At 71.5% G+C, this 411,942-nt stretch carries 393 protein-coding genes, 6 tRNA genes, 1 other RNA gene and 8 pseudogenes; 155 read left to right on the forward strand and 253 right to left on the reverse strand.

All coding sequences use genetic code 11. The features are described 5' to 3' along the window. Positions 1-7 precede the first annotated feature (7 nt). The 3 genes from IE290_RS27210 to leuC form a co-directional block, all read right to left on the reverse strand. Entirely contained in the window at positions 8-625 is a 618-nt protein-coding gene (locus tag IE290_RS27210) for an HU family DNA-binding protein (protein WP_191247556.1), read from the reverse strand. A 227-nt stretch (positions 626-852) separates the two neighbouring features. Further along, on the reverse strand, positions 853-1,455 hold the full coding sequence (leuD, locus tag IE290_RS27215) for a 3-isopropylmalate dehydratase small subunit (RefSeq protein WP_191247557.1): 603 nt from the start codon (positions 1,453-1,455) through the stop codon (positions 853-855). A gap of 16 nt (positions 1,456-1,471) precedes the next feature. Then, complete coding sequence (gene leuC / locus IE290_RS27220; RefSeq protein ID WP_191247558.1) at positions 1,472-2,887, reverse strand: 3-isopropylmalate dehydratase large subunit; 1,416 nt, start codon at positions 2,885-2,887, stop codon at positions 1,472-1,474. A gap of 128 nt (positions 2,888-3,015) precedes the next feature. Here leuC and IE290_RS27225 point away from each other — a divergent pair, with 128 nt between their 5' ends. Both IE290_RS27225 and IE290_RS27230 read left to right on the forward strand, forming a co-directional pair. After that, the gene (locus IE290_RS27225; RefSeq protein WP_191247559.1) at positions 3,016-3,735 is read left to right on the forward strand and encodes an IclR family transcriptional regulator; all 720 of its coding nucleotides are present in this window, start codon (positions 3,016-3,018) and stop codon (positions 3,733-3,735) included. A gap of 40 nt (positions 3,736-3,775) precedes the next feature. Then, entirely contained in the window at positions 3,776-4,402 is a 627-nt protein-coding gene (locus IE290_RS27230; RefSeq protein ID WP_191247560.1) for an alpha-ketoglutarate-dependent dioxygenase AlkB, read from the forward strand. Between the two features lie 918 nt (positions 4,403-5,320). Here the strand turns inward: IE290_RS27230 and IE290_RS27235 are convergent. After that, a complete protein-coding gene (locus tag IE290_RS27235; protein ID WP_191247561.1) occupies positions 5,321-5,635 on the reverse strand; it encodes an antibiotic biosynthesis monooxygenase family protein in 315 nt (104 codons plus the stop codon). A gap of 107 nt (positions 5,636-5,742) precedes the next feature. After that, the gene (locus IE290_RS27240) at positions 5,743-6,336 is read right to left on the reverse strand and encodes an Rv1733c family protein (protein ID WP_191247562.1); all 594 of its coding nucleotides are present in this window, start codon (positions 6,334-6,336) and stop codon (positions 5,743-5,745) included. 519 nt (positions 6,337-6,855) lie between these two features. On the opposite strand from IE290_RS27240, the gene IE290_RS27245 reads away from it, so the two are divergent. Both IE290_RS27245 and IE290_RS27250 read left to right on the forward strand, forming a co-directional pair. Further along, on the forward strand, positions 6,856-7,566 hold the full coding sequence (locus tag IE290_RS27245; protein WP_191247563.1) for a hypothetical protein: 711 nt from the start codon (positions 6,856-6,858) through the stop codon (positions 7,564-7,566). Positions 7,567-7,570: 4 nt separating this feature from the next. Continuing rightward, a complete protein-coding gene (locus tag IE290_RS27250) occupies positions 7,571-8,167 on the forward strand; it encodes a class F sortase (protein WP_191247564.1) in 597 nt (198 codons plus the stop codon). A gap of 38 nt (positions 8,168-8,205) precedes the next feature. Here IE290_RS27250 and IE290_RS27255 read toward each other — a convergent pair whose 3' ends face one another. The 5 genes from IE290_RS27255 to gltX all read right to left on the reverse strand — a co-directional run bounded on the left by IE290_RS27255 (position 8,206) and on the right by gltX (position 11,513). Next, positions 8,206-8,742, reverse strand: a complete 537-nt coding sequence (locus IE290_RS27255) for a GNAT family N-acetyltransferase (RefSeq protein WP_191247565.1) — start codon at positions 8,740-8,742, stop codon at positions 8,206-8,208. A gap of 118 nt (positions 8,743-8,860) precedes the next feature. Then, positions 8,861-8,933 (reverse strand) — tRNA-Glu (locus tag IE290_RS27260). A gap of 62 nt (positions 8,934-8,995) precedes the next feature. Beyond that, positions 8,996-9,067: transfer RNA gene (locus tag IE290_RS27265), tRNA-Gln, on the reverse strand. Between the two features lie 92 nt (positions 9,068-9,159). Next, positions 9,160-9,852, reverse strand: a complete 693-nt coding sequence (locus IE290_RS27270; RefSeq protein WP_191247883.1) for an HAD family hydrolase — start codon at positions 9,850-9,852, stop codon at positions 9,160-9,162. Positions 9,853-10,031: 179 nt separating this feature from the next. Further along, positions 10,032-11,513: a glutamate--tRNA ligase gene (gene gltX / locus IE290_RS27275; RefSeq protein ID WP_191247566.1), complete on the reverse strand. Its 1,482-nt coding sequence runs from the start codon at positions 11,511-11,513 to the stop codon at positions 10,032-10,034. An 81-nt stretch (positions 11,514-11,594) separates the two neighbouring features. On the opposite strand from gltX, the gene IE290_RS27280 reads away from it, so the two are divergent. Continuing rightward, on the forward strand, positions 11,595-12,821 hold the full coding sequence (locus IE290_RS27280) for an FAD-dependent oxidoreductase (protein WP_229874729.1): 1,227 nt from the start codon (positions 11,595-11,597) through the stop codon (positions 12,819-12,821). Positions 12,822-12,845: 24 nt separating this feature from the next. Here the strand turns inward: IE290_RS27280 and IE290_RS27285 are convergent, their stop codons facing one another. Further along, the gene (locus IE290_RS27285; RefSeq protein ID WP_094007392.1) at positions 12,846-13,604 is read right to left on the reverse strand and encodes a fumarylacetoacetate hydrolase family protein; all 759 of its coding nucleotides are present in this window, start codon (positions 13,602-13,604) and stop codon (positions 12,846-12,848) included. A 65-nt stretch (positions 13,605-13,669) separates the two neighbouring features. On the opposite strand from IE290_RS27285, the gene IE290_RS27290 reads away from it, so the two are divergent. Next, positions 13,670-14,092, forward strand: a complete 423-nt coding sequence (locus IE290_RS27290) for a GNAT family N-acetyltransferase (RefSeq protein ID WP_191247568.1) — start codon at positions 13,670-13,672, stop codon at positions 14,090-14,092. A 63-nt stretch (positions 14,093-14,155) separates the two neighbouring features. On the opposite strand, the gene cimA is transcribed toward IE290_RS27290, so the two are convergent. The 5 genes from cimA to IE290_RS27315 all read right to left on the reverse strand — a co-directional run bounded on the left by cimA (position 14,156) and on the right by IE290_RS27315 (position 22,846). Further along, positions 14,156-15,757: a citramalate synthase gene (gene cimA / locus IE290_RS27295; protein WP_191247569.1), complete on the reverse strand. Its 1,602-nt coding sequence runs from the start codon at positions 15,755-15,757 to the stop codon at positions 14,156-14,158. Between the two features lie 234 nt (positions 15,758-15,991). After that, positions 15,992-17,035 carry a 3-isopropylmalate dehydrogenase gene (locus tag IE290_RS27300; RefSeq protein WP_191247570.1) on the reverse strand — a complete coding sequence of 348 codons (1,044 nt, stop codon included), beginning with the start codon at positions 17,033-17,035 and terminating at the stop codon, positions 15,992-15,994. A gap of 166 nt (positions 17,036-17,201) precedes the next feature. Continuing rightward, entirely contained in the window at positions 17,202-20,510 is a 3,309-nt protein-coding gene (locus tag IE290_RS27305) for a S8 family serine peptidase (protein ID WP_191247571.1), read from the reverse strand. 110 nt (positions 20,511-20,620) lie between these two features. Then, positions 20,621-22,219: a phosphoglycerate dehydrogenase gene (gene serA / locus IE290_RS27310; protein ID WP_191247572.1), complete on the reverse strand. Its 1,599-nt coding sequence runs from the start codon at positions 22,217-22,219 to the stop codon at positions 20,621-20,623. 72 nt (positions 22,220-22,291) lie between these two features. Next, a complete protein-coding gene (locus IE290_RS27315; RefSeq protein WP_191247573.1) occupies positions 22,292-22,846 on the reverse strand; it encodes a TetR/AcrR family transcriptional regulator in 555 nt (184 codons plus the stop codon). 77 nt (positions 22,847-22,923) lie between these two features. Between IE290_RS27315 and IE290_RS27320 the strand changes: the two genes are divergently transcribed. Continuing rightward, on the forward strand, positions 22,924-23,784 hold the full coding sequence (locus tag IE290_RS27320; protein WP_191247574.1) for a TIGR03620 family F420-dependent LLM class oxidoreductase: 861 nt from the start codon (positions 22,924-22,926) through the stop codon (positions 23,782-23,784). Further along, positions 23,781-24,605, forward strand: a complete 825-nt coding sequence (locus IE290_RS27325) for a TIGR03620 family F420-dependent LLM class oxidoreductase (protein WP_191247575.1) — start codon at positions 23,781-23,783, stop codon at positions 24,603-24,605. The genes IE290_RS27320 and IE290_RS27325 overlap by 4 nt, the downstream gene beginning before the upstream one ends. Before the next feature lie 10 nt (positions 24,606-24,615). Here the strand turns inward: IE290_RS27325 and IE290_RS27330 are convergent, their stop codons facing one another. From IE290_RS27330 to IE290_RS27345, 4 genes are all read right to left on the reverse strand, one after another. Further along, positions 24,616-24,858, reverse strand: coding sequence for a DUF397 domain-containing protein (locus tag IE290_RS27330; RefSeq protein ID WP_191247576.1), 243 nt, complete (start codon positions 24,856-24,858; stop codon positions 24,616-24,618). Between the two features lie 79 nt (positions 24,859-24,937). After that, entirely contained in the window at positions 24,938-25,951 is a 1,014-nt protein-coding gene (ilvC, locus tag IE290_RS27335) for a ketol-acid reductoisomerase (RefSeq protein ID WP_191247577.1), read from the reverse strand. Between the two features lie 34 nt (positions 25,952-25,985). Beyond that, on the reverse strand, positions 25,986-26,492 hold the full coding sequence (gene ilvN, locus IE290_RS27340) for an acetolactate synthase small subunit (RefSeq protein WP_191247578.1): 507 nt from the start codon (positions 26,490-26,492) through the stop codon (positions 25,986-25,988). Beyond that, positions 26,489-28,351, reverse strand: coding sequence for an acetolactate synthase large subunit (locus IE290_RS27345; RefSeq protein ID WP_191247579.1), 1,863 nt, complete (start codon positions 28,349-28,351; stop codon positions 26,489-26,491). The genes ilvN and IE290_RS27345 overlap by 4 nt, the downstream gene beginning before the upstream one ends. A gap of 298 nt (positions 28,352-28,649) precedes the next feature. On the opposite strand from IE290_RS27345, the gene IE290_RS27350 reads away from it, so the two are divergent. Beyond that, the gene (locus IE290_RS27350; RefSeq protein ID WP_191247580.1) at positions 28,650-29,087 is read left to right on the forward strand and encodes a PH domain-containing protein; all 438 of its coding nucleotides are present in this window, start codon (positions 28,650-28,652) and stop codon (positions 29,085-29,087) included. Here IE290_RS27350 and IE290_RS27355 read toward each other — a convergent pair. From IE290_RS27355 to IE290_RS27365, 3 genes are read right to left on the reverse strand one after another with little or no spacing between them, the layout of a single operon-like run. Continuing rightward, a complete protein-coding gene (locus tag IE290_RS27355) occupies positions 29,084-29,284 on the reverse strand; it encodes a hypothetical protein (protein WP_191247581.1) in 201 nt (66 codons plus the stop codon). The genes IE290_RS27350 and IE290_RS27355 overlap by 4 nt on opposite strands. Positions 29,285-29,295: 11 nt before the next feature. Beyond that, positions 29,296-30,705 (reverse strand): amidase, encoded by a 1,410-nt coding sequence (locus tag IE290_RS27360; protein WP_191247582.1) that lies wholly within the window; start codon positions 30,703-30,705, stop codon positions 29,296-29,298. Further along, on the reverse strand, positions 30,702-31,454 hold the full coding sequence (locus IE290_RS27365; RefSeq protein ID WP_229874730.1) for a GntR family transcriptional regulator: 753 nt from the start codon (positions 31,452-31,454) through the stop codon (positions 30,702-30,704). Before IE290_RS27365 ends, IE290_RS27360 begins: the two co-directional genes overlap by 4 nt. Positions 31,455-31,751: 297 nt before the next feature. Between IE290_RS27365 and ilvD the strand changes: the two genes are divergently transcribed. Next, positions 31,752-33,596 (forward strand): dihydroxy-acid dehydratase, encoded by a 1,845-nt coding sequence (gene ilvD, locus IE290_RS27370; protein WP_191247583.1) that lies wholly within the window; start codon positions 31,752-31,754, stop codon positions 33,594-33,596. Positions 33,597-33,900: 304 nt separating this feature from the next. Further along, positions 33,901-34,073 (forward strand): annotated as a pseudogene (locus IE290_RS27375) (IS481 family transposase); the annotation flags it as partial. 94 nt (positions 34,074-34,167) lie between these two features. Here the strand turns inward: IE290_RS27375 and IE290_RS27380 are convergent. The 3 genes from IE290_RS27380 to IE290_RS27390 form a co-directional block, all read right to left on the reverse strand. Then, entirely contained in the window at positions 34,168-34,788 is a 621-nt protein-coding gene (locus tag IE290_RS27380) for a DoxX family protein (protein ID WP_229874731.1), read from the reverse strand. 530 nt (positions 34,789-35,318) lie between these two features. Then, positions 35,319-35,696: a VOC family protein gene (locus IE290_RS27385; protein ID WP_191247585.1), complete on the reverse strand. Its 378-nt coding sequence runs from the start codon at positions 35,694-35,696 to the stop codon at positions 35,319-35,321. A gap of 5 nt (positions 35,697-35,701) precedes the next feature. Then, positions 35,702-36,616: a 2-hydroxyacid dehydrogenase gene (locus IE290_RS27390; RefSeq protein WP_191247586.1), complete on the reverse strand. Its 915-nt coding sequence runs from the start codon at positions 36,614-36,616 to the stop codon at positions 35,702-35,704. A 53-nt stretch (positions 36,617-36,669) separates the two neighbouring features. Here IE290_RS27390 and IE290_RS27395 point away from each other — a divergent pair, with 53 nt between their 5' ends. After that, entirely contained in the window at positions 36,670-37,860 is a 1,191-nt protein-coding gene (locus tag IE290_RS27395; protein WP_191247587.1) for a PQQ-dependent sugar dehydrogenase, read from the forward strand. Here the strand turns inward: IE290_RS27395 and solA are convergent. The 5 genes from solA to gatC are packed head-to-tail and all read right to left on the reverse strand — an operon-like array spanning position 37,857 to position 42,814. Then, positions 37,857-38,981: an N-methyl-L-tryptophan oxidase gene (gene solA, locus IE290_RS27400; protein ID WP_191247588.1), complete on the reverse strand. Its 1,125-nt coding sequence runs from the start codon at positions 38,979-38,981 to the stop codon at positions 37,857-37,859. The two genes, IE290_RS27395 and solA, sit on opposite strands and share 4 nt — an antisense overlap. 11 nt (positions 38,982-38,992) lie before the next feature. Continuing rightward, on the reverse strand, positions 38,993-39,508 hold the full coding sequence (locus IE290_RS27405; protein WP_191247589.1) for a hypothetical protein: 516 nt from the start codon (positions 39,506-39,508) through the stop codon (positions 38,993-38,995). A 2-nt stretch (positions 39,509-39,510) separates the two neighbouring features. After that, positions 39,511-41,016, reverse strand: coding sequence for an Asp-tRNA(Asn)/Glu-tRNA(Gln) amidotransferase subunit GatB (gatB, locus tag IE290_RS27410; protein WP_191247590.1), 1,506 nt, complete (start codon positions 41,014-41,016; stop codon positions 39,511-39,513). Beyond that, positions 41,013-42,518, reverse strand: coding sequence for an Asp-tRNA(Asn)/Glu-tRNA(Gln) amidotransferase subunit GatA (gene gatA / locus IE290_RS27415; RefSeq protein ID WP_191247591.1), 1,506 nt, complete (start codon positions 42,516-42,518; stop codon positions 41,013-41,015). Before gatA ends, gatB begins: the two co-directional genes overlap by 4 nt. Continuing rightward, positions 42,515-42,814 carry an Asp-tRNA(Asn)/Glu-tRNA(Gln) amidotransferase subunit GatC gene (gene gatC, locus IE290_RS27420; protein ID WP_191247592.1) on the reverse strand — a complete coding sequence of 100 codons (300 nt, stop codon included), beginning with the start codon at positions 42,812-42,814 and terminating at the stop codon, positions 42,515-42,517. The genes gatA and gatC overlap by 4 nt, the downstream gene beginning before the upstream one ends. Before the next feature lie 215 nt (positions 42,815-43,029). Between gatC and IE290_RS27425 the strand changes: the two genes are divergently transcribed. Continuing rightward, positions 43,030-43,683, forward strand: a complete 654-nt coding sequence (locus tag IE290_RS27425) for an ACT domain-containing protein (protein WP_191247593.1) — start codon at positions 43,030-43,032, stop codon at positions 43,681-43,683. Positions 43,684-43,686: 3 nt separating this feature from the next. Here IE290_RS27425 and IE290_RS27430 read toward each other — a convergent pair whose 3' ends face one another. Further along, complete coding sequence (locus IE290_RS27430) at positions 43,687-45,702, reverse strand: MMPL family transporter (protein WP_191247594.1); 2,016 nt, start codon at positions 45,700-45,702, stop codon at positions 43,687-43,689. Between the two features lie 223 nt (positions 45,703-45,925). Between IE290_RS27430 and IE290_RS27435 the strand changes: the two genes are divergently transcribed. Both IE290_RS27435 and IE290_RS27440 read left to right on the forward strand, forming a co-directional pair. Beyond that, entirely contained in the window at positions 45,926-46,336 is a 411-nt protein-coding gene (locus IE290_RS27435; RefSeq protein WP_191247885.1) for a MarR family winged helix-turn-helix transcriptional regulator, read from the forward strand. A 32-nt stretch (positions 46,337-46,368) separates the two neighbouring features. Continuing rightward, a complete protein-coding gene (locus IE290_RS27440; RefSeq protein ID WP_191247595.1) occupies positions 46,369-47,310 on the forward strand; it encodes an NAD(P)-dependent oxidoreductase in 942 nt (313 codons plus the stop codon). A 27-nt stretch (positions 47,311-47,337) separates the two neighbouring features. On the opposite strand, the gene IE290_RS27445 is transcribed toward IE290_RS27440, so the two are convergent. From IE290_RS27445 to IE290_RS27460, 4 genes are read right to left on the reverse strand one after another with little or no spacing between them, the layout of a single operon-like run. Next, entirely contained in the window at positions 47,338-47,865 is a 528-nt protein-coding gene (locus tag IE290_RS27445; RefSeq protein WP_229874732.1) for a GNAT family N-acetyltransferase, read from the reverse strand. Next, positions 47,858-49,978, reverse strand: coding sequence for an NAD-dependent DNA ligase LigA (gene ligA, locus IE290_RS27450; RefSeq protein WP_191247596.1), 2,121 nt, complete (start codon positions 49,976-49,978; stop codon positions 47,858-47,860). The genes IE290_RS27445 and ligA overlap by 8 nt, the downstream gene beginning before the upstream one ends. Before the next feature lie 11 nt (positions 49,979-49,989). Next, complete coding sequence (locus tag IE290_RS27455) at positions 49,990-50,694, reverse strand: hypothetical protein (protein ID WP_191247597.1); 705 nt, start codon at positions 50,692-50,694, stop codon at positions 49,990-49,992. A 10-nt stretch (positions 50,695-50,704) separates the two neighbouring features. After that, a complete protein-coding gene (locus IE290_RS27460) occupies positions 50,705-51,727 on the reverse strand; it encodes a uroporphyrinogen decarboxylase/cobalamine-independent methonine synthase family protein (protein ID WP_191247598.1) in 1,023 nt (340 codons plus the stop codon). 179 nt (positions 51,728-51,906) lie between these two features. Here IE290_RS27460 and IE290_RS27465 point away from each other — a divergent pair, with 179 nt between their 5' ends. From IE290_RS27465 to IE290_RS27475, 3 genes are all read left to right on the forward strand, one after another. Then, entirely contained in the window at positions 51,907-52,452 is a 546-nt protein-coding gene (locus tag IE290_RS27465) for a hypothetical protein (protein WP_191247599.1), read from the forward strand. Positions 52,453-52,538: 86 nt separating this feature from the next. Continuing rightward, positions 52,539-53,579: an MBL fold metallo-hydrolase gene (locus IE290_RS27470; protein WP_191247600.1), complete on the forward strand. Its 1,041-nt coding sequence runs from the start codon at positions 52,539-52,541 to the stop codon at positions 53,577-53,579. 236 nt (positions 53,580-53,815) lie between these two features. After that, on the forward strand, positions 53,816-53,983 hold the full coding sequence (locus IE290_RS27475; RefSeq protein ID WP_191247924.1) for a hypothetical protein: 168 nt from the start codon (positions 53,816-53,818) through the stop codon (positions 53,981-53,983). 82 nt (positions 53,984-54,065) lie between these two features. On the opposite strand, the gene IE290_RS27480 is transcribed toward IE290_RS27475, so the two are convergent. Then, the gene (locus tag IE290_RS27480) at positions 54,066-55,556 is read right to left on the reverse strand and encodes an acyl-CoA synthetase (RefSeq protein WP_191247601.1); all 1,491 of its coding nucleotides are present in this window, start codon (positions 55,554-55,556) and stop codon (positions 54,066-54,068) included. Positions 55,557-55,653: 97 nt separating this feature from the next. Between IE290_RS27480 and IE290_RS27485 the strand changes: the two genes are divergently transcribed. After that, positions 55,654-56,046, forward strand: a complete 393-nt coding sequence (locus tag IE290_RS27485; protein WP_229874733.1) for a GNAT family N-acetyltransferase — start codon at positions 55,654-55,656, stop codon at positions 56,044-56,046. A gap of 123 nt (positions 56,047-56,169) precedes the next feature. Here IE290_RS27485 and IE290_RS27490 read toward each other — a convergent pair whose 3' ends face one another. Next, a complete protein-coding gene (locus IE290_RS27490; RefSeq protein WP_373300527.1) occupies positions 56,170-56,499 on the reverse strand; it encodes an ArsR/SmtB family transcription factor in 330 nt (109 codons plus the stop codon). 69 nt (positions 56,500-56,568) lie between these two features. On the opposite strand from IE290_RS27490, the gene IE290_RS27495 reads away from it, so the two are divergent. Then, a complete protein-coding gene (locus tag IE290_RS27495) occupies positions 56,569-57,780 on the forward strand; it encodes an MFS transporter (protein ID WP_229874734.1) in 1,212 nt (403 codons plus the stop codon). Here the strand turns inward: IE290_RS27495 and IE290_RS27500 are convergent. Together IE290_RS27500 and IE290_RS27505 are read right to left on the reverse strand one after the other, a co-directional pair. Further along, entirely contained in the window at positions 57,729-59,570 is a 1,842-nt protein-coding gene (locus tag IE290_RS27500) for an ABC transporter ATP-binding protein (protein WP_229874775.1), read from the reverse strand. The two genes, IE290_RS27495 and IE290_RS27500, sit on opposite strands and share 52 nt — an antisense overlap. A gap of 77 nt (positions 59,571-59,647) precedes the next feature. Next, positions 59,648-61,381 (reverse strand): ABC transporter ATP-binding protein, encoded by a 1,734-nt coding sequence (locus IE290_RS27505; RefSeq protein ID WP_191247604.1) that lies wholly within the window; start codon positions 61,379-61,381, stop codon positions 59,648-59,650. Between the two features lie 76 nt (positions 61,382-61,457). Here IE290_RS27505 and IE290_RS27510 point away from each other — a divergent pair, with 76 nt between their 5' ends. Next, complete coding sequence (locus IE290_RS27510) at positions 61,458-62,069, forward strand: TetR/AcrR family transcriptional regulator (RefSeq protein ID WP_191247605.1); 612 nt, start codon at positions 61,458-61,460, stop codon at positions 62,067-62,069. 67 nt (positions 62,070-62,136) lie between these two features. Beyond that, positions 62,137-62,904, forward strand: coding sequence for an ATP-binding protein (locus IE290_RS27515; protein ID WP_191247606.1), 768 nt, complete (start codon positions 62,137-62,139; stop codon positions 62,902-62,904). A 193-nt stretch (positions 62,905-63,097) separates the two neighbouring features. On the opposite strand, the gene IE290_RS27520 is transcribed toward IE290_RS27515, so the two are convergent. From IE290_RS27520 to IE290_RS27545, 6 genes are all read right to left on the reverse strand, one after another. Continuing rightward, a complete protein-coding gene (locus tag IE290_RS27520) occupies positions 63,098-63,433 on the reverse strand; it encodes an STAS domain-containing protein (RefSeq protein WP_191247607.1) in 336 nt (111 codons plus the stop codon). Positions 63,434-63,540: 107 nt separating this feature from the next. Then, a complete protein-coding gene (mnmA, locus tag IE290_RS27525; RefSeq protein ID WP_191247608.1) occupies positions 63,541-64,629 on the reverse strand; it encodes a tRNA 2-thiouridine(34) synthase MnmA in 1,089 nt (362 codons plus the stop codon). Beyond that, positions 64,629-65,825 (reverse strand): cysteine desulfurase family protein, encoded by a 1,197-nt coding sequence (locus IE290_RS27530; protein WP_191247609.1) that lies wholly within the window; start codon positions 65,823-65,825, stop codon positions 64,629-64,631. Before IE290_RS27530 ends, mnmA begins: the two co-directional genes overlap by 1 nt. Before the next feature lie 27 nt (positions 65,826-65,852). Then, positions 65,853-67,205, reverse strand: coding sequence for an MFS transporter (locus IE290_RS27535; protein ID WP_191247610.1), 1,353 nt, complete (start codon positions 67,203-67,205; stop codon positions 65,853-65,855). A 246-nt stretch (positions 67,206-67,451) separates the two neighbouring features. Then, on the reverse strand, positions 67,452-68,303 hold the full coding sequence (locus tag IE290_RS27540) for a lysophospholipid acyltransferase family protein (protein WP_191247611.1): 852 nt from the start codon (positions 68,301-68,303) through the stop codon (positions 67,452-67,454). Beyond that, positions 68,300-69,079, reverse strand: a complete 780-nt coding sequence (locus tag IE290_RS27545) for a GNAT family N-acetyltransferase (RefSeq protein ID WP_191247612.1) — start codon at positions 69,077-69,079, stop codon at positions 68,300-68,302. Before IE290_RS27545 ends, IE290_RS27540 begins: the two co-directional genes overlap by 4 nt. A 188-nt stretch (positions 69,080-69,267) precedes the next feature. On the opposite strand from IE290_RS27545, the gene IE290_RS27550 reads away from it, so the two are divergent. Continuing rightward, positions 69,268-70,416: a mechanosensitive ion channel family protein gene (locus tag IE290_RS27550; protein ID WP_191247613.1), complete on the forward strand. Its 1,149-nt coding sequence runs from the start codon at positions 69,268-69,270 to the stop codon at positions 70,414-70,416. On the opposite strand, the gene IE290_RS27555 is transcribed toward IE290_RS27550, so the two are convergent. From IE290_RS27555 to IE290_RS27565, 3 genes are all read right to left on the reverse strand, one after another. Next, a complete protein-coding gene (locus tag IE290_RS27555; protein ID WP_229874735.1) occupies positions 70,394-71,158 on the reverse strand; it encodes a class I SAM-dependent methyltransferase in 765 nt (254 codons plus the stop codon). The two genes, IE290_RS27550 and IE290_RS27555, sit on opposite strands and share 23 nt — an antisense overlap. 78 nt (positions 71,159-71,236) lie before the next feature. Further along, on the reverse strand, positions 71,237-72,193 hold the full coding sequence (locus IE290_RS27560; RefSeq protein ID WP_094007440.1) for an electron transfer flavoprotein subunit alpha/FixB family protein: 957 nt from the start codon (positions 72,191-72,193) through the stop codon (positions 71,237-71,239). Positions 72,194-72,211: 18 nt separating this feature from the next. Beyond that, positions 72,212-72,997 (reverse strand): electron transfer flavoprotein subunit beta/FixA family protein, encoded by a 786-nt coding sequence (locus IE290_RS27565; RefSeq protein ID WP_191247614.1) that lies wholly within the window; start codon positions 72,995-72,997, stop codon positions 72,212-72,214. A gap of 213 nt (positions 72,998-73,210) precedes the next feature. On the opposite strand from IE290_RS27565, the gene IE290_RS27570 reads away from it, so the two are divergent. Together IE290_RS27570 and IE290_RS27575 are read left to right on the forward strand one after the other, a co-directional pair. Continuing rightward, positions 73,211-74,053 carry a DegV family protein gene (locus tag IE290_RS27570; protein WP_191247615.1) on the forward strand — a complete coding sequence of 281 codons (843 nt, stop codon included), beginning with the start codon at positions 73,211-73,213 and terminating at the stop codon, positions 74,051-74,053. A 71-nt stretch (positions 74,054-74,124) separates the two neighbouring features. Further along, positions 74,125-74,295, forward strand: coding sequence for a hypothetical protein (locus IE290_RS27575; protein WP_017987410.1), 171 nt, complete (start codon positions 74,125-74,127; stop codon positions 74,293-74,295). Here the strand turns inward: IE290_RS27575 and IE290_RS27580 are convergent. Further along, a complete protein-coding gene (locus tag IE290_RS27580; protein ID WP_191247616.1) occupies positions 74,255-74,683 on the reverse strand; it encodes a hypothetical protein in 429 nt (142 codons plus the stop codon). The genes IE290_RS27575 and IE290_RS27580 overlap by 41 nt on opposite strands. A gap of 143 nt (positions 74,684-74,826) precedes the next feature. Here IE290_RS27580 and IE290_RS27585 point away from each other — a divergent pair, with 143 nt between their 5' ends. The 4 genes from IE290_RS27585 (at position 74,827) to IE290_RS27600 (ending at position 79,908) form a co-directional block, all read left to right on the forward strand. Further along, positions 74,827-75,636, forward strand: coding sequence for an ATP-binding protein (locus IE290_RS27585; RefSeq protein ID WP_191247617.1), 810 nt, complete (start codon positions 74,827-74,829; stop codon positions 75,634-75,636). Positions 75,637-75,658: 22 nt separating this feature from the next. After that, entirely contained in the window at positions 75,659-76,426 is a 768-nt protein-coding gene (locus tag IE290_RS27590; protein ID WP_191247618.1) for a class I SAM-dependent methyltransferase, read from the forward strand. After that, positions 76,423-77,904, forward strand: a complete 1,482-nt coding sequence (locus IE290_RS27595) for a 1,4-alpha-glucan branching protein domain-containing protein (RefSeq protein ID WP_191247619.1) — start codon at positions 76,423-76,425, stop codon at positions 77,902-77,904. The genes IE290_RS27590 and IE290_RS27595 overlap by 4 nt, the downstream gene beginning before the upstream one ends. Before the next feature lie 675 nt (positions 77,905-78,579). Continuing rightward, positions 78,580-79,908 carry a glycosyltransferase family 4 protein gene (locus tag IE290_RS27600; RefSeq protein ID WP_229874736.1) on the forward strand — a complete coding sequence of 443 codons (1,329 nt, stop codon included), beginning with the start codon at positions 78,580-78,582 and terminating at the stop codon, positions 79,906-79,908. 325 nt (positions 79,909-80,233) lie between these two features. Here the strand turns inward: IE290_RS27600 and IE290_RS27605 are convergent, their stop codons facing one another. After that, entirely contained in the window at positions 80,234-80,722 is a 489-nt protein-coding gene (locus tag IE290_RS27605) for a GNAT family N-acetyltransferase (protein WP_191247620.1), read from the reverse strand. A gap of 268 nt (positions 80,723-80,990) precedes the next feature. Beyond that, the gene (locus tag IE290_RS27610) at positions 80,991-81,449 is read right to left on the reverse strand and encodes a nuclear transport factor 2 family protein (RefSeq protein WP_191247621.1); all 459 of its coding nucleotides are present in this window, start codon (positions 81,447-81,449) and stop codon (positions 80,991-80,993) included. Positions 81,450-81,537: 88 nt separating this feature from the next. Between IE290_RS27610 and IE290_RS27615 the strand changes: the two genes are divergently transcribed. After that, entirely contained in the window at positions 81,538-82,083 is a 546-nt protein-coding gene (locus IE290_RS27615) for a TetR/AcrR family transcriptional regulator (RefSeq protein WP_191247622.1), read from the forward strand. 1,583 nt (positions 82,084-83,666) lie between these two features. Here IE290_RS27615 and IE290_RS27620 read toward each other — a convergent pair. The 3 genes from IE290_RS27620 to aceA form a co-directional block, all read right to left on the reverse strand. Beyond that, positions 83,667-84,461, reverse strand: a complete 795-nt coding sequence (locus tag IE290_RS27620; protein WP_191247623.1) for a S1 family peptidase — start codon at positions 84,459-84,461, stop codon at positions 83,667-83,669. A 228-nt stretch (positions 84,462-84,689) separates the two neighbouring features. Next, entirely contained in the window at positions 84,690-86,297 is a 1,608-nt protein-coding gene (aceB, locus tag IE290_RS27625; RefSeq protein WP_191247624.1) for a malate synthase A, read from the reverse strand. A gap of 67 nt (positions 86,298-86,364) precedes the next feature. After that, a complete protein-coding gene (gene aceA, locus IE290_RS27630) occupies positions 86,365-87,651 on the reverse strand; it encodes an isocitrate lyase (protein WP_094009011.1) in 1,287 nt (428 codons plus the stop codon). Positions 87,652-87,878: 227 nt separating this feature from the next. Between aceA and IE290_RS27635 the strand changes: the two genes are divergently transcribed. After that, a complete protein-coding gene (locus IE290_RS27635; protein ID WP_191247625.1) occupies positions 87,879-89,303 on the forward strand; it encodes a short-chain fatty acyl-CoA regulator family protein in 1,425 nt (474 codons plus the stop codon). A 9-nt stretch (positions 89,304-89,312) separates the two neighbouring features. Beyond that, positions 89,313-89,849: an NADPH-dependent FMN reductase gene (locus IE290_RS27640; protein WP_191247626.1), complete on the forward strand. Its 537-nt coding sequence runs from the start codon at positions 89,313-89,315 to the stop codon at positions 89,847-89,849. Here IE290_RS27640 and IE290_RS27645 read toward each other — a convergent pair. Beyond that, positions 89,846-90,604 (reverse strand): acyltransferase, encoded by a 759-nt coding sequence (locus IE290_RS27645; RefSeq protein ID WP_191247627.1) that lies wholly within the window; start codon positions 90,602-90,604, stop codon positions 89,846-89,848. The two genes, IE290_RS27640 and IE290_RS27645, sit on opposite strands and share 4 nt — an antisense overlap. A gap of 11 nt (positions 90,605-90,615) precedes the next feature. On the opposite strand from IE290_RS27645, the gene IE290_RS27650 reads away from it, so the two are divergent. Beyond that, a complete protein-coding gene (locus IE290_RS27650) occupies positions 90,616-91,578 on the forward strand; it encodes a nucleoside hydrolase (RefSeq protein WP_191247628.1) in 963 nt (320 codons plus the stop codon). Between the two features lie 33 nt (positions 91,579-91,611). Here the strand turns inward: IE290_RS27650 and IE290_RS27655 are convergent, their stop codons facing one another. Next, a complete protein-coding gene (locus IE290_RS27655) occupies positions 91,612-93,105 on the reverse strand; it encodes a plasmid pRiA4b ORF-3 family protein (RefSeq protein ID WP_229874738.1) in 1,494 nt (497 codons plus the stop codon). Positions 93,106-93,207: 102 nt separating this feature from the next. Between IE290_RS27655 and IE290_RS27660 the strand changes: the two genes are divergently transcribed. Next, positions 93,208-93,960, forward strand: coding sequence for an MBL fold metallo-hydrolase (locus tag IE290_RS27660; RefSeq protein WP_229874739.1), 753 nt, complete (start codon positions 93,208-93,210; stop codon positions 93,958-93,960). Here the strand turns inward: IE290_RS27660 and IE290_RS27665 are convergent. Continuing rightward, positions 93,957-94,286, reverse strand: coding sequence for a nitroreductase/quinone reductase family protein (locus IE290_RS27665; RefSeq protein WP_191247630.1), 330 nt, complete (start codon positions 94,284-94,286; stop codon positions 93,957-93,959). The two genes, IE290_RS27660 and IE290_RS27665, sit on opposite strands and share 4 nt — an antisense overlap. Positions 94,287-94,368: 82 nt before the next feature. Between IE290_RS27665 and IE290_RS27670 the strand changes: the two genes are divergently transcribed. From IE290_RS27670 to dprE2, 5 genes are all read left to right on the forward strand, one after another. Further along, the gene (locus IE290_RS27670) at positions 94,369-94,809 is read left to right on the forward strand and encodes a MarR family winged helix-turn-helix transcriptional regulator (RefSeq protein WP_229874740.1); all 441 of its coding nucleotides are present in this window, start codon (positions 94,369-94,371) and stop codon (positions 94,807-94,809) included. After that, entirely contained in the window at positions 94,806-95,612 is an 807-nt protein-coding gene (locus IE290_RS27675; RefSeq protein ID WP_191247631.1) for an ABC transporter ATP-binding protein, read from the forward strand. The genes IE290_RS27670 and IE290_RS27675 overlap by 4 nt, the downstream gene beginning before the upstream one ends. After that, entirely contained in the window at positions 95,572-96,384 is an 813-nt protein-coding gene (locus tag IE290_RS27680) for an ABC transporter permease (protein ID WP_191247632.1), read from the forward strand. The genes IE290_RS27675 and IE290_RS27680 overlap by 41 nt, the downstream gene beginning before the upstream one ends. 79 nt (positions 96,385-96,463) lie before the next feature. Beyond that, entirely contained in the window at positions 96,464-97,087 is a 624-nt protein-coding gene (locus IE290_RS27685) for a DUF4383 domain-containing protein (RefSeq protein ID WP_191247633.1), read from the forward strand. 21 nt (positions 97,088-97,108) lie between these two features. Next, positions 97,109-97,849: a decaprenylphospho-beta-D-erythro-pentofuranosid-2-ulose 2-reductase gene (dprE2, locus tag IE290_RS27690; protein WP_191247634.1), complete on the forward strand. Its 741-nt coding sequence runs from the start codon at positions 97,109-97,111 to the stop codon at positions 97,847-97,849. Between the two features lie 51 nt (positions 97,850-97,900). On the opposite strand, the gene IE290_RS27695 is transcribed toward dprE2, so the two are convergent. Then, positions 97,901-98,710 carry a hypothetical protein gene (locus tag IE290_RS27695; RefSeq protein ID WP_191247635.1) on the reverse strand — a complete coding sequence of 270 codons (810 nt, stop codon included), beginning with the start codon at positions 98,708-98,710 and terminating at the stop codon, positions 97,901-97,903. Positions 98,711-98,888: 178 nt separating this feature from the next. On the opposite strand from IE290_RS27695, the gene IE290_RS27700 reads away from it, so the two are divergent. The 3 genes from IE290_RS27700 (at position 98,889) to bcp (ending at position 100,301) form a co-directional block, all read left to right on the forward strand. Then, a complete protein-coding gene (locus tag IE290_RS27700) occupies positions 98,889-99,071 on the forward strand; it encodes a hypothetical protein (RefSeq protein ID WP_017987385.1) in 183 nt (60 codons plus the stop codon). Positions 99,072-99,268: 197 nt separating this feature from the next. Continuing rightward, positions 99,269-99,796 carry a hypothetical protein gene (locus IE290_RS27705; protein WP_229874741.1) on the forward strand — a complete coding sequence of 176 codons (528 nt, stop codon included), beginning with the start codon at positions 99,269-99,271 and terminating at the stop codon, positions 99,794-99,796. A 25-nt stretch (positions 99,797-99,821) separates the two neighbouring features. After that, the gene (gene bcp / locus IE290_RS27710) at positions 99,822-100,301 is read left to right on the forward strand and encodes a thioredoxin-dependent thiol peroxidase (protein WP_191247636.1); all 480 of its coding nucleotides are present in this window, start codon (positions 99,822-99,824) and stop codon (positions 100,299-100,301) included. Positions 100,302-100,441: 140 nt separating this feature from the next. On the opposite strand, the gene IE290_RS27715 is transcribed toward bcp, so the two are convergent. After that, complete coding sequence (locus tag IE290_RS27715; RefSeq protein ID WP_191247637.1) at positions 100,442-101,152, reverse strand: GntR family transcriptional regulator; 711 nt, start codon at positions 101,150-101,152, stop codon at positions 100,442-100,444. Between the two features lie 196 nt (positions 101,153-101,348). Here IE290_RS27715 and IE290_RS27720 point away from each other — a divergent pair, with 196 nt between their 5' ends. From IE290_RS27720 to IE290_RS27735, 4 genes are read left to right on the forward strand one after another with little or no spacing between them, the layout of a single operon-like run. Further along, positions 101,349-102,686 (forward strand): MFS transporter, encoded by a 1,338-nt coding sequence (locus tag IE290_RS27720; RefSeq protein ID WP_191247638.1) that lies wholly within the window; start codon positions 101,349-101,351, stop codon positions 102,684-102,686. Continuing rightward, on the forward strand, positions 102,683-103,459 hold the full coding sequence (locus tag IE290_RS27725) for a LamB/YcsF family protein (RefSeq protein ID WP_191247639.1): 777 nt from the start codon (positions 102,683-102,685) through the stop codon (positions 103,457-103,459). Before IE290_RS27720 ends, IE290_RS27725 begins: the two co-directional genes overlap by 4 nt. Further along, positions 103,456-104,076, forward strand: coding sequence for a 5-oxoprolinase subunit PxpB (gene pxpB, locus IE290_RS27730; protein WP_191247640.1), 621 nt, complete (start codon positions 103,456-103,458; stop codon positions 104,074-104,076). The genes IE290_RS27725 and pxpB overlap by 4 nt, the downstream gene beginning before the upstream one ends. Continuing rightward, on the forward strand, positions 104,073-104,951 hold the full coding sequence (locus tag IE290_RS27735; RefSeq protein WP_191247641.1) for a 5-oxoprolinase subunit C family protein: 879 nt from the start codon (positions 104,073-104,075) through the stop codon (positions 104,949-104,951). The genes pxpB and IE290_RS27735 overlap by 4 nt, the downstream gene beginning before the upstream one ends. 45 nt (positions 104,952-104,996) lie before the next feature. Here the strand turns inward: IE290_RS27735 and rdgB are convergent, their stop codons facing one another. Both rdgB and rph read right to left on the reverse strand, forming a co-directional pair. Next, positions 104,997-105,605 carry an RdgB/HAM1 family non-canonical purine NTP pyrophosphatase gene (gene rdgB, locus IE290_RS27740; RefSeq protein ID WP_191247642.1) on the reverse strand — a complete coding sequence of 203 codons (609 nt, stop codon included), beginning with the start codon at positions 105,603-105,605 and terminating at the stop codon, positions 104,997-104,999. Continuing rightward, positions 105,602-106,378, reverse strand: coding sequence for a ribonuclease PH (gene rph / locus IE290_RS27745; RefSeq protein WP_094008991.1), 777 nt, complete (start codon positions 106,376-106,378; stop codon positions 105,602-105,604). Before rph ends, rdgB begins: the two co-directional genes overlap by 4 nt. A 35-nt stretch (positions 106,379-106,413) precedes the next feature. Here rph and IE290_RS27750 point away from each other — a divergent pair, with 35 nt between their 5' ends. Then, positions 106,414-107,211, forward strand: coding sequence for a hypothetical protein (locus tag IE290_RS27750; protein ID WP_191247643.1), 798 nt, complete (start codon positions 106,414-106,416; stop codon positions 107,209-107,211). A 428-nt stretch (positions 107,212-107,639) separates the two neighbouring features. After that, a pseudogene (locus IE290_RS38710) lies at positions 107,640-108,074 on the forward strand (lysylphosphatidylglycerol synthase domain-containing protein); the annotation flags it as partial. 39 nt (positions 108,075-108,113) lie between these two features. On the opposite strand, the gene IE290_RS38005 reads toward IE290_RS38710, so the two are convergent. From IE290_RS38005 to clpS, 11 genes are all read right to left on the reverse strand, one after another. Continuing rightward, a complete protein-coding gene (locus tag IE290_RS38005) occupies positions 108,114-108,881 on the reverse strand; it encodes an MBL fold metallo-hydrolase (RefSeq protein WP_229874743.1) in 768 nt (255 codons plus the stop codon). Positions 108,882-108,900: 19 nt separating this feature from the next. Next, entirely contained in the window at positions 108,901-109,701 is an 801-nt protein-coding gene (gene murI, locus IE290_RS27760) for a glutamate racemase (RefSeq protein ID WP_191247645.1), read from the reverse strand. Next, the gene (locus tag IE290_RS27765; protein WP_191247646.1) at positions 109,698-110,321 is read right to left on the reverse strand and encodes a rhomboid family intramembrane serine protease; all 624 of its coding nucleotides are present in this window, start codon (positions 110,319-110,321) and stop codon (positions 109,698-109,700) included. The genes murI and IE290_RS27765 overlap by 4 nt, the downstream gene beginning before the upstream one ends. 113 nt (positions 110,322-110,434) lie before the next feature. Then, positions 110,435-111,385, reverse strand: coding sequence for a PLP-dependent cysteine synthase family protein (locus IE290_RS27770; protein ID WP_191247647.1), 951 nt, complete (start codon positions 111,383-111,385; stop codon positions 110,435-110,437). Between the two features lie 3 nt (positions 111,386-111,388). Further along, positions 111,389-111,667 carry a MoaD/ThiS family protein gene (locus IE290_RS27775; RefSeq protein ID WP_191247648.1) on the reverse strand — a complete coding sequence of 93 codons (279 nt, stop codon included), beginning with the start codon at positions 111,665-111,667 and terminating at the stop codon, positions 111,389-111,391. Between the two features lie 54 nt (positions 111,668-111,721). Continuing rightward, the gene (locus tag IE290_RS27780) at positions 111,722-112,138 is read right to left on the reverse strand and encodes a M67 family metallopeptidase (protein WP_191247649.1); all 417 of its coding nucleotides are present in this window, start codon (positions 112,136-112,138) and stop codon (positions 111,722-111,724) included. Position 112,139: 1 nt separating this feature from the next. Continuing rightward, a complete protein-coding gene (locus IE290_RS27785) occupies positions 112,140-112,637 on the reverse strand; it encodes a hypothetical protein (RefSeq protein WP_191247650.1) in 498 nt (165 codons plus the stop codon). 1 nt (position 112,638) lies between these two features. Beyond that, positions 112,639-112,884: an ATP-dependent Clp protease adaptor ClpS gene (locus IE290_RS27790; RefSeq protein ID WP_191247651.1), complete on the reverse strand. Its 246-nt coding sequence runs from the start codon at positions 112,882-112,884 to the stop codon at positions 112,639-112,641. Positions 112,885-112,908: 24 nt separating this feature from the next. Next, positions 112,909-113,898 carry a P1 family peptidase gene (locus tag IE290_RS27795; protein ID WP_191247652.1) on the reverse strand — a complete coding sequence of 330 codons (990 nt, stop codon included), beginning with the start codon at positions 113,896-113,898 and terminating at the stop codon, positions 112,909-112,911. Next, entirely contained in the window at positions 113,895-114,452 is a 558-nt protein-coding gene (locus tag IE290_RS27800; protein ID WP_191247653.1) for a DUF2017 domain-containing protein, read from the reverse strand. Before IE290_RS27800 ends, IE290_RS27795 begins: the two co-directional genes overlap by 4 nt. Further along, on the reverse strand, positions 114,449-114,748 hold the full coding sequence (gene clpS, locus IE290_RS27805; RefSeq protein ID WP_191247654.1) for an ATP-dependent Clp protease adapter ClpS: 300 nt from the start codon (positions 114,746-114,748) through the stop codon (positions 114,449-114,451). The genes IE290_RS27800 and clpS overlap by 4 nt, the downstream gene beginning before the upstream one ends. Before the next feature lie 97 nt (positions 114,749-114,845). Between clpS and IE290_RS27810 the strand changes: the two genes are divergently transcribed. The 3 genes from IE290_RS27810 to IE290_RS27820 are packed head-to-tail and all read left to right on the forward strand — an operon-like array spanning position 114,846 to position 117,378. Beyond that, positions 114,846-116,150, forward strand: a complete 1,305-nt coding sequence (locus tag IE290_RS27810; protein WP_191247655.1) for a nicotinate phosphoribosyltransferase — start codon at positions 114,846-114,848, stop codon at positions 116,148-116,150. After that, positions 116,150-116,719 (forward strand): isochorismatase family protein, encoded by a 570-nt coding sequence (locus tag IE290_RS27815; protein WP_191247656.1) that lies wholly within the window; start codon positions 116,150-116,152, stop codon positions 116,717-116,719. The genes IE290_RS27810 and IE290_RS27815 overlap by 1 nt, the downstream gene beginning before the upstream one ends. Continuing rightward, the gene (locus IE290_RS27820; protein WP_191247657.1) at positions 116,719-117,378 is read left to right on the forward strand and encodes a bifunctional 4-hydroxy-2-oxoglutarate aldolase/2-dehydro-3-deoxy-phosphogluconate aldolase; all 660 of its coding nucleotides are present in this window, start codon (positions 116,719-116,721) and stop codon (positions 117,376-117,378) included. The genes IE290_RS27815 and IE290_RS27820 overlap by 1 nt, the downstream gene beginning before the upstream one ends. 138 nt (positions 117,379-117,516) lie before the next feature. On the opposite strand, the gene IE290_RS27825 is transcribed toward IE290_RS27820, so the two are convergent. Next, positions 117,517-118,167: a choice-of-anchor P family protein gene (locus tag IE290_RS27825; RefSeq protein WP_191247658.1), complete on the reverse strand. Its 651-nt coding sequence runs from the start codon at positions 118,165-118,167 to the stop codon at positions 117,517-117,519. Positions 118,168-118,328: 161 nt separating this feature from the next. Between IE290_RS27825 and IE290_RS27830 the strand changes: the two genes are divergently transcribed. Further along, a complete protein-coding gene (locus IE290_RS27830; RefSeq protein ID WP_191247659.1) occupies positions 118,329-120,374 on the forward strand; it encodes an ATP-dependent DNA helicase in 2,046 nt (681 codons plus the stop codon). A 217-nt stretch (positions 120,375-120,591) separates the two neighbouring features. On the opposite strand, the gene IE290_RS27835 is transcribed toward IE290_RS27830, so the two are convergent. From IE290_RS27835 to ctaD, 4 genes are read right to left on the reverse strand one after another with little or no spacing between them, the layout of a single operon-like run. Further along, positions 120,592-120,987: an OsmC family protein gene (locus IE290_RS27835; protein WP_191247660.1), complete on the reverse strand. Its 396-nt coding sequence runs from the start codon at positions 120,985-120,987 to the stop codon at positions 120,592-120,594. 19 nt (positions 120,988-121,006) lie between these two features. Next, a complete protein-coding gene (locus IE290_RS27840) occupies positions 121,007-121,762 on the reverse strand; it encodes a peptidyl-tRNA hydrolase (RefSeq protein ID WP_191247661.1) in 756 nt (251 codons plus the stop codon). Next, a complete protein-coding gene (gene serB / locus IE290_RS27845; RefSeq protein ID WP_191247662.1) occupies positions 121,759-122,982 on the reverse strand; it encodes a phosphoserine phosphatase SerB in 1,224 nt (407 codons plus the stop codon). Before serB ends, IE290_RS27840 begins: the two co-directional genes overlap by 4 nt. Positions 122,983-123,010: 28 nt before the next feature. Further along, entirely contained in the window at positions 123,011-124,792 is a 1,782-nt protein-coding gene (gene ctaD, locus IE290_RS27850) for an aa3-type cytochrome oxidase subunit I (RefSeq protein ID WP_191247663.1), read from the reverse strand. A gap of 110 nt (positions 124,793-124,902) precedes the next feature. Between ctaD and IE290_RS27855 the strand changes: the two genes are divergently transcribed. Continuing rightward, a complete protein-coding gene (locus IE290_RS27855; RefSeq protein WP_191247664.1) occupies positions 124,903-125,736 on the forward strand; it encodes an aminoglycoside phosphotransferase family protein in 834 nt (277 codons plus the stop codon). A gap of 10 nt (positions 125,737-125,746) precedes the next feature. Further along, a pseudogene (locus IE290_RS38600) lies at positions 125,747-126,052 on the forward strand (maleylpyruvate isomerase N-terminal domain-containing protein); the annotation flags it as partial. Between the two features lie 890 nt (positions 126,053-126,942). On the opposite strand, the gene IE290_RS27865 reads toward IE290_RS38600, so the two are convergent. Then, positions 126,943-127,695, reverse strand: a complete 753-nt coding sequence (locus tag IE290_RS27865) for an alpha/beta fold hydrolase (protein WP_191247665.1) — start codon at positions 127,693-127,695, stop codon at positions 126,943-126,945. Between the two features lie 38 nt (positions 127,696-127,733). Here IE290_RS27865 and IE290_RS27870 point away from each other — a divergent pair, with 38 nt between their 5' ends. After that, positions 127,734-128,243: a GNAT family N-acetyltransferase gene (locus IE290_RS27870; protein ID WP_191247666.1), complete on the forward strand. Its 510-nt coding sequence runs from the start codon at positions 127,734-127,736 to the stop codon at positions 128,241-128,243. On the opposite strand, the gene IE290_RS27875 is transcribed toward IE290_RS27870, so the two are convergent. Together IE290_RS27875 and IE290_RS27880 are read right to left on the reverse strand one after the other, a co-directional pair. Beyond that, positions 128,240-128,539, reverse strand: a complete 300-nt coding sequence (locus IE290_RS27875; protein ID WP_191247667.1) for an Rv1322 family protein — start codon at positions 128,537-128,539, stop codon at positions 128,240-128,242. The two genes, IE290_RS27870 and IE290_RS27875, sit on opposite strands and share 4 nt — an antisense overlap. A 16-nt stretch (positions 128,540-128,555) precedes the next feature. Further along, on the reverse strand, positions 128,556-129,989 hold the full coding sequence (locus tag IE290_RS27880) for an MFS transporter (protein ID WP_229874744.1): 1,434 nt from the start codon (positions 129,987-129,989) through the stop codon (positions 128,556-128,558). Positions 129,990-130,113: 124 nt separating this feature from the next. Between IE290_RS27880 and IE290_RS27885 the strand changes: the two genes are divergently transcribed. Beyond that, a complete protein-coding gene (locus IE290_RS27885) occupies positions 130,114-130,677 on the forward strand; it encodes a TetR/AcrR family transcriptional regulator (RefSeq protein ID WP_191247668.1) in 564 nt (187 codons plus the stop codon). Positions 130,678-130,960: 283 nt separating this feature from the next. Here IE290_RS27885 and IE290_RS27890 read toward each other — a convergent pair whose 3' ends face one another. Next, positions 130,961-132,085, reverse strand: a complete 1,125-nt coding sequence (locus tag IE290_RS27890) for an alkaline phosphatase family protein (protein ID WP_191247669.1) — start codon at positions 132,083-132,085, stop codon at positions 130,961-130,963. Positions 132,086-132,142: 57 nt separating this feature from the next. Here IE290_RS27890 and IE290_RS27895 point away from each other — a divergent pair, with 57 nt between their 5' ends. Continuing rightward, positions 132,143-132,349, forward strand: coding sequence for an FmdB family zinc ribbon protein (locus tag IE290_RS27895; protein WP_017987344.1), 207 nt, complete (start codon positions 132,143-132,145; stop codon positions 132,347-132,349). Here IE290_RS27895 and IE290_RS27900 read toward each other — a convergent pair. From IE290_RS27900 to nucS, 8 genes are all read right to left on the reverse strand, one after another. Further along, positions 132,343-134,121: a 3-hydroxyacyl-CoA dehydrogenase family protein gene (locus IE290_RS27900; protein WP_191247670.1), complete on the reverse strand. Its 1,779-nt coding sequence runs from the start codon at positions 134,119-134,121 to the stop codon at positions 132,343-132,345. The genes IE290_RS27895 and IE290_RS27900 overlap by 7 nt on opposite strands. A gap of 622 nt (positions 134,122-134,743) precedes the next feature. Then, entirely contained in the window at positions 134,744-135,418 is a 675-nt protein-coding gene (gene dhaM / locus IE290_RS27905; protein ID WP_191247671.1) for a dihydroxyacetone kinase phosphoryl donor subunit DhaM, read from the reverse strand. After that, on the reverse strand, positions 135,415-136,038 hold the full coding sequence (gene dhaL, locus IE290_RS27910; RefSeq protein ID WP_191247672.1) for a dihydroxyacetone kinase subunit DhaL: 624 nt from the start codon (positions 136,036-136,038) through the stop codon (positions 135,415-135,417). Before dhaL (IE290_RS27910) ends, dhaM begins: the two co-directional genes overlap by 4 nt. A gap of 4 nt (positions 136,039-136,042) precedes the next feature. Beyond that, positions 136,043-137,044: a dihydroxyacetone kinase subunit DhaK gene (dhaK, locus tag IE290_RS27915; protein ID WP_191247673.1), complete on the reverse strand. Its 1,002-nt coding sequence runs from the start codon at positions 137,042-137,044 to the stop codon at positions 136,043-136,045. A gap of 35 nt (positions 137,045-137,079) precedes the next feature. Next, positions 137,080-138,072, reverse strand: coding sequence for a DUF3558 domain-containing protein (locus IE290_RS27920; RefSeq protein ID WP_229874745.1), 993 nt, complete (start codon positions 138,070-138,072; stop codon positions 137,080-137,082). Positions 138,073-138,119: 47 nt separating this feature from the next. After that, the gene (locus tag IE290_RS27925; protein ID WP_191247674.1) at positions 138,120-138,392 is read right to left on the reverse strand and encodes a hypothetical protein; all 273 of its coding nucleotides are present in this window, start codon (positions 138,390-138,392) and stop codon (positions 138,120-138,122) included. A gap of 13 nt (positions 138,393-138,405) precedes the next feature. After that, positions 138,406-140,106, reverse strand: coding sequence for a sodium:solute symporter family protein (locus IE290_RS27930; RefSeq protein ID WP_191247675.1), 1,701 nt, complete (start codon positions 140,104-140,106; stop codon positions 138,406-138,408). Positions 140,107-140,344: 238 nt separating this feature from the next. Continuing rightward, entirely contained in the window at positions 140,345-141,004 is a 660-nt protein-coding gene (nucS, locus tag IE290_RS27935; protein WP_026153883.1) for an endonuclease NucS, read from the reverse strand. Between the two features lie 46 nt (positions 141,005-141,050). Between nucS and IE290_RS27940 the strand changes: the two genes are divergently transcribed. After that, positions 141,051-141,623, forward strand: a complete 573-nt coding sequence (locus IE290_RS27940; RefSeq protein WP_229874777.1) for an NUDIX domain-containing protein — start codon at positions 141,051-141,053, stop codon at positions 141,621-141,623. Here the strand turns inward: IE290_RS27940 and IE290_RS27945 are convergent. The 3 genes from IE290_RS27945 to IE290_RS27955 form a co-directional block, all read right to left on the reverse strand. Continuing rightward, positions 141,523-142,845: an MFS transporter gene (locus IE290_RS27945; protein ID WP_229874746.1), complete on the reverse strand. Its 1,323-nt coding sequence runs from the start codon at positions 142,843-142,845 to the stop codon at positions 141,523-141,525. The genes IE290_RS27940 and IE290_RS27945 overlap by 101 nt on opposite strands. Before the next feature lie 256 nt (positions 142,846-143,101). Beyond that, positions 143,102-143,713, reverse strand: coding sequence for a DUF4190 domain-containing protein (locus IE290_RS27950; protein WP_191247677.1), 612 nt, complete (start codon positions 143,711-143,713; stop codon positions 143,102-143,104). 229 nt (positions 143,714-143,942) lie between these two features. After that, positions 143,943-144,716: an enoyl-CoA hydratase-related protein gene (locus tag IE290_RS27955; protein ID WP_191247678.1), complete on the reverse strand. Its 774-nt coding sequence runs from the start codon at positions 144,714-144,716 to the stop codon at positions 143,943-143,945. Between the two features lie 122 nt (positions 144,717-144,838). On the opposite strand from IE290_RS27955, the gene IE290_RS27960 reads away from it, so the two are divergent. Then, positions 144,839-146,275, forward strand: coding sequence for a serine hydrolase domain-containing protein (locus IE290_RS27960; protein WP_229874778.1), 1,437 nt, complete (start codon positions 144,839-144,841; stop codon positions 146,273-146,275). Here IE290_RS27960 and ehuA read toward each other — a convergent pair. The 5 genes from ehuA to IE290_RS27985 form a co-directional block, all read right to left on the reverse strand. After that, a complete protein-coding gene (ehuA, locus tag IE290_RS27965; RefSeq protein WP_191247897.1) occupies positions 146,214-146,978 on the reverse strand; it encodes an ectoine/hydroxyectoine ABC transporter ATP-binding protein EhuA in 765 nt (254 codons plus the stop codon). The genes IE290_RS27960 and ehuA overlap by 62 nt on opposite strands. A 1-nt stretch (position 146,979) precedes the next feature. Beyond that, positions 146,980-147,636, reverse strand: coding sequence for an ectoine/hydroxyectoine ABC transporter permease subunit EhuD (ehuD, locus tag IE290_RS27970; RefSeq protein ID WP_191247680.1), 657 nt, complete (start codon positions 147,634-147,636; stop codon positions 146,980-146,982). After that, positions 147,636-148,343: an ectoine/hydroxyectoine ABC transporter permease subunit EhuC gene (gene ehuC / locus IE290_RS27975; RefSeq protein ID WP_191247681.1), complete on the reverse strand. Its 708-nt coding sequence runs from the start codon at positions 148,341-148,343 to the stop codon at positions 147,636-147,638. The genes ehuD and ehuC overlap by 1 nt, the downstream gene beginning before the upstream one ends. A 22-nt stretch (positions 148,344-148,365) precedes the next feature. Then, a complete protein-coding gene (gene ehuB, locus IE290_RS27980) occupies positions 148,366-149,259 on the reverse strand; it encodes an ectoine/hydroxyectoine ABC transporter substrate-binding protein EhuB (RefSeq protein WP_191247682.1) in 894 nt (297 codons plus the stop codon). A 154-nt stretch (positions 149,260-149,413) separates the two neighbouring features. Then, positions 149,414-151,435, reverse strand: coding sequence for an ethylmalonyl-CoA mutase (locus IE290_RS27985; RefSeq protein ID WP_191247683.1), 2,022 nt, complete (start codon positions 151,433-151,435; stop codon positions 149,414-149,416). 126 nt (positions 151,436-151,561) lie between these two features. On the opposite strand from IE290_RS27985, the gene IE290_RS27990 reads away from it, so the two are divergent. Further along, positions 151,562-152,191 (forward strand): LysE family translocator, encoded by a 630-nt coding sequence (locus tag IE290_RS27990; RefSeq protein ID WP_191247684.1) that lies wholly within the window; start codon positions 151,562-151,564, stop codon positions 152,189-152,191. Between the two features lie 242 nt (positions 152,192-152,433). Here the strand turns inward: IE290_RS27990 and murA are convergent, their stop codons facing one another. Then, complete coding sequence (murA, locus tag IE290_RS27995) at positions 152,434-153,708, reverse strand: UDP-N-acetylglucosamine 1-carboxyvinyltransferase (RefSeq protein WP_191247685.1); 1,275 nt, start codon at positions 153,706-153,708, stop codon at positions 152,434-152,436. A gap of 153 nt (positions 153,709-153,861) precedes the next feature. Between murA and IE290_RS28000 the strand changes: the two genes are divergently transcribed. The 3 genes and pseudogenes from IE290_RS28000 to IE290_RS28010 all read left to right on the forward strand — a co-directional run bounded on the left by IE290_RS28000 (position 153,862) and on the right by IE290_RS28010 (position 156,396). Beyond that, positions 153,862-155,367 (forward strand): insulinase family protein, encoded by a 1,506-nt coding sequence (locus tag IE290_RS28000; protein ID WP_191247686.1) that lies wholly within the window; start codon positions 153,862-153,864, stop codon positions 155,365-155,367. A 10-nt stretch (positions 155,368-155,377) separates the two neighbouring features. Further along, positions 155,378-155,950, forward strand: a complete 573-nt coding sequence (locus tag IE290_RS28005) for a cob(I)yrinic acid a,c-diamide adenosyltransferase (RefSeq protein WP_191247687.1) — start codon at positions 155,378-155,380, stop codon at positions 155,948-155,950. Between the two features lie 7 nt (positions 155,951-155,957). Next, positions 155,958-156,396, forward strand: a pseudogene (locus IE290_RS28010) (protein-tyrosine phosphatase family protein). A gap of 1 nt (position 156,397) precedes the next feature. On the opposite strand, the gene IE290_RS28015 reads toward IE290_RS28010, so the two are convergent. The 14 genes from IE290_RS28015 to IE290_RS28080 form a co-directional block, all read right to left on the reverse strand. Beyond that, entirely contained in the window at positions 156,398-156,832 is a 435-nt protein-coding gene (locus tag IE290_RS28015; protein ID WP_191247688.1) for a DUF2550 domain-containing protein, read from the reverse strand. A 24-nt stretch (positions 156,833-156,856) separates the two neighbouring features. Beyond that, positions 156,857-157,222 carry a F0F1 ATP synthase subunit epsilon gene (locus IE290_RS28020; RefSeq protein WP_027935827.1) on the reverse strand — a complete coding sequence of 122 codons (366 nt, stop codon included), beginning with the start codon at positions 157,220-157,222 and terminating at the stop codon, positions 156,857-156,859. 114 nt (positions 157,223-157,336) lie between these two features. Beyond that, entirely contained in the window at positions 157,337-158,761 is a 1,425-nt protein-coding gene (gene atpD / locus IE290_RS28025) for a F0F1 ATP synthase subunit beta (protein ID WP_017987310.1), read from the reverse strand. Then, positions 158,762-159,709 carry a F0F1 ATP synthase subunit gamma gene (locus IE290_RS28030; RefSeq protein WP_191247898.1) on the reverse strand — a complete coding sequence of 316 codons (948 nt, stop codon included), beginning with the start codon at positions 159,707-159,709 and terminating at the stop codon, positions 158,762-158,764. Positions 159,710-159,717: 8 nt separating this feature from the next. Beyond that, a complete protein-coding gene (gene atpA, locus IE290_RS28035) occupies positions 159,718-161,361 on the reverse strand; it encodes a F0F1 ATP synthase subunit alpha (RefSeq protein ID WP_191247689.1) in 1,644 nt (547 codons plus the stop codon). Between the two features lie 49 nt (positions 161,362-161,410). Further along, positions 161,411-162,229 (reverse strand): F0F1 ATP synthase subunit delta, encoded by an 819-nt coding sequence (locus IE290_RS28040; RefSeq protein ID WP_191247899.1) that lies wholly within the window; start codon positions 162,227-162,229, stop codon positions 161,411-161,413. Positions 162,230-162,240: 11 nt separating this feature from the next. Further along, on the reverse strand, positions 162,241-162,795 hold the full coding sequence (locus IE290_RS28045) for a F0F1 ATP synthase subunit B (RefSeq protein ID WP_191247690.1): 555 nt from the start codon (positions 162,793-162,795) through the stop codon (positions 162,241-162,243). Between the two features lie 28 nt (positions 162,796-162,823). Then, positions 162,824-163,075: an ATP synthase subunit C-like protein gene (locus IE290_RS28050; RefSeq protein WP_179771592.1), complete on the reverse strand. Its 252-nt coding sequence runs from the start codon at positions 163,073-163,075 to the stop codon at positions 162,824-162,826. Between the two features lie 62 nt (positions 163,076-163,137). Then, the gene (gene atpB, locus IE290_RS28055) at positions 163,138-163,920 is read right to left on the reverse strand and encodes a F0F1 ATP synthase subunit A (protein ID WP_191247691.1); all 783 of its coding nucleotides are present in this window, start codon (positions 163,918-163,920) and stop codon (positions 163,138-163,140) included. A gap of 370 nt (positions 163,921-164,290) precedes the next feature. Further along, positions 164,291-164,722: a Cg1360 family ATP-synthase-associated protein gene (locus IE290_RS28060; protein ID WP_191247692.1), complete on the reverse strand. Its 432-nt coding sequence runs from the start codon at positions 164,720-164,722 to the stop codon at positions 164,291-164,293. Continuing rightward, a complete protein-coding gene (locus tag IE290_RS28065) occupies positions 164,719-165,879 on the reverse strand; it encodes a glycosyltransferase family 4 protein (protein ID WP_094006586.1) in 1,161 nt (386 codons plus the stop codon). The genes IE290_RS28060 and IE290_RS28065 overlap by 4 nt, the downstream gene beginning before the upstream one ends. Further along, on the reverse strand, positions 165,879-166,529 hold the full coding sequence (locus tag IE290_RS28070) for an L-threonylcarbamoyladenylate synthase (RefSeq protein ID WP_191247693.1): 651 nt from the start codon (positions 166,527-166,529) through the stop codon (positions 165,879-165,881). Before IE290_RS28070 ends, IE290_RS28065 begins: the two co-directional genes overlap by 1 nt. Before the next feature lie 78 nt (positions 166,530-166,607). Further along, positions 166,608-167,471 carry a peptide chain release factor N(5)-glutamine methyltransferase gene (prmC, locus tag IE290_RS28075; protein WP_094006588.1) on the reverse strand — a complete coding sequence of 288 codons (864 nt, stop codon included), beginning with the start codon at positions 167,469-167,471 and terminating at the stop codon, positions 166,608-166,610. 22 nt (positions 167,472-167,493) lie between these two features. Continuing rightward, positions 167,494-167,841, reverse strand: a complete 348-nt coding sequence (locus IE290_RS28080; RefSeq protein WP_191247694.1) for a MerR family transcriptional regulator — start codon at positions 167,839-167,841, stop codon at positions 167,494-167,496. A 58-nt stretch (positions 167,842-167,899) separates the two neighbouring features. Here IE290_RS28080 and IE290_RS28085 point away from each other — a divergent pair, with 58 nt between their 5' ends. Further along, positions 167,900-168,637 carry an alpha/beta fold hydrolase gene (locus tag IE290_RS28085; protein ID WP_191247695.1) on the forward strand — a complete coding sequence of 246 codons (738 nt, stop codon included), beginning with the start codon at positions 167,900-167,902 and terminating at the stop codon, positions 168,635-168,637. Here the strand turns inward: IE290_RS28085 and prfA are convergent. Together prfA and rpmE are read right to left on the reverse strand one after the other, a co-directional pair. Beyond that, on the reverse strand, positions 168,631-169,701 hold the full coding sequence (gene prfA / locus IE290_RS28090; protein ID WP_191247696.1) for a peptide chain release factor 1: 1,071 nt from the start codon (positions 169,699-169,701) through the stop codon (positions 168,631-168,633). The genes IE290_RS28085 and prfA overlap by 7 nt on opposite strands. A 79-nt stretch (positions 169,702-169,780) precedes the next feature. Next, positions 169,781-170,011 carry a 50S ribosomal protein L31 gene (rpmE, locus tag IE290_RS28095; RefSeq protein WP_017987296.1) on the reverse strand — a complete coding sequence of 77 codons (231 nt, stop codon included), beginning with the start codon at positions 170,009-170,011 and terminating at the stop codon, positions 169,781-169,783. 218 nt (positions 170,012-170,229) lie between these two features. Between rpmE and IE290_RS28100 the strand changes: the two genes are divergently transcribed. After that, positions 170,230-170,724: a CHAP domain-containing protein gene (locus tag IE290_RS28100; protein ID WP_191247697.1), complete on the forward strand. Its 495-nt coding sequence runs from the start codon at positions 170,230-170,232 to the stop codon at positions 170,722-170,724. A 61-nt stretch (positions 170,725-170,785) separates the two neighbouring features. Here IE290_RS28100 and rho read toward each other — a convergent pair whose 3' ends face one another. The 6 genes from rho to argS form a co-directional block, all read right to left on the reverse strand. Next, complete coding sequence (gene rho, locus IE290_RS28105; protein WP_191247698.1) at positions 170,786-172,726, reverse strand: transcription termination factor Rho; 1,941 nt, start codon at positions 172,724-172,726, stop codon at positions 170,786-170,788. Positions 172,727-173,117: 391 nt separating this feature from the next. Further along, positions 173,118-173,999: a homoserine kinase gene (gene thrB / locus IE290_RS28110; RefSeq protein WP_191247699.1), complete on the reverse strand. Its 882-nt coding sequence runs from the start codon at positions 173,997-173,999 to the stop codon at positions 173,118-173,120. Next, a complete protein-coding gene (gene thrC / locus IE290_RS28115) occupies positions 173,996-175,060 on the reverse strand; it encodes a threonine synthase (RefSeq protein WP_191247700.1) in 1,065 nt (354 codons plus the stop codon). Before thrC ends, thrB begins: the two co-directional genes overlap by 4 nt. Beyond that, on the reverse strand, positions 175,057-176,364 hold the full coding sequence (locus IE290_RS28120) for a homoserine dehydrogenase (protein WP_191247701.1): 1,308 nt from the start codon (positions 176,362-176,364) through the stop codon (positions 175,057-175,059). The genes thrC and IE290_RS28120 overlap by 4 nt, the downstream gene beginning before the upstream one ends. Before the next feature lie 5 nt (positions 176,365-176,369). Then, positions 176,370-177,806 (reverse strand): diaminopimelate decarboxylase, encoded by a 1,437-nt coding sequence (gene lysA / locus IE290_RS28125; RefSeq protein WP_191247702.1) that lies wholly within the window; start codon positions 177,804-177,806, stop codon positions 176,370-176,372. Between the two features lie 6 nt (positions 177,807-177,812). Continuing rightward, positions 177,813-179,468: an arginine--tRNA ligase gene (argS, locus tag IE290_RS28130; RefSeq protein ID WP_191247703.1), complete on the reverse strand. Its 1,656-nt coding sequence runs from the start codon at positions 179,466-179,468 to the stop codon at positions 177,813-177,815. A 102-nt stretch (positions 179,469-179,570) separates the two neighbouring features. On the opposite strand from argS, the gene IE290_RS28135 reads away from it, so the two are divergent. Together IE290_RS28135 and IE290_RS28140 are read left to right on the forward strand one after the other, a co-directional pair. After that, positions 179,571-180,374, forward strand: a complete 804-nt coding sequence (locus IE290_RS28135) for a thioredoxin-like domain-containing protein (protein WP_191247704.1) — start codon at positions 179,571-179,573, stop codon at positions 180,372-180,374. Between the two features lie 5 nt (positions 180,375-180,379). Then, positions 180,380-181,081, forward strand: a complete 702-nt coding sequence (locus IE290_RS28140; protein WP_191247705.1) for a DUF305 domain-containing protein — start codon at positions 180,380-180,382, stop codon at positions 181,079-181,081. Here IE290_RS28140 and IE290_RS28145 read toward each other — a convergent pair whose 3' ends face one another. After that, positions 181,082-181,999: a cation diffusion facilitator family transporter gene (locus IE290_RS28145; protein ID WP_191247706.1), complete on the reverse strand. Its 918-nt coding sequence runs from the start codon at positions 181,997-181,999 to the stop codon at positions 181,082-181,084. Between the two features lie 190 nt (positions 182,000-182,189). On the opposite strand from IE290_RS28145, the gene IE290_RS28150 reads away from it, so the two are divergent. The 7 genes from IE290_RS28150 (at position 182,190) to IE290_RS28175 (ending at position 186,462) form a co-directional block, all read left to right on the forward strand. Beyond that, a tRNA-Arg gene (locus IE290_RS28150) sits at positions 182,190-182,262 on the forward strand. 44 nt (positions 182,263-182,306) lie between these two features. Next, positions 182,307-183,341 carry a tyrosine-type recombinase/integrase gene (locus tag IE290_RS38015; RefSeq protein ID WP_373300532.1) on the forward strand — a complete coding sequence of 345 codons (1,035 nt, stop codon included), beginning with the start codon at positions 182,307-182,309 and terminating at the stop codon, positions 183,339-183,341. Positions 183,342-183,356: 15 nt separating this feature from the next. Continuing rightward, entirely contained in the window at positions 183,357-183,908 is a 552-nt protein-coding gene (locus IE290_RS38605; protein ID WP_373300533.1) for a GntR family transcriptional regulator, read from the forward strand. A gap of 345 nt (positions 183,909-184,253) precedes the next feature. Next, the gene (locus IE290_RS28160) at positions 184,254-184,976 is read left to right on the forward strand and encodes a hypothetical protein (RefSeq protein WP_191247707.1); all 723 of its coding nucleotides are present in this window, start codon (positions 184,254-184,256) and stop codon (positions 184,974-184,976) included. Positions 184,977-185,068: 92 nt separating this feature from the next. Next, positions 185,069-185,176: a helix-turn-helix domain-containing protein gene (locus IE290_RS28165; RefSeq protein ID WP_229874780.1), complete on the forward strand. Its 108-nt coding sequence runs from the start codon at positions 185,069-185,071 to the stop codon at positions 185,174-185,176. Between the two features lie 135 nt (positions 185,177-185,311). After that, complete coding sequence (locus IE290_RS28170; protein WP_191247708.1) at positions 185,312-185,911, forward strand: hypothetical protein; 600 nt, start codon at positions 185,312-185,314, stop codon at positions 185,909-185,911. Between the two features lie 26 nt (positions 185,912-185,937). Continuing rightward, a complete protein-coding gene (locus IE290_RS28175; RefSeq protein WP_191247709.1) occupies positions 185,938-186,462 on the forward strand; it encodes a hypothetical protein in 525 nt (174 codons plus the stop codon). 62 nt (positions 186,463-186,524) lie between these two features. Here IE290_RS28175 and IE290_RS28180 read toward each other — a convergent pair whose 3' ends face one another. Then, positions 186,525-187,169: a hypothetical protein gene (locus IE290_RS28180; RefSeq protein WP_191247710.1), complete on the reverse strand. Its 645-nt coding sequence runs from the start codon at positions 187,167-187,169 to the stop codon at positions 186,525-186,527. A gap of 532 nt (positions 187,170-187,701) precedes the next feature. After that, complete coding sequence (locus IE290_RS28185; RefSeq protein WP_191247711.1) at positions 187,702-188,289, reverse strand: TetR/AcrR family transcriptional regulator; 588 nt, start codon at positions 188,287-188,289, stop codon at positions 187,702-187,704. A 105-nt stretch (positions 188,290-188,394) separates the two neighbouring features. Between IE290_RS28185 and IE290_RS28190 the strand changes: the two genes are divergently transcribed. Then, entirely contained in the window at positions 188,395-188,877 is a 483-nt protein-coding gene (locus IE290_RS28190; protein ID WP_191247901.1) for an iron chaperone, read from the forward strand. On the opposite strand, the gene IE290_RS28195 is transcribed toward IE290_RS28190, so the two are convergent. Beyond that, complete coding sequence (locus IE290_RS28195; protein WP_373300534.1) at positions 188,792-189,769, reverse strand: RluA family pseudouridine synthase; 978 nt, start codon at positions 189,767-189,769, stop codon at positions 188,792-188,794. The genes IE290_RS28190 and IE290_RS28195 overlap by 86 nt on opposite strands. Before the next feature lie 44 nt (positions 189,770-189,813). Here IE290_RS28195 and IE290_RS28200 point away from each other — a divergent pair, with 44 nt between their 5' ends. Next, entirely contained in the window at positions 189,814-190,215 is a 402-nt protein-coding gene (locus IE290_RS28200) for a VOC family protein (protein WP_191247712.1), read from the forward strand. Here IE290_RS28200 and IE290_RS28205 read toward each other — a convergent pair. Both IE290_RS28205 and pdxR (IE290_RS28210) read right to left on the reverse strand, forming a co-directional pair. Then, the gene (locus IE290_RS28205; RefSeq protein WP_191247713.1) at positions 190,212-191,117 is read right to left on the reverse strand and encodes an NADP-dependent oxidoreductase; all 906 of its coding nucleotides are present in this window, start codon (positions 191,115-191,117) and stop codon (positions 190,212-190,214) included. The two genes, IE290_RS28200 and IE290_RS28205, sit on opposite strands and share 4 nt — an antisense overlap. 209 nt (positions 191,118-191,326) lie before the next feature. After that, a complete protein-coding gene (gene pdxR / locus IE290_RS28210; protein WP_191247714.1) occupies positions 191,327-192,766 on the reverse strand; it encodes a MocR-like pyridoxine biosynthesis transcription factor PdxR in 1,440 nt (479 codons plus the stop codon). A 28-nt stretch (positions 192,767-192,794) separates the two neighbouring features. Between pdxR (IE290_RS28210) and IE290_RS28215 the strand changes: the two genes are divergently transcribed. Then, a complete protein-coding gene (locus IE290_RS28215) occupies positions 192,795-193,394 on the forward strand; it encodes a LysE family translocator (protein ID WP_191247715.1) in 600 nt (199 codons plus the stop codon). Next, complete coding sequence (locus tag IE290_RS28220; RefSeq protein ID WP_229874747.1) at positions 193,391-194,065, forward strand: B3/B4 domain-containing protein; 675 nt, start codon at positions 193,391-193,393, stop codon at positions 194,063-194,065. The genes IE290_RS28215 and IE290_RS28220 overlap by 4 nt, the downstream gene beginning before the upstream one ends. Here IE290_RS28220 and IE290_RS28225 read toward each other — a convergent pair. After that, positions 194,049-194,846 carry an SDR family NAD(P)-dependent oxidoreductase gene (locus IE290_RS28225; protein ID WP_191247716.1) on the reverse strand — a complete coding sequence of 266 codons (798 nt, stop codon included), beginning with the start codon at positions 194,844-194,846 and terminating at the stop codon, positions 194,049-194,051. The genes IE290_RS28220 and IE290_RS28225 overlap by 17 nt on opposite strands. After that, positions 194,843-196,225, reverse strand: a complete 1,383-nt coding sequence (locus tag IE290_RS28230; protein ID WP_191247717.1) for a DHA2 family efflux MFS transporter permease subunit — start codon at positions 196,223-196,225, stop codon at positions 194,843-194,845. Before IE290_RS28230 ends, IE290_RS28225 begins: the two co-directional genes overlap by 4 nt. A 66-nt stretch (positions 196,226-196,291) precedes the next feature. Between IE290_RS28230 and IE290_RS28235 the strand changes: the two genes are divergently transcribed. Continuing rightward, entirely contained in the window at positions 196,292-196,906 is a 615-nt protein-coding gene (locus IE290_RS28235) for a TetR/AcrR family transcriptional regulator C-terminal domain-containing protein (protein WP_191247718.1), read from the forward strand. Between the two features lie 115 nt (positions 196,907-197,021). Here the strand turns inward: IE290_RS28235 and fdhA are convergent, their stop codons facing one another. Then, a complete protein-coding gene (gene fdhA / locus IE290_RS28240; RefSeq protein WP_191247904.1) occupies positions 197,022-198,242 on the reverse strand; it encodes a formaldehyde dehydrogenase, glutathione-independent in 1,221 nt (406 codons plus the stop codon). Between the two features lie 38 nt (positions 198,243-198,280). Next, entirely contained in the window at positions 198,281-199,489 is a 1,209-nt protein-coding gene (locus IE290_RS28245; RefSeq protein ID WP_229874749.1) for an MFS transporter, read from the reverse strand. Positions 199,490-199,631: 142 nt separating this feature from the next. Here IE290_RS28245 and pdxR (IE290_RS28250) point away from each other — a divergent pair, with 142 nt between their 5' ends. Then, positions 199,632-201,035, forward strand: a complete 1,404-nt coding sequence (gene pdxR, locus IE290_RS28250) for a MocR-like pyridoxine biosynthesis transcription factor PdxR (RefSeq protein ID WP_191247719.1) — start codon at positions 199,632-199,634, stop codon at positions 201,033-201,035. Here the strand turns inward: pdxR (IE290_RS28250) and IE290_RS28255 are convergent. From IE290_RS28255 to IE290_RS38610, 3 genes are read right to left on the reverse strand one after another with little or no spacing between them, the layout of a single operon-like run. Continuing rightward, complete coding sequence (locus tag IE290_RS28255; RefSeq protein ID WP_191247720.1) at positions 201,004-201,288, reverse strand: DUF202 domain-containing protein; 285 nt, start codon at positions 201,286-201,288, stop codon at positions 201,004-201,006. The genes pdxR (IE290_RS28250) and IE290_RS28255 overlap by 32 nt on opposite strands. Continuing rightward, on the reverse strand, positions 201,285-201,641 hold the full coding sequence (locus IE290_RS28260; RefSeq protein WP_191247721.1) for a YidH family protein: 357 nt from the start codon (positions 201,639-201,641) through the stop codon (positions 201,285-201,287). Before IE290_RS28260 ends, IE290_RS28255 begins: the two co-directional genes overlap by 4 nt. A gap of 5 nt (positions 201,642-201,646) precedes the next feature. Further along, complete coding sequence (locus tag IE290_RS38610) at positions 201,647-202,201, reverse strand: DUF2306 domain-containing protein (RefSeq protein ID WP_373300536.1); 555 nt, start codon at positions 202,199-202,201, stop codon at positions 201,647-201,649. Here IE290_RS38610 and IE290_RS28270 point away from each other — a divergent pair. Continuing rightward, positions 202,085-202,765 carry a TetR/AcrR family transcriptional regulator gene (locus IE290_RS28270; RefSeq protein ID WP_229874751.1) on the forward strand — a complete coding sequence of 227 codons (681 nt, stop codon included), beginning with the start codon at positions 202,085-202,087 and terminating at the stop codon, positions 202,763-202,765. The two genes, IE290_RS38610 and IE290_RS28270, sit on opposite strands and share 117 nt — an antisense overlap. A gap of 606 nt (positions 202,766-203,371) precedes the next feature. On the opposite strand, the gene ligD is transcribed toward IE290_RS28270, so the two are convergent. Both ligD and IE290_RS28280 read right to left on the reverse strand, forming a co-directional pair. Next, positions 203,372-204,292, reverse strand: a complete 921-nt coding sequence (gene ligD / locus IE290_RS28275) for a non-homologous end-joining DNA ligase (protein WP_191247723.1) — start codon at positions 204,290-204,292, stop codon at positions 203,372-203,374. A 47-nt stretch (positions 204,293-204,339) separates the two neighbouring features. Then, a complete protein-coding gene (locus tag IE290_RS28280; protein ID WP_191247724.1) occupies positions 204,340-205,389 on the reverse strand; it encodes a zinc-binding dehydrogenase in 1,050 nt (349 codons plus the stop codon). A 133-nt stretch (positions 205,390-205,522) separates the two neighbouring features. Between IE290_RS28280 and IE290_RS28285 the strand changes: the two genes are divergently transcribed. Further along, complete coding sequence (locus IE290_RS28285) at positions 205,523-205,735, forward strand: hypothetical protein (protein ID WP_191247725.1); 213 nt, start codon at positions 205,523-205,525, stop codon at positions 205,733-205,735. A gap of 1,151 nt (positions 205,736-206,886) precedes the next feature. Here IE290_RS28285 and IE290_RS28290 read toward each other — a convergent pair. From IE290_RS28290 to IE290_RS28310, 5 genes are all read right to left on the reverse strand, one after another. Further along, complete coding sequence (locus IE290_RS28290) at positions 206,887-207,384, reverse strand: DUF4262 domain-containing protein (protein WP_191247726.1); 498 nt, start codon at positions 207,382-207,384, stop codon at positions 206,887-206,889. Positions 207,385-207,482: 98 nt separating this feature from the next. Next, positions 207,483-209,228 carry an FAD-dependent oxidoreductase gene (locus IE290_RS38315; RefSeq protein WP_191247727.1) on the reverse strand — a complete coding sequence of 582 codons (1,746 nt, stop codon included), beginning with the start codon at positions 209,226-209,228 and terminating at the stop codon, positions 207,483-207,485. An 8-nt stretch (positions 209,229-209,236) separates the two neighbouring features. Next, entirely contained in the window at positions 209,237-211,168 is a 1,932-nt protein-coding gene (locus IE290_RS28300; RefSeq protein WP_191247728.1) for a maleylacetate reductase and hydroxyquinol 1,2-dioxygenase domain-containing protein, read from the reverse strand. A 274-nt stretch (positions 211,169-211,442) separates the two neighbouring features. Beyond that, positions 211,443-212,294: an AraC family transcriptional regulator gene (locus tag IE290_RS28305; RefSeq protein WP_191247729.1), complete on the reverse strand. Its 852-nt coding sequence runs from the start codon at positions 212,292-212,294 to the stop codon at positions 211,443-211,445. A gap of 43 nt (positions 212,295-212,337) precedes the next feature. Next, entirely contained in the window at positions 212,338-212,565 is a 228-nt protein-coding gene (locus tag IE290_RS28310) for a hypothetical protein (protein ID WP_191247730.1), read from the reverse strand. Positions 212,566-212,651: 86 nt separating this feature from the next. Here IE290_RS28310 and IE290_RS28315 point away from each other — a divergent pair, with 86 nt between their 5' ends. The 8 genes from IE290_RS28315 to IE290_RS28350 all read left to right on the forward strand — a co-directional run bounded on the left by IE290_RS28315 (position 212,652) and on the right by IE290_RS28350 (position 221,591). Next, positions 212,652-213,602, forward strand: a complete 951-nt coding sequence (locus IE290_RS28315) for a GlxA family transcriptional regulator (protein WP_191247731.1) — start codon at positions 212,652-212,654, stop codon at positions 213,600-213,602. Between the two features lie 15 nt (positions 213,603-213,617). After that, the gene (locus IE290_RS28320) at positions 213,618-214,814 is read left to right on the forward strand and encodes a cysteine desulfurase-like protein (protein WP_229874752.1); all 1,197 of its coding nucleotides are present in this window, start codon (positions 213,618-213,620) and stop codon (positions 214,812-214,814) included. A gap of 113 nt (positions 214,815-214,927) precedes the next feature. After that, a complete protein-coding gene (locus tag IE290_RS28325; RefSeq protein WP_191247733.1) occupies positions 214,928-216,253 on the forward strand; it encodes a purine-cytosine permease family protein in 1,326 nt (441 codons plus the stop codon). A gap of 15 nt (positions 216,254-216,268) precedes the next feature. Continuing rightward, positions 216,269-217,807 (forward strand): hydantoinase/oxoprolinase N-terminal domain-containing protein, encoded by a 1,539-nt coding sequence (locus IE290_RS28330; RefSeq protein ID WP_191247734.1) that lies wholly within the window; start codon positions 216,269-216,271, stop codon positions 217,805-217,807. Continuing rightward, a complete protein-coding gene (locus tag IE290_RS28335; protein ID WP_229874753.1) occupies positions 217,804-218,880 on the forward strand; it encodes an S-methyl thiohydantoin desulfurase family protein in 1,077 nt (358 codons plus the stop codon). The genes IE290_RS28330 and IE290_RS28335 overlap by 4 nt, the downstream gene beginning before the upstream one ends. Further along, on the forward strand, positions 218,877-219,971 hold the full coding sequence (locus IE290_RS28340; RefSeq protein WP_191247736.1) for an S-methyl thiohydantoin desulfurase family protein: 1,095 nt from the start codon (positions 218,877-218,879) through the stop codon (positions 219,969-219,971). Before IE290_RS28335 ends, IE290_RS28340 begins: the two co-directional genes overlap by 4 nt. Further along, positions 219,968-220,678, forward strand: coding sequence for an SDR family oxidoreductase (locus tag IE290_RS28345; RefSeq protein ID WP_191247737.1), 711 nt, complete (start codon positions 219,968-219,970; stop codon positions 220,676-220,678). The genes IE290_RS28340 and IE290_RS28345 overlap by 4 nt, the downstream gene beginning before the upstream one ends. A gap of 49 nt (positions 220,679-220,727) precedes the next feature. Beyond that, positions 220,728-221,591, forward strand: coding sequence for a trypsin-like serine protease (locus IE290_RS28350; protein ID WP_191247738.1), 864 nt, complete (start codon positions 220,728-220,730; stop codon positions 221,589-221,591). Here the strand turns inward: IE290_RS28350 and IE290_RS28355 are convergent. After that, positions 221,575-222,354: a putative hydro-lyase gene (locus tag IE290_RS28355; protein WP_229874781.1), complete on the reverse strand. Its 780-nt coding sequence runs from the start codon at positions 222,352-222,354 to the stop codon at positions 221,575-221,577. The genes IE290_RS28350 and IE290_RS28355 overlap by 17 nt on opposite strands. A 55-nt stretch (positions 222,355-222,409) precedes the next feature. Here IE290_RS28355 and IE290_RS28360 point away from each other — a divergent pair, with 55 nt between their 5' ends. Further along, complete coding sequence (locus IE290_RS28360; protein WP_191247740.1) at positions 222,410-223,471, forward strand: DUF917 domain-containing protein; 1,062 nt, start codon at positions 222,410-222,412, stop codon at positions 223,469-223,471. Further along, positions 223,468-224,961: a PucR family transcriptional regulator gene (locus tag IE290_RS28365; protein ID WP_191247741.1), complete on the forward strand. Its 1,494-nt coding sequence runs from the start codon at positions 223,468-223,470 to the stop codon at positions 224,959-224,961. The genes IE290_RS28360 and IE290_RS28365 overlap by 4 nt, the downstream gene beginning before the upstream one ends. A gap of 67 nt (positions 224,962-225,028) precedes the next feature. Here IE290_RS28365 and IE290_RS38320 read toward each other — a convergent pair whose 3' ends face one another. Beyond that, complete coding sequence (locus IE290_RS38320; protein ID WP_191247742.1) at positions 225,029-225,433, reverse strand: MarR family winged helix-turn-helix transcriptional regulator; 405 nt, start codon at positions 225,431-225,433, stop codon at positions 225,029-225,031. Next, entirely contained in the window at positions 225,430-226,863 is a 1,434-nt protein-coding gene (locus tag IE290_RS28375; RefSeq protein ID WP_191247906.1) for a DHA2 family efflux MFS transporter permease subunit, read from the reverse strand. Before IE290_RS28375 ends, IE290_RS38320 begins: the two co-directional genes overlap by 4 nt. A gap of 150 nt (positions 226,864-227,013) precedes the next feature. On the opposite strand from IE290_RS28375, the gene IE290_RS28380 reads away from it, so the two are divergent. Beyond that, on the forward strand, positions 227,014-228,738 hold the full coding sequence (locus IE290_RS28380) for an IlvD/Edd family dehydratase (protein ID WP_191247743.1): 1,725 nt from the start codon (positions 227,014-227,016) through the stop codon (positions 228,736-228,738). Between the two features lie 112 nt (positions 228,739-228,850). Here IE290_RS28380 and IE290_RS38040 read toward each other — a convergent pair whose 3' ends face one another. Then, positions 228,851-229,060, reverse strand: coding sequence for an IS110 family transposase (locus IE290_RS38040; RefSeq protein WP_229874754.1), 210 nt, complete (start codon positions 229,058-229,060; stop codon positions 228,851-228,853). A 94-nt stretch (positions 229,061-229,154) separates the two neighbouring features. Continuing rightward, positions 229,155-230,030 carry a LysR family transcriptional regulator gene (locus IE290_RS28390; protein WP_191247744.1) on the reverse strand — a complete coding sequence of 292 codons (876 nt, stop codon included), beginning with the start codon at positions 230,028-230,030 and terminating at the stop codon, positions 229,155-229,157. A gap of 61 nt (positions 230,031-230,091) precedes the next feature. Between IE290_RS28390 and IE290_RS28395 the strand changes: the two genes are divergently transcribed. Beyond that, positions 230,092-230,433: a DoxX family protein gene (locus tag IE290_RS28395; protein ID WP_191247745.1), complete on the forward strand. Its 342-nt coding sequence runs from the start codon at positions 230,092-230,094 to the stop codon at positions 230,431-230,433. Here the strand turns inward: IE290_RS28395 and IE290_RS28400 are convergent. Beyond that, positions 230,426-231,550: a citrate/2-methylcitrate synthase gene (locus IE290_RS28400; RefSeq protein WP_191247746.1), complete on the reverse strand. Its 1,125-nt coding sequence runs from the start codon at positions 231,548-231,550 to the stop codon at positions 230,426-230,428. The genes IE290_RS28395 and IE290_RS28400 overlap by 8 nt on opposite strands. 75 nt (positions 231,551-231,625) lie before the next feature. Between IE290_RS28400 and IE290_RS28405 the strand changes: the two genes are divergently transcribed. Further along, positions 231,626-232,759, forward strand: a complete 1,134-nt coding sequence (locus IE290_RS28405; protein ID WP_191247747.1) for a citrate/2-methylcitrate synthase — start codon at positions 231,626-231,628, stop codon at positions 232,757-232,759. Here the strand turns inward: IE290_RS28405 and IE290_RS28410 are convergent. The 6 genes from IE290_RS28410 to IE290_RS28435 all read right to left on the reverse strand — a co-directional run bounded on the left by IE290_RS28410 (position 232,744) and on the right by IE290_RS28435 (position 241,588). Continuing rightward, on the reverse strand, positions 232,744-233,697 hold the full coding sequence (locus tag IE290_RS28410) for a TIGR03557 family F420-dependent LLM class oxidoreductase (protein WP_116111882.1): 954 nt from the start codon (positions 233,695-233,697) through the stop codon (positions 232,744-232,746). The genes IE290_RS28405 and IE290_RS28410 overlap by 16 nt on opposite strands. 22 nt (positions 233,698-233,719) lie before the next feature. Beyond that, positions 233,720-234,040: an STAS domain-containing protein gene (locus IE290_RS28415; RefSeq protein WP_191247748.1), complete on the reverse strand. Its 321-nt coding sequence runs from the start codon at positions 234,038-234,040 to the stop codon at positions 233,720-233,722. Next, positions 234,037-235,641 carry an ATP-binding SpoIIE family protein phosphatase gene (locus IE290_RS28420; protein ID WP_191247749.1) on the reverse strand — a complete coding sequence of 535 codons (1,605 nt, stop codon included), beginning with the start codon at positions 235,639-235,641 and terminating at the stop codon, positions 234,037-234,039. Before IE290_RS28420 ends, IE290_RS28415 begins: the two co-directional genes overlap by 4 nt. Positions 235,642-235,650: 9 nt before the next feature. Further along, on the reverse strand, positions 235,651-236,448 hold the full coding sequence (locus IE290_RS28425) for an alpha/beta hydrolase (protein ID WP_191247750.1): 798 nt from the start codon (positions 236,446-236,448) through the stop codon (positions 235,651-235,653). A 570-nt stretch (positions 236,449-237,018) separates the two neighbouring features. Then, positions 237,019-239,508 carry a DNA gyrase/topoisomerase IV subunit A gene (locus tag IE290_RS28430; protein WP_191247751.1) on the reverse strand — a complete coding sequence of 830 codons (2,490 nt, stop codon included), beginning with the start codon at positions 239,506-239,508 and terminating at the stop codon, positions 237,019-237,021. 22 nt (positions 239,509-239,530) lie between these two features. After that, positions 239,531-241,588, reverse strand: coding sequence for a DNA gyrase/topoisomerase IV subunit B (locus IE290_RS28435; protein ID WP_191247752.1), 2,058 nt, complete (start codon positions 241,586-241,588; stop codon positions 239,531-239,533). A gap of 226 nt (positions 241,589-241,814) precedes the next feature. Here IE290_RS28435 and IE290_RS28440 point away from each other — a divergent pair, with 226 nt between their 5' ends. Continuing rightward, complete coding sequence (locus IE290_RS28440) at positions 241,815-242,735, forward strand: pseudouridine synthase (protein WP_191247753.1); 921 nt, start codon at positions 241,815-241,817, stop codon at positions 242,733-242,735. Between the two features lie 20 nt (positions 242,736-242,755). Here IE290_RS28440 and IE290_RS28445 read toward each other — a convergent pair whose 3' ends face one another. Then, positions 242,756-243,367: a hypothetical protein gene (locus IE290_RS28445; RefSeq protein ID WP_191247754.1), complete on the reverse strand. Its 612-nt coding sequence runs from the start codon at positions 243,365-243,367 to the stop codon at positions 242,756-242,758. A 79-nt stretch (positions 243,368-243,446) separates the two neighbouring features. Here IE290_RS28445 and IE290_RS28450 point away from each other — a divergent pair, with 79 nt between their 5' ends. The 3 genes from IE290_RS28450 to IE290_RS28460 are packed head-to-tail and all read left to right on the forward strand — an operon-like array spanning position 243,447 to position 248,552. Further along, the gene (locus tag IE290_RS28450; protein WP_229874755.1) at positions 243,447-246,272 is read left to right on the forward strand and encodes a glycosyltransferase; all 2,826 of its coding nucleotides are present in this window, start codon (positions 243,447-243,449) and stop codon (positions 246,270-246,272) included. 1 nt (position 246,273) lies between these two features. Continuing rightward, positions 246,274-247,458: an acyltransferase family protein gene (locus IE290_RS28455; RefSeq protein WP_191247755.1), complete on the forward strand. Its 1,185-nt coding sequence runs from the start codon at positions 246,274-246,276 to the stop codon at positions 247,456-247,458. Further along, on the forward strand, positions 247,455-248,552 hold the full coding sequence (locus tag IE290_RS28460) for a ScyD/ScyE family protein (protein ID WP_191247756.1): 1,098 nt from the start codon (positions 247,455-247,457) through the stop codon (positions 248,550-248,552). Before IE290_RS28455 ends, IE290_RS28460 begins: the two co-directional genes overlap by 4 nt. Before the next feature lie 45 nt (positions 248,553-248,597). Here the strand turns inward: IE290_RS28460 and IE290_RS28465 are convergent, their stop codons facing one another. Beyond that, positions 248,598-249,149, reverse strand: a complete 552-nt coding sequence (locus IE290_RS28465; protein ID WP_191247757.1) for a hemerythrin domain-containing protein — start codon at positions 249,147-249,149, stop codon at positions 248,598-248,600. A 56-nt stretch (positions 249,150-249,205) separates the two neighbouring features. After that, positions 249,206-250,189, reverse strand: a complete 984-nt coding sequence (locus IE290_RS28470; RefSeq protein ID WP_191247758.1) for a zinc-dependent alcohol dehydrogenase family protein — start codon at positions 250,187-250,189, stop codon at positions 249,206-249,208. Between the two features lie 84 nt (positions 250,190-250,273). Between IE290_RS28470 and IE290_RS28475 the strand changes: the two genes are divergently transcribed. Beyond that, positions 250,274-250,966, forward strand: coding sequence for a TetR/AcrR family transcriptional regulator (locus IE290_RS28475; RefSeq protein ID WP_191247759.1), 693 nt, complete (start codon positions 250,274-250,276; stop codon positions 250,964-250,966). Here the strand turns inward: IE290_RS28475 and IE290_RS28480 are convergent. After that, entirely contained in the window at positions 250,902-252,098 is a 1,197-nt protein-coding gene (locus tag IE290_RS28480) for an NAD(P)/FAD-dependent oxidoreductase (protein WP_191247760.1), read from the reverse strand. The genes IE290_RS28475 and IE290_RS28480 overlap by 65 nt on opposite strands. Before the next feature lie 124 nt (positions 252,099-252,222). Here IE290_RS28480 and sigJ point away from each other — a divergent pair. Beyond that, a pseudogene (gene sigJ, locus IE290_RS28485) lies at positions 252,223-253,112 on the forward strand (RNA polymerase sigma factor SigJ). Here sigJ and IE290_RS28490 read toward each other — a convergent pair. Then, positions 253,113-254,000, reverse strand: coding sequence for a LysR substrate-binding domain-containing protein (locus IE290_RS28490; RefSeq protein WP_229874756.1), 888 nt, complete (start codon positions 253,998-254,000; stop codon positions 253,113-253,115). Between the two features lie 71 nt (positions 254,001-254,071). Here IE290_RS28490 and IE290_RS28495 point away from each other — a divergent pair, with 71 nt between their 5' ends. Next, positions 254,072-254,467 carry a hypothetical protein gene (locus tag IE290_RS28495; RefSeq protein WP_191247761.1) on the forward strand — a complete coding sequence of 132 codons (396 nt, stop codon included), beginning with the start codon at positions 254,072-254,074 and terminating at the stop codon, positions 254,465-254,467. Positions 254,468-254,489: 22 nt separating this feature from the next. Continuing rightward, positions 254,490-256,004, forward strand: coding sequence for a multicopper oxidase family protein (locus IE290_RS28500; protein WP_229874757.1), 1,515 nt, complete (start codon positions 254,490-254,492; stop codon positions 256,002-256,004). On the opposite strand, the gene IE290_RS28505 is transcribed toward IE290_RS28500, so the two are convergent. Further along, positions 255,997-257,154 carry a metal-dependent hydrolase family protein gene (locus tag IE290_RS28505; protein WP_191247762.1) on the reverse strand — a complete coding sequence of 386 codons (1,158 nt, stop codon included), beginning with the start codon at positions 257,152-257,154 and terminating at the stop codon, positions 255,997-255,999. The genes IE290_RS28500 and IE290_RS28505 overlap by 8 nt on opposite strands. A gap of 77 nt (positions 257,155-257,231) precedes the next feature. Between IE290_RS28505 and IE290_RS28510 the strand changes: the two genes are divergently transcribed. Together IE290_RS28510 and IE290_RS28515 are read left to right on the forward strand one after the other, a co-directional pair. Then, positions 257,232-258,200: an esterase/lipase family protein gene (locus IE290_RS28510; protein ID WP_191247763.1), complete on the forward strand. Its 969-nt coding sequence runs from the start codon at positions 257,232-257,234 to the stop codon at positions 258,198-258,200. A gap of 22 nt (positions 258,201-258,222) precedes the next feature. Next, on the forward strand, positions 258,223-259,050 hold the full coding sequence (locus tag IE290_RS28515; RefSeq protein ID WP_191247764.1) for an SCO6745 family protein: 828 nt from the start codon (positions 258,223-258,225) through the stop codon (positions 259,048-259,050). 99 nt (positions 259,051-259,149) lie between these two features. Here the strand turns inward: IE290_RS28515 and IE290_RS38680 are convergent. From IE290_RS38680 to IE290_RS28535, 5 genes and pseudogenes are all read right to left on the reverse strand, one after another. After that, positions 259,150-259,413: pseudogene (locus IE290_RS38680) on the reverse strand (IS982 family transposase); the annotation flags it as partial. A gap of 62 nt (positions 259,414-259,475) precedes the next feature. Continuing rightward, entirely contained in the window at positions 259,476-259,715 is a 240-nt protein-coding gene (locus tag IE290_RS28520) for a hypothetical protein (protein ID WP_191247765.1), read from the reverse strand. Further along, on the reverse strand, positions 259,712-261,532 hold the full coding sequence (locus IE290_RS28525) for a helix-turn-helix domain-containing protein (protein WP_191247766.1): 1,821 nt from the start codon (positions 261,530-261,532) through the stop codon (positions 259,712-259,714). Before IE290_RS28525 ends, IE290_RS28520 begins: the two co-directional genes overlap by 4 nt. Before the next feature lie 4 nt (positions 261,533-261,536). Beyond that, positions 261,537-262,868 carry an MFS transporter gene (locus tag IE290_RS28530; protein WP_191247767.1) on the reverse strand — a complete coding sequence of 444 codons (1,332 nt, stop codon included), beginning with the start codon at positions 262,866-262,868 and terminating at the stop codon, positions 261,537-261,539. Positions 262,869-262,900: 32 nt separating this feature from the next. Continuing rightward, positions 262,901-263,650 (reverse strand): 3-hydroxybutyrate dehydrogenase, encoded by a 750-nt coding sequence (locus tag IE290_RS28535; RefSeq protein WP_191247768.1) that lies wholly within the window; start codon positions 263,648-263,650, stop codon positions 262,901-262,903. Positions 263,651-263,773: 123 nt separating this feature from the next. Here IE290_RS28535 and trxA point away from each other — a divergent pair, with 123 nt between their 5' ends. From trxA to IE290_RS28550, 3 genes are read left to right on the forward strand one after another with little or no spacing between them, the layout of a single operon-like run. Beyond that, on the forward strand, positions 263,774-264,142 hold the full coding sequence (gene trxA, locus IE290_RS28540) for a thioredoxin (RefSeq protein ID WP_191247769.1): 369 nt from the start codon (positions 263,774-263,776) through the stop codon (positions 264,140-264,142). Positions 264,143-264,181: 39 nt separating this feature from the next. Next, positions 264,182-265,039, forward strand: coding sequence for a coiled-coil domain-containing protein (locus IE290_RS28545; protein WP_191247770.1), 858 nt, complete (start codon positions 264,182-264,184; stop codon positions 265,037-265,039). Positions 265,040-265,099: 60 nt separating this feature from the next. Then, positions 265,100-265,885, forward strand: coding sequence for an SAM-dependent methyltransferase (locus tag IE290_RS28550; protein WP_191247771.1), 786 nt, complete (start codon positions 265,100-265,102; stop codon positions 265,883-265,885). Here IE290_RS28550 and IE290_RS28555 read toward each other — a convergent pair. Next, complete coding sequence (locus IE290_RS28555) at positions 265,882-266,670, reverse strand: ABC transporter ATP-binding protein (protein WP_191247772.1); 789 nt, start codon at positions 266,668-266,670, stop codon at positions 265,882-265,884. The genes IE290_RS28550 and IE290_RS28555 overlap by 4 nt on opposite strands. A 62-nt stretch (positions 266,671-266,732) precedes the next feature. Here IE290_RS28555 and IE290_RS28560 point away from each other — a divergent pair, with 62 nt between their 5' ends. Then, complete coding sequence (locus IE290_RS28560) at positions 266,733-267,635, forward strand: LysR family transcriptional regulator (RefSeq protein WP_191247773.1); 903 nt, start codon at positions 266,733-266,735, stop codon at positions 267,633-267,635. Here the strand turns inward: IE290_RS28560 and IE290_RS28565 are convergent. Both IE290_RS28565 and IE290_RS28570 read right to left on the reverse strand, forming a co-directional pair. Further along, positions 267,563-268,075 carry a nitroreductase family protein gene (locus IE290_RS28565; RefSeq protein WP_191247774.1) on the reverse strand — a complete coding sequence of 171 codons (513 nt, stop codon included), beginning with the start codon at positions 268,073-268,075 and terminating at the stop codon, positions 267,563-267,565. The two genes, IE290_RS28560 and IE290_RS28565, sit on opposite strands and share 73 nt — an antisense overlap. A gap of 265 nt (positions 268,076-268,340) precedes the next feature. Continuing rightward, on the reverse strand, positions 268,341-269,558 hold the full coding sequence (locus tag IE290_RS28570; protein ID WP_191247910.1) for a Glu/Leu/Phe/Val dehydrogenase dimerization domain-containing protein: 1,218 nt from the start codon (positions 269,556-269,558) through the stop codon (positions 268,341-268,343). Positions 269,559-269,783: 225 nt separating this feature from the next. Here IE290_RS28570 and IE290_RS28575 point away from each other — a divergent pair, with 225 nt between their 5' ends. Continuing rightward, positions 269,784-270,704: a LysR family transcriptional regulator gene (locus IE290_RS28575; RefSeq protein ID WP_191247775.1), complete on the forward strand. Its 921-nt coding sequence runs from the start codon at positions 269,784-269,786 to the stop codon at positions 270,702-270,704. Positions 270,705-270,712: 8 nt separating this feature from the next. On the opposite strand, the gene IE290_RS28580 is transcribed toward IE290_RS28575, so the two are convergent. Together IE290_RS28580 and IE290_RS28585 are read right to left on the reverse strand one after the other, a co-directional pair. Beyond that, positions 270,713-271,096 (reverse strand): STAS domain-containing protein, encoded by a 384-nt coding sequence (locus tag IE290_RS28580; protein WP_191247776.1) that lies wholly within the window; start codon positions 271,094-271,096, stop codon positions 270,713-270,715. A 65-nt stretch (positions 271,097-271,161) separates the two neighbouring features. Then, positions 271,162-275,673 carry a HAMP domain-containing protein gene (locus IE290_RS28585; RefSeq protein WP_191247777.1) on the reverse strand — a complete coding sequence of 1,504 codons (4,512 nt, stop codon included), beginning with the start codon at positions 275,671-275,673 and terminating at the stop codon, positions 271,162-271,164. A 146-nt stretch (positions 275,674-275,819) separates the two neighbouring features. Between IE290_RS28585 and IE290_RS28590 the strand changes: the two genes are divergently transcribed. Both IE290_RS28590 and IE290_RS28595 read left to right on the forward strand, forming a co-directional pair. Then, entirely contained in the window at positions 275,820-278,090 is a 2,271-nt protein-coding gene (locus tag IE290_RS28590) for a SpoIIE family protein phosphatase (protein WP_191247778.1), read from the forward strand. A 19-nt stretch (positions 278,091-278,109) separates the two neighbouring features. Next, on the forward strand, positions 278,110-278,982 hold the full coding sequence (locus tag IE290_RS28595) for a sigma-70 family RNA polymerase sigma factor (protein WP_191247779.1): 873 nt from the start codon (positions 278,110-278,112) through the stop codon (positions 278,980-278,982). On the opposite strand, the gene IE290_RS28600 is transcribed toward IE290_RS28595, so the two are convergent. Next, a complete protein-coding gene (locus IE290_RS28600; RefSeq protein ID WP_191247780.1) occupies positions 278,976-279,593 on the reverse strand; it encodes a histone deacetylase in 618 nt (205 codons plus the stop codon). The genes IE290_RS28595 and IE290_RS28600 overlap by 7 nt on opposite strands. A 99-nt stretch (positions 279,594-279,692) precedes the next feature. Between IE290_RS28600 and IE290_RS28605 the strand changes: the two genes are divergently transcribed. The 4 genes from IE290_RS28605 to IE290_RS28620 all read left to right on the forward strand — a co-directional run bounded on the left by IE290_RS28605 (position 279,693) and on the right by IE290_RS28620 (position 285,406). Beyond that, positions 279,693-280,103 (forward strand): VOC family protein, encoded by a 411-nt coding sequence (locus IE290_RS28605; protein WP_191247781.1) that lies wholly within the window; start codon positions 279,693-279,695, stop codon positions 280,101-280,103. Between the two features lie 45 nt (positions 280,104-280,148). Beyond that, positions 280,149-282,497: an acetyl-CoA acetyltransferase gene (locus IE290_RS28610; RefSeq protein WP_191247782.1), complete on the forward strand. Its 2,349-nt coding sequence runs from the start codon at positions 280,149-280,151 to the stop codon at positions 282,495-282,497. Between the two features lie 187 nt (positions 282,498-282,684). Continuing rightward, positions 282,685-283,053, forward strand: a complete 369-nt coding sequence (locus tag IE290_RS28615; RefSeq protein WP_191247783.1) for a hypothetical protein — start codon at positions 282,685-282,687, stop codon at positions 283,051-283,053. Next, entirely contained in the window at positions 283,046-285,406 is a 2,361-nt protein-coding gene (locus tag IE290_RS28620) for a hypothetical protein (protein ID WP_191247784.1), read from the forward strand. The genes IE290_RS28615 and IE290_RS28620 overlap by 8 nt, the downstream gene beginning before the upstream one ends. A 184-nt stretch (positions 285,407-285,590) precedes the next feature. Here the strand turns inward: IE290_RS28620 and IE290_RS28625 are convergent, their stop codons facing one another. Together IE290_RS28625 and IE290_RS28630 are read right to left on the reverse strand one after the other, a co-directional pair. Next, positions 285,591-285,947 (reverse strand): peptidase inhibitor family I36 protein, encoded by a 357-nt coding sequence (locus IE290_RS28625; RefSeq protein ID WP_191247785.1) that lies wholly within the window; start codon positions 285,945-285,947, stop codon positions 285,591-285,593. Between the two features lie 198 nt (positions 285,948-286,145). Then, positions 286,146-287,021 carry an SDR family NAD(P)-dependent oxidoreductase gene (locus IE290_RS28630; RefSeq protein ID WP_191247786.1) on the reverse strand — a complete coding sequence of 292 codons (876 nt, stop codon included), beginning with the start codon at positions 287,019-287,021 and terminating at the stop codon, positions 286,146-286,148. A gap of 87 nt (positions 287,022-287,108) precedes the next feature. Here IE290_RS28630 and IE290_RS28635 point away from each other — a divergent pair, with 87 nt between their 5' ends. Beyond that, on the forward strand, positions 287,109-287,957 hold the full coding sequence (locus IE290_RS28635) for a helix-turn-helix transcriptional regulator (RefSeq protein WP_191247787.1): 849 nt from the start codon (positions 287,109-287,111) through the stop codon (positions 287,955-287,957). On the opposite strand, the gene IE290_RS28640 is transcribed toward IE290_RS28635, so the two are convergent. Continuing rightward, positions 287,954-288,343, reverse strand: a complete 390-nt coding sequence (locus tag IE290_RS28640; RefSeq protein ID WP_191247788.1) for a hypothetical protein — start codon at positions 288,341-288,343, stop codon at positions 287,954-287,956. The genes IE290_RS28635 and IE290_RS28640 overlap by 4 nt on opposite strands. 511 nt (positions 288,344-288,854) lie before the next feature. Here IE290_RS28640 and IE290_RS28645 point away from each other — a divergent pair. Further along, positions 288,855-290,054: a glycosyltransferase gene (locus IE290_RS28645; protein ID WP_191247789.1), complete on the forward strand. Its 1,200-nt coding sequence runs from the start codon at positions 288,855-288,857 to the stop codon at positions 290,052-290,054. Positions 290,055-290,071: 17 nt separating this feature from the next. Here the strand turns inward: IE290_RS28645 and IE290_RS28650 are convergent, their stop codons facing one another. After that, entirely contained in the window at positions 290,072-290,524 is a 453-nt protein-coding gene (locus IE290_RS28650; RefSeq protein ID WP_191247790.1) for a nuclear transport factor 2 family protein, read from the reverse strand. Here IE290_RS28650 and IE290_RS28655 point away from each other — a divergent pair. Beyond that, positions 290,493-291,278, forward strand: coding sequence for a helix-turn-helix domain-containing protein (locus IE290_RS28655; RefSeq protein WP_191247791.1), 786 nt, complete (start codon positions 290,493-290,495; stop codon positions 291,276-291,278). The two genes, IE290_RS28650 and IE290_RS28655, sit on opposite strands and share 32 nt — an antisense overlap. A 505-nt stretch (positions 291,279-291,783) precedes the next feature. Next, complete coding sequence (locus tag IE290_RS28660; protein ID WP_191247792.1) at positions 291,784-292,185, forward strand: hypothetical protein; 402 nt, start codon at positions 291,784-291,786, stop codon at positions 292,183-292,185. 114 nt (positions 292,186-292,299) lie between these two features. Here IE290_RS28660 and IE290_RS28665 read toward each other — a convergent pair whose 3' ends face one another. Next, positions 292,300-292,443 carry an SDR family oxidoreductase gene (locus IE290_RS28665; RefSeq protein ID WP_229874758.1) on the reverse strand — a complete coding sequence of 48 codons (144 nt, stop codon included), beginning with the start codon at positions 292,441-292,443 and terminating at the stop codon, positions 292,300-292,302. A 45-nt stretch (positions 292,444-292,488) separates the two neighbouring features. Next, on the reverse strand, positions 292,489-292,929 hold the full coding sequence (locus IE290_RS28670) for a MarR family winged helix-turn-helix transcriptional regulator (RefSeq protein WP_191247793.1): 441 nt from the start codon (positions 292,927-292,929) through the stop codon (positions 292,489-292,491). A 59-nt stretch (positions 292,930-292,988) separates the two neighbouring features. Between IE290_RS28670 and IE290_RS28675 the strand changes: the two genes are divergently transcribed. Beyond that, positions 292,989-293,519, forward strand: a complete 531-nt coding sequence (locus IE290_RS28675; RefSeq protein ID WP_191247794.1) for a hypothetical protein — start codon at positions 292,989-292,991, stop codon at positions 293,517-293,519. Between the two features lie 27 nt (positions 293,520-293,546). On the opposite strand, the gene IE290_RS28680 is transcribed toward IE290_RS28675, so the two are convergent. From IE290_RS28680 to IE290_RS38325, 10 genes are all read right to left on the reverse strand, one after another. Next, positions 293,547-294,677: an FAD-dependent oxidoreductase gene (locus IE290_RS28680; protein WP_191247795.1), complete on the reverse strand. Its 1,131-nt coding sequence runs from the start codon at positions 294,675-294,677 to the stop codon at positions 293,547-293,549. A gap of 39 nt (positions 294,678-294,716) precedes the next feature. Continuing rightward, positions 294,717-295,154 (reverse strand): MarR family winged helix-turn-helix transcriptional regulator, encoded by a 438-nt coding sequence (locus tag IE290_RS28685; protein WP_229874759.1) that lies wholly within the window; start codon positions 295,152-295,154, stop codon positions 294,717-294,719. Between the two features lie 11 nt (positions 295,155-295,165). After that, on the reverse strand, positions 295,166-295,537 hold the full coding sequence (locus tag IE290_RS28690; RefSeq protein WP_229874760.1) for a putative quinol monooxygenase: 372 nt from the start codon (positions 295,535-295,537) through the stop codon (positions 295,166-295,168). A 294-nt stretch (positions 295,538-295,831) separates the two neighbouring features. Beyond that, the gene (locus IE290_RS28695; protein ID WP_229874761.1) at positions 295,832-296,179 is read right to left on the reverse strand and encodes a hypothetical protein; all 348 of its coding nucleotides are present in this window, start codon (positions 296,177-296,179) and stop codon (positions 295,832-295,834) included. Positions 296,180-296,953: 774 nt separating this feature from the next. Next, positions 296,954-297,130: a hypothetical protein gene (locus IE290_RS28700; protein ID WP_191247796.1), complete on the reverse strand. Its 177-nt coding sequence runs from the start codon at positions 297,128-297,130 to the stop codon at positions 296,954-296,956. A 39-nt stretch (positions 297,131-297,169) separates the two neighbouring features. Further along, complete coding sequence (locus IE290_RS28705; protein ID WP_191247797.1) at positions 297,170-297,337, reverse strand: hypothetical protein; 168 nt, start codon at positions 297,335-297,337, stop codon at positions 297,170-297,172. Positions 297,338-297,340: 3 nt separating this feature from the next. After that, complete coding sequence (locus tag IE290_RS28710) at positions 297,341-297,976, reverse strand: class E sortase (protein ID WP_191247798.1); 636 nt, start codon at positions 297,974-297,976, stop codon at positions 297,341-297,343. A gap of 1 nt (position 297,977) precedes the next feature. Next, positions 297,978-298,508 carry a hypothetical protein gene (locus IE290_RS28715; protein ID WP_191247799.1) on the reverse strand — a complete coding sequence of 177 codons (531 nt, stop codon included), beginning with the start codon at positions 298,506-298,508 and terminating at the stop codon, positions 297,978-297,980. Positions 298,509-298,584: 76 nt separating this feature from the next. Beyond that, complete coding sequence (locus IE290_RS28720) at positions 298,585-304,335, reverse strand: DUF7927 domain-containing protein (RefSeq protein ID WP_191247800.1); 5,751 nt, start codon at positions 304,333-304,335, stop codon at positions 298,585-298,587. A gap of 80 nt (positions 304,336-304,415) precedes the next feature. Beyond that, entirely contained in the window at positions 304,416-304,541 is a 126-nt protein-coding gene (locus IE290_RS38325) for a hypothetical protein (RefSeq protein ID WP_268246410.1), read from the reverse strand. A gap of 248 nt (positions 304,542-304,789) precedes the next feature. On the opposite strand from IE290_RS38325, the gene IE290_RS28725 reads away from it, so the two are divergent. From IE290_RS28725 to IE290_RS28740, 4 genes are all read left to right on the forward strand, one after another. Then, the gene (locus IE290_RS28725; RefSeq protein ID WP_191247801.1) at positions 304,790-307,198 is read left to right on the forward strand and encodes a LuxR C-terminal-related transcriptional regulator; all 2,409 of its coding nucleotides are present in this window, start codon (positions 304,790-304,792) and stop codon (positions 307,196-307,198) included. 146 nt (positions 307,199-307,344) lie between these two features. Further along, positions 307,345-308,070: a hypothetical protein gene (locus tag IE290_RS28730; protein ID WP_191247802.1), complete on the forward strand. Its 726-nt coding sequence runs from the start codon at positions 307,345-307,347 to the stop codon at positions 308,068-308,070. A gap of 239 nt (positions 308,071-308,309) precedes the next feature. Beyond that, entirely contained in the window at positions 308,310-308,882 is a 573-nt protein-coding gene (locus IE290_RS28735) for an RNA polymerase sigma factor (RefSeq protein ID WP_191247803.1), read from the forward strand. A 112-nt stretch (positions 308,883-308,994) separates the two neighbouring features. Then, the gene (locus IE290_RS28740; protein ID WP_191247804.1) at positions 308,995-309,645 is read left to right on the forward strand and encodes an NADPH-dependent F420 reductase; all 651 of its coding nucleotides are present in this window, start codon (positions 308,995-308,997) and stop codon (positions 309,643-309,645) included. Positions 309,646-309,650: 5 nt separating this feature from the next. On the opposite strand, the gene IE290_RS28745 is transcribed toward IE290_RS28740, so the two are convergent. From IE290_RS28745 to IE290_RS28755, 3 genes are read right to left on the reverse strand one after another with little or no spacing between them, the layout of a single operon-like run. Beyond that, positions 309,651-310,361, reverse strand: coding sequence for a response regulator transcription factor (locus IE290_RS28745; RefSeq protein ID WP_191247805.1), 711 nt, complete (start codon positions 310,359-310,361; stop codon positions 309,651-309,653). Between the two features lie 26 nt (positions 310,362-310,387). Beyond that, positions 310,388-311,338: a C40 family peptidase gene (locus IE290_RS28750; RefSeq protein ID WP_191247806.1), complete on the reverse strand. Its 951-nt coding sequence runs from the start codon at positions 311,336-311,338 to the stop codon at positions 310,388-310,390. A gap of 56 nt (positions 311,339-311,394) precedes the next feature. Next, the gene (locus IE290_RS28755) at positions 311,395-311,973 is read right to left on the reverse strand and encodes a response regulator transcription factor (protein WP_191247807.1); all 579 of its coding nucleotides are present in this window, start codon (positions 311,971-311,973) and stop codon (positions 311,395-311,397) included. Positions 311,974-312,116: 143 nt separating this feature from the next. Here IE290_RS28755 and IE290_RS28760 point away from each other — a divergent pair, with 143 nt between their 5' ends. Further along, positions 312,117-313,703: a LuxR C-terminal-related transcriptional regulator gene (locus IE290_RS28760; protein WP_229874762.1), complete on the forward strand. Its 1,587-nt coding sequence runs from the start codon at positions 312,117-312,119 to the stop codon at positions 313,701-313,703. A gap of 186 nt (positions 313,704-313,889) precedes the next feature. Here the strand turns inward: IE290_RS28760 and IE290_RS28765 are convergent. The 4 genes and pseudogenes from IE290_RS28765 to IE290_RS28780 all read right to left on the reverse strand — a co-directional run. Beyond that, a pseudogene (locus IE290_RS28765) lies at positions 313,890-314,260 on the reverse strand (DNA glycosylase AlkZ-like family protein); the annotation flags it as partial. Between the two features lie 1,251 nt (positions 314,261-315,511). After that, a tRNA-Ala gene (locus tag IE290_RS28770) sits at positions 315,512-315,584 on the reverse strand. Positions 315,585-315,688: 104 nt separating this feature from the next. Continuing rightward, the gene (locus IE290_RS28775; protein WP_191247809.1) at positions 315,689-316,468 is read right to left on the reverse strand and encodes a DsbA family protein; all 780 of its coding nucleotides are present in this window, start codon (positions 316,466-316,468) and stop codon (positions 315,689-315,691) included. 5 nt (positions 316,469-316,473) lie between these two features. Then, positions 316,474-316,980, reverse strand: coding sequence for a MauE/DoxX family redox-associated membrane protein (locus tag IE290_RS28780; protein WP_191247810.1), 507 nt, complete (start codon positions 316,978-316,980; stop codon positions 316,474-316,476). Positions 316,981-317,099: 119 nt separating this feature from the next. Here IE290_RS28780 and hrpB point away from each other — a divergent pair, with 119 nt between their 5' ends. Then, entirely contained in the window at positions 317,100-319,463 is a 2,364-nt protein-coding gene (gene hrpB / locus IE290_RS28785; RefSeq protein WP_191247811.1) for an ATP-dependent helicase HrpB, read from the forward strand. A gap of 137 nt (positions 319,464-319,600) precedes the next feature. Here hrpB and IE290_RS28790 read toward each other — a convergent pair whose 3' ends face one another. Continuing rightward, positions 319,601-320,380, reverse strand: a complete 780-nt coding sequence (locus tag IE290_RS28790; protein WP_191247812.1) for an ion transporter — start codon at positions 320,378-320,380, stop codon at positions 319,601-319,603. Positions 320,381-320,469: 89 nt separating this feature from the next. Between IE290_RS28790 and IE290_RS28795 the strand changes: the two genes are divergently transcribed. Both IE290_RS28795 and IE290_RS28800 read left to right on the forward strand, forming a co-directional pair. After that, positions 320,470-321,381 carry an ABC transporter ATP-binding protein gene (locus tag IE290_RS28795; protein ID WP_191247813.1) on the forward strand — a complete coding sequence of 304 codons (912 nt, stop codon included), beginning with the start codon at positions 320,470-320,472 and terminating at the stop codon, positions 321,379-321,381. Continuing rightward, positions 321,381-322,139, forward strand: a complete 759-nt coding sequence (locus IE290_RS28800; protein WP_191247814.1) for an ABC transporter permease — start codon at positions 321,381-321,383, stop codon at positions 322,137-322,139. The genes IE290_RS28795 and IE290_RS28800 overlap by 1 nt, the downstream gene beginning before the upstream one ends. Before the next feature lie 2 nt (positions 322,140-322,141). Here IE290_RS28800 and IE290_RS28805 read toward each other — a convergent pair whose 3' ends face one another. From IE290_RS28805 to IE290_RS28815, 3 genes are read right to left on the reverse strand one after another with little or no spacing between them, the layout of a single operon-like run. After that, entirely contained in the window at positions 322,142-322,792 is a 651-nt protein-coding gene (locus tag IE290_RS28805) for a response regulator transcription factor (protein WP_191247815.1), read from the reverse strand. Beyond that, positions 322,789-325,272, reverse strand: coding sequence for a histidine kinase (locus IE290_RS38045; RefSeq protein ID WP_229874763.1), 2,484 nt, complete (start codon positions 325,270-325,272; stop codon positions 322,789-322,791). Before IE290_RS38045 ends, IE290_RS28805 begins: the two co-directional genes overlap by 4 nt. A gap of 48 nt (positions 325,273-325,320) precedes the next feature. After that, the gene (locus IE290_RS28815; RefSeq protein ID WP_191247816.1) at positions 325,321-326,037 is read right to left on the reverse strand and encodes a dienelactone hydrolase family protein; all 717 of its coding nucleotides are present in this window, start codon (positions 326,035-326,037) and stop codon (positions 325,321-325,323) included. Positions 326,038-326,064: 27 nt separating this feature from the next. On the opposite strand from IE290_RS28815, the gene IE290_RS28820 reads away from it, so the two are divergent. The 3 genes from IE290_RS28820 to IE290_RS28830 are packed head-to-tail and all read left to right on the forward strand — an operon-like array spanning position 326,065 to position 327,286. After that, positions 326,065-326,274, forward strand: a complete 210-nt coding sequence (locus tag IE290_RS28820; protein ID WP_191247817.1) for a hypothetical protein — start codon at positions 326,065-326,067, stop codon at positions 326,272-326,274. Next, complete coding sequence (locus tag IE290_RS28825; protein ID WP_191247818.1) at positions 326,271-326,876, forward strand: hypothetical protein; 606 nt, start codon at positions 326,271-326,273, stop codon at positions 326,874-326,876. The genes IE290_RS28820 and IE290_RS28825 overlap by 4 nt, the downstream gene beginning before the upstream one ends. 53 nt (positions 326,877-326,929) lie before the next feature. After that, complete coding sequence (locus tag IE290_RS28830; RefSeq protein ID WP_191247819.1) at positions 326,930-327,286, forward strand: VOC family protein; 357 nt, start codon at positions 326,930-326,932, stop codon at positions 327,284-327,286. Here the strand turns inward: IE290_RS28830 and IE290_RS28835 are convergent. The 7 genes from IE290_RS28835 to hutH form a co-directional block, all read right to left on the reverse strand. Continuing rightward, complete coding sequence (locus tag IE290_RS28835) at positions 327,265-327,489, reverse strand: hypothetical protein (protein ID WP_191247820.1); 225 nt, start codon at positions 327,487-327,489, stop codon at positions 327,265-327,267. The genes IE290_RS28830 and IE290_RS28835 overlap by 22 nt on opposite strands. 11 nt (positions 327,490-327,500) lie before the next feature. Then, on the reverse strand, positions 327,501-328,625 hold the full coding sequence (locus IE290_RS28840; RefSeq protein WP_191247821.1) for an inorganic phosphate transporter: 1,125 nt from the start codon (positions 328,623-328,625) through the stop codon (positions 327,501-327,503). An 84-nt stretch (positions 328,626-328,709) separates the two neighbouring features. Next, positions 328,710-329,855 (reverse strand): imidazolonepropionase, encoded by a 1,146-nt coding sequence (gene hutI / locus IE290_RS28845; RefSeq protein ID WP_191247822.1) that lies wholly within the window; start codon positions 329,853-329,855, stop codon positions 328,710-328,712. Further along, on the reverse strand, positions 329,843-331,120 hold the full coding sequence (locus tag IE290_RS28850) for a formimidoylglutamate deiminase (RefSeq protein WP_191247823.1): 1,278 nt from the start codon (positions 331,118-331,120) through the stop codon (positions 329,843-329,845). The genes hutI and IE290_RS28850 overlap by 13 nt, the downstream gene beginning before the upstream one ends. Further along, positions 331,117-332,277 carry an allantoate amidohydrolase gene (locus tag IE290_RS28855; RefSeq protein ID WP_191247824.1) on the reverse strand — a complete coding sequence of 387 codons (1,161 nt, stop codon included), beginning with the start codon at positions 332,275-332,277 and terminating at the stop codon, positions 331,117-331,119. The genes IE290_RS28850 and IE290_RS28855 overlap by 4 nt, the downstream gene beginning before the upstream one ends. Then, a complete protein-coding gene (hutU, locus tag IE290_RS28860; RefSeq protein WP_191247825.1) occupies positions 332,274-333,926 on the reverse strand; it encodes a urocanate hydratase in 1,653 nt (550 codons plus the stop codon). The genes IE290_RS28855 and hutU overlap by 4 nt, the downstream gene beginning before the upstream one ends. Continuing rightward, complete coding sequence (hutH, locus tag IE290_RS28865) at positions 333,923-335,434, reverse strand: histidine ammonia-lyase (RefSeq protein WP_191247826.1); 1,512 nt, start codon at positions 335,432-335,434, stop codon at positions 333,923-333,925. Before hutH ends, hutU begins: the two co-directional genes overlap by 4 nt. A gap of 72 nt (positions 335,435-335,506) precedes the next feature. On the opposite strand from hutH, the gene IE290_RS28870 reads away from it, so the two are divergent. Continuing rightward, positions 335,507-336,280 carry an IclR family transcriptional regulator gene (locus IE290_RS28870; RefSeq protein WP_191247827.1) on the forward strand — a complete coding sequence of 258 codons (774 nt, stop codon included), beginning with the start codon at positions 335,507-335,509 and terminating at the stop codon, positions 336,278-336,280. Positions 336,281-336,892: 612 nt separating this feature from the next. Here IE290_RS28870 and ssrA read toward each other — a convergent pair. Continuing rightward, positions 336,893-337,265, reverse strand: a transfer-messenger RNA (tmRNA) gene (gene ssrA / locus IE290_RS28875). 156 nt (positions 337,266-337,421) lie between these two features. Between ssrA and IE290_RS28880 the strand changes: the two genes are divergently transcribed. From IE290_RS28880 to IE290_RS28890, 3 genes are read left to right on the forward strand one after another with little or no spacing between them, the layout of a single operon-like run. Next, positions 337,422-338,105: a sensor domain-containing protein gene (locus IE290_RS28880; protein WP_191247914.1), complete on the forward strand. Its 684-nt coding sequence runs from the start codon at positions 337,422-337,424 to the stop codon at positions 338,103-338,105. Beyond that, positions 338,105-339,244 (forward strand): sensor histidine kinase, encoded by a 1,140-nt coding sequence (locus IE290_RS28885; RefSeq protein ID WP_191247915.1) that lies wholly within the window; start codon positions 338,105-338,107, stop codon positions 339,242-339,244. Before IE290_RS28880 ends, IE290_RS28885 begins: the two co-directional genes overlap by 1 nt. Positions 339,245-339,297: 53 nt before the next feature. Further along, a complete protein-coding gene (locus tag IE290_RS28890) occupies positions 339,298-339,942 on the forward strand; it encodes a response regulator transcription factor (RefSeq protein WP_191247828.1) in 645 nt (214 codons plus the stop codon). Here IE290_RS28890 and IE290_RS28895 read toward each other — a convergent pair. Then, complete coding sequence (locus IE290_RS28895) at positions 339,939-340,310, reverse strand: cupin domain-containing protein (protein ID WP_191247829.1); 372 nt, start codon at positions 340,308-340,310, stop codon at positions 339,939-339,941. The two genes, IE290_RS28890 and IE290_RS28895, sit on opposite strands and share 4 nt — an antisense overlap. Before the next feature lie 77 nt (positions 340,311-340,387). Between IE290_RS28895 and IE290_RS28900 the strand changes: the two genes are divergently transcribed. The 3 genes from IE290_RS28900 (at position 340,388) to IE290_RS28910 (ending at position 342,537) form a co-directional block, all read left to right on the forward strand. After that, positions 340,388-340,843 (forward strand): MarR family winged helix-turn-helix transcriptional regulator, encoded by a 456-nt coding sequence (locus IE290_RS28900; RefSeq protein WP_191247830.1) that lies wholly within the window; start codon positions 340,388-340,390, stop codon positions 340,841-340,843. Positions 340,844-340,937: 94 nt separating this feature from the next. Then, a complete protein-coding gene (locus IE290_RS28905) occupies positions 340,938-341,156 on the forward strand; it encodes a DUF8847 domain-containing protein (RefSeq protein ID WP_191247831.1) in 219 nt (72 codons plus the stop codon). A gap of 97 nt (positions 341,157-341,253) precedes the next feature. Then, the gene (locus IE290_RS28910; RefSeq protein ID WP_191247832.1) at positions 341,254-342,537 is read left to right on the forward strand and encodes an acyltransferase family protein; all 1,284 of its coding nucleotides are present in this window, start codon (positions 341,254-341,256) and stop codon (positions 342,535-342,537) included. On the opposite strand, the gene IE290_RS28915 is transcribed toward IE290_RS28910, so the two are convergent. The 7 genes from IE290_RS28915 to IE290_RS28945 all read right to left on the reverse strand — a co-directional run bounded on the left by IE290_RS28915 (position 342,527) and on the right by IE290_RS28945 (position 347,530). Beyond that, positions 342,527-343,417: an amidohydrolase family protein gene (locus IE290_RS28915; RefSeq protein ID WP_191247833.1), complete on the reverse strand. Its 891-nt coding sequence runs from the start codon at positions 343,415-343,417 to the stop codon at positions 342,527-342,529. The genes IE290_RS28910 and IE290_RS28915 overlap by 11 nt on opposite strands. Further along, positions 343,418-343,894, reverse strand: coding sequence for an SsrA-binding protein SmpB (smpB, locus tag IE290_RS28920; protein ID WP_094006715.1), 477 nt, complete (start codon positions 343,892-343,894; stop codon positions 343,418-343,420). Positions 343,895-343,934: 40 nt separating this feature from the next. Then, positions 343,935-344,831: a permease-like cell division protein FtsX gene (ftsX, locus tag IE290_RS28925; protein ID WP_191247834.1), complete on the reverse strand. Its 897-nt coding sequence runs from the start codon at positions 344,829-344,831 to the stop codon at positions 343,935-343,937. A 46-nt stretch (positions 344,832-344,877) separates the two neighbouring features. Next, a complete protein-coding gene (ftsE, locus tag IE290_RS28930; RefSeq protein ID WP_094006717.1) occupies positions 344,878-345,567 on the reverse strand; it encodes a cell division ATP-binding protein FtsE in 690 nt (229 codons plus the stop codon). A 64-nt stretch (positions 345,568-345,631) separates the two neighbouring features. Further along, positions 345,632-346,735: a peptide chain release factor 2 gene (gene prfB / locus IE290_RS28935; protein WP_191247835.1), complete on the reverse strand. Its 1,104-nt coding sequence runs from the start codon at positions 346,733-346,735 to the stop codon at positions 345,632-345,634. A gap of 68 nt (positions 346,736-346,803) precedes the next feature. Then, positions 346,804-347,304 carry a PadR family transcriptional regulator gene (locus IE290_RS28940; RefSeq protein WP_191247836.1) on the reverse strand — a complete coding sequence of 167 codons (501 nt, stop codon included), beginning with the start codon at positions 347,302-347,304 and terminating at the stop codon, positions 346,804-346,806. Between the two features lie 149 nt (positions 347,305-347,453). Next, positions 347,454-347,530 (reverse strand) — tRNA-Met (locus tag IE290_RS28945). A gap of 354 nt (positions 347,531-347,884) precedes the next feature. Here IE290_RS28945 and IE290_RS28950 point away from each other — a divergent pair. Genes IE290_RS28950 through IE290_RS28965 form a run of 4 tightly spaced genes read left to right on the forward strand, consistent with a single transcriptional unit; the run spans position 347,885 to position 352,607 of the window. Beyond that, a complete protein-coding gene (locus tag IE290_RS28950) occupies positions 347,885-348,664 on the forward strand; it encodes an SDR family NAD(P)-dependent oxidoreductase (protein WP_191247837.1) in 780 nt (259 codons plus the stop codon). A 46-nt stretch (positions 348,665-348,710) separates the two neighbouring features. After that, the gene (locus IE290_RS28955) at positions 348,711-350,252 is read left to right on the forward strand and encodes an ATP-binding cassette domain-containing protein (RefSeq protein WP_191247838.1); all 1,542 of its coding nucleotides are present in this window, start codon (positions 348,711-348,713) and stop codon (positions 350,250-350,252) included. After that, complete coding sequence (mmsB, locus tag IE290_RS28960) at positions 350,249-351,484, forward strand: multiple monosaccharide ABC transporter permease (protein ID WP_191247839.1); 1,236 nt, start codon at positions 350,249-350,251, stop codon at positions 351,482-351,484. The genes IE290_RS28955 and mmsB overlap by 4 nt, the downstream gene beginning before the upstream one ends. Before the next feature lie 28 nt (positions 351,485-351,512). Continuing rightward, positions 351,513-352,607, forward strand: coding sequence for a substrate-binding domain-containing protein (locus tag IE290_RS28965; protein WP_191247840.1), 1,095 nt, complete (start codon positions 351,513-351,515; stop codon positions 352,605-352,607). 70 nt (positions 352,608-352,677) lie between these two features. Here the strand turns inward: IE290_RS28965 and IE290_RS28970 are convergent, their stop codons facing one another. Genes IE290_RS28970 through IE290_RS28985 form a run of 4 tightly spaced genes read right to left on the reverse strand, consistent with a single transcriptional unit; the run spans position 352,678 to position 358,314 of the window. Then, on the reverse strand, positions 352,678-353,415 hold the full coding sequence (locus IE290_RS28970; RefSeq protein WP_191247841.1) for a lipoate--protein ligase family protein: 738 nt from the start codon (positions 353,413-353,415) through the stop codon (positions 352,678-352,680). Between the two features lie 34 nt (positions 353,416-353,449). Continuing rightward, positions 353,450-354,817, reverse strand: a complete 1,368-nt coding sequence (gene lpdA / locus IE290_RS28975) for a dihydrolipoyl dehydrogenase (protein WP_191247842.1) — start codon at positions 354,815-354,817, stop codon at positions 353,450-353,452. 41 nt (positions 354,818-354,858) lie between these two features. Then, positions 354,859-356,091: a dihydrolipoamide acetyltransferase family protein gene (locus IE290_RS28980; protein ID WP_191247843.1), complete on the reverse strand. Its 1,233-nt coding sequence runs from the start codon at positions 356,089-356,091 to the stop codon at positions 354,859-354,861. Positions 356,092-356,133: 42 nt separating this feature from the next. Next, complete coding sequence (locus IE290_RS28985; RefSeq protein WP_191247844.1) at positions 356,134-358,314, reverse strand: alpha-ketoacid dehydrogenase subunit alpha/beta; 2,181 nt, start codon at positions 358,312-358,314, stop codon at positions 356,134-356,136. 112 nt (positions 358,315-358,426) lie between these two features. Here IE290_RS28985 and IE290_RS28990 point away from each other — a divergent pair, with 112 nt between their 5' ends. Both IE290_RS28990 and IE290_RS28995 read left to right on the forward strand, forming a co-directional pair. Next, positions 358,427-358,936 carry a VOC family protein gene (locus IE290_RS28990; protein WP_191247845.1) on the forward strand — a complete coding sequence of 170 codons (510 nt, stop codon included), beginning with the start codon at positions 358,427-358,429 and terminating at the stop codon, positions 358,934-358,936. Positions 358,937-358,951: 15 nt separating this feature from the next. Beyond that, the gene (locus IE290_RS28995) at positions 358,952-359,641 is read left to right on the forward strand and encodes a GntR family transcriptional regulator (RefSeq protein ID WP_191247846.1); all 690 of its coding nucleotides are present in this window, start codon (positions 358,952-358,954) and stop codon (positions 359,639-359,641) included. Positions 359,642-359,660: 19 nt separating this feature from the next. Here the strand turns inward: IE290_RS28995 and IE290_RS29000 are convergent, their stop codons facing one another. From IE290_RS29000 to IE290_RS29060, 13 genes are all read right to left on the reverse strand, one after another. Then, positions 359,661-360,503, reverse strand: a complete 843-nt coding sequence (locus tag IE290_RS29000; RefSeq protein WP_191247847.1) for a mycofactocin-coupled SDR family oxidoreductase — start codon at positions 360,501-360,503, stop codon at positions 359,661-359,663. Further along, complete coding sequence (locus IE290_RS29005) at positions 360,500-361,417, reverse strand: sugar phosphate isomerase/epimerase family protein (RefSeq protein ID WP_229874764.1); 918 nt, start codon at positions 361,415-361,417, stop codon at positions 360,500-360,502. The genes IE290_RS29000 and IE290_RS29005 overlap by 4 nt, the downstream gene beginning before the upstream one ends. Further along, positions 361,414-362,874, reverse strand: coding sequence for an NAD-dependent succinate-semialdehyde dehydrogenase (locus IE290_RS29010; protein ID WP_229874765.1), 1,461 nt, complete (start codon positions 362,872-362,874; stop codon positions 361,414-361,416). The genes IE290_RS29005 and IE290_RS29010 overlap by 4 nt, the downstream gene beginning before the upstream one ends. Positions 362,875-362,893: 19 nt before the next feature. Beyond that, positions 362,894-364,144 (reverse strand): M24 family metallopeptidase, encoded by a 1,251-nt coding sequence (locus tag IE290_RS29015; RefSeq protein ID WP_229874766.1) that lies wholly within the window; start codon positions 364,142-364,144, stop codon positions 362,894-362,896. Between the two features lie 10 nt (positions 364,145-364,154). After that, positions 364,155-365,126, reverse strand: coding sequence for a zinc-dependent alcohol dehydrogenase (locus IE290_RS29020; RefSeq protein WP_191247848.1), 972 nt, complete (start codon positions 365,124-365,126; stop codon positions 364,155-364,157). After that, positions 365,123-366,001: an NAD(P)-dependent oxidoreductase gene (locus tag IE290_RS29025; protein ID WP_191247849.1), complete on the reverse strand. Its 879-nt coding sequence runs from the start codon at positions 365,999-366,001 to the stop codon at positions 365,123-365,125. The genes IE290_RS29020 and IE290_RS29025 overlap by 4 nt, the downstream gene beginning before the upstream one ends. After that, positions 365,998-367,095 (reverse strand): zinc-dependent alcohol dehydrogenase, encoded by a 1,098-nt coding sequence (locus IE290_RS29030; protein ID WP_191247850.1) that lies wholly within the window; start codon positions 367,093-367,095, stop codon positions 365,998-366,000. The genes IE290_RS29025 and IE290_RS29030 overlap by 4 nt, the downstream gene beginning before the upstream one ends. Positions 367,096-367,190: 95 nt before the next feature. Then, positions 367,191-367,922: an SDR family NAD(P)-dependent oxidoreductase gene (locus tag IE290_RS29035; RefSeq protein WP_191247851.1), complete on the reverse strand. Its 732-nt coding sequence runs from the start codon at positions 367,920-367,922 to the stop codon at positions 367,191-367,193. Positions 367,923-367,954: 32 nt separating this feature from the next. Further along, complete coding sequence (locus IE290_RS29040; protein ID WP_191247852.1) at positions 367,955-368,752, reverse strand: SDR family NAD(P)-dependent oxidoreductase; 798 nt, start codon at positions 368,750-368,752, stop codon at positions 367,955-367,957. 25 nt (positions 368,753-368,777) lie between these two features. Continuing rightward, the gene (locus IE290_RS29045) at positions 368,778-369,761 is read right to left on the reverse strand and encodes an ABC transporter permease (protein ID WP_191247853.1); all 984 of its coding nucleotides are present in this window, start codon (positions 369,759-369,761) and stop codon (positions 368,778-368,780) included. Then, complete coding sequence (locus tag IE290_RS29050; protein ID WP_191247854.1) at positions 369,758-370,807, reverse strand: ABC transporter permease; 1,050 nt, start codon at positions 370,805-370,807, stop codon at positions 369,758-369,760. The genes IE290_RS29045 and IE290_RS29050 overlap by 4 nt, the downstream gene beginning before the upstream one ends. Further along, positions 370,804-372,300 (reverse strand): sugar ABC transporter ATP-binding protein, encoded by a 1,497-nt coding sequence (locus IE290_RS29055; protein ID WP_191247855.1) that lies wholly within the window; start codon positions 372,298-372,300, stop codon positions 370,804-370,806. Before IE290_RS29055 ends, IE290_RS29050 begins: the two co-directional genes overlap by 4 nt. A 62-nt stretch (positions 372,301-372,362) precedes the next feature. Continuing rightward, positions 372,363-373,457 (reverse strand): sugar ABC transporter substrate-binding protein, encoded by a 1,095-nt coding sequence (locus IE290_RS29060; RefSeq protein WP_191247856.1) that lies wholly within the window; start codon positions 373,455-373,457, stop codon positions 372,363-372,365. 349 nt (positions 373,458-373,806) lie between these two features. On the opposite strand from IE290_RS29060, the gene IE290_RS29065 reads away from it, so the two are divergent. Further along, on the forward strand, positions 373,807-374,838 hold the full coding sequence (locus tag IE290_RS29065) for a LacI family DNA-binding transcriptional regulator (RefSeq protein WP_191247857.1): 1,032 nt from the start codon (positions 373,807-373,809) through the stop codon (positions 374,836-374,838). A 284-nt stretch (positions 374,839-375,122) separates the two neighbouring features. Here IE290_RS29065 and IE290_RS29070 read toward each other — a convergent pair. Then, a tRNA-Met gene (locus IE290_RS29070) sits at positions 375,123-375,196 on the reverse strand. Between the two features lie 81 nt (positions 375,197-375,277). Beyond that, the gene (locus IE290_RS29075) at positions 375,278-378,247 is read right to left on the reverse strand and encodes a UPF0182 family protein (protein ID WP_191247858.1); all 2,970 of its coding nucleotides are present in this window, start codon (positions 378,245-378,247) and stop codon (positions 375,278-375,280) included. Between the two features lie 163 nt (positions 378,248-378,410). On the opposite strand from IE290_RS29075, the gene IE290_RS29080 reads away from it, so the two are divergent. Then, on the forward strand, positions 378,411-378,959 hold the full coding sequence (locus IE290_RS29080) for a PPA1309 family protein (RefSeq protein WP_191247859.1): 549 nt from the start codon (positions 378,411-378,413) through the stop codon (positions 378,957-378,959). Between the two features lie 743 nt (positions 378,960-379,702). Here the strand turns inward: IE290_RS29080 and IE290_RS29085 are convergent. Further along, complete coding sequence (locus IE290_RS29085) at positions 379,703-380,848, reverse strand: YlbL family protein (RefSeq protein ID WP_229874767.1); 1,146 nt, start codon at positions 380,846-380,848, stop codon at positions 379,703-379,705. A gap of 116 nt (positions 380,849-380,964) precedes the next feature. On the opposite strand from IE290_RS29085, the gene IE290_RS29090 reads away from it, so the two are divergent. Further along, entirely contained in the window at positions 380,965-382,293 is a 1,329-nt protein-coding gene (locus tag IE290_RS29090; RefSeq protein WP_191247860.1) for a zinc-dependent metalloprotease, read from the forward strand. 919 nt (positions 382,294-383,212) lie between these two features. Here the strand turns inward: IE290_RS29090 and IE290_RS29095 are convergent. Next, complete coding sequence (locus IE290_RS29095; RefSeq protein WP_191247861.1) at positions 383,213-383,782, reverse strand: M48 metallopeptidase family protein; 570 nt, start codon at positions 383,780-383,782, stop codon at positions 383,213-383,215. A 166-nt stretch (positions 383,783-383,948) separates the two neighbouring features. Between IE290_RS29095 and IE290_RS29100 the strand changes: the two genes are divergently transcribed. The 3 genes from IE290_RS29100 to IE290_RS29110 all read left to right on the forward strand — a co-directional run bounded on the left by IE290_RS29100 (position 383,949) and on the right by IE290_RS29110 (position 387,878). Further along, the gene (locus IE290_RS29100) at positions 383,949-385,061 is read left to right on the forward strand and encodes a ThiF family adenylyltransferase (RefSeq protein ID WP_191247862.1); all 1,113 of its coding nucleotides are present in this window, start codon (positions 383,949-383,951) and stop codon (positions 385,059-385,061) included. Next, entirely contained in the window at positions 385,058-386,404 is a 1,347-nt protein-coding gene (locus tag IE290_RS29105; RefSeq protein ID WP_191247863.1) for an ABC1 kinase family protein, read from the forward strand. The genes IE290_RS29100 and IE290_RS29105 overlap by 4 nt, the downstream gene beginning before the upstream one ends. 532 nt (positions 386,405-386,936) lie before the next feature. Beyond that, positions 386,937-387,878, forward strand: coding sequence for a hypothetical protein (locus IE290_RS29110; protein ID WP_229874768.1), 942 nt, complete (start codon positions 386,937-386,939; stop codon positions 387,876-387,878). Between the two features lie 183 nt (positions 387,879-388,061). Here the strand turns inward: IE290_RS29110 and IE290_RS29115 are convergent, their stop codons facing one another. From IE290_RS29115 to IE290_RS29130, 4 genes are all read right to left on the reverse strand, one after another. Continuing rightward, a complete protein-coding gene (locus tag IE290_RS29115) occupies positions 388,062-389,135 on the reverse strand; it encodes a class I SAM-dependent methyltransferase (protein ID WP_229874770.1) in 1,074 nt (357 codons plus the stop codon). A gap of 853 nt (positions 389,136-389,988) precedes the next feature. Further along, positions 389,989-390,159, reverse strand: coding sequence for a hypothetical protein (locus tag IE290_RS29120; protein WP_191247864.1), 171 nt, complete (start codon positions 390,157-390,159; stop codon positions 389,989-389,991). A 77-nt stretch (positions 390,160-390,236) separates the two neighbouring features. Beyond that, positions 390,237-390,638, reverse strand: coding sequence for a WhiB family transcriptional regulator (locus IE290_RS29125; RefSeq protein WP_229874771.1), 402 nt, complete (start codon positions 390,636-390,638; stop codon positions 390,237-390,239). A 118-nt stretch (positions 390,639-390,756) separates the two neighbouring features. Then, entirely contained in the window at positions 390,757-390,993 is a 237-nt protein-coding gene (locus tag IE290_RS29130) for a hypothetical protein (RefSeq protein ID WP_191247865.1), read from the reverse strand. A gap of 1,099 nt (positions 390,994-392,092) precedes the next feature. On the opposite strand from IE290_RS29130, the gene IE290_RS38330 reads away from it, so the two are divergent. Next, positions 392,093-392,224, forward strand: a complete 132-nt coding sequence (locus IE290_RS38330; RefSeq protein ID WP_268246411.1) for a hypothetical protein — start codon at positions 392,093-392,095, stop codon at positions 392,222-392,224. Between the two features lie 14 nt (positions 392,225-392,238). Here IE290_RS38330 and IE290_RS29135 read toward each other — a convergent pair whose 3' ends face one another. Then, complete coding sequence (locus IE290_RS29135) at positions 392,239-394,302, reverse strand: ATP-dependent DNA helicase UvrD2 (protein WP_191247923.1); 2,064 nt, start codon at positions 394,300-394,302, stop codon at positions 392,239-392,241. A gap of 80 nt (positions 394,303-394,382) precedes the next feature. Between IE290_RS29135 and IE290_RS29140 the strand changes: the two genes are divergently transcribed. Further along, complete coding sequence (locus tag IE290_RS29140) at positions 394,383-395,114, forward strand: DUF4191 domain-containing protein (RefSeq protein ID WP_191247866.1); 732 nt, start codon at positions 394,383-394,385, stop codon at positions 395,112-395,114. Between the two features lie 50 nt (positions 395,115-395,164). On the opposite strand, the gene IE290_RS29145 is transcribed toward IE290_RS29140, so the two are convergent. Further along, positions 395,165-395,638, reverse strand: coding sequence for an RDD family protein (locus IE290_RS29145; RefSeq protein ID WP_191247867.1), 474 nt, complete (start codon positions 395,636-395,638; stop codon positions 395,165-395,167). 173 nt (positions 395,639-395,811) lie between these two features. On the opposite strand from IE290_RS29145, the gene glnA reads away from it, so the two are divergent. Then, complete coding sequence (gene glnA / locus IE290_RS29150; RefSeq protein ID WP_027932281.1) at positions 395,812-397,236, forward strand: type I glutamate--ammonia ligase; 1,425 nt, start codon at positions 395,812-395,814, stop codon at positions 397,234-397,236. 156 nt (positions 397,237-397,392) lie between these two features. Here the strand turns inward: glnA and IE290_RS38055 are convergent, their stop codons facing one another. The 10 genes and pseudogenes from IE290_RS38055 to IE290_RS29195 form a co-directional block, all read right to left on the reverse strand. Continuing rightward, positions 397,393-397,701 (reverse strand): NAD-dependent epimerase/dehydratase family protein, encoded by a 309-nt coding sequence (locus tag IE290_RS38055; protein WP_229874772.1) that lies wholly within the window; start codon positions 397,699-397,701, stop codon positions 397,393-397,395. 71 nt (positions 397,702-397,772) lie between these two features. Continuing rightward, a pseudogene (locus IE290_RS38615) lies at positions 397,773-398,300 on the reverse strand (NmrA family NAD(P)-binding protein); the annotation flags it as partial. Positions 398,301-398,319: 19 nt separating this feature from the next. Then, positions 398,320-399,171: a class I fructose-bisphosphate aldolase gene (locus tag IE290_RS29160; RefSeq protein ID WP_191247868.1), complete on the reverse strand. Its 852-nt coding sequence runs from the start codon at positions 399,169-399,171 to the stop codon at positions 398,320-398,322. A 1-nt stretch (position 399,172) separates the two neighbouring features. Beyond that, the gene (dhaL, locus tag IE290_RS29165) at positions 399,173-400,378 is read right to left on the reverse strand and encodes a dihydroxyacetone kinase subunit DhaL (protein WP_191247869.1); all 1,206 of its coding nucleotides are present in this window, start codon (positions 400,376-400,378) and stop codon (positions 399,173-399,175) included. Continuing rightward, positions 400,375-401,376 carry a dihydroxyacetone kinase subunit DhaK gene (locus IE290_RS29170; protein WP_191247870.1) on the reverse strand — a complete coding sequence of 334 codons (1,002 nt, stop codon included), beginning with the start codon at positions 401,374-401,376 and terminating at the stop codon, positions 400,375-400,377. The genes dhaL (IE290_RS29165) and IE290_RS29170 overlap by 4 nt, the downstream gene beginning before the upstream one ends. A gap of 21 nt (positions 401,377-401,397) precedes the next feature. Further along, on the reverse strand, positions 401,398-402,384 hold the full coding sequence (locus IE290_RS29175) for a sugar ABC transporter substrate-binding protein (protein WP_191247871.1): 987 nt from the start codon (positions 402,382-402,384) through the stop codon (positions 401,398-401,400). 25 nt (positions 402,385-402,409) lie between these two features. After that, positions 402,410-403,381: an ABC transporter permease gene (locus IE290_RS29180; protein ID WP_191247872.1), complete on the reverse strand. Its 972-nt coding sequence runs from the start codon at positions 403,379-403,381 to the stop codon at positions 402,410-402,412. Between the two features lie 59 nt (positions 403,382-403,440). After that, on the reverse strand, positions 403,441-404,997 hold the full coding sequence (locus tag IE290_RS29185; protein WP_191247873.1) for a sugar ABC transporter ATP-binding protein: 1,557 nt from the start codon (positions 404,995-404,997) through the stop codon (positions 403,441-403,443). Positions 404,998-405,153: 156 nt separating this feature from the next. Further along, positions 405,154-405,909 (reverse strand): IclR family transcriptional regulator, encoded by a 756-nt coding sequence (locus IE290_RS29190; RefSeq protein WP_191247874.1) that lies wholly within the window; start codon positions 405,907-405,909, stop codon positions 405,154-405,156. Between the two features lie 3 nt (positions 405,910-405,912). Next, positions 405,913-407,037 (reverse strand): substrate-binding domain-containing protein, encoded by a 1,125-nt coding sequence (locus IE290_RS29195; protein WP_191247875.1) that lies wholly within the window; start codon positions 407,035-407,037, stop codon positions 405,913-405,915. Positions 407,038-407,137: 100 nt separating this feature from the next. Here IE290_RS29195 and IE290_RS29200 point away from each other — a divergent pair, with 100 nt between their 5' ends. Further along, positions 407,138-407,539 (forward strand): nuclear transport factor 2 family protein, encoded by a 402-nt coding sequence (locus IE290_RS29200; RefSeq protein ID WP_191247876.1) that lies wholly within the window; start codon positions 407,138-407,140, stop codon positions 407,537-407,539. 19 nt (positions 407,540-407,558) lie between these two features. Here the strand turns inward: IE290_RS29200 and IE290_RS29205 are convergent, their stop codons facing one another. The 3 genes from IE290_RS29205 to IE290_RS29215 are packed head-to-tail and all read right to left on the reverse strand — an operon-like array spanning position 407,559 to position 411,798. After that, complete coding sequence (locus IE290_RS29205) at positions 407,559-407,984, reverse strand: acyl-CoA thioesterase (protein WP_191247877.1); 426 nt, start codon at positions 407,982-407,984, stop codon at positions 407,559-407,561. 52 nt (positions 407,985-408,036) lie between these two features. Beyond that, on the reverse strand, positions 408,037-411,015 hold the full coding sequence (locus tag IE290_RS29210) for a bifunctional [glutamine synthetase] adenylyltransferase/[glutamine synthetase]-adenylyl-L-tyrosine phosphorylase (RefSeq protein ID WP_191247878.1): 2,979 nt from the start codon (positions 411,013-411,015) through the stop codon (positions 408,037-408,039). A 39-nt stretch (positions 411,016-411,054) separates the two neighbouring features. Continuing rightward, positions 411,055-411,798 (reverse strand): type 1 glutamine amidotransferase, encoded by a 744-nt coding sequence (locus IE290_RS29215; RefSeq protein WP_191247879.1) that lies wholly within the window; start codon positions 411,796-411,798, stop codon positions 411,055-411,057. Positions 411,799-411,942: the final 144 nt, after the last annotated feature.

A 411,942-nucleotide genomic window follows, 5' to 3' on the forward strand; every position in this document is an offset into this window, starting at 1 on the left:
ACGGCTCTTACTTCTTCTTCCGGGTCGTGGTCGCCTTCTTCGCCGCGGTGGTCTTCGCGGCGGTGGCCTTCGGGGCCGCCTTGGTGGCGGTCGTCTTCTTCGCCGCGGTGGACTTCGCCGCCGTGGTCTTCGAAGCCGTGGCCTTCGGCGCGGCCTTGGTGGTGGCCGCGGCGCGGGTGCGCGTGCTGGTGCTGCGGGTCGCGGTGGGACGCGTGGTCGTCGCCTTCGCGGTGGTGGACCGCGAGGAGGCGGCACGGGTCGTGGTGCCGGTGCTGCGGGTCGAGGCGGCAGCGCTGCGGGTCGAAGTCGTCGTCGTGCGCTTCGCCGCCGTGGCCTTCGGCAGCTTCTTGGCACCGCTGATGACGTCCTTGAAGGTCGTGCCGGCGCGGAAGGCCGGGACGTTGGTCTTCTTCACCTTGACCGTCTCACCGGTGCGCGGGTTGCGAGCGGTGCGGGCCGCGCGGGCGCGCTTCTCGAACACCCCGAAACCGGTGATGTTGACCTTCTCGCCCTTCTGCACGGTGCGAATGATGATGTCCACCAGGTTGTCGACCGCCTGGGAAGCAACCTTCTTGTCGCCCAGACGCTCGGAGAGCGCCTCGATCAGCTGGGCCTTGTTGGCCATTCCAGTCCTCCATGAAGAACTACGTGTCACACGGCCACATCGGCCGACTTCACGCACACGGTATTACCAACTCGCCCAAAATTCCAAACGGCGCGCGGAATTTTTCTGCAGGCGGGGCGTGGTTTCCGCCTCCTGAGCGACCCTCGCGGGCCCTTCCGCGCGCCGTTCGGCGTGGTGTGCCCGGCCGGTGGCCGGGTGCGAATCCCTTGCTGAGCAGGGAATTCGTGTTATTCGGCGGCCACCGGGGTGGTCACCGGCTGCCAGCTGGGACGGCCGGCCTCGAACCGGTCGATCTCCTCGGCGTGTCGCAGGGTGAGAGCGATGTCATCGAGCCCCTCCAGCAGCCGCCAGCGGGTGTAGTCGTCGATCGAGAAGGTCGTCTGGAAGTCCTTGGCCCGCACGGTCTTCGCCTCGAGGTCGACCGTGACCTCCGTGCCGGGGTCGTTCTCCAGGATCTTCCACAGCTGCTCGACGTCCGACTGCTCGCACTGGGCGGCCACCAGACCCTGCTTGCCGGAGTTGCCCCGGAAGATGTCGGCGAACCGGGAGGAGATGACGACCCGGAAGCCGTAGTTCATCAATGCCCAGACAGCGTGTTCGCGCGAGGACCCGGTGCCGAAGTCCGGTCCGGCCACCAGCACGCTGCCGGCCTTGAACGGCTCCTGGTTCAGGATGAACGACTCGTCGCTCCGCCAGGCGGCGAACAGGCCGTCCTCGAAACCGGTGCGGCTGACCCGCTTCAGGTAGACGGCCGGGATGATCTGGTCAGTGTCCACGTTGGACCTGCGCAGGGGCACTCCGATGCCGGTGTGCGTCTTGAACGGCTCCATGGTGGTGGGGGCTCCTTCAGTTCAGGTCTTCGGGGCTGGACAGCGTGCCGCGGACGGCCGTGGCGGCCGCGACGAGCGGCGAGACGAGGTGGGTGCGGCCACCCTTGCCCTGCCTGCCCTCGAAGTTGCGGTTGGAGGTGGACGCGCTTCGCTCGCCGGGGGCCAGCTGGTCCGGGTTCATGCCCAGGCACATCGAGCAGCCCGCCTGCCGCCACTCGGCGCCGGCGTCGAGGAAGACCTTGTCCAGTCCCTCCGCCTCGGCGGCCTGGCGCACCCGCATCGAGCCGGGCACGACGAGCATCCGGACGCCCTCGGCCACCTTGCGGCCCTGGAGCACGTCCGCGGCGGCCCGCAGGTCCTCGATCCGGCCGTTGGTGCACGAGCCGAGGAAGACGGTGTCGACCTTGATCTCGCGCAGCGGGGTGCCCGGCTTGAGGTCCATATAGGACAGGGCCTTCTCGGCGGCGAACCGCTCGTTCTCGTCCGCGATCCGCTCCGGGTCCGGCACCGACTCGCTCAGCGGCAGGCCCTGGCCGGGATTGGTGCCCCAGGTCACGAACGGGGTCAGGGTGTCGGCGTCGAGGTGGACCTCGGCGTCGAACTCCGCGCCCTCGTCGGTGCGCAGCGACTTCCAGTACTCGACCGCGGCGTCCCAGTCGGCGCCCTTCGGGGCGTGCGGGCGGCCCTTCAGGTAGGCGAAGGTGGTCTCGTCCGGGGCGATCATGCCGGCGCGGGCGCCCGCCTCGATCGACATGTTGCAGATCGTCATCCGGGCTTCCATCGACAGCGCCTCGATCGCGCTGCCCCGGTACTCCAGGACGTAGCCCTGGCCGCCGCCGGTGCCGATCTTGGCGATGACGGCGAGGATGACGTCCTTCGCCGTGACGCCCGGGCGGAGCTTGCCGTCCACGTTGATGGCCATCGTCTTGAACGGCCGCAGCGGCAGGGTCTGGGTGGCCAGCACGTGCTCCACCTCGGAGGTGCCGATGCCGAACGCCATCGCGCCGAACGCGCCGTGGGTGGAGGTGTGGCTGTCACCGCAGACGACCGTCATCCCCGGCTGGGTCAGGCCCAGCTGTGGGCCGATGACGTGCACGATGCCCTGCTCGGCGTCGCCCATCGGGTGCAGCCGGACGCCGAACTCCTTGCAGTTCTTCCGAAGCGTCTCGACCTGGGTGCGGGACACCGGGTCGGCGATCGGGAGTTCGATGTCGACGGTCGGGACGTTGTGGTCCTCGGTCGCGATGGTCAGGTCCGGGCGGCGCACCTTGCGCCCCGCCAGGCGGAGACCGTCGAACGCCTGCGGGCTGGTGACTTCGTGCACCAGGTGCAGGTCGATGTAGAGCAGATCGGGTTCCGCTCCTTCACCGCGGCGCACGGTGTGCGCCTCCCACACCTTCTCGGCCAGTGTCCGCGGCCGCGTGGTGGTCATCTGTGCTCCTCCCACGAGGTTGATTGGGAGCAAAGGAACCCGGGGACCGTCGCGGGAACGTCAGCGACCTCGGGTTCGATTTTCCCAGATTCTGGACTTCCCAAATCCCGGGAAGCTAGTATCGCGTCGTGGGACAGCATAGCTCTACTGACCAGCAGAGCGGTATCGGCGTTCTGGACAAGGCCGTGGCCGTGCTGCAGGCCGTGGCCGAAGATCCGTGCGGGCTCGCGGAACTGTGCACCCGGACCGGGCTGCCGCGCGCGACCGCGCACCGCCTCGCCGTCGGGCTCGAGGTGCACCGGCTCCTGCGGCGCGGGCCGGACGGCCGGTGGCGCCCGGGTTCCGCGCTCGCCGAACTCGCCGGCGGCACGGCGGATCCGTTGCTCGACGCGGCCAGTTCGGTGCTGCCGAAGCTGCGGGACATCACCGGGGAGAGCGTGCAGTTGTACCGGCGCGACGGCGTCCAGCGCGTGTGCGTGGCGACCGCCGAGCCGATGAGTGGCCTGCGCGACACCGTTCCGATCGGGACGCGGCTGTCGATGACGGCCGGCTCGGGCGCGAAAGTCCTCGCCGCGTGGTCGGATCCGCACACGCAGCGCACCATTCTGGCGGACGCGGTGTTCGGGGAACGGACCCTGCTCGAGGTGCGGCGCCGCGGGTGGGCGCAGAGCGTGGCCGAGCGGGAGCCGGGTGTGGCGAGTGTTTCCGCGCCGGTGCGGGATTCCGCGGGCAACGTGATCGCGGCGGTGTCGGTTTCCGGTCCGGTGGAACGGATCGGGCGCAAGCCGGGCGCGCGGTGGGCGGCGGATCTGCTCGCGGCGGCGGAGGCCTTGCAGGAACGGCTGTAGCGCCTAGAACAGACGTTCGATTTGAGGTAGCCTTGCGGGTATGACCGCAGGGCTGCAGGGGTCGCTGTTCGGTCAGGCCGAGGAATGCTCGCTCGGGTCCCTGACCGCGACGCGGCGGACGGAACTGGGCGACGGCGCGTGGATCGATCTGCGGCCGGGCTGGCTGACGGGCGCGGACCTGTTGTTCGAGCGCCTGGCGGCGGACGTGCCGTGGCACGCGGAGCGGCGCCGGATGTACGACCGGGTGGTCGACGTGCCGCGGTTGTTGTGCTTCTACGGCGAGGACGAACCGCTGCCGGACCCGGTGCTGACGGAGGCGCGGGAGGCGTTGAGCCGGCATTACGCCGACGAGCTGGGTGAGCCGTTCCGCACGGCGGGGCTGTGTTTCTACCGCGACGGCCGGGACAGCGTGGCGTGGCACGGCGACACGATCGGCCGCGGGTCGAGCGAGGACACCATGGTGGCCATCGTGTCGGTGGGCGCGCCGCGGAGCATGCTGTTGCGCCCCCGCGGTGGCGGACCGACCGTGCGGCAACTACTGGGCCCCGGCGACCTCATCGTGATGGGCGGTTCGTGCCAGCGGACGTGGGAGCACGCCATCCCGAAGACGAGCCGCCCGATCGGGCCGAGGATCAGCATCCAGTTCCGCCCACGCGGGGTGCGCTGAGCGCTTCGGCGACACCGCCCACCACGACACGGAGCGCGGCGGTGACCAGACAGGCGATCACGCCGACCGTCAGGAAACAGAGCGGCGGCGCCGACCGCGCGGGATCCACCGGCGAACACAGGCGACCCGCCGCTCGCGCGGCGGCGCACGCTGAAACCCTGGAAACCCAGCGGCGAACACCGCCCGCCACAACACGGAGACCCGGCACCGGCTGCGCGGAGTGCGCCGCCTACCGGCGACGGCCAACGCCACCCGCCATCACGCGCGGGCGACAGAGCCTGTCAGGCGACCACGCCACCCGCCACGACGGGGAGAGGCGGCGCCGACCGCGCGGGGACCGCTGACCACTCGCCAACGGACGCCACCCGCCACAACGCGGACGGCGGCAGTGACCTGTCAGGCATTTCACGGCGGACACGCGGGAGCGCTGAACCCTTGGGGACCACCAGCGAACACAGGCGACCCGCCGCCCGCGCGGCCGCGCACACTGAACCCTGGAAACCCAGCGGCGAAGACCGCCCACCACGACGGGGAGAGGCGGCGCCGACCGCGCGGGGGGGGGGACCGCTGACCACTCGCCGACGGACGCCATTCACCACAACGCAGACGACGGCAGTGACCTGTCAGGCATTTCACGCCGGACACGCGGGATCGCTGAACTCTTAGGGACCACCGGCGAACACAGGCGATCCGCCGCCCGCGCGGCGGCGCACGCTGAAACCCTGGAAACCCAGCGGCGAACACCGCCCACCACAACACGGAGACCCGGCACCGGCTGCGCGGAGTGCGCCGCCTACCGGCGACGGCCAACCCCACCCGCCATCACGCGCGGGCGCCGGCCCACCACGACACGGAGGGCCGGCGCGCGACATCCTCAGCGCTGCTCGCACTCGACTACCAGCCAGCGCGCGACCATCCTCAGGGCCGCTCGTACTCCACTACCACCTCGTAGAGGGCCGGGTTCGGCACAACGCTTCCCGGCACACCGCCCACCGCCGCCTGGAAAGCCGGGTTCGTGGTCGCCGATCGCCATGCTTCGGCGCTGTCCCAGTGCGCCACGTTGACCAACTGGAACCGCGCGTCCGGCAGCTTCGCCCGGTGCAGCCGGGAGTCCCGGAAGCCCGGCGCATCCCGCATGAGCTTCGCGCGCTCCCGCCACTGCTCGACGAACGCGTCCACCTCGTCCGCGGGCAGCTCGATGACGTTGATGAACGTGACTCCGTTTTCAACCATGATTGAATTCTGGAACCTCGAGCGCACTGGAGATCAACCGCGCGAGACGGAGAACACAGGGGCATCCGGGCCCGGATGCCCCACCGAGCAGACCCCAGTAAGAACAGTCAGGAACGCGCCCAGCGGTCGCCGAGCGCGGCCCATTCGGCTTCCCACCTCGCGGCGCGCCTGCGGTCCAGCACGAAGCGCGTGATCCAGTACGCCGCGGTCAGCACGAGAGCCGCCACGAGCCAGGCGAAGATTCCCGCCAGCACGCCGGTCGTGGCCGCGTCCGTGGAGCTGATCGGCGCGGGCGCCGGGTTCCCGTCCTCGTTGATCCACACCGGGACCGTCGTCCCGGCGGTCGCGCCCGGGTCGGCCGCCACGATGCCCGTCTTCGGCTCCCCGCCGTTGTACGTCCACGTCGCCTGCACCCCGGCCGAGCCGCTCGTCGAGAACGCGCCCTCCGTCGCCGGCACCGGCGTCGGCGCGTCCTCGATCAGCGTCGCGGTCACGAGGTGGCGCGACGCGCGCTGCTCCTCGGACACCGCGAGCTGGCCCCCGTACGTCTGAGACCCGGTGAACAACGCCAGCGGAACCGCGACGAGAAGCCCCAGCAGCACCACGAACAACAGCGCGGCCTCGACCCGGTCGGACGTTCTGGCCAACGGGTTGCGACCGATGTGCAGGCGCCGCCAGAAACGCCCGATTGGTCCGGTCACGGTCGAATCCCCCTTCCTCTGCTCCCTCGGCAAGCACAATCGCAATACCCACTGTGCCGCGTCCGTACCCGAATTGGCACTGAAACGAGACCAAGACCGCTGTGAGCCGCCCCTCACAACGGAACAAGATCGGGATGTCTCCATGCTGGCACCGGTGAACGGTTCACGGCATCGACCGAAAGGGCCTTCCCGCAGCTCGGGAAGACACGCTCAGTGACCGCCTGGACCTGGTGATCCACGGCGCGTGGCGATCCCGTGGGATATTTTCCAGCGGAGCGAGCCTGGTCACGGCTCCGAGCGGCTGTTATCGTCCGTTGATGTGACGCGTTGATTCGCGATCGTCGATTAGGGCGTCCGCGTTACACATTTCCGGGACAATTCTCGTCACACCCATTTTCGTTTCTCCCCGTGATCGGAATGAGGCAGGATCACGCGTGCGCCTCAGCCAGAAGAGTGATGACGCGCGCGCCGGGGGCGGTCGGGGTCACCGCGCGTCTCGAAACACCAAGTGGAGTCACTTTGCGTAAGCCTTTGGGCCGCCTCGCGGCGGCCGTGGTCAGCGGTGCGCTGATCACCCTCACCGTGGCTCCGGCCGCGCTCGCCGAGGAGAGCACGACGCCGGAGGTCACCACGACGACCTCCGCGGCGCCGGAGAGCACCGAAACGTCCGCGCCCAGCTCGGCCGCCGAGACGACGAGCGAGACGTCCTCGGCCGCCACGACGACCAGCCAGCCGAGCCTCACCAGCAGCCCGGCCACCACGACCACCACGACGACGCCCGGCACGACGGACTCGAGCGAGCCGACGTCGACCTCCGCCAGCAGCACCCCGGAGGAGCCGCCGTACCAGGACGACACCGCCTACGGCATCGACCTCGGCGACGGCACCGGCGTGCTGATCATCGCGTGCGCCGCCGGCCAGCCGACCGACGTGTGGTCGCCGGACTTCGACATCCTCGACGGCCCGTACCAGGAGGAGCAGGACGGCCGGTACTGGGACTACCTGGTGCAGCTGCACGAGGGCAAGTCCTTCGACTCCGGCACCGTCACCGCCGACTGGACCTGCGCGGGCGCCCCGCAGGGCGGTGGCGCCTCCGGTGGCGGCGTGGCTCCGGTCCCGGGCTCGGGCGAAGCCGACGAGTGGCAGCAGAGCAACGGCGGCGACGCCCAGGTCTCGTTCGCGCCCAAGGCGGGCGTGGAGACCGGGGCCGGCGGCACCGCCCGGTTCTGACGCCATGCGCAACCCGTTCGCCGGCCGGGGCGGTCGCGTTCTCGCGGCCGCCCCGGCGGTTCTGCTCGCCCTCGTCCTGACCGGCTGCGGCTCCGACCAGCCCACGCAGGCGGCGGCGCCCACCACGTCGGTCCCGGTGACCAAGCCGTACGACAAGCTGCGGCCGACCCAGGTGCGGATCCCGAGGATCGGCGCCGAGTCCTCGCTCATCTCGGTCGCGGTGAACAAGGACGGCGAGATCGCGGTGCCCTCGGTCGACAAGCCGATGCAGGCCGCCTGGTACCGCCTGTCCCCCGTGCCCGGCGACGTCGGCCCGGCGATCATCCTGGGTCACGTCGACGGCAACCACCAGCCGGGCATCTTCTACAAGCTCAAGGACGTCCGGCCGGGCGACGAGATCTTCGTCGACCGCAGCGACGGGCGGCAGCTGAAGTTCGTGGTCGACCACACCACGCAGGTGCCCAAGGACCAGTTCCCGCAGGACGCGGTCTACGGCAACACCGACAAGGCCCAGCTGCGGCTCATCACGTGCGGTGGCGTGTTCGACCACGCCGAGCACAGCTACACCGACAACATCGTCGTCTACGCGAACTTGGCGTGATTTCCGGTGGCACCGCGGCCCGCCGCGGTGCCACCGGCTCACCAGACGTCCCCGTCGCGCCAGTCGCAGGTCAGCTCCCCGTCGAGGTCGAGCGACCCGCCGAACACGAAGACCCCGCCCGCTTCTTCGGGCGTGGGCGTGATCCCGGACGGCGTCAGCGCCGAGAGCGGTCCGCGCCAGCACTCCCAGCCGCGGGCGCCGTAGAACGGGATCGCATCATCCGACGCACTGAGCACACCCACCTCGTACGCCTCGCGAATCACACGCTCCAGCGGCGCCATCACCAGGCCGCCGTAGCCGCGCCTGCGGCGGTCCGCACGGACGCCGACCGCCTCCACGTACCCCGTGCGCCAGGCGCGCCCCTGGCAGACCATCCGGCGCTGCACCACGGACGCGTGGGCCACCAGTTCCGGGCCCTCCCACAGCAGCGCGTGCACGCCGCCGAGGGCGTGGTCCCAGTCGTGTTCGGTCATCTCGCCCTCGAACACGTCGTACAAGAGGTCGCGGGCCGCCCGCAGGGCCGGCGCGCCGAGATCGGCGGTGTGGGCGATCCGGAGGTTCGTGATCTCGGCCATGCCCGGAGGTTAAGCCCGCGCGGGTGGCCTGTCACCCGAGTTCGTCCAAGGTGGACGAGCGCTTTTCGGGCCCGTACAAGAAAAAACCGCCAGCCGGATGGCTGGCGGTTTTTCGGTGTACCCCCGATGGGATTCGAACCCACGCTACCGGCGTGAGAGGCCGGCGTCCTAGGCCGCTAGACGACGGGGGCTAGGAAGTTGGTCTTCCGTGTTGCGAGAGGAACCTTACCAGAGCGGGTTTTTCCTCTTGCAGCTGGGGTACCAGGACTCGAACCTAGACTAACAGAGCCAGAATCTGTCGTGCTGCCAATTACACCATACCCCAACGGTTTGCCACTCCGATTCGCGACTCGGAGCAGCTCCGCTGGGAAGAAATATAGCCTAGCCCCGTCAGCGGTGCGTAACCGGGGGTGGGGTTCAGCGCTGGGCCGGCACGCCGATCCGGGCGAACTCGCTGACCAGCAGCTGCGGCAGCTCGTCCAGGCCGCCGATGACGTGCACACCCTCCGGCACCTCGGCGTCACCCCTGGTGCGGTCGAGCCAGACGCCCTCGAGGCCGGCGTCCCGGGCGCCCACGGCGTCGGTGTGCAGCTTGTCGCCCACGTGGGCGGCCTCACTCGGGTCGCAGTCGAGAACCGCGCACACGGAGTGGAACATCACCGGATCGGGCTTGGCGGCGCCGACCTCGCCGGCGATGGCGACGTGGTCGAAGAAGCGGGTGAGCCCCAGGTCGGCGAGCTTGGCCCGCTGGTGGGCGCCGGAGGCGTTGGTCACAGCCGCGATGAGGACGTCCGCCGCGCGCAGCCACTCCAGGCACGGCAGGACGTCGTCGAACAGGCGCCACGAGGTGCGCAGCACTTCCTTGCGACGGCACTCGAACCGGGCCACGTCCTCCGCTTCCAGCACGATGCCGATCTCGGCGAGGAAGCACTGGGTGCGCCGGTGGTGCATGGACGCGTAGTCGATCTCACCCGCGACCACGCGGGCGACGTGCCAGTCGGTGATCCGCTCCCACAGCGGCCACAGGTCACCGCGACCGATGAGCAGCGACAGCGCGCGTTTGCCCGCGGAGGTGAAGTCGATCAACGTGTCGTCGATGTCCAGGCACACCAGCCGCAGACTGGACGGTCTCCACGGATCCGCCGGATCCCCCAGACCGGGCTCGGGGACACGGACGCGAGTAGGTGTGCCGGGACGCGCGAAATCCACCCAGCGAGGCTAGGCGAGAACTACGCTGAGCGGTTCGGCCGACAAGGTGATTCAGTGCGTCGATTCGACCGCGATCGGTTCTACTCTGCGTTGCCGGGCAGAGCGTTACGCAGACGTCCGAGTGAAACTTCCCGGCCGAGCAGCTCCATCGACTCGTACAACGGCGGCGACACGGTGCGACCGGTGATCGCGACACGAACCGGGGCGAAAGCCTTGCGCGGCTTGAGGCCCAGGCCCTCGACCAGGGCGTCCTTGAGCGCCTGCTCGATGGCCGCGGTCTCCCATGACGGCAACGCCTCCAGCGCCTCGATCGACGCGCGCAGCACGGGTTCGGCGTCCGGCTTGAGGTTCTTGGCGGCCGCGTCCTCCTCGGGCGCGAACTCCTCCTCCGGCACGAACAGGAACCGCACCAGCGGCGCGGCGTCGCCCAGGACGGTCACCCGCTCCTGCACCAGCGGCGCGATGGTGCGCCACTTGGTCAGCTGTTCGTCCGACGGCTCGGCGGGCAGGACCCCGGCCGCCTGCAGGTAGGGCACCACGCGCTGCGCGAAGTCCTCGGCGTCCAGCGCCCGGACGTGCACGCCGTTGATCGCCTCGGCCTTCTTGACGTCGAAGCGGGCCGGGTTGGCGCTCACCTTGGAGATCTCGAACGCCCGCACCAGCTCGTCGACGGTGAAGGTGTCCCGGTCGTCGGCGATGGACCAGCCGAGCAGGGCCAGGTAGTTCAGCAGGCCCTCGCGGATGAAGCCGCGGTCGCGGTAGTTGAACAGGTTGGACTGCGGGTCGCGTTTGGACAGTTTGCGGTTGCCCTCGCCCATCACGTACGGCAGGTGGCCGAACTCCGGCGTGAACTCCGCCACGCCGATCCGCTCCAGCGCCCGGTACAGCGCGATCTGGCGGGGTGTGGACGGCAGCAGGTCCTCGCCGCGCAGGACGTGCGTGATCCGCATCAGCGCGTCGTCGACCGGGTTGGTCAGCGTGTACAGCGGGTCGCCGTTGGCGCGCACCAGGACCGGGTCCGGGATGGAGCCGGCCGGGAAGCTGATCTCGCCGCGCACCAGGTCGTTCCAGGCCAGGTCCTCGTCCGGCATGCGCAGGCGCAGCACCGGGACGCGGCCCTCGGCGCGGTAGGCCTCGCGCTGCTCGGGCGTGAGGTCGCGGTCGAAGTTGTCGTAGCCGAGCTGCGGGTCCTGACCGGCCGCCCGGCGGCGCTCGGCGACCTCCTCGTTGGTGGAGAACGCCTCGTACAGCTCGCCGGCTTCGAGCAGGCGGCGCGCGATGTCGGCGTAGATGTCGCGGCGCTCGCTCTGCCGGTACGGGCCGTACTCGCCGCCGGCGTCGGGACCCTCGTCCCAGTCCAGACCGAGCCAGCGCAGCGCCTCCAGCAGTTGCTGGTAGGACTCCTCGCTGTCGCGGGCGGCGTCGGTGTCCTCGATGCGGAACACCAGGCTGCCACCGTGGTGCCGGGCGAAGGCCCAGTTGAACAGCGCCGTGCGGATGAGCCCCACGTGCGGGGTTCCGGTGGGCGACGGGCAGAAGCGGGCGCGGACTGTCTCAGTCATAACCCGTTCAGCCTATCCCGCTTGACCAGGCGTTCGGAGAGCGCCATGCTGGTCTTATTCAACACAGGATGAATTAAGGGGATGGTGGCCATGAGCGAGCGCACGACCTGCCTCGTCGCCGGTGGCGGACCGGCCGGAATGGTGCTCGGGCTGCTGCTCGCGCGGGCCGGGGTCGAGGTGACGGTGCTGGAGAAGCACGCGGACTTCCTGCGGGACTTCCGGGGCGACACGGTGCACCCGTCGACGCTGACGCTGCTGGACGAGATGGGCCTGGGTGAGCGGTTCGCCAAGCTGCCGCAGAGCAGGCTGGACACGGTGTCGCTGCCGGGGCCGCCCGCGCTGACGATCGCGGATTTCCGCGAGCTGAAGGTCGCGCACCCGTACGTGGCGATGGTTCCGCAGTGGGACCTGCTGGACCTCCTGGCCGAGGCGGGCCGGGCCGAGCCGGCGTTCCACCTGCGGATGAACACCGAGGTGACGTCGCTGATCTCGGAGGGGGGCCGGGTCGCCGGGGTGCGGTACCGGACGGCGGACGGGACGACGGGTGAGATCCGGGCGGATCTGACCGTGGGGTGCGACGGGCGCTGGTCGGTGGTGCGGCGGGAGGCCGGGCTGCGGCCGCGGGAGTTCCCGGTGCCGATCGACACGTGGTGGTTCCGGCTGCCGCGGAAGGGGGACGAGAAGGCGGAGCTGACGCCGGGGATGCGCGACGGGCACTTCGCGGTGGTCATCCCGCGGGAGGACTACTTCCAGATCGCCTACCTCGCGGCGAAGGGGCTCGACGGGCGGCTGCGGGCGGAGGGGGTGGCGGCGTTCCGCGACCGGATCCGCGGGGCGCTGCCGCCGCTGGCGGACCGGGTGGACGCGATCACGTCGATGGACGACGTGAAGCACCTGGACGTGCGGCTCAACCTGCTGCCGCGCTGGCACCGCGAGGGCGTGTTGTGCATCGGGGACGCGGCGCACGCGATGTCGCCGGTCGGGGGCGTGGGGATCAACCTGGCCGTGCAGGACGCGGTCGCCACGGCCCGGTTGCTGGTGGAACCGTTGCGGCGGGGGCGGATCAGCGGGCGGGAGCTGGGCCGCGTCCGGCGGCGCCGCCTGCTGCCGACGCTGGTGGTGCAGGGGATCCAGCGGATGATGCACCGGGCGGTGATCCGGCCGGTGATCGAGGGACGGCGGAACGGCCCGCCGCGCCCCCTGGTGGCGGTGATGAACGCGATACCGGCGGCGCGGCGGATCCCCGCGTACGTCATCGGGGTGGGCCTGCTGCCGGAACACGCACCGAAGTGGGCACGGCGGGGTTGATCAGGGAGGCGCGAACCGGCGGCGTCAGGCGTTCTGCACTGGATTGGTCAGCGTCCCGATGCCCTCGATCGTGATCGACACCGTCTGCCCGTCCGTGATCTGTCCGACGCCGGCCGGCGTGCCGGTCAGGATGACGTCCCCGGGCAGCAGCGTCATCACGCCGGACACGAACTCCACCAGCTCCGGGATCTTGTGGATCAGCAGCGAAGTCCGCGAGTCCTGCTTCAGCTCGCCGTCGACCTCGGTGCGGATCGCCAGGTCGGACGCGTCCACGGCGGTCTCGATCCACGGGCCGAGCGGGCAGAACGTGTCGAAGCCCTTCGCGCGGCCCCACTGGCCGTCCGACTTCTGCAGGTCCCTCGCGCTGACGTCGTTGGCGATCGTGTAGCCGAGGATCGCCGCCGGGGCCTGGGCGGCCTTCACGTTGCGGATCGGCTGGCCGATGACCACGGCCAGCTCACCCTCGAAGTCCACCCGCTGCGACGCGGCGGGCAGCTTGATGGCGGCGTTCGGGCCGATCACGCTGGTCGACGGCTTGAGGAACATCATCGGCGACTCCGGCACCTCGTTGCCGAACTCGGCCGCGTGCTCGGCGTAGTTCCGGCCGATCGCGATCACCTTCGACGGCAGGATCGGCGCGAGGAGCCGCACGTCGGCCAGCGAGAACCGCTTGCCCGTGTAGTTCGGCTGTCCGAAGGGGTGGTCGGCGATTTCCAGGAGCTCGTCGCCGTCGACGGAAGCGAAGGCGACCCCACCGGCATGAGCAACTCGAGCTAGACGCACATCCCAAGCCTAGCCAGCCGCCCCCGCCCGGGCACGGCGGCCTGGGGAACCGCCATGATCGTGGCGTGAACGACCTCCTCGTCGCCGAAGAACCCGGCCCGGGCGCCGCCGAGCTGCTGGCGCTGTACGACTCGGTGGGCTGGTCGGCCTACACCCGGGATCCCGAACTCCTGCGCGCCGCGATCGCCGGCTCGTCCTATGTGGTCACCGCGCGCCGCGCCGGGCGCCTGGTCGGGCTGGCCCGCGCCCTGTCCGACGACGCGACGATCTGCTACCTGCAGGACGTGCTGGTGCACCCGGCGGAGCAACGCCGCGGCGTCGGAGCGCTCCTCGTGCGGGCCGTGCTCGACCGCTACGCCGCGGTCCGGCAGAAGGTGCTGCTGACCGACGACGAACCGGCCCAGCGCGCGTTCTACGAATCCCTCGGGTACGCCGAGATCCGCGACTACGGGCCGGGCACGCTCCGCTCGTTCGTCCGGTTCGACTGAACGCCGCCCGCGGTGGGCCACCGGCGCGGGGCCGTGTCCCGTCGGCGGCTCCCGCGCCCGCCGCTATCCGCGCAGGCTCTTGTGCACCAAGGCGTCGCAGAGGGCGAGCCAGCTCGCCTCCACGATGCTGCCGTGCACGCCCACCGTCGTCCACTCCTGGTCGCCGTCGCTGGACTTCAGCAGTACCCGGGTGACCGCGTCGCTGCCCGGGTGGCTGGGCAGGATGCGCACCTTGTAGTCGGCCAGCTCGACACTGTCCAACCAGGACAGGAACGGGGACAGCGCCTTCCGCAGCGCCTCGTCCAGCGCGTGCACCGGGCCGTTGCCCTCGGCGGTGGCGATCACCCGCTCCCCCGCCACGTGCACCTTCACCGTCGCCTCCGAGATCACCTCGCCGTCGCCGCGGTGGTCCAGCACCACGCGGTAGGACTCGAGCGTGAACGGCGGCTCGACCGGGCCGTCGACCTCCTTGCGCAGCAGCAGTTCCAGCGACGCGTCGGCGGCCTCGAACGACCAGCCCCCGGCCTCCAGCTCCTTCACCTTCGTCACCACGCTCGTGACCGCGTCCGGCCGGCCGGCAAGGTCCACCCCGAGCTCACGTCCCTTGAGCTCCAGGCTGGCCCTGCCGGCCATCTCGGTGACCAGGACCCGCATGTCGTTGCCGACGGAAGACGGATCGATGTGGTTGTACAACAACGGATCCACCTTGATCGCGCTCGCGTGCAGCCCCGCCTTGTGGGCGAAGGCCGACGACCCGACGTAGGCCTGGTGGGTGTCGGGGGCGATGTTCGCGATTTCGGCAAGGGCATGGGAGACGCGGGTCAGCTCGGCCGCGGCCCCGGTCGGGAGCACGTCCATGCCGAGCTTGGCCACGAGGTTTCCCGTCACGGCGAACAGGTCGGCGTTGCCGGCCCGCTCCCCGTACCCATTCGCGGTGCACTGCACGTGCGTCGCGCCGGCCTGGACCGCCGCGATGCTGTTGGCCACGGCGCAGGACGTGTCGTCCTGGCAGTGGATGCCGAGCCGGAACCCGGTGCGCGCGGCGACTTCCCGCACGGTGTCGGCGATCCCGAGCGGCAGCTGGCCGCCGTTGGTGTCGCACAGCACGACGACGTCGGCGCCCGCGGTGTAGCCGGCCTCCAGCACGCGCAGGGCGGTGTCCGGGTCGAACGCGTAGCCGTCGAAGAAGTGCTCGGCGTCGAGGAAGACGCGACGGCCCTCCCCCACCAGGAACGACACCGTGTCGGCCACCATCGCGCAGGCCTCGTCGACGTCGACGCGCAGCGCGCGCTCGATGTGCCGCCGGTCGGACTTCGCCACCAGCGTCACCACCGGCGCCCGCGAATCGAGCAGGGCCCGCACCTGGGCGTCCTCCGATGCCTTCGTGCCGGCCTTGCGGGTCGATCCGAACGCGACCAGCGCCGCGTGCTTGAGGATCAACTCCCCGTCCGCGGCGCGGGCGAAGAACTCGGTGTCCTTCGGCAGCGCGCCCGGCCAGCCGCCCTCGATGAAACCCACACCCAGCTCGTCCAGCAGGCGTGCGACGGCGAGCTTGTCCGCCACCGAATAGGAGATGCCTTCGCGCTGGGCGCCGTCCCGCAACGTCGTGTCGTACAGGTGGAAGTCGTCACCGAGCGGCAATCCGGCTGGCTCCGTGCGGGTCACGGTCATCTCCAATGCGTGGTGGGAGGCTTCACGGGCAACAAAAAAACCTCCCGCGGATGCGAGAGGTCTGCGCGCCAGGTGTCCGATGCGGACACTACCCGGCGCGCCTGCCGATAATGATCACGGCGAAAGAAGCCATGAGCGCATCATGCCACAACGGTGCGTGAAAGGGCAACGAACGCGGCGGAGGCCACCCCCGGGATCGGGGATGGCCTCCGCGGCGGGACGAAACGATCAGGCGACGGGTCGCGTGTTCGACGAGACCAGGGCGGCCAGGCGGTCGCCGATCGCCTGGGTGGTGCCCGGGTTGGCCTGGTCGCGCGTGGCCAGGTCGAACGCGACGGACGCCTCGATGCGGCGGGCCGCCTCGCGCTGGCCCAGGTGGTCCAGCAGCAGCGACACCGACAGCACGGCGGCGGTCGGGTCGGCGATGCCCTGCCCGGCGATGTCCGGCGCGCTGCCGTGCACCGGCTCGAACATGCTCGGGTTGCGGCGCGTGATGTCCAGGTTCCCGCTGGCGGCGAGGCCGATGCCGCCGGTGACCGCGGCCGCCAGGTCGGTGATGATGTCGCCGAACAGGTTGTCGGTGACGATCACGTCGAAGCGGCCCGGGTCGGTGACCATGTGGATCGTGGCGGCGTCGACGTGCGAGTAGGAGACCGTGACCTCCGGGTGCTCGAGCGACACCTCCTCGACGATCCGCGACCACAGCGACCCGGCGTGCAGCAGCACGTTGGTCTTGTGCACCAGCGTGAGGTGCTTGCGCGGCCGCTCCTCGGCCCGCTTGAACGCGTCCGACACCACACGGCGGATGCCGAACGCGGTGTTGACGCTCACCTCGGTGGCGATCTCGTGCTCGGTGTCCTTGCGCAGCAGGCCGCCGTTGCCCGCGTACGGGCCCTCGGTGCCCTCCCGCACGACCACCATGTCGATCTCGGCGTTCGGGTCGCCCAGCGGGCCGCGCACGCCCGGGTACAGCTTGGCCGGGCGCAGGTTCACGTGGTGGTCCAGCTCGAACCGCAGGCGCAGCAGCAGGCCCCGCTCCAGGATCCCGCTGGGCACGGTCGGGTCGCCGACCGCGCCCAGCAGGATCGCGTCGTGCTGCCGGAGCTCGCCCAGAACCGACTCGGGGAGCAGTTCGCCGGTGGCGTGCCAGCGGGCCGCGCCGAGGTCGTAGTTCGTGTACTCCACTGTCGGAGCGACCTCGCCGAGTACCTTCAGGGCCTCGGTGATCACTTCGGGTCCGATCCCATCACCTGGGATCACCGCCAGCCGCATCAGACACCTCCGTCGATCAGGGCCAGGGCGCTCGTTCGCGCCCGTTTGCCCACATACTCCAGCGACGGCAGGTTACCGGCTGTCGCCAATGAGCCGAAGCGGCACCACCCTTATGACGGAATCTCCCGACAAGTGAGACACCCGGACGGTGGATTCACCCCGGTCGTCAGCCCAGCGACCCCCCGTTCACCCGGATCACGCTCACCCGGTTGCCGTTGCCGTTGTGGTGCTTCAGCGCGAGCAGCCCGAGCACGGTGTCGGTCGACGCCGGGTTGCGGGTGACGACCAGCGCGGTGCCCGGCTTCGCCGAGTAGCTCAGCGCGGTGCCGACGGCGCCGGAGACCGAGTAGCCCGGCGCGAGCGCGTCGAACGTCATCGGCGTGCCGATGGCGTCGATGAGGCCGTTCTCGCTGCTGGGCGCCACGTAGTAGCCGGTGGTGCCGACGGTGTAGCTGATCTTGTGCGAGGCCGCGTTCGGATCGATGCCCAGCGCCGCGATGCTGACCGGCAGCAGCACGACGTTGGTGTCGAACACGTTGGTGTCCACGTCACCGAGCTGCCCGTTGACCGCCTGGATGTCCACGCTCGGGAAACCCTCGGCGTTCAGGTCGACGGTGTTGACCAGCCAGACGTCGGTGCCGCTGGCCTTGGTGACGTAGGACTCGAAGTCCGGCACCCCGTCGCCGGTGGTGTCGATGTCGACGAACGGGATCGTGTTGCTGCCCAGGTTCGCCCAGTTGCCCCAGGTCGAGATCCCGAAGGCGAGCAGCGCCTGGTCGGCGTGGCCCTCCTGCCGAGCCTGCGCGATGGTCGACGCGGCGCCGACGTACTGCAGGTCACCGCCCTTGGCCGTCTCGTTGATCGTGCAGCCGTCGGTCAGCCGGCCACGGCACTCGGGCAGCCGCGGCGAGGAGCCCTGCAGCTCCAGGACGCTGATCAACGACTCGTAGCGCTGGCTGGCGGTGCCCTGGTCGACCCCGCGGCCGGTGAGCGTGAACCGCGCGGTGTCACCGGTGAAGTTCAGCGACCGCGGGGTGTCGATGGCCGACACCGGCTTCGGCGCCGCGTAGACCGGCACGCGCAGCGACGGGGTGTTGCCGCCGGGCGGCGGGCTGAGCACGACCCGGCCGGAGGCGTCGGCGACGAACTGGCGGGCCATCCCGGCCTGTTCGGTCGCGACGGTCGGGTCGATGACCTTGCGCAGCGCGGTCGGGTCGGTGATCCGCAGGGTGACGCGAACCGAGGCGGTGCCCCGCGGCGGGACCGTCACCGAGCGGTCCGACAGCTGGTACTGCACGCCGGGCAGGTTGGTGATGCCCTCGTAGGCCACGTTGTAGCGGGCCCAGTTGCTGCCCTTGTTGACCACCTGGATGGTCTTGGTGAGCGTGACCGGCCGGTCCACCTCGACGGTGCCGAAGGTCACGCTGACCGCGCCCCGGTCGTCCCGCGAGTAGGCCAGCACCTGGTCGTTCAGCGCGGCCTGCGCGTCCACCCGTCCGGCGCCGACGCGCTGCGGCGCGTAGGTCTTGCCGTCGGCGACGATGTCGTGCCCGGCGGTGTTCATCACCAGGGCCTTGATCTCCTCGACGGACCAGTCCGGGTGCGCCTGCCGCAGCAGCGCGGTGATGCCGGCGGTCAACGGCGTGGCCATCGACGTGCCGGACAGGACCGTGCGGTTGTTGCCGCTGCCGCGCAGGGCCGAGGAGATCGTGTCACCGGGCGCGGACACGTCCGGTTTGACGGCCGGCCCGCGCACGCCCCGCGAGGTGAACGAGCTCGGGGTGTCCACGATGGCCGGGTCGTAGGTCTGCAGGCTCGCGCGGCCGGCGCCGTAGAGGCGGACGGTCAGCGTGCCCGCGTCCAGCGCCGGGCGGATCTGGCTGGTCGCCGAGGCGGTGAACTGGAACATCGGGATGGCCGAGTTGCCCGCGATGCCGGCGGCGAAGTGCTCCAGGCTGGACGACAGCAGCACACCGGTGGCGCCGGCGGCCTGCGCGTTGTTGGCGCGCGCGGCCGAACCGCAGGCGCGGGTGGCGTCGTTGTCGTCCCACTCCAGCCACGCGAACTTGCCCGCGACGGCGGCCTTGTCGGCGTCGGAGTAGGGCGCGCAGCCGTCGGCGTTGGCCGCGGACACCTTCGCCACCGCGGACGTGCGGTCGAGGGTGTCGTAGCCGGTGTAGTTCTGGCTGTACTGGCCGCCCTTCGGGCCGGCGATCCCGGCCGGGGCGGTCACGTCCGCCGCGTCGCGCAAGACCGACACGTCCCGGCTGGACGCCACGGTCAGCGCCTCGGGCGTGTTGCCCGGCGAGCCGCCCACGTCGTAGAGGTCTCCGCCGTTGCCCTCGGCGATCACCGACAGGACGTTGTTCGCGGCGAGCTTGCGCACGAACAGCGAGTCCGGGTCGTCCGGCGCGCCGAAGTCGCTGCCCAGCGACAGGTTGACGATGTCGAGGTGGTCGTCGAAGTCACCGTCGCCGTTGGGGTCCAGCGCCCAGTCCAGGGCCTGCGAGGTGACGTCGGTGGAGCCTTCGCAGCCGAACACCTTGATCGCGTACAACGCGGCCTTGGGCGCCATGCCCGGGCCGATCTTCATCGCGTTCAGCGAGTCGGCGGTCAGCTTCGAGTAGTCGCCGGTGAAGGTGCTGCCGTCGGCGTTGACGCCGTACCCGGCGACGGTGCCGGCGACGTGCGTGCCGTGCTCACCACAGGCGATCGGGTTCGGGTCCGGCTTCGGGGTGTCCGCGCCCTCGGTGCCTGCGTCGTAGTCGTCGCCGACCAGGTCGGTGCCGCCGACCACCTTGGCGTTGGGGAACAGCGGCGTCGGCGCGGTCCGGTCGACCGAGTCGTAGGCCGCCTTCGTGCCGGGGCCGCCGAAGTCGGCGTGGGTGTAGTCGATGCCGTCGTCGATGACCCCGACCTTGATGCCGTCGCCGAGGCGGCCGGTCTGCTGCCACGCGGTGAGCGTGTTGGTCAGCTGCGCGGCGCTGTTGTTGCTGCGCGTCTTGGGCACGACCGTGCGGATCGACGCGACGTCGGGCCGGGCGGCCAGTTCGCGGATCTTCGCGGCGTCGGCGGTCACCACCACACCCGACACCGCGTTCGCGGTCGAGTACAGGACCTCGGTGCCGGCGTCGAGCGACCGCAATTGGCCCAGCACGGAGTTCACCACCCCGGCGACCCCGGCCTTGGCGCTGTTCGCCGCCTGCTTGGCGCGGTCCTTGCCGGCGCCGCGCTCGGCGTTGAAGGCGTCCACCGCGGACTGCTGGGTCAGCTCGATGAACGCGGTCGTCCGGCCCGAGGCCGACGCCAGGCGCGGGGACAGCTTGCCCCGCAGGCCGTCCTCGGCGACCTTGGCGACGGGCTTGGCCGCCGCGAGCGGCTCGTCCTGGGCCGCCGCGCTGCCCGACGCGAAACCGGTCGCGGCGAGCGCGGCGGCGAAGACGGCGGCGAGCGACCGCCGGGTCCTGTTTCTCATGCTTGTTCGCACCCTCACTCCGGATCAAGGCGAGGGTGCGAACTTAGCCCGTGCCCCGGCGAAACGCCTAGAGCGGATCGGAGTAATCCGACTTTGGGAGGTAGTCCGCGTTACGCGAACGTGATGGCGCGAATCGTGCGGGCGCCCACGGTCGCCGCGATCGGCTCCAGCAGGTGGGAGTCGACCTCGCGGTCGACGCGCAGGATCATCACCGCGTCCGACCGGTCGGTGGTCTGGCTGATCTGCGCCGCCTCGATGTTGATCGAAGCCTCACCCAGCAGGGTGCCCACGCGGCCCATGATGCCCGGCCGGTCCGGGTACTCCAGGAGCAGCATGTGGCCCTCGGCGCGCAGGTCGAAGTGGCGGCCGTTGACCTCGACCAGCTTCTCCACCTGGTTGTTGCCGGTGACCGAACCCGACACCGACAGCACGCTGCCGTCGTCGTGCACCGCGCGCACGGTGACCAGGCTGCGCCAGTTCGGGCTCTCCGGCTCGGTGACGATCTCGGTGCGCACGCCGAACTCCTCGGCCAGGCGCGGCGCGTTGACGAACGTGACCTGGTCCTCGACCACGCCGGAGAACACGCCGCGCAGCGCGGCCAGCGACAGCACGCTGACGTCCTCCGACGACAGCTCGCCGCGCACCTCGACGGTGACCGCCGACGGCGCCTTCTGGCTCAGCGCGGCCAGCACGGTGCCCAGCTTCTGGGTCAGCGGCAGGTACGGGCGGACCTCCTCACCCACCACGCCACCGCTGGCGACGTTCACCGCGTCCGGCACGAAGTCGCCGCGCAGCGCCAGCAGCACCGACCGGGCGACGTCGGTGCCCGCGCGGTCCTGCGCCTCGGCGGTCGAGGCGCCCAGGTGCGGGGTGACCACGACGTTGGGCAGGCCGAACAGCGGGCTCTCGGTGGTCGGCTCGGTGACGAACACGTCGATCCCGGCGCCGCCGACGTGACCGTTGCGGATGGCCTCGGCCAGCGCCTCCTCGTCGACCAGACCACCGCGCGCGGCGTTGACGATGATCACGCCCGGCTTGGTCTTCTTCAGCGCCTCGGCGTCGATCAGGCCCTTGGTCTCCGGGGTCTTGGGCAGGTGGATCGAGATCGCGTCGGCGCGCTGGAGCAGCTCGTCCAGGCTCACCAGCTCGACGCCCAGCTGGGCGGCGCGGGCGGCCGAGACGTAGGGGTCGTAGGCGATGATCTTGGTGTCGAACGCGGCCAGGCGCGCGGCGAACAGCTGGCCGATCTTGCCGAAGCCGACCACGCCGACGGTCTTGCCGTTCAGCTCGACGCCGCTGAACGAGCTGCGCTTCCACGCGCCGCCCTGCAGGCTCTGGTCGGCGGCCGGGATGCGGCGGGCCACGGCGAGCAGCAGCGCGACGGCGTGCTCGGCGGCCGAGACGATGTTCGAGGTCGGCGCGTTGACCACGAGCACACCACGCTCGGTGGCGGCCGGGACCTCGACGTTGTCCAGGCCGACGCCGGCCCGGGCGACGACCTTCAGGCGCGTGCTCGCGGCCAGCACCTCGGCGTCCACCTTGGTCGCGGAGCGGACCAGCAGCGCGTCGGCGGCCTTCACGGCCTCCAGCAACGCGGGGCGGTCGGTGCCGTCCACGTGCCGGACCTCGACCTCGTCACCGAACACGGCCAGCGTGGACGGAGCGAGCTTTTCGGCGATGAGGACGACCGGCTTGCTGGGGTTGGTCACGATGGGGCTCCCGTGGACGCGGCTGGGCTCAAACGACGCCCGCGAGTCTAGTCGCGCTGCTCACCGGGGCCGTTAACGGGAGCGCAACCCGGCGAAAACGAGATCGAGAAGCCGATCCGGGTCACCGGCGTGCTCGCCGGCCCAGCCCGCCGCGTGCACCATCAGCAACACCTCGTCGGGCTCGAGGTCCGCGCGCAGCTGTCCGGATTCCTGCGCGCGGGCGACCAACCGGGCGACGGCCGCGCGCATCCCGGCGCAGGCGGCGTGCAGGTCGGAGGTCTCGTCGTTGAGCGCGTCGGCGGTCGCGTCGGCCAGGCCGCGGAACGTGGTGGCGGCGCCGAGCAGGCTCCGCGCGAAGGTGCGCAGGGCGGCGAGCGGGTCCCGGTCTTCGAGGAGTTCTTCGGCCGTGCGGGCCTGCGCCTCGAACCGCTCGCCGAGCAGGGCGACCAGCAGCGCCTCCCGGGTCGGGAAGTGCCGGTAGAGCGTGCCGATCCCGACCCCGGCCCGGCGCGCGATCTCCTCCAGCGAGGCGTCCACGCCGAACTCGGCGAACGCCGTGTTGGCCTCCGCCAGCAGCCGCTCGTAGTTGCGGCGGGCGTCGGCGCGCAGGGGTCGGGTGCTGTTCATCACGATCCACTTTAGGCGTGACAAACCGGAGGCTGCCTTCGTAGAGTGATCCGGAGGACCCCTCCGAAAGGTTTTCGATGACTTCAGTCGGTGTTTGGCTCTACGGCGGTCACCCGGCGACCGCCGAGGTGGAACGGGAGCAGCTGGCGCGGCTCGACGCGCTCGGCTACGCCTCGGTGTGGATGGGCGAGACCGTCGGCGGGCGCGACGCGTTCGCCCGGTCCGCGGTGTTCCTCGGCGCGACCGGGCGGATCACGGTGGGCACGGGGATCGCGAACGTGTGGTCGCGGCCCGCGGTGACCGCACAGGCCGCGGCGCGCACCGTCGCCGAGGCCCATCCCGGGCGGTTCGTGCTCGGACTGGGGGTCGGGCACCCCTTCCAGGCCGCGAGCCTGGGGCAGTCGTTCGCGAAACCACTGCGCGGGATGCGGGAGTACCTGTCCCGGATGGACGAAGAGGCGGCGGCCAACCCGCCGGCCGCGCCGTTCCCCCGGGTGCTGGCCGCGATCGGGCCGCGGATGCTGGAGCTGTCCCGGGACGCCGCCGACGGCGCGCACCCGTTCGCCATGCCCGTGCGGCACACCGCGTTCGCGCGGGAGATCCTCGGTCCGGGCAAGCTGCTGATCCCGCACCAGTCGGTGCTGCTGGAGACCGATCCGGAAGTGGCGCGCGCGAAGGCGCGGTCGTCGGCGAGCCAGATCCTGCGGGCCGAGGCCTATGCCCGGGCGTGGCGCGAATTCGGCTACGACGAGATGTCCGACCGGCTGGTGGACGCGGCCGTCGCCTGGGGCGACGAGGAGGCGATCGCGCGGCGGGTGCGGGAACAGTTCGACGCGGGCGCCGATCAGGTGCTGATCTCCCCCACCGCGACCGACCTGCCCGGCGCGGTGGACCAGCTCGCCCGGCTGGCGCCGGTGCTGCTGGGGGTGGCCGCGTGAGCGTCGGTATCTGGACCTTCGCCTTCGACGCCGCGCCGATCGGCCAGGTGCGCGAGGCCGCCGCGGAGATCGAGGAACTCGGGTTCGACGGCCTGTGGTTCGGCGAGTACCCGGGCCGCGAGGCGCTCACCCAGGCGGCTTTGCTGCTCGGCGCCACGTCCCGGATCACGGTCGCCACCGGCGTCGCCCGCTTCGACCGGCGCAGCCCGGCCGGTGTCGCGGGCGGGGCGCGTGCCCTGGCCGAGGCCTATCCCGGCCGGTTCACGCTGGGCCTGGGCGGGCACGCGCGCGGCGCGCGCCCCGTCGAGAGCATCCGCGCGTACCTGGACGAAATGGACGCGGCCGAGTTCACCAGCCCCGAGCCCGTGCCACCGCCGCGCAGGCTGCTCGCCGCACTGGGACCGCGGATGCTGCGGCTGGCCGCCGAACGCGCCGACGGCGCCCACCCGTACTTCGTGCCACCCGAGCACACCGCGCTGGCGCGGGAGATCATGGGGCCGCACGCCTACCTCGCGGTGGAGCAGGGCGTGGTGCTGGACCGGGTTCGCGGCCTGGACATCGCCCGCGCGGAGGTGGGCTTCTACCTGGAGAGCGCCGAGCACCACCGCGTGAACCTCAAGCGCCTCGGCTTCACCGACGACGATCTCGCGGGCAGCGACCGGCTGGTCGAGTCGGTCATCGCGATCGGCGAGGAGGAGATCGCCGGCCGGGTCAAGGCCCATCTGGACGCGGGCGCGGACCACGTGTGCCTGCAGGTGATCACCGACGAGCCCGGCCTGCCCCTGGCCGGCTGGCGGCGGCTGGCCGAACTCGTGCTCTGACCGCGGCCGGTCAGTCGGCGCTCAGGCCCGCCAGGTCGTGGAACTCGCCGTCGCGGGCGCCGGCCACGAACGCGTCCCATTCGGACGGTGTGAAGACCAGGACCGTGCCGTCCGGGTCGGTCGCCTTCCGCAGCGCCGTGTAGACGAGGCCGTCGGTGTGCTCGACGTGCGCGAACTCCAGTTCACCGCCGGTCGCCTGCCACCTGGCGCCGGTGAGATCCAGTTCCTCGCGAACCCGCGCCTTGTCGTCCACGCGCTCACGGTAACTCCGCGACGAAGAAGGGACCGCTCCGGGGGCGCACCCCGGAGCGGTCCCTGCTGCCGCGGAAAACTCAGGCGGTCTCGGTGATCGGCCGGTCGACCCACGACATGAGGCCACGCAGCTTCTTCCCGGTCTCCTCGATCGGGTGCTGCTCGCCGGCCTCCTGCAGCTTGCGGAAGGTGGCGCGGCCGGTCTCGTCCTCGCCGACCCACTCGCGGGCGAAGGTGCCGTCCTGGATCTCGCCCAGGATCTTGCGCATCTCCTCCTTCACCGCGGGCGTGATGACACGCGGGCCGCGGGTGAGGTCGCCGTACTCGGCGGTGTCGGAGATCGAGTACCGCATCCGGGCGATGCCGCCCTCGTACATGAGGTCGACGATGAGCTTGAGCTCGTGCAGCACCTCGAAGTAGGCGATCTCGGGCGCGTAACCGGCCTCGGTCAGCACCTCGAACCCGGTCTGCACCAGCGCGGAGGCACCACCGCAGAGGACGGCCTGCTCACCGAACAGGTCGGTCTCGGTCTCCTCCTTGAAGGTGGTCTTGATGACGCCGGCGCGGGCGCCACCGATGGCGGCGGCGTAGGACAGCGCGAGCGCCTGCGCGTTGCCGGAGGCGTCCTGCTCGACCGCGATCAGGGCGGGCACGCCCTTGCCGTCGACGAACTGGCGGCGGACCAGGTGGCCCGGGCCCTTCGGCGCCACCATCGCCACGTCCACATTGGCCGGCGGCTTGATCAGCTCGTAGCGGATGTTGAAGCCGTGGCCGAAGAAGAGGGCGTCGCCGTCCTTCAGGTTCGGCTCGATGTCCTCGCTGTAGATGAAGCGCTGCTTGGTGTCCGGCGCGAGGATCATGATCAGGTCGGCCTCGGCGGACGCCTCCGCCGGGGTGAGCACCCGCAGGCCCTCCTCCTCGGCCTTCGCGCGCGACTTCGACCCCTCCGGAAGACCGATGCGCACATCGACCCCGGAGTCGCGCAGGCTCAGCGCGTGCGCGTGGCCCTGGCTGCCGTAGCCGATCACCGCGACCTTGCGACCCTGGATGATGCTGAGATCGGCGTCGTCGTCGTAGAAGATTTCGACAGACATGAGGGGAACTGATTCCTTTCGGTTCTAAAAAACTTCAGCGGGGCGCGGAGGCGGTGATCGACCGGGGACCCCGGCCGACCGCGACCATGCCGGACTGCACGATCTCACGCACGCCATAGGGCTCGAGCATGCGCAGGAGGGCACTGAGCTTGTCACCGGTGCCGGTGGCCTCGATGGTGAGCGCCTCGGGCGAGACGTCGACCACCTTCGCACGGAACAGCTGGACGGTCTCGAGGACCTGGCTGCGCACGGTGGCGTCGGCCCGGACCTTGACGAGCAGCAGTTCGCGCTGCACCGACGAGACGGGCTCGAGCTCCACGATCTTGATGACGTTGACGAGCTTGTTGAGCTGCTTGGTCACCTGTTCGAGCGGTAGCTCCTCAACGGCGACCACGATCGTCATCCGGGACACCTCGGGGTTTTCCGTGGGCCCGACGGCGAGGGACTCGATGTTGAAACCGCGGCGGGAGAACAACCCGGCGACTCTGGCGAGCACCCCGGGGACATTCTCCACCAACACGGACAGCGTATGCGTGGTCACTGCGAAACCTCGTCGTCTTCGAACAGCGGGCGGATGCCGCGCGCGGCCATGATCTCGTCGTTCCCGGTGCCTGCCGCCACCATGGGCCAGACCTGGGCGTCCTTGCCGACCACGAAGTCGATCACCACCGGCCGGTCGTTGATCTCCATCGCGCGGCGGATGACGTCGTCGACCTCGTCCTTGGTCTCACACCGCAGGCCGGCGCAGCCCAGCGCCTCGGCCAGCAGCGTGAAGTCCGGGATGCGGTGCTTGTGGGTGCCGAGGTCGGTGTTGGAGTACCGCTCGGCGTAGAAGAGGTTCTGCCACTGGCGGACCATGCCCAGGTTGCCGTTGTTGATGACGGCGACCTTGATCGGCGCGCCCTCGATGGCGCAGGTGGCCAGCTCCTGGTTGGTCATCTGGAAGCAGCCGTCGCCGTCGATGGCCCACACCTGCTTGTCCGGCACGCCGAACTTGGCGCCCATCGCGGCCGGGACCGCGTAGCCCATGGTGCCCAGGCCACCGGAGTTGAGCCAGGTGCGCGGGTGCTCGTACTTGATGAACTGCGCGGCCCACATCTGGTGCTGGCCGACCCCGGCGGCGTAGACGGCGTCCGGGCCGACGATCTGGCCGATGCGCTCGATGACGTACTGCGGCGACAGCGTGCCGTCGCTGGGCCACTCGTAGCCGGCCGGGAAGGTCTGGCGCCACGCGTCGATCTGCGTCCACCACGGGGCCAGGTCCGGCTCGCCGAGGCGCTCGGTCTCGGCCTTCACCGCGTCGATCAGCTCGGTGATGATCTCCGCGCAGTCGCCCACGATCGGCACGTCGGCCTTGCGGTTCTTGGAGATCTCGGCCGGGTCGATGTCGGCGTGGACGACCTTGGCCTCCGGCGCGAACGACGACAGTTGACCGGTCACCCGGTCGTCGAAGCGCGCGCCCAGCGCCACCAGCAGGTCGGCGCGCTGCATCGCGGCGACCGCGGCGACCGAGCCGTGCATGCCGGGCATGCCCAGGTGCTGCTGGTGCGAGTCGGGGAACGCGCCGCGCGCCATCAGCGTGGTGACCACGGGGATGCCGGTCAGCTCGGCCAGCCGCCTGAGCTGCTCGTGCGCCTGGGCCTTGATCACGCCGCCGCCGACGTAGAGGACCGGGCGGCGGGCCTGCGCGATCAGCTTCGCGGCCTCGCGGACCTGCTTGCCGTGCGGGCGCAGCGTGGGCCGGTAGCCGGGCAGGTGCATCTCCGGCGGCCAGGAGAACGACGTGGTCTCCTGCAGCACGTCCTTGGGGATGTCGACCAGGACCGGGCCGGGACGGCCGGTGGAGGCCAGGTGGAACGCCTCGGCGATCACCCTCGGGATGTCGATCGGGTCGGTGACCAGGAAGTTGTGCTTGGTGACCGGCATCGTGATGCCGCAGATGTCGGCTTCCTGGAAGGCGTCGGTGCCGATCAGCGCCCGGGTCTGCTGGCCGGTGATCGCGACGACCGGGACGGAGTCCATGTTCGCGTCGGCCAGCGGGGTGACCAGGTTGGTGGCGCCGGGGCCGGAGGTCGCCATGCAGACCCCGACCTTGCCGGTCGCCTGCGCGTACCCGGTGGCCGCGTGCCCCGCGCCCTGCTCGTGGCGGACGAGGACGTGGCGCACCTTGGTCGAGTCCAGAAGCGGGTCGTACGCCGGCAGGATCGTGCCGCCCGGAATCCCGAAGACCACCTCCACGCCCATCGCCTCGAGCGACCGCACCAGCGACTGCGCACCGGTCACCCGGACCGGCGTGCCGGCGGGCGGGGCGGGCTTGGGGCGGTTGCCGAGCTGGGCTGGCGACGCGGCGGCCGGAGTTCCTCCGGATTTCGTGTCCGATCGCGACGTGGCGCTTGTCATCAGTTCTGCCTCGTGGGTCTCGTCGGGCTTCTCGTCAGGTGGTCGGGTCTGGCAAGGCGTGGGCAACAAAAAACCCCCGCCGACCTTGGTAGGTCGCACGAGGGTCGCGCGTCGACGCAGGCGGGCTCGATCGGTCCCTACGCGTCGACGCGCGGGAAAAGTACGAGGCCAATCTGCGGTGTCACGGCGCTGACGTTAACGGGTCGCGCCAGATGGTGTCAACTCTGCGGGATCGTGATCCCGGATACTGGGCACACCCGGCGGAGGTGTCCCGGGCGGCGGAAGGCACCATGGTGGCGTGGCCGAAACGCAGCACGAGGGCCGGAAGGCGATCTTCCGGGTCCCGCTGATCACCCTGCTCGCCGTCGTGTTCCTGGCGGTCTGCATGATCCCCGCCGCCTTCGCCGACGTGCCGGGGCTGTGGCTGATGTACGTCGTCCCGATCGGGTTGTTCGTCTACGTGCTGCGCACCCGCACGGTCGCCTCGGCGCGCGGCCTGAGCGTGCGGACGGTGTTCGGCCACCGCGAGATGCCGTGGTCGGCGCTCAAGGGCCTGGCGATCAACGACAAGGCCAAGGTGCGGGCCGTGCTGACCGACGGCAGCGAGGTCGCGCTGCCGTCGGTGCGCACCCGGCACCTGCCGGTGATCTCGCTGGTCAGCGAGGGCCGCATGAAGGATCCGAGCGGCCTGACCGACGACGTGGACCCCGAGTCCCCGGACGCGGCGACGGACTAGCGGGCCCAGTCCTCGATCCGGGCGCCGGCGCGGAAGCGCAGCGCCGGGTCGGTGTAGCGGGCCTCCGGCACCGCGTAGAGGGCGTCGAGTGCGGCGCGCTGCCCGGTGTAGGCCGGGACGTAGGCGGCGAGTTCCGCCTCGCTCGTGGTGAGGCCGGCGGCGGCGAGCAGGCCGCGCACCATCGTCAGGTCGTCCATGTTCTCTCCTCTCAGGCCGCGGCCACGCCGGCCGGCCGCGGCACGCGCAGGTGCCAGTCGGTGCTCTGCTGGAACGCGTCGCCGGCCCGCAGGATCGCCGCCTCGCCGAACGCGGGACCGGCCAGCTGCAGCGACAACGGCATGCCGTCGGCGGTGAACCCCATCGGCACGGCCAGGACCGGGTTGCCGACGCTGTCCCAGTAGGGCGTGAAGATCAGCGAGAACAGATCGGCGACGTCCACGCCCCCGCCGGGCGTGGTGATGCTCGCGAAGGTCGGCGCCCCGACCGCGGCCGTGGGCGCGGCAATCACGTCGACGGTCTCGAACAACCGGGCCAGCGCGTCCTGCGCGACCCGGCGCACCCGCTGGGCCTGCACGTAGTCGGCGCCGGAGGCCATCGCGCCGGTCACCAGCATCGCGCGGGTCGCCGCGTAGTAGTCGTCCCAGCGGCCGCCCAGGTCGTTGCGGTGGTAGGCCAGCGCTTCGCAGCCCATCGTGACCAGGTCCGCGGTGATCATCTCGGTCCGGTACGGCAGCGTCACCTCGACGAGCGTCGCGCCCTGCTCGGCGAGCACCGCGACCGCGGCGTCGAACGTGCTCACCAGCGCCGGATCCGCGTGGTCCGGGAAGTGGCCCTCGCGCACCACGCCGATCCGCAGCCCGGTCAGGTCGCCGTCGAAGGCGGGCGCGGTGAACGGCGCGTCCACGCAGTCCGGGTCGCTCGCGTCGAGTCCGGCGAGCACCTCCAGCACGGCCGCGCAGTCCTGCGCCGAGCGGGCGAGCGGCCCGATGTGGTCGAGGCTGTAGCCCAGCGGCACGCACCCGGATTTCGGCACCCGGCCGAACGTCGGCATCAGGCCGCTGACGCCGCAGAACGCCGCCGGGATGCGGATGCTGCCCGCGGTGTCGGTGCCCAGCCCGGCCAGGAACATTCCGGCCGCCACCCCGCTGCCGGTGCCGGAGCTGGACCCGCCGGGCCAGGTGTCCGGGTTCCACGGGTTGCGCGGCACGGGGAACGGCTTGGTGTCGTCCGGCATGCCGCAAGCGAACTCCATCGTCGAGGTCTTGCCCGTGATCACCGCGCCGGCGGCCTTGAGGCGGGCGACGACTGGCGCGTCCCGGCCCGCGCCCCACGCCGGGTCGAGGACCAGGCTCTGCGCGGTCGTCGGGCCCTCGGCCATCGCGATGATGTCCTTGACGCCGAACGGGATCCCGTGCAGCGGGCCGCGGTCCACGCCGCGGGCCAGCTCGGCATCGGCCGCTGCGGCCCGCTCGAGCGCGTAGTCGTCGAGTCGGTGCAGGTAGGTGCCGATTTCGGCGTCGCGGTGGTCGGCGGCGGCGATCGCGGCCTCGGTGAGCGCGACGGACGTGGTGGCGCCCGCGCGCAGCGCGGCGGCGGCGTCGGTGACGGTCTGGATCACGCTTCCCTCCCGGGGAATCGGGTGCCGCGCGAGACGAACCGGAACCGGTCGGCGCGGATGTGGACGAAGGCCAGGTCGAACGGGCGCCCGGCGGCGTCGGCGATGGTCTGCTCGGTGACCAGGACGGGCGCGCCGGGCGCGATGCCCAGCACCGCGGCGACGAGCGGGTCGGCCGGCTCGGCGCCGATGATGAACTCGGACTGTCCGAACTCGACACCGGCCTCGGCCATGAGGGCGTACCAGTCGGTGACGAACGGGCTGTCGCGCAGCCGCGCCGCCTCGGGGAAGAGCGCGTAGTTGGTGGCGAGCCAGATCGGCTCCTCCTGGTGGAGCGCGACGTACTCCAGCCGCAGGCACGGGGTCCCGGCCGGCACCCCGAGCCGGTCGGCGACCAGCGCGGGCGCGGCGATTTCGGACCGGTCGAGCAGCCGGGGCCGGGTCCGGCGGTTGAGCAGGCTGTGCTGGTCCGGCCGGATCACCCCGTGGGCCTCGACGAGTTTCTCGTCGGCCGGCCGGACGACCGCGTGCGTGCCGATGCCCTGGGTGCGTTCGATCAGCCCTTCGGCGCGCAGCAGGGAAAGAGCTTCGCGGACGGTGGCGCGGGAGGCCCCGTGGGCGGCCATCAGCTCGGCTTCGGTGGGCAGCTGCCCGCCGGGGTAGCTGCCGCCTTGGACGGCCGCTCGGATCATGTCCCGCAGGCGGCGCACGTCGTGGGCCCGCCCTTCGCCGCGCCGGTGCTGGGTCCTCATTCCCGGCGACGCTAGGGAACGGGCTTTGCCGCCCGGTCTCCACGGCATCACCGCGGTGTTACCGCCGATCGCGCGAACGCCCATATCCGATCCCTTCCCTCAGGTGCCGGAAAACTAGGAATCGCGTATTTCAACCGCGTATCCGACGCCATTGCGCCCGGTTACGCCGGTTCTCACTCCCTGAGACAATGCGCTGACCTGCGGTTTCTCCCACTGGAGTGAAGGCTGCGCCGGATTCGGTGTGGGATGCGCCGCCGGTTGAACGGGACAACGGCGGCCGGGCGTAATCTGGCGGACATGCCTGCTCTGCGTTCCCGAACAACCACCCACGGCCGCAACGCCGCGGGCGCCCGCTCCCTCTGGCGGGCCACCGGGCTGACCGACGGCGACTTCGGCAAGCCGATCGTCGCGATCGCCAACTCCTACACCCAGTTCGTGCCCGGGCACGTGCACCTCAAGGACCTCGGCGACATCGTGGCCGGGGCGATCCGCGAGGCCGGTGGCGTGGCGCGCGAGTTCCACACGATCGCGGTGGACGACGGCATCGCCATGGGGCACAGCGGCATGCTCTACTCGCTGCCCTCGCGCGAGATCATCGCCGACTCCGTCGAGTACATGGTCAACGCGCACCAGGCCGACGCGCTGGTCTGCATCTCCAACTGCGACAAGATCACGCCGGGCATGCTCAACGCCGCGATGCGGCTGAACATCCCGGTGGTGTTCGTCTCCGGCGGGCCGATGGAGGCCGGCAAGGCGGTCGTGGTCGACGGTGTCGCGCACGCGCCCACGGACCTGATCACCAGCATCTCCGCCTCGGCCAACCCCGCTGTCGACGAGGACGGGCTGTCCATTGTGGAGCGGTCCGCGTGCCCGACGTGCGGGTCGTGCTCGGGCATGTTCACCGCGAACTCGATGAACTGCCTGACCGAGGCGCTGGGCCTGTCGCTGCCTGGCAACGGCTCGACGCTGGCCACGCACGCCGCGCGCCGCAAGCTGTTCGAGGACGCCGGCCGCACCGTGATGGAGCTGTGCAAGCGCTGGTACGGCGAGGACGACGACAGCGTGCTGCCCCGCTCGATCGCCAACCGCAAGGCGTTCGAGAACGCGATGGCGCTGGACATGGCGATGGGCGGCTCGACCAACACGGTTTTGCACATCCTGGCCGCGGCGCGGGAGGGCGAGGTCGACTTCACGATCTCCGACATCGACGCGATCGGCCGCCGCGTGCCGTGCCTGTCGAAGGTCGCGCCGAACTCCGACTACCACATGGAGGACGTGCACCGGGCCGGTGGCATCCCGGCGATCCTGGGCGAGCTGAACCGGGCCGGGCTGCTCAACCGGGATGTCACTGCTGTGCACTCCTCTTCCCTTGACGAGTGGCTGTCCAAGTGGGACATCCGGGGCGGGTCGGCGTCCGAGGAAGCGATCGAGCTGTTCCACGCCGCACCGGGCGGGGTCCGCACCACGGAGGCGTTCTCCACGTCCAACCGCTGGACCGAGCTGGACACGGACGCGGCGAACGGCTGCATCCGCGACATCGAGCACGCCTACAGCAAGGACGGCGGGCTCGCGGTGCTGCGCGGCAACCTGGCCGAGAACGGCGCGGTGATCAAGTCCGCTGGTATCGACGAGGAGCTGTGGCGGTTCCAGGGGCCGGCCCGAGTGGTCGAGAGCCAGGAGGAGGCCGTCTCGGTCATCCTGGGCAAGCAGATCCAGCCGGGTGAGGTGCTCGTGGTGCGCTACGAGGGTCCCGCCGGCGGGCCGGGCATGCAGGAGATGCTGCACCCGACGGCGTTCCTGAAGGGCGCCGGGCTGGGCAAGAAGTGCGCGCTGATCACCGACGGCCGGTTCTCCGGCGGCTCGTCGGGCATCTCGGTCGGGCACATCTCGCCGGAGGCCGCGTCCGGCGGCACGATCGGCCTGGTGGAAAACGGCGACCAGATCCTGATCGACGTGCACGAGCGGAAGCTGGAGCTGCTGGTGGACGCCGACGTGCTGGCCGAACGCCGCGCGAAGATGGAGGCGTCGGAGCGGCCGTGGCAGCCGGCGGAACGCCAGCGCCCGGTGACCGCGGCCTTGCGCGCCTACGCCCGGATGGCCACCTCGGCCGACACCGGCGCGGTGCGCGACCCGAACAAGTAAGTCAGGAAGAGCAAGGGCCCCGGCTGGTCGCAGCCGGGGCCCTTCGCTGTGCGCTGCTAGCTGTCGTGACCTGGCGGCACAACGGTATCCGCTACGAGCGCCGCGCCCCGGGCGAGCACCTGGCCTACGTCGAAGCCTCCCGGACGAACGTGACGCCACCGCCACCGCCTTCCTGCACCGCGCCGTGGCCTGGTCCGCCGGCGCGGCATCACCGCGCAACCCTGGACTACCAACGCCCAACGGCTCGACGCCTTGCCCGGATAGCTCCACCAATGCGCCAGCAAGTGGGTCAACCGCTGGCGACGCCACCCCAACCGAGGTGGTGGCCAGGATCGAGCAGCTGCGCCGACAGCACAAGTACTGACCGCCGAAGGCATCACCATCTCGGTCCGCACCGTCGGCCGATACCTACTGCGGCTCGGCCTGAACCGCCGCCGGTTGCTTGACCCCACCCCAACGGCTCGACGCCTTGCCCGGATGGCTTCACCACTACAACACCCAACGCCCAAACAGCCCCGGCAGGCCACCCACCCGACTGGCCAAACGTCTACGACCTGTCAGGTCACGACACCTATCGCGCCAGCACGATCACCACCACCGCCGCCGCGGCGGCGATCAGCAAGAAGAACACCCCGAACGGCACCGGGCGGCGCCGCCACGGGGTGTTGACGTCCAGGGCGATCCGGCCGGAGCCGGTGAACAGCAGGGTGAACGCCACGGCCGCCAGCAGCAGCTCGAACTCGAAGCCGCTCGGCTCGAAGAGCCCGCCGTGCCACTGGACGTACACGATGTTGGCGGTGACGCCGAGCAGCGCGGCCGCCCCGATCTGCGTGAACAGACCCAGCACGATCAGCACCGCGCCGATCAGCTCGCTCAGCCCGGTGACCCACGCGAGCAGCGTCGGCTGGGCGGTGTAGCCCACCGACTCCAGGATCCGCGCGGTGCCGTCGATCCCGGGGCCGTTGAACAGCCCGAACACCTTCTGCAGCCCGTGTGCGCCCAGGATCGCGCCGAGCACGAGCCGCAGCACGAGCAGGCCGAAGTCGATCCCGCCGTGGTACCGGTTGACCGGCGGCGACGGCCGGTCCTCGACGTCGGAGAGCATGCTGGTGCTGGCGGTGTCCGTGGCCTCGTAGTACCCGGACTCCGTGAACAGGTTCTGGGTCTTCGGCTCGTCCTGAGGGCTGGTCACCCGCGCAGGGTAGGCCATCGGTGTCCGGCGCGCGAGCGGATCCGGGGCGACACAACGCGAACGGGCCACGCCCAGTCGGGCCGAGGTCCTGCACCCACAGGCCCAGACCGAGGCCGAGCTCGCCGTGCGGCGTGAGCATCTCGGCCAGCAGCGGGGCCGGCGGGAGCTCGCCGCCCAGCAGCGCGCGGATGAACGTGTTCAGGTCCCTGGCGGTCGAGAGGTCTTGATGACGCTGCCCGCCCACACCTGCCCGTTGACCCTCGGCTCACGGCGACATCACCGCCCAACCCTCCCCGCACTGGAGCGCCCGGAGCGTGGATGGTCAGCTGGGCGCCGACCGAGTGTCGCCGGCCTCGGTGCGCAGCACGAGCGTGCCGCGCACGGCCTCGGCGGTGATCGGGGCGGTGGTGGCGAACTTCTGCATCGGGGGCTCCTGTGTCGGTCCGGCTTGGTGGGACCAGATTCGCCCGCCGTCCTGACACCGGACCGCCTCCACGCTGACAGCGCGGCTGAGACCCCGCGGCGCCGTGTCAGGTGGCCCGGCGCTCGCCCGCGCTGCGTTCGATGCAGAACTCGTTGCCCTCCGGGTCGAGCAGCGTGACCCACCCGAGCCCGTCGGCCCTGCGATGGTCCTCGTGCACCGTCGCGCCGAGGGCGACTACACGCGCCACCTCCTCGTCGCGCGTCCGCTCGTCCGGCATCCAGTCGAGGTCGAGGCGGTTCTTCACCGCCTTGCCCTCCGGCACCCGGATGAACAGCAGCCCGGGCACCGGCGCGGGCGCCTCGACCAGCACCTCGGGGTCGCCCGGCGAGTCCTCGCCGGACACCGGCCACCCGGTCACCTCGCTCCAGAACCGCGCCAGCTCGTACGGCTCGGCGCAGTCGATCGTCACGTGACGGAGGATCATCGGCCTCAGTACTCCCCGTGCACGAGGTTGTTCGGCAGCTCGCCGCCGGCGTAGCGCGCTATTTCCGCCGCCACCACCGCGTATGAGCGCCGCTTGCTGCCGGTCACCGAGCCGGCCACGTGCGGCGTCAGCACCACGTTCGGCGCCGTCCACAGTGGATGGTCCGCGGGCAGCGGCTCGGGGTCGGTGACGTCCAGGGCGGCGCGCAGCCGTCCCGCCGTCAGCTCGGCGAGCAGCGCGTCGGTGTCGACCACCGGTCCGCGGGCGGCGTTGACCAGGATCGCGCCGTCCGGCATCGCGGCGAGGAACTTCGCGTCCACCATCCCCCGGGTGCGCGAGGTGAGCGGCACCATCAGCGCGACGACGTCGTGCGCGCCCAGCAGCCCGGGCAGCTCGTCCACCGGGTGCACGCCCTCCCGACCGCTGACGCCGACCATCGTGACCCGCGCGTCGAAGGCATGCAGCCGCCGCTGGAGCTGCCGCCCCAGGTCACCGGCCCCGACGACGAGCACCCGCTTGTCCTGCAGGGTGTCGGTGGCGTGCAGGTTCCAGCGGTGCGCGGCCTGGTCGGCGGCGAACCCGGGCAGCTCGCGGTAGATCGACAACAGCACCGCGACGACCCATTCGGCCGTGCTGCCGCCGTGCGCGCCGCGGCAGGTGGACAGCAGCACACCGTCCGGCACGGTGCCGATCCAGTTCTCCGCGCCCGCCGACAGCAGCTGGATCAGCTTCAGGTTCGGCAGCGCGCCGAGCACGGCGTCGCGTTCCTCGGGCCGGTGGGCGCCGGGGACGAGGACCTCGGCGTCGGCGGCTTCGGGCGGCAGCGGCTCGCGCCAGGTGTAGCGGACGGGCCGCACCCCGGCCAGCTCGCCGAGCGCGCGCAGGCCGTCTTCGTCGGGAACCAGAACGGTCACGGGCATGATCGCCACGGTACTTACCCGTCGTTCACCCACCGGCACCTAGGCTGGGAGGCGTGCGTGTCGGGAACCGGAAGTCGCGGTGGTGGCTGGTGGCGGCCTGCGGGCTGCTGCTGACCGGCTGCGCCCGGTTCGACGACCGGGCCGCGCACCAGACGTTCGAACCGGCCCCGGAACTGACCGCCCCGGCCGGCCCGCAGCCCGAGCTGCCCGAGGTCGACGGCGGTGACGACGAGTCGCGGCCCAGCTCGCCGCGGACGTCGATCCCGCCGCCGCAAGGCTGCACGGACTACGACCAGTCGGTGATCGCGACCTGCCTGGACACGGTGTCCGCGCTCGCGGCGCTGCCGAACACCGGCGCCGCGCCGGGCGCGCTGGCCGCCGAGCGCAAGACGGGCCGCGTGCTGCAGGTTTCCAGCGGCAACGCGCCGGCCGAGGTCATCCGGCTGGACGTGCAGGCGACCGGCGACGGCGGCCTGACCGGGCTCGCGCTGTCCCCGACGTTCGCCGAGGACCAGCTGGTTTTCGCGTACCTCACCACGGCCACCGACAACCGCGTCGTGCGCTTCACGCGCGGCCAGCAGCCGAAGGCGGTGCTGACGGGCATCCCGAAGGGCGCGACCGGCAACCGGGGCGCGATCATGGCCGACGGCAAGGGCGCCCTGCTGGTCGCGACGGGCGACGCGGGCAACCCGTCGGCGGCGGCCGACCCGAACTCGCTCGCCGGGAAGGTGCTGCGCATCGACACGGCGGGCAACGCGGCCCAGGGCAACCCGACGCCGGGTTCGCGGGTGTACGCGAGCGGCGTGCACTCCCCCGGAGGCCTCTGCAAGGCGACGGACGGTTCGCGGATGTGGATCACCGACCGGGGCACCTCGGCGGACGCGCTGTACCCGATCGTGCCGGGCGCGTCGCTCGCGGTACCGACCTGGACCTGGCCGGAGAAGCCGGCGCTGGCGGGCTGCGCGGACAGCGGCACGGCGGTCGTCATCGCCACGTCGGTGGGCGCCAACCTGCAGGAACTGCCCATCACGCTGGACGGTTCGGTGGGCGGCAAGCCGAAGGCGCTGATGGACGGCAAGAACGGCACCGCCTACGGCCGGTACGGCGGCCTGGACCAGATCGACAGCCAGTTCGCGCTCGTGGGAACCGTCAACAAGGACGGCGGCCAGCCCATTTCGAGCGATGACCGGGTCGTGCTGATCTCACTGCAGGCCACCCCGAGCGGCGGCACCGGCAAGGACTAGAACCGGTCCGGATTCAGGAAACCCGCGGGCAACGAGCTGCTGCCGTGCAGCACTGATTCCGCAGCCACCCGCCCGATCGCCGGCGCCATCTTGAACCCGTGCCCGGAAAACCCGCCGAGCACCACCAGGTTCGGCACCGCGGGCACGTTCCCCACCAGCGGATTCCCGTCGGCGGTGTACCCGTCCATGTGCACGGATACCCGATGCGGATGGGGATGCAGCTCCGGCAGGCACTCCCCCACCAGCGAGCTGATCGCCGACAGCGCCGACGGCCGCACGTCCCGGTCCAGCGCGTCCGGATCATCCACCGGATCTTCCGCGACCAGCGCCACCTTCACCGATCCGCCGTCGAAGGTGGGGATCCCGAAGAAGTGCCGCTCCCCGCTCTGCCGGATGAAGACCGGGAACCGCTCCGGGCCGTACCGCGCCGGGTCGGTGGTCGCGAACCACGTCATCACGATCCGCCGCACGCGCACCGCGTCCGCGAGCGCCGGGACCAGCCTCCCGGTCCACGGCCCACCAGCCACCACCGCCTGCCGCACGGTGAACCGGCGCTCGCCGGCCACGATCACCACGTGGTCGTCGAACGGTTCGATCGCGGTCACGGCCGCGCCGCTGTGCACCCGGGCGCCCAGCGCGGCCGCCCGCGTCACCGCCGCGATCACCGCGAACTCCGGCCGCAGCACGCCAGCCGTGTGGTCGAGCACCGCCATCTCGCCGTCCGCCAGCCGGTGCTGCGGATACCGCCACGCCATCGCCTCAGCGTCGAGCACCTCCGCGGGCAGGCCGAAGCGGTCGATCGAGGCGAGCACGTTGGTCATCGCCTCGGTGCCCTCGGTGCCGATGGTCAGCCCGCCCGTCGTGGTCAGCAGCCGCCAGCCGGACTCCGCCTCCAGCTCCCGCCACAGCCGCTGCGCCTCGCGTAGCAGCGGCACGTATTCGGGGCCCTCCTGGTAGGCGGTGCGGAAGATCCGCGACTCGCCACCGGCGGCGGACCGGTCGTGCCCGATGCCGAACTGCTCGAACCCGAGGACGTCCGCCCCGGCGCGGGCGAGCTGCCACGCGGTCATCGAGCCCATCGTGCCGAGCCCGACCACGGCCACATCGGCGTCGAACGCCATGGCTCCCCCAGTCAGCGACGCCGCAGCGCACGCACGTCCAGCACGGCCGCGGCCGTGGAAGCCAGCGCGCCGAGCATCCCCAGGTACCGGCCGATCCCGGCGTACAGACCGATCCCGCCGTCCTCGAGCAGGCCGCGGGTGTCGGAGTCGAACTGCCAGCCCATCGCGAACCAGCCGAGGACCATCAGCAGCAGCGCCACCCCGGCGAAGATCAGCCACAGGTGCGGCAGGCCCGCCACCCGCACCTTCCGGAACTGCCCGAACGCCACCACCGCCAGACCGGCGACCAGCAGCAGCAACGGCCCGCACCACGCCAGGAACCCGGTGGTCCAGGCGTCGCGCGCGACGTCCGACGAAGGCAGCTCACGCAGGGCTTCGTCGACGACCTGGTTCGTCGCCGACAGGTTCGTCCACGGCAGGAACAGGGCGAGCGTGGCCACCACGCCCGCCCCCAGGCCCGTCCACTCGCGCGAGCTGACGCGAGCGAGCGAGAACCGCTCCGGTTCCGCGGACACCTTCGACGGCATCCTCAGGCGCCGACCCGCTCGATGATGAGTTCGCGGACGCGCTTGGCGTCGGCCTGGCCCTTGGTCGCCTTCATGACCGCGCCGACGATCGCGCCCGCGGCCTGCACCTTGCCGCCGCGGATCTTGTCCGCGATGTCCGGCTGCGCAGCCAGCGCCTCGTCGACCGCGGCGAGCAGCGCCGAGTCGTCCGACACGACCTTCAGGCCCCGCTTCTCCACGACCTCGTCCGGCTCGCCCTCGCCGGCCAGCACGCCCTTGACGACCTCACGCGCGAGCTTGTTGGTCAGCTCGCCGGAGTCGACCAGCGCGGCCACCCGGGCGACCTGCGCCGGGGTGATCGGCAGCGCGGCGATCTCCACCTCGCGGGCATTGGCCTCCTGCGCCAGGAAGTTGACCCACCAGCTGCGCGCCTCGTTCGGCTTGGCGCCCTCGGCGACCGTCGCCTCGACCAGGTCGACCGCGCCCGAGTTGAACAGGTCGCGCAGCTCCTCGGCGGACAGGTTCCACTCGGTCTGGATCCGCTTGCGGCGCGCGGCCGGCATCTCCGGCAGCGTCCCGCGCAACTCTTCGACCCACTCGCGCGACGGCGCGATCGGCACCAGGTCGGGCTCCGGGAAGTACCGGTAGTCCTCGGCGGTCTCCTTGGTGCGGCCCGGCGAGGTGGTGCCGTCGGACTCCTGGAAGTGCCGGGTCTCCTGGGTGACCTTGCCGCCCGCGACCAGCACGGCGGCCTGACGCGTCATCTCGTACCGCACGGCGCGCTCGACGCTGCGGAAGGAGTTGACGTTCTTGGTCTCGGTGCGGGTGCCGAACTCGGTCGTGCCCTTGGGCATCAGCGACACGTTCGCGTCGCAGCGCAGCGAGCCCTGGTCCATGCGCACGTCGGACACGTCCAGCGCACGCAGCAGATCGCGCAGCGCGGTCACGTACGCCCGCGCCACCTCCGGCGCCCGCGAGCCCATGCCGACGATCGGCTTGGTGACGATCTCGATCAGCGGCACGCCGGCGCGGTTGTAGTCGAGCAGCGAGTGCTCCGCGCCGTGAATGCGACCCGTCGCGCCGCCGACGTGCAGCGACTTGCCGGTGTCCTCCTCCATGTGCGCGCGCTCGATCTCCACGCGCACGACCTCGCCGTCGTCCAGCGTCACGTCCAGGTAGCCGTTGAACGCGATCGGCTCGTCGTACTGCGAGGTCTGGAAGTTCTTCGGCATGTCCGGGTAGAAGTAGTTCTTCCGGGCGAACCGGCACCACTCGGCGATCTCGCAGTTGAGCGCCAGCCCGATGCGGATCGCGCCCTCGACGCCCTTGCCGTTGAGCACCGGCAGCGCACCGGGCAGGCCCAGGCAGGTCGGGCACACGTGGGTGTTGGGCTCGCCGCCAAACTCGTTGGCGCAGCCGCAGAACATCTTCGTCTTGGTGTTCAGCTCGACGTGGACCTCGAGCCCGAGCACCGGGTCGAACCGCTCGACGACCTCGGCGTAGTCCATCACTTCGGCAACGGCGGTCACGCCGAGACTCCCTTCAGCTCCGGAACCCGGTCGATGATCGAGCCGCGCGCGACCTCGTAGGCGGCGCCGACCCGGTAGAGCCGGTCATCGGCCAGCGCCGGGGCCATGATCTGCAGGCCGACCGGCAGACCGTCCTCGTCGGACAGTCCACTCGGCACGCTCATGGCGGCGTTGCCGGCCAGGTTCGCCGGGATGGTGCACAGGTCGGCGAGGTACATGGCCATCGGGTCGTCGACCCGCTCGCCGATCTTGAACGCGGTGGTCGGGGTGGTCGGCGAGACCAGCACGTCCACCTTCTCGAACGCCGCGTCGAAGTCGCGCGTGATCAGCGTCCGCACCTTCTGCGCCGAGCCGTAGTAGGCGTCGTAGTAGCCGGAGGACAGCGCGTAGGTGCCGAGCATGATGCGGCGCTTGACCTCGGGGCCGAACCCGGCCTCGCGGGTGAGCGACATGACCTCTTCGGCGCTGTGCGAACCGTCGTCGGACACCCGCAGGCCGTAGCGCATGGCGTCGAACCGGGCCAGGTTCGACGACGCCTCGCTCGGCGCGATCAGGTAGTACGCCGGCAGCGCGTAGACGAAGTTCGGGCAGGACACCTCGACGACCTCGGCGCCGAGCGCCTTGAGCTGCTCGACGGCGCCCTCGAACGAGCGCTGCACGCCGGCCTGGTAGCCCTCTCCGCTGAACTCCTTGACCACGCCGACCTTGACGCCCTTGAGGTCACCGCGCAGGCCCTCGCGGGCGGCGGCGACGACCGGCGGCACCGGCGCGTCGATCGAGGTCGAGTCGAGCGGGTCGTGCCCGGCGATGACTTCGTGCAGCAGCGCCGCGTCCAGCACGGTGCGCGCGCACGGCCCGGCCTGGTCGAGCGAGGACGAGAACGCCACCAGCCCGTACCGGGACACGCCGCCGTAGGTCGGCTTCACGCCGACCGTGCCGGTGACCGCGCCCGGCTGGCGGATCGAGCCGCCGGTGTCGGTGCCGATCGCCAGCGGCGCCTCGAACGCGGCCAGCGACGCGGCGGAGCCACCGCCGGAGCCGCCCGGGATGCGGGCGTGGTCCCACGGGTTGTGCGTCGGGCCGAACGCCGAGTTCTCGGTGGAGGAGCCCATCGCGAACTCGTCCATGTTGGTCTTGCCCAGGATCGGCACGCCCGCCTCGCGCAGCTTGCGCGTGACCGTCGAGTCGTACGGCGGGATCCAGTTCTCCAGCGTCTTCGAACCGCAGGTGGTGGGCAGGCCCACGGTGGTCAGCACGTCCTTGAGGGCGAGCGGGACACCGGCGATCGGCGAGGCCGGGGCCTGGCCGCCGGCCAGGGCGGAGTCGACCTCGCGGGCCGCCGCGAGGGCGCCCTCGGCGTCGACGTTGAGGAACGCGTGGACGTGGTCGTCGACCTCGCCGATGCGGTCCAGGTGCGCCCGCGTGACCTCCTCCGAGGACACCTCGCGCGCGTGGATCTTCTCGGCCAGCTCGGCGGCCGACAGCCGTGTTAGGTCGGTCACTGTTCCTCCCCCAGGATCCGCGGCACCCGGAAGCGGCCCTCCTCGGCGGCCGGCGCACCGGCCAGGGCCTGCTGCTGGGTCAGTCCGGGCCGGGCCACGTCCTCGCGGAAGACGTTCGTGAGCGGCACGGCGTGCGAGGTCGGCGGCACGTCGTCGGCGGCGACCTCGCTGACCTTGGCCACCGCGTCCAGGATGTGGTCGAGCTGACCTGCGAAAACGTTCAGCTCGTCGTCGGTGACCGCGAGCCTGGCGAGCTTGGCCAGGTGCGCGACCTCGTCGCGGGAAATGTTGGGCACGCGGGTGACTCCCGGGGTGTGCGGATCGGTGTTTCGGTGAGTCACAAGTCTATGGCGGCGGGCCCCGCGACCTCGACCGGGTTGTTCACGGCGGGCGCGCGATCCGGTCTCGGTAGGCAGACGATGGCTCCCCGTGACGGCCTTCGTCTGTCACAATCAGCGGCCGGTTGCGCTCCCCGGCGAGGCGGGAGCGCCGGACCCGAGAGGGGTTCACGTTGTCCTTCCTGATCCGGGTGCAGCTCCCGGACACGCCAGGAACCCTCGGAGCGGTCGCGACGGCTCTCGGCATGATCGGGGCGGACATCCTCTCGGTGGACGTCGTCGAGCGCGGCGGTGGCGTCGCGATCGACGACATGGTCGTCGAACTGCCCTCCGGACGGCTGCCGGACGCGGTGATCACCGCGGCCGAGAGCGTGGAGGGCGTCGAGGTCGACGCGGTGCGGCCGTACGCCGGCGTGCTGGACACCCACCGCGAGCTGGAGCTGGTCGAGGAGATCGCCGCGCAGCCCGCGTCCGGGCTGTCCGTGCTGGTCGAAGGCGTGCCGCGGATCATCCGCGCGGGCTGGGCGATCGTGGTGTCGGTCAGCGACGCGGGTATCTACCGCCTGGCCTCCTCGAGCGCGTCGCCCGAGGCGCCGATCACCGACCTGCCGTGGCTGCCGCTGGAGCGCGCCACGATCCTGGACTCCGAGGACTCGTGGGTCCCGGAGACCTGGCAGGAGCTGGGCACCGAGCTGGCCGCGACGCCGCTCGGCAAGCCGGACAAGGCGCTGCTCGTCGGCCGCCCCGGCGGCCCGATGTTCCGGGCGGCCGAGGTCGCGCGCCTGGCGCACCTGGCCGGGATCGTCGCCGTCGTGCTCGACGGCTGAGTCTCACGGCACCCTCGAGGGCCACCAGATCCGCCGCCCGACGTCCAGCGTCAGGGCCGGCACCAGCAGCGACCGCACGATCAGGGTGTCCAGCAGCACGCCGAAGCCGACGATGAACGCGATCTGGGCCAGGAACAGGATCGGGATCACCGCGAGCGCCGCGAAGGTCGCCGCGAGCACCACCCCGGCCGAGGTGATGACGCCGCCGGTGAGCGTGAGCCCGCGCAGCGTGCCGTCGCGGGTGTTCGTCCCGAGCGCTTCCTCGCGGACCCGGGTCATCAGGAAGATGTTGTAGTCGATCCCGAGCGCCACCAGGAAGACGAACCCGAACAGCGGCACCGCCGGGTCCGCGCCCGGGAAGTCCAGCAGGTGGTTGAACACCAGCGCGGACACGCCCATGGTGGCGGCGAAGGACAGCACGACGGTCGCGATCAGCAGCAACGGCGCGAGCAGGGCCCGCAGCAGGAGCGCGAGCACCGCGAAGATCACCACCAGGACGATCGGGATGATCACGGCGCGGTCCCGTTCCGAGGTCTCCTGCGTGTCCAGCTGGGTCGCGGTGGTGCCGCCGACGAGCGCGTCCGCGCCGGGCACGGCGTGCACGGCCTGGCGGATGCGGCCGACGGTGTCGAGCGCGGCCTCGGAGTCGGCGGCGTCGGTGAGGATCGCGATGACCTGGACGCGGCCGTTGACGACGGTGGGAGCCGCGGCGACCTGCGCGACGCCGTCCACCCGCGCGGCCCGCGCGACGGCTTCGGCCTGGCCGGCGTTGGCGATGATCGTGGTCGGTGAGCCGGAGCCGCCGGGGAAGTGCTCGATCAGGACCTCCTGGCCGGCGACCGAGTCGACCGGGGTGAGGAAGAGGTCGGACTGGGCGACGCCGCCGGCCTTGAGCTGCGGCACGAACGCCGCACCCGCGAGGAGCAGGACGGTGGTGCCGATCCAGGTCGCGCGGGGTTTGTGCGCGACGGCCTCGGCGATGCGGCCCCAGATGCCGCTGGACTCCGGGTGCGGGGAGCCGAGCTTCGGGCGGACCGGCCAGAACGCGGCGCGGCCGAGCAGCGCGAGCACGGCGGGCAGGAAGGTGACGGAGGCCGCGAACGCGGCGGCGATGCCGATCGCGGCGACCGGGCCGAGGCCGCGGTTGGACTGCAGGTCGGAGAACAGCAGGCAGAGCACGCCGAGCACGACGGTCCCGGCGGAGGCGGCGATCGGCGGGAGGGTGGCGCGCCAGGCCAGCTTGACGGCTTCGTAGCGGTTTCCGGTGTCGCGGAGTTGTTCCCGGAACCGGGAGACCAGCAGCAGCGCGTAGTCGGTGGCCGCGCCGAAGACGAGGATGAACAGGATGCCCTGGCTCTGGCCGTTGACGGTGAGGACGTCGTGGTCGGCGAGGAGGTAGACGACCAGGCTGGCCAGGCCGAGCGCGAAGACGGCGGAGAGCAGGACGACGAGCGGCAGCAGCGGGCTGCGGTAGACCACGACGAGGATCAGCGCCACGACGATGCCGGCGACCAGCAGCAGGAGGCCGTCGATGCCGCCGAACGCGGTGACCAGGTCGGCGATCTGGGCGGCCGGACCGGTGACGAGGACGGTGAGACCGTCGGGCGCGTGGTCGAGTTCTCCGCGGATCCGCTCGACGACCTCGCCCGGTTCGCCGCCCACCCGGACGGAGACGGTGAGTTCGAGGGCCTGGCCGTCCTGGGCGGGTTGCGGGCTCGCGGCTTTGGTGACGCCGGGGATGGCCTGGATGCGGGCGGCCGCGTCGGCGAGGAAGGCGGTGTCCTGGGGCGTGATGTTCGTGGCCCGCTCGGCGACGACGATCCCGGGGAGGGTTTCGTCGGTGGAGAAGGTGCGCTGTTCGGCGAGGGCGCGGGTGGATTCGGCGGAGGCCGGGAGGAAGGCGGAGTTGTCGTTGGTGGAGACGTCGCTGAGCTTGCCGGCGTAGGGGCCGCCGATACCGCCGAGCACCAGCCAGGCGACGACGAGCAGGGCGGGGACGAGCAGGCGGGCGGTCCTCATGGGCTAATACAGTCCTAGGATCGGGGAAATTGCTCAGCAGGCTGAACATTACCGGGAGGCGCGATTGGCCGCCGAGGAAGGCCCGGCAAATCGGACACCGTGCGACGGTGCTCCGCCGCCGGCTGCCGAGCTGTCCACGGCCGCGACACCGCCGCCCGCGAACGAAGCCCCTGCCTCTGGACAACCCCCGGGTGGCGGCGCTCCGGCGCCGGGCGAGGAAGGGATCGCCTCCTGGCCCACCGGGCGCTTGCTCTCGGCGGCGGCGAGGCTCGTCGAGCAGCGGTGGGCGGCGCGGCTGGAGACGCTCGGTCTGTCGCACGCCGGGCTGATCGCCCTGCACACGTTGCGCGGCGGGCCGCTGTCCCAGCGGGTGCTGGCCCGGCGGTGCCAGGTGACCGACCAGACGATGAGCCGCACGCTGGAGCGGCTGTCCAGGTCGGGGTACGTCACCCGCGTGCCCGATCCGCTGGACGGCCGCCGCTCCCTGGCGCGGCTCACCCCCGCGGGCGAGGACGTCCTCGCCACCTCGGAGCGGATCGCGCGGGACGACGCGTCCGTGATCGGCGCGCTCGGCGACGACGCGGCCTTCCGGCGGCAGCTGATCGAGCTGATCGGGCACCTGAGCGGGTCATGACAACTGTCATAGTCCCGCGCTAGGGTGCTCACATGAAGCTGGGTTTCCTGGGGCTCGGTGTGATGGGCACGCCGATGGCGCTCAACCTCGTCCGCGCGGGCACGCCGCTGGTGGTGTGGAACCGGACCGCCGCGAAGGCCGAGGTGCTGCGGGCGGCGGGGGCGGAGGTCGCCGGGAGCGCGGCCGAGGTGTGCCGCCGGGTGGACGTCGTGTTCCTCATGCTGGCCGACGGTGCCGCGGTGGATGCCGCACTGGACCGTGGCGGGAGCGGGTTCGCGGCGAACGTCGGCGGGCGGATCGTCGTGCACATGGGGACGACGTCGCCGGAGTATTCACGCGGGCTGGCGGCCGAGGTCGCCGCGGCGGGTGGCCGGTACGTCGAGGCGCCGGTGTCGGGGTCGCGCAAGCCGGCCGAGGCGGGGCAGCTGGTGGCGATGCTGGCGGGCGAGCCGGGCGCGGTGGCCCAGGTGGGGCCGTTGCTGGCGCCGATGTGCCGTCAGGTGGTCGAGTGCGGGCCGGTGCCGGGCGCGTTGCTGATGAAGCTCGCGGTGAACCTGTACCTGATCACGATGGTGACGGGCCTGGCCGAGGCGACCCACTTCGCGGAGCGGCAGGGCCTGGACCTGGCGCGGTTCGTGGAGGTGCTGAACGCGGGCCCGATGGCGAGCGACGTGTCGCGGGTGAAGGTGGCGAAGCTGGTGGCGCGGGACTTCGAGGTGCAGGCGGCCGTCGCGGACGTGCTGAAGAACAACCAGCTGGTCGCGGAGGCCGCCCGCGCGGCCGGGCTGGCGTCGCCGCTGCTGGACGTGTGCCACCGCTTGTACGACGAGACCCTGCGGCTGGGCCACGCCGGGGAGGACATGGCCGCGGTGGTGCGAGCGATCGAGACGAGGACCGCGGCGGTGGCAGGAGGAGCTGGGGCGTTCGCTGCGACCGTCCCAGCCGCCGCGAACCCCGCTCCGGCCGGGGACTAAAACCCCGGGTGCCGCCGTCGTCCGGCCTCAGAGGGACAGTCGGAAAGCGCGCAGCCACAGCCCCGGCAACGGCTCCCAGTCCCGTTCGGGGAGACGGCTGAAGCCCAGGCGGGAGTAGAGGCGGTGGGCCGCCTTCATCGCGTCCAAACTGGACATCACCACCGCGCGGGCGCCCACGGCGCGGGCCCGGTCGAGCACCGCGCGGGTGAGGGCCTCGCCGACGCCGCGGCCTCTCGCGGCGGGCGCGGTGGCCAGCATGCGGAACTCCAGCTCGCCCTCGCGGGAGATTTCGGCGTAGTGCGTGCCCGGGTGGACGATCGTCACCGAGCCGAGCAGGCCGCTGTCGTCCGTGGCGACCAGCAGCTCGGCGTGCTCGGCCCGGTGCGCGGCGTCGGACAGTTCGCGGACGTAGTCGTCGTCCGCGGTGATCAGGCCGTCCGCCACGTAGGCGGACGCGGTCAGCGCGCCGACCGCGGCGAACTCCTCCGGCCGCGCCGGTCGCACCGTCACCTCACCGACCAGCCGGCTCCCCGTCGGCGCAGTCGCCTCACTCACCGGCCGCCTCCTCCGTCGGCAGCGCCACCTCGGCGGCGGCTTCCGGGCCCCGGTCCAGCAGCACCTGGAAACCGGCCTCGTCCAGGATCGGGACCTTCAGCTGGACCGCCTTGTCGTACTTGGAGCCCGGCGCGTCGCCGACCACGACGAACGCCGTCTTCTTCGACACCGACCCCGCGGCCTTCCCGCCGCGCGACATGATCGCCTCCTTGGCCTCGTCGCGCGAGAACGTGTTCAGCGAGCCGGTCACCACGATCGACAGGCCCTCCAGCGTGCGCGGCACCGACTCGTCGCGCTCCTCCGCCATCCGGACCCCGGCGCGGCGCCACTTCTCCACCACCTCGCGGTGCCAGTCGACGGCGAACCACTCGCGCAGCGCGTTCGCGATCGTCGGCCCCACACCGTCCACATCGGCCATCGCGGCCTCGTCGGCGTTCTCGATCGCCTCCAGTGAGCCGAACTCCCGCGCCAGCGCCTGCGCCGCCGTCGGGCCGACGTGCCGGATCGACAACGCCACCAGCACTCGCCACAGTGGACGGTCCTTGGCGCTGTCCAAGTTGGCCAGCAGCTTGCGCCCGTTGGCCGACAGCTCCCCCGCCTTCGTGCGGAACAGCTCGACCCGCCCCAGCTTCTCCTCGTCCAGATCGAAGATGTCGCCCTCGTCGACGACCACACCGGACTCCAGCAGCGCCGTCGCCGCCTCGTAGCCGAGCATCTCGATGTCGAACGCGCCTCGCCCGGCCAGGTGGAACAGCCGCTCCCGCAACTGCGCGGGACACGACCGCGCGTTCGGGCACCGGATGTCGACGTCGCCCTCCTTCTGGTGCGCCAGCTTCGTGCCGCACTCCGGGCAGAACGTGGGCATGACGAACTCGCGCTCGTCCCCGGTGCGCACGTCGACCACCGGACCGAGCACCTCGGGGATCACATCACCCGCCTTGCGGATCACCACGCGGTCGCCGATCAGCACGCCCTTGCGCTTGACCTCCTGCGCGTTGTGCAGCGTCGCCATCGCCACCGTCGACCCGGCCACCTTCACCGGCTCCATCACCGCGAACGGTGTGACCCGGCCGGTGCGGCCGACGTTGACCTGGATGTCGAGCAGCCGGGTGGTGGCCTCCTCCGGCGGGTACTTGTAGGCGATGGCCCACCGCGGCGCGCGGGACGTGCTCCCCAGCCGCCGCTGCAGCGACACCTGGTCGACCTTCACCACGATGCCGTCGATCTCGTGCTCGGCGTCGTGCCGGTGCTCGCCCCAGTACCGGATGTGCTCCAGCAGCTCGGACGCCTTGTCGACCACCTTGGTGTGGCCGGACACCGGCAGCCCCCACGCCGCCAGCGCTTCGTAGGCCTCCGACTGCCGGGCCGGCTCGAACCCCTCGCGCTTGCCGAGGCCGTGGCAGATCAGCCGCAGCTTCCGGCTGCGCGTGACCTTCGGATCCTTCTGCCGCAACGACCCGGCCGCGGTGTTGCGCGGGTTCGCGAACGGCGGCTTGCCCGCCTCGACCAGCCGCGCGTTCAGCTCGGCGAAGTCCTCGACCCGGAAGAACACCTCGCCGCGCACCTCGACGAGGTCGGGCACCGGGTACTCGTCGGTGCCGGTCAGCGTCTCCGGCACCTGCTCCAGCGTTCGGACGTTGAGCGTGACGTCCTCACCCGTGCGGCCGTCGCCCCGCGTGAGCCCCCGGACCAGCCGCCCCTTCTCGTACAGCAGGTTGATGGCCAGGCCGTCGATCTTCAGCTCGCACAGGTACTGCGTGGACCCACCGACCTCGCGCTCGACCCGGTCCACCCACGCCCGCAACTCCTCCTCGTCAAAGACGTTGTCCAGGCTCATCATGCGTTCGAGGTGGTCGACCGCGACGAAGTCGGTGGAGAACGTGCCGCCCACGTTCTGCGTCGGCGAATCGGGCGTGGCCAGGCCCGGGTACTCCGACTCCAGCCGCTCCAGCTCCTTGAGCAGCTCGTCGAACTCGCCGTCGGTGATGACCGGCGAGTCCAGCACGTAGTACCGGAACTGGTGCCCGCGCACCTCTTCCGCGAGCGCGCCGTGGCGCTCGCGGACCTCGGCGGGAACCTCGGTGACGTCCTGTGCGGCGGGAGTCTCACTCACAGTCGGTCAGCTTAGTCAGCACCCCCGACAGTTTCCGGACGTTCCTCGTCCAGACCGCGGACCAGGTCACGCAGTTCCAGGAGCGTGATGGCGCCGGCGGGCTCGGTCTCGGCCGCCTCCACCCTGCGTAACCGTTCCGCCGCGAGCCGTTCGCCGAGCGTGGCGTCCAGCGGCAGGAAGGTCATCGCCGAGCGGGTGGCCGCGTCGAGTTCACCCAGCAGCGGGTGGTGGACCGCGACGTCGACCACCCCTTCGGCCTCGTCGACCAGCGCGGCGACCCGGACGTCGGCCAGCGCGACCGACCGCGTCCCGAGGTTCACCGTGACCCCGGTCGGATCGGGCACCGGCGGCACCGAGTCGTGGTACTCCCAGATCGCGTCCTCGGGCGGCGCCGCGGCCTTCCACGCGTCGGTGAACGGCCGCAGCGCGGGGTCCTCCTGACCGCTCACCACGAGGGCGTAGATGGCGCGCTGCCCCCGTTCAAGTGACACGTGCAGGTTCGGGTGCAGCTGCGCGACCGCGGCGGCCAGCTCACCCTCGACGCGCTGCGGCTCGCGGTCGCCGAGCGCCGCGCTGATCTCCGGCAGCATCTCCGCCCACCGGCGCCAGAACCGCTCCGCGGCCGCCACCGGGTCGTCCGGCACCGCCTGTTCGGGCCACGCGGTGCGCGGGTCCGGCAGGTCGTCCTCGCGCCGATTCCGTCGAAACCATCGCATCGCCGAAGTCCTACCAGCCTTCCGGTGGCTCCACGAACGCTTTGCCCAGATCCGTGGTCAGCTTCAGCGCGCGGCGCGTCCAGTCGGCGGTCGCCCCCGCGAAGCCGCAGGTCGGCGTCGGCACGGCCCGGTCGGCCAGCGTCGAGCGGTTGAACCCGAGCCGGTCGGCCAGCGCCAGCGCGGGCTGCGCCAGCTCACGCAGCGACGGCCGTCGCGCCGGCTCCAGCGCCGGCACCAGGCCCAGGAACAACACGGTCCCGCTGTCCCACGCCTCGCCGAGTTCGTCGAGCAGGGTCGACGGTGCCCCGCCCAGCAGCGTCGCGTCGATCGCCAGCGCGCCGGCACCGGCCGCGTGCAGCAGGCCGACCGGCGGCCGCGCGGCGCAGCAGTGCACGACGACGGGCTGCCCGGTCAGCTCACCGGCCCGTTCGATCACGCGGCCGAGCAGCTCCCGCGCCTCCGGCTCGGGCACGGCCGGCACGGTGCCGTAGCCCGACGGCGTGGGCAGGGAGCCGGCGAGCACGTCCGGCAGCGTCGGCTCGTCGAACTGGACCACGACCTCGGCGCCGGTGCGGGCCTTCAGCTCCCCGACGTGCGCGGCCAGCCCCTCCAGCGCCGATTCGGTGAACTCGCGCACCGCGCCCCGGTCGGTGAGCACGCGGTGGCCGCGGGGCAGCTCGATGCCGGCCGCCAGCGTCCACGGCCCGGCCAGCTGCGTCTTGATCACCGGGGCGCCACCCGCCTCGGTGACCGCGTCGAGGTCCCAGCGCAGCAGGTCGACCGCCCGCCGGTGGTCCCGCCCCGGCCGCGCGGCGACCCGGTAGCCGCTGGGCACGACCTCGATCGCGAGGTCGACCAGCATCGCGGCGGTCCGCCCGATCAGGTCCGCGCCGACGCCGCGAGCCGGCAGCTCCGGCAGGTGCGGGAAATCGGGCAGCTCGCCGAAGACGACCGCGGCCGCCTCGGCCGGGTCGGTACCGGGCATCGATCCCACCGCGGTGGCCGCACCGGGTGGCCAGACGTGTTCGCTCACACCCCGATTCTCCAAGGCCGCCCGGCCACCCGCGCCCCGGCCCCGCGCGGCCGGGGAAATGGCACCGGCGGCGCTTGGCGAAAAGGCCGCCACAATCGGAAATCCGGTCAACCGGACATTTCCGCGTAATTCACCGGCCGTCTCCCGTTCTTGATTTCCGCTGGCTAACCTTGACCGGCATGACGAGCGGTTCGCGGCACGCGGGCGGTGGCACCCTGTTCACCGAGCCCTTCCTGGTGGTCAGCCACCGTGCCGGAGCGGCCGAATCCGGCGTGCGGGACCAGTACGGGCAGCCGCTGGGAACCGTCGCGGAAGCCGAGAACCGCACGTTCCGGAAAGCGCTGCGGATGATCACCGGATCCGCGCGGTTCCGCCCGAACTGTTTCGCGGTGCGCGACTCCGGCGGAAGTGTCGTGCTGAAAGTGCGGGTGCACGACTCCCGCTTTCTGGTGATGCGCGCCGACGGGACGCCGATCGGCGAGATCGCCCCGGACGGGCCGGACCGGTTCGCCCTGTCCGCCCACGGGCACCCGGTCGGCGCGCTGGAGAACCGGCACCGCGGCGACTTCCGCATCACCGACTTCTCCGGCGGCGAGGTGGCGCGGGCGGCCGAGGAGCCCGGCCGCGGCTACGTCGTCGAGGTGTTCGCCCAGCTCACAGACCCGCTGGCGAGCCTGGTGCTTGCCGCCGCGCTGACCGTGGAGACCGCGCTGCGCCCAGCGTGACGTGGGTCTCAACCGCGGCAGGTGGACATTCCACCCGGGAAGTTCCAAAGTGAAATATCCCGGGTCGGAAAGGACGATGAGATCTCGTGGAACCAATTCCCGAAGGCAGCGCCGAGTGGAGCGAGCCCGGCCTGTACGCCGTGGCGCCGGGCGTGCACCGGATCCCGTTGCCGCTGCCGAACGACGGACTGCGGGCCGTCAACGTCTACGCCCTGAGCGAAGGCTCCGACCTGGTGCTCATCGACTCCGGCTGGGCGCTCGCGGAGGCGCGCGAGCAGCTGGCCGCGGCGCTGAAGGGGCTGGGCGCCGAACTCGGTGACGTGAGCCAGTTCCTGGTCACCCACGTGCACCGCGACCACTACACCCAGGCGGTCGCGCTGCGGCGCGAGTTCGGCGGGCGGATCGCGCTGGGCTCGCAGGAGGAGCCGTCGTTGCGCATGACGGCGGATCCGGACGTGGTGCCGCTCATCAGCCAGATCCGGTCGCTGCGGGCGTGCGGCGCCGATCCGGTGGCCGACGAGCTGGTGCGGGTGTTCGAGATCCACGGCCGCAACACGGAGGCCTCGATCTGGGAGCAGCCCGACGAGTGGCTGACGCCGGGACGGCGGACGGTGCTGCCGAGCCGCGCGCTGGACGTCGTGCACACCCCGGGGCACACCGCCGGGCACGTCGTGTTCGACGACGGCGCGGCCGGGCTGATGTTCACCGGCGACCACGTGCTGCCGCACATCACACCGTCGATCGGGTTCCAGCCCGCGGTGGCGGAGATGCCGCTGCGGGACTTCCTGGACTCGCTGCGCCTGGTGCGCGGCATGCCGGACCGGCGGATGCTGCCGGCGCACGGCCCGGTGGCCGACAGCGTGCACGCCCGCGTCGACGAGCTGCTGGACCACCACGCCCAGCGGCTGGACGTCATCGCGACGACCATTGTGGACGGTGCGGGGACGGCGTACGAGTCGGCGCTGCGGCTGGGCTGGACGCGGCGGCAGCGCAAGCTGGGCGAGATGGACGTGTTCAACCAGATGCTGGCCGTCCTGGAGACCGCCGCCCACCTCGACCTGCTGGTGCACCAGGGCAAGCTGATGCTCCTGGTGGAGGACGGGGTGCGCCGCTATTCGGTGGCCTGAGCGGGTGGCGCGGGCGGCGGCGCGCGACTTCGCGTAGGGTGGGTACCAGCGGGCGGGTTCGGTCGCCGTCGACGCCGGTTGCGAGGAGCACCGGAACGGCGAACCTGATGCGATGCTCATGCTCGCCCCCCGCTGACACCGACTCCACCGGCCGCCGTTCGACGATCCACCGGCCGGTCGTTCTTCCACCCGTGGCTGCCGCGCCGATGGCGCCGGCCACCCGCCAAGGAGCTTCCATGATCCAGACCACCCGTCACACCCGTACCCAGGTCACGGCCGAGCCCGTCCTGTTCAGCCACCCGCTGGTCGAGGAGACCAGCCGGGTGGCGGGCGAACTCGACGTGGCCGCCGCGCGGACCGTGCTGTTCGCGGCGCCGTCCGCGAAGCCGGCCCGGCGCCGGTGACCGGCCGCGGCTAGGCCGCCCTTTCGGGGGAGATCCGCGCCGCCGGATCACGGCCAGCCGGCGTGAGCCCCGGCGGGGCCGGTCAGGAGAACTGGTCCCGCAGCTCGCGCTTGAGGATCTTGCCCGAGGCGTTGCGCGGCAGGTCCGGCACGAAACGGATCGCCTTCGGGACCTTGAACGCGGACAGCCGCTCGCGGACGTGGGCGATCAGCGCCTCCGGTGAAACGTCCTCTTTGGACACCACCACGGCGGTGATCGCCTCGATCCACTTCTCGTCCGGGACACCGATCACCGCGGCTTCGGCGACCGCGGGGTGGGTGTAGAGCGCGTCCTCCACCTCGCGGGAGGCCACCAGCACGCCGCCGGTGTTGATGACGTCCTTGATGCGGTCGACGACGTAGATGTAGCCCTCCTCGTCGATGCGCACCAGGTCGCCCGAGTGGAACCAGCCGTCGCGGAACGCTTCTTCGGTCTCCTCGGGCTTGTCCCAGTACCCCTCGCACAGCTGAGGACTCCGGTACACGCATTCCCCGGACTCGCCAGGCGACACGTCGTTGCCCTCGGCGTCGACCACGCGCAGCTCGACGAACAGCACCGGGCGACCGGCCGAATCGGGGCGCTCGGCGTGGTCCTCGGGGCGCAGGATGGTCGCCAGCGGGCCGATCTCCGACTGGCCGAAGCAGTTGTAGAACCCCAGTTCCGGCATGGCCTGGCGGAGACGGTCGAGCACCGGACCGGGCATGATCGACGCGCCGTAGTACGCCTTGCGCAGCGCGGTGAGGTCCCGCGAGCCGAAGTCCGGGTGGTTGGTCAGCGCGACCCACAGCGTCGGCGCGGCGAAGAACGCGCCGTGCCGGTCCTCGGCCAGGCGGCGCAGGATGTCCGTCGGATCGGGGGTCTCCAGCAGCGTGTTGGTCGCACCGACGGCCAGCCACGGCACGAGGAACACGTGCATCTGGGCGGAGTGGTAGAGCGGCATGACGTGCAGCGGGTCGTCGTCCGCGGTGAGGTCGAGGCCGGTGATGCACGAGATGTACTCGTGGACCAGCGCGCGGTGGGTCATCATCGCGCCCTTGGGCCGGGAGGTCGTGCCCGAGGTGTAGAGCAGCTGGGCGAGGTCGCCGTCGCTCACCTCGGCGTCCAGCTCGGGGACATCGCCGGAGAGCGCGACGAGCGAACCGTCGGCGTCGCGCAGGGGCACGACTTCTTCCAGCGCGGGCAGGTTGCCGGCGAGGGCGGGGTCGGCGAGCGCGACCCGGCTGCCGGACTGTTCGACCAGGTAGGCCAGCTCGTCGCCGGTGAGGTTGTAGTTGATCGGGACGTGCACCAGCCCGGCGCGGGCGCAGGCGAGGAAGCCGATGAGGTAGGCGTCGGAGTTCTTGCCGTACGCGGCGACCCGGTCGCCCTTGACGAGCCCGAGGCCGAGCAGGTGCGCGGCGGCGCGGGTGACGGCGGCGTCGAGGTCGGCGTAGGTCCACTGCCGTCCGGCGAACTTCAGCGCGACGCGGGCGGGCCAGCGGGCCGCGCTGCGGCGGAGGATGTCCGCGACGGTGCTGGAGCGGAGCGTGGTCAAGGGGACTCCTCCTTCGGCGCCGGTGCCATACTCGATTGTCGTGAGTGAGATCCACATTAGACGTGCTCGGCGGTCGGATGTCGAGGAGATCGTGGCGATGCTGGCCGACGACCACCTCGGCGCCCGGCGCGAGCAGCCCGGCGATCCGGCGTACCTGCGGGCGTTCGAGGCCATCGACGCGGACCCGAACCAGCTGCTGGCGGTGGCGGAGCGGGACGGTTCGCTGGTCGGGACGTTGCAGCTCACGTTCATCCCGGGCCTGTCCCGCCGCGGCGCGACGCGGGCGCTGGTGGAGGCCGTGCGGGTGCGCGCGGACCAGCGGGGCGGCGGCCTCGGGGCGACGCTGATGGAGTTCGCGGTCGACGAGGCCCGGCGGCGCGGGTGCGCGATGGTGCAGCTCACGTCGGACGCCTCGAGGGTGGACGCGCACCGCTTCTACGAGCGGCTGGGGTTTGCGGCCAGCCACGTGGGTTTCAAGCTGATGCTCTGAGGGGCGGACGCCTTCGCGGGTGCCGGGGGCAGTGCCGGCACGCGCGCGGGAGGGGATCGCCCGTGGCAAGGTCTTCGCCGGGAGGGCGCGTCCCAAAGCGCCCTCGGCCCGCCACCCGCCACGTCACGCGGCGGCCGGTGGCTCCCAGTTCCGCACCAGCTCCAGCAGCCCCGGGAAGCGCGCCTCCAAATCGGCCACCCGCACCTCGCTGCGTCGCTCCAGTCCGTACTGCCTCTGGGTCGTCACGCCGGCCTCGCGCAGCAGCTTGAAGTGGTGGCTCAGCGTCGACTTCGGGCGGTCGATCCCGAACCACCCGCAGGAGCGCGGCACGCCCGGCGACTCCAGCAGCAGCTTCCGCACCATCCCCAGCCGCAGCGGGTCGCTCAGCGCGGACAGCACCGTCTCCAGGCGGATCTCCTCGCGCGCCGGCTGCGGCAGCGCCTCCTCGGTCACAATCCCGATCATAGCCCTTAGTTCGGCTATCTTCGAACAAGTACGAGAAAAGTCGAACTAGGAGTCCTCGTGATCCCGAAACGCGCCGCCTGGCTCGCCGCCTGGCCGGTCCTCGCCGTGTTCGTCCTGTCCAACGCCCCCACCCCGCTCTACGTGCTCTGGCAACGCGAACTCGGCTTCTCCTCGGGCGTCCTGACCGTCGTCTTCGCCTGCTACATCGCTGGCCTGCTCGGCGCGCTCCTGGTCGCGGGTGTGGTCTCCGACCGGATCGGGCGCAAACCCGTTCTCCTGCCGGCACTCGCGCTGGGCATCGTCTCCTGCGTCCTCTTCGCGACCGCCGCCTCGGTGCTCGCCCTGGCCATCGCGCGGTTCCTCGCCGGGCTCGCGGTCGGCGCCGCGGTCTCCGCCGGCATGGCCGCGGTCAACGACGTCGCCCCGGGACGCGGCAAGACCGCGGCACTGGCGTCCTCGACCGCGATGGTCCTCGGCGCCGGCCTCGGGCCGCTGCTGGCGGGCGTCGCGTCGGAGACCCTGCCCGGGCCGACGGTCACGATCTTCCTCGCCGAGATCGTCCTGCTCGCCTCCGCCGCGGTCGTCGTCGCGCGGCTGCCGCTGCCACGCCCACAGAGCACCAGCCGCGCGTGGATCCGGATCCCGAACGTCCACCCGGACGGCCGCGGCGCGGTCCTGCGCGGCATCGCCGTGTTCGCGCCCGGCATCACGGCCACCTCGTTCGTGCTGTCCCTCGGCCCGTCCGTCCTGACCGACCTGCTGGGCAGCACCGACCGGATCGTCGCCGGCGCGCTCGCGTTCGTCATGTTCCTCGGCGCGACGGGCATCCAGTTCGCCGTGCGCGGCCTGCCCGCCCGGACCATCCTGATCGCCGGCGCCGCTTCGACCACGGCGAGCATGGCCGCCCTGATCGCCTCGCTGCAGACCTCGTCGCTCACGCTGCTCGCGGTCGCCGCGGTGCTCGCCGGGACCGGCCAGGGCATGGGCCAGTTCGGCGGCCTCACGCTGGTCAACGCGAGCGTCCCGGCGAACCGGCTCGCTGAGGCGACCGCGGCGCAGAACGTCGGCGGCTACGTGCCCGCCGCGGTCCTGCCGCTCGCCGCCGGGTTCCTCAGCGACGCCACCGGCCTGGCGACCGGGGCCACCGCGTTCGGCGTTGTCGTGATCGCCGCCGCCGTGGCGGGCGGCCTCGTCGCCGGACGAGGCCGCCCCACCCGTCAGGACACAGCTTCCACCGGGCTGCGGAACTGCGCGGAGTACAGCCGGTAGTAGGCGCCGCCCGCGGCGAGCAGCTCCTCGTGCGTGCCCTGCTCCACGATCCGCCCCGACTCCATCACCAGGATGAGGTCGGCGTCGCGGATCGTGGACAGGCGGTGCGCGATCACGAACGAGGTGCGGTCGGTCCGCAGCGCCGCCATCGCCTGCTGCAGCAACGCCTCGGTGCGGGTGTCGACCGAGCTGGTGGCCTCGTCGAGGATCAGCAGCGACGGGTCGGCGAGGAACGCCCGCGCGATCGTCACCAGCTGCTTCTCCCCCGCGCTGAGGTTGGTGCCCTCGTCGTCGATCACCGTGTCGTAACCGTCGGGCAGGCTGCGCACGAACCGGTCAACGAACGTGGCCCGCGCGGCGGCCTCCACCTCCTCGGGGGTCGCCGACGGCCGGCCGTAGGCGATGTTGTCCCGGATGCTCCCGTTGAACAGCCAGGTGTCCTGCAGCACCATCCCGGTCTGACCGCGCAGCTCGTCGCGGGTCATCTCGGTGATGTCCACGCCGTCGAGCGTGATCCGCCCCGCGTCCAGCTCGTAGAACCGCATGATCAGGTTCACCAGCGTGGTCTTGCCCGCCCCGGTCGGGCCGACGATCGCCACCGTCTGCCCCGGCTCGGCGACCAGCGACAGGTCCTCGATCAGCCGCCGCTCCGGGTCGTAGGAGAAGCCGACGTGCTCGAACTCCACCCGGCCCCGGCGCTGCTCCGGCAGCTGCGGCGACGCGGTGTCCGGCTCCTGCTCCGCCGCGTCCAGCAGCTCGAAGACCCGCTCGGCCGAGGCGACCCCGGACTGCAGCAGGTTCGCCATCGACGCGGCCTGCGTCAGCGGCTGCGTGAACTGGCGCGAGTACTGCAGGAACGCCTGCACGTCGCCGAGCGTCATCGTCCCCGTCGCCACGCGCAGACCGCCGATGACGGCCAGCACCACGTAGCTGAGGTTCGACAGGAACATCATCGCGGGCATGATGATCCCGGAGATGAACTGCGCGCCCATCCCGGCGCGGTAGAGATCGCCGTTGCGGCGCGCGAACTCCTGCTCCACCTCGCGGCGGCGGCCGAAAACCGTCACCAGCTCGTGCCCGCTGAACGCCTCCTCGATGTGCGCGTTGAGCGCGCCGGTGTGCTTCCACTGCGCCACGAACAGCTTCTGCGAGCGCTTCCCGATGACCCTGGTCAGCGCGATCGAGGCCGGGACCACGAGCAACGCGATCACCGCCAGCAGCGGCGAGACCACGAACATCATCACCAGCACGCCGATCAGCGACAGCAGCGACGTGAGCAGCTGGCTCAGGGTCTGTTGCAGCGTCAGGGAGATGTTGTCGATGTCGTTGGTGACGCGGGACAGCAGCTCTCCGCGCGGCTGCCCGTCGAAGTACCGCAACGGCAGCCGGTGAAGCTTCGCCTCGACGTCCTCGCGCAGGCGGTACACCACGCGCTGCACGGCCCCGTTGAGCAGGTACCCCTGCAGCCACCCGAACACCGACGCGGCCACGTACAGCACCAGCACCCAGGACAGCACCCGGCCGAGCGCGGCGAAGTCGATGCCCGCGCCCGGCACGACGTCCATCCGGGCGAGCATGTCGGCGAGGTTGGTGTTGCCCTCCGCCCGCGCCGCCGCGACCGCCTGCTCGGTGGTAGTGCCCGCGGGCAGCCGGCTGGAGATGAACCCGCCGAAGATGATGTCGGTGGCGTGGCCGAGGATCTTCGGCCCCACCACGGTGAACGCGACGCTGGCGACGCCGAGGACGACCACGAACGCGAGCGTGAGCCGTTCCGGGCGCAGCCGGCCCATCAGGCGGCGGGCGGCGTCGCCGAAGCTCTTCGGCTTCTGCACGGGCCCGGCCGGCGCGCCGGGGAAACCTGGTCTGGTCACGCCGCTTCCTCCGCGGTGAGCTGGGACTGCACGATCTCGAGGTAGGTGGGGCAGTCGCGCAGCAGCTCGGCGTGCGTGCCGCGGCCGGCGATCTCCCCGTTCTCCAGCACGACGATCTGATCGGCGTCGACGATCGTGGAAACCCGTTGCGCCACCACGAGAACCGCGGCCTCCGCGGTGTGCGGGGCCAGCGCCGCGCGCAGCCGGGCGTCGGTCGCCAGGTCCAGCGCCGAGAACGAGTCGTCGAACAGGTAGACCTCCGGCTTGCGCACCAGTGCCCGCGCAATCGCGAGCCGCTGCCGCTGCCCGCCGGAGACGTTCGTGCCGCCCTGCGCGATCGGCGCGTCCAGACCGCCGGGCATCTCCGACACGAACTCCCGCGCCTGCGCGATCTCCAGCGCCTGCCAGAGTTCTTCGTCGGTGGCGTCCGGTTTGCCGTAGCGCAGGTTGCTCGCCACCGTGCCGGTGAACAGGTACGGCCGCTGCGGCACCAGCCCGATGCGGCTCCACAGCACGTCCGGGTCGAGTTCCCGCACGTCGACGCCGTCCACCAGCACCCGCCCCGCCGTGACGTCGACGAGCCGCGGCACCAGCGACAGCAGCGTGGTCTTGCCGGCGCCGGTGCTGCCGATGATCGCGGTGGTCTTCCCCGCCTCCGCGCGGAAGGAGATGTCCCGCAGCACCGGGGCGTCCGCGCCCGGGTACCGGAACTCGACCCCCTGGAACTCGACCGCGCCGTGTTCGGTCACCTCCCGCACCGGCCGCAGCGGCGGCCGCACCGACGAGTCGGTGTCCAGCACCTCGGCGATGCGCTCGGCGCACACGGACGCGCGCGGGATCATCGTCGCGATGAAGGTCGCCATGGTGACCGACATCAGGATCTGGATCAGGTAGTTCAGGAACGCCGTCAGCGCGCCGATCTGCATCTCCCCGCCCGCCACGCGGTGCGCGCCGAACCACAGCACGGCGACGCTGGAAGCGTTCATCACCAGCAGGACCGTGGGGAAGATCAGCGCCTGCAGACGGCCGACGCGCAGCGCGGTGACGGTCAGCTCGTCGTTGGCGACGGCGAACCGCCGTACCTCGTCGCGCTCGCGCACGAACGCCCGCACCACGCGGATGCCGGACAGCTGTTCCCGCAGCACGCGGTTGACCTGGTCGATGCGGGTCTGCATGAGCCGGAACTGCGGCACCATCCGCGACACGACGAGCCCGATCGCGACGAGCAGCACCGGGATCGCAACCAGCAGCAGCCAGGACAACCCCACGTCCTGTTCCAGTGCGAGCACGATTCCGCCGACGCACATGATCGGCGCCATGATCAGGATCGTGCAGCCCATCACCACGATCATCTGCACCTGCTGCACGTCGTTGGTGGTGCGGGTGATCAGCGACGGCGCCCCGAACTGCGCCACTTCGCGGGCGGAGAAGCCGCCCACGCGGTGGAAGACGGCGGCCCGCACGTCGCGCCCGAACCCGGCCGCGCTGCGTGCCCCGAAGTACACCGCGCCGATGGAGCAGGCGATCTGCAGCAGCGTCACGGCCAGCATCCAGCCGCCGGTCGAGAGGATGTAGCCGGTGTCCCCCGTGGCCACGCCGCGATCGATGATGTCGGCGTTGAGGCTCGGCAGGTAGAGCGACGCGATGGTGCCCACGAGCTGCAGCACCACCACCGCGGCGAGCGCTCGCCAGTACGGACGCAGGAATGTCCGCAATATCCGGATGAGCACGATTCCCCCTAGGAAACGATCGGTACCCACTGCGTAGACTACCGCCGTAAGAAACGCAACGTATTTTGGAGGGCGGGTGCCGCAGCCGAAGTCGAGGCGCCACGGGGCGGAGCTGGAGTCGGCGATCCTGGACGCGGCCTGGGCCGAACTCGTCGAGGTCGGCTACGCCAAGCTGACCATGGAAGGCGTCGCGGTCCGCGCGGGCACCAGCAAGCCGGTGATCTACCGCCGCTGGCCCGGACGCCCCGAACTGGTCCTCGCGGCCTGGCGCCGTCGTCTGCCGGACGGCGAGGACCCGCCCGACACCGGCGGCCTCCGGTCGGACTTGCTGGCGCTGATGCATCGATTGCTGCACCGATTTCAGGACACCCCGCGCGACGTTGTCGTCGGACTGATGAGCGAAACGTGCCGCGATCCGCAAGCGTTCGCCTTGTTGCTCAGGCAGATCGCCGCCGCACGGCAGCGGCCGTCCGTCGAGGCCATCGTGCGGAAAGCCGTGGCCCGTGGGGAGATTCCGCCGGTCGAGATTCCGCCGCGGGTCGCGCGCGTGCCCCTCGACCTCATCCGCGCCGAGGCGATCTTCCACCACCGGGAAATCGACGAGAAAACGATTACCGAGATTGTCGACGACGTCTTTCTGCCCCTCTTGCGGGGATTGGCCCACCAGGAGTTGCATGAGGAGGAATGACTGGCCCCCCGGCGGGGTATCAAACCGCTGACACGACCGACGAGAAGTGTGGAGGCGGTGTCGGAAGATGAGCACCGCTGGGCGGGTCCGCATCCGGCGGCGGGAGGTCGCCGGGTGCACGGTCGTCGACCTCACCGGCAGGCTGAACGGCCACAGCTACGGGGAACTCCGGGACAGCCTGATCAAGCTGACGCTGGACCAGCCACGGGCGTTGATCGCGCAGGTGGACGACCTGGACGTGACCACCGAGCCCGCTCTGACCGTGTTTTCGGCGGTCCGGATGCGCACCGACCAGTGGCCCGCCGTGCCGGTGCTGCTCGTCGCGAACGACCCGCGGCGGCACCAGTTGCTCTCCGGCAGCGCGATCCGCCGCTTCGTGCCCGTCTACCCCCGCCTGGAGACGGCTATCGAAGCGGTGGCGGAACCGCCGCAGCGACGGCGGCGGTCGGCCGTGTTCCTGCCGCTCCCCAGCAGCTCGCACGGCGCGCGGCGGTTCGTCCAGGAGACCTGTCGCGAGTGGAACATCCGGCACCGGCTGGAGGACGCGCTCGGCGTGGCCACCGAGCTGGTCGAGAACGCGATCACGCACGCCGGCACCGCGCTGGAGGTGCGGCTGGAGCTGCGCCGCGGCTACCTGACCATCGCCGTCCGCGACGAGGACCCGCACCCGGCCGTGCTTCGGCAGCGGCCCAGCGGCCGGCTGCAGGGCTACGGCCTGCAGGTCATCTCGGCGCTGTCCAGCGCCTGGGGCTGCTCCCCCGCGCAGGACGGCGGGAAGGTCGTGTGGGCCGTGCTCAGTGTCGGCCCGCGTCGCCTCGCACCGTTCCCGACGTGACGTCCGGCAGCGCGATCCCGTCGAGGGTTTCCATCACCAGGGCGGCGGGTCGGCGGTTGCGCAACGCGGCGCATCGCGCTGCCGCGCGTGTACCCGGTGAAATCGAAGCCGCGCGCGCCACCGGAAGTGCCTTCCCCGAGGGTTCTGCGTCCGCCCTCAGCCGACGGTCGCCCTCTTCCGGAGGGTCAGCAGATCATGAACTCAAGGCCTCGGGCACGGTCTCGTAGCGGGGCAGGATCGCGGTCAGGCCGGTGAGGTCGAGGACGCGGGCGACCTGGCTGCACCGCGGCGCGACCACCCGCAGCTCGCGCACGTCGAGCATCGCCTGCACGCCCGCGGCGCTGAGGAACGCGACCCGCGTCAGGTCGAGCACGACCGGACCGAGCTGCCCGGCGAGCGTCTCGGCGAGCCGGGGCGCGGTGCAGAGGTCGATTTCGCCGGTCGCGCGCACCACGGACGCCCCGGAGCGGTACTCGACGGCGAGGTCCAGCAGCCGCTCGGTGAGCGGGGTGCGCGGCACGTCGGACACCAGGTTCGCCCCCTCGGCAACGTGGTCGTGTCTCCGGCCGGAACCGGACCACGATGCTAGCGCCGCGCGGCTAAACCGCGCAGCCATCGAGTTCACCGGATCGGGCGTTACCCGTCGGTCGCCACGATCTTCGCGCTGCCCAGCACGATGTCCCCCGCGGCGTCCGGCCGGTAGAGCACGACGACCTGCCCGGGAGCGACGCCGGTGAGCGGTTCGCGCAACTGGATCCGCACCTGGTCACCGTCGGTCTCCGCGACGGCCTCGCCGAGACCGCCGTGGGCGCGGACCTGGACCACGCACTCCGTCGGGCCGTCCAGTGGCCGTCCGGGCCAGACCGGGCGGTCGGCGCGGATCTCGCGGACGGTCAGCGCGTCGGCCGAGCCGACCTTGACCGTGCCGGACACCGGCTCCAGCGCCAGCACGTAGCGCGGCTTGCCGTCCAGCACCGAGCGGTCGATGCCCAGGCCCTTGCGCTGGCCGATGGTGAAGCCGTGCACGCCGGTGTGGCGGCCGAGGACCGCGCCGGTCTCGGCGTCCACCAGATCGCCCGGCCGCTGGCCGAGGCGCTTTTCCAGGAACTTCTTGGTGTCGCCGTCGGGGATGAAGCAGATGTCGTGGCTGTCCGGCTTGCGCGCGACGGCGAGGCCGCGGCGCTCGGCCTCGGCGCGGATGTCCGGCTTGCGGGTGTCGCCGACCGGGAACATCGAGTGGCGCAGCTGCTCGGGCGTCAGCGAGGCCAGCACGTAGGACTGGTCCTTGTCCGCGTCCACCGCGCGGCGCAGCTCCGGCACACCGTCCACCATGGACAGCCGGGCGTAGTGTCCGGTGGCGACGGCGTCGAAGCCGAGCGCGATCGCCTTCTCCAGCAGGGCCTCGAACTTGATCTTCTCGTTGCAGGTGACGCACGGGTTGGGCGTGCGGCCCGCGGCGTACTCGCCGACGAAGGTCTCGATGACCTCCTCGGTGAACCGCTCGGCGAAGTCCCAGACGTAGAACGGGATGCCGAGGATGTCCGCGGCGCGGCGCGCGTCGTGCGAGTCCTCGATCGTGCAGCACCCGCGCGACCCGGTGCGCAGCGTGCCGGGCTTGGCCGACAGCGCCAGGTGCACGCCGACCACGTCGTGCCCGGCCTCCACCGCGCGGGCCGCCGCCACGGCCGAGTCCACTCCCCCGCTCATCGCGGCCAGTACCCGCATCACACCTCCTGCTTGTTCTTGCGCAGCCCGGACAGGCCGGCCTGCCGCGCCCGCGCGACCACGGCGCCGATCTCCCGCGCCACCGCCTCGACGTCCTCCGGGGTGGACGTGTGGCCGAGCGAGAACCGCAGCGACCCGCGGGCCGACGCGGCGTCGGCGCCCATCGCCAGCAGCACGTGGCTGGGCTGCGCGACGCCCGCGGTGCACGCCGAGCCGGTCGAGCACTCGATGCCCTTGGCGTCCAGCAGCATCAGCAGGCTGTCGCCCGCGCAGCCGGGGAACGTGAAGTGCGCGATGCCGGGCAGCCTGCCCTCGCCGGTGGGCATGCCGTTGAGGATGACGTCGGGCACCTCGCGCCGGACCGCTTCGATGAGCGCGTCCCGCAGGGCGCCGACCCGCTCGGCGTAGCGCGGCTGCTCGCGCACCGCCTCCTCGACGGCCGTGGCGAACGCGCGGATGGCCGGCACGTCGAGCGTGCCGGAGCGGACGTCGCGTTCCTGACCGCCGCCGTGCAGCAGCGGCACGCATTCGGTGTCGCGCGAGAGCAGCAGCGCGCCGACACCGTACGGGCCGCCGAGCTTGTGGCCGGTGAGGGTCAGCGCGGCCACGCCGCTGTCGGCGAAGTGGACCGGGACGCCGCCGACGGCCTGGACGGCGTCGGTGTGCAGCGGGATGGCGTGCTCGGCGCAGATCGCGGCCAGCTCCGGCATCGGGTTGACCGTGCCGACCTCGTTGTTCGCCCACATGACGGTGACCAGCGCCACGTCGTCCGGGTCGGCCTCGATGGCCTTGCGCAGCGTCTCCGGCAGCACGCGGCCGTGCTCGTCCACGTCCAGCCAGGTCACCTCGGCCTGCGCGTGGTCGGCCAGCCACTGCACCGCGTCGAGCACGGCGTGGTGCTCGACCGCGCTCGCCAGGACGCGGCGGCGGGCCGGGTCGGCGCCGTGCCGGGCCCAGAAGATGCCCTTGACCGCGAGGTTGTCGCTCTCCGTGCCGCCCGCGGTGAAGATGACCTCGGACGGACGGGCGCCCATCGCCTCGCCGATGACCTCCCGCGCCTCCTCGACGGCCCGCCGCGCGCGGCGGCCGGAGGAATGCAGCGAGCTGGCGTTGCCCACCGTGGACAGCGCCTCGCTCATCGCCGCAATGGCGGACGGCGACATGGGGGTGGTCGCCGCGTGGTCGAGATAGGTCATCGCACCACCAGGGTAGACCGTGCGGTATCACCCGCGCGTGGGCCACCGGCGGGTGATGACGACGCCCACCACGGCGAGCGCGGCGAGGGTGAGCGCGAGCACACCCAAGGCGGGCGCGGGCTCGCGGGCCGAGGCGAGCAGGCCGAGCAGGACCCCGCCGAAGCCGACCGTCAGCGCCGACGCGACCCAGTCGCCCAGCTGCATGGCGGAGGTGTTGAACCCGCGCTCGTGCTCGGGCGAGAAGCGCAGCAACAGCAGCGAGATCGACGGGTAGGCGATGCCCATGCCGGCCCCGCCGATCAGGCACGCGACGAACGCGAGCCAGCCGGGGAACCACGGCTGCGCGACGAACCCGAACAGCAGCACGCTGACGGCGACCATGGCGAACCCGGCGCGCAGCAGCTTCTCGCGGGACCAGTCCGGGTGGCGGCCCTGCACGGCGGAGGCGGCCGACCAGGTGAGCGCGGTCGCGGTCAGCGGGAGACCGGCCAGCGCCGGGCTGTAGCCGTGCACGGTCGCCATGGCCAGCGGCAGGTATGCCTCCATCCCGGCGAACGCACCGCCGAGCAGGGCGCGGGAGGCGACCACGGTGGGCAGCCCGGGCCGCGCGGTGACCGTGCCGGGCGGGACGAGACGGCGGACCGCCAGCACGAGCGCGAGGAGCCCGGCGGCGCCGTAGCCGAGCGCGGCCGGGCTCGGGTGCTGGGCGGCCCAGGTCAGCGCGGCGACGCCGACGGCGGCGGCGAGGGCGACGACGATCCCGGCCCGCCGCTGTCGTTCACCGGCGACGTGGGTGAGCCGGCGGGCGACCGGGATCAGCATCAGGAGACCGAGAACGGCCAGCGGCGCGAGGCCGAGGAACACCCAGCGCCAGCCGAGGTGCTCGGTGACCAGGCCCGCGACGGTCGGCCCGACGACGGCGGGCAGCACCCACGCCGCCGCGTTGGCCGCGTACATCATCGGCCGTTCCCGGTCGGTGTAGACGAGCGCGATGAGCAGCGAGACGGCGACCAGGACGGTGCCCGAGCCCAGCCCCTGGAGGACCCGGCCGGCGAGCAGGAGCGCCATGTGCGGCGCGGTCCCGGCGACGATCAGGCCGGCGAGGAAGAGGGCCGGCCCGGCGATCATCGGAAGCGCGGGGCCGCGGCGGTCGCAGAAGCGCCCGGACAGCACGGTCGCGACGACGCTCGCCACGAGGAACGCGGTGAACGGCCACGAGTAGAGGCGCTGCCCGTCCAGGTCGGCGACCATGGTGGGCATCGCGGTGGCGACGCCCATGTTCTCGAACGCGATCAGCGTGACGACCAGCAGGCTGGCCACGGTGGTCGTCCGGTGCTCGGCCGTCCACAACACGCCCCGCGACCGGGCTTCGACGATCATGACCTCAGGCTGACACCTCCAGTGCGGTGGAGGTCAAGACACCCCACAAAACCGCCACCCGGCAACGCAACGCACCCACCCCACGAGCCAGCCCGCCTCCCGCACCCGATCCCCAGCCCAAATCGGTTGCCGAGCAGCGGGGTCAAGGTACTCTTTCCCGCCTTGACGCCGCTTCTCGGTAACCGAACACTGAAAGATCGGGTTCGGGAGGGGCGAATCCGGGCGTAGCGAAGCGAAGCAGGCGCCCTAGATACGCGCGTAGCGCCTCGCCGAAGCCCGCCGCTGGGCCGGCAAAGCCACATTCCCCAGCGCCGCCTGCACCGAAGCCTCCGCCAACCCAGCCAGCTCCCGCCGGTCCGCGGCCCGCCCCGGCGCGATCTCCCCGCACACCGTCACTTCCAGCACCAGCCCGCGCAGCGCCGCGACCCGCTTCAGCGAGTCGATCAGCGACTCCGGTCCGATGAACGCCGGCTGGGTCGTCTCGCGGCCGTCGGCCATCCGGTAGCGCAACGCGAGCGGCCGCACCGGGACACCGGCGTCGATCGCCGCCTGGAAGGTCGCCGGGCGGAACCGGCCGGACGCCAGACCGCACCACGTCGTCCCCTCGGGCGTGACGTTGACCAGCGAGCCCGCGCGCAGCGCCGCGGCCAGGTCGTCGATCGTGGCCGGCAGCGTGGACAGCCGCTCCCGGTCCAGGAAGATGCTGCCGCCACGTGCGACGAGCGTGCCCAGCACCGGCCAGCCCGCGATCTCCTTCTTCGCCAGCGCGCGCATCGGCCGCACCGCGTTGACCGCCACGATGTCCAGCCACGAAATGTGGTTGTTCACCACCAGCGCCCCGCGGCCGCCGCCGTCCAGCGGCTCGCCCCGCACCACCAGCCGCACCCCGAACGCCCGCAGCACGCCGCGGAACACCAGGCGCGCCAACGGTTCCCGCAACCGCGGCACGAACAACACCGGCAGAGCCGCGAAAGCCAGCAGCACCACGGCCACAGCGGCGGCGAACCGCAGCGCGCGCCGCGGCCCACCGACCGTGGGGGCGCCCGGCGTCAGGCACCCGTCCCCGCACGGCGAGACCGGCATCCAGGGGTGGCTCACGCCTGGTTCCCGAGGAAGAACTTCAGGTAGCGCTCGTCCATCGACTGCAGGTCGAGCAGCGTGAAGAAGTCGGCGACGCCGAAGTCCGGGTCGTGCGCCGGCGGGCCGCAAACCTTGGCGCCGAGCCGCGTGTAGCCCTTGATCAGCGGCGGCAGCACCGATCGCGACGGCCGCGCGACGCCGGCGTCCGGCCACGGGTTGAGCGGCCGCACGCGCTGCGACTCGGGCGCGTAGTGCTTGGCGCGCAGCACGTCCCACACACCGGCGGCGTAGGAACCGCCGTCGGTGAGCGGGACCGAGGCGCAGCCGCCGAGGTAGCGGTGGCCCGACAGCAGCATGTACCGCCCGATCCCGGCCCACACCAGGCTCACCACGGCGCCGGAGCGGTGGTCGGGGTGCACGCACGAGCGGCCGGTCTCCACCAGCGAGCCCCGCAGCCCGGCGAGGTTGGACAGGTCGAACTCGGTTTCGGCGTACAGGCCGCCGGCGCGCTCGGCGCGTCCGGGCGGGAGCATCCGGTAGGTGCCGACGATCTCGCCGGTGTTGTCGTCGCGCACCACGAGGTGGTCGCAGAACTCGTCGAACTCGTCGGCGTCCAGGCCGGGGGCGGAGTGCAGCCTGGCACCCATCTCCTCGGCGAAGACCTGGTAACGGAGTCGTTGGGCGGCAACGACTTCGTCGTTGTCGTAGGCGACGAGGAGGGAGTACCGGGCAGCGCCCTCGGGCAGCTGGCCGTCCTGGCTGTCGGTGGTGACGAGCAACTGGGACCGCGTCATGTGTGTAGGTGTACCGGCGCGAAGGAAACCGCCAGGAGGTTCATCGCGTGACCACCTCGTGCACGTTGGATGAACCGCGGGTTCTCAGGGTTCTCTCAGGTAGCCGGGCGTGATCAGGCTCAAGTCATGAGATCCACACGATCGGGGTATGGCCCCACGGAACGTGGTGCCGACCGGAAGTGAGAGGGATGTCCGGCAGCTGGTTGCGGATCTTGGTGTCGCTCGGTGTGGCGGCGGTGGTGTTCGGCCTGTTCCTGGCGGTCGAGTACGTGCTGCGGCGGGTCCTGCGACGGCTCGGGCAGCGCGCCACCGTGCTGGGCGAACTGGCCGAGCACATCCGCCGGCCGCTGCGCTGGTTCGGCGCGATGGTCGTCCTGCGCATCACCGTGCTCGTCGCGTTGCCCACCGGATCGTGGCGCGCCGTCACCTCACACCTGCTGACGCTCGCGCTGATCGGGACCGGCGCCTGGCTGCTCGCGGGCGTGCTGACCGCGATCGAGCAGACGATGCTCAACCGGTGGCGCGTCGACGTGGCCGACAACCGGCACGCGCGGCGCATGCAGACCCAGATCCGGCTGGTGCGGCGGGTGATCGTGGCGGCGGTCGCGGTGCTCGCGCTGGGCGCGATGCTGATGACGTTCCCCGCGCTGCGCACGGCGGGCACCAGCCTGCTGGCCTCGGCGGGGGTCATCGGCGCGATCGCCGCGCTGGCCGCGCAGTCGTTGCTGGGCAACGTGTTCGCCGGGCTGCAGATCGCGTTCAGCGACGCCATCCGGCTGGACGACGTGGTGATCGTGGAGAACGAGTGGGGCCGCGTGGAGGACATCACGCTGACCTACCTGGTGGTGCACCTGTGGGACGACCGGCGGCTGGTCGTCCCGACCGCGCAGTTCATGTCGCAGCCGTTCGAGAACTGGACCCGCCGCGACGCCGCGCTGCTCGGGACGGTCGAGCTGGACGTGGACTGGACGATGCCGGTCGAGGAGATGCGTGAGGAGCTGCGGCGGATCCTGGAGTCGACCGATCTGTGGGACGGCCGGGTCAGCGTGCTGCAGGTGACCGACGCGACGCACACCCTGGTGCGCGTGCGGGCGCTGGTGAGCGCGGTGGACGCGCCGACGCTGTGGGACCTGCGCTGCCTGGTTCGCGAGCGGCTCGTGCACTGGGTGCGCGGCAAGCACCCGTACGCGGTGCCGCGGCTGCGCGCTGAGCAGGTGCCGGGCACCCCGGCGCGGCCCGTCGAGAACCCCGCACCGGACCACGACGCCCGCGTCTTCGGCGACAGCGTGGACGGTCTGGTGCGCGAGCACGCGTTCAACGGTCCGCGGAAGGCTTGACGCCACGGACCATCCAGGCTCGGGCGGTGAGTCCGGTGCTGGTGAAGCGTTCGCGAAGCAGGTCGCGGAGGGCGTCGCGCCGCCGGTCGTCGAGCGCGGCGACGTAGCCCGGCGCCGGTCCCTGGCCGCCCCGGAACGGGGCCCAGTAGTCGTCGAAGTCCGCGAAGGGCGTGTCCACGTCAATCGCCGCGACGGTCACCTCGTCCAGGCCGGTCCACAGCCGGACGAGGACCTGTGGATGGCACACCGGGAACCGGCGGCCCTCGTCGAGTTCGGCGGCGGCCGGGTTCAGCTCCACGGCCGCGTCCCAGAAGATACGGAGCATCCCCATGCCACCGGCGTAGTCCCAGACGTAGGCCGCGATCGTCCCGCCGGGTGCCGCGGCCCGCGCGAATTCACCGACCGCGCCCGCGGGATCGGGCACGAAGTTCAGCGCGAGCCCGCTGACGACCGCGTCGAAGCTGTTGTCCCGCACGGGAAGCGCCCGAGCATCGCCCTGGACGAACGCCCCGGCGCGACGGGCTTTCGCGGCGGCCAAGAACCCCGCCGACGGGTCCACCCCGACCACGACCCGCGGCTGCCCCTTCTGGATGGCGCCGGTGAGCACCCCGGTGCCGCAGCCGACGTCCAGCCACCGCTTCCCGCTCGGCACGGCCAGGCGGCGCAGGAACTCCTCCGCCACCGGCGCGCTCCAGCGGCCCATGTACGCCTCGTACGCATCGCCGGCGGCCCAGACCTCCACTCCCGGAACGGTAGGCCCGGAAACGCCGAAGGGCCACCGCCGGAACTCCCGGCGGTGGCCCCTGCGTCAAGCGAGCGGTCAGCTCTTGCGCTTGGTGACCTCTTCGGTCAGCTGCGGCGCGACGTTGAACAGGTCGCCCACCACACCGAAGTCCGCGATCTCGAAGATCGGCGCCTCGGGGTCCTTGTTGACCGCGACGATCGTCTTCGAGGTCTGCATCCCGGCCCGGTGCTGGATGGCCCCGGAGATGCCCAGCGCGACGTACAGCTGCGGCGAGACCGTCTTACCGGTCTGGCCCACCTGGAACTGCGCCGGGTAGTAGCCGGAGTCGACCGCGGCGCGGGAGGCGCCCACGGCCGCGCCGAGCGAGTCGGCCAGCTTCTCCACGACCTCGAACTTCTCGGCCGACCCGACACCGCGCCCACCGGACACCACGATCGTGGCCTCGGTCAGCTCGGGGCGGTCACCGCCGACGACCGGCTCCACACCGGTGATCTTCGCGGACTTGGCGGCGTCCACCGCGGGCAGCTCGACGGCCTCCTCGGCCGCCGCGCCCTCGGCCTGCGAAGCCTCGACCGCACCCGGGCGCACCGAGATGATCGGCAGGCCCTGGGCCTTGGACTTCACCGAGTACGCGCCACCGAAGATGGACTGCTCCACGGTGCCGTCGGAGTTGACCCCCACGGCGTCGTAGATCAGGCCGCCGCCGACGCGGATCGCCAGGCGGCCGGAGACCTCCTTGCCCTCGGCGGACGCGGTGACGATCACCGCCGCCGGGGAGGTCTGCTCGACCAGCTTGGCCAGCGCGTCGACCTTCGGGGTCACCAGGTAGTTCGCCGCGTCCTCGGACTCGGCCACGTACACCTTCTGGGCACCGTAGGCGCCCAGCTGCTCCTTGAACTTGCCGGCGGTGCCCGGGGCGCCGACGACGACGGCCGACGGCTCGCCCAGCTCGCGGGCGGCGGTCAGCGCTTCGAACGTGGTCTTCTTGAGCTCGCCGTTCAGGTGGTCGACGAGAACCAGAACTTCAGCCATTGCTCCGTTGCTCCTGCCTCAGATGATCTTCTGGCCGACCAGGTACTCGGCGATCTTGCTGCCGCCGTCACCCTCGTCCTCGACGCGCTCACCCGCGGTGCGCGGGGGCTTCGGGGCCGCTTCGACCACAGTGGACAGCGCGCTGCCGAGTCCGACCGCACCCGCGTCGACGCCGAGGTCGGCGATCGTCAGGGTCTCGACCGGCTTCTTCTTCGCGGCCATGATGCCCTTGAAGGACGGGTACCGCGGCTCGTTGATCTTCTCGGTGACGCTCACCAGCGCGGGCAGGTTCGCCTCGAGGTGGGTCAGGCCGTCGTCGGTCTCCCGGTCGGCCTTGACGGTGCCGCCCTCGACGGTCAGCGACCGCACCTGGGTCAGCTGCGGCAGGCCGAGCAGCTCGGCCAGCATCGCGGGCACGGCGCCGGCGCGGCCGTCGGAGGCCTCGTTGCCGGCGATGACCAGGTCGAAGCCCTCGACCTTGCCGACCGCGGCGGCGAGCACCTTGGCGGTGGCCACGGCGTCGGAGCCGTGCAGGGCCTCGTCCGAGACGTGGATGGCCTTGTCCGCGCCCATCGACAGGGCCTTGCGGATGGCGTCGGTGGCGCGGTCCGGGCCTACCGAGATCACGGTGACCTCGCCCTCGCCGGCTTCCTTGATCTTCAGCGCTTCTTCGACCGCCTTCTCGTTGATCTCGTCGAGAACGGCGTCGGCGGACTCGCGGTCGAGCGTGTGGTCACCGTCGGAGAGCTTGCGCTCCGAGTAGGTGTCCGGCACCTGCTTGACCAGGACAACAATGTTCGTCATTGGTCCCCTTCGACCTCCCTGAACCAGCCTTACTGGTCGGTAGCGTAGGGAGATTCGGCCGCCAACGCGCCCCGAGGTGACGGCATTCACCCGGAATCCCGATTTATCGGGACGATCGTTCAGCTTTATCTCCGATAGGCCCAGGCTACTCCGAGTGGAGGCTTGCGCGGACGGGTTACCCCCGATGGTGCTTTCGGTCTAACCTCACTTCCCGTGCCCAACCACGTCGCCGTCGTCACCGATTCGACCGCGTCCCTGCCCGAGCAGCTGCGGAGGCAGTGGGACGTCACCGTGATCCAGCTGCAGCTGCAGGTCGGGGACCAGGTCGACGAGGAGAACCGGTTCGACCGCGGCGAGCTCACCGAGGCGCTGCGGTCCGGGCAACGGGTCAGCACCAACCCGCCCGATCCGGGCGCCTTCTTCTGGGCCTACCAGGACGCTGCCGCCGCCGGGGCGAGCGCGATCGTCAGCCTGCACATCTCGCAGCGCATGTCAGCCACATTGCTGGCCGCACGCGAAGCCGCGCAACAGGTCCAGATCCCGGTGTACCCGGTGGACAGCGGCACGACCGGCATGAGCCTCGGCTTCGCCGTGCTGTCCGCGGCCCGGGCCGCCGCGGCGGGCGCACGGGTCGAGCGGGTGATCGAGGCGGCGGAGCGCAGGTTCTCCACCAGCAGCGAACTGCTCTACGTGGACACGCTGGAGTACCTGCGCCGCGGCGGGCGGATCGGCGGCGCGGCCGCGCTGCTCGGCACCGCGCTGTCGATCAAGCCGCTGCTCACCGTGCGTGACGGCGAAGTGGCCCCGCTCGCGCGCGCCGCCGGCAACCGGCGCGCGCTGGCCAAGCTCGTCGACCTGGCCGTCGAGCGGGCCGGCGGCCGGCCCACCGACCTGGCGATCTCCTGCTTCCGCCCCACCGAGCGCGAGCTGATGCTGGTGCAGCAGCTGCGCGACCGGATCCCGGACGTCCGGGAGCTGAGCATCGTCGAGGCGAGCACGGTGATCGGCGCGCACGTCGGCCCGGGTGCGCTCAGCGTCACGGTCTCCCCGGCGTAGGCGAGGAACCACCGGGGTACCCCGTCCGTTGTCCGGGTGACGAAACCGGCATACCGCCCTGGAGGACGGACATGGCTTCGCTGTTCAACAAGATCGCCCGCTTCGCGAACTCCCCGCAGGGCAAGCGCGCCATCCGGCAGGCCCAGCAGTTCGCCAACGACCCCCGCCGCCGCGCCCAGGCCAAGTCCGCCATCGCCAAGCTCAAAGCACGCGTGAGCGGGCACGGTCGCCGGCCGTACTGATCTTTTCCGGCAGCACCACGACCGCCAGCGCCAGCAGGGCCAACCCGGGCAACGCGACCGCGTTGAGCACCTGGTCCAGCGGCGGGAACACGTGCAGGTGCGCCAGGTGGTAGATCGCGTGCGGCACCGAGAAGACCAGCCACGCGACGCCGGCCAGGCGCGCGGCGGTCGTGGTCCGCACGACGATCGCCCCGACCGTCACCGCGCCGAGCGCGAGGAACATCGAACCGACATCGCGGACGAGATGTTCGTTGTAGGGGCCGTCCAGCGAGACCCAGCTCGGCCGGATCACCGGGAAGTCGCCGTAGAAGCTCTCCGGCAGGACCGCCGCCCAGAAGCCGACCACGAGGCCGGTGAGGGCGAGCAGCGTCAGTATCGCGAGTCGCATGCCATGAGGACTACGCAGCCGACAAGAACGTGACAGTCCCCGAGTAGTTGGATCGTTTCCACCGGAACCGCGACGGAGTACTTCGCTCACCCGATAGGGTTACGCCTCAGCTCGCATTGCTGCTACTGAGGGGAGCCGTCACGGTGCACACGGCTACGAGCGTCCGGGATGACCAGCACGTCCAGCCCGACCTGCGCCGCTTCGCCGCCGGCCCCTTCGACAGCAGACCCCTGGCGACCGCGGCCGAGGGCGACCTCGACGTGCGCCTGTTCCGCACCGCGTACCTGCCGTCGTTCGTGGCCAGCGAGGCGCTGGAGGAAAATTCCCGACCGGTCGCCAAGGACCTGGCCTGGTTGCGGCTGACCACGCCCGGTGGCGTCCCGACCGCGCTCGGCGTGCTGACGATCGGGCGGGACCCGAGCGCACACGTCCCCGGCGCCTACGTCCAGTTCGTCCGCTACCAGGGCCTCGACCCCGACGCCCCCGTGGCCGACCAGCAGGAGCTGCGCGGCAACCTGGTGGAGACGGCGGTGCGGCTGAGCGCTCTGCTCAGCGGGCACCTGCGGACGCGGCTGACCGACGGCGAGGGCTTCCGCGAGGAGCAGCTGCCCGACTACCCACTGGAGGCGCTGCGGGAGACGTGCATGAACGCGGTCATGCACCGCGACTACGAGACCTCGCACGCGCCGGTGCGCATCACCTGGTTCGACGACCGCATCGAGGTGACCAACCCGGGCGGCCCGTACGGCCAGGTCCGGCCGGACAACTTCGACCGCGTGCACGACTACCGCAACCCGAACCTGGCCCGCGCGATGAAGGCGCTGGGCTACGTCAACCGGTTCGGCCGCGGGATCTTCCGGATCCGCTCGGCGATGGCGAAGGCGGGCAATCTGGTGCCCGAGTTCCGCGTCGACTCCTCGTCGTGGTCGGTCGTGCTGCGGAAGTGGCCCTGAACCACCCAGTAGTGTCGCCGGGGTGAGTACGTCGCGCGCCGAAGCACTGCACCTGACCGGGGAACGCACGGTCCCGGGCATCGCCGAGGAGAACTACTGGTTCCGGCGGCACGAAGCGGCTTATCACGCGCTGCTGCCGTGGTGCGCGGACGCCGTGGTGCTGGAGGCCGGCTGCGGTGAGGGCTACGGCGCGGGGCTGATCGCCGCGACCGCGAAGTCGGTGCTAGCGCTCGACTACGACCAGCCGACGACCGAGCACGTCGCCCGGAGTTATCCCCAGGTGTGGACGGCCAGGGGGAACCTGGTGCACCTGCCGCTGCGGGACGGCGTGGTCGACGTGGTGGCGAACTTCCAGGTCATCGAGCACCTGTGGGACCAGGGCGCGTTCCTGGCGGAGTGCCGGCGCGTGCTGCGGCCGGGTGGGCGGCTGCTGGTGACCACGCCGAACCGGCTCACGTTCACCCCGGACAGCGACAGGCCGTTGAACCCGTTCCACACCAGGGAACTCGCGGCGGACGAGCTGGATTCGCTGTTGCGGGAGGCGGGTTTCGAGGTGGAGGTGCTGCACGGCCTGCACCACGGGCCGGGGGTGCGGGCGCTGGACGCCCGGTACGGCGGGTCGATCATCGACGCGCAGCTGGAGGTCGTGATGGGACACCTGCCCGGGCAGGCGCCGTGGCCGCCGGAGCTGCTGGCCGACGTCGCGGCGATCCGCGCGGCGGACTTCGAGATCCACGGCGACCGCGTGGACGAGAGCCTGGACCTGGTCGCGGTGGCGGTGCGGCCGTGACCGGCGAGGGGACGTTCTGCCTGGTGCTGCACAGCCATCTGCCGTGGCTGCCGCACCACGGGTCGTGGCCGGTCGGCGAGGAGTGGCTGTACCAGGCGTGGGCGCACTCGTACCTGCCGGTGGTGGACCTGCTGCGGCGGTTCGCGGCCGAGGGCAGGCGGGACGTGCTGACGCTCGGCGTGACGCCGGTGCTCGCGGCCCAGCTGGACGATCCGTACGCGCTGCGGGCGTTCCACGAGTGGCTCGGGCACTGGCAGTTGCGGACGGTGCAGGCCGGGACGCTGTGGCGGGACGACCCGTTGCTGCGGGAGCTGGCCGCGTCGGAGTACCGCACGGCGACGCGGTCGCTGGAGGACTTCGAAACCCGGTGGCGGCACGGGTTTTCGCCGGTGTTGCGGTCCCTTGTGGACTCGGATGTGATCGAGCTGCTCGGTGGTCCGTACGCGCACCCGTTCCAGCCGTTGCTCCAGCCGCGGGTCCGGTCGTTCATGTTGCGTGGCGGGCTGGCGGACACGGCGTTGCGGATCGGGCACCGGCCGGAGGGCATCTGGGCGCCGGAGTGCGGTTACGCGCCGGGCATGGAAGAGGGCTACGCGGCGGCCGGCGTGCGGCGGTTCCTGGTGGACGGTCCGTCGTTGCGCGGGGACACGGCGTTCGCGCGGCCGGTCGGTTCGTCGGACGTGCTGTGTTTCGGGCGGGATCTGGAGGTCACCTACCGGGTGTGGTCGCCGCGGGCGGGTTATCCGGGGCACGCGAACTACCGGGATTTCCACACGTGGGCGCACGAGGTGGGCTTGAAGCCGTCGCGCGTGACGGGCAAGCAGGTGGAGCCGGCGGACAAGGCGCCGTACGACCCGGCGCTGGCGGCGGACACGCTGCGGACGCACGTGAAGGACTTCGTCGAGACGGTGGTCTCGCGGCTGCGCTCGTTGCGTTCTGTGCACGGCCGGGAAGCGATGGTGGTGGCGGCTTACGACACCGAGTTGTTCGGCCACTGGTGGCACGAGGGCCCGGCGTGGCTGGAAGGCGTGTTGCGGGCGCTGCCGGAGGCGGGCGTGCGGGTGACGACGTTGCGGGGCGCGGTTTCGGCCGGTCTGGTCGGGGCGCCCGTGGAGTTGCCCGCGTCGTCGTGGGGTTCGGGCAAGGACTGGCGCGTCTGGGACGGCGAGCAGGTGGCGGACATGGTGGCGGACAACGCGGCGTTGCAGGAGCGCTTGCTGGCGCTCCCCCGTTCCGGCGCCCGCGACCGGGTGGCGGACTGGGCGGTCGGCGAGGCGACGATGGCCCTCTCGAGCGACTGGGCGTTCATGGTGACGAAGGATTCGGCGGCCGACTACGCCCGCCGCCGCGCCGCGGTGCACACCTCGCGCTTCGACGAGCTGGCGGGGTGGATCGGCCGGGGCCCCCTCCCGGCGGAGGTGGAGAGCTGGGCGCGGCAGGACAACCCGTTCGGCCAGCTGGACGCGCGGCAACTCTGACCCCGTGCAGCGCTTGGCCGCGGCACGGCCTCACGGCCCACGTCCGCTCGGCCGCCCACATCGTCCGGACAGCACTGCAACCACCAACCGCACCGGCCAAGCACCCACCAACCCAGGCTCGGCACCCACCACCCCCTTTCGGCTGCACCATCGAGGGGCACCGGCCACGCACCCACCAACCCAGGCTCGGCGCCCCCGCCCCGTTCGGCTGCACGATCGAGGGCCACCGGCCACGCACCCACCAGCCCACGCTCGGCGCCCACCACCCCCTTTCGCCTGCACCAACCACTCCGCACAGCTCCGCTCCCGCCCACCGCCACGCTCGCCCGCCATCCAGACCCACCCACCACTCACCCCAGCCCAGCGGCCGCCCACCGTTCACCCACACCATCCAGCTCCATCGGCCACAGCCACCCTCGCCGCCTGCCACCCCGCACCATCCGACCGCGCGCAGCCGCGCATCACCGCCCCGGCGTTACCGCCCACCATCCCCGCGATCCAGCTCGCCGCCAGGGCGCAGCTGCCTCCCGGCCCGGCTCGCCTCCACCGGGTTCGCCACAGCGCCCTTCCACCCACGCTCGCCACGCCGCCTGCCCTGTGATCGATATCACGCCCAAATAGGGCCGGGTCTTCGGGCGGTTCAGTTCTTAGTTGACCAGTGAGTAACCTCCTGTCATGCGCGTGCTGATGCTGTCCTGGGAGTACCCGCCCGTCGTGGTCGGCGGGCTGGCCCGTCACGTGCACGCGCTGGCCCGGCATCTCGTCCAGGACGGGCACGAGGTCGTGGTCCTCTCGCGGCATCCGGCCGGCACCGACGCGCACACGCACCCCACGACGGATCTGGTGGTCGAGGGCGTGCGGATCATCCGCGTCGCCGAGGATCCGATGCACGTGACGTTCGAGCGGGACCTCGTGGCGTGGACGCTGGCGATGGGCCACGGCATGGTGCGCGCCGGGCTCGAGCTGGCGCGGTCGTGGCAGCCGGACGTCGTGCACGCGCACGACTGGCTGGTGGCGCATCCGGCGATCAGCCTCGCGGGCGCGCTGCGGCGGCCCCTGGTCGGGACGATCCACGCGACCGAGGCCGGCCGGCACTCGGGGTGGCTGTCGCAGCCGTTGAACCAGCAGGTGCACTCCGTGGAGTGGTGGCTGGCGAACCGGTCGGACGCGCTGATCACGTGCTCGCAGGCGATGCGCGCCGAGGTCGCGAAGCTGTTCGAGGTGTCGGCGGAGGACATCACGGTCATCCACAACGGCATCGAGGAGCGCGGGTGGCAGGTCGCGGCGGACGAGGTCGCGCGGGCGCGGGAGAAGTACGCGCCGGGGGGTGAGCCGCTGCTGTTGTTCTTCGGGCGTCTGGAGTGGGAGAAGGGCGTCCAGGACCTGGTGTCGGCGTTGCCGAAGATCCGGCGCGCGCACCGCGGGACGCGGCTGGTGGTCGCCGGGCGGGGGCGGCACCTGGACGAGCTGGTCAAGCAGGTGCGGCGGATGCGGATGCAGCACGCGGTGGAGTTCGCCGGGCACCTGCGGGACCGCGAGTTGCGGGCGGTGCTGGCGGCGGCGGACGCGGTGGTGCTGCCGAGCCGGTACGAGCCGTTCGGGATCGTCGCATTGGAAGCGGCGGCCGCGCGGGCGCCTCTGGTGGCGTCGACGGCCGGCGGGCTGGGCGAGGTCGTGGTCGACGGAGTCACCGGGTTGTCGTTCGCGCCCGGGGATGTGGCCGCGCTGACGGCGGCGGTGAACTCGGTGCTGCGGGACCGGGAGGCCGCGGAGAGCCGCGCGCGGACGGCGCAGGCCCGTCTCGCCGACGACTTCGACTGGGCCCACATCGCGGCGACGACCGCGGAGGTCTACCGCAAGGCGCGGATCCGCGACCACGGCGAGCTGGGACGCCCCAAGATCCCGACGGGCAACGTGCTGAACCCGGAGCCGCCGACGGTCGCCGCGAAGCCCGTCGGTCGGAAGAGCGGAACTGCTGCCGGCACGAGGAAGTCCGCTCGCTGAACGGTTGGCCGGGGTTCGGCAGCGGAGTGCGGAATCAGCGCGCACGTTCGCCGCGCTGGGCGGACGACCGGCCCGTTTCAACGCAACGCAGTTCGAAGACGGCCCACGGCGCGTTCGGCAGCTCCTCCCCACGTCTCGCTGAAGCCGCTCGTCACCACCCATCGCCGCGAGGCGGTGTTGTGGCAGACGCCTGGCCCCGTCAGCGGAGTGCACGCTCGTAAACCAAACACGTTGACCCGTTCGGCAACTCCGCCCCCGTCTCGGCGAAACGCCCGCCCCACCAATCACCGCGAGGCGATGTATTCGGGCCCGGCGCCTGGCCCCGTCAGGGCAACGCGCGCTCGTAAACCACCCACGGCCCGTCCGGCAACTCCTCCCCGGTCTCGATGAAACCGCTCGTCACCACCAATCGCCGCGAGGCGGTGTTGTGCGGGCGGATCACCGCTCGTACGGAGTGGACGCCCGGCTCGCCGACGGCTCGCGCGACGAGGGCGTTTAGCGCGGCACGCGCGTAGCCCCGGCGGCGCCAGGCCGGCTCGATCTCGTAGGTCACCTCGACCGCGCTCCGCTCGTCCGGCGGACCGTGGTAGCCGGCGCGGCCGACCACGCCGTCCGGCCCGGCGATCGCGCCCGCGAGCCAGTCGGCGACACCCGGATCGGCGCGGACGCGGGCGCTCGCCCGTCCCCAGCCGGGCAACCAGCGCGGGTTGACGAAGTACGGCGTCAGCTCCACCGGCGCGACGCGGTTCGCCGCGGCGAGATCGCCGTCGGCGAGGGCGTGGTAGGTGTCCGCGGGCAACGGGATGAGGCGCACGCCCTCACGCTGACAGCCGCGCCGCGTGGTGTCGATCGAATTCGGGCGGTCAGAACACCGGCAGCGGTCGGTCGCGCTCGGCATCTTGCGCGCGCCGAAGACGCGGCGCTCGAATTCGGGCATCAGAACGCCGGCAGCGACCGGCCGCGCTCCACTTCCGGCGAGGTCCGAAGATGCGGCGCTCGGAGTCGGGCGTCAGAACACCGGCAGCGGTTGCCCGCGCTCCACTTCCGGGCGGGGCCCGAAGATGCGCCGCTCGAATTCGGCGTCAGAACACCGGCAGCGGCACGCCGCGCTCGGCTTCCGGGCGGGGGCCGAAGATGCGGCGCTCGGATTCGGTGATCGGGACGTCGTTGATGCTCGCCTCGCGGCGGCGCATCAGGCCGTTCTCCGTGAATTCCCAGAGTTCGTTGCCGTAGCTGCGCCACCACTGGCCGTCGGCGTCGTGGCATTCGTACTGGAAGCGCACGGCGATCCGGTTGCGGCGGAAGCCCCACAGCTCCTTGCGCAGCGCGTAGTCCAGTTCGCGCTCCCACTTCCGGCGGAGGAACTCGACGATCGCGTCGCGGCCGATGACGTGCTGGTCGCGGTTTCGCCAGACCGAGTCCGGCGTGTAGGCCAGCGCGACCTTTTCCGGGTCCCTCGTGTTCCAGGCGTCCTCGGCGGCCTGGACCTTCTGGGCTGCGGTGGCCTCGTCGAAGTGCGGGAACGGCGGACGGTCGGACATGATGGCTCCTCCAAATTCGGAGAACGAGCGTTCTCCACTGGTGCGCTACGATAGAGAACGAACGTTCTCCACGCAAGGACCAGGTGTGATGGACCACGACGAAGCCCGGGCGAAGCTGCTCGACACAGCCGAGGAGCTGTTCTACGCGCGCGGCATCCAGGCGGTGGGCATGGACGCGATCCGGTCGGGGTCGGGCGTGTCGCTTAAGCGGCTGTACCAGTGCTTCCCGGCGAAGGGTGATCTGGTCGAGGCATACCTGCGCCGCCGGGACGAGCGATGGCGCCGGTCGCTGGCGGATTATGTGTCGACCCAGCCGCCGGCCGAGGCGGTGCCGGCGGTGTTCGACTGGCTGCGGCAGTGGTTCACCGAGGACGATTTCCGGGGGTGCGCGTTCATCAACTCCTTCGGCGAACTCGGGGAGGGGGCGCCTGGTGTCGCGCGGGTGGTGCGCGAGCACAAGGAGCTGGTGCGGGACTACCTGCGCTCGCTGGCTGGCGCCGACGAGCTGGGCGACCAGATCTTCGCGCTACTGGAAGGCGCGACGGTGATCGCGGGGATCACGGGCGACCCCGCTGCGGCCGACACGGCGAAGGCGGCGGCAGAGATCTTGATGCGAACGGCTTCTGTGGGGTGAGGAGGCGTCGGGTTGGGGGGCGCGCTGGGCCGCGGCCGGACAGCGGTGAGGTGGCGGCGATCACTTGAGGTACGCCGCCTGAACGGGAGCTTCCTGGAATGGCCCGAGCGGCCTTGAGGTCCGGGCGGTGTTACCCGAAAGGCACGAGGCCACCGGGCCGTCCGACGGGCGCCGCCCCAAACGGCGCCGCGAAAGCGGGGCGCCCGGCGATGCCGACCAAGCGGGACCACCCGGAGGGCCGCCGAGCAATGCAGGCCGTGGGGCGCCGCCCGAGCGAGGGGCCAACCGAGCGGGTCGACCGGGCGAAGTCGGCCGGGCGAAGTCGGCCGGGCGGCCAAGCGGGCCGGCCGGCGTAAGCGGGCCAAGCGTGCCGACCGGGCGGTGCACGCCGCGTGGCCCCCGAGCGAGCGCGCCATCCGAGCGGGCCAGCCAGCCCGAAGGACGGGTGACCGGGCCGGCCGAGCAGTGCAAGCCGTGGGGTGCCACCCGAGCGAGCGTGCTGTCCCAGCGAGCGTGCCGCTTGAGTGCGCGTGCCATCCGAGCACGCGGCCGGCCCAACGAGCGGGCCGACCCGGGCTGGTGAGCGAGCAGGCCAGCCGGACGGGTTGGCGAGCGACGCGGCCGAGCGGCCCCAAGGGCTGGCGGAGCGGCTCGACCGGGCGAAGTCGGCCAAGCATGCCGACCGGGCTGCTGAGCGAGCAGGCCAGCCGGACGGGTTGGCCAGCGACGCGGCCGGAGCGGGCCAGCCGGACGGCTCGACCGGAGGGGCGAGCGGGCGGCCGGAGCGGTTCGGACGGGCGAGCCAGCCGGGCGTGCCGCCCGAGTGGGCGGCCGAGTGGGCGGCCAACCGGCGGGCCAGCCGGCGGGCGGGAAAGCCGGACGGGCCGAACGTGCGGACCGGCCAAGCGGACCGGCCGAGCGGGCGGCCGAGCGGGTCGAGCGGGTCGAGCGGGCGAACTCGACCGAGCGGGCCAGCCGGACGGACGATCGGGGCAGCCCGACGGGCGAGCGGGGCAGCCGGGCGGCTCGAGCGGGCGGCCGGAGTAGGCCGACCCGGTAGGCCGACTTGGCAAGCCGACCGGGTGGGCCGACTTGGCAAGCGACCGGGCGAGCCGAGCGGGTGGGCCGGCCGGGGCCAGCCGAACGGGTCGGCCGGCCGGGACCAGCCGAGCGAGTCGGCCGACCGGGTGGGCCGAACTTGGCAAGCCGACCGGGTGGGCCGGCCGGGACCAGCCGAACGGGTGGGCCGACCGGGCCAGCCAACCGGGACCAGCCGACCGGGCGAGCCGACCGGGCGAGCCAGCCGGGACCAGCCGAACGGGCCGGCCGGGTCGGCCGACTTAGCGAGCCGAATGGGTGGGCCGACCGGGCGAGCCAGCCGGAACCAGCCGACCGGGTCCGCCGGGTCGGCCGGGTCGGGACCAGCCGAACGGGTCGGCCGACCGGGCGAGCCGACCGGGCGAGCCGAGCGGGTCGGCTGGCCAGGACCAGCCGACCGGGCGAGCGGACCGGGACCGGCCGGGTGGGGGTGGCCCGGCGTGCAGGGCTCGCCGTGTGGTGCTTCCGGCGGTGCTTCCGCGAGGCTAGGGCAGTACCTCCGCTGGTGGGGTTACCTGGGCTTGCAGCTCGTCGTAGTAGGAGCCCACCCGGGCGTACACTCCGGGCTTTCCTGGCTCCGCACAACCTTCGCCCCAGGAGACGACTCCTATGATCCTTCCGGCGGCCACCAGGGGGCCTCCGGAGTCGCCCTGGCAGGTGTCCACTCCGCCTTGCTCGTAGCCCGCACAGACCATCGCCTCAGGGGTGTACTGCTGGGGGTACGCCTTGGCGCAGTAGTCGTCGCTCGTGATGGGGACCGTTGCCTTCAGCAGGACGTCCGACGAGTCGCCCATGGGCTTCGTGTTGCCCCAGCCGAGGATCGTCGCCTCGGTGCCGGCCCGGTAGCCCGCGTCGTCCTTCCTGGCCAGCGGCAGCGGCTGCGCGGACACCGGCTGCGTCAGGGTCAGCACCGCCACGTCGTAGCCCTGCGTGGCGTCCCTGAACTGCGGGTGCACCCACACGCGGGACACAGTGGACACCGTCCCGTCACGGCCGCTCAGCTGCGTCCGTCCACTCACGACCCGCAGCGCCTGCGGGCTCTCCCCCTGCGCGCAGTGCGCCGCGGTCAGCACTTTGTCCGCCGCGACCAGCGTGCCACCGCAGAACTGGAGGCCGGTGGCATCGGTCAGCGCCACGGTGAACGGGAACTCCGCGATGTTCGCGGGCGTGCCTCCGACGATCCCCGGCTCCGCCTGCGCGGCCGGCACGCAGACACACGCGGCGACCACACTCACGAAAACCACAATCGAACGGGTGAAACGGCGGACTGCAGGGATCATTACCAGCTCCTTCGGCGCCCTGGATGAACGGTGCCGCAGTCCAGGATTGCGCTTACGGAGGGTTCTACACATCTACCCAAAGACAGAAACTTCGCGCACAAGTCGGGCCCGGTAGGTGGAGCATACCTACCGGGCCCGAGTGTCCGCGCTGTCCGGCCACAGCCAGCGCGAGCCGGTTCTCCCCGTCAGGAGAGGGAAAACCGGAGTCCTCTCAGCAGATTCCGAGCTCTAGGCCAGATCCGTCAGGTAGCGCGCGTACGCGCCGGTGGTCAGGAAGCTCGGCAGCTTCTCACCGAGCGCGGTCTCGACGAAGATCTCCCGCGCGTCGTCCAGTTTGGCCTCCGGGCCCAGGTCCGCCCGGATCGACGCGAGCTCCTCGTCCAGCATGGTCCGGACCAGCGAGTCCGTGACCGCGGTGCCGTCGTCGAGCTTCGTGCCGTTGCGGATCCACTGCCACACCTGCGCCCGCGCGATCTCCGCGGTCGCCGCGTCCTCCATCAGGTTGAAGATCGCCGCAGCACCGGTGCCCCGCAACCACGAGTCCACATAGCGCAGAGCGACGTTGATGTTGGCCCGCAAACCCTTTTCGGTGACTTCACCGCCGGCGCTCGCCACGTTCAGCAAGTCCTCGGCGGTCACCGAGACGTCCTCACGCGTCCGGCCGAGCTGGTTCGGCCATCCGCCGAGCACCTCGTCGAACACCTCGCGGCAGACCGGGACGAGGCCGGGGTGCGCGACCCACGAGCCGTCGAAGCCGTCGCGCGCCTCACGCTCCTTGTCCTGCCGGACCTTCTCGAACGCCAGCGCATTCGCCTCCGGGTCCTTGCTCGGGATGAACGCCGCCATCCCGCCGATCGCGTGCGCACCGCGCTTGTGGCAGGTCTGGACCAGCAGCTCGGTGTAGGCCCGCATGAACGGCGCGGTCATCGTCACCTCGGCGCGGTCGGGCAGGACGAAGTCCGCACCGGCGTCGCCGAAGTTCTTGATGATCGAGAAGATGTAGTCCCACCGGCCCGCGTTCAGCCCGGCGGCGTGCTCACGCAGCTCGTACAGGATCTCGTCCATCTCGAACGCCGCGGTGATCGTCTCGATCAGGACGGTGGCCCGGATGGTGCCCTGCGGGATGCCCAGCTCCTGCTGCGCGAGGCGGAACACGTCGTTCCACAGCCGCGCCTCCAGGTGGTTCTCCAGCTTGGGCAGGTAGAAGTACGGCCCGCTGCCCCGCGCCAGCAGCTGGCGCGCGTTGTGGAACAGGTACAGACCGAAGTCCACCAGGCTCGCCGAGACCGGCCGCCCGTCGATGCGCAGGTGCTTCTCGACCAGGTGCCAGCCACGCGGCCGGACGACGATCGTCGCCGGGTTGTCGCAGATCGTGTACCGCTTGCCCGACTCGGTGGTGAAGTCGATGTCGCGCCGGATGGCGTCGAACAGGTTCAGCTGCCCACCGACGATGTTCGACCAGGTCGGCGAGGTCGCGTCCTCGAAGTCGGCCAGCCACACCTTCGCGCCGGAGTTCAGCGCGTTCACGGTCATCTTGCGGTCGGTCGGGCCGGTGATCTCCACGCGCCGGTCCTCGAGGCCGGGCGCCGCGGGCGCCACCTGCCAGGAGTCGTCGTTGCGGATCCAGCGGGTCTCCGGCCGGAAGTCGAGCACCTCCTCGCCACTGGCGAGCTTCTCCCGACGCAGCCGCCGCTCGTCCAGCAGCTCGCGCCGCCGTCCGGCGAACTCGTTGTCCAGCCGCGCGATGAAGGCCAGCGCCGCCGGGGTGAGGATCTCGTCGTACCGCTCGCCGGCCGGGCCGGCGACCTCGATCTGCGAGGTGAACCTGTGAGACATGGCAAGCCTTCCTGGAGGGGCCGCGAGGCGGCCAGGGCGAGCGCGCCCTGGCCGCTCGCGACTTCTTCTAGAACTGGGCTTCTTCGGTGGACCCGGTGAGCGCGGTGGTCGAGCTCTCCGGGTTCAGCGCGGTGCTGACCAGGTCGAACCAGCCGGTCCCCACCTCGCGCTGGTGCTTGGTGGCGGTGTAGCCCCGCTCCTCCGACGCGAACTCGCGCTCCTGCAGGTCGACGTAGGCGGTCATGCCCTCGCGGGCGTAGCCGTGCGCCAGGTCGAACATCGAGTAGTTCAGCGCGTGGAAGCCGGCCAGCGTGATGAACTGGAACTTGTAGCCCATGTGGCCCAGCTCGCGCTGGAACTTCGCGATGGTCGCGTCGTCCAGGTGCTTGCGCCAGTTGAACGACGGCGAGCAGTTGTAGGCCAGCATCTGGTCCGGGTACTTCGCCTTGATCGCCTCGGCGTACTGGCGGGCGACCTCGAGGTCCGGCGTGGAGGTCTCCATCCACAGCAGGTCGGCGTACTCGGCGTAGGCCAGGCCGCGGTCGATGCACGGCTCGATGCCGTTGCGGACCTTGTAGAAGCCCTCGGAGGTGCGCTCGCCGGTGATGTACTTCTGGTCGCGCTCGTCCACGTCGCTGGTGATCAGCGTGGCGGCCTGCGCGTCGGTGCGGGCGACGACCAGGGTCGGCACGTTCAGCACGTCGGCGGCCAGGCGGGCCGCGTTCAGCGTGCGCTCGTGCTGCTTGGTCGGGATCAGCACCTTGCCGCCGAGGTGGCCGCACTTCTTCTCGGACGCGAGCTGGTCTTCCCAGTGCACACCGGCGGCGCCGGCCGCGATCATGCCCTTCATCAGCTCGAACGCGTTCAGCGGGCCACCGAAGCCGGCCTCGGCGTCGGCGACGATCGGCGCGAACCAGTCGATGTCGGTGTTGCCCTCGGCCCAGTTGATCTGGTCGGCGCGGCCCAGCGCGTTGTTGATGCGGCGGACGACGGCCGGGACCGAGTTGGCCGGGTACAGGCTCTGGTCCGGGTAGGTCTGGCCCGCGAGGTTCGCGTCGGCCGCGACCTGCCAGCCGGACAGGTAGATGGCCTTCAGGCCGGCGCGCACCTGCTGGACGGCCTGGTTGCCGGTCAGCGCGCCGAGGGCGTGGACGTAGTCCTCGGTGTGCAGCAGGTTCCAGAGCTTCTCGGCGCCGCGGCGGGCCAGCGTGTGCTCCTCGACGACGCTGCCCCGCAGCTTCACCACGTCGGCCGCGCTGTAGGAGCGCTTGACACCCTTCCACCGGGGGTCCGACGCCCACTGCTGCTCGAGCTTCGCGGCTTCCTGCTGCAACTCGTTGGGCTGCTCTGCCATGGGATTTCTCCACCTTTGCGAACTTTGCGATGACTCGCTTGCTTGCAACGACCATGACATGCGCTGCGCAAACACCGCCAGCGCTCCAATTTGCCAATTTCTGCAAATTTTGGCGTAGCATGTTGTGAAGGTTGCGAAACGCGGTTTCGCAGCCGCCGCAAAGTTCGGGGACTGAATCGGTCACGTGATCGGTGCGGTCGGGAAAAGCTCTTCGGAAAGGGCCTGTCGTGGAGAAGACTTTCGCCGGCGCGAAGCTGCGCCACCTACGCGAGAGCCGGTCGATGAGCCAGGCGGACCTGGCCAGGTTGCTGGAGATCAGCCCCAGCTACCTCAACCAGATCGAGCACAACTCGCGTCCCTTGACCGTTCCAGTGCTGCTGCGCATCACCGAGGCGTTCGGGGTCGACACCGAGTTCTTCGCCAACAACGACACCAGCCGCCTGGTCGCCGACGTGCGCGAAGCGCTGCTCGACGAGTCGCTCGGCATCGAGGCGACGACCAGCGAACTCAACGAGCTGGCGACCAACCTGCCGACCATCGCGCAGGCCCTGGTCCGGCTGCACCGCAGCTACCGGGCGGCGGTGGAGAGCACGGCCGCGCTGGTCACCGAGAACGGCATGGGCCCGCACGGCAGCGCCGCCGCACCCCTGCCCCACGAGGAGGTCCGGGACTTCTTCTACGAGCGCGAGAACTACGTCGCCGAGCTGGACGAACGCGCCGAGCGGATGGCCGAGGACATCGGCCTGCGGCGCGGCGGCGTTCACAACACTTTGCAAGAGCGGCTCGCCACCCACTACGGCGTGCAGGTGACCAGCGAGGGCATCGACGAGGCCGCCGGCCAGCAGCACCGCTACTCCCCCGACGCGAAGATCCTGCGGCTCGCGCCGAGCCTGCGCGTCGGCCAGCGGGCGTTCCGGATGGCTTCGCAGATCGCCCTGCTGGAGTACGACGACCTGATCACCGAGCTGGCCGACTCGTGGGCGTTCTCCGGCCCGGCGGCCCGGTCGCTGGCCCGGGTCGGCCTGGCCAACTACTTCGCCGGTGCGCTGATCCTGCCCTACGGCCCGTTCCTGTCCGCCGCGGAGAACTTCCGCTACGACATCGAGCGGCTGTGCGACCACTTCGGCGTCGGGTTCGAGACGGTGTGCCACCGGCTGTCCACCCTGCAGCGGCCGAAGCGGCGCGGCGTGCCGTTCTCGTTCGTGCGGGTGGACCGCGCCGGGAACATGTCGAAGCGGCAGTCCGCGGCCGGCTTCCACTTCTCCCGCGTCGGCGGCTCGTGCCCGCTGTGGAACGTCTACGAGGCGTTCAGCTCACCGGGCAAGATCCTCACCCAGATCGCGACGCTGCCGGACGGCAAGAGCTACTTCTGGATCGCGCGGACGGTGTCGCGCAACATCGGCGGCTACGGCAGCCCGGGCAAGATGTTCAGCGTCGGGCTCGGCTGTGAGCTCCGGCACGCCGGGCGGCTCATCTACTCCACCGGCCTGGACCTGGACGCGAAGGCGGCCGCGACGCCGATCGGCATGGGCTGCAAGGTGTGCGAACGGCCGGCCTGCCCGCAGCGCGCGTTCCCGACGATCGGCAAGCAGCTCACGGTCGACGAGAACACCAGCACCTTCGTCCCGTACCCGGCGGTGCCCAAGGGATAGCGTGGGCGCATGACGACGCTCTTCCGGATCCTGGCCGTCAGCGGGAGCACGCGGGCGGGCTCGGCCAACTCCGCGATGCTCGCCACCGCGCGGGCGATCGCGCCGGAGGGGGCGGTCGTGGAGGTCTACGACGGGCTGCGGTCGCTGCCGCACTTCGATCCGGACGACGACCGGGACCCGCTGCCGGACGCCGTCGCGGGCCTGCGCGGGCTGCTGAAGGAAGCGGACGCGGTGCTGTTCTGCACGCCGGAGTACGCGGGCGCGCTGCCCGGGTCGTTCAAGAACCTGCTCGACTGGGCGGTGGGCTCGGACGCGATGGGCGGCAAGCCGGTGGCGTGGATCAACGTGTCGTCCTCGATCACCGGCGCGGCCGGGGCGCACGCGTCGCTGCGGACCGTGCTGGGTTATCTGGGGACGCGGATCGTCGAGGACGCCTGCGTGCACATCCCGTTGCCGCGGGACGCGATCGGTGCGGACGGCCTCATCCACGACGAGTCGATCCGCGATCAGGTGCGCGCGGCGCTGACCGCGCTCGCGACCCGCTAGACCCGATCTTCGAGGGTCTTCTGCAGCGCCTTGTTCGCCTTGCGGGCCATGTCGGCGATGGCCTCGCGGCGTTCGGCGTCCGCCTCGTAGTCGGCCCGCCGGTCGCGCACGACGCGCGCCGGGGAGCCGACCGCGATCGCGTAGTCCGGGATGTCGCCGCGCACCACGGCGTGCGCCCCGAGCACGCAACCGCGGCCGACGCGGGTGCCGCGCAGCACCGAGACCTTGGTGCCGATCCAGGTGTCCGGCCCGATGCGGACCGGCGTCTTCACGATCCCCTGGTCCTTGATCGGCAGGTTGATGTCGGTCGTGATGTGGTCGAAGTCACAGATGTAGACCCAGTCGGCCACCAGGGTCGCCGCGCCGAGCTCGATGTCGAGGTAGCAGTTGATGACGTTCTGGCGCCCGAAGACGGCCTTGTCACCGATGCGCAGCGAGCCCTCGTGGCAGCGGATCGCGTTGCCGTCGCCGATGTGCACCCAGCGCCCGATCTCCAGGCGGCCGTAGCCGGGGCGGCAGTGGATCTCCACGTCCTTGCCGAGGAACACCATGCCGCGCAGGATGATGTGCGGGTTCGCCAGCCGGAACTTCAGCAGCCGCCAGTACCGCACCAGGTACCAGGGGGTGTAGGCCCGGTTGCGCAGCACCCAGCGCAGCGAGTCGGCGGTCAGGAACTTCGCCTGACGAGGGTCGCGCCGGGCGCGGCGCCACGCCTGAACCCGGGACAGCACCGGCGATCCCCACATCGATGTCATAGGTTGACAGTATGCCGACCCCGTTGATCATCGATACGGACCCGGGCGTGGACGACGCCTTCGCGATCGCGCTGGCGGCGCTGAGCGAGGACGTCGACCTGCTGGGGATCACGACGGTCTTCGGCAACGTCCCGCTCGAAGCGACCACCCTCAACGCGCGCCGCGTGCTGGCGCTGTGCGGGCGCGCGGACGTGCCGGTCGCGGCCGGGGCCGCACGACCGCTGGTGCACGCCCAGCTGCGACGCGCCAGCCACGTGCACGGCTCGGACGGGTTGTCCGGACGCTCGGCCGCGCTGCCCGAGCCGGTTCGCGAGCTGGAGCCGGGCGGTGCGGTGAGCCTGCTGGTGTCGTTGCTGGAGGCCGCGGACGAGCCGGTGACGATCGCGCCGATCGGGCCGCTGACGAACATCGCGCTGCTGCTCGCGGCGCATCCCGAGGTGCGGCAGAAGATCGGCCGCATCGTCGTGATGGGCGGCGGGCTGGCCGGCGGCAACACGACGGGCGCGGCGGAGTTCAACATCTGGAGCGATCCGGAGGCGGCGCGGCGGGTGCTGGTCGAGGAGACCGTGCCGTGCGTGCTGGTGCCGATGGACCTGACCTACCGGTGCGCCGTGGACAGCGCGTGGCTCGGCAAGCTCGCCGCGTCCGGGCCGATCGGCGCCGCGCTGGACGCGCTGACGCCGGATTACCTGGCGCACTACCGCAAGGCGCTCGGGTGGGACGGGATCGTGCTGCACGACGCGGTCGCGGTCGCGGAGGCGATCCGGCCGGGCATCCTGCGGACGGAGACCTACCCGGTCGAGGTGGAGTGCTCGCTGGGCCCGGCCCGCGGCGCGACGCTGGTCGACCGGCGGCGGCAGGCCCTGCGCGCCGACGCGGAAGGCGATGTGGCGCCCGGCCGCATCGAGGTCGCGGTGGACACCGAGCTGGACGAGCTGCGGGCGTTCCTCCTGGAGCGCCTGACGCGCGGCTGAAGCCCGCGGACTCGGGTGCCGAACTCGCGAGGGTCAGGGCTGCGCCGGGTGCGGGATGCGCATCGCGGCCAGGCGCTTGTTGCGCGCGGAAGCGCTTTCCGTCCCCTTGGCGGCCCCGGTGCAGCGCGGGTAGCTCAGTTGCGGGTCGGGGTCGAGGATCTTCTCGCACGTGACGGAGTGCTCGACGTCGCCCGCGAAGAACCGCAGGCTCGTCCCCGGCCGCACCAGCACGTGCGACAACCGGACGTCGTGCTCGTCGCGGTCCTCGCCCAGGCCGAAGAACGGGTCGGCGTACCGCACGCCGTCGGCCTCGAAGTGGTGCTCCTCGCCGTCCGCGTCGAGCGCCTCGGCGAGCACGCCGAGCGTCACGCTCGCCGGGATCACCAGCCGCCACCACGACGTCGGCTTCCGGCCGGTCACGGTGACCTTCAGCTGGTACACGGTCAGCCGCACCGACTCGGCGAACGCCCGCAGCTCACGGCGCAACGCGGTCGCCTCCGGCTCCAGCGCGTCGAGCCCGCCGCGGTCGCGTACGTAGTGGTAGGCCTCCTCGACGCCGCTCCGCTCCCGCGCCGACAACGCGTACTCGGTGACCAGCCGCCGCCGCTCCGGGCCGGACAACCCCGGGCCCTCGTCCCACATCTCCAGCATCGCCGCGGCGTGCGGGCGCACGTTGCGGTAGCCCAGCGCGACGTGCCAGGCCGGCAGCACCTCGTCGCCGAACCCGGCGACCACCTCGATGGCTGCCACGCGCTCGACCGGTGACGCGAACTCGGCGGCGTACAGCAGCTGCGCGGCGCCGTCGACCGGGCGCCTGCCCGCGAACCAGCGCAGCGCCTGGCGCCAGGCCTCGTCGGCGGGCAGCGGCGCGAGACGGCCCAGCAGCTGGGCGGCACGCAGGTCGGGCGTGACCGGCCGCGGTTCACGAGCGGCCCACTCGTCGAGCGCCCACTGGCCCAGCGGCGTCACCTTCCGGTCGCCGTCCAGCGCACCGAACTCGGTGAGCACGTCGAGGGCGGCATCGAGCGGGAACAGTTCCGCGCCACCGAAACTCGACGCGACCGCGTCGGCGTCCTCGCTGCCCTTGAGCAGCCGGTGCACCGAGAACACCAGGTCGTCCAACAGCGGGCCGTTCGCCAGCGCGGTCAGCACCGCCCGGCACAACGCGAACGCGCCACGGCGGCGCGGATCGGCCGACTCCGCGCGCAGGACCGCGTCGAGGCCCTTGAGCCACAGCTGCGCCGGATCGTCGTGCGGCGGGCGCGCGACCGCCTCCGCGACGCCGACCTCGATCAGCCCCGCGCCTTCCGCGGCCACCCACGGCCGGTGGATCGTGACGACGTCCGCGGCCGAGCGGACCTTCTCCCCGACCTCGACGCCCAGCACCCCGGCGACCGAGGGGACGTCCGCGGGCCGCAGAACTCCTTTGGGGGTAACGGGTCTCCCGTCGCCGACCCAGCTCGCCAGCGCCCTCGTCCGGGAGAGCGCGGGGCACTGACTCGCCAATGTGGAGATTCCGGTACTCACCCGCAGGACTTTAGCGAGCAGGCCCCGCCACCCGGACGGGTGTTTCCGTCCACAGTAGAGATGTCGACAAGTCGATCACGGCGGCACGCTAGGCTCGGACCGGTGAGCGATCTCAGCCTGACGGTGCTCGGTTCCGCCACGCCCTACCCCGAGCCGGCCAACCCGTGCTCCGGCTACCTGGTCTCCAGCGGCGAGACACACGTGTGGCTGGACGCCGGTCCCGGCACGCTCGCCGAACTGCGCCGCCACACCAGCCTAGACCGGCTGGCCGGCATCTGGATCTCGCACCTGCACGCCGACCACTGCGCCGACCTGCTCACCGCCTACTACGGCGCGCTGTTCGCCGACCTCGAACTGGCCGCGCCGATCCCACTGTTCGGCCCGCCCGGGATCGCCGACCGGCTGGCCGGGTTCCTGACCAACGGCCCGTCCCGCAGCCCGGTCGAACGGGCCTTCGCGGTGCACGAGCTGTCCGACGGGCACCGCGCCGAACTCGGGCCGATGACGTTCACCGCCGCGGCCGTCGAGCACGGCATGCCGGCCTTCGGCGTGCGGATCGAGGCCGGCGCGGCGTCGCTGGCCTACTCCGGCGACACCGCGCCCTGCCCGGCGGTGGCGGCGCTGGCGAAGAACTGCGACGCGCTGCTGTGCGAGGCGGACGGCCCCGTCCCGTCGGAGGTCCACCACACGCCGGAGGACGCGGGAGCCGCCGCGACCGCGGCGGGGACGCGCAAGCTGATCCTCACCCACGTCGGGCCGTTCCTCACCCCCGGCGAGGCCGTCACGCGAGCCGCGGCGCGCTTCGACGGGCCGGTCGCGTACGCCGCTCCGGGCGCGGTCTTCCACCTGAGCTAGTCGAGGTCGACGCGTACCGTCAGCAGTGCGATCCCCAGGCGGCGCACGATCATGAGGTTGCCCGCGGGCAGTCCCGTCAGCCGCTCGTGCGGATCGTCGTCGGGCAGGAGGTGCGCCGTGCCGGTGCGCCACATGCGACCCAGCCGCACGCGCACCTTCGGATTGGCCTCGATGTTGCGGACGTAGGACGCCCGCCGCCCGTCACCGGAGACGAACCAGAACGCGCCGTCGACGACCTTCCCGCCGACCGGCGTGTGCCGGGGCCGACCGGCGTGTGCCGGGGCCGACCGGTACGGCGGCCGATCGTCTCGAGGACCAGGATTCACCCTTCACGAATACTCCCGTTCCTCCGGAACGCGAAATTAGTGAGCGTTGCTAATAGCTCTGGCTTAGAGCTATCTTGGCGACGTGCGAGAACTGGCCGAGAACCTGATGACCACCACGGCCGCGCTGCGGCGGGTCGTCCGGCGGCGCGTGCGGGACACGCTGCCGCACGCGCCCCTGCGTCCGGCGCAGATCGAACTGCTCCGGGTGGTCGAGGAACATCCCGGCATCGGCGTCGCCGCGGCCGCGCGTGCCCTGCACCTGGCCGGAAACTCGGTGAGCACGCTGGTCAACCAGCTCGTCGAGGGCGGACTGCTGGACCGGCGGATCGACCCCGCCGACCGCCGGGCCGCGCGGCTCGACCTGACCGGCCCGGCGCGGGACCGGCTGGCGAACTGGCGGCGCACCCGCACCGATTTCGTGGCCTCGGCGATCGCGACCCTGCCCGCCGGGGACCGCGGCGCGATCGAAGCCGCACTGCCCGCGCTCGGCCGGCTGATCGCCGCGATCCAGGAGGAGAGATGACCACACCCGCGGTGCGCTGCACCGGGCTCCGGCACGCCTTCGGCGACACGGTCGCCGTCGACGGCGTCGACCTGGAGATCCCGGCGGGGCAGGTCTTCGGACTGCTCGGCCCCAACGGCGCCGGCAAGACCACCACCATCCGCATGATCACCACGCTGCTGCCGGCCGCGGCCGGCGCGATCGAGGTGTTCGGGCTCGACGCCGCCCACCGGAAGATGCGCGTGCGGCGGCTGATCGGCTATGTGCCGCAACAACTTTCCGCCGACGGCTCGCTCAGCGGGCGGGAGAACGTGGCGCTGTTCGCCCGCCTCTTCGACGTCCCGCGACGCGAGCGCGCCGACCAGGTCGAGATCGCGCTCGGCGCCGTGGGCCTGCTCGACGACGCCGACCGCACGGCCGCCACCTACTCCGGCGGCATGATCCGCCGCGTCGAACTGGCGCAGGCGCTGGTCAGCGCGCCCCGGCTGCTGGTACTCGACGAGCCGACCATCGGGCTCGACCCGGTCGCCCGCACCGGCGTCTGGGAGCGCATCGAGCAGGTCCGCGCCGAGACCGGCATGACCGTGCTGGTGACCACGCACTACATGGACGAGGCCGAACAGTACTGCGAACAGGTCGCGCTGATGCACCGCGGCCGGATCCGCGCGCAGGGCAGCCCGGCGCAGCTGCGCGCCGAACTGGGCCCGGAGTCCACTCTGGACGATGTCTTCCGCGCGGTCACCGGTGACGCGTTCGACGACGCCGGCAAGGGAGGGATGCGTGATGTCCGTGCCGCTCGCCGCACCGCCCGCCGCCTGGGCTGACCCGCGACCGGTCCGCCGCCTGCTGTCCAGGGTGGGCACGATGTGCCTGGTGGAGCTGCAGAAGCTGCGCCGCGACCGCTCCGAACTCATCACCCGCGCGATCCAGCCCGCGCTGTGGCTGCTGATCTTCGGCGAGACCTTCACCCGCCTGCGCGCGATCCCCACCGGCGACACGCCCTACCTGGACTTCCTCGCCCCCGGCATCCTCGCGCAGTCCGCGTTGTTCATCGCGATCTTCTACGGCATCCAGATCATCTGGGAACGCGACGCCGGTGTGCTCGGCAAGCTCCTCGTCACGCCGACCCCGCGCGCCGCGCTGGTCACCGGCAAGGCGTTCGCGGCCGGGGTGCGGGCGTTCGTGCAGGCGGTGATCGTGCTGATCCTCGCCGCGGTCCTCGGCGTCGGCCTCACCGCGAACCCGCTGAAGCTCCTCGGCGCCGCGCTCGCCGTGGTGCTCGGCTCGGCGTTCTTCTGCTGCCTGTCGATCGTGATCGCCGGGCTCGTGCTGTCCCGCGAACGGCTGATGGGCATCGGGCAGGCGATCACGATGCCGTTGTTCTTCGGATCGAACGCGCTCTACCCGGTGGATCTGATGCCCGGTTGGCTGCGGGTGCTCAGCCACGCCAACCCGCTCAGTTACGAGGTGGACGCCCTCCGGGGGCTGTTGATCGGCACCGCGAACCACGTCTGGGTGGACCTCGGCGTGCTCGCCGGTTCCGCCGCGGTCGCCATCGCGGTCGCGTCCGCCCTGCTCGGGCGGCTGGTCCGGTGAGTTTGCCCGATTCGGCCCCGGGTAATCCGGTAGGCACATCACGGACCGTGATGACCATCGGATAGAGGGGACAGGCGATATGTCTCTCCCGGGAGATGCCCGCGTCCGGAAGTCCGGTTTCCAGCCGGTCCAGGTGCTCGCCGCGCTGACCGGCCTGCTCTTCCTCGTGCTTGGCGTCGCCGGGTTCCTGCGGACCGGCTTCAGCGACTTCACCAGCAACGAGCCCGAGACGATCGTGGGCTTCATGATCAACCCGCTGCACAACGCGGTGCACACGGCCATCGGCGTGCTCGGCCTGCTCTGTTCGGCGGCCTCGCCGTCGGCGCGGATGTTCGGCTGGATCCTGTTCCTGGGATACGGCGTGGTGTCCGTCTGGGGCCTGATGATCACGGGCGTCATCTCGTCGAATCCGGTGTCCGGTCTGGGCAACCCGCTCAACCTCGACGCCGCCGACAACTGGCTGCACGTTCTGGCCGCCCTGGTCGGTCTGATCATGGCCTTGATGCCCGCGCGCAAGAGGGTGATGATCGACGAAAGCGACGTGGACACCGCCTCGATGGTGCTGCCGCCGATCACGGACGAGAACGTGCCCGGCAACGCCGACGTGCCCACCCGCCCGGTTCCGCAGCAGATGCCGCCCGCGCAGGGCCGGCACCGCCCGTCGCGCTGGCGGATGCACCGGCCGGGCCGCACCGCCCACTGATCGTCAGGCAGACTGCCCCGCGTGAGCGGAACGGTGCTGGTGCTCGGCGGGCGCAGTGAGATCGGCCTCGCCGTCGCACGGAAACTCGTGGACGGTGAGCGGAAGTTCGTGCTGGCGGCCCGGCGCAGCGGCGACCTCGACGACGAAGAGGCGTCGCTGCGCCGGGCCGGCGCGTCCGAGGTGGCGCGGGTCGAGTTCGACGCCGACGACGTGGCGCGGCACCGCGAGGTGCTGGACGCGGTGGTCGCCGAGCACGGTCCACTGGAGACGGTCGTGGTCGCGTTCGGGATCCTGGGCGACCAGGAGCGGGCCGAACGCGACGCGGCGCACGCGATGGCCGTGATCCACACGGACTACGTCGCGCACGTGAGCATCCTGACCGAGCTGGCGAACCTGTTGCGCGCGCAGGGCAGCGGACAGCTCGTGGTGTTCTCCTCGGTCGCCGGGGTGCGGGTGCGGCGGGCGAACTACGTGTACGGCTCGGCGAAGGCCGGGCTGGACGGGTTCGCCAGCGGCCTGGCCGACGCGTTGCACGGCAGCGGCGTGCGGCTGCTGCTGGTGCGCCCGGGGTTCGTGATCGGGCGGATGACCGAGGGCATGTCGCCCGCCCCGTTCTCCAGCACGCCCGAACAGGTCGCGACGGCGACGGTGCGGGCGCTGCGGCGGGGACGCGGGGAGGTCTGGGTGCCGCCCGTGCTGCGCCCGGTGTTCTTCCTGATGCGGCTGCTGCCGCGGGCGATCTGGCGGCGCATGCCCCGCTGAACACGACGAAGGCCACTCCCGCGGGAGTGGCCTTCGGTTCGCGTCGAGGGGTCAGCCGCCGAGCAGACCGCCGACCAGGCCGCCCACGACGTCCAGCAGGCCGCCGTTCTTCTTGGTGGTCGGCTGGGTCGACTGCGGCGAGCTGCTCGGCTGCTCCGAGGTCGGCTCGGTCGTGGGCTGGGGTGTCGTGGTCTGGGGCGTCGTGGTCGCCCGCGGGCTGGTGGCCTGGGCCTGGGTCCCGCTAGTGCCCGCGGCGGGCGCCGGGGCGGCCGAGGTGGTCGACGGCGCGGCCGTCGTGTCACGGCCGGTCGTGGACTGGCCGCTGCGCGCCTGGCTGCTCGAGCCGCCGGTGCCACCCTGCTGGGCCGCCTGCGTCTGCGCCTGCGAGGACGCGCTGCCCGACGGCGGAAGCTCGGAGCTGGTCGAGGTCGGCGTGCTGCTGGCCAGCAACTGCTGCTGCGGAGCGGCGATCGTGCTCGTCGACGTGTGGCCGGTGCTCGTGTCCGGGCCGCCGCCCGCCCCGCCGGGCGCCGCCGCGTCGTGCAGCTGCCCGGTGGTCAGGGTGCTGACCGCGACACCGGCCAGCGCCGCCACACCCGCCGCGAGCGCGCCGATGCGGCCGGCCTTGCGCTTGTCCCACCGGCTGCCCGGCTCGCTCTCGCGGCGCAGGATGCTGGCCGCCGGGATGCGCACGGTGGGCGCCTCGGCCATCTCCGGGGTGATGCCGGAGTCGTCCACCGGCTCCTTCGGCAGCTTCACCGCGGTGAACTCCTGCGTGACGCCTTCCCGGTGCAGCAACTCCGCGACACTGATCTGCCGCGTCGTGGCACTCGCTCGAGTGTCTTTGTCGTCGCTCGTCACGCTGAACCTCTCCAAATCCGCTTACTGCCCGCGACATGATTACTGTTGTTATCAGTTCGTTGCCTTAGGTCGTGACTGAGGTCACACTCGATAGGCCAAATGTCGTACGCACCGTGACAAGCCGATAGCTCTGCCCACCCGATACTGTGACCGTGATCGCGCGATACCGGAGGTGAGCGTGGCGGGACGCAACCCCTTGTCGTGGGTGAGCAGCGTGGCGGACTGGTTCGAGCAGCGCGGCGTCTACGTGCCCGGCGAGGACAACCACACGGTCGACCCGTGGCGCGATTTCGGCTGGCTGATCGTGGCGTGGCTGGTCGGCTGCGGCACCTTCATCCTCTTCCTCGCGATGGCGGTCTGAACCTCTGCGGGTGAGCGCCATCACGGCTGGTGCCGCTCCGGTCACGGATCGGCCACAGCCCGACACCAGGTCCGCGTCAACCCCGCTTGGTGACTCGCACGCACTCGCGAGTAGCGACAGAGTGGAGCGCGCCCGGCGGAAATACCTACCCCGAACGGACCAGCCGGGCGCAGTGAAGACGTGAGGAAGTGGCCCCTGTGCGCACCCCGAGGCACGCGATGGCCGCTCTCGCCCTGGTGGCGGTGACCGCTTGCGGTGCGCCGGCGCAGGTCGAGGGCGGGTCGACGAGCACCGGTGGTGACGTGGCGATCCAGCAGGCGGTTCCCGCGCTGCGCACCCTGGACTTCGGCGGCCAGTTCCGGTTCGGCGACGGGGTCGCGGTGTCGGTGTCCGCGCCGAAACCGTTCAAGCCCAGCGAAAGCGCGTATCCGCGCAGCGACCGGGCCGTGGCGTTCGAGATCATCATCCGCAACGACGGCGACCAGCCGTACCGGTTGTCCGGGCTGAGCGTGTCGGCGACCGTCGGGGACGTGGCGTCCAAGCAGGTGGTGGACTCGACGCAGGGCTACAGCGGGATCGTCGACGCGGGCAAGGACGTGCAGCCCGGGCGCGACGTGCGGCTGAACCTGGCCTTCACCGCGCCGCCGGAGCCCGCCGAGATGCGGCTGACCCTGCGGCCCACCGCGACCAGCCCGGTGATCGCCGTGTACTGCGGGCCCGCCTGACTCCTCGCCCGGATACGCTCGGGGCATGACCGACCCGCAACGTCTCACCGCCGGCGACAAGGCCCCCGACTTCACCCTTCCCGACAGCACGGGCAAGCAGGTCTCGCTGTCGGACTTCCGGGGCAAGCACGTCGTCGTGTACTTCTACCCCGCGGCCGGCACGCCCGGGTGCACCAAGCAGGCCTGCGACTTCCGGGACAACCTCGGCGAGCTCGACGGGGCCGGCTACCAGGTGCTCGGCGTGTCGCCGGACAAGCCGGAGAAGCTGGCGAAGTTCGCCGAGGCGGAGGGCCTGACGTTCCCGCTGCTGTCCGATCCGGACAAGACGGTGCTCACGGAGTGGGGCGCGTTCGGCGAGAAGAAGAACTACGGCCGGATCGTGCAGGGCGTGATCCGCTCGACGTTCGTGATCGACCCCGAGGGCACGATCGTGAAGGCGATGTACAACGTCCGGGCGACCGGTCACGTGGCGAAGCTGCTGAAGGACTTGAAGATCTCCGCCTGAGTTCTCACCGGCGCCCGCCCGAACCGGCCAACACGCCACCCGCAACGGCAAACACGCGCGTGCTGGCCGCTCGCGGGGCCGTGTTGGCCGCCCGCCGCGGCGCGTTAGCCGCCCGCCGCGGCGTGTTTGCCGCTCGCGGCTCACATCACCCGGCGGTAGGCCTCCACCAGCTGCTTCTCCGCATCGTCCAGGTATGCGGCCAGCTGGCGCTCCGCCGTGGCGCCGTCGCCCGTGCGCAGCGTCTCCAGGATCTCCCGGTTGCGCTCCAGGTACGGCTCGTGGAAGGGCTGCGGGTCGGCCATCACGTGGAACACCAGCCGCAGTTCGGCGAGCAGTCCGCGGACCAGCTCGTCCACCCGGGGGCTGCCCGCGAGGGTGATCAGCGCCTGGTGGAAGTGGATGTTGGCGGTGCCCAGCTCGCGCCAGGCCTGACGCTTCTTGGCGTCCTCCCCGTCGGCGACCGCGGCCTCCACCGCCTGCAGCTTGTCCCCCGGCGGGCTGGTGATCTCCCGCAGCACGGCGCACTGCACGAGCTTGCGCACCTTGTACAGGTCGATCACGTCCTCGACCGAGAGCCGCCGCACGAAGACGCCCCGGTTCAGCTCGTGGACCAGCAGCTTCTCGTGCGTCAGCAGCCGGAACGCCTCACGCAGCGTGTTCCGCGAGACGCCCAGCGCCCCGCCGATCGCCTCCTCGGACAATCGGCTGCCGGGTTCGAAGAAGCCCTCGGTGATGCGTCCCCGCAGGATGTCCGCCAGCCGTTCGGCCGTGCTCGTGCGCCCCAGCAGCAGGCGATCGGCCTCGAGGCCGGTGCTGAGGATCGAGCCCGTGGACTCGGCGTCGGTGGTCACGCGGGGCCTCCGGTGTTTTCAGGGTCGGACCGTGTAACGGAAACTTAACCAGTCCATCGAAGGACGGTCCAACCTGCGACTTGTTCTACGAAAAGTCTATCCAGACGCTTCGAAGAGCGATCCATGTTCCTCGAAAGTATTGACGGATCGTTCAACAATCCCTAACTTCATGACCTACCTCACTCCCCTTCGATGGATGGACATCGTGATGACCGCTTCGACTGAGCCCACGGACAAGCGCTCACTGCGCCGTGCGTTCGTGGCTAGCCTGTCCGGCACCACTCTCGAGTACTACGACTTCGCGGCCTACTCGGTGGCTGCCGCGACGCTGTTCGGCAAGCTGTTCTTCCCGTCGGGTGACAGCCTCGCCGGCACGATGGCGGCGTTCTCCACCTATGCCGTGGGTTACCTCGCCCGCCCGCTCGGCGGGTTCATCTTCGGCCGCCTCGGCGACAAGCTCGGCCGCAAGCAGGTCCTGGTGTTCACCCTCCTGCTGACCGGTATCGCCACCTTCCTGATCGGCGTCCTGCCGACCCACGCCGCGATCGGCGGCTGGGCCGCCGTGCTGCTCGTGGCACTGCGGTTCGCGCAGGGTGTCGGTGTCGGTGGCGAGTGGGGCGGCGCGGTGCTGCTGTCCAGTGAGTTCGGCGATCCGAAGAAGCGCGGCTTCTGGGCCTCCGCCGCCCAGATCGGCCCGCCGGCGGGCAACCTGCTGGCCAACGGTGTGATCGCGCTGCTCGCCGCGACGCTGAGCACGGCGGCCTTCGAGTCCTGGGGCTGGCGCATCGCGTTCCTGCTGTCCGGTGTCCTGGTGCTGTTCGGCCTGTGGCTGCGGATGAAGCTCGAGGAGACCCCGGTCTTCAAGAAGATCGCCGAGCAGGGCGAGAAGCCGAAGGCCCCGATCAAGGAGGTCTTCACCCAGGAGCCGCGTGCCCTGATCGCCGGCATCCTGATCCGCATCTGCCCGGACGTCCTGTACTCGCTGTTCACCGTCTTCGTCCTCACCTACATGACCAGCGAGCTGGGCATGAGCCGCAGCCAGGGCCTGACCGCGGTGATGATCGGTTCGGCGTTCCAGCTGTTCCTGATGCCGGCCGCGGGCGCGCTGTCCGACCGCGTCAGCCGCCGCAAGATGTACGCGATCGGCACCATCGCCGCGGCGATCTGGCCGTTCCTGTTCTTCCCGCTGGCGGGCAGCAAGTCCTACCTGGCGATCGCGGTCGGCATGGTCGTCGCGCTGGCGATCCACGCCGTGCTCTACGGCCCGCAGGCCGCGATGATCACCGAGCAGTTCTCCGAGCGCCTGCGCTACACCGGTAGCTCGCTGGCCTACACCCTCGCCGGTGTGGTCGGTGGCGCGGTCGCGCCGCTGATCTTCACGGCCCTGCTCGACAGCTACGACTCGTGGGTCGCGGTGGCGCTGTACGTCCTGGTGACCGCGATCGTGACCGGTATCGGTGTCGCCCTGAGCCGCCGGGCTCCGGAGGAGGAGCCGGTCGTGGCCGCGAGCGAGACGGTGGAAGTCGCACGATGAGCGCCCCCGCGACCACCGCCACCATCGACCTGAACTGCGACGTGGGCGAAGGGTTCGGCGCCTGGCGGATCGCCGATGACGAAGCCCTGCTGGACGTCGTGACCGGCGCCAACGTGGCCTGCGGCTTCCACGCCGGTGACCCCTCGACCATGCGGCACGTGTGCGAAGCGGCGGTGAAGCGCGGGGTCACCATCGGAGCCCACGTCGGGTACCGGGACCTGGCCGGGTTCGGCCGCCGGTTCCTCGACGTGGACCCCGTCGAACTGATCGACGAAATCCTCTACCAGCTGGGTGCGCTCGACGCACTGGCCGGCGCGTCGGGCGGCGAGATCGCCTACGTCAAGCCGCACGGCGCGCTGTACAACGCCATCGCCACGCACGAGAAGCAGGCGGGCGCGGTGGCCGAGGCGGTGTGGCAGTACGACCCGACGCTGCCCGTGCTCGGCCAGCCGGGGTCCCGGTGGCTGGCGCGGGCCGCCGAGGCCGGGCTGACCACCATCGCCGAGGCCTTCGCCGACCGCGGCTACTCGCCCGACGGGCGGCTCCTCCCCCGGCGCGAGCCGGGCGCGGTGCTGACCGACGCGGACGAGGTGGCGCGGCGGTGCGTCCGGCTGGTGCGGGACGGCGAGGTGGTGGCCGTGGACGGCACGGTCATCCCCCTCCAGGCGGGTTCGCTGTGCGTGCACAGCGACACCCCGGGCGCGGTGGAACTGGCCACCGCGGCCCGGTCCGCGCTGGTGTCGGCCGGGGTCGAGGTGCGGAGCTTCGCATGAACATCCGGCGATGCGGGGACCAGGCGCTGCTGGTCGACGTCGGGGACACCGGCGGGATCGACGCGGTGCTCGGCCTGTACTCCGCGCTGTCCGACCCTCGTCCCGACGGCGTGACGGAACTGGTGCCGGCGGCGCGCACCCTCCTGGTGCGCTTCGACCCGGCCGTGATCGGCGCCGGCGAGCTGGTGGAGCTGCTGGCGGGCACCGAACCGGTGCCCGCCCAGGCGATGCGCGGCGAGCTGGTGGAGATCCCCGTGTACTACGACGGTGCCGACCTGGCCGAGGTCGGCAAGCACACCGGCCTCGGCGCGGACGGTGTGGTCGAGATGCACACCGCCGCCGAGTACACGGTGGCGTTCGGCGGGTTCGCGCCCGGTTTCGGTTACCTGACCGGGCTGCACCCGAAGCTGCACCTGCCGCGGCGGGCCACGCCCCGGACGCACGTGCCGGCCGGGGCGGTCGCCATCGCCGGTGAGTTCACCGGCATCTACCCGCGGTCCTCGCCCGGTGGCTGGCAGCTGGTCGGCCGCACCGAGGTCCCGCTGTGGGACCCGGCCCGCCGCCCGCCCGCCCTGCTGCGGCCGGGCACCCGCATCCGCTTCCGGGAGGTTCGATGATCGAGGTGGTGCGGCCGGGTCCGCTGACCACGGTGCAGGACCTGGGACGTCCCGGACTGGCCGCCCTGGGGGTCGGCCGGTCCGGGGCGGCCGACCGGCGGTCGGCCGCGCTGGCGAACCGGCTCGTCGGCAACCTGGACGGCGCCGCGGTCCTGGAGACCACCTTCGGCGGTCTGGTGCTGCGGTTCCGGCAGGTGGCGCGGGTCGTGGTGACCGGCGCGCCGTGTCCGATCCGGCGCGGCGGCCGCGGTGAGGCGATGAACGCGCCGTTCACCGTCTGGCCGGGCGAGGAGCTGACGCTGGGCGCGCCGACCTCCGGGCTGCGCACGTACCTGGCGGTGCGCGGCGGGATCGGCGTGGACAAGGTGCTGGAGTCCCGTTCGACGGACCTGCTGGCCGGGCTCGGCCCCGCCGCGTTGAGCGAGGGTGACGTGCTGCCGATCGGCACCGACGAGTGCGGTCCGCTGCCCTCGGTCGAGGTCGCGCCGGTGCCCGATCCGGCCGGGTTCGCGCTGACCGTGCGGGTCATGCCCGGCCCGCGGGACGACTGGTTCACGCCCGAGGCGCTGAAGACGTTCTCGACGGCGACCTACGAGGTGACCTCGGAGAGCAACCGCGTCGGCGTCCGGCTCGCCGGTCCGGCGCTGGAGCGGTCGCGGGAAGGCGAGCTGCTCAGCGAGGGCATGGTGCCGGGCGCGATCCAGGTGCCGCCGTCGGGGCTGCCGCTGGTGTTCCTCGCCGACCACCCGGTGACCGGCGGGTACCCGGTGATCGGCGTCGTGCTGACCGACGACCTGCCGGTGATGGCCCAGGCGCGGCCGGGTCAGACCGTCTCGTTCCGCCTCGTACCCGCCGATCTCCCGGCGGCCGCCTGAACTCCCGGGAGCCATCCGAGCGGGTGGCTCCCGGGGCTCCACTTCTCAGCGTCCGGCCAGCTCGCGCAGCGCGGGCAGCAGCGCTCGCAGCGCGCGGCCCCGGTGCGAGGCCGCGTCCTTCTCGGCCGGTTCCATCTCCGCCGACGTGCGGCTCTCCCCCTCCGGCACGAAGATCGGGTCGTACCCGAACCCGTTGGTGCCGCGCGGCTTCCGGATCAGCCGGCCGCGCCACTCGCCGCGCACGACCGTCTCCGCGCCGCCCGGCAGCACCAGCGCCGCGGCGCACACGAAGCCCGCGCCCCGGCGCTCGTCCGGCGTGTCGCTCAGCTGCGCGAGCACCAGGTCCAGGTTCGCCTGGTCGTCGCCGTGCCGGCCGGCCCAGCGCGCGGACAGCACGCCGGGCATCCCGTTCAGCGCGTCGACCGCCAGGCCGGAGTCGTCCGCGACGGCGGGCAGGCCGGTGGCCGCGACGGCGTCCCTGGCCTTGGCGACCGCGTTCTCCTCGAACGTCGCGCCCGTCTCCGGCGCCTCGGGGAACTCCGGCACGTCGGCCAGGCCGACCACCTCGAGCCCCTCGATGCCCTCGGCCGCGAGGATCCGCCGCAGCTCGCCGAGCTTCTTGGCGTTGCGGGTGGCGAGCAGGACCCGGGTCACTTCGAGCCCTTCTTCTTGCCCGCGACCGGCTCCGGCAGCTCGTAGGGGTACGGCTCGGCCAGCGCGGCCGACTGCAGCCGGGTCAGCTCCGCGCACCCGGTCTGCGCCAGGTCCAGCATCTTGTCCAAAGTGGAGCGGGTGAAGGTCGCGCCCTCGCCGGTGCCCTGCACCTCGATCAGCGTGCCGGCGTCGGTGGCGACGACGTTCATGTCGACCTCGGCCCGCGAGTCCTCCTCGTAGGGCAGGTCCAGGCGCACGCGCCCGTCCACCACGCCGACGCTGACCGCCGATACCATCGCCGAAAGCGGTTGCGGATCGGCCAGCCGCCCGGCCGCCGCGAGCCAGGTGACGGCGTCGGCCAGCGCCACGTACGCGCCGGTGATCGCGGCCGTCCGGGTGCCGCCGTCGGCCTGGATCACGTCGCAGTCGAGCTGGATCGTGTTCTCGCCCAGCGCGGCCAGGTCGATGCAGGCCCGCAGGGAACGGCCGATGAGCCGGCTGATCTCGTGGGTCCGCCCGCCGATGCGGCCCTTGACCGACTCGCGGTCACTGCGGTCGTGCGTGGCCGAGGGCAGCATGGCGTACTCGGCCGTGACCCAGCCCAAGCCCGATCCGGTCCGCCACCGCGGCACACCCTCGCTGACGCTCGCCGCGCAGAGCACCTTCGTGTTGCCGAACTCGATGAGCACCGAGCCGGCCGGCCACTGCTGGAATCCCCGCGTGATCTTCACGTCGCGGAGCTGGTCGTCGTTCCTGCCGTCTTTTCGCACCACGCGTGCAGCGTAGAACCCCGCTACTGTGCCTGTTCATGCGCGCCGCCTTCGCGACCCTGCTCGCCTGCCTGCTGTGCCTGACCGCCACTCCCGCCACCGCCGCCACGGCCACCTGCGCGAACACGCTGACCTGCACCGTCGAGGACATCGACGCGATGTCGATCCCGGACCGGCTGGCGTTCGTGCGTGAACTCGCCGCGGGCCCGGCGGCGGACATCGTCCCGGGCTACGCGCCGCGCTGGCGCAACATCGAGGGCGTCCTGCGGTTCTTCGCCGACCGCGGTCTGGGCGCGTCCGGCACCTGGGTGTCCTATGTGGATGCCGGGATCCTGGAGGGCGTCGAACGGGGCATCGCCCTGGCCCGCGGGGACAGCACGGACACCTTCGGCAACCCCGGTGCGCCACTGTGGGCGAGCTATCTCACCCGCCTGCGTGACGGACGCCTGTCCGCCCGATCGGCGCACGACCGCGCGTGGAGCGAGGCCGAGCAGGCGTCCACCGAGTACGGCGTCGCGCTGGCCGAGCAGGTGCACGGCGTCGCGGCCACGCCGGTCGAGGAGCGCTTCTACCAGTTCTCCGAGTTCTACCGCTGGACGCTGCGCAACCGCCCGATGCTGCTCGACCTGCTCACGCCGCCGGTCGGCCCCGGCGATCAGCGACAGCTGACCTTCCTCGACTGGTTCACCGACGTCACCAACGACGTCCCCGCCCACCGCGGATCGCACCTGGCCTACGACCTGGCCGAGTTCGACGTGCCCGGCGGGACGCTGAACTTCGTCGCGCTCTTCCACGCGTACGCGGACGCCCTGGCCGAGGACTACCTCCCCGCGTAATTCATCGCACGTTGACAACCGCGCTCCACGGAGGAGAATTCATCGTAAGGTGAATTAGGGGGTGCGTGATGCGGCGCAGACTCTTGACCGGCCTCGGGCTCGTGGCCGTGCTGGCGATCGTGGTCCTGACCCTGCGCGACCGTCTCCCCTCGCCGCCGGCGATCGGCGCCGCGCTGCGCGAGGCGGACCCCCGCTGGCTGGCCGTCGCGGCGGCCGCCGAGTTCGTGTCGATGGGCATGTTCGCCCGCCAGCAGCGACGGCTGCTGACCGCGTTCGGGGTGACCCTGCGACGCCGACGCGTGCTGGCCCTGACCTACAGCCGCTCCGCCATCTCGATCAGCCTGCCCGCCGGGTCGGCCGTGTCCGCCGCGTACGCCTTCGCCCAGTTCCGGGCCGGTGGCGCGGACCGGAAAGCGGCCGCCGCGGTGATGGTCCTCTCCGGCATCCTCTCGGCGCTCGGGCTGGCGCTGCTCTACGGCACCGGGGCGCTCGCCGCGATCCACCCGGCGGCCGCGGTGGCACTCGTCGCGGGCTCGGTCGTACTGGTCACGCTGGTGTCCCGGCGCTCGAGCGCGGTCGCTCCGCGGCACTGGCTCCTCGCGCTGGCCGCGGCGACCGCGAACTGGCTGGGTGACCTCGTCTGCCTGATCGCGGCCGCCCGTGCCGCCGGCATCGGCCTCGGTCCGCTCGAACTGGCGACGCTCTACCTCGCGGTGCAGCTCGTGCGGCAGATCCCGCTCACGCCGGGCGGCATCGGCGTCATCGAGATCAGCCTGCTCACCGGCCTGGTCTCGGCGGGCGCGGCGGAACCGGCCGCGGCCGCCGCCGTGCTGGTCTACCGGCTGCTGTCCTGCTGGCTGATCATCCCCATCGGGCTGGCCTGCTGGGCGGCGCTGCGGGCCTCAGACGTCGTAGACCGCGCCCCGCTCGACGAGCGTCGCGCCGGGGAAGACCGCTCGCGCCTCGGCCAGGATGGCGCTCCGGTCGCTCCACGGCGCGACGTGCGTGATGAGCAGCCGCTCCACGCCCGCGTCCCGCGCCAGCTCGCCCGCCTGCTTGCCGGACAGGTGCACGCCCGGCGGCCGGTCCGCGGCGTCGGTCCAGGACGCCTCGGCGAGCAGCACGTCGACGTCGCGGACCAGGTCGGTGAGGGTGTCGCAGGGCCCGGTGTCGCCGGTGTAGGCCAGCGTCCGGCCGCCGTGGCGCACCCGTAGCCCGAACGCTTCGGTCGGGTGGAACACCGGGATCGCGGTCACCTCGAACGGGCCGATTTTCACCGGCTCGGCGGACAGCGCGTGGAACTCGTAGACGTCGGACAGGTCGGTCTCGGCCAGTTCCGTCTCGTTCGGCGCGTACGCCATCGCCAGCCGGACCGGCGCGTTCGCCGGGCCGTGCACCGGGAGCCGGCGCGCGGTGGTGTCGTAGGGCGGGGCCGGGTGGTAGCGGCGCAGCACGGTGAGCGCGCTGAAGTCCGCGCAGTGGTCCGGGTGCAGGTGCGACAGCACGAGCGCGTCGAGGTCGAACGGGTCACGCCGCTTCTGCAGCTCGGCGAACACGCCGTTGCCGAACTCGAGGCCGAGCAGGAAGCCGTCCGCTTCGAGCAGGTACCCGGACGCGGGCTCGCCCGGGCCGGGAACGCTGCCCGAGCAACCGAGGATCGTCAGTCGCACGGAAGAACACCCTGCCAGCTCAGGCGCTCAGCGGCGAGAGCACACCGGGTGCGAATCCCATGAAACGCTGCGCGAGCCGGACGAACGGCTCCGGCGAGCCGGTGGCGATGAACTCGTGCTGGGGCGGGGTGTCCCGGTCGGCCAGCATGTCCCGTTCGGTGAGCACGCGGACGACGTCCTTGGCGGTCTCCTCGGCGCTGGACACGAGCGTGACGTCCGGCCCCATGACGATCTGCAGGACCCCGGTCAGCAACGGGTAGTGCGTGCAGCCCAGCACGAGCGTGTCCACCTCGGCGCGCAGCAGCGGTTCGAGGTAGCCCTGCGCGAGGCCGAGCACCTGGCGCCCGGAGGTGACACCGCGCTCGACGAAGTCCACGAACCGGGGGCACGCGACGCTGGTGACCGACACGTCCCGCGCGGCGGCGAAGGCGTCCTCGTAGGCGCGGGAGCGGATGGTGCCCTCGGTGCCGATCACGCCGATCCGGCCGGTGTGGGTGGCGGCGACGGCCCGCCGCACCGCGGGCAGCACGACCTCGATCACCGGCACGTCGTAGCGCTCCCGCGCGTCGCGCAGGCACGCCGCCGACGCCGTGTTGCACGCGATGACCAGGGCTTTCACCCCGTCCTGGACGAGCTTGTCCAGCGACTGGAGGGCGAGTTCCCGCGCTCGTGCGATGGGCAGCGGGCCGTACGGGTTGTGCGCGGTGTCCCCGACGTACCGCAGCTGCTCGGACGGCAGCTGGCCGAGGATCGCGCGGGCGACCGTGAGGCCCCCGACGCCGGAATCGAACACACCGATCGGGGCCTCACGACTGCTCACGGGTTCGAGGGTACCGCCCGCTTCCGCCCGGACCGCGCGGCGAACCAGGCGGCCAGGACCCCGCCGAGCGCCCCGAACAGGTGCGCCTGCCACGAGATGCCCGGCTGTCCGGGCAGCACGCCCCACAGCATCCCGCCCCAGCCGATGATCAGCACCGCGGCGAGCACGATCTGCCAGAACGCGCGGTTGAACAGACCGCGGACCAGCAGGTAGGCCAGCCATCCGAAGGCCAGTCCGGAGGCGCCGATGGTGATCGTGCCCGGCTCCGCGGTCAGCCACACGCCCAGCCCGCTGACCAGCCAGATCGTGGCGGTCACCAGTGCCCAGCGGGCGATCCCGCTCGCCATCGCGAGGAAGGCGAACACCACGACCGGCAGCGTGTTGGCGAGCAGGTGCGCCCAGCTGCCGTGCAGCAGCGGCGCCCACACCACACCGTCCAGACCGCCGAGCGAGCGCGGCGCGATGCCCTCGGCGTCGAGCCGGTTGTTCAGCACGACGTCGAGGCCCTCGACGAGGTACAGCAGCGCGGTGAACGCCAGCACCACGAGCGCGGCGGTCTTCGGCTTCGCCGGCAGGACGCGCTTCGCCTGGTCGGCCTGAGGTGCGGGCAACGTGCTCATGACTCCACGGTACGAGCGGCGCGGCCCCCGGGAATCGGGAGAAAACCCTGAATCGGCCGGGCAGCGAAAACGCCCCTCTCCCGTGGTGGAAGAGGGGCGTTCCCGGGTCTGGCTCAGGCCCAGAGCTGCCCGTCGAGGCGCTCGGCAGCCTCGTCCAGCGTGCCGCTGTAGGCGCCGGTGGACAGGTACTTCCAGCCGGCGTCGGCGACGATGAACGCGATGTCGGCCTTCTCGCCCTTCGCGGCGGCCTTCTCGGCCACGCCCAGCGCCGCGTGCAGCACCGCGCCGGTCGAGATGCCGGCGAAGATGCCCTCGTGCTCCAGCAGCTCACGCGTGCGGCGCAGCGCGTCGTAGGCGCCCACCGAGTAGCGGCCGTTGAGCACGTCCGGGTCGTACAGCTCCGGCACGAACCCCTCGTCGAGGTTGCGCAGCCCGTAAACCAGCTCGCCGTAGCGCGGCTCGGCGGCGATGATCTGCACGTCCGGCTTCTGCTCGTGCAGGTACCGGCCGACGCCGACCAGCGTGCCCGTCGTGCCCAGGCCACCGACGAAGTGGGTGATCGTCGGCAGGTCCTTGAGCAGCTCGGGCCCGGTGCCGCGGTAGTGCGCGTCCGGGTTGGCCGGGTTGCCGTACTGGTAGAGCATCACCCAGTCCGGGTTCTTCTCCGCCAGCTCCTTGGCGCGGCGCACGGCCTCGTTGGAGCCGCCCGCGGCGGGCGAGAACACGATCCGCGCGCCGTAGGCCTGCAGCAGCTGCTTGCGCTCGGCCGAGGTGTTCTCCGGCATCACGCACACCAGGCCGTAGCCCTTGAGCTTGGCGGCCATCGCGAGCGAGATGCCGGTGTTGCCGGAGGTCGGCTCGAGGATCGTGGACCCCCGGCGCAGCCTGCCCTCGCGCTCGGCGGCCTCGATCATGGCCAGCGCGGGCCGGTCCTTGATCGAGCCGGTCGGGTTGCGGTCCTCGAGCTTGGCCCACAGGCGCACGTCGTGCGTCGGGGACAGCCGGGGCAACCCCACCAGCGGCGTGCCGCCGAGGGCTTCGAGCAGCGATTCGTACCGGGCCATGACCTAGCGGGCGCCGCCGGCCACCGCGGGCAGGATGGTGACCGTGTCGCCGTCCTTGACCTCGGCGTCCAGGCCGCCGGCGAAGCGCACGTCCTCGTCGTTGACGTAAACGTTCACGAAGCGGTGGAGCTTGTCCTCCTTGACCAGGCGGGCCTTGAGGCCGCCGTGCCGGGACTCGATGTCGTCGATCACCTCGAGCACGGTCTTGCCGGACGCCTCGACCGACTTCTGACCACCCGTGTGCGTACGCAGGATGGTGGGGATGGACACGGTCACGGCCATGGGTAACTACCTCCGCTTGGGTTTCTTCCAGGACAGACGTCGGGCTGCCCGGCGTTATTCCGTGATCTCCACGGGCTCCTCGGTGATGACCCCGTCCACGATGCGGTACGACCGGAACTCGTGGGTTTCCGGGTCGCGGGTGGAGACCAGCACGTAGTGCGCGTCGGGCTCGGAGGCGTAGGACACGTCGGTGCGTGACGGGTAGGCCTCGGTCGCGGTGTGCGAGTGGTAGATCACGACCGGGACCTCGCCGTTCGCGTCCATCTCGCGGTAGAGCTTGAGCAGGTCACCGGAGTCGAACTCGTAGAACGTCGGCGAGCGCGCCGCGTTCAGCATCGGGATGAACCGCTCGGGGCGGTCGGAGCCCTCGGGACCGGCGATCACCCCGCACGCCTCGTCCGGGTGGTCCCGGCGGGCGTGCGCGACGATCTCGTCGACGAGTTCACGGCGGATCCGAAGCACGACGGACATCTTACGTGCCGGACACCGGGGGTTCACAGAGTGAGACTGCGCACGCCTGCGCCAGAGCGGCCTGCGTGTAGTGCAGCCAGAAGAGCCTGACCTCGTTCTCGGTGACCGGCAGCCGGGTCCAGGTGCCCACCGTCCAGCGCGGTTTGCGCACGTAGAGAGCGGGGGCGTGGGCGACCGTGGTGAACCAGGCCCGCACCCAGGCGCGGTCCAGGGTGAACACCGTTTGCCCCCGGTAGTTGTCCACGACGGCGCGCACGGCCGCGGTGACGCTCGCCCGCATGGCGGCGCCGTGCCGCTGCCGGAAACCCGCGCTGTCGCGGGCGAGCTGGTAGGCGTCGGGGAACAGGTCCTCGTCCCGGAGCCGCCGCCGGCCGCGGTAGCCGGTCTCCAGGGCGACCAGCAGGTCACGGGCGATGGCGTGCAGGCATTCGGCGACGTTCGGCGACATCTCCACCAGGACCTGGCCGTCCCGCTGCGGGATGGCGTTGAGGAAGTCCACGTCAGCAGCCCCGCAGCCCGGCGACCACCCCGAGCACCTGTAGGTGCGCGACCAGCTGCTCGGCCTGCTCGCGCTGCGCGCACACGGCGAGCTCGGCGTGCCCGTGCTCGATCACCTCGTCGACCAGCTCGAGCCCGCGGTCGAACGGGATCCCGAAGGCCTCCTGGATCGCGTAGGCGATCGACGGCGACGAGTTCATGTGGTCGTGGATCACCACGGACCAGCCCTGCGCACCCTTCACGGCCATCAGATCGCGACCCCGCCAGCCGCGTTACTCGAACGCCTCCGGCCACACGTCCCGGTACGCGGGCACCCCGGCCACGCCCCGCGCGCTCAACAGCCCGTGCACGCAGGCCCGCGCGAACACCCGCGCCGCGGCGGTGCACAGCTCGTCCAGCCCGGCCGCGCGCGTGGTCACCCCGAAGGGCCCCTCGGCCGCCGGCAGGTCCCGTGCGCCCGTGGCCAGCGCGAACACCGTGTCGCCGTCGAACATCGAGTGCGCCGGGCGCACCGCGCGCGCCAGGCCGTCCTGGGCCGCCACCGCCAAGCGACGGCACTCGGCCTTCGACAGGTCCGCGTCGACCGCCACCACGCCGATCGTGGTGTTCAGGTCCGTCTCCCGCCCGGGCACCGCGGCCGCCCGGTCCGGCCAGCGCACCCCGAACTCGCCCGCCACCTCGTGGTCGGCCGCGAACGGGCGCCCGGTCTCGAACGACACCGCCTCACCGCGCGCGTTGACCACCGCCAGCGCGCCGACCACGAAGTCGCCCACGCGCTCGCTCGCGGTGCCGACCCCGCCCTTCAACGAGCCGACCGTCGCCCCCGCGCCGGCGCCGACGCTGCCCTGCTCGACCGCGACACCCGCCGCCTCGCACGCGGCGTACCCGAAGGAGGCGTCCGGCCGGTTGCCCCACTTGCCGCGCGGCAGGTCGAAGATCACCGCGCCGGGCACGATCGGCACCACCTCGTGCGGTTCGACGCCGACCTGGAAACCACGGTCCTGCTCGGCCAGCCACCGCATGACCCCGTCGGCCGCCGCGAGCCCGTACGCGCTGCCGCCGGACAGGCAGATCGCGTCGACGTGGCGGACCAGGTTCTCCGGCTCGAGCAGGTTGGTCTCGCGGGTGCCCGGCGCGCCGCCGCGCTGGTCGACCGCGCCCGTGGTGCCCGGCGGCGCGAGCACGACGGTCGTCCCGGTGGCCCAGCCGTCCCCGATCCGGTGGTGGTGCCCGACCAGCACCCCGGGCACGTCGGTGATCACGCCGTCAGCGCCTGGACGAGGCTCTCCTGCACCCAGGTCAGCCAGTGGTAGACCCCGAGGTGCGGCGCCCGCGGGTCGTCCTCGGGCAGCTCGTCGGGCATGTCCTCGGTGACGTCGAGCGCGGTGCCCAGCGCCAGGCGGACGTCGTTGAGCGCGGACAGCCACGCGTCGGCCTGCTCGTAGGTCAGCTTCACGTCGCCGCCGTCGCGCGGCAGGGTCTCCATGACCACCGTGGCGACGCCGACCTTCGCGTCCACCAGCTCGGGCTCGTGCAGCGACCGCAGCGCACTCGCCGAGTCCAGCACCTCCTGGCTGGGCGTGTCCGGGTCGATCTTGTGGTAGTCCGGCAGCAGGCGGGACAGCACCGGGTCGTCCGGCGACTGCGACGGGCCGGTGCGGATGCCGGTCAGCTCGGCCAGCGGGTCCTGCGGCGCCTCCTCGGCGCGCGCCCGCAGCATGTCCTCGAGCTGGCTGACCAGGCCGCGCAGCACCGCGGCCTCCTGCTGCTCGAACCCGGCGTGCACGCGGCCGCCCTTGCGCTGCCAGCCCCTCACGAAGAGTGCTCCATCGTCGCCCACAGCCCCGCGGCGTGCAGTTTGGTCACGTCCGCCTCGACCTTCTCCTTGGTACCCGAGGACACCACCGCGCGCCCCTTGTGGTGCACGTCCAGCATCAGCTTGGTGGCGTGGTCGCGGCTGTAGCCGAACAGCTTCTGGAAGACGTACGTCACGTACGACATCAGGTTCACCGGGTCGTTCCAGACGATCGTCTGCCACGGCTGGTCCGCGGCGCCTGCCTCGGTGCCGAGTGGTTCAACCTGCGTCTGTTCGGATGCGACAGGCGTGGTCATGCGACCCATGGTGTCACGGAACCGGCACGACGTGGACCGGTGGTGGGTCTGTTCGGGTGATTCGGCCGAACGCGCAAGTACCTCATAGTCTGATCCCATGGGTTTCCCCGAGACGCACGGCAGCACCGCCCTGCTGACCGACCACTACGAGCTCACGATGCTGGGCAGCGCCCTCGCCGACGGCACCGGCGATCGCCAGTGCGTGTTCGAGGTGTTCGCCCGGCGGCTGCCCGCCGGACGGCGCTACGGCGTGGTCGCCGGCACCGGCCGGGTGCTGGAGGCGATCGCCGACTTCCGGTTCACCGACGCCGAAATCGACCAGCTCGCCTCCACCGCCGTGGTGGACGACGCCACCCTGTCGTGGCTGGCGAACTACCGGTTCGGCGGTGACATCGACGGCTACCCGGAGGGTGAGCTGTACTTCCCCGGCTCGCCGATCCTCACCGTCCGGGGGACCTTCGCCGAGGCGGTCCTGCTGGAGACCGTCGCGTTGTCCATCCTCAACCACGACAGCGCGATCGCCTCCGCCGCGGCGCGCATGTCCTCGGCCGCGCACGGCAGGCCGATCATCGAGATGGGCGGCCGCCGCACGCACGAGATGGCCGCCGTCGCCGCCGCGCGCGCCGCCTACATCGGCGGATTCGCCACCACCTCGAACCTGGAGGCCGGACGCCGCTACGGCATCCCGACCCGCGGCACCGTGGCGCACGCGTTCATGCTGCTGCACGACAGCGAAGAGGACGCCTTCCGCGCCCAGGTCGAGAAGATGGGCACCGACACCACACTCCTGGTGGACACCTACGACATCACCCGCGGCATCGAGACCGCGGTGCGCGTGGCCGGCACCGAGCTGGGCGCGATCCGCATCGACTCCGGCGACGTGGGCGTGCTGGCCCGCAAGGCGCGCGAGCAGCTGGACTCCCTGGGCGCGAAGGACACCCGGATCGTGGTGTCCGGCGACCTCGACGAGCACGCGATCGCGGCCCTGCGCGCGGAGCCGGTCGACGCCTACGGGGTGGGCACCTCGGTGGTCACCGGGTCCGGCGCGCCGACCGCCGGGATGGTCTACAAGCTGGTCGAGGTCGACGGCCGCCCGGTCGCCAAGCGCAGCGAGAACAAGGCCTCGCGCGGTGGCGAGAAGTCCGCGCTGCGCCGCCACAAGCCGACCGGCACGGCGCTGGAGGAGGTCGTGTACGCGGCCGGCCAGCGTCCGGGGGCCGGGGAGAACGACCGCGAGCTGCCGATCCCGCTGGTGCGCGGCGGCAAGCCGGTCGACGACCTGCCCACGCTGGAGGACAGCCGGCAGCGGCTGCGCGACGGGCTGGTCAGCCTGCCGTGGGAGGGCCTCAAGCTCTCCAGCGGTGAACCCGCGATCCCCACCGTCTTCCCCCAGGAGGCGTGATGAGCAAGGCACTGATCGTCGTCGACGTGCAGAACGACTTCTGCGAGGGCGGTTCGCTCGCCGTGGCCGGCGGGGCCGAGGTGGCCGCGAAGATCAGCGAGCACCTCGCGCGCGGCGGCTACTCGGCGGTGGCCGCGACCCGCGACTACCACATCGACCCCGGCGCGCACTTCAGCGAGAACCCGGACTACGTGCGGTCCTGGCCGCGGCACTGCGAGGCCGGGACGCCGGGCGCGTCGTTCCACCCCGCGCTCGACGTCGGCCCGATCACGGCGGTGTTCTCCAAGGGCCAGTACAGCGACGGCTACTCCGGTTTCGAGGGCCACACCGACGCCGGCGAGAAGCTGGCCGACTGGTTGCGCGAGCGACAGGTCACCGAGGTCGACGTGGTCGGCATCGCGACCGACCACTGCGTGCGGGCGAGCGCGCTGGACGCGGCGGCGGCCGGGTTCTCGGTGCGGGTCCTGCTGGACCTCACCGCCGGTGTGGCGCGGGAGACCGTGGACAAGGCGCTCGAGCAACTGCGCGCGGCCGGGGTGGACCTCGTGGGCACCCCGCGGGTCGGCTGATGCGGACCGTGCTGCGGAAGCACAACAACCGCTTCCGGGAGCGGCTGGCGACCAGCCGCGTGATGGCGGTCCTGCGTGCCGACTCGTCGGCCTGGTTCGCCGACGCGGGCCAGGTCCTCTACGAGGCGGGGCTCGGTGTGCTGGAGGTCGATCTCGCGACGCCGGGCGCGCTGGACGCGATCGGGGTGCTGCAGGTCGAGCTCGGGCAGGACGCGCTGATCGGCGCAGGCGGGGTGCGCACGGTGTCCGCGGTGGACCGGTGCGCCTCGGCGGGCGTGGACTTCATCGCGACGACGACGTTCTCGCCGGACGTGTTGTGGCGCGCGCAGGAGTACGCGCTGCCGATCGTGTGCGGCGCGCTGACGCCCACGGAGGTCGACGCGGCGTGGCGGTACGGGCCGGCCGCGGTGAAGCTGTACCCGGCCGCCACCTCCGGCGGCGTGCGGTACCTGGAGGAGGTCCAGTCCACGCTGCCGGAGGTGCCGCTGGTGCCGGCGGGCGGGGTGTCGTTGTCCGATGTGGACGGTTACCTGGCCGCGGGCGCGCTCGCGGTCGCCGTGGGAAGCCCCCTGCTGGGCGACGCCCTCGACGGCGGCCGCCTCGACGAGCTGACCAAGCGGGCGTCCCACCTGGCGTCGGTGGCGGACCGCTACGCGTAGGAGCGCCGCCCCGCTGAAGCCGGTGGCCGTGGTTTTCGGCGCGCCCGGCACCCCACTCGCCGCGCGGTCAGGCGCCACTGCCCCCCACCACCGCTTCCCACCCCACAGGGACGGGCCGGCACCGGCCCCCCGAGCGCCTCAGAGCCCGAACGGCGAGCAGCTCGCCGACCCCACCAGGATGTCCCCGGAAGCCGGCCCGCCCTGCGGGAACAGCTTGATGTGCATCGCGTTCGTGGTCAGGCTGCCGTCCGCCGGCACCGGCACGATCAGCTCGTTCAGCACGACCTCCGCCATCGGCGGCGCGCCCGGCGTCGTGCCCGGGATGGTGATCACGTGGTTCGGCGGGATGTTCTGCGGCACCGTGATGCCGGTGACGGTGCCCAGCTGCATGTAGCCGTTGCTGCCGTTGGCCGTGGTGTTGCACCCCGCGCCGAACGTCCTGGCCTTGATCACCGGGCCGCCGAACTGCTGCAGCACACTGGTCTCGAACCGCTGGCCGGTCACCTTCACGCTCGCCGTGCCGTCGGCGTTGCGGCTGCACGTGGTGCTGCTCAGGCCGTACTTCGTGCGCGTGCCGACGGTGATCGGGTCGGTGCGGCCCTCCGCGGTGCCGTCCACGACGCACGGCGCGATCGGGTCCGAGTGCGCCGACACGCCGTTGACCGTGATGTCGACCGCCCCCACCGAGCCGGCGCCGGTCGCGTCCGACTGCGCCTGCGCGCTCGCCGGCACGGCCACCGCCGCCCCGAACAGGACCGCCACCGCCACCATCCGCCTGGCCCGCTTCATGAGCCGCTCCTTTCGCCTGAGAAATACCTCCTCGACAATCGGCAGGTCGCGGCGGGAGCCTGACCCACCCGGCCGGATGCCACCCGGACGAGTGGATCTCGATCTTGCCGGGAGTGGGGCGGCGGCCCGTTCTTGACGGTGGCCCCCGGTACCGTGTCCTGGTGGCCGTCCGTACTGCGTTCCCCGGTGTCAACGAGCTCCTCACGACCGCTGTCGAGGCGCTCGGCGGTGCGGAGCGCCCGGGGCAGGTCAAGATGGCCGAGGCGGTCGGCCGCGCGATCCGCACCGGGGAGCACCTGGCCGTGCAGGCGGGCACCGGCACCGGGAAGTCGCTGGCGTACCTGGTCCCGGCCATCCGGCACGCGGTCGAGAAGGACACCACGGTGGTCGTGTCGACGGCGACGATCGCGTTGCAGCGCCAGCTCGTCGACCGGGACCTCCCCCGCTTGGCGAAGGCGCTGAAGAAGCCGCTGGGCCGCATGCCGACGTTCGCGATCCTCAAGGGCCGTCGCAACTACCTGTGCCTGCACCGGCTCGACTCGGGCGCGCCGGAGGAGCCCGAGGACCCGGCGCTGTTCGACCCGTTCGCGGTGTCGCGGCTGGGCAAGGAGGTCACGCGGCTGCGCGAGTGGGCCTCCGACACCGAGACCGGTGATCGCGACGAGCTGGTGCCGGGCGTGTCCGAGCAGGCGTGGCGCCAGGTGTCGGTCACCGCCAAGGAGTGCCTGGGCGTGGCGCGCTGCCCGATCGGCCAGGACTGCTTCGCCGAGCGGGCGCGCGGCGAAGCGGGCAAGGCGGACGTGGTGGTCACCAACCACGCGCTGCTGGCGATCGACGCGTTGCAGGGCTACCAGGTGCTGCCGGAGCACGACCTGGTGATCATCGACGAGGCGCACGAGCTGGTCGACCGCGTGACGTCCGTCGCGACGGGTGAGCTGACGTCGTCGGCGGTCGCGGTGGCCGTGCGGCGCTGCGGGAAGCTGATCGACGCCGACACGGCCGACCGGCTGCAGGAGGCGTCCGAGGGCCTGGCGATGATCCTCGAGGACTTGCCCGCCGGGCGGATGGACACGCTGCCGAAAGCGTTGGGCGGCGCGGTCGCCGCGGTGCGGGACGGGGCGCACGCGTGCCTGACCGCGCTGGGCTCGGACCGCAAGGAGGACGTCGAGGAGGCCACCGCCCGCAAGCTCGCGCGCTCGCAGCTGGAAGAGGTGCACGACACCGCGGTGCGGCTGCTCGACGCGTTCGCCGAAGACACCGCGCACCAGCGGGACGTGGTGTGGCTGTCCAACGACAAGTTCTCGTTCGGCAACCGCCCGCCGATGCTGCACGTGGCGCCGCTGTCGGTGGCCGGCCTGCTGCGGGAGCGGGTGTTCGCGCAGAAGACGACGGTGCTGACATCGGCGACGCTGGCACTGGGCGGCGCGTTCGACACGCTGGCGCGGCAGTGGGGGTTGCCGCCGTCGCAGGCCCGGGTGGTGAAGGCCGAGGGCACGGCGACGGACAAGGCCGCCCCGGCGGACGACGACGAGCTGAAGTGGTCCGGTCTGGACGTCGGTTCGCCGTTCGACCACCGGCGCAACGGGATCCTGTACGTGGCGAAGCACCTGCCGCCGCCGGGCCGCGACGGTCTCGGTGAGAAGACGCTGGACGAGATCGCGTCGCTGATCGAGGCCGCCGGGGGCCGCACGCTGGGCCTGTTCTCGTCGATGCGCGCGGCGAAGCAGGCGACCGAGGAGCTGCGGGACCGGATCGAGTTCCCGATCCTGTGCCAGGGTGAAGACGCGACGTCGTTGCTGGTGTCGAAGTTCGCCGACGATGCGCGGACGTGCCTGTTCGGGACGTTGTCGCTGTGGCAGGGCGTGGACGTGCCCGGGCCGTCGCTGCAGCTGGTGATCGTCGACCGGATCCCGTTCCCGCGCCCGGACGACCCGGTGTCGTCGGCGCGCCAGCGGGCGGTGGAAGCCCGCGGCGGCAACGGTTTCCTGACGGTGGCCGCCACCCACGCGGCGCTGCTGCTGGCGCAGGGCACGGGCCGGCTGCACCGCTCGGTCGGTGACAGGGGCGTGGTGGCGGTGCTGGACTCACGCCTGGCAACGGCCCGCTACGGCGGCTTCCTGCGCTCCTCGCTCCCCCCGTTCTGGCCGACGTACGACCCCGAGGTGGCCAAGGCGGCACTCAAACGGCTGGACGCCGCCGCCGGCTGACAGCTTGGGCCCGCACTGACGCGACCACCTCAGCGAGGCGAGCCACACCCGGCAGCGCGAGCCCCCACCGGCGCGCGTTTCACCGCCGCACCGTGAGTTCCGCGCGCGCCCGAAATCATCCCTGGGCGCGCCGAGCGCTCATGCGCGAGGGCTCGCGCCCCCAAGCCGCCAATGCGGCACCCCCAACCTGCCGAACCAGCGCGATCCGACCTCCGGTCTACCCGGCGAAGTCCTCCGTCACCGGGATCCCCTTCTTCAGCGTCCGCGACACCGTGCACAGCCGCTCCACGGCACGGTCCACCGCCTCCACCAGCTTTTCGCGCTCGCCGGCCGTCAGGGTCGACAGGTCGACATCGAAGAGCACGTGCACCGCGTCCAGTTCGGACGCGCCCTCCCGCCGATCGGCGCTCACCGCCACGCGCAGCGGCGCGTCCGTCCGGCGCGTGATCAGCTCCTCGGCGGTCACCGCCGCGCATCCGGCCGCCGCGATCTGCAGCAACTCCGCAGGCGAGAACGACCCGGGTGCCCCCTTCCGGCCGATCCGCACCGACGCACCACGCTCGTTGCGCCCGATGAACTCGTGCTCGCCTTCGCGGCGGACGTCCAGACTCACACGCACTCCTCGGTCGGGGTCAGCGCCACTGGGCGAGGACCGTGACGGTCCCGGGGTCGACCTCGGTGAACCCGGCGTCCCGCACGGCGACGACCCGCCGCTCGCGCCAGGCCGCCGCGGGATCGTCGCCCGGGTGCAACTGCTTCCACTGGGCCACGGTCGCGGTCCGCACCGCGCACCCGTAGCCACGCTCCGCCCACGCAGTGAGCTCATCGTCGCCGAGCAGCGACGCGAGGATCATCGTGCCGTGCCCGACCTGCGCGGCCGCCTTGCCGACGGTCATCGCGACCTCGGGGTTGAGCAGCAGCAACGGCAGATCGTCCGGCGCGGGGCCGGGTTCGTCGGCCGGCAGGTCGCTGCCCGAGATCTGCAGCCGGCTGATCTCCTTCGGCACGTCGACGACCCGGCCCGGCACCAGCGCCCTGACCTCGGCGCCGCCGACCGACACGGTCACCCCGGGGAACTCCTGCGCCGCGACCCAGTGCGCGCCGCGCGCCCGGCGGGCGACCTTGCGGATATGACCGGACACCCAGTCGTGCACCGGCTCGTGCCACTCCCCGCCCGGCCGCGCGCGCTCGTCCAGGCAGACCGCGAGCGCCGCGATGGCGGCGGCTTCGAGCAGCGCGGTACGCGACGGCGGCTCGGCCTTCTCCAGCCGCAGGATCACCGGCATCGCCCGGATCTCCTCGGGCGAAGCCTCCGGCAGCGCGGTCTCCTCGGCCGGCAGCCCGAGCCAGGTGGCGTACCGGGCGGCCAGCGGGTCGAGCACGCTCATGGCCGGGCGAGCGAGAGGCCGTCGGCCGCATCCGCGGCCTCGACCTCCGCGCGGCTGACACCGAGGACGAACAGCACGGCGTCGAGGTACGGGTGGGACAGCGCGGTGTCCGCGACCTCGCGCAGCGCGGGCTTCGCGTTGAACGCGACACCCATTCCGGCCGCCTTGAGCATGTCGATGTCGTTGGCGCCGTCACCGACCGCGACGCACTGGGCCAGCGGGATGCCGTAGTGGTCGGCGAACCGGCGCAGCGCCGTCGCCTTCCCGGCCCGGTCGATGACCTCGCCGACGACCCGCCCGGTCAGCTTGCCGCCCACGACCTCCAGCTCGTTGGCCGCGACGAAGTCGAGCCCGAGCTGGTCGGCGATCGGCTGGATGATCCGGGTGAACCCGCCGGAGACGACACCGCAGCGGAACCCGAGCCGCTTGAGGGTGCGGACCGTGGTGCGCGCGCCCGGGGTGAGCTGGATCTGCTCGCCCACCTCGTCGAGGACCGATTCGGGGAGCCCGGCCAGCAGCCCGACCCGCCGTTCGAGTGATTCGGTGAAGTTCAGTTCGCCGCGCATGGCGGCCTCGGTGATCTCGCGGACCTTCGGCTCGACCCCGGCGTGCGCGGCCAGCATCTCGATGACCTCGCCCTGGATGAGCGTCGAGTCCACGTCGAACACGATGAGCCGCTTGGCCCGCCGCGCGAGCCCGCCGCGCTCGATGGCGATGTCCACGCCACCGGCGGACGCGACGTCCGCGACCGCGGCACGCAGCTCGGTGTCGGCCTGCTCGGTGTCCTCAGCGACCGACAGGTGCACCTCGAGCCCGGTGACCGGGTAGTCGGCGATGCGGCGGATCGCGTCGATGTTGGCGCCGAGCGCGGCCAGCCGTCCGGCGAAGTCGGTGAACGCGCGGGCGGTCAGCGGCCGCCCGAGGATCACGGCGACGTGCGTCGAGCCCTGCCGGGCGGGGGCGAACGGGTCCTCCCCGATCTCGTCCCCGACCCGGACGTCGACGTGCATGGCGACGGTGGCCATCGCCTGCTCGACGGACTCCTGCAGGCCCTCCGGGTCGTCGGCCACCGCGACCAGCACACCGAGGGTGAGCCGGCCGCGGATGACGACCTGTTCGACGTCGAGCATCTCGACCCCGTGCCGCGTGAGGGCGGCGAAGAGGACCGACGTGACGCCCGGCTTGTCCGGCCCGGTCGTCGTGATCAGCACCGGCGTCATGGTCTCGTTCCTACCCGGACGCCGCGGATCACTGCTCGCTCGCGTTGTCCTTGTCGTGGTCGCCCGGGATGACCGCGTCGGTGAGGGCCTGCGACGGGGCCTTGACCCCGGCGTGGACCTTCGGCTTGCCGAAGAAGCCGATCTCACCCTCGTGGTGCATCCGCTCGACCATGTGCGGGTAGTGCAGCTCGAACGCCGGCCGCTCGGAGCGGATACGCGGCAGCTCGGTGAAGTTGTGCCGAGGCGGCGGGCACGAGGTGGCCCACTCCAGCGAGTTGCCGTACCCCCACGGGTCGTCCACCGTGACGAGCTCGCCGTAGCGGTAGCTCTTGAACACGTTGTAGATGAACGGCAGGGTCGACGCGCCGAGGATGTAGGCGCCGATCGTCGAGATCGTGTTCAGCGTGGTGAAGCCGTCGCTGGCCAGGTAGTCGGCGTACCGGCGCGGCATGCCCTCCGCACCCAGCCAGTGCTGGACCAGGAACGTGCCGTGGAAGCCGAGGAACGTGGTCCAGAAGTGCAGCTTGCCCAGCTTCTCGTCGAGCATCCGCCCGGTGATCTTCGGGAACCAGAAGTAGATGCCGGCGAAGGTCGCGAACACGATCGTGCCGTAGAGCACGTAGTGGAAGTGCGCCACCACGAAGTAGCTGTCCGACACGTGGAAGTCGATGGCCGGGGCGGCCAGCAGGATGCCGGTCAGACCACCGAAGAGGAAGGTGACGAGGAAGCCGACGGAGAAGATCATCGGCGTCTCGAAGCTCAGCTGGCCCTTCCACATGGTGCCGATCCAGTTGAAGAACTTGACACCGGTCGGGACCGCGATCAGGAAGGTCATGAAGGAGAAGAACGGCAGCAGCACCGCGCCGGTGGCGTACATGTGGTGCGCCCACACCGCGACGGACAGGGCCGCGATGGCCAGGGTCGCGAAGACCAGGCCCTTGTAACCGAACACCGGCTTGCGCGAGAACACCGGGATGATCTCGGAGACGATGCCGAAGAACGGCAGCGCGACGATGTACACCTCGGGGTGCCCGAAGAACCAGAACAGGTGCTGCCACAGGATCACCCCGCCGTTGGCCGGGTCGAACACGTGCGCCCCGATGTGCCGGTCGGCCATCAGGCCCATCAGCGCGGCGGTGAGGATCGGGAAGGCGAGCAGCACCAGGATGCTGGTGATCAGGATGTTCCAGGTGAAGATCGGCATCCGGAACATGGTCATGCCCGGCGCGCGCAGGCAGACGATCGTGGTGACCATGTTGACCGCGCCGAGGATGGTGCCCAGACCGGAGACCGCGAGGCCGGCGATCCACATGTCCGCGCCGATGCCCGGCGAGTGGATGGCGTCCGACAGCGGGGTGTAGGCGAACCAGCCGAAGTCGGCGGCGCCACCCGGGGTCAGGAAGCCGGAGACGGTGATGATGCCGCCGAAGAGGTACAGCCAGTAGGAGAAGGCGTTCAGCCGCGGGAACGCCACGTCCGGCGAGCCGATCTGCAGCGGCATGACGAAGTTCGCGAACCCGAACAGGATCGGGGTCGCGTACAGCAGCAGCATGATCGTGCCGTGCATGGTGAACAGCTGGTTGTACTGCTCCTGCGACAGGAACTGCTGTCCCGGGTGCGCCAGCTCGGTGCGGATCAGCATCGCCATCGCGCCGCCCACCATGAAGAAGGCGAACGACGTGACCAGGTACATGATGCCGATCTGCTTGTGGTCCGTCGTGCGGAACAACCGCAGCAGCAACGAACCCTTGGCCTCCTGTCGCGCCGGGTACGGACGCGTGACAATCGGCTGCGGGGCTACGGCTGTCACTCCTGCCTCCAAGGTCCTCTTCGGTGTGTCAGCGGCCGCGGCGACGCGACCAGTCCGGATCGTATCCTTCGCCCCCGACCCCGGTGCGCACCGGCTGGGAAGATCACGCCATGGGAGACCGGTACACGACCGCCGCCGTGGCGGCCGCGGTGGAGGTCGGCAAGCGGTTCCGACTGCCCACCGAGTACCCGGAAGTGCTGGCCACGCGGTCGAACGTGCTGGTGAGACTGGGTGCGATCGTGGCCAGGGTGCCCGGAACGACGCTGGTCGCGCGGCCCGGGGTGCTCCAGTCGCTGGCGCGCGAAGTGGCACTTTCGTCGTTCCTCGAGATGCGGGATTCTCCGGTCGTACCGCCGTTCGAAAGCCCCGGTCCGCACCTGGTGAACGGCCTTCCGGTGACACTGTGGCGTTTCACACGTCACGACCCCGATCACGTCTTCTCCCCCGCCGAGGTGGCCTGGTCGCTGGCCGAGTTGCACGCCGCCCTGCGGGACTTCCCGGACGAACTGGACGCACCGGGCCCGCTGGCCGAGGCCCGGTCCTGGATCACGCGGTTCGACCTGCCCGCGGAGCTGGCGGAGGAGGTGGCGGCGCTGGAGGCCGTCCTGCCGGACGGCCCGGTGCAGGCCCTGCACGGGGACGCGCATCCGGGCAACCTGCTGGCCACGGCGAGCGGCCCACGCTGGCTCGACTTCGAGGACACCTGGGCCGGACCGGTGCTCTGGGACCTGGCCTGCCTGGCGCTGACCTCGCGGCTGGACGGCCGCGCCGCGGTCGCGGCGTACCCGGACGGGCCGGATCCGGACGAGCTGGCGCCGTGGGTGCGGCTGCGCGATCTGTTCGGGGTCTGCTGGCGGTTCGCGGTCGCGCGCCGGTTCCCCGACCGGCTGCCGGAAGCGCAGACTGACCTGCGGCGATTCAAAACTGTCGGTGGGTCCCTCTAGCTTCTCCGGCATGAGGGAGCCCGGGTACCCGACCGCGTTGCGCGGGGACGGCGGCCGCTTGGCGGAAGCGGTGCGAGACCTGCGTGCACCGGTGGCGGCGTGCCCGGGCTGGGACGTGGCCGACCTGGTCTGGCACACCGGTGAGGTCCACCGGTTCTGGCGGGGGATGGCGTCCGGGACCGGACGACTACCGGGAGCCGCCGCGGCCGGCGGACGGCGAGCTGGTCGCGTGGTTCGCCGAGGGCGTCGAGGTGCTGGCGGGCACCTTGGCGGCGCTCGATCCGGCCGAGCCCAGGTGGACGTGGGCGGAGCGGAAGGACGGGGGTTCATCCACCGGCGGATGGCCCTGGAGACGGCGGTGCACTGCTGGGACGCACTGTCGGCGGCGGGGCGGGCCCGATCTGGCGGCCTCCGGCGGGCGCCCGAGTGGGCACGGGTGCGCGATGGCACGCTCGTTGGCCGGCATAGGCCCGGCCGTCGTGGGCGGCAGCGGGCACGGCTCGCCGGGCCAGCACTGGGTGGTCCGCCGACGGGCCGTCCACCGCCGCGCGCCCCACGCGAAGAGCGGTCACCGTCGCCGGCGCCTCCCGCAGCGTCGGGTGCCCGCAACCGTCACTCGGCTCCAACTCGGCGCCGGGCAGCTCCCGGCGCGACCGGGATACCGGCGCGGCGCGACCGGGCCGTCCACCACCACGCGCCCTACGCGAAGAGCCGCCCCAGGAACGCCTCGCTCACGATCGCCAGCGCCTCCCACAGCGTCGGGTGCCCGCAACCGCGGGTCGGCTGCAGTCCGGCGCCGGGCAGCTCCCGGCCCCTCCGGGATACCGGCGCGACCGGCGGAGCCCGTCCATCACCGGGCGCCCTGGGCGAAGAGCCACCCCCAGGATCGCCTCGCTCACGATCGCCGGCGCCTCCCGCAGCGTCAGCTGCCCGCAACCGTCACTCGGCTCCAACTCGGCGCCGGGCAGCTCTCCTCCCGTCCGCACGCAGGCCAGGCCAGCGGGCCCGCCACCGCCGCGCCCTACGCGAAGGGCCCCACCTCACGACTGCCTCCGTCACCAGCGCCGGCGCCTTCTGCAGCGTGAGGTGCCAACCGTGGCTCGGCTCCACCGCATCGGCCGACACGGCGCCCGCTAGTGCCGGGCACTTCTCGACGACGCATCCCCAGACCGGCGAAACCGGCGAGCCCGTCCACCACCGCGGGCCCTACGCGAAGGGCCACCACCCCAGGATCGCCTCGGTCACCATCGCCGGCGCCTCCAGCGGCGTCAGGTGCCCGGCCTGGGGCACGACCACCAGCTCGCCCTTGGGCAGGGACTCGGCCATCGCCTGGGCGGCGTCGGGTGGGGTGAGGCCGTCCTCCTCGCCCACGACGACCAGCGCGGGCACGTCGGCGGCGGCCAGCAGCTCGGTGGCGTCCGGGCGGTTGGCCATCGCGCGGGCCGCCCACGCCACGCCCGCGCCCTGCTGGCTGTCGACGAGGTCGCGCAGCGTCTCCACCACGCCGGGGCGCGCCTCGCGGGTCTCGGCGCTGAGCAGGTTCGGCAGCAGCGACTCGGCGAGCCAGCCGGTGACGCCCTCGGACTCCGCGCGCTTCGCCAGGTCCCGCCTGGCCTGGGCCGCCTCGGGCGAGTCCGCGGTCGCCTTCGTGTCGATGAGGACCAGGCCGGCGACGCGCTCGGGCGCGGCGCGGAGCACGGCCATGGTCAGGTAGCCGCCCATGGAGCAGCCGCCGAGCACGACCTGCTCCAGGCCGAGCTTGTCGAGCAGGGCGATCACGTCCCGGGCCGCGTCCTCCAGGCCGGGTTCGCGGTCGGTGCCGGGCAGCGGCGTCCGCCCGAGGCCCCGCTGGTCGGGCGTGATCAGGCGGTGCCGCGCGGTGAGGCCGTCGCGCATGGGGTTCCACATGCGGGCGTCCACCGGGAACGCGTGGAGGAGAACCAGGGGAAGATCAGCCATACCGAGATTGTGCTGGACCGGCGCGCTACCGTCGCCACGTGAGCGTCGAGTGGCGGGAGATCCGCACGGACCGGCTGCTGCTGCGGCCGTTGGGCCCGGAGGACCGGGACGACGTGGTCGAGATCCAGACCGACCCGCGGACCAACCGCTACCACCCCGCACCGCCCGGCCCCGAGGAGACTGAGGTCAAGCTCACGGCCTGGCTCGAGCACTGGAAGGCCCACGGCTTCGGCTACCTCGCGGTGGTGCCGCTCGGCTCCGGGGAGGTCGCGGGCATCGGCGGGCTGCAGCACCTGGAGTTCGGCGGCGCCCGGCTGCTGAACCTCTACTACCGGTTCCGGCCCGAGGCGTGGGGTCGCGGGTACGCCACGGAGATGGCGCGGGCGGTGATCGGCTGGGCCGAGCGGGAGCTGCCCGACCTCCCGGTGCAGATCAGCGTGAACATCGCGAACGAGCCGTCGCTGCGGGTCGCCGAACGGCTCGGGTTCACCGCCTACACCGAGACCTTCTACGACGGCGCGGTGTCCCGCCACTTCCGGAAGCTCTAGAACCGCTTCCGCGTCGGACCGCGGCGATCGCGGGCCTGCCAGCAGGCGCGGTGCCAGTGCCTGCGGTCGGCGACCGAGCCCAGTTCGTCGGCGGGCCAGGCCACCACGTGCGGAACGCCGGGCTGGATCTCGTGGTCGCAACCCGGGCAGCGGTACACCTTGGTCGCCTGGCTGCCGGGCACGCTGCGCACCAGCCAGTCACCGTCCGCGCCGGACTCGGCGCGCGCCCAACCGGAAGCCGCCCCGGCGCGGTCGGCGTCGGGGCGGCCACGCTGTGGTCGGTTGCGGCGCGGCACCCGGCCACGGTATCGCCTACGCGGTCCCGTCGGCCTTGCGCCGGAAGGTGAGTGCCACCACGAACGCCAGGCACCCGATCACCACCGAGCCGGTGAAGGCGGCGGTCATCCCGGTGACCAGCACCTCGTGCGGCGAGCCGGTCGCGGTGCGCGTCGCCGCGCCGAAGATGGTGACCAGGATGGCCAGGCCGAGCGTCGAGCCGGTCTGCTGCATCGTCTGCAGCACACCGCCCGCCGCACCGGCGTCCCGCGCCGGGACGCTGCTCATGATGATCACGTTGAGCGGCGAGAACGCCAGCCCCATGCCCAGTCCCATGAGGAGCGTCGGGCCGAGCAGGCCGGTCAGGTACGTGGTGCCGGTGCCGAGCTGCGTCAGCCACGCCATGCCGGCGATCATCGACAGCGTCCCGGCGATCGCGACCGGCTTGGGCCCGAACCGGGGCAGCAGTCGTGGGATGGCCCGGCTCAGCGCGAACACCAGCAACGCCATCGGCAGGAAGGCGAATCCCGTGCCCAGCGCGTTCATGCCCAGCACGTCCTGCAGGTACTGGGTCATGAAGAAGAACATCGACATGCCGGCCATCGGCCCGAAGAAGAAGTTGGCGTAGGCGGCGGCGCGGTTGCGGTCGGCGAACAGGCGCAGCGGCAGCAACGGTTCGGCGGTGCGCGCCTCGACGGTGAGGAACACGCCGATCAGGACCACACCGGCGATCAGCGAGACCACCGTCAGCGTGTCCGTCCAACCCGACTCGGCGGCGCGGATGAACCCGTAGACCAGCGCCGCGACCCCGACCGTCCCGGTCACCGCGCCGGGCAGGTCGAGCCGCGCCCGCTGCCGGGGCGGCTCCACCACGAACCGGGCCGCCAGAGCGGCCACGACCAGCCCGAACGGCACGTTGATGAACAGCACGGCCCGCCACGACAGCCACTCGGTGAGCAGCCCGCCGAGGATGAGACCGACCGCGAACCCGGCGCTGGACATGCCGGAGAACAGGGCGAGCGCCCGCAGCCGGGCACGGGGTTCGGTGATGGTCGTGGTGAGCAGGGCCAGCGTGCTCGGCCCGGCGGCGGCGGCGCCCAGGCCCTGCGCGATCCGGGCGACGATCAGCCACTCGGCCGAGCCCGCCAGCCCGCCGGCGAACGAAGCGACGGTGAACAGCAGCACTCCGCCGACGAACATCCGTTTGCGGCCGAACAGGTCGCCGGCACGTCCGCCGAGCAGCAGCAAGCCGCCGAAGACGAGGGTGTAGCTCGACATCACCCAGCTCAGCGAGGCCGCGGTGAACCCGAGGTCGGCCTGGATGCGGGGCAGCGCGACGTTCATGACGGTGATGTCGAGGACGATCATCAGCTGGCAGGTGAGCAGGGTTGCCAGCACCACGCCGGGGCGTGGCCGCGCCGCGGTCGCGGCGACGGCCGTGCCGGACACGGGCAGCGTTGTCTCAGGCAAGAAGACTCCATCAGGTTCAGGCGAAAGCGGACACACTCTCCGCTTCGATGGAGCTAGCATATGGAGAAAGTCTCCGGTTGCGCAAGAGTATCCGGAGAATGTGTCCGGTTTTGAGGTGAGGCGCATGACGGCACCGCGGCCGATGCGGGCTGACGCACGGCGCAACTACGAGCGGATCCTGAGCACCGCGCGCGAGGCGTTCCTGGAGCACGGGCCGGAAGCGCCGCTGGACGACATCGCGCGGCGGGCCGGTGTCGGCGCGGGCACCCTCTACCGGCACTTCCCGACGCGCGAGACGCTGATCGAAGCCGTCTACCGCCACGACATCGAGGAGCTCAGCAAGGCCGCGCACCGGTTGCTGGCGGAGTACGAGCCGGTGACGGCGCTGGAGTTGTGGATCCGCGAGCACGTCGCGTTCGTGCTGCACAAACGCGGGCTGGCGGCGACGCTGAAGGCCGCGATGGACCGGGACTCCGAGACGTTCGCCCTGTGCAAGAAGCTGATGAACGACGCCGCGGCGGCGGTGCTGACGCCGGCACAGGAGGCGGGCGCGGTGCGCGAGGACGTGCGGCCGCGGGATCTGCTGCTGCTCGGGCACGGGATCTGCGTGGCGGCTGAGGGGAGCGAGGAGACGGCCGACCGCCTGCTCACGGTGATGCTCGACGGCCTCCGCCCGCCGAAGGTGTGACCCTCCGAGGACTCGCTCCAGAGGGGCGGCCTGCCAGAAGAGCGTGGTCCGGGCGAGGGCGCCGTAGTCGTGCCCGCATGGGCCAGGACCGCCGCTGAACCTCCACACCCGGCAGGGGCAGGCCGCGGCAGTCCCCAGTTGAACGGCTGGTCCGCGGGGCAGGCACCAAACACTGCCACCAGCTCCCACCCACCCGAACCACGGATCCCCAAGACCAGCACCCAACGCCGCCGCCGGTTTCGCGCCGGAGCGGCTCGCCATCGCGGGGCCGACGGGGCGTGCCTCAGCGCTGCGCGATCGCGAGCGGGACCAGCTGCTCGGCCGGCGTCAGGGAGCCGTGCTGGCCGACCAGCGCGGACTCCAGCGGCTCCGCGGTCCGGCGCAGCATCCCGAAGTCGTCCCGGGCGGCGGCGATCACGTCGCCGAAACGGGAGCGCACCCGGTCGCTCACGCGCGGTCCCAGCCAGCCCGCGGCGATCGCCTCGTCGCGGCGTGCCACCCACGCCCGCTCCCCCAGCACCGAGCGCCACGCGGCCAGCACGTCCTCCGTCGCACCGGCTTCGGTGTACACGTGCCGCACCCGCGGGTCCCCGCCCAGCGCGCGCACCCCGGCCTGCAACGCGGGCGTCGCGTCGAAGTCGATCACGTTCTCGTCCAGCGCGACCATCCCGTGGTCGGCCACCACCGCCAGCAGCCGTCCAGGCGGCAGACCGTCCACAAGGGACTCGACGAGCCGGTCGACCTGCCGCAGCTGCATCACCCACGCCGGCGAACCCGGCCCATAACGGTGACCGAGTTCGTCGAGCTGGCTGTGGTAGGCGTAGCAGAAACCGGGCGACTCGCGCAGGGTCCGCAGCGTCTCCGCGGCCAGGTCGCCCATCGCGTACACGCCGCGGTAGGTCCCGCCCCGCTGCACCGCCCTGGTCAGCGGCGACTTCGCGAACTTGGCCTCGGACACCACCACCGCCTCGACGCCCGCCGCGGCCGCGCGCTCGAAGGTCGTCGGCAGCGGCTGCACGTCCTCCGGCCGCAGGTCCATCTCGCCACCGCCCGGGTGCTCGCGCCACCGCAACGCGTTCAGCACGCCGCAGCCCGGCACCTCGAACGTGTACCCCGCCATGCCGTGCTCACCCGAGGCGAGCCCGGTCCCGATCGCGGCCAGCCCGGCGACCGTCGTCGACGGGCAGCCCACGGTCAGCGTCGCCCGCACGAGCTCGGTCAGCACCGGCGCGTCGGCGGCGTGAGCGCGCAACAGCTCGGCGCCCAGACCGTCGATCAGCAGGACGCAGGCGCCCACCGACTCCGGCAGGTCGAGCGTGTTGACGCACCCGGGCACGGCCAGGGTCGCGAGTACGGAAGGCACCACGTCGGCGAGATGCCCCTGGCCGGACAGCGTTGGCAGCTCCACGAGGCCAGCTTGGCAGGAAGGTGGCCGCGGGCGCACGCCGTACCGGATAATGACGACATGCCGACCTACGCCTACCGCTGCCGCGAATGCACCGGCACCTTCGAGGTGAACCGGCCGATGAGCGAGTCGAGCGCGCCCGCGACCTGCCCCGAGGGGCACACGGACACGGTCAAGCTGCTCACGACCGTCGCGCTGACCGGGTCGGCCGCCGGCGCGCCCGCGGGCGGCGGCTGCTGCGGCGGCGCGTGCGGCTGCGGTCACTGAGTGGTGTAGTCCGCGAAGCCCTTCCCCGTCTTGCGGCCCAGCCGTCCGGCCGTGACGAGGTGCTCGAGCAGCGGCGCGGGTGCGAAGCCCTCCTCCCGGAACTCGTTGAACAGGGTCCGCTGGATCGCCAGCGACACGTCGAGCCCGACGACGTCCAGCAACTCGAACGGTCCCATCGGCAGCCCGCAGCCGACCTTCATCGCGGTGTCGATGTCGGCCGCCTGCGCGTAGTGCGCCTCCAGCATCTTCACCGCGTCGTTGAGGTACGGGAAGAGCAGCGCGTTGACGATGAAACCGGCCCGGTCGCCGCAGTGCACCGGGTGCTTGCCGACCGCCGCGCAGACCGCGTGCGCGGTGGCCACGACGTCCGGCGCGGTGGCGATCGTGCGCACCACCTCGACCAGCTTCATCACCGGCGCCGGGTTGAAGAAGTGCAGGCCGACGACGTCGCCGGGGCGCTCGGTGGCCGCCGCGCACTCGATCACCGGCAGCGACGAGGTCGTCGTCGCGAGGATCGCGCCGGGCTTCGCCACCGCGTCGAGTACGGCGAACACCTCCCGCTTGACCGCGAGGTCCTCGGCCACCGCCTCGACGACCAGGTCCACATCGGACAGCGCGGTGAAGTCGGCGGCCGGCCGGATGCGGGCCAGTGCGGCGGCGCCGTCGGCCTCGGACAGCTTGCCCTTCGACACCGCGCGGTTCACCGACTTGCCGATCCGCGCCACCGCCGCCTCGGCCTTCTCGCCCGTGCGGGCGCGGAGCACGACGTCGTACCCGTTCTTGGCGAACACCTCGGCGATCCCGGTCGCCATGGTGCCGGTGCCGATCACGCCGACGGTGCGCACCGGGCGGACCTCGCCGGCCTCCACCGGCGCGACGCCGGGCGCCGAGTCGACGACGACCGGTGAGTCCGGCCCCTCGTAGGCGTAGAAGCCGCGTCCGGACTTCCGGCCGAGCAGACCCGCGGTGATCATCTGCTTGAGCAGCGGCGCGGGCGCGTGCAGCCGGTTGCGCGACTGCCGGTACATCGACTCGAGGATCTCGTAGGCCGTGTCCAGTCCGATCAGGTCGAGCAGCGCGAGCGGCCCCATCGGGTAACCGCAGCCCAGTCGCATCGCGGCGTCGAGGTCCTCGCGCGTGGCGTAGCGCTGCTCGAACATCCGCACCGCGTGGTTGAGGTAGCCGAAGAGCAGGGCGTTGGCGATGAACCCGGCGCGGTCGCCGATGACGACCGGCGTCTTGCCCAGGCGCCCGGCGAACGCCGTGACGTCGGCGATCACGTCCGGTTCGGTCACGACGGTCCGGACGATCTCGACCAGCTTGAGGACCGGCGCCGGGTTGAAGAAGTGCATCCCGACGACCTTGCCCGGGCGCGAGGTGTGCACGCCGATCTCGGTCACCGACAGGGACGACGTGTTGGACGCCAGCACCGCCTCCGGCGGGACGATCTTGTCCAGCTGGGCGAAGACCTCGGCCTTGAGGTCCAGGCTCTCCGGGACGGCCTCGATGACCAGGTCGGCGTCGGCGAGGTCGGTCAGCGAGGTGGTGTAGGTGATGCGGCCGAGCAGGGCGGCGCGGGTGTTCTCGTCGAGCTTGCCGCCGGTGAGGGCGCGGGCCGTGGACTGCTCGACGTGCCCGCGGGCGCGCTCCACGGCGGCCGCGTCCACCTCGACGCCGATGACCCGGATGCCGCTGCGGGCCAGGACCTCGGCGATGCCGGAACCCATCGTGCCGAGCCCGACCACGCCTGCCGTTTCGATCGTCCGCGCCATAGCGGCCTCCGGGTTACTCGTCGGTAGCCCTCGATGGTGCCACGCGTGACGACGGCATGGGAGGTGTATCGAATCAGGTGCACCCGGGCGAGTTCCACGGTGGCCGGACCACGCACCGGGAGACGGGTGCCGGGGGCGGGCTGGGCGCCGACGGCGGAAGTCGCGCCGAGGGGTGCTCGCTCCGCCGCAGGTGGAGCCGGCCCCGTTGGGTGTGAAACTCGCGGGCGCGGGCGCAGAACTCGGCCCGACAAGGGCGGGACTCCCCCGCTGAGCGTGGGATGGGGGGCGCGAGCGTGGGGCTCGGGCCGCTGAGCGCGGGACTCGCCCGGCCCGAGTGTGGGGCGTGGGGCGCGAGCGCGGGGCTCGCGGGCGCGAGCGCAGAACTTGGCCCGACAAGAGTGGGACTCGCCCCGCTGAGCGTGGATTGGGGGCGCGATTGTGGGGCGTGGCGGCGCGCGTGAGCCTCAGGTGCGAGCGTGGGACTCGCCCGGCGCGAGTGCGGGCATCGGGTGCGAGCGTGGGGCTTGGCCGGCGCGAGTGTGGGGCGTGGCGGCGCGCGTGGACCTCCGGCCGCGAGTGGACCCCGGGTGCGAGCGTGGGGCTCGGGCCGGCGGGGTTCGGCTCAGGCGGGTTCGCCGAAGTTGTCTTCCACCAGTTCCTGCACCACGCGCAGCGCCTCGGCCGCTTGGGGGCCTCCCGCGCGCACCTGGATCCGGTCGCCCTTGCGCGCGCCCAGCGCCATCAGCGCCAGCACGCTGTGGGCGTCCGCCTCCTGGTCGCCCAACCGCACGCTCACCTCGGCCTCGATCCCCGCCAGGGCGCGCGCCAGCACCGCCGCCGGGCGGGCGTGCAGGCCCACCTCGTTGGTCAGCGTCAGCTCCACCGAGTCCGCCGCCGGCTCCGCCGCCGTGCCCAGTTCCGGGGGTGCGCCCGCCGCGGCGGCCGCCTCCAGGACGGCCGCCCGGTCCGCCCCGTTCTGGGCCGCCACCGCCGCCGCGATCGTGCCCTCCACCAGCGGCGCGTCGGCGACCACGACCGCCTCCGGGTCGGCCAGCGACTCGACCGCCAGCTCCGCCGTCATCTGCGCGCTGCCCAGGTCGTAGAGCAGCACGACCCCCGACCCGGAATCGGCGCGCTGGACCGCCGCGACCACCGAGTCGTAGTCCGTGCCGATGCCACCATCGGGAAGGCCACCGGCGGGCACGATCGTCACGTCGGGCGCCATCTGCCCGGCGACCTCGGCGACCCCTTCGGCCAGCTTCGCGCTGTGCGACACCAGCACCAGCCCGACGCTCATCGCGCCGCCTTCGCGAACGCCTCGAGCAGCAGCGCCGTCGAGCGGGCGCCCGGGTCGAGGTGTCCCGCGCTGCGCTCGCCGAGGTAGGACGCCCGGCCCTTCCGCGCGACCAGGTCCACAGTGGACTCGGCACCGCCGGCCGCACCCTCAGCGGCCGCGGCCAGGACCGCCGCGACGTCCTGGCCGCCCGCCTTCTCGGCCGCCATCACGGCGGGCAGCAGGGCGTCGACCATCGTCTTGTCGCCCTCCACCGCCTTGCCGCGCGCCTGCACGCCCTCCAGCCCCGCCCGCAGCGCGGCCACCACCTCCGCCGCGCCCAGCTCCGGCTGGTTCGACACCACCGTCGACGCCCGCAGGAAAGCCGTGCCGTACAACGGCCCCGCGGCGCCGCCGACCTTGGAAATCAACGTGGTCGCCGCGAGCTTGAGCACCCCGCCCGGCGTGTCCGGCACTGTGCCGTCCAGCGCGGCCACGATCGCCTGGAAACCGCGGTTCATGTTCTCGCCGTGGTCACCGTCCCCGATCGCGCGGTCGAGTTCGATCAGCTCGGCGCGGTGCTCGGCGATCACGGCCGCGGCACCCCGCAACGCGTTCGCGACGCCCTCCGGCGTGCATCCCATGTCCTCAGGCCTTCCAGCGCAGTGCGGCGGTGTTCACCGGCGCGTCCCACAGTTCCGTCAGCTCGTCGTCGAGCTTGAGCAGGGTCAGGCTGATGCCCTGCATCTCCAGGCTGGTGATGTAGGGGCCCACCAGCCGGCGTTCGACCATGATGCCGCGATCGGCCAGCAGCCGCTCGGCGATGCCGTGCGCGAGGTACAGCTCGACCAGCGGGGTGGCGCCCATCGAGTTGGTGAACAGCAGCACCCGGTCGCCCTCGCCGAACGGCAGGTCCTCGACGATCGCGCCGACCATCCGCGCGACCAGCTCGTCGGCCGGCTCGGCCGGGATCCGCTCCCGGCCCGGCTCGCCGTGGATGCCGATGCCGAACTCGATCTCGTCGGCGCCCAGGTCGAAGCTGGGCTCGCCGACGTGCGGCACGGTCGGCGCGGTGAGCGCGACCCCGATCGAGCGGACCTGCCCGATGACCTTGCGCGCCAGCGCCTCCACCGCGTCCAGCGAGTCGCCCCGCTCGGCGGCGGCACCGGCGATCTTCTCCAGCAGCACCGTGCCGCCGACGCCCCGGCGGCCGGCGGTGTAGGTCGAATCGGCGACCGCGACGTCGTCGTCGATCACCACGCTGCGCACGTCCAGGTCCTCGGCCGCGGCCAGCTCGCCCGCGGTCTCGAAGTTCAGCACGTCACCGGTGTAGTTCTTGACGATCAGCAGCGCCCCGGCCTCGCCGGTGGTCGCGCTGATCGCGGCCTGCACGGCGTCCGGCGTCGGCGAGGTGAACACCGCGCCGGGCACCGCCGCGTCGAGCATGCCGAGGCCGACGAACCCGCCGTGCAGCGGCTCGTGCCCGGACCCGCCGCCGGAGATCACCGCGACCTTGCCCGCCACCGGCGCGTCGGCGCGCACCACCACGTTCGGGTCCTCCTGCACGCGCAGGATGTCCGCGTGCGCGGCGGCCAGTCCGCGCAGCGATTCGGTGACCACGTCGGCCGGATCGTTGATGATCTTCTTCATGCCAGCCTCCTGACTCCGTCGTCGCCCCCTTCCTATCAGGACTTGGGCAGCTTGGGCAGGATCGTGTCGACGATGCGCCGCGCTTTGCCGCACGAGTCGTCCCCGGCGGCGTCGTCGTGGAAGTTGTCGTAGGTGAACTTGACGACCTCGCCCTCGCCGTCGCCGGTCCTCAGGTGGGTCCAGGCGATGGCGCAGCTGTTGCCCGCGGTGGTCCGTTTCTCCTGGTAGCCGGTGGTGCCGCCGCCGAGGTCGACCCGGGTGCCGTCGTCCCCGTCGGAGGGCTCGACGGTCTCCGAGATCCGCAGGTGACCGTCGGCGTTGCCGCCCGACCAGTGGCACTCGTGCAGTCCGCCGGGCCGCTTCGCGGTGCCCCGGCCGAGAACGTCGGCCACCACGGCGTCGGCGGCGAGCGTGCACGGGTCCAGCGGCACCGCGGAGTTCGCCGCACGGCTGAGCCGGGGCGGACCGGCGTGCATCTTGGCGACGACCTCGCGGATCACGGTCATCCCGGCGCCGCAGGCGTCTCCGCCGTCGTAGGTGACCTGGACGGAGATGCCCAGCGCGGGTGTGCTGGAGGTGATCGCCGAGACGACGCAGCCTTCGTTCTCCGTGGTGTCCGGGTCGTCCAGGCTGTTCGCGACGACCGGCAGGCCTTCGACGACGCCGATCTGGGGCACGGAGGACAAGAAGAGGCTGTCCCCCATCGTGAGGCTCAGCCGGGCTTCCTTGCCGCCGGCGTCGGTGACCTCGATGCTGCAGCGGTCCAGCCCGCTGGAGTGGAGACCGTCCTCGACGGGCGTGCCGACAGCGGTGACGGTGTCGCCCTGCAGCATCGCGCACGGGTCGACGGTGCGCTGCGCGTCCAGCGCGACCTCCGGGTCGTCGACCGGGCCCGTCGCGGCGGTGGTCTGCGTGACGGTGGTGCGCGGGAAGTTCTGCTTGCCCAGGTCCGGCCCACCGCACGCGGACACGGTCACGGCGAGCAGGACCACGGGGACGAAACGGCGAGGCCGGGCGACACGGAGCACGCAGAGCACCGTAGCCGCCCGGCCTCGCCGGGATGTTCCGAACCTTCCTATTCGGCCGGGGTCTCGTCGCCTTCCGACACCGGGACCCGGATCGGCCGCACGAGCGCCCACAGCACGAACAGCGCGGTGAACACGAGCAGGCCGATCCCGGCCCACAGGTTGATGTTCACCCCCGCCGCCTTCTGCAGCTCGGCGTCGTCGGTGAACCCGATGCCCATGACCGTCAGGACCACGCCGTAGACACCGGTCAGCAGCGCGATGATCAGCCGGATGTCGAACGCGCCTGCCCGGCGCGTGCGCACGGGGGTTTCGCTAGCCATGTCTGCCAACCTCCTAGAAGGCGATGTTCAGCGCGATCGTGATGAGCAGGACGATCCCCGCGAGCAGGCCCGGGTTGCGGTACCAGCCCGCGTCCTCGCCGGTCGTGGAGTGCTGACGGGACGCCTTCGGCGTCAGCGAGTAGACCAGCCCGGTCAGCTCCGAGGCCTCGCGCGGCCGCGTCACCGCGGAGACCGCGACGCTGACCACGATGTCGACCACGAACGCCGCACCGGCGCCGATGAAGCTGGCGCCCTGGCCGGGCAGATCCCACACCCCGGTCTCGGCGAGCAGGAACACCACGATCGCCGACGCGGTACCGGACAGCAGACCGATCCAGGCCGCCTTCGGGGTCATCCGCTTCCAGAACATGCCCAGGATGAACGTGGCGAACAGCGGCGCGTTGAAGAACGAGAACAGCTGCTGCAGGTAGTCCATCAGGTTCGAGTACCGCGAGGCGATCGCGGCCGTGCCGATGGCCAGGATCGTGGCGCCCGCGGTGACCCAGCGGCCCATGTTCAGGTAGTACGAGTCCGGCTTGTCCTTCTTGATGTAGGCCTGCCAGATGTCGTACGTGAACACGGTGTTGAACGAGCTCAGGTTCGCCGCCATGCCGGCCATGAACGAGGCCAGCAGACCGGCGATCGCGACACCCAGCACACCGTTGGGCAGCAGGTCGCGCATGAGCAGCAGCAGCGCGTCGTTGAAGGTCGCGCCGCTGGGGGCGGACCCGCCGTCGAGCAGGGCCTGCTTGTTCTGGCCCTGCAGTTCGGTGACCGTGACCGCGGCGATCATGCCGGGGATGATCACGATGAACGGCACCAGCATCTTGGGGAACGCGCCGATGATCGGCGTGCGGCGGGCCGCGGACATGCTCTTGGACGCCATCGCGCGCTGGACCTCGACGAAGTTCGTGGTCCAGTAGCCGAAGGACAGCACGAAGCCGAGACCGAACACCAGGCCCAGCACCGACAGGAAGTTGCTGCCGAAGCCGGTCAGCTGGTTGCCCGGCCACGAGTTCAGCTGCTCCGCGCCGCCGGGGCTGCCGGTCACCTTGTCGACCAGGCCGCTCCAGCCGCCGACCTTGTAGAGGCCGACGATCGTCAGCGGCACCAGGGCGGCGACGATGACGAAGAACTGCAGCACCTCGTTGTAGATGGCGGCGGACAGGCCGCCGAGCGCGGTGTAGGCGAGCACGATCACGGCGGCGATGATGATCGACAACCAGATCGGCCAGCCCAGCAGCAGGTTCACCACGCTGGCCAGCAGGTACAGGTTCGCCCCGGCGATGAGGATCTGCGCCAGGGCGAAGCTGATGCCGTTGGTCAGGTGCGCGCCGGTGCCGAAGCGGCGCCGCATGAACTCCGGCACGCTGCGGACCTTCGACCCGTAGTAGAACGGCATCATCACGATGCCGAGGAACAGCATCGCGGGAATCGCGCCGATCCAGAAGTAGTGGGCGGTCGGCAGGCCGTACTGCGCGCCGTTGGCCGACATCCCCATCACTTCGATGGCGCCGAGGTTGGCGGAGATGAAGGCGAGCCCGGTGACCCAGGCCGGCAGGGAGCGACCGGACAGGAAGAAGTCGATGCTGCTCGACACCTGTTTCCGGGCCAGGTAGCCGATGCCGAGCACCAGCACGAAGTAGAACGCGAGCAACACGTAGTCGATCGCGTGCGCATCAAGTCGCAGGTTCGCTGCGGCTAGGACATGCACCGATGCACCTCCGGGAGTCCAACATCTCCGAACAAAAATCACCACGATCGAGTGACGAGCGCACATTACTACGCGGTATCCCGGCTGTGCACGCCAGCAGGCACGCCTTGACCGTGTCGAGATCAAACCGGTGACAACCCAACCGCGCAGCGTCACACGACGCAACTCGGCAGCCCCGGACGCACGACGGCCCCTGCCGCGGCTCTCCAGTCGCCGCGCAGGGGCCGTTGATCGCAGGTCAGAACAGGCGGAGGTCGTCCGATTCGGTGCCGCGCAGGGCGTCGTAGTCCAGGGTCAGGCAGCGGATGCCGCGGTCCTCGGCGAGTGTGCGAGCCTGCGGCTTGATCAGCTGCGCGGCGAACACGCCCTGCACCGGCGCCAGCAGCGGGTCGCGGTTGAGCAGCTCCAGGTAGCGGGTCAGCTGCTCGACGCCGTCGATCTCGCCGCGGCGCTTGATCTCCACCGCCACCGAACCGCCGTCGGCGTCGCGGGCGAGGATGTCGACCGGCCCGATCGCCGTCGGGTACTCGCGGCGGACCAGCGTGTACCCCTCGCCGAGCGTGGTGATGTGCTCGGCCAGCAGCTCCTGCAGGTGCGCCTCGACGCCGTCCTTCTGCAGGCCCGGCTCGGCGCCGAGGTCGTGGCTGATCTCGTCGATCCGCTCCTCGATCGTGATGACGAGCTTCTCTCCCGCCTTGTTCTGCACCGTCCAGACGTCACCGTCCTCGATCAGCCAGCACGGCGGGCTCATCCAGTTCAGCGGTTTGTAGGCGCGGTCGTCGGAGTGCACCGACACCGAGCCGTCCGCCTTGATGAGCAGCAACCGGGTGGCCATCGGGAGGTGGGCCGTCAGGCGGCCGGCGTAGTCCACTTGGCAACGAGCGATCACGAGACGCACCCGGCGAGGGTAGAAGATGCTTCGGCAGACTGGTCGCGTGGATCCCATCGAACGGCTCGGCTCGCGCGAGGTGTACCGGAACGACTGGATGACCGTGCGCGAGGACGACATCCGCCGCCCGGACGGCTCGCCCGGCATCTACGGGGTGGTCGACAAGCCCGACTACGCGCTGGTGGTCCCGCTCGACGGCGACCGGCTGCACCTGGTCGAGCAGTACCGGTACCCGCTGGGCCTGCGGCGGTGGGAGTTCCCGCAGGGCACCGCGCCCGGGCTGGCCGAGCTGGACACGCGCGAGCTGGCCGCGCGGGAGCTGCGGGAGGAGACCGGGCTGGTCGCCGGTTCGCTGACCGACCTCGGGCTGCTCGACGTGGCGCCGGGCATGTCGAGCCAGCGCGGCCGGGTCTACCTGGCGACGGACCTGACCGAGGGGCCGCACGAGCGCGAGCACGAGGAACAGGACATGCGCACGGCGTGGTTCAGCCGGGACGAGTTCGAGAAGATGATCGCGCGCGGCGAGATCACGGACGCCCAGTCGATCGCGGCGTACGGGCTCCTGCTGCTGCACGAACGCCAGTCATCGCCGCGGCACCCAGCAGCGGGCCGATCGACAGCAGGGTGACCGCGTCGCGCCAGCCCGTCAGGTCGGCGAGCAGCGGGAGGAGCTGGATGGTGACCGCGCTGACGACGAACCCGGCGGCGGTCATCGCGGTGAGGGCGGTGCCGACGTAGCGCGGGTCCGCGACCTCGGACAGGGCCGCGGAGAACTGCGCGGAGTCGGCGATCACGGCGGCGCCCCAGACGAGCAGCAGCGGTGCGAGCAGGGGTGTCCCCCACGCCGCGGCGGACAGCAGACCGCACGCGGCGCTGGTCAGCATGGCACCGATGGTCACCGCCGGGCGGCCGAAACGGTCGGCGAGGAGGCCGCCGAGCAGAGCGCCGGCCGCGCCCGCGACGCCGATGATGGTGAAGCTGTCGCCGCTGCCGGCGGCCGCGACGTAGGTGGGCAGCCAGGCCCACAGCGCGTACAGCTCCCACATGTGGCCGAAGTAGCCGAGGCAGACCAGGCGTTGCGGGCGGGAGCGGATCATGTCGAGCACGTAGCGGGGTGCCCACGGCGGGGAGGGGTGCCAGTCCGGGCCTGGTTTGACGAGGATGAGGGCGACCGGGGCGGCGAGGAGGGCCAGCGCCGCGGCGACGTCGAGGACGGCGCGCCAGTCGCCGATGCCGCCCAGCAGGCTCGGCATGGCCGAGCCGAGGGTCAGCGCGCCGACGAGCACGCCGAGCGCGGCGCCGCGCTGCCGGGGGAACCACGAGACGACGATCTTCATGCCGACCGGGTAGACGGCCGCGAGGGCGAACCCGGTGACGAACCGCAGGGGGACGGCTGCCGCGGGGCCGGCCGCCGGGAAGGCGAACGTGGTGGCCGCCCCGAGCGCGCTACCGGCGGCGACGAGGACCTGCGGGCGGGCGCGATCGGCGAGGTTGACGGCGGCGGAGAGGACGGCGCCGGTCGCGAACCCGAGCTGGACCGTGACGGCCAGCAGGATGCCCGCCTCACGCCCGAGGCCCCACTCGTCGCGCAACGCGGGGACGACGCTGGACGCCGAAAACCACAGGCCCATGGCGAGAACCTGCACGACGGCGACGAGCGCCAGCTGCGGCCCACGCCGCCGGGAGAGCCGCGGTTCGTGGCGCAGGTCCGGCTGCGGTCCGTGGCGTCGGGGCGGTTGCGGATCGCGCTGCAGGGCTGGCTGCGGCTCGCGCCGCCGGGGCGGTTGCAGATCGCGCGGCAGGGCCGCCTGCGGATCGCGCGGCAGCGCTCGCTGCGGCCCCTGCCGCACGGCCAGCCACAGTCCGCGCCGCCGGGGCGGCTGCGGTCCGTGGCGCCAGGGCGGCTGTGGCCCCTGCCGCAGGGCGGGCCACGCTCCCTGTCGCCAAGCCGACCGCGGTCCGCGCCGCTGGGAGATCACTCGTCGTGCTTATTGCCGTTCGGTTTCCGGGGTCAATCGGTCGGCGCCGCCCTTCATCCGATCGCGTGGCGCCGGTCCCACGCCTCGGAACGGCGCGGGGCCCCGGCCGGGACCCCGCGCGACCACGTCAGCCGCCCGTGTAGCTGCAGATCGCGGCCACCAGGTTCGAGTTTTCGGCGACCGGCTTGCCGTCCACGGTGATCTTGCAGCTGTTCGGCTGGGCATTGATGTCGGTGGTCACCGGGGTGACCGTGATCGACGTGAAGCCGAGGTCCTCGACGCCCAGGGTCTTGGACCAGGTCTGCCCCGCCTCGACGATCTCCTGGTTGTTCACGCTGAGCCCGCTGGTCCAGCTGAGGTTGCTCCGCTGGCCGGTGGTGACCTCGAGCAGGATCTGGTGCGCGGCCGCGGCCGGGTCACCACTGGTCGGGGTCGAGTCGTTGACCTTGTCGACCGCGGCGCCGAAGACGGCGGTCCACAGGATGCAGATCACCAGGCCGACCGCCGAGCACACGACACCCGCGATGGCGAGCCCCTTGTTCGTCGCGGCACCCTTGGTGGCACGGGACAGGCCGACCAGCGACAGGATCAGGCCGATGATGACCAGCGGCCACGCCACGACGCCGACGATCGGGATGAAGGCGAACACGAGGCCGATGAGTCCGAGGACGAAACCAGCGGTTCCGAGGCCGTTCTTCGGCTGCGCGGGCGCGGGCGGGGCATAGGGCGGTTGAGTCACGAGTGTTCCTTGGAGTGCGCGGCAGCGGGCCGTCCCGCTGCGTCGCACCCTCCATCGCCGTGCGCTCGCGCGTGTAACAGTGTTCAGGCGGACGAGCCGGGGGAAGTGGATCTTGACCGGCGCCATCCACAGTGGTTCTGAACTGCACGAACAGACCTCGTTCCGGACATAGCGGAACGTAGTGATTGAATTTTCAGTTCACCCGAAAGGACCAGACCGAACGGACCCCTCAGGCGGGCCACTCCGGCTTCCGCTTCTCCAGGAACGCCGCCATTCCCTCCCGCGCCGCCGGGGTCTGCGACGCCGCCGCCATCACCTCGACCGCGATCGCGTACGCGTCGGCCTCCGGGCGGTCCAGCTGGGCGTACAGGGTCTGCTTCCCGAGCGCCTTGCTGGCCCGGCTGCCGCGCGTGGCCCGGCCCAGCAGGTCGGCCACCGCGGTGTCCAGGTCCGTCTCCGGCACCACCCGGTTCACCAAGCCCCACTCCAGGGCCGTCGCCGCGTCGATGACGTCTCCGGTCAGCGCCAGCTCCATCAGCCGCTTGCGCCCGATCGCCCGCGCGACCGGCACCGCCGGCGTGTGGCAGAACCACCCGCCCTTGCCGCCGGGCAACGCGAAACCCGCCGACTCCGCCGCGACCGCCAGGTCGCACGACGCCACCAGCTGGCACCCCGCCGCCGTGGCCAGCCCGTGCACCCGCGCGATCACCACCTGCGGCACCGACTCCATCGTCCGCATCAGCCGCGTGCACAGGGTCAGCAGGCGCCGCACCCCGTCCAGATCCCGCGACGCCACGTCGCCGAAATCGTGGCCCGCCGAGAACACCGGGCCGGCCCCCGCCAGCACGATGCCCGTCGCGTCGGTGGCGGCCGTCTCCTCGAACGCCGCCAGCAGCTCGGCCAGGTGGGCTTCAGAGAGGGAGTTGCGGCGCGTGGCCCGGTTCATCGTGATGGTGACCGTCGCGTCGTCGCGCTTGACCAGAATGTGCTCGTACTCGGCCATGGTCCGACGCTACCTCGCGGCGCGCGTGTTGTGCTCCCCCCTGACGAAAGTCGGGGTGGGGCGCTGCCGTTCGGGTCCTGCCCGCGGGGACCCCGGATTCCTAGGTTGAACAGGTGAAGATCATGTGGGCGGCGATGGCCGCCATGACGCTCGCCGTGGTGCCCGGCCAGGCGATGGCCGCGCCGGAGCCGGACTGGGCGGCGGTCGACCGGTACGTGGCCGAGTACGCGGCGGAGGCCGGCTACCCCGGCGTCGCCGTCGCCATCACCGAGGGCGACCGGATCGCCCACCTCGGCGCACACGGCACCACCACGTCGGCCCCGCGGCCCATCGCGTCGGTGTCCAAGGCGTTCACCGCGCTGGCCGTGATGCAGCAGGTGGAGGCGGGCACCCTGGCGCTGGACACACCGGTGGTGTCCTACCTGCCCGAGTTCCGCCTCGCCGATCCCCGCGGCGGCGGGATCACCGTGCGCCACCTGCTCAACCAAACCTCCGGCATCACCGACACCACCCTGCCGGAGAAGAGCCTGCCGCAGCCGGACTCGCTCGCCGGCGCCGTCGAGCGGGCACGGCAGGCCACGCTGGCCTCCGATCCCGGCGTCGAGTACCACTACACCAACACCAACTTCCACCTCGCCGCGCGACTGGTCGAGGTGGCCTCCGGCGAGCCGTTCGGCGACTACCTGCGGCGGCACGTGTTCGAGCCCGCCGGGATGCGCTCCACGACCACGATCACCCGCACGCCACGGGATCTGCCGCCGGACGCGGCGGACGGGCACGTCTACGCCTACGGCCTGTCGCTCCCGGCGTCCGAACCGGACCGGTTCGTGGCCGGGTCCGACGGCGTGATCGCGACCGCCGAGGACATGGCCCGCTGGCTGGTCGTCCAGCGCACGGGCGGCGGGCTGGTGTCCGCGGGCAGCCTCGCGCTGATGCACTCACCCGCGCGGGACAACTACGCGATGGGCTGGGAAACCGACTCGCACGGCTGGGTGCGGCACAGCGGGATCTGGTTCACCGCCACCGCCGGGGCCCTGATGCTGCCCGACGGCCACGGCATCGCGGTGATGGCCGACAGCGGTGTCGCCCTGGGCAACGAGGGGACGGCCCAGCTGGAGGACGGCATCGCGGCGATCCTGGGCGGCCGGACACCACCGGAGCCCTCGTCGATGCGGCTGGTCATCGACCTGGCGCTGGGCGCGCTGACCCTCGCCGGTCTGGCCCTCGGGATCCGGGGCGTGCTGCGCGCTCGCCGCTGGGCGACGCGGATGGCGGGGCGGCCGTGGTGGGGCCTGGTTGTCCGGCTCGCGCCGAGACTGGTGCCGGTCGTGGTGCTGGTGACCCTGCCGTACCTGCTGGGCAGGGTCGTCGGAGGCGGGCGCGACCTCACGTTCGAGCAGGTCGCGTACTACTCCCCCGCACTGGTGGTCTGGTTCGCCGCCCTGGCGCTCGCCCAGGTGGCCGTGATCGCCGCCCGCTCGGTCGCGCTCGTCCGGCTCAGCCCCGGTCGAGCACGGCCTGCAGGAACTCCCGCGTTCGCTCGTGGTCCGGGTTCGTGAACAGCTTCTCCGGCGGCGCGTCCTCGATGATCTGCCCGTGGTCGAACATCAGGACGCGGTCCGACACGTCCCGCGCGAACTGCATTTCGTGCGTCACGCAGAGGAACGTGATGTCGGTGGTCGACGCGATTTCCTTCAGCACCTTCAGCACCCCGGCCACCAGTTCCGGGTCCAGCGCCGAGGTGACCTCGTCCAGCAGCAGCACCTCGGGTCGCATCGCGAGCGCCCGCGCGATCGCCACCCGCTGCTGCTGCCCACCGGACAGCTGCGACGGGTGGGCGTCGGCCTTCTCGCTCAGCCCGACCATCTCCAGCAGTTCGCGGCCGCGCTGCTCGGCCTCCTGGCGGGGCAGCCCCAGCGCCCGGATCGGCGCCTCCGTGACGTTCTGCAGCACCTTCATGTTCGGGAACAGGTTGAACTGCTGGAACACCATCCCGATCCGCCGCCGCATGCGCCGCTGGTGCTTCTCCCCCGCCGGCACGAACTTCCCGTTCTTCTCCACGTGTGACAGGCACTCGCCGCCGACGAAGATCCGTCCGGCGTTCACCTTCTCCAGCGTCATCAGCAGCCGCAGGATCGTGGTCTTGCCCGAACCGCTCGGCCCGATCAGCGTCACGAACTCGCCCGGCCGCACCGAGAAGTCCAGCTCCCGCAACACCACGTGGTCGCCGAACTTCTTCACGACCCCCTCGAACCGGATCATCTCAGAGCTGTCCGACACGGCGTTCCAACCTTCGCACCAGGATCGACGACGGGTAACTGATCAGCAGGAACAGGATGCCGGCCAGCGTGTAGGGCTCCAGCACCTGGAACGTCTGGGCACCCTGCTCCTTGGCGCGGTTGAGCACCTCGAGCACCCCGATGCTGATCAGCAGCGGGGTCTCCTTGAACATCGAGATCATGTAGTTGCCCAGCGCGGGCAGCACGCGCGGCACCGCCTGCGGCAGCACGATCCCCGTCCACACCCGCGTGCGCGGGATGCTCAGCGCCGTCGCGGCTTCCCACTGTCCTTTCGGGACGGCGTCGATGCCCGCGCGGTACACCTCGGAGGTGTAGGTCGCGTAGTGGATGCCCAGCGCGATCACCCCGGTGAGGAACGCCGAGGGCGTGATGCCCAGTGCGGGCCACAGCAGGTAGAAGATGAAGAACACCTGGATCAGCAGCGGTGTCGAGCGCACCGCCTCGATGAACAGGTACAGCAGCTGGCTCAGCACCGGGATCCGCGCGCGCCGCACCAGCGCGAACACCAGCCCCAGCACGTAGGCGACCGCCGAACCGAGCAGCGTCAGCTCGACGGTGACCAGCAACCCCTCCAGCAGCAGCGGGATGGATTCCCCGACGTAGTCCCAGTTCCACTCCATCAGGTGGTCACCCCCACCTTCGCGAACGCCTTGTCGCGCTTCGGCGGCTCACGTCCGAGCCGCTTGGCGAGGACGCGTTCCAGCAGGCGCATGACCACGGTGATCACGATGGCGATCGCCAGGTAGCACAACAGCTCGACGCCGTAGATCAGCACGAGCTGGCTGCCGTACACCGGCCGCAGCAGCTCGCCCTTCTCGGTGATCTCCCCGGCCGAGATGAAGTACAGCAGTGCCGTGCTCTTCATCAGCTGGATGAAGAGGTTGTTGAACGTCGGCAGCATCTCCACGACCGCCTGCGGGAGGATCACCCGGAACATGCGCTGCGCCGGGCTGAACGACAACGCCACCGCGCCCTCGCGCTGCGCCCGCGGCACGGACTGCACCGCGCCGCGCACGATCTCGGCACCGTAGGCGCCGTGGTTGAGCCCGAGCACGATGATGCCGGCGAACAACGGGACCAGTTTGAACCCGACCAGCGCCGGGAGCACGAAGTACAGCCAGAACAGCTGCACGACCTCCGACGTGCCGCGGAAGCCCTCGACGTAGACCCGGCTGACGAACCGCACCGCCCGGGACCGCGACAGCATCGCGAGCCCGGCGATGAACGACAGCACGATCGTCAGCGCGATGCCACCGCCGGCCGCGGCCACCGTCGCGCCGAGTCCACTGAGGATGGTCGAGATGATGTTGGATGCCGAGTCGGACACGACGCGTCCCCGTGCTCGAGCGTCAGGCCGCGCAGAGCTTGTCGGTGGTCAGGCCGGCCCCGGGCAGGTTGCTCTGGTCGAACCCGAACGGCGAGGCGATCCGCAGCCATTCCCCGTTGTCGTGCAACGTCTTCAGCTGCTGGTTGAAGGCGTCGCGCAGGGACGTGTCCTCCTTGCGGAACACGAAACCGCCCGCGGTCTGCACCGGCTGGCCGTTCTCCGTCGGCTGGAAGCCGGGGGTGACCTCGACGCCGGAGTTCGGGTTCTGCTTGACCAGCCACTTCAGCGAGATGTCGGTGAGCGCGGCGCAGTACACGCGCCCGGCGGTCACCGCGCGCAACATGTTGTCCTGGGTGTCCAGCGTTTCGATCTGGTCCTCGGACACCCCGGCGCCGGTGGCGAAACCCTTCTCCACGGCGGCCGAGAGCACCGCGACCTTGACCTTCTTGGCCGCGACGTCGGCGAGCGTCTTGACGCCCTGCGGATTGCCGCTGGGCACCAGCAACGCGGTCAGCGCCGAGTAGTCCGGATCGGAGAACAGCGCCGCCTTGCAGCGCGTCGGCGTGATGTTCATGCCCGCCGCGACGATGTCGAACTGCTTCGCGTTCAGCGCGGGGATCAACTGGTCGAACGGCACCACGTTGGCCTGCACGGTGTCGATCCCGAGCGCCTTGCACACCGCACGCGCCACCTCCGGCGCTTCTCCGGTGGTGTTGCCGGACGTGTCGGCGAATCCGTACGGGGATTCGTTGGCGATGCCGATCTTGATCGTCTTGGCGCTCTTCGCCGCGTCGAGGGTGTTCCCGCTCTCGGTGCTCTGGCAGGCCGCCAACAAGGTTGGCCCCGCCACCGCCGCGGCGCCCACGACCGCCGAGCGCCGGAAGAAGTCCCGTCGAGTCCACTGACCGTGCGTCATCTTCGTCGCACCCCTTATTCGGTTCAGCCGGTTCACCGAACGTAGGCGGTGCGTCCGATGGGGTCAAAAGAAGCGACGAGATCGCCACTCGCTGTTATCGGAAAGAGATCAACGTTGCGTGTGGACGGTACGCACGGAACGTGACAGAACTGGCTCAGTCCTGGGGCAATCCGTGGCGTTCCCGCACCACCGAAACGATTTCGTCCATGATTTCGGTCAGCTCGTAGTCCTTCGGCGTGAACACGCGCGCGATGCCGCGCTCGACGAGCAGCCGCGCGTCCTCGGGCGGGATGATGCCGCCGACGATCACCGGGATGTCCCCCGCGCCGGCCGCGCGGAGCCCGTCGACGACCTGCGGCACGACCTCGAGGTGCGAGCCGGAGAGCACCGACAGGCCGACGACGTGCACGCCCTCCTGCACCGCGGCCGCCACGATCTGCTCCGGCGTGAGGCGGATGCCCTGGTAGATGACCTCGAACCCGACGTCGCGGGCGCGCACGGCGACCTGCTCGGCGCCGTTGGAGTGCCCGTCCAGACCAGGCTTGCCGACCAGGATCCGCAGCTTCTCGCCCAGCTCCTCGCCGGTCGCGCGCACCCGGTCGCGCACGCGGGAGAGCTCGGCCGCGTCACCCGACATCGCCGCCGCGCTCACCCCGGTCGGCGCCCGGTACTCGCCGAACACCTCGCGCAGCGCGCCGGCCCATTCCCCGGTGGTCACCCCGGCCGCCGCGCACGCCAGGGTCGCGTCGAACAGGTTCTCCGATGTCTTGGCGACCTCGCGCAACCGCGTCAGCGCCTCGTCGACCGCGGCCTGGTCGCGCTGCTGGCGCCACTCCTCCAGCGCCGTGACCGCCTGCTTCTCCACCGCCGGATCGACGGTCTCGATCGCCTTGGCGCCCTCGGCCTGCAGCGGGCTCGGCTCGGTGGTGTCGAACTTGTTGACGCCGACGATGACCCGGCCGCCGGACTCGACCTCGCGCCGGTACTCGGCGAGCGAGGCGACCAGCTGCGACTTCATGTAACCGCTTTCCACCGCGGCCACCGCGCCGCCGAGATCGGCCACCTGCTCGATCTCCGCGCGGGCGCCCGAGACGATCTCCTCCACTTTGGACTCGATCACGTGCGAACCGGCGAAGATGTCCTCGTATTCCAGCAGATCGGTCTCGTAGGCCAGCACCTGCTGCATGCGCAGCGCCCACTGCTGGTCCCACGGCCGCGGCAGGCCGAGCGCCTCGTTCCACGCGGGCAGCTGGATCGCGCGCGCCCGGGCGTCCCGCGACAGCGCGACGCCGAGCATCTCCAGCACGATCCGCTGGACGTTGTTCTCCGGCTGGGCCTCGGTCAGGCCGAGCGAGTTGACCTGGACGCCGTAGCGCAGGCGGCGCGCCTTCGGGTCCTCGACGCCGTAGCGTTCGCGCGTGATCTCGTCCCAGAGCCGGGTGAACGCGCGCATCTTGCACATCTCTTCGACGAACCGCACGCCGGCGTTGACGAAGAACGAGATCCGGCCGACGACCTTCGCCATGTCGGCCTGGTCGACCTGACCGGAGTCGCGGACGGCGTCCAGCACGGCGATCGCGGTGGACAGCGCGTAGGCGACCTCCTGCGTCGGGGTCGCGCCGGCCTCCTGCAGGTGGTAGCTGCAGATGTTGATCGGGTTCCACTTCGGGATGTGGTGCACCGTCCAGGCGATCACGTCGGTGATCAGGCGGAGGCTCGGCGCGGGCGGGAAGATGTAGGTCCCGCGGGAGAGGTACTCCTTGATGATGTCGTTCTGCGTGGTGCCGGTGAGCTTGGCGAGCACCTCGTCGCGGTCGCGGCCCTCGGCGTCGGCCTGCTCCTGCGCGACGGTGACGTAGAGCGCGAGCAGCCACATGGCCGGCGCGTTGATCGTCATCGAGGTGTTGGCCTCGGCCAGCGGGATGCCGGTGAAAAGGCGGCGCATGTCGCCGATGTGCGAGACGGGCACGCCGACCTTGCCGACCTCGCCCTTGGCCAGCGGGTGGTCGGGGTCGTAGCCGGTCTGGGTGGGCAGGTCGAAGGCCACCGAGAGGCCGGTCTGGCCCTTGGCGAGGTTGCGGCGGTACAGCTCGTTGGAGGCCGCCGCCGAGGAATGCCCCGCGTAGGTGCGCATGACCCAGGGGCGGTCCCGCTCGCGATCCGTGGGGTAGGGCATCGGTGCACCTCCAGATGAACGACACACAGAGCGTACTCGCCGGTAACTTCGCGCGCAGCACCGCAAGGACGCACGTCACTGGGTGCGAAATCAGCCTGCCCCCATCATGACGGCCGAGTTAGCCTCTTGGGTGTGACGTGGAGCCTGTACGTGAGTTACCTGGTGTTCGCCCTGCTGATCGCCGTCGTGCCGGGCCCGGACACGATGGTCGTGCTGAAGAACGCACTGGCCGGCGGCGCGCGCGGCGGGTTGTTCACGTGTTCGGGCATCGCGCTGGGGAACTTCGTGCAGGCCACGGCGGTCGGCCTCGGGCTGGGCACGCTGATCGTGCAGGTGCGGCCGCTGTTCGAGACCGTGCGCTGGGCCGGGGTGGCCTACCTGTGCTGGCTGGGGTTCCAGGCGCTGCGCGGCGCGTGGCGGGGCGACTACGAGGCGCTCGACGAGCTGGGCCGGCGCCGGGGGAAGGGGCTTCGGCGGTTCCGCGAGGGGTTCCTGTCGAACATCACCAACCCGAAGGTGATCGCGTTCTACCTGTCGGTGCTGCCGCAGTTCCTCGACCCCGCGACGACCGGTGCCGCCGAGGCGCTGCTGCTGGCGTACACGGTGCTGGTGGTGGGCACCGTGTGGCAGCTGACGCTGCTGTTCCTGGTGCGCTGGGCGAAGACGTGGCTGAACCGGCGCCGCGTCCGCCGCACGATGGACGCGGTCACCGGCACCGCCCTGATCGGCTTCGGCGTCGGGCTGGCGGTGGAGTGAGCTTGTCCGTCTGATCCGCCGTTGCGGACCGGGCGACATCACCTCGACGGCCAGGAGGCAGTGCTGCGGCCGGAGCACAGCGTCTTCGTCGAGCGAGGCATCGTAGACGACGAGATCCAGCCTGCGGTTGAGAAGCGGCACATCACGCAGGCGCAGGTCGACGTCGGTCGCCACGGCCCACTCGTCCGGCGCGGCTTCCTCGAGAACGTTGGCGAAGCGACGGGCGAAGATCTAAGGCGCGGTCAGGAGCGCTCCGCCGCGCCGAGGACCCGCTCCACCCGGGCGCCCAGCCGATTCAGGTTCTCCACGAAGTACGGGTATCCGCGGTCGATGTGGAACACGTCCCAGATCTCGGTGACCCCGTCGGCGCACAGGCCGGCCAGCACCAGGCCCGCGCCGGCGCGGATGTCGGACGCCCAGACCGGCGCCGAGGACAGCTTGTCGACCCCGCGGACCACCGCGTGGTGGCCGTCGGTTCGGGCGTCGGCGCCCAGGCGGACCATCTCCTCGATGAACCGGAACCGCGCCTCGTACACGTTCTCCGTGATCATCGACGTGCCCTCGGACACCGCGGACAACGCGACGGCGAACGGCTGCAGGTCCGTGGCGAACCCCGGGTAGGGCAGTGTCACGAAGTCGACCGCCTTGGGCCGGTCGTTCTGCACCACCCGGAAACCGCTCTCGTCGAACGTCGTGATCTCCGCGCCGGCCATCCGCAGCTTCTCCAGAACCAGGTCCAGGTGGTGCGGGTTGACGCCCTTGACCGTCAGGTCGCCGCGGGTCATCGCCGCCGCGAACGCCCACGTCGCGCCCACGATGCGGTCGCCGATCACGCGGTGCTCGGTCGGGTGCAGCTCGGTCACGCCATGCACGGTCAGCGTGGACGTGCCGGCGCCCTCGATCTGCGCGCCCATCTGGTTGAGCATCACGCAGATGTCGACGATCTCCGGCTCGCGCGCGGCGTTGTCGATCACCGTCGTGCCCTCGGCCAGGACGGCGGCCATCAGGATGTTCTCGGTCGCGCCGACGCTCGGGAAGTCCAGCCAGATCTGCGCGCCCTTGAGGTGGTCGGCCTTGGCGACGACGCAGCCGTGCTCGATGGTGCTCGTCGCGCCGAGCGCGCGCAGGCCGTTCTGGTGCATGTCCAGCGGCCGGGAGCCGATCGCGTCCCCGCCCGGGAGCGCCACGACGGCCCGCTTGAGCCGCCCGACCAGCGGGCCGAGCACGCACACCGACGCGCGCAGCTTGCCCATCGCGGGCGAGTCGGCCCGGTGGGACAGCTCGGACGGAGTGGTGATCTTCGCGGTGTCGCCGTCCAGGACCACCTCGCACCCGACGCTGCGCAGCACGTCCGCCATCAGCGGGACGTCCAGGATCTGCGGGCAGTTGGTGATCGTGGTGGTGCCCTCGGCGAGGAGCGCGGCCGCCATCAGCTTCAGAACACTGTTCTTGGCCCCGACGACCTCGACCTCGCCCACCAGCCGCGCACCACCGTGCACGTCGAAGTGCTCGCTCATGGCCGTCATCATGCCTTCCGGTTCGAGCACCCGAACGGAGGGGCGGGACATAACAGAGGGCGACCGCGTTCGCACTGTCGTGTGAAACACTGTGGCCTCTCGCGGCGATAACGCGCCCGGATGTCCCACCCGACTGGGGGAACCTTGAGCGAAATGTTGACCCCACCGGCGCCACCGTCCCTGCCCGAGGTGCACCGGGCGGAGATCGACGGCGTGCCGGTCTTCTGGACCGACCAGCCCGGCCGGCTCAGCGCGAGCCTGCTGTTCGGGGTCGGCCTCGCGCACGAGTCGTTCCTGGAGACCGGGATCACCCACCTCGTCGAGCACCTGGCGATGCGGCGGGTGCGCACGAGCCGTTACGAGAACAACGCCTCGACCGAGGTGCTGCACACCAGTTTCGACGTCACCAGCGCCCCGGAGACCGTCGTGGAGCACCTGCGCCGCGTGTGCGAGTCCCTGGCGAACCTGGACACCGGGCCGCTGCGGCTGGAGCGGGGCGTGCTTCTGGCCGAGGAGCGCGGCAACGAGGGCCCCGGCGTCACCACGTGGTTGCCGTCGGCGCTGTGGTTCGGCAACCGGGCGTTCGGCCTGACCGGCAACGTCCAGCTCGCCGCCGTCCACGCCGGCCCGCAGCAGGCGCGTGAGTGGTGCGCCCGCTGGTTCCACCGCGGCAACGCCGCCCTCGTGCTGTCCGGCCCTCCCCCGGCCGGCCTGACGCTCCCGCTGCCCGACGGCCCGCCGCGGCAGCCGGTGACCGCCGAGCCGTTCGACCTGCCCACGCCGGCGCAGACGACCATCCCGAACGGTGTGGTGGGCTGTGCGCTGGTCGACTGGTCGGCGGAGACAGCGTGCGCGGCCGGCATCCTCATCCACCGGCTCACCGACCGGCTGCGGCACCTGGAGGGCCTGGTCTACGACATCGCCTTCGACCACCAGATGGTGGACGCGCGCCGCGCCGTCCTCGGGTTCGGCACCGACGTGCCGGACAAGCAGGCCGCCCGGGTCGTCGACGCGATCCGCACCGAGCTGGCCGAACTGGGGCGCGGCGGGCCGACCGAGGAGGAGCTGGCGGTCGACCGGGCCGGGCTCGCCGAGGAGATCGCCGAGCGGGATTTCGCCGTCTACCGCGCCTTCGACGCGGCGATGAGCGAGCTGACCGGGTGGCCGTCGGCGGCCGAGCACCAGCAGCGCGTGCTGGCCGGGCTCGACCCGGCGGCCGTCGCGGTGGCCGCGCGGGACCTGGCCGGGCGGCTGGTGCTGTGCGCGCCGGAGCAGCACGTGCCGCGCGACCTGCCGGAACTGCCCGGCAGCCCGCTGCCCGCGCCGCCCGGACGCGAGATGAAGCGCGCGCTGGTCGGCTCGACCGCCCCGCGCGGCTACCGGCTCGTGGTGGGCGAGGAGGGCCTGTCCACGTACTTCGGGCAGAACCCGTCGCCCGCGGCAGTCGTGCGGTTCGACGACCTCGCCGGGGTCGGCATCGAGCACACCGACGGGCAGCTGCCGATCCTGCACCTGTTCGGCACGCACGGCGGGGCGATCACCGTGCGGCCCGGCGACTGGCGAGGCGGCCGGGCGCTGGTGCGGGACCTGCGGGCGCGAATCGATTCCGCGGTGTGTTTCGAAGCTCCGGAGGCCATGCGGCTGTTCGAGCAGTCGTAAGGTGCTCGGTATGCCGGTACGGATCAACCGCGTGTACACCAGGGTCGGCGACAACGGCACGACCGCGCTCGGCGACGGCTCGCGCGTGCCGAAGACCGACCCGCGGCTGGCCGCCTACGCCGACGTCGACGAGACGAACTCGGTGGTCGGGCTGGCGCTCGCGATGGGCGGTCTCGACGAGGAGATCGCGGTGGTGCTGCGCCGCGTGCAGAACGACCTGTTCGACGTCGGCGCGGACCTGTGCTCGCCGGTGGTGCCGGACCCGGAGTTCCCCCCGCTGCGCATCACCGAGGCCTACATCGATCGGCTGGAAGGCTGGTGCGACGCGTTCAACGAGCGCCTGCCGAAGCTGACGTCGTTCATCCTGCCGGGCGGCACGCCGGGCGCGGCGTTCCTGCACCAGGCGCGCACGGTGAGCCGACGGGCCGAGCGGGCCGGCTGGGCACTGGTGGAGGCCGACCCGGACCGGACGAACGTGCTGGCGGTCAAGTACCTCAACCGGCTGTCCGACCTGCTCTTCATCCTGGCCCGGCTGGCCAACCCCGAGGGCGACGTGCTCTGGAAGCCCGGCGGCGAGGACTGACGGCGCCGTGACCGGCGACGCGGCGCTGCCGGGCAGCATCCGGCTGCCGGACGGAGCCTGGGTCCGCGGGCGCGGTCTGCGGCGCCCGCGACCCACTGGCCCGGTTCGGCCTCTACCTGGGTTCTGCGCGGCTGCGCCGCGAGCACGACGCCAGCCTGGGGTGGCCGCACACCTGGCTTGACTGGCCGGACTTCCGGCTGCCCCGCGACCCGGACGCCGCGGTCCGGGAGATCCGCGGCCTGCACGAGCGGGCACGCGCGGGCGAAGCGGTCGAAGTCGCCTGTGCCGGCGGGGTCGGGCGGACCGGCACGGTCATCGCCTGCCTCGCCGTGCTGAGCGGCGTCGACCCCGCTGAGGCCGTCGCCTGGGCGCGGCGGCACCACCACCCCCGGGCGGTCGAAACGCCGGGGCAACGCCGGTGGGTGCGCCGGTTCCCGCCAGACTAGATCAGGAAGCCCGCGGCACCTGGCGTCCCGGCGGGGCGGACTCCAGCCAGGACAGGAAGCCGGTCAGCGCGTCCGGCCCCATGGCGATCTCGATGGGCTCCTGGACCGCCGACTCGCAGCGCAGGACCGTCGCGTCCGAGGGCACCGCGTAGGCCTCCGTTCCGATCGGGTCGCGACGGTCCGCGATCATCAACGTCTCGCGTTCGAACACCCGGTCCGGGCCGGTGCGCAGGCTCCACACCCGGTACCAGGCGAACACCTCACCCTCGTAGCGCCCCAGGCCCAGGTGCCAGCCGGCGCGCGCGTTGTCCGGATCCCACCGCAACGCGACGCTCACCCCGCCGTGACGGCGCATCCGCCCCCAGCGGAAGCTGTACCAGAACGCGACGACGGCAAGACCGAGCAGGACGACCAGGACAACGAGGGTGATTTCCACGGCCGGCTCCTGCTCGTCGCCGGATCAGACCGACTGGCCGGCCGCGCGGAGCCGGGCGGTCGCTCTGGCCCGCTCGGCCTCGTCCTCACCGCTCAGCGCGGACCGGGCGGCCTCGACGTCGATCTCGTCGGCGAGCTCGGCCGACTCGGCGAGGATGCTCACCCGCTCGGCGGTCACGGACAGGAAGCCACCGTGGACCGCGGCGCGAACGGTCTCACCGTCCGTGGTCGTCACCTTGACGACGCCACCCTCGACGAGCTGACCGAGTACCGGCTCGTGGCCGGGCATCAGGCCGATCTCACCCTCTGTGGTCTGCGCGACCACGAACGTCGCCTGACCGGACCAGAGACGGCGCTCGACGGCGACAAGCTCGACGGTCATCTCAGCCACGTGGTTCTCCTTCGTTCCCGCGCCGATGAGCGCAGTCTAATAGGTTCGCGACCGGTTACGACAACGGCGGGGTGAGAGTCCATAAAGGACACCCGCCCCGCCGTCGTCCCGACATCACTTGCCGGTGAGTTCCTTGTACTTCTTCTCGAGGTCCTCGAGGCCACCGATGCCCAGGAACGCCTGCTCCGGGTAGTGGTCGAACTCACCCTTGCTGATCTTGTCGAACGCCTCGACGGTCTCCGCGCGCGGCACGGTCGAGCCCGGCTGGCCGGTGAACTGCTCGGCGACGAGCATGTTCTGCGACAGGAACCGCTCGATCCGGCGGGCCCGCTGCACGGTCAGCTTGTCCTCTTCGGACAGCTCGTCCATACCGAGGATCGCGATGATGTCCTGCAGCTCCTTGTACTTCTGCAGGATCCGGATGACCTCGGAGGCCACCCGGTAGTGGTCCTCACCGACGATGGCCGGGTCGAGGATCGTCGAGGTGGAGGCCAGCGGGTCCACGGCCGGGAAGATGCCCTTCTGGAACACCGACCGCGACAGCTCGGTGGTGGCGTCCAGGTGGGCGAACGTGGTGGCCGGGGCCGGGTCGGTGTAGTCGTCCGCCGGCACGTAGATCGCCTGCATCGAGGTGATCGAACGGCCCTTGGTCGAGGTGATCCGCTCCTGCAGCTCACCCATCTCGTCGGCCAGCGTCGGCTGGTAACCCACGGCCGAGGGCATGCGGCCCAGCAGGGTCGACACCTCGGAACCGGCCTGGGTGAACCGGAAGATGTTGTCGATGAACAGCAGCACGTCCTGGTTCTTGACGTCGCGGAAGTACTCCGCCATCGTCAGCGCGGACAGCGCGACCCGCATACGGGTGCCCGGCGGCTCGTCCATCTGGCCGAAGACGAGCGCGGTGTCGTTGATGACGCCGTCCTCGCTCATCTCCAGGAACAGGTCGGTGCCCTCACGGGTGCGCTCGCCGACACCGGCGAACACCGAGGTGCCACCGAAGTTCCGGGCGACACGGGTGATCATCTCCTTGATCAGCACCGTCTTGCCCACGCCGGCACCGCCGAACAGGCCGATCTTGCCACCCTGCACGTACGGGGTGAGCAGGTCGATGACCTTGAGGCCGGTCTCCAGCATCTCGGTCTTGCCCTCGAGCTGGTCGAAGGCCGGCGGCTTGCGGTGGATGCTCCAGCGCTCCAGGTCCGCGCCGTAGCCCGGCTGGTCGAGGCAGTCACCCAGCGCGTTGTAGACGTGGCCCTTGACCTCGTCGCCGACCGGCACCGAGATCGGCGCGCCGGTGTCGATCACCTCGGCGCCGCGGACGAGACCGTCCTGCGGGGCCAGCGAGATCGTGCGGACGAGGTTGTCGCCGAGGTGCTGCGCGACCTCGAGGGTGATCGTCTTGCGCAGCTGCTCGAACTCGACCTCGACCTTCAGCGCGTTGAACAGCTCGGGCACGGCGCCGCGCGGGAACTCCACGTCGACGACCGGGCCGGTCACCGAGACGATCCGGCCCTTGGTCCGGGTTTCAGTGGTGGTCATCTACTCATCACTTCCTACAGCGGCGAGCGCATCGGCCCCACCGACGATTTCGCTGATCTCCTGCGTGATCTGGGCCTGCCGCGCCTGGTTCGCCAGCCGGGTGTAGGTCTCCACCAGCTCGCTGGCGTTGTCCGACGCCGACTTCATGGCGGTGCGCCGGGCGGCCAGCTCGGAAGCGGCCGACTCGAGCAGAGCCGAAAAGATCCGCGTGTTGATGTACTTCGGCAGCAGGGCCGACAGCAGCCGGTCCGCGCTGGGCTCGAACTCGTACGCCGGGAGGATCTCGCCCGGAGCGGGCTCGGCACCCTCCTCGGCGTACTCGACCTCGAGCGGCGCCATCCGCTTGGCGACCGGGGTCTGGGTCAGCATCGACTTGAACTCGGTGTACACGATGTGCACCTCGTCCACGCCCAGGATGCCGTCCTCGCCCGGGCCGTTCGCGTCGTCGTCCGCGCCGGCGAGGAACGCCTTGGTCAGCGTCTCGCCCGCGGCGGCGGCGTTCTCGTAGTGCGGCTGGTCGGAGAACCCGGTCCAGCTGTCGACGACCTCGCGGCCCCGGAACCGGTAGTAGTTCAGGCCCTTGCCGCCGATGACGTAGACCTGGGGCTCCTTGCCCTCCGAGCGCAGCAGCGAGAGCAGCTCCTCGGTGGCCCGCAGCACGTTGGTGTTGTAACCACCGCACAGGCCCTTGTCACTGGTCACCACCAGCACGGCCGCCCGCTTCGGGTTGGGCCGCTCGACGAGGAACGGGTCGTCGAGGCTCGCGGCCCCGCTCGCCAGTGCGGAGAGCACCTTGGTGATCTCCGTGGCGTACGGGCGCGAAGCCTCGACCCGTGCCTGGGCACGGCCGATCCGCGAGGTGGCGATCAGTTCCATCGCCTTGGTGATCTTGCCGATCGATTTCGTCGCCCGGATCTTTGCCCGGAGCTCGCGAAGTTGCGCCATCAGCTATCCGGTCACTTCGTCGGGGCGGGCTTGTTGACCTTGACGGTCTCCTGCCCGACCTTGTCGGCGTCCATCGCCTCGGCCTCGGCCTCGTTCACGAGCTGCTCACCCGAAGAGGTGGTGAAGCCCTTCTTGAACTCGGCGGTCGCGGCGGCGACGCGCTCGGCGAGCTCGTCGGTCCACTTACCCTTGTCGCGGATCTCGGCGAGGATGTCGTCGTGCTTGTGGCGGATGTTCTCCAGCAGCTCGGTGTTGAACCGGGCCACGTCCTCCACCGGCACGTCGTCGAAGTGACCCTTGGTGCCGAGGTACACGGTGACGACCTGCTGCTCGACCGGGACCGGCGAGTACTGCGGCTGCTTGAGCACCTCGTACAGGCGGGCACCGCGGTCCAGCTGGGCGCGCGAGGTCGGGTCCAGGTCGGAGGCGAAGGCGGCGAACGCCTGCAGCTCCTGGTACTGGGACAGGTCGATCCGCAGCGAACCGGAGACCGTCTTCATCGCCTTGATCTGCGCGTCACCACCGACCCGGGAGACCGAGGTGGTCACGTCGACCGCGGGGCGCTGACCCGAGTTGAACAGGTCGGACTGGAAGAAGCACTGCCCGTCGGTGATCGAGATGACGTTGGTGGGGATGTAGGCCGAGATGTCGTTGGCCTTGGTCTCGATGACCGGCAGACCGGTCAGCGAGCCGCCACCCAGCTCGTCCGACAGCTTCGCGCAGCGCTCGAGCAGCCGGGAGTGCAAGTAGAAGACGTCGCCGGGGAACGCCTCGCGGCCCGGCGGGCGGCGCAGCAGCAGCGACAGGGCGCGGTAGGCGTCGGCCTGCTTGGTCAGGTCGTCGAACACGATCAGGACGTGCTTGCCCTGGTACATCCAGTGCTGGCCGAGCGCCGACCCGGTGTAGGGGGCCAGCCACTTGAAGCCGGCGGAGTCCGACGCGGGGGCCGCGACGATGGTGGTGTACTCCAGCGCGCCCGCGTCCTCGAGGGACTTGCGGACACCGGCGATGGTGGAGCCCTTCTGGCCGATCGCGACGTAGATGCAGCGGACCTGCTTGCTCGGGTCGCCGGTCGCCCAGTTGGCCTTCTGGTTGATGATCGTGTCGACGCAGACCGCGGTCTTGCCGGTCTTGCGGTCACCGATGATCAGCTGGCGCTGGCCGCGGCCGATCGGGGTCATCGCGTCGATCGCGGTGATACCGGTCTGCAGCGGCTCCGACACCGGCTGGCGCTGCACGACCGAGGCGGCCTGCAGCTCCAGTGCGCGGCGGTCCTCGGCCACGATGTCGCCGAGGCCGTCGATCGGCTTGCCGAGCGGGTCGATGACGCGGCCGAGGAAGCCCTCGCCGACCGGGATCGAGAGGATCTGGCCGGTGCGCTTGACCTCCTGGCCCTCTTCGATCTTCTCGTAGTTACCGAGGATGACGACACCGATCTGGCGCGGCTCCAGGTTCTGGGCCACACCGAGGATGCCGCCGGGGAACTCCAGCAGCTCGTTGGCCATGGTCGAGGGCAGACCCTCGACGTGGGCAACGCCGTCGCCGGTGTCCACGACGACGCCGACCTCTTCCCGGTTGACTTCGGGTGAGTAACTCGAGACGTAGTTCTCGATCGCGCTACGGATCTCATCCGAGGAGATCGTCAGCTCCGCCATGTCGTTCCCGCTCTCTCGTTCCTGCAGGTGTGCAAAGTCTTGTGGTGTGTCAGGCCAGCTGCCTGCGCAGCTCGGCGATCCGGCCCGCGGTGCTGCCGTCGATGACCTCGTCGCCCACGCGGACGATGAGCCCGCCGCCGAGGCGGGTGTCGACCTCGACGTGCAGCCCGATCGGCCGCCCGTAGATCCGGCGCAGCTGCTCGGCCAGCCGCTCCCGCTGCTCCGCCGACAGCTCGCTCGCGCTCGTGACGTACGCGACCGAGCGCTCGCGGCGCTGCGCGGCCAGCTGGACCAGCTCGTCCAGTTTGAACCCGACGCTGCGGCCCGTCGACCGGCCCACGACCTGCTCGACCAGCGCAAGCGTGACGTCGTCCACCTTGCTCTGCAGCAGCTCGCGCACCAGCCTGCGCTTCGCGTCGCCGGGTGCCGTCTGGTCGGACAGCGTTTGCTCCAGCTCCGGGTTGCTCACCACGATACGGGCGATCCGGAACAGCTGGTCTTCGACGGCGTCCAGCTTCCCGGCCTTCTCCGCGCTGGTCAGCAGCGCGTTGCGGCCGAGCGACTCCACTCCGTCGACCAGCTCCCGCGGGCTGGACCAGCGGGCCGCGACCACGGCGTCGAGCACGCGCAGGGCCTGCTCGGACACCTTGCCGGTCAGCAGCGAGCGGACCAGGCGGGTGCGGGCTTCCGGGTCGGACGAGGCGTCGGCGACCGCACGGCGCAGGCCGATCTCCCTGCCGAGCAGGTCGACCACGGCCAGCAGTTCGTTGCCGAGAGCGGCCGGGTCGGCGCCGGCCTCGCCGGTGACCTCGGCGAGCCGGGTCTCGGCGGAGGCGAGCGCTTCGCGGCTCGCGGCGTGCAGCGTCAGCGTCATCTGGGCTACTTTCCTGCTCCGTTACCGGCGCTGCTGCCGAGCTCGGCGAGGAACCGGTCGACCGTGCCACGGCGACGGACCTCGTCCTCGAGGTGCTCCCCGACGATCCGGCTCGCCAGCTCGATCGAGTTGCGGCCCAGCTCGTTGCGCAGCTCCGTGACGATCTGTGCCTTCTGGGCCTGCAGCGCGGCGTGGCCCTGGGCGATGATCCGGGCGGCCTCGTCCTGGGCCTCGGCCCGCAGCTCCTCCTTGATCCGCTCCGCCTCGAGGCGAGCGTCGTCGCGGATCTTGGCGGCCTCGGAGTAGGCGTCCTTGAGCTGTGCCTGGTACTTCGCGAGCGCCTCTTCGGCTTCGGCCTGGGCCTTCTCCGCCTTGGCGATGCCACCCTCGATGGCCGCCGTGCGCTCCTCGTACATCTTCTCGAAGCGGGGCACGGCGAACTTCTTGAGCAGCCAGAACAGGATCAAGAAGGCGACCAGGCCGAGGATGAGCTCGCTCAGGTGCGGCAGCACCGGGTTCGGCGCCTCTTCCGCGGCCAGCACGATCTGGGTCTTCACCACAACGTCTCCCAACGCGTCAGGCGGACGATCAGGCAGAAGCGATGAAGTAAACGACCAGACCGATCAGGGCGAGCACCTCGGTCAGCACGAAGGTGGTCCAGGCGATACCCATGAGCTTGCCCTGGGCCTCCGGCTGACGGGCGGTGCCGTTGATGACGGCGGCCCAGATCAGACCCACACCGATGCCCGGGCCGATGGCGCCCAGACCGTAACCGATGGCCGCCAGGCCCTGGTTGAGGTTGATGGTCTCGGCGGCCTGGGCGAGAACGATGCTGCTCACTTGCATTTCCCTTTCATTCGGTCCGCTACCACGCGGATCGGGGGCTTGTCGGTTTTCTTTTCCTAGTGGTCCGAGGCCAGCGCCTGGCCGATGTAGTTCGCCGAGAGAACGGCGAACACATAGGCCTGGATCACCTGGATCAGCGCTTCCACGAAAGTCATCAGGATGGCGAAGGCCCACGACACCAGCGAGATGGGCTTGAAGACCCCGCCCGCGTGGAGCAGGAGGAACTCACCCGCGAGCGTGAACACCAGCAGGATCAGGTGGCCGGCGAACATCGCGGCGAACACCCGGACCGCCAGGGTGAGCGGGTTGAGCACGAACTTCTGCAGGAACTCGATCGGCGTCAGCAGGAGGTAGATCGCGAACGGCGCACCCGGCGGGACGGTCGCGTGCTTGAGGTAGCCCACGAAACCGTGCCGCTTGAAACCCACGTAGTGGTAGACCGGGTAGACGACCAGCAGCGACAGCGCGATCGGGAAACCGATGTGCGAGAAGGTCGGGAACTGGACGACCGGGATGATCCCGAAGATGTTGTTGATCAGCACGAAGCTGAACAGGGCGAGCACCAGCGGGATGAACGGCTTGAAGTCCTTCGACCCGATCTGCTCACGGGCGATCCCGTTGCGCGCGAAGTCGTAGACGTACTCGGCCGCGAACTGGCCCTTGCTCGGGACCACCTTCAGCTTGCGCGAGGCGAGCAGGAAGAAGGCCGCGATGATGATCACCGACAGCACGATGAGGATCATCGGCTTGGTGACGCCGAGGAAGATCGACGGCAGCTCGAAGTCTCCGGCACCCGGGGGCACGAACGTGTCGCCCTCGGCCAAAACCAGCGCGCCCAACTGGGCTCCTTCCGGTTCTCCCGGCCGGCGTTCACTCCGCCGGGGGAATCGTCACGATCTGGACTTAACGTACCCGATACGTTTCGGGTGGTTGGAGGCGGATCCCCTGAGTGAACACCGCGTGTACATTCCGCCACTTGGGGGTTTCGGTACTACGATCTCCGACGGCAGAATCAGCCATCCCGGTTCAGGGGCCATCCGTCTCGATCGCCACGTTGCCGGTCGGGGTTCCGCATCGGGAGCGCGGCCCGAGGCCCCACCTCCACAGTGCGGACGATACCAGCCGGTAAATCGACACCGTACGGGCGTACTCCTAATTCGGTTCCCGTCCCGGTCGCGATCTCCGGAAACGCGCTCCGACCAGCGGAATTCAGCCGGGGATGATCGTCGGGATCTTGGTCTTGCGGAAGGCCAGGAACTCGGCCGCCGCCCACACCAGGATCACCGCCAGCGTGGTGAACGCCAGCGCGTACCGGTTGAACGCGTCCACGCCCTTGAGCGCGGTCATGACGCCGAACAGCACCAGCACCTTGAGGATGTAGCCGCCGATGGCCACCGCCATCACCGCGAACGGCTCCATGGCGGCCGACTTGCGCATCATGAACAGCGTGACCAGCGAGGACGCGAAGGCGACCACACCGCCGACCAGCGAGCCGAGCAACCCGGGGACCCCGGACAGGATCGTCGACACGACCGCGCCGATCACCACCGTGGCCACCGCCGGCCACAGCGCGAAGCGCAGCATCGCGTCGGCCAGCTTGAGCACCGACTGCGCGTGCGGGTTCTCGGTCTTGTCGGTCATGACACTCCCTGGTTCCGCGACCTCAGGCGCGGAATGACGGACACGATCGCGGCGAGGACGAGGCCCGCGCCGACAATCCAGAGTACCGCCGTCGTGTCGAACAGCGTCACCGAGACCGCGCCGAAGCCGAGCAGGCCCGCCCACAGGTAGATCAGCAGCACCGCGCGGCGCTGCGAGTGGCCGATCTCCAGCAGGCGGTGGTGCAGGTGCATCTTGTCCGCCGCGAACGGGCTCTCGCCGCGCCGGGTGCGCCGGATGACGGCCATCAGCAGGTCGAGCACCGGCAGGAACAGCACCGCGACGACGACCAGCAGCGGCGACAGCAGCGCGAGCGCGTCCGAGCCGCCGAACCGGGTGTAGTTGATCTTCCCGGAGGCCGACGTGGTGGCGCCGGCGAGCATCAGGCCGATCATCATCGAGCCGGAGTCGCCCATGAAGATCTTCGCGGGCTGGAAGTTGTGCGGCAGGAAGCCCAGGCACGCGCCGGCCAGCGTGGCGGCGATGAGCGCGGGCGGGTAGACGCCGACGTCGCCGCCCTGGGAGTTGAGCAGGCCGAGGGAGAACGCGCAGGTCGCGGCCGCGGCGATGAAGCCGAGCCCGGCGGCCAGGCCGTCCAGCCCGTCGACGAAGTTCAGCGCGTTGACCAGCACCACGACGAGCAGCACCATGAGCAGCCCGCCCTGGTTGTTGTCCAGGGTGACGACCGAGCCGAGCGCGTCGCCGTTGCCGCCCCAGGGCACCCAGAAGACGTTCCACTGCACGCCGAAGATGACCAGGATGCCGGCGCACATGACCTGGCCGGCGAGCTTGGTCCAGGCGTCGATCTCGAAGCGGTCGTCCAGCGCGCCGATCAGCACGATGACGCCGCCGCCGATGAGCACGCCGACCGGGTCGAGGGAGAAGTCGAACGCGCGGCGCAGCACCGGCAGCTGGTGGGCCATCGCCATGCCGCCGACGACGCCCAGGTACATGCCCACGCCGCCCATGCGCGGGATCGGGATGACGTGCACGTCGCGGGCGCGCGGGTTGGCGATCGCGCCGAGGCGGATCGCCAGGCGGCGGATGACACCCGTGAGCAGGAACGTCAGGGTCGCGGCGATGAGGCCGACGAGGATGTACTCCCGGATCGGGAGGCCGGCGGTGGTTACGGGGGTCATCAGGCCGCGGTCTTCACCGGTGCGCCGAGCACCTCGCTCACCGCTTCGGCGCTGACCGCGCCGGCCCGCAGCAGCACGGGCTCGTCCCCGGTCAGGTCGACGACGGAGGAGGGCAACGCCTCCCGGCTCGGACCGGCATCGAGGTAGACGGACACGGACTCGCCGAGCTGCTCCCGGGCCTCCGCCGCGTCGGTGGCCGGGGACCGGCCGGCGACGTTGGCGCTGGAGACGGCCATCGGGCCGACCTCGCGCAGCAGCTCCAGCGCGACCGGGTGCAGGGGCATCCGGAGCATCACGGTGCCGCGCGTGGTGCCCAGGTCCCAGCGCAGGCTCGGCGCGTGCGGGAGCACAATGGACAGATCGCCGGGCCAGAACGCCTCGATGAGGGCGCGTGCCTGCGGCGGAACCCCGAGCACGAGACCGTCTATTGTGGACCACGAACCGACGAGGACGCCGACGGGCAGGTCGGGACCGCGGTTCTTGGCCCGCAGCAGCGCGCGCACGGCGGCCGAGTCGAACGCGTCCGCCCCGATGCCGTACACCGTGTCCGTGGGCAGCACGACCAGCCGCCCCGAACGCACCGCGCTCGCCGCCGCGGCCAGCCCCTCGGCCCGCGTCTCCGGACGGCTGCAGTCGTACACCGCGCTCATGGGTGAAGACTATTCCGGGGCGCGTAACGGCTCGGTTGCGGGTGGCGCCACGACCGGCGGCCGGGCCGGTGGTGGGGCTCAGCCGCGCAGTGCCGTCACGAAACGGGGGCGTCCGGCGAGGTCGCGGTGGTCCTGGACCTCCGTCAGCACCTTGCGCGACGCCACCAGCGCCGGGGCCGCCGAGCCGTGTGTGTCGTCGTGTTCGATGGCCAGTCCGCCGCCGGGCTTGAGGAGCCTGCAGGCGGTCGCCACGGCCTGCCGGACCACCGCCAGGCCGCCGTCCGGGGCGAAGACCGCTTGCGGCGGGTCGAAGTCGACCACCTCGGGCGGCAGGTCACCGCCCGGGGGGACGTACGGCGGGTTGCACACCACCAGGTCCACCAGGCCGTCCAGCTCCGCGAAGATCGTGTTGTCGCCGACGTCCCCGGAGTACAGGCGGATCGGCGTGTCCCCCGCCGCGGCCTGCTTGTCCGCGTTGTGCCGCGCCCACGCCAGCGCGTTGGGGTCGATGTCCACCGCGTACACCACCGCGTCCGGCCGCTCGTGCGCGATCGCCAGCGCCAGCGCCCCGGACCCGGTGCACAGGTCCACCACCACCGGGTACTCGCGGCCGTGGATGTGCCGCAACCCCCACTCGACCAGCAGTTCCGTCTCCGGCCGCGGGATGAACACACCGGGGCCGACGTCCAGCGTGATGCCGGCGAACCCGGCCCACCCGGTCAGGTGCTGCAGCGGCACCCGCTTCGCGCGCTGGGCGACCAGCTTGCCGATCGCCTCCACCACCGGCGGGTCGACGAGCGGCACCAGCGGCAGGCGCCCGCGCTCGACGCCCAGCACGTGGGCGGCGATCAGCTCGGCGTCGGCGCGCGGAGACGCCACCCCCGCCTCCTCCAGGATGCGCATCGCCTCGAGGATCGCCAGTCGCAACGGTTGCCGCTTCACGCACCCAACTTTTCCACAGCCCTCAGCCGGCGGTGGGGACGTATGCCGCGAGCGCCCCGCGCGTCTGCCGCAGATCGTCGATGCGCTCGTCCAGGGCGTCCAGCTGCTCACGCAGCGTGCTCACCACTTCGGGGCACAGCTCCAGTTCCGGCTTCTCCCCCCGCGCGCACGGCAGCAGCTTGCGGATGACGCACGTCGTCAGCCCGGCGGCCAGCAGGGCGCGGATCTGCCGCACGGTGGTCACCGCGTCGTCGTCGTAGATCCGGTAGCCGTTGCTGTCCCGCTTCGTGCTGAGCAGCTCCTGCTCCTCGTAGTACCGCAGCAACCGCTGGCTGACGCCGGTCCGGGCGGACAGCCCCCCGATCCGCATGCGACCTCGCTCACTCGTATTTGACCTTCACACCGGTGTCAGTACCTAACGTCGCGGCATGACCGAACATTTCGCGCACGTCGTCCGCGGTTCCGGTCCGGGCCTGCTGCTCGCGCACGGCGCCGGCGGCAGCGTCCAGGCCAACTTCGGGCCCATCCTGGACGACCTCGCCAGCACGCACACCGTGGTCGGCCGCGACTACCCCGTCGGCGGACCGCCGTCCCTGGACAGCCTCGCCGACACGCTGGTCTCGACCGCGGAGGACGCCGGGGTGGAGCGCTTCACGATCCTCGGCTACTCGCTCGGCACCGCGGTCGCGGTGCGCGCCGCCACCCGCCACCCGGAACGGGTGACCGGGCTGGTGCTGACCGCCGGGTTCGCCCGGCCGTCCAACCAGATGCGGCTCGCCGTCGAGGTGTGGCGGGAGCTGCTGGACCTCGGGAACCCGGAGCTGCTGGCGAAGTACATGACCTTCGCGGCCGTCGGCGGGCAGTTCCTCAACGCCCTGTCGCCACGCGCACTCGGCGACGCCCTGGCCGGCCTGGTCGTGCCGGACGGCACGGCGGAGCAGGTCGACCTCGTCGCGTCGGCGGACACCAGCGCGGAGCTGGGCCGGATCACCGTGCCGACGCGCGTGATCGGCACCCGGCAGGACGTTCTCGTGCCGATCGACGTGCAACGCGAACTCGCCGAGGGGATCCCCGGCGCCGAATACATGGAGATCGCGAGCGGCCACTCGATGCAGGCCGAGGCCCGCGACGAGTGGCTCGCCCGGATCCGGGAGTTCCGTTACTGACCGGCGGAGGCCAGCCGCTCCTCGCGGTCGGCGGCGGCCAGCGCGTCCAGCACGGCGTCGAGGTCGCCGTCGAGCACCTGGTCCAGGTTGTAGGCCTTGTAGTTCACCCGGTGGTCGGAGATCCGGTTCTCCGGGAAGTTGTAGGTGCGCACCCGCTCGGAGCGGTCGACCGTGCGGACCTGCGACTTGCGCGCGTCGGCGGCCTTGGCGGCGGCCTCTTCCTCCGCCATGGCCTGCAGCCGCGCCTGCAGCACCTGGATGGCGCGGGCGCGGTTCTGGATCTGCGACTTCTCGTTCTGGCAGGACACGACGATCCCGGTGGGCAGGTGGGTCACCCGCACGGCCGAGTCGGTGGTGTTGACGCTCTGCCCGCCGGGGCCGGACGACCGGAACACGTCGATGCGCAGGTCGTTCGGGTCGATCTCGACCTCGACCTCCTCCGGCTCCGGGTAGATCAGGACACCCGCGGCGGAGGTGTGGATCCGGCCCTGCGACTCGGTCGCCGGCACGCGCTGCACGCGGTGCACACCGCCCTCGAACTTCAGCCGCGCCCACACGCCGTCGGCATCGGTCCCCTTGCTCTTCACCGCGACGGTGACGTCCTTGTAGCCGCCCAGGTCCGAGTGCACGGCGTCGAGCACCTCGGCCTTCCAGCCGTGCCGCTCGGCGTAGCGCAGGTACATGCGCAGCAGGTCGCCCGCGAACAGGGCCGACTCCTCGCCACCCTCACCGGACTTGATCTCCATCAGCACGTCCGAGCCGTCGTACGGGTCGCGCGGCAGCAGCAGTTCCGTCAGCCGGGACTCCAGCTGCGGGATGCGCGCGGCGATCTCCTCGGCCTCGGCCGCGAACGTGGAGTCCTCGTCGGCCAGCTCGCGGGCCGTGCCGAGGTCGTCGCGCGCCTGGTCGAGCTCGTTGATGACCTTGACGATCGGGCTCAGCTCGGCGTAGCGGCGGCCGAGTTTGCGCGCCCGGCCCTGGTCGGCGTGCACGGCCGGGTCCGCCAGCTGCTTCTCCAGCTCGGCGTACTCGTCGAGCAGCCCGTGCAGGGAGGACGAATCCACGACCGCACCTTCCTCTCGTTCCGGTGGCACAAAAGCGGCGCCCACCCCCGGTGGTCGGGAGTGGGCGCCGGTGGTGAAGCTACTTGGCGTCGGCCTTCTTGCCGGCCCGCTTGCCGTAGCGCGCCTCGAAGCGCGCGACCCGGCCGCCGGTGTCCATGATCTTCTGCTTGCCGGTGTAGAACGGGTGGCAGTTCGAGCAGATTTCGACCGTGATGGCACCGGAGGTCTTGGTGCTGCGGGTGGTGAAGGTGTTGCCGCAACCACACGTGACGGTGGTGGGCACGTACTCGGGGTGGATACCGCTCTTCATGGAGTCCTCTCTCGGTGGCCGCCGGGTCCCCGCGGTGTTCTTTCACGTGGGGTGAACCGGAGCCGGACGTTAGCGGGTTGATTCTGCCAGACGCGCTGACATGCAGGTCAACGCCCCCCGCGCGGCGCGTATTCCGGGTACGGGACGTGTACGGGTTTTGTACGGGCCCGCGTCAGGCTGCTGTCCGAGACCCGGACCCGCCGGGTGAGGAGGAGCCGATGTCCCGCAGCATCACATCCGTCGCCGTCGCCGCCCTCGCGGCCGCCGCGCTCACGGTGGTCCCGCTCACGAGCCAGGCCGCCACCCTCGCCGCAGCCCCGAGCAGCGACGTTTCGATCCTCGCCGCCGGTGACGGCACCCCGTCCGGTGCGGTCGCCTGGTTCCACGCCCGCATCGGCAGCACCGCCTACCAGGGCTACTGCGAGAAGGCCGTGGAGAACGCCTACGGCACCACCGGGGTGTGGGCCTCGGCCAACGCGCACTGGAACGGCGCCAGCCCCAAGCACGCCGGTGACCGCAACCCGCCGCTGGGCGCGTTCGTGTACTGGAACATCGCGTCGCCGTACGGGCACGTGGGCATCTCCGACGGCGCCGGCGGCTTCTACGCGACCAGCGTCGGCGGGAGGATCGGGCACGTCACCAAGGCCCAGGGCGGCTACAGCTACTACAGCAACTACCGCGGCTGGACCCCCGCGGCGGTCCCCCGCCGGTAGGACAACGCGAAAACGGCCACCCTTCCTGGGGGAGGGTGGCCGTTTCGCGTGCTACGAACGACTAGTCGTCATCCGAGGCGAGCGCCGTCTTGCTGACCTGCATCAGGAACTCGATGTTGGTCTTCGTCTTGCGCAGGCGGGACAGCAGCAGGTCGATGGCCTGCTGCGAGTCCAGCGCGTGCAGGACCCGGTGCAGCTTGTGCGTGACCGCCAGCTCGTCCGGCGAGAGCAGCAGCTCCTCCTTGCGGGTGCCGGACGGGTTGACGTCCACCGCCGGGAAGACGCGCCGCTCGGCGATCTTGCGGTCGAGCTTGAGCTCGGCGTTGCCGGTGCCCTTGAACTCCTCGAAGATCACCGTGTCACCGGTGGACCCGGTCTCGACCATCGCCGTGGCGAAGATCGTCAGGGAGCCGCCGTTCTCGATGTTGCGCGCCGCACCGAGGAAGCGCTTCGGCGGGAACAGCGCGGTCGAGTCGACACCACCGGAGAGGATCCGGCCGGACGCCGGGGCCGCCAGGTTGTAGGCGCGGCCGAGGCGGGTGATCGAGTCGAGCAGGACCACCACGTCCATGCCCATCTCCACCAGGCGCTTGGCGCGCTCGATGGACAGCTCGGCCACCGAGGTGTGGTCTGACGGCGGGCGGTCGAAGGTGGAGGCGATGACCTCGCCCTTCACCGACCGCTGCATGTCGGTGACCTCTTCCGGACGCTCGTCGACGAGGACGACCATCAGGTGGCACTCGGGGTTGTTCGTGGTGATCGCGTTCGCGATGTCCTGCATGATCGTGGTCTTGCCGGCCTTCGGCGGCGACACGATCAGGGCGCGCTGCCCCTTGCCGACCGGCATGACCAGGTCGATCACGCGGGTGGTCAGCTTGTGCGGTTCGGTCTCCAGGCGCAGCCGCTCGTTCGGGTAGAGCGGGGTCAGCTTGGTGAACTCGGGGCGGCGCTTGGCCTCCTCCGGGTCCAGGCCGTTGACGCTGTCGACGCGCACCAGCGGGTTGAACTTCTGGCGCTGCTGCTCGCCCTCGCGCGGCTGCTTGACCACACCGGTGATGGCGTCACCGCGGCGCAGGCCGTGCTTGCGCACCAGCGACAGCGACACGTACACGTCGTTCGGCCCGGGCAGGTAGCCCGAGGTGCGCACGAACGCGTAGTTGTCCAGCACGTCGAGGATGCCGGCGACCGGCAGCAGGACGTCGTCCTCGCGGATCTCGGTGTCCGTGCCGCCCTCACCGCGGTTGCCGCGGCGACGGCGGTCCCGGAACCGGCGGCCGCGACGGCCGCCCTCGTCGTCATCGGCGCCACCGGAGTTCTGGCCACCGGAGTTCTGGCCGCCCTGGTTCTGCTGCTTGGCCTGGCCGCCACCGGAGCCGGAGTCGCGGTTGTTCTGCTTGCGCTGGTCGCCGCCGCCCTGCTGGGACTGGTCGCCACCGCGCTGCTGGTCGTTGCCGCCCCGCTGCTCGCGCTGGTCGTTGCCGCGGTTGTCGTTGCCGCCGCGGTTGTCCGGGCTGCCTGCCGCGCGGTTCGCGCCACGGCGACGGCGGGCGCCGCCCTCGCGCCGCGGGGTGTCCTCGGCCTGCTGGGGCGCCTCGGCGCCGTTCACGGGCTTGTCGGCCGGAGCGGGCTGGTCGGCCTTCTCCGCCGGGGCCGGCTTGTCGGCCGGGGCCTCGGCCTGCCGGGGCGCCTTCTCGGCTGGCTTGGTCTGCACCGGAGCCTCCACCTTCGCGGCGATGCCGTCGAGGGGCAGGGTCTCGTCGGCGGCGCGCTTGCGCGGAGCCTTGCCCTGGCGCTCGCGGATCGCGGCGATCAGGTCACCCTTGCGCATCCCCTTGGTGTCGCCGATGCCCAGCTGGGTGGCGAGTTCCCGCAGGTCGGCGATCACCATGCCGGACAGGCCGCCACTGCGGCGCTTCGGCGCGGCCGTGCCGTTGCTCTCCCCTGGCTCAGCGTTCGTCGCGGCGGCCGCCACGTCGCCGCTCAAAAGATCGGTGTTGCTCACACATGTCCTTCCTGACCGATCCACGCCTCCAGGTGGATCAGCGGACTACCGCCCGCGTCCGATCGCGGAACGGTCTGCTCCTGCCCGGTGTGGCTTCCCCGGCCGGGACACGCGGGTCACAGCGGCCGAGCCGCCACACGGGGTCTCGCGTGTTCCAGGTGGAACGCGCCGAATTCGTGTCACCGTAGCTACCGGAAACCCGCCTAGGTCAATCCCTGCACCAGCTATGCGGAATTATCGACTCAACGAGAGAATGCGATCCGGGATGGAACCCCCGGGACCGACACCGGGTGCGGATTGCGCGCGGTGATCGAACGCCCCCGAGGGTAGACCGACCGGGCACGAGGTGCAACAACCACCCCCCGGCGTGCCGCGAATCTCCGCACGGAATCTACCGGCCCGTGACCTGAACCCCGGCCTGGTCGACCGGCAGCTCGATGACTTCGAACCCTGCAACGTCCACGGCGGCCGGGATTATTCCGTCCACCGTCAGCGCCAGCACGGTCGGCCCGGCGCCGGACACCGTCGCCGCGACCCCGGCCGCGCGCAGGTCGCGCACCAGGCGCCCGGTCGCCGGGTAGGCGGGCGCGCGATAGTCCTGGTGCAGGCGGTCTTCCGTGGCCGGCAGCAGCAGCGACGGGTCGGTGGTCAGGGCGTGCACCGCCAGCGCCGCGCGGCCGGCGGAGAACGCGGCGTCGGCGTGCGGCACCTGGGCCGGCAACAGCCCGCGAGTCGCCTCGGTCGACGACTTCACCGACGGCACCGCCACGACCGGACGGATCGACGGGTGCGGCGTCAGCCGTTCGGCGTGAAAGCGGCCCTTCTCACACCACGCCAGGACGAAACCACCCAGCAGGCTGGCGGCGGCGTTGTCCGCGTGCCCCTCGAACTCGGCGGCCAGCTGGACCGCGTCGCCGTCCAGGGACCGGCCCGCCAGCGCGTACCCGGCGGCGATCCCGGAGACCACCGCCGCGGCCGACGAACCGAGACCGCGCGCGTGCGGGATCTTGTTGAAGCACCGCAGATGCAGCCCCGGCGGCGTGACGCCGAGGTGCTCGCACGCGCGCCGCAGCGCCCGCACCACCAGGTGCGTCTCGTCGGTCGGCACGTCCTCGACCCCGCCGGCCCCGGCGTCGAACACCTCGACCTTGAGCCCGGCGTCGGTGACCTGCACCTCGACGACGTCGTGCAGCGCGAGCGCCAGCCCGAGCGCGTCGAAGCCGGGGCCGAGGTTCGCGCTCGACGCCGGGACGGTCACCTTCAGAGCGGTCACGTCAGCTCCAGCGCGGCCGCCACCGCCCGCGGGTCCACCGCCAGCGGCTCGACCTCGACGTTGCCCTCCAGCGCGGTGCCCGGGTCCTTCAGGCCGTGGCCGGTGACGGTGCACACCACGGTCGACCCCTTCGGCAGGCGGCCGTCGGCGGCGGTCGCGAGCAGGCCCGCGACGCTGGTCGCCGACGCCGGCTCGACGAACACGCCCTCCTTGCTGGCCAGCAGCCGGTAGGCGGCGAGGATCTGCTCGTCGGTCACCGCCTCGAACAGGCCACCGGAGGCGTTCTTCGCCTTGACCGCGCCCTCCCACGAGGCCGGGCTGCCGACCCGGATCGCGGTCGCGATGGTCTCCGGCTCGGCGACCGGCTCACCCTTGACCAACGGGGCCGCGCCGGCCGCCTGGAACCCGAACATGCGCGGGGTGTTCTTCACCACACCGTCCGCGGCGTACTCGGAGTACCCGGCCCAGTAGGCGGTGATGTTGCCCGCGTTGCCGACCGGCAGGCAGTGGATGTCCGGCGCCTGGCCGAGGACGTCGCAGATCTCCCAGGCAGCGGTCTTCTGGCCGATCAGGCGCACCGGGTTGACCGAGTTGACCAGCGTGACCGGGTGGTCGATCGCGGTCTTGCGGGCCAGCTCGAGGCAGTCGTCGAAGTTGCCGTCGATCTGCAGGATGCGGGCGCCGTGCAGGATGGCCTGCGCGAGCTTGCCCATCGCGATCTTGCCCTGCGGGATCAGCACCGCGCAGGTCAGGCCGGCGCGCGCGGCGTAGGCCGCGGCCGAGGCCGAGGTGTTGCCGGTGGAGGCGCAGATGACCGCCTGCAGGCCGCTGGCCTTGGCGTGCGTGATCGCCACCGTCATGCCGCGGTCCTTGAACGACCCGGTCGGGTTGGCGCCCTCGACCTTGAGGTAGACGGTCGAGCCGGTCAGCTCGGACAGGTGCGGGGCGGGCATCAGCGGCGTGTTGCCCTCGCCGAGGGTGATGACCTCCGCCCCGGCCGGAACCGGTACCCGGTCGGCGTACGCCTCGATGATCCCGGGCCAGCCGGCCTTCGCAGTCATGAATCCTCGCCTTCCACCCGCATCACGCTCACGACCTCGTTGACGACGTCCATTTTCCCGATGGCCTCGACGGTCGCTTCGAGCGCCGCGTCCGGTGCGAGGTGCGTCACGATGACCAGGCTGGCCGTGTCGTGCCGGTCACGCTGGCGGACCGCGGCGATGCTGACCTCGTGCGCCGCGAACACCTGCGCGACCTGCGCCAGCACACCGGGCTTGTCGGCCACGTCGAGGCTGACGTGGTAGCGCGTCGGGGTCTGGCCCATCGGCCGCACCGGCAGCTGGGCGTGCGCCGACTCGCGCGGGCCGCGGCCGCCGACCACCCGGTTGCGGGCCACCGCGACCAGGTCGCCGAGCACCGCGCTGGCCGTCGGCGCTCCACCGGCGCCCTGGCCGTAGAACATCAGGCTGCCCGCCGCGTCGGCTTCGACGAACACCGCGTTGAACGCGCCGCCGACGTTCGCCAGCGGGTGGCTGCGCGGGATCATCACCGGGTGCACGCGCGCCGACACCGACTCGGTGCCGTCCTCGCCCTCGACGCGTTCGCAGATCGAAAGCAGCTTCACCGTGCGGCCCAGTGCCTTCGCGGCCGCGATGTCCGAGGCGGAGACGTTCGAGATGCCCTCGCGGTGCACGTCGGAGGCGGTGACGCGGGTGTGGAAGGCCAGCGAGGCGAGGATGGCCGCCTTGGACGCGGCGTCGTAGCCGTCCACGTCCGCGGTCGGGTCCGCCTCCGCGTAACCGAGGCGGCTGGCCTCGTCCAGGGTCTCGGCGTAACCGGCGCCCGTGGAGTCCATCGCGGACAGGATGAAGTTGGTGGTGCCGTTGACGATGCCCATCACCTTGGTGATGCGGTCACCGGCCAGCGACTCGCGCAGCGGGCGCAGCAGCGGGATCGCCCCGGCCACCGCGGCCTCGAAGTAGAGGTCGGCGCCGCTGGAGTCGGCCGCCTCGAACAGCTCCGCGGAGTACTCGGCCAGCAGCGCCTTGTTCGCGGTGACGACCGACTTCCCCTTGCGCAGCGCGGTGAGCAGCCATTCGCGCACCGGGTCGATGCCGCCGATCAGCTCGACCACGACGTCCACATCGGACTCCACGAGCGCGGCGGCGTCGTTGGTCAGCAGGTGCTGCGGCAGCTCGGGGTGCTTGTCCGGGCGGCGCACCGCGATGCCGGCCAGCTCGACCGGCGCGCCGGCGCGGGCGGCCAGCTCGTCGGCGTGCTCGGTGAGCAGGCGCGCGACCTCGGTGCCGACCGTGCCGCAGCCCAGCAGCGCCACGCGCACCGTCTTGCCGTCTACAGTGGACATTTCAGTCACGACACCTCCAGCTGCAGCATGTCGTCGATCGTCTCGCGGCGCAGGAGCAGCCGTGCGCTGCCGTTGCGGACCGCGACGACCGCCGGGCGCGGCTGCCGGTTGTAGTTGCTGGCCATGGAGTAGCAGTAGGCGCCGGTCGCCGCGACGGCGAGCAGGTCACCCGGGGCGAGGGTGTCGGGCAGCCAGCAGTCCCGCACGACGATGTCGCCGGACTCGCAGTGCTTGCCCACGACCCGGCTCAACGCCGCGCCGACCTGGTCGCCTGCCCCGTCGTCGCTCGCGCGCGACACCAGGCGGACGTCGTACACCGCGTCGTAGAGCGGCGTGCGGATGTTGTCGCTCATGCCGCCGTCCACGCTGACGTAGCGCCGGGACTCGTTGTCCCCCAGCGACACGTCCTTGATGGTGCCCACCTCGTACAGCGTGACGGTGCCCGGCCCGGCGATGGCGCGGCCGGGCTCGCCCGCGATTCGCGGCACCGGCAGCCCGGCGAACTCGCACTCCTTGCGCACGATCTCGCGGATCTGCGTGATCATCTGCGCCGGCGGCGGCGGGTTGTCCTTGTCGGTGTAGGCGATGCCGAAGCCGCCGCCGAGGTCCACCAGCGACAGCTGCTCCAGCAGCTGCTCGCCGTGCTCCTTGACCAGCTCGGCCATCAGCCCGATGACGCGGCGCGCGGCGACCTCGAAGCCGTCGGCGTCGAAGATCTGCGACCCGATGTGGCTGTGCAGGCCGACCAGGCGCAGCGACGGCGCGTTCAGCACGCGGCGCACCGCCTCCGCGGCATCACCCGCGGCCAGCGAGAACCCGAACTTCTGGTCCTCGTGCGCGGTCGCGATGAACTCGTGCGTGTGCGCCTCGACGCCGACCGTGACGCGGACCAGCACCTTCTGCTCGACGTCCAGCCGCGCGGCGACGTCGGCCAGCCGCGCGATCTCGTAGTAGGAGTCGAGCACGACCGTGCCGACGCCGGCGCCGACCGCGGTCTCCAGCTCGGCGACCGATTTGTTGTTGCCGTGGAAGGTGATCCGCTCGGGCGGGAACCCGGCGCGCAGCGCGACGGCCAGCTCGCCGCCGCTGGCGACGTCCAGGCTCAGGCCCTGCGCGGCGACCCAGCGGGCCACCTCGGTGCTCAGGAACGCCTTGGCCGCGTAGTGCACCAGCGACGGGTCGTCGAACGCCTCGGCGTACTCGGCGCAGCGCGACTTGAAGTCGGCCTCGTCGACGACGAACAGCGGCGTGCCGTAGGTCTCGGCCAGCTCGCGCACGTCGACGCCGGCGATGCGCACGACGCCGTCCGGGGCGCGGTAGGCGTTGCGCGGCCAGACCTTCGGGTAGAGCCGGTCGAGCTCGGCGGAACTGGACGGGGGGAAACCGGAGGTGTCGGCGTGCGGGTAGACCTCCGCGTGCCGCGGGCCGGCGGGGTGAGCCATCAGAAGTTACATCCGTTCCGGAGCGGAGACACCGAGCAGGGCGAGGCCGTTGGCGAACACCTGGCGCGCCGCCTCGCACAGGGCGAGCCGGGCGTAGGTGAGCGGGGTGGCCTCCTCGTCGCCCTTGGGGAGAACCTGCGCGACGGCGTAGAACTTGTGGAACGCGCCGGCGAGGCTTTCCAGGTAGCGCGCCACGCGGTGCGGTTCCCGCAGCTCGGCGGCACGCTGGACCACGGTCGGGAACTCCCCGATCGTGCGGATGAGGTCACCCTCGCGGTCGAGGGTGAGCAGCCCGAAGTCGGCGTCGTTGTCGTACTTCAGTCCCAGTTCGGCGGCGTTGCGCTGCAGCGAGGCCAGCCGGGCGTGCGCGTACTGCACGTAGTAGACCGGGTTCTCGTCGCTGCTCTTGCGCAGCAGGTCGAGGTCGATGTCGATGCTGGAGTCCACCGAGTACCGGGTCAGCTCGTAGCGCGCGGCGTCCACGCCCACGGTTTCGACCAGGTCCTCCATCGTGATGACCGTGCCGGCGCGCTTGCTCATCCGGACCGGCTTGCCGTCGCTGACCAGGTTCACCAGCTGGCCGATGAGCACCTCGACCACGGCCGGGTCGTGGCCCATCGCGGACGCGGCGGCCTTGAGCCGGGCGATGTAGCCGTGGTGGTCCGCGCCGAGCATGTAGATGCACAGGTCGAAGCCGCGGCCGATCTTGTCCTGCAGGTAGGCGATGTCACCGGCGATGTAGGCGGGGGCGCCGTCGCTCTTGATGACCACGCGGTCCTTGTCGTCGCCGAACTCGGTGGAGCGCAGCCACCAGGCGCCGTCGGCGTGGTAGAGGCTGCCGTTCTCCTTGAGGCCCTCGACCGCCTTCTCCACCGCGCCCGACTGGTGCAGCGAGTCCTCGTGGAAGTAGACGTCGAAGTCCGTGCCGAACTCGTGCAGGCTCTTCTTGATCTCGCCGAACATCAGCTCGACGCCGACGCGGCGGAACGTCTCGTGGCGCTCGGCCTCCGGCAGCGACAGCGCGCTGGGCTCCTGGCGCAGCACCTCGGCGGCGATGTCGGTGATGTAGGCGCCGGCGTAGCCGTCCTCCGGCGCGGGCTCGCCCTTCGCGGCGGCGATCAGGGACCGGACGAACCGGTCGATCTGCGCCCCGGCGTCGTTGAAGTAGTACTCGCGGGTGACCTCGGCGCCCTGCGCCTGGAGCACGCGGCCGAGCGCGTCGCCGACCGCCGCCCAGCGGGTGCCGCCCAGGTGGACCGGGCCGGTCGGGTTGGCCGAGACGAACTCGAGGTTGATCTTGCGGCCCTTGAGCGCCTCGCCGCGACCGTAGGCGGCACCGAGGGTGAGCACCTGGCGGATCTGCTCGCCCTGGGCGTCGGCGGCCAGCCGGAGGTTGACGAAACCGGGGCCGGCGATCTCCGCGGAGGCGATGCCGTCGGCGGCCGCGAGCGCGTCGGCCAGCTCCTGGGCGAAGTCGCGCGGGGCCAGGCCGGCCTTCTTCGCCACCTGCAACGCGACGTTGGTGGCGTAGTCTCCGTGTTCCGGGTTGCGCGGGCGCTCGACGGTCACCGCGGCGGGGAGCACGGCGGTGTCGGCGCCTCGGGCGGAAAGCACCTGCGCGGCGGACGTACGGACCAGGTCAGCTAGGGCCTCGGGAGTCACCAGCCGAGTGTAAGGGCCGCGACCTCGGGCGTTGACAGGGACCGAACACCGGGTCCCTAAACTCTACCCGGGTGTATCCACTTGACGGGAGACGCGGGAGCCATGGCCAGCGGCACGAAGAAGAAGGGCGCACCGAAGAAGGGCAGCGTGAAGGCGGCCCGCGGCTCGGTGGTGTCCAAGAAGGGTGTGCCCTGGGGCACGATCATCTCGGTGGTCGCGGTGGTCGCGCTCGCCGCCGTGGTGGTCGGGTACTACCTGGTCCAGTCGGCGCCCAAGCGCGCGCTGGCCAGCTGGGCGCCCACCGCGGACAACCCGGACCCGTCGCTGAGCATCCCGGGCATCGTCACCGGCCAGTACCAGGCCAGCGTGCACATCCTGCCGACCGAGCGGGTGGCCTACGACCACACGCCGCCCTACGGCGGCCCGCACGACGGCTACTGGGCGGCGTGCAACGGCGTTGTGTACCCGGTCGCGGTGCGCACCGAGAACATGGTGCACTCGCTCGAGCACGGCGCGGTGTGGATCGCCTACAACCCCGACCAGGTGACCGGTGACGCGCTGAACACGCTCAAGTCCAAGGTCGAGGGCAAGCCGTACACGATGATGTCGCCCTACCCCGGGCTGGACAAGCCGGTCTCGCTGCAGTCGTGGGGTCACCAGCTGAAGGTCGACTCGGCCACCGACGAGCGGATCGACCAGTTCATCACCGCGCTGCGGACCAACCAGAACACCTACCCGGAGGTCGGCGCCTCGTGCGACGCGCTGGGCGCGGGCGCCTTCGACCCGGACAACCCGCCGCCGTTCGACCCGACTCCGCCCGGTCCGGACGCGAAGCCGATGGACTACCAGGGTTCGCAGGGCACGCAGCAGGACACCGGGATGCCCAGCTCGGCCCCGACGTCCTGATCCCGATGGCGGACGACGAAGCTCCGGTGGCGGGCCGGCCGGGCCCCCGGCCGGTCGTCATCGGCGCGACGGTGATCGTGGTCCTGCTGGTCGGCGCGGTGCTCGGGATGTTCCTGACGTCGACCGCGCTGCGGAACGACACGTCGGCCACGCCCGCGGAGGGGTCCGTGGAGGTCGGGTTCGCGCAGGACATGTCGGTGCACCACCTGCAGGCCGTGACGATGGCGAGCTGGGAGCGGGACCACACCAGCGACCCGCAACTCAGGCAGCTGGCGTTCGACATCGAGTCCACGCAGCGGGAACAGGTCGGCCGGATGAAGGGCTGGCTGATGCTGTGGGGTCAGCCGGAGCAGGCCACCGGCGCGTACATGACGTGGATGACGACCGATGCCGGGCACAACCACATGGCGATGGCGCCGCCGTCGTCAGCCGCGGCGGCCGGCGCGCCGATGCCCGGGATGGCGACCAACGACGAGCTGGCGAAGCTGCGGTCGCTGTCCGGGGCCGAGCTGGACGTCTACTTCCTGCAGCTGATGCTGCGGCACCACCAGGGCGGCACGGAGATGGCGCAGTACGCGCACGATCACACGACCGTGCCGGCGGTGAAGGCGCTGACGCAGAGCATCCTGACGTCGCAGGGCGCGGAGATGACGGTGATGCGGAACATGCTCACCGCACGGGGCGCGCAGCCGCTGCCGTTTCCGTGATCACCAGCTGAGTTCCTGGCAGCGGGCCGCCGATTCGCGCGGCTCGCACTGCAGGGTGGCGTGCTCGATCGCGTAGTCGTCCTTGAGGAGCGTCTGCGCGGCGGAGAGCACCTCGGCCGGTTCGGCTTCGTGCTCCAGCGTGAGGTGGGCGGAGGCGACTTCCATGCCCGAGGTGAGCGTCCACACGTGCAGGTCGTGCACGTCGCACACGCCGGCCAGCGCCGCGAGGTCCGCGGAGATCCGTTCGACGTCCACTTCGGCGGGGGCGTGCTGGAACAGGATGCGCAGCGCGCGCCGGGCGAGGGTGAACGTGCGCGGCAGCACGAACAGTCCGATCGCGACACCGATGAGGGCGTCCGCGTAGCGCCAGCCGGTCGTCAGGGTGATCAGGCCGCTGACGAGGACGCCGATCGAGCCGATCAGGTCGGCGAGGACTTCCAGGTACGCGCCGCGCAGGTTGAGGCTCTCCTTGGAGCCGTCGCGGAGCAGCGCGAAGGCGACGAGGTTCGCGGCGAGCCCGCCGACCGCCACGAGCAGCACCGGCAGGCCGGGCACCTCGGGCGGGTTCGCGAACCGCTGGACCGCCTCGAAGATCACGTAGCCGGCCACCCCGAAGAGCAGGACGGCGTTGGCCAGCGCGGCGAGCACCTCGGCGCGGTAGAGCCCGAAGGTCCGCCGGTAGGTCGGCCCGGACCGCCGCGCCAGGACGATCGCCGTGAGGGCCATCGCGAGCCCGAGGACGTCGGTGAGCATGTGCCCGGCGTCGGAGATCAACGCGAGCGACCCGGTGACCACCCCGACGACTGCTTCGAGCACCAGGAAGGCGACGCCGAGCCCGAGCGCCGCGGCGAGCCGGGGCAGATGGCGAGCGGACGCGCTACCGGGCGGCTGGTGCCCGTGTCCGTGGCCGTGTCCCATGCGCTGGAGTCCTCCTCTGTCCCGCACCCGGAATATATAGTGATATGCGCATGTATGCAAGCGCAGGTAAGGCTAGCCTTATCCGAGCAGCCTAACCGAGCAGCAGGCCCGCCGCTCCCCCTCGAAGGGGTAGCCGCTCGCCGGGCGGAAACACCGGTGCGCTAGGCTATGCCACGTCGCCCAGCGATGGGCCCTCGTAGCTCAGGGGATAGAGCACTGCCCTCCGGAGGCAGGTGTCGCAGGTTCGAATCCTGCCGAGGGCACCCAGGTCAGAGCGTTATTCGACGCTCTGACCACGCTTTGCGTGGTGCCGCACGTGGTGCGACCCCGCTACCCTCGCACCACGACCGACGCCAGGAAGCGGCCTCAGCGCCGCCGGAGGGGCGAGATCGAGACGCTGCCGAGCGGAGCACTCCGGGTCAAGGTCTACGCGGGCGTCGACCCCCTCAGCGGCAAGCGCCACTACCTCCGCGAGACCATCCCAGCCGGCCCCAAGGCCGAAGCGGAGGCCGAGAAGGTCCTGGTCAAGTTCGTGAACCAGGTCAACGAGAGCCGCAACCCCAGGACGCGCGCGACGGTCAGCCAGCTCCTCGACCGGTACATGGAGTTCATCGACGTCGATGTGACGACGCGCACTCGTTACGAGATCGCGATCCGGAAGCACATCAAGCCCCTACTCGGGAACCTCCCGATCGCCAAGCTGAACGGCGAGACGTTCGACTCGTTCTACAAGACGCTCCGCACGTGCCGGGACCACTGCGGTGGCCGCCCATCCGTCGATCATCGCGTCAAGGGCGAGCACGAGTGCACGGACAAGTGCCGGGTCCACAAGTGCGACCCGCTCTCCCCCGCCTCGATCCGAAAGATCCACACGTGCCTGAGCGGAGCGCTCAAGACTGCCATTCGCTGCCAGTGGATCACGGTCAACCCACTCGACCAGGCCCACCCACCGAAGCGTCCAACTCCTGATCCGCGGCCGCCCTCACCAGAGGAGGCGACCGCCATCGTCAACGAAGCGTTCAAGGATCTGCCGTGGGGAATGCTCGTCTGGCTAGCCATGACCACCGGCGCTCGACGGGGCGAGCTGTCCGCGCTGCGCTGGGACTGGCTCGACCTGGACAACGCAACGCTGCGGATTCACACCAGCATCGCCCAGGACGGCGGCAAGACGTGGGAGAAGGACACCAAGACGCACCAGCAACGGCGCATCACGCTCGACCCCGAGACTGTGGGGCTGCTGCGCGCGTACCGCCAGCACTGCGAGACCGAAGCCCGGACAGTTGGTGTCACGCTGGCGAAGAACGGCCGGGTGTTCTCTCCCGAGGTTGATCACTCCACCTGACTCAAGCCCAGCACGGTGCCCCAGCGGTATCGCCGCATGTCCCGCTCGCTGGGCCTGGACACGCACCTGCATCAGCTACGTCACTACTCCGCTACCGAGCTGATCGCCGCAGGCGTCGACGTGCGCACCGTCGCCGGCCGCCTCGGCCACTCCGGAGGCGGTACGACAACGCTTAAGACAACGCTTAAGGTGTACTCGGCGTGGGTCGCCGAGGCGGACCAGAAGGCCGCCGGAAAGCTGACCGGACGGATGCCGCAGGCACCAATCACTATCGACGTCCAGAGCAACGCCCGATCGACGCTGGAACCGGACGTCGCGAACCCGTACCAGAAGATTGCCGCCGATCTCCGCGGCGCAATTGCCGCAGGGATTCTTCGTGTCGGGGATCAACTGCCACCCGTTGCCGAGCTTGCCGCGCGTTATCACGTGGGTGTCGCTACTGCGCACCGCGCGATCATGGAACTGAAGGCCGACGGCCTAGTGACCGCCAGCCGTGGTAAGCGTGCAACTGTAATCGCTCCGACTGGCGACACGGAAACAGCAGACGTAATTGCGCTTCGTTTCTGACTATCAGCTCAGCACGTCCGCGACCCATCTCAGGGAAAGGAGGCGTCACTTTCGACTGTAACGACATGAGCCCCTCTGACGACCCAATCGACAAGATCGTCAAAATCTGGAGCAGTCCTTGACGCTGCTCCCGAGTGAACGGCTAGGTCGATGCCCCGGGCTCTCAGTGAATCTGAAGCAATAGCCACCCTGCGTGCAGCACTACTTGAGCCGCTGGAACCTTACCGGAACTCGGAGACACCTTGGCCCTGTCGTTGTATGCGGTGCGGCAACCTCGTCTCACCGCGGCTGCATAACATCCGCAACGGCTGGGGCGGCTGCCGTCCTTGCGCCGTAAAGGACAGGGTGGCTGCGAAACGCGAACGCGAAGCCGTCAGGGCCGAAGCCGATATGCGAGCGAACGGCCTGGAACCACTCGTGCCTTTCACTCATACCAAGACTCCATGGAAGTCGATGTGCATGAACTGCGGCCGCACGGTGACACCGCGCCTGAACAACGTCCGCAGCGGCCACCTCGGCTGCATCCACTGCGGCGGCAAAGCACCCATTGATCCGGCTGCTGCAGCGGCAGATGTGCGCGAAATCGGATTGGAGCCACTGGAACCTTACACCACAGCTCTGACGCCGTGGCGATGCCGCTGTCTTCGCTGCGACCGCGAGACTATCGTCCGCCTTGGACAGGTTCGGATTCGGAACGCGGGGTGCCTATACTGCGGCAAGGCCGGATTCTCACTCCGAGGCACCGGCGTGCTCTACCTCATCGCACATGATAGATATGGCGCCTACAAAATAGGCGTGATGGGCCATCGAGCAGGTCGCCTGGATGTACACCAAAAACACGGCTGGAAAATCTACAAGAAGCTTGAGTTCAACCACTTCGTCGACGCTTATCGAGTTGAGCAGTCAACCTTGAGAATCCTTTGGAAGGAATACGGCGCAAAACCGTATCTCTCGGCATCTCAGATGCCGCGCGGTGGATGGACTGAAACCATCGACTCAAGATTGATAGATCTTCCCCGACTATGGAGACTGATCAAGAAACAGGAGCGAAGACTGACGGTTGATTAAGCGAGCGAAGGCCAGCGCACTGTAAGCACGACCGACTGAGACGGGCGGAGCTGGCAACGGCGCGCAAGGCAGCCGGGTACACGCAGGAAAACCTGGCTGCCGCTCTCAACGTCGACCGCTCGACGGTCATCCGCTGGGAGGCCGGCGACTACGCCCCACTCCTGTACCTGCGACCGAAGCTAGCGCGACTCCTCCGGTAGACACCAGAGCAACTTCGCACACTGATCGACGGCGACGCCGGTTCGGACCCCGGCACCCTCAGCCCAGACGTCGAGGCGGCCTGTGCCTGGCTCGACGAACGACTCAACTGGAAGCCAGGAACGAGCACCCGGCGCGTGACGGCCCGCCTGCCCAAGACCCGCCGCGAGCTACCCATCCGCCAGGCCCGACGCGCCCGCGTGAGCCGGACCGATGTCGTTGCCGCGCTCCGCGCCTACTACGGCACCGATCCGGACTACAGCCTCTACACAGCCCACTTCGGCGGCCAAGCTCTCGAAACCAGCATCCTCACGCGACCGGAATGGCTCGACCTCAACATCCCGCTCAACGAGACCACCGACGCTCTAACCCTCGCTCCGACGCCTTCCGAACCGACCGCGGATCCCGTCCCCGAAGCTGCCCTCGAACGACTCGCCGAGGTAGAAGCCTCAGGTGTCCGCCTCACCAACGAGCAGACGTACCGCCTGCTCGACGTGGACATCCGCGACGGCCTGATCCGCGGCACTATCGACGTGACTCCCTTCCTTGAATACGCCCTGACACTTGACCTGCTCGAAAGCGAACTCCTGGACGCCCTCGCGGCCGGTAAGCCCATCCAGCCGGGCTCACTGCCCCTCCGAGACAGGTACCTCCCCTCGCTGACATCGGTGGTCACCCTGCGTCACGGCTCTGCGCCGGTGGTGTGCTCGCACTATGCGCGATCGCCCGACCAGTAGGCGAGCACATTCAAGCTGATCACCTCTTGCTGATCCAGGAGCGTTCACAGCTAGTCGTCAACGCCGCACGACAGCTGACCGTGATCCCTAAGGGTTTCCACCAGCCCATGACGAACGTCCATGCCGACACGTCACTCCGCAACACGCTGCTCCGCGAACTCGAAGAGGAACTATTTGGCCGCGCAGACCTCGACAACACCATCAGCGCCCCGCGGGCCGCCCTCCCGATGCACCTTGGACGGCTCTCAGAACCAATGCGGTCACTCCTGACGAACGACGGCCTGCTGTTCGAGTGCACCAGCTTCGGCTTCAACATGGTCAGCGGCAACTACGAATTCGCCTGCCTGCTGACCGTCGACAATGAAAACTTCTGGCCCCAGTTCGGTGGGCACGTCGAAGCGAATTGGGAAGTCAGAGGACTCCATATCTACTCGATCCTAGCTGATGAGCCCCTTGCACTACTGGGAACAGCCTCATCGTGGAACAACGAAGGCTTGTTCACATTCGCACAAGGACTGAGTCGCGTCATGTATCATGCGCGCGATTCCTGACCCCCCGCGAGGCAATCCAACGACAAGTACGAACGAGGGTCTAGTGTAAACAATTCGTAAGGCTACATGGGATGCGCAGCTTTATCTTCAGACTTACGCTTCGCCGATTTCCATCGGTAACCGGTCTCGGCAGCTTGGCGTTCAAGATCTTCCGCCAATGATTCTGACACCCCGAGACTCTCCCGCATGTCTTTGATAGACGTCCTGCACAGCTCTCTAAGAAGATTCGCGGCACTTTTCGGGACACCAGTTCTGATCGACTCAGGATCTTTATCAAAGTCTATTTGACTTAGGACATAACTAGAAAACTCCAGAGCTGCTACTTGAAAGGCGTTGTACGAGCTGGCGACTTTGGGTGACGCAACGAGCATGACACGAGGTATGAGATCGATAATCTTATCCGTCTCGCGCCCCAGCTCGCGCATGAACTCGGTGAGAGATACCATATTTGCATGCTTCTTCGTTCCAATTTCTGGAATGAAGATCATGAAATTCATTGCAACTATCGTTGCCTGTTCGTAAAGCTCGTACATGGAGCTATGAACTAGTTTCTTTCTCTCCATCTCGCGCTCGTGCTCCAACTGTTGCACTAGGCGCCTGTCTGCATGATTGTTCGCCTGCTTTGTAGTTATCCATCCAGCCGCCATTGCAATCCCCCCAGAAACTACTGCAGTTATAATAAGAAGCCACCAAGGCGTGCTTGTCATTCGAAGAACTTTACCTCAGCAACGTTGTGTATGCCCTCAATTGGGCAGGCGAGTCGGCGAAAAGTTAACTTTCAGGCAAGACGTGCAGTGAACCGCAAAGCAAAAGCTCGCTGATCCCTATACTCACCGGGCCTGGCGGAGCGGAACGCGCGCCAGCCGCGGCAGCTCTGATGAGCGTCAGGCGACGTTGGAGCTGCAGGCGGAGGATGGCGTCGTCGAAAGTGCCAGCTCATCGGCTATCCGAACACGGACCACGTCTCTCGTTCACCGGCCAGCCCGGCCGGTGAAGCACGCTCACTTGCGTGGTGCGGCTCATGGTGCGAACCCCAGAGGCGACCGACATCAATGGGACGTGGTGCGACACGGCAAAGCAACGAAATCGCAGCTAGAGACCATATGGACAGCAGAAGGACGCCCTCCGGAGGCAGGTGTCGCAGGTTCGAATCCTGCCGAGGGCACTCCCTCCAAGTCAGCCCCTACCAGCGGGAACGCGGTAGGGGCTGACTCATGTTCAGCCCAAGTCACCCGCCGCTCAGGAGCGCGAACCGGTTCCGTAGGCCGCCATGAACATGTCCACCAGGCTGTTCACCGCCTCCTCGTCGATCGGTTTCGTGGACAGCAACCAGCGGTAGTAGAGGGTGCCGCAGAGAACCTCGGCCGGGAAGCGCAGATCCGCGTCGGCGACCAGTTCGCCGGCCCGCTGCGCCCGGGTGATCCGGTCGAAGGTGCTCTGTTCGACCGTCGCCAGGAACCGCTCGTGCAGGGTCGCCCGCAACGCCGCGTCGGACTGGGCCTCGGCGATCACCGCGCGGTAGACCGGGCCGATCGGCGGCTGGGAGAGCGCCGGCGCCGACCGCAGGAACTGCTCGCGCAGGTCGGCTCCGACGTCGCCGGTGTCGCGGTAGTCCAGGTCGGTCGTCCACACCCGGCTGAGCGCGTCCAGCAGGAGCGCGGCCATCGACGGCCAGCGCCGGTAGATCGTGTGCTTCCCGACGCCGGCCCGGCGCGCGACGGCCTCGATGTTCAGGCCCGCGTACCCGACCTCCGTGGCCAGGTCGAGCGTCACCTGCAGCAGTTCGTCCGTCCGTGCCGCGCCGCGGCGCCGGGGTTGGTCGGTCATGCCGACAGTCTATCGGCACGAAGCGTGCCGTTGACAGCGGCGAACCCGGGAGGCATTCTGTTCATCAACGGCACGGTGCGTGCCGATAAACCGAAGGAGATGATCATGGGAAGCACCGCGGGTGCGAAGTACGAGGGCTTCACCGCCGAGGAACGGGCTGCGATGCGGGACCACGCCAAGGAATTGAAGGCCGCGGCCCGTCGCGGCTCCCGGGCGGACAAGGCGGCTCAGGCCGAACAGGACGTGCTCGCGAAGATCGCCGACATGGCGCCTTCGGACAGAGCGATGGCCGAGCGCGTCCACGCCGTGGTCCGGGCCGCCGCGCCGGTCCTCGAACCGAAGCTGTGGTACGGGATGCCCGCCTACGCGCTGGACGGCAAGGTCGTGTGCTTCTTCCAGAGCGCGGAGAAGTTCAAGGCCCGCTACGCGACCCTGGGGTTCAGCGACCAGGCGGCGCTCGACGACGGTCCGATGTGGCCCGCCGGCTTCGCCTTGACCAGTGTCACTCCCGAAGTGGAGAAGCGGATCGGGGCGCTGGTCGAGAAGGCGGTGAGCCACACCAGTCCGGATAGGACACCCACGCGCTGAGCGTGAGCCTGCTGGTGAAGTGGCGCTCTTCGCCCGTCACGGGGTCGCGGAACGCCAGCGTCTTCGCCAGCAGTTGCAGGGGGCGGCTGAAGTCGTCGAGTCCGGATTCGGTCACCGTGGGGTAGAAGCGGTCGCCGAGGATCGGGATGCCCAGGCCGGCCATGTGCACCCGCAGCTGGTGCGTGCGGCCGGTCGTGGGGACCAGCCGGTAGCGGCCGAGGCCGTGGGCGTGCTCGAGCAGTTCGATCCGGGTCTCCGCGTTGACCGGGCCGGGTTCTTCGCGGGCCGTGATGCTCCCGTGGTCCTTGACGATCCGGCTGCGCACGACCGCGGGCAGGTCGAGGGCCGGGTCGTGCCGGGCGATCGCCTCGTATTCCTTGGTGACGCGGCGATCCCGGAACAGCGTCTGGTAACGGCCGCGGTGTTCGCGCCGCGTGACGAACATCAGCAGCCCGGCGGTCACGCGGTCCAGCCGGTGCGCGGGGCTGAGCTCGGGCAGTCCGAGGTCGCGCCGCAGCCGGACGAGCGCCGTCTCCAGCACGTGCCGCCCACGCGGGATGGTGGGCAGGAAGTGCGGTTTGTCGATCACGACGAGGTGCTCGTCGCGGTGCACGACGCCGATCGGGAACGGCACGGGCACCTCGTCGGGCAGGTCGCGGTGGAACCACACGAACGCGCCCGGCCGGAACGGGGTGTCCGCGGTGACCGGCCCGTCCGCGCCGACGATCCGGCCCTCGGCGAGCATCTCGTCGAGCCGCCCCGCGGGCAGGCGCGTGAGGCGCTCGGCGAGGTGGTCGCGGATCGTGGCCCACGGCCCCTCGGCGGGCAGCTTCAGCCGGGCCGGGTCGAGCCCGTGGCGCGGCGGGAGCGGCGCCGGTCTGCGTTCGGGCACCAGGCCAGGGTAGTTGCCCTGCCGCCGGGGCCGTCTGCGGCAGGATGATCGGCATGACCCTGCCGATGTTCCGCCAGGTCGTCCTCGACTGCACCGACGCCCGGCAGCTCGCGGAGTTCTACCGCGAGCTGCTCGGTCTGGTGTACCGGCCGGGCGACGAGGACGGCGCCGCCGACTGGCTCGTGCTGCGCACCCCGGACGGGATTCCGCAGCTGGCCTTCCAGCAGGTCGACGCACTGCCTGCGGCGACGTGGCCGGAGGGCCCGGTGCCGCAGCAGCTGCACCTCGACCTGACGGTCCCGACGAAGGCGGACCTGGCGGCCCAGCACGAGCGGGCGCTGGGCCTGGGCGCCCGGCTGCTGCGCGACCGCAGCGACGACCCCGAAGAACCGCTCTACGTCTACGCCGACCCGGCCGGGCACCCGTTCTGCATCTTCGTCGCCTAGACGGTCAGGACGATCTTCCCGCGCGTTCGGCCGGACTGGCTGAGCCGCCACCCTTCGGCGGCCTCGGCGAGCGGGAGGGCGTGGTCGACGTGCACCGTGAGCTTGCCGTCGTCGGCCAGGCGGGCCAGTTCGGCCAGCTCCGCGCCGTCCGGGCGGACCCACACGTAACCGTGGGGGCCGACCTCCGGGTTGGCGACCGACGCGATCCGGTGGGCGCTCACGAACTGGCGGGACACCTCGACCGCGTCGCCGCCGACGAAGTCCACCGCGGCGTCGATCGGGCCGAACTCGCGCAGCCGCTCGGCCAGGCCCTCGCCGTAGGTGACCGGCTCGGCGCCCAGCGCACGCAGGTAGTCGTGGTTGCGCTCGCTCGCCGTGCCGATCACCCGCGCGCCCAGGGCGACAGCGATCTGCGTCGCGAACGAGCCGACACCGCCCGCGGCCGCGTGGATCAGCACCGTCTCACCGGCCGTGAGCCCGACCCGCTTGAGCGAGCGGTACGCCGTCTGCCCGGCCAGCGGCACGCCCGCGGCCTGCGCCCAGTCCAGCGACCGCGGCTTCTTCGCGAGCATGCGGACGTTCGCCGTCACCAGTTCCGCGTACGCGCCCTGCTGCACCCAGTCCTTGCGGATGTAGCCGAACACCTCGTCGCCGACCGCGAACTCCCCCGCGTCCAGCCCGACCCGCTCGACCACGCCCGCGACGTCCCACCCGGGTACGAGCGGGAACCGGACCTCCATCAGGGCGTCCAGCCCGCCGCCGGCGAGCTTCCAGTCGACCGGGTTGATGCCGGCGGCCTTGACCCTGATCAGAACTTCCGCCGGGCCGACCTTGGGGTCGGGGAGGTCGACCAGCCGGAGGTCGTCCGCCGAGCCGTACTCCCGCAGTGCGATTGCCTTCATATCGTGGGGCAACGGTCCACACGCGACGGGATATTCCGCCCGCCGCGGAGTTTCGCCGCTTCGTGGGCCCGGGGAGACCGGGCCGTGGCACCGGACGACCGCCGCGCAGGGTGTCGTGCCAGGCCCACGTCCGCACGGTTCGCGGCGAACCATCCACGAGCACCACCGACGTGGAGCACTCGCACGCGGGTCCTCGGCTGGCACCGTCCTCATCGCACCAGCTCCGCGATGATCCGCACGCCCTCCTCGATCTCGCTCGGTGATCGGGCGGCGTAGCCGAGCACCAGGCCCGGTTCGCCTGGGCGCTGGCGGTGCCAGGACAGCGGCTGCGCCTTCACACCGCGAGCCAGCGCCGCCGCCGCGAGGTCCACATCGGACAGCCGTGCCGCGAAGGTGATCATCAGGTGCAGGCCGGCCGCGGCGCCGTGCACCCGGGCGCCGGGGAGGTGACGGCGCACCGCGGCGATCATCGCGTCCCGGCGGTGCCGGTGGCGGCGCCGCAAGACCCGCAGGTGCCGCTCCAGCTCGCCCGACGTCATCAGGTGCGCCAGCACCAGCTGCGGCAGGACGGCGTTGCCCAGGTCGGCGTACCGCTTCGCGTCCACCACATCCCGCTGGTACCGCGCGGGCACCAGCACCCACCCGATCCGCAGCGCCGGAGCGAGCAGCTTCGAGATGCTGCCCGCGTAGCAGACCCGCTCCGGCAGCATCGACCGCAGCGCGGGCACCGGCGGGCGGTCGTAGCGGTGCTCGGCGTCGTAGTCGTCCTCGATGATCAGGCCGTCCCACCGCATGAGCTCGCGCCGCCGCTCGCCGCCGAGCACCACGCCCGTCGGGAACTGGTGCGCCGGCGTCAGCAGCACCGCGGGCGACCGCAGTTCGGACACGCGGACACCGTCATCGTCCACCGGCACCGGCGGGGTGGCCAGGCCGGCGTCGCGCAGGTGCTGCCGCGCGCCCAGCGAACCAGGGTCCTCCACCGCGACCTCGTCGATGCCGTGCGCCTGGAACACCGTCGCGAGCAGGCCGAGCGCCTGCGCGACCCCGGCCACCACCACGACATCGGCCGCGTCGACCCGGATACCCCGGTTGCGCGCGAGCCAGTTCGCCACGGCCAGCCGGAACACCGGCGCGCCCCGCGGATCGCCGTACCCGAAGTCGGCCGCCGACAGGTCGCCGAGCACCGCCCGTTCCGCGCGCAGCCACGCCACCCGCGGGAACGCGGCCAGGTCCGGCACGCCCGGGGTGAGATCGATGCGGGCCGGGGCGGCGCGCAACCGGTCGAAGACGTCCGCCCGCGGCTCGAACACGACGTCCGCGCTCGGCGCGGGCGCCGGTGCGGGCGACGCGGTGACGGGCACCGCCACCACGACGGTCCCGCCACGGCCGCGCCCGGCGACGTGCCCGTCCTCCACCAGCCGCTGGTACGCCTCGGTGACGACACCGCGCGACACGCCCAGCTCGGCGGCCAGCGTCCGCGTCGCGGGCAGCCGGGCGCCGACCGGCAGGCGCCCGTCGGCGATCGCGTCCCTCAGGCGCGCCGCGAGCCACGCCGACCGGCCGCCCGCGGGGGCGTCGCCGATGTCGAGCTGGAGGAAGTCCGATCCGGTTATGGACCTCTCGACCGGCTCGGCTTTGGACCTGTCCATCGGACCAGTATCACGCCAGGGTGGTGTCATGTCAGTCGAATTCCTGCTCACCGCCCTGGTCATCGTCGCCACGCCGGGCACCGGCGCGCTGATGACCATGAGCGCGGGCCTGGCCCACGGCACGCGGGCGAGCGTCATCGCCGCAGTGGGCTGCACGCTGGGCATCGTCCCGCACGCGGTCGCCGCCATCACCGGTCTCGCCGCGTTGCTGCACGCCAGCGCGGTCGCGTTCCAGGTGATCAAGTACGCCGGGGTGGCCTACCTGCTCTACCTCGCGTGGTCCGCGTTGCGGGAGAAGGACCAGCCGCCCGAGGCGCCCGCCCCGCGGTCGGCCGCACGGGTGATCGTGTCCACGGTGCTGGTGAACGTGCTGAACCCCAAGCTGACGATCTTCTTCTTCGCGTTCCTGCCGCAGTTCGTGCACGCCGGGGACCCGCACTCGCTGCTCACGATGGCCGAGCTGAGCGCGGTGTTCATGGCGCTGACGCTGGTCGTGTTCCTCGCCTACGGCGCCGGCGCCGCCGCGATGCGCGACCGCGTGCTGTCCCGGCCGCGGGTGCGGGCCTGGATGCGGTGGATCTTCGCGGGCACGTTCGTCGCCCTCGCCGCACGGCTGGCCGCGGAATGATCCGGCTCCGGCACGCCGACGAGATCTGGTCGGACTTCCCCCAGCTGGTTCCCGGGGTCCTGTACGCCGAGAACGCGCAACCGAGCGGCGACCTCGAGCGGTACTGGCGGATCGCGGCCGAGCGCCTCGCGGCCGGCCCGGAGTCGGCGCTGCCCGAGATCCAGGCGTGGCGCCAGGCCTTCGCGCGGATGGGCCTGAAGCCGACGCAGTACCGGTGCGCGGCGGAGTCGTTGCTGCGCCGGTTCCGCAAGGAGAAGGCGCTGCCGTCGATCCACCCGCTGATCGACCTCGGCAACGCGGTGTCGCTCGCCTTCGCGATTCCGGTCGCCGTGTTCGACGCGGACACCATCGACGGCCTGCTCGAAGTCCGTTACGCCACCGGCGCCGAGAAGTACGTGGCCTTTTCCGGCGACACCGAGCAGCCGGCACCCGGCGAGGTGATCTACGCCGACGAGCACGGCGGCGCGCACGCCCGCCGGTGGACGCACCGGCAGAGCGCGCGCTCAGCCGTCTCGGCGACGACCCGCTCGGTGCTGATCGTCGCGGAAGCCTTGCACGACAACGCTTCCGCCGACATCCCCCGGCTGCTCGCCGCGCTGGGAGACGAGCTGCCGGGAGCGGTGAACGGCGTGCTCAGCCGGGACGCGCCCGAGTTCAGGACTCGCCCGTGATCCCTCCGGTCAGCCGCAGGGTTTCGGCTCGCAACCGCCGCGCCGCGCCGGCGTCGAAGCCGGGTCCGCGCACCGCGATCCGCCTGCCCTCGACGAACGCGCTCAACGGCTCGGCCGGCGGCGCATCGAGCACCCGCACGATGGGCGCCACCGCCTCGGCCACCGGTTTGCCGAACCCCTTCAACGCTTCCACGTGCCGCGCGGTCGCCACGTCGTACTCGCCCGCGAAGCCGGTCGACGTGACTCCCGGGTGCACCAGCACGTACCGGATTCCGGGGTGCCGCTCGGCGAACGACACACCGAGGAGGTCGTTGAGCTTGCCGCCCTGGCTCATCGCGGCGAGCGGGTCGTAGCGCCGGGTGAACTGGAGGTCGTCCCAGTTCATGACGTCCGCCGGCGCGCCGGGGCCGGCGACGTTGACGATCACCGGCTGGCCCGCTGTGGACAGTGCACCGGCCAGCCGCTCCCCCAGCACGAACCGGCTCAGGTAGAACAGGGCGAAGTTGTCCTCGAACCCCTCGGGGGTCTCGTGCCTGCGGTAGCGGAAGAAGCGGGCGCAGAACACGAGCCCGTCGATCGACGGGTACTTCGCGGTGATCTCGTCGGCCGCGGTGTGGGTCGCGGCGAGCAGGCTCAGGTCGGCCCGCACGAAGTCCGCGCCGGGCGGCGCTTTCGCCGGGTTCCGGCCCACGACGACCACCCGGTCCCCGCGGGCGAGCAGCTCGCGCGCCAGCTCCGCGCCGATACCGTCGGTGCCGCCGGTGACGACGATGGTCCTCATCGCTCCTCCCGCCCGGGCAGCAGCGGGCTGGCGGCCAGCACGAGGACGATCGCGCCGATCGCGAACCAGTACACGCCGTGGAAACCGGTCATCGCGTCGCCGGCGGTCTCCAGGATCAGCGTCACGACGACCACGCCGATCGACGCGCCGAGCTGGTTGAGCATGTAGAGCGCCGAACTGCCCTGCGGCACCAGCCGCGGGGGCAGCGTCCGGTACAGCGACCCCATCGTGGGCGCGCCGACGAAACCGAGCCCGAGGCCCATGACGAGCGCCGCGACCGCCGGCCAGGCCTGCGCGGTGTCCGGCCCCATCCAGGTGAACGCCAGCCCGGCGAGCAGGGCCACGATCGCGCCGCCGCGCACCAGCATCCGCGCGCCGATCCGGTCGGACAGCCGCCCGGCCAGCGGCATCGAGATCGCCCCGCCGATCCCGACCGGCGCGACGAGCAGGCCGGCGGCGAGCACGCCGTGGCCATGCATCTGCTGGTAGTACAGCGGCAGCACGAACAGGTTCGCGAACGTGCCGAGGCCGACCAGCGCCATCACGGCCACGCTCGCGGTGAACCCGCCCCGGGCGAACAGGCGCAGGTCGATGAGCGGCGCCGCGGCCCGTTTGGCGTGCGCGCCGTAGGCGAGCAGCAGCACGACACCCGCGACTAGCGGAACGAGCACGGACGCCGTGGTGAACGCGGAATGCTCGGCCGCCTGCGACAGCGCCAGGACGATCGCGGCGAACCCCGGGCCGAGCAGCGCCAGGCCGCGCACGTCGAGGCGGGACGGCGCCGGCGCGGAAGCGTCGTCGCCGCGGATCGAGCGCAGGGCGAGCAGGACGGCGACCAGCCCGAGCGGCACGTTGAGGAGGAACATCCACCGCCACGGGAGGACGTCCAGCACCGCGCCGCCCGCGACCGGGCCGAGCACCGGTCCGAGCGAGAGCACCACGCCCATCAGGCCCATCACCCGCCCGGCGCGGGCGGGGCCGGCGGCGCGGGCGAGCAGCGTCAGGACCAGCGGGTCGAGGATCCCGGCGCCCAGGCCCTGCACGACGCGCGCGGCGATGAGGCTGCCGACGTCCCACGACAGTCCGGCGGCCAGCGCGCCGGCCAGGAAGACGGCGAGGCCGGACAGCCACGTGCGCCGCCCGCCGAAGCGGTCGACGGCCCAGGTCGTGAACGGGATCGCGACGGTGACCGCGAGCAGGAAACCGGTGGTGGCCCAGCCGATCGTGCTCAGCGAGGCGCCGAAGTCGGCGGCGAGGACGTCGGTGCCGACGGCGACCATCGTGCTGTTGAGGATGCCCAGGATCCCGCCGAGCAGGACCGCGGTGATCATCCGGACGAGCGCCGGGTCGAGGCGCTCCTCCACGCTGATTGAACTCATGGGTTCAAGTTATCTGACTCGAACGGATAAGTGAACCAGCGGGTTCAATTCGAGTAGCATGGGGGTATGGCCACGCGCGGACGCATCGACAAACGGCAGGCGATCCTGGACGCGGCGTTCACGGTGTTCGCGCGGCAGGGCTACGCACAGGCGTGCGTCGCGGAGGTGGCGGCCGAGGCCCGAGTGGCCAAGCCGACGGTCTACAACCACTTCAGCGAGAAGGCGAACCTGTTCCGCGAAGCGATGATGGCCGAGGCGGCCAAGGCGGTCGCGGAGAACCTGGAGGCGGTGGACCGGCTCCGCGACGCGGGCGAGGATCTGCGGGCGGCGCTGGAGCAGGTGGGCCGCCGCCTGATCGAGTGCTACACCGACCCCCGGTCGTGGGCCTTCCGGCGGCTGCTGCAGGCCGAGCTGGCGCGGTTCCCGGAGCTGCTGGACACGATCCAGACGCGCGCCGGGACGAACGTGGTGACGGACGCACTGGCCGACCGGCTGGCACGCCTCGCCCTGGACGGCCGGCTGAAGATCACGGACCCGACCCGGGCGGCGGAGCAATTCGGGGCGCTGCTGACGGCCCCACTGGAGGCGCGGACCCGGATGGGCACACGAGACCTCCCGGAGAACGAACGGAACGCGGTCGCGGCGGCGGCCGTGGACACGTTCCTGCTCGCGTACAGCTGATCTGCCCGCGGCAGGGGCCGCCTGCGCTTCAGCGAGCGGGCCGGTGCCCACCCATGGCCGCCCAGCCGGGCAGGCCGTGCCGGAGGCCGCCTCCAGCCTCCGGCACGGCCCTCCCTCAGGCGTTGGCCAGCATGCCGTGCGGGTCGAGCACGTACTTGCGCGCCGCGCCCTGGTCGAACTCCTGGTAGCCCCGCGGGGCCTCGGCCAGCGGGATCGGCGTCGCGTTGACCGCCTTCGCGATCTGGACCCGGTCGTGCAGGATCGCCATCATCAGGCGCCGGTGGTAGCGCATCACGGGGCACTGCCCGGTGGTGAACGCGTGCGACTTCGCCCAGCCCAGGCCGATCCGGATGGACAGCGAACCGTGCCGCGCGGCTTCGTCGGCCGCGCCCGGGTCGCCCGTCACGTACAGCCCCGGGATGCCCAGCGCACCACCGGCCGCGGTGATGTCCATCAGCGAGTTCAGCACCGTCGCCGGGTGCTCGTCCGCCGCCTCCTTGCCGTGCCCGCGCGCCTCGAACCCGACGGCGTCGACACCGCAGTCCACCTCGGGCACGCCGAGGATCTCCGCGATCTGGTCCTTCGGATCGCCCTTCGACACGTCCACCGTCTCGCAGCCGAAACTGCGCGCCTGCTCCAGCCGGTCGGCGTTCAGGTCACCGACGATCACCACCGCCGCCCCGAGCAGCTGCGCCGACACCGCCGCCGCGAGACCCACCGGTCCGGCGCCCGCGATGTACACGGTCGACCCGACGCCCACGCCCGCCGTGAAGCAGCCGTGGAACCCGGTCGGGAAGATGTCGGACAGCATGGCCAGGTCGAGGATCTTCTCCATGGCCTGATCGCGATCCGGGAACTTCAGCAGGTTCCAGTCCGCGTAGGGCACCATGACGTACTCGGCCTGCCCGCCGACCCAGCCGCCCATGTCGACGTATCCGTACGCCGACCCCGGCCGGTCCGGGTTGACGTTCAGGCAGATCCCGGTCTTGCCCTCCTTGCAGTTGCGGCACCGGCCGCAGGCGATGTTGAACGGCACCGAGACCAGGTCGCCCTCTTTGATGAACTCCACGTCCCGGCCGACCTCGACGACCTCGCCGGTGATCTCGTGTCCCAGCACCAAGCCCTCGGGTGCCGTCGTGCGGCCGCGCACCATGTGCTGGTCGCTGCCGCAGATGTTGGTCGCCACGTTCTTGAGAATGACACCGTGGTGAGTCTCGCGTCCCACGTTGGCCTGGTGCACGCCCGGGCCGTCCTTCATCGAAAAGGTCGGGTAGTCGATGGTGTCGACCTCGACCTTGCCGGGCCCCCGATAAGTGACCGCTTTGTTGCCCGCCATGACTTCTGCCGCCTCGATTCCTCGTTCGCCGTTGAACGTCAAGGCCCGATGCTAGGAACGCGTGCGGTATCCGGCCTAGGGCCGGAAGACCATTCCGTGAACCGATCACCGGCCGCCCACCGGGTCACCGGCGTGAACGCGAGACCGGTCAGCAAGAACAGCGCGCCGAGGACCAGCCAGCCGGTGACGCCACCGCCGAGGATCAACGTCGTCAGCAGCACCGGTCCGGCCATGCGGGCGATCGCCACGCCGGAGGCGAAGAAACCCTGGTACTGGCCCTGTTTCCCGTCCGGCGCGAGCGTGAAACTGATCTCCCAGGCGCCCGCCGCGAGCAGCATCTCCCCCGCCACCTGGACGCCGGCCGCGACGAGCAGCACCACCCAGAAGCTCGTCGATGCCGCGTACACCGCGCAGGCGAGCATCATCAGGACCCCGGCACCGCACGCGGCACGGGCGGCGCCGCGCAGCCCGGACACCCGCCGCGCCACCCGGACCTGGAACAACACCACGCTCACCGTGTTGACCAGCAGCAGGGCCGACACCAGCCAGGACGGCGCGTCCGTCCGCTCGACCATCCACAGTGGAATGATCAGGCTGAGCAGCGGCATGTTGAGCATCATGATCGTGTTCAGCAGGGCCAGCACCACGTAGGGCCGGTCGCGCAGCACCGCCCGGCGCGGACCCTCGCGGACCACCACGGCCTCCGGCGCCCGCGACAGGACCACCGCCGCGACCACGAACCCGGCGGCGTCGGCGGCGAACACCACCTGGTAGGCGACCGCGGTGCCGACCTGCAGCGCGATGCCCCCGGCCGCGGCGCCGATCGCGAGTCCGGCGTTGGTGGCCGCCTGCAGGTGCGCACGCACCCGGGTGCGACGGGCGGGCTCGACCAGACCGGCGAGCAACGCCTGCCGCGCGGCCGCGAGCCCGCTCTGGCCGCAGGCATAGGCGCAGGCCAGCGCGAGGAAGGCCGGGAACGAGCGGGCGAAGACGAACCCGCCGAGCGCGACGGCCGTGCCGAGCGCGAGCAGCACCGCGACCCGTCGCGGCCCGTACCGGTCCGCGAGGTGGCCGGCACCCACCCCGGCGACGGCTCCGGCCGCCCAGCCGAGGGTCAGCCCGAGCCCCACCTGGGTCGGCGGCAGCCCGATGACCAGCGTGAAGTACAGAGCGGAGGTGACGTAGTAGGCGCCGTCGCCGAGGGAGTTGACCAGCTGTGCGGCGGCGAGCAACCGGGCGGCGGTCACGACACGACCAGGCGCCGCGTGCGGACGCGCTTCAGCTCGGCCAAGAGGTTGGTGGTCGTCATGGCAGAAACACTAGGAAGTGAATTGGCCCGGGGTAAGCTCCAATTTCGACCTGTCTGTTTGGGCCATTACCGGAGCCGCGGTGGACCTGCACATCAGCCTGACCGGCGGTGATCTGGTCGCGCAGATCTACCGCCAGGTCCGCGACGCGATCGCCGACGGGCGCCTCCGTCCCGGCGAACGACTGCCGCCGTCGAGGGAACTCGCGCGGACCCTGGCCGTCTCCCGCAACACCGTCGCGGCCGCCTACGACCGGCTCACCGCCGAGGGCCTGCTGACCGGCCGCGTCGGCGCCGGGACGTTCGTCGCCGGAACCGCGCCGGGGCCCACCCGCCGGGCACCGCGGGGTGTGCTCGCCGCGCGGCCGTTCTGGGACACGCTGCCGGATCCCGTCGCAGCGGCCCCGGTGCGGTACGACTTCCGCGTCGGCGCGCCGGACGTGAGCCTGTTCCCTCTCCAGACCTGGCGGCGGCTGGTCTCGCAGAGCCTGCGGGGCAGCGAGATCCCGGCCGGTTACGCCGATCCGGCTGGGCACGGTGGACTGCGGACGGCCATCGCGCGGCACCTCGGGATCGCCCGGTCGGTGCGGGCCTCGGCCGAGGACGTGCTGGTCACGCAGGGCGCGCAGCAGGCGCTCGACCTCGTCGGGCGGGTGCTCGTCGAGCCGGGCGCGTGCGTCGCGGTCGAGGAGCCCGGCTATCCGCCGGTGCGGCGGCTGCTGGAATCGCTCGGCGCGCGGGTCACCGGGGTGCCGGTCGACGACGAGGGGATCGTCGTGGACCGGATCCCGGGCGCCGCCCGGCTGGTCTACGTGACGCCGTCACACCAGTTCCCGCTGGGCACGCCGATGTCGCCGGCGCGCCGGGCCGCCCTGCTCGAGTGGGCCGGGCGGCGGGACGCGGTGATCGTCGAGGACGACTACGACAGCGAGTTCCGCTTCGCCGGGCGGCCGCTGGACCCGTTGCAGAGCCTGGACCGCGCCGGGCGCGTCATCTACGTGGGCTCGTTCTCCAAGACGCTGTTGCCGATGCTGCGGCTGGGTTTCCTGATCGCACCCGCCGCGCTGCGGCCCGCGCTGCTCAAGGCCAAGCAGCTCACCGACTGGCACGGCGACCTCACCACGCAGGCCGCGCTGGCCCGCTTCCTGGACGAGGGCCTGCTGACGCGGCACGTCCGCAAGGCCACGCGCGAGTACGCGGCCCGGCACGAGCTGATCGTGCGCACGCTGGGCCGGGACTTCGGCGAGTGGCTGCGGCTCGTGCCCTCGACCGCGGGACTGCACGTGTGCGCGAAGTCCGTGGTCGACACCTCCGCTGTGCGCGCGCCGGGAGTCGCGGTCGACCAGCTGCACACCTACTACGCCGATTCGCCGCCGGAGCGGGGGCTCGCACTCGGATATGGGGCGGTGTCCCTGGACGGGATCGCCGCCGGTCTGCGCCTGCTGCGCGACGCGTTCAGGGCAGCAGGACGATCTGCACCGCGGTGAGGACACCGGACGCCGCGACGGCGAGGGTGGCCGCGCCCAGGACGCGGCGGGTGCTGCCGGTCGTCGGCGGGCGCCGCACGGCGATGAACCACAGCACCACGACCGCGGCGGCGCACCCCGCGGCGGCGATCTCCAGCGGGGCGTCGCGGACCAGGCCGCCACGCAGCAGCAGAACGGCTGCGACGGCGGCGGCGAGGGCGGTGCGCTGCCAGGCCAGCGCGGTGCGCTCGGGTTGGAGCCCCGGGTCCCTCATCGGGCGGTGACCAGCGCTACCACGAGGACGACGGCCCCGGCGAGGGCGGCGGCCCACCCGGCGACGAACGGCAGCCACGTCATCGGCAGCGGCCGCTTGTTGCGCATCGCGCGTTGAACGCGGGCCCACCGCCGGTAGGCGAAGGCCGCGAGCAGGGTGCCGGTGACGGCGAGCAACGCGGCGAGGCCGGCGCGCATCCCCGCGACCGAGAACTGCGGAACGAACTGCATGAGCGCCACGGCGCCGGCGATGAGCGCGAGCGCGGTGCGCAGCCAGGCCAGGAAGGTGCGCTCGTTCGCCAGGGTGAACCGGTAGTCGGGCTCTTCCCCTTCCTCGTACCAGCGTGGGCTCATGCGCCTCACGTTACTGGGGGTCGATGCGCGCCGCGCCCACCTGGCTTGCGGCGTTCCAGCAGCCAGTCGGTGAGCAGCAGCAGGAGCAGGGGGCTGAGCCAGACCCCGATGCTCGCGGCGCTGTACCGCATCAGTTCGTCGCTGCCGCGGAAGGTGGTGTCCACCTCGGACGCGAGCGCGATCGTGGCCAGCACGTTGATCACCCGGCTGAGGACGATCGACATGGTGAGCGCGAAGCTGCGCGACATCCATTTGCGATGTTCGCCGTAGCGGCGCCGGCAAGCCATCCGCAGCCCGATGATCGTGACCGTGATCCACAGCGCCGAGCCGACGAGGTTGGCCACCCGCACGGAGGGGCCGGCCGCGGTGTGCCAGCCGATGTACAGCCCGAGCAACCCGGCGGGCGCTCCCGGGGCCGGCGCGGGCCCCGGCCGAAGCTCACCGTGGGGCAGATCGCGGAGGCCGCCGTCCGGATCGCGGACGCCGAGGGCCTGGAAGCGCTGTCGATGCAGCGGATCGCCGCCGAGCTCGGCTACTCGACGATGTCCATCTACAACCACATCCCGAGCAAGGACCTCCTGCTGGAGGTCGTGGCCGACATCGCGGCCGGGCAACCCCCCGAACTCGACAGCACGGGCGACTTCCGGCGCGCCGTCCGGCACTGGGTCGGTGCGCTGTGGGCCGGCTTCCAGACCCGCCCCTGGCTCCTGCGTGTCCCGCTCGATCACGCACCGATCGGCCCCAACCAACTCGCGTGGCTCGACCGCCTGCTGCAGCCCCTGCTGACGGCCGGGCTCGTGGGTGCCGAAGCACGGGCGGCGGCCCTGCACCTGACCGCGGTCGTGCGCGGCACAGCCCAGATCAGCTTGGACATGAACAGTGCGCACAAGACCGCCGACGGATCGCCGCACAACGAAGCCGAACTGGCACACGCACTCGCCGAACTCATCGACCCGGACGCCTACCCCGCGCTGGCAGCCGTGCACGCCGCCGAATCCACGAGTGCGCAGTCCGGACCCGAGCGGGTCGACGCAGACGGACTGCCCATGGACCTCAGCTTCGGCGTGGACCGGTTCCTGGACGGCGTCGAGGCCTGGGTAGCGGCGAAAACCCGCAGCAGCTGAGCGGCTCGCGTTCTGGTGCGGGCCTGTTGCGGGTGGCCCCGTGCCGGCCAGGTCGAGAGATTTTGAGGCTGGTTGCGGGGTCGCGTGCTTGGGGAACCGGCCGGGGGTGGGCCGGGGTTCCTGTGGATTTACGCCGGGCTGCTGGCGGTCCCGGCGCTCCTCGGCCGGGGCTGGTCGGGGTGGACGGGCCGACGGCCCAGGCGCTCACCACGGCCGAGATCGGTTCCTACTCGGCGGGCGGGTCGTGGATACCGCGCTGACCGCCGCGCTGAAGCGGGGCCGTGTGCGTATCGAGGGTGAGCGAACGCCGGCGCCGGGCGGTCTGGCCGGTCCTCTTCGCCGGGTACGTCGCGCTCCTCGTCCTGGGGGTGGCGCGGCTGCTCGACGGTCCCGGAGAAGCTGACCCTCGTGGTGCTGGCGGGTGAGCTGCTGATCGCGCTCGTGCTGACGATCGGGGCCAGCCCTCAGTGCCTGCCGTTGCACCGCCGGACGCCGACGCGCGCCGGGCAGGTGGCACGGGGGCGCTCGCGGATGGGCTACCAGCCTCCGCCGACCGCGGCGATCGCCGTCGCGCTGGGTGGCACGGGGGCGCATCCGGCTGCGCGGTCAACGGGCGCGGGGCAGCTTCGCCGGGTTCTCGTGGAGGTCTTCGAGCAGGTCGCCCATCTCCTCGACCCGGTCGAGGACGTCGTCGCTGAGGAACTTCAGCTGCGCCGGGCGGCGGCAGGCCTCGACCTCGTCCCAGGTGACCGGGGTGGACACGGTCGGCTCCGCGCGGCCGCGCAGCGAGTACGGCGCGACCGTCGTCTTGTGCGGGTTGTTCTGGCTCCAGTCGATGAACACCTTGCCCGGCCGCAGGCTCTTCGTCATCGCCGCGGTGACCTCGTCCGGCGTCTCGTCGGCGAGCTTCTTCGCGGCGGCCTTGGCGTAGGCCGAGGTGTCCTCCGGTGTCGCGGTCTTCACAGGCGCGTACAGCTGCAGGCCCTTGGAGCCGCTGGTCTTCGGGTAGAGCCGCAGCCCGTCCGCCGCCAGGAGGTCCCGCAGCCGCTCGGCGACGCGGCAGCACTCGACGATCGTCGCCGGCTCGCCCGGGTCGAGGTCGAACACCAGCAGATCGGGGTTGCGGCGAGCCCCGCGCGGGCCGACGGTCCACTGCGGCACGTGCAGTTCCAACGCGGCGAGGTTGGCCGCCCATATCAGCGTCGGGACGTCGTTGACCAGCGGATACGCGTTGACGTCCGAGCTCTGCCCGCGCCCGCCACCGGCGATCTTCGCGGTCTTCACCCAGTCGGGGGCGTGCCGTCCGGCGTCCTTCTCGTAGAACGGGTTCGACTGCACGCCGCCCGGCCAGCGGCGGAAGGTGAGCGCCCGGTCGCGCAGGTGCGGCAAGATCACCGGGGCGATGCGCGCGTAGTAGTCGATCACCTGACCCTTGGTGAAGCCCGCCTCCGGGTAGAGGACCTTGTCCAAATTGGACAAGGACAGTCGGCGCCCGTCGACCTGCACCGTCACCCTGTCCTCGGCCATGCCCCCAGCCTGCCTCAGCCGGTGGCGCCGTGCATCCCCAGCGCGGCTCAGGGCACCAGCACGAGACGGATCGGGTTGCCCTCCTTGCGTTCCAGGTGCTCGACGGCGGTCGCGGCCTCGGCGAGCGGGTAGGTGCCGCTGATCGAGCGGCTCCACTCCACGCGGTGGTAGCGGGCCAGTTCGATGAGCTGCTCGACGGCACCGGGCTGGGAGCCGTAGTGGCCGAGGAGGCGCTGGCCGCGGTAGCTGAAGCCGATGCCGTCGGTCACGGTGAGCGGTTTCGGGGTGAGGCCGACGAGCACGAGGCGTCCGCCGAGGCCCAGGCAGCTCACCGCCTGCTCGCGCACCGGCGGGACTCCGGCCATGTCGAACGCGACGTCCAGCCCGGCGCCACCGGTGAGGGCGAGGATCTGCTCGCGCAGGGTGGGGTCGCCCGGGTCCAGCGCCAGGTCGGCGCCGAACTCCAGCGCCCGCTCCCGCGCCGCTTCCAACGGGTCGACCGCGACGATCGGGGCGGCGCCGATCAGCCGGAGCAGCTGCACCGCGTGCGCGCCGAGCCCGCCCGCGCCCCACACCCCGGCCGGGCGGGCCGGCTGGGCCTGGCCGGTGGCGGTGACCGCGCCCCAGGGCGTGGACACGGCGTCCGGCACGATCGCGGCCTGCACGAACGGCAGGTCGTCGGGGATCGGGATGAGGGTGTGCTGGCTGGCGAGGGCGTACTCGGCCCAGCCGCCGTCGTAGTCGACGCCGCGCGTGCGGACCTGCAGGCAGGGGTCGCGGAAGCGGGCGCAGTTGGGGCACTGGCCGCAGCGCTCGCCCGCCTCGAGCGCGACGCGCTGGCCCTCGTGCCAGCGGTCCGGGACGTCGGGCCCGATCGCGTCGATCTCGCCCGCCACCTCGTGACCCAGCGTGACTTCCGGGGTTTCCAGGAAGAGCGGCGTGAGGGTGCCGTCGATCAGATGCACGTCGGACAGGCACACGCCGGCCGCGCGCACCTTGATCCGGACCTGGCCGGGCCCGGGTTCGGGGATCGGCACCTCCCGGACGCCGAACTTGCGCGAGCCGATCTCCAGCCGGCCGGCCAGCATCGTGGCCATGCGTGTCCTCCCGTTCGTTGCGGTGGCGTTCCTTCGCATGGTCGCCCAGCCGCGCGGGTCTCACACGTGAGTTCTCCCTTCTTGGCACGATCGGTGGCAGAATCGGAGGGGACCCGTCTGGGGGAGGTCTTCCATGGTGATTCTGGTGGTCATCGTCAGCCTTATTGTTTTGTTGCTGGTCGCCGCGGGGGTGCACGACTTGCGCACCCGCCGCAAGCGGCCAGTCAGCCCCTGGACGACGGACGAACTGATCGAGCACCGCCGCGACGTGCGTGCCGCGAACGGCGTGAACTTCCGGGTGCGCGACTTCGACTGGATGGCCGTGCGGCGCCGCAAGCCGCGGTGAGGTTCCCGCTGCCGGTGGGCCGGTGCCGACCGCAGTGGGTGGGGCCGAGGGGCACCGCAGCCGGCGGACCAGGCGAGGATTCACTTGGGCGCGACCCAAGGCGCACCTCCGCGCGCGGGCCTAAGAGCACCGCTGTCGGCTGGCTTTAGGGCACTGCCACGGGCGGCCTTAGGGCGCACCGCTGTGGGCGGGCCTTGGGGTACCGCTGTCGATGGGTTTTAAGCCACCGCTGCCGGCGGGCCGAGGCGAGGCTCCGCCTGGGAGCGGCCCCAAGGCACACCGCCGCGGGCGGCCCTAGCCACCGCAGCGGGTGGGTCCAAGGGGGCACCGCTGTCGGCGGGCCGAGGGGGCACCGCTGTCGGCGGGCCGAGGCGAGGCTCCGCCCGGGGGCAACCCAAGGCACACCGCCGCGGGCGGCCCTAGCCACCGCTGCGGGTGGGTCCGAGGGGGCACCGCTGTCGGCGGGCCGAGGCGAGGCTCCGCCCGGGGGCAACCCAAGACGCACCGCCGCGCGCGGGCCTTGGGCACCGCTGTGTGCCGGGCGTCGGCTGGTTCTGAGTGGGGCGTCTTTCTCCTCCTCTGTGTGAACGCGGATCGGTCGTCGGCGGCGGCGGCCTCGGCCGGGCTCCCGGGCGCGCCTGAGCACGCCCGGCCGATGCCCGCGCCGATCGAGCGCGATGCACCGCGTCCTGCTCGCGCGGCAGATTTGGCGCCCGCCATGCTTGATGGGCTGGCTCCACCGTCGAGTCGATCATGTACAAGGAGTCGGCAGCGGATTCCCGGCCAGGGTTGCCCTGGCCGGGAATCCGTCCTCCCGCGGAAGGCTGTTGCCGTCGGCGCTGCGCCTCAGCGGTGTCCAAGGCGAGGGCGAGTGGCGGTGCCCTCTTGGGCATGCGCGGCGGCGGGTGGCTGGGACGTGGGCCTGTTCGGCGGCAGGGTGCCTTGTCTGTCCGGGCAAGCGGCGCGCCCGACGCCAGGCGGTGCGCGGCAAGGCCAAGCGGGTGCGCGCCGAAGCCAGGCGCGTGCGCGGTAAGGCCAAGCGCGTGCGCGCCGAAGCCAGGCGGGGGCGCGTCGAAGGCCGGGCGCGTGGGTCCGCTAAGCCACCGTGCCTTGCCCACCCGCGCAGCCCATCCGCCTGGCGCACGGGTTTCCTAGGGCCAAGGAGGGTTCGCCAGCTGGGCGAGGCTCGCGGCGGCGCGAGGGCCTAGTACTGGCTGGCGTCCGCCGGGGCCTTGCCATCCTTGGTGCCATGGCCAGTGCCCCTGGGCGTCCGCGTGGACCAGTTGCGTTGCCCGGATCCGGGGGCCGTACAGGTCCACCGCGGTGGTCAGGTGCACCGACGGCACCTCCACCGCCACGGCTTCCATCAGCAGGTTTCCCGGGCCCGGCAGCCGCTCGCCCGGATCGAGGTCTGGCTCGCCCGTGTGGAGCAGGTGTGCGGCGACCTCGTTCAGCACGTCGCGGGCCGGCAGCGGCTCCATGGCCGTCACCAGCAGCTCCGGTCTTCCCCGGCCCGTCAGGCCCACCGTGTACGCCCACGGCGGGCGCGAACCGTTGCCCTCGAACGAAATCACCGCCCACCCGTGCTCGCCGATGATTTCGCACAGGTGCCGCAGGTGCCCGCCCGGCCGGTCGCACTTTCCGCACATCGTCTCCCCCTCGGAGTTCGCGTTGCTGTGCGATCGACTATGCAGGGCGGCACCGACAAAAAGACAGTCCCGGCACCGTCGGCTTCACCCGATCGTGGCTAATTGGGGAAAGATTGACGGTGCAGCACCCGGTTCAGCACCTCGCGGAGCACCTCCACGTGCCCGGAAGGCACCTCCGACACACTCCGCCAGGCCACGTAACCATCCGGACGAACCAGGACACAACCGCCCTCATCCAGGCCCGACACCCGGCGCCACTCGCCATAGGCGTCCCGGGCGCCGGAATCCCCGACGCACACCGCCCGCAACGACAACTCCTCCGCGGCGGAAACCCAAGCCCCACCGGCGAGACCGGTCACCACGGTGAACTCGCCCCGCCCGACCAAATCCAAAGTAGACAAGCGAGCACCCTGCGAGTCCACCAGCCACGCGTGCGGCAACTTCGCCCCGGGCCGGGTCGAGGACTGGTGGTACAGCTCCGGATCCCGCTCCCACACCTCCGGCTCAGCGTCGTCCGGGATCACCGCGCCTGACGAGTACCGCTGGTTCAGCTCGACCCCGTGCGCGTTGAACTCGTAGTTCTTCAGCTCGATCGCCTCGTGCAGGGCCTGCCGCCGCTTCACGCCCTCCGCATCCGCCGCCCGGCACGCCGCCAGCCCGGCCACGATGCCCTCGTCGTCCCCACCACCCGCGATGCCCAGCGCCGCGAAGATCGGCCCGAACTGGTCGCGGCTCAGGTTCGCCCGGTCCACGATCTGCTTGCCCACCGGCGCCCGCTCCGCCGTGTACGTCTCCAGCAGCCCCGGCCCCGCCTCACCGCGCAGCACCATCGCCAGCTTCCACGCCAGGTTGTAGGAATCCTGGATCGAGGTGTTCGACCCGAGCCCGTTCGACGGCGGATGCCGGTGCACGGCGTCGCCCGCGCAGAAGACCCGGCCGCGGGAATACTCGGTGGCGTAGGAGTGGTTGACCGTCCACAGTGAAGTGGACGTGATCTCCACATCGATCGACGGGTCGCCCACCAGGTCGTGCACGATCTCGCGCGCGGCCGCTTCGTCGACCTCCGGTGGCGGCTGCGAGATGTCGTAACCCCAGGTCAGCAGCCATTCGTCCCACGGCCGCACCATCCGCACCAGGCCCATGCCGATGCCGCCGAGGTGCGCCCCGGGCCGCATCACCCAGTACAGCACGCTCGGCCGGTGCGCGACGTGCCGGGACAGGTCGGCCCGGAACACGATGTTCATGCTGCCGGCCTTGCCGCTCTGCCCGGCGATGGGCAGCCCGACCTGCTCCGCGACCAGGCTGCGGCCGCCGTCCGCGCCGATCAGGTACCGGGCGCGGACGGTGAACTCGTCGCCCCGGACCCGGTCGAACAACCGCGCGGTGACGCCGTCCGCGTCCTGTTCCAAGGACAGGAACTCGGTGTCGAACCGCACCTTCGCGCCGCGGGCCGCGGCGTTGTTGACCAGGATCGGTTCGAGGTAGGTCTGCGGCAGGTCGATCATGCCGCACGGGCTGGCCGCCGCGTACTCGCTGAGCGACCGCGGCCCGGTGCCCCACGTGCGGATGCGGCCGATCTCCTCGCCGGCCAGCGAGGTGCACAGCACGGTGTCGCCCATCAGTTCCTGCGGTGTGCCCGCGGCCAGCGCCTCCTTCTCGACGCCGGCGTCGCGCAGCACCTCGAGCGTGCGCTGGTTGGTGATGTGGGCGCGCGGGGTGTTCGCGACCCAGCCGTACTTGCTGACGAGCAGCGTCCGCACCCCGTATGTGGCGAGCAGCAACGCCGCGGAACCACCCGCGGGACCGCTGCCCACGACCAGGACGTCGGTGTCGAAGGTCTGCATGGAAACTCCTAGCGCGCGATGCGGAAGGTGAACTCGAGCAACCGCCACTCGCCGTCCACGGCCCGCCCGTCCGGGGTGGGGCCGCGCCGCGGGACGAAGTCCACGACGAGGGAATCCTTGACGCCGAAGACGGTGTCGCCGCGACCGGACGAGGTGTCCAGGTACGGCCCGCCCCGCACGAACAGCTGGGTGATGAGCTGCTGGTGCCCCGGCGCGTTGATCATGAAGTGCACATGCGGCGCCCGCCACGGGTGCCGTCCGGTGGCCGCGAGCATCCGGCCGACCGGGCCGTCCTCCGGGATCGGGTACTCCTTGGGCAGGATCGACCAGAACCGCACCCGGCCGTCGGCGTCGCTGTGGAAGCGGGCACGCAGGACCGGGCCATCCAGGTCGGGCAGCTGCACGTCGTAAAAACCGTCCTCATTGGACTGCCACACGTCGACCACGGCGTCGCGGACCGGCTTGCCGTCCGGGTCGGCGACGCGGATGTCGGCCCACATCGGGGTGCCGGGCAGGCCCCGGGCGATGTCGGTGCCGTGTTCGACGGCCGGCGGGCCCTCGACGTAGAACGGGCCGAGCACCGCCGACGGCGTGGTGTCCGGGGTGCGGGAGTTGGTGAGCACGTCCACCGCGCTGGACACGCCCAGCACGTCGGAGAGCAGCACGAACTCCTGCCGCGTGTCGGTCGTGATGTGGCCGGCGCGGGTGAGGAAGTCGATGGCGTACTGCCATTCGTCCTGGGTGACGTCGTTGGCGGAGACGTAGTGGTGCAGGTGCCGGACCAGGTCGGTGACCAGCTGTTTCGCACGCGGGTCCGGCGCTTGGTCGAAGCTGGCGACGACCTGGCGGGTGAGCCAGCTCAGATCGGGCACGGCGCGGCCACCGCCCGGGCGCTCGCCGTGCCACGCCTGCCGCAGCAGCTCCTCGATGCCCTCGCGGGTCAGCTCGCGCGGGTTCGGGTACGGCTTGGCGGTGGCGAGTTCAGCCGCGCGGGGCACGTCGTCCAGGCTCATGCCCAGCTCGTGCAGCGAGGTCGGCCCGCCGCAGCGGACGATGAGGTCGTACACACCGCTGGGTGCGTCGGGGGCGCCGAGCGCGGCCGCGATGCGGGTCATGACCTCGGGCGCGGCCGGGGCGTTGTAGGCCATGGCGTGCGGGAGGATCACCGTGTGGGTTTCGGCGTGCGGCAGGTCGAACGAGCCGCCGAGGGTGTGGCAGAGCTTGTGGTGCAGGCTCATGCCGACGGTCGCCAGGCAGGTCCCGGCGAGCCACGCGGCCTGCAACAGGTCGGCGCGGGCGTCCACATCGAACGGATCGGCGACGAGCGTCGGCAGCGACCGGGCGATGCGCGCGATGGCGTCCAGGGCCATGCCGTCGACGATCGGGTTCGCCTGCGGGGAGTACAGGGCCTCGACGGCGTGGGCCATCGCGTTGATGCCGCTGGTCACCGAGACGGCGACGGGCAAGCCGAGGGTCAGGTCGACGTCGTAGATCACCGTCTCGGGCAGGATCGCGGGCGATGACCGGGTGGTCTTGCGGCCGTTCTCCGTCTCGCCGAGGACGGGGGTGACCTCGGAGCCGGCGTACGTGGTCGGCAGGATGACCTGCGGCAGACCGGTGCGCACGGCGAGCGCCTTGGCCAGCCCGGTGGTGGAGCCGCCGCCGATCGCGACCAGGCAGTCCGCCTCGTGTTCGGCGAGTACGTCGAGGGCCTGCTCGGTGACCTCGACGGGCGTGTGCATGGCGGCGCCGTCGAACTCCCCGGCGAGCAGCGGACCGAGCGCGTCCCGCACCGGCTGGGCGGCGTCGTGCAGTGGTGGGCTGGACAGCAGCAGGACCCGCGTGCCGCCGAGCCGCGCCACCTCCTCGCGCACCTGAGCGACCGTCCCCGAGCCGAACACGACCCGGGCCGGATGAGCCGAGTAGACGAAGCCCCGCATTTTCGCGCTCCACTCCGCTTGCCGCCGATGTGTGACGAGTATCGGCCGCAGCGGTGGACGGACGCCTGCACGTTCTGAGCATCCTTCGGCACAAAACGCGCACGGCGCGCCAGCCGGGGCTTTGCACCAGCCGGAGCTGGGTGGTCATCCCGGAGCCTGCCCGTCCGGCGAGGACATCTTTTGATCCTAAAAGCCGCGCCTCGGGAGGCGACGAGCCCGCCCTACGGGCGGATGCGCGTCCATCGCCGGCTTGCGGTTTTGGGGTGGAGTCGGCCTAGGAATTTCCCCGCCGATACGCCCCCGGCGTAACCCCCATCCGTCCGCGCATCACGCGCGTGAGGTGTTCCTGGTGCGAGAACCCGCATCGCGCAGCCACCTCCGGAATGGACAACGCACTCCCCCGCAACAACCGGCAAGCGTGCTCGACCCGTAGCCGCATCAAGTACCGGTGCGGGGTCTCGCCCGTGGCGGCCTTGAAGCGGCGCGTGAACTGGCTGACGCTCAGCGCCGCGGCGGCCGCGAGGTCGGCCAGCGGCAGCGGGTCCGCCAGGCGCTGCTCCATGAGTTCCCGCGCCGCGGCGAGCTGGGTCCGGGACAGCGCGGCCGACTCCGGCTCGACAGCCGTCCCGTAGCGGTGGGCCAGGTGCGCGGCGAGCAGGCCGCCCAGGTGGTCGACGTAGGTGCGGGCCGTGGGCGTCCACCGGCGCAGCACGTCGTCCAGGCTCAGCATCACCTGTTCGGCCAGTGGATCGGCGACGACCACCTCCTCGCCGAGGCCGACCGGTCCGCCGGCGGCCTCACGCAGCACCGAGTCGGGCAGGTAGGCGTGCACGGTCCGCAGCTGCCCGCCCAACTCCACGGTGAGATCGCGGCCGGCGGGGTGCAGGAACAGCCCGCCGGCGGGGATGCGGGCCACCTGGTGCCGCCCGCGGCGGACGGTCACCGGGCCATCCAGGTGCAGGATCACCAGGTGGGTGCCCGCCGCGTCGAAACTCGCGCGGTAGGGCGTTTCGGCCTGGGTGGAGACGTAGAGCCGGTCCCAGCCCAGGCCCGCGCTGGAGCGGGCCGGGTGGATCCACGGCTGGCGCAGGATGCCGTTCGTGTCGGCCAGGCTCAGCTCGGGCACGCGTCCTCCTCGGCGTCGAGGTGGTGCCCAGTCTAGGTCGTCGTCAGGCGCGCGAAAGGTGGTGACGCGTGCGCGGAGCCGTGGCGGTCCGGAACTCCGGGCGGGCGACCTCCGCCCGGCGGGCGGCCACCTCGCCGCGGATCCGGAGCGCGTCGCGGTCTTCCAGGTCGAAGCTGCCGGACATCCGCGGCGGCTCCTGACGGCGGTGGTTGCGGTTCAGGCCCCACACGATCAGGGCGATGAGCAGGAGGAACATCAACAAACCGATCATGGCAGAAATTATTCGCCGCATCAGAACCTGCCAGAAGTGGCAGAACGGTCCTTGTCCGGCAAAATCCTGCCAGCTACTCTGTGACCATGCTCCGAACCGTGGCCAGCGTGCTGGTCGACCGCGCCGCCGTCTTCGAGTTCGGCGTCGTCTGCGAGGTCTTCGGCATCGACCGGACCGAGGACGGCGTGCCGCCCATCGAGTTCCGCGTGTGCGGCGAACGGCCAGGCGAACCCATCCAGGCCGGCGTCGGCGTGCAGTTCATCCCCGAGCACGGCCTCGACGGGCTGGAGGGCGCCGACCTGGTCGCCATCCCGGCGGCCGCGGTGCGCGACGACTACCCGCCCGCGGTGCTCGACGCCATCCGGGCGGCCCACGCGAACGGCGCCACCCTGTTGACCGTGTGCAGCGGCGCGTTCCTGCTCGCCGCCACCGGCCTGCTGAACGGACGGCCGTGCACCACCCACTGGAAGCACATCGAGGAGTTCAAGCAGCGCTTCCCCGAGGCGATCCTGGACCCGGACGTGCTCTTCGTCGACGACGGCGACATCATCACCAGCGCCGGCACCGCGGCCGGGATCGACGCGTGCCTGCACCTGGTCCGCCGGGAGCTGGGCTCGGCGCCGGCCACCGCGATCGCCCGCCGCATGGTGGTGCCCCCGCAGCGCGACGGTGGCCAGCGGCAGTTCGTCGAGCTGCCCATGCCGGAGTCCACAGGGGACAGCCTGGAACCGGTGCTGGCGTGGATGGTGGAGAACCTGGCCGAGGAGCACACGGTCCCGGCGCTGGCCCGGCGCGCGCAGATGTCGGAGCGGACCTTCGCCCGCCGCTTCGCCGCCGAAACCGGCACCACACCGGTCAAGTGGCTCACCACGCAACGGGTCCTGCACGCCCGCACCCTGCTCGAGACCACCCGGCTGAGCATCGAGGAGATCGCACGCGAGTGCGGGTTCAGCACGGGAGCCCTGCTCCGGCACCACTTCCACCGCGTGGTCGGGGTGTCCCCGCACGACTACCGCCGCACGTTCGCCGCTTCCTGAGGCATGCTGGGCCCCGTGGCCTATGACGTAACCGCAGTACGCAAGCACTTCCCCGCGCTCGACGAGGGCGCCGCGCACTTCGACGGCCCCGGCGGCTCGCAGGTGCCGGACGTCGTCGGCGAGGCCGTCGCCGCGACCCTGTGCGCCGCGATCGCCAACCGCGGCTCGATCACCGCCGCCGAGCGTCGCGCCGACGGCATCGTGGCGCAGGCGCGCCAGGCCGCGGCCGACCTGCTCGGCGCCGAGCCCGGCGGCGTCGTGTTCGGGCGCAGCATGACCCAGCTGACCTACGACTTCTCCCGCACGCTCGCCAAGACCTGGCAGCCGGGCGACGAGGTCGTGGTGACCCGGCTGGACCACGACGCGAACATCCGGCCGTGGGTGCAGGCCGCGGAGGCGCACGGGGTCACCGTGCGGTGGGCGGACTTCGACCCGTCCTCCGGCGAGCTCGCCGTCGACGCCATCACCAGCCTGCTCTCCGACCGCACCCGCCTGGTCGCGGTGACCGCGGCGTCCAACCTGCTCGGCACCCGCCCGGACATCCCGGCGATCGCCGCCGCGGTGCACGAAACCCCAGCGTTGCTCTACGTCGACGGCGTGCACCTCACTCCGCACGCGCCCGTCGACGTCACCGCACTGGGCGCCGACTTCTACGGCTGCTCGCCGTACAAGTTCCTCGGTCCGCACCTCGGGCTGGTCGCGGCCGCGCCCGAACTTCTGGAGACCCTGCACCCGGACAAGCTCGCGCCCTCGACCAACGCCGTGCCGGAACGGTTCGAGCTGGGCACGCTGCCGTACGAGCTGCTGGCCGGGACCACCGCGGCGATCGACTTCCTGGCCGGCCTCGTGCCCGGCGACGGCACCCGCCGTCAGCGCCTGCTGCGGTCGCTGACCGAACTGGAGGAGCACGAGCAGGCCCTGCTCGACCGCCTCGACGCCGGACTCGCGGGAATCCCCGGCGTGACCCGATACGGCTCCCCCACCCGACGGCGTACCCCGACGGTCCTGTTCTCCGTCGAGGGCGTGCCGTCGCAGGTCGTCTACGAGCGCCTCGGCGCGCGCGGCGTGAACGCGCCCGCGGGCAGCTTCTACGCGCTGGAATGCTCCCGCCACCTGGGACTCGGTGACACCGGCGCGGTCCGGGCCGGCATCGCGCCCTACACGACGGCCGCCGAGGTCGACCGGCTTCTCGACGGGGTCCGCAGCCTCTGACCGGGCGAGGTGCACAGGCGCGACGGCAAGCCTGTGCACCTCGCACAGTGACCGGGCCGTTCGCGCTGTTTACGGTGCTGGGAACCGCTTCTTCTCCGGATAAGGAGGTCGGCATGGCCTCGTCAGTCGGTGTCGACGACTACGCCCTCACCAGAGTCCCGGACAGCGCCCGCTACTCATGGTGGTCGGTCGCGATCCAACGGTTCGGCCAGGTGTCCGCGCTCTCGCAGTTCCTGCTCGGCGCGACCGTCGGCTTCGGGATGAGCTTCTGGCAGGCGTTCCTCGCGTTCACCCTCGGCTCGGTGATCCTCGAACTCATCACGATCCTCGTCGGCGTGATCGGCATGCGCGAAGGCCTGTCGACGTCGATGATCGCCCGCTGGACCGGCTTCGGCCGCGGCGGGTCCGCGCTGATCGGGCTCGCGATCGGGATCAGCCTCATCGGCTGGTTCGGCATCCAGTCCGCGGTGTCGGCCCAGGGTCTCGTCTCGCTCATCGGCGGCCTGCCGGAATGGGCGTGGGCGCTGGTGTTCGGCCTGCTCGTGACCGCGATCGTGGTGCGCGGCTTCCACTCGATGGCGTGGACGGCGTACCTGACCGTCCCGGCGTTCCTGATCCTGGTCGGCTGGTCGATCATCTCCGAGCTGTCCAGCCACGACGTCGCCGCGCTGGTGTCGTCGGCGCCGCCCGGCCCGGGACTGAGCCTGCTGGAGGGCACCACGCTCGTCGCCGGCGGGTTCATCGTCGGCGCGGTGATCACGCCGGACATGACGCGGTTCAACCGCACCACCGGTGACGTGGTCAAGCAGACGCTGGTCGGCATCACGCTCGGCGAGTACGTGATCGGCATGGCCGGCGTGCTCCTGGCGCACGCGGTGAAGTCGGCCGAGATCACCACGATCGTGACGTCGTCGGTCGGCTGGGTCGGTCTGCTGATCGTGATCGCCGGAACCATCAAGATCAACGACTGGAACCTGTACTCGTCCGGGCTGGGCGTCGTGAACTTCATCGGCACCGTCTCCGGCCGCAAGGCCCACCGCGGCCTGATCACCGCCGTGCTCGGCATCGTCGGCAGCGTCCTCGCCGCCGCCGGGATCCTCGGCGCGTTCTCCGACTTCCTCACCCTGCTCGGCGTCGCGTTCCCGCCGATCGCCGGGATCATGGTGGCCGAGTACTTCGTGGTCAAGAAGTGGCGCGGCGAACTGGAAGCCGCGCGTGCCAAGGGAACCGTGCCCGAGGACGCGCCGGTGTGGGTGCCGGCCACCATCGTCGTCTGGGTCGCCTCGGCGCTGATCGGCAAGTTCGTCGAGTGGGGCCTGCCCAGCATCAACTCGCTCGTCGTGGCGTTCGTGCTCTACGTGGTCGCGGGCAAGCTCGGCCTGGTGCGCGGCATCGGCCGCAGCCGCACCGCCGACGCCGACCCCGTTCCCGCCGTCTAGGAAAGGAAAACTCTCGTGCGCATCGGCATCGACGTCGGCGGCACCAACACCGACGCGGTCCTGCTGGACGGGCGGCAGGTGCTCGCCTCGATCAAGACCAGCACCACCGAGGACGTCACCTCCGGCATCGTCGCCGCGATCAACGGCCTGCAGCAGCAGCGCGCGTTCGACCCGGCGGCGGTGCAGGCGGTGATGATCGGCACCACTCACTTCATCAACGCGCTCGTCGAGGCGCACCGGCTGGCGCCGACCGCCGCCGTGCGGCTCAGCCTGCCCGCCGGCGCGTCACTGCCGCCGATGGTGGACTGGCCGCAGCGGCTGGTCGACGCGGTGTCCGGGCGCAGCTACCTGGTGCACGGCGGGCACGAGTTCGACGGCCGCCACATCGCCGAGCTCGACGAGTCCGAGCTGCGCAAGGCGGCCGAGGACATGGGCGCGGCCGGGGTGCGCAGCGTCGCGATCACCTCGGTCTTCTCCCCCGTCAACGCCGAGTTCGAGGCCCGTGCGGCGGAGATCATCGCCGCCCAGCTGCCGGACGTGGCGATCTCGCTGTCCCACGAAATCGGCCGGATCGGCCTGCTGGAGCGGGAGAACGCGACCGTCATCAACGCCGCTCTGCGGGAGCTGGCCGCGCACATCGTGGACGGCCTCGCCGCGTCGGTGTCCGGCGCGGGAATCACCGCGCCGCTGTACCTGAGCCAGAACGACGGCACGCTGATGGACGTCGACTTCGCCCGCCGCTACCCGGTGGCCACGTTCGCCTCCGGCCCGACCAACTCGATGCGCGGCGCGGCCGTGTTGTCCGGTTTGGACACCTGCGCGGTGGTCGACGTCGGCGGCACCACGAGTGACGTCGGCGTGCTGCGGCAGGGCTTCCCGCGCGAGGCGACCACGGATGTCAGCGTCGCCGGGATCCGCACCAACTTCCGCATGCCGGACGTGCTGTCCATCGGCATCGGCGGCGGCAGCCGGGTGCGCGGCACGGCCGTCGGCCCGGACTCGGTGGGCTACGAGCTGACCTCGAAGGCCCTGGTCTTCGGCGGCGACACGCTCACCGCGACCGACCTCGCGGTGGCCGCGGGCCGCGCCGAGATCGGCGACCCGAGCCTGGTCGCGCACCTGGACCGTGACCTGGTGCGGGCCGCGCTGGACCGCATCGCCGCCGACGTGTCCGACGTCGTCGAGCGGATGCGCACCTCGGCCGAGCCGCTGCCGGTGGTCGCGGTCGGCGGTGGTTCGGTGCTGCTGCCGGACGAGCTGTCCGACGCCGGCAAGGTGCACCGGCCGGAGAACTACGCGGTAGCCAACGCGATCGGTGCGGCCATCGCGCAGATCGGTGGCGAGGTCGACCGGGTGTACGCGATCGAGCCGGGCCGCCGCGAAGCCGTCGTCGAGGAGGCGAAGCAGGAGGCCGTGGACCGCGCGATCGCGGCCGGGGCCAGCCCCGCGTCGGTCGGCATCGTCGACTTCGACGAGGTGCCCATCCCCTACCTGCCCGGCAACGCCACCCGCATCCGGGTCAAGGCGGTCGGCGACCTGCAGCTGGGAGCGTGACGATGCGCGAGATCACGATCGACCACCTCGACGACATTGCCCGCGGCGCCGCGATCCTCGGCACCGGCGGCGGGGGCGACCCCTACATCGGACGGCTGCTCGCGTCGTCGGCGGTGCGCGACCACGGTCCCGTCGAGCTGGTGCCGCTGGACGAGGTCGGCGACGACGCGGTGGTCCTGCCGGTCGCGATGATGGGCGCGCCCACGGTGATGGTCGAGAAGCTGCCCTCGGCCGAGCAGGTCGGGCTGGCCGCCCGCACCCTGGCGACCTACCTGGGCAAGGAGCTGACGCACATCGCGTGCGCCGAGGCCGGCGGGGTCAACTCGCTGATCCCGGTGGTCGCGGCGGCGCAGCTGGGCCTGCCGCTGGTGGACGCCGACGGCATGGGCCGCGCGTTCCCCGAGCTGCAGATGGTGCTGCCCACGCTGTACGGCATCCGCGCGACCCCGATGTCGATCGCCGACGAGAAGGGCAACCGCGGCGTGCTGGACACCGTGGACAACCACTGGGCGGAGCGGCTGGCGCGGTCGGCGACGATCGACATGGGCTGCTCGGCGATGATCAGCAACTACGCGATGTCCGGCGCGCAGGCCCGCGAGTCGCTCGTGCCGGGCACACTCAGCCTGTGCGCCGAGCTGGGTTCCGCGGTGCGGCAGGCGCGCGCCGAGCACACCGATCCCGTCGCGCGGGTGGTGGACCGGCTCGGTGGCCGGAAGCTGTTCCGCGGCAAGGTCGTCGACGTCGCCCGGCGCACGGTCACCGGGTTCGCCCGCGGCGAGGCGAAGCTGTCCGGAATGGACGGTGACGCGGGCAGCGAGATGGTGCTGAAGTTCCAGAACGAGCACCTGGTCGCCGAGCGGGACGGCGTCGCGCGGGCGTCGGTGCCGGACCTGATCTGCTGCCTGGACTCCGAGTCCGGGGAGGCGGTGACCACCGAGGGCCTGCGGTACGGCCAGCGGGTCACGGTGATCGCCGCGCCCGCGGATCCGCGCTGGCACACGCCGGAGGGCATCGAGCTGGCCGGGCCGCGCTACTTCGGCTACGACATCGACCCGGTCGGGGTTCCGGCATGAGCTGGACGCTGACCGAGGAGCACCTCGAAGACCTGGCACGGGGCGCGGCCGTGCTCGGCACCGGTGGCGGCGGTGACCCGTACGTCGGCCGGTTGCTGGTGCGGCAGGCGATCCGCGAGCACGGGCCGATCACGATCCTCGACCCGTCCGAGGTCGGCGACGAGGACCTGGTCGTGCCGACCGCGCAGATGGGCGCACCGACCGTGGTGCACGAGAAGCTGCCCAGCGGCGAGGAGCCGGTGCTGGCGCTGCGCACGCTGGAAAAACACCTGGGCCAGCGGGCGAGCGCGACGATGCCGATCGAGTGCGGCGGCATCAACTCGATGATCCCGCTGGTCGTCGGCGCGCGGCTGGGCCTGCCGGTGGTCGACGCCGACGGGATGGGCCGCGCGTTCCCCGAGCTGCAGATGGAGACCTTCGGCGTCTACGGCGTGCCCGGCTCGCCGATGGCGATCGGCGGGGAACGCGGCGAGACCACGGTCATCGACACCGGCTCGGACAACCGGCGGATGGAGTGGCTCGCACGCGGCGTCACGATCCGGCTGGGCGGGGTCGCGCACATCGCCGAGTACGCGATGAGCGGCGCGGAGGTCAAGCGCACCGCGGTGCCCCGCACGCTGTCGCTCGCGTTGACCGTGGGCCGCACGATCCGGGAGGCGCGGGAGAACAACCTGGACCCGGTTTCGGAGCTGGCCGGGGCGTTGCACGAGACGCTGTACCAGAACCTGCGCGTGATCTTCCGCGGCAAGGTGTCCGATGTGGAGCGCCGGACCGAGGCCGGGTTCGCGCGCGGACGGGCGCAGGCGGTGTCGTTCGACGGCGAGCACAAGCTCGAGCTGTTGTTCCAGAACGAGAACCTGCTGGCGCTGGTCGACGGCGAGGTGCGGTGCCTGGTGCCGGACCTGGTCTGCGTGCTGGAGTCGGAGTCGGCCGAGCCGATCACCACCGAGACGCTGCGCTACGGCCAGCGGGTCGTGGTGGTCGGCATCTCGACCCCGGACCTGATGCGCACGCCGGAGGCGCTGGCGACGTTCGGGCCGGCCGCGTTCGGGTTGTCCTACGAGTTCACACCGGTGGAGGAACTGCTGTGAGTCTGGCGGATCGGGTCGTCGTGATCATCGGCGGCGGGTCGGGCATCGGGTTCGAGGTGGCGCGGCGGGCCGCGGACGCCGGGGCGCGGGTTTTCCTGGGCGGGCGCACCGCGGCGACGCTGGAGGCCGCGGCGGAGAAGATCGGCGCGCAGTGGCACGTCGTGGACAACACCGACCAGGACTCGCTGGCCGAGTTCTTCGGCGCCGTGCCGCGGGTGGACCACCTGTTCACGCCCGGCGCCTCCTACACGACCGGGCCGATGCGGGAGCTGTCCGACGAAGACGCGGCGAGCCCGTTCGTGACGAAGTTCTGGGGCCAGTACCACGCGGTCAAGCACGCGGCGCCGAAGCTGTCCCGGGACGGCTCGGTGGTGCTGATGTCCGGCGCGGCGAGCGTGCGCCCGCCGGGCCCGGCGCCCGCGTACATCGCGTGCAACGCCGCGATCGAGGGGCTCGGCCGCGGGCTGGCGGTGGAGCTGGCGCCGGTGCGGGTCAACGTGGTCGCGCCGGGCACGATCGACGGGAACCTGTGGTCGCAGCGCCCCTCGGACGTCCGCGAGGCGAGCTTCGCGCAGTACCGTTCGGACACGGTGCTGCACCGCGTCGGCAACGAGTCCGAAGTGGCCGAGGCGGTGCTCTACCTGTTCGGCGCCACGTTCACCACGGGCTCGACGCTCTACCCGGACGGCGGCTACTCGTTCCGGTAGGGCCGTTGGTCGGGTGTTTTTCGCGCCTCCGTGAGGTTGACTCTTCCGGATGAAAGCAGCACTCGCATCGGCCGCCGCCGTCGCCGCGATCCTGGCGACGGCGGCCCCGGCCTCGGCCATCAGCTCCTACAACGCGACCCCGGCGCCCGAGCGCACCGAGGCCGGCGCCCTCGTCGCGACCTGGGACAACGACGCGAACCCGGCCACGCCGGACCGCGTGGACTGGGTCTGCTCGGGCACCATGGTCGACCGCGACACCTTCCTCACCGCCGCGCACTGCACCAGCGACTGGCCCGCGAACGTGCGGTTCTACGTCTCGCTCGACCAGGACGTGCAGTCCGGCCTCGACGCGGCCGCGCAGCAGTACCCGGGCGACCCCGCGGCCGTGGCGCGCGCGGTGGGCGTGCCGGGCGTCGCCCACACCGACCCGGCCTACCCGGGCAACTCCGCCGACGCCCACGACATCGCGGTCATCCAGCTGCCCGCGCAGCAGGTCGCCGCGCGCTGGTCGTTCACCCCGGCGAAGCTGCCCACCGCCGGGCAGCTCGACCAGCTCGGGCCGCGCGGCCTGAACGACACGCCGTTCGTCGTCGTGGGTTACGGGACGCAGGAGGCCGTCAACGGTCCCGGCGGCCAGACCCACCCGGGCGGCGGGGTGCGGATGAAGGCGCCGGTCAGCTTCGACGCGCTCAACAAGACCTGGGTGCGCCTGGCGATGACCGCGCCACAGGGCAACGGCGGCGCCTGCTACGGCGACTCCGGCGGCCCGAACTTCGCCACGATCGGCGGGCAGCGGGTGCTGGTGTCCACGACCATCACCGGTGACGCGCCGTGCTACGCCACCAACGTGACCTACCGCCTGGACACCCCGTCCGCGCGCACGTTCCTGGCGCCGTTCACCGCGCTGCCGTAGTCACGCGGTACTCGCTGTCGCGCCGGTCGGTGATGAACATGTGGCCGGGCGAGTGGGTGATCGCGAACGGCGGCTTCGACGCCATCAACGCCGCCTGCGGGGTGACCCCGCAGGCCCAGAACACCGGCACGTCACCGGGCTCCGCCTCGACCGGGTCGCCGAAGTCGGGGCGGGCCAGGTCGGCGATCCCGAGCTCGGCGGGGTCGCCGGCGTGCACCGGCGCGCCGTGCACGGCCGGCATCGCGCCGCTGATCGCGGTCGCCTCGTCGACCAGGCCGGCCGGGATCGGGCGCATCGACACGACCAGCGGGCCGTGCAGGCGCCCGGCCGGCCGGCACTGGCGGTTCGTCACGTACATCGGCACGTTGCGGCCCTGCTCGAGGTGCCGCAGCGGGATGCCGGCCGCGAGCAACCCGGTCTCGAAGGTGAAACTGCACCCGATCGAGAACGCGACCAGGTTCTCCTGCCACAGGCCGCGCACGTCGTCGACCTCCTCGGCCAGCTCGCCGTGCCGCCACACGCGGTAGCGGGGCAGGTCCCGGCTCAGATCGGCGCCGGGGGCGAGCACGGTCGAGGTGCTGCCCGGGTCGGTGACGTCGAGGACCGGGCACGGCCGCGGGTTGCGCTGGCAGAACAGCAGCACGTCGTAGGCCCAGTCGCGCGGCACGGCGATCAGGTTGGTCTGGGTGAAACCAGCCGCCCACCCCGACGTCGGCGCCACGGTTCCGGCGCGGAACGCCGCGCGCGCCTGTTCCGGGGTCATGGTCGCGGGATCGTCTACCCTGGTCATACCTCCAGCTCAGCACATGAAGGCCAGCATGCGCATCACCGCGGCGGACGTGCCCGCTCTCGAACGGGGCGTCGCGCTGCTCGGGTCGGGCGGGGGCGGCGACACGATGACGGCCGCGGCGCTGCTGCGTCAGCTCGTCACCCACGGCCGCGAACCCGACGTGCCCGCGGCGCTGGATCCGGCGACGCTCGTGATGCCGGTCGGGATCGTCGGCGCGACCGCCGCGTTCACCGAGAAACTGCCCAGCGGCTCGGAGTTCGCGACCGCGGTGGCGGCGATCGAACGCTGGACCGGCACACCCGCGGGGGCGCTGGTGTCGATCGAGATCGGCGGGCTGAACGGGCTGATGCCGCTGGTGGCCGCCGTCGAGCTGGGCCTGCCGTGCGCCGACGCGGACCTGTCCGGGCGCGGGCTGCCGCGGCTGGACCAACTGTCCATCGCCGCGACCGGCCGCGGGCTGGCGCCGGCCGCGCTCGCCGAACCGGGTGGTCAGGTGCTGGTGCTGGCGGCCGGTTCGGACGAGTCGGTCGAGCGCGGCGCCCGCGCGTTCCTCGCCAGTTCCGGCGGCTGGGCGGCGATGGCGTTCGCCCCGGTGCCCGCGGGGGACCTGCCCGGGTGCGCGGTGATGGGCAGCGTCACCGGCGCGCTCGAACTGGGGCGGCGGGTGCTCGCGGCCGGGGAGAGCCCCGAGCCGGACCGGCTCGCCGAAGCGTCCGGCGGGCAGGTGCTCGCGATGGGGCGGGTGCTCGAGGTGTCCCGGCACATCGGGCCCGGGCAGCACGGACGCGCCGGCTTCGGCCGCGGCAGCGCGACCCTGACCGACCACCGCACCGGCGCGCTGCTGCGGCTGGAGATGGAGAACGAGTACCTGCTGGCCCTGCGCGACGGGCAGCCGGTGGCGTCCACCCCTGACGTGCTCGCCGTGGTCGACCACCGCACCGGCGTCCCGGTGCCGTGCGACGCGATCCGCGCCGGGATCGAGGTCGACGTGCTGCGGCTGGCCGCGGCGCCGTTCTGGACCGATCCGCGGCGGCTGCCGGTGCTGCGGCCGCGCGCGTACGGCATCGACTCGGATCCGGTGCTCGCATGATCCTGCGTCGGTTGCTGGCGCTGCCGTCGTGGGCCGGGGTCCGGGTGGCGGCGGGCGGGTCCGGACTGGACCGTCCACTGGAGACGGTCCGGGCGACGCTGGACGCCGGGGACAGCCCGGCGGCCGGTGAGCTGCTGGTGCTGGCGCGCGAGCTGCGGGGCACGGACTGGCAGATCGACGCGCTCCTGCGGCGCGGGGCGGACAGCGGCGCGGCGGGCCTGCTCCTGCCCGAGGTCGAACCGCTGACCGCGACCCGGCTGCTGGCCGACCGGCTCGCGATGCCGCTGCTGGTGACGGCGGAGCGCCCGCTGGACCTGCTCGTCGAGGCCCGGCTGATGCTCGCCGCGCCCGAGCTGGACCGCGCGAACCTGGTGCTCGCCACGCACCGCGCGCTCGGCGAACGGCTGCGCTCGCCGGAGGAGGTGGTGTCCGCGCTGCGCGGGCTGCTGCGGTCGCCGGTGGCGTTGCTGGACGACCGGGGCGAGCCGGTGGCGGGCGAGCTGGCGTCGGCCGGGCGTATCCGGGTTGGTGAGCCGGTGCCGCAGCGGGTGGACCTCGACGACGGGGTGTTGCTGGCGCACCCGGCGCTGCTGGCCGGCCCGGTGCTGTGGGTGGCTGCCGAGCTGACCGGGGCCGAGGCGGCGCGGGCGGACGTGGTGCCGCCGGCCCTGGCGGTCGCGGCGGGCGCGGTGCAGCGGTGGCTGCTGGCGAACCGGCTGGAGCTGGAACGGGACGCGCGGTCGCGCACCGCGTTGCTCGGCGACCTGCTGCGGCTGGACGCGGAGCCGGGCGCGGACCTGCGCCGCCGGGCGGCCGACGCGGGGTGGCGGCTGGGCGGCTGGCACGTCGGGTTGCGCATCGGCGTGGCGTCCAGTGTGGACACGGTGGCGCGGACGACCGAGGTGGTGCGCGCGCTGCGGGCGGAGCAGATCACGGCGGTGGTCGTCGAGCACGGCGACGGCTGGACCGGGTGGGTGACGTTCGACCAGGAGCCGACGGCCCAGCGGGTGCGCACGCTGGCGGCGCGGCTGCGGGCGGCGCACAAGACGCTGCGGCGCACGCTCGGTTCGCACCTCGGGGTCGGCCGCCCGCACCCGCGCCCGGACGGCCTGGCCGCGACGATCGCCGAGGCGACCGATGCCGCCCGGCTGGCCGCGACCCGGCCGGAGTCGGGGCACTTCCTGCACGTGGACCAGCTGGGGATGGCGCAGCTGCTGCTGGAGTGGACGCGGACGGACACGTTCGAGCCCGCGGCCCGCGCGCTGGTCGCCCCGCTGCGCAACGCGCCCGGCGACCTGGTGCGGACGCTCGCGGCGTACCTGGACGCGGAGTCCTCGATCGCCGAGACGGCCGCGGTGCTGGGGGTGCACCGCAACACGGTCGCCGCGCGGATCGCCCGGATCGAGCAGCTGCTGGGCGTGGACCTCTCCCGCCCGGACGACCGCTTGGCCCTGCACCTGGCCTCGAGAGCCATCACCCTCGGCGACTGAACGCGGAACGCGCCCGCAGGAAGGTGGAACTCGCGCACCGGCCGCGAGTTCTGCGCTCGCAGACCGGTCAGCCGGCGGTGAGCTTCGCCAGGAGGCGGTCCAGCTGGGCCAGCTCGTCGGCGTCCAGGGCGGCCAGCGACGGCGGCGGCTCCTTGAGGATCCGCTCCGCCGTGGTCGCCGCCTCCGCGCCCGCCGCCGTCACCGCCACCAGCTTGCGTCGCCGGTCCTGCGGGTGCACCGTCCGCGACACCAGCCCGCGCTGCTCCAGGTCGTCCACCACCAGCGTCACGTACGGGCGGTCGGTGTTCAGCCGCTCCGCCAGGTCCGCCAGCGTCAGCGGCCCGGACGCCAGCCGCCGCAGGGCCTTGATCTTGATGAAGCTCATCCCGAGCGCCTCGGTGACCGCCTTGCGCCGGTCGTGCCGGCCCAGCACGTCCTGCATCCGCTCCCACACGCGCTCCGCCGCGCTCACGTCCGCGCTCCCGCCGGCTCGTCGAACAGCACCGTCGCCCGCCGGGCCGTCGCCTTCGCCCAGCCGCCCGTCGTCAGGACGCCCAGCGCCATCACCACCACGCCGCATCCGGCCATGATCCACCACGCGAGGTGGCTCGCCGCCGGGAAGCCGGTCGTGAACCCGCCGGAGATGTGCGACGTGACCACCGCGCCCAGCACGGCGACCCCGAGCGACGCCCCGACCTGACGGCTCGTCGACGCCACCGCCGCGGCCACGCCGGCCTGCGCGCGCGGCATCCCGGACACCGCGGTGTTCGTGATCGGCGGGTTGAGCATCCCGAACCCGGCACCGAACACCACGTAGGCCACCACCAGCCAGCCGATCCCGGTCTGCGCGCCGAGCCGGGTCAGCAGCACCCCGCTCACCGCCAGCCCCAGTCCCCCGGCCACCAGCGGGATCCGCGAGCCGCGCGCGGCGACCACCCGTCCGGACAGCGGCGCGAGCGCGAAGATCGCCAGCGCGCTGGGCAGCGTCAGCAGACCCGCGTGCAGCGGCGTGAACCCGCGGACGTTCTGCAGGTACAGCGCGTTCAGGAAGAGGAACCCGCTCAGCCCGGCGAACCCGCACACCGCGATCACCGTCGCCCCGGAGAACGGCACGCTCGCGAAGAACCGGGGGTCGAGCAACGGTTCCGCCCGACGCCGCTCGTAGGCGACGAGCCCGATCCCGGCGGCCACCGCCACCGCGAAGCACCCGAGCGTCGGCCCGGACACCCAGCCGTGGTGCGGCCCCTCGATGATCCCGTAGGTCAGGCTCGCCAGCGCCACGACGGCGAGCAGCTGCCCCACCGGATCGAGCCGCCGCGCCCGCGGCGCCTTCGACTCCGGCACGAACAACGCGGTCAGCACCAGTGCGGCGATCCCGACCGGGATGTTGATCCAGAAGATCGACCGCCACCCGACGGCGTCCACCAGCACGCCGCCGACCACCGGGCCCAGCGCCATGCTCAGCCCGACGACCGCGCCCCAGATCCCGATCGCCCGCGCCCGTTCACGCGCGTCGGTGAACGTGTTCGTGATGATCGACATGGCGACCGGGTTCAGCATGCTCCCGCCGACCGCCTGCAGCATGCGGAACACGATCAGCAGCCCGATGTTCGGCGCCACGCTGCACAGCAGGGACCCCAGCGTGAACAGCACCAGCCCGGTCTGGAACGTGCGCCGCCGCCCGATCCGGTCGGCGGTCGACCCGGACAGCATCAACAGGCTGGCCAGCACGAGCGTGTACGCGTCGATCGTCCACTGCAGACTCGACACGCTCGCGGCGAACTCGCGCTCGATCGACGGGAGCGCGAGGTTCACGATGGTCGTGTCCATCGCGACGACGAAGAGGCTCAGGCAGCAGATCGCCAGCACGAGGAGACGACGGCGGTGGGACAGTTCCGGCACGCGCACCCCAAACGTTGTAGTCCTATAACAGTTAGCACTGTACAACTCTCTGGCCTGCGCGACCACTGTGACGTCCGACGCCTCTGGACTTCAATCATCCAATGATTTAACGTTCGGATCGCATCGCACTCGACGGAGAGGAACAAGTTCGTGACGGGGCAGAGGCGCAGCACGGCGTGGTTCGGGGCGACCGGACGCGCGGGGATGATCTACCGCTCCTGGATGCGCAACCAGGGCTTCGGGGCCGAGGTCTTCGACGGCAGGCCGGTGATCGGCATCGCGACCAGCGCGTCGGAGCTGGCGCCGTGCAACGCCCACCTGACCCGCGTCGCGGAGGCGGTCAAGCGCGGGGTGTGGCAGGCGGGCGGGTTCCCGCTGGAGTTCCCGACGATGGCGACCGGCGAGACGCTGATGCGCCCGACCGCGATGCTCTACCGCAACCTGATGGCGATGGAGGTCGAGGAGCTCATCCGCGCCAACCCGCTGGACGGGGTGGTGCTGCTGTCCGGCTGCGACAAGACGACCCCGGCGATGCTGATGGCCGCGGCGAGCGTGGACCTGCCCGCGGTGATGGTCACCGGCGGCCCGATGCTCAACGGCAAGTACCGCGGCACCGACGTCGGGTCCGGCACGCACGTGTGGAAGTTCGAGGAGGAGCTCAAGGCCGGGCGGATGACCCAGGAGGAGTGCTTCTTCGCCGAGGGCTGCATGGCCCGCTCGAACGGGCACTGCATGACGATGGGCACCGCGTCGACGATGGCGTGCATGGCCGAGGCGCTGGGCATGCAGCTGCCCGGCTCGGCGACCTGGCCCGCGGTGGACGCGCGCCGGTTCGAGATCGCGCAGTCGGCCGGGAAGCGGATCGTCGAGATGGTCGAGGAGGACCTGCGGCCGTCGCGGATCCTCACGCGTGAGGCGTTCGAGAACGCGATCCGCGTCAACGCCGCGATCGGCGGGTCGACGAACGCGATCGTCCACCTGCTCGCGATCGCCGGGCGCGCCGAGGTCGACTTGTCGCTCGACGACTTCGACACGCTCATCCGCGAGATCCCGACCCTGGTGAACCTGATGCCGTCGGGCAAGTACCTGATGGAGGACTTCTGCTACGCCGGCGGCCTGCCGGTGGTGATGCGCCAGCTCGCCGAGGCCGGGCTGCTGCACGGCGAGAGCGTGACCGCCACCGGCAACGCGGTCGGCGAGAACGTGGCCGGGGCGGAGAACTTCAACACCGACGTGATCACCACGGTCGAGGAGCCGTTCCAGCCGGCCGGCAGCGGCACCGCGGTGCTGCGCGGCAACCTGTGCCCGGGCGGCGCGGTGATCAAGCAGTCGGCCGCGTCGGCGCACCTGCTCAAGCACCAGGGGCGGGCGCTGGTGTTCGACACGGTCGAGGACTACCACGCCGTCGCCGACGACCCGGACCTCGACGTGGACGAGACGACCGTCCTGGTGATCCGCGGCGCCGGGCCGAAGGGCTATCCGGGCATGCCGGAGGTCTCGAACGTGGCGTTGCCGGCGAAGCTGCTGAAGGCGGGCGTCACGGACATGGTGCGGATCTGCGACGGGCGGATGAGCGGCACCAGCTACGGCACGGTGGTGCTGCACGTGACGCCGGAGTCCGCGGTGGGCGGCCCGCTGGCGCTGGTGCGGACCGGCGACCTGATCACGCTGGACGTGGCGGCGCGGACGCTGAACGTCGAGGTGTCCGACGAGGAACTGGCCGCGCGGCGGGCGTCCTGGCAGGCGCCGGAGTCGCCGTACAAGAGCGGGTACACCTGGCTCTACACGCAGCACGTGCTGCAGGCCGACGAGGGCGCGGACTTCGACTTCCTGCGCGGCTCCCGGGGCCACAAGGTGCCGCGCGATTCGCACTAGAGATGTCCTTGGCCGGGACATTGGTAACTGCGGGTCGGTGTGACGTGGCAGAGCCTCCGGTCCCGGCGTGGTTCGTCCAGGACCACGCTCGACCGGCGGCTCTCGTTGATCTTCAGCTTGTCGATCCTGCGTCGTAGCTGGCCACCTGCGCGCGGAGTGCGGTCAGGTCCTGCAGCTGCCAGTGCAGCCGGTTGATCGTGCGGGTGCGCTCGGCCAGGTCCTCGATCGGGTCGGACTTGCCCCGAGTACGGGCCGAGGAACGCGCTCGGGCCATCAGTTTGGGCGGCACGGGCACCACGTTCTGGCCTGCGGTCACCAGCATCCGCGACACCGCTCCGGCGACGTGCCGGCAGTCCTCGACGGCGACGGCGGTGTGGTTGCCAGCCGACTGCCACCAACCTGACGGCCAAGTACGACTAGACCGCTTCCACGCAGCAGGCCACGAAGTCGGCGACGACCGGGTTGTCGTCGCCGGCCGGGTGCCAGGCGATGCCGACCCGGGTCGGGCTGAGGCCGCGCACCGGGCGGTAGACGATGCCGGGGCGGGCGTAGAAGCGTGCGGCGGATTCGGGGGCGAGCGCGATGCCGTAACCGTTGGCGATCGCGCTCAGCCACTCGTCCGGCTGGTCCGTGACGGCCCCGATGCGCGGCTCGCCGTCGCGTTCGTCCGCCCCGAGCCAGTGGTCACGCCACCAGCCGGTCTCGGCCGGGGCGGCGACGAACGGCTCGTCCCACAGCTCGCGGAAGGCGATCTCGTCGCGTCCGGCGAGCGGGTGCGACGCGGGCAGCGCGACCCAGCGCGGTTCGCTGAACAGTTCCCGCACCCGGAACGCGTCCTGCCCGGGGAACGGGAGCCGGACCAGTGCGGCGTCGACGTCGGCGCCGGCCAGCCCGGCGGTCGGGTCCGACCAGGCGGCCTGGCGCATGTCGACCCGCCAGCCCGGGCGACGGCGGCCGAACGCGGCGATGATGGCCGGCGTCGCCTCGTTCGCGGCGCTGGCCAGGAAGCCGACGCGCAGCACCCGGCCGCCGGCGGCGCGGGTTTCCCGGCAGGCCCGGTCCCACCCGTCGAGCAGGGCGGGCACCCGGTCCGCGAGCACCCGGCCGGCGTCCGTGAGCGCCATGCCGTGGCGGGAGCGGGTGAACAGCGTGGTGCCGAGCTGCGCTTCGAGCTGCTTGATCTGCTTGGTGAGCGCGGGCTGGGACACGAAGAGGCGCTCCGCCGCGCGCGTGAGGTGGCCCTCCTCGGCGACGGCGGCGAAGTAGCGGAGCAGGCGCGTGTCCACATCCATGCGACCAGGTTATGGAAGCGGGTATTGGACGTCGCCGCCTCGCCCGCCCGAGGCTGGTGGCATGGAAGCCATTCGGGTCATCGTGGTCGGGCTGACCATCGTGCTCAACGCCGGTATCGCGGCCGCGGACTTCGCGCGGGCCGAGTTCGTGCTGGCCAACTCGGCGGCCGTGGACGTACCGCCGTCCTGGCTGCCGTTCCTGGGGACGCTGAAGGCGGCCGGTGCCGCGGGTCTGCTGCTCGGCCTGCTGGGGGTGGAGTGGCTCGGCATCGCGGCGGCGGCTGGGCTGGTGCTGTTCTACCTCGGGGCGCTGGCCGCGCACGTGCGGGCGCGGGAGCTGGGGACGATGTACTTCCCGGGGCTGTTCTTCGCGCTGGCGGTGGGCAGCCTCGAGCTCAGGTGAGGACCCGGAACCGCAACCCCGGCTCGTCGTACTCCTCCAGCGCGTGGGCCACCCAGCCGGCGATCCGGGCCACCGCGAAGATCGCTTCCCCGGCGTCGGCGCGCATGTCGAAGCTGTGCATCATCGCGGCCAGCGCCAGGTCGGTGTTCGGGAACAGGTCGGCCCGGCCGGCGAGCTGGTCGAGCAGCAGGTCCACCACCGGGTTCTCCGGCAGCAGCGCCAGCAGCGCGTCCGCCCGCGGGTCGCGCCGCTGGTAGATCCGGTGCCCGAACCCGGGGATCGTGCCGGAGGTCCGCAGCCGTTCGGACAACGCGTCCACCGGGTTCTCCCGCGCCTCGGCCAGGAACCGGTACGCCAGCGTGCTCGCCCCGCCGTGGTAGTGCCCGTCCATCGCGCCCAGCCCGGCCGACACCACCGCGTACACGTTCGCCCGCGCGCTCGCCGCCATCCGGGCGGCCACTGTGGACACTGCCAGCCCGTGGTCGGCGAGCAGGACCAGTGCGGCGTCGAGGATCCGCGGCTCCGGCGGCCGCGATGTCAGCTTGGGCCACAGCCGCTCCCCCAGCGTGCCGCGCGCGGTCTCGCCCGGCAGCGCGTCCGCGAGCACCCCGATCAACCGCTCCGCCGCCGGCCGCACCGCCTCGGGCGCGAGGTCGAACCGCAGTGGATCGGCCGCGCCCAGCACGGCGACGGCCACCCGCAGGTGATCGGTCAGGCGCGCGGTCGCGGGCAGCGCGCCGGTCGCCGACCGCACCAGCGCCGCCGCCTCCGCCGGCTCCGGGAACGCCGGCCGGTCCACCAGCTCCCCCGTCCACAGGAAGTGCGCGACCGACTCGTACGACCACTCCCCGGCCAGGTCGGTGACCCGCTGGTCGCGGAAGTACACCTCGTCGCCGTCGAAGCGCGTCACCCGCGTCCGGATCCCCTCCACCACGCCCGGCTCGCGCCCCCGCCCGGCCAGCCGGTCGACCTCCTCGGCCGCGAAGAGGCTCCCCCGCCGCCCCGTCCGCTTGACGCTCGTCAACAGCCCCCGGCTCGCGTACGCGTAGACGGTCTCTGCCTTCACACCCAGCCGCCGCGCCACCTCGGCCGTCGTGAGGAAGCCCTCGTCGCTCATCGACCTGCGCTTTCTCGATGCACATTGACTTTATCAATATTGACAATACTCAATCAATGTACCGACAGTGAAGGCATGACCGAACTCATCGACGTGCCCGCGGGTCTGCGCAACGTCGTCGTCACCACCACCGAGCTGGGCGACGTCCGCGGGCGCGAGGGCTTCTACCACTACCGCCAGTACAACGCGATCGATCTGGCGCGCCACAAGACCTTCGAGGACGTCTGGTTCCTCTTCCTGGAGGGCCGCCTCCCCGAACCCGAGGAACGCGCGCGCTTCGCCAAGGAACTGGCGCCGCTGCGCGTGCTGCCGGACGAGCTGCGCGAGATCCTGCCGCTGGTCGCCCGCGCCGGCGACCATCCGATCGCCGGCCTGCGCACCGCACTGTCCGTCCTCGCCGCGGCCCGCGACCTGCCGCCGCTGTGGGACGCCGGCCCCGAGCGCCGCAAGGCCGACACCATGCTGGTCTGCGCGGTGACACCGACGATCCTCGCCGCGCTGCACCGCCTCCGCAGCGGCCTGGAGCCCCTGGAACCCCGCGCCGACCTCGGCGCCGCCGCGAACTGGCTGCACCTCGTCAGCGGCGCGGAACCGTCCCCGGCGCACGCGCGGGCCATCGAGCAGTACCTGATCGCCACGGTGGACCACGGGTTCAACGCCTCGACGTTCACGGCGCGTGTCGTCGCCTCCTGCGGCGCCGACGTGGTGTCCGCCGTCGCCGCCGCGCTCGGCGCGTTCAGCGGGCCGCTGCACGGCGGCGCACCCGACCGCGCGCTGGCGAGCCTCGACGCGATCGGCACCCCGGACCGCATCGACGAGTGGGTGCGCGCCCGGATCTCCGCGGGCGACCGGATCATGGGCTTCGGCCACGCCGTCTACCGGACGCAGGACCCGCGTTCGGTCCTGCTGCGCGAGATCGCGACCGGGCTCGGCGGCGACCTCGTCGACTTCGCGACGACCGTGGAACGGCGGGTCGTCGAGATCCTTGCCGAGCTGAAATCGGGCCGCGAGCTGTACGCCAACGTCGAGTTCTACGCCGGTGTCGTGATGGAACTGTGCGGCCTGCCGCGCGCCCTGTTCACGCCGACGTTCGCGGTGAGCCGGGTGGTCGGCTGGTGCGCCAACGTGCTGGAGCAGGCCGCCGGGTCGAAGATCATCCGCCCGGCGGCCCGCTACGTCGGGCCGCTCGCGCCTCAGCCGGTGAGCTGAGGCAACACCTTCGACGACCAGGCGTCGAAGAACTTGTCCTGCTCCGGGCCGATCTGCGACACGTACACCTCGTCGAACCCGGCGTCGGCGAACTGGCGCACGGCCTGCGCGTGCGCGTCGGCGTCCGGACCGCACGGGATCTGGCCCGCGACCTGCTCCTCGGTGACCACCGGCACGGCCTGCTCGAAGTCGCGCGGCGTCGGCAGGATGCGGCCGAGGCTGCCGGGCAGCAGGTCGCTCGCCCACAACCGGTGCGCGGTTTCGCGCGCCTGCTCCGCGGAGTCGGCCCAGCACACCTTGAACCCGCCCTGGATGGGGCCGCGCCCGCCGGCCTCGCGGTAGGAGTGGACCAGTTCGCCGTCGGGCATCACCGTGGCGAAGCCGTCCGCGATCTTCGCGATCCGGCGGGCCGTCTTCGGCCCGAACGCCGACACGTAGATCGGCACCGGCTGCTCCGGCAGCGTGTAGATGCGCGCCTGCTCGACCGTGTAGTGCTTGCCGTAGTGCGTGACCTGCTCGCCGGTGTGCAGCTTGCGGATCACCTCGACGGCCTCCTCCAGCATCTCCAGCCGCCGCGACCCGGGCGGCCACGGATCGCCGAGGATGTGCTCGTTGAGCGCCTCACCCGAGCCGACCCCGAGCACGAACCGGCCCTCGCACTGCACCGCCGCCGTCGCCGCGGCCTGCGCGATGATCGCCGGGTGGATGCGCACGGTCGGGCAGGTCACCGCGGTCGTGATGGGCAGCGAGACCGCTTGGGACAGCGCCCCGATCACCGACCACACGAACGGGCTGTTGCCCTGCTCGCCGGTCCACGGGTGGAAGTGGTCGGAGATCCACAACCGCTCGAACCCGGCCTGCTCCGCCTTCTTCGCCTGTTCCACCAGCTCACGGGGCCCGTGCTCCTCGCTGGACAGGAAGTAACCGACACTCACCATGCGCCCGGACTACCCGCCGCGGTCAACCCTCACGCACCTTCGCCAGCGGTTCGAAGCCGGACATCTCCAGGACGCGGCGCACCGGCGAGGCGGGCGCGACGACCAGGTCCAGCTCCATCTGCAGCACCTTGAGCCGCCCGGCGAGGGTGAACAGCACCCGCAGCCCGGAACTGTCCAAATAGGTCACATCGGTGAGGTCGATGGAGACGCGCATGGCGTCGTTGCCGATCGCGGAGAAGATCTGGTCCTGCACGGTGGTCGCGTTCGCGAGGTCGATCTCCCCGCTGACCCGCAGCAGGACGTGCCCACCGTCGTTGTCCGCGTCGATCGTCGCCGCCGTCATTCCGCCTGCCCGATCGACCGGCGGATCATGACCTCGGTGCCGTGCGCGTGGTGGTCGATGCGGACCTCGTCACCGCAGCGGTGCATCAACAGCGTGCCGCGGCCGCGGTTCTCGCCGCGCGGCGGACGCCAGCGGCCCTCGTCGCACACGGTGGCGATCGCGTCCCGTCCCCGCAGCTCCATCCGCACCTTGATCACCCCGCCGGCCGGGCCGTAGGCGTGCTCGACGGCGTTCGAGGTGGCCTCGCCGACCGCGACCAGCAGGTCGGCGGTCGCGTCCTGGCCGGCGTTGACGATGGTCAGCCACCGGCGCATCGCCGACCGGACCTCCTTCAGCGACTCGGGCACCGCGGGCACGGTCAGCTCCAGCGGGCCGAGGTCCGCGCGGTCCTGGCGGCGCAGGGCCAGCAGCGCCACGTCGTCGTCCGGGGTGTCCTCGCCGATCAGCTCGGCCATCACGTCGGCGCAGACGGTGTGGGGCTGGGCCGGGTGCACGGCGTCGCAGAGGCGCTCCAGCCCGTCGTCGAGGGCGATGCCGCGCCGCTCCACCAGCCCGTCGGTGTAGAAGCAGACCACCGATCCGGGCGGCATCTCCGTCACGGTCACCCGGCGCCGCACGTCACGCAGCGCGCCGATCGGCGGGTCGACGGCGACGTCGAGCAGCCTGCCCCGTTCACCGACGCGGCCCTGGACCGGCACCAGGTGGCCGGCCGAGGACACGTGCAGCCGCTCGAAGTTCGGCTCCACCAGCGCGTAGAGCACCGTGGCCATCATGCCCGGCTCGAAGTGCTGCATCTTGCGGTCGAGGTTGGCGAGCACCTCGGCCGGGTCGCCGCCCTCCAGCGCGAAGGCGCGCAGGGCGCTGCGCATCCGGCCCATGACGATCGCCGCGGGCAGGCCGTGCCCGACGACGTCGCCGATCACCACGCCGAGCCAGCCGTTGGGCAGGAGGAAGACGTCGTACCAGTCGCCGGCGATGGCGCCCTCGTCGCCGGGCACGTAGCGCGCGGCCAGTTCGAGGCCGGGGACGATCGGCAGCTGAGTGGGCAGGAGGCTGCGCTGCAGTTCCGCCGCCGCCGCGCGCTCGGCCTTGGCGCGCTGGGCGTGGGCGGCGAGCGCGATCCGGTCGGCGGCCAGCTGGAGCAGCTCGACGTCCTCGGGCGTGAACTCGCGCGGCGACAGCGAACCGACGTGCAGCACGCCCAGCGCTTCGCCGCCGACCAGCAGCGGGACGCCGAGCAGGGTCTGGATGCCCTTCTCCCACAGCAGCCGGTTGACGACCGTCGTCGAGTCGACCCGCTGCAGCTGCACCGGCTCGCGGCGCGCGATGACCTGCCCGGCGAAGCCCTTGCCGACCGGGACGCGGACGCCCTGGGACACCTCGGTCTCGATGCCGCGCGCGGCGACCGCGACCAGTTCCCGGCCGCCCGGTTCGAGCAGCAGCACGACGGCGGTGTCGGAGTGCAGGACCTGGCGCACGCGGTCCAGGAGTTCGGGCAGCAGGTCCTCGGTGGCCAGGTGGGCGAGCGCGCTGTCGCTGACGAGACCGATGCGCTGGAGCTTGTGCTCGGCTTCCAGTCGCGCGCTGGCCGATGTGGACATGATGCGAGACTAGCCCCTGCCCAGGTCGGAGAAACCTGTGGTTTCCGAGGAATCAGGTCGTCGCCGCCACGGTTCCGCATTGGTTGCCGGGGCGGTCAGGTTCGACGATACCGCAGGCCAGGCCGTGCTGTCCGGGTCGATCAACGCGAAGTGCCCGGCGCCGTGGACGTCGATCAGGCGCGCGGCCGGGTGGGCTTCGCGGTAGGCGCGGGACAGCTGCAGGGGCACGATCTCGTCCGCCGTGCCGTGGACCAGGACGACGGGCCGGGCCGGCGCGGGCAGCCGGGCGGGGTCGAGGCCGTCCGGCGGGGTGTCGCCGAGGAAGTCGCGGACAGCGCCACCGTCGAGGCCGAGCCGGTCGGCGAGGGCGAGATCGGCGACGGCGGCCAGCGCGACGGTGGCGGTGAGACCGGGTGGAGGCGCGCTCGCGGCGGCCCACAGGGCGAGGTGACCGCCGGCGGAATGCCCGGTCACGACCACGCGGCCGTCGTACTCCCCGGCGAGTTCCACCGGCAGGGCGCCGAGCGCGGCGGCGACGTCGGCGGTGGCGAGGCGGGGCGCGCCGGGGACGCGGCGGTACTCGATCGAGACGACGTTCAGACCGGTCCGCGCCAGGGCGGTCGCCAGGGGCCGGATGTGCCGGCGGTCGTAGCCGGGCCGCCAGAAGCCCCCGTGGATGATGATGATCAGTGGTGCGTCCGGCCGGCCGCGCCAGTGATCGGCGACGTGGTCTGGCTCGGGGCCGTAGCGCAGCTCGCCGTCGGGCGCGGGCGCCGGGCGCGTGAGGACCGACCGATCTTCCGCCATGCCGGGCTCCCTCCGCAGGATCACTCGTTCGAGTGGTGGGCGCGGTGTGACGCTGTCCCGGGAGCGTAGAACGGGGCCGGAGAACGGCGGAGTGAGCGCCGCTCGCGCCCGCCTGCGGGGCAGGCGCCGCAGAGCCCGGCGAACGAACGCACCAACCGCGGGGCCCCCGGGGCGAGACGCCCCGCGGCGAGGTGGTTTCGGGCGGAGCGCTTGCGGGTCGGGCGGTCTCGGGCGGCGGGGTGCACGAGGGCGAGGTGCACCCTGGCGGAGTGCTCCCGGGGCGGGTGCACCCGCGGGGGCACTCCCTGGTGAGGCGGCCTCGAGCGAGGTGCACTCACGCGGGGCCACCCCCTGGCGGGGCGCTCCCGGCGGGGTGGTCTCGGCGGGGTGGTCTCGGCGGGGTGGTCTCGGCGGGGTGGTCTCGGGTGGAGTGTTCCCGGGGCGAGACGCCCCGGGCAGGTTGCACCCGGGCGGAGTGTCCCCCGAGGCGAGGCGCCCCGGGTGAGGTGCATTCGCGCGGAGTGCACCCGGGCGGGACCTCCGCTCGCGGAAGTCCCGCCCTGCCGGGCGTCAGCTGCGTTCGATGAGGTGGCCCACCACGTCCGGGCCCGGGTGGGGGGCTCCCGAGGCGTCGCGGCGGAGGGTGGGCTCCGGGAGTTCCACCGGGTCGCCGTTCTTGGACGCCGCGGCCGGGCGTGGGCCGACCCAGCCGACCGTCAGCCGGGTCTCCCCCTTCAAGAAACGTTGCGCCCGCACGCCGCCGGTCGCGCGGCCCTTCGCCGGGTACTCGGCGAACGGCGTCATCTTCACGCTCGCCCCCGTGGCCGTCACCACCATCGGCTCGCCGTGCTCCCCGTCGTCCGTGCGGATCGCTCCGAAGAACACCACCTCGGCGTCCCCGGCGAGCTTGATGCCCGCCATGCCGCCGCCCTTCAGCCCCTGCGGCCGCACCAGCGACGCCGGGAACCGCAGCAGCGACGCGTCCGAGGACAGGAAGGCGAACGTCTCCTCGCCGTCGGCCAGCCACACCGCGCCGACCACCTCGTCGCCGTCCTTCAAGCCGATGATCTCGAACTCGTCCGAGCGCACCGGCCAGTCCGGCGCCACCACCTTCACCACGCCCTGCCGCGTGCCGAGCGCGAGACCCGGCGACCCGGCGGCCTGCTCCCCGAGCGGCGCGATGCCGATGACCTTCTCGCCCTTGTCCAGCGGCACGAGCTCGCGCGCGGCCATCCCGCCACGCAGCGACACCGTGCCGCTCTGCTCGGGTAACACCGGCAGCGGCAGCACGTCGGTCTTGAACGCGCGGCCCCGGCTGGTGACCAGCAGGACCTGGCCGCGCGCGGTCGAGTGCACCATCGCCGCCACCGCGTCGTGCTTCACGCGGCCGTTGCGGCGGCGGCCCTCCGGCGCCTCCTCCGACTCCGCCGCCGTGCGCGCCACCAGCCCGGTCGCGGACAGGATCACCTGGCACGGGTCGTCGGCGACCTCCAGCGGCCCGGCCGGCTTCGACGCGGCCAGCACCTCCTTGAGGTCACCGTCGATCAGCGCGGTGCGCCGCTCGGTCTTGAAGTCCTTCGCGATCTTGGCCAGCTCGTTGGAGACGACCTTCTTCAGTTCCTTGTCGTCCTCGAGGATCCTGGTCAGCTCGGCGATCTCGGCGCGCAGCTTCTCCTGCTCGTCCTCGAGTTCGAGCTTGTCGTACTTGGTGAGCCGGCGCAGCGGCGTGTCCAGGATGTAGGTGGCCTGGATCTCGGACAGCTTGAACCGCTTCATCAGCCCGTCCTTGGCCTGCGCGGCGTCGTCGCTGTTGCGGATCAGCCGGATCACCTTGTCGATGTCCAGCAACGCGATCAGCAGGCCCTCGACCAGGTGCAGCCGTTCCTCGCGCTTGCGGCGGCGGTACTTCGTGCGCCGCGTGACCACCTCGTAGCGGTGGTCCAGGAACACCTCGAGCAGCTGCTTGAGCCCCAGCGTCTGCGGCTGTCCGTCGACCAGCACCAGGTTGTTGATGCCGAACGACTGCTCCAGCGGCGTGAGCCGGTACAGGTCGGCCAGCAGCGGCTGCGGGTTGACGCCCACCTTGCACTCGATGACCAGGCGCGTGCCGTTCTCCCGGTCGGTGAGGTCCTTGACGTCGGCGATCCCGGTGAGCCGCTTGGACTTGTTGACCTCCTCGGTGATCTTCTCGATCACCTTCTCCGGCCCGACCCCGTAGGGCAGCTCGGTGACCGTGATCGCCTGGCGGCCGCGGCTGCCGGGCAGCGGGCCGATCTCGACCTTGGCGCGCATCCGGACCACGCCGCGCCCGGTCTCGTACGCCTTCCGCACCTCGTCCAGGCCCAGCAGCATCCCGCCGGTGGGCAGGTCCGGGCCCGGCACGAACTCCATCAGCTTGTCCAGCGTCGCGCCCGGGTGGTTGATCAGCCACCGCGCGGCCGCGATGACCTCGCCCATGTTGTGCGGGATCATGTTGGTCGCCATCCCGACCGCGATGCCGGACGTGCCGTTGACCAGCAGGTTCGGGTACGCCGCGGGCAGCACCGACGGCTCCATCAGGGAACCGTCGTAGTTCGGCCGGAAGTCGACGGTCTCCTCGCCCAGTTCGCCGACGAGCAGCATCGCCTCGGGCGACATGCGCGCCTCGGTGTACCGCGACGCGGCCGGGCCGTCGTCCGGGCTGCCGAAGTTGCCGTGCCCGTCGATGAGCGGCGCGTTCATCGAGAAGTCCTGCGCCAGGCGGACCATCGCGTCGTAGATCGCCGTGTCGCCGTGCGGGTGGTAGCGGCCCATCACGTCGCCGACCACGCGGGAGGACTTCACGTACGCGTGGTTGGGCCGGTAGCCGGCCTCGTTCATGGAGAACAGGATCCGGCGGTGCACCGGCTTCAGGCCGTCGCGCGCGTCGGGCAGCGCCCGGGAGTGGATGACCGAGTAGGCGTACTCCAGGTAGGAGTCCTCGATCTCGGTCTTGACCGGGTTCTCGAAGACCTGCGCGCCCGCCTGGTCGAACGCGGCCGGATCGACCCGGGTGACGGCTGTCTTGGATCGGCGTGCCATTGCTGTTGTCTCCTAGGGGAACTCAGACGTCGATCGCTTCGCGGTCCACGCGGGCGGCGGATTCGACGAGCCAGTTGCGCCGGGGTTCGACCTTCTCCCCCATCAGCAGTTCGAGCGCGGCCTCCGCGGCCTCGGCGTCGTCCAGCGTGATGCGCCGGACCGAACGGGTCGCCGGGTTCATCGTGGTCTCCCACAGCTCGTCGGCGTCCATCTCGCCCAGGCCCTTGAACCGCGGGACCGGCTTGACGATCTGCTTGCCGGCGGCCTCCAGCTCGGCGACCTTCTGCTCCATCTCGCGCTGGGTGAAGGTGAAGATCGTCTCCGGGTTGCGGCCCTTCGTGACGATCTTGTGCAGCGGCGGCATCGCCGCGAACAGGCGGCCGTCCTCGATCACCGGCCGCATGTACTTGGCGAACAACGTGATCAGCAGCGTGCGGATGTGCGAGCCGTCGACGTCCGCGTCGGCCATCAGGATGACCCGGCCGTAGCGCATCGCGGACAGGTCGAAGGTGCGGCCGGTGCCCGCCCCGAGCACCTGCACGATCGAGGCGATCTCGGCGTTCTTCAGCGTGTCGCCGAGCGAGGCCTTCTGCACGTTGAGGATCTTGCCGCGCAGCGGAAGCAGCGCCTGGTACTCCGACACCCGCGCCATCCGGGCCGACCCGAGCGCGCTGTCACCCTCGACGAGGAACAGCTCGCTGCGCGAGATGCCGGTGGTGCGGCAGTCCACCAGCTTCGGCGGCATCGCCGCGCCCTCCAGCGCGGTCTTGCGGCGCGCCGCGTCCTTCTGCTGCTTCTGCGTGAGCCGCACACGCGCGGCGTCGACGATCTTCTGCAGCACGACCTTGGCCTCGGCCTTGGTCCGGCGGTTCTCGGTCCACTCCTTGAGGTGCCGCTCGACCACGCCCTGCACCACGCGCGTGATGCCGGACGTGGACAGCTCGTCCTTGGTCTGCGAGGTGAACTGCGGCTCCGGGATGCGCACGTGGATGACCGCCGTCATGCCCTCGAGCACGTCGTCGAGCGTGGGCAGGTCCTCCTTGGCCTTCAGCAGGCCGCGGGTGCGGGAAATCGCTTCCTGCAACGCCTTCGTCGCACCGCGGTCGAAGCCGCGGCGGTGGGTGCCGCCGTGCACGTTGCGGATGGTGTTGGTGAAGCACTCGACCGTGCGCTCGTACCCGGTGCCCCACCGCAGCGCGATCTCCACCTCGGCATGACGCTCCACATTGGACCGCATCACCCCGTTGGCGTCGGCCGCGTTCTCCTTGTACGCGCCCTCGCCCTGGATGATCAGCGTGCCGGACACCGGCTTCTCGTCCGACGGGGCGAGGAACTCCACCATGTCGGACAGGCCGTTGGGGAAGTGGAAGGTCTCCTCGCTGATCGTCCCCTCGGTGGCGGTGCGCAGCACGTACGTGACGCCCGGCACGAGGAACGCGGTGTTGCGCAGCTTCGTGCGCACCTGCTCGACGTCGAGCTCCGCGCCCTTCTCGAAGTACCGCGAGTCGTACCAGTAGCGGATCGAGGTGCCGGTGCGCTCGCCGCGCTTCATCTTGCCCGTGATGCGCAACCCGGGTTGCGGCGTGAACTTCGCCTTCGGGCCCGGCCCGTCGAACACGCCCGGCGTGCCGTGCGCGAACGACATCTCGTGCACCTTGCCGCCGTTGCGGACCGTCACGTCGAAGCGGTGCGACAGCGCGTTGACCGCCGAGGCGCCGACACCGTGCAGGCCACCCGAGGTCTTGTAGCCGGAACCGCCGAACTTGCCGCCCGCGTGCAGCCGGGTGAGCACCAGCTCGACACCGGACAGACCGGACTTGGCGTGCACACCGGTGGGGATGCCGCGGCCGTCGTCGTCGACCTGGACGCTGCCGTCGACGTGCAGCGTGACCACGACCTTCGTGGCGTGACCCGCGACACCCTCGTCGGTCGAGTTGTCGACGATCTCGGTGAACAGGTGGTTGATGCCGCGGCTGTCGGTCGACCCGATGTACATGCCGGGGCGCTTCCGGACCGCTTCCAGGCCTTCCAGGTGGGTAAGGTCGTCGGCCCCGTAGAGAGGCTCAGCAGAAGCAGTCACAGGTTCTTCTCTCCCAGTAGCGATTGGGGTGGTGTGGCGCCTGTGGCCCCACGAGAGTGCAGGGTAACGGAGGGCACCGACAACCACGGGGATGCGCGCCCACCGCCGCGGTGCGGCACAGCCACGGCACCTGGACGGAGCGGCTCCTCCAGTGTATGCGCCCCCGGCCCGGATCGTCCGGCTCCGCTCTGAGCTGCACTGTCGTGCCTCGCTACAGTGCTGAGCGATGAGACGCAAGCCGCCCCCGTCCCCGTTGCCGCCGCGTGACGGGGTGAACGCGGCGCGCATCCGGACCCCGCCGGACGGCCCGTGGGACACCATCCGCGACTACCTGGTGCGGAAGCTGACGAAGCTGGACCCGGCGGTCATCGACGCGATGCTCGCCGAGGGCGCGATCGTCGGCGTCGACGGGCCGATCGACGCCAGAACACCGTTCACGCCCAGCACGTTCCTGTGGTTCCACCGGGACCGCGGCGACGAGGTGCCGGTGCCGTTCGAGCTGACCGTGCTGCACGAGGACGACGTCCTGCTGGTGGTCGACAAGCCGCACTTCCTGGCGACGACCCCGCGCGGCGGGCACGTGCGGGAGACCGCGCTGGTGCGCCTGCGGCACAGCCGCGACCTGCCGGACCTGTCCCCCGCGCACCGGCTGGACCGGCTGACGGCGGGCGTGCTGATGTTCGTCAAGACCGCGGCGCACCGCAGCGCGTACCAGAACCTGTTCCGGGATCGCCTGGTGCACAAGGAATACGAGGCGATCGCGCGGTACTCGCCGGAGCTGGTGCTGCCGCGCACGGTGGAGAGCCGGATCGTGAAGAAGCGCGGCGTGCTGACCGCGCGGGAGCTGCCCGGCCCGGTGAACGCGCGGACGCACGTGGAGCTGCTCGAACACCGCGACGGGCTGGGCCGCTACCGGCTGGTGCCGGAGACCGGCCGCACGCACCAGCTGCGGGTGCACCTGAACTCGCTGGGCATCCCGATCCTGGGCGATCCGCTCTACCCGCAGGTGCGGGAGGTCCCGCCCGGCGACTTCCGCCGCCCGCTGCAGCTGCTGGCGAAGGTGCTCGCGTTCACCGACCCGCTCACCGGGCGCAAGCACCGCTTCGAAAGCGCACTCCGGTTGAGCGCCTGGGAACCGGACTGGTAGGACCGTCCACACCGCACCCCTCAGCGGTCGGTGGGCGGGGCCAGCTCGATCTGGCGGTCCAGCGTCGTGCGGAACACGTCGTGCGCCGCGTCGCCGGGGCCGGCCGTTTCCACCACCACCACACGGTCGTAGAGCACGTACGCCGCGCCGAAGCGGGCCAGCGGCGCACCCACCGGCGTCCCGTAGACCGTGACGCCCTCCAGCGACAGATCACGATCGGCGACCAGCCCCTGCAACTCCACGCCCGCGCAGTAGGCCCGCACCGCGGCCCGCGCGTCGCCGGTCACCAGCGCGTACAGCCCGATCGTCACCTCGGCCCGGACAGCCGTCTTGCGCACCCCGTCGCTCATCCCGGCCGTGGTCAGCACGTCGACCATCGGCTGCGGCAGCGACACCGTGCTGCGCAGCGCGGCGAGCGCGAACGACCCGCTCGGCCCGGGCGCGCCCGGCGGTTCGACGAGGGCCAGCGCGCTGTGCTCGGGCGCCGGTTTCGCGTCCGGCGGGTCGGCGAGGCCGGCGTTGCGCGTGAGGAGGTAACCAGTGGCGGACACGGCGAGACCCAGCCCCAGCACCACGATGATCGCGATTCCGAGGGTCAGCTCCCGGCGCTGCCGGCGGACGTCACTGGACACCGTCAGTAATTCCCTCCCCGCCGCAGATTACCGGGCATCAGTATCATCCACGGCCGCGGTACCGGTAGCCTTCCGGCCCATGGCGGGTTCTCGGGGGATCGACTGGACCGGCGAGCGCTGCGTGCCGTGGACCGACGACATCCAGGTGATCTACGAGCACTACCACCGCTACGCCCTCGCCGCCCGCTACGCCTTCGGCCGTCGCGTGCTCGACCTCGCCAGCGGCGAGGGGTACGGCAGCGCACTGCTGGCCACCCACGCCTCCGAGGTGGTCGGCGTCGACATCGACGAGGCCACCGTGGAACACGCCCGCGCGCGCTACGGCGGGCAGCCCAACCTGCGGTTCACCACCGGTTCGATGACCGACCCGGCCCTGCTCGCCGACGCCGGGCGGTTCGACGTCATCACCTGCTTCGAGGCGCTCGAGCACGTCGAGGAGCAGGACGAGCTGATGGCCCTGGTGCGCGCCCGCCTCGCGCCCGGCGGCGTCTTCTTCACCAGCACCCCGGACGTGCTCGTCTACACGCACGAGCACGGCAACGAGAACCCCTTCCACGTCAAGGAGTTGACCGAGCCGCAGTTCCGCGCGCTGCTCGGCGCGTCGTTCCGGCACGTGACGGTGCTGCGGCAGAACGTCGCGGTCGGCTCGGTGCTGACCGGCGACCGCGAGCACGGCCCGGTGCTGTCGCAGCAACTGCGCCGCACCGGCGAGGACAGCTGGTCGGTCGGCACCGGGGCGCCGCACACCTACCTCGTCGGCATCGCCTCCGACAACCCGGTGGAGGTGCCGGCCGCGGCGACGATGCTCGACCCGCAGCTCACCTTGCTCGGCGCCGCCGCCGAGCGCGCCGCCGCACCGCTGCGCGCCGAGATCGAGCGGCTCACCGCCGAAAGCGACGGCCCCAAGTACCGCAAGGTCATCGAGCGCTACCGGCCCCGGCGCCGCGGCACCGAAGGCACAGAAGGCCCGGTCGCGGTCACCACCAGCGAGGAGCCGCTGGTCAGCATCGTCATCCCGGTGCACGGCCAGTGGAGCTACACGCGCCGCTGCCTGCAGGCGATCGAGGACAGCGGCACGCGCGTGCCGTTCGAGGTCGTGGTGGTCGACGACGCCTCGCCGGACGATTCGGCCGAACACCTCGCCGCGTGCCCCGGCGTCCGGCTCGTGCGCACCCCGGAGAACCTCGGGTTCCTCCGGGCCGTCAACCTCGGCGCCGCGCAGGCCCGCGGTGAGCTGCTGGTGCTGCTCAACAACGACACCGAGGTCCGGCCCGGCTGGCTGGACGCGCTCATCGACGTCGTCCGGAGCGGCGACGACATCGGACTGGCCGGGGCGAAGCTGGTCTACCCGGACGGCAGGCTGCAGGAGTGCGGCGGCATCGTCTTCGCCGACGGCAGCGCCGCCAACTACGGCCACGGCGACAACCCGGACGATCCGCGCTACCAGGCCGTACGCGACGTCGACTACTGCTCGGGCGCGGCGATCCTGGTGCGCCGGGACCTGTGGCGGCGGCTGGGCGGTTTCGACGAGCGCTACTCCCCCGCCTACTACGAGGACACCGACCTGGCCTTCGCCGTCCGCGCCGCGGGTTACCGCACCGTGGTGGTTCCGGACGCGGTCGTCGTCCACCACGAGGGCGTCTCGCACGGCACCGACGTGACGCAGGGGGTCAAGCGGTTCCAGGAGGTCAACCGCGAGGTCTTCGCGGAGAAGTGGGCGGACGCGCTCGCCGGGCAGGCCGACCCGGGCGTCCCGCTGTGGATCGCCCGCCAGCGCGTGCCGGGGCGGACCCAGCGCGACGGCGATCTGGTGCTGGTCGCCGACGTCACCGTGCCCACGCCGGACCGCGACTCCGGCTCGGTGCGGCTGCGGTGCCTGCTGGACGAGCTGGTCGCGCTCGGCCACCGGGTGGTGTTCTGCCCGATGGGCCCGCCCTCCGACCCGGCGTACCTGGACCAGCTGCACCGCGCCGGGATCACCGTGCTGGCCGACGACGGCCTGCGGGAGCAGTTCCTGCACGAGGCGGGCAAGCACATCCGGCTGGCGCTGCTGTCCCGGCCGACCGTGGCGTGGCACCTGGCCGACCGGCTGCGGATCTGCGCGCCCCGGGCCCGGATCGTGTTCGACACCGTCGACCTGCACTTCGTGCGCCTGTCCCGGGAGGCCGAGCTGGTCGAGCGGCTGGGCGGCGCGCCGGAGACCTCGGCGATGCTGCACCAGCGCGCGAAGCTCTACCGCGAGCTGGAACTGGCTCTGGTGCGCGCCTGCGACCGCACGCTCGTGGTGTCCGAGGCCGAGCGGGACCTGCTGGCCGAGCTCGCGCCGGGCGCGCCGGTCAGCGTGCTGTCCAATGTGCACACCGCGGGGCCGGAGACGAGCCCGGGCGGACGGCCCGGCGTGCTGTTCGTGGGCAGCTTCGAGCACCCGCCCAACCGCGACGCGGCCTACTGGCTGGCCGGGGAGATCTGGCCGCTGGTGCGCCGCCAGGTGCCGGACGCCGTGCTGGACATCGTGGGCCACGATCCGACGAACGAGCTGCGCACGCTGGACGGCCACGGTGTGAAGTTCCGCGGCTGGGTCCCCGCCCTCGCCGCGCTGTACGACACCGCCCGCCTGTCGGTCGCGCCGCTGCGGTTCGGCGCCGGGGTCAAGGGCAAGGTCGGTGAGAGCCTGGCCGCGGGTGTCCCGGTGGTCGGCACGACGCTGGCGTTCGAGGGCATGCGGCTGCGGGACGGCGCGGAGGTCCTCGTCGGCGACAAGGCCGAGGAAATCGCGACGGGAATCGTGTCGCTGCTGACCGATGACGCGCTCTGGCTCCGGCTGTCCCGGGCCGGGCAGGCCGCGGTGGCCGCGCAGTTCGGGCCGGACGTCGCGCGCGCCGCGCTCACCGAGTTGCTGGGCTGACGTGGTTCCGGCCGACAACGCGGCGGAGCGCACGCAGGAGATCCGCCCCGCGAAGTACGCCAAGGCCGAGACCGGGTTCGCGTGGCTGCGGCTCATCGGCGCGAGCATGGTCGTCGTCGAGCACTCGTTCCCGCTGGTCGACCCGCAGCGGCTGACGATCCTGCCGGCGAGCTGGGACCTGTCCCCCGGTTACTTCGCGCTGATGGGTTTCTTCGCGATGAGCGGGTTCCAGATCACCGACAGCTGGACGCGCGACGCGTCGTGGTGGCGCTACGTCGCCAAGCGCGTGCTGCGGATCTGGCCACCGCTGCTGGTCGTCGTCATGTTCACCGCGTTCGTGATCGGTCCGCTGGTCACCGTGCTCGACGCCGCCGAGTACTGGACGGACACGGCGACCTGGGGATACGTGGTGCACAACGCCGCGCTGTACCCGTTGCAGCACCTGCTTCCCGGCGTGTTCGCGGAAAACCCGTACCCGTGGTCGGCCAATGGATCACTGTGGACGCTGCCGATGGAGACCACCGGCTACGCGCTGGTCCTCGTCGCGGGACTGACCGGTCTGCTCAGCCGCGCCCGCGTGGGCCTGTTCGCGCTGCTGGCCGGGATCGTCGTGCTGGACGCCTTCCTCGGCGCCACCTACACGTTCCAGGGCCGCGGCGGGTCGTTACTGTCGGTGCCGGTCGGCGCGATGGTCGCGTTCGGTGTCGCGTTCGTCGTCGGCATGGTGATGCACCGTTACCACGGCACGATCCCGTTGTCCCGCGGCGCCGCGTACGCCGGCGTGGCCGTGTACCTGGTGGTCAACTTCGTGCCCGTCCTGCAGCCGGCCGCGCGGATCGTACTGCCGTTCGCCGCCGGGTACGGCGCGATCGTGTGGGCGCACCACTGGCCGCGGCGGCTGGCGCGGTACGACAAGTGGGTGTACGGCAGTTACGGCATGTACATCTGGGCGATGCCGGTGCAGCAACTCATCGTGTTCGCCGGGGTGCGCGACTCCTACCTGCTGATGGCTTTGGCGTTGCCGCTGGCCTACGCGTGCGGCCTGCTGTCCTGGCAGCTGGTGGAAATCCCGACGCAACGCCTGCGGGTTTACTTGCGCCCTCAACCGAAATCTCCTCGTAACGTTCGTCCGCGCGATTCCGTCTCCGGAAGGGGGGCAAATCGTCGTGAAAGGACGGGCGTATGAAAACATCCCGAATCCTGCTGACGGCCGCCACCGCGTTCGCGGTGACACTGGTGCCGCTGAGCGCGGAGGCCGGCGGCAAGGTGTCCACAGTGGCCGAAGGCCTGAACAGCCCGCGCGGGCTCGCGTTCTCGCCGGACGGGGCCCTGTACGTCGCGGAATCCGGCCGCGGGGGCGCCGGTCCCTGTATGGCGGGCCCGGAAGGTGACGAGGTCTGCTACGGGGAGACCGGTGCGGTCACCCGGATCGACCGCGGGCAGCAGAGCCGCGTCCTGACCGGGCTGCCGTCGATCGCCGCACGCGACGGTTCCGGCGCGATCGGCCCGTCGGACGTCTCGTTCCTGGGCAAGGGCAACATGTACGTCACTGTGGGTCTGGGGGCCAACCCCGCGGCGCGCACGAACCTGCCGCCGAAGGGCCAGCAGTACATGGGGTGGTTGCTGCGCAACGGAAAACCGGTCGCCGACATCGCCGGTTACGAGGCAACCGCCAACCCCGACGGCGGTGAGCCGGACAGCAACCCGAACTCGGTCCTGGCCCTGCCCGGCGGTCGCGTGGTGGTCGACGCCGGTGGCAACTCCCTGCTCTGGGTCCCGGAGAAGGGCCGGATCGTGACCATCGCGACCTTCCCCGAACGGATGGTCGACGCACCACCGTTCCTCGGCCTGCCGCCGGGCACCAAGATCCCGATGCAGGCGGTGCCGACCTCGGTCACGCTCGGCCCGGACGGTGCGCTCTACGTCGGTGAGCTGACCGGCTTCCCGTTCCCGAAGGGCGCGGCGCGGGTGTACCGGGTGGTGCCGGGCAAGGCGCCGCAGGTGTACGCGGAGGGCTTCACCAACATCATCGACATCGGTTTCACGCACGGGAAGCTCTACGTGCTGGAGATCGCGCACAACGGCCTGCTCAGCGGTGACCCGGCCGGCGCCCTGATCCAGGTCGGCCGCAACGGCGCGCAGAACATCGTGACGCAGCAGCTGACGATGCCCGGCGGCCTGGCGCTGCGCGACGGCAAGGCGTACGTGTCCAACTGCGCCGCGTGCCCGAACCCGCCGAGCGGACCCGGCAGCGGCAGCGTGGTGCGGGTCGGTCTGTGACCCCGGTGGGCCGGCCGCCCGCGACGGGCGGCCGGCTCCCCGGGCTCAGCGCTTCAACACGCTGCGGATCGCGTCGCGCGCTCGGTCCATGAGAGCGGCCGGCGGGCCGAGCAGCATGTTCTTCGCGGCGCTTTCCGTCCCCGGGTGCGGGCGCGTCGGGGCCACGGCCTCGGCCGCCCGCACCGTGTCGGCCATCGCTTCCAGCCGCTTGGCGTCGTAGGCCTGGCGCAGCAGCGGGAACTCCAGCCGCTCCTCGTGCTCGGCGTGGGCGAGCACGTCGTCCCGCAGCTGGATCAGCAGGGTGTCGAAGCCCTCCGCGTCCGGCCCCATCCCGTCCAGTGTGGACAGCAGTTCCTTGGCGCGGTGCTCCTCGCCGACGCGGGCCTCGACGACCGGTTCGCCACCCTGCTGGCGCCGCACCTCGGGGTGGACCAGTTCCTCCTCCGCGGTCTCGTGCACCGAGAGCAGGCGCACGAGCTCGCGGAACGCGTCCGTGCGTTCGTCCCCCTTGGCTTGTTCGACCACCCCGAACAGCCGGCGGATCTCCTGGTGCTGGTCCTCCAGCAACGCGATGACGTCCTTCTTGTCCGTCGACACGGTGACCTCCTTCGCTTCGCCGGGAGGGCTACCCGCGCCGGCCGGGGTTCACTCGCTCAGTGACGAACGCGGACCACGACCTTGCCCACCTGCGCGTTCGATTCGAGGTGGGCGTGGGCCTCGACGATGTCGGTCAGGTCGTCGAACACGCGGTCCACGGCCGGGCGCAGGGTGCCGATGCGCAGGCCGGCGTTGATGAAGTGCTCCGACCGGCGCCGCCGCTCCGGGTCCCGCGCGAGGTAGCTGCCGTTGCCGTAGCCGAACACCGTGACCTGCCGGTCCCAGTTCATCGGCAGCGGGGCGGGTTCGCCGCCGACCCAGCCGTATTCGACGAGCAGCCCGCCGACGGCGGTGGCCTCGACCAGGTCCACTACGCCCGGACCGCCGACCGGGTCGAACGTCAGGGCCGCGCCCGCGCCGCCGGTCAGCTCGCGCACCTCCTTGACCAGGTCCTGGGAGTCGAGCGTGACGACGTGCGCCGCGCCGGCGGCGAGCAGCTGGTCACGCTTGGCGCCGGTGCGGGTGACGGCGATCGGCACCGCGCCGAGGTGGTTGGCGATCTGGATCGCCGCGATGCCGACCCCGCTGGAGGCGGCGGTGATCAGCACGGTGTCCCCGGGCCGCAGGCCGCCACGCTCGACCAGCGCGCCGTAGGCCGTCTGGTGGGTCAGCCAGACCGCCGCACCGGTCACCTCGTCCACCGTGCGGCGGACCAGGCTCGACACGGGAACCACGACCCGGTCGCCGTACACGCCGTAGTCCCGCATCGAGAACGAGGCGAGGGTGCTGATCTCGGCGCCCTCCGGGAAGCCCTCGACGCCGGTTTCCACCACGCCGGCCGCCTCGTAGCCGATCCGGGAGCCGGGCAGGACCGGCTGCTCGTAGTAGGTGCCGGCGCGGAACATCGCCTCGGCCCGGTTGAGCCCGATCGCGTCCACCCGGATGCGCACCTCGCCCGGGCCGGGCTCGGGCACCGGCCGGTCCTCGATCCGCAGCACCTCGGGCCCGCCGAGCCGGTCGAACAGAACTGCTCTCGCCATCACATCTCCTCAACGGCGTTTGTGAACTACACGGCGTGTAGTAAATCTACGCTGAATAGTAGACCGACGCCGTACAGTGTCAAGGTGGGTGGAGCGACGACGAGCCGCCGGGAACGGCTGCGGGCGGAGACGGCACGCGAGATCAAGACGATCGCGCTGGAGCTGATGGCCAAGGGCGGCCCGGACGCGATCTCACTGCGCGCGATCGCCCGCGAGATGGGCATGACGGCGGGCGCGATCTACGGCTACTACCCCACCCGCGACGACCTGATCACCACGCTGATCTCGGACGTCTACACCTCGTTCGTGGACACCGCCGAGGCCGCGCGCGACGCCGTGCCCACGGACGACCCGGCCGGGCGGATCCTGGCGTGGGGCCGCGCGCTGCGCGAGTGGGCGCTGGCCAACCCCGAGGGTTTCCGGCTCATCTACGGCGATCCGGTGCCCGGCTACCGCGCCCCCGAGGGCGGCGCCGCGGCGGACGCGGAGCGCCGGGCGTGCGCGCTGCTGACCGAGCTGATCGCCGGGGCCTGGCCGATGGTCCAGGCCCCGGACGAGTTCACCTGGGAGGACTTCGGGCCTGCCCTGGTCCAGCACATGCGCGAGGAGTTCCCCGACCTGCCGCCCGGCGTGCTCGCCCTGTCGCTGCGGACGTGGGGGCGGATGCACGGCCTGGTCTCGCTCGAGGTCTACGGGCACCTGGGCCCGCAGGTCACCGACCCGGCGAAGCTGTACGAGTCGGAGTTGCGGGCGCTGCTGCGGTCATTGGGCCTGTGACCCGGCGGCCACCCTTGACCCACCGCAGCGACCCGGGCTTGCGGGCCTCGCGGCGGATCTTCAGCACACCGAGCTTGCAGGCCAGCTCCTTGTAGGCGGCGGCGAGGCGGCCGCCGACCTGGAAGTTCAGCGCGGTGTCGTCCTTGCGGGCGAACTGCCGCACGGCCGCGTGCCGGCCGAGGCTGACGCACGAGCCCACCAGCGCCAGGTCGAGTGCCGCCGGTTCGGTCCCGGCGATGCGGCTCAGCACGGTGTCGGCGGCCTGCGCGCCGAGCGGCGCGGCGGCCTGGCAGCTCATTCGCATCGGCAGGCCCGACGGCGCGGCGGAGTCGCCGGCCGCGACGATCCGGTCGTCGTCGACGCTGGTCAGAGTCTCGTCGGTGAGCAGCCGGCCGAGGTCGTCGGTGCGCAACCCGCTCGCGGCGGCCAGCTCCGGCACCGCGAAGCCCGCGGACCAGATGGTCAGCGCGCTCGGACGCGCCGTTCCGTCCGCGAAGACGACGGTGTCCGTCCGGACTTCGGCCACCCGGACGGACTCGAGCACGGTGACCCCGTGCCGGGACAGCCACTTCGCGATGTACCGGCGGCTCCCGGCGCTCAACGACGGAGCCAGGGCCCCGCCGCACACCAGGGCGATCCGGCGTCCCCGTTCGGCCAGTTCGGCGGCGACCTCGATGCCGGTCAGCCCGCCGCCGACCACCGTGATCGGTGCGTCGGGACGCAGCTCGTCCAGCTCGTGGCGCAGCCGCTGCGCGGATTCCAGTTCGGCGAGCGGCACGGCGAACTCCGCCGCGCCGGGCACTGACGGCGTCGCCCCGGTGCTGCCGACCGCGTAGATCACGTAGTCGTAGTCCAGCTCGCGGGTCGAGGCCAGCCGCACCGTGCGGGCGGCGGTGTCGATGCGCGTGGCGGTGTCGACGACGAGGCGGACACCGTCGTCCAGCATCGAGTCGTAGTCCACTGTGGCCGCGCCGGTGCCGGCGACGAACTGGTGCAGCCGGATGCGGTCGACGAACGCCGGACGGGGGTTGACCAGCGTGACCTCGACGTCGTCGCGCATCCGCAGGCGGTTGGCCGCGAGCGTGCCCGCGTACCCGCCGCCGATGACGATCACCCTGTGGGTCGTGTTCATGGTGGGATTCCCTTCTCTCACCGGAACCGACAACTCATCGCCGGGAAATGTCAGGCCTGACGTTCCGCGCCGCTGTCTTGTCGGAAGTGGTGGAGAAGGCGCGACCGAGGGAGCCGAACACACGATGACCGAACCGGATGCGGGCCTGACCGCGATCATGAGCGAGCGGCGTCAGCTGATCAACCTGGCGTACCGGCTCCTCGGGTCGCTGGCCGAGGCCGAGGACGTGGTCCAGGAGACCTACGCCCGCTGGTACGCCATGTCCCGGGCGGAGCAGGAGGCCATCGTCTCCCCGGCGCGTGGCTGACCAAGGTCGCCGGCCGCCTCTGCCTCAACGTGCTGTCCTCGGCCCGCGCGCGGCGCGAGACCTACGTGGGCGAGTGGATCCCCGAGCCGGTGCCGGACAGTTCCGAGTGGCGGCCCGCGGATCCGGCCGACCGGGTCACGCTCGACGAGTCGGTCAGCATGGCGTTCCTCGTCGTGCTCGACTCGATGACCCCGGCCGAGCGCGTGGCGTTCATCCTGCACGACGTCTTCCGCTACTCCTTCGCCGAAATCGCCGAGGTCGTCGGCCGCACCCCGGCGGCGTGCCGCCAGCTGGCCTCGTCGGCCCGCCGCCGCGTCCGCGACGCGCGACCGCCCGCCACACCGGTATCCCGGCAGGCGCGGATCGTCCGGGACTTCAAACAGGCGTGGGAAGCGCGCGACATCGACGCCCTCCTCGGCCTGCTGGCCCCCGACGCGACGGCGATCAGCGACGGCGGCGGCCTGGTCAGCACCGTGCTGCACCCGGTCGAAGGCGCCGCGCAGATCCTGGACGCCCTGGTTCGCCTGGAGAGCCGGTTCCGCGCGCACACGCTCCTGGAACGCACGGTCAACGGCCAGCCTGGCCTGGTCGCCCAGCTGGACGGCGTGACCGTGTCGGTGTACGCGTTCGAGATCGCGGACGAGAAGATCCAGCGGATCTGGGCCGTCCGCAACCCGGAGAAGCTGCGCGCGTGGACCGCGAGCTGATCACCGGTCGCCGGCCGGCCAGTCCCAGCCGCTGATCGTGTCGCGCATCAGCTGCGCCGCGGGTGACAGGTGGCTCCCGGTCGCCCAGTGCAGGGTGACCCGCCGCCTGCAGTCGGGGCTGTCGACGGCGACCCAGGTCAGCGGGGCCCGGACGGCGGTGCGGCGGGCGAACCCGGGGACGAGACCGATGCCGAGCCCCGCACCGATCAGCTCGGCGATGGCGCCCGGCTCGTCGGCCTCGCACACGATCTTCGGCGTGAGGTCGCGGGCGGCGAAGACCCGGTCGAGCAGGCGGCGCAGCCAATGGCCCCGGCGCGCGGTGACGAACGGCTGGCCGGCGAGTTCCTCGATCCGCACGGAGGCCCGGCGCGCCAGCGGGTGGTCGAGCGCCGTGCCCACGCCGACGGCGTCGTCGAACAGCCGCACCGACTCCAGTCCGTCGGCGTGGATCGGCTGCGAGGACACGCACAGGTCGACGTCCTGGGCCCGCAACCGGCGCGGCATGTCCTCGGCCGGCGACCACTGGAGCTCGAGCTCGGCCGACGGGTGGGCGCGTTTGTAGGCGGCGAGCGGGCCGGTGAGGGTGAGGAAGGTTTCCGACGCGAGCCGGACGGCGCCCAGCCCCGCGCTGCCGGCCTCCGCGACCGCGCGGCGCCCCGCGTCCAGCTCGCCGAGGGACCGTTCGACGTGATCGCGGAAGAGCCGGCCGGCGTCGTTCAGCCGGAGCCGTCCGCTCCGGTCGAACAGCGGCGTGCCGAGCTCGCTCTCCAGACGGGCGATGGTGCGGCTCAGCGACGGCTGGGCGACGCGCAGTTCCTCCGCGGCCCGGCTGAGGTGCTCCAACCGGGCCACCACCAGGAACTGCCGGAGCGAGTTCAGCTCCACCATGCCTCCTCGGTCATAACGTAATAGCAATACTGATCTTAGACAAGATAACCTCAGGGAAATAGCGTCGAAGCGTGCAACGAACGACAACACCCACCGGATGGGCGTTCCGCGCGGTCGTCACCGCGCACCTGGTCGCGATCGCCGGTCAGCCGGTGTTCGCCGGCGTGTACCTGACCGGCGACTTCGACAGCCTGCGCTGGCACGCGATCGGCGCCGACGTGACGAGCTCACTCGGCTACCTGCAGCTGATCGTGGCGATCGTGGTGTGGGCGCGGATGCGCTGGGCCTGGCCGTTCCTCGGCTCGGCGGCGGTGGCGGCGGCCGAGACGGTGCAGTACTTCGCCGGGCTGGACGGCGCGCTGTGGCTGCACATCCCGCTCGGCGTGATCACCATCGCCGCGCTGGTCGTGCAGTTCGTCGCCGTCTGGCGCGGCCCCCTCGCCCGGCGGGAGGCGCGCCATTCGTGACCAGGGCCTGACCAGACGGCAGGTGCTGGGCATCGGCGGGGCGCTCGGGCTGGTGACGGCCACCGGGTTGTCGACCGCGGCCGCGCTGGCCCGCCACCCGTCGATGACCGGCGCGCAGCTGCGCAGCGCGGCGCCGCTGCCGCCGCCGTTCCAGGTGCCGCTGCCGATCCCGCCCGTGCTGCGGCCGGTCGCCCCCGGCCGCTACGAGATCACCCAGCGGGAGGCGAGCGCGGAGATCCTGCCCGGCCTCCGGACTCCACTGTGGACGTACGAGGGCACTTTTCCCGGTCCCACCATCGAATCGCGCCGCGGCCATCCGGTCACCGTGACGCACCGCAACGAACTGTCCGTGCCGACCGTCGTGCACCTGCACGGCGGCCGCACCCCGGCGGATTCCGACGGCTACCCGACCGATCTCGTCCTGCCGTGGTCCGGAGTGGACCACGGGCACGGCATGCACGATCCGCGGGCCGTGGTGACCGAGCTGACCCGGGACTACACCTTCCCGCTGGACCAGCGGCCGACGCTGCTGTGGTACCACGACCACCGGATGGACTACACCGCTCCGGCGATCTGGCGCGGCCTGGCCGGGCTGCACATCGTCCGCGACGACGCCGAGGAGTCGCTGGGGTTGCCCGCGGGCCCCCGCGAACTGCCCCTCATGATCGCCGACCGCGCGTTCGCCGCCGACGGCAGCCTGATCTACCCCGCGCTGCCGGACCGGCCGGGCGTGACCGAGGAGTACCTGGCCGGTGTGCTCGGCGACGTGATCCTGGTGAACGGCGCGCCGTGGCCCGTGCACGAGGTCGACGCCGCGCGTTACCGGCTGCGCTTGCTCAACGCCTCCAACGCGCGGCACTACGAACTCGAAGCCGTCACCGACGACGGGCGGCGGCTCGACCTCGTCCAGATCGGCGCCGACCAGGGACTGCTCGCCGCGCCGGTCACCCACGCGACGCTGCCGGTCGCGCCGGCCGAACGCTACGACGTGATCGTCGACTTCGCCGGTGTCCCGGTCGGCGGTCGCGTCCGGATCCTGAACCGGCTGGGCGCGGGCCGCACGCGTGAGGTGATGGCGTTCCGCGTCGCCCGCCGCGCGGCCGACGACAGCCGCATCCCTGGCGTGCTCTCTGCCGATCTGCCCGTCTGGCAACGGTCCGACGCGGTGCGGGTGCGGGAGTTCGCCTTCCGCGCGGGGCGGATGCACGGCCACCACGGCTGGCTGATCGGCGGGCTGCCGTTCGACCCCGCGCGCTCCGATGTCGTCACCGGGCTCGGTGACGTCGAGGTGTGGCGGCTGGTCGCCGACGTACACCACCCGATCCACCTGCACCTGGCCGGGTTCCGGGTGCTGTCGCGCAGCGGCCGTCCGCCGCTGCCGCACGACGTGGGGCTCAAGGACACCGTCTCACTGCGGCCGGGGGAATCGGTGGAGATCATCACGCGGTTCGACGGCTATCGCGGCCGGTACCTCTTCCACTGCCACAACGCCGAACACGAGGACATGGGCATGATGGCCAACCTCGAGATCATCTAGCGGTCCCGGCCAGCCACACCTTCGCCGGGCGCGCCAAGGCGGTGATGTCGGTCAGCGGATCGCCGTCCACCAGGAGCAGGTCCGCGTCGAAACCCGGGCGGATGCGGCCCTTGCGGTCGAGGCCGGCCACCTCGGCGGCCACCGACGTCACCGACGCGAGCGCGGCCTCCGCGGCGATGCCGCCGTCGACCAGCCACTCCACCGAGGCGGCCATCATGCCGTGCGGCTTGGCCGGCGAGATGCCCGAGTCGGCGCCGGACACCAGCCGCACGCCGGCCTGGGCCAGCCGGGCCACCTGGCCGATCCGGTCGCGGATCGTCGAGCCCGTCCGCTCCAGGAACTCCCTCAGCGCGGGCGGCGGGGTCAGCTCGCCGATCGCGCCGAGCGTCGGGCACACGGTGATCCCGCGCGCGGCGATCGCGGCGGCCAGCTCGTCGCTCATCCGGATGCCCTCGGGTGTGAAGCAGCTGCAGTGCTCGATCCCGTCCACGCCCGCGGCCACCGCCTGCTCGACCGACGGCGTGCCGTGCGCGTGCGCGGTCACCGGCAGCCCGGCCGCGTGCGCCTCCTCGACGATCAGCCGCAGTTCGTCGAGGGTGAACTGGCAGGCCAGGATGTCGGTGCCCGGGGTCATGCCGCCGCCGCTGGCCATGACCTTCACGATGTCCACGCCGCGCTCGGCCCGCTCCGCCACGGCCGCGCGCAGCTCGTCGGGGCCGCTCGCCTCGCCTCCCATGTTCCAGCAGTGCCCGCCGGCGCTGGTGATCGGCGGCCCCGCCGCGACGATCGTGGGCAGACCGGGGCGGCCGCGCCAGCGCAGCGTCGCGTACCGGCGATCGCCCAGGTCCCGCACGCTGGTGACCCCGGCGGCCAGCTGGGCCCGCAGCGCGCGCTCGATCACCTCGTCCAGCTCGTCCTCGGTGTAATCGGCGAGGCGGTCGAGCGCGCCGAAGCCGCCGTCGCCGCAGAGGTGGGTGTGCATGTCGATCAGCCCGGGCAGCAGCGTGCCCGGCGAGGCGACGACCGGCCAGTCCGGCACGGGGCCGCCGAGGCGCTCGATGACACCGTCCTTGACGAGCACCGGCAGGTCGCGGTGTGTGCGTTCGCCGTCGAAGACCTGGGCCGCGTGGATCACGAAGGTGTTCACCATCGGTGAGTCGCCTCCAGCGGCCCGGCCGTGACAAGATCCCCTCGGTTCACACGATGAAGTGTGCCGGAAGGACAGTCATGAAGCGCTCGCTGTTCGCCCTGCTGGTCCTCGTGGGCTCGGTCCTGGCGCCCGCGTCCGCCGCCGCCGCCGCGGACGGCCCGCCGCTGCGGGTGCCGGAGGCCACGCTGGACGCGGCGATCGCGTGTTCCGGGGACGTCGCCGGGTCCGGCCACAACCCGATCCTGCTGGTGGCCGGGACGACGCTGACGCCGGAGGTCTTCGCCTGGAACTACGCCCTGGCGCTGACCGCGCTGGGCCGGCCGTTCTGCACGGTCGCGTTGCCGGACAACGGGATGGCCGACATCCAGGTCGCGGCCGAGTACGTGGTGCACGCGATCCGCACGGTCAGCGCCGCCGCCGGGCGGGACGTGGACATCGTCGGGCACAGCCAGGGCGGCATGATCCCGCGCTGGGCGTTGAAGTACTGGCCGGACACGCGTTCCCGGGTGGGCGACGTGATCGGGCTGGCGCCGTCCAACCACGGGACCGTGGTGGCGCACGCGGTGTGCCTGCCGGGGTGCGCGCCCGCGTTCTGGCAGCAGCGGTCGGGTTCGGCGTTCCTGACCGCGCTGAACAGCGGCGCGGAGACCTGGGCGGGCATCGACTACACGAACGTCTACACGATCCTGGACGAGGTCGTCGCGCCGAACCTCGACGACTACGGCAGCTCGTCGCTGCACACCGGGCGTGGCCGGATCAGCAACGTCGGGCTGCAGGAGGTGTGCCCCGCGCACGTGGCCGACCACCTGACCACCGGCACCACCGACGGCGTCGCGTTCGCGCTGGTGGTGGACGCGCTCACGCACGACGGTCCCGCCGATCCTGCGCGCCTGCCCGCGGACGTGTGCACGCGCCTGCTGATGCCCGGCGTGGACCCGGTGTTCCTCGCCGTGAACGAGGCCCGGATGGCGACGGTCGTGGCGACCCAAGTCGCGCTGTACCCGCACGTCCCGGCGGAACCCCGATTGGCGGAGTACGCCCGCTGAAACCACCGACATGATGGAGGACATGGTGCACATCGCCCGTCGCATGTTCGAGCTCCTGGAACCGATCTGCCTGGTCACCTTCTTCGCCGACGAGTGCAACGCGGAGCTGGCCGCGCTCGGGCACCGCACCTACTGGGACGGCTACTTCGCCAGCCGCGCCGCGCCACTGGGGCGGGTGCCGGCCGAAGTCGTGCACGCGGCCTTCTACAACTTCGCCGAGGGGGAGGCCGCGCGGCACATCCCGAGCGCGTGGGAGACGATCCCGCCGGAGGCGTCCTTCGCCGCGCGGGAACGGGGCAGCGCGGCCTCCCTGCGGCGGATCCTGGGCGACGAGCTGGCCGCGTCCCCGGGTCTGGTGCGCGCCGCCGACCTGACCACCAAAGCCGCGACGAGCGCGCCCACCGCGGGCCGGGTGATGTACGCCGGGTTGCGCACCTGCCCGGTGCCGGGCGATCCGGTCGCGCGGCTGTGGCATTCCGCGAACATGCTGCGCGAGCACCGTGGTGACGGGCACGTCGCCGCTCTCGTCGGCGCGCGCATCGGCGGCACGGAGGCCCACGTGCTCTCCGCGGTGGACATGGGCATCCATCCCCCGGAAACGTTCGGGCGCATCCACCACTTGCCGAAGGCGCGGCTGGCCGCGGTGATGGACGGCCTGCGCGAACGCGGGCTCATCGACGCCGACGGCCGGTTCACCGACGCCGGCCGCGAGACCAAACACCGCATCGAAGCCCTGACCGACGAACTCGCCGCCCCACCGTACGAGGCCCTCTCCCCCGCCGAACTGGACGAGCTGATCGCCGAACTCGAGCCCATCAGCGCGCGGCTGGCGGCCACCGGATCACAGTGACGAGCAGCGGCCCGGCCTAGGTGTACTCGAGTGCGGCGATCTTGCCGTTCTGCCGGGGGCACTGGGGTTTGAGGAACTTCTGCCGGGATATGCCATCAGCTTGACCAGCGGTAACGCGGCACGCAGACGACGGTTGTAGCCGGATTGGCCGGGCATGTAGCGGAACGCGCCGGGCATCCGGGCGGGCAGGAACCGCAGCCAGCGGGCCTCGGAGGTCAACCCCAGCAGTGCCTGGGCCACGGCCAGGGTGACCAACCCGGCGTCGGCCAGCCTCGGTGGCCGGCCCAGCCGACGCCGGCCCGCCAGGTGGTCGTCGATCTTGACCTGGAGTGCGGTGAGAAGGGCGTTCAGGTCGGTCGTCAGAAACTGATCTTGAACACCCTTCGCCTCACTCCGGACATCACCCCAACTCAGGCATTACTCGTCTAGGCGCCGAGGGTGTCGATCTCGGTGGAGAGGATCGCGGCCTGCTCGTCGAGCGAGCGGTCGTCCGGCTCCTCGCCCACGCGCTGCCGCAGCGCTTCGCGCTCGATGACGGTCAGCGCGCCCTCGTGGCGGGGCAGCTCCTCGGCCGGCAGCACCGCGAGGGCACCCTCCTGCATGACCAGCTGCGCGCCGTTCCCGGCTCGCAGCAGCGCCTTCAGATCACCCGCGGTCACCTTCATCGGGCCTCCCTTCGTCGGCCCCCGGCTACCCGCTCCGGCGCGCCGTCAAGCGTGTGCACCCGCAGCGCCAGCTGGATCTCCAGCGCCCGCCCCGGCTCGTGCCAGTCGTCGCCGAGCAGGGTCGCCACCCGGTCCAGGCGCTGCACCACCGTGTTGACGTGCACGTGCAGCGCCTCCTTCGCCCGGGTCAGGTTGCCCCCGGCGGCGAAGTACGCGCGCAGCGTCCCGGTCAGATCCGTGCCGCGCCGCTCGTCGTAGTCGAGCACCGGGCCGATCGTGCGCCGCACGAACCCGGTCAGGTCGCCGCGGTCGCCGAGCAGCACGCCGAGGAACCCGAGCCCGGCAGCCGAAGCGCCCTCGCCGGACCGGCCCAGCGCCAGCAACGCCCGCAGGCACCGGATCGCCTCCGCGTGCGCCGCCGCGATCGCCGCCGGTCCACGGGCCGGGCCCGCCGCGCCGATCGTCACCGGGGTGTCCGTCGCCGCGGTCAGCGCCTCCGCGATCCGGGACGCCACCGCGTCCGGCTCACCGCGGACCAGCAGCACGACCTCCTCCGCTTGGATGCCGGCCAGCGCCGCGTGCCGGGCCGCGGCCACCACCAACCGCGCCCGGGACACCGACTCGGCGTGCGCGACCAGGACCGCGTGCGGTTCGGTGAGGTCCACGCCCAGCCGTTCCGCCCGCGCCAGCAACGCGCCCGGGTTGCGGTCCGGCGCGGTGAGCAGGTCGGTCAGCAGCTCACCGCGGACCTCCTCCTCCGCCTTGGCGACCGACCGGCGCAGCAGCAGCAACAGCGCGGTCACCACGGCCGCCCGCTCGAACAGCCGCCGGTCCGCGTCGAGCAACGCCTCCCGCCCGGCCAGCACGATGCTGCCGAGCAGCTCCGGGCCGGCCTGCACCGCGCACACCAGCGACCCCGCGCTGGCCACCGACCGGCCGGTGCTCCGCGACACCGCGACCAGCTCCGGATCCGGTGCGGGCGGGGCGGTTCCGGCGTGCGCCAGCTCCTCGCCCGCCGCGTCGAACAACCCGATCGAGCCGTGCAGGACGTCGGCCACCGCGGCGGCCACCTCCGGCACGTCCCCGCCGCGCAGCACCAGGTCCATGAGCCGGTCGTGCGCCTCCTCGGCGCGGTGCATCGCCGCGGAGTGCGAGCTGATCTCGTCCAGCAGCCGGGCGTTGTCGAGCGCGATCACCGCGTGGTCGGCCAGCGAGGACAGCAACGCGACCTCGTCCGGGGTGAAGTCGCGCGGGGTGCGGTCGGAGGCGTAGAGCACCCCGATCACCGTGCCGCCCAGCGACAGCGGCACGCCGAGGATCGCGGCCAGGCCCTCGTCCCGGACGGCGTCGTCGATCGGCGAGGTGTGCAGGAAACGTTCGTCGCGGAAGTAGTCCGGCGTCGCGTACGGGCGCGCGCTCTGCGCCACCAGACCGCCGAGCCCCTCGCCCATGCCCAGGATGACCTCCTTGAACAGGGGCGACACGCAGCCGTCCGTGACGCGCATGTAGGTGCGCCCGGCGGTTTCGTCGTTGAGGCTGAGGTAGGAGACGTCCGCGCCGAGCAGCGTGCGGGCCCGCCGCACGATCGAGCGCAGCACGGCGTCCGGATCGCGCAGGCGGGCCAGGTCGCTGGCCGTGTCGAACAACGCGGTCAGCTCGGCCTCGCGGCGGCGGTGCGCGGTGAGGGTGGCGTGGATGCGCAGCGCCAGCTCGGTGGCCTTGGGGTGCGCGGCGCCGGCGCGCGCCAGCTGCTCGCTGCTCGCCCCACCGGCGAGCAGGTCGAGCAGCCGGAGCACGTCGTCGTCCACGCCGGTCATCGTCTCATCGCGTGACCGGTTCCGCGGTGACCGCGGGCTCCTCGTCGTGCAGCGAGGTGCGCGCGGTCTCCTTGGCGCTGGTCACCGCGATCACCGTGATCACGCACATCGTCACCACGTACAGCGAGACCGCGAGCGTGCCGCCGAACTCCTTGAACAGCGCGACCGCGACGATCGGCGCCAGCGCACCGGCGGCGATCGAGGACAGCTGACCGCCGATCGACAGGCCGGTGTAGCGGACCCGGGTCGGGAACTGCTCGGCGAAGAACGCCGCCTGCGGGCCGTACATCGCGCCGTGCAGCACCAGGCCGACCGTCGCGGCGAGCACGATCATCCCGGCCGAGCGGGTGTCCATCAGCGCGAAGAACGCGAACGCCCAGCCGGCCATCGCGACCGCGCCGAACAGGTACACCGGGCGGCGGCCGATCCGGTCGGACAGCGCGCCCCACAGCGGGATCGTGACGAAGTGGATCGCCGAGCCGATGAGCACCGCGTTGAGACCGGTGGACTTGCTCATCCCGAGCGGGCCGGTGACGTAGACCAGGATGAACGCGGTCAGCACGTAGTAGGACACGTTCTCGGCCATGCGGGCGCCGATGGTGATGAGCACCCGGCGCCAGGAGTCGCGGAAGACCTCCAGGGCCGGGGCGCGGTGCTGCTCGCCGCGCTGACGGGCCTTCTCCTGCGCGGCCAGGAACACCGGCGATTCGGTGACGGTGAGCCGGATCCACAGGCCGATGATCACCAGCACCCCGGAGAGCAGGAACGGGATGCGCCAGCCCCACGACGTGAACGCGGCGTCGGACTGCACCGCGGCGAGGATGGCGAGCACCGCGGTGGCCAGCAGGTTCCCGCCCGGGGCGCCGCACTGCGGCCAGGACGCCCAGAACCCGCGGCGGCGGTCGTCACCGTGTTCGGACACGATGAGCACCGCGCCGCCCCACTCGCCGCCGAGCGCGAAGCCCTGGACCAGCCGCAGCGCGGTGAGCAGCAGCGGCGCGGCCACGCCGACGGTCGCATACGTCGGCAGCAGGCCCATCGCGCACGTCGAGCCGCCCATCAGCAGCAGGCTGAACACCAGCAGCTTCTTCCGGCCGACGCGGTCGCCGAAGTGGCCGAACACCAGACCGCCGAGCGGCCGGGCGAGGAAGCCGATCGCGTAGGTGGCGAACGACAGCAGGGTCCCGGTCAGCGGATCGCTGCCGGGGAAGAACAGCTTGTTGAAGACCAGTGCCGCGGCCGATCCGTAGAGGAAGAAGTCGTACCACTCGATCGTCGTGCCGATGAGGCTCGCGCCGACGACTTTCGCGATCGAGCGGTTCTCGCTGCGGGGCATGGGCAACACTCCTTTGTGCCGTGGCGGAAACGTCAGGCGGCGGTCCAGCCGCCGTCGAGGGGCAGGGAAATCCCGGTGATGTGCCCGGCCGAGGGGCCGCACAGCCAGCGCACGGCGTCGGCGACCTCGGCCGGGTCGATGAGCCGCTTGATCGCGGCACGCCGCAGCAGGACCTCGCCCAGGATTTCGTCCTCGGGGCGTCCGTGCGCGGTGGCCTGGTCGGCGATCTGGTCGCGCACCAGCTGGGTGTCGACGTAGCCCGGGCTGACGCAGTTGCTGGTCACCCCGTGCGGCGCGCCTTCCAGGGCGACCACTTTGGACAGTCCTTCGAGCGCGTGCTTGGCCGACACGTAGGCGGACTTGAAAGCGCTCGCGCGCAGGCCGTGCACGCTGGAGAGGTTGACGATCCGGCCCCAGTTCTGCGCGTACATGTGCGGCAGCACCCGGCGGATCAGCAGGAACGGCGCGGTGACCATGACCGCGTGCATGCGGGTGAACACCTCGGGCGGGAACTCGGTCAGCGGCGCGACGTGCTGGAAGCCGGCGTTGTTGACCAGGATGTCGACGTCGGCGGGCAGGGTGTCGATGCTCGACGGGTCGGCGAGGTCCGCGGTGTGCGCCCAGCCGCCGGTCTCGCCGGCGACGCGTTCGGCCGCGCTCGCGTCGATGTCGACCGCGTGCACCTTCGCCCCGGCCTCGGCCAGGGCGTGCGCGCAAGCGCGTCCGATCCCGCTGCCGGCGCCGGTCACCAGCGCGACCCGCCCGTCCCAGTAGCCACTCATGGCGACAGACGGTAAGCGGCCGGGAGCGGGAAGCCTATGTGCGCGATCGCCACAAGTTCCGCCGAGCCTGTGGTGGGTGAACCTACCCGGAATAGGTGACCCCGGGGCCGTGTTGCACCCCGTATGGCGACGGTAACGCTGACCAAGGACAACTTCGAAGAGGTCGTCAACTCCGACGGCATGGTGCTCGTCGACTTCTGGGCGGCCTGGTGCGGGCCGTGCCGGATGTTCGCGCCCGTGTTCGAGGGTGCGGCCGACCGGCACGACGACATCGTGTTCGGCAAGGTCGACACCGAGGACCAGACCGAGCTGGCGCAGGCCTTCGGCATCCAGTCGATCCCGACGCTGATGGCGGTGCGCGACGGTGTCGTGCTCTACGCCCAGCCGGGCGCGCTGCCGGAGCAGAGCCTGGAAGAGCTGATCGGCAAGCTGCGCGAGGTCGACATGGACCAGGTGCGCGCGGAGATCGCGAAGCAGCAGCCGGCCGAATGACGGTTTGCCGGTGGTAGCCGGCGAGCCGATGATGGAGGCATGACGCCCCGGGGGTTCGACGCGGTCGCCGATGAGCTGTACGCGCTGCCCCGGGACGAGTTCACCGCCGTCCGCACCGAGCGGGCCAAGGAGGCGAAGGCCCGTCAGCCGGACGTCGCGAAGCGCATCACCCAGCTGCGCAAACCGACCGTCGCCGCGTGGCTGGTCAACCAGGTCAGCCGACGGCACCCGGACGAGATCGGGCAGCTCGCCGACCTGGGTGCGCGGTTGCGGACCGCTCACCAGAAGCTGGCTGGCGACGAGCTGCGCACGTTGTCGCGGCAGCGCAACGAGCTGATCCGCCGGTTGAGTGGCCGCGCGGGCGGCGTGGCCGGGGAGGCCGGGGTGCCCTACAGCGACGTGGCGATGCGTCAGGTCGAGGACACCTTCGAGGCGGCGGTGTCCGATCCGGACGCCGCGGCGGAAGTGGCCGCGGGACGGCTTTCGGTGGCGTTGTCACCGTCCTCTTCGGAGGATTGGCTGGCGGCCGCGCTGGCCGCGTCCCCGAAGCGCAAGACGGCCCCGCCACCGCCGGCGAAGAAGAAGCCCGCGCGACGGGACCCGGAGGCCGAACGCCGCCAGGCCGCGCTCGAGGAGGCCCGCGAGAAGGCCGCGGAGGCGGACGCCGCCCGCGAGCAAGCGCAGCAGGCGCTGGACGAGGTGAGCGCCCGGGCGGAAAAGGCCGCGGCGCGGGTCGCCGAGCTGCGCGAACAGCTGGACGAAGCCACACGCGAAGAGCGAGCGGTGCGCAAGGAACTCACCGCGGCACGCAAGGCGGCGACCGCGGCGGACAAGTCGGCCGACGAGGCGCGGCGGCAGGTGGCGGAGATGGAGTCGTTCGGCAAGAAGCGACGCTAGCCCGGCCGTTGACCGGCGTGCAAGACTGGCCGCACGCAGCCGGACGGGTGGTGGACGCCGATGACATCCCAGCAACGCACCAAGGCGACGGCCGCGGGTGTCTACGACTGGTACCTCAACGGGCACCACCACCTACCGTGCGACGCCGAGGTGGCGATCGCGGCGCAGAAGGTGTTCCCGCTGGCCGGGCAGGTCGCCCGGTACAACCGCGAGTTCCTGCAACGGGCGGTGCGCTGGATGATCCAGCAGGGGATCCGCCAGTTCCTGGACATCGGCTCGGGCTATCCGGTGGCGGGCAACGTGCACGAGATCGCCCAGGGGTACGCGTCCGGCACCCGGGTCGTTTACGTCGACCTGGACCCGGACACGGTCCGGGTCAGCAACGAGCTGCTCGCCGATGACCCGAACGCGATCTGCCTGCGGGGCGATGCGCGGGAGCCCGAGGACATCTTCGCGCGTGCCACGCTGCTGGACTTCGCCAAGCCGGTCGGGTTGCTGCTGGTGTCCGTGCTGCCCTTCGTCCCGGGCGACGTGGTCCCGCTGGTGCGGCGTTACGTCGAGCGGCTCGCGCCGGGCAGCTACCTCGGCCTGACCCACATCACGCTCACCGAGGACGAGCAGGCCCGGCGGCGCCAGTCCGAGGTGACGCAGACCTACAACGCGAACGTGCAGCAGAACGTCACGACGCGCTCCCCGGAGGAGGTGCTGGAACTGTTCGACGGGACCGAGCTGGTGCCGCCGGGCCTGGTGCACGCCACGCACTGGAACGCCCCGCGTGGCTACCTCCCGGCCCCCGACGACCAGGCGAGCGCCGTGCTACTCGGCGGCGTGGGGCGGGTTCGTTAGACCATCGGCTCGGCGCGGGCTGTCCACCGGCCCTCGGTGCGGGTGATGCGCACCGGGTGGTCGAAGCACTTGCTGATGTGGTCCGTGGTCACCACGTCATCCGCCGGGCCGGACGTCAAGCACTGGCCCTCCCGCAGCAGCAGCGCGTGCGTGGTGCTCGCGGGCAGCTCCTCCAGGTGGTGGGTCACCAGCACGGTCGCCAGCGCGGGGTGCTCCCGCCGCAGTCTGTCCACACTGGACAGCAGCTGCTCGCGCGCCGCCACGTCCAGGCCCGTCGCCGGCTCGTCGAGCAGCAGCAGCCGCGGCGCGGGCATCAGCGCGCGGGCGATCAGCGCCCGGCCACGCTCGCCCTGGGACAGCGTCGGCCAGCGGGAGTCGCGCTGGCCGCCCAGTCCGAGCATGCGGATCAGGCGCTCGGCGCGCTCCCGCTCCTCCGCCGTCGGCTGCCAGCGCGGCACCAGCTCGGTCGTGTTCGTCAGCCCGGTCAGCACCACCTCGAACACCGACAACGGCGAGGTCAGCGGGTGACGCGGGTTGACGTGCCCGAGGAACGACCGCAGCTTGCGCATGTCCACCCGCCCCAGCCGGTGCCCGAGCACGTCGACCGTCCCGCGCGTCGGGTGCGTGACCGCCCCCAGCAGCCCGAGAAGCGTGCTCTTGCCGGCCCCGTTCGCGCCGAGCAGCGCCCAGTGCTCGCCCTCGCGCACCGTCAGCGAGATCGACCGGAGCAGGTACCGGCCCTCGCGGACGAGATCGACATCGCTCACCTGCAGCACGGGCGTCATGATCCGCACCGTACCAACTCCTCAGACGTCTGATGAAAACGGACATCCGATAACCTCCCGGAATGGATCGGGTCGAGACGCGAGAACTCGCCTACTTCGTCGCCGTCGCGGAGGCCCTGCACTTCGGCCGCGCGGCGGAAGGGCTGGGACTGGCCCAGCCGGCTCTGTCGAAGGCCGTGCGGTCGCTGGAACGACGGCTGGACGTGACCCTGTTCGACCGCACGAGCAGGCGCGTCGAGCTCACCCCGGCCGGTGAGGTGCTGCTCGACGAGGCGCGGAAAGCGCTTGCGGCCGTCGCCGCGGCGGCCCGCCGCACCCAGCGCGCCGGCCGCGGCGTGCCCTACCTCGCCCTGGCCGCGAAACCCGGTGGCGACGCGGGTCTGCTGCCCAGGATCCTGCGCCGGTACGAAAGCGATCCCGCCGCGGTGCCGGTCGAACTCGTGACCGCGCACGAGGACCGGGTCTCGCTGCTGCGGGACGGCCGCGCCGACCTCGCGCTGCTGCACACGCCCTTCGACGACGCGGCCGGCCTGGAGACCGCGGAACTGCGCGCCGAGCCGCGAGCGGCCCTGCTGCCGCCGGACCACCGCCTCGCGCAACGGGCGATCCTGCAGCTCAGCGACCTGCGCGGGGAGCCGGTCGGCCGCTGGGCCGGCTATCCCGACGACGGTGGTGTCGAGGTCACCGACCTGGCGAAGCTGCTGCGGGTGACCTCCCGCGGCCGGGCCATCGCGCTGCTGCCGCGGTCGGTGCTGGACACGCTGGACCACAACCTGGTCACGGTCCCAGTCGTGGACGCCGCCCCGGCCCGGTTGCTGCTCGCCTGGCCGCAAGGCACCAACTCCCCCGCGGTCTCCGCGCTGGTGCGGGCGGCGCGGGAGGTGGCCGCGGGCTACCGCTCGGTGAAGAGCTCGGACAGGTCCTTGCGGCCGGTCGGGATGGCGGAGCGGCCGCGCGGTCGCTGACCCGGCCAGCCCAGGGCGAGCGCGTGGTGTGCGCGCCACGGGTGCCCGTGCCCGGTGAGCGCGGCGGCTGCGACGGCGTTGGCCTCGGGGTACAGCGAGACCGGGCAGCTGCCGAGACCCGCGAGGTGCGCCGCGACGACGAGCGTCTGGCACACCCGGCCGAGGTCGAACTCGGTGTCGTGGCCGGCTTCGGAGTCGGACAGCAGGACCAGCGCGACCGGGGCGGCCGCGAGCGGCAGCGCGTACTGCCCGAGGCGGGCCAGCGCGCGGCGCAGGCCGGGGTCGGTGACCGAGACGAACCGCCAGGGCTGGCGGTTGCGGGCCGACCCGGTCCAGCGCGCGGCCTCGACCAGGTCCGCGACGAGGTCCCGCGGCACCGGCCGTTCGGCGAACACGCGGGTGGCGCGGATGGCGGAGAGCGTGCGCAGCGGATCGTCCATGCCAGGAGAGTGCCACGAGGGTGAAAAGGGACCTTCGGCCCTGGATCCGGGGCGGGCGATTCAGGCACGGTGGTACCAGACCCCGAGGTGCCCGGGCACTACGAGGTCGAGGCCCTACGGTCCCGCCGACGGCGGCTCCGAAGGCCGCAACCGCCGATTGGAAAAGCGGACCTGGTTCACCTCCCCGTCGGCGAACCAGGCCGCGCAACGTGTGCACACACGCCGAAGGGCCCTCCGCGAGGCAGCGAAGGGCCCTTCAGCGTGTTCAGGGAATCACCACCCCGGCATCCCCCGCGGCCAGGCGCGCCGCACGGTTCGCCGCCGCCAGTTCCTCCGCCGTCGTGCGTGGCGGGACGCCGTCGGCCAGCCAGGCAGCCAGCAGCAGCGCCACTTTGGACCGCATCTCCGTCCGCAGCCGGTGGAACGAGTCGACCGGGTCGGCGCCCACCTGGCCCAGCAGCAGCCACCACGCCCACGCCGCGGCGCCCGCGTTCGCCACGAAGTCCGGGATCACCGGGATCGCGCGCGCGACGAGCATGGCCTCCGCCTCGGGAGTGGTCGCCGCGTTGGCCGCCTCCACCACGACCTTCGCCGCGACCTGCGGGACGTTGTCCGGCGTCAGCGCGTAGGAGATCGCCGCCGGGACGAAGATGTCCGCCTCGATCCCGACCACCGCCTCCCGCGGCAGCTGCCGGACCGCCGCGGGCAGCCGCGACCGGTCCACCTCGCCGAACCCGTCCCGCAGCTCCAGCAGCGCCGGGACGTCCAGCCCGGCCGGGTCGTACAGCGTCCCGGCCGCGTCGGCGACCGCCACCACCCGCATGCCCGCCTCGTGCAGGTACCACGCCGCGCCGCCGCCCATGGTGCCGATGCCCTGGATCGCCACGGTCGTCGCGGCCGGCTCCCAGCCCCAGGCGCCCGCCGCGCCCAGGCACGCCTGCGCCACGCCGTACCCGCCGACCACGTCGCCGAGCAGCAAACCGCCCGGCACCGGCGCGTTCAGCCCGGCGTGCACGCGGCGCAGGGTCCGCGCCGGATCGGGCGAGCGCCGGATGGCCGCGTGGTAGGACTGCTCGAGGCCGAGCCGCTCGAAGACCTCGTCGATCAGGTGCTGCGGCACCCCGAGGTCCTCGGCGGTCACCCAGTGCGCGTCCAGCCACGGGCGCATCGCCTGGCAGAACCGCTCCAGCACCCCGACGGCCCCCGGGTCCTTCGGGTCGAAGTCGATCCCGCCCTTCGCCCCGCCCACCGGCAGGTCGAAGGTCGCGGTCTTGGCGGCCATCCCGCGGGCCAGGTCCTCGACCTCGGACAGCGTGCAGCCGGCGCGCATCCGGGTGCCGCCGGTGGCCAGACCGGAGACCAGCGTGTGCACCACGAGGTAGCCGTGGGTGCCGGTGACCGGGTCGGTCCAGGTCAGCCGCAGCATCGGCTCCTGCGTGCGCGGGAGCGTCCGCTCGACGGCGAGCCCCCGCGGGTCCTGCATCGTGGTCAACTGTCCCCTCCAAGCCTGTCGCCGATTCCGGGCACAGCACAGCCCGCCTCCGCCACGGCGTGGTGGCTTCGGTTCGCCGGTCTGAGTGGAATCGGGAGATCCATTCCCGCTGACCACCAGGGTGCGGCAGGGGCGGCGGGGACGTCCAGTTAGGGATCATGCACGGTTCCGTTCACGTTCCCTGCACAGCGGGTGATCCTTACCTACGCTGGCCCCATGGAGCTTTCGCTGCACCGGTTGCGGATGCTTCGGGAGCTGCACCGCCGCGGGACCGTCACGGCGGCCGCGGCGGCCCTGCACTACACGGCTTCGGCCGTCTCGCAGCAGCTCGCGCAACTGGAACGGGACGTCGGGGCCAAGCTGTTCGAGCGGCTCGGCAGGCGCGTCCAGCTGACCGAGCTGGGCGTGGTGCTGACCGAGCACGCCGAGGAGATCCTCAAGTCCGTGGAACGGGCGACGATGGCGCTGGAGGAGGCGCAGGAGGGCGTCACCGCGCGGTTGACGGCGGGGGTGTGGGCGTCGGTGGCGTCCGGGTTGCTGCCGTTCGCGTTGTCCGCGCTGGCGAAGGAGCACCCGGGGATCGAGGTGCGCACCAAGGAGCTGGCACCGGAAGAGACCGCGGGCGCGGTGCGGGACGGCGCGCTGGACTTCTCGTTCGTCATCGACTACTCCGACTATCCGATGCCGTGGGACCCGGCGCTGACGCGGGTGGTGATCGCGGTCGAGCGGCTGCACGCGGCGGTGCCGCGCGGGGCGGTGCCGGCGAACACGGTGAGCCTGACGGAGCTGGCCGAGCACCCGTGGATCCTGGCCGGGCCGCGCTCGCACTTCGGCCGGGCGGTGCGGCTGGCCTGCCAGCGGTACGGGTTCGAACCGAAGATCAACCACGAGGTCGGCGAGCAGGCGACCGCGCTGGCGATGGTGGCCGCCGGGCTGGGCGTGACGCTGGTGTCGGACCTGGGCCTGTCGCTGCGGCCGCCCGGGGTGGACATCGTGGCGCTGACCGAGCCGCCGATGCGCACGGTCTCGATCGCGCACCGCACGGCGTCGGCCCGCCCGTCGCTGCAGCTGGTGATCGACGCGGTCCGCGCGGCGGCGGCGGAGCAGGGGCTGGGCGCGGCAGCACCGCTTCCGTGACCGGCTGCTCAGCCGGCCAGCGCGTCCTCGCACGTCGGGTAGAGCGGGAACTCCTCGTCCAGGCCCACGACCTCCATCGCGCGCAGCACCACCGGGTCCGCGGCGGCCAGCCGGATCGGCAGGTCGTCCCCCGCGGCCTGCCGGACGGCGACCAGGGACGCCATGCCGGCCGAACCCAGGAACGTCACGCCGGTCAGGTCGAGCACCAGCAAGGACGGGTGTTCGCGCAGGGCCCGGCTCGCCGCGTCGTCCAGCCGCGGCGTCGTCAGGAGGTCGAGTTCGCCGCTGACCTGGACCACGACGGCCTCGCCGCGGCGTTCGACGGCCACCGCCAGCCCGTCGACGGGATCGCCGGCCGGGTCGCGCGGGTTGAGTGGATCGGGTGCCTGCACGCACCCATCCTCCACTGCCGCGAGCCCGGGCGGAACTCCTCCTTCGCCGGATCCGCCTCGGCGGGTCAGGCACGCACCTCCGGCAGCCACCGCCGCAGGCAGTCGAGTAGTTCCTGCGCGTCGACCGGTTTCGTCAGGTAGTCGCTGGCCCCGGACGCGAGCGCCTTCTCCCGGTCGCCCTGCATGGCCTTCGCGGTGACGGCGATGATCGGCATGTCGGCGAACCGCGGGATCTCCCGGATCGCCGCGGTGGCCGCGTAGCCGTCCATCTCCGGCATCATCACGTCCATCAGGACCAGTTCGATGTCGTCCTCGGCCAGCAGCGTGTCGATGCCCTTGCGCCCGTTCACCGCGTGCCGCACGTCCAGCCCGTAGCTCTCCAGCGCGCCGCGCAGCGCGAACACGTTGCGCGGGTCGTCCTCCACGATCAGCACCTTGTGCCCGCGCAACGGCTCGTGCACGGACCGGTCGCTGCCGGGCCGGGTCGGCGACGGCAGCGGCCGTGGCTGGGTCAGCGGGATGACGTCGTCCGGCTGATCGGCGGACAGGTGCAGCGCGATCCGCTCCCGCAGCTCGTCGAGCGAGGGCAGCAGCTCCAGCGGCTGCATCGCCGCGCGGGTCTGCACCAGGGCTTCCTGCTCCGGGGTCAGCTTGCGGGACGGGTGCGCGAGCACCGGCACCGACCGCAGGTCGGGGTGGTCGGCCAGCGCGTCCAGCACGGCGAACGCCCCGCCCTCGGGCAGGCTGAGGTCCAGCACGACGCAGTGGTGCGGGCGGCTGAGCAGCACGTTCGTCGCCTGCTCGGCCGTGCTCACGGTGGCGACGGTGACCGTGCCGTGCGTGTCGGCGAGGTCGGCGGCAGCGCTGCTCGCCAGCAGCGACAGCAGACCGGTGCCGGCCGCTTCGACGACCAGGACCTGCCGCTTGCCGTGCGTCTCACGGGAGTTCTCACGCTCCGGGACGGCCTGCTCGGTCTCGGCCGCCGCGGGTGCGGGCACGCTCTCGGCACGGCCCAGCGGCAGGAACAGCGTGAACGTGCTGCCCTCGCCGAGTTCGCTCTCCGCGCGGATCTCCCCACCGAGCCGGTAGACCACCTCGTTGCTGATCGACAGCCCGAGCCCGGTGCCGCCGTAGCGGCGGCTGGTGGTGCCGTCGGCCTGCTGGAACGCGGCGAAGATCGCGCTCAGGTTCTCCTTCGCGATGCCGATTCCGGTGTCGGTGACCGCGAACGCGACCACCGGCCCGCTCGTGCCGGGCGGCAGCTCCTCCTCGCGGGCCATCCGCACCCGCAGCTCGACCCGCCCGTGGTCGGTGAACTTGACCGCGTTGGACAGCAGGTTCCGCAGCACCTGCCGCAGCCGCTGCTGGTCGGTCACCAGCTCGCGCGGCACGTCCTGGTCGGCGGTGACGGCGAAGGTCAGCCCCTTCTCCGCGGTCAGCGGCTGGAACGTCGCCTCGACGTAGTCCAGCAGCTGGTTCAGCGCGAACGGCTCCGGGTGGATGTCCATCCGCCCGGCCTCCACCTTGGACAGATCGAGGATGTCGTTGATCATCTGCAGCAGGTCCGACCCCGCCGAGTGGATCACCTCGGCGTACTCCACCTGCTTGGCGGTGAGGTTGCGGCTGGGGTTCTGCGCGAGCAGCTTCGCCAGGATCAGCAGGCTGTTCAGCGGTGTGCGCAGCTCGTGCGACATGTTGGCGAGGAACTCGGACTTGTACTTCGAGGCGAGCGCGAGCTGCTCGGCGCGCTCCTCGATCTCCCGCCGGGCCTGCTCGATCTCGGTGTTCTTCACCTCGATGTCGCGGTTCTGGCGGGCCAGCAGCGCCGCCTTCTCGGCCAGCTCGGCGTTCGAGCGCTGCAGTTCCTCCTGCTGCACCCGCAGCTCGGCGGCCAGCCGCTGGGACTCCTCGAGCAGCGAGTCGGTGCGCGAACTCGCCACGATCGTGTTGACGTTGACCCCGATCGTCTCACCCAGCTGGTCCAGCAGGTCACGCTGCGCCTGCGTGAACCGCTCGAACGAGGCCAGCTCGATCACCCCGAGAGTGCGGTCCTCGAACAGGATCGGCAGCACGACCAGGTTGACCGGCGGCGCCTCGCCCAGGCTGGAGGAGATCCGCACGTACCCGGGCGGGGTCTTGTCCACGATGATCGGCCGCCGGGTGCGGGCCGCCTGCCCGATCAGCGTCTGACCCAGCTCGACCTCGGTGCGCAGCTCCTCGGTGGAGTGCGCGCCGTAGCTGGCGATCAGCCGCAGCCGGGTGCTGCCGTTCTGCCCGCTCGCCAGGAAGAACGTGCCCTGCTGCGCGTTGACCAGCGGCACCAGCTCGTCCAGCACCAGCTCGGCGACCGTGGCCAGGTCGCGGTGGCCCTGCATCAGGCCGGCGATGCGGGCCAGGTTGGTCTTGAGCCAGTCCTGTTCCTGGTTGGCGTGCGTGGTCTCGCGCAGCGACCGCACCATCGAGTTGATGTTGTCCTTGAGCTCGGCGACCTCGCCCTGCGCCTCGACCGAGATCGACCGGGTCAGGTCGCCGGTCGCCACGGCGCTGGCGACCTCGGCGATCGCCCGCACCTGGCGGGTCAGGTTCCCGGCCAGCTCGTTGACGTTCTCGGTGAGCCGCTTCCAGGTGCCGGACACGCCCTCGACCTCGGCCTGGCCGCCCAGCCGTCCCTCGCTGCCCACCTCGCGCGCCACGCGGGTCACCTCGGCGGCGAACGAGCCGAGGGTGTCCACCATCGTGTTGATCGTCGTCTTCAGCTCGAGGATCTCGCCGCGCGCGTCCACGTCGATCTTCTTGGTCAGGTCGCCGTCCGCGACCGCCGTGGTCACCTGGGCGATGTTGCGCACCTGGTTGGTCAGGTTGTTCGCCATCGAGTTGACGTTGTCGGTGAGGTCCTTCCACGTGCCGGCCACGTTGGGCACGCGGGCCTGGCCGCCGAGGATGCCCTCGGTGCCCACCTCGCGAGCCACGCGCGTGACTTCGTCGGCGAACGCGCCGAGCGTGTCGACCATCGTGTTGATCGTGTCGGCCAGCGCGGCGACCTCGCCCTTGGCCTCCACGGTGATCTTCTTCGACAGGTCGCCCTGCGCCACCGAGCTGGCCACCTGCGCGATCGAGCGCACCTGGCTGGTCAGGTTCGAGGCCATCACGTTGACGTTGTCGGTCAGGTCCTTCCAGGTGCCGGACACGCCGCGGACGTTGGCCTGGCCGCCCAGGTTGCCGTGCGTGCCGACCTCGCGGGCCACGCGCGTGACCTCGTCCGCGAACGCCGACAGCTGGTCGACCATCGTGTTGATGGTTTCCTTCAGTTCGAGGATCTCGCCGCGCGCGTCGACGCGGATCTTCTGCGACAGGTCGCCCTTCGCGACCGCGGTGGTGACCTCGGCGATCGAGCGCACCTGGTCGGTCAGGTTGGCGGCCATGACGTTCACCGATTCGGTGAGCGCCTTCCAGGTGCCGGACACGCCCTTGACGTCCGCCTGACCGCCGAGGCGGCCCTCGGTGCCCACCTCGCGCGCGACACGGGTGACCTCGTCGGCGAACGCGGACAGCTGGTCCACCATCGTGTTGATGGTGTTCTTCAGCTCCAGGATCTCGCCGCGCGCGTCGACGGTGATCTTCTGGGACAGGTCGCCGTCGGCGACCGCGGTGGCCACGGAGGCGATCGAGCGCACCTGATCGGTGAGGTTGCCCGCCATGAAGTTCACCGAATCGGTGAGCGCCCGCCACGTTCCGCCGACCCCGGGCACCTGCGCCTGACCGCCGAGGCGGCCGTCGGTGCCCACCTCGCGCGCCACCCGCGTCACCTCGTCGGCGAACGAGGAGAGCTGGTCCACCATCGTGTTGATGGTGTTCTTCAGCTCCAGGATCTCCCCGCGCGCGTCGACCATGATCTTCTGCGACAGATCGCCGCGCGCCACGGCCGTGGTCACCTGAGCGATGTTGCGTACCTGATCGGTGAGGTTCCCGGCCATGAAGTTCACCGAAGTGGTGAGGTTCTTCCAGGTGCCGGACACCCCGGGGACCTCCGCCTGGCCGCCGAGGATCCCTTCGGTGCCCACCTCGCGCGCCACGCGCGTCACCTCGTCGGCGAACGAGGACAGCTGGTCCACCATCGTGTTGATGGTTTCCTTCAGCTCCAGGATCTCGCCCTGGACGTCCACCGTGATCTTCTGCGACAGGTCGCCCTTCGCGACCGCGGTCGCCACCTGCGCGATGTCGCGCACCTGAGCGGTCAGGTTGCCCGCCATCGCGTTCACCGAATCGGTGAGATCCGCCCAGGTCCCGGACACCCCCGGCACGCGCGCCTGGCCGCCGAGCTTGCCCTCGGTGCCCACCTCGGTCGCCACCCGCGTCACCTCGGAGGTGAACACCGACAACTGGTCGACCATGCCGTTGAAGACCGCGGCGATCTCGTCCATCAGCTCGTCGCCCACCTGCGGCAGGCGGGTGCCGAAATCCCCGTCGCGCACCGCGGTGAGCCCGGCCAGGAGTTGCTGCAGCCGCGGATCGGCCAGCTCACGCTCGCTGCCCCGGCCCGCGTCCCGCTTGGGCTGGGCAGTCCGGATCTCCGCCATCAGCGCACTCCGATTTCGTGAGGCCCTACCGATCGCCCTTGCGGACAATCACCGCAGAAGAGGAATCTACTGGTAGCGCGGGATGTATCCCAGCGCCACTTCACTAGACTCGTTTTCGTCCGCCCACCGCGACCGAGGGGCTTGAGGTGACGGCCCAGCACCCGCCGCAGACCAGCGACCTCGATCCGCGGGTCGCGAGGCTGGCCGCCGTCGTGGAGTGCCAGCAGCAGGAGATCGAGCGGCTGCGGGCGGAACGGGACGGCCGGCTGCTCGTCCCGCTCGCCGAAGGCGTTCTCGTCGAACGGCTCGGCTACTCCCCCGGCGAAGCCGCCACGCACCTGGCCGACCTCGCCGCGCGGACCGGGATCTCGGTGGCGGAGCTGGCCGCCGACCTGGTCGCGGGCGCTGTGCGGCCACCGCGGTCCCCGGTCGCCGTGCCCGGCGCCGCGCCGGACTTCGCTCGGCTGCCCGGCGGTAACGCGGAGAGTTCCGCCCTGCTGGAGGAGGTCCGGCGCACCGCGGACGCCGTCGCGGTCGCTCTGTGGCAGGTGCAGCCGGACGGCGCGCTCGGGCTCGTCGCGCACACCGGGCTCAACCTGCTGGACGCCAGCCGCTGGCGGCACCTCCCGGTGCTGATGGACTGCCTGCCGCAGCGGGCGGCGCGGGAACGGCGGCCGCACTGGTTCCCGGAGGCGGAACTCGCCCCCGCGGTGCCCCTGCTGGCCGACGGTCATCGCGGGGCGCGGGCGGTGGTCCCGGTGACCACCTCGCGCGGCATCGCCGGTGTCGTGGAGTTCGTCTGGGCCGCGCCGCTCCCGGACTTCCCGCCGGAGCAGAAGCGGCGGCTCACCGCGCTCGCCGCGCTGTGCGGGCGGGAGATCATGCTCAGCACGCAGCCCGCCGGGGCGCTGCCGTCGACGGTGGGCCTGCTGGACTCCGCCCTGTTCGCCCGGCCGCGCACGGACGAGTCCGGGCAGGTGGCCGACTTCGAGATCGCCCAGGTCGGCGAGGACTTCGCGGATCCGCACGGGCGCCGCGCGGCAGACCTGATCGGGCGCGGGCTGACCCGGACGTACCCGCTGCTGTGCGCCTACGGGCTGGCCGAGCGCGCGGTGGAGGTGCTGACCACCGGGGCGTCCGCGCAGCTCGGACCGATCCCGCTGGTCGCGCGCACCGGCGGCACGGCCACCCCGGCGATGGTGGACGTGCGGATCACCCGGTTCCTGGACGGGGTGCGGATCGGGCTGACCGTCGGCCACGACGACCACCGGCTCGCGCAGCTGCTGCACAACCTGCAGCACATCGCGCGGCTGGGCAGCTGGGAGCACAGCGTGCTCACCGGCGAGATGGCGTGGACCGAGCAGACCTTCGAGCTGTTCGGGCTGCCGGCGTCGGCGGGGCCGGTCACGTGGGACGAGCTGTGCACCTACGTCCACCCCGACGACCTGCCGATCCTGGAGCTCTTCCAGACCACGCTGCTGGCGGGGGAGGAAGCGGCGACGGTGTTCCGGCTGATCCGGCCGGACGGCACGCACCGGCAGATCCGCGCGCACGGCGAGCCGGTGCTGTCCGACAGCGGTGAGCTGGTCGCGGTGCGCGGGATCTACCAGGACCTGTCGGCGCAGTACCAGAGCCAGGTGGCGCTGAACGCGACGCGCGACCGGCTGGCCGACACCGAGCACGAGGCCCAGCGGCAGAACCGGATCGCGCGGGAGCTGCAGCAGGTGATCCTGCCGTCGGCCGCGCGGCCGGTGGAGATGGACGGCCTCGAGGTCGCCGTCCGGTACCGGCCGGCGGAGCAGGAGCACAAGGTCGGCGGCGACTGGTACGACGCGACGGTGCTGCCGGACGGGCGGATCCTGCTGGTGATCGGCGACGTGGCCGGGCACGGGATCGGCGCGGCGACCGGGATGATCGCGTTGCGCAACGCGCTGCGCGGGCTGGCCGTGACCGGGGCCGGCCCGGGGCAGCTGCTGGACTGGCTGAACACGACGACGTTCACGGTCAACCGGGGCGTCACCGGCACCGCCTTGTGCGGGCTGTACGACCCGGACAGCCGGACGCTGACCTGGGCGCGCGCCGGACACCTGCCGCCGATGCTGGTGCGTGACGGGGTGGCCGAGCAGCTGCCGCTGCCGCGCGGGATCCTGCTCGGCGCGCGGCCGAGCGCCCGGTTCGAGGAGCGTGTGCTGCGGCTGCGGCCCGCGGACACGCTGATCCTGTTCACCGACGGGCTGATCGAGCGGCGCGGGGTGCTGCTGGACGACAGCCTGGACAGGCTGGCGGCCGCCGCCTGCCACGCCGGGGCGGACGTGGAGCGGATCACCGACCAGCTGCTGGCCGAGGCGACCTCCGACACCGAGGACGATTCGTGCCTGATCGTGATCCGCATCTGTCCGCCGGTCACATCGGCGTGACGGGATCCGTCAGAGCGGTATGACCGAGAACGAGTGGCTGGCCGAGCGGTTCGAAGCGCACCGGGCGCACCTGCGCGCGGTGGCGTACCGGATGCTGGGTTCCCTGACCGAGGCCGAGGACGCGGTGCAGGAGGCGTGGCTGAAGCTGAGCCGCAGCGACGCCGGCGAGGTGCGCAACCTGGGCGGCTGGCTGACCACGGTGGTGGGCCGGGTGTGCCTGGACATGCTGCGGTCGCGGACGTCGCGGCGCGAGGAGTACCCCGAGCGCCTGCCGGACCCGATCATCGCCCCGGAGGACGGTGCGCACCCCGAGCACCAGGCGCTGATCGCCGATTCGGTCGGGCTGGCGCTGCTCGTCGTGCTGGACACGCTCGACCCGGCGGAGCGGCTGGCGTTCGTGCTGCACGACATGTTCGCGCTGCCGTTCGACGAGATCGCCCCGATCGTGGACCGCACACCCGCGGCAGCCCGTCAGCTCGCGAGCCGCGCGCGGCGGCGCATCCAGGGCAGCCCGACGAGGCCGGACGGCGACGTGGCCCGGCAGCGCGAGGTGGTGGACGCGTTCTTCGCCGCGGCGCGGGACGGCGACTTCGCCGCGCTGGTCAGCGTGCTGGACCCGGACGTGGTGCTGCGCGTCGACGCGGCTTCGCTGCCTGCCGCGGCGTCCCGCCTGGTGCACGGCGCCGAGGCCGTGGCCGGCCAGGCGCTCACCTTCCGGCAGTCCGGACAGGGCGGGCAGCCGGTCCCGGTGCTGGTCAACGGCGTCGCGGGCCGCCTCATCCTGCGCGACGGCCAGCCCCAGACGCTCTTCGCGTTCACCGTGGTGAACGACCTCATCGCGGCGATCGACATCATCAGCGACCCCGAGCGCCTGGCGGAGCTGGCCTACTGAGCCAGCAACCCGACCACCTCGTCCGCCGACCAGAACCCCGCCACCCCGCGTAGGCCGCACAGGTACTCGGCCACGCGGGGCACCGGCCACCCGTGCGCCTCCCGCAGCCCCTCCCCCAGCATGCGCAGGTACACCGCGGACGGCGGGTTCCACGGCACCTCGTCCGCCGCCCACGGGGCCGTGAACGTCAGCACCGGGAACCCCTCGAGGTCGCCGACGTACAGCAGCGTCTCGTACCGTCCCGGGCCCAGCACGTCGCGCCCGGCGGACAGCACCGTCGACAGGTCCAGGTCACCGTCGGGGGCCCGGTACATCTCCTGCGCCGCCAGGTCCGAAAACTGGCCCAGCGTCAGCAGGTACGCCCGCCCGGCCGCCATCCCGGGCAACGCCGGGTCGTAGAACGCGCGCCCGCCGCCCCACGTCGCGGATTCCGTCGCGAAGTACACCCCGCCGGGCATCGAATGCGCCACCACCCGCTCCGGCGGACGGGGATCGCGGCACCCGGGACAGGACCGCTGCCCGCCGGGCGGGGTGCCGCCCTCCAGGTAGTACCGCAGCCGCCCGGCGTGCAGGTTCGACCCGTAACCCACGTACCAAACCGACCCGGCCACAGCCCGATTCTGGCGAAGTTTTTCCTACCCCGCAGGGTGTTGTCGCAGGCAGGGCGGTCTGCGAGGATGGACCGCCTCGCGATGGAGGGAGATCCGGACATGGCTTCGCGGCTCAATCCGTACGTCAGTTTCGCGGGCGACGCCCGTCAGGCGATGGAGTTCTACCGGCAGGTCTTCGGCGGCGAGCTGAACCTCAACACCTTCGGCGATTTCGGCGGCATGGAGGGCGCCGACGCGGACAAGGTCATGCACGCGATGCTCGAGACCGACCGCGGCTTCACACTGATGGCCTCGGACACCCCGCCGGGCATGGAACACCAGCCCGGCAACAACATGTCGATCAGCCTGAGCGGCGACGACGCCGCCGAGCTGCGCGGCTACTGGGACAAGCTGTCCGACGGCGGCACCGTCACCGTCCCGCTGGAGAAGCAGATGTGGGGCGACGAATTCGGCGCGTGCGTGGACCGGTTCGGCGTCTCGTGGATGGTCAACATCTCACAGAGTTCGTGATCCGCAGCTGATGATCGGGAGGTCGCCGCCGGGTTACCGTGCGGTATGACCTCTCTCGATCACCGGACGCCGGTCCTCGTCGGCGTCGGCCAGGCGTCCGAGCGCATCGACGATCCCGGCTATCGCGGGCTGTCCGCGGTCGAACTCGCGGCCGCGGCGGCCCGGGACGCCCTCGCCGACACCGGCGCCGACCCCGGTGCGGTCGCGAAGGCCGTCGACACCGTCGCGGGCATCCGGCAGTTCGAGATCTCCACGCCGATCTCCCACTCGCCGCTCGGCCGGTCGGACAACTTCCCGCGCTCGGTCGCGAACCGGATCGGCGCCGCGCCGGCCCGCGCCGTCCTGGAGGTCACCGGCGGCCAGTCGCCGCAGCACCTGGTCACGGAGCTGGCCGGGACGATCGCCGCGGGTGGCGCCGAGGTCGCGCTCGTCGCGGGCGCGGAGGCCATCTCCACGGTCCGGCACTTCCAGCAGGCCGAGGACAAGCCGGACTTCACCGAGCACGTCGACGGCGACCTGGAGGACCGCGGGTTCGGGCTGAAGGGCCTGGCCAACCGGCAGATGCTGGCGCACGGTCTGATCGAGCCGACCAGCCAGTACGCGCTGTTCGACAACGCCCGCCGCGCCCGGCTCGGCCTGTCCCGCGAGGCGTACGCGCTGGCGATGGGCGAGCTGTTCGCGCCGTTCACCAAGGTCGCCGCCGCGAACCCGCACGCCGCCGCGCCGGTGGAGCGCGACGCGCGCGAGCTGGCGACGCCGTCCGAGCGCAACCGCCCGATCGCCGACCCCTACACCCGGTTCCTCGTCGCCCGCGAGCAGGTCAACCAGGGTGCCGCGGTGCTGATGATGTCGGTGGGCGCCGCACGGCGACTCGGCGTGCCCGAGGAGAAGTGGGTCTTCCTGCACGGCCACGCCGACCTGGAGGAACAGCCGCTGCTGGAGCGCGAGGACCTCAGCGGCTCCCCCGCCGCGGTGCTGGCGGTGCGGCACGCGCTGGAGGTCGCCGGCATCGGCGTCGAGGACCTGTCCACGATCGACCTCTACAGCTGCTTCCCGATCGCCGTGTTCGCCGTGTGCGACGGGCTCGGACTGGCCCCGGACGACCCGCGCGGCCTCACCGTCACCGGCGGCCTGCCGTTCTTCGGCGGCCCGGGCAACAACTACTCGACCCACGCGATCTGCGAGACCGTCTCGCGGCTGCGCGCGCAACCGGGCGCGTTCGGCCTGGTCGGCGCCAACGGCGGCATGCTGTCCAAGTACTCCGCCGGGGTCTACTCGACGACCCCCGCGCAGTGGCGGCCCAGCCGCAGCGCGGAACTGCAGGCCGAGCTGGACGCCCGCCCGACGGTGCCGACCACGGTGCACCCGGACGGCTGGGCCACGCTGGAGACCTACACCGTCCAGCACGCCGCGGGCACCGCCGTGGTCGTCGGGCGGCTCGACGACGGCCGTCGCTTCCTCGCGTCCACGAAGGACGAGGAGACGCTCGGCCGCCTGCTGGAGGGCGAGCCGATCGGCAGCAAGATCCACGTGCGCTCGTTCGGGTTCGGCAACCGGGTCACGCTGACGGCCGAGCGGATGGACGAGCTGTTCCCGCCGCGCCGTCCCGGTTTCCGCGACGACTACGAGCACGTGCTGGTCCGCCGCGACGGGCACCTGCTGGAGGTCACCATCAACCGCCCGGACTCGCGCAACAGCCTGCACCCGCCGGCCAACGCCGAGCTGGAAGAGGTGTTCGACGCCTACTTCGCCGACCCCGACCTGTGGGTCGCGATCATCACCGGCGCCGGCGACAAGTCGTTCTCCGCGGGCAACGACCTCGTGTACTCGGCCAGTGGCAAGCCGATGTGGGTGCCCAAGACCGGGTTCGGCGGGCTGACCAGCCGCGAGTCCCTGCCCAAGCCGGTGATCGCGGCGGTCAACGGGTTCGCGCTGGGCGGTGGCTGCGAAATCGCCCTCGCCTGCCACATCGTGGTCGCCGACGAGACCGCGCAGTTCGGCCTGCCCGAGGTGCGGGTCGGCCTGGTCGCCGCCGCGGGTGGCCTGGTGCGGCTGCCGCGCACGGTGCCGCCGAAGGTCGCCAACGACATGATCCTCACCGGACGGCGCCTGTCCGCCGCGGAAGCCGAGTCCTACGGCCTGGTCAGCCGGGTCGCCCCGGCCGGGCAGGCGCTGACGGTCGCGCGCGAGCTGGCCGCGGCGATCCTCGAGGGTTCGCCGACCTCGGTGCGCACTTCGCTGCGGATCATGGCGGAGGCGGACGGAATCGCCGACACCGTCGAAGCCGTCCGGTATCCCTCACCGGCGCTCGACGAACTCCTCGTCAGCCAGGACGCGTTCGAAGGGCCGGCGGCCTTCGCGCAGAAACGGAAGCCGGTGTGGCGAAACCGCTGACACCGGCGGTTCTCGCCTGACCGGTGTGAGTACCGGCGTCGCGCCTGACCTGGTCACCACGTTCAGGGGTCGTTCGACCCGGCGAAAAGCCGGTCGCGCACTTTCCGCCGCCCGCCTCCCGACCGAGACTGAACACGGATTTCCGCTGTTCCGGAAACCGTTTCGAGAATTCCTTTCGGGAGGCGAGATGGCGGTGCCTGCGACGGGGCGCCTGCGCGAGAAGTCCGTGCCGACGCGGGATTTCCTCGCCGACTGCGTCCACGCGCTGACCGAGGGGCGGACCAGCCGTGAGCTCACCACGTTCCTCACCGCGGGCGCGGCCGCGCGGAACCGCCCGGACGAACTGGCCGCCACCGTGCCGGCACCGGCCCGGCGTCTGGCCGAACGGCACACCGAGCAGGCTCGGTGGTGGAACCGGTACTTCACCGCCGACGGCGCCCGCGTCGGCCCGCGCCGGGCGGCCGCGTACTACGTGGTGTTCCACTGGAACCGCGCGCGGCTGGCCTTCGGCAGGCAGGTCCTGCTCGCCGAGTCGCCGGCGGCCGGCGATGACTGATCCCGCGCTGGTCGGTGCTCCCGGGCTGGTGAGGGTCGCGGGCCTGCCCGCGGCGCTTCCGGCCGCGCTCGGCACGCCCGACCTGACCGAACGGATGCGTCACCTGATCCGCGCCGAGACCGCCTACCGCGTGTGCGCCGCGGAGGTCGCCGAGCGCATCGGCGAGGAGCTGGTCCCGGCCCTGCCACGCGACCTGCGGCGGCAGGCGCTCAAGGTCCGGCGGCGGCTGCACCGCGGCGGTTTCGTCCAGCCTGGCGATCTGGAATTCCGGCCGCTGGCCCGGATCGTGGAGTGGGGCGCCGCGCTGGCCGCCGAGACCGCCGCGCTGCACGACGCGGTCGAGAAGACCGAACGGATGCACCACGGCCTGGTGTGGGACCTGATCATCGGCGATCCGGCCGCGGCCCGGATGATCACGGCCACCGCGCCCGGCGTCGTCGAGGACGTCCGCGCCCGGCTGGCCGCGGGCGAGCCGTGGACGAGCAAGCCCCTGCGCAAACGCGCCGACTACCTGCTGCGGCTGCTGTTCCGGGCCGCGTTCGAGACCACCCCGCGCGGCTGGCTGGCCCACGTCGCCCTCGCCGGGTCCGGCCCGGGCCCGCTGACCGTCGGCGACCACGCGGTGCACCGGCTCACCAACATCCAGGAGGACCGCCGCAGGCTGACCACCGCCCCGGTCCTGCCGGACGCGTGGCTGAGCCTGACGCCGCTGCGGTGGACCGAGGGCGACCGGTTGTGCTGGCACGTCGCCGACCACGACGGCCCGGACGCGGTCCGCCGCGGCGACATCCGGCGCACACCGGTGGTGGACGCGTTGTGCCGGGTGCTCGGCTCGCGCGCGATGCGCACCCGGGAGGTGGTCACGCTGCTCGCGCCGGATGCGCGCCAAAAGCCCGTGCTGCGTGAATTCCTGCGGCACCTGGCGCAGCTGGGGCTCGTGCAGGTGTCGTCCGCGCCGACCGGACAGCTGCGCCGCCGGCGGGTCTCCGCCGGGCCCAGCCCGGGGTTCACCGACGTCCACCGCCGCGCGCACGGCGGCGTCGCGGTGCCGGCGCGGCTGCCCGAGCTGGTCGCGCACGCGGGACGCCTCGCCGCGGTGATCGCCGACCGCCGGTCGCACCCCGCGCTCGAACTCGTCGGCCCCGAGCCGCGGCCAGTGTCGGAGATCGTCACGGAGGCGCTGGACTCCGCCGAGCCGCTGCGGCCCGCGCCTCCGGCCTCGGCGTGGCCGGAACCGCGGCCGCGGACGATCTACCAGCGGCTGTGCGAGTGGCTGGCCCGGCACGCCGACGAGAGCGAGATCGAATTGGGCCCCGCCGTGCTGGACTACCTGGGCGCGCCCCCGGCTCGGCCCTCGCCGTGGCCGGTGGACTGCCTGCTCCGCCCGCTGCCGGCGGGCCGGGCGGTGCTGGAGGCGGTCACCCCGGCGGGGGTGGCGGACGCGCGGTTCGCCGCCGCGTTGCAGGGCCTGCACGGCGAGGTGCCCCAGGTGAGCGCCTACCGCGCGTTCCTGACCGAGACCGCGGCCCGTTGCGGCGCCGAACTCGTCGAGATCCTCGTACCACCGCAGGGCAGCCAGGGCACCAACGCCGTGCGCCGCCCGCGCTACACGCGGAGCTGGACCGGCGACGCCGACCCGGCGACCTATGTGGACGATCCGGCCGGGATGCGCCGCTACCTGCCGCTGGGGGAGATCACGCTGCGCCGGGACGCGCGCGGGGTGATCGCCGAGGACCGCGCGGGCCGGGAACTGTGGCCGGTCTACCACGCGACGCGACGGCCACCGCCGCCGTGGGACGTGGTGGTCTCGCTGCTCACCGCCGCGTCCCCGGCCAAACGGTTCACCCTGCCGCGCGTGTTCGGCGATCCCCGCGCCGCCTTCCCCGGCCGCACCCGCACGCCGCGCCTGCTGCTCGACCCGGACCTGGTGATCGCCCCGGCGACCGTGTTCGCCGGCCGTGACCTGCTGCCGGAGCCGGGCGGGGACCGGTTCGCGCGGATGCGGGCGCTGGCGAACCTGCGGCTGGCGACCGGCGTGCCGCGGTGGGTGTTCGCCCGGCACGGCAACCGGTCCCGGCCGGTCGACCTGGACAGCGTCGCCACGCTGCGGGTGTTCGACCGGATGCTGGCCGATCCGGGCGTCGACGGCCTGGTGCTGGAGGAGATGCTGCCCGCGCCCGAGGACCTGACGGTGTCCGATGTGGACGGCGGGCGCTGCGCGGCGCAGGTCCTGGTGCGGCTGCCGCTGGACGTTTCGCCGTGCCGGCTGGCCGACGACGTCACCGCGGCCTGGCGGCGGATCACCACCCGGCGCGCCCGGCGCGCCCCCGAGACCACCGTGGTCGGTGGATGAGGAAACCAGCGAGAGGAGGACATCACGGAGCCGACGCTGGGATTGTCCGAACTGGTTGTGCGCCAGCCCGCACTGCTGACGGCGGAGGGCGCGGACCGGACCTGGCTCCGGCTGCCGGCGCTGACCTGAGCACCGCCCGGCACGCCGTCATCGTTGATCCGCACTCCGGCCTGGACACCCGGCCTCAGCCGCAGGCGACCGACGACGGGGTGTCGTCCTCCGGTGTGGGCAGCTCGACGCGGAAGCCGTCGAGCATCTCGTGCGCCTTGCCGTAGAAGTCCGGGCTCTCGTACCAGGTGCAGGTGACGCCGCTGTCGTTGGTCCACGACGAGACCACGTCGGCGAGGTCGTGGGCGCCGAGGTCGCCGACCCGGTCCCCCGGCCGCAGGGCGAGGCCGCCGCCGGTGAAGCCGTGGTCGCGGTACAGGCACAGGCTGCCCCGCGGGCAGTCCCGGCCGTCGAACGTCGAAACCCCCTGTGCCGCAGCGGTGGCCGGTACGAGGGCGGTCGCCAGAACGGCGAGGAACACCGATGCACGCATGGCACCCCGATACCCGCTCGTCGCGGAACGACGCGCTCATCACCGCATCGAGCTAGGGTTCGGCCGCGGCGCTCGCCTACTGACCGCACGGATCGACGCGTTTCCGGAGCAGGGGCGCGGGCTGCGGCGCTTCCGGCTGCTGCGGCACAGAGGTCGGCCGGCCCGCACCGGCGACGCCAACGTCATGGCCTCATACACCTAGCCGACGGTGAACCGCTCGAGCACCTCCCAGAGTTCCCGTTCGCGCTGCCGGTCGTACGACTCCGGAGACGAGCGGGTCACCGCCCTCCGGTCCACATAGGACCCGTTGGGCGCCGCGGTCGTGCCGAGGACGACGTCGGCCAGGTAGCGGCCCGCCGCGGCCACGCTGGTCGCCCACGGGGTGCGGGTCAGGGCAGGCAGGATCCGGCGCACCGCGAACCGGGCGAGCGGACCGGCGTCGCGGATGAGACCGGTGCCGGGGACGAATCCGGGGTTGTAGGCGACGGCCGCGACCCCGGGCGGCAGGCGCCGAGCGTACTCGTGCACCAGGTGGATGGTGGCCAGCTTGCTCGTCGAGTACGCGGTGCGCCCCGCCGCCGCGGTCCCCGGCTTCCCGAACGCTCCGGGCCGCGCGAGCACCTCCGGGGACTGCCACACCGGACCGGGCACCAGCCCCAGGTTGTGCCGGAAGTCGCCGAAATGGGTGTCGCTGGCGGTGATCACGATCCGCCCGGGCGTTGCGAACCGGTCCTGCAGCGCACGCACGAAAAGGTGGTTTGCGAGCACGTTGACCGTGAACGTGGACTCGAACCCGTCCGGCCCCTCGGTGAGCGCGTTGGTGTACTGGATGCCCGCGTTGCCCACGAACGCGCGCAACGGCGGCAGGTCACCGCGGTCGAGCCGGTCGCGGATCGTGGTGGCGGCGTCCCGGACGCTGCGCAGCGAGCCGAGGTCGGCCAGGACCGTGCCGTCGCCGAGGTTCTCCCGCGCGACGAGGACCAGGTGCGCGTCCGGGTCGCGGCGCCGGATCTCCGCCAGGGCGGCGCGCCCGATGCCGCGGCTCGCGCCGGTCATGACGATCGTGTGTGCCATGCGGCTCACGGTCGCGCCCGGCGCGGAGATCAGCCAGGGACCCGCAGTACCCAGGCTGCCCCGGGGGCACGCGGCCAGAATGGGGGCATGGCAGCCACCCACACCGGTTTCGGCGGGCTCGTGCGCGCCTGGCGCGACCGCCTCTCCCCCGCCGACGCCGGCTTGCCGGTGACGAGCGGCCGCCGCGCCCCCGGGTTGCGCCGGGAGGAACTCGCCCAGCTGGCCGGGCTGTCCGTGGACTACGTGCTGCGCCTGGAGCAGGGACGCGCGAAACACCCGTCGGCGCAGGTGGTCGGGGCGCTGGCGCGGGCACTGCAGTTGTCCCGGCCCGAACGCGACCAGCTCTACCGCGCGGCCGGCCTCCTGCCGCCGCGGGACGGGACGGTGAGCACGCACGTCCCGGCGGGTGTCCAGCGGCTCGCCGCGCGCCTGCGCGACGTGCCGATCGGTGTGTTCGCCGCGGACTGGACGCTGGTCTGGTGGAACGCGATGTGGGCCGCGTTGTTCGGCGACCCGTCCGCGGTCCCGGCCACGGAACGGAATCTGGCGAGAGCGGTCTTCACCGGCGCGGCGCCGCCCGTGCGGTCCGAGCGCGGCGACGAGGCGTTCGCGCTGTCCCTGGTGGCTGACCTGAAGGACGCCGTGTCGCGATACCCGCTGGACGCGCGGCTCGACCGCCTGGTGCGGGAGCTGCGGGAGACCTCCGGCGCGTTCGCCCGGTACTGGGCCACGGAAACCGCGGCGGCCGTCCACTCCTCCGAACGGAAGACGATCAAGCACCCCGAGGTCGGCGACATCCAGTTCGACTGCGACGTGCTCCTCGTGCCGGGCGCGGACCTGCGGATGGTCACCTACACGACGGCGGCAGGCAGCGCGGACGCGAGCAAGCTGGACCTGCTGCGGGTGACCGGCGGCCGCCCCGTCACGGCTCCCTAGAGATCCGCGCAGGCGGACCGGGCCCGCTCCACCGCCGCGTCGAACTCCGGCCCCTCCGCGGCGAACGACCGCATCACGATGTCGACCGGGGCCTTCACCGCGTCGGCGAGCGCCCGGTACCGCGGCTCCTGCTCGGCCGCCGCGGCCGCGAGTTGCGCGGCCGCACCCCAGCGCTGGAACCCGGCGTACTGCGTCTGCGGATCGAGCGACGTGGTGCGCGCCACCGCGGCGCAAGCGGCCTCGGCGTCGGATCCGGCGGCACCCGAGCCGGACCCGATCCAGACGAGCCCGACCACTCCCGCGCCGACCACGAGCCCGACGACCAGAGCGACCACCACGAGCGGCCACCGGCGACGGGGAGGTGGCACGGGATACGGCTGGGCCATCGGAGGTCCTTTCCGGCGTGGGCGGGTCACCCCGTGGACGCGCCGCGGGTCCGTCCGGTTCCGCCGCACCCGCTCCACTGTGGAGGCTCGGGACGGGCACACCGATCACACGTCCGGTCCGGCTGCCATGCCCGCATCTGCGCACGCAGCTCACGCCGGAGGACGCGCCGCGACCGGACCGCGCCCGTTTCGTCGTGAAGTGGCGTGCCGAACACCCGGAGCCTGCGCTGCCGTCGCCCGCAGTCGCACACCGTGCGGCGGTAGCACCGGGCCACGGCAAGACCGTTCGTCACGCGCCCGCTCATCCTGCCCCCACTCCTCGTGTCCGGGATCGTCCGGAGTGGAGACGGCGCTGGGCGGCCGGTATGGCGCGGACGGGGCGATCACTTTCGGGTGCGAGCTGGCACACCCCTCTCCCCACCTTCACCGTACCGCGCGCACCGGGGCTTGCGGCAAGACCCGGGGCATGCCGCACCATGAGCGGCCGGAACGGGAGATGGGGGATCACGACATGCGTGTGGTGTTGACGGCGTGGGGATCACGCGGGGACGTCCAGCCGCTGGTGGCGCTGGCCGTGGCGGTACGCGAACTCGGCGGCGAGGTGCGGGTGTGCGTGCCGCCGGACGAGGAGTTCGCGGCGCTGCTGGCGCGCGCGGATGTGCCGTTGGTGCCGATGGGCCAGGGGGTGCGCGCGCTGGTGACCGGCGGGCGGCCGGACCCGTTCCGGCTCGCGGCCGAGCTGGTCGCCGCGCGGTTCGAGACGCTCACCGACGCGGCCGAGGGAAGTGACGTGATCCTCGCGACCGGTCTGATGCCCGCGGGCGCGCGGTCGGTGGCCGAGAAGCTGGGCATCCCCTACGTGCTGGCGTGCTTTCACCCGTTCGGGTTGCCGTCGCGGCACTTCCCGCCTCAGCCGCGGCCGGGCCGTCCGTCCCCGCCCGACGAGACCGACAACCGGGTGCTGTGGGAGCACGACGCCCAGCGCGTGAACGCCCTGTACGGCGAGGCGCTCAACCGCCACCGGGCGGCGATCGGCCTGCCGCCGGTGGACAACGTCCGCGACCACGTCCTCACCGACCAGCCGTGGCTGGCGGCCGACCCGGTGCTGTGCCCGGGCGAGGGCATGACGGACCTCGATCTCGTGCAGACCGGCGCGTGGCTCCTGCCCGACGACCGCCCGCTCCCCGCCGAGCTGCTGGCGTTCCTGGACGCCGGGGAGCCCCCGGTCTACGTGGGCTTCGGCAGCATGGCGATGCGCGCCACGCCGGACCTCGCCCGGGTGGTGATCGACGCGGTCCGGGCGCACGGCCGCCGCGTCCTCCTCGCCCGCGGCTGGGCGGAGCTGGCCGCGGTCGACGAGCCGGACTGCTTCGCCGTCGGCGAGGTCAACCACCAGGCGCTGTTCGGCCGGGTGGCCGCCGTCGTGCACCACGGCGGCGCGGGCACCACGACGACGGCCGCCCGGGCGGGCGCGCCGCAGGTGGTGGTGCCCCAGCTGGTGGACCAGCCGTACTGGGCGTCCCGGGTGGCCGAGCTGGGCATCGGCGCCGCGCACGACGGCCCGTCCCCGACGCTCGACTCGCTGTCCGCCGCGCTGGGCACGGCCCTGGCGCCGGACACCGCCGCGCGAGCGAAGACCGTGGCCGGCGAGATCCGCCCGGACGGGGCGAGGGTGGCCGCGGAACGGCTGCTCGACCTGGCGGGATCCTGACAGTCGGGTGCCCAGCCTCACCGCCCGGCGGCGATGGTGAGGATGTCCTTGTTGCCGTCGGCCCAGGTGGCGGTCATCACCACTTCGTTGATCAGCCAGCGGCGGTCCACCCGGACCAGCCCGAAGCGGTAGGTGCCGCCGAGGGTCCAGCGAGGGGAGCCGAACGTCGTGGCCAGCAGGTGGGTCGCCTGGAACACGGCGGTGAGCACCGCGGTGTCCCCGTCCACCGTCACGAGGTGGTTGCCGAGCAGGTGCTGGGTGGCGTCGAAGGCGCCGATCAGGCTCGACCACTGGGCGTTGATCTCGTCCGGGGTCTGCGTCCACGGCTCGCCGCCGTAGATGCTGGTGTAGTCGAGGGTGACCTGGTCGGCGAACACCTCGGTGAAGCTGTCCCAATCACGTGTGTCGACCAGCCACATCATCCGGGTGCAGGTGTCGATGACGTCGGCGCGGTCCTGGGCGGTGCTCATGCTCTCCTCGTGGGGGCTGCGGCCCGGCAGCCGGCGGCGCGTGCCCGGCCTGCGCCGGGAGGAGCTGGCACAGCTCGCCGGGATCAGCGTGGAGTACTACCAGCGGCTGGAGCAGGGGCGGGCCGGTCATCCCTCGGACGAGGTCCTGAACGCCATCGCCGACACGCTCCGCTTGGACGTGGTGGAGCGCGAGCACCTGCGCGCCCTGGCCCGGCCATCGCGGCGTGGCGCCCGCGCCGCCGAGTCGGTGCGGCCCGAACTGCGGCGCATGCTCGACCTGATCGATTCGGTGCTGGCGCTGGTGATCACCGACCGGTTCGACGTGCTGGCGGCGAATTCGCTCGCGAGCCGGCTCTTCGGCGAGGCGCAGAACCTCGCGCGCACGCTGTTCCTGGACCCGGCGGCCCGGGACCTCTACGTGGAGTGGGAAGAGGTGGCCGCGGCGACCGCCGCCCAGCTGCGATTGGTCGCCGGCCGGCATCCCGACGACGCCGACCTCGCCGAGCTGGTGGCCGATTTGTCCGGGCAGAGCGCGGAGTTCCGGCGGATGTGGGACACCGGGGATGTGGAGCTGCGGGCGTTCGGGACCAAGAGCTTCCGGCATCCCGACGCCGGGGTGCTGACCCTCCACTACGAGAACTTCGAGCTGCCCGGCGACACCCGGCAGCGGCTGGTCACGTTCACCCCGGCGAAGGGCAGCACCACCGAGGCGGCGCTGCGGCTGTTGCTATCCGGCGCTGCCGCCGCCCGGTGACGCCGCATCGCTGCGGGGGAAGCGCATGTCGCGCGCCCGCTCCTCGGCCATCCCGGGCGCGGCGGTGGCGAACGACCCTGAAAGCGCCTTCACCGTGGCGGGCGCGGTGACGTGCAACTGCCCAAGCGCGCGCAACGCGGCGAGGCTCCTCGGCCTCCTGCCACGCACTGTCGAACGCGTCGCTCTCGAGCGCCACACCCGCACCAAATCGGCGGCGAGCGTCGCACAGCCGCGCCAGGACGCATCGGCATCGGGCCGCAGTCCTCGCTCAGCTCCCACGCGCCGAAGACACCCCGGCCCCGATGAGGCCGATGCTGAGCCGACGGGCCAGAAACTCGACCCGGTCAGCCTCGCTGTGCGTGGAGTTGACGGTGTCACCATGGCAGTTGCGCCGCGGTGGGACCAAGCTCATTCACCGCTCTGGCCGAGAAAGGTACGATCAGTTCAACGCCGAGCCTCTTAACGGCGGCAACGAACAACGGTTCCGCACGGGTGGTGAGACGTGATGCGTCGCCTTGCCGGAGTCTGTTGCGTCATCGGCGCGCTCGCCACCTCGTACATCGCGATCAAGCCCTACTGGGAGTACGACTGGCGACTAGGAGCGATTCAGCTCCTGGCGATCGCACCACTCGTGCTGATCTTCGTACTCCCCGTTCCCCGCGGCGCGGCAGCCAAGGCGGACCGGCAAAAGTTGAACGAACTGTGCCTGAAAGCCGCGCTCGTTTACGAGGCCGCCATGCTCCTTGCCATCCTCGCCGAGCCATTCAAGGCCAGGGAGTACATTCCCATCCTGTTCGCGGGTTTTGCCGCGATCAACCTGTGGAGCACGGCAGCCGAAGCGATACACGTGGTGGCACGTGCTCGGGCCGAGAAGGCCCACGACGAAGATCAGTCAGCCGTCCGGTGACGCCCAGGGCGTGGACAGCCAACCCCAATGGGAGCCCGCGACGCCGGACGTGGCCTGGTGATCGCGGTTCGCATGCGCGACCCGCCTGGGTCTCGCTTGCCGAACAAGCAGCTGTCAGACGGCCGAGTACGCGCCGTCCACGTAGTGGGCACTGCCGTTGACGAACGACGCTCGCTCGGAAAGCAGGAACCCCGCCAATTCGGCGACTTCCTCCGCCGTGCCGAGACGGTCCACAGTGGTCTCGGCAGCTGCCTCCACCGAGGCCGGATCGGTGACGTCGAAAGCGCGTCGCTCGGTAGCAGATCAACGACCGTCCTCAGTGGACAGCAATCGCTCGACGATGTTCTTGAGCGCTGCCGCGTCGCCGGGGCCGAGCCGGTCCAGCAGGTGTCGACGGGTCGAGGCGGACAGGGCCGGCACCGAAGCGTCGATCGTGCGACGGCCCGCCGGCCGCAACGTGATCTCGACCCCGTTCGCCACCTTGCCGCGCGCGACGTAGTCACGCTTCTCCATCCTGGTCAGCAGGTGCGAAAGCCGCGTCCGATCCCAGCCCAGGGCCGCGGCGAGGGCGTTCTGCCGCAGGACACCGCCGGATTCGTGCAGGTGCACCAAGACGCTCAGCTCGGCATCGGAAAGACCGGACGCCGCGGTCATGTCGGCGATGACCGCGGCACGAACCGTCTCGTACGCGCGCTTCCACAGCAGCCACAGCTCGATCGACTCCCCCGGATCCGCTGTTGACATGTCAACACCACCCTTCTAGCGTGTGACCTTACAAGGCGGCCCACACCTAAGGATGTCCGATGCTCGATACCCGACGGCACTACGCGAGCCTGCGCTCTTTGGCGCTCCTTCCTCTCGTGCTGTTCTTCCCTGTCGTGATCGCGTTCTTCGTGGACCCGGACGTGGCGTGGGGGGAATACGTGGGAGTGTTCTTCCACCTTTCCATCCTCTTCCTCGTCTCGCGTCTGGAGTCCGCACCGTGGGCCAAGGCGGCCGGCTACGGATGGGTGGCACTGGACGTGCTCGCCGGCATCCTGATGATCAACGACGTCGCGTACGACACCGCCTGGGCGGTCCGGCTCGGCGGGCACGTCCTCGCCGGCGTCTGGATCGTGGCGAGTTCTTTGGTGAGCAGGGCCGTGCCGGTCAGTGTGGTCGGCGTGATCACCGGTCTCTGGCTCGCCGCGTATTCCTTCGTGGGAGACGTGCTTCCGGAATCGTTCCTGCGTCCGGCCGGCATCTTGATCCTGGTCTGGTTCGCCCTCCTGGCGATCTTCCACCGATCAGCGCAGGAGCGAACGGCCGCACCGGAAGGTCCCGCACTGGCATAAGGTTCCGATGCGACACCAGCAGCGGGTTCAGTCGCTTTTCTCCGTGAAGAGCTTGATCAGGCCCGCGGCCGCGTCGTCGTCGTCGAGGTCGTGGAGTTCCGCGCCGATGGAGCCGAACTCCACGCTGCGGGGGAACATGGCTTCCTCGTACTGGGTGAGGGCGGTCTCGATGTCGCCGGGGTGTTCGGCGATGGCCTTGCCGAGTTCGGCGCCGTCGTACACGGCACTGTTGGCGCCTTCGCCGTTCGGCGTCAGGAGGTGGGCGGCGTCGCCGAGCAGGGTCACCCCGGGCACCCGCTCCCACCGGTGCCCGAGCGGCAGGGCGAAGATGGGGCGCGGAAGCGGTGGGACGTCGCCGTCGGTGATCAGTGCGGTGAGTTCCGGCGCCCAGCCGTCGAACTCCTTCGCGATGCGTGCGGCCGCAGCCGCGCCGTCGGCGAAGTCGATGGCGTCGAACCACTCCAGCGACTCGCGGAGCACGACGTAGGTGTGGATGGTCCCGCCCTTCTCCCGGTGGGCCTGGATCCCCTTGCCGCCCGCCGCGGGTGCGGCCATGGAGCCGCTGCCGACGGCGTGTGCGGTCGCCGGGTGCCGGGTGTCGACGTCGAACAGGTACGTCTCGACGTAGGACATACCGGTGTACTCGGGTGTGGCGTCGGAGAGCAGCGGCCGCACGCGTGACCAGGCGCCGTCTGCTCCGACCAGCAGGCTCGTGGTGATCGTGCCGCCGTCGGCGAAGGTCACCTCGTGGAGCCCCTCGCCCAGGGCACGGGTGCTGACAGCCTTGCGGCCCCACTGCACGGCGGCGGCGGGCAGTGAGTCGAGCAGGATCTGCCGCAAGTCACCGCGCTGCACCTCGGGTCGTCCGCCGTTGCCGTCGTCGGGCTTGTCGAACAGGACGGACCCGTCGGGAGCGAGGATCCGCATCGCCTGACGGCCCTCGAGGATGATGCCCCGGAACTCGTCCATCAGGCCGGCCGCCTCGATGGCGAGCTGCCCGTTGTAGTCGTGGATGTCGAGCATCCCGCCCTGCGCGCGGGCCGTCGGCGCGGGCTCGGCTTCGTAGACCGTGGCCGGGATTCCGTGGACGTGCAGGACGCGGGCGAGCGTGAGGCCGCCGAGTCCGGCGCCGATGATCGTCACGTGAGGGGTGTTCATGGTGGTCCTTTTCCGGAGCAGGATCGGCCACGCGTCGGGTCAGGACACGGTCGGCTGTGGCAGATCCGCGGCGATTTTCGTGAGCAGGGCATGCAGGGTGGCCCGCTCCGCCTGGTCCAGCGGGGCCAGGATCGTCTCCTCGACGCCGGTCATCGCGGTGTCGAACCCGGCGATGAGTTCGCGTCCCGCCGGTGTCGCGTAGACGCGTTTGCTGCGTTCGTTTCCGGGCTCCGTGCGCCGCTCGACGAGACCGCGCTGCTCGAGCCCCCGCAAGAGGCTGGACACGCTCGCCGCGCTGGTGCGGCTCATCTGGGCGATGTCACGCTGGATCGCGCCGGGATTGCGAACCAGGTAGACGAGCGCGGCGCTCTGCTCATGGCTGAGCCCGCGCTCCCGGATCCAGTCCTCACCCGTTTTCCGCTGCGCCCAGACGATCCAGCGCATCAGATCAAGGCTGCTGGTCGGTGTCGCATCCATACTTCGAACCCTCAACTGGACGAGACGATGTGCACCGGTGTTCGGACGCCCCATTCCTCAGAGCCGTCGGCGACGAGGTCGGCGATCCGTTGGTGCCCTTCATCGAGCCGCCCTTCCTGGAGCGTCGGGCTCGAGTAGTGGCGGTCGAACGACGCGTCGTCGCGGTAGAACTCGAAGGCCCACATGAGGTCGGGGTCTTCATCGGAGCGAGCGAGGACCCAGTCGACCGGGCCGTCCGGGTCACCGTTGAAGTGAAGCTCGTGGCACGCCTTGAACAGTTCGTCCCCCATTCCGGGCTTCGCCTTGACCTTCAGCACCATTCCCGGCTGATTCGCGTGCATCTCGTACTCCTGCGGGTGAGTCGTCTTGCTCTGTCCGAGCACACTTAGAACTCTAAGTGTTAGAACTCTAAGAGTCAAGTACGGCGCGGAGTGGCCATTGACGTCTCACCGGGGCCACCTGGTCCATCGCTCATCGTGCGATCGCCGCCTTGGCGTGAACGCGAGCGGACCCGCAGACCCGTGCTCCGGTGCGGTGAAGGGGAATTACCGCCGACCGGGACGGACAAGCCATCGCAACCCGCAGTGAGGAGCGTCCCGTACGCGAAAGCGCTCATGCCCGCCGCCTGCAGGCCAAGGCGGGACCCGCGCGTGTGTACGTGCCGTACTGCTCAGCACCTAGCGTGGGCCGTTGAACCAGGCGCCGGCCTGTGCGGTGACCATCAACGCCAGGGTGATGCCGCCACAGGCGAGCCCGATGACCGGCCCGCCCGTGAAGATGGGGCCGAAGCCGTCCGCGAGACCCAGGCTGCCCAGGCAGGCCACGATCATCAGCGAGGCGTACACGATCGTGGTGACCCGGACACCTCCGCCGCGGGTGGCGAACTTCGTCCCCAGGACGATCGACAGCGCACCCAGGCCCAGCAGCACACTGACGATGGCGACGGCCTCGGCGATGCTGCCGCCGTCGTTAACGATGATGCCGGCCAAGAGGCCGGCGACGAGCACACCAACGGTGAGCTGCATGCCACCCATGACGAACAGGAGTACCCGCGCCACCCTCATCGGTCCGGGCATGTCCATTGCCATCGGGTGGCCCGGGTTGCCGTAGGAGCTGTCCGGGGCACCGGATGGTGGCGTCTCCTCCGCCGGACATCCGGAACGGCGCAGTGTACGACGGAGGCGGGGGTGGGGGTGGTGGAATCCTCAGCAGCCCGTCCCTCCGGTACACCCTGGTCGCCGAGGCCACCGCAGCCCGACCCGTCCGGCCCCGTCGTGAGCGCGTTCGTGTGCTGGAAGCCCGCGTTCCCCAGGAACGCGCGCAGCGGCGCCTGGGCCATGGAAGTCCTTCCGCGGGCGGGCTGTCCTCGCATGGACGTGCCGACTCCGCGCCTGGTTCCGCCACGCCGGGCGAGTCAGCGCACGGTCACGTTGCTCCGGTTCGGAACAGCGGCTCGTGACCGGCGGGCGCACGCGTCGCAGGTCCGATCAGGTTGCCACGCCTTCGCCGCGGCACGCAGGGCGCGCCGGAGGCTGCGCCGCGAACGGAGGGCGCCGGTCTCGTCCCGCAGGGGCGTGCCGAACACCTGGAGCCTGCGCTGCTTGCGCCCGCACCCGCACACCGTGCGGCGGTAGCGCCGGAGCACAGCGGACCCGTTCGTCACCCGTACCCTGTCGCGCCAGATCATCCGTGCTCCCTCGGTGTTCGTTGCTCCGGTGTGGAGACAGCGCAGCCCTGCCCGGCATGTCGCGGAATGGGCCGACACTTTCGAATGCGATCGGAGTCACAACCGGATGCCGTCAGGTGTTGCGGCGCCGCAGCCGCCGCCACGCCAGCTGGTAGGGGTCGACCTCGAGGACCCGTCCCGATCGCACGTCCGTCCTGGCGCGAGCCAGTGCCCGCCGGGCTTCCTGCACGTCGATGCCGTACTCCCGGCACCTCGCGAAGAAAGCACGCAACGCGTCGTTCCCACCCACCCGATGATGATCGTCCGCAGCGCCGTCCCGAAACCTTGATCAACTGATCGTGTCACCGATGACCGCGGTGTCGGCGTGCAGCCACTCGTCCACGCGCGGGAAAGCCAAGTACCACAAGGTGATGCCCACCGCCGCCGCGACCAGCACGAAGATCAGCAGCTTCACCACCCGGTTCCCGGGCAGCCACCGCCACACCAGGTCGAGCACTGCTCATCCCTCCAGCTCCGGCGGCGCGCCGCCCGGTTTATCCAGTGCGCTCACCAGTTCGGCCTGCACGATCAGCCGTTCCCAGTTGCCCCACTTGGGATTGCACGTCGTCAACGTCAGCAGGCTCGTCACCGGCGGGGCACCCGGTTCGTCTGGATTGGCCGCGATGACAGCGCTGTCCGCAGGTGACACCACGCTCGTGTTCGTCACCCTGTACACGAACCACCGGTCGGCCGTCTCCACCACGATCGCGTCGCCGCGCCCCAGCTTGTCCAGGTCCCAGAAGGTGCCGCGCACACGGTGACCGGCCACCGCGAAGTTCCCGGTCTCGCCGGGCCGCTGGCTGTCCGGATAATGGCCGGGCCCCTTGCGCAGATCCGCCGCGGACACGCCTTCCACCACCGTCCAGTGCAATCCGAGCCGGGGCAGGTAGAGCCGCGCCATCGGCATCGCTTCCACCGGCGCCGTGCGGTCCTGCCACAGCTGGTCGAGCTGCCGGTCGAGCGTCTGCTGCTGCTCAGCGACCCGCGCCTGCACGCCGAACTCCTCGTAGACCACGAACAACAGCACCACCAGGCCGAACGCGACGAACAGCTCACCGGCGACGTGAACCAGCCTGCGCACCGTTCGCACGGCCACGTCAGGCATTCCGGCGCCGCCACCACAGGAGCGCGGCCGCCACGAGCGGAATCCCGGCCAGCCACGGCCAAATGCCCGGTCCGCCCGGCTCCGGCGCGGTGCCGGGAACTGTGTCCGCGTCCGCGGTGCGCACCAGCAACGGCGCGCCCGCCCCGGCCTGGTACACCGCGGCGAGCGCGATGACGCGGTCGTCGGACAGCGCGATGGTCCCGATGCCCGCCTGCGCGGACTCGGTCACCGACTCCCCGGGAGCCAGGGTCGTGGTCCACCGTGCCTCCGCGCCGGACACGACCGCCCGATCCGCGCGGGTGATGGTGGCGTAGCGCGGCAGGGTCAGCACGATCGTCACCGGCGCGGGCGTGCTCCCGCCGTTGCGGACGGTCGTGACATAGGTGGCCGCCGCGCCCGACCGGAGTTCGGTCACCCCGTTGAAAAGGCCGACCGACAGCCCGCTGGGGCGGGCCTGTTCCGCGGCGGCGACCGGGCCGACGACGACGACCAGGACGGCGGCGGCGAGTACTGCACGGATCATCGAAGTGCTCCTCCTGAGCGGAACGGGCTCTGCCCGCCCCGGCCACGCGACCGGGACGAGCAGAGCGTCGACCGGGTCAGCCGTGGCGGCGGCGGACCCTGATCACCGTGAGCAGCGCACCGCCGGCGACGAGGAAGATCCCCGCCAGGAGGAGCTGCACCCACGTGTTGTCACCCGTGGTGGCGAGCTTGCCGCCACTCGAACCGCCCGGCGCGGGCGCCTTGCCGGGGCCGCCCGGGGCAGGCGCCTCGCCGGGACCGCCCGGCGTGGCGACGGCCGTGTCGGTCCGGCAGTCCGGGTTGTCCGCACCGGCGGCGCAGTTGCCACCCGGGTTGAACCCGCCCGAGCCCGGCGGGGTGACCACCACGTTGTGGAGGTTCCCGTCGCCACCGGCCGGATCGTTCACGGTGACCGAGTAGGTGATCGTCGTCGTGCCGCCCACCGCGAGCGGACCCGACCAGGACAACGTGGCGCCCTCGACCGTGGCGCCGTTCGTGGCGTCACCGTTGTAGGTCGCGTCGTCCAGCACACCGGACAGGTCGTCGGTGAACGATGCCGGTTCGTCCGCCGTGTAGGCGACCTGGCCGGTGTTCGTCACCGTCACCGTGTAGGTGACCTTGCCGCCCGGCCCGACGTGCCCGGTGGAGGCGTGCTTGACCACCTCGAACGACCGCACGCTCGTGCGCGTGCCGCAGTCCGGGTCGGTCGAACCGGTGGTGCAGTTGCCGTTCAGCTCCGGCGGGGTGACCACCTTGTTGTCCAGCAACCGGTCCCCGGTGTCCGGGCTGTTCACCGTCACCGAGTAGGTCACCGTGACCGACTGGCCCGCGGGCAGCGGACCGGACCAGGACAGCGTGGTGCCCTCGACCGTGGCGCCGTTCGTGGCGTCACCGTTGTAGGTGGCGTCGTCGAGCACCTCGGAGAGGTCGTCGGTGAACGAGGCCGGGGCCTCCGCGGTGAAGTCGGCCTGACCGGTGTTGGCCACCGTCACCGTGTAGGTCACCTTCTCCCCCGGCGCCGTGGTGGCCGACGAGGTCGTCTTGGTGACCGTCAGCTGGTTGCCCGGCACGTTGGCCGTGCACTGCGGATCGGCGCTCCCCTCGGGGCAGTTGCCGCCGCCGTCCGGCGGGGTCACCACGGTGTTGCCCAGCTTCTGGTCGCCGGTGTCCGGGCTGTTCACGGTCACGGTGTAGGTCACCGTCACCGTCTGGCCGACCGCGAGCGGACCCGACCACGACAGCACCGGTTCGGCGTAGGTGGCCCCGCCGGTGGCGTCGTTGTTGTACGTCGCGTCGTCCAGCACCGCCGACAGGTCGTCGGTGAACGAGGCCGGGGCCTCGGCGGTGTAGCCGACCTTGCCGGTGTTGGTCACCGTCACCGTGTAGGTGAGCTTGTCCCCCGCCGCGGCCTTGGCCCTGTCGACCGTCTTGACCACGTCGTAGGACTGCACCGGGGTTTCCACCGGGGCACACGGTCCGGCCGTGCCGTCGGCGCACCCGGCGCCGGGGACGTCCGGCAGCACCGGCGCGTTGGTGAGCTGGTGGTCACCCTTGTCCGGGCTGTCGACGGTCACCGAGTAGGTCACCGTCACGGTCTGGCCGACCGCGAGCGGACCCGACCACGACAGCACCGGCGCCTCGTACGTGGCGCCACCGGTGGCGTCGTTGTTGTACGTCGCGTCGTCCAGCACCGCGGCCAGGTTGTCGCTGAACCCGGCCGGGTTCTCGGCCGTGTAGTCGGTCTGGCCGGTGTTGGTCACCGTCATCGTGTAGGTGATGGTGTCGCCGGGCACGGCCTTCTCCGCCGACGCCGACTTCGCGACGGTGTAGGACGCGACCGGGGTGTCCGTGCGGCACTCCGGGTCGTCCGCGCCGGGCGGGCAGTTGCCGCCGCCGGTCACCGCGTTGCGCAGGTGGTGGTCACCGGTGCTCGGCGTGTTCACTGTCACCGAGTAGGTCACCGTCACGGACTGGCCGACCACGAGCGGACCGGACCAGGACAGCGTCGTGCCGTGCACAGTCACGCCACCAGTCGCATCGTTGTTGTAGGTGGCGTCGTCGAGGACACCGGACAGGTCGTCGGTGAACGTCGCCGGGTTTTCGGCCGTGTAGTCCGTCTTGCCGGTGTTGGTCACCGTGACGGTGTAGGTGACCGTCTCACCGGTGCCGGCCTGCGCGGCCGACGCCTTCTTGGTGACGGTGTAGTCGGACACCGGCACGTGGGTCGGTTCGCACGGCCCGAGCGAGCCGTCCGGGCAGGTGAACCCGGGCACGCCCGGCGGTGCGCTGACTCCGTTGGCCAGGTCGTGGTCACCGGTGCCGGGGTCGTTCACGGTCACCGAGTAGGTCACCGTGACGGTTTGCCCGACCGCGAGCGGGCCGGACCAGGACAGCACCGGTTCGGCGTAGGTGGCCCCACCGGTGGCGTCGTTGTTGTACGTCGCGTCGTCCAGCACCGCCGACAGGTCGTCGCTGAAGCCGGCCGGGGTCTCCGCCGTGTAGTCGGCCTGACCGGTGTTGGTCACCGTCACCGTGTAGGTCACGGTGTCGCCCAGCCCGGCCTCTGCCGGGTCGGCCGTCTTGGTGACCGAGAACGACCGGACCGGGATCACGTTGCGGCAAGCGGGATCCGTCGACCCCGGCGCGCAGCCGCCGCCGATGCCCGGCGGGTTCGTGACGACGTTTTCCAGCCGCTTGTCGCCGGTGTCCGGGTCGTGCACGGTCACCGTGTAGGTGACGGTGACCGAATCGCCCACGGCGAGCGGGCCCGACCACGACAGCACCGGTTCGGCGTAGGTGGCCCCGCCGGTGGCGTCGTTGTTGTACGTCGCGTCGTCCAGCACCGCGGACAGGTCGTCGGTGAAGGACGCCGGGGCGTCGGACGTGTAGTCAGCCTGGCCGGTGTTCGTCACGACGATCGTGTAGGTGACGGTCTCGCCCGGGTTCGCGTCCTGCTGGGACGCGGACTTGCTGACGCTGAACGACTTCGACGGCGTCGTCGTGGTGCACGCCGGGTCGGTGGAGCCGGCCGGGCAGTTGCCGCCGGTCCCGGGTGGGGTGACCACCGCGTTGGCCAGCTTCTGGTCACCGGTGTCCGGATCGTTGACGGTCACCGAGTAGTGCACCTCGACGGACTGGCCGACGGCCAGCGGACCGGACCACGACAGGGTCGGCGCGGCGTAGGTCGCCCCGTTGTCCGCGTCGTTGTTGTAGGTCGCGTCGTCGAGCACCGCCGACAGGTCATCGCTGAAAGACGCCGGGTTTTCTGCCGTGTAGTCCACGACGCCGGTGTTGGTGAGGGTGATCGTGTAGTCGACGACCGAACCCGGCGTGACCGCGGTGGCGTCGGTGGTCTTCACCGCGCGGAACGACTGCACCGGGATCTCCGGCGGCGCGCAGGCCGCGTCAGTGGAACCCGGCGGGCAGTTCGTCCCGCCCACCACGGCGTTGCGCAGCTTCTGGTCCCCGGTCACCGGGTTGTCGACCGTCACCGAGTAGGTGATGGTGACGGTCGCCCCGACCCCCAGCGGACCGGACCAGGACAGCGTGCTGCCCTGGACCGTGGCGCCGCTGCTGGCGTCGTTGTTGTAGGTCGCGTCGTCCAGCACCGCCGACAGGTCGTCGGTGACCGTGGCCGGGTTCTCGGTGGTGTACGGCACGCCACCGGTGTTGCGGACGGTCACGGTGTAGGTGACCTTGTCGCCGGGGTGGATCGGACCGGCGGTGTCCGCGGTCTTCGCCACCTCGTAGGACGGAGTGCCCGGCGCGTTGGTGACCGTGCACTTGTAGTCGTGCGGGTCCGACACCGAGAGTGTCCAGTCAGGACCGGCACCGCCGGCCGGGACCGGCTCGCCGGTCGTCGAGTCGACACAGACGATGGTCGCGTCGTAGGAAGTGATCGCGTCCGGCGAGCCGGGCGCCATCGCGTCGGTGACCGTGTAGGTGGCGCCCTGCGTCACCGGCCAGTTCGCGGTGCTCGCGGACGTGTTCGCCCCCGTGGTGGTCGCCGAGGTCAGCTGGGTGCCGCGGCTGTCGCGCAGGCCGACGGTGAACTGGTCGGCGGGCTGGACCCGGCCGGCCACCTGCTTCTCCACGGTGATCGTGGGGATCGGCGCGCTGGCGCAGCGGGCGCCGTCGTTGCCGCCGGAAGCCGGACCGTGCGACGCCAGGATCGCCTGGCCGGTCTTCGGGTCGATGCGGTAGATGTCGCCGGTGTTGTTGTCCGAGCTGTACAGGTAGCCCGCCGCGTCGGCGTAGGTGGCGCCGACCAGCGGGTTGTTCGGCATCCCGATGATGGGGCCCGCGTCGGTTTCCGCGCCGGTGGCCGGATCGAACTTCAGCAGGTGCGGCACACCGCCCGCGCCGGAGCCCACCTTGTAGAGCGCGCCGTCGATCCACGACCAGTCGGCGCCGGAGTTGAGCCCGGCCGGGGTCGCGATCGAGCCGGACGCGATGACCTGACCGTAAGTGGCCGAGCCCGGGGCGAGGTCGATCTCGTACCAGTTGGCGGGGTTCACCGACCGGGTCACCCACAGGTGCCCCTCGCTGTCGAAGTCGCCGACGTTGAAGTTCTCGCCCGGAGTGGGGGTGCCGAGGTCGGTGAGGCTGCCGTCGGCGTTGACCCGGACCAGGTGCCCCTGGTTGTCGAAGCCGTAGAAGTAGTCGTCCAGGGTGTTGAACCCGACGGCGTTCACCGGTGTCGGGGTCTCCAGGATCTTCTTCGCCGCGCCGGTGGCCAGGTCGACCTGGAAGATGTCGTTCGGGCTCGTGGCCGACGGCGTCTGGAACAGGTACCCGAACGCGTCACAGGTCCAGGACTCGGTCGCGGTGTTGGTCACCGTGCACTTGAACGCGCCCCCGGCCGGCACCGTGAACTTCCACGACGGCGCCGATCCGGTCACCGCCACGGCCTGCCCGGTCGTGGTGTTGGTGCAGGCGATCGCCGGCCGGTAGTAGCTCAGCCTGCTCGACGCGCCGGAGGCCATCGCGTCCGTGATGGTGTAGGTGGCGCCGGCGCGCACCGCCGTCGGCCCCGTGCTCGCCGACGTGCCGTTGCCCGACGTGGTGGCCGAGTTGATCACCGTGCCGCCGCTGTCGGCCACGCTCACGGTGAACTGGTCGGAAGCCGCCGCGCGCCCGGCGACCGTCTTGGTGACCTCCAGCGTCGGGCAGAGCACGCTCGGGCGCACCTGGGCGAGGAAACCCTCGATCGGGCTCCCGCTCTTCACCTGCACGACGATCGTGTTGAGCCCGGTCCGCCAGTCGTTGCTCAGCGTGGTCTGCGCGGCGGCGGGGGTCTTGAACCCCGCGTAGAGGTACGGGTCCTGACCGGCGGGCGCGCTCGGCAGCCCGGTCGTCTTGCCGCTCTGCGGCACGCCGTTGACGTAGACCTGGGTCACCGAGTTGTCGGCGAGGAAGTTCACGCCCAGGGTGAAGGCGGCCGGGTCGACGGCGGCGTCCAGGCTGAACTGGTAGCGGTAGTACCAGTCGCCGCGGACCACGCCTTGCCCCGGGTTCGCGGTGGTCTGCTGGGAGATCCACTCCGCGTTGCCGTAGGGGCTCGCGTCCCAGGCCGCCGGGGAAACGTTGTTGACGTTGGCTGGGACCCAGGTCGCATTCGCGGGTGGCGGCGCGGCGGCGGTGACCGGGTTCGTCGGCCCGAACGGCCCGGCGACCTCCCAGTTCGGGTCGGTGCCGCCGGACAGCTTGCCGCCTGTCGCCGCGTCGTACCCGGTGTTGAAGATGTTCGGGTCGGTGGTGCAGGTGACGTTGGTGTCGGCGGCCGCGCTGGCGATCGTGCCGGTGCCGGTCACCCCGCCCGTCACCATCAGCGAAGCGAGGACGGCGAACGACGCCCCGGCGGCGAGACCGCGCCGCGGTCCACGCCCCAGGCGGCGCCATCGCCGGCTCAGTGGAACACGTTGCCGGGCATGCCGCCCGCGCCGGCGTGGCGGTCTTTCGGCGGCAGCGTCCGGTTGAGCAGTGTGATCTGCGGACACGGCGAACTCCATGCCTGTCGGTTGAGAAAGGACACGTCAACCCACCCCTCGACCACGCGAACAGCCGCGTGGAAAGATGGGACTGCTCCCAGTCGTAGGCCGCGTGGCGCGGCGGACGCGAGCGGAACCGCCGGTTTCCACCCCGTGATCACCCGGGCCCGGCTGGACGAACCCCGCGGTCCCGGCCCGGCCCGGCGTGATCTCACCCTCACCTCACCCGCGACATGTCCGGCGATCACCACCGGTCTTCTCGGTGGAACAGCACTGGCAGGGGAGTCGAGTGGTGAACGGAGACCGGGTGCGGGTGCCGCGCGAGGCGATCGTGCGGCCGCGGTTGATGCGAGAACTGGACCAGCCGTCGGCGTTGACGGTGCTCCGGGCGCCGCTGGGGTTCGGCAAGACCACCTTGGTGGCGCAGTGGTTGCGTGGCAGGGGAAAGGGGAGGGCCGCACGGGTGCGCGCCACCGCCGACACCGAGGAGTTCTGGCACCGCGTGCGGGACGCGTTGCTGGACTGCGGTGCCGAGTTCGGCGAAACGGCCCGGTCGCGGCTGCACGGCTTGGTCCGCGCCGTGCGCGCGGCGGGCGAACTGGTGCTCGTCATCGACGACTTCGACGAGGTCACCGACGACGGCGTCGAACGCGACCTGCTCTACCTGCTGCGCGAGTGCGACGGTCTGCGCCTGGTGGTGTGCGTGCGCGGCGGGCGCCACTTCCGCAGGCACCACCGCCTCGACGTGGACACGGTCGAGCTGACCGCGCACGACCTCGCGTTCACTGTGGACGAGGCGGAAGCGGTGCTGCAGGCCTGCGGTGTGCGCGGCGCGCCGGCCGGGGTGATCCACCGCGAGTGCGACGGCTGGCCGGAACCGGTGCGCGCCGCGGCGCTGGTGCTGCGCGAGCGGGCCGGCCGCCCCACGCCGACCGCGTCCGCGATCGTCTCCGAGTATCTGCGCGACCGACTGCTGTCCGAACTGGGCGACGGCCCGCTGCGCGATCTCGCGTGGGCCGCCGCGGTGCTCGGCCCGGCACCGGCCGGCCTGCTCGCATCCATGGCGGACGGCGAGGACCTGCTGGAGCGGCTGGGCGCGCTCGGTCTGGTCCGCGAACCCGACCACACCACCCGCTGGCCGGAAGCCGCGCGTGCCGTGCTGTCCGCGGAAATCCGCTCACCGGAGCGGGTCCGGGAACTCCGCGTGCGGGCCGCGCGGTGGTACCGCGATCACCAGCGGCCGGCCGCGGCGCTGTCGGAGGCCGTCCAGGCGCAGGACCGGGAACTGGCCGTGCGGATCATCAGTGAGAACTGGCTCGACCTCCTGGAGAACCACGCCGACGTGCTGGCGTCCGCGTTCGCCGTGCTCCCCCTGGCCGACCTGGCACCGAGCGCGCGCGTCATGGCGGCCCGCGATCTCCTGCTGCGCGCGCCGGACAACCACGTGTTCGCCGCGCTCCCGTCGCTCCCGGCGTCGGCGCCACCGGACCTCGATGAGGTCCTGGACACCGGTCTGGCCACGCTGCTGGTGCTCCGCGGACGCGGCATGCTGACCCGGGCGAAGGCACACGGTGACCGGCTGCTCGCCCTGGCTGGCGCGGGATCGCCCCGGTCGTCGCGGCTCTTCCGGGAGGTGGGGACGACCCGGTTGCTGACCGGGGACCTGCTCGCCGCCCGGTCGGCGCTCTCGGTGGCCGTCGACCTCGCCCCGCCGGGCGGCGCGGCGGAGGCGGCAGACCAGCTCGCCCTCGTCTCGCTGGCCACCGGCGGCGACCTCCCGGACGGCGCGGGCACGACGACGCTGACCCGCGCGATCGTGGCGCTCAACCGCCTCGACCTGACCACCGCGGCGGAGTGCGTCACCCACCTGCACCGGCAGTCGCGATCGGACGTGCTGTGGCCCTTCACCGCGTTCGTCCACTCCGGATACCTCCTGGACGCGGGCGACGCGCTGGGCGGGCTGAAGCACCTGGACCAGGTCCGCGCCGACCACCGCCACGACCACGGACCAGGCACCCTCGCCGGCGCGCTGCTGGCCGCGGCCGAGGCCGGCCTGCTCATCGCGCTCGGACACGGCAACCAGGCCGGGGCTGTGCTCGACGGGTTCGATCCCCGGCACCCGCTGCTGCGGGTGATCCGCGCCCGCCTGCTGCTGCTCGGCGGGAACCCGCGCGAGGCGCTGCACCTAGGCGAGGATCCGGCCTGGTTGCGGACCGCGCCGCGATCGCTCGAGCTGGAGATGCTGCTGATCCGCGCCATCGCCCAGTTCCGGTCGGACGACCGCGCGGGCGCCGCGGAGACGTTGCGCCGCGCCGCCGCCTCGGCCCGGCGGACCGGACTCCTCCGTCCCTTCCGGACCGTGCCGCGCGCGGAGCTCGACGAGCTGGCGGACCAGGCCGGTCCCGAAGCCGTCGCGCTGCTGCGGGAGCCCGCGCTGCGCGCCCTGCCGGACCTGTACCCGGCGCGGCTGGACCTGGTGGTGCTCACCGACCGGGAACGCCTCATCCTGGGCTACCTCGCGGCCGGGCTGCCCAGCCAGCGGATCGCGCACCAGCTCTTCATCTCCTACAACACGGTGAAGACGCACGTCCGCGGCCTGTACCGGAAGCTCCAGGCGGGCAGCCGGGACGAGGCGCTCGCGCGGGCGCACGCGCTCGGCCTGCTCCCTGTGGAACCAGCGTTGACCACGGTCCCGGCCTGACCTCGACAGTCCACGCACACCGTGAGTAGCATCACGGTCGATGCGAGGTGGATCGCGCGAGGGGTGGTTCGGTAGTGGAGAGCCCGCCGGCGCACCGTCACGGCGACGAGGAACGTGAACGAACCACACGATCGGCGGGAGACGCGGTGACCACGGCGGTGACCACCCTGTTGACCCGGTGGCGGGCGCGCTCACGCGAACTCGGGTGGCCCTCGGACCTCGCCTGGGAGACCGACGCGGCGCCCGCGGTCGTCGAGGCCTGCCTGTCCGGCAGCGGCCTGCTCCCCGCGCTGCGCGAACTCGCCGACCAGCGCCTCGGCTCGGCCGCCACGGACGTCGACTTCGCGCGCGACGTCGACGCACTCGCCTCGTGCCTGCCCGGGGCCGCCCTGGGGCCTGCCCCCGCGGACCTGGTGGCGGCCGCCGCCCGCGCGATGCGGGAGATCGTCGCCCGCGACGCCCTCCTCGCGCACGGCACGGATCCCGTGACCGGGCTGCGGACCCGCTCCGCTTTCCTGCACGACCTGACCTCCCCCGGCTACGACGACGTGGACCGGCACGTCCTGGTGGCGCGGTGGGAACCGGCTACGGCGCCCTGGTCCTCGATGTCGGCGCGGACGACGATCGCCGACCACCTCCGGCCACACCTCGGCGCACGCGAATCCGCCGGATCGGTCGGCCCCTGCGACGTCGCGGTGCTGGTGACGAGCCCGGAGCGGGCCGAACGGCTCGGCGAACTCCTCCACGGCCTGCCGGGGGCGCCGGGCCTGACCGTGTCGATCGCCGGGTGGCCCCGGGGCGCCGATCCCGCGCGGCAGGCCGCGTGGCTGCTCGACCTCTTCCCGTCCCTGGTGGACGAACCGCTCATCTGAGCAGCGCACAGCTGGTCCGGGCGCAAAAATGGAGTAGCGTTACCGTTTCGTGATAAGCGCCCGGATCCGGTCGTGCGGTATCGGCCGGTCCAGCGCAGCTGTTATCCGTAAAACCCGTTAATCACCCGTTGAGCGGATCGAACGCGGATTCATCCGCTCTGAGTAGTTCGAGTTCACCCAATCGGTTCGCCAAACCTGTAGTTGCATTCTTCACCTGGAAGTGCATGGAGGAGGGGCTGATGGGTGACACCGCGACGCGGGAACTGGCCGGTATGTCGGACGACGATCTGCTCGGCGAAGCTCGTGGGGGTGATCGCGAGGCGTTCGCGGTCCTGGTCAGCAGACACCAGGCCGCGGTGCTGAGATACGCGTGCTCGGTCGCCCGCTGTCCGGCGGACGCGCAGGACCTGACCGCCGACGCACTGGTGCGGACGATGCTGGCGCTGGAGGGCGGTGGCGGTCCGGCCACCAACTTCCCCGCCTACCTGCGGACCACGGTCCGGCGCCTGGCCATCGACCTCGGCGCGCGGAACGGACGCGCCGTCGCGGCCGGCCTGTCCCCGGTCGTCGTCGAGCCGAGAACGCCGCCCCTGGACGAGCAACTGGGCGGCGACCGGAACCTCGCCGACGCGTTCACGGCCCTGCCCGCCCGCTGGCGCCGGGTCCTCTGGATGGTGGAGGTGCTGGGACATCGCCCTCAGGAGGTGGCCGCCGAGCTCGGCATCGCGCCCGCCGCCGCGTGCTCACTGCTGTGGCGGGCGCGGACGGCGCTGCGGCGGCAATACGATCTGCTCGCCTCCCGCGACTCGTGACCGCCGGATTTCATCACGCGTTTCATCAACGTCCGCATTGTCCGGACTCCCCGGCGCAGGTATACCGGAGGAGAAAGCGCATTCCCCTCGACGGCCACGGAGGACCAACCCGGTGCGGATTTCGGTACTGGGCAGCGGGATCGTCGGTCGTACCCTCGCCGCACGGCTGGTCGAGCTCCGGCACCGCGTCGTGATCGGGAGCCGCGACCCGGGGCAGCCGCACATCACCCGCTGGGTCCGCGCGGCGGGCGAGCTGGCGCGGGCCGGCACGTACGCGGAGGCGGCGCGGTCGGCGTCGATCGTGGTCAACGCCACCGCGGGAACGGCCACCGTGGACGCCCTGCGCACGGCGGGTGAGGACGAACTCGCCGGCAAGGTGCTCGTCGACGTCGCGAACGCGGTCAGCGACCCGGCGGCGGACCCGCCCCTGCTGCGGACCGGCGAGCGCAGCCTCGGCGAGGAGATCCAGGCGTTGTTCCCGCAGACCAGGGTGGTCAAGGCGCTGAACACGGTGAGCCCGTCGGTGATGGTGAACCCGAAGCGCGTGCCCGGCGAGCACGTCGCGTTCCTCGCCGGCGACAGCAGGCAGGCCAAGACGATGGTGACCGGTCTGCTGCGCGAGTTCGGCTGGCCCGTGGACGCGATCGTCGACCTCGGCGACATCACCGGTGCGCGGTCGATGGAGATGCTGTTCCCGCTGCGGCAGCGGCTGAGCAGGTCCCTCGGGCACACCAACTTCAACCTCGGGGTCCTGCACGCCTGACGGCACTAGGACGCCTGTCGCCGCTCGGCGTCGGGCTGCCCGGGCACGACCAGCAACCCAGCCCGGAACGCGAGGGCTACGGCGTGGGTGCGGTCCCGCGCGGCGAGCTTGCGCAGCACCCCCCGTACGTGGGTCCGGATCGTCTCCACCGACAGCAGCAGGCTCGCCGCGATCTGCGTGGTGCTGAGCCCTTCGGCGATGAGCTGCAGCACCTGGTACTCGCGCGCGCTCAGCGCGGGCCGCGTCGGGACCGGGAGGGGCTCCTCGCCCGCGATCTCCCGCGGCAGCAACAGTCCCCGCAGTTGCCCGTCGACGTGGATCTGCCGGGTTGCGGCAGCGATCGCCTCGGTGATGCGGAACGGGTCGGCCGCGCGCGCGACCACGCCGCGGGCCCCGGCACGCAGCAACTCGCCGAGGTGGGCGCGGTTCAGCTGGCCGGGCTCCAGCAGCACCACCACCGCGACCGTGTTCCGGACCCCCGTCAGCAGCGGGATGAGCTGCGGCTGGCGGTTCACGCCCGCGCCGAGCAGGACGACGTCGGGGTGCGCGTGCTCGACCAGTCGGAGCAGGTCCGGCGCGGTGCCCGCGTGACCGGCCCAGCGCATCGTGGCGCTGCGCCGGACCAGAGCGAAGAGCCCCTCTCGGAAGAGCGGGAGCGAGTCGGCCACCGCGACGCGGATGCCGGATCTGCCGTGAACGGCGGAAGTCGTGGACAAGGTTGTTCCTCCTCTGGTTGCGGTTCTCAACGCAGCAGCCGCCGGATCCCGCTGACCGGGCCGATCGCGTCGATGTCCGCGATCCGGACCGGCTCACCTGGACGAGACAGGTGCACCGCACGCGACTCGTCGATCACGACGGCGACGTGGCTGACGGGCTGGTAGTAGAAGACGAGATCGCCGGGGCGGACCTGGTCCCTCGGCACGGGGACACCCACCCCCGCCTGCAGCGCGCTCGTGCGCGGCACGGTCAGGCCGACGGACCGGAACGCGGCCAGCACGAGACCCGAACAGTCGTAGCTGCCCGGTCCCTCGGCGCCCCACACGTAGGGTTTGCCGAGCTGCGCCAACGCGAACCGCACCACGTTCCCGGCATCGCCCTCGCCGACCGGCGACAGCGCGTCCACGCGGCGCTGTGCGTCCTCGACGTCGCGGAGGGCGGCTTCGCGGTGTGCTCCGGCGGCGGCGAGCGCATCGGCCGCCGCGGTGCGGGCCGCCTCAGCGTGTGTCAGGGCATCCGCGGACGCGGTGACCGCGAACTCGGCCTGACGCACGGATTCTTCGGCCGCCCGCACCTCCGCGAACTGGTCGGCGGCGACGAAATCGAGCAGGGGCAGCGCCGCCCGGTAGTCCAGCGGCGCGCTGTTGTCCAGCACCGCGAACTCCCGTCCACGGCGGAACTCCGCGGAAACCCCGGAGTAGAAACCGGCCACGCGTGACCGGGCCGCCACGGCCGCGGACCGCGCCGCGCGCAACGCCTCGCCAGTGGACCCGCTGCCGGCCAGCGCGGCCGACAGGTTCCGCTCAGTCGCCGCGAGTTCGGCTTCCCTGCCGCTCACTTCGATCTGCACGGCGGCGAGTTCGTCCTGGGCGCGCCGGAGTTCCTGGTACGCGTTGTCCGCGTCGCGTTGCGGTGCGGCCAGTGCCGGCGCGGCAGCGAGGACGGCCGTCAACCACACCACGACCAGCAGCGTCATCCTGACCACACCGAAGAGACCGGCCGGCGCGGCGGAACCTGACGCGGACCACTGGATCAGGTCGGGAAGAGACCCGCCCGTATCGCGAGCGCCACCGCGTGCGCCCGCGACGACGCACGCAACTTCGTCTTCACCGCGCGCAGAGCGGAGCGGACGGCGCCCGGGGTGAGATCGAGTTCGGCCGCGGTCTCCTCCGCCGTCATCCCGCGCGCGGCGCGTTCCAGGACCGCGATCTCCTGCGCCGTCAGGCCGGACACCCGGTCGCCGGGCACCCGGGCTACCACGGCGACCTCGGCGAGTGCGCCGAACACGTTGCCCGGCAGGCCGTTGCGGAGCACCGCCCAGCTGATGACGCCGTCCACGCCGGGCGGCGGCGGGGTGTCCTCGGCCAGCAGCAGCACGACCGCGGAGGGCGCCGCCGCGCGGATGTCGCGGCACAGTGCAGGAAGGTCGGCCACGTCGCCGTCGACGATCACGATGTCCGGATCGGACTGCCGCACCGCGCGGAGACCCGCGACGCTCGCGTCCGCGATCTCCCACCGCGGCGCGGGACCCGCCGGCTGTGCCGATCGCAGCGCCTGCGCGCGAGCCGGGTCCTCCCCGACGTACATCGCGACGAGGGCGGCCGCGGGCATCCACCAACTCCTGTGCGTTCTCCGACTGGTGACCCGAGATTAGTTGATCTTGCGCGCACCGGGCGGGTGAACCGCGAGGACACTGTCAGTAGCAGTAAGCGCTTCCAGCAATGCGGTTTTCCGCGGTGATTACTATCCGAGAAGTGCACGAACGCAGCTCGCTCGACGAGTTTTCCGCAGAACTGCGCCGGATCGTCGGCGCGCAGGACTGGGACGAGCTGGAGGACCTTTGTGACCGGCACTGGCTGGCGTTGCCCGCGGACCTGGCCGGGATGCTCGTCGCCGCGCTCGGGGCGATCCCGCCCGAGGTCCTGCACGGCAGGCCGCGACTGGTCATCGCGTGGCTCACCAACGCCCACGCGCTGGCCGCTCCCGCGGATGCGGAACTGCGCGCGTTCCTCCGGCGCTACATGGAAGTGGGTGCGCGGATGGCCGCCGAGTTCGACCTGACCGCGGACGCCCCGCCGGCCACGCTGATCGCGCTGGGCACCGCGAAGCTCATCCAGTTGCGGGCACAGGGCAGCCTGGACGAGGCGGACGAGCTCGGCGAGGAGCTCGCACGGCGGGTGGACGAACTCCGCCCGCTGCCGCGGGAACGATCGACGCTGCGGCCCGGATGGCTTGCGCTGCAACGGGGTCTGACCCGATCGCTGGCCGGGGACCTCGACGGCGCCACCGCCCTCTACCAGCTGGCGCACGAGCAGGCGCGGGCCGAACCGCTCACGCACTTCGCCGGGATCAACGCCGCGGCGAACCTCGCGATGGTCTTCGCGCACCAGGGCCAGACAGGGGCGGCCGAGCGGTGGATCAGGACGATGCGGTCGTACCCGCCGCCGATGGCGTCGGTCGCCTTCCTCGGCACCGTCGGAGCGACGATCGCCGAGGGCTGGCTCGCGCTCGACCGGCACGACCGGGACGGCGTGGCGGCCGCTCTCGCGGTGACCGGCGACGGCACCAAGCCGATCGAGGTGTGGCCGTTCGTCGCGGCCCTGGTCGGCGCCGCCGCGCTGCACTTCGGTGACCCCGCGGACGGGCTCGACCAGCTCGAACGGATCCGGATCAGCAGGCAGGCCAGCGCCGGGCCGGGCATCGCGCAGCAGGTGCTGGACCGCGCCAGGGCCGACCTGCTGATCGCCGCCGGGCAGGGGAACCGTGCGCTGCGGATGCTCCGGCACGAAACGGCCGCGGTGCCGGTCTGGCTGGCGGTTCCGTCGGCCCGGCTGCACCTGCTGGCGGGCGACCACCGGCAGGCCAGGGCGATCGCCGCGCGCAGCGTGTGGCACGCGGGCACGCCGCGCCGCGACCGGGCCCAGCTGCTGCTCGTGCACGCCGTGGCCGCGCTCCGGATGGGTGACCGGGAAGCCGCCCGCGGCGCCGTCCGGATGCTGTCCTCGGTCCGCGAGCCGGACGAGGTGGCGTCCCTCGCGACGCTGCCCGCGGCGGAACGCGCGGAACTCCTCGGCGAGGTCGAGCTGACGGAGTCCGCGGCCGCGCGCCTGGCCCCTGCGCGCCCCGTCTTCCCGGAGCGGATCGACCTGGTGGCGCTGACCAACCGCGAGCAACGGGTCCTGACCGAGCTGACGCAGGGCCACTCGCCGCAGGAGATCGCGCGCAGCCTGGTCGTCTCCGTGGCGACGGTCCGCTCCCAGTTGCAGAGCGTGTACCGGAAGCTGGGTGCCTCCAACCGGGACGAGGCGATCATGCGCACCTACGAGTTGGGCCTGCTCTGAGCCGGGGTAGCGTACGCTCGCCGGGAACACCGTCCGTCCCACCCCCTTCGACCCCAGAACCGGACGGCGCCCGCCGGCGAGCTTCGCGCCCCCGCACCCCTCAGACTGGGTGGGGGCCGCGGACATGACGCGGGCGTGTCAGGAAGTTCGGCCGTCGCGGGTGAGGAACGCGGTGAGTTGCCGCGCCTACTCGTCGACGGCGGTCCGCTCAGCGCGGGTGACGCGGCGCAGCGGGGCGACGGTACCGGTGTCCGCTTTGACGGTCCAGGTCGCGGCGACCCGGCCGCCGACCAGCGCGACGCGCTCGCCGGCCACCGAGGGTTGCGGTGGACGTCGTCGATGATCCGGCTGCGGCCCTGGTAGCGGGGGATCGCGTTGTCGAACGCGGGCAGGAACCGGACCGGACCGGGTGTGCCGGGGTCGAGGCGTGGCGCGCCGGGCAGGTCAAGGAGGTCGCGGCCGTGTTCGTCGCGGAAGGCGACCAGTTCGTCGCGGATAGCGGCGGCCGCGACGGGCAGCCCGGCGAGGCCGCTCCAGACCCGCAGGTCGGCCACGGTGTCCGGTCTACCGCCTGGTGCGGACCGGGCGAACATCGTGCACACCAGCCTCGAAGAGATTGGGCGATTCTCCGACGAGAGGCGTGGGCGGAAGCCCTGCTGTGGACGACCGGGCTGGAGCCCGCCGTTGCGGACCGAGGTTCGCCGCCGAGGCCTGGTTCCACCACCAGCTCCCGGTCACTTCCTCGCCCGCGCCGGCACCGGGGTGGCCGATCCCGAGGCGACCTACGTGGTCACCTACCGCGCTGCGCTTCATCTGGCCGTACGACGAGCACGGCAGACTCGAAGGCGAACACGCCTACGAGGACCAGGACGGCGTCACGACGCGCAAGCTGACCCCGCTGAGGTGATCTCCCGGCCTGGGCGGGCGAGCTGCTCGCCCCGCGATCCCCACCCACCCCGAGATTCAGCGGAGTCCCGCCGCGACACCATGACACCAGGAGGCCCCGGCACGCCGGACCGGTTCCGGTGTGCCGTGACAGCCCGGTCCGGTGCGCGTGGGCATCTGTCTCGATGGTCGGATCGCCCTCCGGACCACGAACAGATCAACGGCAGGAGAATTCCCTCCGTCCCATGGCCCCACCTTCGCCGCGACGCTTCCTCGCTCGTGGGCTAGCAGCCTCGTGCCAGAACCTCGCCGGGCGGCCCTGGGCGCGCACCGGCTGGTCGACGTCACGGACCACACGCACCGCGTCGACGCCTCGGTTCTCCAGCCATCGAGCGACCGCGACCTCCTTGGCCGCCGCGGCGTCCTTCCCGGCGCGGGCGATGCGGGCGACCACGCCGCGCGGAAGCCCGCCACAGGTCGTTCTCCCCGATCCGGATCGGCGTGGCACCGGATGGGTCAAGCTCGGCCAGGCGGGCCCCTGGCCGAACACGGCACGGTTGGTGTCCTCGCGGCTCACCGCGCCACCGCTCCACTCATTCGGTACACCGGTTCTGTTCTCCCGGTCATGGTCGCGTGCGAGCCTGCGCAGGTCCCGCAGGTCGTCGAAGGCTCGGCGAGATCTGATCGGGCCGGACCAGTCCAGCGCCTCTGTCCCGAGCGCCGCCACTGGAAGCAAATCGGGAAGATCACCCGTACGGAGGAACCACCTAAGGCAGGTTAGCTTGACCCCATTTGCCCACCATGAGCCACTGCCCCAGTTGCTCAACTGGTAACTGAAGCGCAATCCACCATGTACGAACTCTCGGTAAGACAAAAAACGCCCGACCTGCGGCAATACACAGGTCAGGCGATCTTGACTACTGTGGAGCTAAGGGGACTCGAACCCCTGACCCCCACACTGCCAGTGTGGTGCGCTACCAGCTGCGCCATAGCCCCGGAGCGAAGTTGAACTCCGCATCTCGTCTGCGACTACTTTACATGACACCGGAATGGCCGTTGCACGGGGGGTCGGTCCTGCGGGACCGGCCCCCCGCGGAAGGTCATCCGGCCTGGTTGACCAGGTTCGGCAGCCACCCGTCCTGCGTCCAGTTGATCATTTGGCCGTTGTGCAGCACCGTGGGCGTGCCCTGGAAGTTCGGGTCCTCGGAGACCTTCGTCAGGGCGTCCTTGAGCTGCTGGTCGTACGTGCCGGCGTTCACGCACGTCGCGAACTCGGGCGCGGTGATGCCCAGGTCCTGGCCCAGTTTGATCAGCTGCCCCTTGTCGTAGCCGCGCTTGCCCTCCTCGGGCTGGGAGGCGAACAGGCTGTCGTGGTACGGGGTGAACTTGCCCTGGTCCGCCGCGCACAGGGAGGCGTTCGCCGAGTCGAGCGAGTAGCCCGGCGGGTCCGACCTGTTGTTCAGCAGCGGGATCATGTGGTAGGTGACCTGCACGTTCCCGGCCTGGATCTGCTCCTCGATCTGCTTGCCGTACCGCTGCTGGAGCTGCGCGCAGTAGGGGCACAGGAAGTCGGCCCAGATGTCGAGCTTCACCTTGGCGTCGGCCTTGCCCGAGACGACCGTGGCGCCCTGGCGCTCGTCCGCGGTGTCCAGCACGGCCGACGCGGTCTGGGGCGTGATGGCCGTGCCCTCGGTCTCGTTCTTCGACGCGTTGGTCCAGATCACACCGCCGATGACCACGGCGGCCAGCAGCACCACGGCGACCACCGACACGATCGTCTTCCGGCTGGGGCCGCCACCGCCGCGGGCCTGGGTCACCGCCCGGGCCCCAGCGCTCTGCTGCTGGCGGCGCTTGCGCGCGGACCGTTCCGCTCCACCCACGTTGTTCAGATCCTCTCTTTCTCCACCTCGGCCTGCGGCGCCCCGCCGCGGAGCCAGCCGTCCAGCGCGACGCGGGTCGCCGGGCGCACGATCAGCCAGCAGGCCAGGACCAGGAAACCCACGTCACGGGCGATTTCCTGGGGGTACCGGGTCTGTCCCGCCGTCACCTCGCCACCGCCGCCGAAACAGCCGCAGTCGATAGTCAGCCCCCGCGCCCAGGACTGGGCCACCCCGGCGATGAACACCACGAGCAGCACGGCCGAGGCGATCGCCACCCAGCGCGTCGCGAGCCCGAGCAGCAGGAAGGCACCCAGGACCAGCTCTGCCAGCGGCAACGCGGTCGCGACCGGGTGCAGCAGCGCGTCCGGCAGGACCTCGTAGGCCTTGACGGCCAGGTACGTCTGACCGGAGTCGCTGATCTTCGCGATCCCGGAGACCAGCCACACCGCGGCCAGGCCGAGCCGCACGAGGGTGCCGACGGCGTCGAGCACGGAGGGGGACGGGCGGAACACGGCCCCAGGCTATCGGCCCGCCCTGAGAAACCCGTGAGTTCCGGGGCTCGCGCGCGAATCCCATACGTCCGGGTGACCAGGGACTCAGCTCTCACCCACCGTCTACGGTTGCTGTCGCCATGAACCTGCCCGATCTCCCCGTCCGCGCGGTCCTCGGCGAGCTCGCCGCCGCCCTCGATGACCACGGCACCGCGGTACTGGTCGCACCGCCCGGCACCGGCAAGACGACGCTGGTGCCGCTGGACCTGATGGCGCGCTCGGACGGCCGGGTCGTGGTGGCCGAGCCGCGCCGCCTCGCCGCCCGTGCCGCGGCCGCCCGCATGGCCGCACTGCTGGGTGAACCGGTGGGCGAGACGGTCGGCTACTCCGTGCGCGGCGACCGGAAGGTGTCGAAGCGCACGCGCGTCGAGGTGGTCACCTCGGGCCTGCTGGTCCGGCGCGTCCAGAACGACCCCGAGCTGCCCGGCGTCGCCACCGTGCTGCTCGACGAGTGCCACGAGCGGCACCTCGACGCCGATCTGCTGCTCGCCCTCCTGCTGGACGTGCGTGGCGGGCTGCGCGACGACCTGCGGCTGCTGGCGACGTCGGCCACCGTCGCCTCCGGGCGGCTCGCGGAGCTGCTCGGCGCGGCGCCGGTGGTCACCGCGCGGGCCCGCACGTACCCGGTGGAGACGACCTACTTCCCGCCCGCCCGCGGCGAACGGATCGAGGCGTGCGTGGCCCGGGCTGTGCGCACGGCGCTCACGGACGGCGACGGCGACGTCCTGGCCTTCCTGCCCGGCGCGGGCGAGATCGCCCGGGTGACCGGCATGCTCGACCTGCCGGACGTGGACGTCCTGCCGCTCCACGGCCGGCTCGCACCCGGCAAGCAGGATGCCGCACTGCGCCCCGGCGACCGCCGTCGCGTGGTGCTGGCGACCGCGGTGGCCGAGTCGAGCCTCACCGTGCCGGGTGTGCGGGCGGTCGTCGACTCCGGGCAGGCGCGGGTGCCGCGGGTGGACCACCGCCGCGGGTTGCCCGGCCTGGCGACGGTCCGGGTGTCGGCCGCCGTCGCCGAGCAGCGAGCCGGCCGGGCCGGGCGCGAAGCACCGGGCCGGGCGTACCGCTGCTGGCCGCAGCACGAGCAGGCGGCTCTGCCGGCCTATCCCGAGCCGGAGATCCGCACCACCGAGCTGGCCCGGCTCGCCCTCGAGCTGGCCTGCTGGTCGACACCCGACGGGGCGGGCCTGTCCTGGTGGGATCCGCCACCGGACGGTCCGCTCTCCGCCGGTCAGGAGCTGCTCCGCACGCTCGGCGCCCTGGACGGGAACACGGTCACCGAACGCGGCCGCCGCATGGCCGAGCTGGGCCTGCACCCGCGTCTCGCCCGCGCGCTGCTCGACGGGGCCGCCGCGGTCGGCGCCCGTGCCGCCGCCGAGGTGGTGGCGCTGATGGACGCCGGCAGCACCCTCACCGACGTCGAGGCCGAGCTGCGCCGCCTCCGCGACGATCGCGGGTCCCGCTGGCACGCCGAGGTGCGCCGCTTGGAACGGCTGGTGCCCGGCGGCCCGGACGCACCCGATCCGGCCCTGGTGGTCGCGCTCGCCCACCCGGAGCGGCTGGCCCGGCGGCGGGGGCCGGATTCGCCGGTCTACCTGATGGCCGGCGGCACCGCCGCCGAGCTGCCCGCCGGCAGCGGCCTCGGCGACGCCGAGTGGCTCGCGGTCGCGGAAGCGACGCGCGACCCCGGGCGCGCCCACGGGATCATCCGGCTCGCCGCGCGCGCGGACGAGGAGCTGGCCGTCCGGGCCGCGCCGAACCTGGTGACCGAACAGGACGACGTGTCCTGGAACGGCGACGTGGTGGCACGGCGGGTGCGGCGGCTGGGCGCGATCGTCCTGCGCGACCGCCCATTGCGCGACCCGGACCCCGCTCTCGTGCGCGAGGCCCTGCTCACCGGGCTCCGGGACGGGGACGTCCTGACCTGGTCTCCGGAGGCCGAGCGCCTGCGGGCGCGGATCGGCTTCCTGCACGACGCCCTCGGCGACCCGTGGCCCGCGGTGGACGATGCCGCACTCCTGTCCAGAGTGGACGAATGGCTGGAGCCTGAGCTGTCCCGGGCCAACCGCCGCGCCGACCTCGCCCGGATCGACACCGCGTCCGCCCTGCGCCGCCTGCTGCCCTGGCCCGAGGCCGGCCGGCTGGACGAACTCGCACCGGACCGGATCGAGGTGCCCTCCGGGTCCCGGTTCCGGGTCGACTACTCCGCCGGCCGTCCGGTGCTCGCGGTGAAGCTGCAGCTCGCGTTCGGGTGGCGGGAAACGCCGAAGGTCGCGGACGGCCGCGTGCCGGTCGTGCTGCACTTGCTCTCCCCCGCCGGCCGCCCGGCGGCGGTCACCAGCGACCTGGAGTCGTTCTGGGCGAACGGATACCCAGCCGTCCGGGCGGAGCTGCGCGGGCGCTATCCCAAGCACGCCTGGCCCGCGGACCCCCAGGCGCCGTAGGGCGGCACCAGACCACCCGCCTCTCCCGCCCCGCGGAAGCAATCGAAGTCTCCACCGGCGCCACCAAGCCCCTGCCGATCCGGTGCACGCCCGCCAGGAGGCGGACGGGGTGCCCGACCCGCCCGGCCAGTGGCTCCTCAGAGGCCGTAGGACCGCTCCGGCCGGGCCGCCAGATCGCGCTCCAGCTCCTCGTTCTCGTCTTCGTGCAGGCCAAGCACGACCGCCTGGCGGATCTGCTCCCGGTTCTCCCGGACGACGTGCGCGAAGAACGCCTCCGTCCGCGGGTCGATCAGCACCTCGAGCATGACGCGCATCGTGGTGTCCACAAGGGACCTCAGGATCTCGTCGTGGAACGGGAGCCGGGACAGCCGGCCCGCCTGCGGGTCGTCCTTGATCTTCTCGGTGATGATGGCGCGCAGCGTCTCCCGGTTCTCGCCGAGTGAGCGGGCCAGGTTCTCCGGGTAGTTGCCGGTCTCGATGACCTTGACCACCTCGTCGAGCACCGCGATCGTGATCGGTTTCTTGATGGCCAGCACGATCGGCCGGGACATGCGTTCGACCAGCCGCTGGGTGAACAGCTCGCCGAACGCGCGGTCGGCGGTGCGGGCCAGCCGCACGATCACGATGACGATCCTCAACAGACGGAAGCTGCGCAGCGCGGGGTGCGCGATCGGGATCATGCCGAGGATCTCGTACCAGTTGCGCAGCGGAAAGCGCTTGTCCCACCCGGCGCGCGACCACCGCCACAGGAACTCGATCAGGAACACCCCGCAGATCGAGGCGTCGATGACGAAGATGCGGTGCGCGGTCTCGGGTGAGTGCGGGAAGAACGTCACGTAGACGACCAGGCCGACGGACACGACGGCCAGCGCCAGCATGGCCACGTCGAGCGGGCTCACCGTGCGCCGAGAAATCATGGGCCGCATTCTGCCCTGCCGAAAGTGCAGTGGGGTGGACGCCCTTCGACCGATGTGCGCCGGCGTGTCCGGTTCCTACGGTCGAACCCATGATCACGGTACGCGCGCTGACGAAGCGCTTCGGCGAGAAAACCGCCGTGGACCAGCTCACCTTCATGGTGCCGCCGGGCAAGGTGACCGGCTTCCTCGGCCCGAACGGCGCCGGCAAGTCGACCACCATGCGGATGGTGCTGGGCCTGGACCGCCCCACCTCCGGTGACGCGCTCGTGGACGGCAAGCGGTACACCGAACTGCGGTGGCCCCTGCGCACCGTGGGCGCTCTCCTGGACGCCAAGGCGCTGCACCCGGGCCGCTCGGCGGTCAAGCACCTGCTGGCGATGGCCCGCAGCAACGACATCCCCGACCGGCGCGTCGAGGAGGTGCTCGCCACGGTCGGGCTGACGGACGTGGCGGGCAAGCGCGCCGGCCAGTTCTCGCTCGGCATGGGGCAGCGGCTCGGGATCGCCGGGGCGCTGCTCGGCGATCCGGGCGTGCTGTTGTTCGACGAACCGGTGAACGGGCTCGATCCGGACGGCGTGCGGTGGGTCCGGCAGCTGATGCGCTCGCTGGCCGCGGAGGGCCGGACGATCCTGGTCTCCAGCCACCTGATGAGCGAGATGCAGCTGACCGCGGACCACCTCCTCGTCATCGGCAGGGGACGCCTGCTGGCGGACGCCCCGCTGGGCGAGCTGCTCGCCGGCGGATCGGTGGTGCGCGCCCGGTGCGCGACCCCGGCGGATGGCGCGCGGCTGGCCGCGGGGCTGCCCGCCGCCCGGATCGAGGGCGACTCCGTGCTGGTGACCGGCGTGCCGGTCGAGTCGATCGGCGACCTGGCCTTCGAGCGGGGCGTCCGGCTGCACGGGTTGAGCGAGGAGCGGGCGTCGCTGGAGCAGGCGTACATGGATCTGACCGCGGACGCGGTCGAGTACGGCGCGGACTCCGCGCGGAAGGCTGGTGTGTGATGACGACGACCGCGGCGATCCGCTCCGAGTGGACGAAGTTCTGGTCCGTGCGCTCGACGTTCTGGGGCCTGGCCGGGGCGGTGGCGCTGATGCTGGTGTTCGTGCTGCCGTCCGCGACCTCCGTGGCCTACAACCGCAGCACCGAGGAGTCGGCGGTCGATCTGGTGGCGGGCGGCAGCTTCTACCTCGCCGAGTTCGCGGTGATCGCGCTCGCGAGCTTGTTCGTCGCCGGCGAGTACGCGACGGGCAGCATCCGCGCGACGCTGCAGTGGGTTCCCATCCGGAGCCGTTTCCTGGCCGCGAAGGCCGCGGTGCTGGCGCCGGTGTTGTTCGTGCTGGGCGTGGTGACGGCAGCGGTGGCGATCGCGGCGGCGACGCCGTTGATGGACGGCTTCGGCCGCGCCACGTCGACCGGCGAGATCATCCAGACGTGTGCCGCGAACGGGGCCTACTTCGCGCTCACCGGGCTGCTCAGCCTCGGGATCGGGACCGCGCTGCGCAGCGTCGCGGGCAGCATCACGGTGGCGTTCCTGGTGATGCTGATGACCGCGATGGTGGCCGGTTCGCTCGGGCTCGGGGCCGTGAACTTCATGCCGGGCGTCGCGGGAGCCGCCGCGCTCGTGCCGTCCGGGCAGCCGAACCCGGTGTCCGGTCTGGTTCCGCCCTACCCGTCGTGGGCTGGGCTGCTGATCCTCGCCGCATGGGCGGCCGCCGCGCTCGCGGTGGGGCACGAGGTGCTGCGGCGACGCGATGCGTGACCTCATGTCACCAACCCCGCTTCGTAGGCGATGATCGCCGCCTGGACGCGGTTGCGGACGTCCAGGCGGCTGAGGATCGTGCTGACGTAGGCCTTCACGGTGCCCTCGACCACGAACAGCCGCTCGGCGATGTCCGCATTGGACAGACCGGCGCCGACGAGCGCGAGCACCTCGCGCTCGCGCGCGGTCAGGACGGCGATGCGGTCCCGGGCCGCGGTGGCCCGGGACACGCGGTCGCCGGACATCTGGGCGATCACCCGCTGCGCCACCTTGGGCGACAGGAAGGCCGCCCCGTCGGCGACGGCGTGCACTCCGGCGAGCAGTTCGCGGGGGTCACCGGATTTCAACAGGAAACCGCTGGCCCCGCCGGCGAGGGCGCGCTCGATGTAGGCGTCCTCGCCGAAGGTGGTCAGCATGATGACGCCGGTGCCGGGCAGCAGGCCGCGGATCTCCTCGGCCGCGGCGAGCCCGTCGAGGCGCGGCATGCGGATGTCGACGAGCGCGACGTCCGGGCGGGTGCGCCGAGCCTGCTCGACGGCCTCGCGACCGTCGCCCGCCTCGGCGACGACCTCGATGTCGCCGTCCGCGGACAGGATCGCCGCGACGCCGGCCCGGATCATGGCCTCGTCGTCGGCCAGCAGTACACGGATCACGTCGGTCTCTCTTCTCGCTCGTCGGTCAGGAGTTCTTTGCTCACGAGCCGGTCGCCCGCGAAGCAGAGGCGGTAGGCGTCCAGGCGGAGCTGGACGATGCTGCGGCCGGTGCCGTAGTACTCGCACGTCACGCCGGGCGGCTCGGGCGCGGTGACGTGCGGGCCGCGTTGCCGTTGCGGCAGGACGGAGGCGATCTCGGCGCGGGTCTGGCCGGGTCGCAGCTGCGCGTAGTCGGCGGGGTCGAGCACGGAGGTCTGCCATTGGTACAGGTAGACGATCCCCACCACACCGAGGAGCCCCGCCATGATCGACGGTGGCACGATCAGCGCGGCCAGCAACCTCCGGCGCACCTCGCGCCGCGCCTGGACGTGCTGCCGGGCGGATTCGGTTTGCACGGGCTGGACGGGCGCCGGCGAGGACGCGTGCGGTAGCCGCGCCACCACCTCGAAGCCGCCGTCCTTGGGCCCGGCGCGGAGGGTGCCGCCGAGCAGCCGGACGCGTTCGCGTAGCCCCTCCAGGCCACGTCGGCCGGAAACGATGCCCGGAAGCGGCCCGGCCGGCGGCGGCCCGTTGCACACCCGGACGACTGTCTCTTGGGCCGCGCGGGAAATCATGACCGTGACGCGGGCGCCGGGGGCGTGTTTGGTCATGTTGGTGAGCGCCTCCTGGACCACGCGGTAGGCGGCGCGCTCGACCATGGGGGGTTCTGCGGTTTCTCGTGGTGCTTCGGGTTGCGTGTCCGTGGATTGACCGGTTTGCCGGGCCTCCGAGGTGGCGTGCGGGTGGTCTTGGCTCGGGGTGTGTCCGTGGGGATTCGCTGTTTGTAGCGCGCCGGGTCGTTGGACCAGAGGCAGCGCGCGCGCTCGGTTTGGTGTTGTTCCTTGGCTCGGCGCGGCCGCGGGTGCGGGTGCGCGTGCGGGGCCTTCCTGCGAGGGATGGTCTGCCGCCGGTTCCTCGGAGGCGACGCGGACAGCAGGGGTTTCAGAAGAGGAATCGGCGACCAGCGAAGGGGTACCGGCCGCTGTCGGAGGGGAAGCGGCGCCTGACGAATCGGAACCAGCCGCCCGCGAAGGGGAATTGGCGGCCGGTGCTGGGGAACCCGCGGCTGGCGGAGGGGAACCGGCTGGCAACGGAGAAGACCGGGCGGCTGTTGGAGTGGCGCCGGTGGCCAAAGGAGACGAACCAGCGACCGGCAGCGTGGCCCCGGAGAACGACGGCGGTGCACCGGCGACCGGCGGAGGGGAACTGGCCGCCAACGGAGAAGAACCGGCGGCTGGCGGAGTGGCGCCGGAAGGCAAAGGAGACGGACCCGCAACCGGCAGAGTGGCACCAGGGAACGACGGGGGCGCGCCGGCGACCGGCGGAGAGGAACCGGCCGGCGACGGAGGGAAACCGGCAGCCGAAGGAGAGGAACCCGCGGCAGGCGGAAGGGAACCGGCTGCCAACGGAGAAGAACCGGCAGCTGGCGGAGTGGCGTCGGTCGGCAAAGGAGACGGACCCGCGACCGGCGAAGTGGCACCGGGGAACGACGACGGGGGTGCGCCGGCGATCGGTGGAGTGACATCGGGGAACGACGGGGGTGCGTCGGTGGGCTGATGCGTAGCGGCATTGGTGGCGGCGGTGCCGTTGGTGGCGGTGGCGCCGTTGGCGGCGTTGGCGGCGTTGGCGGCGACAGCAGCGGGGTGGTCGTCGTAGGTGATGTCCATGCCGGACGTTCGTGCGCGGTCGATCAGTGTGGGGACGCCTCCGTGGAGCGGGTCGACCGGTGGGGCGTCCTCCCGCAGGAGGCCGATGATTTCGCGCAGGCGTTCCGTTGCGGCGGCGGCGTTTTCGCGCAGGGCTTTGGCTTCCGCGATGCCCGACATCTCCAGGGCGGCGGCTCGCAGGGCGATCAGGCTCAGCTCGTGGCCCAGCGAGTCGTGCATGTCGCTGGCGATGCGGGCCCTCTCGCGGAGCCGGGCCTCCTCCGCGACGATCCGTTGCCGCAGCTCCAGCTCCTCCGCGCGCTGCCACCCCGCCCGCACCAGATCGTCCCGCGTGCGCATGTACCGCCCGAGCTGCCACGGCAGCACGGCGGCGAACAGCATCACCCCGATCGACGCGCCCCAGTCGGCCATCTCGTAGCGGCCGATCGCCAAGGACAGCGGGACGCCGACAGCCCCGACGCCCAGGAACGTCACCAGCGCGGGCCGTACCGACTCCATCCGCCGCCCGGCCAGGTAGGCGAACGGCACCATGAGCAGCACCGGCCACACCGGAACCCGCCCGCCGAAACTGAACATCATGGCGAGGCTGGACCCCACCGCGACGGTCAGCGACAACCACGGGCCGCGCCGGGCGGCGGCGACCGCGACGACGGCCGCCGCCATCCCGCCGATCAGCTCCCACGGCTGGGCGTTGTGCCGGCTCTCGTACACCACCAGGGCGACGACCAGCGCCCCCGCGAGTACTTCCGCTGCTCTTCCCCAGAATCTCCCCACGGGATCGGACGGTACCGACCAACGTGGACGGGCGGTATCTGTCGAAAGTCAGATTTTGGTGGTCACCCGGATGAAATCCAGCACCTGCGGCCAGGACAACGCGAAGGCTTCGGCGTTGACCGGCGTGCCGTGCCGCGTCTTGTTGGCGAAACCGTGCTCGGCGTCGGGGTACACGTGGATCAGGCTCGGCCCGGTGACCCGCCCCTGCAGCGCCGACTGCAGCTCGTCGAAGCGGGACCGCGGGACCAGTTCGTCCGCCGTCGGGTACAGCATCATCACCGGCGCCTTGATCAGGCCGGTGTGGGCGATGGCGTCCATCGTGTGGTTCGGCGGGGTCTCCCCCGGCACCGTCGGGTGGTAGGCGACCACGTTGGCGACACGGTGATCCCGGCCACCCAGGATCAGCGCGAACCGCCCGCCGAGGCACCACCCGATCACGCCCGCCTTCGCGCAGCCCAGCTCGCCGAGGAGGTGGTCCAGCAGCTGCGTCTGCTCGTCCAGGGCGACCGCGTCGTCGAGCTCGGGCATCTTCGCCAGCAGGTCCGGCATCGAGGTGTCGTCGCTGCTCGGGCCGTGGAACGGGTCCCACACCAGCGCGGTGACCCCGGTGGCGGCGATCGCCTCGGCCCACTCGCGCACCTGCTCGCCGATGCCGGTGACCATCGGCAGCAGCAGCATCCCGGACTCGCTGCCGCCGGCGGGCCGCGCGAGGTAGGCCGTCAGCCCGTTGACGGTGAGCCGTGATGTTTCGATGTCCTGTGTCATGCCGCGACATTAGGCATGATGATCGGCATGGCCGAACGCACCCTGACCGAGCAGCTCGGCGCCGAACCGCCCGCGGGCGTCGCCGCGCTGGATCCAGCGCACCAGCAGGACCTGGCCGACGCGGTGCGCTCCGCTCGCCGTCGTCAGGCGGCCGCGCTGGCCAAGGCGGGCAACGACGCGCTCAAGTTCGTGCCCGCCCTGCTGCGGCCGGCGGTCCGGAAGGCGGTCGGCCTGTGACGCCCCAGGAAGCCGAGATCCGCAAGCTGGCGCGGGTGCTCGGGGTCGGCGTCGAACGGCTCGCCTACCTCGCCGAGGTTCCCGTCGAGGACCTGCGTGAGCTGCGGGAACGCGCCACGACCGTGTTGTTCGACGCGCACCTGGGCGTGCTGGAGCGGATGGCGGGCGCGAGCAAGCTGCTGCCGGTCCCGGTGCTGGCGAAGATCGCCGAGCGGGTGTTCGGGCCGCTGCTCGCCGCGCGGATCGCGGGGCTGGTCGAAGCCTCGCGCGGGGCGGAGATCGCCGGGCGCCTGTCGCCGGCGTTCCTCGCCGACGTGGCCGCCGAGCTGGATCCGCGGCGGGCGCGCGGGATCATCGCGAAGCTGCCGGCGCCGGTGGTCGTCGCGGTCGCGCGCGAGCTGAGCGGGCGTCAGGACTGGGTCACCATCGCCCGGTTCGTCGACCACCTGCCGGACGCGACGATCGTGACCAGCCTGGAGTTCATCCCGGACGCGGCCCTGCCCGAGGTCGCCGCGCTGCTCGACGATCCGTCGAAGATCGGCAAGGTGCGGGACCTGCTGCCGCCGGAGCGGCTGGCCGCGCTGCCTGAACACCTGCGCTGACGGTTCCCATTCGTCCAAGCCGGCGGCCCCTCGACGGCGCCACCATGGGCGGCATGGTCCAGCGAATCGTGCCCTACCTCACCACCACCGACCTCGCGCCGGTGCGCGACTTCTACGTCCACGTCCTCGGGCTGGAGGTGGCGATGGAGGATCCCGTGCTCAACCTCCGGTCCCCAGCCAACCCGGCCGCGCAGATCATCGTTCAACGACCCGGCTCACCCGAACCGCGCTTCGGGATCGATGTCGGGACACCGGAGGCCGTCGACGCGGCCCACGCCGAGGTCGTCAGCCGGGGGTTGCGAGTCGTCTACCCGCTCACCGACGAAGCCTGGGGCGTGCGGCGCTTCTTCGTGGCGGATCCGAGCGGCTCAGTGGTCAACGTGCTCGCTCACGCCGCCACGATGAGGTAGATGCCGTAGAGCACAACGGCCGCGCACGCGGCGAAGCACACTCCCGCCGTCACCGCGCCTGCCGTGCCGCTCGCACCGGCCTCCCGGGCGTCGGCGCGGGCGGCGACGCCACGGACGCCGACCGCGAACAGCCCGGTCACCACAGCCACCGCGGCCAGGGCGACGAGGAACACGCTGCCCAGGGCGCTCCAGTCGATGTGCACGGTGAGCCTCCTCAGGCCGCCACGGGGACGGGTCGCTCGGCCTCGGGGGCCATGGATTCGGGCGTGACCGGGTTGCGCCGCGACCACAGCCAGATGCCCAGCGCCGCGGCGACCAGCACCAGGCCGACCACCACGGTGCCGGCGGTGCCCATCGTCGCGACCTCGGCGGCCATCGCGCCGACCGCGGCCGCGGCCGGCAGGGTCAGCAGCCAGGCCAGCGCCATCCGGCCGGCGACGCTCCAGCGCACCTCGGCCAGCCGCCGCCCGACCCCGGAGCCGATGATGCCGCCGGAGCAGACGTGCGTGGTGGACAGCGCGAACCCGAGGTGCGAGGACGCGAGGATCGTGGCGGCCGCGCTGGTCTCGGCGGCGAAGCCCTGCGGCGTCTGCACGTCCGTGATCTTGCGGCCCATCGTGTGGATGATCCGCCAGCCACCCATGTAGGTGCCCAGCGCGATCGCCAGCCCGGCGCTGAGCACGACCCACAGCGGCGGACCGGACCCGGCGGCCAGCGCGCCGGAGGAGATCAGGGTGAGCGTGATGACGCCCATCGTCTTCTGGGCGTCGTTCGTGCCGTGCGCGAGCGAGACCAGCGACGCCGAGAGCACCTGCGCGCGCTTGAACGACTTGCCCACCACGTCCTGCCGCACCTTCGCGGTGATCCGGTAGACGAGGTAGGTGCCGACGACCGCGACCAGTCCGGCCACCAGCGGCGAGGCCACGGCGGGGATCAGGACCTTCTGCACGACCTGCGCGAAGTGCACCGCGTCGGCGCCGGAGGCGACCCAGGTGGCGCCGATCAGGCCGCCGAACAGGGCGTGCGAGGAACTCGACGGCAGCCCGAACAGCCAGGTCAGCAGGTTCCACAGGATCGCGCCGACCAGTCCGGCGAAGACGACGACGGGGGTGACCTTGGTGTCGTCGACGATCCCGCCGGAGATGGTCTTGGCCACCTCGACGGACAGGAACGCGCCGATGAGGTTGAGGACGGCGGAGATGGTGACCGCGACCTTAGGTTTCAAGGCGCCGGTCGCGATGGAGGTCGCCATGGCGTTGGCGGTGTCGTGGAAACCGTTGGTGAAATCGAAGGCCAGTGCGGCGACGATGACCACCAGGACGATCAGCGAGAGGTCCACACCTCCCACGGTACCTTTCGGGTGACGGGCTACTCGCGGCGGCCGATGAACTTCCGGTGAACGGGTATCAGCGAGTGATTTGGCTTACGCCACACGGGAACCCTTCCGCCATACCTGCCACGTCAACGGCACCCCGGGGCGGTAGGCGAGGTGCGTGCGGGACGGTGCGTCCAGCACGTGCAGATCGGCCCGCGCGCCCGGCCGGAGCACGCCGACGTCGGTCCGGCGCAGGGCCCGCGCGCCGCCGAGGGTCGCCGCGCGCACCGCCTCTTCCACGGACATGCCCATCTGCAGAACCGCGGTCGCCACGCAGAAGTTCATCGACGTCGTGTAGGAGCTGCCCGGGTTGGCGTTGGTGGCCAACGCCACCGTCGCTCCCGCGTCGAGCAGCCGCCGGGCCGGCGCGAGCGGCTGACGGGTCGACAGATCGCAGGCCGGCAGCAGGGTCGCCACGGTGTTCGACGACGCGAGCGCCTCGATGTCCCAATCCGACAAATGGGAGCAATGGTCGACGCTGGCGGCGCCCAGCCGGACCGCGAGCCGCACTCCGGGGCCGGGGCCGAGCTGGTTGCCGTGCACCCGCAGGCCGAGACCACGCCGCGCGGCGGCGCGCAGGACCCGCTCCGACTGGGCCTCGTCGAACGCCCCGGTCTCGCAGAACACGTCGGCCCAGCGCACCGATCCCGCCACCGTGTCGAGCATCTCGCCGCAGACGAGATCCACATAGGACTCCGGCTCGGCGCCGGGCGGCACCAGGTGGGCGCCGAGGAACGTGACCTCGTCGGCGACCGCGGCGGCGATGCGGGCGGAGCGGGCCTCGTCGGCCACGGTCAGTCCGTAGCCGGTCTTGGTCTCCAGGCAGGTCGTGCCCTGGCGCGCGGCCTCGGCCACGTGACGGCGCAGGTTGGCGGTCAGCTCGGCGTCGGTGGCCGCTCGGGTCGCCTCCACCGTGACCGCGATGCCGCCCGCGGAGTACGCCTGACCGGCCATCCGGGCCTCGAATTCGGCGGTGCGGTCGCCGGCGAACACCAGGTGGGTATGGCTGTCCACCCAGCCCGGCAGCGCGGCCCGGCCCTCGACGTCCACCCGCTCGTCCGCGTCCGGCGCGGCCGCGGCGGGACCGGCCCAGGCGATCGTGGGCCCGTCGAACACGATCGCGGCGTCGGTGATCGTGCCCAGCTCCTCGTCGTTCGTGGTCAGCTCGCCGATGCCGGTGATCAGGACCGCCACAGCGCCTCCACCTCCTCCGCCAGCACCGTCGCCGGGCGGTCGATCAGCTGGTGCGCGCGGTCGCGCACGACCCACCGGCCCCCGATCAGGACGTCGGTCACATCCGCGGCCGAGGCGGCGAACACCGCGCCTGACGGCTCCGTCCCGGCCGTGCGCACGGAGTCCAGCCCGACGACGACCAGGTCGGCGGGCGCGCCCACCGCCAGCCGGCCCCCGTCGCGTCCGAGTGCCGAGTGGCGCGTGCCCGCGGCCAGCAGCTCGGCGACGCCGAAGCACCCCCGCTCCTCGGCCGCGAGCCGTTCGTTCAGTTCGAGCGCCCGCAGTTCCTCGAACGGGTCGACCACGGCCTGGCTGTCGCTGCCCAGGGACAGGTCCACGCCCGCGTCCGCCAGCCGTCGGGCTTCGCCGATACCGTCGCCGAGGTCGCGTTCGGTGGTGGGGCAGAAGCAGACTTGCGACAGCAGGCCGATGTCGGTGTCCGTGAGGTGCGTGCCGTGCACGGCGACGGTGCGCGGGCCGAGGACGCCGGCACCGTCCAGCAGTTCGGCCGGGGTGCATCCGTGGTGTGCCAGGCAGTCCTCGTTCTCGGCCCGCTGCTCCGACAGGTGCACGTGCAGCGGGCCGTCCCAGTCCGCGAAGAACGGCAGCTGTCCGGCGGGAACGGCCCGTACCGAGTGCACCGCGGCGCCGACCAGGGCCGATCCCGGTTTCAGCGCGTCCACCCGCTCGGCCCAGCCGTCCACGTCCCCGTCGCCGAACCGCAGCTGCACGGCGGAGAGTTCGCGGCCGAAACCGCCGGCGAGGTAGCAGGCGTCGAGGAGGGTGAGCCGGATGCCCGCGTCCTCTGCGGCCTGGATCAGGGCGTGGCCCATCGCGTTCGGGTCGGCGTAGCGCTTGCCACCCGGTGCGTGGTGGAGGTAGTGGAACTCGCCGACGGCCGTGTACCCGGCGAGTACCATTTCGGCGTAGACGCCCCGCGCGAGCCGGTAGTAGGAGTCCGGGTCGAGCCGCTCGGCCAGCGTGTACATCCGCTCGCGCCAGGTCCAGAACGTGCCCCGGTCGTGGTGCGTGCGACCGCGCAGGGCCCGGTGGAAGGCGTGTGAGTGCCCGTTGGCGAAGCCGGGCAACGCGAGCCCGGGCAGCACCGTTCCCTTGCGTGGCGCATCTTTGCTGACCTCAGTGAATGCACCGTCGGCGATTTCGAGCCGCACCCCGGACGCGACCCCGTCCGGCAACCACGCGTGCTCGGCCCACAAGATCGTCATGTCGACAATGTCTCCAGGACCCGGGCGAGCGCGACCACGCCCGCCTCGATGTCGGCGTCCTCGGCGAACTCTTCCGGCGCGTGGCTGATCCCGGTCGGGTTGCGCACGTAGAGCATCGCGGTGGGTACGTGGGCGGCGAGGATCGCGGCGTCGTGCCCGGCGCCGGTGGGCAGCTCGGGCGCGTCCAGCAGGCCGGTCAGCCGGTCGCGCAGCGCGGGGTCGAACGTCACGGTGTCGCCGTAGGACTCCTCGGTGACGGTGACCGTGCACCCCTCCGCGGCCGCGGCGCGTTCGGCCGCCTCGGTCAGCTCCGCGACCACGTCGCGGCTGTTTCCGCGCGCGTCCAGCCACAGATCCACTGTGGACGGAATGACGTTGGTTCCCCCTGGTCGTGGCACCAGTCTGCCCACGGTGGCACGAGCGTCCATTGTGGATGCCGCGCGCCGGGCGGCGAGCACGACCTCCGCGGCGGGCAGCATCGGGTCACGGCGATCGCGCAAAACTGTCGTACCCGCGTGGTTCCCTTGTCCGGTGAACGAGAACCGCCACCGCCCGTGCTCCAGCACCGTGCTGCCGACGCCCACCGGCACGTCCAGCGCCCGCCCCTGCTCGACGTGCAGTTCGACGAACGTCCCGATCCGCTGGAGCGTTACATCGTCACGCCCGAAGTGCCGGGGATCCACGCCGGCCTGGGCAGCGGCTTCGGCGAGCGTGATCCCGCCCGGGTCGCGAAGAGCCCGCGCCCGGTCGGGGTCGATCGCGCCGGTCAGCAGCCGCGAACCCAGGCACGGCACGCCGAACCGGCCGCCCTCCTCCTCGGCGAAGACGACGACGGCGAACGGCCGCGCCGGGCGGAATTTCCGCTCCTGCAACCGGGACACCGCTTCCAGTGCGCTGACCACGCCGAGCGGACCGTCGAACGCGCCGCCACCGGGCACCGAGTCGAGGTGGCTGCCGGTCACCAGCGCGTCCGGGCCCGGCGCGCCCCACCACGCCCACAGGTTCCCGTTGCGGTCGGTGTCCACGTCCAGTCCGCGCCGACCGGCCTGTTCCCGGAACCAGTGGCGCATCTCGGTTTCCGCGCGGTCGAACCCATGGCGGGCGTATCCGCCGCCGGGGGCGCGGCCGACGTCGGCGAGATCGTCGAGCAGGCTCACGCCTCCTCCTGCATGGGCACCCGCACGCCACGGTCCCGCGCCACCTCCGCGGCGCGCTCGTACCCGGCGTCCACGTGCCGGATCACACCCATGCCCGGGTCGTTGGTCAGCACTCGCTCGATCTTCTGCGCGGCCAGTGGCGTGCCATCCGCGACGCACACCTGTCCGGCGTGGATCGAGCGGCCCATGCCGACTCCCCCGCCGTGGTGCAGTGACACCCAGCTCGCACCGGAGGCCGTGTTGACCAGCGCGTTGAGCAGTGGCCAGTCGGCGATGGCGTCCGAACCGTCGGCCATCGCCTCGGTCTCGCGGTACGGGGAGGCGACGCTGCCGGCGTCCAGGTGGTCGCGGCCGATCACCACGGGGGCGCTCAGCTCGCCGCTGGCGACCATCTCGTTGAACCGCAGCCCGGCGAGGTGCCGTTCGCCGTAGCCGAGCCAGCAGATGCGTGCCGGAAGCCCCTGGTACGCCACGCGGTCACCGGCCATCCGGATCCACCGGGTGAGGGTTTCGTTGTCCCCGAACAGGTCGAGGACGGCACGGTCGGTCGCCGCGATGTCCGCCGGGTCGCCGGAGAGCGCGGCCCAGCGGAACGGGCCCTTGCCCTCGCAGAACAGCGGGCGGATGTAGGCGGGCACGAAACCCGGGTAGTCGAAGGCCCGCTCGCAGCCGCCGAGCTTCGCCTCACCACGTAAGGAGTTGCCATAGTCGAACACTTCAGCACCGGCATCGAGGAAACCGAGCATCGCGCCCACGTGCTCGGCCATGGACTCGCGCGAGCGGTCGGTGAACTCGTCCGGCTTCGCGGCCGCGTAGTCGTGCCAGTCGGCGACTTCGACGCCGGTCGGCAGGTACGCGAGCGGGTCGTGCGCGGAGGTCTGGTCGGTGACGATGTCCGCCTCGAGCCCGCGGCGCAGCAGCTCCGGCAACACCTCGGCGGCGTTGCCGATCACGCCGACCGACACGGCCTCGCCGGCCTTCTTCGCCTCGGTGACCCGGCGGATCGCGGAGTCCACATCGGACGCCAGTTCGTCGAGGTAGCGGGTCTCCAGGCGGCGCCGGGCGCGCGTGGCATCGCATTCGACGACCAGGGCGGTGCCGCCGTTCATGGTGATCGCCAGCGGCTGGGCGCCACCCATGCCGCCCAGTCCGGCGGTCAGCGTGAGCGTCCCGCGCAGTGTGCCGCGGAACCGTTTCTCCGCCACGGCGGCGAACGTCTCGTAGGTGCCCTGCAGGATGCCCTGCGTGCCGATGTAGATCCAGGAGCCGGCGGTCATCTGGCCGTACATCGTCAGGCCGAGCTTCTCCAGCCTGCGGAACTCGGGCCAGGTCGCCCAGTCTCCGACGAGGTTCGAGTTCGCGATCAGCACGCGCGGGGCCCACTCGTGCGTGCGGAACACGCCCACCGGCTTGCCGGACTGCACGAGCAGGGTCTCGTCCTGCTCCAGTCCGGTGAGGCAGCGGGTGATCGCGTCGAAGCTCGCCCAGTCGCGGGCGGCCTTGCCGGTGCCGCCGTAGACGACCAGGTCCTGCGGGCGCTCCGCGACCTCGGGATCGAGGTTGTTGTGCAGCATCCGCAACGCGGCTTCGGTCTGCCAGTTCTTCGCCGTCAGCGTGGTTCCGCGGGCGGCCCGGACGGTGCGGCTCATGCTTCCTCCAGTGCGGTCAGGACGGCTCCCGAACGGACGAGTTCTTCGGCGGCGGCGATCTCCGGCGCGAGGTGGCGGTCCGGCCCTGGTGCGGCGACGTGTTTCCGGACCAGGTCGCGGACGGCGGCCGTGACCGGCGCGGGCCGCAGCGGCGCGCGGAAGTCCAGCGCGCGGGCGGCCGTCAGCAGCTCGATCGCCAGCACCGAGGTCAGCCCGTCCACCGCACGGCGCAGCTTCCGCGCGGCGGACCAGCCCATCGAGACGTGGTCCTCCTGCATCGCGCTGCTGGGGATCGAGTCGACCGAGGCCGGCACCGCCAGCCGCTTCAGCTCGCTGACGATCGCGGCCTGCGTGTACTGGGCGATCATGTGCCCGGAGTCGACGCCCGGGTCGTCGGCGAGGAAGGCCGGCAGCCCGTGCGAACGGGACACGTCGAGCATCCGGTCCGTACGGCGTTCGGCGATGCTCGCGACGTCGGCGAGCGGGATGGCCAGGAAGTCCAGGACGTAGGCCAGCGGCGCGCCGTGGAAGTTGCCGTTCGACTCCACCCGGCCGTCGGCGAGCACCACCGGGTTGTCGATGGCGGCGGCGAGTTCGCGGTCGGCGACCAGTTCGGCGTGCGCGACGGTGTCCCGGGCGGCGCCGTGCACCTGGGGCGCGCACCGCAGCGAGTACGCGTCCTGCACGCGGGTGCAGTCCGGGCCGCGATGGCTGGCGACGATCTCCGAGTCGGCGAGCGCGGCGAACATCCGCCGGGCGGAAACAGCCTGCCCGGGGTGCGGGCGCAGTGCCTGGAGGTCGGCGGCGAAGGCCCGGTCGGTGCCGAGCAGGGCCTCGACGCTCATCGCGGCCGTGAGGTCGGCGGTGTCGAGCAGCCGGTTGAGGTCGTCCAGGGCGAGGACGAGCATGCCGAGCATCCCGTCGGTGCCGTTGGTGAGGGCCAGGCCCTCCTTCTCGGCGAGGGTGACGGGTTCGATCCCGGCCTCGGCGAGCGCTTGCGCGGCGGACCGGCCGTCGAGCACTTCGCCCTCGCCCATCAGCGCGAGCGCGACGGCGGCGAGCGGCGCGAGGTCACCCGAGCAGCCGAGCGAGCCGTACTCGTGGACGACCGGGACGACGCCGGCGTTGAGCATCGCGGCCAGCGCTTCGGCGGTCGCCGGGCGGACGCCGGTGTGCCCGGACGCGAGCGTGCGCAGCCGCAGCAGCATCAGGGCGCGCACCACCTCCGGCTCGACGGCGGGGCCGGTGCCGGCGGCGTGGGAGCGGATGAGCGAGCGTTGCAGGGCGGTGCGGCGGTCGGCCGGGATGTGCCGGATGGCGAGGGCGCCGAAGCCGGTGGAGATGCCGTAGGTGGGCTGGTCGGCGTCGGCGAGCGCGTCGATGTGGCGACGGGTCTCGCCGAGCGTCTTGCGGACCTCGTCGCTCAGCTCGACCGCCGCGTGGTGCCGCGCGACCGCGACGACCTGCTGCCGGGCGAGTGGCCCGGAGTCCAACCGCACTGTGCTCATGGGCTCATTGCACTCCCCTGAGGAGCCGGCCGGAGGTCCCCGCGGAGTGGTTGTGTCTGGTATCCCAGACAGATGACGGATGTGCCCGCTCTGCGCCGTGGTCTGGCGGTGCTGCGCGTCCTGGCGACGCGGCCGGGGCCGATCTCGGCCGCGGCGATCGCGCGCGAGCTGGACCTGCCCCGGTCGACGACCTACCACCTGCTGGCGGAGCTGGAGGCGGCGGGTTTCGTGGTGCACCTGGCGGCCGAGCGCCGGTACGGGCTGGGGATCGCCGCGTTCGAGCTGGGTTCGGCGTACCTGCGGCACGACCCGCTGGAGCGGTTGGCGGCGCCGTTGTTGCGCAAGCTCGCGGACCGGGTGGGGCACACCGCGCAGCTGGGGGTGCTGCACGGGAACGAGTTGCTGTACCTCGTGAAGGAGCGCCCGTCGGCGCCGGAAACGCTGGTGACCGATGTGGGGGTGCGCCTGCCCGCGCACCTGCCGGCGAGCGGGCAGGCGTTGCTGGCTCACCTGCCCCATGCCCACGTCCGGGCGCTCTACCCGCAGGCGGCGGCCTTCGTCACGCGAACCGGCCGGGGCCCCGCGACCTTGCCCGAGCTGCGACGAGCCCTGGCCGAGGTCCGAGCACGCGGCTGGGCGGTCGAGGACGGCCAGGTGACCCGCGATTTCGCCTCGGTGGCGCACGCCGTTTTCGACCACAACGGCCGCCCGCTGGCGTCAGTGGCGGTGACCTTCCGGCACGTGTGTGAGTCGGGGTGCGCCGAGACGTGGCCGGCGGTGGCCCACGAGGTGGGCACGACAGCGGCGGCGCTGACCAGGCAGGTCGGCGGCAGAAACCCTACGTGACCGGCGCCGGGAACGCGTTCAGCGAACGAAGCGATTGAGCCCAACCGCCGCCGGCGGCATGGTGCTTGGGGGCAAGGCCCGGACCGCGAAGCCCTCCTGGCGGGGGCCGCGAGGAACGGGGACGTGCGCCCAAGGAGCGAAGCCCACCCGCCGGGGCCCGAGGGCAACCGCGACGGGCACCCACGGGGCAAAGCCCACCCGCCGGGGCCCGAGAGCAACCGCGACGGGCACCCACGGGGCAAAGCCCACCCGCCGGGGCCCGAGAGCAACCGCGACGGGCACCCACGGGGCAAAGCCCACCCGCCGGGGCCCGAGAGCAACCGGGACGGGCACCCACGGGGCAAAGCCCACCCGGCGGGGCCCGAGAGCAACCGGGACGGGCACCCAGGGGGCGAAGCCCGCCGGCGGGGTACGGGGAAGGCCTCCTCGCAAAAGCGATCACCCAGCCGGGTACGACCAACAACCGCCGCCCGAACGCCCGAACGCAACCACCAGATGGGGGTCCAGGGGGCGAAGCCCTCCTGGCGGGGTCTGGGGGTTCGACCACCAGAAGACACGACGAAGGCCGAGACCCGCGAGCCGCTCTCGGCGAGCAGGTCTCGGCCTTCGGCCGAGTGGAGGTGCCGGGAATTGAACCCGGGTCCTCTGGCGCCTTGCCTAGGCTTCTCCGTGCGCAGTTCGCTCTGCCTCTACTCGGCCCCACCGGTCACGCGAACAAGCCGGTGTGACGGGCCCAGCCGCTGTGGTTTTCCCTTCCGGTCCCCGCGGCCGGGTCCGGAAGGTGAGCCTCCTAGCTGATGCCGGCTACCGGGACGGAGGCGCTCCCGGGCCGACAGACTCGCACTCGCTCAGGCAGCGAGGGCGAAGTCGCGCTGACTATTAGTCTTGGCGCTTATTTGGTTACGACGACGCTTAACGGTGGTCTCTCGCCTGCACCGGCACGCTTCCCTTGACTCAACGTCCAGAGTCGAAACCGTTCACCCCCTTGATGGTGTTCCGTTACCAGCATAACGCCCGCGGCAACCGGGTTTGTTCCGCACCGGGTGGGGTTGTCCCCACCCCGGTGACGCCCGCGCGCCCCATGGCCCACCAGCGGAAACCTCGCGATGCTGGGTCCGTGATGCTGAGAGAGGAACGGACCATGGGGCCGACGTATTCCGCGCTGGACGGCACTCGCCCGCGTCCGCCGGTGCTCGGTGCGCTCGGGTACCTGCTGAGCAACCTGCCACTGGGCGTGGCCGGGTTCGCGCTGATGGTGACGCTGTTCACCGCGGGTCTGGGCACCGCGATCGTGTGGGTGGGCCTGCCGATCCTCGGCCTCGCGGTGCTGATCGCCCGCGCGGCCGGGCGGTTCGAGCGCGCCCGGGTGCACCGGATGCTCGGCACCTACGTCGTGACGCCGTACAAGCCGCTGCCGGAGTTCGGCCTCAAGGCGCGCTGGCGCGCCCGGCTGACCGACGGCGCGACCTGGCGGGACGCCCTCTACCTGGTGCTCCTGCTGCCGCTCGGGATCGCCGAGTTCACCCTCATGGTCGCCTTCTGGTCGGTCGGACTGGCCGCGACGGCGCTGCCGTTCTACTGCGAGTACCTGCCCGGGGGCGCGTACTTCTTCCCCTCCTACGACCTGCGCTGGATCGCGGTCGACTCGCCGGTCGACGCCCTGCCGTGGGCCGCGCTGGGCCTGATCGTCCTGGCGCTGGCGATCGGCCTCACCCGCGGTCTCGGCACCGCCCACGCGTTGTTCGCCCGCGCCATGCTCGGCCCCGGCCCGCGCGCCCGCCGGCTCGCCGGATCCGCCACCGACCAGCCGAACCCGGTGGCATGATGAGCCTCGTGGCCGGTGAACACGGGCCGATCGAGCAGCCGCGTCCGGGGGCCGCGAAGTCGATCGTCTACATGATCTCCTCTTTCGCCCTGCGCCTGGTCCAGTTCGTGCTGGTCGTGGTGCTCGGCCTGGTCGGGATCGCGACGACGGTGATCTGGGTCGGCATCCCGATCCTGCTCCTGACCACGAGCATGGTGCGCGGGTTCGGCGACCTGGAGCGCCGCTGGGTGCGCAAGATGCTGGGCACTCCCCTGCCGCCCGCCGACCGCGCGCCGGTCGAGGGCGGGGTGCTGCGGCGGTGGCGGATGCGCCTGGTCGACAGCACGACGTGGCGGGATCTGGCGTACCTGATGGTGGCGTTCCCGCTGAGCGTCGTCGAGTTCGCGATCGGCATCGCATCGATCGTGCTGGTGCCGATGGCGATCTGGGTCGCGCCGTGGATCGGGTGGGTGCACGGCTCGCTGGCGGTCGCCCTGCTCGGCCCGAACCGCGCCGAACGGCTGCGCGTCAAGGCGCAGCAGCTGCAGGCGTCGCGGGCGCGCGGGGTGGACGCCGCCGAGGCCGAGCGCCGCCGCATCGAGCGGGACCTGCACGACGGCGCCCAGCAGCGGCTGGTGGCGGTGGCGCTGAACCTGGGCCGCGCCAAGAACAAGCTGGACAAGGAACCGGAGGCGGTCCGCGCGCTGATCGAGGAGGCCCACACCGACGCCAAGCTCGCCGTGTCGGAGCTGCGGGACCTGGCGCGCGGCATCTACCCGGCGGTGCTCGGCGACCGCGGCCTCGACGCGGCGCTGTCCGCGCTGGCCGCGAAGACGCCGATCCCGGTCGAGGTGACGGTCGACATCGAACCGCGCCCGCCGGCCGCCGTGGAGACCACCGCCTACTTCATCGCCGGCGAGACCCTGACCAACGTCGCCAAGCACTCCGGCGCGACGGAAGCGCAGGTCAAGGCGTGGCGCACGGACGACAAGGTGATCATCGAGATCACCGACAACGGGCGCGGCGGGGCCGAGGTGCGGCCCGGCGGCGGCCTGGCCGGGCTGGCCGACCGGGCCGCGACGATCGACGGTGTGATGACGGTGGTGAGTCCCCAGGGCGGGCCGACGGTGGTCCGTGCCGACCTGCCGTGTACCTGGTGACCCGGTTCGTGAGTGAATAGGGCGAATTCACTCACGAACTGGGGGTTGGCGGAATGCGTGTGGTGATCGCCGAGGACGCGGTCCTGCTGCGGGCCGGGGTCGAGCGGTTGCTCGCCGACGAGGGCATCGACACGGTCGCCGCGGTCGACACCGGCGACGCGCTCGTCGGGGCCGTCACCGAACACAAACCGGACCTGGCGATCGTGGACGTCCGGATGCCACCGACGTTCACCGACGAGGGCCTGCGGGCCGCGCTCGCCGCTCGCGAGGCGGTCCCGGGCCTGCCGGTGCTGGTCCTGTCGCAGTACGTCGAGGAGAGCTACGCGGTCGAACTGCTGTCCGGCGGGGCCGGCGGCGTCGGCTACCTGCTGAAGGAACGCGTGGCCGATGTCGCCGACTTCCTCGACGCGGTCCGCCGTGTCGCCCGGGGCGGCACGGCCATCGATCCGGAGGTGATCGCGCAGGTCATGGCTCGTGGACGGAAGAACCCGCTGGACGCGCTGACCGCGCGGGAGTCCGAGGTGCTCGGGCTGATGGCGCAGGGCCTGTCCAACTCGGCGATCGCCGCGTCGCTGGTCGTCTCGCACGGCGCGGTCGAGAAGCACATCGGCAACATCTTCGCCAAGCTCGGGCTGGAAGCCAGCGCGGAGGAACACCGCCGGGTGCGCGCGGTCCTCACCTACCTCGGCCGCCCCTAGCGGGTCCAGGGCGGCACGATCGTGGTGCCGCCCACCGTGCCGACCATTCCGATCGACGTGCACACCGTCGCACGCGCCGGTTCCGGGGCCGGGTTGTCCAGCCGGAACAGGGTGTCCGGCGGCACGATCATGGCGTCCCCGGGGACGAGCCGGTGCACCTCACCGCCGAGGGTCAGGTCGAGCCCGCCGGACTGCAGCACGAACACCTCTTCCCGGCTCACCGAGTGCTCCTCGCCGGTCGTTCCCGGCGCGAGTTCCAGCAGCCACACGGCCAGCTCGGCGGATCCGCGGCTGGGCACGGCCAGCGGCCGGAACACCGCGCCGCCACGTTCGAACCGGGGCGCTTCCGCGAGTGTCGCGACGGGCATGTCGACCTCCAAGTAGTCAAGTACCTTTACCAGTAATAAGGTAAAGGAGCTTGACCATATAGTCAAGGAGCTTGACCATGACCGCTGGCGACATGCCGGGCCTGCTCGCGCTGACCTTCCGCGCACTGATGGACGAGATCCACGAACGCCTCGCCGAGGAGGGGTTCGCCGACGTCCGCCCCGCGCACGGCTTCGCATTCCACTTCCTGTCCCACCGCGCCGCCACGGCCGTCGAGCTCGGCGAGCACCTCGGCATCACCAAACAGGCCGCCGTGCAGCTCGTCGACGAACTGGCCGCGCGCGGCTACGTGGAACGCCGGCCGCATCCCACCGACCGCCGCAGCAGGCTGGTCGTCCTCGCGCCGCGTGGTTGGCGGTGCGTCGACCGGGTGGTGGCGCTGTCCAAGGAGGCCGAGGAGCGGTGGGTGAACCTGATCGGCGACGGGGATTTCGCCCGGATGCACCAAGGGTTGTCGGCGTTCGCGGCCGAGATGACCCGACATCGGAGGGTCACCGTGCGCCCGGTGTGGTGAATCGCTCCTCACCCGTTCTGACGGCGGCGCCCGGTCCGCCGCTCACCTACCATGGTCGGACGTCGCCATCGGTTTCCCGCACGAGGAGGGCTCCATGACCGAAGAGAACGTCCGGTTCTTCGGCGGCCCCCTCGACGGCCGGGTCCAGACGCTCGACGACCCGGTGAGCGGCACGGTCATGCGGCACGTCCACCTGCACGAGGGCCCCAAGATCGAGACCTTCTACCAGCTCGGGTTCTCCCCGGAGGCCGGCTGGGAGTACCGGCTCTGCGGCCTGCCCGCCTCCGAGATCGACGAGGCTCGCGAGCTGTAGGTAGGGCGCACCCCACCACGGTCCTGCACCTGTCCCCCGCCCGAAGACGGCGGTCTGCCCGGCTGTGCCGGGAACCCGTTGCGACCAGGCTGAACGCATGCGACCAAGCCTGCGGCAGGCCCCGGCGGGAGCCCGCGACACCTTCCTCGACGTGGTCCGCGCGACCGCGATCCTCGCCGTCATCGGGCAGCACTGGCTGATGCCCGTCCTCAGCTACGACGACGGCCGTCTCGCGACCGGCAACGCGCTGGCCACCCCCGGCTGGTGGGCGCTGACCTGGCTGTCGCAGGTCATGCCGATGGTGTTCTTCGCCGGTGGCGCGGCCAACCTGATGTCGATGCGCCGCGCCGCGTCGACGCGGGACTGGCTGTCCACGCGTCTGAAGCGCCTGCTGATCCCGGTGCTGCCGCTGTTCGCGGTGTGGCTGCTCGCCCCGGACCTGCTGCGCGACCTCGGCGCGCCGGAGCAACCGGTGCAGATCGCGGGCGCGATCGCCGGGCAGCTGCTGTGGTTCCTCGCCGTCTACCTGATCACCGTCGCCGCGACGCCGCTGATGCTGGCCGCGCACCGGCGCTGGGGCCTGGGCGTGCCGCTGGTGCTGACCGGGCTCGCGGTGATCGTCGACTTCGGACGGTTCGAAGTGTTCGGCCCGCTCGGCTACGCCAACGCGGTGTTCGTCTGGCTCGCGGTGCACCAGCTCGGCTTCTCCTACGCCGAGGGGCGCCTGGGCACGCTGAGCCGTCGTGGTGCGGCCGGGCTGGCCGTCGCCGGGTTCGGGGTGACCGCGCTGGCCGTCGCGTTCGGGCCGTACCCGGCGAGCATGATCGGCATGCCGGGCGCGCCGGTGTCCAACATGAGCCCGCCCACCGCCGTCCTGATGAGCCTCGCCGTGGGCCAGGCCGGGTTCTGGCTCGCGCTCAAGCCGACACTGGCCACGCTGGCCGAGCGCCCGGCCGTCGCCGCCGTGCTGCGCTGGAGCGGGCCGCGGTTCATGAGCCTGTACCTGTGGCACATGCCGGCGCTGGTCGTCGTCGCGGGCATCGCGGTGCTCGGCTTCGGCTACGCGACGCCGGAACCCGGCAGCGCGGACTGGTTCGCCGTCGCCCCGCTGTGGCTCGGCGCCGCCGCCGTCGTGCTGGCCGGCCTGCTGAAGGCGTTCGGCCGCTTCGAAACCCGGCCGAGCCCGGCCGCCACCGTCCCGGCCGGACAGCTCGCCGCGGCCACCGTGCTGGGCTCCGCCGGGCTGCTCGGCCTGGCCGCGAAGGGGTTCACCACCCCGATGGGCACCGGGATGCTCTCCGGCCCGGTGCCGTGGGTCGCGCTGGTGCTGGCCGCCTTGCTGCTGGCGTCGAAACCGGTGCGGGTCGCGGTCAGACGTTGAGCAGCTTCGCCGGGGTGTCGTGCAGGACGGCCCGCAGGAAGTCGTCCCCGAGGCGGTCGTCGGCAGCCCAGCCGGCGACCGCCCGCAGTTGCGTGGCGTAGGAGTACGGGATGTTCGGGAAGTCGGTGCCGAGCACGATCCGGTCGGCGATGTCGGCCAGCCGGCTGGTCCAGTCGGGCGGCAGCGGCATCAGCTTCTCGGTGAACGGGACGCCGACCATCGTCGTGTCCAGGTGGACGCGCGGATACCGCTCGACGAGCGCGAGCGCCTCGTCGTACTCGGGCATCCCGGCGTGCGCGAGCACCGCGGTCAGCCGCGGATGCCGGGCCAGCACCTCGCCGAACACGTCGAGCCCGGTGTGCGGGCCCGGTTCGGGCCCGTGTCCGGCGTGGACGACGACCGGCACCCCGGCCTCGGCGAGCGCGCCCCACGCCGGGTCGAGCAGGTCGTCCCGCGGGTCGTAGGCGCCGACCTGGACGTGCGCCTTGAAGCAGCGGGCGCCGGCCTGCAGCGCCTCGACGACGTAGGTGGCGGCCGACGGTTCCGGGTAGAGGGTCGCGGTGGGCACGGCGGCCGGGACGCGCTCGGCGAACTCGCGCAGCCAGCCGTTGAGCCACTGGGCCATGCCGGGCTTGTGCGGGTAGGCCAGCGGCGCGTACCGCAGCACCCCGAACGACTCGAGCAGGGCGACCCGCTCGTCCTCGGCTACGCGGTACTGGATGGGCCAGGAGTAGCCGGTGCGCTCACCGATCCGGTCGAAGTAGGCCCAGACCTTGACCAGCATCCGCTCGGGCAGGAAGTGCAGGTGCAGGTCGACCAGACCGTCCAGGCCGAGGCTCCGCACCCAGCCGCGGATGTCCTCGTCGCGCTCCGGCCCCACCTAGCGGCGGCCCTTCAGCGCCCGTCCCATGGCGCGGGTCATCTCGCGCTGGGCGTCCCGCTTGGCCAGGTCCTGGCGCTTGTCGTAGGCCTTCTTGCCCTTCGCCAGCGCCAGCTCGACCTTGACCTTGCCGTCCTTGAAGTACATCGACAGCGGGACGAGCGAGAGCCCGCCCTCCTTGGTCTTGCCGATCAGCTTCTCGATCTCGCCCTTGTGCAGCAGCAGCTTCCGCTTGCGCCGCGACTCGTGGTTGGTCCAGGTGCCGTGCTCGTACTCGGGGATGTGGACGTTGCGCAGCCACACCTCCCCGTCGTCGACGGTGGCGAACGCGTCGACCAGCGAGGCACGGCCCGCCCGCAGGCTCTTCACCTCGGTGCCCACCAGCGCGATCCCGGCCTCATAGGTGTCCAGCACCGCGTAGTCGTGCCGCGCGCGGCGGTTCGACGCGATCACCTTGGAGCCTCGTTCCTTGGGCATAGGTCCAGGTTATCCCACACGTCCCGGCTGGAGCACGGCGTTAATGCCGCACGTAGAGCCGCAGCGTCAGGTACCCGGTGGTGGCCGAGATGATGATCGACGCCAGCAGCAGCCACGGCGCCACCACGATCACGTCCAGCACCTGGATGTTCGGGATGATCCCGCCGGTGACGGACAGGATGCGGTCGATGAACGCGAACTTCGCCGCGATCAGGCCGCCCACCGCGATCGCCCAGCCGATGACGCCGGTGACCACCGCTTCCAGGAGGAACGGCAGCTGCGTGTACCAGCGGGTGGCGCCGACGAGGCGCATGATGCCGACCTCGGTGCGCCGCGTGAACGCCGAGATCTGCACCGTGTTGGAGATCAGCAGCAGCGCGGCGAGCGCCTGGATGAGGGCGATGACGAACGTGCCGTCACGCACGCCGCCGAGGACGCCGAAGAAGCGGTCGAGGAACTGCTTCTGGTCGTCGACCCGGGACACGCCGGGGCGGGTGGCGTACTCCTGGGTGATGACGTCGCTGCGGCTCGGGTCCTTGAGCTTGACCTGCAGCGACGCCGGCAGCGCCTCCGGGCGGGCGGACTGGACCAGGATGGGGTTGTCCTGGAAGAGCTTCTTGAACCGCTCGTAGGCCTGGTCGCGGTTTTCGAACACGACGGACTCGACGGCCGGGTTGCTGTTCAGGTCGGCCAGCAGTCCGCGGCACGGGTCCTGGGTGCAGGACTTGTCGTTGGCGCTGACGTCCTGCGTGAGATACAGCGAGACCTCGACGTCGGCCATGTAGTTGACCTGCATCTTGTCGATGGTCCGCACGATCAGCAACCCACCGCCGAGCATGCCGAGCGAGATGGCCGTGGTGATGATCATCGCGATGGTCATCGTGATGTTGCGGCGCAGGCCGGTGAAGACCTCGCTGAACACGAAACTGGCACGCATCGGGGAGCTGGTTCCTCAGGTCGGGGGCTGGCGGGGTTCGGGGTGACTAGCGGCCGACGCCGTACACGCCCCGGGCGTCGTCGCGGATCACCTTGCCGAGCTGCAGCTCGACGACCCGGCGCCGCATGGAGTCCACGATGGAGTGGTCGTGGGTGGCCATCAGGACGGTGGTGCCGGTGCGGTTGATCCGCTCCAGCAGCAGCATGATGTCCTGGCTGGTGTCGGGGTCGAGGTTCCCGGTGGGCTCGTCGGCGAGCAGCACGAGCGGCCGGTTGACGAACGCGCGGGCGATCGCCACCCGCTGCTGCTCACCACCGGAGAGCTCGTGCGGCATCCGGTCGGCCTTCCCTTCCAGCCCGACCAGCTCCAGCACCTCCGGCACCACCTTCTTGATGGTGTGCTTCGGCTTGCCGATGACCTCGAGCGCGAACGCGACGTTCTCCGCGACGGTCTTGTTGCCGAGCAGCCGGAAGTCCTGGAAGACGCAGCCGATGGTCTGCCGCAGGCGGGGGATCCGGCGGCGGGCCATCTTGGCGACGTCGAAGTTGGACACGAAGACCCGGCCCTTGGTGGGGACCTCCTCGCGCAGCAGCAGGCGCAGGAACGTCGACTTGCCGGACCCGGAGGGCCCGATCAGGAAGACGAACTCGCCCTTGTCCACGTCGACCGACACGTTCTCGAGTGCGGGACGCGTCGACGTCTTGTAGACCTTGGAGACACTGTCGAGCCGAATCACGGTGGGCCATCCTACCCATGGGCGTCGTTAAGCCCGGGTTGGCCTATTGCGTAGGTCTCGCTGATTACGCAGCGTTGGCTTGCTTGCGCCAGCGGATACCGGCCTCGAGGAAGTCGTCGATCTCCCCGTCGAGCACGGAGCTGGGGTTACCCACCTCGTGTTCGGTGCGCAGGTCCTTGACCATCTGGTACGGGTGCAGAACGTAGTTGCGCATCTGGTTGCCCCAGCTCGAGCCGGAGTCCTTGAGGGCGTCGAGCTCAGCGCGCTCCTCCTCCTTCTTCTTGAGGAGGAGTTTGGCCTGGAGGACCTTGAGCGCGGCGGCCTTGTTCTGCAGCTGCGACTTCTCGTTCTGGCAGGACACGACGATGCCGGTGGGCAGGTGGGTGATGCGCACCGCGGAGTCGGTGGTGTTGACGCTCTGCCCGCCGGGGCCGGAGGAGCGGAAGACGTCGACCCGGATGTCCTTCTCCGGGATCTCGACGTGGTCGACCTCCTCGACCTCGGGCAGCACCTCGACGTGGGCGAACGACGTCTGGCGGCGGCCCTGGTTGTCGAACGGCGAGATCCGGACGAGCCGGTGGGTGCCCTGCTCGACGGAGAGGGTGCCGTAGATGTAGGGCGCCGCGACCTTGAAGGTGGCCGACTTGATGCCGGCCTCTTCGGCGTAGGAGATGTCGTAGACGTCGGTCGGGTAGCCGTGGCGCTCGGCCCAGCGCAGGTACATGCGCAGGAGCATCTCGGCCCAGTCGGCCGCGTCGACGCCGCCGGCTTCCGCGCGGATGGTGACCACCGCGTTGCGGTCGTCGTACTCGCCGGAGAGCAGGGTGCGGACCTCGAGGGCGTCCACTTCCTTGGCGAGACGGGTCAGCTCGCCCTCGGCCTCGGCCTTGCTGGCGTTGTCGCCCTCGGCCTCGGCGAGTTCGTGGAGCACCTCGAGGTCGTCGAGCCGCTGGCGCAGGTCGGTGACCCGGCGCAGCTCGGCCTGCCGGTGGGACAGCTGGCTGGTGACCTTCTGCGCGGCCTCCGGGTCGTCCCACAGGTTGGGGTTGGACGCCTGCTCTTCCAGGTCAGCCACCTGGGCGCGCAGGGCGTCGAGGTCCATGACGGACTCGACCTGCGCCAGTTTGCCGGCGAGGTCCTTCAGGTCGGCTGCGAAGTCACCACTCACAACCTTCAAGGTTACGGCACGGGACGCGGCCGGTTACGGGAACCGGCCGCTTCGTCCCTCGTGGCCGGTCAGAGCCCGCTGACCACGTCGACCAGCTTCAGCGCCCCGCGCACGCACGTCTGGTGGTACTCGGCGGTCGCCTTGCTGAGCGGGTCGGTGGCGGCCTTGACGGCGGCCCTGGCCTCGTCGAGTTCCTCCTGGTAGGCGGCCCGCGCGGTGTCGATGAGGGCGGCACGCTGCTTGGGCGTGAGCAAACCGGCGTGCACCAGGCGCAGGATCAGGGGGCTGCGGAGGTGGTCGGGGCCGGCGTCGGAGGTCAGCCAGGCCTTGAAGGCCTTCTTCCCGGCGGCGGTGATCAGGTACTGCTGGCTGGAGCGCGGTCCTTGCTTGCCGAGCCGGACGAGCCCTTCCTTGGCGAGGGCGGGCAGCTCACGGTAGACCTGGCTGCGGGTGACGCTGAAGAACGTCCCGAACCGCTCCTCCGCCGCCGCAACCAGCTGCCCCCCGGTGGCCGGGCCGTCCTGGAGCAGGCCGAGCAATGCCGCTGCTGTTGCATTGAGTTCAGACACACCTACAAGGTGCCACTTTTCCGCCGATCTGTCCACAGTGGTCACGGTCAATGTCCACAAAGGTCATTACCTTCCCCCGTCCGGCCCAATCGGGGGTGACCCAAGCGCACGAAAAAGGCCCGGTTCAGATGAACCGGGCCCTCTTCCACTGGTAGCGGGGACAGGATTTGAACCTGCGACCTCTGGGTTATGAGCCCAGCGAGCTACCGAGCTGCTCCACCCCGCGCTGTAAGAACCACTATACACACCCCGCCAGGCCGCCCACACGGACCCCCTAGTCCACACGGGACAAGGCCACAAAGGCCACTCAGGCCACTCCAGCGCCACCAGCTCCCGCCGATGCGGATCACTCCCACGCGCCGCCGGCACGCGGACCGTGAGCAGTCCTGGGGCGGATCTCCGGACCCACGACGTTGCTAACGATTGCAAAACGATCACGCCATGAACCTCCGCGAATCTCGAGCCGTGACTCGAAGTGCACTACGTGGCGCTCATTGTGACGCTTGACGCACCGCCAGGGCCGTGCCTATGGTTCTGCAACCGATTGCAAGCAGCATCGGCGAACCAGAAGGAGATTCCTGTGACCGCTCGCCTCACCGATCGCACCATCGTGGTGACCGGCGCCGCCCGCGGCATCGGCGCCGGTATCGCTCACGCGATGGCAGCCGAGGGCGCCAACCTCGTCGTGGTGGACCTCCTCGCCGACGAGGCCGCGGAGACCGCCCAGCGCATCGTCAAGGACGGCGGCAGGGCGGTGTCCATCGCCGCCGACGTCACCGACCGGGAGCAGGTTCGCGCCGCGATCGACCTCGCCGTCTCGGAGTTCGGCCGGCTCGACGCCATGTTCAACAACGCCGGCGTCAACGACCCGCGCAACTGGCTCGACATCGACAAGGACAACTGGGACTTCATCACCGGCGTCAACGGCTGGGGCGTCGTCGTCGGAACCCAGGAGGCCGCCAAGCAGTTCATCGCGCAGGGCGGCTCCGGCAAGATCATCAACACCGCCTCCATCGCCGGCCGTCAGGGCTACGCCGCCATCGGCCCCTACTGCGCGTCGAAGGCCGCCGTGATCTCCCTGACCCAGTCCGCCGCCCGCGCGCTGGCCGAGCACAACATCACCGTGAACGGCTTCGCCCCGGGCGTCGTGGACACCCCGCTGTGGGTCGAGCTCGACAAGGCTCTGGAGAACATCGGCAAACCGGAGCTCAAGTTCGAGGGGATGGCCGCCGACATCCTCCTCGGCCGTCCGAGCCGGCCCGCCGACATCGCCCCGACCGCGATCTTCCTCGCCGGCCCGGACTCGGACTACATCACCGGCCAGATCATCCCCATCGACGGCGGCATGATCCTCGTCTGACCCCGGCGCCCGGCCCCGACTCCCCCGCCTTCCGAACGGACAGCCCATGACCTCCCCACCCCGGCCCGTGCTCGAAATGCGGGGCATCACGAAAACGTTCGACAGCGCCATCGCGCTCAGCGACGTGTCCTTCGACGTGCTGCCCGGCGAAGTGCACGCGCTCTGCGGCGAGAACGGCGCCGGCAAGTCCACCCTGATGAAGGTCCTCAGCGGGGTCTACGGCCACGGCACCTACGACGGCGAGATCCGGTTCGAGGGCGAACTCCTCCAGCTCAAGGACCTTCGCGACAGCGAGCGCCACGGCATCGTCATCATCCACCAGGAGCTGGCGCTGAGCCCCCACATGTCCATCGCCGAGAACATCTTCCTCGGCAACGAGCGGCGCGGGCGGTTCGGCCTGATCGACTGGAACCGGACGAAGCGCGAAGCCGCGGCTCTGCTCAAGCGGGTGGGCCTGCGCGAGGACGTCAGCGCGCCGGTCTCCGGCCTCGGCGTCGGGAAGCAGCAGCTGGTCGAAATCGCCAAGGCGCTCTCGAAGGAGGTCAAGCTCCTCATCCTCGACGAGCCGACCGCGGCGTTGAACGACGAGGACTCCCAGCACCTGCTGAACCTGGTCGTCGAGCTGAAGGAACAAGGCATCGCGGCGGTCATCATCAGCCACAAGCTGAACGAGATCGAGCAGATCGCCGACCGGGTGACCGTCATCCGGGACGGCCGGGTGGTCGAAACCCTCGACACCTCCGACGTCACCGAAGACCGCATCATCGTCGGGATGGTGGGCCGCGACATGGAGCACCGTTATCCGCAGCGCCCCGCCAAGGAGCTGGGCCGGAGCGTGCTCCGCGTCGAGAACTGGACGGTGTACGACACCCTGGACCCGACCCGGAAGGTCGTCGACTCAGCGAGTTTCGAGGTCCGGGCCGGCGAGATCCTCGGCGTCTGCGGCCTGGTCGGGTCCGGGCGGACCGAACTCGCCATGAGCCTGTTCGGCCACGCCTTCGGCAGCAACATCACCGGCACGACCTGGGTCAACGGCCGCGAGGTCCGGATGAAGACCGTCCGTCAAGCCATCGACTGCGGCCTGGCCTACGCGACCGAGGACCGCAAGGCGCTCGGCCTCAACATGATCGACGACATCCGGCGCAACATCACCCTCGCTTCCTTGAACAAGGTCACCGCGCGCGGGCTCCTCGACGAGCGCAAGGAGATCGGCGTGGCCAACGGCTTCCGGAACTCGATGAACATCAAGGCGCCGTCGGTGTTCGCCCGGGCCGGCCACCTCAGCGGCGGCAACCAGCAGAAGGTCGTCCTCAGCAAGTGGATCTTCGCCGATCCCGACGTCCTCATCCTCGACGAACCGACGCGCGGCATCGACGTCGGCGCCAAGTACGAGATCTACCACATCATCCACGAGCTGGCCCGCGACGGTAAGGCCATCCTCGTCGTCTCCTCCGAGCTCCCGGAACTTCTCGGAATCGCAGACCGAATCATGGCCGTGTGTGACGGCCGCATCACCGGCGACCTCCCCGTCGAGAGCGCCGACCCGGAGAGCTTGATGCGGCTCATGACCCTGGAGAAAGCACGATGAGCGCGACCCTGTCCAAAGACGAGCAGAGCACGCCGGCGCCCCTGGTGGGTATCGAGGAGCACCGGCGCGTGAACCCGTTCGTCGCCGCCCTCTCCCGCAACAGCATGTTCGTGGCCCTCGCCGCGGTGATCGTGGTGTTCACCCTCACGACTGACGGTGTCATCGTCCGGAACCAGAACGTTTCCAACGTCATCGTGCAGAACGGCTACATCCTCATCCTCGCCATCGGCATGGTGATGGTGATCGTCGGCGGGCACATCGACCTGTCCGTGGGGTCCGTGGCCGGATTCGTCAGCTCGGTGTCCGCGGTCATGATGGTGAACCACCACATCCCCTGGGGCCTCGCGGTCGTGCTGTCCCTGGCGATCGGCGCGGCCGCCGGAGCGTTCCAGGGGTTCTGGATCGCCTACGTGGGCATCCCCTCCTTCATCGTCACGCTGGCCGGGATGCTCACCTTCCGCGGTCTGACCCTCATGGTCATCGGCCCGACCAACATCGGGTCGTTCCCCCAGGGCTTCACCAAGCTCGGTTCCGGTTACCTGGGCAACCCGCACCCGGGCGGGGGCACCGACATCCTGACCCTCGTCCTCACCGTGCTCCTCGTGGCCGCGATCGTCGTGACCCGCGTCCGGGGGCGCATGGCCAGGAAGTCGCACGACGAGCCCGCCGGTTCCCCGGTTCCGTTCGCCCTCGGTCTCATCGCCCTCAGCGCGTCGGTCTTCGCCCTCGGCTGGGTCCTGGCCAACTACCGCGGCACCCCGATGGTCCTGGTCATCCTGCTCGTGCTGGCCGCGTTGTACACCCTCATCGCCAAGCGGACCTCCCTCGGCCGGTACGTGTACGCGGTCGGAGGCAACCGCCGCGCGGCCGAGCTGAGCGGTGTCAACGCCAAGCGGATCGACTTCTTCCTCTTCGTGAACATGGGCTTCCTGGCTGCCTTGGCCGGCCTGGCGTTCACCGCCCGGCTGAACTTGGCGTCCTCCGCCGGCGGTTCCGGGTTCGAGCTCGAGGCCATCGCCGCGGCCTTCGTCGGGGGTGCCGCCGTCCAGGGCGGCATCGGCACCATCGGCGGCGCCATCATCGGCGGCCTCACCATCGGTGTGATCAACAACGGCATGTCGATCATGGGCCTCGGCGCCCAATGGCAGCAGGTCGTCCTCGGACTGGTTCTCCTCGTCGTCGTCGCCTTCGACTTCTGGAACAAGAAGCGACGCGGCCGGCAGAGCGTCTGAGCCAAAACGATCGGAAGGGACAACGTCCGTGAAAAAGGTCCTGTTGGCCGTCACCGGCCTGGCGCTCGCCACAGCGCTCGCCGGATGTGGCGGGGGTGAGTCCGGTGACAGTGGAACCATCGGCATCCTGATGCCCAGCACCACCAACGCCCGCTGGCAGATCGAGGCCGACCAGATGACCGCGACCTTCAAAGAACGCGGTTACGACACCTCGGTCCAGTACGCCAACGACGACGCGCCCACCCAGGTGTCCCAACTGGAGGACATGGTCACCAAGGGCGTCAAAGCGCTCGTGGTGGTGGCGGTGGACGGCAAAGCTCTCGGCGGCCCGCTCGCCGACGCCAAGGCGAGCAACATCCCGGTGGTCGCCTACACCCGGCTCCTGCAGCAGACCGACGCCGTCGACTTCTACACGACGTTCGACTACAAGAAGTACGGCGCGCTGAGCGGCACCGCCATCCTCCAGGGCCTGGGCATCCAGGACGCGGACGGCAAGGACACCGGGAAGACGGGCCCGTTCAACATCGAGATCGTCAACGGCAGCCCGATCGACTCGGTGGCGCACGACATGTGGGAGGGCTACCGGTCGACCCTCCAGCCCTACCTCGACCGCGGGACACTGCGCGTCCTGTCCGGCCAGGACACCTTCGACCAGTCCGCGACGCTGAACTGGAACCCCGAGACGGCCCAGAAGCGCATGGAGAACATCATCACCAAGACCTACTCCGGCGGTGCGAAGCTCGACGCGGTCTGGGTTCCCTACGACGGTCTGACCCGCGGCGTCATCTCGGCTCTCACCAGCTCCGGCTTCAGCCCCGGCACCGACCGCTGGCCTCTGCTGACCGGTGGCGACGCCGAAGTGGACTCGGTCAAGGCGATCCTCGCGGGTCAGCAGTACTCGACCGTGTACCTGGACTACAAGACACTGGCCAAGGGCACGGCTGAGCTCGTCGCCGACCAGCTCGACGGAAAGGGCTTCCCGGCGGGCGACACCGAGTACGACAACGGGACCACGAAGGTCCGGACCAAGCTCTTCGACCTGAGCCTGGTGCGCGACGACGACGTGAAGCCGGTCCTGGTCGACCGGGGCTTCTACACCGCCGACCAGGTCGGTCTCAAGTAGATCACCCATCCGGTTGTGGGCCGTCGGCGAAGTGTCCGGCGGCCCACAACCGTGTGCGCGTTCCCGGGGTTCACACGAGGTGGCGCGGCAACAGGTCCTGCGCGGCCGCGAGGGTGCTGCTCTCGAACGGGGTCGCCGGCCGGGAGCACACGCCGTGCGCGGCCCGGATCCGGTGCTCGACTTCGGCGACTCCGCAGCCCGGGACCTCGTCCGCGACCGAGCCGACGGTGTCCGGGTCGAACGGCAGGTCGAGCGCGGCGTAGACGTCGGTCAGCACACGCCGGAGGGGCTCGGCGTCGTCGATGACGATCAGCGCGCTGAACAGCCACCCGTTGCGCACGACGCGCTGCGCCGTGCCGACGAGCTTCACGACCGAGCGGGCGTTGACGCTGTGCTCTCCCGCGCAGTACTCACCGGGGACGGCACCGACCCGTGCGTCGACACCCAGCTCGCGGAGCGCGGCTGCGTAGAGGTCACCGAAGCGGGCGAACCTGTCGTTGAGCCCTGCCGCGGCAGGCGTCTGATGCCGGACGTGGTCGATGACGAGCGCGTTGCCGGTGTAGGCCACCGCGCGCCCGCCGACGCCGCGGACGCACGTCTCGAACCCTGCCGCGACGGCCGACTCGACGGCGGCCGGGAACCCCGGCCGGTGCGTGTCCCGGCGGCCGAACACCACTGCCGGGCCGGCGGGACGGTAGACGCGCAGCGTCTCCGGGATTTCCTCGTCAGCGGCTTGGCGCAGCAATGCGGAAGTGACAGCGAGCTCCGCGACCTCCGAAGCACCGGCCCTGCCGGCGTGCAACCGCATACGACCTGCCTACCAGATGGGCAGCCGCACCGGCTCATCCATGGGCGTGCAGGGGCTTCCCGGACAGCGCGAGAGCCGCTTCGCCGAGCGCCTCGTTCTGCGTGGGATGGGCGTGGATGAAGCGGGCGACGTCGTCGGGGAGGGCTTCCCAGTTGACCATCAGCGCCGCCTCGCCGACCTGCTCGCCCATGCGGGCCCCGATCATGTGGACCCCGACGATGGGGCCGTCCGGCTCGCGAACCAGCTTCACGAAACCGGTGGTGCCCAGGATCTGGCTCTTGCCGTTGCCGCCCAGGTGGTACTCGTAGGTGCCGACATCGCCGAACCGCTCGCGCGCCTGGGACTCGGTGAGGCCGACCGACGCGATCTCGGGGTCGCAGTAGGTGACGCGCGGGATGCTGCTGTCCTCGACCGGCGGCGGGTTCAGTCCGGCGATCTGCTCGGCGACGAAGATGCCGTGAGCGAAGCCGCGATGAGCCAGCTGGAGGCCGGCGACCAGGTCGCCGACCGCGTACACGTGCGGCACCGAGGTGCGCAGCCGCTCGTCGGTCGCGACCCAGCCACGGTCGAGCCGGATTCCGTTCTCCGCGAACCCCAGTCCCGCGGACGCGGGGCCGCGACCGACCGCGACGAGCACGAGGTCGGCCGGGATCGTGTCGCCGTTGTCCAGACTCACCAGCACGCCGTCGCGGGTCTGCTCGACGGCGTTGAACCGGGTGCCGGTGCGGAACCGGATGCCGCGCTTGCGGAACGCGCGCTCCAGCTGTTTGCCGATGGCCGGGTCCTCCAGCGGGACCAGCGATGGAAGTGCCTCGACGATCGTGACCTCGGCGCCGAAGGACTTCCACACGGACGCGAACTCCACGCCGATGACGCTGCCGCCGATGATGACGACGCTGGCGGGCACCTCGGTGAGCCGCAGCGCGTCGTCGCTGGTGATCACGCGGCCGCCGGTCTCCAGGCCGGGCAGGGTGCGGGCGGTGGAGCCGGTCGCGAGGACGAGGTCGGTGGCGGTGTAGCGCTCCCCCTCGACGTCCACGGTCGTCGGGCCGGCCAGCTTCCCCTCGCCGGAGACCAGGGTGATCCCGCCCGCCTTCACGAGTCCCTGGAGGCCCTGGTGGAGGCGGTCGACGACCCCGTTCTGATAGGCGTTGACGCCGGCCATGTCGATGCCCTCGAACGTGGTCCGGACGCCGTGTGCGGAGCCGGCCCGCGCGGCGTCGGCGAGCTCGGCCGCGTGCAACAGCGCCTTGGTCGGCACGCAGCCGCGGTGCAGGCAGGTGCCGCCGAGCCGGTCGCGCTCGATGAGCGCGACCGACTTTCCGAGCTGGGCGGCGCGCAGGGCGGTCGCGTAGCCACCGCTGCCGCCGCCGAGGACGACGACGTCGAAGTCGTGGGTCATGATCTCTCCTGGCCGGTATTGGTCGTGGGTCGCGGCCGTGGTCAGACGACCAGGCTCAGCGGGTTCTCGATCGCGGTGACGAGGGCGTCCATCCACTGCGCCGCGAGTGCGCCGTCGATCGCGCGGTGGTCGACCGACATCACGAGCTGGACCGCGGTGCGGACCGTCACCTCGTCCCCCACCACGACCGGCGTGGGGCGGCCGGCCCCGACGGCGAGGATCGCCGATTGGGGCGGGTTGATGATGGCCGAGAACTCGTCGACCCCGTACATGCCGAGGTTCGAGATGGTGATCGAACCGCCCTCGAGGTCCTCCTGCTGGAGGCGGCCGGCGTCGGCCCGCTCGACGTGGGTCTTCACCTGGGCAGAGATCGCCGAGAGCGAGGATTTCTCGACGCCGCGCAGCACCGGGGTCACCAGACCCCGCCCGGAGGCGATGGCCACCGAGATGTCGACGCTGTCGAAGCGGCGCAGGGCGTCGTCGGTCCAGATGACGTTCGCGTCCGGCACCCGCGTGTGTGCCACGGCGATGGCCCGGATGAGGAAGTCGTTGACCGAGATCTTCGCGGGCGAGGTGGCGTTGATCCGGCCACGCAGCTCGAGCAGTTCGTCGAGAACCGCGGTGCGCTTGACGTAGAAGTGCGGGATTTCCTGCTTGCTCTGCGTGAGCCGTCGCGCGATCGCGCGCCGCAGTCGCGTGTGCTCGACGTCGGTCCAGCCGGTCACCGCCTCGGTGGCCGGCGCGACCGGTGCCGGCGATTCGTCGCGGCCCCCGCTCGTCGCCGGTGCGGCGGCGACGAGGGCCTCGACGTCCCGGCGCCGGATGCGGCCGTGGGGACCGCTCCCGGTCAGGCCGTCGGGGCTGAGCCCGGCCTCCCGCAGCAGCTTGCGGGCGATGGGGGTGATGAAGACCCGCGACTGCTCGGTCGTGCCGATCGGCCGGACAGCGGGCGGCTCGGTACTGGGAACGCGGGAGGGGCCCGGCCCGTTCACGCCCAGCTCGGCGAGCAGGGCGTCGAGGTCCGCGGTGAGCTCGTCGGCGCTGCCGAGCAGGGCCATGGGCGCTCCGACGTCGACGGTCGAGCCGGGCTCCACGAGAGCGCGCAGCAGTGTGGCGCCCTTCTCTGCCTCCATCTCGACGACCGCCTTCTCGGTCTCGATGACGGCGATCGCCTCGCCCGCCTTGAACTCGTCCCCCACGTCGACGAGCCACTCGCCGACGACGACCTCGGTCGCTCCGGCAGCCACCTCCGGCACCGGCAACAGCTCAGCCATGGAATCGTCCTCGTCTCTCAGTCGGTAGCGGTTGGGGCGGGGTCACTCGGCGGCGATGCGCCGCAGGGCGGTGACGACCTCGTCGGTCTTCGCGATGGCGGCGCGCTCGAGCACCTTGCTGATGCTCGGTGACGCCTCGGCGCCGGTGACCCGCTCGACGGGGGCGTCCAGCCAGTCGAAGAGGCGGCGCTGGATCTCGTCGGCCAGCCAGCCGCCGTAGGAGGTGCCGATCGCGCCCTGCTCGACGAGGAGGACCCGGTTGGTCTTCCGCACGCTCTCCTCGATCGTCGCCCAGTCGAGGGAGGCGCGGTCCAGCCAGCGCAGGTCGATGAGGTCGGCGGAGAGCTCGGGGACCTGGTCGAGCGCCTCCAGGCAGTGGCCGACCATGGACAGGTAGGAGATGACCGTGAGGTCGGAGCCCTCCCGGCGCACGGCCGCCTTGCCGACGGGCAGGTGGTAGTCGAGGTCCTCGACCGGGCCGACGCCGGTTGAGGTGTAGAGGTCGACGTGCTCGAGCACGACCACCGGGTCCTCGCAGGCGAGCGCGGTGTTCATCAACCCGACGTAGTCGTAGGGCGTGGACGGGGCGACCACTCGCAGCCCGGGCGCGGTGGTCAGGATGCCGGCGGGGTCCATCGAGTGCTGGGAGCCGTAGCCGGTCCCGGCGGCGAGTTTGCTGCGCAGCACGAACGGGACAGCGCTTTCCCCGCCGAACATGTGGCGGGCCTTGGCGATCTGGTTGAACAACTGGTCCGCGGCGACCCACATGAAGTCGGCGTACATGAACTCCACGACCGGGTGGAACCTGCCGTCGAGCGCCATCCCGCCGCCGAGCCCGGCGAACGCGTTCTCGCTGATCGGTGTGCCGAGGACCCGGTCGGGGAAGAGCTCGAGGGCACGCTTCGTCGCGCCGTTGGTGCCGCCCTTGAGACCGTCGACGTCCTCACCCATCACGACGATGCGGCTGTCGGTCTCCATCCGCCGTCCCATCACGTCGCTGACGACGTCGATGAACCGCCGCTCGCCGAGCTCACCGGTGAACTCGTCCTGGTCCTCGAACCGGAGCCCGTCGAGCTCGGAGAGGTCACCGCGGACGCCGACGTCGACGAAGCCGGTGTCGGGCCACAGGTCGGCCCGGATGCGGCGCTGTCCCGGTTTGCCCCCGGCGACCGGCTCCAGCAGTCCGTCACCGATGCCGGACATGACGGCGTCGGCCTCGGCTTTCGCCGCGTCGATCGCCTCGGCGGTGAGCAGGCCGCGCTCGACGACGGCCGCGCGCAGCTGGTCGATGGCGTCGCGCTCCCGCCACGCCTTTTCCTCGGCCTTGGAGCGATAGCCGAAGGCGGAACCGGGGAAGGCGCCGTTCTGGTGGTAGTACCGGTAGAGATCGGCCTCGATGATCGTCGGGCCGTGGCCGGCGCGCATGTGGCCGACCGCCTCGGTCATCGCGGTGTGCACGGCGAGCGCGTCCATGCCGTCGACGCGCCAGCTCGGGATGCCGAAGCCCGGGCCGCGCGCGGAAAGCCGGGTCTCCGCGGTGGCCTTGGCGACCGGCGTCGAGACGGCGTACTGGTTGTTCTCGATGAAGAAGCAGACCGGCAGCTTCCAGGCGGCCGCGAGGTTGAAGGTCTCCAGGACGGAGCCGATGTTGACCGCCCCGTCGCCGAAGTAGGTGACCGAGACGGCGTCCGTTCCGGCGTGCTTCATGTTCCAGGCGAAGCCGGCGGCCTGCGGGACGCCGCCACCGACGATGGCGTTGGTGCCCATCGCGCCGGCCTCGCGCCACTGCAGGTGCATGGACCCGCCGCGCCCGCGGCAGAAGCCGTCGGCGAGGCCGCAGATCTCGGCGAGCGTGCGGCGGAACACCTCGTGCACCTCGGGCGTGATCTCCGGAAGGGCACCGGGCTTCGGCTGGAGGACGTGGCCGACCGCCTTGGCGAGGAACTGGTGGTGGCCGCGGTGGGATCCGTTGACGAAGTCGTCCGAGCGCAGCGGGAGGATCGAGCCGACGGCGCCGCCCTCCTGACCCACGCTGGAGTGGGCCGGGCCGTGGATGAGGCCCTGGCCGGCGAGTTCGAGCACGTACTCCTCGAACGAGCGGATCCACTGGGCGCGCCCGAGCAGCTGCAGAAGCACATCCGGATCGGCCTCCGACCAGTCCCGCGCGCCGGTGGTGAGCTCCACCCAGGGTGCGCCGGGGACCAGGTCCGTGTGCGTCGTCATCGCGCTTCTCCCAAAACTGTCAATGGATCCATTTAGAGGTTACCGCTGGCGTTCATCCGCTGATTTCTCTACCGTAGGCGGTCGAATGTATCCATTGCAAGCGGGAGATGACATGACTGCCACGCGGATCCCCGGCGTCCGGCGGGTCGATCACTTCGGTGTCACCGTCCCCGACCTCGCCCAGGCGCACGCCTTCTTCACCGAGGTCCTCGGGTGCGAGTACCTGTACCGGCTGGGGCCGTACCAGCACGACGACGACTGGATGAGCGTGCACCTGGGCGTGGACGACCGGGCGGTGATGCGGCGGCTGCACTTCTACCGGCTCGGCGGCCAGGCGATCTTCGAGGTGTTCCAGTACGAGGCACCCGATCAGCGGAGCGAGCCGCCCCGCAACAGCGACGTCGGGGGCCACCACGTCGCGATCTACGTCGAGGACCTCGACGCCGCCGTGGCGGCCCTGCACGCCAACGGGTTGACGGTGATGGGTGAGCCGACCGCGAGCAGGAACGCGAGCGAGGGACAGCGCTGGGTGTACTTCCTCAGCCCGTGGGGGATGCAGTTCGAGCTAGTCTCCTACCCCGGCGGCAAGGCCTTCGATCACGACCCTGCCGCGTTCGACTGACCGGAAGGAGTGTCCGTGACCGCGACAGGTGCCTCGCCGGTTGCGAGTCAGCGCATCGCCGAGGTCCTGCGCGAGCGCATTCTCGCCGGGCGGCTGCCTCCGGGGACCCGGATCAAGCAGGACGAGCTGGCCGACGAGTTCTCCGCCAGCCGGATTCCGGTGCGCGAGGCGCTGCGCATCCTGGAGTCGCGTGGCCTGGTCGAGATTCGCGCCAACTCGGGCGCGTGGGTCACCCAGATGGACCTGCACAACCTGACGATCACCTACCAGATCCGGGAACGGATCGAGCCCCTGCTCCTGACGGACAGCATGGCCCGGCTCGGTCCGGCCGTGGTCGCGCGGTTGCGCGAGATCCAGGAGGAGATCGAGGCGAACGACGACCTCGAACGGTTCATGGCGCTCGACCGCGAACTCCACTGGGCGACCTACGCCGGGAACCGCACTCCCTACCTGGCGAGCATGGTGGAGCGGCTGTGGGACACGACTCAGCACTACCGGCGCGAGTTCGCGCGCCGGATGGGCGATCGCGGCACCTGGGCGGTCAACACCGAGCACCGGCTGCTGATCGAGGCGATCGCGAGCGGCGACACCGCCAGCGCTTCGAACGTGCTCGCGCTGCACATCCAGCGCACGCGGGTGGAGCTGGCGCGCAGCCCCGAATTCCTCGCGTCGATCGCGCACGAAACCGGCCCGGCGGAGTCCTGATGCCGGGCCGGTCGTGCGGTCAGGCGGTGAAGCGAGCGCTCCACCCGGCGTTGACGTCGATCGTCGAGCCGCTGATGTAGCGCGACTGGTCCGAGGACAGGAAGAGAACCGCGTTGGACACCTCTTCGCTGTCCAGGCGGCCGGCTGGGATGGTGTGCACAGCCCAGTTCACGTACGCGGTGACGTCGTCCTCGGTCGCGTCCGGGTTGTCCGGGAAGAACAGGGGCGGCAGCGTGCCGTTGTCGATCATCTCCGTGCTGATGTAGCCGGGGCAGACGGCGTTCACGCGCACGAAGTGCGGGCCGAGGTCGGCGGCGGCCGCCTTGACGAGCCCGATGACACCCCACTTCGACGCGATGTAGGCCGGGTTGTTCGCCGTGCCCACCTTGCCGACGCTGGAGGAGATCCCGACGATGGAGCCACCGCGTTGCTCGATCATCTGCGGGGAGGCGGCGCGGATGGTGTTGAAGACGCCGGTGAGGTTGACGTCGATGGTGTCCTGCCACTGTTGCGCCGCCATGGCCTGGACCGGGGTGTAGGAGTCGATACCGGCGTTGGCGACCGCGATGTCGAGACGTCCCCACCGCTCGACGATCTCGCCGACGGCCCGCTGCATCTCCGGCAGCGACCGGACGTCGGCCTCGATCGCGAGGCATTCGCCGCCCGCGGCGTTGACCAGCTTCTCGGTCTCCGCGATGTCGCCCGGACGGTTGATCGCGTAGGCGGTGTGGTCGAAGGATCCGGTGAAGTCGCAGAAGGCGACCTTCGCGCCGGCGCGGGCGAAGGCGATCGCGTGTGAGCGGCCCTGTCCCCGGCCACCGCCGGTGACGAACGCGACCTTGCCGTCGAGGTTGTAGGTCATCGGTTCTCCTCGGTGTCTGCCCGTGCGGCGGCGATCCCGGCCCGCACGATCGGGCGGGCCGTGCTGATGGCGCGCGTGAGCGCTTCGTCGATCGGGAGGGCGCGGTGCTCGCGCGAGATGATCTCCACCCCCCAGCCGCCGGTCCAGCCGGCGCGGGTGAGCGTCTCGACCAGCCCGACGAGGTCGAAAACCCCTTCGCCGCACAGCCGGCGGTGGTGGATGGTGTCCTCGAACAGGCTCCCCCGCACCGTGGCGTCGGCGTCGTCCAGCTCGGCGCCGAACAGGATGTCGGGCGTCAGCGCGGCTTCGAGCTCGGCGAGCGTGGTGCCGGCCCGGAACACGTGCCAGCTGTCCACGATCACGCCGCAGCCCGGATGCCCGACCGCGTGCGCCAGCTCGGCCGCGGCGGGAACGCTGCCGATCAGCGAGAACGGCATGCCTTCGATGGCGATGCGGGTGCCGCGATCGACCGCCTGCGCGGACAGCTCGCGCAACGGCCGCACGAACGGCGTCAGGTCCTCGGCCGGATCGCCGTACGTGGTGGCGACCTTGATGTGGTTGGCGCCGAGCTCTTCGGCGGCGTCGAGGAGCAGCTGCCGGGTCTCGTCGGAGCGTGCCCGGCGGGCATCCGTGGTCCACCAGTCGGTCAGCAGCTCGACTTCGGTCTGCGCGATGCCCGCGTCGGCGATCAGCTCGCGCAGCGCGGGGAACCCGATGGTGTCCCGCACTTCGCGCAGGTCGTCCTGGGCGATGCCGATGCCGTCCCAGCCGGCCGCGGCGACCGCCCGGACCCGCTCTTCGATCGGCAGCGGGCTGCGCTCGTCGGCGTCCATGGGCGCGACGTTCCCCGCGCTCGTCCAGCAGGTGGCGATCATCGCCGGCGGTGGACCCGATGTGTGTTCGGTCGTGGTCACCAGTCCACCGCCACGTACTTGCTTTCGGTGAACTCGAGCATGCCCTCGTGCCCGCCCTCGCGCCCGAGGCCGGACTGCTTGGTGCCACCGAAGGGAGCCGCGGGGTCGGAGACCACCGGACGGTTGAGCCCGACCATGCCGGAGTCGAGGCGCTCGGCGACCCGCATCCCGGTACGCAGGTCGCCGGTGTACACATAGGACACGAGACCGAACTCCGTGCGGTTGGCGAGGGCCACGGCCTCGTCGAGGTCGTCGTAGGTGACCACGGGTGCGACCGGACCGAAGATCTCCTGGGACAGGATGTGGGCGTCCTGCGGCACTCCGCCGAGCACGGTCGGCGCGTAGTAGTAGCCGATCCGGTCCGGTGCGAACCCGCCGGCCGCCGGGACCGCTCCGGCGTCGAGCGCCGACTGGACCAGCTCGGCGACCTTGTCCCGGGTTTTCGCGTTGACCAGCGGACCGATCTTGGTGCTCTCGACGAGCCCGGGGCCGACCTCGAGCGGCTCGACCGCGGCCGCGAACCTCCTGGTGAACTCCTCGGCGATGGCGGAGTGGACGATGAACCGGTTCGCGGCGGTGCAGGCCGAGCCACCGTTGCGCAGCTTGGCGACCAGCGCGCCGGCGACGGCTTCGTCGAGGTCGGCGTCGGGCAGCACCAGGAACGGCGCGTTGCCGCCGAGCTCCATGGACGCGGACACCACCGTCCGCGACGCGTGGCCGAGCAGGACGCGGCCCACCTCGGTGGAGCCGGTGAAGGAGACCTTGCGGACCAGGTCGTGATCGAGCAGCGTCGAGCTCAGGTCGTCGGAGCGCGTCGAGGGCACGATGTTGACGACACCGTCGGGGACGCCGGCCTCCGCGAGGATGGCGACGATCGCGAGCGCGGTCAGCGGCGTCTCGGACGCGGGCTTCAGGATGACCGAGCAGCCCGCGGCCAGGGCCGGGCCGATCTTGCGGGTCGCCATGGCCGCCGGGAAGTTCCACGGCGTGATCAGCAGCGACACCCCGATCGGCTGGCGCAGCACGACGATCTTGTTGGTGCCGGCCGGGGCGTGCTCGATCGCGCCGGAGAGGCGGACGGCCTCCTCGGAGTACCAGCGGAAGAACTCGGCCGCGTAGGCGACCTCGGCCCGGGCGTCGGGGAGCGACTTGCCGTTCTCCAGCACGATCAGGCGGGCCAGCGCCTCGGCGCGGGCGGTCATCAGGTCGAAGGCCCGCCGGAGCACGTCGCTGCGGAACCGCGGGCTGCTCGCCGTCCAGCCGCCCATCGCCTCCTGCGCGACGTCCACCGCGGCGACGGCGTCGGCGACGGTGCCGTTCGCCACCTCGGCGATGACGTTCTCCGTCGCGGGATCCCTCACTTCGATGACACCGTCGCCATCGGCCGGCTTGCCACCGATGACGGGTCCCAGCGGGACTGGTCCGAGCGCTTTGATGATGTCGTCGAGATCGTTCACGGGTAGTCCTCTTCTGTGGTCAGTACGGGTTGGTGACGACGAGATCCTGCGCGGGGAACAGGGTCAGGACACGTGGACCGTCTTCGGTAACGACGATCTCCTCCTCGATCCGGGCGGCGGAGAAGCCGTCGGCCGCCGGGCAGTAGGTCTCGAGCGCGAAGACCATGCCCACCTGGAGTTCCACCGGCTCCTTCATCGAGTTGAGGCGCGAGATGATGGGCCGCTCGTGGAGCCCGAGGCCGAGGCCGTGGGCGAACTGCAGGCCGAACGCCTCCATCTCGCTGCCGAAGCCGAAGTCCTCGGCGGCGGGCAGCAGGGCGGCGACCTCGTCGGTGCCGACGCCGGCCTTGATGCCCTCGATGCCCCGGTCCATCCACTCCCGGGCCTTCTTGTACGCGTCGCGCTGGGCCGGGGTGGAGCTGCCGACCGCGAAGGTGCGGTAGTAGCAGGTCCGGTAGCCGTTGTAGGAGTGGATGATGTCGAAGAACGCCTGGTCGCCGGGCCGGATGAGCCGGTCGGTGAAGTTGTGCGGGTGTGGGTTGCACCGTTCCCCGGAGATCGCGTTGACGGCCTCGACCTGGTCGGAACCCATCTCGTAGAGCCGCTTGTTCGCGTGGGCGACGATCTGGTTCTCCCGCACGCCGGGCTTGAGCATCTCGACGATGTCCTGGTAGACCCCGTCGACCATCGCGGCCGCCTGGTTGAGGAGCATGATCTCGTCGGCCGACTTGATGCAGCGGGCGTCCAGCATCAGCTGCTGGGCGTCGACCACGCGCAGGCCCTGCCGCTCCATCTCGAACAGCAACGGCGGCTCGACGATGTCCACACCCACCGGCATGTCGGCGACCCCGGCCTCGGTCAGCATCGACTTGATCTCGGCGACCGCCTCGGCCATCAGGCCGACCGAGGGTGCGACGGCGCCGCGGAAGCCGAGGAACCCGGCGCGGTAGTTCTCCTCGGGGACCCACCGGGAGTACTTCTTGTGGTGCTTGACCGCCGACCCGAAGTCCCAGAGCACCGGGTCCTCGTCGCGGGCCAGCAAGGCGTAGCGGATCATCTTGTCGCCCAGCGCGCCGCCGATCCAGGTCTGCGTGGTGTACCGGATGTTGTAGAAGTCGAAGAGCAGGAACGCGCCGCACTCGCTGCTCTCCAGCGCGGCTTTCGCGCGGTCCAGGCGGTAGCGGCGGAGGCGGTCGAAGTCGACGCGCTCCTCGTAGTCGACGCCCATGTGCCCGGGGGCGGGCAGGGGCTGGGGTGCTCGCGTGGTCACTGGAGATCCTTCAGACGGCGGGGTTGTGGATGTGGACCTTGACGTTGGTGCGGTCCTTGGCGGCCTCGAGCGCGGCCAGGGAGTCGGTGAGCGCGAACCGCTTCGACACCAGCGCGGAGATGTCCACGGGAAGGCGTTCGACGAAGCGGATGGTGGCGTCCCAGGAGGTGCCGAAGGAGCCCACGCAGCCGCGGATGCGCAGTTCCCTGCCCATGATCAGCCCGAGTTCGGCCTGGGCGATCCCGCCCACGTTGATGCCGACGTAGTTGAGCTGTGCGTGGTAGGCGGCCATGGTCAGCGCGCTCGCCTGCGCCGCCGTGTTGCCGGAACACTCCACGACACCGGTGGCGCCCCGGCCGCCGGTCAGCTCGAGCACCTGCTCGGTGGGATCGCCGGCCAGCGGGTCGACGAGGTGCTCGGCGCCGAGCTTTACCGCCAGCTCGCGGCGGCCGGCGTCGGGTTCGACGACGATGGTCCTGGCGCCCTTCGCGGCCGCCGACGCCGTGGCCAGCAGGCCGATCGGGCCGGCGCCCAGGACCGCCACGACGTCACCGCCGTCGAACTCGCGGGTCGCGCCGTAGGCGACGATGAACGGTTCGATCAGCGCGGCGACCGTGTCGTCGATCGTGTCCGGGATGCGGTGCAGCCAGGCGGCCGGCGCGGTGAAGTACTCCGCGAGCGCGCCGTCGTGGGTGAACCCGAAGTGCTCGTCGGCCGCCACCGAGCACTCGCCGACGACGCGGTCACCGACGGCGAAGGTCGTCACCGCCGAGCCGATCTCGACCACGCGCCCGTGCCACTCGTGGCCCGGAACGAGCGGGAACTCCAGCGGCAGCACGTAGTTGCCCGCGAGCAGGTCGAAGTCGGAGTGGCAGATGCCGACGGTGACCATCCGCACCAGCACCTCCGACGGGCCCGGCGCGGGTCGTTCGCGTTCGAGGACCTCGGCGACGCCGGGGGCGGTGTAGACGAGCGCCTTCATGGCTTCTCCCTGCGGAGGTATTCCGCCAGGCCCGACTCGTCCAGGTCCGCATAGCCGGCGTCGACGGCCTCCTGCAGCAGCCGCCGGTTCGTTTCGGCCTGCGGCATCGGCGCACCGGCACGATCCGCGACCTCGAGCGCGAGCCGGAGATCCTTCTCGGCCAGGGCCAGCCGGAAGGCCACCGGCGTCTCGTCGGGACGTTCGTACGCGGCTTGCCGGTACTGGACGAACGGGGCCGCGACGGCGCTGTTGAGGAAGACCCGATACGCCTGCTCCCGCGGGATGCCGGACTTCTCGGCGAGCACGAGCGCCTCGGAGACGGCACCGTTGAGACTGTGCACGATGGAGTTGACCGCGAGCTTCATGACGGCGCCGCGGCTGCTCTGTCCCATGTAGACGATGAGGCTGCCCAGGCCGGCCAGGATCGGTCGCGCCCGGTCGACGATGTCCTCATCACCGGCGGCCATGATCGTGAGCGAGGCCGCGGTCGCGGCGGCGGTGCTGCCGGAGACGGGAGCATCCACGAAGTGGGCGCCGGCTTCGGCCACCTCGTCCCGCAACGCGAGCACCGTCCGGGGTGAGACCGTGCTCATGTCGATCGCGATCGCGTCGGCCCGGATGCCCGCGAGGATGCCGTCCGGGCCGCGGTGGGCGTCGAGGAGGGCGGCGTCGTCGGCGAGCATGGTGATGACGAAGTCCGCGCCGGCGGCAGCGGCACGGGGGGTTTCCGCGGCGATCGCGTTGTTCTCGCGGGCGAAGTCGGCGGCCTTGGACGCGGTCCGGTTCCACACGCGCAGCTGGTGCCCGGCCTTCGCCAGGTTGGCCGCCATCGGCAGCCCCATCCGGCCGAGGCCGAGGAACGCGACGGTGCTCATGCTCCGGCCACCATTCGGGTCTCGCGAGTCGTGGCCGCGTGCGGGTCGATGAGGGTCTTGATCCGGGTGCTGCGGCGCTCCACCAGCGGCTGCAAACCCTCCGGGACGAGCTCGTCGAGTGACAGCGCGATCGGTGCGATGTCGGTCCACGGGTCGAGCCGGGACGCGAGCAGCTCCAGCGCGGTCGGCATGTCGGTGGCGAAGACGTGCGCGTTGGTGCCGATGACCTCGTGCTCGATCAGGCTCAGGGTCCGCACGTCCCACTCGACCGGCCTGCCCTGCAGGCCCACCATGACCAGACGACCGCCGCGGGGCAGGATCGACAACGCGGTCCGCAGCCCGGCCGGGGTCCCGGACACCTCGTAGACCACCGTCGGGTCGAGGCCGGCGTCGCTGACGGCGGCGCGCGCCTCGTCCGGGTCACCGGTGCGCAGTACGTGCGGCGCCCCCAGGGCATCGGCGATCTTCAGCCGCTGCTCGTCGATGTCGATCACCATGAGGTTGCCGGTGACCGAGTTCGCCGCGAAGGTCAGGAAGGCGCCGATGCCGCCGGCTCCGACGATCACCGCGTCGTCCGCGCCGGTCAGACGCCCGCGGCGCATCGCGTGCACGGCGATCGACATGGGCTGGGCCAGGGCGGCCGCGTCCGGGGTGAGGCCGTAGGGAGCGACCTGGAGGCAGTTCGCCGCCGGGGTGGACACGTACTCGGCCAGCGCGCCGTCGCGCTGCAGCCCGACCGTGGAGTACCGCTCGCAGAGGTTGGTGCGGGCGCGCCGGCACTGGACGCACTCACCACAGGCGATGCCGGCGCCGGACACGACGAGGTCGCCGACCGCGAAGCCGGAGACGTCCGAGCCCACTTCACGGACGACACCGGAGAACTCGTGCCCCGGGATCATCGGGCCGACGTGGCGGGAGACCGGGTGCTGCTGGTGGATGGGGAACATGTGCGGCCCGCTGTGGTACTCGTGGGCGTCGGTTCCGCAGATGCCGACCGCGCTCACCTCCAGCACCAGGTCCCCGGGTCCGCAGGTCGGTTCGGGGACGTCCTCGATGCGGATGTCGTCCCGGTCGTGGAAGACGGCGGCTCTCATGTGGATACTCCTGCAATCGTTTGCACGCTCGAGCGGGTCGAGTCGTGCCAGTGGTGGCGGCTGGTGCGGCGGTCAGCGGTGCGGAGCGGCAGTGGTCACTGGGCGACGAAGCCCCCGTCGACGTACATCTCCGCGCCGGTGACGAACCGGGACTCCTCGCCGGCGAGGTAGACCGCGGCGTGGGCGATGTCGTCGGGCTCGCCGGGAGCGCCCATCGGGGTGGCGGCGACGAACGCCTCGGTCGCCCAGGCGGGCTGCTCGGCGACCATCGGGGTCGCGATGATGCCGGGGTGGATGGAGTTGACCCGGACACCGCGGGCGGCGAAGGTGACGGCGGCGTTCTTCGTCAGCGTGCGGACGCCGCCCTTGGCGGCCTGGTAGGCCGGTGCCACGTCGTGCCCGACCACGCCGGAGATGGACGAGATGTTGATGACCGAACCGCATCCCGCCTCGAGCATCCGCGGGATGACGGTGCGCATGCCGAGGAAACAGCTGGTGAGGTTGAGGTCGACGACGTGGCGGAAGGTCTCCACCGAGGTCTTTTCGAGGGGATCGAAGCTGATCACCGCGCCGGCGTTGTTGACCAGGACGTCGATCGGCTGACGCGTCCACGCCTCCGCGACGGCGCTCTCCCAGGCGTCGGCGTCGGTGACGTCCATCCGCGTGAACCGGGCCCCGAAGGCATCAGCGGCGCGCTGTCCCTCCGGTTCGCGGATGTCGGCGATCGTCACCACCGCGCCTTCGGCGATGAAGCGTTCGGCGATGGCCCGGCCGATGCCGCGTGCGCCACCGGTGACCAGTGCGTGCTTTCCGTTGAGGCGGGGCATCGGTTCCTCCGGGTTCTGGAGCGGGAAGGCGGTCACGTGAAGTCGAGACCGCCGTTGACGTTGATGCACTGGCCGGTGACGTAGGAGCCGGACTTCGAGGCCAGCCACATGATGGCGCCGGCCATGTCCGACCCGTAGCCGTAGCGGCCGAGCGGAATGGTGTCGAGCTCGATCTGCTTCATCTCGTCGAAGGTGATGCCGCGTTCCTTCGCGTCGGACTCGACGAACGCCCAGTGCATCTCGGTGGCCGCGAGGCCGGGGCAGAGCGCGTTGACGTTGATGCCGTGCTTCGCGAGCTCCACTGCCAGCGACATGGTGAGGGTGTGCACCGCGTTCTTGCTGGCGCCGTAGGCGGCGGAACCCGGATGGCCGACCTTGCCGAAGAAGGAACCGGTGTTCACGATGCTGCCGCCCCGCCCCTGGGCGATCATCTGCCGTCCGGCGTGCTTGCAGCCGTGGAAGATTCCCTTGTAGTTGACGGCGAGCAGCTTGTCGACGTCGCTCATGCGGGTGTCCACGACGTCGGCCGGGGTGACGTGGATCCCGGCGTTGTTGGCCATGATGTCGAGCCGGCCGAACTCGGCGACGGCGTCGGCGACCACGGCCTCGACCTGTTCCTCGATCGACACGTCGACGACCCGGGAGGCGATCTTGACGTCCGGGTGCTCCTTCGCGATGCGCTCGGCGGTGGCGTGCACCTCCTCCCGCACGTCGGCGAGGAGGACGTGCACGCCCTCCGACGCCAGGGTCTCGGCGATACCCTCCCCGATCCCCCGCGACGAGCCGGTGACGATCGCGGTCTTGCCTGCGACGCTTCGGAAATCGCTCACTGCAGTTGTCCTCGCACTCTCGTTCTCATGGGGTTGGACGTGCTCGTTCGCTCGACAGTCGCGCGAACCAGCGCTTGGTGGCGTCGGAATCCTTGAACAGCTCCACGGCGAGGACGACCAGGACGAGGACGCCGATCGCGAAGTTCGCGACGTAGACGGCGCTGCCCTGGATGCTCAGCCCGCTGACGATGAACCGGAGGGTGAGCGTGCCGGCCGCGATGCCCAGGACGGTGCCGCGGCCACCGCGAAGGCTCACCCCGCCGATGAGTGCGGCGGTCACCCCGGGGAGCAGCAGATCGGCGAACTCGGTCGGCGAGGCCGAGCCGGACTTGAGGCTGAGCATGGCGCCGACGAGCGCGCCCATCGCACCGGACGTGCCGAACGCGATCACCAGGGGCCGCCACAGCGGGATTCCGGCGGCGAGTGCCTCGACCCGCCCGCCGCCGACCGCGCCGATCTCCTTGCCCCACCTCGTGTAGGCGAGGAAGAGACCGGTCAGGAGCAGCACGACGATCGTCAGGATGCTGAAGGGCGAGAAGATGTACAGCTGTTTCGACACCAGGTCGGCGATGTCCAGATCGGGCACGATGATCGTCTTCGAATCGGACAGCAGGTAGGCGACGCCGCGGAACGCGACGAGCGTTCCGATGGTGAAGACCAAGGAGTTGATCTTCAGCCAGAAGATGGCGATGCCTTGCGCCACACCGAGGACGACCCCGACGGCCAGTGCGGACAGGACGGCGACGAAGATGCCGTGCTCGGCCTGCTTGACGGCGACGACGCCGCCGAGTACGGCGACCGACGCGATCGACAGGTCCAGCTCGCCCGCCATGACCGTCAGGCCGACACCGAGTGCGATGAGACCGAGGAAGGCGAAGCCCTCCATGACCGTGAACATGTTGCCGGTCGAGGTGAACACCGGGAGGGTGATCGCGAAGTAGGCGAACAGGACGACTGCGATGCCGAGACGGACGGCGAGGTCACTGTCGATCTTCTTGCGGATGGTCATGCCGACCGCCTCCGGGCGAGTGCGTAGGTGCTGACGGCGATGGCGACGGCGACGCCTTCGACGGTGATGCGAACGCCGAAGCTGTACCCGCGGAGCGCCAGCAGGTTGGACACCATGGCGATGAAGATCGCGCCGAGACAGGTCTGCCACATCGACCCGCGTCCGCCCTGCACCAGCGTCCCGCCGACCAGCACCGCCGCGATCACCTCGGTGTTGAAGTCGGGGAACTGGTTGACGATCCCGCGGCTGGTCTGCGCGGCCGCGAACACACCCGCGAGCCCGGCGGCGACCCCGGAGATCGTGAACGCGGTCAGCGACGCGAGCTTGACGTTGAGGCCACTGGCCTTCGCGGCGTGCCGGTTGGCGCCGACGAGCGTCATCTGGCGTCCGGTCCGGGTCCGGATGAGCACGACCGAGAAGACGACGGTGAGCAGGATCAGCGCCCAGGTCTGCACGGGGACGCCGAGCGGACGGCCGGTGCCGATGAACAGGGCCGTGTTGTCCTGGATGTTGACCTGCTTCTGGTCGGTCATCACCGACGCCAGACCGAACAGGGCGGCGCCGGCGCCGAGTGTGGTGATGATGGGGTTCGCTCCCGCGGCCACCACCAGGCCCTGCGCGATGCCGACGACCGCGCCGAGGAGCAGGGCGCACACCACGCTGAGGAGCCAGCCGATGCCGGTGTTCATCAGCATCGCGAAGCTGACCGCGCTGAACGCCGCGGTCTGCTCGACCGACATCGAGAAGTAGTTGCCGGACATGGTGATGAAGGTCATCCCGAGCGCGGCGATGCCGACGACCGACGCCGCCCGGACGATGTTGAGGACGTTCTCGGCGGTGAGGAAGGCGGGAGTCGCCAGCGCACCGGCAGCGAGGACAGCGACCGCGAGGGTGACGATGACGGCGACCGGCAGGTTGCGCCTGTTCGGCACCCACCTCGGCGCTTTCGGGCCACCGGTTCCGGTGGATCGCACCCTGGCCGGGCCGGGGGTCGCCGGTGCCGGCTCGGTGTCCGGTTCGGCCAGATCGCCGTGGGGAACGGTCATGACGCGACCTCCTCGCGCGCACCCTCGGGGTGCGTGATGTCGGCAGTGAGCTGGGCGTAGTCGACGTCCTCGGCGTCGCGGAAGGCGACCAGGCGCCCGCGATACAGCGAGCCGACGCGATCGGCCAGGCCGAGCACCTCCTGGGCGTCGGACGAGGCGCAGAGGATGGCCAGCCCCTCGTCGGCGAGCTTGCGCAGGTGCCGGTAGATCTCGGCGCGGGCGCCGACGTCCACCCCTCGGGTCGGCTCGTCGATGAGCAGGACCCGGGGCTCGATCCCGAGCCACTTGCCCAGCACGATCTTCTGCTGGTTGCCGCCGCTGAGCGTCGACGCGAGCGCTTTCAGGCGCTTGGTGTCGAAGCTGAACGCCTGCGCGATCTCGGTGCCCATCCGGCGCTCGCGCGCACGGTTGAGCCATCCGCCCGGCGTGACCTTGGCGAGTGAGGCCGAGGTCAGGTTCTCCGAGACGGGACGGATGCCGAACATCCCGTCGCGCTTGCGGTCGCCGGAGCAGTAGGCGATGCCCGCGCGGATGGCGGCGTGCTGGTTGCTGGACTTCACGGGCGCGCCGGCCAGCGTCACGCTCCCGCTGTCGCTGTGCCGCGCGCCCGCGATCGCCTCGAGGAGCGGAGTGGCGCCGCTGCCCACCTGGCCGGCGAGACCGACGATCTCCCCCGCGCGGACCTCCAGACTGATCGGCTCGGCCAGGCCCGCCGCGGCGATCCGCGACACGGACAGGACGGTCGCGCCGAACGTGCGTCCGGCGACCCGGTCGGGGAACATGTTCTCCAGCCGGCGCCCGAGCATCTTCGTGATCAGGCCGTCGACGTCGAGTTCGGCCGTCTCGAGCGGCGGGCTGCTCTCGCCGTTGCGGAACACCGTGACCCGGTTCGCCAGCTCGAAGATCTCGCCGAGCCGGTGGGTCACGTAGATGACCGACCTGCCTTCGGCGGCCACACTTCGCACGACGGCCTTGACCCGCTCGATCTCGGTGTCGGACAACGCCGCCGTGGGCTCGTCGAGGATGAGGATGCGGGCGTCGCGGGCGATCATGCGAGCCACCTCGACGAGTTGCTGCTCGGCGACCGAAAGCGTGCCCGCCGGGGTCCGCGGGTCGACGTAGTCGAGGCCGACCGTCCGCAGGTGCTCCTTCGCGCGGGCGGCGAGCCGTCGTCCGCTCCAGTTCTGGCCGCTGTCCGCGTTGCCGAGGAACACGTTCTCGGCGACCGTCATCGTGGGCACGACGCTGAGTTCCTGCTGGACGACCGCGACGCCGACCTCCGCGGACCGGCGCGACGAGTGGATGTCGACCCGCCGGCCGTCGATGCGGATCTCGCCGCTGTCCGGGCGGTGGATGCCGGACAGCATCTTCACCAGGGTGCTCTTGCCGGCGCCGTTCTCACCGGCCAGCGCCATCACCTCGCCGGCGCGGAGCTCGAAGTTCACGCCTTTCAGCGCGTGCACCGCGCCGAAACTCTTGGCGATGTCTGCCATCCGCAGATAGGGCTCTGTGGACACCGGATTCCTCGCATCTCGTGGGGAACGTGGGGTGGCGGTCAGTACGTGCACAGGTCGGTCATCTTGTGACCCCACAGGCTGGTGGACTGCACCTCGGCGGAGTGCACCATCGGGTTCGGGATGAAGTTGAACCGCGAGACCGAGTCGACCGCCGGAGCCTGGTCCGGGGACGCGCCCGGACGGTTCTCGCCATCCTTGACCTGGCCGGTCTTCAGGTAGGCGTGCACCACGTCGATCGTGTACTGGCCCTCCAGCCTGGCGGCCTGGAGACCGGTGCCGAACTGCTTGCCCGCCTGGAGGTTGGTGAAGTCGCCGTGGCAGTTGCCGCCGATGACCGCGACGTCCTTGCCGGGCTGGTAGCCGGCCTCCTCGAGTGCCTGGATGGCGCCGTCGGCGAGGGCGTCGTTCTGGGCGTAGACGATGTCGATGCCCTTCGCCTTGTTCGCCGCGATCAGTTGTGCGCCGACCTTGTAGCCCGTCGTCTGGTCGAAGCCAGCCGGAGCTTCGGCGATGACCTGGATGCCGGATCCGCCGATGCCCTTGCCGAAGCCGTCCATGCGGTCCTGGGTGGCGCCGTAGCCCGCGGGAAAGGTGATCGCGATGGCGTTGCCGCCGGCGGAGTGCAGCGGAGCGCCGCCCTCCTTGAGCTGGTCGCGGGCCTGCACGGCCAGCCGCCCCGACACGTCGCCGTTCTCGAAGTCGTCCACACCGGCGTAAGCCACGATGTATTCGAGACCGCGGTCGTCGGGGTTCTGGTTGGTCTGGAAGGTCGGGACCCCGCTGTCGTGCAGCTTCTTCAGTGAGGCGAGACCCGCGGCGTTGTCGACCGGCCACCACACGTAGGCGTCCGGCTTGCGCCCGCTGCCCAGTTCCTGCTGCACCTGCGTGTCCTGCTCGGGCTGGCTGAACTGGTTCTCGAGGATCTTGATGTCGAGGCCCAGCTTTTCGGCCTCCGCCCGGGCGCCTCGCTGCCACTCGGCGAGGTAGTTGTCCGAGCCCGGGGGCATGAAGACGACAACGCTGCGTGCGCCGTCGCCGCTGCCGGCGGCGCCCATGTCCCCGCAGGCGGCGAGCGTCGCGCCGGTCAATGCCAGGGCGACGGTGATCCCAAGGGTGCGGCGGTTCTTGTTCACGTGCTTCTCCTGTGCCTCGCGCCGGGTCTGCAATCGTTTGCAAACCCGGTCGGAAAAGAGCCCTGGTGCCCGGCTCGACATGCGTTGTCCGATCGACGTCCGACATGGTTCCCGCCCGGGCGGCCCGATGGCCCCGAGCGACTTCTGCAATCGATAGCAGTGGACGGTAGATGGCAACTGTCGCCAGTGTCAAGGGTCACAAGTGATCGACTGGGCCGGGGAGTGCTATCGATTGCTGCGCTACCCCTGGGGTGCCACTGGACGGGGAGAACACTCGTCGCCCCGGCGCATACCGCATCGGGTTCAGCGCTGCTATCGTTTGCGGAGATGACGACGGGCGGGGGCAGCAATGAGAGCGCGTGAAGCGGGTCCGACGCTGAAGGACGTCGCGGCGCTGGCCGGTGTGCATCCGACGACCGCGTCGCGAGCTCTGGACCCGGCGAAAAGTCATCTGGTCAGCGAGGAGACGCGGCATCGGATCCTCCGGATCTCCGCTGAGCTCGGCTATCAGGTGAACGCGATGGCGCGGAGTCTTCGCACGGGTTCGAGCGGCCTGATCGGGATGGTGGTGGCGGATGTGTCCAACCCGTTCCTGCCGCCGATCCTGCGGGCCATCGAGCAGGTGATCCGCCACGAAGGCCTGATGCTTCTCATCGCCGAGACCCACGACGACGCCCGTACGATGCAGGAGATCCTCGGGCACTTCGCGCGCCGCCGGGTCGACGCGATCATCCTCACCGCGGCTCATCAGGGCGACCTGGAGCTCGTTCGAGCGGCGGCCGCGAGCACTCCGGTCGTCCTCGCGGTGCGGAGTGTCGACGGAGGCAACTTCCCGACGGTGACGCACGATGACCGCCTGGGCGGGCGGCTCGCGGCCCAGCACCTCGTCGAGCTCGGCCACCAGGACGTGGCCCAGTTGCGCGGGCCAGAGGATGTCTCGTCGTTCAGCGGCCGGTCGGCGGGGTTCCACTCCGTGCTGTCCGAAACGACTGCGCGCGAGGTCGGTTCCGGTCTCGTCGCCGCGAGCCCGACGGTCGAGGAGGGACGCCGGCTGACGGCGGAGTTGCTGGCGGCGGGCGGCCAGCGGCCAACGGCCATCTTCGCCCACAACGACCAGATGGCGGTCGGCGCCATGGACGCGCTGCGGGAGGCCGGCCTGAGCTGCCCTCGCGACATCTCCATCGTCGGGTACAACGACGCGCCGCTGGCGGACCACATCGATCCCCCGCTGACCACGATCAGACTGCCCGCATCAGAACTGGGCCGCCGAGTCGCGCGCCTGGCGTTGGAGCAGCTGTCCGAGGACCCACCCGAGGCCTCGATGGTCCGGCTACCCCCAGAACTGATCATCCGCCGCTCAACAGCCCCATTCACGCCCTGACGAGGGGGCTCGCCCCCTGCCGGGCACCTGGGAGTCCGACCCCAAAGCAAATGCGAAAGAAGCCCCCGACCCGCGCTTCCCGACGAACACAGGGGCCCCGGGCCCCAGCGCCGCCAGGCGCGAAGGGCCACCCCGCACCCAACGCAAGATCACCACACCACCGGCACCGCACGGGGGTGCAGGGGGCTCGCCCCCTGCCGGGGGCCTGGGGGTTCGACCCCCAGAGCAATGCGAAAGAGGCCCCCGATCCGCGCTTTCCGCGGATACAGGGGCCCCTGCCTCTGTAGCGGGGACAGGATTTGAACCTGCGACCTCTGGGTTATGAGCCCAGCGAGCTACCGAGCTGCTCCACCCCGCGTTGTGAGAACCAGTTTACGCCTTGGTTGCCGGGCCGTGCACGCCGGGTGCCGGAAGGGTCTCCGGCACCCGGCGTGGCTGGTCAGCCGCCTGGCTGGGGCGGTGCCGAGGTCGTCTGGGCGGCCTTGGCGTTCTCGTAGGCGCGGGCGGCGGCGTCGAGCGCGGCGAGCGCCTCGCCCTGGGCGGCGAAGTTGCCGCTCTGCTGGGCCTGCCGGAGCCGTTCGAGTGCCGACTGGATGTCGGCGACGGCCTGGTCGAGGGCCGGGGTGCTGCCCGTGCCGCCGGTGGCGGGCGGGCTGGTCGGTGTGGTGGTCGGTGTCGACGGCGGCGTGGTGGGCTGTTGCTGGGTGGGCGAGGTCGCCGCCTGGCCAGCCTGGTCGCCGAAGACCTGTTTGAGCGCGTCGCCGAGGGTGGAGGCGAATCCGACCTTGGACCCGTAGGACACCAGCACGCGGGCCAGCTGCGGGTAGCTGTTCTGGTTGCGTTGCTGGATGTAGACGGGTTCGACGTAGAGGAACCCGCCGCCGACCGGCAGGGTGATCAGGTTGCCGAAGATCACCGTGACGCTCTGGTTGCTGAACAGAGTCCGTTCGGAGGCGAACCGCGAGTCACTTTGGAACCTGTTCTGGACCTGGACCGGGCCGTCGACCTGGCTGTTGCCGGCGGCTGTGGTGGGTAGCCGCAGAACCTTGATGGCGCCGTAGTCCTTCGGGTCGGAGGACACCGTCATCCACGCCGCCAGGTACTGCCGTTGTAGGGCGGTGAGCGGGCTGGTCAGCTGGAACGTGGTGCCGCCCTGCCCGGGCGCCTGGGCCAGGACGTAGTAGCCGGGCTGGTTGGCCAGGCCGGAGGCGTCGAGGTTGGTGCCGCCCTCCTGGGTCGGGTCCTGGGGCACGTTCCAGAAGGTGTTGGTGGTGTAGAACTCCTGCGGGTCGGTGACGTGGTACTTCGTCAGGAGTTCGCGCTGGACCTTGAACAGGTCCTCCGGGTAGCGGAAGTGCGACCGCAGCTCGGGGGTGACCGCGCTGCTCGGCTTGACCAGGCCGGGGAAGACCTGCTCCCACGCCTTGAGGACGGGGTCCTTGTCGTCGACCGAGTAGAGGGTGACGGTGCCGTTGAACGCGTCGACGGTCGCCTTCACCGAGTTGCGGATGTAGTTGATGTTGTTGTTGGCCTGGCGGGCGACGCCGGCGAGGCTGTCTTCGGTGGCGGCGCCGAGCTGGGTCTGCTGCGAGTACGGGTAGTTGTTCAGCGTGGTGTAGCCGTCGACGATCCAGACGATCTTGCCGTCGACCACCGCCGGGTACGGGTCGCCGTCGACGGTGAGCCACGGCGCGACCTTGCTGACGCGCTGCCGCGGGTCGCGGTTGTACATGATCTTCGAGCCGTCGCTGATGGCGTCGGAGAAGAGGATGTTGCGCTCGCCGTACTTCGCGGCGAAGGCGAGGCGGTTGAACCAGTTGCCGAGGTTGACCCCGCCGGTGCCTTCGTAGCGGTAGTTGCTGCTGCTGGCGCTGTCGTACTCGCCCGGCGCGCGGCCCTCCTGGCCGCCGACGATGGCGTAGTCGTTGGTCAGCTCGCCGTAGTAGATGCGCGGCTCGCTGACCGCGATGCCGGGCGCGGTCGGGTTGGTCGGGTTGATGCCGGCGCCGGTCGGGTTCTGGGTGTCGCTGGTGACCGCGATCGGGTAACCGCCGTCGCTGTTGGCGCTGCTCACCGCACGGTCGATGGTGTTGGCCGGGGCCGCCACGAACCCGTTGCCGTGCGTGTAGACCAGGTGCTTGTTGATCCAGTTGGTCTGGTTGCCGGTGAGGTTGGCGGTGTTGATCTCACGGGCGGCGACGACGTAGTCCTGGATCCTGCCGTCGATCTCGTAGCGGTCGATGTCGAGCTTCTGCGGGAAGCCGTAGAAGTTCTCCCGGCCGACGCGCTGGGTGAAGGTCGGCGCGAGCACGTTCGGGTCGAGCAGGCGGATGTTGGGCACGGTCGTGGTGTCCGTGCTGATCTCCGAGGCGGTCGCCTGCCCGGTGCCGGTGTAGTCCTCGTACTGGACGTTGTTGAGCCCGAACGCCGCCTTGGTCGCATCCATGTTGCGGCTGATGGAAAGCGCTTCCTTCTGGTTGGCGTTCGGCTTGACCGAGAACTGTTCGAGGATCGCCGGCCACGCGACGCCGACCAGGACGCCGGACAGGATCAGCAGCACCAGCGCGATCGCGGGCAGCTGGATGTTGCGCAGGAAGGCGCCGGCGAAGAACGCCACCGCGCAGATCGCCGAGATGCACAGCAGAATCAGCTTCGCCGGCAGGACCGCGTTCAGGTCGGTGTAGGTCGCGCCGTTGAACAACGGGTTGCGGTCGGAGAAGAGCAGGTTGTACCGGTCGAAGTAGTACTCGACCGCCTTCAGCAGGACGAACAGGCCGGCGGTGACGGCGAGCTGGACGCGGGCCGATCCGGCGAGCTGGCCGCCGCGGCCGGCGAGCCGGATGCCGCCGAAGAGGTAGTGCGCGATCAGGGCGCCGATGAAGGAGATCGTCACCGCCACGAACAGCCAGCCGAGCAGCCACTGGTAGAAGGGCAGCGTGAAGGCGTAGAAGCCGATGTCGTTGCCGAACTCGGGGTCGGACTGGCCGAAGCTCGTGCCGTGCAGGAACAGCTGGATGCGCTGCCAGTCGCCCTCGCCGGTTGCGCCCGCGATGAGACCGGTGACCAGCGGGATGCCGATGCCGAACAGCCGGATGCGGCCGACCACGGCGGAGCGGTAGCGCGCCAGCGGGTCGTCGGCCCCGGAGACCGGGACGAACACCGGCCGCGTGCGGTAGGCGATCCACAGGCTGAGCGCGAGCGAGCCGCCGACGAGGAGCCCGATCGCGAAGAACAACACGATGCGGGTGACGACCATCGTGTTGAAGACCTGACGGGCCTCGACCTCGCCGAACCACAGCCAGTCGACGTAGGTGTCCAACAGGCGCGCACCGAGTAGCAGCGCCAGGATGATCACCGCGGCGATGATCAGCAGTACCCGGCTGCGACGGGACAGCTTCGGCAGGCTCACTGGGGGCCGACTGGCCACTGCGCACGCTCCTGTTGTCGTGGTCCGCTGGCGGGGAGCCCGTAACGCAGGACACCCCTGAACCCCTAACTCTAGGAGGGCCGCTCACGGTTCCCCGACCGGCCCGAATCGGACACCTCCGGCGGGCACCTGACACGATGAGGAGATGGCATCGGAAGTCAACCCCGCCACCGGACCGGCCATCGCCGCGCTCGCCCGGGAGGTCGAGGAGTTCGTGGCCGCCGCCGGGTGGGACCAGGCGCCGCAGCTGTTCGCGCTCGTTCCGACCGCGTCGCTGCTGCGGGAGCAGCCGGAGCTGGCCGGGCAGCTCGACCCGTCGAGCGCGCTGACCCCGGTGGCGCAGGAACCGCTGCCGGAGGGGGACCTGGCGGAGGCGCTGGGGCGGATCGCGTGGCCGGAGGCCGTGATCGGCTGCGCGCTGGCCCAGGAGATCATCGTGTTGCCGCCGAGCGCCGAGTCGGAGCTGTCCGAGTCCGGCGACGCGGAGCGGCTGCGGCAGGCCGCGGCGGACCACCCGGAGCGGACGGAGGCGCGTCTGGTGGCGGCCGTGCTGCGGGACGGCCCGGGAGCCTGCGTGATGCGGCTGAGGGGCTACACGAAGGCGGAGGACGCCGAGCCGGTGGACGAGGTCGTCGAGCACCCGGACCTGGCGCCGAACCTGCTGGACGCCCTCCGGGCAACACTGGCACCCTGATCACCCCGCGAGGCCCACCTTCACGCCCGCGAGTCCCACATTCGGTCGCGAGCCCCACGCTCGACCGAGGAAGCCCCGAGCCCACGCCCGCGCGCGAGTCCGACCCTGCCGCGCGAGTCCCACGCGCCCGTGCGCGACTCCGGCCCTGCCGCCCGAGTCCCCCACTCCCGCGCGCGAGTCCCACGCTCAGCCGCCCGAGCCCACACTCCCAAGCGCCCACGTTCGGCCGCGCGAGCCCGACGCTCCCGGCCGCGAGCCCCACACTCAACCGCAGGACCCCACACTCAACCGCGCGCGAGTCCCAACGTTCAGCGCGCGAGCCCCTCGCGCCCGTGCGCGAGTCCCAGCCTCAGCTACACGAGGCCCCACGTTCAGCTCCCACGTCCGGCGCCCCCGCGCGCTAGCCCGCCCTGCCCTGCGAATCCCACTTTCCCCCGCGCGAGCCCCACGCTCCCGTGTGCGAGCCCCTCGCGCCCGTGCGCGAGTCCCACGCTCAGCTACACGAGGCCCCCACGTTCAGCTCCCGCGCCCCCGCGCGCTCACGCGCGAGCCCGCCCTGCCCTGCGAATCCCACTTTCCCGCGCGCGAGCCCCACGCTCCCGGCCGCGAGCCCCACACTCCTGCGCGCGAGCCCCACGCTCCCGGTCGCGTGCCGCACTCCCCCGGCCGCGAGCCCCACGCCTCCTGCGCGGGTCCCACCCTGCCGCGCGCGAGTCCCACGGTTCCGGAGCCGGCGGTCCGCGTCAGCAGGACGGCGTCGGCTGCCCGGCCTTGAGCGCCTCCAGCGCCGAGAGCGCGCTGTTCAGGTCGGTCACCTTGATCAGCTTCAGCCCGTCCGGCGCTGCGGCGGAGGCTTCCGCGCAGTTGGCCTCGGGCGTGAGGAACACGGTGGCGCCGGCCTCCCGCGCGGCGACGACCTTGAACGAGATCCCGCCGATCGGGTTGACCGCTCCCTTTTCGGTGATCTCCCCGGTGCCGGCCACGTGCTCGCCGGCCACCATCTCGCCGGGGGTGAGCCGGTCGACGATCGCCAGCGCGAACATCAGGCCCGCCGAGGGGCCGCCGACGTCCTGCAGCGAGATCTTCACGTCGAAGGGCACGTCGGCCCGGTCGATCGGCTGCAGGCCCATGAAGCCCTGCTTCTTGTTCGGGTCCGGGTTGGCGGCCAGGGTGATCTGCTCGGTGCGGGCCGGCTCGGTGCCGTGCTGGAAGGTGATCGGCACGGTCTGGCCAGGGGTGGTGTCGGCGAGCGCGGCGGTGACGTCGTCCTCGTTGGTGATGGTGCGTCCGTTGACCGACAGCAGCCGGTCGCCCGCGGCGAGGACCCGGCTGGCCGGGGTGTTCTCGACGATCGTCTGGGCGAGCACTTTGACCGGGAAGCCGAGGTGGCGCAGCGCGGCGACCTCGGCGTTGCTCTGCGAGTCCTGGAACTGCTGGACGTTCTGCTGCTGGACCTGCTCGTCGCTCTCGCCGGGGCGGAAGTACTCCTCGCGGGGCGCGAGCGCGTAGCGGCCGCTGACCCACAGCCCGAGCGCGCCGAACAGGCTGATCTCGTCGTTGAGCGAGACGGTGGTCATGCGCAGCTCGCCCGCGGTGGGGTAGGTCTGCTGCCCGTCGACCTCGACCACCTGGACGCCGTTGACCTGGCCGAGCGTGTCGTAGGTGGGGCCGGGACCGATCGCGACGTAGGGCACCTGGACGAACGCGCCGATGAGCCCGAACACGACGATGAGGACGCCGCTGGTCACCACGGTCCAGCCGCGCCTGGTCATGCGGGCGCGCTCGGGGGGCCGGGTCGCGCGGTGCCCGTTGCGGGCCTGGTCGCCGTTCGCGGGCTTGGTGCCCGTCGCGGCGCCGGGAGCAGTGGTTTCGTCGCGGGACTCGCTCACGGCCCACAGCGTACGGTGACCGGCCCGCACGCTCGATCACCAGGCCTTGATCGCGGCGAGCGAAATCGGACACCACTGGCGCGGTCGCGGCTGCTCCGGCCGCGTACGGTGGTGGTATGAGCAATCTCCCGTTCGGCTTCGGGCCCCCGGATCCCGACAAGCCCGGTGACAACGGGCCGGAGGGTCAGCAGTCCGGCGCCGACGCCTTCAACCAGCTCGGCCAGATGCTGAGCCAGCTCGGGCAGATGCTGAGCCAGGCCGGCAGTTCGTCGGGCCCGGTGAACTACGACCTCGCGAAGCAGATCGCGCTGCAGAAGCTCAGTGGTAGCGGCGGCGGGACCATCGGTTTCGCCTCGAGCGGTGACGCCGACAGCGCCGTGCGCGACGCCGGCCACCTCGCGGAGCTGTGGCTGGACGCGGCGACGATCCTGCCGGCGGGTGCGAACGTGACCGCGGCGTGGTCGCCGCGGGACTGGGTGCAGAAGACGCTGCCGACGTGGCAGCGGCTGTGCGACCCGGTGGCCCAGCAGGTGTCCGGCGCGTGGGTGGAGGCGCTCCCCGCCGAGGCGAAGCAGGCCGCCGGCCCGCTGCTGTCGATGGTCGGCCAGATGGGCGGCATGGCGTTCGGTTCGCAGCTGGGTAACGCGCTGGCTCAGCTGGCGTCGGAGGTGCTGACCTCCACCGAGGTGGGTCTGCCGCTGGGTCCCGAGGGGACGTCGGCGCTGCTGCCCGGGAACATCGAGAAGTTCACCGAGGGGCTGGAGCTGCCGAGCAGCGAGGTCCTGGTGTTCCTGGCCGCGCGGGAAGCCGCGCACCAGCGCCTGTTCTCGCACGTGCCGTGGCTGCGGCAGCGCCTGCTGGCGACGGTCGAGGAGTTCGCGCACGGCATCAAGGTCGACACGTCCGCGCTGGAGCAGCTGGCGGGTCAGGTCGACCCGTCCAACCCGGCCAGCATCGAGGAGGCGTTGTCCTCCGGCTTGCTGGAGCCCCAGACGACGCCCGAGCAGCAGGCGGCGCTGAACCGGCTGGAGACGCTGCTCGCCCTGGTGGAGGGCTGGGTGGACGTGGTGGTCGCGGATGCGGTCGGCGACCGTCTTCCCGGAGCCGACGCCCTGCGCGAAACGCTCCGCCGCCGCCGCGCGACGGGCGGCCCGGCCGAACAGACGTTCGCGACGCTGGTCGGACTCGAGCTGAGGCCCCGCCGGATGCGCGCGGCGTCCGCGTTGTGGAAGCTCGTGGGCGACCGGCACGGCGTCGACAAGCGGGACGGCCTGTGGTCGCACCCCGACCTGATGCCGTCGGCCGAGGACCTGGACGACCCGATGGAGTTCGCCGAGCGCCTGGGCAAGCCGGGCGACCTGGACGACCCGATGGCCGAGCTGGAGCGCACGGAGCCCGAGGAGAAGCCGGCAAACCCCAAGGAGGGCGACGAGCCCGGCGACTGACGCAGGACACCGCAAGCCCACCTCGCGCGCGACGCCGGGGTGGGCTTGCGGTATCCCCGCGGCGAGCCGCCGGCTCGCCGTCCCCGGCCAGGTGGGCTTGCGATGTCCACGCGGAGCAAACCGGAGCCGGCGGCTCGCCATCCCCGGCCATGGGCTTGCGGTGTCCACGCGGAGCAAGCCGGCGGCTCCCCGTCCCCAGCCAACATCAGCGAGCTGATCCCGCCCAGGGGGCGAGACCGAGCCAACCGCGAGCGCGAGCTGCCCTGACGTGCGCTTTCGCCCCCAGCTGACGGCGGAACTCCCCCGTGCCAGGACAGCACGCTGAGCCCACCGCCGCGGATCGGCGGCAGCGTGGCCCCCGCCGCAACGAACCGACGGCAGCCTGGGCCCGCCGCAATGCCACCGGCGGGGCACCCTGATCCCACCGTTGGGAATCGACGGCGCCATCTGAGCCCGCCGACGGCGCAACCCCGAGCCCACCATCGCGGACCGGTGGCACCGTGGCCCCCGCCGAAACGAATCGGCAGCAGCATTCCGAGCCCGCCGACGAGGCACCCTGATCCACCATCGCGGATCCAGCAGCGGCCACCCCCTGTGGCCGGCACTAAGCCCGTCGACGGCGGCACCGTGCCCCACCGCCCGACTGCCACTGCCTCGGCCGCGCGCTGGCGCGGCTGCCCGTCTCCTGGTCCACCCGCGTGTCATCCGGCTCGGCGGCGCCGCTGGTCCGCCCGCTAGCCATCCAGCGGGTTGCCCCTGTTCCCGTGCTCCGCGGCTCGTTACCCGGCGCCGACGCTCTCCCACTCCGCCGCTACTCATCCGGCGCCGACACTCCCCCGTTTCGGCCGCCCCTCCGCCTGCCTTTCCCGGTGCCGGAGGACCCGCCAACGGCGAGGTCCCCCGGCCGTGTTCCGACTGCTCAGTCCTCGTCCAGCTCGCTGATTCCCCAACCGGCCGCCGCGGACAGGCCCTCGAGGTAGCCGATGGCCCGCTCGGTCTTCGGGTAGCGCCGGACCAGCTCCCAGAACTCGGCGTTGTGCGCCGCTACCCGAAGGTGTGCCAGTTCGTGCACCAGCACGTAGTCCAGCACCCATGCCGGTACGTTCTGCAGCCGGTCGCTCACCCGGATGGTCCGGTCGGCCGGCGTGCACGAAGCCCACCGGGTCCGCATCGGCGGCACCCAGCGGACGCTCGCGGGCAGCGCCTGCCGGTCGAGGTACCGCGCTGACAGCTGCGCACACCGCGCGAGCAGCGCGGCATCCGACTCGCGCGCCGGAGACGCCCGCCTGATCTCCGTGCGCTGGAGCTTGCGCTCCATCTCGGCCACCCAGTGTTTTTCCTCGGCTCGGCTCATGCTGGCCGGGATGAGCACCACGAGGGTGTCGCCGACCCGGTACGCGCTGACCGTCCGCCTTCGTCGTGCACTACGCCGTACTTCGACCTTGAGCTGCGGGTTCGATGACTGCCCGGTGTTGTCCCGGTTCCTCAAAGAGGGCACCCGTGCGTTCGCCACCCGTCCACGGTAAAGGCAGGGACCGACAACTCGGGAGAGCCGACTTTGAGAAGGCCCGAGTTATCCACATTTCGGCCCGCCTGTGGATAAGTCGCGATCTTGGTTAGCGGATACTTAGCGACGTTCCGTCACTCTGTGCTCCATGATGGATACAGCGACAAGTCAGCGACCGCTCTTCCTGCCCGAACGCCCCTGGCTGCGGTCCGGCCTCGAGGTGTTCGACCGCGGCCCGGGCGAGGTGCAGATCGGTCTCGACCCCCGGCACGCCATGGTGGTCGCGGACCTGCCACCCGATCTGGTGGACGTGATGCACCGCCTCGACGGCAGCCTCCGGTTGGAGAGCCTGTTCGCGCTCGCCAAGAGCGAACACGTCGAGATCCTCCGCGAACTCCTCACGAAGTTGACCCGGCTCGGGCTGGTGGAGGAGGCGTGGCCGCCCTCGGCCTACAACCGGCCCGCCCATGAGGCCGGGCTGTGGTCCCTGTCGGCACGGCAGAGCCACGGCGAGACCGTCGCCCGGCGTCGTCACAGCGCCATCGTGCTGTTCGGTTCGGGGCGGCTTACGGTCGCGATGGCGGTGCAGCTCGCGGCCGCGGGGGTGGGGCAGGTCCGCGTCGAGGCCGAGGGCAAGGTCACCGAGCAGGACACCGGCACCGGCTACACCGACGCCGACATCGGCCGATCCCGATCAGCCGCGGCAGCCGATGCGATCCGTCGGGTCAACCCGGCCACCGTGACTCGGCGCCTCCGAGACGGGCGGCTACCCGAACTCGCCGTGCTCGCCGACGCCATCGTCCCGGCACCCGAGCTGGTCCAGCAGCTCATGCACGAGCGGGTTCCGCACCTGGCGGTCCGCGTCCGGGAGGGCATCGGGATCGTCGGGCCGCTCGTCGAGCCCGGCCGGAGCAGCTGCCTGGGGTGCGCGGACCTGATCCGCCGCTCGATGGACGACCGCTGGCCCACGATCGCGGGACAGCTCGCCGGGCGCACCCAGCAGGCCGATCTGGTGACGGTGCAAGCCACCGCGGCCCTGGCGACCGGTCAGGTGCTCCGGGCTCTCGGGCCGGTCGACGGGGTGCCGCCGGGCTGGAACATGACGATGGAAGTCGACCCGTACGAGAACACGATCTACCACCGTCCGTGGGCGCCCCACCCGGCCTGCACCTGCGGGGCACGCCCAGAGCCGCTGGTCAGCAGCGTCCCTGCGCCGACGGCTGCGGAGATCATGGTCGACAAGGCACAATCGCAGGAGTGACCGACTTCCCCGAAGAGACCGACGACCGCACCGATCCCGGGATTCCCCGCCGCACGGCCGCACGCGCAGCGAAGCTCGCGAGCCTGCCGCTCGGAATCGCGGGACGGGCGGTCGGCGGCTGGGGGCGGCGGCTAACGGGTCAGAGCGCGGAAGAGGTCAACGCGAACCTGTCGGCGAAGGCCGCCGAGCAGCTGTTCGAGGTGCTGGGCACGCTCAAGGGCGGCGCAATGAAGTTCGGGCAGACCTTGAGCGTGTTCGAAGCGGCGGTGCCGGACGAGCTGGCCGCCCCGTACCGCGACGCGCTGACCCGCCTGCAGGCCGCCGCGCCGCCGATGCCGGCCCGCCAGACGCGCCGCGTGCTCGCCGAGCAGCTCGGCCGGTCGTGGGAGACGCGGTTCCGCGAGTTCGACGACGCTCCCGCCGCCGCGGCCAGCATCGGCCAGGTGCACCGCGCCGTGTGGCACGACGGACGCGAGGTGGCGATCAAGGTTCAGTACCCCGGCGCCGACGAAGCGCTGCGCAGCGACCTGCGGCAGCTGCAGCGGTTCAGCCGCCTGTTCCAGGCACTCCTGCCGGGAACAGAGGTCAAGCCGCTGCTGGCCGAGCTGTCGGCGCGGATGGACGAGGAGCTGGACTACCGCGGCGAGGCCGACAGCCAGCGCGAGTTCGCGAAGGCCTTCGACGGCGACGACAAGGTCCTGGTGCCCAAGGTCGTCGCCAGCGCCCCGAAGGTGCTCGTGACCGAGTGGGTCACCGGCACTCCCCTGGCCAAGATCATCGCCGGCGCGGACGCCGAAACCCGCAACCACGTCGGCGCGCTCCTGGCCGAGTTCCACTTCTCCTCACCAGCCAGGGCGAAGCTCCTGCACTCCGACCCGCACCCGGGCAACTTCATGCTGCTCGACGACGGCCGTCTCGCCGTGATCGACTTCGGCGCGGTGGCCCGCCTGCCACACGGCATCCCTCGTCAGCTGGGCGAGATGACCCGTCTCGCGCTCGATCATCGGTCGACCGAACTCATGAAGTTGCTGCGCTCCTCCGGCTTCATCCGCCCCGGCACCGAACTCAGCGCCGACGACGTCCTCGCCTACCTTGCCCCGTTCACCGAGCCCCTCGCCACCGAGCGCTTCCACTTCACGCGCCGCTGGATGCAACGCCAAGCGATGCGGGTCGGCGACACGCGTGGCCGCGACTTCCGGACCGGCCGATCGCTGAACCTTCCGCCGGAATACCTGCTGATCCATCGCGTGACGGCAGGCTCGACGGGAATTCTGTGCCAGCTCGACGCCGAGATCCCCGCCCGCGGGATCGTGGAACGGTGGCAGCCGGGCTTCGCCGATTGATCCCGTACCTCTCGCCCTGTTTCGCCCGGCGTGGCAGGGTCGCCCGCCCTTGTGCATCCACTGAGCGCTCGGGATTCCAGCTCCCCAATAACAGCCGCCGCTGGCCGATGGCGATTTCCGGTTTCCCGCGCCAAAGCGAGCTCACCCACCGGCGCCACGGTGAATGCGTCAACCTTGATCAACTCTTCAAGACGCAACCTCCAATGCTCCTACCCCGCACGATCACAGTCCTTTCCGCCACACCAAATTCCTCCTACCCAAGAACCACCTCCTCATCGCTTTCCACTCCCAGTCGCTGTTTGTGCACTAGCGCGCCCCAACCCTCGTTGCCATCCGTTCCCGGTCCGGATGTCTCGCCGTGACACCCAGCATGCCGTAAATCTCGGACCTCGCGGCCGACAAGGCTCGACAGAAGCACGAGTTATCCACAATCACGGCCAAAACCGCACGAGATGTCCACTCGCACCACCGAGTTGTCCACAGTTTCCTGTCACGTCTTCCACCGCCCCGTCCCCCGCGCAACTCTGGAGCCATGACCGAAACCATCACCGCTCCGGCAGAGCGACGCTCGGCCCCGAGCGAGGACGTCACCACCAGCACGCGCCTGCGTCGAGCGGGCCTGAGCCAGCACGTCATCTCGTCCCGTTGCCGCCCCGGCGGCCCATGGCGCAGGCTTCTGCCGGGCGTGATCCTGCTGAGCAACCGAGAACCCAGCCGGGATCAGCAGCTCCGCGCCGCCATCTACCACGCAGGTGGGGGCGCGGTGATCAGCGGCACGGATGCCTTGCAGGCACAGGGCATTCCACTGTCACCGTCCCGGCGCGTCCACGTGCTGATCCCCGTGGGCCGCCGGATCGCATCGCACGAGTTCACCTGGCTGGACCGCACGTCTCGTGTCCCCGAACCGGTCGTCGTGGACGGGTTGCCGTTCGCGCCGCCCGCCCGCGCCACCATCGATCTCGCCCGGTACGAAACCGATCCGGACAGGCTGAGGCGCCTGCTCACCCTGCCCGTGTACTACGGCCTTTGCACGGCAGAGCAGTTGCGCGACGAGGTCGACGCCGGCAATCAACGCGGAACGTCGGCTGTCCGGCAGACGCTCCGCACCCTGGGCTCGCTTCGCGACACCTACCAGCAAGGTGTGGCGAGGGAGCTGCTCGGCGGAGTTCCGTTGCCACCACCGGTATGGAACGTGACCATTTGCGACTCGGCGGGACGCCGCCTCGGTGTCGTCGACGCCTGGTGGGACGAAATCGCGATGGGCTGGGTTCTCGACCCCGCTGCCACCCGTTCCGACCGTCCGGCCACGAGCCACCTGCCGCTCACCGGGGCCGGAGTGGTGCTGGTCCGCACCACTTCCAACCGCCTACGCGGTGACGCGAGGACAGTCGCGCGGGAACTCACGAGCGCGTTCGCCTTGGCAGCTCGCCGTCGGCGGCCGAAGGTCCAGGCACTGAAGGAGGTCGCGGCATGACGAGCGCTCACCAGTATTCAGAGGGGAGTTTGCCCTCGATGTCACGGACATGCTCACGAGTGCATCGGGGGCACAGCCAGCGCAGAGCGCCGCCTTCACGGTCGCTGACCCACGCCAGGGTCTCGAGCGGGTCCTCGTCCGGCTTGCGTTGAGCGCCGCAGCGGGAGCAGACGACTGGCTCGTTCATCTGCGCCATCCGAAGTGGACCGTCTGTGTTCCGAGCACGTAGATGTCTTCCCGGTTGCCCAGGTACTCCCGATCCTCGGGATCGAGAAGACGACGCAGGATGTCCCGGTCTTCCTGCGTCACGAACTCATCGCCGGCCGACGCCAGCCAGGCGATGTGCTCGAGCACGTAATTGCGTGCCGCCTCGTCCGACGGTGCGGGCAAATCGACAAGACGACTGAAGGAACCGACTCGCTCCAACCCTGCCTTCGCCAGTGCGGTGTTCCAGCCGTACGGCATCCGGACCGAGCCCGGCATGTCGGCACGCATCCGCTGGAACCATCGATCCCCCGCCGCCAGCAGACGCCGCTCCAGCCCGGGCTCACCGATCCCCAGATCCCAGGGCAGGCAGTAAGTGGGTGGACTCCCCTCGACCAGGGCGAGCATGCCGTGTGGCTTGAGAGCTGTGACAAGGCCGGCGATTCCGGCTTGTTGATCAGGGAGGTGATGCACCATCGAAGCGGCCCAGACGAGATCCGCCGGCTGGACGAGCTGAGCGAGCTCCGCTGAGGCGACGTCAGCTCGAACGCGCTCGATCGAAACCTGGCCGGCGAGCGCAGCGCTGGCCACAGCCTCGGCGCCAGGATGGCCGCGCCCGACAGTCGCCGCTGTGGCGGCTCCGGCGAGCTCAGCTCGCGCTTGCTCGAGTGCGATCTGTTGTTGGCCGGTCGAACCCGTGCCCGCGGTCTCGGTCGCAGGGGCGTCCGGATCTGTCCGGCCAGTGCGGTCCGACTGAGCCCGCTCCACGGCCGCCTTAGCCGCGGTTTCGGCGACGTCGAGCAACTCCGGAACGGCGTCGACGAGAACGATTGTCCCACCGCCTCGACGGGCCAGCTCGGCGGCGAACGCGGCGCTCATCCCGCCGGCCCCGCTACCCGCGTCGACGACTACTGGATGGTCGGCGAGATGGCTGACCAACCGGGCGGCGATCTCCGCGTGGGTCCGCGCATGGACTCGATCGGCGCTGCGCAATGCCGGAATTCGCTCGGCCCAGTCGATGTCGTCGTGGGTGTGTGCGGCCATGCCGGTCATTCAACACCGCGGGCGGGACAGTCGCCGTGATTTCGCGCCGCATGGGTGCCATAGGCAAGGCACCGGCCCAGCGAATGAACGGCCGTCGGCCGGGGGAATGTGCGAGCCCTTGCTGCTGGCCCCGAACATGCCAAGAACTCGGGCGCCGGCAGCCGGACATGCCAAATGCCGAGGTGTTTGACAGTCAACGCTCAAGCCCCGGCTCGGGCGTGCGAACGCGCAAGGCTTCGGTGCTGGCGGGCGAACGCGCCACCACCTCGGCTGTGGGTCGGGCGGGCGGCTTGGGCCCGCAGCATTGGCGGCGGTCGGGCAGAGGCGCCGGGCCTGAACAGTGACGGCACTCGGGCTGACGCGCGGGGCCTCAGCCTTGACAGCGCTTGGGCAGACACGCCGGGCCATAACAGTGACAGCACTCGAGCAGACACGCCGGGCCACAACAGTGACAGCACTCGAGCAGACACGCCGGGCCACAGCAGTGACGGCACTCGGGCGGGTGGGCCGGGCCCGCAGCATTAGCGGCACCGGGGTAAACGCGGCCGCCTCAGCATTGAGGGCACTCGGGCGGGCGGGGCGGGCCCAGCAGCATTAGCGGCGCTCGGGCAGACGCGCCGGGCCCGCAACATTGCCGGCGCTCGGGCGGGCGCCCCGCCCTCAGCGTTGATGGGCGAGCGCGCTGGGTTCGCACAATTGCCGGACGCGCCGGGACTGCGGCGCAGCCGGTTGGCTGATGAACGAGCGGCACCGCAAAACCGCGCCAAGCCCGGCGGTGGTCAAGGCTTTCACCTCGAGCACCGCCGGGCCGTCAAACCGCGAAGTGCCATGGCGAGCCGCTGATTGCGGAGTCGCCGGGTGACTAGCCGCGGTAGCGACCTGCGCGGCGGGAAGCCCATCGGGCGACACGGTCCCATCGGCGGGCGGCGCGCTCGTTGCGCATCGGCTGCGCGCGGACGTCGTCGTGCAGGTCCTGTATTCGTGCTCTCGCCAGTTCTTCGTTGAGCAACATTCGGGTGATCTCCTTGGTCATGGGTGCGACCCCCGCGCGGGGGCGCGGCTTGCTGGGATGCTTCGTCCAGCTCACTGCGACGAAGGGGGCGTCAGTACTCATGCGGCTGCACTCTGCTGGTCAGTGCGGTTGCGGCGCTCGATGCGCTTCTCCGCGACGGGCGTTTCCACCGGGTTCTTGCGAGGACGTCCCCGCGGCCGCTTCCGCGCGACCACGACACCCCGCTCGAAGATCTCGCCTCCCCAGACCCCCCAGGGCTCCCGCCGGGCGAGCGCGCCGGACAGGCACGCACTCCGGATCGGGCAGTCGGCGCACCGGCTTTTGGCCAGCTCCAGATCCGCCGGTGACTCCGCGAACCACAGGTCGGCGTCGCCGGACCTGCAGGGCAGGTCGGCTTCCGGCGAGGCCACGGCGTCGAAAAGCTCACCGATCCCGGATCCCGGAAGGGCGAGTTCGTCGGATAACGCCTTCTCTGACGCGAAGGCGATTGCCGATGACATTCCCGTTCTCCTTTGTGTAGTAACGGTTTTTCGGTTGTGAGGTGGTACAAAAACACGAGGGCCGCGGATCCGAATCTCGGTTCCGCGGCCCTCGTGAGCCTGTCTCCCTGACGGGGGGTCAGAGTCTGAGCTCCGGCGGAGCCAGCGGAACGTGGAGTCGGGTCTGCTTGTTGGTCGGGACGTACGCCGGCTTGACGGCGGACACACGGGTCCCGTCGAAGCGGTCACGCTGCCGGGCGATGATCGGCAGTTCGACGCCGGCCTTGCCGACGCCCCAGCCGTTCGCGCAAGCCATCGCCGAGCGGGCGAAGGGCAGAGCGATGCCAGGGTTCGTGACCGTGATCGAAGTCTTCACGTCCCAGCACCTCCTCTCATCCTTCGCTCATCGCCGGCGGGCGACGGGCGTTCGCTTCGCGGGCACTCTTCACCCGCCCATGCAGGCTATTGCCCCCGCCCGACGCGGGGCAACTGATTTTTCGCAGAACTTTTCCCAGCGGCGAAGATCGTCCCTGCGCAGCGGTTCCGCCGCGCGAAGTCGCCCTTCGGCGCGGTCAAGCGTGCTTGCCCCGGACCGCCGCCCGGGTGCCCGGACGCGGCAAAGGGTCCCTCAGTGTGGCGGACATCGCCCAAGCCGGCCAGCCACGCTCGGAGCGAACACGCGCCACGCGGTCACCGCGGTTCACCTCATCGTCGGGCCTCACCGGACTCATCCGGAAGCAGCGACGTCCCGAGCCCGAACGGCCGCGGTCCGCTGTGGCGAGGCACCGCCCGTTGTAAAGGACTGTGCCAGCCGCGGATGCACACGACCCCAGGCCGCACGCTGCGACAACGGCCGAGGTCCGCTCTGGCAAGGCACCGCCCGTTGTAGAGGACCGTGCCGGCAGCGGATGCACACGGCCCCAGGCCGCACGCTGCGACAACGGCCGCGCTCACCACAAGGGCTTGGAGTACAGGGCCCGCCCTAACAAGGGTCGTGTTCGGCAGGCGCGGGCGGGGCCCTGACTCGCTGGCCCCTGCGTCCTCAGCGATGGGTGGCCGGGGTGAGTTGCCGAGCGTCCTCGGCGGTGGGTGGCCGGGGCGAGTTGCCGAGCGTCCTCGGCCCGGGGCGCCCCTCGAACTGATGGACCGGCGGCGGCTGGCGGGAACGCCCGCCCAGGGAGAAGGGGGGCGGCGGACGAGCGGAGTGCCCGCCGCGCACCGGTAGGTGGGTTTTGTCGCGGAGAAAGCACCGCAGGCCGATCAGTTGCTCCCGCGCGGGACGAGAGCGCGCGGGTGAGGAAGGACGGCGGTTGGATCAGGAGCGGCCTGCCGCGGAGGAGGGGACAGGAGTTCCATCAGGCTTCCTTGCCCGGCGAAGACAACGCCGTCGCCGGGCGTGGCTGCTAGCGGAGAGGCGGCCGCCAAGCTGCGAGCCCGCCGCGCTGACCACACCCGCCGCGCTGACCACACCGGCCATGCAGTCGACATCCACCGCGCTGACCACACCGGCCATGCAGTCGACATCCGCCGCGCTGACCACACCCGCCGGGCTGACCACACCCGCCGCGCTGGGGACACCGGGCTTCCGGCAGGCGCGCCTCCCGTGAGGCAGCACCCTGGGTCAGCGGTGCTTCTCCCGGAGGAGGGACAGTACCTCGTCGCCGAAGCGGTGCGCCTTTGTCGGGCCTATGCCGGAGATCGAGACCAGGCCGCGCTGGTCCTCGGGGCGTTGTTCGGCTATCGCGACCAGTGTGGCGTCCGTGAAGACGACGAACGGGGGGACCTTCAGCTCCCGCGCGCGCTCGGCCCGCCAGTCCTTCAACCGCGTCAGCAGCGCCTCGTCCAGATCGCTCGGGCACCGGGCGCACCGGCCGAGCTTGACCTCCAGCGTGTTCGCCAGCTGCTCGCCACACATGCGGCAGCTCGGCTTCGTCCTCGTGGTCGCCGCGCGGCGGGGCACCCGCGCCGTGGGGTGTTCCTCCGGGATCAGGCCGTACAGGAACCGGCTGCGGCGGCGGTGCCGTCGCCCGCCGGGGTGGCGCGACAGCGACCACGACAACCACAGGTGCTCCCGCGCCCGGGTGACCCCCACATAAAAGAGCCTGCGCTCCTCCTCGATCGCCGCCTCGTCGCCGTCGGCGCGCTGGATCGGCATCGTGCCCTCGGCCAGGCCCACCAGGAACACCGCGTCCCACTCCAGGCCCTTCGCCGCGTGCAGCGACGCCAGCGTCACCCCCTCGACCGTCGGCGGGTGCTGCGCCGCCGCGCGCTGCTCGAGCTCCGCCACGTACCGGCCCATCGACGCACCCTCGACCGCCGACGCCAGCTCCTCGGCCAGCTCCACCAGCGCGAGCAGCGCCTCCCACCGCTCCTTCGCCGCCCCGCCCGAGGGCGGCTGCTCCGTCAACCCGACGCGAGCCAGCACCGCGCGCACCGCGGGAACCAGCTCCGAAGACGGCGGATCCCCCGCCGCCGTGCGCAGCGCGGCCATCGCCTGCCGGATCTCCCGACGCTCGAAGAACCGCTCGCCCCCGCGCACCAGGTACGGGATCTCCAGGTCCGTCAGCGCCTGCTCGTAGACCTCCGACTGCGCGTTGACCCGGTAGAGGATCGCGATCTCGCTCGCCGGCACCCCCGAGTCGAGCAGCTGCCGCACCCGCCCGGCCACCGCGCCGGCCTCCGTCGGCTCGTCGTCGAACTCCGCGAACCGCGGCTCGGGACCGTCCGGGCGCTGCCCGACCAGCTTGAGCCGCGACCCCGCCGGCCGGCCGCGCGCGGCGCCGATCACCTTGTTCGCCAGCTCGACCACCTGGGGCGTGGACCGGTAGTCCCGCTCCAGCCGCACCACCGTCGCCTCCGGGAAGCGGCGGGTGAAGTCCAGCAGCGGCCGCGGGGAGGCCCCGCCGAAGGAGTAGATGGTCTGGTTCGCGTCGCCGACCACCGTGATGTCGTCGCGCCCGCCGAGCCACGCGTCGAGCAGGCGCTGCTGCAGCGGGGTGACGTCCTGGTACTCGTCGACGACGAAGCACCGGTACCGGTCGCGGAACTCGCGGGCGACGTCCGCGTTGTCCTCCAGCGCGGCCGTCGTGTGCAGGAGCAGGTCGTCGAAGTCGAGCATCCGCGCCGCGGTCTTGACCTCTTCGTACTTGCGGTAGACCTCGGCCACCTGCGCGGCCTGCATCGGCGTGTCCCGCTGCAGCCGCGCGGCCTGCGCCGGGTAGTCCTCCGGGCTGATCAGCGACGCCTTCGCCCACTCGATCTCGCTGGCGATGTCCCGCAGGATCTCCGTGTCGCTGCTGATCCGCGAGCGCTGCGCCGCCTGGGCCACCAGCCGCAGCTTGCCGTCGAGCAGGTCCCACATCCGGTCGCCCACCACGCGCGGCCAGAAGTACCGCAGCTGCCGCCGCGCGGCCGCGTGGAACGTCAGGGCCTGGGCGCCGTCCACCCCCAGCGCGCGCAGCCGCGTCCGCATCTCCCCCGCCGCGCGTGCGGTGAACGTGACCGCGAGCACCTGACCTGCGGCGACGTGCCCGGACGCGATCAGGTGCGCGATGCGGTGGGTGATGGTGCGGGTCTTGCCGGTGCCGGCGCCCGCCAGGACGCAGACCGGCCCGCGCGGGGCTGCGGCGGCGGCACGCTGCTCGGGGTCCAGCCCGTCCAACAGGCCCGTCGGGGACTTGGTCACAGGTGCGCTAGCCACCCCGGCATCCTCGCAGAGGGGACCGACAGGATCGCGCCGCCCTGCCCGGCCGTATCCTGGTTCATATGGCGGGAAAGCAGGACAAAGAGGCTGCCAAGCAGGCCAAGCGGGAACGGCGCGCCGCGAGCAAGGCCCGGCGCGGTCAGATCTGGGAAGCGTTCAAGATGCAGCGCCGGGAGGACAAGGCGCTCATCCCGTGGATGCTCGGCGCGTTCCTGGTCGTGGCCGGCGTCTTCGTCGTGGTCGGGCTGCTGCTCGACATGCTGTGGGTCCTGTTGCCGCTGGGCATCGTCCTCGGCGTGCTCGCCGCGGTGATCATCTTCGGCCGCCGGGTGCAGCGCACGGTGTTCGCGAAGGCCGAGGGCCAGCCCGGAGCCGCGGGCTGGGCGCTGGACAACCTGCGCGGCCGCTGGAAGGTGACCCAGACGGTGGCCGCGACCACGCAGCTCGACGCCGTGCACCGCGTGCTCGGCGGCCCGGGTGTCGTGCTGGTCGGTGAGGGCGCGCCGCACCGCGTGCGCAACCTGATCACCCAGGAGAAGAAGCGCGTGGCCCGCCTGGTCGGCGACACCCCGATCTACGAGGTCGTCGTCGGCAACGAGGAGGGCCAGGTCCCGCTGCGCCGCCTGTCGAGCCACATGATGAAGCTGCCCCGCAACCTCCGCCCGGCGCAGGTCGACGCGCTGGAGGCCAAGCTCGCCGCGCTCGGCAACCGCGGTGGCGCGGCCATGCCGAAGGGCCCGATGCCGCAGGGCGCGAAGATGCGCAGCGTGCAGCGCGTCATCAAGCGCCGCTGACCCGGAACGACGAAAAGGCCCCGACCACCCGGTCGGGGCCTTTTCGCATGTCAGCGCATCCGGATGACCACGGTCCCGGTCAGCCGGTCGAGCCAGCTGCGGCCGTCGGCGTTGCGGATCGCGGCCGGGATGATCACGAAGGTGAGCGCCGCGCGGACGATCGCCCGCGGCACGCCGACCATCTGGGCGCCGTCCAGGCGCGCGACGCGGATGCCGGTCACGAACATCCCCAGGGTGAACCCGAAGAACGAGACCGGGATGATCGTGATGACCGCCCACACCGCGATCGACCACAGGTTGTAGGACTGCATCGCGGCGGTGTCCTGCAGGTCGGGGCGCACGAACAGGGAGGTCAGCAGGGACGCGGCGACCAGGTCGACGACGAGCCCGAGCAGGCGCGTGCCGCCGCCGGCGACCGCACCGACCCCCTGCTCGGGAAGGCCGAGCCGTTCCCCTCGCCAGCGCGGAGGCTCCTCAGCGCCGGGCCGAGGTGCGGACAACCACTCACCGGTCCATCTCGCCACCCGACCAGGGTATGCCGGTGGCGTGCGCCACGTCCGCCCTGGTCTGCTGGGGGATATCGCCCAGCCCGTTAACATGGGCGAAACATACGGGTGACGGTCGGGCAACACCGCGCTCTTAGCGTGAGCCGAAGAGAGTACTGCCCCCGGCAATGCGTATGAAGGAGTTACAGAGGGTGTCCACTACTCCAGACGATATCCAGCGTCTCATCGCAGATGAGGACGTGCAGTTCGTTGACGTCAGGTTCTGTGATCTGCCGGGTGTGATGCAGCACTTCACCGTCCCCGCGAAGGCGTTCGACGCGGACGCGTTCGAAGAGGGCCTGGCCTTCGACGGTTCCTCGGTGCGCGGCTTCCAGTCGATCCACGAGTCCGACATGCTGCTGCTGCCCGACCCGGAGACGGCGCGGATCGACCCGTTCCGCAAGGAGAAGACCCTCTCCATCAACTTCTTCGTGCACGACCCGTTCACCCGTGAGGCGTACAGCCGCGACCCGCGCAACATCGCACGCAAGGCCGAGCAGTACATCGCCGAGTCCGGCGTCGCCGACACCGTGTTCTTCGGCCCCGAGGCCGAGTTCTACGTGTTCGACTCGGTGCGCTTCGACTCGCGCGAGAACGGCTCCTTCCACGAGATCGACTCGGTCGAGGGCTGGTGGAACACCGGTCGCGACGAAGAGGGCGGCAACCGCGGTTACAAGACCCGCTTCAAGGGCGGCTACTTCCCCGTCCCGCCGGTCGACCACTTCGCCGACCTGCGTGACGAGATCAGCCAGAAGCTGATCAACTCCGGCTTCACGCTCGAGCGCGCGCACCACGAGGTGGGCACCGCCGGCCAGGCCGAGATCAACTACAAGTTCAACACGCTGCTGCACGCCGCCGACGACCTGCAGCTGTTCAAGTACATCGTCAAGAACACCGCGTGGAACGCCGGCAAGACCGCGACCTTCATGCCGAAGCCGCTGTTCGGTGACAACGGTTCGGGCATGCACTGCCACCAGTCGCTGTGGAAGGACGGCCAGCCGCTGTTCTACGACGAGTCCGGTTACGCCGGCCTGTCGGACATGGCGCGTCACTACATCGGCGGCATCCTGGCCCACGCCCCGTCGCTGCTGGCGTTCACCAACCCGACGGTGAACTCCTACCACCGCCTGGTGCCGGGCTTCGAGGCGCCGGTCAGCCTGGTGTACTCGCAGCGCAACCGCTCGGCCTGCGTCCGGATCCCGATCACCGGCTCCAACGCCAAGGCCAAGCGCATCGAGTTCCGCTGCCCGGACTCGTCCGGCAACCCGTACCTGGCGTTCGCCGCGATGATGATGGCCGGCCTGGACGGCATCAAGAACAAGATCGAGCCGCCGGAGCCGATCGACAAGGACCTCTACGAGCTGCCGCCGGAGGAGGCCAAGGACGTCAAGCAGGTCCCGGCCACGCTCGACGAGGTGTTGAACAACCTCGAGGCCGACCACGACTTCCTGACCGAGGGTGGCGTGTTCACCCCCGACGTCATCGAGACGTGGATCTCGCTCAAGCGCGAGACCGAGATCGACCCGCTGCGGCTGCGTCCGCACCCGTACGAGTTCGCGCTGTACTACGACGTGTGATTCGTACCGGGTAGAAACACCCTGAGCGCGCCGGCGGCGAGGAGCGGAAAACGCCCTCGCCGTCGGCGTTCTTTATGGCCCGGGCCGGCCTGCGGAAACGCCGGCAACGATGATGGCCCGCCGGCTTTTCGCCGGCGGGCCGTCTTGCCGCGGTTGTCAGGCCAGCGACTCCGCGATCCAGTCGGTGACCGACGTGTGCCGCGGCCGCCAGTCGAGTGCCGCGCGGGGCGCGACGCCCCGCACCCGGCTGTTGGATCCCAGCGCGTATACGGCGGGCTCGTAGCCCCATTCCTCGATGGCGGACTCGATGTCCATGGGCTGGGGCCCGGGGAGTCCGAGTGCGGTGGCGATGGTCTCGGTGATCTCGCGGAAGCTGGCCTCGCCGTTTTCCACGAAGTAGAACGAGCCCGGGGCAGCCCCGTCCAGCGCGCGGAGGTAGAGGTCGCAGACGTCGGCCAGGTGCACGTTGGACCAGATGTTCCCCCCGGGCCGATGTGGCGCACGACTCCCGTCCGGCGGCTGGTAGCGACCAGGCGGGGGATCTGGACGCTGTCGGCGCTCAGCCCCAGGCCGGTTCCGTAGATCATGGAGTTGCACAGGACCACCGAGCGAACACCGCGGTCGGCCGCGGCCAGGACCGCGCGGTCGATCGCCACCCGGGCCTCCTTGTCCGGAGCCGGCTTCCAGGCACCGCCTTCGGCCACGTCAGCCTCCGTATAGACCTCCTCCTGCGCTTCGCCGGCCGTGGCCTCGCCGACGATGCTCGAACCACTGGTGTGCAGCAGGGGTTTGCCGGAGCCCTCCAGCGCGGCGACCAGTGCGGTGACCGCGCGCGCGTGATCGCTGTCGGCCGCGTTGATCACCGCGTCGGCGGCCCGTGCCTCCTCGGCGAGAACTTCGGGCCGGTCGAGGTCACCGAGAACCGGGTCGACGCCCCGCGCGCGGAGGGCGGCGACCGTGGTCTCGGAACGCGTGAGGCCACGAACGTGGTGACCGGCTTCCACCAGTCGCACGGCGAGCGAGCCGCCGAGGTAGCCGGTCGCTCCGGTGAGGAAGATGCGCATGAACGTGTTGCCCCTCGTGTCAGTTTCGGCTGTCCGGCACCGTGCCGGACAGGATGTCTCGCGCGGTCTGCAGCGGCGTGTCCGGTTCGTGCACCAGCGTCATGAGCGCTCGAACCATCCGCCGCGGATGGGGATGGTGGATGATGTTGCGTCCGTAGACGATGCCCGCGGCGCCTTGCCGCAGGATCTGCGCCGTTCGTTCCAGCAGTTCGTCGTCGGGAGCCCGGCCGCCGCCTCGCACGAGGACCGGGACCGACGTGGCGACCTCGACGACCCGGTGGAAGTCTTCGGGGTCGGTGCACGGATCGGCCTTGATGACGTCGGCGCCGAGTTCGGCTGCCTGGCGCACCAGCGCCGTGATCTTCACCAGGTCGCCGTCGACCTGGTAACCGCCCTGCGAATTGGGCGCCATCACCAGCGGTTCGATCATCAGCGGCATGCCTGCCCGCTCGGACGCGCGCTTGAGGCTGGCGATGTTGCGGATGCACTGGTGGTGCAGCTCGGGCTGGTCCGGCAGCTGCAGCAGGTTGACGACCACGCAGACCGCGTCCGCGGCCAGCGCGATGTCCACGACCTCGTCCACCAGCGTGGAGAACAGGTGCCGCGGCAACGTCGATCCGTACACATTGGACACGTCGGTGCGCACCGCCAGCGCCGGGCGGCGGTGGCCGCGCAGCCCGTCGAGGTGGCGCACCATGCCCGGGGTCAGCTGGATGACGTCCGGTGCGGCCTCGGCGATGGTGTGCACGGCCGACCGCATGTCCTCGATGCCGCCCAGGAAACTGGGTTCGTCGACCATGCCGTGGTCGATCGCGACGTCGAGGCAACGGCCGCTGGCGTTGAACATCCGGTCCAGTCGTTGCGTGACCATGTCAGCGCGCGTCCTCCGGCGGATAGACCGAAACCATGTCCGGCGGCAGGTCGAGCAGCGGGCAATTGCCGAGTTCGTAGATGAAGTCGAGCTTCGGCTCGGTGCCCAGGTAGTAGTGGACGTCGGTCTCGAACTGCCCGGTCTGCAGCACACCGATTCCCTTGTCGCGGTAGCCGGCGAGCACGCGGTCGATGTCTTCGTCGGGGATCTGCTCCTTGATGTGGTGCAGTCCCTCGCCCTTGCGGGCCAGGTGGTCCTCGTAGATCGTCGGCCCGTACACCGGCTGGATGATCTCCAGCTGCATGTCGCCGATCCAGGAGATCGCGATCAGGAACTTGAAGGGTTCGGTGACTTCCTGATCGCCGACCTTGAGGTACTTCATGGTCTCTTCGGTGAACGTGAGGACGGTCCACGGACCGATGCCCAGGTTCTCCACCCAGGACCGCATGCTCTTCTCGAGATCGCGGGTGATGAAGGCGATCTGGTAGATCTTGCGGCGCTTGTTCAGTTCGGTGAGTTCCGCGTTGTTCATGATCCGCTCTCCCTGTGGTGTGGTGGACGACGTGAGGTGGTTCCCGGCCCAGTCCGCCATGGCCGCGAAGATCAGCGCGGTGGACAGGGCGCCCGGGTCGGGATGGCCGAGGGACCGGTCTTTCAGGCTGACGGCCTTGCCGAACCGGGCGAGGTAGTTCTTCGTGCGGTCTGCGCCGTCCGCAGCGGCTTCCGCCGCACGACGCAACGCGGTGTGGAGGTCGTGGCCGGCCGCGGCGCTTTCGGCCAGCGCGCGTGTGGCGGGTTCGAGCGCGTCGACCATGGTCTTGTCGCCTGGTGCCGCGCCGCCGCGCTCGGTGATCTGGGCCAGGGACCGGGCGAAGTGGTCGGCGAGCCCCGGCACGCCGATGCGGTCCGCTGCCGCGCGGTTGGCCGCACCGGCACGGAACAAGAGCCCGAAGATGACTCCGGACGCTCCACCCATGCTGCGGAGAAGCGCGTTCCCGGTCGTCGTGAACACTTCGTGCACGTCGCCGAAGGTGGTGCCGGCGAGCGCGGCGCGCGCGGCGGTGAAGCCGCGGGTCATCCCGAGTCCGTGATCGCCGTCCCCGACCTCGCGGTCCGCCTGGCTCAGCTCGGGCTCGGCGGCGATGACCCGGTCGGCCACGCTCACCAGCACGGCCCGCAGCTGCTCGGCGGTGAGTTCCGTTGTCATGATCCGTTCACCCCGTGGAAGAACGACGTGCGCGCGGGCGCGTCGTAGTACTGGCGCAGTTCCGGCGGCATGGCGAACACGCTGAGCGAGAAGCCGTGCATCTCCTGGCTGGTGGCGAACTCACCGACCTGGGTGTCGTGGATCGTGACTCCGCGCTCGGCCAAGCTCTCCACCGTCCGCCGTGCCACGATGAACAGTTCGGCGCGGGTTGTCGCGCCGAGCCCGTTGACCAGCAGGCAGACGGGGTGCCCGGCGGGGACCGGACGGTCGGCGAGGACGAGGTCGAGCATCGCGTCGACGGTGTCGTCGGCGGTCATCAGGTCCGCGCGGCGCACCCCGACTTCGCCGTGCATCCCCATCCCGATCTCCATCTTCCCGTCCGGCAGCTCGAAGGTGGGCCGGCCGGTTCCGGGGACGATGCCCGCACCGCTGGCCACGCCGATGCTGCGGGTGCAATCGGCGGCTTGCTGGGTGAGCGCGCGAACGCTCTCGAGCGGCCGCCCGGCTTCGGCGGCGGCGCCGGCGATCTTGGCGGGGAAGAACCCGCCCGCGATGCCGCGCCGGTCGGCGATCCGGTCCGGTCCGGCGGCGGCCACGTCGTCGGCGACCCGGACCGTCTCGACCTGGTGCCCGTCCTCGCGCAACAGGTCCGCCGCGAGGTCGAAGTTGAGCCGGTCGCCGGAGTAGTTGCCGTACAGGAACAGGATGCCGTGCCCGCTGTCGACGGACTTCGCCGTCGTCACGATGCTGTGCGGGTCGGGCGCGGCGAAGACGTCGCCTTGGCAGACGGCGTCCGCGAAGCCGGGACCGAGGTATTCCAGCCACACCGGCTCGTGCCCGCTGCCGCCGCCCGACACGATCGCGACTTTGCCGGCCCGACCCCGTCGCCGGACCGCGAGCGTGCCGGGTATCGCCTCGAAGTCGCGGCCGTGGACGGCGAGGAACCCGTCGAGGGTCTCCCTCGCCACCGCATCCGGTTTGTTGATGAACTTCCGCATGGTTTCTCCGAAACTGCGTCGTCAGCCCGCGTGGCCGGCCAGGTACGCCTGGACCGGGGCGGGGTTGTCACGGGTGAAGACAGGGCCGGGCGTGTAGCGCTCATAGGGTGTGACGCTTTGTCCACTGTGGATCTGCTCGGCGATCTTGATCACCTCGCCCGCCCAGGACGCGGCGTCCTGGCCGGTGGTCTCGACGACCGTGCCGACGGGGTCGAGCAGGAGCTGAGCGACGGTGGGGTTGATGCCGATGCCGAAGACCACCGCCTTGCCGGTGAGCCCACGTGCCTTGATGGCGTTCGCGGCGGCGATGACGCCGTCTTCGTTCTCGGCGATGAAGACGTCGACGTCCGGATGCGCGGCGAGGATCGAGGTGGCGACGGGGGTGGCCTTGTCCACGACGAATCCTTCCTGGGCAGCCACGACGTTGACGTCCAGGCCGGACAGTCCTTGGTCGAGTCCCTGGCGCCGTTGCTTGCACACGTCGTAGGTTTCACAGGTCAGGTAGGCGACGGTGGCCTTGCCGCCGAGCTCGGTCCGGATGTAGTCGGCGGCCGCCGCGGCGGTGGTGGCGCCGAGCTGGGTCTGATCGTTGGTCACGAACGCCTGCGCGAGCTGCTGAGCATCGGGCGGGTTGAGGCAGGTGTTGTAGCAGACCACCGGAACGCCGCTGGACTTCAGGCGGCGCAGCGCGGCCAGTGACCCGGTGGGTGAGACGACGCTGGCGATGACCAGGTCCACCTTGCGAGTGCCGCAGGCGGTCAGCACCTGGTTCTCCTTGGCGGCATCGTTGTTGACGTCCTGGACGTCGAACGCCATGCCGTGCTGGGCGCCCTGTTCCTGCAGAGCGCCGACGAACTCGGCGAACGTGCCCGTGGGGAACAACGTGGTGACACACGCGGTCAGCCGGTTGCCGTCGGTGGCGGCCGAGTTGCACCCGGCGAGCAGGAGCAGGCAGGCAGCGAGCGCGATGGTGGTTCTCCGCCGTGCGACGGTGGATCGGCGTTTCATGATGGGGAAGACCTTTCTTGTCCGGCTAGTTGCGTCCGGTACCGAGGAGTCGCCGCGGCCCCGGCGACGGCTTGATGGCGCTGACGAGGACAGCGAGCAGCACGATCGCCCCGTTGGCGACGTTCTGGGCGTAGCTGTTCACACCGAGCAAGACCATGCCGTTGTTGAGCACGCCGATGAACACGACGCCGAGCAGCGTCCCGACCATCGAGCCGCGGCCGCCGTAGAGGTTCGCGCCGCCGACGATCACGGCCGTGATCACCGCGAACTCGACACCCGTGCCGATGGTCGGGTTGCCCGCGCCCAGCTGGGACGTCTGCAGCAGCCCGGACACCGCCGCGAGCAGACCGGTTGTGGCGAACAGCGTCGTCCGGACGGCGCGTACCGGAATTCCGGACAACCGCGCGGCTTCGGCGTTGCTGCCGATCGCGTAGACGCTGCGGCCGAACGTGGTCCGCTTCGCGATCAGCCAGAAGAGCAGGAACACCACGAGGAAGATCACCGCGGGGACGGGCACCCCCAGCACCGCTCCGTTGCCCCAGGTGGCGAACGCCGGATCGGTGATCGGCAACGGGACCGCGTCGGTGATCAGCAGTGCCAGGCCGCTCAATGCCGAGAACAGCGCGAGGGTCACGATGAACGACGGCATGTTGAGCGCGGCACGGATCAGCCCGGCAGCCGCGCCGATCAGCGCGCCGAGCACGCACACGGTGACGGCGGCCAGCCAGATCGGCCAGTGCTGGTGGACCACGAGGAAACCGAACAACGACGAGCTGAACGCGATCGCCGACCCGACGCTGATGTCGATCTCAGCGGCCACGATCACCAGGGTCATGCCGAAGGCGATGATTCCGGTGAACGAGAGCTGCCTCGCCACGTCGAGCAGGTTGCTTCCGCTGAGGAAGCTGGGAACGGCCAACGACAGCACGACGACCAGTACGACCAGCGCGCCGAGCAGGCCGAGGTGCTCCCCGCCCGCGCGACTGACCAGCGCCACTGCACCTCGCTGCGGAGGGGGCCCGGACGTGGGCCGCGTCGTGGCGGGCATCGGGGTGGTCACTGCTGTCCCCCCATCGCCAGGGCCATCACCGAGGGCACCGCGGTGTCCGCGACCTTCGGTTGTGCCACCACCTGGCCGTCGCGCAGGACGAGCAACCGATCGCAGACTTCGAACAGCTCCTCGAGTTCGGAGGAGACCATCAGGACGCTGGTTCCGGCCGCCGCCAGGTCCCGGATGAGCTGGTAGATCTGGTCCTTGGCCTCCACATCGACCCCGCGGGTCGGCTCGTCGAGCAGGAGAACCCGGGTACCGGCGTTGAGGAGCTTGCCGAGGACGACCTTCTGCTGGTTCCCGCCGGACAGGGTGCCGACCGCGGTGCTCAGCGACGGCGTCTTCACCGACAGGCGGGTGCAGCTGCCGGTCGCCAGCCGGCGTTCCCGCCGCCCGGACAACAGGCCGCGCGAACGCACGGCGGGCAGGCACGACATCACGAGGTTGGCCGACACGCTCATGCCCAGTGCCAGTCCTTCCCCCTTGCGGTCTTCTGGCGCGAGCCCGACTCCAGCCCGGATCGCCTGCCGGGGACCGCGCGGGGTGAACGGCCGCCCGTCGAGGCGGATGGACCCGGCGGTCGGCGCGGTGAGACCGGACAGGCAGCGGAGCAGCTCGGTGCGGCCGGAACCCAGAAGCCCCGCGATGCCGACTACTTCGCCCTCGCGCAGCTCGAAGGACACGTCGCGGACTCTGTCCGCAGTGGACAGACCGGCCACCGAGAGCACGGTGCGCCCGCCGGAGGCGGTCGTCCGCGGACGGTGGGCGTGGATCGCGCCTCCGGTCATCATGTCGACGATCCGGGCGGTGTTCGCTTCGCTGATCGGCCGGGTAGCGACGTGCCGGCCGTCGCGCAGCACCGTCACCGAGTCCGCGACCTGGGGGATCTCGTCCATCCGGTGCGACACGTACACCACGGACAGTCCGTCGGTGGCCAGCCGCCGCACCAGGTCGAGCAGAGCCGCGACCTCCACCGCGGGCAGCGAACTCGTGGGCTCGTCCAAGATCAGGACCTTGCCGCCGTAGGACAGCGCCCTGGCGATCTCGACCATCTGCTGCTGCGCCACGCTGAGCGCGCCGACCTTGGCTTTCGGGTCGATGGCGACCCCCAGGGTGGCGAGGTGCCGCTCCGCGTAGGCAGCCATCGCGGCCGAGTTGATGAACGGCCCCCGCGCGCCCGCCTCGCGCCAGCGTCCCAGCAAGAGGTTCTCGGCGACTGTCAGTTCGGGCACCAGGCTCAGTTCCTGGTGGACGGTGGCGATGCCTGCCGCCCGCGCCTCGGCGGGACCGGCGAGCTGCACCGCCCGGCCGTCCAGTTCGACCCGGCCGGCGTCCGGTCGCAGCGCGCCCGAGAGGATCTTGACCAGGGTCGACTTGCCTGCCCCGTTCTTGCCCAGCAGGGCACGCACCTCGCCGGCCGCGAGGTCGAAGTCCACCTCGTCCAGAGCACGGACACCCGGGTAGTTCTTCACCAGTCCCCGCACGGCCAGACGCACGGGGGCGCCGCGCGCCGCGCCCGCCCGGCTGACCGCCTCGGCCGGGTCATCCACAGAGGCCACCATGCCCCGCTCCTTCCAGCTCAGCCCGCCACGTCGCAGACGAGCAGATGATGTTCAGAATCTCGTCCTTGAGACCGAATTACTGAACAGTGAAAAGGGCGCACGGTGTTCTGTCAAGAGGCTGGAGCGGAGTTGGAGTTCGCGGCGGAGGCCGGGGGCTCAGTCCTGGATCAGCTCGGCGAGCCGGCGAGCGAGGCCGCGGACCGGCTCGGCGTCCTCGTCGTGGTCACGGACCTGGTCGAGATCGACGACCGAGCCCACCGCCGCGATACAGCCGGTGAGGCCGCTGATGACCGCCGCGGTCCCGGCCAGCTCCATTTCACCGAGTTCGGCGTTGGAGGCGTATCCACGCCGCTGGGCCAGGGTGACCGCGGCGGTCAGCTCGGCGAGCCGGAACGGATGGCCGCTCGGCGATTCGGGCACCCGTCCGCGGTGCATCCGTTCGACGACGTCGACCGGTAACGCGGACAGCAACGCGCGCCCGGTGCCGGTGGACCAAGCCGGCATGCGCATGCCGGGCTTCAACGTCAGCGCCAGGGGACGCACACCGGGCCGGACCGCCAGGTAGGCCACGTCGAGGTCGGCCAGCACCGCGAGCACGACAGTCCGACCGCGCAGACCCTCAGCCTGGGCGCACGCGCGCGGAAACACCTCCAGCAGCCGGCTGCCCCCGACCAGCCCGCGCGCGATGCGGCCGATGGCCGGACCGAGTTGCAGGCGACCGTCGAGATCCCGCGCCAGCACGCCGAGATCGGTCAGGACCCCGCAGATGTCGGCCACCGAGCTCTTCGGAGCGTCCAGTTGGCGGCTGAGTTCCGCCACACTCATCGTTTCGTCGTGCGCGGCGAGCTCACGGAACACCCGCGCCGCCCGACGCACGGCCGGCGAACCGCCCCGGCTCTCTGATCGAACCATCGTTCATCCCCACGGCTGGTAGTCGGCGAGACTGCTTCTGGTGATCAACGTCGTCGGCAGGAGCCTGCGCTGCCCGCCCGCGAGCGCGTCGCCGGCGTGCGCCCGGGCCGCGTACCGCACCGCCAGCCGCCCGAGCCGCGCCGGATCCTGCGCCGCGGTCGCCTGCCACGGCCCACCGGCGTTGATCGCCTCGACAGCGATCGCGGCACCGTCGATGCTCACCAGCGGAACCGCGACGCCCAGGTCGGTCATCGCGGCGAGCACGCCGGCGGCCATCGGGTCGTTGATCGCGAAGATCGCGCTCAGACCGGGATGGCGGGTCAACAGCCGGCGGGCGATGTGCTCACCGGAGGCCACGGAGTGGTCGCCGCGCTGGCGGGCGACGATCTCGATGTCCGGGTGGTCGCGCAGCGCTCCGAGGAACCCGACGATCCGGTCCGCGACCGCGGTCACCGGCTGACCGTCCACGATGGCGACACGACCCCGCCCCTTCAGCAGGCCGGCCAGATAGCTGCCCACGAGGTGCCCGGCCTGCACGTTGTCGGTGGTCACGGTGGCACACGCGCCTTCCGCTCCGACGTTGACCGCGACCACCGGGACGTCGGCGGCCTGCGCCTTGGCCACGACCTCGCCGACCGCGGTCGAGTGGACGGCGTCCAGCACGATCGCGTCGACCCCGGCCTCGACGAACCCGTCGATCTGCCGGATCTGGACGTCGGCATCCTGCCCCGCGTCGACCGCGACCACCTCGGCACCGAGTTCACCCGCAGCCTGCCGGATACCCGCGATTTCCACCGCGTAGAACGGGTTCACGCTGTTCGGCACGGTGACACCGAGCGTGCTCAACAGCGGTGGGCGAGCGGCCTGAGCCGCGGCCAGCTCCGCCACGCCGAGCCCGAGCGTGTACCGGCCACCGAGGTCCTGTGCGAGCAGCCGCTCCTCCGTCAGAGCCTGGCAGATGCCGAGCAGGCTGCTCTTCGGCAAGGCCAGCCGCCGGGCGAGGTTCGCCAGGGTCGCCGGGCCGTTGCGTGCGATGTCGTCGAGCACCGCCACCGCGCGGCTGACGGCGGGCACCCGCGAAGCGACGTCGACGGACTGCCCCGGCTCCCCGGTGCTCGCCTCGGCCACACCAACCTCCCCTGTGCCCACTTGACACCGTCACCGACGAATGTATCTTGTTCACAATACCGCTCCAGCGGCCGAGATATCGACCGGAAGGCGCTAGCGCATGAGCAACCTCGACAATGAAAAGGTCATTCGCCGGTTCGTCGACGCTCTCCACGGCGGCGACCTCACCACCATCGCCGACACTCTCGCCGAGGATGCGAGCTGGCATCTGCACGGGACACTACCCGTCGCGGGGCACTACGCCGGACGTGACGCCGTCATCAACGACTTCCTCGGCCAGGGGCTCGGGCTGTTCGCCGACGGCAGCCTGAAGATCGAGCTGACCACGATCGTTTCCGACGGCCCCATCGTCGCGATCGAATGGCACGCCACCGGCCAGAGCACCAACGGAAACCCGTACGACAACGAGTACGCCCTGTTCTTCCGCCTGAGCGACGGCAAGATCACCGCGATCCGCGAGTACTGCGACACCCTGCACGTCAAGGACGCGCTCTACGGGTGACGCGGCCGCGGGTGTCAGATCATTCCGCGCCCAGCACCGACAGGTCGACCCCGGCGCGTTCGAAGCGGCCGCGCGGGTCCTCGACCAGCTTGCGGCGCTCCAGGTCCATCAGCCCGAGCGTGCTGGTGATCTCCGCGGACAGTGTGCCGTCGGCCTTGACGATGTTGTTGGTCATCCGGAACGTCTTGCCGGTCCCGAACTTCGCCTCGCAGGTGGCGTAGACGGTTTCGCCGGCGCGGATCTCGCGGCGGAACACGATGTGCGACTCCAGCAGCACCGGTGACACGTTCTCCTCGCGCAGCTTGTCGCCGCCGGCGCGTTCCATCGCCTCGATCCGGGCGACCTCGCCGTAGGAGTGGTAGACCGCGTGGTTGAGGTGGCCGAGCGTGTCCAGTTCGTAGTGCCGGACCTTGATCTCCACCCGGAACGGTTCGCGCGCAGTCACCGCTCCACTGTAAGACGGGGTCGTGCCGCCGCGGGGTGGGACGTTCGCCACGTCAGGCTTCGTAGAACAGCCGCTCGACGACGGCGTGGGCGCGCCGCGTGGTGCGGCGGTAGGAGTCGAGGAACTCGCCCGGGTCATCGTCGGCGCTCTGGCCGAGGACGCGGGCGACCGCGGCCAGGTCGCGACCGGAGCTGGGCACCTGGTCGACGGCCTTGCCGCGGACCAGCATCGCCGCGTTGCGCACCCGAGTCGCGAGCAGCCACGCCTCGGTGAGCGACGCGGTGTCCTCGGGTTCGGCCAGGCCCGCCTCGGCCAGCGCGGCCAGCGCCCCCGGCGTCGAGGTGGTCCGCAGGTCCGGGACCTCGAACGCGTGCCGCAGCTGGAACAGCTGCACGGTCCACTCCACGTCGGCGAGCCCGCCGCGGCCCAGCTTGGTGTGCAGCGTCGGGTCGGCTCCGCGCGGCATCCGCTCGGTGTCCACGCGCGCCTTCATGCGCCGCACCTCGCGGGCGCGGGCCGCGTCGAGCCCGCCGTCGGGGTAGCGGATCGGGTCGATCATCTCGATGAACCGCTCCCCCAGCGCCGCGTCACCGGCGACGAACCGGGCGCGCAGCAGGGCCTGCGTCTCCCAGACCTCGCCCCAGCGCGCGTAGTACGCCCGGTAGGAGTCGAGCGTGCGGACCAGCGGTCCGCCGCGCCCCTCCGGTCGCAGGTCGGCGTCCACCTGCAGGGGTGGATCGGCGCTCGGGGCGCCGAGCATCTTGCGCACGGTCTCGGCGACCGAGGACGCGTAGCGGACCGCGTCGCCGTCGGACACACCCTCGGCCGGCTCGCACACGAAGAGGACGTCGGCGTCCGAGCCGTAGCCCAGCTCGGCGCCGCCCAGGCGGCCCATGCCGATGACGGCGATCTTCGCCGCCTCGCCGCCCAGTTCCGCACAGCGCTTGCGAATCGCGGCGGACAGGGCGCTTTCCAGCACCGCGACCCACACCGAGGACAGCGCCTCGCAAACCTCGCGCACGTCCAGCAGACCCAGCAGGTCGGCCGCGGCCACGCGGAGGATCTCGTGGCGCCGCAACGACCGCGCCGCCGCCACCGCCGCGTTGAGTCCCGGCTGCCGCCGCACGGTCGCGCGCAGCGACTTGGCGACTTCGGCCGGCGTCCGGCCGGTCAGCCGTGCGGGGTCACCGAGCAGTTGCAGCACCTCGGGGGCGCGCACGAGCAGGTCCGGCACCAGCTTCGACGTGCCGAGCAGCGACGCGAGCCGTTCGACGACCGCGCCCTCGTCCCGCAGCACCCGCAGGTACCACGGGGTGTCCTCGAGGGCCTCGGACACCTTCCGGTACGCCAGCAGGCCGCCGTCCGGGTCCGGGGTGTCGGCGAGCAGGTCCAACAGGACCGGCAGCAACGCCTTCTGGATCGAGGCCCGGCGCGAAACGCCGGAGGTGAGGGCCCGGATATGCTGCAGCGCGCCGTCGGGTGCCGCGTAACCCAGTGCCGCCAGCCGTTGCGCGGCCTGTTTCGTGGTGAGGCGCAGGTCCTCTGTGGACACGCTGGCGACGGACTGCAGCAGCGGGCGGTAGAACAGCTTTTCGTGCAGACGGCGGATGCGCTGGTTGTGGCGGCGGAACTCGACGAGCAGGATTTCGCCCTCGCCCCGGCCCATCTCCGGGCGGATGCCGATCGCCCGGCCGAGTACGCGCAGCTCGCCGGAGTCGTTGAAGTCCGGGAACAGGTGGGTGCGGCGCAGGCGGCGTAGCTGCAGCCGGTGCTCGACCGTGCGCAGGAACTCGTACGACATCTCCAGTTCGGCGGCGTCGCTGCGGCCGACGTACCCACCCGAGCCGAGCGCCGTCAGCGCCTCGACCGTGGACGGTGAACGCAGGCTCGGATCGGCGCGGCCGTGGACGAGCTGGAGCAGCTGCACCGCGAACTCGACGTCCCGCAGGCCGCCGCGGCCGAGTTTCAGCTCACGCTCGGCCAGCTCGGAGGGCACGTGGCCCTCGACGCGGCGGCGCATCTGCTGGACGTCGGCGACGAAGTTCTCCCGCTCGGCGGCCGACCACACCATCGACGTGACCATCTCGGCGTACTGGTTGCCGAGGTCGGCGTCGCCGGCGACCGGGCGGGCCTTGAGGAGGGCCTGGAACTCCCAGGTGCGGGCCCACTTCGCGTAGTAGGCGGCGTGGCCGTCGAGGGTGCGGACGAGGGCGCCCTGCTTGCCTTCCGGGCGCAGCGCCGCGTCGACCTCGAAGCACGCTTTGCCGACGACGCGCATCATGGTGCTCGCCAGCCGGGTGGCGAGCTGCAGGTCGCCCTCGCCGACGAAGATCACGTCGACGTCGCTGACGTAGTTGAGTTCGCGGCCACCGCACTTGCCCATCGCGATGACCGCCAGGCGGGTGTCGCCGAGGCCGCCGGGAGCCTGCTCGGCCTGCGCGATCTCCAGTCCGGTGACGAGCGCGGCTTCGGCCAGGCGCGTGAGCTGCTGGGCGACTTCGGCGTAGCGGGGCCGGTGGAGGCTGCTCTCGACGAGGTGCCCCAGGTCGGTGCCGGCGATCTCGAGGAGCAGACCGCGGTAGGCGGCGCGGAGGGCGTTCTCGGCCGCCGAGCCCGTGCGGATCGCCCCGTTCTCACGGACGGCGTCGAGCATGGTGTCGGCGTAGCAGTCGGCCTCGGTGCACTTGTCCCCGGCGAGGCGCTGCCACTCGCCCGGGTGGCCGACGAGGAAGTCGCCGAGGGCGCTCGAGGTGCCGAGGACACCGACGAGCCGGCCGCGGAGGGTGCGGTTGTCGCGCAGGGCGGTGTCGAGCTCCGGCCAGCCCTGCTCGTCGGTCTCACGGATGCGCTCGAGGCTGCGCAGCGCGAGGTCGGGATCGGCGCTGCGGGAGAGCGCGACCAGGACGTCGAGGGCTTCCTGGGCAGGTCCGGTGTCGGTCCACCATCCGGCCGCGCGGAGGGTCTCCTCGGCCCGGTCGTCGGTGAAGCCGTAGCGCGCAGGGGAGCCGGCCCCTCGTGACTGCTCTGCCATCAGGGTCCACCGTAGCCGTGTCGGGCGTGACGTTGCTGATCAAGTGAGCGGAAGGGACGCCGGTGGCGCGCTCTCGAGGGCGCCTTCGGCCAGCCGGACGAACCTGGTCGCGAACGGCTGCCAGGTCTCGGCGATGTCGGCGTGGTTGCGGTCGAGGGTTTCGGTGTCGAAGGCGCTAGGCGCCCGGGTGGCGGCCATCTGGGGTGCCTCGTCCGCCCAGGCCTGCACGACGTCGGTGGTGGTCTCGATGTGGAACTGGACGCCGTAGGCGCAGCGGTGCAGCCGGAAGGCCTGGTTGGGGTACTTGGGAGCGGATGCGAGCAGGACCGCGCCGCGGGGCAGCTGGGTGATGGCGTCCTCGTGGAAGTGCATGACGTCCTGCATGAGCGGGAGGTCGGCGAAGAGCGGGTCGGTCCAGGCGGCATCCTTCTTCGCGACGAGCGCCGCGCCGACCTCCGGACCGGACTCGCCCGGCTCGACGCGCCCGCCGGTGGCGACCGCGAGGAGCTGCGCGCCCAGACAGATCGCGAGGGTGGGGACGTTGGTGCGGGCCGCGGTCGCCAGGAGAGCCCGCACGTCGGCGAGCCAAGGGTGCTTGGCGTCGTCTTCGGCGTTCATGCCGCCACCCAGGCAGACCAGGCCGTGGTACCCGTCGAGGGAATCGGGCAGCGGGTCCTCCGGCAGCCGGCGGATGTCGAGTTCCGCGCCGGCGGCGGTGAGCCAGTCACCGAGGGGCCCGACCGGATCGGACGGATCGGGCTGCAGGACCAGAAGACGCGTCATGTTCTTCAGGATAAGCGCACAAAAAGGCCCAGGGGCTCGGGAGAACGTGAAGTTCTCGACCGAGCCCCTGGGCTTTTTGTGTGAAGTTGTGTTCGGCGGTGTCCTACTCTCCCACACCCGCGGGGGTGCAGTACCATCGGCGCT

Origin of the sequence: Amycolatopsis deserti (genome assembly GCF_014653945.1) — a bacterium.
GTDB classification, from domain to species: Bacteria; Actinomycetota; Actinomycetes; order Mycobacteriales; family Pseudonocardiaceae; genus Amycolatopsis_E; species Amycolatopsis_E deserti.

Excerpts from the sequence above, each read along its gene's own strand:
- IE290_RS28225 (WP_191247716.1), bottom strand. The coding sequence starts at position 194,846 with ATGAGGACCATCGTCGTCACCGGCGGCACCGACGGTATCGGCGCGGAG.
- IE290_RS28430 (WP_191247751.1), bottom strand. The coding sequence starts at position 239,508 with ATGGCACGCCGATCCAAGACAGCCGTCACCCGGGTCGATCCGGCCGCG.
- IE290_RS27530 (WP_191247609.1), bottom strand. The coding sequence starts at position 65,825 with ATGACCTATCTCGACCACGCGGCGACCACCCCCATGTCGCCGTCCGCC.
- IE290_RS27820 (WP_191247657.1), top strand. The coding sequence starts at position 116,719 with ATGCGGACCGTGCTGCGGAAGCACAACAACCGCTTCCGGGAGCGGCTG.
- IE290_RS27465 (WP_191247599.1), top strand. The coding sequence starts at position 51,907 with ATGACGAGCGGTTCGCGGCACGCGGGCGGTGGCACCCTGTTCACCGAG.
- IE290_RS29030 (WP_191247850.1), bottom strand. The coding sequence starts at position 367,095 with ATGAGAGCCGCCGTCTTCCACGACCGGGACGACATCCGCATCGAGGAC.
- IE290_RS29110 (WP_229874768.1), top strand. The coding sequence starts at position 386,937 with ATGACCGAAACCATCACCGCTCCGGCAGAGCGACGCTCGGCCCCGAGC.
- solA (WP_191247588.1), bottom strand. The coding sequence starts at position 38,981 with ATGGCGTTCGACGCCGATGTGGCCGTGGTCGGGCTCGGCACGATGGGC.
- IE290_RS28200 (WP_191247712.1), top strand. The coding sequence starts at position 189,814 with ATGATCGGCATGACCCTGCCGATGTTCCGCCAGGTCGTCCTCGACTGC.
- IE290_RS28735 (WP_191247803.1), top strand. The coding sequence starts at position 308,310 with ATGGGTGACACCGCGACGCGGGAACTGGCCGGTATGTCGGACGACGAT.
- IE290_RS27885 (WP_191247668.1), top strand. The coding sequence starts at position 130,114 with ATGACGGCACCGCGGCCGATGCGGGCTGACGCACGGCGCAACTACGAG.
- IE290_RS27280 (WP_229874729.1), top strand. The coding sequence starts at position 11,595 with ATGGTGGCCATGAGCGAGCGCACGACCTGCCTCGTCGCCGGTGGCGGA.
- IE290_RS27815 (WP_191247656.1), top strand. The coding sequence starts at position 116,150 with ATGAGCAAGGCACTGATCGTCGTCGACGTGCAGAACGACTTCTGCGAG.
- IE290_RS28535 (WP_191247768.1), bottom strand. The coding sequence starts at position 263,650 with ATGAGTGGCTACTGGGACGGGCGGGTCGCGCTGGTGACCGGCGCCGGC.
- IE290_RS28340 (WP_191247736.1), top strand. The coding sequence starts at position 218,877 with ATGAGCTGGACGCTGACCGAGGAGCACCTCGAAGACCTGGCACGGGGC.
- IE290_RS28595 (WP_191247779.1), top strand. The coding sequence starts at position 278,110 with ATGACCGAGAACGAGTGGCTGGCCGAGCGGTTCGAAGCGCACCGGGCG.
- IE290_RS28900 (WP_191247830.1), top strand. The coding sequence starts at position 340,388 with ATGACCGCTGGCGACATGCCGGGCCTGCTCGCGCTGACCTTCCGCGCA.
- IE290_RS29210 (WP_191247878.1), bottom strand. The coding sequence starts at position 411,015 with ATGGCAGAGCAGTCACGAGGGGCCGGCTCCCCTGCGCGCTACGGCTTC.
- IE290_RS29160 (WP_191247868.1), bottom strand. The coding sequence starts at position 399,171 with ATGGTCACGCAACGACTGGACCGGATGTTCAACGCCAGCGGCCGTTGC.
- IE290_RS28550 (WP_191247771.1), top strand. The coding sequence starts at position 265,100 with ATGACATCCCAGCAACGCACCAAGGCGACGGCCGCGGGTGTCTACGAC.
- IE290_RS28585 (WP_191247777.1), bottom strand. The coding sequence starts at position 275,673 with ATGGCGGAGATCCGGACTGCCCAGCCCAAGCGGGACGCGGGCCGGGGC.
- IE290_RS28080 (WP_191247694.1), bottom strand. The coding sequence starts at position 167,841 with ATGCGGATCGGGGGGCTGTCCGCCCGGACCGGCGTCAGCCAGCGGTTG.
- IE290_RS28460 (WP_191247756.1), top strand. The coding sequence starts at position 247,455 with ATGAAAACATCCCGAATCCTGCTGACGGCCGCCACCGCGTTCGCGGTG.
- aceB (WP_191247624.1), bottom strand. The coding sequence starts at position 86,297 with ATGTCTCACAGGTTCACCTCGCAGATCGAGGTCGCCGGCCCGGCCGGC.
- murA (WP_191247685.1), bottom strand. The coding sequence starts at position 153,708 with ATGAGCGAGCACTTCGACGTGCACGGTGGTGCGCGGCTGGTGGGCGAG.
- IE290_RS27210 (WP_191247556.1), bottom strand. The coding sequence starts at position 625 with ATGGCCAACAAGGCCCAGCTGATCGAGGCGCTCTCCGAGCGTCTGGGC.
- IE290_RS28315 (WP_191247731.1), top strand. The coding sequence starts at position 212,652 with ATGCTCCGAACCGTGGCCAGCGTGCTGGTCGACCGCGCCGCCGTCTTC.
- IE290_RS28360 (WP_191247740.1), top strand. The coding sequence starts at position 222,410 with ATGCGCATCACCGCGGCGGACGTGCCCGCTCTCGAACGGGGCGTCGCG.
- IE290_RS38315 (WP_191247727.1), bottom strand. The coding sequence starts at position 209,228 with ATGCAGACCTTCGACACCGACGTCCTGGTCGTGGGCAGCGGTCCCGCG.
- IE290_RS28505 (WP_191247762.1), bottom strand. The coding sequence starts at position 257,154 with ATGGTGAACACCTTCGTGATCCACGCGGCCCAGGTCTTCGACGGCGAA.
- IE290_RS28660 (WP_191247792.1), top strand. The coding sequence starts at position 291,784 with ATGCGTCGCCTTGCCGGAGTCTGTTGCGTCATCGGCGCGCTCGCCACC.
- IE290_RS28230 (WP_191247717.1), bottom strand. The coding sequence starts at position 196,225 with ATGAGTTCAATCAGCGTGGAGGAGCGCCTCGACCCGGCGCTCGTCCGG.
- IE290_RS29215 (WP_191247879.1), bottom strand. The coding sequence starts at position 411,798 with ATGACGCGTCTTCTGGTCCTGCAGCCCGATCCGTCCGATCCGGTCGGG.
- IE290_RS28905 (WP_191247831.1), top strand. The coding sequence starts at position 340,938 with ATGACCGAAGAGAACGTCCGGTTCTTCGGCGGCCCCCTCGACGGCCGG.
- IE290_RS28640 (WP_191247788.1), bottom strand. The coding sequence starts at position 288,343 with ATGGCCCAGCCGTATCCCGTGCCACCTCCCCGTCGCCGGTGGCCGCTC.
- IE290_RS28880 (WP_191247914.1), top strand. The coding sequence starts at position 337,422 with ATGGGGCCGACGTATTCCGCGCTGGACGGCACTCGCCCGCGTCCGCCG.
- trxA (WP_191247769.1), top strand. The coding sequence starts at position 263,774 with ATGGCGACGGTAACGCTGACCAAGGACAACTTCGAAGAGGTCGTCAAC.
- IE290_RS28715 (WP_191247799.1), bottom strand. The coding sequence starts at position 298,508 with ATGATCCGTGCAGTACTCGCCGCCGCCGTCCTGGTCGTCGTCGTCGGC.
- IE290_RS28185 (WP_191247711.1), bottom strand. The coding sequence starts at position 188,289 with ATGACCGACCAACCCCGGCGCCGCGGCGCGGCACGGACGGACGAACTG.
- IE290_RS27770 (WP_191247647.1), bottom strand. The coding sequence starts at position 111,385 with ATGGCCCGGTACGAATCGCTGCTCGAAGCCCTCGGCGGCACGCCGCTG.
- lysA (WP_191247702.1), bottom strand. The coding sequence starts at position 177,806 with ATGGCTCACCCCGCCGGCCCGCGGCACGCGGAGGTCTACCCGCACGCC.
- ftsX (WP_191247834.1), bottom strand. The coding sequence starts at position 344,831 with ATGCGTGCCAGTTTCGTGTTCAGCGAGGTCTTCACCGGCCTGCGCCGC.
- IE290_RS28750 (WP_191247806.1), bottom strand. The coding sequence starts at position 311,338 with ATGACGCTGCTGGTCGTGGTGTGGTTGACGGCCGTCCTCGCTGCCGCG.
- IE290_RS27780 (WP_191247649.1), bottom strand. The coding sequence starts at position 112,138 with ATGTCCGTCGTGCTTCGGATCCGCCGTGAACTCGTCGACGAGATCGTC.
- IE290_RS29185 (WP_191247873.1), bottom strand. The coding sequence starts at position 404,997 with ATGGTGGCCTCTGTGGATGACCCGGCCGAGGCGGTCAGCCGGGCGGGC.
- IE290_RS28885 (WP_191247915.1), top strand. The coding sequence starts at position 338,105 with ATGAGCCTCGTGGCCGGTGAACACGGGCCGATCGAGCAGCCGCGTCCG.
- IE290_RS27600 (WP_229874736.1), top strand. The coding sequence starts at position 78,580 with ATGCGCGTGCTGATGCTGTCCTGGGAGTACCCGCCCGTCGTGGTCGGC.
- IE290_RS27640 (WP_191247626.1), top strand. The coding sequence starts at position 89,313 with ATGACGACGCTCTTCCGGATCCTGGCCGTCAGCGGGAGCACGCGGGCG.
- IE290_RS27865 (WP_191247665.1), bottom strand. The coding sequence starts at position 127,695 with ATGGCTGATCTTCCCCTGGTTCTCCTCCACGCGTTCCCGGTGGACGCC.
- IE290_RS28135 (WP_191247704.1), top strand. The coding sequence starts at position 179,571 with ATGGCCAGCGGCACGAAGAAGAAGGGCGCACCGAAGAAGGGCAGCGTG.
- IE290_RS28675 (WP_191247794.1), top strand. The coding sequence starts at position 292,989 with ATGCTCGATACCCGACGGCACTACGCGAGCCTGCGCTCTTTGGCGCTC.
- pxpB (WP_191247640.1), top strand. The coding sequence starts at position 103,456 with ATGAACATCCGGCGATGCGGGGACCAGGCGCTGCTGGTCGACGTCGGG.
- IE290_RS27955 (WP_191247678.1), bottom strand. The coding sequence starts at position 144,716 with ATGGCCGAGTACGAGCACATTCTGGTCAAGCGCGACGACGCGACGGTC.
- IE290_RS28990 (WP_191247845.1), top strand. The coding sequence starts at position 358,427 with ATGACTGCCACGCGGATCCCCGGCGTCCGGCGGGTCGATCACTTCGGT.
- IE290_RS28205 (WP_191247713.1), bottom strand. The coding sequence starts at position 191,117 with ATGAAGGCAATCGCACTGCGGGAGTACGGCTCGGCGGACGACCTCCGG.
- hutU (WP_191247825.1), bottom strand. The coding sequence starts at position 333,926 with ATGAGCCGCACCGTCCGGGCCGCCCGCGGAACCACGCTGACGGCGAAG.
- IE290_RS27960 (WP_229874778.1), top strand. The coding sequence starts at position 144,839 with ATGTGGGCGGCGATGGCCGCCATGACGCTCGCCGTGGTGCCCGGCCAG.
- IE290_RS28615 (WP_191247783.1), top strand. The coding sequence starts at position 282,685 with ATGGCGGTGCCTGCGACGGGGCGCCTGCGCGAGAAGTCCGTGCCGACG.
- ehuD (WP_191247680.1), bottom strand. The coding sequence starts at position 147,636 with ATGGAGTGGAACTGGGACTACGTCGGGGAATCCATCCCGCTGCTGCTG.
- IE290_RS29120 (WP_191247864.1), bottom strand. The coding sequence starts at position 390,159 with ATGACCAAGGAGATCACCCGAATGTTGCTCAACGAAGAACTGGCGAGA.
- IE290_RS28235 (WP_191247718.1), top strand. The coding sequence starts at position 196,292 with ATGGCCACGCGCGGACGCATCGACAAACGGCAGGCGATCCTGGACGCG.
- IE290_RS27610 (WP_191247621.1), bottom strand. The coding sequence starts at position 81,449 with ATGTCCGACCGTCCGCCGTTCCCGCACTTCGACGAGGCCACCGCAGCC.
- thrC (WP_191247700.1), bottom strand. The coding sequence starts at position 175,060 with ATGACTGCGAAGGCCGGCTGGCCCGGGATCATCGAGGCGTACGCCGAC.
- IE290_RS27645 (WP_191247627.1), bottom strand. The coding sequence starts at position 90,604 with ATGACATCGATGTGGGGATCGCCGGTGCTGTCCCGGGTTCAGGCGTGG.
- lpdA (WP_191247842.1), bottom strand. The coding sequence starts at position 354,817 with ATGACCCACGACTTCGACGTCGTCGTCCTCGGCGGCGGCAGCGGTGGC.
- IE290_RS28620 (WP_191247784.1), top strand. The coding sequence starts at position 283,046 with ATGACTGATCCCGCGCTGGTCGGTGCTCCCGGGCTGGTGAGGGTCGCG.
- IE290_RS29140 (WP_191247866.1), top strand. The coding sequence starts at position 394,383 with ATGGCGGGAAAGCAGGACAAAGAGGCTGCCAAGCAGGCCAAGCGGGAA.
- IE290_RS29025 (WP_191247849.1), bottom strand. The coding sequence starts at position 366,001 with ATGAGCACCGTCGCGTTCCTCGGCCTCGGCCGGATGGGGCTGCCGATG.
- IE290_RS28100 (WP_191247697.1), top strand. The coding sequence starts at position 170,230 with ATGTCCCGCAGCATCACATCCGTCGCCGTCGCCGCCCTCGCGGCCGCC.
- IE290_RS28895 (WP_191247829.1), bottom strand. The coding sequence starts at position 340,310 with ATGCCCGTCGCGACACTCGCGGAAGCGCCCCGGTTCGAACGTGGCGGC.
- IE290_RS28215 (WP_191247715.1), top strand. The coding sequence starts at position 192,795 with ATGTCAGTCGAATTCCTGCTCACCGCCCTGGTCATCGTCGCCACGCCG.
- IE290_RS28955 (WP_191247838.1), top strand. The coding sequence starts at position 348,711 with ATGACCTCCCCACCCCGGCCCGTGCTCGAAATGCGGGGCATCACGAAA.
- IE290_RS27355 (WP_191247581.1), bottom strand. The coding sequence starts at position 29,284 with ATGGACGACCTGACGATGGTGCGCGGCCTGCTCGCCGCCGCCGGCCTC.
- IE290_RS28440 (WP_191247753.1), top strand. The coding sequence starts at position 241,815 with ATGAGACGCAAGCCGCCCCCGTCCCCGTTGCCGCCGCGTGACGGGGTG.
- IE290_RS28515 (WP_191247764.1), top strand. The coding sequence starts at position 258,223 with ATGGTGCACATCGCCCGTCGCATGTTCGAGCTCCTGGAACCGATCTGC.
- IE290_RS28555 (WP_191247772.1), bottom strand. The coding sequence starts at position 266,670 with ATGACGCCCGTGCTGCAGGTGAGCGATGTCGATCTCGTCCGCGAGGGC.
- IE290_RS28560 (WP_191247773.1), top strand. The coding sequence starts at position 266,733 with ATGGATCGGGTCGAGACGCGAGAACTCGCCTACTTCGTCGCCGTCGCG.
- IE290_RS28630 (WP_191247786.1), bottom strand. The coding sequence starts at position 287,021 with ATGGCACACACGATCGTCATGACCGGCGCGAGCCGCGGCATCGGGCGC.
- IE290_RS38040 (WP_229874754.1), bottom strand. The coding sequence starts at position 229,060 with ATGCTGGTGACCGCAGGCCAGAACGTGGTGCCCGTGCCGCCCAAACTG.
- IE290_RS27305 (WP_191247571.1), bottom strand. The coding sequence starts at position 20,510 with ATGAGAAACAGGACCCGGCGGTCGCTCGCCGCCGTCTTCGCCGCCGCG.
- hutH (WP_191247826.1), bottom strand. The coding sequence starts at position 335,434 with ATGAGCACAGTGCGGTTGGACTCCGGGCCACTCGCCCGGCAGCAGGTC.
- serB (WP_191247662.1), bottom strand. The coding sequence starts at position 122,982 with ATGACGCCGGTGCTGATCACGACGACCGGGCCGGACAAGCCGGGCGTC.
- IE290_RS27790 (WP_191247651.1), bottom strand. The coding sequence starts at position 112,884 with ATGGCCGTGAAGGGTGCGCAGGGCTGGTCCGTGGTGATCCACGACCAC.
- hrpB (WP_191247811.1), top strand. The coding sequence starts at position 317,100 with ATGAACCTGCCCGATCTCCCCGTCCGCGCGGTCCTCGGCGAGCTCGCC.
- IE290_RS28400 (WP_191247746.1), bottom strand. The coding sequence starts at position 231,550 with ATGAGCGACGAGGGCTTCCTCACGACGGCCGAGGTGGCGCGGCGGCTG.
- IE290_RS28670 (WP_191247793.1), bottom strand. The coding sequence starts at position 292,929 with ATGTCAACAGCGGATCCGGGGGAGTCGATCGAGCTGTGGCTGCTGTGG.
- IE290_RS38330 (WP_268246411.1), top strand. The coding sequence starts at position 392,093 with ATGCAGTCGACATCCACCGCGCTGACCACACCGGCCATGCAGTCGACA.
- IE290_RS27615 (WP_191247622.1), top strand. The coding sequence starts at position 81,538 with ATGGACCACGACGAAGCCCGGGCGAAGCTGCTCGACACAGCCGAGGAG.
- IE290_RS27545 (WP_191247612.1), bottom strand. The coding sequence starts at position 69,079 with ATGACGCGGTCCCAGTTGCTCGTCACCACCGACAGCCAGGACGGCCAG.
- IE290_RS29090 (WP_191247860.1), top strand. The coding sequence starts at position 380,965 with ATGAGCAATCTCCCGTTCGGCTTCGGGCCCCCGGATCCCGACAAGCCC.
- IE290_RS28470 (WP_191247758.1), bottom strand. The coding sequence starts at position 250,189 with ATGGCGAGAGCAGTTCTGTTCGACCGGCTCGGCGGGCCCGAGGTGCTG.
- IE290_RS28790 (WP_191247812.1), bottom strand. The coding sequence starts at position 320,380 with ATGATTTCTCGGCGCACGGTGAGCCCGCTCGACGTGGCCATGCTGGCG.
- IE290_RS27550 (WP_191247613.1), top strand. The coding sequence starts at position 69,268 with ATGTCCGGCAGCTGGTTGCGGATCTTGGTGTCGCTCGGTGTGGCGGCG.
- IE290_RS28815 (WP_191247816.1), bottom strand. The coding sequence starts at position 326,037 with ATGACACAGGACATCGAAACATCACGGCTCACCGTCAACGGGCTGACG.
- ligD (WP_191247723.1), bottom strand. The coding sequence starts at position 204,292 with ATGGCCGAGGACAGGGTGACGGTGCAGGTCGACGGGCGCCGACTGTCC.
- IE290_RS27810 (WP_191247655.1), top strand. The coding sequence starts at position 114,846 with ATGGGTTTCCCCGAGACGCACGGCAGCACCGCCCTGCTGACCGACCAC.
- IE290_RS28140 (WP_191247705.1), top strand. The coding sequence starts at position 180,380 with ATGGCGGACGACGAAGCTCCGGTGGCGGGCCGGCCGGGCCCCCGGCCG.
- IE290_RS28065 (WP_094006586.1), bottom strand. The coding sequence starts at position 165,879 with ATGACCCCCGTAACCACCGCCGGCCTCCCGATCCGGGAGTACATCCTC.
- IE290_RS28530 (WP_191247767.1), bottom strand. The coding sequence starts at position 262,868 with ATGCCCCGCAGCGAGAACCGCTCGATCGCGAAAGTCGTCGGCGCGAGC.
- IE290_RS27440 (WP_191247595.1), top strand. The coding sequence starts at position 46,369 with ATGAAGCTGGGTTTCCTGGGGCTCGGTGTGATGGGCACGCCGATGGCG.
- IE290_RS28685 (WP_229874759.1), bottom strand. The coding sequence starts at position 295,154 with ATGGATGCGACACCGACCAGCAGCCTTGATCTGATGCGCTGGATCGTC.
- IE290_RS27475 (WP_191247924.1), top strand. The coding sequence starts at position 53,816 with ATGATCCAGACCACCCGTCACACCCGTACCCAGGTCACGGCCGAGCCC.
- IE290_RS29065 (WP_191247857.1), top strand. The coding sequence starts at position 373,807 with ATGAGAGCGCGTGAAGCGGGTCCGACGCTGAAGGACGTCGCGGCGCTG.
- IE290_RS27300 (WP_191247570.1), bottom strand. The coding sequence starts at position 17,035 with ATGCGGCTGGCGGTGATCCCAGGTGATGGGATCGGACCCGAAGTGATC.
- IE290_RS27535 (WP_191247610.1), bottom strand. The coding sequence starts at position 67,205 with ATGATCGTCGAAGCCCGGTCGCGGGGCGTGTTGTGGACGGCCGAGCAC.
- IE290_RS29100 (WP_191247862.1), top strand. The coding sequence starts at position 383,949 with ATGATGGATACAGCGACAAGTCAGCGACCGCTCTTCCTGCCCGAACGC.
- IE290_RS27855 (WP_191247664.1), top strand. The coding sequence starts at position 124,903 with ATGGGAGACCGGTACACGACCGCCGCCGTGGCGGCCGCGGTGGAGGTC.
- IE290_RS28000 (WP_191247686.1), top strand. The coding sequence starts at position 153,862 with ATGTTGACCCCACCGGCGCCACCGTCCCTGCCCGAGGTGCACCGGGCG.
- IE290_RS28510 (WP_191247763.1), top strand. The coding sequence starts at position 257,232 with ATGAAGCGCTCGCTGTTCGCCCTGCTGGTCCTCGTGGGCTCGGTCCTG.
- IE290_RS27765 (WP_191247646.1), bottom strand. The coding sequence starts at position 110,321 with ATGAGCACGTTGCCCGCACCTCAGGCCGACCAGGCGAAGCGCGTCCTG.
- IE290_RS28605 (WP_191247781.1), top strand. The coding sequence starts at position 279,693 with ATGGCTTCGCGGCTCAATCCGTACGTCAGTTTCGCGGGCGACGCCCGT.
- ehuB (WP_191247682.1), bottom strand. The coding sequence starts at position 149,259 with ATGACGCACGGTCAGTGGACTCGACGGGACTTCTTCCGGCGCTCGGCG.
- IE290_RS28520 (WP_191247765.1), bottom strand. The coding sequence starts at position 259,715 with ATGAAGGTGACCGCGGGTGATCTGAAGGCGCTGCTGCGAGCCGGGAAC.
- leuC (WP_191247558.1), bottom strand. The coding sequence starts at position 2,887 with ATGACCACCACGCGGCCGCGGACACTGGCCGAGAAGGTGTGGGAGGCG.
- IE290_RS29050 (WP_191247854.1), bottom strand. The coding sequence starts at position 370,807 with ATGACCGTTCCCCACGGCGATCTGGCCGAACCGGACACCGAGCCGGCA.
- dhaL (WP_191247672.1), bottom strand. The coding sequence starts at position 136,038 with ATGGGATGCACGCCGGAGGGCGTCGCGAACGCGTTGCGGGGTGCCGCG.
- IE290_RS28450 (WP_229874755.1), top strand. The coding sequence starts at position 243,447 with ATGGCGGGTTCTCGGGGGATCGACTGGACCGGCGAGCGCTGCGTGCCG.
- IE290_RS27565 (WP_191247614.1), bottom strand. The coding sequence starts at position 72,997 with ATGACGAACATTGTTGTCCTGGTCAAGCAGGTGCCGGACACCTACTCG.
- IE290_RS28720 (WP_191247800.1), bottom strand. The coding sequence starts at position 304,335 with ATGGTGACGGGCGGGGTGACCGGCACCGGCACGATCGCCAGCGCGGCC.
- IE290_RS28610 (WP_191247782.1), top strand. The coding sequence starts at position 280,149 with ATGACCTCTCTCGATCACCGGACGCCGGTCCTCGTCGGCGTCGGCCAG.
- IE290_RS28980 (WP_191247843.1), bottom strand. The coding sequence starts at position 356,091 with ATGGCTGAGCTGTTGCCGGTGCCGGAGGTGGCTGCCGGAGCGACCGAG.
- IE290_RS27500 (WP_229874775.1), bottom strand. The coding sequence starts at position 59,570 with ATGGGCCGGCTGCGCCCGGAACGGCTCACGCTCGCGTTCGTGGTCGTC.
- IE290_RS27685 (WP_191247633.1), top strand. The coding sequence starts at position 96,464 with ATGTCTCTCCCGGGAGATGCCCGCGTCCGGAAGTCCGGTTTCCAGCCG.
- IE290_RS28490 (WP_229874756.1), bottom strand. The coding sequence starts at position 254,000 with ATGGTGGAGCTGAACTCGCTCCGGCAGTTCCTGGTGGTGGCCCGGTTG.
- IE290_RS27925 (WP_191247674.1), bottom strand. The coding sequence starts at position 138,392 with ATGGCTAGCGAAACCCCCGTGCGCACGCGCCGGGCAGGCGCGTTCGAC.
- IE290_RS27235 (WP_191247561.1), bottom strand. The coding sequence starts at position 5,635 with ATGGTTGAAAACGGAGTCACGTTCATCAACGTCATCGAGCTGCCCGCG.
- IE290_RS27255 (WP_191247565.1), bottom strand. The coding sequence starts at position 8,742 with ATGGCCGAGATCACGAACCTCCGGATCGCCCACACCGCCGATCTCGGC.
- IE290_RS28290 (WP_191247726.1), bottom strand. The coding sequence starts at position 207,384 with ATGTGCGGAAAGTGCGACCGGCCGGGCGGGCACCTGCGGCACCTGTGC.
- IE290_RS27385 (WP_191247585.1), bottom strand. The coding sequence starts at position 35,696 with ATGATCCTCCGTCACGTGACGATCGACTGCGCCGAGCCGTACGAGCTG.
- IE290_RS27365 (WP_229874730.1), bottom strand. The coding sequence starts at position 31,454 with ATGAGGACCCAGCACCGGCGCGGCGAAGGGCGGGCCCACGACGTGCGC.
- IE290_RS29035 (WP_191247851.1), bottom strand. The coding sequence starts at position 367,922 with ATGCCCCGCCTCAACGGAAAGCACGCACTGGTCACCGGTGGCGCACGC.
- IE290_RS28570 (WP_191247910.1), bottom strand. The coding sequence starts at position 269,558 with ATGCAGGACCCGCGGGGGCTCGCCGTCGAGCGGACGCTCCCGCGCACG.
- IE290_RS28910 (WP_191247832.1), top strand. The coding sequence starts at position 341,254 with ATGCGACCAAGCCTGCGGCAGGCCCCGGCGGGAGCCCGCGACACCTTC.
- IE290_RS27405 (WP_191247589.1), bottom strand. The coding sequence starts at position 39,508 with ATGCCGTCGAAGGTGTCCGCGGAACCGGAGCGGTTCTCGCTCGCTCGC.
- IE290_RS28260 (WP_191247721.1), bottom strand. The coding sequence starts at position 201,641 with ATGAGCCCACGCTGGTACGAGGAAGGGGAAGAGCCCGACTACCGGTTC.
- dhaM (WP_191247671.1), bottom strand. The coding sequence starts at position 135,418 with ATGAGCGTCGGGCTGGTGCTGGTGTCGCACAGCGCGAAGCTGGCCGAA.
- IE290_RS28310 (WP_191247730.1), bottom strand. The coding sequence starts at position 212,565 with ATGATCGGTTTGTTGATGTTCCTCCTGCTCATCGCCCTGATCGTGTGG.
- IE290_RS29000 (WP_191247847.1), bottom strand. The coding sequence starts at position 360,503 with ATGACCTACAACCTCGACGGCAAGGTCGCGTTCGTCACCGGCGGTGGC.
- gltX (WP_191247566.1), bottom strand. The coding sequence starts at position 11,513 with ATGACTGAGACAGTCCGCGCCCGCTTCTGCCCGTCGCCCACCGGAACC.
- bcp (WP_191247636.1), top strand. The coding sequence starts at position 99,822 with ATGACCGACCCGCAACGTCTCACCGCCGGCGACAAGGCCCCCGACTTC.
- mmsB (WP_191247839.1), top strand. The coding sequence starts at position 350,249 with ATGAGCGCGACCCTGTCCAAAGACGAGCAGAGCACGCCGGCGCCCCTG.
- IE290_RS28145 (WP_191247706.1), bottom strand. The coding sequence starts at position 181,999 with ATGGGACACGGCCACGGACACGGGCACCAGCCGCCCGGTAGCGCGTCC.
- IE290_RS28060 (WP_191247692.1), bottom strand. The coding sequence starts at position 164,722 with ATGACCGACAAGACCGAGAACCCGCACGCGCAGTCGGTGCTCAAGCTG.
- IE290_RS28680 (WP_191247795.1), bottom strand. The coding sequence starts at position 294,677 with ATGAACACCCCTCACGTGACGATCATCGGCGCCGGACTCGGCGGCCTC.
- IE290_RS28755 (WP_191247807.1), bottom strand. The coding sequence starts at position 311,973 with ATGCCCGCGGCCGCCCTCGTCGCGATGTACGTCGGGGAGGACCCGGCT.
- IE290_RS27900 (WP_191247670.1), bottom strand. The coding sequence starts at position 134,121 with ATGGCGCGGACGATCGAAACGGCAGGCGTGGTCGGGCTCGGCACGATG.
- IE290_RS27315 (WP_191247573.1), bottom strand. The coding sequence starts at position 22,846 with ATGAACAGCACCCGACCCCTGCGCGCCGACGCCCGCCGCAACTACGAG.
- atpD (WP_017987310.1), bottom strand. The coding sequence starts at position 158,761 with ATGACCACCACTGAAACCCGGACCAAGGGCCGGATCGTCTCGGTGACC.
- ilvD (WP_191247583.1), top strand. The coding sequence starts at position 31,752 with ATGCCTGCTCTGCGTTCCCGAACAACCACCCACGGCCGCAACGCCGCG.
- IE290_RS28645 (WP_191247789.1), top strand. The coding sequence starts at position 288,855 with ATGCGTGTGGTGTTGACGGCGTGGGGATCACGCGGGGACGTCCAGCCG.
- IE290_RS28415 (WP_191247748.1), bottom strand. The coding sequence starts at position 234,040 with ATGACGGCGGCGACGATCGACGCGGACAACGACGGTGGGCACGTCCTG.
- IE290_RS27735 (WP_191247641.1), top strand. The coding sequence starts at position 104,073 with ATGATCGAGGTGGTGCGGCCGGGTCCGCTGACCACGGTGCAGGACCTG.
- IE290_RS28575 (WP_191247775.1), top strand. The coding sequence starts at position 269,784 with ATGGAGCTTTCGCTGCACCGGTTGCGGATGCTTCGGGAGCTGCACCGC.
- leuD (WP_191247557.1), bottom strand. The coding sequence starts at position 1,455 with ATGGAGCCGTTCAAGACGCACACCGGCATCGGAGTGCCCCTGCGCAGG.
- IE290_RS28480 (WP_191247760.1), bottom strand. The coding sequence starts at position 252,098 with ATGAACACGACCCACAGGGTGATCGTCATCGGCGGCGGGTACGCGGGC.
- IE290_RS27650 (WP_191247628.1), top strand. The coding sequence starts at position 90,616 with ATGCCGACCCCGTTGATCATCGATACGGACCCGGGCGTGGACGACGCC.
- IE290_RS27775 (WP_191247648.1), bottom strand. The coding sequence starts at position 111,667 with ATGGCCGTGACCGTGTCCATCCCCACCATCCTGCGTACGCACACGGGT.
- dhaL (WP_191247869.1), bottom strand. The coding sequence starts at position 400,378 with ATGACAACGGAACTCACCGCCGAGCAGCTGCGGGCCGTGCTGGTGAGC.
- IE290_RS28800 (WP_191247814.1), top strand. The coding sequence starts at position 321,381 with ATGACGACGACCGCGGCGATCCGCTCCGAGTGGACGAAGTTCTGGTCC.
- fdhA (WP_191247904.1), bottom strand. The coding sequence starts at position 198,242 with ATGGCGGGCAACAAAGCGGTCACTTATCGGGGGCCCGGCAAGGTCGAG.
- IE290_RS28085 (WP_191247695.1), top strand. The coding sequence starts at position 167,900 with ATGACCGAACATTTCGCGCACGTCGTCCGCGGTTCCGGTCCGGGCCTG.
- IE290_RS27320 (WP_191247574.1), top strand. The coding sequence starts at position 22,924 with ATGACTTCAGTCGGTGTTTGGCTCTACGGCGGTCACCCGGCGACCGCC.
- atpA (WP_191247689.1), bottom strand. The coding sequence starts at position 161,361 with ATGGCGGAGCTGACGATCTCCTCGGATGAGATCCGTAGCGCGATCGAG.
- IE290_RS28655 (WP_191247791.1), top strand. The coding sequence starts at position 290,493 with ATGACGTCGGCGCGGTCCTGGGCGGTGCTCATGCTCTCCTCGTGGGGG.
- IE290_RS28365 (WP_191247741.1), top strand. The coding sequence starts at position 223,468 with ATGATCCTGCGTCGGTTGCTGGCGCTGCCGTCGTGGGCCGGGGTCCGG.
- IE290_RS28795 (WP_191247813.1), top strand. The coding sequence starts at position 320,470 with ATGATCACGGTACGCGCGCTGACGAAGCGCTTCGGCGAGAAAACCGCC.
- ilvC (WP_191247577.1), bottom strand. The coding sequence starts at position 25,951 with ATGTCTGTCGAAATCTTCTACGACGACGACGCCGATCTCAGCATCATC.
- IE290_RS28650 (WP_191247790.1), bottom strand. The coding sequence starts at position 290,524 with ATGAGCACCGCCCAGGACCGCGCCGACGTCATCGACACCTGCACCCGG.
- IE290_RS27720 (WP_191247638.1), top strand. The coding sequence starts at position 101,349 with ATGGACATCGTGATGACCGCTTCGACTGAGCCCACGGACAAGCGCTCA.
- IE290_RS28395 (WP_191247745.1), top strand. The coding sequence starts at position 230,092 with ATGGAAGCCATTCGGGTCATCGTGGTCGGGCTGACCATCGTGCTCAAC.
- IE290_RS28850 (WP_191247823.1), bottom strand. The coding sequence starts at position 331,120 with ATGACGATCTTGTGGGCCGAGCACGCGTGGTTGCCGGACGGGGTCGCG.
- IE290_RS28180 (WP_191247710.1), bottom strand. The coding sequence starts at position 187,169 with ATGACAAGCACGCCTTGGTGGCTTCTTATTATAACTGCAGTAGTTTCT.
- mnmA (WP_191247608.1), bottom strand. The coding sequence starts at position 64,629 with ATGCGGGTACTGGCCGCGATGAGCGGGGGAGTGGACTCGGCCGTGGCG.
- IE290_RS28120 (WP_191247701.1), bottom strand. The coding sequence starts at position 176,364 with ATGTCCACTGTAGACGGCAAGACGGTGCGCGTGGCGCTGCTGGGCTGC.
- IE290_RS28695 (WP_229874761.1), bottom strand. The coding sequence starts at position 296,179 with ATGCAGCTCACCGTTGGTGTGCTCGTCGCCGGCCTCTTGGCCGGCATC.
- IE290_RS27725 (WP_191247639.1), top strand. The coding sequence starts at position 102,683 with ATGAGCGCCCCCGCGACCACCGCCACCATCGACCTGAACTGCGACGTG.
- IE290_RS28820 (WP_191247817.1), top strand. The coding sequence starts at position 326,065 with ATGGCCGAACGCACCCTGACCGAGCAGCTCGGCGCCGAACCGCCCGCG.
- IE290_RS29170 (WP_191247870.1), bottom strand. The coding sequence starts at position 401,376 with ATGCGGAAGTTCATCAACAAACCGGATGCGGTGGCGAGGGAGACCCTC.
- IE290_RS27675 (WP_191247631.1), top strand. The coding sequence starts at position 94,806 with ATGACCACACCCGCGGTGCGCTGCACCGGGCTCCGGCACGCCTTCGGC.
- IE290_RS28280 (WP_191247724.1), bottom strand. The coding sequence starts at position 205,389 with ATGGCCACGATGCTGGCCGGCCGGCTGGAGATCGGCTCGCGCAAGTTC.
- IE290_RS27895 (WP_017987344.1), top strand. The coding sequence starts at position 132,143 with ATGCCGACCTACGCCTACCGCTGCCGCGAATGCACCGGCACCTTCGAG.
- IE290_RS27250 (WP_191247564.1), top strand. The coding sequence starts at position 7,571 with ATGCGCAACCCGTTCGCCGGCCGGGGCGGTCGCGTTCTCGCGGCCGCC.
- IE290_RS28425 (WP_191247750.1), bottom strand. The coding sequence starts at position 236,448 with ATGGCGGAAGATCGGTCGGTCCTCACGCGCCCGGCGCCCGCGCCCGAC.
- IE290_RS28005 (WP_191247687.1), top strand. The coding sequence starts at position 155,378 with ATGCCGGTACGGATCAACCGCGTGTACACCAGGGTCGGCGACAACGGC.
- IE290_RS28625 (WP_191247785.1), bottom strand. The coding sequence starts at position 285,947 with ATGCGTGCATCGGTGTTCCTCGCCGTTCTGGCGACCGCCCTCGTACCG.
- dhaK (WP_191247673.1), bottom strand. The coding sequence starts at position 137,044 with ATGAAGAAGATCATCAACGATCCGGCCGACGTGGTCACCGAATCGCTG.
- IE290_RS29190 (WP_191247874.1), bottom strand. The coding sequence starts at position 405,909 with ATGGTTCGATCAGAGAGCCGGGGCGGTTCGCCGGCCGTGCGTCGGGCG.
- IE290_RS28830 (WP_191247819.1), top strand. The coding sequence starts at position 326,930 with ATGGTCCAGCGAATCGTGCCCTACCTCACCACCACCGACCTCGCGCCG.
- pdxR (WP_191247714.1), bottom strand. The coding sequence starts at position 192,766 with ATGGACAGGTCCAAAGCCGAGCCGGTCGAGAGGTCCATAACCGGATCG.
- IE290_RS27485 (WP_229874733.1), top strand. The coding sequence starts at position 55,654 with ATGCTGGCCGACGACCACCTCGGCGCCCGGCGCGAGCAGCCCGGCGAT.
- IE290_RS28220 (WP_229874747.1), top strand. The coding sequence starts at position 193,391 with ATGATCCGGCTCCGGCACGCCGACGAGATCTGGTCGGACTTCCCCCAG.
- IE290_RS29125 (WP_229874771.1), bottom strand. The coding sequence starts at position 390,638 with ATGTCATCGGCAATCGCCTTCGCGTCAGAGAAGGCGTTATCCGACGAA.
- IE290_RS29020 (WP_191247848.1), bottom strand. The coding sequence starts at position 365,126 with ATGAAGGCGCTCGTCTACACCGCCCCCGGCGTCGCCGAGGTCCTCGAA.
- IE290_RS28255 (WP_191247720.1), bottom strand. The coding sequence starts at position 201,288 with ATGAGGGACCCGGGGCTCCAACCCGAGCGCACCGCGCTGGCCTGGCAG.
- IE290_RS28870 (WP_191247827.1), top strand. The coding sequence starts at position 335,507 with ATGACGGATGTGCCCGCTCTGCGCCGTGGTCTGGCGGTGCTGCGCGTC.
- IE290_RS28545 (WP_191247770.1), top strand. The coding sequence starts at position 264,182 with ATGACGCCCCGGGGGTTCGACGCGGTCGCCGATGAGCTGTACGCGCTG.
- IE290_RS28190 (WP_191247901.1), top strand. The coding sequence starts at position 188,395 with ATGGGAAGCACCGCGGGTGCGAAGTACGAGGGCTTCACCGCCGAGGAA.
- IE290_RS28410 (WP_116111882.1), bottom strand. The coding sequence starts at position 233,697 with ATGGTGAGTGTCGGTTACTTCCTGTCCAGCGAGGAGCACGGGCCCCGT.
- IE290_RS29115 (WP_229874770.1), bottom strand. The coding sequence starts at position 389,135 with ATGACCGGCATGGCCGCACACACCCACGACGACATCGACTGGGCCGAG.
- ehuA (WP_191247897.1), bottom strand. The coding sequence starts at position 146,978 with ATGATCCGGTTCGAGGGGGTCGTGAAGAAGTTCGGCGACCACGTGGTG.
- IE290_RS27620 (WP_191247623.1), bottom strand. The coding sequence starts at position 84,461 with ATGATCCCTGCAGTCCGCCGTTTCACCCGTTCGATTGTGGTTTTCGTG.
- rpmE (WP_017987296.1), bottom strand. The coding sequence starts at position 170,011 with ATGAAGAGCGGTATCCACCCCGAGTACGTGCCCACCACCGTCACGTGT.
- clpS (WP_191247654.1), bottom strand. The coding sequence starts at position 114,748 with ATGACCACGCCTGTCGCATCCGAACAGACGCAGGTTGAACCACTCGGC.
- IE290_RS28420 (WP_191247749.1), bottom strand. The coding sequence starts at position 235,641 with ATGTCCACATCGGCCAGCGCGCGACTGGAAGCCGAGCACAAGCTCCAG.
- IE290_RS29045 (WP_191247853.1), bottom strand. The coding sequence starts at position 369,761 with ATGACCATCCGCAAGAAGATCGACAGTGACCTCGCCGTCCGTCTCGGC.
- IE290_RS28565 (WP_191247774.1), bottom strand. The coding sequence starts at position 268,075 with ATGGACGATCCGCTGCGCACGCTCTCCGCCATCCGCGCCACCCGCGTG.
- IE290_RS27345 (WP_191247579.1), bottom strand. The coding sequence starts at position 28,351 with ATGACAAGCGCCACGTCGCGATCGGACACGAAATCCGGAGGAACTCCG.
- IE290_RS28635 (WP_191247787.1), top strand. The coding sequence starts at position 287,109 with ATGGCAGCCACCCACACCGGTTTCGGCGGGCTCGTGCGCGCCTGGCGC.
- IE290_RS29200 (WP_191247876.1), top strand. The coding sequence starts at position 407,138 with ATGAGCAACCTCGACAATGAAAAGGTCATTCGCCGGTTCGTCGACGCT.
- IE290_RS28890 (WP_191247828.1), top strand. The coding sequence starts at position 339,298 with ATGCGTGTGGTGATCGCCGAGGACGCGGTCCTGCTGCGGGCCGGGGTC.
- IE290_RS28070 (WP_191247693.1), bottom strand. The coding sequence starts at position 166,529 with ATGAGCGCGGTGTACGACTGCAGCCGTCCGGAGACGCGGGCCGAGGGG.
- IE290_RS27580 (WP_191247616.1), bottom strand. The coding sequence starts at position 74,683 with ATGCGACTCGCGATACTGACGCTGCTCGCCCTCACCGGCCTCGTGGTC.
- IE290_RS29175 (WP_191247871.1), bottom strand. The coding sequence starts at position 402,384 with ATGAAACGCCGATCCACCGTCGCACGGCGGAGAACCACCATCGCGCTC.
- IE290_RS27750 (WP_191247643.1), top strand. The coding sequence starts at position 106,414 with ATGCGCGCCGCCTTCGCGACCCTGCTCGCCTGCCTGCTGTGCCTGACC.
- IE290_RS28350 (WP_191247738.1), top strand. The coding sequence starts at position 220,728 with ATGAAAGCAGCACTCGCATCGGCCGCCGCCGTCGCCGCGATCCTGGCG.
- IE290_RS29080 (WP_191247859.1), top strand. The coding sequence starts at position 378,411 with ATGGCATCGGAAGTCAACCCCGCCACCGGACCGGCCATCGCCGCGCTC.
- IE290_RS27230 (WP_191247560.1), top strand. The coding sequence starts at position 3,776 with ATGACCGCAGGGCTGCAGGGGTCGCTGTTCGGTCAGGCCGAGGAATGC.
- IE290_RS28355 (WP_229874781.1), bottom strand. The coding sequence starts at position 222,354 with ATGACCCCGGAACAGGCGCGCGCGGCGTTCCGCGCCGGAACCGTGGCG.
- IE290_RS28405 (WP_191247747.1), top strand. The coding sequence starts at position 231,626 with ATGACCGAACTCATCGACGTGCCCGCGGGTCTGCGCAACGTCGTCGTC.
- aceA (WP_094009011.1), bottom strand. The coding sequence starts at position 87,651 with ATGGCAGAGCAGCCCAACGAGTTGCAGCAGGAAGCCGCGAAGCTCGAG.
- IE290_RS28285 (WP_191247725.1), top strand. The coding sequence starts at position 205,523 with ATGGTGATTCTGGTGGTCATCGTCAGCCTTATTGTTTTGTTGCTGGTC.
- IE290_RS27430 (WP_191247594.1), bottom strand. The coding sequence starts at position 45,702 with ATGAGGACCGCCCGCCTGCTCGTCCCCGCCCTGCTCGTCGTCGCCTGG.
- IE290_RS28970 (WP_191247841.1), bottom strand. The coding sequence starts at position 353,415 with ATGCGGTTGCACGCCGGCAGGGCCGGTGCTTCGGAGGTCGCGGAGCTC.
- IE290_RS27455 (WP_191247597.1), bottom strand. The coding sequence starts at position 50,694 with ATGCGATGGTTTCGACGGAATCGGCGCGAGGACGACCTGCCGGACCCG.
- IE290_RS27515 (WP_191247606.1), top strand. The coding sequence starts at position 62,137 with ATGAGCACCGCTGGGCGGGTCCGCATCCGGCGGCGGGAGGTCGCCGGG.
- IE290_RS27840 (WP_191247661.1), bottom strand. The coding sequence starts at position 121,762 with ATGAGCGTGCTCGACCCGCTGGCCGCCCGGTACGCCACCTGGCTCGGG.
- IE290_RS28985 (WP_191247844.1), bottom strand. The coding sequence starts at position 358,314 with ATGACGACGCACACGGACCTGGTCCCCGGCGCACCCTGGGTGGAGCTC.
- IE290_RS27985 (WP_191247683.1), bottom strand. The coding sequence starts at position 151,435 with ATGCCCTACCCCACGGATCGCGAGCGGGACCGCCCCTGGGTCATGCGC.
- IE290_RS28525 (WP_191247766.1), bottom strand. The coding sequence starts at position 261,532 with ATGACCGGCGTGGACGACGACGTGCTCCGGCTGCTCGACCTGCTCGCC.
- IE290_RS27680 (WP_191247632.1), top strand. The coding sequence starts at position 95,572 with ATGTCCGTGCCGCTCGCCGCACCGCCCGCCGCCTGGGCTGACCCGCGA.
- IE290_RS28300 (WP_191247728.1), bottom strand. The coding sequence starts at position 211,168 with ATGCGGGGCTTCGTCTACTCGGCTCATCCGGCCCGGGTCGTGTTCGGC.
- IE290_RS28325 (WP_191247733.1), top strand. The coding sequence starts at position 214,928 with ATGGCCTCGTCAGTCGGTGTCGACGACTACGCCCTCACCAGAGTCCCG.
- IE290_RS27560 (WP_094007440.1), bottom strand. The coding sequence starts at position 72,193 with ATGGCTGAAGTTCTGGTTCTCGTCGACCACCTGAACGGCGAGCTCAAG.
- IE290_RS29055 (WP_191247855.1), bottom strand. The coding sequence starts at position 372,300 with ATGGCAGACATCGCCAAGAGTTTCGGCGCGGTGCACGCGCTGAAAGGC.
- IE290_RS27825 (WP_191247658.1), bottom strand. The coding sequence starts at position 118,167 with ATGAAGCGGGCCAGGCGGATGGTGGCGGTGGCGGTCCTGTTCGGGGCG.
- IE290_RS27575 (WP_017987410.1), top strand. The coding sequence starts at position 74,125 with ATGGCTTCGCTGTTCAACAAGATCGCCCGCTTCGCGAACTCCCCGCAG.
- IE290_RS27390 (WP_191247586.1), bottom strand. The coding sequence starts at position 36,616 with ATGCCCGTGACCGTTCTGGTTCCCGACGAAGACGGCCTGCGCGCGCTC.
- IE290_RS28390 (WP_191247744.1), bottom strand. The coding sequence starts at position 230,030 with ATGGATGTGGACACGCGCCTGCTCCGCTACTTCGCCGCCGTCGCCGAG.
- smpB (WP_094006715.1), bottom strand. The coding sequence starts at position 343,894 with ATGCCCAAGGAACGAGGCTCCAAGGTGATCGCGTCGAACCGCCGCGCG.